This window comes from Brevundimonas sp. AVps31, from assembly GCF_058681355.1.
In genome coordinates this window covers 2667904-3118143 of sequence record NZ_CM178736.1, presented here as the reverse complement: position 1 = coordinate 3118143, position 450240 = coordinate 2667904, and the positions used below count along the sequence as shown (strand labels likewise).

The 450240-nt window shown below is 67.5% G+C and carries 438 protein-coding genes and 9 tRNA genes (2 of these 447 cut by a window edge); 199 read left to right on the top strand and 248 right to left on the bottom strand.

Annotation, left to right across the window (positions count from 1 at the left end; translation table 11 throughout):
* The 7 genes from ACW174_RS15230 to ACW174_RS15200 all read left to right on the top strand — a co-directional run.
* Nucleotides 1-160: the 3' end of an FAD/NAD(P)-binding protein gene (locus tag ACW174_RS15230; RefSeq protein ID WP_492015271.1), read on the top strand. The gene continues 1502 nt to the left of window position 1, outside the view; 160 of the gene's 1662 nt are visible here — the last part of the coding sequence; its start codon lies beyond the left edge, outside the window; the stop codon is at nt 158-160.
* A 10-nt stretch (nt 161-170) separates the two neighbouring features.
* Complete coding sequence (locus tag ACW174_RS15225) at nt 171-674, top strand: DUF1543 domain-containing protein (protein ID WP_492015270.1); 504 nt, start codon at nt 171-173, stop codon at nt 672-674.
* 200 nt (nt 675-874) lie between these two features.
* Entirely contained in the window at nt 875-1744 is an 870-nt protein-coding gene (locus tag ACW174_RS15220) for a hypothetical protein (protein WP_492015269.1), read from the top strand.
* On the top strand, nt 1741-2613 hold the full coding sequence (locus ACW174_RS15215) for a ThiF family adenylyltransferase (RefSeq protein ID WP_492015268.1): 873 nt from the start codon (nt 1741-1743) through the stop codon (nt 2611-2613). The genes ACW174_RS15220 and ACW174_RS15215 overlap by 4 nt, the downstream gene beginning before the upstream one ends.
* On the top strand, nt 2613-3815 hold the full coding sequence (locus tag ACW174_RS15210; protein ID WP_492015267.1) for a hypothetical protein: 1203 nt from the start codon (nt 2613-2615) through the stop codon (nt 3813-3815). The genes ACW174_RS15215 and ACW174_RS15210 overlap by 1 nt, the downstream gene beginning before the upstream one ends.
* Nucleotides 3812-4924, top strand: coding sequence for a GNAT family N-acetyltransferase (locus ACW174_RS15205; protein ID WP_492015266.1), 1113 nt, complete (start codon nt 3812-3814; stop codon nt 4922-4924). Before ACW174_RS15210 ends, ACW174_RS15205 begins: the two co-directional genes overlap by 4 nt.
* Nucleotides 4925-4932: 8 nt before the next feature.
* Entirely contained in the window at nt 4933-5886 is a 954-nt protein-coding gene (locus ACW174_RS15200; protein WP_492015265.1) for a nitroreductase family protein, read from the top strand.
* Here ACW174_RS15200 and ACW174_RS15195 read toward each other — a convergent pair.
* Nucleotides 5883-7529, bottom strand: coding sequence for a c-type cytochrome (locus ACW174_RS15195; protein ID WP_492015264.1), 1647 nt, complete (start codon nt 7527-7529; stop codon nt 5883-5885). The two genes, ACW174_RS15200 and ACW174_RS15195, sit on opposite strands and share 4 nt — an antisense overlap.
* 402 nt (nt 7530-7931) lie before the next feature.
* Between ACW174_RS15195 and ACW174_RS15190 the strand changes: the two genes are divergently transcribed.
* The 5 genes from ACW174_RS15190 to ACW174_RS15170 all read left to right on the top strand — a co-directional run bounded on the left by ACW174_RS15190 (nt 7932) and on the right by ACW174_RS15170 (nt 13653).
* Nucleotides 7932-9125, top strand: a complete 1194-nt coding sequence (locus ACW174_RS15190; RefSeq protein WP_492015263.1) for a patatin-like phospholipase family protein — start codon at nt 7932-7934, stop codon at nt 9123-9125.
* Between the two features lie 181 nt (nt 9126-9306).
* Nucleotides 9307-11592, top strand: coding sequence for an ATP-binding protein (locus ACW174_RS15185; RefSeq protein ID WP_492015262.1), 2286 nt, complete (start codon nt 9307-9309; stop codon nt 11590-11592).
* Nucleotides 11592-12662: an SGNH/GDSL hydrolase family protein gene (locus tag ACW174_RS15180; RefSeq protein ID WP_492017302.1), complete on the top strand. Its 1071-nt coding sequence runs from the start codon at nt 11592-11594 to the stop codon at nt 12660-12662. Before ACW174_RS15185 ends, ACW174_RS15180 begins: the two co-directional genes overlap by 1 nt.
* A gap of 17 nt (nt 12663-12679) precedes the next feature.
* Nucleotides 12680-13258 (top strand): 2'-5' RNA ligase family protein, encoded by a 579-nt coding sequence (locus ACW174_RS15175; RefSeq protein WP_492015261.1) that lies wholly within the window; start codon nt 12680-12682, stop codon nt 13256-13258.
* Nucleotides 13259-13305: 47 nt separating this feature from the next.
* Nucleotides 13306-13653: an arsenate reductase gene (locus ACW174_RS15170; RefSeq protein WP_492015260.1), complete on the top strand. Its 348-nt coding sequence runs from the start codon at nt 13306-13308 to the stop codon at nt 13651-13653.
* On the opposite strand, the gene bglX is transcribed toward ACW174_RS15170, so the two are convergent.
* Nucleotides 13650-15872 (bottom strand): beta-glucosidase BglX, encoded by a 2223-nt coding sequence (gene bglX / locus ACW174_RS15165; protein WP_492015259.1) that lies wholly within the window; start codon nt 15870-15872, stop codon nt 13650-13652. The genes ACW174_RS15170 and bglX overlap by 4 nt on opposite strands.
* Nucleotides 15873-16015: 143 nt before the next feature.
* On the bottom strand, nt 16016-16255 hold the full coding sequence (locus ACW174_RS15160) for a DUF2188 domain-containing protein (protein ID WP_492015258.1): 240 nt from the start codon (nt 16253-16255) through the stop codon (nt 16016-16018).
* A 242-nt stretch (nt 16256-16497) separates the two neighbouring features.
* Here ACW174_RS15160 and ACW174_RS15155 point away from each other — a divergent pair, with 242 nt between their 5' ends.
* Genes ACW174_RS15155 through ACW174_RS15145 form a run of 3 tightly spaced genes read left to right on the top strand, consistent with a single transcriptional unit; the run spans nt 16498 to nt 17782 of the window.
* Nucleotides 16498-16902 carry a hypothetical protein gene (locus ACW174_RS15155; protein ID WP_492015257.1) on the top strand — a complete coding sequence of 135 codons (405 nt, stop codon included), beginning with the start codon at nt 16498-16500 and terminating at the stop codon, nt 16900-16902.
* 27 nt (nt 16903-16929) lie between these two features.
* On the top strand, nt 16930-17469 hold the full coding sequence (locus tag ACW174_RS15150) for an RNA polymerase sigma factor (RefSeq protein WP_492015256.1): 540 nt from the start codon (nt 16930-16932) through the stop codon (nt 17467-17469).
* A complete protein-coding gene (locus tag ACW174_RS15145; RefSeq protein WP_492015255.1) occupies nt 17459-17782 on the top strand; it encodes a hypothetical protein in 324 nt (107 codons plus the stop codon). Before ACW174_RS15150 ends, ACW174_RS15145 begins: the two co-directional genes overlap by 11 nt.
* Here the strand turns inward: ACW174_RS15145 and ACW174_RS15140 are convergent.
* A complete protein-coding gene (locus tag ACW174_RS15140; protein WP_492015254.1) occupies nt 17746-18552 on the bottom strand; it encodes an endonuclease/exonuclease/phosphatase family protein in 807 nt (268 codons plus the stop codon). The two genes, ACW174_RS15145 and ACW174_RS15140, sit on opposite strands and share 37 nt — an antisense overlap.
* A 156-nt stretch (nt 18553-18708) precedes the next feature.
* Between ACW174_RS15140 and ACW174_RS15135 the strand changes: the two genes are divergently transcribed.
* From ACW174_RS15135 to ACW174_RS15100, 8 genes are all read left to right on the top strand, one after another.
* Nucleotides 18709-19086, top strand: coding sequence for a DUF6249 domain-containing protein (locus ACW174_RS15135; protein ID WP_492015253.1), 378 nt, complete (start codon nt 18709-18711; stop codon nt 19084-19086).
* A 25-nt stretch (nt 19087-19111) separates the two neighbouring features.
* Nucleotides 19112-19666 (top strand): RNA polymerase sigma factor, encoded by a 555-nt coding sequence (locus tag ACW174_RS15130; protein ID WP_492015252.1) that lies wholly within the window; start codon nt 19112-19114, stop codon nt 19664-19666.
* Nucleotides 19656-20075 (top strand): hypothetical protein, encoded by a 420-nt coding sequence (locus ACW174_RS15125; RefSeq protein WP_492015251.1) that lies wholly within the window; start codon nt 19656-19658, stop codon nt 20073-20075. The genes ACW174_RS15130 and ACW174_RS15125 overlap by 11 nt, the downstream gene beginning before the upstream one ends.
* 60 nt (nt 20076-20135) lie before the next feature.
* Nucleotides 20136-20972: a 3-methyl-2-oxobutanoate hydroxymethyltransferase gene (panB, locus tag ACW174_RS15120; protein WP_492015250.1), complete on the top strand. Its 837-nt coding sequence runs from the start codon at nt 20136-20138 to the stop codon at nt 20970-20972.
* A 93-nt stretch (nt 20973-21065) separates the two neighbouring features.
* Nucleotides 21066-21839: a tetratricopeptide repeat protein gene (locus ACW174_RS15115; protein WP_492015249.1), complete on the top strand. Its 774-nt coding sequence runs from the start codon at nt 21066-21068 to the stop codon at nt 21837-21839.
* Between the two features lie 23 nt (nt 21840-21862).
* A complete protein-coding gene (locus ACW174_RS15110) occupies nt 21863-23278 on the top strand; it encodes a PQQ-like beta-propeller repeat protein (protein ID WP_492015248.1) in 1416 nt (471 codons plus the stop codon).
* Between the two features lie 32 nt (nt 23279-23310).
* Nucleotides 23311-24933 (top strand): ribosome biogenesis GTPase Der, encoded by a 1623-nt coding sequence (der, locus tag ACW174_RS15105; RefSeq protein WP_492015247.1) that lies wholly within the window; start codon nt 23311-23313, stop codon nt 24931-24933.
* Nucleotides 24934-24949: 16 nt separating this feature from the next.
* Entirely contained in the window at nt 24950-25594 is a 645-nt protein-coding gene (locus ACW174_RS15100) for a hypothetical protein (RefSeq protein ID WP_492015246.1), read from the top strand.
* On the opposite strand, the gene ACW174_RS15095 is transcribed toward ACW174_RS15100, so the two are convergent.
* From ACW174_RS15095 to ACW174_RS15040, 12 genes are all read right to left on the bottom strand, one after another.
* Nucleotides 25591-25746 (bottom strand): LytTR family transcriptional regulator DNA-binding domain-containing protein, encoded by a 156-nt coding sequence (locus ACW174_RS15095; RefSeq protein WP_492017301.1) that lies wholly within the window; start codon nt 25744-25746, stop codon nt 25591-25593. The genes ACW174_RS15100 and ACW174_RS15095 overlap by 4 nt on opposite strands.
* Nucleotides 25716-25970 carry a hypothetical protein gene (locus ACW174_RS15090; RefSeq protein ID WP_492017323.1) on the bottom strand — a complete coding sequence of 85 codons (255 nt, stop codon included), beginning with the start codon at nt 25968-25970 and terminating at the stop codon, nt 25716-25718. Before ACW174_RS15090 ends, ACW174_RS15095 begins: the two co-directional genes overlap by 31 nt.
* 58 nt (nt 25971-26028) lie before the next feature.
* Nucleotides 26029-27132, bottom strand: a complete 1104-nt coding sequence (locus ACW174_RS15085) for a serine hydrolase domain-containing protein (protein ID WP_492015245.1) — start codon at nt 27130-27132, stop codon at nt 26029-26031.
* 60 nt (nt 27133-27192) lie between these two features.
* Nucleotides 27193-27999: an AraC family transcriptional regulator gene (locus ACW174_RS15080; protein ID WP_492015244.1), complete on the bottom strand. Its 807-nt coding sequence runs from the start codon at nt 27997-27999 to the stop codon at nt 27193-27195.
* Nucleotides 28000-28009: 10 nt separating this feature from the next.
* A complete protein-coding gene (locus tag ACW174_RS15075; RefSeq protein ID WP_492015243.1) occupies nt 28010-28762 on the bottom strand; it encodes an SDR family NAD(P)-dependent oxidoreductase in 753 nt (250 codons plus the stop codon).
* A 48-nt stretch (nt 28763-28810) separates the two neighbouring features.
* A complete protein-coding gene (locus ACW174_RS15070) occupies nt 28811-29155 on the bottom strand; it encodes a VOC family protein (protein WP_492015242.1) in 345 nt (114 codons plus the stop codon).
* Nucleotides 29156-29161: 6 nt separating this feature from the next.
* The gene (gene purF, locus ACW174_RS15065) at nt 29162-30676 is read right to left on the bottom strand and encodes an amidophosphoribosyltransferase (RefSeq protein WP_492015241.1); all 1515 of its coding nucleotides are present in this window, start codon (nt 30674-30676) and stop codon (nt 29162-29164) included.
* A gap of 28 nt (nt 30677-30704) precedes the next feature.
* Nucleotides 30705-31301 carry a CvpA family protein gene (locus ACW174_RS15060; protein WP_492015240.1) on the bottom strand — a complete coding sequence of 199 codons (597 nt, stop codon included), beginning with the start codon at nt 31299-31301 and terminating at the stop codon, nt 30705-30707.
* A gap of 27 nt (nt 31302-31328) precedes the next feature.
* The gene (gene radA, locus ACW174_RS15055; RefSeq protein ID WP_492015239.1) at nt 31329-32693 is read right to left on the bottom strand and encodes a DNA repair protein RadA; all 1365 of its coding nucleotides are present in this window, start codon (nt 32691-32693) and stop codon (nt 31329-31331) included.
* Nucleotides 32694-32776: 83 nt separating this feature from the next.
* Nucleotides 32777-33730, bottom strand: coding sequence for an NAD-dependent epimerase/dehydratase family protein (locus tag ACW174_RS15050; RefSeq protein WP_492015238.1), 954 nt, complete (start codon nt 33728-33730; stop codon nt 32777-32779).
* Nucleotides 33731-33958: 228 nt separating this feature from the next.
* A complete protein-coding gene (gene alr, locus ACW174_RS15045) occupies nt 33959-34996 on the bottom strand; it encodes an alanine racemase (protein WP_492015237.1) in 1038 nt (345 codons plus the stop codon).
* A 47-nt stretch (nt 34997-35043) separates the two neighbouring features.
* On the bottom strand, nt 35044-36126 hold the full coding sequence (locus ACW174_RS15040) for an ABC transporter ATP-binding protein (protein ID WP_492015236.1): 1083 nt from the start codon (nt 36124-36126) through the stop codon (nt 35044-35046).
* 139 nt (nt 36127-36265) lie between these two features.
* On the opposite strand from ACW174_RS15040, the gene ACW174_RS15035 reads away from it, so the two are divergent.
* Both ACW174_RS15035 and ACW174_RS15030 read left to right on the top strand, forming a co-directional pair.
* Nucleotides 36266-36832: a biliverdin-producing heme oxygenase gene (locus tag ACW174_RS15035; protein WP_492015235.1), complete on the top strand. Its 567-nt coding sequence runs from the start codon at nt 36266-36268 to the stop codon at nt 36830-36832.
* A gap of 11 nt (nt 36833-36843) precedes the next feature.
* Complete coding sequence (locus ACW174_RS15030; RefSeq protein ID WP_492015234.1) at nt 36844-38988, top strand: histidine kinase dimerization/phosphoacceptor domain -containing protein; 2145 nt, start codon at nt 36844-36846, stop codon at nt 38986-38988.
* 2 nt (nt 38989-38990) lie between these two features.
* On the opposite strand, the gene ACW174_RS15025 is transcribed toward ACW174_RS15030, so the two are convergent.
* Both ACW174_RS15025 and ACW174_RS15020 read right to left on the bottom strand, forming a co-directional pair.
* Nucleotides 38991-41213, bottom strand: a complete 2223-nt coding sequence (locus ACW174_RS15025) for a DEAD/DEAH box helicase (RefSeq protein WP_492015233.1) — start codon at nt 41211-41213, stop codon at nt 38991-38993.
* A gap of 85 nt (nt 41214-41298) precedes the next feature.
* Nucleotides 41299-41373 (bottom strand) — tRNA-Val (locus tag ACW174_RS15020).
* A 141-nt stretch (nt 41374-41514) separates the two neighbouring features.
* On the opposite strand from ACW174_RS15020, the gene ACW174_RS15015 reads away from it, so the two are divergent.
* Complete coding sequence (locus tag ACW174_RS15015; RefSeq protein WP_492015232.1) at nt 41515-42762, top strand: DUF418 domain-containing protein; 1248 nt, start codon at nt 41515-41517, stop codon at nt 42760-42762.
* Here ACW174_RS15015 and ACW174_RS15010 read toward each other — a convergent pair whose 3' ends face one another.
* Both ACW174_RS15010 and ACW174_RS15005 read right to left on the bottom strand, forming a co-directional pair.
* A complete protein-coding gene (locus ACW174_RS15010; RefSeq protein ID WP_492015231.1) occupies nt 42763-44052 on the bottom strand; it encodes a dicarboxylate/amino acid:cation symporter in 1290 nt (429 codons plus the stop codon).
* Between the two features lie 92 nt (nt 44053-44144).
* A complete protein-coding gene (locus ACW174_RS15005) occupies nt 44145-44894 on the bottom strand; it encodes an SDR family oxidoreductase (protein WP_492015230.1) in 750 nt (249 codons plus the stop codon).
* A 104-nt stretch (nt 44895-44998) separates the two neighbouring features.
* Between ACW174_RS15005 and ACW174_RS15000 the strand changes: the two genes are divergently transcribed.
* Nucleotides 44999-45406 carry a winged helix-turn-helix transcriptional regulator gene (locus tag ACW174_RS15000; protein ID WP_492015229.1) on the top strand — a complete coding sequence of 136 codons (408 nt, stop codon included), beginning with the start codon at nt 44999-45001 and terminating at the stop codon, nt 45404-45406.
* Here the strand turns inward: ACW174_RS15000 and ACW174_RS14995 are convergent.
* Together ACW174_RS14995 and ACW174_RS14990 are read right to left on the bottom strand one after the other, a co-directional pair.
* A complete protein-coding gene (locus ACW174_RS14995; RefSeq protein WP_492015228.1) occupies nt 45373-46086 on the bottom strand; it encodes an HAD-IA family hydrolase in 714 nt (237 codons plus the stop codon). The two genes, ACW174_RS15000 and ACW174_RS14995, sit on opposite strands and share 34 nt — an antisense overlap.
* Nucleotides 46083-47054 carry a proline iminopeptidase-family hydrolase gene (locus ACW174_RS14990; protein WP_492015227.1) on the bottom strand — a complete coding sequence of 324 codons (972 nt, stop codon included), beginning with the start codon at nt 47052-47054 and terminating at the stop codon, nt 46083-46085. The genes ACW174_RS14995 and ACW174_RS14990 overlap by 4 nt, the downstream gene beginning before the upstream one ends.
* A gap of 94 nt (nt 47055-47148) precedes the next feature.
* Between ACW174_RS14990 and glmU the strand changes: the two genes are divergently transcribed.
* The 8 genes from glmU to ACW174_RS14950 all read left to right on the top strand — a co-directional run bounded on the left by glmU (nt 47149) and on the right by ACW174_RS14950 (nt 55105).
* The gene (gene glmU, locus ACW174_RS14985) at nt 47149-48498 is read left to right on the top strand and encodes a bifunctional UDP-N-acetylglucosamine diphosphorylase/glucosamine-1-phosphate N-acetyltransferase GlmU (RefSeq protein WP_492015226.1); all 1350 of its coding nucleotides are present in this window, start codon (nt 47149-47151) and stop codon (nt 48496-48498) included.
* A complete protein-coding gene (locus tag ACW174_RS14980) occupies nt 48499-49002 on the top strand; it encodes a hypothetical protein (protein ID WP_492015225.1) in 504 nt (167 codons plus the stop codon).
* Nucleotides 49003-49118: 116 nt separating this feature from the next.
* Nucleotides 49119-49802 (top strand): ribose-5-phosphate isomerase RpiA, encoded by a 684-nt coding sequence (rpiA, locus tag ACW174_RS14975; RefSeq protein WP_492015224.1) that lies wholly within the window; start codon nt 49119-49121, stop codon nt 49800-49802.
* Nucleotides 49803-49835: 33 nt separating this feature from the next.
* Nucleotides 49836-50519, top strand: a complete 684-nt coding sequence (locus tag ACW174_RS14970) for a hypothetical protein (protein WP_492015223.1) — start codon at nt 49836-49838, stop codon at nt 50517-50519.
* Between the two features lie 71 nt (nt 50520-50590).
* Nucleotides 50591-51994, top strand: coding sequence for a glutathione-disulfide reductase (gor, locus tag ACW174_RS14965; protein WP_492015222.1), 1404 nt, complete (start codon nt 50591-50593; stop codon nt 51992-51994).
* 83 nt (nt 51995-52077) lie between these two features.
* Nucleotides 52078-53451, top strand: coding sequence for a class II 3-deoxy-7-phosphoheptulonate synthase (locus tag ACW174_RS14960; protein ID WP_492015221.1), 1374 nt, complete (start codon nt 52078-52080; stop codon nt 53449-53451).
* 62 nt (nt 53452-53513) lie between these two features.
* A complete protein-coding gene (locus tag ACW174_RS14955) occupies nt 53514-54101 on the top strand; it encodes a prephenate dehydratase domain-containing protein (RefSeq protein WP_492015220.1) in 588 nt (195 codons plus the stop codon).
* A 227-nt stretch (nt 54102-54328) separates the two neighbouring features.
* Nucleotides 54329-55105, top strand: a complete 777-nt coding sequence (locus ACW174_RS14950; protein WP_492015219.1) for a chorismate mutase — start codon at nt 54329-54331, stop codon at nt 55103-55105.
* On the opposite strand, the gene panC is transcribed toward ACW174_RS14950, so the two are convergent.
* Entirely contained in the window at nt 55102-55962 is an 861-nt protein-coding gene (panC, locus tag ACW174_RS14945; protein ID WP_492015218.1) for a pantoate--beta-alanine ligase, read from the bottom strand. The genes ACW174_RS14950 and panC overlap by 4 nt on opposite strands.
* Nucleotides 55963-56034: 72 nt before the next feature.
* Between panC and ACW174_RS14940 the strand changes: the two genes are divergently transcribed.
* From ACW174_RS14940 to ACW174_RS14930, 3 genes are all read left to right on the top strand, one after another.
* Nucleotides 56035-56700: an SPOR domain-containing protein gene (locus ACW174_RS14940; RefSeq protein ID WP_492015217.1), complete on the top strand. Its 666-nt coding sequence runs from the start codon at nt 56035-56037 to the stop codon at nt 56698-56700.
* Nucleotides 56701-56861: 161 nt separating this feature from the next.
* Nucleotides 56862-57701: a division plane positioning ATPase MipZ gene (locus ACW174_RS14935; RefSeq protein ID WP_492015216.1), complete on the top strand. Its 840-nt coding sequence runs from the start codon at nt 56862-56864 to the stop codon at nt 57699-57701.
* Nucleotides 57698-58117, top strand: a complete 420-nt coding sequence (locus tag ACW174_RS14930; RefSeq protein WP_492015215.1) for a J domain-containing protein — start codon at nt 57698-57700, stop codon at nt 58115-58117. Before ACW174_RS14935 ends, ACW174_RS14930 begins: the two co-directional genes overlap by 4 nt.
* Nucleotides 58118-58131: 14 nt before the next feature.
* Here ACW174_RS14930 and topA read toward each other — a convergent pair whose 3' ends face one another.
* The 7 genes from topA to ruvX form a co-directional block, all read right to left on the bottom strand.
* The gene (topA, locus tag ACW174_RS14925; RefSeq protein WP_492015214.1) at nt 58132-60756 is read right to left on the bottom strand and encodes a type I DNA topoisomerase; all 2625 of its coding nucleotides are present in this window, start codon (nt 60754-60756) and stop codon (nt 58132-58134) included.
* A gap of 78 nt (nt 60757-60834) precedes the next feature.
* Nucleotides 60835-61917, bottom strand: coding sequence for a DNA-processing protein DprA (gene dprA, locus ACW174_RS14920; protein WP_492015213.1), 1083 nt, complete (start codon nt 61915-61917; stop codon nt 60835-60837).
* Entirely contained in the window at nt 61914-62552 is a 639-nt protein-coding gene (gene plsY, locus ACW174_RS14915; RefSeq protein WP_492017300.1) for a glycerol-3-phosphate 1-O-acyltransferase PlsY, read from the bottom strand. Before plsY ends, dprA begins: the two co-directional genes overlap by 4 nt.
* A gap of 83 nt (nt 62553-62635) precedes the next feature.
* On the bottom strand, nt 62636-63937 hold the full coding sequence (pyrC, locus tag ACW174_RS14910) for a dihydroorotase (RefSeq protein ID WP_492015212.1): 1302 nt from the start codon (nt 63935-63937) through the stop codon (nt 62636-62638).
* Nucleotides 63934-64914 (bottom strand): aspartate carbamoyltransferase catalytic subunit, encoded by a 981-nt coding sequence (locus ACW174_RS14905; RefSeq protein ID WP_492015211.1) that lies wholly within the window; start codon nt 64912-64914, stop codon nt 63934-63936. Before ACW174_RS14905 ends, pyrC begins: the two co-directional genes overlap by 4 nt.
* A 23-nt stretch (nt 64915-64937) precedes the next feature.
* The gene (locus ACW174_RS14900) at nt 64938-65861 is read right to left on the bottom strand and encodes an AEC family transporter (protein ID WP_492015210.1); all 924 of its coding nucleotides are present in this window, start codon (nt 65859-65861) and stop codon (nt 64938-64940) included.
* Nucleotides 65858-66322, bottom strand: a complete 465-nt coding sequence (gene ruvX, locus ACW174_RS14895; protein WP_492017299.1) for a Holliday junction resolvase RuvX — start codon at nt 66320-66322, stop codon at nt 65858-65860. Before ruvX ends, ACW174_RS14900 begins: the two co-directional genes overlap by 4 nt.
* A 73-nt stretch (nt 66323-66395) precedes the next feature.
* Here ruvX and ACW174_RS14890 point away from each other — a divergent pair, with 73 nt between their 5' ends.
* The 3 genes from ACW174_RS14890 to gatA all read left to right on the top strand — a co-directional run bounded on the left by ACW174_RS14890 (nt 66396) and on the right by gatA (nt 68798).
* Nucleotides 66396-66944, top strand: coding sequence for a hypothetical protein (locus ACW174_RS14890; protein ID WP_492015209.1), 549 nt, complete (start codon nt 66396-66398; stop codon nt 66942-66944).
* Nucleotides 66945-67026: 82 nt separating this feature from the next.
* Nucleotides 67027-67314, top strand: coding sequence for an Asp-tRNA(Asn)/Glu-tRNA(Gln) amidotransferase subunit GatC (gene gatC / locus ACW174_RS14885; RefSeq protein WP_492015208.1), 288 nt, complete (start codon nt 67027-67029; stop codon nt 67312-67314).
* A 5-nt stretch (nt 67315-67319) separates the two neighbouring features.
* Nucleotides 67320-68798: an Asp-tRNA(Asn)/Glu-tRNA(Gln) amidotransferase subunit GatA gene (gene gatA / locus ACW174_RS14880; protein WP_492015207.1), complete on the top strand. Its 1479-nt coding sequence runs from the start codon at nt 67320-67322 to the stop codon at nt 68796-68798.
* A gap of 154 nt (nt 68799-68952) precedes the next feature.
* On the opposite strand, the gene ACW174_RS14875 is transcribed toward gatA, so the two are convergent.
* Nucleotides 68953-70113 (bottom strand): DUF1501 domain-containing protein, encoded by a 1161-nt coding sequence (locus ACW174_RS14875; protein ID WP_492015206.1) that lies wholly within the window; start codon nt 70111-70113, stop codon nt 68953-68955.
* A complete protein-coding gene (locus ACW174_RS14870) occupies nt 70110-71597 on the bottom strand; it encodes a DUF1800 domain-containing protein (protein WP_492015205.1) in 1488 nt (495 codons plus the stop codon). The genes ACW174_RS14875 and ACW174_RS14870 overlap by 4 nt, the downstream gene beginning before the upstream one ends.
* Before the next feature lie 131 nt (nt 71598-71728).
* Between ACW174_RS14870 and gatB the strand changes: the two genes are divergently transcribed.
* Nucleotides 71729-73240 (top strand): Asp-tRNA(Asn)/Glu-tRNA(Gln) amidotransferase subunit GatB, encoded by a 1512-nt coding sequence (gene gatB / locus ACW174_RS14865; protein ID WP_492017298.1) that lies wholly within the window; start codon nt 71729-71731, stop codon nt 73238-73240.
* Between the two features lie 66 nt (nt 73241-73306).
* Here the strand turns inward: gatB and ACW174_RS14860 are convergent, their stop codons facing one another.
* Entirely contained in the window at nt 73307-73714 is a 408-nt protein-coding gene (locus tag ACW174_RS14860) for an RcnB family protein (protein WP_492015204.1), read from the bottom strand.
* 197 nt (nt 73715-73911) lie between these two features.
* Between ACW174_RS14860 and ACW174_RS14855 the strand changes: the two genes are divergently transcribed.
* Complete coding sequence (locus ACW174_RS14855) at nt 73912-75402, top strand: ATPase domain-containing protein (protein WP_492015203.1); 1491 nt, start codon at nt 73912-73914, stop codon at nt 75400-75402.
* Nucleotides 75399-77072, top strand: a complete 1674-nt coding sequence (locus ACW174_RS14850; protein WP_492015202.1) for a response regulator — start codon at nt 75399-75401, stop codon at nt 77070-77072. Before ACW174_RS14855 ends, ACW174_RS14850 begins: the two co-directional genes overlap by 4 nt.
* A 21-nt stretch (nt 77073-77093) precedes the next feature.
* On the opposite strand, the gene ACW174_RS14845 is transcribed toward ACW174_RS14850, so the two are convergent.
* Nucleotides 77094-77777, bottom strand: a complete 684-nt coding sequence (locus ACW174_RS14845; protein ID WP_492015201.1) for a P-loop NTPase family protein — start codon at nt 77775-77777, stop codon at nt 77094-77096.
* Between the two features lie 368 nt (nt 77778-78145).
* Between ACW174_RS14845 and aspS the strand changes: the two genes are divergently transcribed.
* Nucleotides 78146-79978, top strand: a complete 1833-nt coding sequence (gene aspS, locus ACW174_RS14840; protein WP_492015200.1) for an aspartate--tRNA ligase — start codon at nt 78146-78148, stop codon at nt 79976-79978.
* A 63-nt stretch (nt 79979-80041) separates the two neighbouring features.
* Here the strand turns inward: aspS and ACW174_RS14835 are convergent, their stop codons facing one another.
* The 3 genes from ACW174_RS14835 to ACW174_RS14825 all read right to left on the bottom strand — a co-directional run bounded on the left by ACW174_RS14835 (nt 80042) and on the right by ACW174_RS14825 (nt 83970).
* Nucleotides 80042-80956: a pentapeptide repeat-containing protein gene (locus tag ACW174_RS14835; RefSeq protein ID WP_492015199.1), complete on the bottom strand. Its 915-nt coding sequence runs from the start codon at nt 80954-80956 to the stop codon at nt 80042-80044.
* 63 nt (nt 80957-81019) lie between these two features.
* Nucleotides 81020-81505 (bottom strand): pentapeptide repeat-containing protein, encoded by a 486-nt coding sequence (locus ACW174_RS14830; protein WP_492015198.1) that lies wholly within the window; start codon nt 81503-81505, stop codon nt 81020-81022.
* 53 nt (nt 81506-81558) lie between these two features.
* A complete protein-coding gene (locus ACW174_RS14825) occupies nt 81559-83970 on the bottom strand; it encodes a TSCPD domain-containing protein (protein WP_492015197.1) in 2412 nt (803 codons plus the stop codon).
* A 203-nt stretch (nt 83971-84173) separates the two neighbouring features.
* On the opposite strand from ACW174_RS14825, the gene ACW174_RS14820 reads away from it, so the two are divergent.
* On the top strand, nt 84174-84566 hold the full coding sequence (locus tag ACW174_RS14820; RefSeq protein WP_492015196.1) for an NADH:ubiquinone oxidoreductase subunit NDUFA12: 393 nt from the start codon (nt 84174-84176) through the stop codon (nt 84564-84566).
* Complete coding sequence (locus ACW174_RS14815) at nt 84563-85216, top strand: DUF2155 domain-containing protein (RefSeq protein ID WP_492015195.1); 654 nt, start codon at nt 84563-84565, stop codon at nt 85214-85216. Before ACW174_RS14820 ends, ACW174_RS14815 begins: the two co-directional genes overlap by 4 nt.
* Here ACW174_RS14815 and aat read toward each other — a convergent pair.
* From aat to aroQ, 4 genes are all read right to left on the bottom strand, one after another.
* Complete coding sequence (gene aat, locus ACW174_RS14810; protein ID WP_492017297.1) at nt 85183-85788, bottom strand: leucyl/phenylalanyl-tRNA--protein transferase; 606 nt, start codon at nt 85786-85788, stop codon at nt 85183-85185. The two genes, ACW174_RS14815 and aat, sit on opposite strands and share 34 nt — an antisense overlap.
* Before the next feature lie 96 nt (nt 85789-85884).
* A complete protein-coding gene (gene accC, locus ACW174_RS14805) occupies nt 85885-87237 on the bottom strand; it encodes an acetyl-CoA carboxylase biotin carboxylase subunit (RefSeq protein WP_492015194.1) in 1353 nt (450 codons plus the stop codon).
* Nucleotides 87238-87240: 3 nt separating this feature from the next.
* Nucleotides 87241-87738, bottom strand: coding sequence for an acetyl-CoA carboxylase biotin carboxyl carrier protein (gene accB, locus ACW174_RS14800; RefSeq protein WP_492015193.1), 498 nt, complete (start codon nt 87736-87738; stop codon nt 87241-87243).
* Nucleotides 87739-87757: 19 nt separating this feature from the next.
* A complete protein-coding gene (gene aroQ / locus ACW174_RS14795) occupies nt 87758-88225 on the bottom strand; it encodes a type II 3-dehydroquinate dehydratase (protein WP_492015192.1) in 468 nt (155 codons plus the stop codon).
* Nucleotides 88226-88323: 98 nt separating this feature from the next.
* Between aroQ and thiS the strand changes: the two genes are divergently transcribed.
* A complete protein-coding gene (thiS, locus tag ACW174_RS14790) occupies nt 88324-88521 on the top strand; it encodes a sulfur carrier protein ThiS (RefSeq protein WP_492015191.1) in 198 nt (65 codons plus the stop codon).
* A 6-nt stretch (nt 88522-88527) separates the two neighbouring features.
* Here thiS and ACW174_RS14785 read toward each other — a convergent pair whose 3' ends face one another.
* Nucleotides 88528-90015: a vWA domain-containing protein gene (locus ACW174_RS14785; protein ID WP_492015190.1), complete on the bottom strand. Its 1488-nt coding sequence runs from the start codon at nt 90013-90015 to the stop codon at nt 88528-88530.
* Between the two features lie 198 nt (nt 90016-90213).
* Between ACW174_RS14785 and ACW174_RS14780 the strand changes: the two genes are divergently transcribed.
* The 13 genes from ACW174_RS14780 (at nt 90214) to ACW174_RS14720 (ending at nt 103420) form a co-directional block, all read left to right on the top strand.
* Nucleotides 90214-92631, top strand: a complete 2418-nt coding sequence (locus ACW174_RS14780) for a membrane-bound PQQ-dependent dehydrogenase, glucose/quinate/shikimate family (protein ID WP_492015189.1) — start codon at nt 90214-90216, stop codon at nt 92629-92631.
* 39 nt (nt 92632-92670) lie between these two features.
* Complete coding sequence (locus tag ACW174_RS14775) at nt 92671-93474, top strand: thiazole synthase (RefSeq protein WP_492015188.1); 804 nt, start codon at nt 92671-92673, stop codon at nt 93472-93474.
* Between the two features lie 245 nt (nt 93475-93719).
* Entirely contained in the window at nt 93720-95153 is a 1434-nt protein-coding gene (gene serS / locus ACW174_RS14770; RefSeq protein WP_492015187.1) for a serine--tRNA ligase, read from the top strand.
* Between the two features lie 135 nt (nt 95154-95288).
* Entirely contained in the window at nt 95289-95681 is a 393-nt protein-coding gene (locus ACW174_RS14765; RefSeq protein WP_492015186.1) for a hypothetical protein, read from the top strand.
* Between the two features lie 276 nt (nt 95682-95957).
* Nucleotides 95958-96752, top strand: a complete 795-nt coding sequence (gene surE, locus ACW174_RS14760) for a 5'/3'-nucleotidase SurE (protein WP_492015185.1) — start codon at nt 95958-95960, stop codon at nt 96750-96752.
* The gene (locus tag ACW174_RS14755; protein ID WP_492015184.1) at nt 96749-97393 is read left to right on the top strand and encodes a protein-L-isoaspartate(D-aspartate) O-methyltransferase; all 645 of its coding nucleotides are present in this window, start codon (nt 96749-96751) and stop codon (nt 97391-97393) included. The genes surE and ACW174_RS14755 overlap by 4 nt, the downstream gene beginning before the upstream one ends.
* Before the next feature lie 31 nt (nt 97394-97424).
* A complete protein-coding gene (locus ACW174_RS14750) occupies nt 97425-98141 on the top strand; it encodes an OmpA family protein (protein WP_492015183.1) in 717 nt (238 codons plus the stop codon).
* A gap of 77 nt (nt 98142-98218) precedes the next feature.
* Entirely contained in the window at nt 98219-99364 is a 1146-nt protein-coding gene (locus tag ACW174_RS14745) for a peptidoglycan DD-metalloendopeptidase family protein (RefSeq protein ID WP_492015182.1), read from the top strand.
* Between the two features lie 170 nt (nt 99365-99534).
* Nucleotides 99535-99789 carry a preprotein translocase subunit YajC gene (yajC, locus tag ACW174_RS14740; RefSeq protein WP_492017296.1) on the top strand — a complete coding sequence of 85 codons (255 nt, stop codon included), beginning with the start codon at nt 99535-99537 and terminating at the stop codon, nt 99787-99789.
* Between the two features lie 31 nt (nt 99790-99820).
* A complete protein-coding gene (gene secD / locus ACW174_RS14735) occupies nt 99821-101410 on the top strand; it encodes a protein translocase subunit SecD (RefSeq protein WP_492015181.1) in 1590 nt (529 codons plus the stop codon).
* Nucleotides 101410-102399, top strand: a complete 990-nt coding sequence (gene secF / locus ACW174_RS14730; RefSeq protein ID WP_492015180.1) for a protein translocase subunit SecF — start codon at nt 101410-101412, stop codon at nt 102397-102399. Before secD ends, secF begins: the two co-directional genes overlap by 1 nt.
* Before the next feature lie 73 nt (nt 102400-102472).
* Entirely contained in the window at nt 102473-103096 is a 624-nt protein-coding gene (locus ACW174_RS14725; protein ID WP_492015179.1) for a squalene/phytoene synthase family protein, read from the top strand.
* A gap of 15 nt (nt 103097-103111) precedes the next feature.
* Nucleotides 103112-103420 carry a hypothetical protein gene (locus tag ACW174_RS14720; protein ID WP_492015178.1) on the top strand — a complete coding sequence of 103 codons (309 nt, stop codon included), beginning with the start codon at nt 103112-103114 and terminating at the stop codon, nt 103418-103420.
* A 51-nt stretch (nt 103421-103471) separates the two neighbouring features.
* Here the strand turns inward: ACW174_RS14720 and ACW174_RS14715 are convergent, their stop codons facing one another.
* Nucleotides 103472-104359 (bottom strand): oxygenase MpaB family protein, encoded by an 888-nt coding sequence (locus ACW174_RS14715; RefSeq protein ID WP_492015177.1) that lies wholly within the window; start codon nt 104357-104359, stop codon nt 103472-103474.
* 52 nt (nt 104360-104411) lie between these two features.
* Here ACW174_RS14715 and ACW174_RS14710 point away from each other — a divergent pair, with 52 nt between their 5' ends.
* The gene (locus tag ACW174_RS14710) at nt 104412-104792 is read left to right on the top strand and encodes a DUF1801 domain-containing protein (RefSeq protein ID WP_492015176.1); all 381 of its coding nucleotides are present in this window, start codon (nt 104412-104414) and stop codon (nt 104790-104792) included.
* A gap of 2 nt (nt 104793-104794) precedes the next feature.
* Here the strand turns inward: ACW174_RS14710 and trmFO are convergent, their stop codons facing one another.
* Nucleotides 104795-106195, bottom strand: coding sequence for a methylenetetrahydrofolate--tRNA-(uracil(54)-C(5))-methyltransferase (FADH(2)-oxidizing) TrmFO (trmFO, locus tag ACW174_RS14705; protein ID WP_492015175.1), 1401 nt, complete (start codon nt 106193-106195; stop codon nt 104795-104797).
* Nucleotides 106196-106302: 107 nt separating this feature from the next.
* Between trmFO and ACW174_RS14700 the strand changes: the two genes are divergently transcribed.
* The gene (locus ACW174_RS14700; protein WP_492015174.1) at nt 106303-107265 is read left to right on the top strand and encodes a hypothetical protein; all 963 of its coding nucleotides are present in this window, start codon (nt 106303-106305) and stop codon (nt 107263-107265) included.
* A gap of 30 nt (nt 107266-107295) precedes the next feature.
* The gene (locus tag ACW174_RS14695) at nt 107296-108195 is read left to right on the top strand and encodes a hypothetical protein (protein WP_492015173.1); all 900 of its coding nucleotides are present in this window, start codon (nt 107296-107298) and stop codon (nt 108193-108195) included.
* 13 nt (nt 108196-108208) lie between these two features.
* Here the strand turns inward: ACW174_RS14695 and uvrA are convergent, their stop codons facing one another.
* Entirely contained in the window at nt 108209-111148 is a 2940-nt protein-coding gene (gene uvrA, locus ACW174_RS14690; protein ID WP_492015172.1) for an excinuclease ABC subunit UvrA, read from the bottom strand.
* Between the two features lie 219 nt (nt 111149-111367).
* Between uvrA and ACW174_RS14685 the strand changes: the two genes are divergently transcribed.
* The gene (locus ACW174_RS14685; protein WP_492015171.1) at nt 111368-111850 is read left to right on the top strand and encodes a hypothetical protein; all 483 of its coding nucleotides are present in this window, start codon (nt 111368-111370) and stop codon (nt 111848-111850) included.
* Here ACW174_RS14685 and ACW174_RS14680 read toward each other — a convergent pair.
* Together ACW174_RS14680 and ACW174_RS14675 are read right to left on the bottom strand one after the other, a co-directional pair.
* A complete protein-coding gene (locus tag ACW174_RS14680) occupies nt 111793-112299 on the bottom strand; it encodes a group III truncated hemoglobin (protein WP_492015170.1) in 507 nt (168 codons plus the stop codon). The genes ACW174_RS14685 and ACW174_RS14680 overlap by 58 nt on opposite strands.
* 52 nt (nt 112300-112351) lie before the next feature.
* Nucleotides 112352-112792: a hypothetical protein gene (locus ACW174_RS14675; protein ID WP_492015169.1), complete on the bottom strand. Its 441-nt coding sequence runs from the start codon at nt 112790-112792 to the stop codon at nt 112352-112354.
* Nucleotides 112793-112920: 128 nt separating this feature from the next.
* On the opposite strand from ACW174_RS14675, the gene ACW174_RS14670 reads away from it, so the two are divergent.
* Together ACW174_RS14670 and ACW174_RS14665 are read left to right on the top strand one after the other, a co-directional pair.
* Entirely contained in the window at nt 112921-113058 is a 138-nt protein-coding gene (locus tag ACW174_RS14670) for a hypothetical protein (RefSeq protein WP_492015168.1), read from the top strand.
* Nucleotides 113024-114592, top strand: coding sequence for an ABC-F family ATP-binding cassette domain-containing protein (locus ACW174_RS14665; protein WP_492015167.1), 1569 nt, complete (start codon nt 113024-113026; stop codon nt 114590-114592). Before ACW174_RS14670 ends, ACW174_RS14665 begins: the two co-directional genes overlap by 35 nt.
* On the opposite strand, the gene ACW174_RS14660 is transcribed toward ACW174_RS14665, so the two are convergent.
* The 4 genes from ACW174_RS14660 to ACW174_RS14645 all read right to left on the bottom strand — a co-directional run bounded on the left by ACW174_RS14660 (nt 114589) and on the right by ACW174_RS14645 (nt 118080).
* Nucleotides 114589-116169, bottom strand: coding sequence for an EAL domain-containing protein (locus tag ACW174_RS14660; protein ID WP_492015166.1), 1581 nt, complete (start codon nt 116167-116169; stop codon nt 114589-114591). The genes ACW174_RS14665 and ACW174_RS14660 overlap by 4 nt on opposite strands.
* A gap of 62 nt (nt 116170-116231) precedes the next feature.
* Complete coding sequence (locus tag ACW174_RS14655; RefSeq protein WP_492015165.1) at nt 116232-116675, bottom strand: flagellar basal-body protein FlbY; 444 nt, start codon at nt 116673-116675, stop codon at nt 116232-116234.
* The gene (locus ACW174_RS14650; RefSeq protein WP_492015164.1) at nt 116672-116971 is read right to left on the bottom strand and encodes a rod-binding protein; all 300 of its coding nucleotides are present in this window, start codon (nt 116969-116971) and stop codon (nt 116672-116674) included. Before ACW174_RS14650 ends, ACW174_RS14655 begins: the two co-directional genes overlap by 4 nt.
* A gap of 2 nt (nt 116972-116973) precedes the next feature.
* Nucleotides 116974-118080, bottom strand: coding sequence for a flagellar basal body P-ring protein FlgI (locus ACW174_RS14645; protein WP_492015163.1), 1107 nt, complete (start codon nt 118078-118080; stop codon nt 116974-116976).
* 182 nt (nt 118081-118262) lie between these two features.
* On the opposite strand from ACW174_RS14645, the gene ACW174_RS14640 reads away from it, so the two are divergent.
* From ACW174_RS14640 to gltX (ACW174_RS14630), 3 genes are all read left to right on the top strand, one after another.
* The gene (locus ACW174_RS14640; protein ID WP_492015162.1) at nt 118263-118688 is read left to right on the top strand and encodes a flagellar assembly protein FliX; all 426 of its coding nucleotides are present in this window, start codon (nt 118263-118265) and stop codon (nt 118686-118688) included.
* Between the two features lie 180 nt (nt 118689-118868).
* Nucleotides 118869-119297: an RNA polymerase-binding protein DksA gene (dksA, locus tag ACW174_RS14635; protein ID WP_492015161.1), complete on the top strand. Its 429-nt coding sequence runs from the start codon at nt 118869-118871 to the stop codon at nt 119295-119297.
* Between the two features lie 188 nt (nt 119298-119485).
* Nucleotides 119486-120820, top strand: a complete 1335-nt coding sequence (gene gltX, locus ACW174_RS14630) for a glutamate--tRNA ligase (RefSeq protein ID WP_492015160.1) — start codon at nt 119486-119488, stop codon at nt 120818-120820.
* A 79-nt stretch (nt 120821-120899) separates the two neighbouring features.
* Here the strand turns inward: gltX (ACW174_RS14630) and ACW174_RS14625 are convergent, their stop codons facing one another.
* Both ACW174_RS14625 and ACW174_RS14620 read right to left on the bottom strand, forming a co-directional pair.
* Nucleotides 120900-121193, bottom strand: coding sequence for a DUF8200 family protein (locus tag ACW174_RS14625; protein WP_492015159.1), 294 nt, complete (start codon nt 121191-121193; stop codon nt 120900-120902).
* A gap of 126 nt (nt 121194-121319) precedes the next feature.
* Nucleotides 121320-121916 carry an LOG family protein gene (locus ACW174_RS14620; RefSeq protein WP_492015158.1) on the bottom strand — a complete coding sequence of 199 codons (597 nt, stop codon included), beginning with the start codon at nt 121914-121916 and terminating at the stop codon, nt 121320-121322.
* Between the two features lie 79 nt (nt 121917-121995).
* On the opposite strand from ACW174_RS14620, the gene ACW174_RS14615 reads away from it, so the two are divergent.
* The gene (locus ACW174_RS14615; protein ID WP_492015157.1) at nt 121996-122748 is read left to right on the top strand and encodes a hypothetical protein; all 753 of its coding nucleotides are present in this window, start codon (nt 121996-121998) and stop codon (nt 122746-122748) included.
* A 210-nt stretch (nt 122749-122958) separates the two neighbouring features.
* Here ACW174_RS14615 and ACW174_RS14610 read toward each other — a convergent pair.
* A tRNA-Asn gene (locus ACW174_RS14610) sits at nt 122959-123033 on the bottom strand.
* A 71-nt stretch (nt 123034-123104) separates the two neighbouring features.
* Between ACW174_RS14610 and ACW174_RS14605 the strand changes: the two genes are divergently transcribed.
* Both ACW174_RS14605 and ACW174_RS14600 read left to right on the top strand, forming a co-directional pair.
* On the top strand, nt 123105-123908 hold the full coding sequence (locus ACW174_RS14605) for a TrmH family RNA methyltransferase (RefSeq protein ID WP_492015156.1): 804 nt from the start codon (nt 123105-123107) through the stop codon (nt 123906-123908).
* 89 nt (nt 123909-123997) lie between these two features.
* Nucleotides 123998-124120 (top strand): hypothetical protein, encoded by a 123-nt coding sequence (locus ACW174_RS14600; RefSeq protein ID WP_492015155.1) that lies wholly within the window; start codon nt 123998-124000, stop codon nt 124118-124120.
* Nucleotides 124121-124213: 93 nt separating this feature from the next.
* On the opposite strand, the gene ACW174_RS14595 is transcribed toward ACW174_RS14600, so the two are convergent.
* Nucleotides 124214-124287, bottom strand: a tRNA-Cys gene (locus ACW174_RS14595).
* A gap of 117 nt (nt 124288-124404) precedes the next feature.
* Between ACW174_RS14595 and ACW174_RS14590 the strand changes: the two genes are divergently transcribed.
* The 6 genes from ACW174_RS14590 (at nt 124405) to ACW174_RS14565 (ending at nt 131460) form a co-directional block, all read left to right on the top strand.
* Nucleotides 124405-125034, top strand: a complete 630-nt coding sequence (locus ACW174_RS14590; protein WP_492015154.1) for a protein-L-isoaspartate O-methyltransferase family protein — start codon at nt 124405-124407, stop codon at nt 125032-125034.
* Between the two features lie 129 nt (nt 125035-125163).
* Entirely contained in the window at nt 125164-126666 is a 1503-nt protein-coding gene (locus ACW174_RS14585) for a TolC family outer membrane protein (protein WP_492015153.1), read from the top strand.
* A gap of 146 nt (nt 126667-126812) precedes the next feature.
* Nucleotides 126813-127457 carry a DUF2497 domain-containing protein gene (locus tag ACW174_RS14580; RefSeq protein WP_492015152.1) on the top strand — a complete coding sequence of 215 codons (645 nt, stop codon included), beginning with the start codon at nt 126813-126815 and terminating at the stop codon, nt 127455-127457.
* 86 nt (nt 127458-127543) lie between these two features.
* Entirely contained in the window at nt 127544-130273 is a 2730-nt protein-coding gene (locus ACW174_RS14575) for a valine--tRNA ligase (protein WP_492015151.1), read from the top strand.
* Complete coding sequence (locus tag ACW174_RS14570) at nt 130270-131004, top strand: TlyA family RNA methyltransferase (protein ID WP_492015150.1); 735 nt, start codon at nt 130270-130272, stop codon at nt 131002-131004. Before ACW174_RS14575 ends, ACW174_RS14570 begins: the two co-directional genes overlap by 4 nt.
* 111 nt (nt 131005-131115) lie before the next feature.
* A complete protein-coding gene (locus ACW174_RS14565; RefSeq protein WP_492015149.1) occupies nt 131116-131460 on the top strand; it encodes a hypothetical protein in 345 nt (114 codons plus the stop codon).
* Nucleotides 131461-131566: 106 nt separating this feature from the next.
* Here ACW174_RS14565 and ACW174_RS14560 read toward each other — a convergent pair whose 3' ends face one another.
* Nucleotides 131567-132187 (bottom strand): glycine zipper 2TM domain-containing protein, encoded by a 621-nt coding sequence (locus ACW174_RS14560; protein WP_492015148.1) that lies wholly within the window; start codon nt 132185-132187, stop codon nt 131567-131569.
* Nucleotides 132188-132343: 156 nt separating this feature from the next.
* On the opposite strand from ACW174_RS14560, the gene ACW174_RS14555 reads away from it, so the two are divergent.
* Nucleotides 132344-133591, top strand: a complete 1248-nt coding sequence (locus ACW174_RS14555; RefSeq protein ID WP_492015147.1) for a class I SAM-dependent RNA methyltransferase — start codon at nt 132344-132346, stop codon at nt 133589-133591.
* On the opposite strand, the gene ACW174_RS14550 is transcribed toward ACW174_RS14555, so the two are convergent.
* A complete protein-coding gene (locus ACW174_RS14550; RefSeq protein ID WP_492015146.1) occupies nt 133588-134442 on the bottom strand; it encodes an alpha/beta hydrolase family protein in 855 nt (284 codons plus the stop codon). The genes ACW174_RS14555 and ACW174_RS14550 overlap by 4 nt on opposite strands.
* A 57-nt stretch (nt 134443-134499) precedes the next feature.
* The gene (locus ACW174_RS14545; RefSeq protein WP_492015145.1) at nt 134500-135573 is read right to left on the bottom strand and encodes a PA0069 family radical SAM protein; all 1074 of its coding nucleotides are present in this window, start codon (nt 135571-135573) and stop codon (nt 134500-134502) included.
* Between the two features lie 107 nt (nt 135574-135680).
* On the opposite strand from ACW174_RS14545, the gene ACW174_RS14540 reads away from it, so the two are divergent.
* Nucleotides 135681-136457 (top strand): hypothetical protein, encoded by a 777-nt coding sequence (locus ACW174_RS14540; protein ID WP_492015144.1) that lies wholly within the window; start codon nt 135681-135683, stop codon nt 136455-136457.
* Nucleotides 136458-136460: 3 nt separating this feature from the next.
* Here ACW174_RS14540 and ACW174_RS14535 read toward each other — a convergent pair.
* From ACW174_RS14535 to ACW174_RS14525, 3 genes are all read right to left on the bottom strand, one after another.
* A tRNA-Leu gene (locus ACW174_RS14535) sits at nt 136461-136545 on the bottom strand.
* Between the two features lie 49 nt (nt 136546-136594).
* Nucleotides 136595-136855, bottom strand: a complete 261-nt coding sequence (locus ACW174_RS14530; protein ID WP_492015143.1) for a hypothetical protein — start codon at nt 136853-136855, stop codon at nt 136595-136597.
* 183 nt (nt 136856-137038) lie between these two features.
* Nucleotides 137039-138607 carry an amino acid permease gene (locus tag ACW174_RS14525; protein ID WP_492015142.1) on the bottom strand — a complete coding sequence of 523 codons (1569 nt, stop codon included), beginning with the start codon at nt 138605-138607 and terminating at the stop codon, nt 137039-137041.
* A gap of 191 nt (nt 138608-138798) precedes the next feature.
* Between ACW174_RS14525 and hrpB the strand changes: the two genes are divergently transcribed.
* The 5 genes from hrpB to ACW174_RS14500 all read left to right on the top strand — a co-directional run bounded on the left by hrpB (nt 138799) and on the right by ACW174_RS14500 (nt 144647).
* Nucleotides 138799-141222, top strand: a complete 2424-nt coding sequence (gene hrpB / locus ACW174_RS14520; RefSeq protein WP_492015141.1) for an ATP-dependent helicase HrpB — start codon at nt 138799-138801, stop codon at nt 141220-141222.
* Nucleotides 141223-141392: 170 nt separating this feature from the next.
* Nucleotides 141393-142319 carry a 30S ribosomal protein S2 gene (rpsB, locus tag ACW174_RS14515; RefSeq protein WP_492015140.1) on the top strand — a complete coding sequence of 309 codons (927 nt, stop codon included), beginning with the start codon at nt 141393-141395 and terminating at the stop codon, nt 142317-142319.
* Between the two features lie 107 nt (nt 142320-142426).
* The gene (gene tsf, locus ACW174_RS14510; protein ID WP_492015139.1) at nt 142427-143365 is read left to right on the top strand and encodes a translation elongation factor Ts; all 939 of its coding nucleotides are present in this window, start codon (nt 142427-142429) and stop codon (nt 143363-143365) included.
* 132 nt (nt 143366-143497) lie between these two features.
* The gene (locus ACW174_RS14505; protein WP_492015138.1) at nt 143498-144178 is read left to right on the top strand and encodes a hypothetical protein; all 681 of its coding nucleotides are present in this window, start codon (nt 143498-143500) and stop codon (nt 144176-144178) included.
* 64 nt (nt 144179-144242) lie between these two features.
* Nucleotides 144243-144647: a hypothetical protein gene (locus ACW174_RS14500; protein ID WP_492015137.1), complete on the top strand. Its 405-nt coding sequence runs from the start codon at nt 144243-144245 to the stop codon at nt 144645-144647.
* Here ACW174_RS14500 and ACW174_RS14495 read toward each other — a convergent pair.
* Nucleotides 144644-145537, bottom strand: a complete 894-nt coding sequence (locus tag ACW174_RS14495) for an NAD(+)/NADH kinase (RefSeq protein WP_492015136.1) — start codon at nt 145535-145537, stop codon at nt 144644-144646. The two genes, ACW174_RS14500 and ACW174_RS14495, sit on opposite strands and share 4 nt — an antisense overlap.
* Before the next feature lie 12 nt (nt 145538-145549).
* Nucleotides 145550-146536, bottom strand: a complete 987-nt coding sequence (locus tag ACW174_RS14490) for an SPFH domain-containing protein (RefSeq protein WP_492015135.1) — start codon at nt 146534-146536, stop codon at nt 145550-145552.
* 233 nt (nt 146537-146769) lie between these two features.
* On the opposite strand from ACW174_RS14490, the gene ACW174_RS14485 reads away from it, so the two are divergent.
* The 4 genes from ACW174_RS14485 to ACW174_RS14470 all read left to right on the top strand — a co-directional run bounded on the left by ACW174_RS14485 (nt 146770) and on the right by ACW174_RS14470 (nt 149690).
* The gene (locus ACW174_RS14485) at nt 146770-148383 is read left to right on the top strand and encodes a M20/M25/M40 family metallo-hydrolase (RefSeq protein ID WP_492015134.1); all 1614 of its coding nucleotides are present in this window, start codon (nt 146770-146772) and stop codon (nt 148381-148383) included.
* 87 nt (nt 148384-148470) lie between these two features.
* Complete coding sequence (locus tag ACW174_RS14480; RefSeq protein ID WP_492015133.1) at nt 148471-148923, top strand: hypothetical protein; 453 nt, start codon at nt 148471-148473, stop codon at nt 148921-148923.
* A gap of 69 nt (nt 148924-148992) precedes the next feature.
* Entirely contained in the window at nt 148993-149430 is a 438-nt protein-coding gene (mce, locus tag ACW174_RS14475) for a methylmalonyl-CoA epimerase (protein WP_492015132.1), read from the top strand.
* Nucleotides 149430-149690 carry a DUF1467 family protein gene (locus ACW174_RS14470; protein WP_492015131.1) on the top strand — a complete coding sequence of 87 codons (261 nt, stop codon included), beginning with the start codon at nt 149430-149432 and terminating at the stop codon, nt 149688-149690. The genes mce and ACW174_RS14470 overlap by 1 nt, the downstream gene beginning before the upstream one ends.
* Here ACW174_RS14470 and ACW174_RS14465 read toward each other — a convergent pair.
* Nucleotides 149687-150190: a hypothetical protein gene (locus tag ACW174_RS14465; protein ID WP_492015130.1), complete on the bottom strand. Its 504-nt coding sequence runs from the start codon at nt 150188-150190 to the stop codon at nt 149687-149689. The genes ACW174_RS14470 and ACW174_RS14465 overlap by 4 nt on opposite strands.
* Nucleotides 150191-150235: 45 nt before the next feature.
* Here ACW174_RS14465 and ACW174_RS14460 point away from each other — a divergent pair, with 45 nt between their 5' ends.
* The 4 genes from ACW174_RS14460 (at nt 150236) to ACW174_RS14445 (ending at nt 154097) form a co-directional block, all read left to right on the top strand.
* Entirely contained in the window at nt 150236-150574 is a 339-nt protein-coding gene (locus ACW174_RS14460; protein WP_492015129.1) for a DUF3088 family protein, read from the top strand.
* A gap of 187 nt (nt 150575-150761) precedes the next feature.
* Nucleotides 150762-152078 carry a proline--tRNA ligase gene (gene proS, locus ACW174_RS14455; protein WP_492015128.1) on the top strand — a complete coding sequence of 439 codons (1317 nt, stop codon included), beginning with the start codon at nt 150762-150764 and terminating at the stop codon, nt 152076-152078.
* Nucleotides 152075-153379 carry a lipoprotein-releasing ABC transporter permease subunit gene (locus ACW174_RS14450; protein WP_492015127.1) on the top strand — a complete coding sequence of 435 codons (1305 nt, stop codon included), beginning with the start codon at nt 152075-152077 and terminating at the stop codon, nt 153377-153379. Before proS ends, ACW174_RS14450 begins: the two co-directional genes overlap by 4 nt.
* Nucleotides 153372-154097, top strand: coding sequence for an ABC transporter ATP-binding protein (locus ACW174_RS14445; RefSeq protein WP_492015126.1), 726 nt, complete (start codon nt 153372-153374; stop codon nt 154095-154097). Before ACW174_RS14450 ends, ACW174_RS14445 begins: the two co-directional genes overlap by 8 nt.
* A 90-nt stretch (nt 154098-154187) precedes the next feature.
* On the opposite strand, the gene ACW174_RS14440 is transcribed toward ACW174_RS14445, so the two are convergent.
* The gene (locus tag ACW174_RS14440; protein ID WP_291837049.1) at nt 154188-154304 is read right to left on the bottom strand and encodes a hypothetical protein; all 117 of its coding nucleotides are present in this window, start codon (nt 154302-154304) and stop codon (nt 154188-154190) included.
* Nucleotides 154305-154852: 548 nt separating this feature from the next.
* Here ACW174_RS14440 and dnaE point away from each other — a divergent pair.
* The 3 genes from dnaE to ACW174_RS14425 are packed head-to-tail and all read left to right on the top strand — an operon-like array spanning nt 154853 to nt 159118.
* Complete coding sequence (gene dnaE, locus ACW174_RS14435; protein ID WP_492015125.1) at nt 154853-158323, top strand: DNA polymerase III subunit alpha; 3471 nt, start codon at nt 154853-154855, stop codon at nt 158321-158323.
* Nucleotides 158323-158760: a DUF3224 domain-containing protein gene (locus tag ACW174_RS14430; protein ID WP_492015124.1), complete on the top strand. Its 438-nt coding sequence runs from the start codon at nt 158323-158325 to the stop codon at nt 158758-158760. The genes dnaE and ACW174_RS14430 overlap by 1 nt, the downstream gene beginning before the upstream one ends.
* 4 nt (nt 158761-158764) lie before the next feature.
* The gene (locus ACW174_RS14425; RefSeq protein WP_492015123.1) at nt 158765-159118 is read left to right on the top strand and encodes a GFA family protein; all 354 of its coding nucleotides are present in this window, start codon (nt 158765-158767) and stop codon (nt 159116-159118) included.
* On the opposite strand, the gene ACW174_RS14420 is transcribed toward ACW174_RS14425, so the two are convergent.
* The 4 genes from ACW174_RS14420 to ACW174_RS14405 form a co-directional block, all read right to left on the bottom strand.
* Nucleotides 159115-160266 carry a S41 family peptidase gene (locus ACW174_RS14420; RefSeq protein ID WP_492015122.1) on the bottom strand — a complete coding sequence of 384 codons (1152 nt, stop codon included), beginning with the start codon at nt 160264-160266 and terminating at the stop codon, nt 159115-159117. The two genes, ACW174_RS14425 and ACW174_RS14420, sit on opposite strands and share 4 nt — an antisense overlap.
* 68 nt (nt 160267-160334) lie before the next feature.
* The gene (locus ACW174_RS14415; RefSeq protein ID WP_492015121.1) at nt 160335-161144 is read right to left on the bottom strand and encodes a TrmH family RNA methyltransferase; all 810 of its coding nucleotides are present in this window, start codon (nt 161142-161144) and stop codon (nt 160335-160337) included.
* Nucleotides 161141-162079, bottom strand: a complete 939-nt coding sequence (locus ACW174_RS14410) for a class I SAM-dependent rRNA methyltransferase (RefSeq protein ID WP_492015120.1) — start codon at nt 162077-162079, stop codon at nt 161141-161143. Before ACW174_RS14410 ends, ACW174_RS14415 begins: the two co-directional genes overlap by 4 nt.
* Complete coding sequence (locus ACW174_RS14405) at nt 162051-163322, bottom strand: glycosyltransferase family 2 protein (protein WP_492015119.1); 1272 nt, start codon at nt 163320-163322, stop codon at nt 162051-162053. Before ACW174_RS14405 ends, ACW174_RS14410 begins: the two co-directional genes overlap by 29 nt.
* A 283-nt stretch (nt 163323-163605) precedes the next feature.
* On the opposite strand from ACW174_RS14405, the gene ACW174_RS14400 reads away from it, so the two are divergent.
* Genes ACW174_RS14400 through ACW174_RS14385 form a run of 4 tightly spaced genes read left to right on the top strand, consistent with a single transcriptional unit; the run spans nt 163606 to nt 166812 of the window.
* The gene (locus ACW174_RS14400; protein ID WP_492015118.1) at nt 163606-164235 is read left to right on the top strand and encodes a TetR/AcrR family transcriptional regulator; all 630 of its coding nucleotides are present in this window, start codon (nt 163606-163608) and stop codon (nt 164233-164235) included.
* Entirely contained in the window at nt 164232-165032 is an 801-nt protein-coding gene (locus ACW174_RS14395) for an ABC transporter substrate-binding protein (protein ID WP_492015117.1), read from the top strand. The genes ACW174_RS14400 and ACW174_RS14395 overlap by 4 nt, the downstream gene beginning before the upstream one ends.
* Nucleotides 165029-166009 (top strand): FecCD family ABC transporter permease, encoded by a 981-nt coding sequence (locus ACW174_RS14390; RefSeq protein ID WP_492015116.1) that lies wholly within the window; start codon nt 165029-165031, stop codon nt 166007-166009. Before ACW174_RS14395 ends, ACW174_RS14390 begins: the two co-directional genes overlap by 4 nt.
* Entirely contained in the window at nt 166006-166812 is an 807-nt protein-coding gene (locus ACW174_RS14385; protein WP_492015115.1) for an ABC transporter ATP-binding protein, read from the top strand. Before ACW174_RS14390 ends, ACW174_RS14385 begins: the two co-directional genes overlap by 4 nt.
* Here ACW174_RS14385 and ACW174_RS14380 read toward each other — a convergent pair.
* Nucleotides 166752-168845: a lytic transglycosylase domain-containing protein gene (locus ACW174_RS14380; protein ID WP_492015114.1), complete on the bottom strand. Its 2094-nt coding sequence runs from the start codon at nt 168843-168845 to the stop codon at nt 166752-166754. The genes ACW174_RS14385 and ACW174_RS14380 overlap by 61 nt on opposite strands.
* Before the next feature lie 112 nt (nt 168846-168957).
* Here ACW174_RS14380 and dapA point away from each other — a divergent pair, with 112 nt between their 5' ends.
* The gene (gene dapA, locus ACW174_RS14375; protein WP_492015113.1) at nt 168958-169842 is read left to right on the top strand and encodes a 4-hydroxy-tetrahydrodipicolinate synthase; all 885 of its coding nucleotides are present in this window, start codon (nt 168958-168960) and stop codon (nt 169840-169842) included.
* 8 nt (nt 169843-169850) lie between these two features.
* The gene (smpB, locus tag ACW174_RS14370; RefSeq protein WP_492015112.1) at nt 169851-170321 is read left to right on the top strand and encodes an SsrA-binding protein SmpB; all 471 of its coding nucleotides are present in this window, start codon (nt 169851-169853) and stop codon (nt 170319-170321) included.
* Nucleotides 170322-170339: 18 nt separating this feature from the next.
* Here smpB and ACW174_RS14365 read toward each other — a convergent pair whose 3' ends face one another.
* Both ACW174_RS14365 and ACW174_RS14360 read right to left on the bottom strand, forming a co-directional pair.
* Nucleotides 170340-170489, bottom strand: a complete 150-nt coding sequence (locus ACW174_RS14365; protein ID WP_492015111.1) for a hypothetical protein — start codon at nt 170487-170489, stop codon at nt 170340-170342.
* Between the two features lie 182 nt (nt 170490-170671).
* A complete protein-coding gene (locus tag ACW174_RS14360; RefSeq protein ID WP_492015110.1) occupies nt 170672-171238 on the bottom strand; it encodes a LabA-like NYN domain-containing protein in 567 nt (188 codons plus the stop codon).
* Between ACW174_RS14360 and folK the strand changes: the two genes are divergently transcribed.
* From folK to ACW174_RS14305, 11 genes are all read left to right on the top strand, one after another.
* Nucleotides 171237-171794: a 2-amino-4-hydroxy-6-hydroxymethyldihydropteridine diphosphokinase gene (gene folK / locus ACW174_RS14355; RefSeq protein WP_492015109.1), complete on the top strand. Its 558-nt coding sequence runs from the start codon at nt 171237-171239 to the stop codon at nt 171792-171794. The two genes, ACW174_RS14360 and folK, sit on opposite strands and share 2 nt — an antisense overlap.
* Before the next feature lie 363 nt (nt 171795-172157).
* Complete coding sequence (gene rpoZ, locus ACW174_RS14350; RefSeq protein WP_291833710.1) at nt 172158-172517, top strand: DNA-directed RNA polymerase subunit omega; 360 nt, start codon at nt 172158-172160, stop codon at nt 172515-172517.
* A gap of 221 nt (nt 172518-172738) precedes the next feature.
* The gene (locus ACW174_RS14345) at nt 172739-174805 is read left to right on the top strand and encodes a RelA/SpoT family protein (RefSeq protein ID WP_492017295.1); all 2067 of its coding nucleotides are present in this window, start codon (nt 172739-172741) and stop codon (nt 174803-174805) included.
* On the top strand, nt 174802-175620 hold the full coding sequence (locus ACW174_RS14340) for an LOG family protein (RefSeq protein ID WP_492015108.1): 819 nt from the start codon (nt 174802-174804) through the stop codon (nt 175618-175620). Before ACW174_RS14345 ends, ACW174_RS14340 begins: the two co-directional genes overlap by 4 nt.
* A 9-nt stretch (nt 175621-175629) precedes the next feature.
* Nucleotides 175630-176217 (top strand): orotate phosphoribosyltransferase, encoded by a 588-nt coding sequence (gene pyrE, locus ACW174_RS14335; RefSeq protein WP_492015107.1) that lies wholly within the window; start codon nt 175630-175632, stop codon nt 176215-176217.
* A 4-nt stretch (nt 176218-176221) separates the two neighbouring features.
* Nucleotides 176222-176989 carry a pyridoxine 5'-phosphate synthase gene (locus ACW174_RS14330; RefSeq protein WP_492015106.1) on the top strand — a complete coding sequence of 256 codons (768 nt, stop codon included), beginning with the start codon at nt 176222-176224 and terminating at the stop codon, nt 176987-176989.
* Nucleotides 176986-177387 (top strand): holo-ACP synthase, encoded by a 402-nt coding sequence (acpS, locus tag ACW174_RS14325; RefSeq protein WP_492015105.1) that lies wholly within the window; start codon nt 176986-176988, stop codon nt 177385-177387. Before ACW174_RS14330 ends, acpS begins: the two co-directional genes overlap by 4 nt.
* A 472-nt stretch (nt 177388-177859) precedes the next feature.
* Complete coding sequence (gene lepB, locus ACW174_RS14320; RefSeq protein ID WP_492017294.1) at nt 177860-178705, top strand: signal peptidase I; 846 nt, start codon at nt 177860-177862, stop codon at nt 178703-178705.
* Nucleotides 178705-179421: a ribonuclease III gene (gene rnc / locus ACW174_RS14315; protein WP_492015104.1), complete on the top strand. Its 717-nt coding sequence runs from the start codon at nt 178705-178707 to the stop codon at nt 179419-179421. The genes lepB (ACW174_RS14320) and rnc overlap by 1 nt, the downstream gene beginning before the upstream one ends.
* A complete protein-coding gene (gene era / locus ACW174_RS14310) occupies nt 179418-180380 on the top strand; it encodes a GTPase Era (RefSeq protein WP_492015103.1) in 963 nt (320 codons plus the stop codon). Before rnc ends, era begins: the two co-directional genes overlap by 4 nt.
* A gap of 13 nt (nt 180381-180393) precedes the next feature.
* Complete coding sequence (locus ACW174_RS14305; RefSeq protein WP_492015102.1) at nt 180394-181626, top strand: serine hydrolase domain-containing protein; 1233 nt, start codon at nt 180394-180396, stop codon at nt 181624-181626.
* On the opposite strand, the gene ACW174_RS14300 is transcribed toward ACW174_RS14305, so the two are convergent.
* From ACW174_RS14300 to scpC, 6 genes are all read right to left on the bottom strand, one after another.
* The gene (locus ACW174_RS14300; RefSeq protein WP_492015101.1) at nt 181623-182288 is read right to left on the bottom strand and encodes a dihydrofolate reductase family protein; all 666 of its coding nucleotides are present in this window, start codon (nt 182286-182288) and stop codon (nt 181623-181625) included. The two genes, ACW174_RS14305 and ACW174_RS14300, sit on opposite strands and share 4 nt — an antisense overlap.
* Nucleotides 182289-182426: 138 nt before the next feature.
* Nucleotides 182427-182870 (bottom strand): VOC family protein, encoded by a 444-nt coding sequence (locus ACW174_RS14295; protein ID WP_492015100.1) that lies wholly within the window; start codon nt 182868-182870, stop codon nt 182427-182429.
* A gap of 16 nt (nt 182871-182886) precedes the next feature.
* Complete coding sequence (locus ACW174_RS14290) at nt 182887-183375, bottom strand: SRPBCC family protein (RefSeq protein WP_492015099.1); 489 nt, start codon at nt 183373-183375, stop codon at nt 182887-182889.
* A 3-nt stretch (nt 183376-183378) separates the two neighbouring features.
* The gene (locus ACW174_RS14285) at nt 183379-183882 is read right to left on the bottom strand and encodes an SRPBCC family protein (protein WP_492015098.1); all 504 of its coding nucleotides are present in this window, start codon (nt 183880-183882) and stop codon (nt 183379-183381) included.
* Nucleotides 183866-184213, bottom strand: a complete 348-nt coding sequence (locus ACW174_RS14280) for an ArsR/SmtB family transcription factor (RefSeq protein ID WP_492015097.1) — start codon at nt 184211-184213, stop codon at nt 183866-183868. The genes ACW174_RS14285 and ACW174_RS14280 overlap by 17 nt, the downstream gene beginning before the upstream one ends.
* Nucleotides 184214-184290: 77 nt before the next feature.
* Nucleotides 184291-185799 (bottom strand): succinyl-CoA:acetate CoA-transferase ScpC, encoded by a 1509-nt coding sequence (gene scpC / locus ACW174_RS14275; protein WP_492015096.1) that lies wholly within the window; start codon nt 185797-185799, stop codon nt 184291-184293.
* A 131-nt stretch (nt 185800-185930) separates the two neighbouring features.
* Between scpC and ACW174_RS14270 the strand changes: the two genes are divergently transcribed.
* Nucleotides 185931-186443, top strand: coding sequence for a nuclear transport factor 2 family protein (locus ACW174_RS14270; RefSeq protein WP_492015095.1), 513 nt, complete (start codon nt 185931-185933; stop codon nt 186441-186443).
* Nucleotides 186444-186529: 86 nt separating this feature from the next.
* Entirely contained in the window at nt 186530-187261 is a 732-nt protein-coding gene (gene recO, locus ACW174_RS14265) for a DNA repair protein RecO (RefSeq protein ID WP_492015094.1), read from the top strand.
* On the opposite strand, the gene ACW174_RS14260 is transcribed toward recO, so the two are convergent.
* Nucleotides 187258-188319, bottom strand: coding sequence for an NAD(P)H-dependent flavin oxidoreductase (locus tag ACW174_RS14260; RefSeq protein WP_492015093.1), 1062 nt, complete (start codon nt 188317-188319; stop codon nt 187258-187260). The two genes, recO and ACW174_RS14260, sit on opposite strands and share 4 nt — an antisense overlap.
* 98 nt (nt 188320-188417) lie before the next feature.
* Here ACW174_RS14260 and parC point away from each other — a divergent pair, with 98 nt between their 5' ends.
* From parC to ACW174_RS14245, 3 genes are all read left to right on the top strand, one after another.
* A complete protein-coding gene (gene parC, locus ACW174_RS14255) occupies nt 188418-190619 on the top strand; it encodes a DNA topoisomerase IV subunit A (RefSeq protein ID WP_492015092.1) in 2202 nt (733 codons plus the stop codon).
* Between the two features lie 90 nt (nt 190620-190709).
* The gene (locus ACW174_RS14250; protein ID WP_492015091.1) at nt 190710-191279 is read left to right on the top strand and encodes a LemA family protein; all 570 of its coding nucleotides are present in this window, start codon (nt 190710-190712) and stop codon (nt 191277-191279) included.
* Between the two features lie 9 nt (nt 191280-191288).
* Nucleotides 191289-192323, top strand: coding sequence for a M48 family metallopeptidase (locus ACW174_RS14245; protein ID WP_492015090.1), 1035 nt, complete (start codon nt 191289-191291; stop codon nt 192321-192323).
* Here ACW174_RS14245 and ACW174_RS14240 read toward each other — a convergent pair.
* Both ACW174_RS14240 and ACW174_RS14235 read right to left on the bottom strand, forming a co-directional pair.
* Nucleotides 192293-193018, bottom strand: coding sequence for an arginyltransferase (locus ACW174_RS14240; RefSeq protein ID WP_492017293.1), 726 nt, complete (start codon nt 193016-193018; stop codon nt 192293-192295). The two genes, ACW174_RS14245 and ACW174_RS14240, sit on opposite strands and share 31 nt — an antisense overlap.
* A 163-nt stretch (nt 193019-193181) precedes the next feature.
* On the bottom strand, nt 193182-194081 hold the full coding sequence (locus ACW174_RS14235) for a flagellar motor protein MotB (RefSeq protein ID WP_492015089.1): 900 nt from the start codon (nt 194079-194081) through the stop codon (nt 193182-193184).
* 127 nt (nt 194082-194208) lie between these two features.
* Here ACW174_RS14235 and ACW174_RS14230 point away from each other — a divergent pair, with 127 nt between their 5' ends.
* Together ACW174_RS14230 and ACW174_RS14225 are read left to right on the top strand one after the other, a co-directional pair.
* Nucleotides 194209-194715: a flavin reductase family protein gene (locus ACW174_RS14230; RefSeq protein ID WP_492015088.1), complete on the top strand. Its 507-nt coding sequence runs from the start codon at nt 194209-194211 to the stop codon at nt 194713-194715.
* Nucleotides 194712-195581: an NAD(P)-dependent oxidoreductase gene (locus tag ACW174_RS14225; RefSeq protein ID WP_492015087.1), complete on the top strand. Its 870-nt coding sequence runs from the start codon at nt 194712-194714 to the stop codon at nt 195579-195581. The genes ACW174_RS14230 and ACW174_RS14225 overlap by 4 nt, the downstream gene beginning before the upstream one ends.
* Before the next feature lie 5 nt (nt 195582-195586).
* Here the strand turns inward: ACW174_RS14225 and ACW174_RS14220 are convergent, their stop codons facing one another.
* Complete coding sequence (locus ACW174_RS14220; protein WP_492015086.1) at nt 195587-195979, bottom strand: hypothetical protein; 393 nt, start codon at nt 195977-195979, stop codon at nt 195587-195589.
* A 353-nt stretch (nt 195980-196332) separates the two neighbouring features.
* Between ACW174_RS14220 and ACW174_RS14215 the strand changes: the two genes are divergently transcribed.
* Complete coding sequence (locus tag ACW174_RS14215) at nt 196333-202614, top strand: cadherin-like domain-containing protein (RefSeq protein WP_492015085.1); 6282 nt, start codon at nt 196333-196335, stop codon at nt 202612-202614.
* 146 nt (nt 202615-202760) lie between these two features.
* On the opposite strand, the gene ACW174_RS14210 is transcribed toward ACW174_RS14215, so the two are convergent.
* The 8 genes from ACW174_RS14210 to ACW174_RS14175 form a co-directional block, all read right to left on the bottom strand.
* Nucleotides 202761-204185 (bottom strand): mannitol dehydrogenase family protein, encoded by a 1425-nt coding sequence (locus tag ACW174_RS14210; protein ID WP_492015084.1) that lies wholly within the window; start codon nt 204183-204185, stop codon nt 202761-202763.
* Complete coding sequence (locus ACW174_RS14205) at nt 204182-205492, bottom strand: MFS transporter (RefSeq protein WP_492015083.1); 1311 nt, start codon at nt 205490-205492, stop codon at nt 204182-204184. Before ACW174_RS14205 ends, ACW174_RS14210 begins: the two co-directional genes overlap by 4 nt.
* The gene (locus tag ACW174_RS14200; RefSeq protein ID WP_492015082.1) at nt 205485-206228 is read right to left on the bottom strand and encodes a FadR/GntR family transcriptional regulator; all 744 of its coding nucleotides are present in this window, start codon (nt 206226-206228) and stop codon (nt 205485-205487) included. Before ACW174_RS14200 ends, ACW174_RS14205 begins: the two co-directional genes overlap by 8 nt.
* Complete coding sequence (locus ACW174_RS14195; RefSeq protein WP_492015081.1) at nt 206228-207034, bottom strand: helix-turn-helix transcriptional regulator; 807 nt, start codon at nt 207032-207034, stop codon at nt 206228-206230. Before ACW174_RS14195 ends, ACW174_RS14200 begins: the two co-directional genes overlap by 1 nt.
* Nucleotides 207035-207129: 95 nt before the next feature.
* Nucleotides 207130-208431: an FAD-binding oxidoreductase gene (locus ACW174_RS14190; protein ID WP_492015080.1), complete on the bottom strand. Its 1302-nt coding sequence runs from the start codon at nt 208429-208431 to the stop codon at nt 207130-207132.
* 123 nt (nt 208432-208554) lie between these two features.
* The gene (locus tag ACW174_RS14185) at nt 208555-210663 is read right to left on the bottom strand and encodes a TonB-dependent receptor (protein WP_492015079.1); all 2109 of its coding nucleotides are present in this window, start codon (nt 210661-210663) and stop codon (nt 208555-208557) included.
* A gap of 166 nt (nt 210664-210829) precedes the next feature.
* Nucleotides 210830-212335, bottom strand: coding sequence for a carboxylesterase/lipase family protein (locus ACW174_RS14180; protein ID WP_492015078.1), 1506 nt, complete (start codon nt 212333-212335; stop codon nt 210830-210832).
* A 99-nt stretch (nt 212336-212434) separates the two neighbouring features.
* Entirely contained in the window at nt 212435-213595 is a 1161-nt protein-coding gene (locus ACW174_RS14175; protein ID WP_492015077.1) for an alpha-hydroxy acid oxidase, read from the bottom strand.
* A gap of 309 nt (nt 213596-213904) precedes the next feature.
* On the opposite strand from ACW174_RS14175, the gene ACW174_RS14170 reads away from it, so the two are divergent.
* Nucleotides 213905-214087, top strand: a complete 183-nt coding sequence (locus ACW174_RS14170; RefSeq protein WP_013269402.1) for a DUF3606 domain-containing protein — start codon at nt 213905-213907, stop codon at nt 214085-214087.
* Between the two features lie 16 nt (nt 214088-214103).
* Here ACW174_RS14170 and lpdA read toward each other — a convergent pair whose 3' ends face one another.
* The 10 genes from lpdA to rpmF all read right to left on the bottom strand — a co-directional run bounded on the left by lpdA (nt 214104) and on the right by rpmF (nt 222909).
* Nucleotides 214104-215510: a dihydrolipoyl dehydrogenase gene (lpdA, locus tag ACW174_RS14165; RefSeq protein WP_492015076.1), complete on the bottom strand. Its 1407-nt coding sequence runs from the start codon at nt 215508-215510 to the stop codon at nt 214104-214106.
* Between the two features lie 2 nt (nt 215511-215512).
* Nucleotides 215513-215992: a glutathione peroxidase gene (locus ACW174_RS14160; protein ID WP_492015075.1), complete on the bottom strand. Its 480-nt coding sequence runs from the start codon at nt 215990-215992 to the stop codon at nt 215513-215515.
* Between the two features lie 14 nt (nt 215993-216006).
* Entirely contained in the window at nt 216007-217299 is a 1293-nt protein-coding gene (locus ACW174_RS14155) for a pyruvate dehydrogenase complex dihydrolipoamide acetyltransferase (RefSeq protein ID WP_492015074.1), read from the bottom strand.
* Entirely contained in the window at nt 217296-217613 is a 318-nt protein-coding gene (locus ACW174_RS14150; protein ID WP_492015073.1) for a DUF5076 domain-containing protein, read from the bottom strand. The genes ACW174_RS14155 and ACW174_RS14150 overlap by 4 nt, the downstream gene beginning before the upstream one ends.
* Nucleotides 217610-219004, bottom strand: a complete 1395-nt coding sequence (locus ACW174_RS14145; RefSeq protein ID WP_492015072.1) for a pyruvate dehydrogenase complex E1 component subunit beta — start codon at nt 219002-219004, stop codon at nt 217610-217612. The genes ACW174_RS14150 and ACW174_RS14145 overlap by 4 nt, the downstream gene beginning before the upstream one ends.
* A 3-nt stretch (nt 219005-219007) precedes the next feature.
* Nucleotides 219008-220027, bottom strand: a complete 1020-nt coding sequence (pdhA, locus tag ACW174_RS14140) for a pyruvate dehydrogenase (acetyl-transferring) E1 component subunit alpha (protein ID WP_492015071.1) — start codon at nt 220025-220027, stop codon at nt 219008-219010.
* Nucleotides 220028-220141: 114 nt separating this feature from the next.
* Nucleotides 220142-220459 carry an FtsB family cell division protein gene (locus ACW174_RS14135; protein ID WP_492015070.1) on the bottom strand — a complete coding sequence of 106 codons (318 nt, stop codon included), beginning with the start codon at nt 220457-220459 and terminating at the stop codon, nt 220142-220144.
* Nucleotides 220460-220582: 123 nt separating this feature from the next.
* Complete coding sequence (gene eno, locus ACW174_RS14130) at nt 220583-221860, bottom strand: phosphopyruvate hydratase (protein WP_492015069.1); 1278 nt, start codon at nt 221858-221860, stop codon at nt 220583-220585.
* A gap of 154 nt (nt 221861-222014) precedes the next feature.
* Complete coding sequence (locus tag ACW174_RS14125; RefSeq protein WP_492015068.1) at nt 222015-222617, bottom strand: hypothetical protein; 603 nt, start codon at nt 222615-222617, stop codon at nt 222015-222017.
* A 109-nt stretch (nt 222618-222726) separates the two neighbouring features.
* Nucleotides 222727-222909, bottom strand: a complete 183-nt coding sequence (rpmF, locus tag ACW174_RS14120) for a 50S ribosomal protein L32 (protein ID WP_259551443.1) — start codon at nt 222907-222909, stop codon at nt 222727-222729.
* Between the two features lie 151 nt (nt 222910-223060).
* Here rpmF and ACW174_RS14115 point away from each other — a divergent pair, with 151 nt between their 5' ends.
* The gene (locus tag ACW174_RS14115) at nt 223061-223396 is read left to right on the top strand and encodes a hypothetical protein (protein ID WP_492015067.1); all 336 of its coding nucleotides are present in this window, start codon (nt 223061-223063) and stop codon (nt 223394-223396) included.
* Here the strand turns inward: ACW174_RS14115 and ACW174_RS14110 are convergent.
* From ACW174_RS14110 to lipA, 4 genes are read right to left on the bottom strand one after another with little or no spacing between them, the layout of a single operon-like run.
* Complete coding sequence (locus ACW174_RS14110; protein WP_492015066.1) at nt 223393-223923, bottom strand: GNAT family N-acetyltransferase; 531 nt, start codon at nt 223921-223923, stop codon at nt 223393-223395. The two genes, ACW174_RS14115 and ACW174_RS14110, sit on opposite strands and share 4 nt — an antisense overlap.
* Entirely contained in the window at nt 223916-225028 is a 1113-nt protein-coding gene (locus ACW174_RS14105; protein ID WP_492015065.1) for an NAD(P)/FAD-dependent oxidoreductase, read from the bottom strand. The genes ACW174_RS14110 and ACW174_RS14105 overlap by 8 nt, the downstream gene beginning before the upstream one ends.
* Entirely contained in the window at nt 225025-225480 is a 456-nt protein-coding gene (locus tag ACW174_RS14100; protein WP_492015064.1) for a type II toxin-antitoxin system RatA family toxin, read from the bottom strand. The genes ACW174_RS14105 and ACW174_RS14100 overlap by 4 nt, the downstream gene beginning before the upstream one ends.
* A 7-nt stretch (nt 225481-225487) precedes the next feature.
* A complete protein-coding gene (lipA, locus tag ACW174_RS14095; protein WP_492015063.1) occupies nt 225488-226450 on the bottom strand; it encodes a lipoyl synthase in 963 nt (320 codons plus the stop codon).
* A 170-nt stretch (nt 226451-226620) separates the two neighbouring features.
* Here lipA and ACW174_RS14090 point away from each other — a divergent pair, with 170 nt between their 5' ends.
* The gene (locus tag ACW174_RS14090; RefSeq protein ID WP_492017292.1) at nt 226621-228177 is read left to right on the top strand and encodes an AMP-binding protein; all 1557 of its coding nucleotides are present in this window, start codon (nt 226621-226623) and stop codon (nt 228175-228177) included.
* 71 nt (nt 228178-228248) lie between these two features.
* On the top strand, nt 228249-228641 hold the full coding sequence (locus ACW174_RS14085) for a DoxX family protein (protein WP_492015062.1): 393 nt from the start codon (nt 228249-228251) through the stop codon (nt 228639-228641).
* On the opposite strand, the gene ygiD is transcribed toward ACW174_RS14085, so the two are convergent.
* The 4 genes from ygiD to ACW174_RS14065 form a co-directional block, all read right to left on the bottom strand.
* Nucleotides 228642-229397, bottom strand: coding sequence for a 4,5-DOPA-extradiol-dioxygenase (gene ygiD / locus ACW174_RS14080; protein WP_492015061.1), 756 nt, complete (start codon nt 229395-229397; stop codon nt 228642-228644).
* Between the two features lie 4 nt (nt 229398-229401).
* A complete protein-coding gene (wrbA, locus tag ACW174_RS14075; protein WP_492015060.1) occupies nt 229402-230004 on the bottom strand; it encodes an NAD(P)H:quinone oxidoreductase in 603 nt (200 codons plus the stop codon).
* Nucleotides 230005-230087: 83 nt separating this feature from the next.
* On the bottom strand, nt 230088-230546 hold the full coding sequence (locus ACW174_RS14070; protein ID WP_492015059.1) for a hypothetical protein: 459 nt from the start codon (nt 230544-230546) through the stop codon (nt 230088-230090).
* On the bottom strand, nt 230543-231442 hold the full coding sequence (locus ACW174_RS14065; protein WP_492015058.1) for a D-alanyl-D-alanine carboxypeptidase family protein: 900 nt from the start codon (nt 231440-231442) through the stop codon (nt 230543-230545). Before ACW174_RS14065 ends, ACW174_RS14070 begins: the two co-directional genes overlap by 4 nt.
* Nucleotides 231443-231564: 122 nt before the next feature.
* On the opposite strand from ACW174_RS14065, the gene ACW174_RS14060 reads away from it, so the two are divergent.
* The 3 genes from ACW174_RS14060 to ACW174_RS14050 are packed head-to-tail and all read left to right on the top strand — an operon-like array spanning nt 231565 to nt 234280.
* The gene (locus ACW174_RS14060; RefSeq protein WP_492015057.1) at nt 231565-232950 is read left to right on the top strand and encodes an MFS transporter; all 1386 of its coding nucleotides are present in this window, start codon (nt 231565-231567) and stop codon (nt 232948-232950) included.
* A complete protein-coding gene (gene mazG / locus ACW174_RS14055; protein ID WP_492015056.1) occupies nt 232947-233735 on the top strand; it encodes a nucleoside triphosphate pyrophosphohydrolase in 789 nt (262 codons plus the stop codon). The genes ACW174_RS14060 and mazG overlap by 4 nt, the downstream gene beginning before the upstream one ends.
* On the top strand, nt 233732-234280 hold the full coding sequence (locus ACW174_RS14050) for a DUF1643 domain-containing protein (protein WP_492015055.1): 549 nt from the start codon (nt 233732-233734) through the stop codon (nt 234278-234280). Before mazG ends, ACW174_RS14050 begins: the two co-directional genes overlap by 4 nt.
* Here the strand turns inward: ACW174_RS14050 and ACW174_RS14045 are convergent.
* The 7 genes from ACW174_RS14045 to dusB all read right to left on the bottom strand — a co-directional run bounded on the left by ACW174_RS14045 (nt 234277) and on the right by dusB (nt 243586).
* A complete protein-coding gene (locus ACW174_RS14045; protein ID WP_492015054.1) occupies nt 234277-235914 on the bottom strand; it encodes a Na+/H+ antiporter in 1638 nt (545 codons plus the stop codon). The two genes, ACW174_RS14050 and ACW174_RS14045, sit on opposite strands and share 4 nt — an antisense overlap.
* Nucleotides 235915-236113: 199 nt before the next feature.
* Nucleotides 236114-237415 carry a GTPase HflX gene (hflX, locus tag ACW174_RS14040; protein WP_492017291.1) on the bottom strand — a complete coding sequence of 434 codons (1302 nt, stop codon included), beginning with the start codon at nt 237413-237415 and terminating at the stop codon, nt 236114-236116.
* Between the two features lie 187 nt (nt 237416-237602).
* Complete coding sequence (gene hfq, locus ACW174_RS14035) at nt 237603-237848, bottom strand: RNA chaperone Hfq (protein ID WP_131249128.1); 246 nt, start codon at nt 237846-237848, stop codon at nt 237603-237605.
* A 115-nt stretch (nt 237849-237963) separates the two neighbouring features.
* The gene (locus tag ACW174_RS14030) at nt 237964-238827 is read right to left on the bottom strand and encodes a D-amino-acid transaminase (RefSeq protein ID WP_492015053.1); all 864 of its coding nucleotides are present in this window, start codon (nt 238825-238827) and stop codon (nt 237964-237966) included.
* Nucleotides 238824-240239, bottom strand: coding sequence for a nitrogen assimilation response regulator NtrX (ntrX, locus tag ACW174_RS14025; RefSeq protein WP_492015052.1), 1416 nt, complete (start codon nt 240237-240239; stop codon nt 238824-238826). The genes ACW174_RS14030 and ntrX overlap by 4 nt, the downstream gene beginning before the upstream one ends.
* Nucleotides 240240-240248: 9 nt before the next feature.
* Complete coding sequence (locus tag ACW174_RS14020; protein WP_492015051.1) at nt 240249-242537, bottom strand: sensor histidine kinase; 2289 nt, start codon at nt 242535-242537, stop codon at nt 240249-240251.
* Nucleotides 242534-243586 (bottom strand): tRNA dihydrouridine synthase DusB, encoded by a 1053-nt coding sequence (gene dusB / locus ACW174_RS14015; protein ID WP_492015050.1) that lies wholly within the window; start codon nt 243584-243586, stop codon nt 242534-242536. The genes ACW174_RS14020 and dusB overlap by 4 nt, the downstream gene beginning before the upstream one ends.
* A 64-nt stretch (nt 243587-243650) precedes the next feature.
* Here dusB and ACW174_RS14010 point away from each other — a divergent pair, with 64 nt between their 5' ends.
* Complete coding sequence (locus tag ACW174_RS14010; protein ID WP_492015049.1) at nt 243651-244805, top strand: bifunctional 2-C-methyl-D-erythritol 4-phosphate cytidylyltransferase/2-C-methyl-D-erythritol 2,4-cyclodiphosphate synthase; 1155 nt, start codon at nt 243651-243653, stop codon at nt 244803-244805.
* Here the strand turns inward: ACW174_RS14010 and ACW174_RS14005 are convergent.
* The gene (locus ACW174_RS14005) at nt 244802-247096 is read right to left on the bottom strand and encodes a spermidine synthase (RefSeq protein WP_492015048.1); all 2295 of its coding nucleotides are present in this window, start codon (nt 247094-247096) and stop codon (nt 244802-244804) included. The genes ACW174_RS14010 and ACW174_RS14005 overlap by 4 nt on opposite strands.
* A 75-nt stretch (nt 247097-247171) precedes the next feature.
* On the opposite strand from ACW174_RS14005, the gene ACW174_RS14000 reads away from it, so the two are divergent.
* Both ACW174_RS14000 and ACW174_RS13995 read left to right on the top strand, forming a co-directional pair.
* Nucleotides 247172-247663, top strand: a complete 492-nt coding sequence (locus tag ACW174_RS14000; protein ID WP_492015047.1) for a CinA family protein — start codon at nt 247172-247174, stop codon at nt 247661-247663.
* Nucleotides 247660-247893 (top strand): sulfurtransferase TusA family protein, encoded by a 234-nt coding sequence (locus ACW174_RS13995; RefSeq protein WP_492015046.1) that lies wholly within the window; start codon nt 247660-247662, stop codon nt 247891-247893. Before ACW174_RS14000 ends, ACW174_RS13995 begins: the two co-directional genes overlap by 4 nt.
* On the opposite strand, the gene ACW174_RS13990 is transcribed toward ACW174_RS13995, so the two are convergent.
* Nucleotides 247856-248713 carry a YihY/virulence factor BrkB family protein gene (locus ACW174_RS13990; RefSeq protein ID WP_492017290.1) on the bottom strand — a complete coding sequence of 286 codons (858 nt, stop codon included), beginning with the start codon at nt 248711-248713 and terminating at the stop codon, nt 247856-247858. The genes ACW174_RS13995 and ACW174_RS13990 overlap by 38 nt on opposite strands.
* A 294-nt stretch (nt 248714-249007) precedes the next feature.
* On the opposite strand from ACW174_RS13990, the gene ACW174_RS13985 reads away from it, so the two are divergent.
* From ACW174_RS13985 to ACW174_RS13975, 3 genes are read left to right on the top strand one after another with little or no spacing between them, the layout of a single operon-like run.
* Entirely contained in the window at nt 249008-250324 is a 1317-nt protein-coding gene (locus ACW174_RS13985) for a diguanylate cyclase domain-containing protein (protein ID WP_492015045.1), read from the top strand.
* Nucleotides 250325-250360: 36 nt separating this feature from the next.
* Complete coding sequence (locus tag ACW174_RS13980; protein ID WP_492015044.1) at nt 250361-250957, top strand: ArsR/SmtB family transcription factor; 597 nt, start codon at nt 250361-250363, stop codon at nt 250955-250957.
* Nucleotides 250958-250961: 4 nt separating this feature from the next.
* Nucleotides 250962-251723, top strand: a complete 762-nt coding sequence (locus ACW174_RS13975; RefSeq protein WP_492015043.1) for an SRPBCC family protein — start codon at nt 250962-250964, stop codon at nt 251721-251723.
* On the opposite strand, the gene mfd is transcribed toward ACW174_RS13975, so the two are convergent.
* Both mfd and ACW174_RS13965 read right to left on the bottom strand, forming a co-directional pair.
* Nucleotides 251720-255172, bottom strand: coding sequence for a transcription-repair coupling factor (mfd, locus tag ACW174_RS13970; RefSeq protein ID WP_492015042.1), 3453 nt, complete (start codon nt 255170-255172; stop codon nt 251720-251722). The genes ACW174_RS13975 and mfd overlap by 4 nt on opposite strands.
* On the bottom strand, nt 255172-255489 hold the full coding sequence (locus ACW174_RS13965) for an FAD assembly factor SdhE (protein WP_492015041.1): 318 nt from the start codon (nt 255487-255489) through the stop codon (nt 255172-255174). The genes mfd and ACW174_RS13965 overlap by 1 nt, the downstream gene beginning before the upstream one ends.
* A gap of 139 nt (nt 255490-255628) precedes the next feature.
* Between ACW174_RS13965 and recG the strand changes: the two genes are divergently transcribed.
* Nucleotides 255629-257716: an ATP-dependent DNA helicase RecG gene (recG, locus tag ACW174_RS13960; RefSeq protein ID WP_492015040.1), complete on the top strand. Its 2088-nt coding sequence runs from the start codon at nt 255629-255631 to the stop codon at nt 257714-257716.
* Here recG and ACW174_RS13955 read toward each other — a convergent pair.
* Genes ACW174_RS13955 through kdsA form a run of 4 tightly spaced genes read right to left on the bottom strand, consistent with a single transcriptional unit; the run spans nt 257713 to nt 262150 of the window.
* Entirely contained in the window at nt 257713-258819 is a 1107-nt protein-coding gene (locus ACW174_RS13955) for a DUF3089 domain-containing protein (RefSeq protein WP_492015039.1), read from the bottom strand. The two genes, recG and ACW174_RS13955, sit on opposite strands and share 4 nt — an antisense overlap.
* Nucleotides 258816-259817, bottom strand: coding sequence for an ADP-glyceromanno-heptose 6-epimerase (rfaD, locus tag ACW174_RS13950; protein ID WP_492015038.1), 1002 nt, complete (start codon nt 259815-259817; stop codon nt 258816-258818). Before rfaD ends, ACW174_RS13955 begins: the two co-directional genes overlap by 4 nt.
* Entirely contained in the window at nt 259817-261271 is a 1455-nt protein-coding gene (gene rfaE2, locus ACW174_RS13945; protein ID WP_492015037.1) for a D-glycero-beta-D-manno-heptose 1-phosphate adenylyltransferase, read from the bottom strand. The genes rfaD and rfaE2 overlap by 1 nt, the downstream gene beginning before the upstream one ends.
* Before the next feature lie 18 nt (nt 261272-261289).
* The gene (gene kdsA / locus ACW174_RS13940) at nt 261290-262150 is read right to left on the bottom strand and encodes a 3-deoxy-8-phosphooctulonate synthase (RefSeq protein WP_492015036.1); all 861 of its coding nucleotides are present in this window, start codon (nt 262148-262150) and stop codon (nt 261290-261292) included.
* A 111-nt stretch (nt 262151-262261) separates the two neighbouring features.
* On the opposite strand from kdsA, the gene ACW174_RS13935 reads away from it, so the two are divergent.
* Genes ACW174_RS13935 through sseA form a run of 3 tightly spaced genes read left to right on the top strand, consistent with a single transcriptional unit; the run spans nt 262262 to nt 265828 of the window.
* Nucleotides 262262-263722: a cryptochrome/photolyase family protein gene (locus tag ACW174_RS13935; RefSeq protein ID WP_492015035.1), complete on the top strand. Its 1461-nt coding sequence runs from the start codon at nt 262262-262264 to the stop codon at nt 263720-263722.
* A 33-nt stretch (nt 263723-263755) separates the two neighbouring features.
* Nucleotides 263756-264976: a class I SAM-dependent methyltransferase gene (locus tag ACW174_RS13930; protein ID WP_492015034.1), complete on the top strand. Its 1221-nt coding sequence runs from the start codon at nt 263756-263758 to the stop codon at nt 264974-264976.
* 21 nt (nt 264977-264997) lie between these two features.
* A complete protein-coding gene (gene sseA, locus ACW174_RS13925; RefSeq protein WP_492015033.1) occupies nt 264998-265828 on the top strand; it encodes a 3-mercaptopyruvate sulfurtransferase in 831 nt (276 codons plus the stop codon).
* Here sseA and ACW174_RS13920 read toward each other — a convergent pair whose 3' ends face one another.
* Together ACW174_RS13920 and ACW174_RS13915 are read right to left on the bottom strand one after the other, a co-directional pair.
* Complete coding sequence (locus ACW174_RS13920) at nt 265829-267196, bottom strand: dicarboxylate/amino acid:cation symporter (protein ID WP_492015032.1); 1368 nt, start codon at nt 267194-267196, stop codon at nt 265829-265831.
* 30 nt (nt 267197-267226) lie between these two features.
* Nucleotides 267227-268333 carry an amino acid ABC transporter substrate-binding protein gene (locus ACW174_RS13915; protein WP_492015031.1) on the bottom strand — a complete coding sequence of 369 codons (1107 nt, stop codon included), beginning with the start codon at nt 268331-268333 and terminating at the stop codon, nt 267227-267229.
* Between the two features lie 84 nt (nt 268334-268417).
* On the opposite strand from ACW174_RS13915, the gene metC reads away from it, so the two are divergent.
* On the top strand, nt 268418-269599 hold the full coding sequence (gene metC / locus ACW174_RS13910; protein WP_492015030.1) for a cystathionine beta-lyase: 1182 nt from the start codon (nt 268418-268420) through the stop codon (nt 269597-269599).
* A 41-nt stretch (nt 269600-269640) separates the two neighbouring features.
* Here the strand turns inward: metC and ACW174_RS13905 are convergent, their stop codons facing one another.
* From ACW174_RS13905 to ACW174_RS13895, 3 genes are all read right to left on the bottom strand, one after another.
* Nucleotides 269641-270414 (bottom strand): exodeoxyribonuclease III, encoded by a 774-nt coding sequence (locus tag ACW174_RS13905; RefSeq protein ID WP_492015029.1) that lies wholly within the window; start codon nt 270412-270414, stop codon nt 269641-269643.
* Nucleotides 270415-270450: 36 nt separating this feature from the next.
* Nucleotides 270451-270527 (bottom strand) — tRNA-Arg (locus tag ACW174_RS13900).
* Between the two features lie 132 nt (nt 270528-270659).
* Complete coding sequence (locus tag ACW174_RS13895) at nt 270660-270968, bottom strand: ETC complex I subunit (protein ID WP_492015028.1); 309 nt, start codon at nt 270966-270968, stop codon at nt 270660-270662.
* 154 nt (nt 270969-271122) lie between these two features.
* Here ACW174_RS13895 and ACW174_RS13890 point away from each other — a divergent pair, with 154 nt between their 5' ends.
* Nucleotides 271123-271455 (top strand): hypothetical protein, encoded by a 333-nt coding sequence (locus ACW174_RS13890; RefSeq protein WP_492015027.1) that lies wholly within the window; start codon nt 271123-271125, stop codon nt 271453-271455.
* Between the two features lie 7 nt (nt 271456-271462).
* Here ACW174_RS13890 and ACW174_RS13885 read toward each other — a convergent pair.
* The 8 genes from ACW174_RS13885 to ACW174_RS13850 all read right to left on the bottom strand — a co-directional run bounded on the left by ACW174_RS13885 (nt 271463) and on the right by ACW174_RS13850 (nt 276736).
* A tRNA-Pro gene (locus ACW174_RS13885) sits at nt 271463-271539 on the bottom strand.
* 48 nt (nt 271540-271587) lie between these two features.
* Complete coding sequence (locus ACW174_RS13880) at nt 271588-272079, bottom strand: DUF192 domain-containing protein (protein WP_492015026.1); 492 nt, start codon at nt 272077-272079, stop codon at nt 271588-271590.
* A gap of 23 nt (nt 272080-272102) precedes the next feature.
* The gene (locus ACW174_RS13875) at nt 272103-272627 is read right to left on the bottom strand and encodes a cold-shock protein (protein WP_492015025.1); all 525 of its coding nucleotides are present in this window, start codon (nt 272625-272627) and stop codon (nt 272103-272105) included.
* 146 nt (nt 272628-272773) lie between these two features.
* Nucleotides 272774-273172 carry a response regulator gene (locus tag ACW174_RS13870; protein WP_492015024.1) on the bottom strand — a complete coding sequence of 133 codons (399 nt, stop codon included), beginning with the start codon at nt 273170-273172 and terminating at the stop codon, nt 272774-272776.
* Nucleotides 273173-273276: 104 nt separating this feature from the next.
* Nucleotides 273277-273351 (bottom strand) — tRNA-Glu (locus ACW174_RS13865).
* Nucleotides 273352-273428: 77 nt separating this feature from the next.
* Entirely contained in the window at nt 273429-275261 is a 1833-nt protein-coding gene (gene recJ, locus ACW174_RS13860) for a single-stranded-DNA-specific exonuclease RecJ (protein WP_492015023.1), read from the bottom strand.
* On the bottom strand, nt 275261-276220 hold the full coding sequence (gene glpX / locus ACW174_RS13855) for a class II fructose-bisphosphatase (RefSeq protein ID WP_492015022.1): 960 nt from the start codon (nt 276218-276220) through the stop codon (nt 275261-275263). Before glpX ends, recJ begins: the two co-directional genes overlap by 1 nt.
* Nucleotides 276221-276280: 60 nt before the next feature.
* The gene (locus ACW174_RS13850; RefSeq protein WP_492015021.1) at nt 276281-276736 is read right to left on the bottom strand and encodes a hypothetical protein; all 456 of its coding nucleotides are present in this window, start codon (nt 276734-276736) and stop codon (nt 276281-276283) included.
* Nucleotides 276737-276811: 75 nt separating this feature from the next.
* Here ACW174_RS13850 and phaC point away from each other — a divergent pair, with 75 nt between their 5' ends.
* Genes phaC through ACW174_RS13835 form a run of 3 tightly spaced genes read left to right on the top strand, consistent with a single transcriptional unit; the run spans nt 276812 to nt 280430 of the window.
* Entirely contained in the window at nt 276812-278842 is a 2031-nt protein-coding gene (gene phaC, locus ACW174_RS13845; protein WP_492015020.1) for a class I poly(R)-hydroxyalkanoic acid synthase, read from the top strand.
* Nucleotides 278839-279219 (top strand): hypothetical protein, encoded by a 381-nt coding sequence (locus ACW174_RS13840; protein WP_492015019.1) that lies wholly within the window; start codon nt 278839-278841, stop codon nt 279217-279219. The genes phaC and ACW174_RS13840 overlap by 4 nt, the downstream gene beginning before the upstream one ends.
* Nucleotides 279220-279254: 35 nt before the next feature.
* On the top strand, nt 279255-280430 hold the full coding sequence (locus tag ACW174_RS13835; protein WP_492015018.1) for a serine hydrolase domain-containing protein: 1176 nt from the start codon (nt 279255-279257) through the stop codon (nt 280428-280430).
* Here ACW174_RS13835 and msrB read toward each other — a convergent pair.
* The 4 genes from msrB to rplM form a co-directional block, all read right to left on the bottom strand.
* Complete coding sequence (gene msrB, locus ACW174_RS13830) at nt 280427-280918, bottom strand: peptide-methionine (R)-S-oxide reductase MsrB (protein WP_492015017.1); 492 nt, start codon at nt 280916-280918, stop codon at nt 280427-280429. The two genes, ACW174_RS13835 and msrB, sit on opposite strands and share 4 nt — an antisense overlap.
* 47 nt (nt 280919-280965) lie before the next feature.
* A complete protein-coding gene (gene argC, locus ACW174_RS13825) occupies nt 280966-281901 on the bottom strand; it encodes an N-acetyl-gamma-glutamyl-phosphate reductase (protein ID WP_492015016.1) in 936 nt (311 codons plus the stop codon).
* A gap of 241 nt (nt 281902-282142) precedes the next feature.
* On the bottom strand, nt 282143-282634 hold the full coding sequence (gene rpsI, locus ACW174_RS13820; RefSeq protein WP_492015015.1) for a 30S ribosomal protein S9: 492 nt from the start codon (nt 282632-282634) through the stop codon (nt 282143-282145).
* 2 nt (nt 282635-282636) lie between these two features.
* Nucleotides 282637-283110, bottom strand: coding sequence for a 50S ribosomal protein L13 (gene rplM / locus ACW174_RS13815; protein WP_492017289.1), 474 nt, complete (start codon nt 283108-283110; stop codon nt 282637-282639).
* Between the two features lie 311 nt (nt 283111-283421).
* On the opposite strand from rplM, the gene ACW174_RS13810 reads away from it, so the two are divergent.
* Entirely contained in the window at nt 283422-284810 is a 1389-nt protein-coding gene (locus ACW174_RS13810; protein WP_492015014.1) for an alkaline phosphatase PhoX, read from the top strand.
* A 1013-nt stretch (nt 284811-285823) separates the two neighbouring features.
* Here ACW174_RS13810 and ACW174_RS13805 read toward each other — a convergent pair.
* Entirely contained in the window at nt 285824-286891 is a 1068-nt protein-coding gene (locus tag ACW174_RS13805; RefSeq protein ID WP_492015013.1) for a COX15/CtaA family protein, read from the bottom strand.
* Nucleotides 286892-287026: 135 nt separating this feature from the next.
* Between ACW174_RS13805 and ACW174_RS13800 the strand changes: the two genes are divergently transcribed.
* The 3 genes from ACW174_RS13800 to ACW174_RS13790 all read left to right on the top strand — a co-directional run bounded on the left by ACW174_RS13800 (nt 287027) and on the right by ACW174_RS13790 (nt 288222).
* Nucleotides 287027-287278: a transglycosylase gene (locus ACW174_RS13800; protein WP_492015012.1), complete on the top strand. Its 252-nt coding sequence runs from the start codon at nt 287027-287029 to the stop codon at nt 287276-287278.
* Entirely contained in the window at nt 287278-287481 is a 204-nt protein-coding gene (locus tag ACW174_RS13795) for a DUF2842 domain-containing protein (protein ID WP_492015011.1), read from the top strand. The genes ACW174_RS13800 and ACW174_RS13795 overlap by 1 nt, the downstream gene beginning before the upstream one ends.
* A 192-nt stretch (nt 287482-287673) precedes the next feature.
* Nucleotides 287674-288222: an arylesterase gene (locus ACW174_RS13790; protein WP_492015010.1), complete on the top strand. Its 549-nt coding sequence runs from the start codon at nt 287674-287676 to the stop codon at nt 288220-288222.
* A gap of 266 nt (nt 288223-288488) precedes the next feature.
* Here ACW174_RS13790 and ACW174_RS13785 read toward each other — a convergent pair whose 3' ends face one another.
* From ACW174_RS13785 to ACW174_RS13745, 9 genes are all read right to left on the bottom strand, one after another.
* Entirely contained in the window at nt 288489-288806 is a 318-nt protein-coding gene (locus ACW174_RS13785) for a hypothetical protein (protein ID WP_492015009.1), read from the bottom strand.
* Between the two features lie 109 nt (nt 288807-288915).
* On the bottom strand, nt 288916-290253 hold the full coding sequence (gene rsgA, locus ACW174_RS13780) for a ribosome small subunit-dependent GTPase A (protein ID WP_492015008.1): 1338 nt from the start codon (nt 290251-290253) through the stop codon (nt 288916-288918).
* Nucleotides 290254-290501: 248 nt separating this feature from the next.
* Nucleotides 290502-290578, bottom strand: a tRNA-Pro gene (locus ACW174_RS13775).
* Nucleotides 290579-290632: 54 nt separating this feature from the next.
* Nucleotides 290633-291076, bottom strand: a complete 444-nt coding sequence (locus ACW174_RS13770; protein ID WP_492015007.1) for a MerR family transcriptional regulator — start codon at nt 291074-291076, stop codon at nt 290633-290635.
* Between the two features lie 8 nt (nt 291077-291084).
* Nucleotides 291085-291387, bottom strand: a complete 303-nt coding sequence (locus ACW174_RS13765; protein ID WP_331047467.1) for an integration host factor subunit alpha — start codon at nt 291385-291387, stop codon at nt 291085-291087.
* Nucleotides 291388-291460: 73 nt separating this feature from the next.
* Nucleotides 291461-292438: a beta-ketoacyl-ACP synthase III gene (locus tag ACW174_RS13760; protein WP_492015006.1), complete on the bottom strand. Its 978-nt coding sequence runs from the start codon at nt 292436-292438 to the stop codon at nt 291461-291463.
* Nucleotides 292435-293481, bottom strand: a complete 1047-nt coding sequence (gene plsX, locus ACW174_RS13755) for a phosphate acyltransferase PlsX (protein WP_492017288.1) — start codon at nt 293479-293481, stop codon at nt 292435-292437. The genes ACW174_RS13760 and plsX overlap by 4 nt, the downstream gene beginning before the upstream one ends.
* 127 nt (nt 293482-293608) lie before the next feature.
* On the bottom strand, nt 293609-294121 hold the full coding sequence (locus ACW174_RS13750) for a YceD family protein (RefSeq protein WP_492015005.1): 513 nt from the start codon (nt 294119-294121) through the stop codon (nt 293609-293611).
* A complete protein-coding gene (locus ACW174_RS13745) occupies nt 294118-294648 on the bottom strand; it encodes a ubiquinol-cytochrome C chaperone family protein (RefSeq protein WP_492015004.1) in 531 nt (176 codons plus the stop codon). Before ACW174_RS13745 ends, ACW174_RS13750 begins: the two co-directional genes overlap by 4 nt.
* A gap of 87 nt (nt 294649-294735) precedes the next feature.
* On the opposite strand from ACW174_RS13745, the gene bamE reads away from it, so the two are divergent.
* A complete protein-coding gene (bamE, locus tag ACW174_RS13740; RefSeq protein ID WP_492015003.1) occupies nt 294736-295212 on the top strand; it encodes an outer membrane protein assembly factor BamE domain-containing protein in 477 nt (158 codons plus the stop codon).
* A gap of 119 nt (nt 295213-295331) precedes the next feature.
* Here bamE and ACW174_RS13735 read toward each other — a convergent pair whose 3' ends face one another.
* The 19 genes from ACW174_RS13735 to ACW174_RS13645 all read right to left on the bottom strand — a co-directional run bounded on the left by ACW174_RS13735 (nt 295332) and on the right by ACW174_RS13645 (nt 311944).
* Nucleotides 295332-297482 carry a sodium-translocating pyrophosphatase gene (locus ACW174_RS13735; RefSeq protein ID WP_492015002.1) on the bottom strand — a complete coding sequence of 717 codons (2151 nt, stop codon included), beginning with the start codon at nt 297480-297482 and terminating at the stop codon, nt 295332-295334.
* Nucleotides 297483-297661: 179 nt separating this feature from the next.
* A complete protein-coding gene (locus ACW174_RS13730) occupies nt 297662-298087 on the bottom strand; it encodes a hypothetical protein (protein WP_492015001.1) in 426 nt (141 codons plus the stop codon).
* A gap of 37 nt (nt 298088-298124) precedes the next feature.
* The gene (thiL, locus tag ACW174_RS13725; protein WP_492015000.1) at nt 298125-299114 is read right to left on the bottom strand and encodes a thiamine-phosphate kinase; all 990 of its coding nucleotides are present in this window, start codon (nt 299112-299114) and stop codon (nt 298125-298127) included.
* 6 nt (nt 299115-299120) lie between these two features.
* Nucleotides 299121-299657 carry a transcription antitermination factor NusB gene (gene nusB / locus ACW174_RS13720; protein ID WP_492014999.1) on the bottom strand — a complete coding sequence of 179 codons (537 nt, stop codon included), beginning with the start codon at nt 299655-299657 and terminating at the stop codon, nt 299121-299123.
* On the bottom strand, nt 299654-300115 hold the full coding sequence (gene ribH / locus ACW174_RS13715; protein ID WP_492017287.1) for a 6,7-dimethyl-8-ribityllumazine synthase: 462 nt from the start codon (nt 300113-300115) through the stop codon (nt 299654-299656). The genes nusB and ribH overlap by 4 nt, the downstream gene beginning before the upstream one ends.
* Complete coding sequence (gene ribB, locus ACW174_RS13710; protein ID WP_492017286.1) at nt 300112-301248, bottom strand: 3,4-dihydroxy-2-butanone-4-phosphate synthase; 1137 nt, start codon at nt 301246-301248, stop codon at nt 300112-300114. Before ribB ends, ribH begins: the two co-directional genes overlap by 4 nt.
* Complete coding sequence (locus ACW174_RS13705) at nt 301248-301838, bottom strand: riboflavin synthase (protein WP_492014998.1); 591 nt, start codon at nt 301836-301838, stop codon at nt 301248-301250. Before ACW174_RS13705 ends, ribB begins: the two co-directional genes overlap by 1 nt.
* Nucleotides 301839-301968: 130 nt before the next feature.
* The gene (locus ACW174_RS13700) at nt 301969-302586 is read right to left on the bottom strand and encodes a RibD family protein (protein ID WP_492014997.1); all 618 of its coding nucleotides are present in this window, start codon (nt 302584-302586) and stop codon (nt 301969-301971) included.
* Nucleotides 302587-302612: 26 nt separating this feature from the next.
* A complete protein-coding gene (gene nrdR / locus ACW174_RS13695; protein WP_492014996.1) occupies nt 302613-303083 on the bottom strand; it encodes a transcriptional regulator NrdR in 471 nt (156 codons plus the stop codon).
* Nucleotides 303084-303090: 7 nt separating this feature from the next.
* Nucleotides 303091-304404: a serine hydroxymethyltransferase gene (gene glyA, locus ACW174_RS13690; protein ID WP_492014995.1), complete on the bottom strand. Its 1314-nt coding sequence runs from the start codon at nt 304402-304404 to the stop codon at nt 303091-303093.
* Nucleotides 304405-304441: 37 nt separating this feature from the next.
* Entirely contained in the window at nt 304442-304621 is a 180-nt protein-coding gene (locus ACW174_RS13685) for a DUF6898 family protein (protein WP_492014994.1), read from the bottom strand.
* A gap of 48 nt (nt 304622-304669) precedes the next feature.
* The gene (locus ACW174_RS13680; RefSeq protein WP_492017285.1) at nt 304670-305131 is read right to left on the bottom strand and encodes a class I SAM-dependent methyltransferase; all 462 of its coding nucleotides are present in this window, start codon (nt 305129-305131) and stop codon (nt 304670-304672) included.
* Between the two features lie 196 nt (nt 305132-305327).
* Nucleotides 305328-306569 (bottom strand): 5-aminolevulinate synthase, encoded by a 1242-nt coding sequence (gene hemA / locus ACW174_RS13675; RefSeq protein WP_492014993.1) that lies wholly within the window; start codon nt 306567-306569, stop codon nt 305328-305330.
* Nucleotides 306570-306740: 171 nt separating this feature from the next.
* On the bottom strand, nt 306741-307646 hold the full coding sequence (gene mmsB, locus ACW174_RS13670; RefSeq protein WP_492014992.1) for a 3-hydroxyisobutyrate dehydrogenase: 906 nt from the start codon (nt 307644-307646) through the stop codon (nt 306741-306743).
* A gap of 78 nt (nt 307647-307724) precedes the next feature.
* Nucleotides 307725-308510, bottom strand: coding sequence for a class I SAM-dependent methyltransferase (locus ACW174_RS13665; RefSeq protein WP_492014991.1), 786 nt, complete (start codon nt 308508-308510; stop codon nt 307725-307727).
* 67 nt (nt 308511-308577) lie between these two features.
* A complete protein-coding gene (locus tag ACW174_RS13660; protein WP_492014990.1) occupies nt 308578-309630 on the bottom strand; it encodes an enoyl-CoA hydratase/isomerase family protein in 1053 nt (350 codons plus the stop codon).
* 38 nt (nt 309631-309668) lie between these two features.
* Nucleotides 309669-310379 carry a hypothetical protein gene (locus ACW174_RS13655; protein WP_492014989.1) on the bottom strand — a complete coding sequence of 237 codons (711 nt, stop codon included), beginning with the start codon at nt 310377-310379 and terminating at the stop codon, nt 309669-309671.
* Nucleotides 310380-310475: 96 nt separating this feature from the next.
* Nucleotides 310476-310808, bottom strand: a complete 333-nt coding sequence (locus ACW174_RS13650; protein WP_492014988.1) for a DUF6968 family protein — start codon at nt 310806-310808, stop codon at nt 310476-310478.
* The gene (locus ACW174_RS13645) at nt 310805-311944 is read right to left on the bottom strand and encodes an acyl-CoA dehydrogenase family protein (RefSeq protein WP_492014987.1); all 1140 of its coding nucleotides are present in this window, start codon (nt 311942-311944) and stop codon (nt 310805-310807) included. The genes ACW174_RS13650 and ACW174_RS13645 overlap by 4 nt, the downstream gene beginning before the upstream one ends.
* A gap of 73 nt (nt 311945-312017) precedes the next feature.
* Between ACW174_RS13645 and hemB the strand changes: the two genes are divergently transcribed.
* The gene (gene hemB / locus ACW174_RS13640; protein WP_492014986.1) at nt 312018-313019 is read left to right on the top strand and encodes a porphobilinogen synthase; all 1002 of its coding nucleotides are present in this window, start codon (nt 312018-312020) and stop codon (nt 313017-313019) included.
* 12 nt (nt 313020-313031) lie between these two features.
* Here the strand turns inward: hemB and ACW174_RS13635 are convergent, their stop codons facing one another.
* The 5 genes from ACW174_RS13635 to ACW174_RS13615 are packed head-to-tail and all read right to left on the bottom strand — an operon-like array spanning nt 313032 to nt 317070.
* A complete protein-coding gene (locus ACW174_RS13635; RefSeq protein WP_492014985.1) occupies nt 313032-313832 on the bottom strand; it encodes an MBL fold metallo-hydrolase in 801 nt (266 codons plus the stop codon).
* Nucleotides 313833-313843: 11 nt separating this feature from the next.
* Nucleotides 313844-314632 carry a TatD family hydrolase gene (locus tag ACW174_RS13630; RefSeq protein WP_492014984.1) on the bottom strand — a complete coding sequence of 263 codons (789 nt, stop codon included), beginning with the start codon at nt 314630-314632 and terminating at the stop codon, nt 313844-313846.
* Entirely contained in the window at nt 314629-315609 is a 981-nt protein-coding gene (locus ACW174_RS13625) for a DNA polymerase III subunit delta' (RefSeq protein ID WP_492014983.1), read from the bottom strand. The genes ACW174_RS13630 and ACW174_RS13625 overlap by 4 nt, the downstream gene beginning before the upstream one ends.
* Nucleotides 315606-316232 (bottom strand): dTMP kinase, encoded by a 627-nt coding sequence (tmk, locus tag ACW174_RS13620; protein ID WP_492014982.1) that lies wholly within the window; start codon nt 316230-316232, stop codon nt 315606-315608. The genes ACW174_RS13625 and tmk overlap by 4 nt, the downstream gene beginning before the upstream one ends.
* A 37-nt stretch (nt 316233-316269) precedes the next feature.
* The gene (locus ACW174_RS13615) at nt 316270-317070 is read right to left on the bottom strand and encodes a septal ring lytic transglycosylase RlpA family protein (RefSeq protein ID WP_492014981.1); all 801 of its coding nucleotides are present in this window, start codon (nt 317068-317070) and stop codon (nt 316270-316272) included.
* A 97-nt stretch (nt 317071-317167) separates the two neighbouring features.
* Here ACW174_RS13615 and ACW174_RS13610 point away from each other — a divergent pair.
* Nucleotides 317168-317257, top strand: a tRNA-Ser gene (locus ACW174_RS13610).
* Between the two features lie 91 nt (nt 317258-317348).
* Here the strand turns inward: ACW174_RS13610 and ACW174_RS13605 are convergent.
* The 3 genes from ACW174_RS13605 to ACW174_RS13595 are packed head-to-tail and all read right to left on the bottom strand — an operon-like array spanning nt 317349 to nt 319182.
* Entirely contained in the window at nt 317349-318392 is a 1044-nt protein-coding gene (locus ACW174_RS13605; protein WP_492014980.1) for a tyrosine-type recombinase/integrase, read from the bottom strand.
* Nucleotides 318389-318655, bottom strand: coding sequence for an XRE family transcriptional regulator (locus tag ACW174_RS13600; RefSeq protein ID WP_492014979.1), 267 nt, complete (start codon nt 318653-318655; stop codon nt 318389-318391). Before ACW174_RS13600 ends, ACW174_RS13605 begins: the two co-directional genes overlap by 4 nt.
* Nucleotides 318652-319182 (bottom strand): hypothetical protein, encoded by a 531-nt coding sequence (locus tag ACW174_RS13595; protein WP_492014978.1) that lies wholly within the window; start codon nt 319180-319182, stop codon nt 318652-318654. The genes ACW174_RS13600 and ACW174_RS13595 overlap by 4 nt, the downstream gene beginning before the upstream one ends.
* A 355-nt stretch (nt 319183-319537) precedes the next feature.
* Here ACW174_RS13595 and ACW174_RS13590 point away from each other — a divergent pair, with 355 nt between their 5' ends.
* Genes ACW174_RS13590 through ACW174_RS13580 form a run of 3 tightly spaced genes read left to right on the top strand, consistent with a single transcriptional unit; the run spans nt 319538 to nt 320637 of the window.
* A complete protein-coding gene (locus ACW174_RS13590; protein WP_492014977.1) occupies nt 319538-320035 on the top strand; it encodes a tyrosine-type recombinase/integrase in 498 nt (165 codons plus the stop codon).
* Complete coding sequence (locus ACW174_RS13585) at nt 320032-320259, top strand: hypothetical protein (RefSeq protein ID WP_492014976.1); 228 nt, start codon at nt 320032-320034, stop codon at nt 320257-320259. The genes ACW174_RS13590 and ACW174_RS13585 overlap by 4 nt, the downstream gene beginning before the upstream one ends.
* A 45-nt stretch (nt 320260-320304) precedes the next feature.
* On the top strand, nt 320305-320637 hold the full coding sequence (locus tag ACW174_RS13580) for a DUF3768 domain-containing protein (protein ID WP_492014975.1): 333 nt from the start codon (nt 320305-320307) through the stop codon (nt 320635-320637).
* 164 nt (nt 320638-320801) lie between these two features.
* Here the strand turns inward: ACW174_RS13580 and ACW174_RS13575 are convergent, their stop codons facing one another.
* Both ACW174_RS13575 and ACW174_RS13570 read right to left on the bottom strand, forming a co-directional pair.
* Nucleotides 320802-321158, bottom strand: a complete 357-nt coding sequence (locus ACW174_RS13575) for a hypothetical protein (protein WP_492014974.1) — start codon at nt 321156-321158, stop codon at nt 320802-320804.
* 18 nt (nt 321159-321176) lie between these two features.
* Nucleotides 321177-321374, bottom strand: coding sequence for a helix-turn-helix domain-containing protein (locus ACW174_RS13570; RefSeq protein ID WP_492017284.1), 198 nt, complete (start codon nt 321372-321374; stop codon nt 321177-321179).
* A gap of 1764 nt (nt 321375-323138) precedes the next feature.
* On the opposite strand from ACW174_RS13570, the gene ACW174_RS13565 reads away from it, so the two are divergent.
* The 5 genes from ACW174_RS13565 (at nt 323139) to ACW174_RS13545 (ending at nt 328188) form a co-directional block, all read left to right on the top strand.
* Nucleotides 323139-323525, top strand: a complete 387-nt coding sequence (locus ACW174_RS13565; RefSeq protein WP_492014973.1) for a hypothetical protein — start codon at nt 323139-323141, stop codon at nt 323523-323525.
* 148 nt (nt 323526-323673) lie between these two features.
* Nucleotides 323674-324654: a phospholipase D-like domain-containing protein gene (locus ACW174_RS13560; protein WP_492014972.1), complete on the top strand. Its 981-nt coding sequence runs from the start codon at nt 323674-323676 to the stop codon at nt 324652-324654.
* 518 nt (nt 324655-325172) lie between these two features.
* Complete coding sequence (locus ACW174_RS13555) at nt 325173-326777, top strand: ATP-binding protein (protein WP_492014971.1); 1605 nt, start codon at nt 325173-325175, stop codon at nt 326775-326777.
* Between the two features lie 297 nt (nt 326778-327074).
* Entirely contained in the window at nt 327075-327635 is a 561-nt protein-coding gene (locus ACW174_RS13550; RefSeq protein ID WP_492014970.1) for a hypothetical protein, read from the top strand.
* 208 nt (nt 327636-327843) lie between these two features.
* Nucleotides 327844-328188 (top strand): hypothetical protein, encoded by a 345-nt coding sequence (locus ACW174_RS13545; RefSeq protein WP_492014969.1) that lies wholly within the window; start codon nt 327844-327846, stop codon nt 328186-328188.
* A gap of 131 nt (nt 328189-328319) precedes the next feature.
* On the opposite strand, the gene ACW174_RS13540 is transcribed toward ACW174_RS13545, so the two are convergent.
* Nucleotides 328320-328664, bottom strand: coding sequence for a hypothetical protein (locus ACW174_RS13540; RefSeq protein WP_492014968.1), 345 nt, complete (start codon nt 328662-328664; stop codon nt 328320-328322).
* A gap of 155 nt (nt 328665-328819) precedes the next feature.
* On the opposite strand from ACW174_RS13540, the gene ACW174_RS13535 reads away from it, so the two are divergent.
* Nucleotides 328820-329359: a hypothetical protein gene (locus tag ACW174_RS13535; protein WP_492014967.1), complete on the top strand. Its 540-nt coding sequence runs from the start codon at nt 328820-328822 to the stop codon at nt 329357-329359.
* Nucleotides 329360-329399: 40 nt separating this feature from the next.
* On the opposite strand, the gene ACW174_RS13530 is transcribed toward ACW174_RS13535, so the two are convergent.
* Nucleotides 329400-330026 (bottom strand): tyrosine-type recombinase/integrase, encoded by a 627-nt coding sequence (locus ACW174_RS13530; RefSeq protein ID WP_492014966.1) that lies wholly within the window; start codon nt 330024-330026, stop codon nt 329400-329402.
* A gap of 156 nt (nt 330027-330182) precedes the next feature.
* Here ACW174_RS13530 and ACW174_RS13525 point away from each other — a divergent pair, with 156 nt between their 5' ends.
* On the top strand, nt 330183-330398 hold the full coding sequence (locus ACW174_RS13525; protein WP_492014965.1) for a DUF4287 domain-containing protein: 216 nt from the start codon (nt 330183-330185) through the stop codon (nt 330396-330398).
* Nucleotides 330399-330549: 151 nt separating this feature from the next.
* Here the strand turns inward: ACW174_RS13525 and ACW174_RS13520 are convergent, their stop codons facing one another.
* Nucleotides 330550-330996: a hypothetical protein gene (locus ACW174_RS13520; protein ID WP_492014964.1), complete on the bottom strand. Its 447-nt coding sequence runs from the start codon at nt 330994-330996 to the stop codon at nt 330550-330552.
* A 147-nt stretch (nt 330997-331143) separates the two neighbouring features.
* Here ACW174_RS13520 and ACW174_RS13515 point away from each other — a divergent pair, with 147 nt between their 5' ends.
* The gene (locus ACW174_RS13515; RefSeq protein ID WP_492014963.1) at nt 331144-331473 is read left to right on the top strand and encodes a hypothetical protein; all 330 of its coding nucleotides are present in this window, start codon (nt 331144-331146) and stop codon (nt 331471-331473) included.
* Between the two features lie 745 nt (nt 331474-332218).
* Here ACW174_RS13515 and ACW174_RS13510 read toward each other — a convergent pair.
* Nucleotides 332219-332686 (bottom strand): hypothetical protein, encoded by a 468-nt coding sequence (locus ACW174_RS13510; protein ID WP_492014962.1) that lies wholly within the window; start codon nt 332684-332686, stop codon nt 332219-332221.
* 10 nt (nt 332687-332696) lie between these two features.
* Nucleotides 332697-333104, bottom strand: a complete 408-nt coding sequence (locus ACW174_RS13505; RefSeq protein ID WP_165117687.1) for a hypothetical protein — start codon at nt 333102-333104, stop codon at nt 332697-332699.
* Nucleotides 333105-333261: 157 nt separating this feature from the next.
* Between ACW174_RS13505 and ACW174_RS13500 the strand changes: the two genes are divergently transcribed.
* Entirely contained in the window at nt 333262-333681 is a 420-nt protein-coding gene (locus tag ACW174_RS13500) for a hypothetical protein (RefSeq protein WP_492014961.1), read from the top strand.
* 186 nt (nt 333682-333867) lie between these two features.
* Here ACW174_RS13500 and ACW174_RS13495 read toward each other — a convergent pair whose 3' ends face one another.
* Nucleotides 333868-334293, bottom strand: a complete 426-nt coding sequence (locus ACW174_RS13495) for an OmpA family protein (protein ID WP_492014960.1) — start codon at nt 334291-334293, stop codon at nt 333868-333870.
* 483 nt (nt 334294-334776) lie between these two features.
* On the opposite strand from ACW174_RS13495, the gene ACW174_RS13490 reads away from it, so the two are divergent.
* Together ACW174_RS13490 and ACW174_RS13485 are read left to right on the top strand one after the other, a co-directional pair.
* Entirely contained in the window at nt 334777-335811 is a 1035-nt protein-coding gene (locus ACW174_RS13490; protein WP_492014959.1) for a PDZ domain-containing protein, read from the top strand.
* A gap of 293 nt (nt 335812-336104) precedes the next feature.
* Nucleotides 336105-337265 carry a hypothetical protein gene (locus ACW174_RS13485; protein WP_492014958.1) on the top strand — a complete coding sequence of 387 codons (1161 nt, stop codon included), beginning with the start codon at nt 336105-336107 and terminating at the stop codon, nt 337263-337265.
* Nucleotides 337266-337512: 247 nt separating this feature from the next.
* Here the strand turns inward: ACW174_RS13485 and ACW174_RS13480 are convergent, their stop codons facing one another.
* Nucleotides 337513-338406 (bottom strand): 3'-5' exonuclease, encoded by an 894-nt coding sequence (locus ACW174_RS13480; protein WP_492014957.1) that lies wholly within the window; start codon nt 338404-338406, stop codon nt 337513-337515.
* Nucleotides 338406-339926, bottom strand: coding sequence for a DUF2779 domain-containing protein (locus ACW174_RS13475; protein WP_492014956.1), 1521 nt, complete (start codon nt 339924-339926; stop codon nt 338406-338408). Before ACW174_RS13475 ends, ACW174_RS13480 begins: the two co-directional genes overlap by 1 nt.
* Nucleotides 339927-340101: 175 nt before the next feature.
* Between ACW174_RS13475 and ACW174_RS13470 the strand changes: the two genes are divergently transcribed.
* Nucleotides 340102-340803 carry a hypothetical protein gene (locus tag ACW174_RS13470; RefSeq protein ID WP_492014955.1) on the top strand — a complete coding sequence of 234 codons (702 nt, stop codon included), beginning with the start codon at nt 340102-340104 and terminating at the stop codon, nt 340801-340803.
* Between the two features lie 46 nt (nt 340804-340849).
* Nucleotides 340850-341485 carry a hypothetical protein gene (locus ACW174_RS13465; RefSeq protein WP_492014954.1) on the top strand — a complete coding sequence of 212 codons (636 nt, stop codon included), beginning with the start codon at nt 340850-340852 and terminating at the stop codon, nt 341483-341485.
* A 9-nt stretch (nt 341486-341494) separates the two neighbouring features.
* On the opposite strand, the gene ACW174_RS13460 is transcribed toward ACW174_RS13465, so the two are convergent.
* Nucleotides 341495-341680: a hypothetical protein gene (locus ACW174_RS13460; RefSeq protein WP_492014953.1), complete on the bottom strand. Its 186-nt coding sequence runs from the start codon at nt 341678-341680 to the stop codon at nt 341495-341497.
* A 226-nt stretch (nt 341681-341906) separates the two neighbouring features.
* Between ACW174_RS13460 and ACW174_RS13455 the strand changes: the two genes are divergently transcribed.
* The 3 genes from ACW174_RS13455 to ACW174_RS13445 all read left to right on the top strand — a co-directional run bounded on the left by ACW174_RS13455 (nt 341907) and on the right by ACW174_RS13445 (nt 344656).
* Nucleotides 341907-343025 carry an AlbA family DNA-binding domain-containing protein gene (locus ACW174_RS13455; RefSeq protein ID WP_492014952.1) on the top strand — a complete coding sequence of 373 codons (1119 nt, stop codon included), beginning with the start codon at nt 341907-341909 and terminating at the stop codon, nt 343023-343025.
* A 350-nt stretch (nt 343026-343375) separates the two neighbouring features.
* Nucleotides 343376-343999 (top strand): hypothetical protein, encoded by a 624-nt coding sequence (locus tag ACW174_RS13450; RefSeq protein WP_492014951.1) that lies wholly within the window; start codon nt 343376-343378, stop codon nt 343997-343999.
* 144 nt (nt 344000-344143) lie between these two features.
* Complete coding sequence (locus tag ACW174_RS13445; protein ID WP_492014950.1) at nt 344144-344656, top strand: hypothetical protein; 513 nt, start codon at nt 344144-344146, stop codon at nt 344654-344656.
* A 404-nt stretch (nt 344657-345060) separates the two neighbouring features.
* Here the strand turns inward: ACW174_RS13445 and ACW174_RS13440 are convergent, their stop codons facing one another.
* Together ACW174_RS13440 and ACW174_RS13435 are read right to left on the bottom strand one after the other, a co-directional pair.
* A complete protein-coding gene (locus ACW174_RS13440; RefSeq protein WP_492014949.1) occupies nt 345061-345759 on the bottom strand; it encodes a hypothetical protein in 699 nt (232 codons plus the stop codon).
* A 324-nt stretch (nt 345760-346083) separates the two neighbouring features.
* Complete coding sequence (locus ACW174_RS13435) at nt 346084-348474, bottom strand: hypothetical protein (protein ID WP_492014948.1); 2391 nt, start codon at nt 348472-348474, stop codon at nt 346084-346086.
* A 271-nt stretch (nt 348475-348745) separates the two neighbouring features.
* Here ACW174_RS13435 and ACW174_RS13430 point away from each other — a divergent pair, with 271 nt between their 5' ends.
* Entirely contained in the window at nt 348746-349435 is a 690-nt protein-coding gene (locus tag ACW174_RS13430) for a PH domain-containing protein (RefSeq protein ID WP_492014947.1), read from the top strand.
* Nucleotides 349436-349674: 239 nt separating this feature from the next.
* Nucleotides 349675-350124 carry a Ros/MucR family transcriptional regulator gene (locus ACW174_RS13425; RefSeq protein WP_492014946.1) on the top strand — a complete coding sequence of 150 codons (450 nt, stop codon included), beginning with the start codon at nt 349675-349677 and terminating at the stop codon, nt 350122-350124.
* A 46-nt stretch (nt 350125-350170) separates the two neighbouring features.
* On the opposite strand, the gene ACW174_RS13420 is transcribed toward ACW174_RS13425, so the two are convergent.
* Together ACW174_RS13420 and ACW174_RS13415 are read right to left on the bottom strand one after the other, a co-directional pair.
* Nucleotides 350171-351061 (bottom strand): endonuclease/exonuclease/phosphatase family protein, encoded by an 891-nt coding sequence (locus ACW174_RS13420; protein ID WP_492014945.1) that lies wholly within the window; start codon nt 351059-351061, stop codon nt 350171-350173.
* A gap of 132 nt (nt 351062-351193) precedes the next feature.
* Nucleotides 351194-352459, bottom strand: coding sequence for a lysozyme inhibitor LprI family protein (locus tag ACW174_RS13415; protein WP_492014944.1), 1266 nt, complete (start codon nt 352457-352459; stop codon nt 351194-351196).
* A 214-nt stretch (nt 352460-352673) separates the two neighbouring features.
* Here ACW174_RS13415 and ACW174_RS13410 point away from each other — a divergent pair, with 214 nt between their 5' ends.
* Nucleotides 352674-352973 carry a hypothetical protein gene (locus ACW174_RS13410; RefSeq protein WP_492014943.1) on the top strand — a complete coding sequence of 100 codons (300 nt, stop codon included), beginning with the start codon at nt 352674-352676 and terminating at the stop codon, nt 352971-352973.
* A gap of 26 nt (nt 352974-352999) precedes the next feature.
* On the opposite strand, the gene ACW174_RS13405 is transcribed toward ACW174_RS13410, so the two are convergent.
* Complete coding sequence (locus ACW174_RS13405; protein ID WP_492014942.1) at nt 353000-353278, bottom strand: hypothetical protein; 279 nt, start codon at nt 353276-353278, stop codon at nt 353000-353002.
* Nucleotides 353279-353294: 16 nt separating this feature from the next.
* Here ACW174_RS13405 and ACW174_RS13400 point away from each other — a divergent pair, with 16 nt between their 5' ends.
* Nucleotides 353295-353879, top strand: a complete 585-nt coding sequence (locus tag ACW174_RS13400) for a hypothetical protein (protein ID WP_492014941.1) — start codon at nt 353295-353297, stop codon at nt 353877-353879.
* Between the two features lie 201 nt (nt 353880-354080).
* Here the strand turns inward: ACW174_RS13400 and ACW174_RS13395 are convergent, their stop codons facing one another.
* From ACW174_RS13395 to ACW174_RS13370, 6 genes are all read right to left on the bottom strand, one after another.
* Nucleotides 354081-355286 (bottom strand): hypothetical protein, encoded by a 1206-nt coding sequence (locus ACW174_RS13395; protein ID WP_492014940.1) that lies wholly within the window; start codon nt 355284-355286, stop codon nt 354081-354083.
* Nucleotides 355287-355502: 216 nt separating this feature from the next.
* Entirely contained in the window at nt 355503-356801 is a 1299-nt protein-coding gene (locus ACW174_RS13390; protein ID WP_492014939.1) for an McrC family protein, read from the bottom strand.
* 7 nt (nt 356802-356808) lie between these two features.
* Complete coding sequence (locus ACW174_RS13385) at nt 356809-358860, bottom strand: McrB family protein (RefSeq protein WP_492014938.1); 2052 nt, start codon at nt 358858-358860, stop codon at nt 356809-356811.
* A gap of 283 nt (nt 358861-359143) precedes the next feature.
* Nucleotides 359144-360376: an MBL fold metallo-hydrolase gene (locus ACW174_RS13380; RefSeq protein ID WP_492017283.1), complete on the bottom strand. Its 1233-nt coding sequence runs from the start codon at nt 360374-360376 to the stop codon at nt 359144-359146.
* A 2-nt stretch (nt 360377-360378) separates the two neighbouring features.
* Nucleotides 360379-361350, bottom strand: coding sequence for a hypothetical protein (locus ACW174_RS13375; RefSeq protein WP_492014937.1), 972 nt, complete (start codon nt 361348-361350; stop codon nt 360379-360381).
* Nucleotides 361347-361904, bottom strand: coding sequence for a hypothetical protein (locus ACW174_RS13370; protein WP_492014936.1), 558 nt, complete (start codon nt 361902-361904; stop codon nt 361347-361349). The genes ACW174_RS13375 and ACW174_RS13370 overlap by 4 nt, the downstream gene beginning before the upstream one ends.
* A gap of 203 nt (nt 361905-362107) precedes the next feature.
* Between ACW174_RS13370 and ACW174_RS13365 the strand changes: the two genes are divergently transcribed.
* From ACW174_RS13365 to ACW174_RS13355, 3 genes are all read left to right on the top strand, one after another.
* Entirely contained in the window at nt 362108-362758 is a 651-nt protein-coding gene (locus ACW174_RS13365) for a hypothetical protein (protein WP_492014935.1), read from the top strand.
* Nucleotides 362759-363463: 705 nt separating this feature from the next.
* Entirely contained in the window at nt 363464-365269 is a 1806-nt protein-coding gene (locus ACW174_RS13360) for a hypothetical protein (RefSeq protein WP_492014934.1), read from the top strand.
* Nucleotides 365270-365418: 149 nt separating this feature from the next.
* A complete protein-coding gene (locus ACW174_RS13355) occupies nt 365419-366213 on the top strand; it encodes a polysaccharide deacetylase family protein (RefSeq protein ID WP_492014933.1) in 795 nt (264 codons plus the stop codon).
* 62 nt (nt 366214-366275) lie between these two features.
* On the opposite strand, the gene ACW174_RS13350 is transcribed toward ACW174_RS13355, so the two are convergent.
* The 5 genes from ACW174_RS13350 to ACW174_RS13330 form a co-directional block, all read right to left on the bottom strand.
* Nucleotides 366276-366941 carry an OmpW/AlkL family protein gene (locus ACW174_RS13350; protein ID WP_492014932.1) on the bottom strand — a complete coding sequence of 222 codons (666 nt, stop codon included), beginning with the start codon at nt 366939-366941 and terminating at the stop codon, nt 366276-366278.
* 124 nt (nt 366942-367065) lie between these two features.
* Nucleotides 367066-368442: an oxygen-independent coproporphyrinogen III oxidase gene (gene hemN / locus ACW174_RS13345; protein ID WP_492014931.1), complete on the bottom strand. Its 1377-nt coding sequence runs from the start codon at nt 368440-368442 to the stop codon at nt 367066-367068.
* Nucleotides 368429-368578 (bottom strand): cytochrome bd-I oxidase subunit CydX, encoded by a 150-nt coding sequence (gene cydX / locus ACW174_RS13340; RefSeq protein ID WP_492014930.1) that lies wholly within the window; start codon nt 368576-368578, stop codon nt 368429-368431. Before cydX ends, hemN begins: the two co-directional genes overlap by 14 nt.
* A gap of 19 nt (nt 368579-368597) precedes the next feature.
* Nucleotides 368598-369746, bottom strand: coding sequence for a cytochrome d ubiquinol oxidase subunit II (gene cydB, locus ACW174_RS13335; protein WP_492014929.1), 1149 nt, complete (start codon nt 369744-369746; stop codon nt 368598-368600).
* A 24-nt stretch (nt 369747-369770) separates the two neighbouring features.
* A complete protein-coding gene (locus ACW174_RS13330) occupies nt 369771-371351 on the bottom strand; it encodes a cytochrome ubiquinol oxidase subunit I (protein WP_492017282.1) in 1581 nt (526 codons plus the stop codon).
* A 197-nt stretch (nt 371352-371548) separates the two neighbouring features.
* Here ACW174_RS13330 and cydD point away from each other — a divergent pair, with 197 nt between their 5' ends.
* Entirely contained in the window at nt 371549-373153 is a 1605-nt protein-coding gene (cydD, locus tag ACW174_RS13325) for a thiol reductant ABC exporter subunit CydD (RefSeq protein WP_492014928.1), read from the top strand.
* Between the two features lie 2 nt (nt 373154-373155).
* The gene (locus ACW174_RS13320) at nt 373156-374790 is read left to right on the top strand and encodes an amino acid ABC transporter ATP-binding/permease protein (protein ID WP_492014927.1); all 1635 of its coding nucleotides are present in this window, start codon (nt 373156-373158) and stop codon (nt 374788-374790) included.
* Here ACW174_RS13320 and ACW174_RS13315 read toward each other — a convergent pair.
* Entirely contained in the window at nt 374787-375524 is a 738-nt protein-coding gene (locus ACW174_RS13315) for a Crp/Fnr family transcriptional regulator (RefSeq protein WP_492014926.1), read from the bottom strand. The genes ACW174_RS13320 and ACW174_RS13315 overlap by 4 nt on opposite strands.
* A 93-nt stretch (nt 375525-375617) precedes the next feature.
* On the opposite strand from ACW174_RS13315, the gene ACW174_RS13310 reads away from it, so the two are divergent.
* The 4 genes from ACW174_RS13310 to ACW174_RS13295 all read left to right on the top strand — a co-directional run bounded on the left by ACW174_RS13310 (nt 375618) and on the right by ACW174_RS13295 (nt 379847).
* Nucleotides 375618-376034, top strand: a complete 417-nt coding sequence (locus ACW174_RS13310) for a GNAT family N-acetyltransferase (RefSeq protein WP_492014925.1) — start codon at nt 375618-375620, stop codon at nt 376032-376034.
* Between the two features lie 95 nt (nt 376035-376129).
* A complete protein-coding gene (locus ACW174_RS13305; protein ID WP_492014924.1) occupies nt 376130-376786 on the top strand; it encodes a DUF305 domain-containing protein in 657 nt (218 codons plus the stop codon).
* A 17-nt stretch (nt 376787-376803) separates the two neighbouring features.
* Nucleotides 376804-378642, top strand: a complete 1839-nt coding sequence (locus ACW174_RS13300) for an LVIVD repeat-containing protein (RefSeq protein WP_492014923.1) — start codon at nt 376804-376806, stop codon at nt 378640-378642.
* A 101-nt stretch (nt 378643-378743) separates the two neighbouring features.
* Entirely contained in the window at nt 378744-379847 is a 1104-nt protein-coding gene (locus ACW174_RS13295; protein WP_492014922.1) for a DUF2855 family protein, read from the top strand.
* Between the two features lie 4 nt (nt 379848-379851).
* Here the strand turns inward: ACW174_RS13295 and ACW174_RS13290 are convergent, their stop codons facing one another.
* Genes ACW174_RS13290 through ACW174_RS13280 form a run of 3 tightly spaced genes read right to left on the bottom strand, consistent with a single transcriptional unit; the run spans nt 379852 to nt 381896 of the window.
* A complete protein-coding gene (locus ACW174_RS13290) occupies nt 379852-380655 on the bottom strand; it encodes a DUF1295 domain-containing protein (RefSeq protein WP_492014921.1) in 804 nt (267 codons plus the stop codon).
* A complete protein-coding gene (gene chrR, locus ACW174_RS13285; protein ID WP_492014920.1) occupies nt 380656-381294 on the bottom strand; it encodes a cadmium/peroxide/UV radiation responsive anti-sigma factor ChrR in 639 nt (212 codons plus the stop codon). It abuts the gene before it with no gap.
* The gene (locus tag ACW174_RS13280; protein ID WP_492014919.1) at nt 381291-381896 is read right to left on the bottom strand and encodes a sigma-70 family RNA polymerase sigma factor; all 606 of its coding nucleotides are present in this window, start codon (nt 381894-381896) and stop codon (nt 381291-381293) included. The genes chrR and ACW174_RS13280 overlap by 4 nt, the downstream gene beginning before the upstream one ends.
* A gap of 104 nt (nt 381897-382000) precedes the next feature.
* Between ACW174_RS13280 and ACW174_RS13275 the strand changes: the two genes are divergently transcribed.
* From ACW174_RS13275 to ACW174_RS13245, 7 genes are read left to right on the top strand one after another with little or no spacing between them, the layout of a single operon-like run.
* Nucleotides 382001-383344 carry an NAD(P)/FAD-dependent oxidoreductase gene (locus ACW174_RS13275; protein ID WP_492014918.1) on the top strand — a complete coding sequence of 448 codons (1344 nt, stop codon included), beginning with the start codon at nt 382001-382003 and terminating at the stop codon, nt 383342-383344.
* Nucleotides 383341-384111, top strand: coding sequence for a DUF1365 domain-containing protein (locus ACW174_RS13270; RefSeq protein WP_492014917.1), 771 nt, complete (start codon nt 383341-383343; stop codon nt 384109-384111). Before ACW174_RS13275 ends, ACW174_RS13270 begins: the two co-directional genes overlap by 4 nt.
* A 46-nt stretch (nt 384112-384157) precedes the next feature.
* Nucleotides 384158-384808 (top strand): prepilin peptidase, encoded by a 651-nt coding sequence (locus ACW174_RS13265; protein WP_492014916.1) that lies wholly within the window; start codon nt 384158-384160, stop codon nt 384806-384808.
* A 35-nt stretch (nt 384809-384843) separates the two neighbouring features.
* Nucleotides 384844-388458 carry a hydantoinase B/oxoprolinase family protein gene (locus ACW174_RS13260; RefSeq protein ID WP_492014915.1) on the top strand — a complete coding sequence of 1205 codons (3615 nt, stop codon included), beginning with the start codon at nt 384844-384846 and terminating at the stop codon, nt 388456-388458.
* A gap of 57 nt (nt 388459-388515) precedes the next feature.
* The gene (locus tag ACW174_RS13255; RefSeq protein ID WP_492014914.1) at nt 388516-389244 is read left to right on the top strand and encodes a DUF969 domain-containing protein; all 729 of its coding nucleotides are present in this window, start codon (nt 388516-388518) and stop codon (nt 389242-389244) included.
* A complete protein-coding gene (locus ACW174_RS13250) occupies nt 389241-390206 on the top strand; it encodes a DUF979 domain-containing protein (protein WP_492014913.1) in 966 nt (321 codons plus the stop codon). The genes ACW174_RS13255 and ACW174_RS13250 overlap by 4 nt, the downstream gene beginning before the upstream one ends.
* A gap of 8 nt (nt 390207-390214) precedes the next feature.
* Nucleotides 390215-391228 carry a DUF2891 domain-containing protein gene (locus ACW174_RS13245; protein WP_492014912.1) on the top strand — a complete coding sequence of 338 codons (1014 nt, stop codon included), beginning with the start codon at nt 390215-390217 and terminating at the stop codon, nt 391226-391228.
* A gap of 9 nt (nt 391229-391237) precedes the next feature.
* On the opposite strand, the gene ACW174_RS13240 is transcribed toward ACW174_RS13245, so the two are convergent.
* From ACW174_RS13240 to tpiA, 5 genes are all read right to left on the bottom strand, one after another.
* On the bottom strand, nt 391238-399358 hold the full coding sequence (locus ACW174_RS13240) for a cadherin-like domain-containing protein (RefSeq protein ID WP_492014911.1): 8121 nt from the start codon (nt 399356-399358) through the stop codon (nt 391238-391240).
* Between the two features lie 382 nt (nt 399359-399740).
* Nucleotides 399741-402599 carry a beta strand repeat-containing protein gene (locus ACW174_RS13235; RefSeq protein ID WP_492014910.1) on the bottom strand — a complete coding sequence of 953 codons (2859 nt, stop codon included), beginning with the start codon at nt 402597-402599 and terminating at the stop codon, nt 399741-399743.
* Nucleotides 402600-402735: 136 nt separating this feature from the next.
* Nucleotides 402736-404388 carry a CTP synthase gene (pyrG, locus tag ACW174_RS13230; RefSeq protein ID WP_492014909.1) on the bottom strand — a complete coding sequence of 551 codons (1653 nt, stop codon included), beginning with the start codon at nt 404386-404388 and terminating at the stop codon, nt 402736-402738.
* An 89-nt stretch (nt 404389-404477) separates the two neighbouring features.
* Nucleotides 404478-404906, bottom strand: coding sequence for a preprotein translocase subunit SecG (secG, locus tag ACW174_RS13225; RefSeq protein ID WP_492014908.1), 429 nt, complete (start codon nt 404904-404906; stop codon nt 404478-404480).
* Nucleotides 404907-404993: 87 nt separating this feature from the next.
* Nucleotides 404994-405743 (bottom strand): triose-phosphate isomerase, encoded by a 750-nt coding sequence (gene tpiA / locus ACW174_RS13220; protein ID WP_492014907.1) that lies wholly within the window; start codon nt 405741-405743, stop codon nt 404994-404996.
* Nucleotides 405744-405881: 138 nt separating this feature from the next.
* Between tpiA and ACW174_RS13215 the strand changes: the two genes are divergently transcribed.
* Both ACW174_RS13215 and trpE read left to right on the top strand, forming a co-directional pair.
* Nucleotides 405882-407822, top strand: a complete 1941-nt coding sequence (locus tag ACW174_RS13215; RefSeq protein WP_492014906.1) for a peptidylprolyl isomerase — start codon at nt 405882-405884, stop codon at nt 407820-407822.
* Nucleotides 407819-409336 carry an anthranilate synthase component I gene (gene trpE, locus ACW174_RS13210; RefSeq protein ID WP_492014905.1) on the top strand — a complete coding sequence of 506 codons (1518 nt, stop codon included), beginning with the start codon at nt 407819-407821 and terminating at the stop codon, nt 409334-409336. The genes ACW174_RS13215 and trpE overlap by 4 nt, the downstream gene beginning before the upstream one ends.
* Here trpE and ACW174_RS13205 read toward each other — a convergent pair.
* Nucleotides 409312-409506: a peptidoglycan-binding protein gene (locus ACW174_RS13205; protein ID WP_492014904.1), complete on the bottom strand. Its 195-nt coding sequence runs from the start codon at nt 409504-409506 to the stop codon at nt 409312-409314. The genes trpE and ACW174_RS13205 overlap by 25 nt on opposite strands.
* A gap of 108 nt (nt 409507-409614) precedes the next feature.
* Between ACW174_RS13205 and ACW174_RS13200 the strand changes: the two genes are divergently transcribed.
* The 4 genes from ACW174_RS13200 (at nt 409615) to lexA (ending at nt 412816) form a co-directional block, all read left to right on the top strand.
* Nucleotides 409615-410205, top strand: coding sequence for an anthranilate synthase component II (locus ACW174_RS13200; protein WP_492014903.1), 591 nt, complete (start codon nt 409615-409617; stop codon nt 410203-410205).
* Between the two features lies 1 nt (nt 410206).
* Nucleotides 410207-411241, top strand: coding sequence for an anthranilate phosphoribosyltransferase (trpD, locus tag ACW174_RS13195; RefSeq protein ID WP_492014902.1), 1035 nt, complete (start codon nt 410207-410209; stop codon nt 411239-411241).
* A complete protein-coding gene (trpC, locus tag ACW174_RS13190) occupies nt 411238-412029 on the top strand; it encodes an indole-3-glycerol phosphate synthase TrpC (protein WP_492014901.1) in 792 nt (263 codons plus the stop codon). The genes trpD and trpC overlap by 4 nt, the downstream gene beginning before the upstream one ends.
* A 94-nt stretch (nt 412030-412123) precedes the next feature.
* Nucleotides 412124-412816: a transcriptional repressor LexA gene (gene lexA, locus ACW174_RS13185; RefSeq protein ID WP_492014900.1), complete on the top strand. Its 693-nt coding sequence runs from the start codon at nt 412124-412126 to the stop codon at nt 412814-412816.
* Here the strand turns inward: lexA and ACW174_RS13180 are convergent.
* Nucleotides 412810-414783, bottom strand: a complete 1974-nt coding sequence (locus tag ACW174_RS13180; RefSeq protein ID WP_492014899.1) for a ComEC/Rec2 family competence protein — start codon at nt 414781-414783, stop codon at nt 412810-412812. The genes lexA and ACW174_RS13180 overlap by 7 nt on opposite strands.
* Before the next feature lie 196 nt (nt 414784-414979).
* On the opposite strand from ACW174_RS13180, the gene gltX (ACW174_RS13175) reads away from it, so the two are divergent.
* The 3 genes from gltX (ACW174_RS13175) (at nt 414980) to lepB (ACW174_RS13165) (ending at nt 418675) form a co-directional block, all read left to right on the top strand.
* On the top strand, nt 414980-416404 hold the full coding sequence (gltX, locus tag ACW174_RS13175) for a glutamate--tRNA ligase (RefSeq protein ID WP_492014898.1): 1425 nt from the start codon (nt 414980-414982) through the stop codon (nt 416402-416404).
* Nucleotides 416405-416469: 65 nt separating this feature from the next.
* On the top strand, nt 416470-417771 hold the full coding sequence (gene gltA, locus ACW174_RS13170; protein ID WP_492014897.1) for a citrate synthase: 1302 nt from the start codon (nt 416470-416472) through the stop codon (nt 417769-417771).
* Nucleotides 417772-417904: 133 nt separating this feature from the next.
* Nucleotides 417905-418675, top strand: a complete 771-nt coding sequence (lepB, locus tag ACW174_RS13165; protein ID WP_492014896.1) for a signal peptidase I — start codon at nt 417905-417907, stop codon at nt 418673-418675.
* A 9-nt stretch (nt 418676-418684) separates the two neighbouring features.
* Here lepB (ACW174_RS13165) and ACW174_RS13160 read toward each other — a convergent pair whose 3' ends face one another.
* From ACW174_RS13160 to nuoE, 33 genes are all read right to left on the bottom strand, one after another.
* The gene (locus ACW174_RS13160; protein WP_492014895.1) at nt 418685-419023 is read right to left on the bottom strand and encodes a hypothetical protein; all 339 of its coding nucleotides are present in this window, start codon (nt 419021-419023) and stop codon (nt 418685-418687) included.
* 85 nt (nt 419024-419108) lie between these two features.
* Nucleotides 419109-420560: a tryptophan halogenase family protein gene (locus ACW174_RS13155; protein ID WP_492014894.1), complete on the bottom strand. Its 1452-nt coding sequence runs from the start codon at nt 420558-420560 to the stop codon at nt 419109-419111.
* A gap of 172 nt (nt 420561-420732) precedes the next feature.
* Nucleotides 420733-421722: an FUSC family protein gene (locus ACW174_RS13150; protein WP_492014893.1), complete on the bottom strand. Its 990-nt coding sequence runs from the start codon at nt 421720-421722 to the stop codon at nt 420733-420735.
* A gap of 62 nt (nt 421723-421784) precedes the next feature.
* Nucleotides 421785-422954, bottom strand: a complete 1170-nt coding sequence (gene lpxB / locus ACW174_RS13145) for a lipid-A-disaccharide synthase (RefSeq protein ID WP_492014892.1) — start codon at nt 422952-422954, stop codon at nt 421785-421787.
* Nucleotides 422951-423784 carry a UDP-2,3-diacylglucosamine diphosphatase gene (gene lpxI / locus ACW174_RS13140; RefSeq protein ID WP_492014891.1) on the bottom strand — a complete coding sequence of 278 codons (834 nt, stop codon included), beginning with the start codon at nt 423782-423784 and terminating at the stop codon, nt 422951-422953. Before lpxI ends, lpxB begins: the two co-directional genes overlap by 4 nt.
* A complete protein-coding gene (gene lpxA, locus ACW174_RS13135; RefSeq protein WP_492014890.1) occupies nt 423781-424569 on the bottom strand; it encodes an acyl-ACP--UDP-N-acetylglucosamine O-acyltransferase in 789 nt (262 codons plus the stop codon). The genes lpxI and lpxA overlap by 4 nt, the downstream gene beginning before the upstream one ends.
* Nucleotides 424569-425036, bottom strand: coding sequence for a 3-hydroxyacyl-ACP dehydratase FabZ (gene fabZ / locus ACW174_RS13130; protein WP_492014889.1), 468 nt, complete (start codon nt 425034-425036; stop codon nt 424569-424571). Before fabZ ends, lpxA begins: the two co-directional genes overlap by 1 nt.
* 4 nt (nt 425037-425040) lie before the next feature.
* The gene (lpxD, locus tag ACW174_RS13125; RefSeq protein WP_492014888.1) at nt 425041-426051 is read right to left on the bottom strand and encodes a UDP-3-O-(3-hydroxymyristoyl)glucosamine N-acyltransferase; all 1011 of its coding nucleotides are present in this window, start codon (nt 426049-426051) and stop codon (nt 425041-425043) included.
* A gap of 14 nt (nt 426052-426065) precedes the next feature.
* A complete protein-coding gene (locus tag ACW174_RS13120) occupies nt 426066-426650 on the bottom strand; it encodes an OmpH/Skp family outer membrane protein (RefSeq protein WP_492014887.1) in 585 nt (194 codons plus the stop codon).
* A gap of 34 nt (nt 426651-426684) precedes the next feature.
* On the bottom strand, nt 426685-429126 hold the full coding sequence (gene bamA, locus ACW174_RS13115) for an outer membrane protein assembly factor BamA (protein WP_492014886.1): 2442 nt from the start codon (nt 429124-429126) through the stop codon (nt 426685-426687).
* Between the two features lie 32 nt (nt 429127-429158).
* Nucleotides 429159-430373 (bottom strand): M50 family metallopeptidase, encoded by a 1215-nt coding sequence (locus ACW174_RS13110; RefSeq protein ID WP_492014885.1) that lies wholly within the window; start codon nt 430371-430373, stop codon nt 429159-429161.
* Between the two features lie 23 nt (nt 430374-430396).
* On the bottom strand, nt 430397-431593 hold the full coding sequence (gene dxr, locus ACW174_RS13105; RefSeq protein ID WP_492014884.1) for a 1-deoxy-D-xylulose-5-phosphate reductoisomerase: 1197 nt from the start codon (nt 431591-431593) through the stop codon (nt 430397-430399).
* Nucleotides 431593-432417, bottom strand: coding sequence for a phosphatidate cytidylyltransferase (locus tag ACW174_RS13100; RefSeq protein ID WP_492014883.1), 825 nt, complete (start codon nt 432415-432417; stop codon nt 431593-431595). The genes dxr and ACW174_RS13100 overlap by 1 nt, the downstream gene beginning before the upstream one ends.
* Entirely contained in the window at nt 432417-433175 is a 759-nt protein-coding gene (gene uppS, locus ACW174_RS13095) for a polyprenyl diphosphate synthase (protein WP_492014882.1), read from the bottom strand. The genes ACW174_RS13100 and uppS overlap by 1 nt, the downstream gene beginning before the upstream one ends.
* A gap of 30 nt (nt 433176-433205) precedes the next feature.
* Nucleotides 433206-433763, bottom strand: coding sequence for a ribosome recycling factor (frr, locus tag ACW174_RS13090; protein WP_492014881.1), 558 nt, complete (start codon nt 433761-433763; stop codon nt 433206-433208).
* A 30-nt stretch (nt 433764-433793) separates the two neighbouring features.
* On the bottom strand, nt 433794-434537 hold the full coding sequence (gene pyrH / locus ACW174_RS13085) for a UMP kinase (RefSeq protein ID WP_492014880.1): 744 nt from the start codon (nt 434535-434537) through the stop codon (nt 433794-433796).
* Between the two features lie 141 nt (nt 434538-434678).
* The gene (locus ACW174_RS13080; protein WP_492014879.1) at nt 434679-436352 is read right to left on the bottom strand and encodes a ribonuclease J; all 1674 of its coding nucleotides are present in this window, start codon (nt 436350-436352) and stop codon (nt 434679-434681) included.
* Nucleotides 436349-437131 carry a type III pantothenate kinase gene (locus ACW174_RS13075; protein ID WP_492017281.1) on the bottom strand — a complete coding sequence of 261 codons (783 nt, stop codon included), beginning with the start codon at nt 437129-437131 and terminating at the stop codon, nt 436349-436351. The genes ACW174_RS13080 and ACW174_RS13075 overlap by 4 nt, the downstream gene beginning before the upstream one ends.
* Nucleotides 437128-437895, bottom strand: a complete 768-nt coding sequence (locus tag ACW174_RS13070; RefSeq protein ID WP_492014878.1) for a biotin--[acetyl-CoA-carboxylase] ligase — start codon at nt 437893-437895, stop codon at nt 437128-437130. The genes ACW174_RS13075 and ACW174_RS13070 overlap by 4 nt, the downstream gene beginning before the upstream one ends.
* Nucleotides 437896-437897: 2 nt before the next feature.
* Nucleotides 437898-439343, bottom strand: coding sequence for an NADH-quinone oxidoreductase subunit NuoN (nuoN, locus tag ACW174_RS13065; RefSeq protein WP_492014877.1), 1446 nt, complete (start codon nt 439341-439343; stop codon nt 437898-437900).
* 7 nt (nt 439344-439350) lie between these two features.
* The gene (locus ACW174_RS13060) at nt 439351-440829 is read right to left on the bottom strand and encodes an NADH-quinone oxidoreductase subunit M (RefSeq protein WP_492017280.1); all 1479 of its coding nucleotides are present in this window, start codon (nt 440827-440829) and stop codon (nt 439351-439353) included.
* A gap of 11 nt (nt 440830-440840) precedes the next feature.
* Nucleotides 440841-442934 (bottom strand): NADH-quinone oxidoreductase subunit L, encoded by a 2094-nt coding sequence (nuoL, locus tag ACW174_RS13055; protein ID WP_492017279.1) that lies wholly within the window; start codon nt 442932-442934, stop codon nt 440841-440843.
* Nucleotides 442935-442942: 8 nt separating this feature from the next.
* Complete coding sequence (gene nuoK / locus ACW174_RS13050; protein WP_492014876.1) at nt 442943-443251, bottom strand: NADH-quinone oxidoreductase subunit NuoK; 309 nt, start codon at nt 443249-443251, stop codon at nt 442943-442945.
* A complete protein-coding gene (locus tag ACW174_RS13045) occupies nt 443251-443877 on the bottom strand; it encodes an NADH-quinone oxidoreductase subunit J (protein WP_492014875.1) in 627 nt (208 codons plus the stop codon). Before ACW174_RS13045 ends, nuoK begins: the two co-directional genes overlap by 1 nt.
* Nucleotides 443878-443951: 74 nt before the next feature.
* On the bottom strand, nt 443952-444443 hold the full coding sequence (nuoI, locus tag ACW174_RS13040; protein WP_492014874.1) for an NADH-quinone oxidoreductase subunit NuoI: 492 nt from the start codon (nt 444441-444443) through the stop codon (nt 443952-443954).
* Nucleotides 444443-444658, bottom strand: a complete 216-nt coding sequence (locus tag ACW174_RS13035) for a hypothetical protein (RefSeq protein WP_492014873.1) — start codon at nt 444656-444658, stop codon at nt 444443-444445. The genes nuoI and ACW174_RS13035 overlap by 1 nt, the downstream gene beginning before the upstream one ends.
* Nucleotides 444655-444888, bottom strand: a complete 234-nt coding sequence (locus ACW174_RS13030; protein WP_492014872.1) for a hypothetical protein — start codon at nt 444886-444888, stop codon at nt 444655-444657. Before ACW174_RS13030 ends, ACW174_RS13035 begins: the two co-directional genes overlap by 4 nt.
* Complete coding sequence (gene nuoH / locus ACW174_RS13025) at nt 444885-445949, bottom strand: NADH-quinone oxidoreductase subunit NuoH (protein ID WP_492014871.1); 1065 nt, start codon at nt 445947-445949, stop codon at nt 444885-444887. The genes ACW174_RS13030 and nuoH overlap by 4 nt, the downstream gene beginning before the upstream one ends.
* A 6-nt stretch (nt 445950-445955) precedes the next feature.
* Nucleotides 445956-448001: an NADH-quinone oxidoreductase subunit NuoG gene (gene nuoG, locus ACW174_RS13020; RefSeq protein ID WP_492014869.1), complete on the bottom strand. Its 2046-nt coding sequence runs from the start codon at nt 447999-448001 to the stop codon at nt 445956-445958.
* Nucleotides 448001-448498 (bottom strand): hypothetical protein, encoded by a 498-nt coding sequence (locus tag ACW174_RS13015; protein WP_492014868.1) that lies wholly within the window; start codon nt 448496-448498, stop codon nt 448001-448003. The genes nuoG and ACW174_RS13015 overlap by 1 nt, the downstream gene beginning before the upstream one ends.
* A gap of 2 nt (nt 448499-448500) precedes the next feature.
* Complete coding sequence (gene nuoF / locus ACW174_RS13010; RefSeq protein ID WP_492014867.1) at nt 448501-449814, bottom strand: NADH-quinone oxidoreductase subunit NuoF; 1314 nt, start codon at nt 449812-449814, stop codon at nt 448501-448503.
* A gap of 5 nt (nt 449815-449819) precedes the next feature.
* Nucleotides 449820-450089, bottom strand: coding sequence for a hypothetical protein (locus ACW174_RS13005; RefSeq protein ID WP_492014866.1), 270 nt, complete (start codon nt 450087-450089; stop codon nt 449820-449822).
* Nucleotides 450086-450240: the 3' end of an NADH-quinone oxidoreductase subunit NuoE gene (gene nuoE / locus ACW174_RS13000; protein WP_492014864.1), read on the bottom strand. The gene runs 508 nt beyond the window's last position; the window shows 155 of its 663 coding nt (coding positions 509-663); its start codon lies beyond the right edge, outside the window; the stop codon is at nt 450086-450088. Before nuoE ends, ACW174_RS13005 begins: the two co-directional genes overlap by 4 nt.

Below are 450240 nucleotides of genomic sequence, written 5' to 3'. Positions count from 1 at the left end.
CCGGCTGTTCTGCCTGAGCCTTCCGTTCATCATGGGCCGCCATCCCTTCGTGCAGGGGATCACCAGCTCCTATGAAATGGGCGAGATCGTCGGTCGCAGGCTGGCGACGGTCATCGAAGCGCGCGCCGCGCCGGTCGACATGTTCCGGGCCGTGGCCTAGACCTTTGACGATGAAATTGTTCGCGATCTACATCGGCGGCGAGCACCCCGGCGCCAATATCGAGGTCCACGACATCCGCTTTGTCGTGGCCGAAACCATCGAGGCGACGCACGGCGCGCTTCTGGCGCAATGGTGGGGCAAGCCCGGAAGTCTTCACATCGACTGCTGGTCCGAGATCGTCTGTGCCGACGGCTATGACATCTCGCTTCGACCTGAACCGTTCGCGGGCCCCGAGACGCTCTACTATGTCAATCTCGGCGGCTATGACGGCCAGAATTTCGCCGAGCAGCATCGTAATGTCTTCGTGGTGGCCGATGATCTGTCGGCGGCCAAGGGCCGCGCGATGAAACAGATCGCCGGCTGGACGGACAAGCACAGGGACGACATGTATGAGGCCGAGCAAGCCTTTGCCCTGGATGCGGCCGCCCGGGACCAGCGCCTGCATATCCATCTGACGCCCAGCCTGATGACCGGCGATCCGGCATTTACCTGTCGCTACACCCCGATCCGCTGACGTAGCTCGCCGTCGGAAGTCCGCCCGCGACTGCACCGGACGTTTGCGACGCCTTCATCATCGTTGACGACAACCTTCGAGCGGTGATGCACTGCTGTGCTGCGTCCCGCCAGGCCGGGACGAGATGTCGAGGTTGAATGATAAATCTGCGCTGGCGATCGGGGCGGGGCCTTACGGTCCGGATCGTCGAGAGGCCCGGTGTGGCGCTGGCGCCCGGGCCTCTGGGTGAGCTGGTCAGCGATCTGCGCGCGGTCGCCGGCCTGACCCTGGGGGAGGAGGAACTCTCCTACGGCGTCTTGGGCGGCGACGCCGAACGGCTTCGAAACTGCGTCGTGACGGTCGTCTACGAGAAGGCGGCCGGGGGCGATCGCGGCAGGCCGGTGGCGTTCAATGTCCTGTCCCTCCTCGATGTTGAATTGGCGGGACGTCCGACACGGGTGATGCACCTCGGTCTGGTCATGGTCGATCCGGCCTTGCGGGGGCGCGGACTGTCATCGACTCTCTACGGACTGACTTGCGTGTTGATGTTTCTGGCGGGGCAGGGACGGGCGCTCTGGATCTCAAACGTCAGTCAGGTGCCCGCGGTCGTGGGCATGGTGGCGGAGACTTTCTCCAACGTCTTTCCATCGCCGCGCGCCGGCGCGCGGCGCAGCTTCGACCACCTGACGCTGGCCCGCCAGATCATGGCGCGTCACCGCGCGGCCTTCGGCGTGGGGGATGAGGCGGGTTTCAGCGAGGCGACATTTGTCATCACGGACGCCTACACCGGCGGCTCCGACGCCCTGAAAAAGACCTTTGAAGAGGCCGCCCCCCACCGAATGGAGCGCTACAACGCCTTCTGTCGCGAGCAACTCGACTACCGTCGCGGCGATGACCTGTTGCAACTGGGGCGGATCGATATGGCGGCGGCGGGGCGCTATCTCGGCAAGGTCGCGCCTCCGACGACGGCCATGGGACTGGGCGGTCTGGCGCTGTTGATGGCCGCGCGAATGGTGCTGCTCCCCGTTGTCCACTGGCTGTCCGCCGGCCGGCCCTGGGGCGTACTGAGGCCGTGGAGAGAGACCGTATGACCCAGTCCTTCTACGATGAGATGACCACCCGGAATCTCGGCTTTGTCACCCCGGAGGAACAGGCCCGGCTGCGCGGCGGGGCTGTCTTCGTGGCCGGGGTCGGCGGCATGGGCGGCGCCTGTGTCCAGATGTTGGTCCGGGCCGGCGTAGGGCGGATCGCCATCGCTGATCTAGACACGTTCGAGATCTCAAACCTCAATCGCCAACTGTTCGCCTTCATCGACACCGTGGATCGCCCGAAGGCGGACGCCACGGCGGAGAGTCTGCTGAAGATCAATCCCGACCTTGAGCTGCGGGTCCTCGGCCGCGACTGGACCGATCAGCTGGAGACGCTGGCCACGGACTACCCCGTCATCGTCAACGGTTGCGACGATGTCGCGGCGACAGTCGAGTTGTATCGGGTCGCCAGACGCAAGGGCGCCACGGTGATCGACGCCTGGGCCTCGCCCCTGCCGTCGGTCGTGCTGGTGCGTCCCCGGGATCCCCGGCCGGAGGAGCGGCTGGGCTATCCGACCGTCGGCGTCCCGTGGCGCGAGATTTCGCCGGAACAGGCGGGCGAGGCCTTCATGAAGGAGATCGAGTCGGTGCTGACGCACTCCTCGTCCCACGCGCACGTCGATCTGCAGGCGGCGGCCGAGATGGCAGCGGGCAGGCGCAAGCGCATGAGTTTCGCGCCCATGGTGGTCACCGCCGGGGCGCTGATGGCGGGGGAGGCGCTGGCCCTGCTGATGGGGCGCAAGACGCGAACCGATTGCCGCGGCTGGTTCCTGAACGTGCGGGATGCGAGGGTGGAGCGACCGCTGCCGGCGCCGCTGGCCTGGCTCAAGGGCTGGATCGTGCGTCGCATGATGAAGCGTCTGCTCGCCTGATGAACACCGCGGCCGATTTCCAGATGCTGGTGGACGCCTTTGGCGCCTTGGGGGCGCTATCGGTGGCCGCCGTTCTGATCCGGCGTCCGGTCAGGTCGACGGTGCAGACCGTGCTGATGCTGGTGTTCGGCCTGGCGGGTCTGTTCTACGCCTGCAGGGCGCTGGCGGTCGGGACAGGGATCGCGGGGTTCGGCCTCACCAGTCTGGCGCTGGCCTGCACCCTTCCGCTGGGCGCGCTGATCATGGCCGAGATCCTGCTGCGCCGCCATGCGCCGCTGCTTCTGAAGCTGATCGTCGGTGGCGGCGCCGCCCTGGGCCTGCTGGCGGCCTTGCTCGTCGGCGCCGGGATGGAAGAGGCGTTCAGCCTGGCCATCTACATCCCGATCGCGCTCGGCCTGGTCCTGGGTCTGATCATGTTCCGGGATCGAACGGGACTGGCGCCGATGGAGAACGCGGCTCTGGATTCCTACGCCCGGGCGCTACTGGTGACGGGTGTTCTGGTGCTGACTGACTTCGGTCTATTCGGTGACGTGGGCCTGAGCGCCCTGGGCATGCTCGGGCTGGCTTATGCGGCGGCAGCGGGCGCATCGGCGCCGCGCCGCTGGATCGATGCGGCCAAGGAACTGGCGCTGGCCGGGGCGACCGCCCTGCTGCTCGGGGGAGCCTTGCTGCGGCTGCGGGCGCCCGAGACGCTGCTGGAGGCAGGCGGCGTGGTGGGTGTCACGATGTCGGCCTTGCTGGCCTTGTCGGTTCTGTTGCGGCTGAGGTCCGGGGGCGGTGATCAGCAGCGCCGGGCGTTCGATCAGGCGCTGGTCGCCGCAGACGCATCCGACCTGAAGCGCTTTCTGGCCACGGCCTCGACGGCGGCGCCGCTTCAGGGGCTGGTCCTCGTCGAAGGCGATGATCTGGCCGCCTACCGGCAGGACAGGCTGATCGAGGTCTTTGGCGAGGAAAAGGTCGCGGTCCTCGCCCGCCTCGAGCGCGGCGTGGGAGAGGCGGGGCGGGAAGGGCGCGAGCAGATGATCGATCTGCTGAACCTCCACGCCGCGACCCATGCGCTGATCATTCTCGAGGCGCCGCTGAAGATCGCCCTGATCGGGCTCGCCGGCGCGGCGTCGCCCGAAGAGGATGAGCGGTCCCTGGCCCTGTTCCAGAAGCTGGCGGCCCTCGTCGCGAAACAGAACGCAGGAGACGCGGCATGAGCCTGAGTTTGGTCGGTGGCGACATCGACCTGTTCTTCCGCACCCCGTTTGAGGTCTATCCGGCAGACACCCCCTATGTGTCGCCGATGAGGTCTGACCTCCGGCGCTATCTGGATCCGACGCGCAATCCCTTGCTGAAGGCGGGTGGGACGCTTGAGGCTCTTGTCGTTCTGCGCGACGGCCGCCCCGTCGCGCGGGCGACAGCGCACCGCCACCCGGCCTCGAACGCCCGCCATGGGCTGTCACGCACCTGTTTCGGGTTCCTCGACGCCGCCGATGATCCGGAAGCCCTGCGTCTGCTGTTCGATGCCGTCGAGGATTTCGCCCGCCGTCATGGCGACACGGAGGTCGCCGGCCCGTTCAACCTGACGGCCATGCAGCAGATCGGGCTGGTGACGGACGGTTTCGAACATGCCCCCTTCACGGACATGGTCTGGTCGCCGCCGTGGCTGCCCGCCCGGTTGGAGGCCATGGGCTATGCGGCGGTCTTCCCGATGTCGACTTTCCGCATCCGGCCGGGGCAGGTGAACCGGGACAGCTTGCTGACGCCGGGCGCGAAGGCGATCCTCGAGTCGCCGGACTGGACCTTCGCGCCAATCGACAGGCGCCATTTCAAAGTCAGGCTGGAGGAGGCGCGGCAGTGCCTGAACGCCGGGTTTGACGGCAATCCGATGTTCGTCCCGTTGACCGCGGAGGAGTTCGACTTCCAGGCCGGCGAGATGATGTGGATCCTTGATCCTGCCCTGTCCTCGGTCATCCATCACAGGGGCGAGCCGATGGGGGTGGTGATCTGCATCCCGGACCTGAACCCCTTCGTCCGGGACGCCGGCGCGACCTATGGCGCGCGGGCCCTGTGGGCGTGGCTGAAGATGCAGTTCCGTCCGAAGCGCGCGGTCATCATCCTCTATTCCGTCCGACCCGAGGCCCAGGGGCAGGGGGTCAACCCGGCCATGCTCTGGCGTGTGCTGGGGGCGCTCAGGGCCAAGGGGTACAAGGAATGCGGCTGCACCTGGATCGCCGACGTCAACGGCGCCAGCCTGCGGCAGTTCGAGCGGATCGGCGGCGAGCGCCTCCACCGGACCCATCTGTTCAGCAAGGCCCTGGCATGACGCCGCAAATGTTCGCTGACATCGTCGCCGACGCCGCCCTGTCGCCGACGGTGCATAACGTACAGCCGACCCAATGGCACAGGATCGATGCCGACACCGTGGCGGCGGTACAGGCCGCCGGCCGCACCCTGCCCGTGGGTGACCCCACCGGGCGCGATGTGGCCGCCAGCCATGGCTCGGCCGTCGAGGGCTTTGTACTGGCTGCCGCGGCGCACCGCCTGGGCTTTGCGGTCGCGCCGGGCGAGGGGACTGAAGTCGCGCGGTTGCGGGCGACCGGAGCGGTCGAGCCGGACCCGCTGGCGGCCGGTCTGAAGACGCGCCGCACCTGGAGGGGGGCGTTCCTTCCGACCTCCGACGCTACGGCCGTACAGGCGCTGGCGACCCGTGCGCCGGACCTGACGGTTCTGACCGGGGCGGAAGAGATCGCAGCGGTGGCGCGGCTGAACGATGCCGCCAGCCTGACAGGCTTTCGCAACGGGGCCTTCCGCGCGGAACTTCTGGCCTGGATGCGGCTGTCGCGCCGGCACCCGTCGTGGGGCGTGGACGGGCTCAACGCCGAAGCCATGAGCATGTCCGGGCTGGAGGCGTTCGGCGCGGGCATCGTGCTGCGGCCCGGGGTGTTCGAGCTCCTGGATCGCGTGGGACTGGGCGGCGCCCTGACCGGGGAGGCAGCGGTCGTGCGCAGCAGCGCTGCGGTGGCCCTGTTCCATCGTCCGGCGGGCGAGCCGGCCTTTGACACCGGGCGCCGCTGGCACCGTGTCTGGCTGGAGATGACCCGGCTCGGCCTGTCGGCGGCCCCCATGACGGTGCTGGCCGATGATCCGGACGCCGCAGCCGCACTGGCGACCCGCTTTGGACGACCCGACGGACACAGGCTGGTCACGGTATTTCGTCTGGGCAAGGCGCCGGACGGCGCCCTGCCTGCCCCCGCGCGCCGCGCGGTCGACGACCTGATCGTCTAGAGACGCTTGAGATATTCCAGCAGGTCCAGCTTCTGCTGGCGATCAAGGTCCGAGAACGCCGCCTCGTGGCCGGCGGCGCCGAGGCCCGGCCGGCGCGTATCGACGATCCCCGGCGTGGAATAGGGGACATAGGTCTCGGGGTAGGCGATCCCGACGCGCTCCAGATCCATGGCGTGCCCGCCGGTCCTGAACCATGCGGGCCGCGCTTCAAGACCCAGCAGCGCTGTCAGGCTGGGGACCGAGCCGTTGTGAAGATAGGGCGCGGACTGCCACAGTCCGGTCAGGGGCGGCGCGGCGTAGACCCCGGTGTGGGCGGCCGAGATCGCCTGCCGCAGGGGAGAGGCGTTGACCCGGGCCGCCAGGGCCTCGTCCATGGACCGGGCGCGGGCCAGGTCCGTCCCGACATCTCCGGCCCAGTTGGGAAAGCTGGAAAGGCGCGGTCCGCCGGCCGTCTCCTGATAGGTCCCGTGGCAGCTGGCGCAGGCCCGGGCGTACACCGCCCGGCCCACCTCGGCGCGGGCCAGATCGATCGTTCCCGGGAACGGCTGCGGGCGGACCGTCTCGACGAAGCGCCACGTGGCCTGCACCTCGGGGATCAGGGCGCGGGCCCGCCGCCCCGGGACGCCCATGCTGGGAACGGTAAAATAGGCGGTGATCGCCGCCAGCGCGTCACGATGCCTGGCGGTTTGGTCGCGCTCGGTCATGGGGCGGAAGCGATCCTGTCCCGGCGGGGCGTAGGCCCCGTCCCACAGCAGGGCGCTGCGCCAACCGCGGTCAGCGAGGTGGGGGATGGAGGTGAAGCCCGTCTCCCGCTGCCGTGCATCGCCCTCATCCGCCAGCAAGCCATGCTGGAGCTTGAGCGCCGCGACGCCGTTGGTGGCGCCCGGCAGGCCATTGGAAAAGGGCAGAGGGCCTTCGTCCGGATCAATCCGCGCCATCCGCTCGCGCACCTTCGGGAGGACGAAGCTTTCCAGCGTCCGGACCTCCCGGTCGGTCATGTCGGGATGCAGGCGGCGCGCGGTTGCGATCAGGACGTCCGGCCGTTCCAGACCGGCCTTCAGCGCGAGGTACAGGTCGCGCGTATAGGCTTCCAGGTCGATGGAGGGATTGGGGGCGCCCAGCCAGACCCGATCGGGCTTCGGCAGGCCGTTGCCATCATAGACCGGGGCCGCGTGGCAGGCGGCGCAACCGATGTTCCCGATCTGCAATTCGATGGGCGGCAGGGATCGGAGGGCGACGCCGAGGATGATGCCGAGGGTTTCGGCTGACGGCGGGGGCTCCGCCGCAGCAGCAGCAGGCCAGTTCGCCACCTCCGTCGGATGCATGAAGCCGTAGCGGGCCATGATATGGCGCAGGGACGCCGCGGATACGTCATCCGGGGTTTGCGCCAGGACCAGGGCCGCCGACGTCAGCCGCCACGGCACGGCCACCGTCTCCATCGCATCGGTGTCCAGTCCGCCGAAATCGCCGAACGCGAACAGCAGGGCTCCTCGCGCCTCGAGGCTCTGTTCGCGCGGGGCCCGGTCGAGGGCGTCGGCCTTCGTCGAAAGTCGACCCCGCACCCAATCCTCTGCCGACTGGCAGGCGACGAGCGACAGGGCGAGCGCCCCGAAAAGTCCGCAGATGCCGGCCACCCTGCCCATGGTTCTATCCCGCACAGGCAGGATTCCGGGGCAAGCGAAAAGTGTAGCGAACAGGGCTTCAGCGCGGCTTGCGGGCCGGCCCTCGGGTCGAACCGGAATGGCTTCGGGGCTGGCCTCGCGGTTTGATCTCGATCAAGGCCCGACGGCAGGCGAGGGCGGAGACTGGGAATCTGAACAGGAGCCTGCCGTGCCTCAATCCGCTGTCCCCATCGTCGCCGCCGTCGTCGCCCTCTTCGCCATTTTCATGGCTGTGATCGGCTCGGTGTCGATCTGGAGCAATCTTCCGAACCGCAAGACGCGCGACTGATTGTCGAGCCGCGCTTTTTCGCGCGCAACAACCGCAGCGCTTGGGTATTTCTGTCAGGTAGGCCCGCCGGTCGGGTCAGCCTGAGAGGGTGACAGATGCGCCATCTGCCCGGTCATTTTCTAATCGGGGCCCTGGCCCTGGTTTTGTCGGGCTGCGGCACCTTCGCCAGACCGGAGCCACTGGCGCTGCGCGCGATTGACGCGCCCGTCGAGCGGGTCGCGGATCCGAGGATCCGCCCCGGCGATCAGGTGCGGGTGGATGAGGTGGTGGATCTTTTCACCCATCGACTCGCGCAGGATGGCAGCGGCGCGATGCTCGCGCTCTCCGGCGGAGGGGCCAACGGCGCCTTCGGTGCGGGGGTGCTGGTCGGCTGGACCGAGACGGGAAGCCGACCCCGGTTCGACATTGTCACCGGGATCAGCACCGGCGCCCTGGCCGCGCCCTTCGCCTTCCTTGGATCAGACTGGGATGACGAACTGCGTGAAGCCTACACGGGCGGCGGCGCGGACGGGTTGCTGAGCGCGCGAGCGCTGGCGGGGCTGGTGCGGCCAAGCCTGTTCAGCTCCGCCCCGTTGCGCCGGTTGGTCGAGGAGAACGTCACGCCCGAACTGTTGCGGCAGATCGCGGCCGAACACGCCAGGGGACGGCGTCTCTTGGTTGTCACCACCAATCTGGACACACAGGAATCGGTCGTCTGGGACATGGGCCAACTGGCCACCCAGGGGGACGATCAGGCGCTCCACCTGTTTCGCGAGGTGCTGATCGCTTCGGCCAGTATTCCCGGGGTCTTCCCGCCCGTGATGATCGCCGGCCTGCAAGGCGATCAGATCGTTGAGGAAATGCACGCTGACGGCGGCATCAACCTGCCGTTTTTGGGGGTGCCGGAAAACATGCTGGCGGACTCGCAGGCCATCCCCGGAGCCAACCGGGCCTCGATCTATGTGCTGATCAACGGCCAGACCGGGCGCACATCCAGCGTGGTGCGGGGCAGTCTGCCGGCCATCCTGACCCGGACCTACGAGAGCATGAGCAAGGCGACCACCCGGACCCATCTCGCCGCTAACGCCGCTTTCGCCGCCCGTAACGGGGTCGCGCTGCGCGTGGCTTCGATCCCGATGGATGTCGAGGCGTCGGCCCTGAATTTCGATCACGACTCGATGGCCCGAATGTTCGAACTCGGTCGCTCGCGGGCTGCGACGGACCAGGCCTGGGTCGCACCGGCGGTGGAGCTGTCTGCCGAGCCGACGCTGATCGGCCCGGCGCCGGACGTGCCGACGCCCTCGCCTTGAGGCCTCTGTCGCTAACCAAACATCAGGATTGACGGGTGTAGGAAGGGGCGTACCCGAGAGAGTTCTGATGGACGAAGCTGAACGCCTTGCCGCTGTCCGGTCCCTGCGGGCGATCGGGGTTCCCCCTGCTCCGGCGATAGAGGGTGCGGTCCGGCTCGCAGCAGGGTTGATGGGCTGCCCCATGGCTCTCGTCACCCTGATCGAGGACGAGGTGCAGTGGTTTATGGCCAGTCTCGGCGTCGATGGATGTTCAACGTCGCGCGCGGATTCCTTTTGCACTCACGCGCTCAACCTGCCGGCGCACGAGGTCATGGTGGTCGAGGACGCAAGCCTGGATCCTCGGTTCCGCGACAACCCCAACGTCACGGGCGAGATGAATGTCCGCTTCTACGCCGGGGCGCTGCTGACCGGGGCGAACGGCGCCGGCCTGGGCACCCTGTGTGTTGTCGACACAAAGCCGCGTCCGCGCCCGGATGAAGCCACGCTGAACCATTTGCGTGATCTCGCCCGACTGGTGGTCGGGGATCTGGAGCGCGCGCGCGCCGACCGCCTGCGCCGCGAGAACCAGCATATGCTGGCCATGGTCGAGGGCCTGTCCGGGGTCGGGCACTGGCGCGTGGACATGATCGACGACAAGGTGCTGTGGTCCGACGAAGTCTATGCCATTCATGGCGTTACGCGCGAGAGCTTCACGCCGACATTTGAAGAGGCTGTCGCCTTCTACCCGGAAGACGATCGCGCCACCCTGTCCGCCCACTGGGCCAGAACGATCGCCGGCGAGGGGCCCTTCTCCGTCGAGCTCTGCATCAACCGGGCGGATGGCGTGAAGCGGCGGGTCGTCGCCAAGGGCGCCGCCGAGCTGTCCTTTGACGGCCAGTCTCCGGCCCTGTTCGGCGTGTTCCAGGATGTCACCGCCCAGCGGGAGGCCATGGCGGTGATGGAGCGCAGCCGCGGTCGCTACAAATTGCTGGCCGACAATGCGGCCGATGTGATCGCCCGGGTCCAGCTGGACGGTTCATCCAATTACATCTCGCCCGCCATCGAGCGCCTGCTGGGCTGGACCCCGACCGAGATGGCGGGTCGGCCCGCCGCCGCCTTCGTCCATCCGGAGGATCGCGGTCAGTTGGCCGAGACCTTCGTCGCGATGGGGCAGGGGCGGTCGTCCGCGACGCTGGAACACCGTCTGCTGCATCGCGATGGCCAGATCGTCTGGGGCGAGACCCGGATGCGTCTGATCCGCGATGCGTCGGGGCGGCCGGTCGAAACCGTGGTGGTGATCCGCGACATCTCCCGCCGCAAGGCGCTTGAGGCTCAGTTGGAACAGGCGCGCGCCGAGGCCGAGGCGGCGGCGGCGGTGAAGGCCGACTTCCTGGCCAATATGAGCCACGAGCTGCGCACCCCGCTGACCAGCATCATCGGCTTCACCGGACTGGCTTTGGAACAGGACCTGCCGAATGCCGCCCGCGACTACATCGGTCGCGTGGACAACGCCGGTCGCGCCCTGCTGTGCACCGTCAACGACATTCTGGATTTCTCCAAGCTGGAGGCGGGGCAGGTCGCCATCCGTCCGCAGGCGATGGATGTCGAGGCGCTGTCGCGCGCGACGCTGGACCTGTTTACCCCGCAGGCAGGGGCCCGGGATCTGAACCTGACGCTGGACGTCGGCAGCGTTCCCGGCGCGATCGTCGCCGATCCGGATCGTCTGCGCCAGATCATGCTGAACCTGGTCGGCAATGCGGTGAAGTTCACCGAAAAGGGCGGGGTCCGGCTCGAGGTGGCCTGGATGGCCGCAAGCGAGCGTCTGAGGGTCGCCGTGCACGACACGGGCGCGGGCATTCCGGCGGACAAGCTGGACCATCTATTCCGGCGCTTTTCGCAGATCGACGGCGCCGGCACGCGCGCGGCGGGCGGGACCGGTCTGGGACTCGCCATCTGCAAGGGGCTGATCGAGGCCATGGACGGCGCCATCGGTGCGGAGAGCGTCGAGGGCCGGGGCAGCACCTTCTGGTTCGAGATACCCGCGCCGCCCGCCGAAGCCGCAGCCCAGCCCGCCGCCTCCTCGATGGCGGCGGCCGATGTCGGCGGCGTCCGGGTGCTGGTCGCTGACGACCATCCCGCCAACCGCGAACTGGCCCGCGCCTTCCTGAGCGGAATGGGGGCGGCAGTGGAGGATGCGGTTGACGGGCCGACCGCTGTTGAGGCTGCAAATTCAAGGCGCTACGACGTTATCCTGATGGACCTTCGCATGCCGGGAATGGGTGGGCGCGAGGCGCTGGACCTGATCCGCGCGGGCGCAGGCCCCAACCGCGAGACACCGGTCCTGGCCTACACCGCCGACGCCGGCGAGGGGCTGGAGGCGAACCTGATCCGCGACGGCTTCTGCGGCGCGGTCTCCAAGCCGGTCGGCGCGGAGGCGCTCATCAGGGCGGTTGCGGACGCGCTGCAATCGGATGATATCGCTGCGTGATGGCCTCCGGATATCTGACCTTCGCGGCCGCTGTGGCTGCCTCAGCGTTGTTCGCAACGGCCGTCCGGGCGGACGAGCCCCTGCCGCTTCACGTCGGCGGACGGGTGATCCACGAGGCCGACGGCGGGATCCGCTTCGGCTGGCCTGGGGTCTATTTCGAGGGCCGGTTCCAGGGCGATACGGTTCGCGTGCGGTTCCAGGCGCCGGCGGGCGGGATGCGCCTGCTGCTCGACGGGCAGGAGCGTGCGGTTTTCCGTCAGGCCGGGACCGTGGACCTGACCCTGTCTGACATGACCGAGGGCGAGCATGTCGTGCGTCTGGAGAAGCAGGGGGAAAGCCAGACGGGCGGCGGTCGCTTCATCGGCTTCGATGTGCTGGGGCGCGGCCGTGCACTGCCCGCCGTCGCCAAGGCCCGACAGATCGAGTTCATCGGCGATTCCTACACCGTGGGCTATGGGAACACCTCGGCGGTAAGAACCTGTACGGCGGCCGAGATCGCGGCCACGACCGACACCCAGAGCGCCTTCGGACCCCGGGTCGCGCGGCGGTTCGACGCCGACTACCGGATCAACGCCTATTCCGGCTTCGGCATCGTAAGAAACTACGACGGCGGCGTGCGGGATCTGAGCCTGCCCGCTCTCTATGCGCGGCTGAAGCCCGACGCCGCGGATCAACTGGATGCGGGGGAGGGCGACTGGAAGCCGCAGGTCATCGTCGTCAATCTGGGCACCAACGACTTCTCGACGCCGCTACATGCGGACGAGCCGTGGGCGGATGACGCGGCCCTTCGGTCTGCCTGGCGCGAGCGCTATGTCGCCTTCCTCGCCGAACTGGCCGGGCGCCAGCCGCAGGCGCGCTTCATCCTGATGGGCGGCGACGCCTTCACCGGCGACGTGCGCCAGGTGGCGGACGCGGTGAACCGGACCACGCCGGGACTGGCGACGGTGTTGCCGTTCGGCGGTCTGGATTTGCAGGGCTGCGACTGGCATCCCTCACTGGCGGACGAAGTTCTGCTCGCGGATCTGGTCGCCCGCGAGATCGAGGCGCGCGGCCTCTTCACCACGCCCTGACGGGGCCGAAGGAAACGATGCAGGACCTTCTCGACTTCGGCCAGCCGCAGACCATCGAACGCCTGTTCGTCGGCCTGCGGCTGCCCGCCGCCCAGGCCGCTCAGGCGGCCGAGGTGCGCCGCCGGTCGCAGGAACTCTATGGATTGAAGTCGGGCCGGAGCGAGGTGTCCGCCGATCGTCTCCACGTCACCCTGATCCACATCGGCGACTTCGCGGGCAGCATCCGGGCCGACGTCGCCGCGACCGTGAGCGAGGTCATGGCGGAGGTGGAGCATCCATCCTTCGTGGTGTCCTTTGATCGTGTCGGCAGCTTCGGCGGCGCGCCGGGCAAGCACCCGCACGTCCTGCTGGGCGAGGCCGGTCTCGAGCCGCTGAGAGTCTATCGCCGGGCGTTATGGGACGCGGTGCACAGGCGTCTGCGCAAGACGTTGTCGAACCCGCAGTTCAATCCGCATGTCACCCTGATGTACGGCGAGGCGCGGATGCCGGACCGGGAGATCGCCCCGATCTCGTGGCGGGCGACAGAGGTCGAACTGATCCACAGCGAGGTGGGCCGTTCGACCTATCACACGCTCGGGCGCTGGCCGCTGGTCTAGCCCTTCGCGGCGACGTCCCGTCTTCATGTCCAGATCAGGCCCCGACCATGACCCACACCCTCTACGGCATTCCCAACTGCGACACCGTCAAGAAGGCCCGCGTCTGGCTTGACCAGCACGGACAGGCCTATGTTTTCCACGACTACAAGAAGGTCGGGATTGATCGCGAGACCCTGGCGGGCTGGGTTGCGGCGCACGGCTGGGAGGTGGTGCTGAACCGCGCGGGCACGACGTTCAAGGCCCTGTCCCCCGAGGACAAGGCCGACCTGACGGCGGACAAGGCCATTGGCCTGATGGTGGCCAATCCGTCGATGATCAAACGACCGGTGCTCGACGTGAACGGCCGCACGACCGTGGGCTTCAAGCCCGAGATCTATGCGGCCCTGTTCGTCTAGACGAGGGTGAACTGCGCCGGTTCGCCCGACTGGGCGTCGGGGGCCAGCCAGACATCGAACAGGCCCGGCTCGACCGTCGGATGAAGGTCCGCGCCGAGGAACAGCAGGTCGCCATACTTCAACGACATCGAGACCTCCAGGGTTTGGCCCGCCGGCACGGTCACGCGCCGGTAGGCCTTCATCAGGCGCACCGGCTGGGTGATCGAGGCGGCCCGGTCGCGGATGTAGAGCTGCACCACTTCCGACGCGTCGCGCGCGCCGCCGTTGGTCAGGGTGACCGAGACGGTGATCTCCCCATCGCGCGTGATCGTCGGCGTCGACACCGTCACCGGCGAATAGGCCACCGGCGCATAGGTCAGGCCGTGGCCGAACGGATAGAGGGCCGCGTGCGGCACGCCGCGGAATTTGGAGGTGAACTCCCTGTCCGTGGGGCGCGACGGCCGGCCCGTCGACTTGTGCGCGTAGTAGAAGGGCGACTGGCCCGAGCGGTAGGGGAAGCTGACCGGCAGACGGCCGGTCGGGGCATGGTCGCCGAACAGCACGTCGGCGATCGCATTGCCGCTCTCCGAGCCCAGGAACCAGGTGACGAGGATGGCGTCCGCGCCGTTGACGCTGTCGGCCAGTTCCATGCCGCGCCCGTTGCGCAGCAGCACCACGACCGGCTTGCCGGTGGCGGCGACGGCCTCGGCCAGCGCCAGTTGCGGGGCAGGGATGGTGATCTCGGTGCGGGACTTTGATTCCGCCGACATCTCGCTCGACTCGCCGATGGCCAGCAGAACCACGTCGGCGTCTGCGGCGGCCAGGACGGCGGCTTCGATACCGCCCGCCAGCGGAGCCTCGACATCCGAACCCTTGACCACGGTCAGGTGGGCGTCCTCGCCCAGCGCCGCGCGCAGCCCCTCTTCCAGCGACACCGCCAGCGCCGTGTCCTTGAACACCGACCAGGGGCCGAACACGTCGCTCTTGTCGGCGCCGAACGGGCCGATCAGGGCGATCCGCTTGCCGGTCTTGGGCAGGGGCAGAAGGTCGCCGTCGTTCTTCAGCATCACGATCGACTTGCGGCCGGCCTCGCGGGCGAGGGCCAGATGCTCGCGGCTGCCGGTGACGCGGCGCTCGGTGCGCACGTCGGACCCGCGATAGGGATCGTCGAACAGGCCAAGGGCGGCCTTGGTCATCAGCACCCGGCGCACGGCCTGGTCGACACGCGCGATCGGCACATCACCCGACTGAACCAGTTCGGGAATGTGCTTGATGTAGAGCCCGCTCTTCATCGACATGTCGACGCCCGCCAGCAGGGCCAGACGCGCCGCGTCGCGTCCGTCGGCGGCATAGCCGTGGGCGACCAGTTCCTGTTCGGAGGTGTAGTCCGACACCACGAAGCCGGCGAAGCCCCACTCGCCGTGCAGCACGTCGGTCAGCAGCCATTTGTTGCCGCTGGTCGGAACGCCGTTCAGGTCGTTGAAGGCGCTCATCACCGACAGGGCGCCCGCATCCAGCGCGGCCTTGAACGGCGGCAGGTAGATGGAGCGCAGCGCGAGCTCGCTCATGTCGGTGGAGTTGTAATCCATGCCCGCCTCGGCGGCGCCGTAGGCCGCGAAATGCTTGGGCGTGGCGACCAGCGAGGACCAGTGGGTCAGATCATCGCCCTGGAAGCCCTTGGTGCGCGCGATGGCGAACAGGTTGTTGAGCAGGACGTCTTCGCCCGAACCCTCGACCACGCGGCCCCAGCGCTGGTCCCGGGCCACGTCGACCATGGGGGCGTAGGTCTGGTGCACCCCCGCCGCGCCGCCCTCGACCGCCGCCGCACGCGCGGTGCGCTCGGCCAGGTCCAGATCCCAGCTGGCGGCCTCGCCCAGCGGAACCGGGAAGGTGGTGCGCAGGCCGTGAACGATGTCGGCGGCGAACAGCAGGGGAATGCCCAGCCGGCTTTCCTTGACCGCCATGTCCTGGACATAGCGGGTGGACGCCGCGCCGACGCCGTTGAACAGGGCGCCGATGCGCCCCGCCTTGATGTCGGCGGCCGTCTGGCTCTGGTCCGTGTCCAGGGCGTCGCCGGGGTTGATGCCCTCGGGACGCCACCGGAACGGGTCGTTCATCAGATTCAGCTGACCGGCCTTCTCCTCGATCGTCATACGAGCGATCAGGGCGTCGACGCGCGACAGGTTGGCCTGGGCCTGGGCGGCCGCGATACGGGGAGCCATCATCATTCCGGCCATCATGGCGCCTCCTGCCAGCAGTCTTCGACGGGAAGGGGCTGAGCTGCGTAATTGATGCATGTAACCGGTTCCACTCTAGTCTGGGCACGACTAGCGGCCATGGATCGTCTCGCCTAGTCCGAAACGATCAAAACCGGTTGCGGCAATCAGCCCTCGACGCTGGTGTCGGGCCGGTCATGACCGTCGGCGCGCTCGGTGATCCACTGGCCGTTGGTGTCCTCGTATTCGATGTATGCGTCCTGATCCGACACCTTCTGCTCGCGCGAGGCGGCGACGGCGGCGGCGCGGGCGGCGTCGTGGTTGGGGAAGGTTTCCGAATAGGTGTCACCCAGCTTGTAGGCCCAGCCTCCGTCGTGTTCGACGATGCGATAAGTGATCTGGACCATTGGGGGGCTCCGGAAAAAGGGGAGGGATGTCGGGGTCGGACTGCCAACGCGGCGGTCGCGACGCGGTTGCGGATTCGTGCGCCGATGCGCACGGATGGCCTACCTTGACCGTGCGGGCCTTCATGTCGAGCCTCGATGGCCGGCTGAAGTAATTTTTGAGCGCCTGCATCCGCCGGCCGAGGCGGCGCCGACTACACCATGAAAGCGCGAGGGATCGCCCTCGCCGACCGGGGATACAGGTGATGGAACAACTGTTCACGCAGTTCTGGTGGCTGATCTTTCCGATCGGGTTCGGGATCATGGGCGCCTACAACAGCTATCTGGGCTACCGCCGGCAACGCGATGCCCTGAACCTGCTCCGGACCTATGCCGAGAAGGGGCAGGAGCCGCCGGAAGCCCTGCTGAAGGTCCTGCAACGCCCGCTGGACGACGACGGCTGGGACGGCCAGTCGCCCGGTCGGCATCGTCCGACCAACTACTGGTCCCTGTTCGGCCTGTTCACCGCGCTCAGCCTCGGCTTCCTCGGCGCCGGCGAACTGACCAATATGGATGGCGGTTCCGGGGCCTTCCTGGTGGTTTCCTTCACCATGGGCGCGGTCGCCATCTGGGCCCTGATCAGCGCCCTGACCTGCCGCCGGAACCGTTGAGGGCGCGGGGCGGGGGGATTGTGAACCGTGACGGGCGATCTGACCGACGCCGAACTGGTGCGCCGCGCGCTCGCCGGTTCGGATGCGGCCTTCTCGCGTCTGGTCGAGCGGCATCAGGCGGCGGTGCGGGCCTTCCTGCGCCGGTTCCTCGGCAGCGGATGGGCCGAGGCGGACGATGTGGCCCAGGACGCCTTCGTGGCCGGCTGGACCGCGCTGCGGTCGCTCAAGGACCCGGATGGCGTGCGCCCCTGGCTGTGCGGCATCGCCTGGCGCAAGGCGCAGGACCGGATCAGGGGCTCGCGGCGCGGCGCGGCGCGGGACGCGGGCTGGCTGGAGGTGATCGAGACACCCGCCGGAATACCGACGGAGGACAGGCTGGCGCTTCAGTCCGCCATGGCCGAACTGCCGGCCGACGTGCGCGCCTGCGTCGCCCTGTGCCTCGGCGACGGCTGGTCGCATGGCGAGGCCTCGCAGGCGCTCGGCTTGCCTCTGGGCACGGTGAAGTCTCATGTTGCCCGTGGACGGGCGCGGCTGCTGAACGCGCTCGGAGGATCCGATGACGCCTGAACAGAAACTCGCCGCCCTGTTCGCCGCCGAGGCCCCGCCCCGGCGCGACTATGTGTTCGAGGTCGCGGTGGCCGAACGGATCGCGCGGCGTCGCGCCTGGCTGACGGTCGCGGCCTTGCTGCCGTGGCTGGTGGTGTCGGGCATCGTCCTGTGGGCGCTTCAGGCCGTACTGATTCGGGCCGCCGGCGGACTGGTCGCGTTGATCCAGCCGGTGGCGCTGGTGTTCGCGGCGACGGCCGCGGCGGCGGGGGTCGGCCTCTGGCTGACCGGTGCGCTTCAGCGCAGGGTGACGGTCGTCGCCAGACCGAAGTGATCTGACGGATATTCTCCGTTCGTCGGGCGATCGCCCAGCAGGGTCGACGGACCCGGTGTGAAACGCGCCCCTTCGACGAAGATGTGGTCGATGACCCGGCTCGGATGGCCCTTCGCCGGGTTCAGCGTCGTCGGAACGGCGTTGCGGGGCAGGGCGCTGAAGAAGCGCGGACCGGTCAGGACGTTCAGGCCCGCGTCCTCCTGCACCGCATTGAAATCGCCCATGACGACCAGCGGGGTCCCGTCTCGTGGAAGCCAGTCCAGCAGGTCGCCGATCTGGCGCGCCCGCACGGCCTGGGCGTCTTCCTGCCAGGCCAGATGGGTGTTCACGACATCGACAGGCCGCCCGCCCACATCCACCCGCACGCGCAGGGCGGTGCGATAGTCATCCAGCGGCTCCAGCCTTGTGGACTCCTGCGCCACGACCGGCAGGCGGCTGAGGATGGCGTTGCCGTAGCGGCGGGGCGCGCCTTCCGGATCGGTCGAGACGAACTGCATCTGATAACCGCCCAGCGCCTCGGCCAGCGTCGCCGCCTGATTGGGCAGGCCGACGGCGGCGTCTTCCAGCACCTCCTGCAGCCCTATGACATCGGCGTCGGCGGCGCGAAGCGCTTCGATCAGCAGCGGCTGCCGCGCGGCCCAGTCCCCCTGATTGTGCCAGATGTTGAAGGTCGCCAGCTTCAGCGCCCGTCTGCCGCCGGGCGGCAGGGTGGCGCAGCCGGCGACCGGTGCGACGGCAAGGCCCGCGATCACGGCGCGACGATCCAGCATGGCGATCCTCCTCATTGGCGGCCTGTGTAAACCCTCCGCGCCGCCTTACGAAAGTTTCACGCGACGGTTCGCATCCATACGCTCCCGCGGCCGCCTCTTGTCGTCAGAAGGCCGGAACGTCACGCTCCGGTTCACAGGATCAAAGGGCAACTACTGATGACACCCGTCGCCGTCGTTTTCATCATCTTCGCGTCCATCGTGGCCGTGGTCGTCGGACCCTTCTATCTGAAGTCGCGCGAGCGCCGGTCCATCCAGGAAACGGTCCGCCATGCCATTGATCAGGGTCAGCCTTTGCCGGCCGACATGATCGAGGCGCTCAGCAAGGACATCACCCGCCGCCTGCCGTCGCGCAGCCGCGACATCCGCAGCGGCGTCATCATGCTGGCGCTGGGGATCGGCATCTCGCTGGTTTTCTTCTTCCTCGGCCAACAGGTTGATTCGGACATCTACGGTTTCGCCGCCTTCGGCTTCATTCCCGCGACGCTGGGGCTGGCCTTCATCTTCCTGAGCTTCATCAACAAGAACAAGGACTGAGGTCGGTCGGGACAGGGGAAGCGAAATGGCCCAGGCCTTGGTCGATCGGCACGATGTCGAGCTCGCCGCCGAAGCGGCGGCGGGCGGGCGTCGGGAGTTCGGCGAACTGGTTCGTCGGCACGGCTCCGCGGTGCGCGGCCTGCTGCGCCGGATGGGGGCGCAGCCCTCGCTGGCGGACGACATCGCCCAGGACGCCTTCATCCAGGCGTTCGAACGCTGCGCCGAGTTTCGCGGTGAGGGCACCTTCGCGGCGTGGGTCAAGCGGATCGCGGCGCGGCTCTATATCAAGCGGGTGGCCAAGGAGGCCCGCTATGTGGCCGAGGTTGAAAACGAGGAAACCGTCGCTGCGCCCGACCCGGGCGGACTGATGGATCTCGACGAAGCCCTGAAAACCCTGAGCGAGCCGGAGCGGCTTTGCGTGTCCCTGTGCCACGGCGCCGGGATGGCCCATCCGGAGATCGCGACGGCCCTGAATTTGCCACTCGGTACGGTGAAGTCTCATGTCAAACGTGGTCTGGATAAACTCCGCGCGCGGTTGCAACCCGCGCAAACCATGGGGAGAACACAGCATGTCGGCTGATGAGTTCGATCCGGCGATCGAGCGTCTGTTCGCTCGTGCGCCCACCCTGCCTGATGCGTCGCTGTTCACCGCCCAGGTCGAGCATCGGCTGCAGCAGGGCTCGCGCGTTCGCTATATCTTCCTCGGTGTGGCGGGTCTGGTTGGCGGCGTGGTGGCCGCGCGCGAAATGATCACGGTCAATTTCGATCTCGGCGCCGGCAGCGGCTCCCTCACGACCGGCTCGGTCGGGCAGGGGATCGAGGCGGCGTCGTTCAGCGCCCAGTCGGCGCTGCAGTCGGGCCTGGATCATCTGGGCATGGGCGGTGTCGATATGGGCGCGTTTAACGGCATGCAGATGTTCTGGGTCGCCGCCGGGGCCCTGATCGCGGTCGCCGCGGCGGCCATGGTGCGCCTGTCGCAGGAAGTGTGACGTGACGGAGAGGCTCCGGACGCCTATCTAGGCCGTTCCCCGAACTGGAGCCTCTCCACCATGTCCAGCCAGAAGCAGGAAACTGTTCGCCGTCTCGCCGCCCCGGACATTCGGGCGCGCAAGGGGGGAGAGCCGCTGGTCTGCCTGACCGCCTACGACGCCCCGACGGCTGAAATCCTCGACGCCCACTGCGACCTGCTGCTGGTCGGCGACAGTGTCGGGATGGTGGTGCACGGGATGCCGAACACCGTCGGCGTGACGCTGGAGATGATGATCCTGCACGGTCAGGCCGTCATGCGCGGGTCGAAGCGGGCGATGGTGGTCATCGACATGCCGTTCGGCAGCTACGAAGGCGCCAAGGAAGTCGCCTACGACAATTGCGCCCGGGTCATGAAGGAAACGGGCGCCCAGGGCGTTAAGCTGGAAAGCGGCCCGACCGTCGCGGAGACCATCGCCTATCTGGTGCAGCGGGGTATTCCGGTGATGGGCCACGTCGGCCTGCGCCCCCAGGCCGTGCTGACGGACGGCGCGTTCAAGGCCAAGGGACGCACCGAGGAAGAACGCCTTCGCGTTATCGCAGAGGCCGAGGCGACCGCGGACGCCGGAGCCTTCGCCGTGGTCATCGAAGGCGTGGCCGAGGGGCTGGCCCGCGAGATCACCGAAGCCATCGACAAGCCCACCGTCGGCATCGGCGCCTCCGCAGCCTGTGACGGCCAGATTCTGGTGGTTCCCGACATGCTCGGCCTGTTCGACTGGACGCCCAAATTCGTCCGTCGCTACGCGGATCTGCGGGGTGAGATCGACCGGGCCGTCGCCGCCTATGCCGAGGATGTCCGAACCCGCCGTTTTCCTGCCGAAGTCGAGACCTACTTCTCGAAAAAGCCGGTCGCGCAGTAAAGCCTGCGTTGCGGGGGCGAACCGGACCCTCTAGGGTCCGGCCGGATTGAATTTCAACGGCTCTGAGCGCCGTGTTCTGGGGGCGACTGTTCCGTGTCTGATGTCTTCGAGCAGGTCGAGGAGGAGCTTCGCTCCGAACGCTACAAGCGTCTCGCCCGCACCTGGCTGCCTGTCGTCGGCGCCATTCTTCTGATCGCCCTGATCGCCGCCCTGTCGTGGTGGGGGTATCAGAGCTGGCAGACGTCGAAGGCCGACAAGGCCTCCGTGGCCATCGAGCGCGGTTTCGAATCGCTGCAGGCCAACAACGCGGTCGGCGCGGACGCCGCTTTCGCCCAGGCGGCGAAGGAGGGCAACGGCGCCTACAAGGCTCTGGCCCTGCAGCTTCGGGCCGGCATCGCCGCCGACGACAACCGTCTGCCGGAAGCGCTCGCCCTGATGGACGAGGCCGCCAAGGCGACCCGTGATCCCGAACTCGCCGATCTGGCCGCCTTCAAGGCCTTGTGGCTGGCGATGGATATCGAGACCCTCGAACAGGTTCAGGCGCGCGCCGCCAAGCTGACCGGCGACAAGCGCCCCTATGCCGCCTTCGCCCAGGAGGCCGAGGCCATGGCCCTGCTGCAGCATGGCAAGGCCAATGAGGCCAAGGACATCCTGATCGTTCTGAAGAACGGTCTGGACACGCCCGAGCTGATCAGCAACCGCGCCGAAGCCGCCCTGGGCGCCATCGAGTCCGGCAGCGCGGCCAATCTGCAGGCCATTGTCCGTCAAATGGCCGCAGCCCAGGTCGCCGCCGCCGCGGCTCCCGCCGCGCCTGCCGCTTCCCAGCCCGCCGCTACGCCGCAGCCTGCCGCTGCGGCGCGCCCGTGATTTCCGCTTCCAGGACGTTCGCCATGAACCGTGTGCTTAAAGTCGCCCTGCTGTGCGGTCTCGCCATGACCGTCGCCTCCTGTGGCACGGTGCGTCGCGCCCTGCCGTTCGGCCTTGGCGGCAAGGACGCCCCCGCCGCCACCGCGACCGAAGGCCAGCGCATTTCAGTGCTGGAGTTCGAACAGCAGCTGGCTCCGTCGGCCGCCCTGTCGGGCCGTGACTTCTTCCTGCCGGGCCCGCAGGCGGCCACCGCCTGGACCCAGCCCGGCGGCAACGCCGACAACGCGGTCGAGCATGTCATCGGCGCGGCGGACTTCACGGTCGCTTGGCGTCGGGGCATCGGCGCCGGATCGGGCCGGACCCGTCAGGTGATGGCGCCCGTCGTGGCGGACAACGGCCGCGTCTTCGTGCTGGACGGGGAATCGACCGTCACCGCCGTGGACGCCGGCACCGGCTCGGTCGCCTGGAAGGTCAACGTCAAGCCGGAAGAGAGCGAAGGTCGCGGCGGCTTCCTCGGCATCGGGGGTTCGTCGGGCGGCGGCGGCTTCGGCGGCGGCGTGGCCGTCGGCGGCGGCAAGGTGTTCGTGGCCTCGGGCTATCGCACCGTCTCCGCCATCGATCAGACCTCGGGCACCGTGCTGTGGACCACCAAGGTCGATGTGCCGATCCATGGCGCGCCGACGGTCTCGAACGGCCGCCTCTTCGTGGTCGATGTCGAAAACCAGATCGTCGCCCTGAACATCACCACGGGCCAGCAGGAATGGTCCTATCGCGGCATCCCCGAGCCGGCCCGCATCATGCGCGCGTCCAGCCCGGCCGTGACCGGGGACACGGTGATCGCGCCGTTCTCGTCGGGTGAAGTGACCGCGCTCCGCGCCGCCACTGGCCAGGCGATGTGGACCCAGGTCCTGTCGCGCACCAGCCGCACGAGCGCCCTGTCCGAGATCCGCGACATCGCGGGTCGTCCGGTCATCAGCCGCGGCATCGTCTACGCCGTCAGCCACTCCGGCGTCCTGCAGGCCATGGACATCCGTTCGGGCCAGCCGAAATGGACCCTGCCGATCGCGGGCGTCAATGCGCCGCTGCCGGTCGGCGACGTGGTCTATGTCGTGTCCAAATCGGGTGACCTGACCGCCGTTAGCCGCGACTCCGGCCAGGTCTACTGGACCCGCAACCTCAACGAGGGCCGGGTCCGCCAGGAGGGCGGCTTCCTGGGCTTCTGGGATCGCACCGTGACCCCGCAATGGTCGGGTCCGCTGCTGGCCTCGAACCGTCTGCTGCTGACCAACTCCGAGGGCGAACTCGTCGCGCTCGACCCGAAGACGGGCGCCGTGACCTCGACGATCAAGCTCGGCGGCGCCTCCTTTATCGCTCCGGCCGCCTACAACGGCTCGGTCTATGTACTCACCGATCGGGGCGATCTCGTCAGCATTCGCTGACGGAAATCCCCGAACTGCGTTAGAAGGCCGACATGGCTCTCAAAGTCGCCATCGTCGGCCGCCCCAATGTGGGCAAGTCGACACTATTCAACCGCCTCGTCGGCAAGCGCCTCGCGCTGGTCGATGACCGCCCCGGCGTGACCCGTGACCGTCGCTACGCTGACGGCAATCTCGGCGACATGGACCTGACGCTGATCGACACCGCCGGCTACGAGGATGTCACCGACGACAGCCTCGAGGCCCGGATGCGCGAGCAGACCGAAGCCGCCATCGAGGACGCCGAGCTGATCCTGTTCATGATGGACGCACGCGAGGGCGTGACATCGCTGGACCGCATCTTCGCCGATCGCCTGCGCAAGGTTCACAAGCCCATCATCCTGCTGGCCAACAAGGCCGAGAGCCGCGAAAGCGGCGGCGGCGTGGGCGAGGCGCACGCCCTCGGCTTCGGTGAGCCGGTCGCCATCTCCGCCGAGCACGGCGAGGGCATGGCGGACCTGTATCAGGCCATCCTCGCCGCCTCGGCCGACATCTTCATCGAAGAGGTCGAGGAGGCCGACAAACCGATCCGCATCGCCGTCATCGGTCGCCCCAATGCGGGCAAGTCGACCCTGGTCAACTATCTGCTCGGCGAGGATCGCCTTCTGGTCGGCCCCGAAGCCGGCATCACCCGCGACTCCATCTCGGTCGACTGGGAGTACGAAGGTCGGCCCATCCGCTTCGTCGACACCGCCGGGATGCGTCGCAAGGCGCGGGTGCAGGAGAAGCTGGAGAAACTGTCGGTCGCCGACACCATCCGGGCGATCACCTTCGCCGAGGTGGTCATTCTGATGATGGACAAGGACCACGCCTTCGACATCCAGGACCTGCAACTGGCCGATCTGGTCGAGCGGGAAGGCCGCGCGCTGATCTATGTCGCGTCGAAATGGGACCTCGAGGAGGAGCCCCAGTCGCGCATGGCCGCGCTCAAACACCTGGCTGAAGACAAGCTGCCCCAGCTGAAGGGCACGCCGTTCGTGGTGTTGTCATCCCACTCGGGCCGGGGCGTCGAACGCCTGATGCCGGCCGTGCTGAAGGCCCATGACACCTGGTCGGTCAAGGTGAAGACCAAGGACCTGAACACCTGGCTGTCCATGGCGACGCAGAGGCATCCGCCCCCCGCTGTCGACGGCAAGCGGATCAAGCCGAAATACATCGCGCAGACCAAGGCCCGTCCGCCGACCTTCGTGCTGATGGCCAGCCGCGCCGAGTCGATGCCGGAGCAGTACAAACGCTATCTGGTCAATTCGATCCGCGAGAGCTTCGACCTGCCGGGCACGCCGATCCGGCTGATCGTCAAGTCCAGCGGCGACAACCCCTATGCCGAAGGCGGCTCCAAATCGGGCCCCGAACGCTACAAGGGCGACGCCAAGACCGCCCCGCGCAAGGTCATCAAGAAGGCCGAGAAGGCCGAAATGCTGTCCAACCTGCCCGGCAAGGCGCTGGAGCAGAAGAAGACCCGCAAGCACCAGCCCAAGGTCGTCTCCGGCGTGAAGGCCAGTTCGTCGAAGAAGGCCGGCTCCTCCATCGCCGTCCAGAAGGGCGCGCGCGGCGGGGCGCGTCAGGTGTCCCGCTCGGGCCGCATCCGCACCGGCCAGAAGCACGCGCCGAAGAAGTAGAGGGCGGGCAGGGAAGATGGCGATGGCGCGGGGTGGAGCGATCGTTCTGGTCCTTCTCGTCCTCACGTTCGCGATGCTCGCGGCATGGTCCAGCAATCGGCGGACGGACTACTTTCCGCAGGATCTGAACCATGCGGTGTCGGCCTGCGAGGTCGCGCCTGGTGTTTTCGAACAGCAAGTCGTCCTCGAAGAGGGGGTTGACCGGTGGCTCTCGGCCGAGCTTGCCGACGTGGGAGAACCGTCCATCTATCGCCGGCCGGCCTCGACCCCCCGTTCAGTTCGCCTGACATGGCTGGGTGCGTTTCGCCATCCGGTCGTGGTGCGCGTCGATACACTGCAAAACGGGCAACAGCAGCTTACGGCCAAGAAGGGGCCGAGCGGAGCGGGCTTCGGTCCGACGGGCGATCCAGTGCAACCCCGGAAAATGGTCCGCGTCCTCACGCCGGCGGAGGCGACCGGACTGCGGATCGCTGTGGACCAAGCGCGCCTCTTCTCGTCACCGCCTTCCGGGTGCCGCCGCGGCATTGATGAAGGCCGTTTGGTTCTGGAGGGAGCGGATCCTCAGGCGGGCTATCGATACCGGAGCGTTCAGTCACCGAAAGAGGACGAGCGCGCGCTTGGCCGGTATCTTCTTGGCTTGGCCGGCTGGGACAGGTTCTAGCAGACTGACCGACCCGCCGTGTTCTTGAGCCGCCCCAGAACACCATCCCGATACGACCGGCTGACCACCAGTTCCGCGCCGCTGTCCAGCGTCAGCCGCCACGCCCCATCGGACAGCGGCCTCAGTTCGCGCACTCGCGCCCGATTGACCAGCGTCGAGCGGTGGCTGCGGGCGAAGCCCTTGTCCGCCAGCCGCGTCTCCAGCGCCTCCGGATCGCCGTCATCGCCCAGGCGGCGGCGAGCAGCACGGCGAAGGCGCGCCCGGTCAGGCGGTGCAGTCGCGAGCCCTTGCGAGTCAGAACCGGCGCGATTCCGATCAGGACCGCGTCGAGCCCGGCGACGATGTGGACGGCGAGGAGGAGGGGATAGAAGGACATGCGTCCATCCATCCCTCCGCCGCCGTGACTTCAATCGCCGTGGGACGAGCCGCAGCCCTCAGGGCTCAGTCCGGCCGAGGGCCGCCAAGGCATGGCTGGAGATCAGGGCGTCGGCCAGACCGTGCGGATTGCGGACGTTGTAGTTGGTGGTGGTGACCACGACGACGGCATTCAGTTCGGGCACGACCACCACCTTGTTGCCGCCTGTCCCGGCCATGGCGAACGCCTTCAGCGGGCGGCCGGCGACCGTGTAGGTCGGCAGCCAGGTCAGGTAGCCGTAGTCACCGCGCTCGGGGTCGACACTGGCGTGCGGCGAGGTCATGGCCGTCACCCAGGCCTGCGGAAGGACCTGCGTCCCGTTCCAGCGACCGCCGTCCAGAAGCAGTTGGCCCAGCTTCAGCAGATCCCGGCTGCGCAGACCAAGCCCGCCGCCGCCTTGCGCCAGTCCCATGGGCGAGAACTGCCATTCCTCACCCTCAATCTGCAGAGGGGCGAACAGGGCGTCGCGCGCGAAGGCTTCCAGAGGCTGATGCGTGGCGGACTGGATCGCCGCACCGAGCGCCGTGGTGCCTGCCGTGCAATAGCTGAACGACCGGCCGTAGGGCGCGTTTTCCGGTTTGGGCATCCAGGCCGGGAAGCCCCGGACCGGCAGATCGAAGGCGAATTTCACCCAGTTCTCGATCAGATACATCCGCTCTTCATTGCCGCGCGAGAACTGGTTGTCGTCGTCGCACTCCAGCAGGGAACTCATGGTCAGAAGGTCCTCGACCGTGATCTGATCCTTGCGCGGATCCGGATTTTCGAATGGGCCCCACGCGGCCAGAAGGGGCTGGACCGGCGTTTCGGCCGTGAGGTCTCCACGCGCCACGGCCGCGCCCGCCAGCATCGCCGTCACGGTTTTGGTGGCGGACCGCGTGTTACGCCGGGCCTCGGCTCCGCCGTCATCGAAATAGGCCTCATGGATCAGCCGGCCGTTTCGGCTGATCAGCACACTGGTGATCTGCTGGTAGTCGCCGTTCCGGACCGCCGCATCCATGGCGGTGAGACCGGCGGCGGATGCGCCCTGGGTCTCGGGAGCGGCGACCCGCCAACCATCAGTCTGCGCCCTGGCGGGCGTGACGATCAGTGTGAGGGTGGTGAAGGCGAGGACGATAGCGCGCACGAAGGGCTCCTTGATTGGAGATCCCGCTTCTCACGAACCGCGCGGCTCGTCTTGAACAGATCAAACCCGCCCAGTGACCGCCGTGCGAAATACACCGGGCGTGACGCCGAAGATGCGGCCGTACTCCCGGGTCATGTGGCTTTGGTCGGCATAGCCCGACATGGCGGCCGCCTCGGCCAGATCAATCCCGTCCAGCAGGCACCGGGTCGCGTGGTCGGCGCGCCGATGCCGAATGGCCGCCGCGGGAGACTGTCGGAGGTGTCGCCGCCAGCTGCGGGCCAGATGAACCGGGTGCACACCGACCGCTTCGGCGATGGCGCGGATTTCCAACCCCGGCTCATTGGCCAGATCCTCGACCATCTCGACCGCGCGCAGCAGCCAGTCCGGAGCATGGGGGGAGGTTTCCAGCAGACTGACGACGGCGTCCGCAAGGGTCAGGGCCGCTTGCTCGACGGCAAGCGCATCGCCCGCCGCTCCGCGCGTGCTGAGGCCGACCAGCCGCCGCATCGCCATCTCGGCAACGCCGCGAAGCAAGAGCGGATGGGCCAGAACCGTCGGAAGGTCGTCCGGCGCGCTCACCGACAGAAACAGACCGCCCGCCACGTCGTAGCAATCGCGGTGCACGACGCCGGGCGGGTTGTAGATCGCGCTTCCCGCGCTGAAGACGGTCCGACTCCGGGCCAGCGGATCGCGCGCCAGGCTGCGGTAGCCGTCCGCCAGCGGCAGGATGAAGTGCGCGTTTTCGTGCGAGTGCTCGCTGACCGCCTCGGGCGGCAGGCTGGCGACACGCAGATCAATGCGGAAGCCGCCGGTCGTGACCGACCGGTTCAGATCGCCCAGAAACTGTCCGTGCGGGAGACGGCTCATGGGGCGGCGATCAGACCAGCGCGTCCGCCTGCGGTCCGGCGTTCCAGTCCTTGAAGCTGACGGTCAGCGGCGGCTCCAGATCGGGACGGGCCAGTTCGACGATCAGCGGGCCGATGGCCGACGGATGGACGTTCTGCTCCGGGTCTTCGCCCGGATAGGCCTGGGCGCGCATGGCGGTGCGCATCCGGCCCGGGTCCAGCACGGTCACGCGGATCGGCATCGACTCGATCTCGTCGGCCCAGCATTTCATCAGGGCCTCGGCGCCCGCCTTGGTCGCGGCATAGGCGCCCCAGAAGGCGCGCGGCGCGGCGGCGACGCTGGTGGTCAGGTGGATCACCCGGGCGGCGTCCGACGCCTTCAGCAGAGGCTCCAGCGAGCGGATCAGCCGATAGACGGCGGTGAAGTTGGTTTTCTCGACCTTGGCGAAGCCGCGCGGGTCGGCGTTCGACACCGGCGTCAGGCCCTCGGCGCCCATGGTGGCGGCGGCCTGCACCCAGATGTCCAGCTTGCCGAACCGCTCGTAGAGGGCGCCGCCCATGCGGTCGATCGCGCCGCCGTCCACCAGATCGAACGGGATCAGGGTCGCATGCTGGCCGGTGGCGGCGAAGATGGCGTCGTCCAGATCTTCCAGACCCCCCTGTGTCCGGGCGGTGGCGATCACATGCGCGCCCGCCTTGGCCAGCGCCAACGCGCTCTCATAGCCGATGCCGCGCGAGGCCCCGACGACGAGGGCGATGCGGTCTTTCAGGGGAAGATCAGTCATGGCGCGCTCATAGCGCGGCCTCAGGCAGACCGGAAGCGAAAGCCGCGCTCAATAACCGGCGGCGGGCGTCCACAGGCTGAAGCTGACGCCCTGGTCGTCCGACACCACAACCGAACGGCCCGAGGCGCTGTCGGAGGGGATCGCCGCCTTGCCGCCCAGCTCGACCACCCGCTTGCACAGGGCGTCCACGTCATCGACGCGGAAATACAGGTGGGCGAAGTCGCGCGCCCGTTCGACCTTGGTGAACCCGAAGGCCGGATTGCTGTCGCTTACGTGGGCATAGGTCGGACCGGAGGCGGCGTCGTCGAACCGCCAGCCGAACAGGGCGCCGTAGAAGGCCTTCGCCTTCCCGATGTCGAGGGTGTCGAGCGTGAAATAGCCGAGCTGGACCATCGGTCCCTAAGCGCTCACCAGCAGGGAAAGTTGCCGCGTATTGTCCTCGCGACCGCCTTCCTCGATTTCCCGGTCCAGCAGGCGGGTGGGATACTCGCCGGTGAAATAGTGGTCCGTGAACTGCGGATGCCGCTGGTCGCGCGGGCCGGCTTCCATGGCGCCGTAAAGGCCGTCGACCGACAGGAAGCCCAGCGAGTCGACCTCGAGATAGGCGCGCATTTCCTCCAGCGTCTTGTTGGCGGCGATCAGCTGGTCGCGCTCCGGCATGTCGATGCCGTAGAAGTCCGGATACAGGATCGGCGGCGAGGCCGAGCGCAGGTGAACCTCGGTCGCGCCCGCCGCGCGCACGGCGCGAACCAGCTTCACCGACGTGGTGCCGCGCACGATCGAGTCGTCGATCAGCACCACCCGTTTGCCGGCCAGCACAGACCTGTTGGGGCTGTGCTTCATGCGAACGCCCTTCTGGCGGGCCCCCTGGCTGGGCTGGATGAAGGTGCGGCCCAGATAGTGGCTGCGGATGATCCCCATCTCATAGGGGATGCCGCTTTCCTGCGCATAGCCCAGCGCCGCGGGGACGCCGGAGTCGGGCACCGGCACGACCACATCGGCCTCGACCGCGTGCTCGCGCGCCAGACCCCGGCCCATGCGCTTGCGGACCTCATAGACCGACTTGCCGTTCACGACGCTGTCGGGGCGGGCGAAGTAGACGTATTCGAACAGGCAGGGGCGGGCGGCCTTGACCGGGAAGGGCTTGATGGAGCGCAGGCCCTCGTGGTCGATGACGATCACCTCGCCATGCTCCACATCACGCTCGAAAGTCGCGCCGATGGTGTCCAGGGCGCAGGTTTCGGACGCCAGCACCCAGGCGTCGCCCAGACGGCCCAGAACCAGCGGGCGGATGCCCAGGGGGTCACGGGCGCCGATCATCTTCGAGCGGGTCTGGCAGACCAGGGCATAACCGCCCTCGATACGGCCCAGGGCGTCGATGAAGCGGTCGACGATCTTGGCTTTCCGGCTGCGGGCGATCAGGTGAAGGATGACCTCGGAATCCGACGTCGACTGGAAGATCGCGCCTTCCGAGACCAGTTGGGTGTGCAGGTATTTGAAATTGGTCAGATTGCCGTTGTGGGCGATGGCGATGCCGCCCTGGTCCAGATCGGCGAACATCGGCTGGATGTTGCGCAGGAACGACCCGCCGGCGGTGGAATAGCGGGTGTGGCCCACAGCCGCCGACCCCGGCATGCGTTCGGCCAGGTTGGCCCCGCCGAAGGCGTCGCCGACCAGGCCCATGTGGCGCTCGGTATGGAAGCGGGCGTCCTTGACGCTGGCGATGCCGCAAGCTTCCTGGCCGCGGTGCTGCAGGGCGTGCAGGCCCAGGGCGACGACGGAGGAGGCTTCGTCCTGGTCCGCGCCCCAGACGCCGCAGACCCCGCATTCCAGACGCGGACGATCATCGTCGGCGTCTCGGTGATGCTCCCGGTGAACGACGGGGGCGGCGATGGAATGGTCGAGGCGGCTCATCGTGGGACTCCGATGAAGCAGGGGAACGCTAACGTGGGGCGGACGCGGGCGAAGTATTGTTTGTTTGGGGCGAGGGCAAGGCTTCGTCATCGGAAAACCCTTTGCTCACGGACGAAGACACGACCGGCGCCAGCAGATCGGCGCCCCGGCCAATGCCCGGCAGGACAAATTGGATGACCCGGGCGGCGCCCGCCGTCACGGGGCGCAGGGCCGCCTCGCTGAGCCAGCGCGGGGTTTTCTCGCCCGGCAGCGCCGCCACGATGACCAGATGGATCGCGCCCAGCAGCACCAATCCCCGCGCGGCGCCGACCCCGACGCCGACGATCCGGTCGATCCCGCCCAGCTGCGGATGCGCCTGCGCCCGCTTCGACAGGATCGAACCGAAGATGCGGATGCCGAAATAGATGATCAGGAAGGACAGAATGGCGGCGAAGATGGTGCCGATCCAGTCGACATCCACGATGGCCCGTCCGATCGGCGCCGTCAGCGGCAGCGCCACCAGGGCGATGAAGGCGGCCAGCACGAAGCTGAGCAGGGTGATGATTTCACGCGTGCCGCCGCGCACCCAGCCGGCGGCGGCCGAGGCGATCAGGACCAGAATGGCGACGACGTCAAAACCGTTCATGCGCGCTCGAAACCCGGACGTTCAGCCTCAATAGCGGTTTTGCGAGATTCGTTCGACCGCTTCGCTGAGTCGGCTGATGGCGGTGACCTTCACGCCCTTGTCCTTGACGGTCAGCACCGGCGACAGGGCCTGGTCGAAGCCCAGCTTCTGGGCCTCACGCAACCGCGCCTCCGCCCGGCCCACGGCGCGCAGCTCGCCCGACAGGCTGATTTCCCCGAACACCACGCAGCCCTGCGGCAGGGGCATGTCCATGGCCGAACTGATCAGCGCCGCCGCGGCCGCCAGATCGGCCGCAGGTTCATTGATGCGCAGGCCGCCCGCGACATTGAGATAGACATCCTGATCGCCGAAGCTGATCCCACAGCGCGCCTCCAGCACCGCCAGCACCATGGCCAGGCGGCCCGTGTCCCAGCCGACGACGGCCCGACGCGGGGTGCCATAGGCGGATTTGGACACCAGCGCCTGCATTTCCACCAGCACCGGGCGCGAGCCCTCGATGCCTGCGAAGACCGCCACCCCGGGCGCGCGGTCCTTGCCTTCGCCGAGGAACAGGGCCGACGGGTTGGACACTTCCCGGAGACCGGCGTCGCCCATTTCAAACACGCCGATCTCGTCGGTCGCGCCGAAGCGGTTCTTGCCCGCGCGCAGGATGCGGAACGGATAGCCCCGCTCGCCCTCGAAGCTCAGGACGGCGTCGACCATATGCTCGACCACGCGAGGGCCGGCGACCTGTCCGTCCTTGGTGACGTGGCCGACCAGAATGACGGCCGGTCCGCCCGACTTGGCCAGTCGCACCATCTCGCTGGCGCAGGCACGGACCTGGGTGACCGACCCCGGCCCGGCCTCGTGGGCGTCTGACCAGAGGGTCTGGATGGAATCGACGATGACGATGTCGAACTTCTCGCGCTTCAGCGTGCCCAGGATTTCGCGCAGGGCCGTGGCCGAGGCCAGTTCGACGGGCGCCTTCTCCAGCCCCATGCGGCGGGCGCGCGAGCGGATCTGCTCGACCGCCTCCTCGCCCGAGATATAGGCCACGCGCTTGCCGGCCAGCGCCGCCTTACCGGCCACGTCCAGCAGCAGCGTCGACTTGCCGACGCCCGGATCGCCGCTCAGCAGGATGGCCGAGCCCGGCACCACGCCGCCGCCGCAGACCCGGTCGAACTCGGCCACGCCGGTGATGATGCGGGGCGGTTCCGGATTCTCGGATTGCAGGGTCTCGAAGGTCAGACCGCGGGTCCGGCTGCTGGCAGCGGGCTTCATCGCACCCGGAGGGGCCGCGCGGCTTTCCTCCACGATCGAGTTCCACTGTCCGCATGCGCTGCATTGCCCGGACCATTTCCCGTGCACCGCCCCGCAGGACTGACAAACATAGATTGCGCCGTCTCTTGCCATAGGTCGGGCTTACAGCAGTCCGGCGAAGCGGGGCAGGGGGCGCCGGAGGGCATGCGTCCGGAAATGACGCATGGGGTTTCGCGCTACTGCGGCGCGGACCGGGAGCCCAGATACCAGTCCGCCGTCTTTTCAATGCCCTCATCCATGCCGATGCGCGTGCGACCGTGGACGGCGTCGATGGGACTGACGTCGTAAACATATTCGGTCAGCATGTTGTCCAGGCGCTGGCTGGTCAGCGGGAAGCGGAGGCCGCTCCGGGTGAGGAGGTCGCCTGTTTTCGCCAGCCCGCGGGCCAGGGGCTCCGGCAGGGTCGGAATGGTCTTGCGGAAGCGCCGCGCGAAGCCGCCGGCCCATTGTCGCAGATCGATGGGATCGCTGTCGGCGAGATAGAAGGTCCGGCCGTTCACCTGCGCCGCGGGAGCCGTGCCCAGCGTCACCAGTTGCTCCGTCAGATTGCCAATGTAGGAATAGGACTTCATCAGCGGGCGTCCACCGACATGGAAGTAGAGGCCGCGCCGGATCATGCCCAGGATGGCCGCATAGTGGGGGCTCATGCCCGGACCCCAGATCGTCGTCGAGCGGAAGATCACCCACTCCTTGCCGCCGCCCTCCCGGGTGCGCACCATCTTCTCACCCAGCACCTTGCTTTCGCCATAGCCGCCCTCGGGTGAGTAGTCGGTGTCGTGGGCAGGCGGTGTGCCGGGCTTGCACACCAGCTGCGACGAAGCCCAGACCACCCGCTTTACGCCCGGCGAGCGCTGCACCGCGTCGAGCAGGTTTTTCACGCCGACGGTATTGGCGGCATAGCCGCCCTTGGCGACGCCTTTCAGGTCCGTTTCGGCCGCGAGGTTGTAGATGACTTCCGGCCTGAAGGCGTCCAGCGCCCGCTGGATCGTCGCTGGATCCAGAAGGTCACCGGTGATCGTCGACGGCTGCGCATGGCGGCTGAAGCCGCAGACCTCGTGACCATGCCGAAGGAGCGCTTCGGTCAGGGCCTTGCCGATAAAGCCGGAACTGCCGGTGATCAGTACGCGCATGCTTCGCCCCGTGATGCGCGAAACCGCGCGGCGTTGGGCGCGTCAACCTGTGGGGAGGCAACTCGTTCCGGCCGGGGAGGAAAACCGGCGTCATGTCTGGTGGACAGAGGTCAGCCTGCCGGGCGTTCGGGTCTGCAGAATGCGCGGTCGGAGTCCGTGCTGGCCGGTCGGGCCATTCAGGTCATCCGGCCGACAGCGCGAATCCGGAACCGCGTCAGGCGTGGGGTGTCAGCCGATATACAGGCGGGGGACCCGGGCGGTGACGGAGGTGAGCAACTCGTAGCTGATCGTCCCCGCCGCCGTGGCCGCGTCGTCGAGCATCCGATGGCCGCCGTACAGTTCGATCCGGTCGCCGACGCTGACTTCAAGGTCGCCGATATCGACCGCGCACACGTCCATGGACACCCGTCCCACGATGGGCCGCAGGGCGCCGGCGATGAACACCTGCCCGTGCGGGCTGTAGGCGCGCAGCAGACCATCGGCATAACCCGCGGCGCAGGTGGCGATCCGGGTCGGCGCTTTTGCGTGGAAGCCGCGGGAATAACCCACGGTCTCGCCGGCGGGAACCGCGCGGACCTGGAGCACCTCGGTCTCGAGGGTCGCCACCGCCCGGATGCGGGAGTCCGGTCTGCCCTCCGGCCCGCCGCCGTACAGGCAGATGCCCGGCCGCAGGGTGTCGAAGGCGTAATCCGGTCCCAAAAAGACCCCGCCCGAGTTGGCGAACGACCGGGTCACGCCCGGATAGCGTTGCGTCGCGGCGGCGAACGCGTCCCGCTGGCGCCGGTTCATGGGCTCGGCCGGATCATCGGAACAGGCCAGATGGCTCATCACCAGCGAGAGCCCGTCGATGGCATCCGGCGCGTCCTCGACCCGGAAGCCCAGCCGGTTCATGCCGGTATCGATCTGCAGACCACAGGCGCCGCCCCCCGCTGTCCGCCAATCCGCCAGTTGCTGCGGTGTGTTCAGTACGGGCCGGAGATCCGCCGCGATCAACCGTTGCGCCGCGCCGCTCACACAGCCGTCCAGCACATAGAGGACCGGGTCGGGCCCCAGCGCCCCGCGCAGGACCTCGCCCTCGGCGGTTCGGGCCACGAAGAAGGTCCGCGCGCCCTCGGCCATCAGCCGGGTCGCACAGGCGATGGCGCCCAGACCGTAGCTGTCGGCCTTCACCACCGGGTTCACGGGCGCGCCGCCCACCGCCTCAAGCATGCGGAAGTTCGCGGCGAGCGCGTTCAGATCAACGGTGAGCGTGGCCGGGGAGGGCATGTCGCCATCTAGAAGCCTGCGCTTGTGCGATGCAACACGCGTTCCGCCTACAGACGGTCGAAAGCGAGGCCGGCGGCGTCAAACAGGTGCGCCTGATCCGCGGGCACGGTCAGCGCCAGTTCGGCCCCGGTCTGCGGTCTCACATCGCCGGGCAACTGGATGGTCAGCGCCGCCTCGCCATAGGCGGCATAGGCGAATGTCGCGTGGCCCAATGTCTCGGCGAAGGTGATGGCGGCCCTGATCGAACCGGCCTCGCCGCCGGGCTTCAGATGCTCGGGACGAACACCCAGCGTCACCGCATCGCCCGGCCTGGCGGACGAGGCGTCCACGGCGACCTTCAGCGTATCGCCCTGCGCGGTCTTCACCGTCGCGCCCGTGGCGGTCGCCGTGACGATTTCGGCGGGGATCAGGTTCATCTTGGGGCTGCCGATGAACTCGGCCACGAACAGGTTGCGCGGCCGTTCGTAGAGCGCCATCGGCGCGCCGACCTGTTCGATGACGCCGCCGTTGAGCACCACGATCCGGTCCGCCAGCGTCATGGCCTCGACCTGATCATGGGTGACGTAGACCATGGTCGTCTTCAGCCGCTCATGCAGGCTGGCGAACTCGTAGCGCATGCGCACCCGCAGGGCGGCGTCGAGGTTGGACAGGGGCTCGTCGAACAGGAAGACCTGCGGCTCACGCACGATGGCCCGACCGATGGCGACACGCTGGCGCTGGCCGCCGGACAGGGCCTTGGGCTTGCGCTCCAGATAGTCGGTGATGTTCAGCGTCTCGGCGGCCGCGCGGACACGGCGGTCGATCTCGGCCTTGTCCGCCTTCGCAAGTTTCAGCCCGAAGGCCATGTTTTCATAGACGCTCATGTGCGGGTAGAGCGCATAGGACTGGAACACCATGGCGATGCCCCGGTCGGAGGGGGACAGGGCGTTCACGGAGCGTCCGCCGATGGCGATGTCGCCGCCCGAGGCCTCTTCCAGACCTGCGATGGTCCGCAGCAAGGTCGATTTCCCGCAGCCCGAGGGCCCGACGAAGACGACGAACTCGCCGTCCTCGATCTCCAGATCGATCCCTTTCAGCACCTCGGTCGTCCCGAACCGCTTGGTCACGCCGGTCAGCCGGACGTCCGCCATGTTTCCTGCCCATGCAACTGGTCGGTTCGCGACGTTGCCCGCCGTCTGAACCCTTCAGCGCCAAGGTAAACGGTTACAGCGCCGGATCAATGGGCGCATCCCGGGGTGACACGGTCGCGCGGGCTGTTACAGACAAGGAATGTCAGCCTCGCCCGTTTTGCAGTCCCTTCGCGCGGCCACCGCCGACATCCACGCCGCCATCGAGACGGACGCCGACGTCGAGCGCCGCCTGCGCGATCTGACCGGGCGGGCCGCCATGGTCGCCCGCTTCCACGTGCTGCACCGCGCGGTCGAAACCGCCATCGCGCCCTGGCGCGCGGCGTTCGCGGAGGATGGCTACACGCCCGGGAGCCGCTCACCCCTGATCCGCTCCGGTCTGGAAACCCTGGGTGTCGGGATTCCGGACGATCAGGCCGTCGCATCCCTGCCCACCTATGGCGAAGCCATGGGCTGGGTCTATGTGGCCGAGGGCTCGATGCTGGGCGGGCGGGTCATGCGCAAGGCCATGATGCGCGATGACATCCCTCTGACCGGGCTTGAGTTTCTCGATCCGTGGGGGGATGAAACCGGATCGCGGTGGCGTGCGTTTCTGCAGGCGATGGAGTCCGCGTACGCCTCGGGGCGAGCGACGCAGGACGAGATCGTGAAGGGTGGTGTGGACGCATTCGACCTGGCCTTCAGAGTACTGGTTCCACCCGCCCGGTAGAGCGTGCCTGAATGACCGACCTTTCGGCCGCCGACCGGCTGGATCTCAATGCCTGTGACCGTGAGCCCATCCACGTCCCGGAGGCCATCCAGCCTCATGGGCTTCTGTTCGTGGTGGATCCGGCGGATCTGACGGTCCGCCGTGAAGCGGGCCGGATCGCCCGTATCACCGGGGCGGAAACCTGGATCGGTCGCGCGCTGGACGGTCTTCTGGGTGATCGGGCGGTGAACCCTCTTCGGGCCGGAGGTCCGGCCGAAGCCGGCTTTGTCACGCGCTGGCGCGGCGTGGACTCGCTCGACTACGACGTCATAGCGCGCCCCCAAGGGGCGGACCTGATCATCGAGATCGAACAGAGCTCCCAGGGAGCGCTGCCGGGCATCGAGCTGATCAGCCGCATCGACGCCGCCGCCGCCGCGTTCGAGCGCGCCTCCAGCGTGCGCGCGGTCTGCGAAAGCGCCGCCGAGGCCTTCCGCGCCCTGACGGGCTTTGATCGGATCATGATCTACCGTTTTCTCGACGACGAGGCCGGCCAGGTCGTGGCCGAGTCCCGGTCGCTGGAGGTCGAGTCCTTCCGGAACCATCACTTCCCGGCCACCGACATTCCCCGCCAGGCCCGCGCTCTCTATGTCCGCAATCCGGTGCGGGTCATACCGGACGCCCGCTATACGCCTGAACCTCTGCGTCCCGCTTCGCCGGACGGCCTGCTGGACATGAGCGACTGCGGCCTGCGCAGCGTCTCGCCCGTGCACCTCAAATACCTCGAAAACATGGGGGTTCGCGCCTCCGCCTCGGTGTCGATCATCGTCGACGGCGAGCTCTGGGGGCTGGTCGCCTGCCACAGCGCGCGCCCCCAATTGCTGCCCTTTGAAGTGCGCATGGCCGCGACGACGCTGGCGCGGACCCTGTCGCGTCAGATCAAGGCCAAGGGCGATGCGGAGCTGTATCGGGAGCGGACCCGTCTGCGTCAGCTCGAGGACGAGCTGGTCGGTCATCTCGCCGCCGATCGACCGCTGGAGGAGGCCTTGGCCGACAACGGTCGTGATCTCGCCGATCTGGCGGATGCGGACGGCGTGGCGATCATCGGACGGAGCGGCCAGTACCGGTTCGGCGTCACCCCGCCGGAAGGCGCGATCACGGCGCTGGCCCGGTGGGTCGCCGACCAGCCCGGCCTTCGTCCCGTGGCGACCCATGCGCTGTCCCAGCGCCGACCGGAAGCGCTGGCCTTTACCGCCCAGGGCAGCGGCCTGCTGGGCGTGCACCTGCAAGGCGACCAGCCTTTGACCGTGCTGTGGTTCCGGGCCGAGATCGTGGAGACCGTGCGCTGGGCGGGCGATCCGTCCACGGCGAGGAAGACCGGCCCTGGCGGCGTCCTGACGCCCCGCAACTCGTTCGAGGCCTGGTCCGAGACCGTGCGCGGCCGCTCGCGGCGCTGGGCGCCGGCCCAGATCGAATCGGTCACCCGCCTGCGCGACGCCCTGATCGATTTCGCCGCGGTTAGTCAGTTGCGCAGCCTGACCCGGACGCTGCAGGCGTCACTGAGCGAGCGCGACCTGCGCCTGGAGCAGCAGGAGTTCCTGATCCGCGAGGTCAATCACCGGGTCCAGAACAGCCTGACCCTGGTGTCGTCCTTCCTCGGTCTGCAGGCCCGGCAGGCCGACCCGGCCGCCCAGACGCAGCTGCTGGAGGCGCGGCGCCGCGTGCGTGCGGTCTCGATGGTGCACAGCCGCCTCTACCGCGCGGAGGCCAGCTCAACCGTCGATCTGGAGCGGTATTTCGTCGAGCTGATCGACGATCTGGGCGCTTCCGTCGGCGCCGACTGGAGCGCCCAGCTCGAGCATGACCTGGCGCCGGTCTCGGTCGAGGCGGGCAGGGCGATCACCCTCGGCCTGATCCTGACCGAGCTGATCATCAACGCCCAGAAATACGCCTATGACGGCAAGCCCGGCCCGATCCACATCCGCCTGTCAGAAGACGGCCGCAACCTGCGCCTCGCGGTCGAGGACGCCGGCCGGGGCGGGCATATGATCGGTGAGGGCTTCGGCTCGATGATGATCGGCAGCCTCGTCACCCAGCTGAACGGGCAGCTCGACTACCGGGACGGCGGCCCGGGCCTTCACGCGGTGCTGAAGGCCCCGATCGACGGCTCCGACGACTGAGATCAGCCGCGCGGCTTGCCCTTGAACGGGGGCTTGCCGGCCGCCGGCTTGCCGCGCGCATCCTTGGCGGCCCACGGACGATCCCCACCCTTCGGCTTGCCCTTCCACGGCTTGTCGCCCGGCGTCGCCGGGGCGGCCTCGGCGTCCGAGCGCGGCGTCCAGGGCGTCTTGCCCTCGGCGGCGGGCTTCTTCACCCACGGCTTCTTGCCTTCGGGGGTCGGGTCGGCGGCGGTGCGCTTGACCCAGGGCTTCTTGCCCTCGGCGGCGGGCGCGGCGGCCTCATCGCGCTTGACCCACGGCTTCCTGGGCGCATCGCCTTGCGGGCGATCCTCGCGCGCCTTCCAGGCCGGCTTGTCGCCGTCCTCGCGCTTGACCCAAGGCTTCTTGCCCTCGGCCGGAGCGGCGCTGTCCTCACGCTTCACCCAAGGCTTCTTCTCGCCGGCAGGGCGATCCTCGCGCGGCTTCCAGGCGGGCTTGTCGCCGCCTTCCTCGCGGGCCTTCCAGGGCTTGCGCTCCGGACGGTCGCCGGTCGGGCGGTCGCCCGAAGGCTTCTTGTCCCAGCGGCTGACCGGCTTCTCGGACGGACCCGGCTTCACCGCCGCGTCAATCTTCACGCCGTCTTCCAGGCCCTGGGCGATGGCGGCCTCGAACTTGCCGCGCATTTCCTCGGTGATCTCGAACTTGGTCTCGCGCTCGAAGATCTTGATGGCGCCGATGTCGCGCTTGGTGACGTGGCCGAGACGGCAGATGGTCGGCATCAGCCATTTCGGGTCGGCGTTCTTGTCGCGACCGATATTGATGCGGAACCAGGCCATGTCGCCGCCGCGGGCGAAGTCGGTGTAGGGGACGTCGGGCTGGCCCTTGTCGTTCTTGCCGCTCTCCTGCTGGCGCTTCATCCGGTCGTCGTCATAGACATCCTCGGGCGCCGGCAGCTTCTGCTGGTAAAGGCGGATCAGGGCGGCGGCGACCTGTTCGGGCGAGCTCTTTTCCAGCAGCTGACGGCCGAGGGCCAGGGTGTCCTCATCCTCGATCGGCGCGGTCAGGACGGGATCGGCCAGCATGCGCTTGCGATCGTTTTCCTGGATCATCTCGGCGGACGGCGGACCCGACCACTCAGCGACGATGGAGGCCGACTGCAGCATCAGCTCGACCTTGCGGCGGCGCGTATAGCTGACCAGCAGGACGGAGACGCCCTTCTTGCCGGCGCGGCCGGTACGACCCGAACGGTGCAGCAGGCCGGCCTTGTTGACCGGGATCTCGGCGTGGATGACCAGCCCCAGATCGGGCAGGTCCAGACCGCGGGCGGCGACGTCGGTGGCGACGCAGACGCGGGCGTGACCGTCGCGCAGGGCCTGCAGCGCTTCGGAGCGCTGGCTCTGGGTCAGTTCGCCCGACAGGCCGACGACCGAGAAGCCGCGCTCGCGCAGGCTGGAGGTCAGGTGCTTCACCCGCTCGCGCGTGTTGGCGAAGACCAGGGCGCCGGGAGCCTCGAAATAGCGCAGCACGTTGACGACCGCGAGTTCGACCTCGTTCGGGGCGACGCGGATGGCCTTGTACTCAATGTCGGCGTGGGACTTGTTGCCGGCGACGGTGTCGATCCGCAGCGCGTCCTTCTGATAGGTCTTGGCCAGTTGCACGATGTCGCGCGCCAGCGTCGCCGAGAACAGCAGGGTGCGGCGTTCGGCGGGAGCGGCCTCGAGGATGAAGGTCAGGTCTTCCTGGAAGCCCATGTCCAGCATCTCGTCGGCTTCATCCAGCACGACGGCCTGCAGGGTCGAGAGGTCCAGCGCGCCGCGCTCGACGTGGTCGCGCAGACGGCCCGGGGTGCCGACCACGATGTGGCAGCCGCGGTTCAGCGCCTGACGCTCGACCTTGGGGTCCATGCCGCCGACGCAGGAGACGATCCGCGCGCCGGTCTGGGCGTACAGCCATTTCAGTTCGTTCGAGACCTGCAGCGCCAGTTCGCGGGTCGGGGCGATAACGAGGGCCACCGGCGCGCCGAACTCGGCGAATTTTTCGGCTTCACCCAGCAGGGTGGGGGCCAGGGCCAGGCCGAAGGCGACGGTCTTGCCCGATCCGGTCTGGGCCGAGACCAGCAGGTCGCGGCCGGAGCCGTCCTCGTTCCGCGGCGCATCCAGCACGGCGGCCTGGACGGGGGTGGGCTCGGCATAGCCGCGTTCGGAAAGCGCGCGATCAAGCGACGGGTGACTGGTGGGGAAGGGCATAGGGCGGTCCAATAGCACGATCAGCGCGCGAACGGTCGGCGCGGGAGCGGCGGACGGCGGCCTGTAAAGAGAGATAACGGCGAAATGGTGGATGTGACAGGGATTGAACCTGTGACCCCCTCGGTGTGAACGAGGTGCTCTCCCGCTGAGCTACACATCCATCTTTCGGGCCCCGGACCGGCGAGCCGGACGGGGAGGGCGCGGACATAGCCCGGCCCATCGCGGGAGGCAAGGCCCGAACGCCATCGACAGCACACCCCTGTTCGCCCATCATTGATCTTCGAAGCTGGGGGCGGGTGAAATGACGGATGTGGATGGCGCTGTCGACGATCGGCGGATGGTCCCGGTCGCGGACCGGCTGGTGGTGATCGACACCCTCAGGGCTATCGCCCTGTTCGGGGTCATCGTCATGAACCTCACCGCCATGGTCATGATCTTCAAGGCCGAGGCCGTTATGGCGTCGGCGGGACCTGTCGATATGGGCGTGGGCCTGTTCGAACTGGTCTTCCTGCAAGGCAAGGCGCGGTCCTCGTTCGCCTTCCTGTTCGGCGTCGGATTCGGCATCCTGATGCTCCGGGCGCAGGCGCGCGGGGCGGGTTTCGAGGGCTTCTACCTGCGCCGGGTCTTCATCCTGCTGCTCATCGGCCTGTGCAATCTGGCCTTCCTCTACTGGGGCGACATCCTGATCGTCTACGCCCTGCTGGGCATGGTCTTGCTGCTGTTCCGCAACGCCGGGCAGAAGACGCTGTTCACCCTGGGGCTGACACTGGTGATCGTGCCGCCGCTGCTGATCGGCGCCGCTGAGGCGATCATCGGCGGACCGTTGCCCAACCTCGCGGGGGTCGGACCCACGGCAAGCCAGGCCGCGTTCGACGCCCTGCTGCCGGCCTATGCCGGGGGCGACTACTGGGCCTTCGTCGCCGCCAACCTCCGCTACTACCTCATGCATAACCTGACCGAGACCAGCTATGTCGCGATGTACGACCTCGGCGTGCTGGGGCTCTTCATGCTTGGCCTCTGGACCGCGCGGAAGGGGGTGTTCGAGAACATCGAACGGCACCGTTCCTTACTCCGGCGGATCGCCGCCATCGCCTTGCCGGTCGGCCTGGTCATCAGCGTCGTCCAGGCGACGCGAATGCTGGGCGTTCCCGCCGAGGGCGTTCTGCGCGGCCTGGTCACCGCGGCCTATATCGGCCTGCCGATCCTGGCCTTCGGCTATCTGGCCATCCTGACCCTGTTCATCAGCCGCAACGGGCGCTGGCTGTCGGTCCTGTTCGCACCGATGGGGCGGATGGCCCTGACCGGCTATCTGGCGTCCAACGCGATCGGCGCCTTCATCTGGTACGCTTGGGGTCTGGGCCACATCAACGACAAGGCCTGGCTCACCATGGGCGGGATGAACCTGATCGCGGTGGCGGTCTTTGTCGCCCTCTGCCTGTTCAGCGCGCTGTGGTTGGCCGTCTTCCGGTTCGGCCCCGCCGAGTGGGTCTGGCGCAGCCTGACCTACGGCCGCCTGCAGCCGGTGCTGAAGCGCAAGAGCGCCGCCTGATCAGATGCCGGCGGCCTTCACCGCATCCGGCGTGTCCGCTTCCGGATCGCCCGGCAACCAGGCGACGCGGCCGTCGTAGATGTCCTCATTGAGGATGCGCTCCTCCTTCGCCACCAGCACGGGGACCAGCATCTGGCCGGTCACGTTGGTGGCGGTGCGCATCATGTCGATGATCCGGTCAATGGCGACGATATAGCCGATCCCTTCCAGCGGCAGGCCGGCCGTGGACAGCGTCAGGGTCAGCATGACGATGGAGGTGCCGGGCACGCCCGCGGTGCCCAGGGAGCCCAGCACGGCGGTCAGGCCGATCAGGACGTACTGCGTCAGGCTCAGGTCGATCTTGAAATACTGGGCGATGAAGATGGCCGCGATGGCCGGATAGATGGCGCCGCAGCCGTCCATCTTCACGCTGGCGCCCAGCGGCACGGCGAAGGCGGCATAGGCCTGGGGCACGCCCAGCCGCTCGACGGTCTGGCGCAGGGTGACCGGCAGGGTGCCCAGCGAGGAGGAGGTGGCGAAGGCCGTCTGCTGCGCCGCGAATGCCCCCCGGAAGAAGCTGGTGACCTTCAGCCCATGCAGTTTCAGCAGGCCCGAATAGACGATCAGGATGTGGAACAGGCAGGCCGCGTAGATGGCGACGATGAACTTGCCCAGCGGCAGCAGCGCCTCCCAGCCATAGCCGCCGACCACCGAGGCGATCAGGCCGAACACGCCGATCGGCGTCAGCTGGATCACCCAGCGCGTGATGCGAAAGATGATCGAGGCGCCCTCATCCACCAGCCGCCGCACGCCCTGCGCGCGATCGCCCAGCGCCACCAGCGCGGCGCCGACCAGCGCCGAGAAGAAGATGATCTGCAGCACCTTGCCCTCGCTCAGGGCGGCGAAGGGGTTGGTCGGAACGATGCCGATCAGCACTTCCAGCGGCGTCGGGATCACGCGGTCGCGCACCTCGCCCAGCGGCAGGCCGCTCAGCCCCTCTCCGGGATTGATCAGATGGCCGAACAGGAAGCCGACCAGCACGGCCAGCAAGGAGGTGATGGCGAACCAGACGATCGTTCGAACCGCCAGCCGCACGGCGCCGACCCCTTCGCCCAGTTTGGCGATGGAGCTGGCGATGGTGAACAGCACCAGCGGCGCCACCACCATGCGGATCAGGTTCAGATAGACGTCGCCGATCGGTCCCAGCCAGGTCTCGGCCTTCTCCCTCAGGATCAGGCCGGCCAGGATGCCGAGCGCGAAGCCCGCTGCGGTCCGCTGCCAGAGCGGTATGGCGAAGAAGCGACGGAGCATGCGGACGGCCTTGGGGAGGGCAGGGCCGCCCAACATGTTCATCGCCGCGCCGAACCGCAACCGCTTCGGCTGCGATCCGGCGTTTCAGGCGATCAGTGCGCGCCGTCGTTCAGGATGGAATAGACCTTGGCGTAGTCGCCGCGGCCTTCGGCGCCGCTCAGGAATTTGACCCGTTCGACCAGCACCTCGTCATGCCCGGCCTCGAACAGGGCCAGGCTCTCGGCGGTGAAGTCGGCCAGCGGCATGGAGTTCGGGTTCTCCGCATGGCCGGGCATCAGATACGTCGCCACGGCGGGCGGAGCCCATTCCACCACCCGGACCGGAGTGTCCTTCAACTGGGTCCGCAGCGCTTGGCTCCAGGAATGGATCGCCGCCTTGGTCGCTGAATAGGTCGGGGTGGCGCTGAGCGGTACGAAGGCCAGACCGGACGAGACGGTGACCAGGGTCGCCGAAGCCTTCGATTTCAGGTGCGGCAGCAGGGCCGCCGTCAGCCGGATCGGGCCAAGCAGATTGATGGCGAGGGTCTGTTCGACGATGTCCAGATCGACCGGCTCGGCGGTCAGGTCCTCGGCCACCATGATGCCCGCATTGTTGATGACGACGTTCAGGGCCGGATGGGCGGCGACGATCCGTTCGGCGAAGGCCGTCACGTCCGCCGCGTCGGCGACGTCCAGCGTCTCGAAAGCCATGCCCGGGTTGGCGGCGGCGACGGCCTCCAGCACGTCCCGGCGACGCCCGGCGATGATGACCTTCGCCCCTCGCGCATGCAGGGCCTCGGCCATGGCCTTGCCGATGCCCGAGCCGCCGCCGGTAATCAGGATGGTGTCGTTGCGGGTGTCCATGGGGTGTCTCCGTGCGTTGGAAATCCGATGGCCCTGATCTATACCTGACACTCTCCATCAGAAAGTAGGCACCGAAACGTGCTGTACTTACCGAAAGGAAAGTTATGACCGCCGCTGCCGATCACGCCCATCCCCCCCTCGACCACCCGCCGCTTTCGCCCGAGGTGGAGGCGCTGGTCATTGAGGTGATCGGACGAGTCGCGGACAAATGGACCATGATCGTGCTCGAGGTTCTGATCGAGCACGGCGAGTTGCGCTTCACCCGCATCGGGGAACTGGCCAACGGCATCAGCCAGAAGATGCTGACCCAGACCCTGCGCCAGATGGAGCGCGACGGTCTGGTCATCCGCACCGTCCATCCGGTCATCCCGCCGCGCGTCGAATACCGGCTGACCGACCTCGGCTTCACCCTGTCGGAAGCCTTCTGCGGCGTGTGGATGTGGGCCGAGAAGAATTTCGACCGCATCGGCGCCTCGCGTCAGGCGTTCGACGCGGCCAGGGCGGCAGGCTGAGCGACGAGATCTGTGACGACCGACGCGATTTCGCTGAACCGGTCCACCAGCACGGTTCCACCGAGTTCGGCGGGCGGCACGGGGCTGTAGCCGAAGGTGCAGACGATACAGGGCATGCCCGCGTCGCGCGCCGCGCCGGTATCCGGGGCCGCGTCTCCGACCATGATGGCCCGGGCCGGATCGCCGCCGACACGTTCCACCGCCTCGATCAGATGGGCGCCCGACGGCTTCCTCGCACTGACCCGGTCCGGGCCGACGATGGCCGCGAAATGCCGGGTCAGGTCCAGCGTCTCCAGCAGCAGGTCCGACAGGTCCGACCGCTTGTTGGTCGCTACGCACAGGATCGCGCCGCGCGCCGCCAGTGCTTCCAGCGTCTCGACCACGCCCTCAAACGGGCGGGAGTGGTCGGCGATGTGCTCGACATAGTCGGCCAGGAGTTCCTCGAACAGGGCCGGGGCGTCGGCCTCTTCCCAGTTCGCGCCCGCCCGTTCGAAGCCGTGCTGCAGCATGGGCCGAGCCCCGCCGCCGATCAGCGCCGCCGCGCTGTCCATCGGGGCTTCCGGCAGGCCGTGCCGGACCAGCATCCGGTTCAGCGTCCCGACCAGATCCCGGTGCGTCTCCACCAGTGTCCCGTCCAGATCGAAGGCGATGGTCCAGCCGTCGAGGTCTCGCGTCGTCATGCCGGATCGGCCCCGGAGACGAAGGCGTTCACGGTCGCAAGCCAGTCCTCCGGCCGGTCGAACTGCGCCATATGCCCGGCGCCGGCCAGTTCCACGAAGGTCCCGGCCTTCAGCCGCGGCAACAGGGCCCGCGTCGTCGCGGGCGTGATGACGTCGAACTCTCCGTTCAGCAGCAGGGTCGGCGTGGCGATGCCGTCCAGCAGGGGTTCCTCGTCAAAGCCGTCGAGGAAGCCGGTCATCCGGGTGATGCTCATTCCCACCGCGGCGTTCGCGAGGGCGTCGCCCCGGCCCTCGGGCACATCCCGCATATAGGCCGGCGCATAGGCGGGGGAGCGGGTGCGGTTGATGTGGGCGCGGAAGAAGGCCGTCATCGCCGCGCCATAGGCCTCGCTCATCTCGCCGGTCCGCTCGGCTTCGCGGATGATCTCGCCCTGTCCGTCGGGCAGCCGGTCGAGCAGACTGGCGACGCTGACCTCCCACTGCCGCGACGACAGCGGCGTGCCCTGCAGGGTCAGGCTCTGCAAGCGGTCGGGCTGATCGGCGGCATAGCGGGTGGCGAGGATTCCGCCCCAGCTGTGGCCCAGCAGGTGGAACCGTTCGATCCCCAGCGCCGCGCGCACCGCCTCGATCTCCGACGCATACCGTTCGACGGTCCAGTTGGCGGGATCGCCCGGCGCGTCGGAGCGACCGCTGTCCAGCTGATCATAGACGACGATGGCGCGGTCGGCGGCCATCGGCAGGGCGGGGAACATCTGCCAGCAGGCGCCGCCCGGACCGCCGTGCACCAGCATCAGCGGCTTGCGTCGGGCGTTCAGATCGCCGTTGACCCGCACCTGGATCTCGCCGCCCTGCACAGGCACGCGCAGTTCCCGGTCGGCCGGCGGCACAGCCGGCTCCTGCGCCGCGGCCCGTCCCGCCAACCCGGCGGCCGCCGTCATCGCCAGCATCGCCCGTCGTGAAAGCCGCATTTCCATGCCCTCCGCAGAAGCTCGACCGGAGGATGACGGTTTTCCCACCGGACGCCAGCCTGTAGATCAGGAGTCCAGAACGACGAGACGATTCATGACCACCTTCGCCGAACCCCGCGCCGCCATCATCCTCGCCGCGGGGCAGGGGACGCGGATGAAGTCGCCGCTGCCCAAGGTGCTGCACCCGGTCGGCGGCCGCGCCATGCTGGATCACGCCATCGACGCGGCCGAGGCCCTGGGCTGTGAGCGGATCGTCGTGGTGGTCGGCTCCCACTCGCCGGAAGTCCGGGCCCATGTGGTCAAGCGGCTGGGCGAGGACGCCATCGCCGTTCAGGACCCGCCGTCGGGCACCGGCCACGCCGTCCGCGCCGCCGAAGCCGTGCTGGGCGATTTCCAGGGACAGGTGGTCATCACCTATGGCGACGTGCCCCTGCTGCGCGCCGCCGACATCGAGCCGGTCTTCGCCCATACCGAGGGCGTCCGCGTCATCGGCTTCGAGGCCCGCGACCCCGGCGCCTATGGCCGTCTGGTCATGGACGGCGACACCCTGACCGCCATCACCGAGGCCAAGGAGGCCTCGCCCGAGGTTCTGGCGATCACCGCCTGCAACTCGGGCGTCATGGCCGCGCCGGTCGGCCTGCTGTTCGAGCTGTTGGCCGAGGTCCGCAACGACAACGCCAAGGGCGAATACTATCTGACCGACGTGGTCGAACTGGCCCGCAAACGCGGCGCCGCGACCCGCGCCGTCATGGCGTCGGAGGACTCGGTCATGGGCGTCAACGCCCAGTCCGAACTGGCCCAGGCCGAGGCCCTGTTCCAGAGCGTCCAGCGCGACGCCTTCATGGCCGCCGGCGTCACCATGCCCGCGCCCGACACCGTCCATTTCTCGTGGGACACCGAGGTCGGCGGGGGCGCGACGATCGAGCCCTATGTCGTCTTCGGCCCCGGCGCGAAGATCGCGTCGGGCGCCCGCATCCGCAGCTTCAGCCACATCGAGGGCGCCACCGTCGCCAGCGGCGCCGAGGTCGGCCCCTACGCCCGCCTGCGCCCCGGCGCCAAACTGGCCGAGGGCGTCAGGATCGGGAACTTCGTCGAGGTGAAGAACGTCTCCATGGCCGCCGGCGCCAAGGCCAACCACCTGGCCTATCTCGGCGACGGCGAGGTGGGGGCCAAGGCCAACATCGGCGCGGGCACCATCTTCTGTAACTACGACGGCTTCTTCAAACACCGCACCGTGGTGGGCGAGGGCGCCTTCGTCGGCTCCAACAGTTCGCTGGTCGCCCCGGTCACCATCGGCGCCGGCGCCATGGTCGGCTCCGGCTCGGTAGTCACCTCGGACGTCGCCCCGGGCGACCTCGCCCTGGCCCGCGCGCCCCAGACCGCCAAGACGGGCTGGGCGGCGAAATTCATGGACATGATGCGGGCGAAGAAGGCGCGGGGCTGAATGAAGGGCTGGTCTTATGGCCTCGCCGCCATCCTTCTGGTCTACGGCGTCGGTGTCATCGGCGTCCTGGTTTTCATGATCCGCGAGGGGGGCTCGTTCGACCGGGATCAGGCGCCTCATGAAGCGCTGCCCCTTGAATTTCACCCACCGTTCCAGCCCGATAAGGTTGGGCCGATCAGGGTGCGGTTCAGTTGCCCGGAGCGGCCAAGGCCGGTGCAGGTCACAGTCAAGGTCCTCTACGCCGGTCATCCCGGCCCGGTGGGACGGCCCTATGCGAACGAGACGTTCGAAATCCTGCTGGACCCCGTCCATGCGACCGGTCTCCAGGGTCAGATCATCGACGTCCCCGCCAAGGCGATGGATCGCCGGACAAGGGGGCTGGTCGACAGGTCCTTCGGGGCGGATGTGACCGTCGTGGGGCCGGATGGACTTTTCGGAACGCACTACGTCCTGCCGGGGAACGACACATCGGGCGTCATCGAGGTCAGGTGCAGCAGATCGTGACGGGGCTGCTGAGTTCTTGAGTTCGTGTCGCGTGGTATTGCTTTCCCACCATGCCATCCGTCGATAAAGGCCCGTCTGCAAGCCGCGAATCCCTCCTAACCGCAAGCGAGCCGCCTATGTCCGACCTTCAGAAAAAGAACGCCGGCGAAGCCGCCGCCCTGCGCGTCGAGCCCGGCATGGTCGTGGGCCTCGGCACCGGCTCGACGGCGGCCTGGTTCGTCAAGGCGCTGGCGGCGCGCAAGTTGGAGGGCCTGCGCTGCGTCCCGACCTCGGAAGCCACCGCCGAACTGGCCCGCGAGCTGGGCCTGACGCTTTCGACGCTGGAGGATACGCCGCGCATCGACCTGACCGTCGACGGCGCCGATGAGGTCGGCCCGGGTCTGGCCTTGATCAAGGGCGGCGGCGCGGCCCTGCTGCGCGAGAAGCTGGTGTGGGAGGCCTCGACCCGCTGCCTCTGCATCGCCGACAAGGCCAAGGTGGTGCCGGTGCTCGGCCAGTTCGCCCTGCCGATCGAGGTCGTCGCCTTCGGGCACAAGACGACCGGCAACCGCATCGCCGATGTCCTCATCGATCACGAGATTGAAATGCCCGCCCGCGCCCGGATGGCCGAGCGCGGTCTGGTCCGCACCGACGGCGGCAACCTGATCTATGACGCGAAATGCGGCGCCATCCATGATCCGGTCCGCCTCGCCGACGACCTGAAGCTGATCACCGGCGTGGTCGAGCACGGCCTCTTCCTCGATCTGGCCGACGAGGCCATCATCGGCACGGACGACGGTGTCGAGGTGCTGCTGCCATAGGTTTCAGAGATTGGCTCAGTCGGGGAAGATGTTTTGCAATCTTTAGCATTAAATCAAATCAGTCAGATCGTTCAGATCGCCTTCTACTTAACTGGAGGGGCGTTGGCCTTGTTGACTTATTTGTCAGCCAAGAACGGGCTTTTGAATACGGTCAACACGGAATATTACAAAAGAGTTCTAGATAACGTACAGGCTATTAGTTTAGACCTTGTTGACGAATTTGACATTGGTAACTACAATTTCAGCTCAAGTAGTTACGAGATGTTTGACCGCATCGAGGCTGAAGTCGATGGTCGGGATCCAGCTGAGGGAGGTCGTACCGGCGGCGTTCCGATTGTTGCTGAAGTGATCAAATTTAAGGATTTATCGAGTAAATACGAGACGGACCCATTTCTTCCGGAGCCTATACGCGACGAGATTGCGGGATTTTTCCGCGATCGGTGGATGAAAACGATGCAAGCGCACCAAGAAATCGCACCCGTGTATAGGACTGAATACTGGTCTCACATCCACAACGGCGAAGCGCGACCGTCCAGAGATGGTTTTCACAACAGAATTAACGCTAGACTCTATGAGTTGAATGTCGGCCCCAGCCAACTGGAAGCCCACGCCCACGATGCTCGCAGATTGATTCGCGACTATTTCGCTGAGTTCGACAAAACGTCACCTCGAGCGAGACGTTGGCGAAAAAGGAAGGCGAAGCCGGAGAAGGCCTAACGGCCGATCTGGCACCTTGGCGGTTCAATCCTATCTTCAGCGCAACACCAAACCGAATGTGAATCCCTAGCATGGCCGAGCCCCAGTACGACTACGACCTCTTCGTCATCGGCGCCGGTTCCGGCGGGGTGCGCGCGGCGCGGCTGACCTCGCTGGGCGGCAAACGGGTGGCCATCGCGGAAGAGTACCGGGTCGGCGGCACCTGCGTGATCCAGGGCTGCGTGCCGAAGAAATTCATGGTCATGGCGTCGGAGGTCAGTCACGGCCTGCATATCGCCGAGGGCTACGGCTGGTCCTTCGATAACGCCAAATTCGACTGGCCGACCTTCCTGCAGGCCAAGGATGTCGAGATCGCGCGGCTGTCGGGCATCTACGCCGCCAACCTGGGCAAGGCCGGCGTCGATCTGGTCCACGGCCGCGCCGTGTTCAAGGACGCCCACACGGTCTCGATCCTGACGAAGGACGGCAGCGTCGATCGCGAGATCACCGCCGACAAGATCCTGATCGCCACCGGCGGCCGGCCGTGGTCGCCCGAGGACATGCCGGGCATCGAACACACCATCACCTCGGAACAGGCCTTCCACCTGCCGGAGCTGCCCAAGCGCATCCTGATCGCGGGCGGCGGCTATATCGCGGTGGAGTTCGCGGGCATCTTCGCCGGCCTCGGCGTCGAGACGACCCTGATCTATCGCGGCCCCAACATCCTGCGCGGCTTCGACGACGATGTCCGCGCCCACCTGGCCGGCGAGATCGAAAAGCGCGGCATCAAGGTCATCCTCGGTTGCCAGCACGAAGCTATCGAGAAGACCGACACCGGTCTGGTCAACCGCCTCGCCAACGGCATGGCCATCGAGACGGACGTGGTCATGTTCGCCACCGGCCGCATTCCCTATGTGAAGGGCCTCGGCCTTGAGAAGGCCGGCGTCGAGCTGACGGAGCAGGGGGCCATCAAGGTCGACGGCTTCTCGAAGACCAATGTCGACAACATCTGGGCCATCGGCGACGTCACTGACCGGATGAACCTGACCCCTGTCGCCATCCGCGAGGCGGTCGCCTTCCACCAGACGGTGTTCAGGGACAATCCGATGGCCTTTGACTACGAGGCCGTGGCCACGGCCGTCTTCAGCCAGCCGCCGGTCGGCGTGGTCGGCCTGTCGGAGAGCGAGGCGCGCCACTCCTGCCCGGGCGAGGTCGATGTCTACATTACCCGCTTCCGTCCGATGAAATACGCCTTCACCGGCTCGGACGAGCGGGTGCTGATGAAGCTGGTCGTCGACGCCCAGAGCCAGAAGGTCGTCGGCGTCCACATCGTCGGCCCCGAGGCGCCGGAGATGATCCAGCTGGCCGCGATCGCCGTGAAGGCGGGCCTGACCAAGGCCCAGTGGGACGCCACCTGCGCGGTCCACCCGACCATGGCCGAGGAACTGGTCACGCTGAAAGAGAAGCAGTCGCCGGGCAATATGTCGGCGGGCTAGCCCCGGTGCTTTCCGCGCCACACTCGCCATTTCCGCCAACACGCCGCGTTGTCCCCGCGAACTCATCGGCCTATCTTGGCCGCATGAGTACCCGTTGGACGCCAGAGAGCTGGAGACAGAAACCCGTCGTGCAGATGCCGACGGACTATCCCGACATGGCCGCATTGCACCGTGTCGAGGATGAGTTGCGGGCCATGCCCCCGCTGGTTTTCGCGGGTGAGGCGCGCCGCCTGACCTCCAAGCTGGCGGACGTGGAAGCCGGCAACGCCTTTCTCCTTCAGGGCGGCGATTGCGCCGAGAGCTTCAAGGAGTTCTCGACCGACAACATCCGCGACACCTTCCGCCTGATCCTGCAGATGGCCGTCGTCCTGACCTTCGCGGGCCGCAAGCCCGTGGTGAAGGTCGGCCGCATCGCCGGTCAGTTCGCCAAGCCGCGCTCATCCGGCATCGAGGCCATCGATGGTGTCGAGCTGCCCAGCTATCGGGGCGACATCATCAACGGCATGGCCTTCACGCCGGAGGAACGGGTCCCCGATCCCCAGCGCCTGCTCAAGGCCTACAACCAGTCGGCCTCGACGCTGAACCTGCTGCGCGCCTTCGCGGGCGGCGGCTATGCCGACCTGTACAACATCCATCGCTGGACCCTCGGGTTCGCGGGCGACAACGCCGCCGGCGCCCAGTACCGCGAGCTGGCCGACAAGATCACCGAAGCCTTGGCCTTCATGGAAGCCGTCGGCGTCACGCCCGAGACCCACCCGGATCTCAGCCGCGTCGAGGTCTTCACCAGCCACGAAGCCCTGCTGCTGAACGTCGAAAGCGCCCTGACGCGTCTGGACGGCGGTTCGGGCGACTGGTTCGACACCTCGGCCCACATGCTGTGGATCGGCGAACGCACCCGTCAGCTGGACGGCGCCCACGTCGAGTTCATGAAGGGGATCAAAAACCCCATCGGCGTGAAGTGCGGTCCGACCATGGAGCCGGACGACATCCTGCCCCTGATCGACGCCCTCAACCCGGACAACATCCCCGGCCGCCTGACCCTGATCGGCCGTTTCGGTTCGGACAAGGTCGGCGAACGGCTGCCGAAGCTGATGAGCGCGGTGAAGGCCGCGGGCAAGCGGGTCATCTGGTCGATCGACCCGATGCACGGCAACACGCTGAAGGCCGGCAACGGCTACAAGACCCGCCCGTTCGAGCGGATCATGTCCGAAGTCCGCACCTTCATCGATGTGGCCGAGGCCGAAGGCGTGCACCCGGGCGGCGTCCACCTGGAGATGACCGGTCAGAATGTGACCGAATGTCTGGGCGGGGCTCAGGCCGTGACCGAGGATGACCTGTCCAGCCGCTACCACACCCACTGCGACCCGCGTCTGAACGCGGATCAGGCGCTGGAGCTGGCCTTCCTCGTCGCCGAACGCCTCAAGGCCGGACGGCAATCACGGTCGCAGGCGGCCTGACGACGGGGCTTGTGCAGTCGGCTTCGACCCCTCAGATTTTCGTCAGACGCAGGACGACCCCCATGGCCGAACAGATCGGACGCCCCGAGAACGACGACGCAGCCCCCGGCCGTTGCGGCTATCAGGGCGCGCCCGGCGCCTTCAGCCACGAGGCCTGCACCGACCTGCGGCCGTGGGACGAGCCCGTCGCCTACGAGACCTTCGCCGAGGTCATCGACGCGCTGAAGGCGGGCCAGATCGGTGCGGCCCTGATCCCGGTCGAAAACTCGACCATCGGCCGCGTCGAACCCGCCGCCACCCTGATCGAACAGTCGGGGCTGACCATCGTTTCCGACGTGTGGCGCCCCATTCGTCTGGCGCTGATGGCGCCGCACGGCGCCTCTTTGCGCACGGTCAGGACGGCCGAAAGCCACCCCATCGCCCTGCGCCAGTGTCCGGCGTCCCTGGCCGCTCTCGGCGTCACGCCTGTCGAGGCCTTCGACACCGCCGGCGCCGCCCGGGCCGTGGCCGAGGCGGGCGACCTGACCCGCGCCGCCGTCGCGCCGGCGCGCGCCGCGGAGGTCTACGACCTGTCGATCCTGCGCAACGACATTCAGGATTCCGGCGACAACCGCACGCGTTTCGTCCTGCTTAGCGCCGGAATCGCTTGACCGCGCACGATTGTTGCGGCTTTTGAGGCTCATGGTCCGTTCGCAAGCCATCGCTGCGACTTCTTTCGCCCGCTTCACCGCGGTTGCGGGCCTGTATTTCTACGGCTTTCGATACGCCGGCTGAGGCGTCGGGCATCGCGTCCTGACCGCCTCGCCGGCGACCGTCCCGTTAGGGGCGGCGGCTCGCAAAAGCTTCATGCCGTATCGAAATCGAAAGTCCCCCTCCCGTGTCTCAATCCGCTACCCTGCAGCAGGTCTGGCCGCATTCCATGACCAATCCCGCTGATCTCTCCCCCGAACACATGGCCCTGGCCGCGCTGCGCCATGAGATCGACCTGCTCGATGACGAACTGCTGGCCCTGTTCCAGCGCCGCCTCGCCATCGCCGCCCGCGTCGGCAAGGCCAAGGACGCGCCCGCCGGGCCGCACGTCAAGCTGCGCCCGGACCGCGAGAAGATGGTCCTGGACCGCCTGATCGCCAACGCCGAGCCTGACAACCGCGAGGCCGTCGAAAGCCTGTGGCGCCAGATCGTCGGCTGGGGTCTGGCCCGTCAGGGCCGGATGCAGGTGCAGGTCTGGTCGCCGGTCGAGCCGACCCGCGCCTTCGACGGCGCCCGCCTGCGCTTCGGCGCCGCAGCCGACATGCGCGCCGTCCGCGATCCGCAGGCCGCTCTCAAGTGGGCGGCCGAGGGGCACGGCGTCGCCGTCCTGGCCATCAACACCGAAGACGCCTGGTGGACCGGCCTGCGCCGTGAGTGGACCGGCCTCAGCGTGTTCGACGGCTTCGGCGGCGGCGACATCCCCACCGCCCTGGCGGTCGGCAAGATCGATCCCGCCGCCCTGCCGAACGGGCGTCGCGTCATCGTCGACGTCGGCGGCGACGCCGGTGACGGCGGCGGCGTGCGCCGTCAGGGCCTCGCGACCCATCACGGCTGGACCCTGTCCCTGACCGACGCCCCGGTCAGCGTCGGCGGTGCGGAAGGCTGCGTCGGCGCGCTCGGCTAGACCGCCATATTGTCGATCAGCCGCGTCCGCCCGATCTTCGCCGCGGCGAGGATGCGGGCGGATCCGTCCAGCGCCCCATCGAAGACCGACAGGTCCTCGGCCCGCCGGATGGCGACATAGTCGACGCTGTCAAAACCCGCGGCCTTGAGCGCCGCTTCGGCCCAGCGCTCGGCGTCGGCGATCGCGCCGCCTTCACGGGCTTTCACGCCCGCCTCGGCCAGTACGCCGTTCAGCTTGCGGGCGGTCTCCAGCTCGGCCCCGGACAGGTAGGCGTTGCGGCTGGACAGGGCCAGGCCATGCCCGTCCCGCGCGGTCGCCAGCCCGACAATCTCCACCGGCATATCCAGGTCGCGCACCATGCGACGCACCACCATCAACTGCTGCCAGTCCTTTTCGCCGAACACGGCGACGTCCGGCTGGACCTGATGCAGCAGCTTGGACACCACCAGCGCCACCCCGCCGAACATCTGCGGCCGGAAGGCGCCCTCCAGCCCTTCGGCGGGCGCGCCGACGTCGATGGTGGTGGTCACACCGTCCGGATACATCTCGGCCACGGCGGGGGCGTACAGCAGGTCGCAGCCCGCGCCTGCCAGCAGCGCGGCGTCCCGGCCTTCCTGACGCGGATAGGCGTCCAGATCCTCGGTCGGGGCAAACTGGGTCGGGTTGACGAAGACGCTGGCGACCACCTTGTCGGCGCGCTGCCGGGCTTCGCGCACCAGGGACAAGTGGCCATCGTGCAACGCCCCCATCGTCGGAACGAATCCGACGGTGAACCCCTGACGCTTCCAGCCGCTTACGGTCTCGCGAAGGTCGGCGATGGTGCGGACAATGGGCAGGGAAGGGTCGACGGGCATCATGAACGTATTAACCCTGCGCGTTAGGCGTGTCTGTGAACTGTGCGGCAAAACCTGCCGGGTAGGGTGGGTCTTATGACGTCGAGCCTCCTGATCCGTCCAGTGCTGGCCTTGTTCCTGACCGCGGGCGTCAGCGCCTGCGGCATGGTCGACAGCGATCCGCACCGTTTCGAGAACCTCGCAGGGCGTATCGCCTCGGTGCCGCTGGACGGCTCCGCGCCGCAACCGGCAGCCGACCCGGCCCCGGCCCGGCCGGTCCGCACCGCCGATACCGGCCTCCGTCCCGCGCTGAAGGTCGAAGTCATGGAGGACGTCGCGCTGTGGGACGCCCGCTACGGCGTCATGGGCGACGCCGCCGAAGCCGCCGCCCCGGTCGTGGTCGAGGCCGCCGTGGCCGAGGGCCGCGCCCGCCTGCAACGCGCCGTCGAGCGTACACCGCTGCGTTCCGCACTTACGCCGGCGCGCGCCGAACAGCCGCCTCGCGCCGCGCCCGTCCGCACCGGCCGCGGACTGGTCCAGCTGGGCGCCTTTTCCAACGAACAGTCCGCCCGTGCGGCCTGGAGCCGCCTGACCTCGGGCGCCGCGGGCTGGGCCCTGGAGGGTCTGTCGCCGACCTTCGAGCCGGTCTCGGTCAACGGGCGCGATCTGGTCCGCCTCAAGGTCCGCGCCCCCGCCGCCGGCGCCGCCGCCCTCTGCGCCGCCGCCGGGATCGACGACCCGTGGTGCCGTCGCCCGGCATAAGAGCTGTCCGCTCCGCCTCGATGTCGCGTCCGCGCAACCCTGCACCCGACCCGCCAGTCCACAGACGGCTGATACGCCTTCGTTGACGGGCGGCTCCGGTAGGCCAATTCTGCCTACCTACGGGCCGCGCCTGAGTCGGCGGCCGCATCAGGATCTGAACCATGGCTGACCCTACGGTCATCGTCGTCGGCAACGAAAAGGGTGGGGCGGGCAAGTCCACGCTCGCCATCCATATCGTCACCGGCCTGCTTCATGCCGGGAAGCGCGTGGCGATCATCGATCTGGACCTGCGCCAGCGCTCGATGGCCAAATTCTTCGCCAACCGCGCCGCCTGGACCGAGGCCAACGGCCAGAGCCTGCCGATGCCGATCGAGCCTGACATGGGCGACGGCAAGGTGCTGGCCAAGGCAGGCGAGGCCGAGCAACTCAGCCGCTTCGAGTCCGCCTTCGCCGAAGCCCGCAACACCGCCGATGTCATTCTGATCGACACCCCCGGCGGCGACACCGTGCTGTCGCGCACCGCCCACGGGCTGGCCGACCAGATCGTCACCCCCATGAACGACAGCTTCGTCGACTTCGACCTTCTGGGTCAGGTTGATCCGGTCACGCTCGATCTGCTCAAGCCCTCGATCTACTCCGAGAGCGTCTGGGAGGCCCGCAAGCATCGGGCGATCACCCAGGGCCGGCACGCCCAGATCGACTGGATCGTGGTCACCAACCGTCTGGCCGTGGCCGAAGCCCGCAACCGGCGTCGTCTGGAAGAGCGGATGCAGAAGCTGGCCAAGCGTGTCGGCTTCCGCATGGGGCCGGGCCTGCGCGACCGGGTCATCTACCGCGAGCTGTTCCCCTTCGGCCTGACCGTCGCCGACCTGTCGAACGACGTCCGCCCGGTGGCCGTGTCGCTGGCCCACGTGGCCGCGCGGCAGGAACTGCGCAATCTGATGCAGTCGCTGGGCCTTGAGGGCGGCAAGCTCGACAACCCGCTCGACGCCGCCGCTTGAGCCCGCTCTGGCTGGTCCTGGCGGCGGTCGCCGTCTGGGCCCTGATTCGTCTCGGCCGTCAGGGCGAGCGGGCCGGGCGCGGCCAGTGGCGCGTCACCGCCACCCTGTTCAGCGCCGTGATGATCGGAGGCGGCGCGCTGGCTCTGGCCAAGGGCGGCTGGCTGCTGGGCTCGGGCCTGATCGGCGCGGGCCTGTGGTTGACCCTGGCCTCGCGCCACCGGCCCCTGCCGCCCCGCGCCGAGGGCATGACGGATACCGAGGCGCGCGCGCTGCTGGGCGTTTCCGCCTCCGCCACAAAAGCCGAGATCAATACCGCCTGGAAGCGGCTGATGGCCCGCGCCCACCCTGATCAGGGCGGCACACAGGGGCTGGCCGCGCGCCTGAACGCGGCGCGGGACCATCTTCTGAAGCGATAGGACGGGACGGAGGGTTAGTCCTCCGCCGCCGCCTTCTTCTTGGCCGGGGCCTTCTTGGCGGCAGGTTTTTTGGCGGCGGCCTTCTTGGGCGCCGCGGCCTTCTTCGCCGGCGCCTTCTTGGTCTTGGCCGCCGGAGCCTTGGCGGCCCGTTCGGCCAGCAGCGGCAGCGCGGCCTCCAGCGTCATGTCCTCGGGCGCCGTGCCCTTGGGCAGGGTGGCGTTGACCTTGCCCCACTTCACATAGGGTCCGAACCGGCCGGCCATGACCTGCACGGGCGCCTTGTCTTCGGGGTGCTCGCCCAGTTCCTTCAGCGGCGCGACGGCCGAGCCACGCCCTGGACGCCCGGCGCGTTTCTCGGCCAGCAGGGCCACGGCCCGGTTCAGGCCGACCTCGAAAACCTCATCAATGTCAGAGACATTGGCGTAGGTTCCCGCGTGAAGCACGAAGGGCCCGTAGCGGCCCAGACCGGCTGTGATCAGCTTGCCGTCCTCGGGGTGGACGCCCACCTCGCGCGGCAGGGCCAGCAGGCGCAGGGCCTGTTCCAGCTCCAGCGACGCGGGGCTCCAGCCCTTGGGCAGGGACGAGCGTTTCGGCTTGTCCGCATCCAGCGGCATGGTCTCCACATAGGGACCGAAGCGGCCGATCTTCAGTTCGACCGGCTGACCCGTCGCCGGATCATTGCCCAGGGTGCGATCGCCGCCGTCGGCCCCGCCGCCTTCGGCGTCAGGCGCCGCGACCGGGCGGGTGTATTTGCAGTCCGGGTAGCGCGAGCAGCCGACGAAGGCGCCGAAGCGGCTCGTCTTCAGGCTCAGCTGGCCCTGATGGCACAGGGGGCATTCGCGCGGATCGGACCCGTCTTCCTTCTGCGGGAAGATGTGCGCGCCGAGGGACTCGTTCAGCGCATCGAGGATGGCCGTGGTGCGAAGCTCACCCGCCGCGCTCGTCGCCGCATGGAAGTCGGTCCAGAAGTCGCGCAGCAGCACCTTCCAGTTCAACTCGCCCGCGGACACCTCATCGAGGCGCGTCTCCAGCGCCGCGGTGAAATCGTACTCGACCCATTTGCGGAAGAACTGTTCCAGGAAGGCCGTGACCAGCCGTCCCTTGTCCTCCGGATAGAAGCGGTTCTTGTCCATGCGGACGTATTCGCGGTCGCGCAGGGTGGTCAGGATCGAGGCGTAGGTCGACGGACGACCGATGCCCAGCTCTTCCAGCTTCTTGACCAGGGTTGCTTCCGAGAAGCGCGGGGGCGGCTCGGTGAAATGCTGGTCGGTGCGGATGGCCTCGACCTTGGCGGTCGAGCCTTCCTTCAGCGAGGGCAGGCGGGTGGTGTCGTCCTCATCGTCCTCGGCGCCCTTCTGCTTCTCGTCGCGACCCTCTTCATAGACGGCCATGAAGCCGTCGAAGGCGACCACCTGACCGGTCGCGCGCAGGGCGGTCTGACCCGTCGGCTCCTCGATCTCGACCGTGGTCCGGTCCAGCTTGGCGGACTCCATCTGGCTGGCGATGGTGCGCTTCCAGATCAGTTCGTACAGGCGCTGCAGGTCGCTATCGAGACGCAGGGTCTCGGGCGCGCGCGCCATATTGGTCGGACGGATGGCTTCGTGCGCTTCCTGAGCGTTCTTGGCTTTCGTCTTGTAATACCGAGGTTGTTCCGGAACGTAGGCCGGTCCGAACCGCTGGCCGATGACCTCTCGCGCCTGGGCGATGCCCTCGGGGCTGACGAACAGGCCGTCGGTCCGCATGTAGGTGATCAGGCCGCCCTGATCGTCGACGCCTTCGTACAGCTTCTGCGCCGCCTGCATCGTCCGCTGGGCGGTGAAGCCCAGCTTGCGCGACGCTTCCTGCTGCAGGGTCGACGTCATGAAGGGCGGGCTGGGCGCGCGTTTGACCGGCTTCTTCTCGACCGAATTGATCGTGAAGGTCCCGGCCTTGATGGCGTCGCGCGCGGCGGTCGCCATGGCTTCCGAGATGATGTCCAGACGCTGCACCCGCTTGCCGGCGTGCTTGACCAGACGGGCGGTGAACGGCGGGCTGTCGGCGGCCAGATCGGCCTCGACAGACCAGTATTCCTGCGCCCGGAACTTCTCGATCTCCATCTCGCGATCGACGACGATGCGCAGGGCGACCGACTGCACCCGACCGGCCGACCGGGCGCCCGGCAGCTTGCGCCACAGCACCGGCGACAGGGTGAAGCCCACCAGATAGTCCAGCGCCCGGCGGGCCAGATAGGCCTCGACCAGCTCCATATCCACGTCACGCGGGGCGGCCATGGCCTCCAGCACGGCGGACTTGGTGATGGCGTTGAAGGTGACCCGCTGGACGACCGTGTCCTTCAGCACCTTCTTCTTCTGCAGGATCTCCAGAACGTGCCAGCTGATCGCCTCTCCTTCGCGATCCGGGTCGGTCGCGAGGATGACGCGGTCGGACCGCTTGGCGACTTCAGCGATCTCGCTGAGACGTTTTGAAGCCTTGGCGTCGATCTCCCAGGTCATCGCGAAATCGTCGTCGGGCAGCACCGACCCATCCTTCGACGGCAGGTCGCGGACGTGTCCGTAGGACGCCAGGACCGTGTAGTCCGGGCCGAGGTACTTATTGATGGTCTTGGCCTTCGCGGGGCTTTCGACAACGACGAGATTCATTAGGGGAGGGGCCTTTCGAAGGGGCGGGAACGTGGTTGGCCGAAGCCTCGCTGTCAATCGGCCAAGGAATCTATGGTGTCAGAGCGCCGCCATTCCCCCGGGCAGAAGCGTCGCGCGGCCCGCCAGACTCAACTCCAGCAAGGCCGCGGCCACCGCCCCGATCGGTGCGTTCGCGGCGCGGACCAGCTCGTCCCGGGGCGTGGGGGTAGGCGACAGCAGGGCGGCCACCCGCTCGATCAGGTCCGCGTCCACGTCCTCCGGCGCGCCGTCGAACGGATTGTCGGCCGGCGGTTCGCGCACGGCCCGGACCCGTCCGAACTCCCGCTCGATGTCGTCCAGCCCCTCGCACAGGATGGCGCCCTGCCGCAGCAGTTCGTTCGGCCCCTTCGAGCGGGGGTCCAGCGGCGAGCCGGGCACGGCGAAGACGTCGCGGCCCTGCTCATTGGCCAACCGGGCGGTGATCAGCGAGCCGGACCTGATCTCGGCCTCGACCACGATGACCCCGCGCGACAGGCCCGAGATGATGCGATTGCGGCGGGGGAAGTCCTTCGCCTGTGCCCGCGCCCCGACCGGGCTCTCCGAGACAATACAGCCCTGTTCGACGATCTGGCGGTACAGGTCGGCGTTGTCCGGCGGATAGATGTCGTCTACCCCGCCGCCCAGAACGGCCACCGTTCCGGTCGGCAACGCTCCGGCATGAGCCGCGCCGTCGATGCCGCGCGCCAGGCCGGACACCACCACATGCCCGGCCAGCCCTAGCTGCTGCGACAGGCCCCGCGCGATCCTCTGGCCGCCGGCCGATGCGATCCGCGCTCCGACCACGGCGATACAGGGGCGGGTCAGCAGGCCGGTGTCACCGCGGGTCCACAACAGCGGCGGCGGCGGATCGACAGCGGCCAGCATCTGCGGATAGTCGTCGTCGCCCAGCACGATCAGCCGGGCACCGGCGCGTTCGCCTGCCTCCAGCTCGCGCTCAATCTGTTCGGCCGGCGGGACGGCGCGTCCGTGTGCGCCCCCGCGCCGGATCAGGTCGGGCAGGGCTTCCAGCGCGCGCTCCGCCGAGCCGAAACGCTGCAGCAACTGTCGAAACGTCACCGGACCGACCTGGTCGGTCCGCGCCAGACGCAGGCGCGCGAAACGCTCTGCGTGGGAAAGGGTCACCCCTTCTTCGCGCCGATCCGGGGTTCGGTCCCCTTCAGAAGGCGGGCGATGTTCTCTGCGTGCCGCACCCAGATCAGCGCCGCAGTCGCCGCCGCCAGGATGACCACTGGCATCGGAGCGTAAGCCCAAACAAAAAGCGGCAGTGCGAACGCATAGAGCGGCGCGGCCGCCGAGGCGACAAGGGCAGAGAGTGATGAGATCCGGAACAAGATCGCGGTGAGGATCCAGGTCGCGCCGGCCAGCAAGCCCAGTGGCCAATAGGCCGCCAGCAACAGGCCGAAGAAGGTGGCGACGCCCTTGCCGCCCTTGAAGCCCAGCCAGACGGGGAACAGGTGGCCGAGGAAGGCCGCGCCGCCGGCGATGGCGCCCGCGACCTCACTGCCGAACAGCCAGCGCGCGATCAGCAGGGCCGCCGCGCCCTTGCCGGCGTCGAGCAGCAGGGTCGCCAGCGCCAGATCCTTGCGGCCCGTGCGCAGCACATTGGTCGCGCCGATGTTGCCGGAGCCGATCTGGCGCACATCGCCCGCGCCCGCGGCGCGGGTCAGGATCACGCCGAACGGGATCGAGCCCAGCAGGTAGCCGCCGACCGCCACGAGGGCGAGCGTCCCGATTGCGGGTCCGACCAGATCCTGCACCTCAACCCCCATACAGCCAATACGTGTGTATCACGACTTCGCGCGTCTTGAAGCGCAGTTTCCGCTGATTCGGCCCGCGCCCGTCAGTCCGTCCCGTAAACGCGTCGACCGCCGACCCAGGTCCCGAGGACCTTGCCCTGCAGCCGACGTCCGTCGAACGGCGAGTTCTTGGACTTGGACTTCAGCGCGTCGGCATCCACCACGATCGGCGCGCCGACGTCGAACAGCACCAGATCCGCCGGAGCGCCGGCCTTGAGCACGCCCGCGTCCAGCCCCAGCAGGGCGGCCGGGCCCGAGGTCAGGGGGCGCAACACATCCAGCAGGTCGAGCCCGTCCTCGTGATGCAGGGTCAGGGCGGCGGGCAGCAGGGTCTCCAGACCGACGGCCCCCGGCGCGGCCTCAGCGAACGGACGGCGCTTGTCCTCGGCCGGGGCCGGGGCGTGGGCGCTGGTGATGGCGTCGATCAGCCCCTCGCGCACCGCCTCGATCAGCGCCTGCCGGTCGCTCTCGGGCCGCAGCGGCGGGTCCAGCCGGTAGAAGGTGCGGTAGTCGCCGATATCCAGCTCGTTGAAGCAGAGGTGGTTGATCGATACCGAGGCGGCGACCTCCAGCCCCTTGCCGCGCGCCCGCGCCAGCGTCTCCAGCGCGCCTTCGGTCGAGATCTGGTCCACCAGGAACCGCGCCCCGGTCTGTTCGACCAGCGCCAGATCGCGTTCCAGTTGGATGCGTTCGGCGATCGCGGGAACGCCTGACAGGCCCAGCCGGGTCGCCAGCTCCCCGCTGGTCGCCACCGCGCCCTCGCTCAGCCACGGATCAGCCGGGCGGCAGGCGATCAGGGCGTTGAAGGCGGCGGCGTAGCTCATCACCCGCTGCAGGGTACGGGTGTTGGCGATGACATGGTCGCCGTCGGTGAAATACAGCGCGCCGGCTTCGTCCATCAGGCCGATCTCGGCCATGCGCTGGCCGTCACGGCCCTTGGTCGCCGCGCCCGCCGCGCGGACGTTGACGAGGTTCAGGGCCGCGCCGCGCCGCTGGATGTGGTCGATCATCGCCGGATCGTCGATGGCCGGGGTGGTATCGGGCTGGACGACGATGGTGGTCACCCCGCCCGCCGCGGCGGCCAGGCTGGCGGACTTGAGCGTTTCCTTCGGCTCGTCGCCGGGCTCGCCCGTCTTGACCCGGATGTCGATCAGTCCGGGCGCGAGGCACAGGCCGCCGGCGTCGATGACCTCGACCCCGTCCGGAATGTGGCCATGGGCGCCCCGGATCACCTCGGTGATGATCCCGTCGACGATCAGCAGGGCGCCGGGACCGTCGTAGTCGGTCGCCGGGTCCAGCAGGCGGGCGTTCAGAATGGCCAAGGCCCTGGAATCGGGGGCGCTCACTGGCCGGCTCCTTCGCGACGCACGGACAGGGCGGCCAGCACGGCCATCCGGGCCGCGACGCCCATCTCGACCTGATCCTGAATGAGCGAGACCGACAGATCGTCGGCCACGTCGGAATCAATCTCCACGCCCCGGTTCATCGGGCCGGGATGCATCACCTTCGCGCCCGGCCGGGCCCAGGCCAGTTTTTCGCGGTCCAGACCCCAGAAGCGGAAATACTCGCGGGTCGAGGGCACCAGCGCGCCCTCCATCCGCTCCAGCTGAAGGCGCAGCATCATAACGACATCAACGCCTTGCAGGCCGTCCTTCATGTCGTGGAAGACCTCGCAGCCCCAGCGATCGGCATCCCCCGGCACCAGGGTCGGCGGTCCGATCAGGCGGACGCGCGACCCCATCATCGACAACAGGGCCACATTGGAGCGCGCCACCCGGCTGTGGGCGATGTCGCCACAGATCGCCACGGTCAGCCCGCCGACGTCGCCGAACGCCCGGCGCAGGCTCAGCAGGTCCAGCAGGGCCTGGGTCGGATGCTCGTGCCGCCCGTCGCCGGCGTTCACGACCGCGCAGCCGACCTTCTGCGACAGCAGGGCCGCCGCGCCCGAGGCCGCGTGGCGCACCACCAGCACGTCGGGCTTCATGGCGTTCAGCGTCGCCGCGGTGTCGATCAGGGTCTCGCCCTTGGCCACCGAGGAGGTTTTTGGCGACAGGGCCGTCACATCGGCGCCCAGCCTCTTGGCCGCGATCTCGAACGAGGCGCTGGTCCGCGTCGAGTTCTCGAAGAACAGGTTCATGACCGTGCGGCCACGCATGATGTCGAGTGACTTGGCCGACTGCCGGTTGAAGTCGACGAAGGCGTCGGCGAGGTCCAGCAGCGGCGGGACGGTCGCGGCGTTCAGATCGCCTGCGGACAGGAAATGATCGCGGGGGAACGGCGCCAGCCGTTCGTGAATCAGGTCGGTGACATCGGGCTGGGTCATCGAGGCCCGCCTATAGGGCCTGATCAGGCCAAATGGAACAGCGCCAGCAGGATCGGAATGCTCGCGGCGCTGCCGACGGTCGTCAGGGCCACGATCCCGGCCATCAGCGGGGCGTCGCCGCCCATCTGCCGCGCCAGCAGATAGGCCGCCGCCGCCCCGGGCGCCGCGCCGCACAGCAGGGCCGTGCCCTGCGCCAGCTCATCGCCGCCATACAGCACGCAAAGCCCCCACATCAGCGGCGGCATGATCCCCAGCTTGATCCCGGTCACGGCGGCGACCGTCCATTTGCGCCGCGCCACCTCCGCGAAGCTCAGCCCCGCGCCGGCCACGATCAGCCCCAGTGGCAAGGCCGCCGCGCCCAGAAGCTCCAGCGTGTCCGAGACGCCGGGGATCGGCGGGACCTTCAGGAAGTTCAGCGCCAGTCCGGTCAGGCAGGCCACGAGGATCGGATTGCTCAACATCGCCCGGGTCAGCGCCAGCGGAGACATGCCGCGCTGATCCGCCCCCCAGCGCGCCAGCACGGCGACGCAGGCGATATTGGTCACCGGAATGATCGACGCGATCATCACCGCCGCCAGCGCCAGGCCCTCGGCGCCGAAGGTGGCCTGGATGACCGGCAAGAAGACAAAACTGTTCCAGCGGATCACGCCCTGGAAGACGCTGGTGTAGGCCGGTCCCTCGATCTTCAGGAACGGCTTGGCCAGCAGCGCGCAGGCGCCGACGATCAGCACCGCCGTGACCGCCGCCGCCGCCGCCGCGCCCGCGCTGCCGCCCGACAGGTCGGCGTTCCAGATCGCGGGGATCAGAAAGCCGGGGTACAGCAGGTTGATCGACAGCTTTTCGATCGGCCGCCAGGTCGCGTCGGGCAGGAAGTCCGACTTCCTCAGGCCGTAGCCGATGGCGATCAGCGAGAAGACCGGCAGAATGCCGGCGAGCAGGCCGATCATCCGTTCAGACGATCCAGCGCGCCCTGCAGGATCCAGGCGGCCGCTGTGCGGTCCACCACATCGGCGCGACGTTTGCGGGTCAGGTCCAGTTCGTCGATCAGGAACCGCTCGACCGCCGTGGTCGACAACCGCTCGTCCTGGAAGGTCACGGGCACCTGCCGGATGCGCTGCAGATTGCGGGCGAAGGCGCGACACGACTGGGCGCGCGGCCCCTCGCTGCCGTCCATGTTCAGCGGCAGGCCGATCACCAGCCCCGACGCATTCCGCCCGTCCATCAGCTTGAGCACGGCATTGGCGTCGTCGGTGAACTTCGCCTTGCGGATCAGCTGTAGCGGGCTGGCGATGATGCGCGTCACATCGGACACGGCCACGCCGATGGTCTTCTCGCCCAGATCAAGCCCCAGCCAAGGGGTCTTCGGCGGGGTCGCTGCGGCGAGCTCTTCAAGGGTCAGGACGGTCACGATGTCGCGGTAGGACTGGCGAGGCGGGGAGTCAAAGTGCAATGTCTGTGCTTCGCCGATTGGGGAGAGTTCGATGAAGCATCCGCTCCTGTTCGCCGCCGCGCTCGCGGGCCTCGCCGCCTGCGATTCCGGGACCGAAACCCGCAAGGAGGCCGTGCCGCAAGCGCAGGCCCCGACGCCCGCGCTGCCCGCCAGCCAGTCCGCGCCGACGACGCCACCGCTGGTCGCCGCCGGGGCGCCCGCGACGGTACAGCCCTCGACGGACGAGAGCAGCCAGTCCGCCGCCTCGGTCGTGAAGCTGGACGTGCTGACGAAACAGGGCGGCCCCACGGTCAAGCTGTTCGGCACGGCGGGCGGCGATCCGGCCATGAACGGCCTCTATACCGACATCGCCTTCTTCAGATCGTCGGCGGAGGGCTGGGCCGTGTTCCGCATCGGCGACGTTCTCGACTACCAGGTCCTGTCCGAAGCGCCGGGCCGCGTCGATCTCCGGGTCGAGGAGAGCGTGCTGGACGACACGACGGGGCAGATCGGCAAGCGCGAACGCCGGTTGCTCGTCAGCTGGACGCCGGGCGCGGACGAGGCTCCGCCCGCCACGATCACGGTCACCCCCGCGCGCTAGGCCGGTTTCGCGCGGGAATCCTTGTGAATCCCGGCCCGGACCGCTAATCCCGCCCGCTCAGGTTTCGCATTTGGAGGGCCGCATGGCCGTCGACGTCGCGACTGTGCGCAAGGTGGCGCACCTCGCCCGCATCAAGACCCCCGAAGAGCGGCTCGAGCCGCTGGCCCAGGAGCTGAACGGCATCCTGGCGTGGATCGAACAGCTGAATGAGGTCGACGTCGACGGCGTCGAGCCCATGACCTCGAACGTGGCCCAGCCGCTGCGCCTGCGCGAGGACGTGGTCACCGACGGCGCCAAGGTCGACGCGGTCCTGTCGAACGCCCCGAAGTCGGCGGACGGCTTCTTCGTCGTGCCCAAGGTGGTCGAGTAAGAACCATGACCGACCTGACCAAGCTCACGCTCAAGGCCGCGCTCGACGGCCTCAAGGCCCGCGACTTCTCCTCGGAGGAGATCACCAGGGCCTTCGTCGCCAACATCGACGCCGCCAATCCGAAACTGAACGCCTACGTCGTCCAGACCACGGACAAGGCGCTGGACATGGCCCGCGCCTCCGACGCCCGTCTGGCGAAGGGCGAGGGCGGGGCGCTGGAAGGCGCGCCGCTGGGCATCAAGGACCTGTTCTGCACCGACGGCGTCCAGACGACCGCCGGCTCCAACATGCTGCGCGGCTTCGTGCCGCCCTATGAATCGACCGTCACGTCCAACCTGTGGGCCGACGGCGCGGTCATGCTGGGCAAGCTCAACATGGACGAGTTCGCCATGGGCTCGTCCAACGAGACCTCGGCCTTCGGCCCTGTGGTCAATCCGTGGAAGTCATCGGGTTCCAACGCCGACCTGACCCCGGGCGGGTCCTCGGGCGGGTCGGCCTCGGCCGTCGCCGGCGACCTCTGCCTGGCCGCCACGGCCTCGGACACTGGCGGTTCGATCCGCCAGCCCGCCGCCTTCACCGGCACGGTCGGCATCAAGCCCACCTATGGCCGCGCCAGCCGCTTCGGCATGGTCGCCTTCGCCTCCTCGCTGGATCAGGCCGGGCCGATCACGAAGACGGTCGAGGACGCCGCCATCCTGTTGCGCTCGATGTGCTCGTTCGACGTCAAGGATTCGACCAGCCTCGACGTCCCCACGCCCGACTGGACCGCCAGCCTCGGCAAGGGCGTCAAGGGCCTGCGCATCGGCGTGCCCAGGGAATACGTCGTCGACGGCATGCCCGCCGAAATCCAGGCCCTGTGGGATCAGGGCGTCCAGTGGCTCAAGGCCGCCGGCGCCGAGATCGTCGAGATCAGCCTGCCGCATACCAAATACGCCCTGCCGACCTACTACATCGTCGCGCCGGCCGAGGCCTCCTCGAACCTGGCGCGCTACGACGGCATGCGCTTCGGCCATCGCGCGGCGGATACCAAATCGCTGAACGACCTCTACGAGACCTCGCGCGCCGAGGGCTTCGGCAAGGAGGTCCAGCGCCGTCTGACCATCGGCGCCTACGTCCTGTCGGCGGGCTTCTATGACGCCTATTACGTCCGCGCCCTCAAGGTCCGCCGCCGCATCGCCGAGGACTTCGATAACGTCTGGGGCCAGGTCGACGCCATCCTGACGCCGTCCACCCCCTCGGCCGCCTTCGCCCTCGGCGACAAGCAGGTCGATCCGCTGCAGATGTACCTGAACGACATCTTCACCGTGACCGCCAACCTGGCCGGCCTGCCGGGCATTTCGGTGCCCGCCGGCGTCGACGCGGGCGGCCTGCCGCTCGGCCTTCAGGTCATCGGCAAGGCGCTGGACGAAGCGACCGTCTTCCAGGTCGCCGATGTGCTTGAACAGTCCGCCGGCTTCACAGCGCGTCCCGACAAGTGGTGGTGAAGCGCTAGCGACCGCCCGGACCGGCGCGGCCGGTTCTGATCTGGATCAAGGACGGCCGGCGCCGCGCCGGCCATCCTGGACCGGCTCTGCGTGAACTCCCCGAGAGCAACGACCTTCGGGCGGCCGGTTCCTGCTTTTCGGCCGCCCTTTTTCGTCAGACCAGTCCGTCCAGCGTCGGCGCCTCGGCCGCGCTGCCGGGGAAGACCCGGCTGTCCAGCGCCGCCCGGTCCACCCCAAGGTGGTCACGCAGAACGCCCTTGAACACCGAGCGTACGTCGATGGTCGGCGCCAGATCGCGGCCCTCGAACAGGCGGTTGTCGGCCAGGGTCGGCCAGTCGCCGATCAGGCCGCCGGGCTTCAGCGCCCCGCCCGCGACCAGCAGGGATGAGCCCGTGCCGTGATCCGTGCCCTGCGTCCCGTTGGCCCGCGCCGTCCGCCCGAACTCGGTGGCGACCACGACCATGGTGTTCGCCCACTGCGCGCCCAGTCCGTCATGGATGCCGCCGATGACCTGATCCAGCCCGGTCAACCGGGTCTGCATCTGGCCGTTCTGGCGGGCATGGGTGTCCCAGCCGTCGATGGACAGGGCCACCACATCGGCGCCGTTGTCGCCGGTCATTAGCCGGGCCACGGCCTGACCCAGCCCGTTGACGTCATTGCGCCGCAGCGAGGTGTCGCCGGCCGCCATGGCCATCGCTTCCGTCTCCAGCCCGCGCGCCAGATTGCCCTGCAGCAGCGGGTCGTCGACATAGAGGTCCTGCAGCAGGGAGGCGATCCGGTCTTCGCCCTTGACCTGACCGCCCGGCGCCCAGCCGGAGGTCTCCGCCGCCCCGCGCAGGATCAGCGGCGTCTGCGCCCCGACCGACAACCCCTTCAGCGCGCCGCCGCCCGTCGCCGCCAGCGCCCGGTTCAGCCAGCCGTCCGCCTGCGACCGCAGACCCTCGCCGCCGTTCTCCAGCACGTCCTGCGCATCGAAATGCGAGCGCACCCGCACCGGGATCGCCGCCGCCGGGGCGAAGCGCAGCTGGCCCGCGTCGTACATCGCCTTCAGGCCGGGCAGGGCGGGGTGCAGGCCGAAGCCGTCGCGCATCGTCAGCGCCCCGTCGATCGCCAGACCGCCACGCAGGGCGGCGTAGTTCGGGTCGCTCGTCGGCACGGTGACGGAAAGCCCGTCCATCGCACCGCGGGCGATCACCACCACCAGCTTGGGTGCGGGGCCGCGCGCCTGCGCTGCGGTGCGACCCGCGAAGGCCAGGCCGATCCCGGCCATGGAGCCGCCCAGCAGCAGGCGGCGGTTCATCGATAAATGGGTCATCGGCGCTGGAACTCCGGCGACATGAGGAACAGGGTGACGGCCTCGGCCCGGCTTTCGGCGCGGGCCACGAACTGGCGGCTGCGGTCGCTCAACCGCTCGCCCAGTGCGCCTTCGGCCAAGGCGACGGCGTCCGCGGTCGAGGCCATGTCGCCTACGCCCTTGGCCCAGTTGAGTCGCTTGACCAGGGCGTCCGGCCCGGCCCAGTCGGCCGCCGTGTCGGGCCAGCCCTCGGGCGAGGGCGCCGACCAGGCCGGCTGCCCCATGGCCAGCAGCGCCTGCTGCAGCTGCGGAACCCGCTGCGGACGTGTGCCCATGGCGCGATGGGCCGAGATCACGAACTCATAGGGCGTCTTCACCTTGCGCGCCTCGGGCGCCCAGCTTTCGGGCGCGGCGATCAGGGCCCTGGCCACCGCCGCCAGATCGCCGCCCGAGCCGGTCCAGGCCCGCTCCAGCGCGCTGACCAATGCGGGCGGCGGATCGTCGGCCACGAAATGCACGGCGATCTTGCGCGCCAGCCGTCGCGCCGTCTCCGGACGGTTGGACAGGTCTTTCAGGATGGCGCGACCCTGTTCCGCTCCCCCCGCCGGATAGCGGCGGCCCATGACCGTCCGCTCGCCCGGCTCATGCACCCGGGCCCGGAAGGCGAAGCCGTTGTCGCCCGGCGCGTCCGCCTGCATCGCCGCGCGGCGTCCGCGTCCTTGACCCCGCGCCTGAGGCCCACCCCGGCCCGCCGTCGACCAGCCGGTCAGGGCGCGCGCGAACTCGGTCACGTCGGCCTGGGTGTAGCCGCCGTCGGCCCCCACCGTGTGCAACTCCAGAATCTCGCGGGCGAGGTTTTCATTCAGCCCCGCCTGACGCCGCTCGCCCGCCGGACTGTTCGGTCCCACCGACTGCGCTTGGTCCAGATACAGCAGCATGGCCGGATGAGTTTCCGCCGCCAGCGCCAGATCCTCGAACCGGCCGAACACATGCGGTCGGATCGCCTCGCGCTCGTACTGGCCCATGAAGACGGCGGCGGTGAATTTGGTCGCCGAGGCGGTGAAGGCATTGGCCCAGAACAGCGCCCAGCGTTCAGCGAAACCCGCGTCGGTCGTCGCGCCCAGCTGGGCCCGGGCCAGGAACTCTCGCGCCGTGTCCTGAGCGAGATCGCGGCGACTGTCCCGTCGGGCGTCGGCGGCGGCCTGGGCGGGAGAGGGCGGGGCGTCCGCCGCCATTGCCGGCGCGCCCGGTTCGGCCGGCGCCTCCCGCGTCCGCCGGGCCTGGGCCGCCATCGCCTGATAGGCCTGATAGCTCTGCAGCCGTTGCTCGGAGGTTTCGAACGCGCCGGCCGGAACCGGCGCCCCGCCGGGCGTCACCTGCGCCTCCAGCCAGCCTTTCGGATCCCGCGCGACACCCTCGATTTCCCCCGCCCGCGCCCCCAGGCCGAAGCGGGTCAGGGCGACGACGGCGTCCAGGGCGGGGGAGGGCGGTCCGTTGCGGGTCATCGGGGCCTCGTGTCGGTTCGGGATACAGAATGAACGCATCGCCCGCCGCGATCCGTCGCCGCCTCGATTTCCGCCCGGTTTCAGACGCCGGATTTCTTGACCGCGCCCGGTCCGTAGGCCATCTGGACCGCATGACCGACACGACCGCCACCGCTTCGAACGCCATGACCATCAAGGGTCGCACCGGCGACTGGGAACTCGTCATGGGGCTGGAGATCCACGCCCAGGTGGCGTCGAAGGCCAAGCTCTTCTCCGGCGCCGCCGTCGGCTTCGGCGCGGGTCCGAACGAACAGGTGTCGCTGGTCGACGCCGGCTTCCCCGGCATGCTGCCGACGCTGAACAAACACTGCGTCGAACAGGCCGTGAAATCGGGGCTGGGCCTGAAGGCCAAGATCAACCTGCGCAGCCAGTTCGACCGCAAGAACTATTTCTACCCCGACCTGCCCACCGGCTATCAGATCAGCCAGCTCTTCTATCCGATCGTCGGCGAGGGCGTGGTCGAGGTCGAGGCCGAGGACGGCTCCTTCTTCAACGTCGGCATCGAGCGCCTGCATCTGGAACAGGACGCGGGCAAGCTGATCCACGACCTGTCGCCGACCGAGTCGTTCGTCGACCTGAATCGCGCGGGCACCGCCCTGATGGAGATCGTTTCGCGTCCCGACATCCGCTCGCCGGAAGAGGCGGTCGCCTACGTCAAGAAGATCCGCACCATCCTGATGTACCTCGGCACCTGCGACGGGGACATGGAGAAGGGCAATCTGCGCGCCGACGTCAACGTGTCGGTCTGCCGTCCCGGTCAGTACGAGAAGTTCAAGGCCACCGGCGACTTCAGCCATCTGGGCACGCGCTGCGAGATCAAGAACGTCAACTCGTTCCGCTTCATCTCCCAGGCCATCAACTATGAGGCCCGCCGTCAGATCGAGATCCTCGAGGACGGCGGCAAGATCGATCAGGAGACCCGCCTCTACGATCCGACCGCCGGCGAGACCCGCTCGATGCGCTCCAAGGAAGAGGCGATGGACTATCGCTACTTCCCCGACCCCGACCTGCTGCCGCTCGAGCTGGAGCAGGCCTGGATCGACGACATCCGCGCCTCCCTGCCGGAACTGCCCGACGAGAAGCGCCGTCGTCTGATGAGCCAGTACGGCCTGTCGCAATACGACGCCGTGGTCCTGATCTCGGATCAGGCCAAGGCCGACTATTTCGAGGAAGCGGCGAAGGGGCGCGACGCCAAGCTGGTGTCCAACTGGGTCACCAACGAGGTCTCGGCCCGTCTGACCGCAGACGGCAAGGAGTTCAGCGAGAACCCGCTGCCCGCCGCCCACGTGGCCCAGCTGGTCGAGCTGATCGAGACCAATGTCATCTCCTCGAAGATCGCCAAAGAGGTGTTCGACCACGTCTGGAACGGCGAGGGCTCGCCCGCCGAGGTCGTCGAGAAACACGGCCTGAAGCAGGTCACCGACACCGGCGCGATCGAAAAGGCCGTCGACGAGATCATCGCCGCCAACCCCGACAAGGCCGCCGCCGTCGCCGAGAAGCCCCAGGCCCTCGGCTGGTTCGTCGGCCAGGTCATGAAGGCCACCGGCGGCAAGGCCAACCCGGCCGCGGTCAATGACATCCTGAAGGCCAAGCTCGGGCTGTAACCCCCGCATCCGACAAAAAGCCCGCCCGGAGCGATCCGGGCGGGCTCTTTCATTTCAGGCTGCCGCTTAACGGCTCAGCAGCGAGATCACCACGCCGGTGGCGATGGCCGCCAGCACGACGTCGCCGGTGTCGGTGCGGTAGTAGCCATAACCGCGCGGCGGCTGCGAATAACCGTAGCGACGGTAGTCGTTCACATACCAGCTGCGGCGATATTCACGCGGCACCACGGCGCCGCGTTGCCAGCGGCGGTAGTCACGGCGCTGGTCGCGCTCATAGCGGCGGTAGTCATTGCGCCGTTCGCGCTCCGTATAGCGGCCGCCGTCATGGCGGTTGCGGTCCGCGCGACGTTCCCAGCGCTCGTACTGGCCATCCCGGTCGCGGTCGCCGCGCCACGACTGGGCGGCGGCGGCCATGGGGGTGGCGAGGGTGGCGAGGGCGGCAAGGCCCGCGATCAGAGGTTTGTTCATCTTCATCTTGCGTCTCCTTGTTCAGGACGCCGGGACCGGGGAGGATCACGACGAAGGACCCGACTGACGCCCACTTTCGACCTCGCGCCATGAACCCGCGCTGAACGGGCATGACAGGCTGCGGACGGTTCGGCGCTTCTGTGTAACCAACGGACGTTGTACGCGTTATGGCGCAGCTGCCACCCAAGTCCGGACGATCATTCATGCTTCAGACAGAGACCAGAGACGCCGGATTCGGCGTTGTCGGCATGGACGACATTCTGGCCGGAGGGCTGGAGCGGGAGCGTGTCTATCTCCTTGAGGGCGCGCCCGGGACGGGGAAGACGACCGCCGCCATGCGCTTCCTCCTCGAGGGCGTCCGCGCGGGCGAGGTCGGCCTCTACATCACGCTGTCCGAAACCGAGGAGGAGCTGCGCGGAACCGCGGAATCCCACGGCTGGTCTCTCGACGGCGTCAGCATCTTCGAACTGGTCCCGCCGGAAAGCCTGCTTGATGAACAGCAGCAACAGAGCCTGCTGTACTCCTCCGACCTGGAGCTGGGCGAAACGACCCGGATGATCTTTGAGGCGGTCGAATCCAGCACGCCCCGACGCGTGGTGATCGACAGCCTCTCCGAGATCCGGCTGCTGGCCCAGAGCTCCCTGCGCTATCGCCGTCAGGTTCTGGCGCTGAAGCACTATTTCGCCAAGCACGGCGCGACCGTCCTGCTGCTCGACGACCTCACGACGGACGTGAATGACAAGACGGTCCACAGCGTCGCGCACGGGGTCATCCAGCTTCAGGAGCTGGCGCCCGAATACGGCGCCGAACGCCGCCGGGTCCGGGTCATCAAATATCGCGGCCGACGCTTTCGCGGCGGCTATCACGACTTCACCATCAAGACGGGCGGGCTTGAGGTCTACCCCCGGATCGTCGCCTCTGAACACCACACCGCCTTTGCCCGAACCCCGATCTCAAGCGGCGTGCGCGAGCTCGATTCGCTGCTGGGCGGCGGCCTGGAGAGAGGGTCCAGCGCCCTTATTCTGGGCCCGGCGGGGACCGGCAAGTCACTGTTCGCCATCAATTTCGCCGTCGCGGCGGTCCGGCGCGGCGAGAAGGCGGCCCTTTTCATCTTCGATGAAGAGCTGGGCCTTCTCTATGACCGCATGATGAAGCTCGGCATCGATCTGCGGTCGATGGAAGAAGAGGGCTCGCTGATCATTGAGCAGGTGGACGCCGCGGAGCTGTCGCCCGGCGAATTCGCATCGCGCGTTCGCAACGGCGTCACCGATCAGAAAATCCAGACCGTGGTGATCGACAGCCTGAACGGCTACCAGGCCGCCATGCCCCAGGAACAGTTCCTGATCCTGCACATCCATGAACTGCTGCAGTTCCTGAACCGGCAGGGGGCTTCGACCTTCCTCACGGTCGCCCAGCACGGTCTGGTCGGAGAGATGAAGGCGCCGGTCGATGTCACCTATCTGGCCGACACCGTGATCCTGCTCCGCTACTTCGAGGCGGTGGGTAACGTCCGTCGCGCGGTTTCGGTGATCAAGAAGCGGTCTGGCGAACACGAGAACACCATTCGCGAGTTCAGCATCGGCGGCGGCGGTCTCTCGCTCGGCGAACCGCTCAGCGAGTTCCAGGGCGTTCTGCGCGGCGTGCCCAACTTTGTCGGACCCGGCTCGGGCCTCATGGGCGATCCCGGCGCATGAGCGGTGGCGGCACCCTTTCCGAGCGCGCCCTTGTCCTGACACCCTCCGGCCGTGACGGCGCAATCGCGACGGCCATCCTGGGGGAGGCGGGCGTCTCGGCCCTGCTTTGCCGGGATATCGCGGACCTCGTCGCGCGCATGCGCGAGGGCGCGGGTCTGGCCGTGATCGTCGACGACGTCCTGCGCTCCGCCGACCTTGGCGACCTGTCGGGCTGGATCGCCGATCAGCCGTCGTGGTCGGATTTTCCGTTCCTGATCCTGACCCAGCGTGGCGGGAGCGTCGAACGCAACCCGGTGGCGCAGCGTCTGTCGTCGGCCTTGGGCAATGTCGGCTTTCTGGAGCGGCCCTTCCACCCCACCACCCTGGTCAGCGCGGTTCGCACCGCCCTGCGGGGTCGCAGCCGCCAGTATGAGGCGCGGGAACGCATCGAGGAGATTCGCAAGGCCGAGGCTTTGCTCGAACGTCGCGTGTTCGAACGGACCGAGGAACTCGAGGCCGCCAACCGCCAGCTCGCGACCCAGATCGCCGAGCGTGAGAAGGCCGAGACGGCGCTGCGTCAGGCCCAGAGGCTTGAGGCCGTGGGCCAGCTGACGTCGGGTGTCGCGCATGACTTCAACAACCTGCTGACGGTCATCCTCGGCAACGTTGAACAGCTACAGAAGCGAACCGATGATCCCGGCGTGAAACGCCGCCTGTCCATGATGGGAGAGGCGTCGCGGCGCGGGGCGCAACTGACCGCGCAGATGCTGGCCTTTTCCCGTCGGCAGAAACTCGAACCCCGCGCCGTTGATCTCAACGATACGGTTCGCAGCATGCGGGACCTGCTCCAGAGCACCATCGGGGGCAGCGTCCACATCCTGGAGCCGGATCTGGCCGAAGACCTCTGGCCCGCCATGATCGATCCCACCCAGATCGAACTGGTCATCCTGAACCTGGCCATTAACGCGCGCGACGCCATGGACGTGGGCGGGACGCTCAAGATCAGCACGGCGAACGTCGTGACGCCTGAACCTGAACTGCCCGAGCAGCCGCCCGCCGGCGAGCATGTCGTCGTTTCGGTTTGCGACGACGGCTCCGGCATGACGGAGGCGGTTCTGGCGCGCGCGTTCGAGCCGTTCTTCACCACCAAGGCGGTGGGGAAAGGCTCCGGCCTCGGTCTCAGTCAGGTGTTCGGCCTGGCCAAACAGTCCGGCGGCGGCGTCACCATCGACACGGTTGCGGGAGAGGGGACGACCATTCACCTCTACCTGCCCCGCGCCTACGCCCAGCCGGTTCCCGAGCCGGAGGCGCTCCACACATCGCAGGCCGCGCCGTCCGACAACATCGTCGTTCTGGTCGTGGACGATGACGACGCCGTGCGCGAAGTCACCGCCGGCATCCTGACCGATCTCGGCTATCGGATCCTTGAGGCCGGCAGCGGCGGGGCCGCCCTGGATGTCTTCGAGACGCGAGAGGATATCTCGGCGGTCATCCTCGACTTCGCCATGCCGGGAATGAACGGCGCCGAGGTCGCGCGCGCAATGCAGCGCACCCGTCCTGCCGTCCCGATCCTGTTCGCGACCGGTTATGCGGACGCCGAAGCCTTGGCGGCGGCGCCGGACGATCGCGTGGTGCACAAGCCCTTCAAGGCCGGTGAACTCGGTGAGAAGCTGGCGCTGGCGGTCGCCTAGACCCCGCGGCGCCGGCCCGGCTCAGTCGAACAGCTCTCCGCTGTCTTCGCCACCCTCCAGCGCTTCCCGCGCCAACGACCGCGTGACGGGCCGGTGCAAGGCGTTCAGTCGCTCCACCACAGCCTCCGCCGCCGCCGCGGACCGGTCGATGCGGCGCAGAAGATAGGGAATGACGTCCTTGGCCGGGCGGATGCCGTGCTCCGCGAAGCGGGCCTCAAGCATGGCGGCCAGCACCGGGTCGTCGGGCGCCTCGACCGGCACGCTGATGACGGCGTCCAGCCGCGAGCGCAGGTCCGGCAGCTCCACCGCCCAAGCCGACGGGGCAGGGCGGGACACCATGAGCATCGCTCCGCCCGGCGCCTGGGCCAGGTTGATCAGGTGGAACAGGGTTTCGTCGTCTGCGTCCATCGCCCTGTCCAGCAACACCGGACGGCCCTCGATCTCCATCGGATCGATCAGGGCCGCTTCGCCGCCGTGGAAGGCGACCGCGCCGACCCGCTCGGCCCACATCTGGGCCAGGCGGCTCTTGCCGCTGCCGGCCGGGCCGCAGATGGCCATGACCCCGCCGATCAGGTTGGGCCAGTCCGCCAGCGCCTTCACCGCCGCGCGGTTGCTGTCGGACACGACGAAGCTGTCCGCCCCCTCCGGCAGGTCGCTCTGGAGGGGCAGACGCATCTGATCGAAGGCGGGCAGGCGGCTCGTCATCGCGTTCACCATAGCAGATGCGACGCTGGCGCCACGATTTGCGGTGTGACCGTCCGTGGACGGAACGGCGCGCCCTGTGGATCGGTGCGTCCAATAGTGACGTATGCCGCCTTCAGAATGCGCCGTCGGGCGGACCGCACAGGGCGTGCAGCCAAGCGAACACAGCGGAGTCATCGAACGCATGGGACGCTTTTTTGTGCGCCTGCCGCGCCGGGAGCCTTCGGCGGCCGCTCGCGTTTGGCCCGCGTCTTCCCGCCGCCCGAAGCCGCCCGAAATCGCCACGGACCTTGACTTTCAGAGGCGATGATGCGCCCTTCCGCCCCTCCCGAATTCCGCCCCTCGCGGGCCCGAATCCAGAACGAACCGACATGCACGCCTATCGCTCACACACCTGCGGCGCCCTCCGTTCGACCGACGCCGGCGCCAATGTCCGCCTGTCCGGCTGGGTGCACCGCAAGCGCGATCTCGGCGGCCTGTTGTTCGTCGATCTGCGGGACCACTACGGCATCACGCAACTGGTGCTGCACCCGTCGACGCCGGGCTTCGAAATCGTCGAACGCCTTCGTGCCGAAAGCGTCATCCGCATCGACGGTGAAGCGGTCATGCGCGACGCCAGCACCGTGAACGCCCTGCTGCCGACCGGCGAGGTCGAGGTCCGGGTCCAGGGCATCGAGGTCCTGTCGGAAGCCGCGGAACTGCCGATGCCGGTCTTCGGCGATCAGGAGTACCCGGAGGAGATCCGTCTCGCCAACCGCTTCCTCGACCTGCGTCGCGAGCGTCTGCACCGGAACATCGTCCTGCGCTCCAGGGTCATCTCCTCGATCCGCCAGCGCATGGTCGGTCAGGGCTTCCTGGAATACCAGACCCCGATCCTGACCGCCTCGTCGCCGGAGGGCGCGCGCGACTTTCTGGTGCCGTCGCGCATGCACCCGGGCAAGTTCTACGCCCTCCCGCAGGCGCCGCAGCAGTTCAAGCAACTGCTCATGGTTTCGGGCTTCGACCGCTATTTCCAGATCGCGCCCTGCTTCCGCGACGAGGATCTGCGCGCCGACCGCTCGCTGGAGTTCTACCAGCTCGACGTCGAGATGAGCTTCGTCACCCAGGAGGACGTCTTCGCCGCCATCGAGCCCGTCATGCACGGGGTGTTCGAGGAATTCGCCGACGGCAAGCCGGTCTCGCCCATCGACGGATCGCACACCTTCACCAACGACTTCGGGCAGACGCTGGAACACAAGGGCTTTGAGCGCCTGACCTACCAGCAGTCGATCGCCTGGTATGGCAGCGACAAGCCGGACACCCGCAACCCGATCAAGATGCAGGATGTCTCGGACCATTTCCGCGACGGCGGTTTCGGCCTTTTCAACAAGATCCTCGCGGCGGACGAGAAGAACGCCGTCTGGGCCATCCCGGCCCCGACCGGCGGCAGCCGCGCCTTCTGCGACCGCATGAACTCCTGGGCCCAGGGCGAGGGCCAGCCGGGCCTCGGCTATATCTTCTGGTCCGACGACCAGAACGCCTGGGGCGGCCCGATCGCCAAGAACCTCGGCCAGGAGCCGACCGAGGCCCTGATGACCGCCCTCGGCCTCGGCAAGGGCGACGCCGCCTTCTTCGCCGCCGGCCTGCCGTCGGTCTTCGCCAAATTCGCCGGCCTGGCCCGCACCCGCGTCGGCACGGAACTGAAGCTGATCGACGAGAACCAGTTCAAATTCTGCTGGATCGTCGACTTCCCGATGTTCGAATGGTCGGAAGAAGAGAAGAAGGTCGACTTCTCGCACAACCCCTTCTCGATGCCGCAGGGCGGGCTCGAGGCGCTGGAAACCCAGGATCCCCTGACCATCCGCGCCTACCAGTACGACATCGTCTGCAACGGCTATGAGCTGTGCTCGGGCGCGATCCGGAACCACAAGGCCGAGATCATGCTCAAGGCCTTCGGCATCGCCGGTTACGACAACTCGGTCGTCGAGGAGCAGTTCGGGGGCATGCTGAACGCTTTCCGCTACGGCGCGCCGCCGCACGGCGGCCTGGCTCCCGGCATCGACCGCATCGTCATGCTGCTGGCGGGCGAGACGGCCATCCGCGAGGTCATCGCCTTCCCGCTGAACCAGCAGGGCGAGGACCTTCTGATGAACGCCCCGACCGAGGCCGGCGAGCGTCAGCTGAAGGACGTCCACATCCGGACGGCCCTGCCGCTCAAGGTGTAATCGGCGGCGCAAGCTTTTGAAGGAAAAGAAAAAGGCCCTCGTCAACGACGGGGGCCTTTTGTGTCAGTGGCCGCTGGCGACCACGAAGTTCCGCACCCGCGGGGGGACCGGTGGGGCGGGCGCCGCCGGGGGCGCGGGGCTCACCCGGATCGACGAGATGCCGCGGCAGGCTCGGGCCGTCAGATTGCCCGGCAGACGGGTGTTGGCGTCGCCACAGGCCCGGCCGACCTGTTCCTGCGACAGACCCCGCGCGCCGGACAGGTCCGCGCCACGCACATCCGCCCGGTTCATCTCGGCGCCGGTGAAGTTGGCCCCCTCGAACTGCCCGCCGGTCAGGCGGGCGCCGTTCATCTCGGCGCCGCGGAAATTCGCGCCGCGGAAGTCGCCGTTCGACAGGTTCGACATGCCGATCTCGGCGCCGTTGAAATTGGCCGCCCGCGCGCTGACGTTGGCCAGGGTCGCGGCGTTCAGCTCGGCGCCGGTGAAGTTGGTCCCGCCCAGCACCGCGCCGTTCATATTGGCCCCGTTCAGCTCGGCGCCGGTGGCGTTGCTCCGGTCCATCCGGACCCGCACCATCGTCGCGCCCATGGCTGAGATGCCCGTCATGTCGGCATTGGTGAAGTTGGAACCGGTGAAGTTGGCCCCGGTCAGGTCCGCCCCGCCCAGATCAGCCCGGGTGAAGTCGCTGCCGGCGAAGTTGGAGCCCACCAGATCCGCGCCCCGCATATTGGCGCCGACCAGGGTGGCGTTGGTGAAGCTGGCGCCGGTGAAACTGGCGCCGGTCAGGTCCCGGCCCGACAGTTCGCACCGGTTGCAGGACCCGCCCAGCGAGACCATCCGCGCCACGTCGCGATCCTGGAACTGCAGATGAACCTCGGCCGCTGCCGGAGCCGCTGCGCACACGGCGGCCAGCGAGGTCGCCACGGCGAGGCCGGGAGCCATCAAGCGGCGGAAGAAGGGAAAAGCGATCTGTTTCACGCCACCTTCATGCCGCCAAACCCCGAACAACCCTACTTAAATCGCCGTAACGTCGATGGCGGATCAGCAGCGGGGAATGGACAGGCCACGCGGCAATCGGGTCGCCTCGTCGCCGCAGGCCTGGCTCAGTCGGGCCTGGGTCAGCCCCGTCGCCCGCTCCAGCGACGCGCCGGAGAAATTGGCGCCCGTCAGGGTCGCGCCGGCGAAGTTCGAACCGTCCAGATACGCCCCGACGAAGCCTGCATTGGTCAGATTGGCGCCGGAGAAATTGGAGTTGGAGAAGACGCCGCCATAGGCTTCCACGTCGCGCATGTCGGTGTTGGAAAACCGCGTCCGGTTCATCACCGCCAGGCTGAGGTCCGCCTGACGCAGGCGCGCCCCCGACAGGTTCAGACCGCGCCGCTCCAACCCCGAAAAGTCGCCCTGGAACAGGTTGCAGCCCGAGCAGCTGGCGCCGTTCCGCACGCTGGCGATCTGCCCGGCGTTCTGCGCCAGGGCCGGCGAGGCGAGGGCGGCGGTCAGGGCCACGGCGGTCAAAAGCAGCTTCATCTCAGGCTCCGGCGCTCGGTTGAGCTCAGCAAGCCTGGCATGAAATCGTTGATTTAACCCTGCATCGAGGGGGCGGCGCCGCAGGTGTCGCAGATCCAGCCTCCGCCACGCTCCTGCAAGGCCAAGTCGCCGCAGGCCGGACAGGCGGTCGCCTCACTGGCCGCGACGGGCGTCGCCGACGCCGGATCCCGCTTCTGACCAAAGGGCAGGACGACCAGATTGTCCGGCGCCGCGCCCCGGGCGAAGCCCTTGGAGATGAACCGGGCCGCCGGAACAGCCTCCGCCGCCTCACCCTCGCCTGCGCCCAGTCCGTCGCCCGACCCGGCGTCCGCATTGGCCAGTTCCTGCCGGTCCAGGTAGGACACGCCCAATTCCCGGAAAATGTAGTCGAGGATCGAGGTCGCCGACTTGATCGAATCGTTGCCCGTGACCCGGCCGGCGGGTTCGAACCGGGTGAAGACGAAGGCGTCCACGAACTCGTCCAGCGGCACGCCGTATTGCAGGCCGATGGAGATGGCGATGGCGAAATTGTTCATCAGCGAGCGGAAGGCGGCGCCTTCCTTGTGCATGTCGATGAAGATCTCGCCGAGCTCGCCGTCTTCGTACTCGCCGGTGTGGATGTAGACCTTGTGGCCGCCTACAGCCGCCTTCTGGATATAGCCCTTGCGGCGATCGGGCAGTTTGCGGCGGGTGCGCTCGCGTTCGACAACCTTCTCGACCACCCGCTCAACGGAGCGGACCTCGGGCTCTCGGCGACGCTCCCGTTCCTGTGCGGCGCTGTCGGGAATCTCGAGCAGGGGGCCGAGCGGCGCTTCGTCGCGACGCAGGCGAACGGCCCGGCGGCCGTCCCGCGCGGCGTCGGCCAGCACGCGCACGGCCTGTGAGGGGGTCGTGCGCCAGTCCATCGCCACCGGCGTCAGGTCGGGCGTGGCGCTGAACGGCTCCAGAGCAGCGCGCAGGGCGGCTTCGAACCCGCCCAGATCCGACAGAAGGTCGCCGAGCCCCTCGGGCGCGTCGGTCCAATCCGCCAGACCGCCGGCGCCGAAGACATGGCGCTCCGCGGCGTCCACATCCGCTGTGGCGAAGCCCAGCCGGGCCAGCAGATCGGCCTCCACCTGATCTTCAACGCCGAGTACGTCGCGCAGGAAGCCGGCGTCCAGCACCGGGGTGCGGAAGGCGTCCTCAAGCCGGTCGACATGGGTCAGCGCCAGTTCGAGGCCTTCCAGCTCCACGTCGGTGAAGCCGTGGGTCCGCAGGGCGGCGTGATCCACCCCCGGCGCACCAACCAGTGTCCGGCGGCCCAGCAGATGCCGCTCGGCGCTTTCCACGTCGCCGCCCGCCGCCGCGATGGCGGAGGCGAGAGCGGGGCGAAGCCGGCGGTCGATCTCTCCATCCCCGGTTTCAAAGCGGTCCAGCGCCGTCAGGGGCGAAGCCCCGAGACGAAGCCTGGCTTCACGGTCCTCCACGAACAGGCTGATCGGGCCGCAGGCCGATTCGGCGACCAGACGGCCCAGCGCGGCGGCGCGGGCGACCGGGTCGGTCGCGCCCTCGGCCAGCACGACGTCACCGAGGTCCGCCATCCCGATTGAGACCGGAACCGTGCCGTCGTTGGACAGGACGTCGGCCCAGAGCGCGGTCAGGTCGGCCAATGCGGCCTCGAAGGCCTCGCCGGTCAGGTCGCGCAGGGCGGTCAGGGAGATCAGCACCCCCGCGCCGCGCGCGGCCTCGGCGGTCAGTTCCGCGCTTTCCGGATCGAAGGTCAGGACCAGATCGCCGTCCAGAGCGCCTTCGGCGGCCAGAAGCGCCTCCGGCGCACCGGAGGCGATGAGGTCGCGATCGGCGACGGCGGCATACGGGGTGACGACGGGGACGGGCAGGGGCGCGGCATCAAACGATTCGCCCTCGACGGCGCGCAGGATGTCGGCGTCCGACGCCCCCGCGCGGCGGGCCGTCAGGGCGGCGCGCGCCAGGGCGGGATTGTGGGCCGGGTCGGCGCAGTCGCCGCGCGGGCCTTCGCAACGGCTGACGGCTTCGCTCACGGCGGCGAGAGCGGCGGCGACCGCGGCCACCGCCCCTGCCGACAGCCGCTGGGCCCGACGGCGCGCGGTTTCGGCTTTCAGCCATCTGGCGGCGGCGGGATCCGACAAGATCAGGGCATCGCTTGCGGCGACCGACTGGGGGCTGGCGGGCGTCGCCAGACCCAGCCGCAGGGTGGCGGACAGTTCGGCGGCCACGCCCTCATCCGGACAGTGTCGGGCGGCGAACGTCCGGGAAGCCTCGCTGATCAGATCCTCGCCATCCAGCGGCAGGTCTTGAGCCGCCGCCCAATCGACCCAGGCCTCGGTGCGCGCGTCGGACCAGTCCTCGGGCGTGAGGACTTCGATCAGACGGCCCGCGCGCTCGATCTCGCGCACGGATCGGCGGACGGCGGTGGCGAGGACGGCGAAGCGAGGCTGGGGACGCATGGAGGTCTCGAGGCGGCTTTGAGCGATGCTAACGGTGTAAGGGGCTCCCCTGCAATAAATCTGGCGTGTGGGGCACGGGTTACCCCCAAGATGTTGAGTTCGAACGCAGCCGTGTTCCGCTTTACGGAACGCCCTGCGGTTTCTATGATCCGCCTGCTGTCGCCGGGGTGTCCGGCCGACGCGAGACGAGTGGAATTCCCGACGTGCTAGGCAGAATCTTCGGCTGGACCAGCGGCGCCACCATCGGCACCTTCTTCACCATCGCCAAGCGTGGCGAGAAGATCGGGACCGATGAGTTCGGCAACACCTATTATCAGTCGCGGGACAACATCAGCTATGACGGCCGCAAGCGGCGCTGGGTGATCTACAACGGTTATGCCGACGCCTCGAAGGTGCCGCCCGAATGGCACGGCTGGCTGCACTACACCTACGACGAGCCGCCGACCGAGGCGCCGCTGCCGCGCCGGGCGTGGGAGAAGGATCACCTGCCGAACCTGACCGGCACGCCGATGGCGTGGCGTCCGCAGGGCTCGCTGGGCGCCGAGGGTCAACGCCCTGCCGCGACCGGCGACTATGAGGCCTGGCGCCCGGAATGAAACGTTCGGGGCTGATCCTGGCCGGCGTCACCGCCGCGGCTCTTATCGCCGCCGGCGGCGTTGTCGCGTCCGCGCTCAACGACCTGCCGCAGGACGCCCGTCCGGTCCAGGACACGACGGCGGACCTGAACCGCCAGGTTGCAACGCCCCCGGCCGAGCCCGCGCCGGAAGCGGCGCCGGCGCCGGCCGCGCCCATCGCGATCACCCCGCCGGTCGATCCCGCCCTGACGCCCCCGCCTGAAAAGGCCGAGGAGGAGGATGTGGTGGAGGAGAAGGCCAGCGAGACCGCGCAGGCGAAGCCCGAACCCTCGACCACGCCCGGCCGCCGTCAGCGTCGACGCGTCGCCATCGTCGAGGCCGTCGACAAGATCACCACGGAACGCATGCGGTTCGAGGTCGAGGTCGGCGGTCGCCCGGTGCGCTTCCAGAAGACCCTGATCTTCACCGCCCGCGCCTGCGAGGTTTCGGCCTCGGACGAACAGGTCGAGGACGCGATCGCCTATCTGGAAGTCAGCATCCAGCCGCGCGGCGTCACCCAGGTGACTGATCCGCGTCAGGTCTTCCGGGGCTGGATGTTCGCCTCGTCACCCGCCGTCAGCGGCCTGCAACACCCGATCTACGACGCCTGGGTCGTGGGCTGCAGGGCGTAGAAGACCGCTTCGGCGCCTGTCATCGGCTCGAACAGCGAGCGGCTGTTGGGCCGGACGGGCAGGGCCAGCTTCAACCGCTTGAGATAGGCCGCCTGCGGCGTCTCGACCGCGCCGAACTGGCTGAGATGATCGGTCAGGAACTGGGCGTCCAGCAGCCGCCAGCCGCCGCGCTTCAGCCGCGCGACCAGATGCACCAGCGCGATCTTTGAGGCGTCGCGCTCACGCGTGAACATGCTCTCGCCGAAGAAGGCGCCGCCCAGCGTCACGCCGTACAGGCCGCCGACCAGACGCCCTTCGCGCCAGCATTCGATGGAGTGGGCGTTTCCCCGCGCCTGAAGCTCCAGATAAAGCCGTCGGATCGGGGCGTTGATCCAGGTGTCCTCGCGGCCCGGCATGGCGGCGGCGCAGGCGTCAAGGACGGCGTCGAACGCCGTGCTGACCCGAACCTCGACCGGCTCGCCCCGTACCGTCTTTCTCAGTCGGGTGGGGATGTGGAAGCCGTCCAGCGGGATGACGCCGCGTTGGTCCGGTTCGACCAGAAAGACGCGCGGATCATCGCGCGCCTCACCCATCGGGAAGACGCCTGTGGCGTAGCAGTTCAGCAGTTCATCCGGGCCGAAGCCGCCGGAGGAGGCGCTGGCGCTGAAGCCGGGCTCCTCCACCGAGCCCTAGGCTTCGCCGCGCTGGCGCTTCTGCCAGTTTTCCAGCCAGTGGATGTCGTAGTCGCCCGACAGGATGTCCGGCTCCTGCAGCAGCTTCTGGAACAGCGGGATCGTCGTATCGATGCCGCCGACGACCATCTCGCCCAGCGACCGCTTGAGGCGCGCGATGCACTCCTCGCGGTCGCGGCCGTGGACGATCAGCTTGCCGATCAGGCTGTCGTAATAGGGCGGGATCGAATAGCCGGCGTAGATGGCGCTATCCAGACGCACGCCCAGACCGCCCGGCGCGTGGAAGTCCGTGATCGTCCCCGGCGAGGGGGTGAAGGTCTCGGCGTTCTCGGCGTTGATCCGGCACTCGATGGCGTGCCCCTTGAAGGTCACGTCATCCTGGGTGAAGGACAGCGGCAGTCCCGCGGCGATGCGGATCTGTTCGCGCACCAGATCGACGCCGGTGATCATCTCGGTGACCGGATGTTCGACCTGCAGGCGGGTGTTCATCTCGATGAAGAAGAACTCGCCGTCCTCCCACAGAAACTCGATGGTGCCGACGCCCAGGTAGCCGATGGCGGCGATCGCCTTGTTGACCGTCTCGCCGATGGCCTTGCGGCCTTCCGCGGACAGGGCGGGCGAGGGAGCCTCCTCCAGCACCTTCTGGTGACGACGCTGCAGCGAACAGTCGCGTTCGCCCAGGTGCACGACGTTGCCGTGGCTGTCGGCGATGACCTGGATCTCGATGTGACGCGGCTTCTGGAGATAGCGCTCCATATAGACGGCGCCGTTGCCGAAGGCCGCCTTGGCCTCGGTCTGGGCCGTCTGGACGGCTTCGACCAGATCGTCAGCGGTCAGGGCGACCTTCATGCCGCGTCCGCCACCGCCGGCGGCGGCCTTGACGATCAGCGGGAAGCCGATGGTTTTTGAGGCCTCGATAGCGTCCTCGACGGTCTCGACCTCGCCGGCCGAGCCGGGCACGCAGGGAATGCCGGCTTCAAGCACGGTCTTCTTGGCGCTGATCTTGTCGCCCATGACCCGGATATGCTCGGGCTTGGGACCGATAAAAGTCATGCCGTGCGCTTCCACGATCTCGGCGAAGCGCGCGTTTTCGGACAGGAAGCCGTAGCCCGGGTGGATCGCCTGGGCGCCGGTGATCTCGGCGGCCGCGATGATCGACGGGATGTTCAGGTACGATTTGGCGGCCGGCGCCGGGCCGATGCAGACGCTCTCGTCAGCCAGCCGCACCCACATGGCGCCGCGGTCGGCTTCGGAGTGCACGGCGACGGTGGAGATGCCCATCTCCTTGCACGCACGGTGAATCCGCAGGGCGATTTCGCCGCGGTTGGCGATGAGAACCTTGCTGAACATGGCTTACGCCTCGAGCAGGACGAGCGGCTCGCCGAACTCGACCGGCTGGGCGTCGCCGACCAGAACTTCCTTCACGACGCCGTCGCGGGGAGCCTGGATGGGGTTCATCGTCTTCATGGCTTCGACGATCAGCAGGGTCTGGCCCTTCTTCACCTTGTCGCCCGGCTGGACGAAGGCCGGAGCCTCCGGCGAGGCCTGCAGATAGGCCGTGCCGACCATCGGCGACTTCACCTCTTCACCCGCGCGGGCGACGATGGTCGCCGGGTCCGACGGCATGGCGGGCGGGGCGGCGGCGGCGGCGGCCGGAGCCGCTGCGACCGGAGCCGGAGCGGCGGCGTACTGAACGACCGGTGCGGCCGTGATCTCGCGGGCGACGCGGATGCGCAGTTCGCCCTTCTCGACCTCGATCTCGGTCAGATCGGTCTCGTTGAGGATGTCCGCGAGCTGGCGCACCAGGGTCGCATCGATTTCGGCTTCGTTCTTCAGTTTCGGATCGGCCATGGGAGCCTCTTGTTGTCCTTTAAACCGAACGGTCAGCGGACCGGCTGCGTTCCTGCGCCAGTCCGAGGGCGGCTTTCACCGCCAGTTCGTAACTCATCGGGCCGAAGCCCGAAACCACGCCGGCGGCGATCGCCGACACATAGGTGCGATGCCGGAAGCGCTCGCGCGCCGCCGGATTCGACAGATGGCACTCGACGATCGGAACCGCCAAGGTTTTCAGGGCGTCCAGCAGGGCCACGGAGGTGTGGCCGTAACCCGCCGGGTTGATCACAAGGGCGTCAGCCTTCTCCCGGGCCTCCTGGACCCAGTCGATCAGCTCGCCTTCGTGATTGGTTTGACGGAACACCACGGTCGCGCCCGAAGCCGTGCGTTCGCACAGCGCCTGGATGTCCGACAGGGTCTCATGTCCGTAGATTTCAGGCTCACGGACCCCAAGCAGGTTGAGGTTCGGGCCATTCAGGACGTAGAGGACGGGGCTGTCGGGCATTCGCTCGCAGAGGTGACGTTCCGACGGAATCGGACCGGCCTTTTAGCTCAGGCGTGGCCGCAAGCAAGCCGCACGTCCCAGAAGATTGACGCAGGGTCATGCAAATCCAGATCAACGGCGAGCTTCGAGAGGTCCGCGCGACCACCATTCTGGCCCTCGTGGAGGAGCTGGGACTGGATATCCGCAAGGTGGCCGTCGAGCGCAATCTGGAGATCGTGCCCAAGTCCCGACACGCCGTCACGGCCATCGCCGCCGGTGACCGGATCGAGCTGGTCCAGTTCGTCGGCGGCGGCTGACCGGACCTATTTCGGTGTGCAGACGCCGCGGTCGTAGGGGCCCACGGTGCGGATGACTTCATTGACCGTGGGCTCGACCCGCCGGCCGGAGATCTGCCCGTCCAGCACTCGGCGCAGCAGGCTGTCGAGGCGGCTGACCACATAGCATTTCACGTCGGGCGTCGCGTGCGGGTTGCCGACGCCGCTGTCGTCCGTAAGGAAAAGGTAGCGGCTCTGGGTCGCCGCGGCGGCGGCGCGCATGATGAACTCCGCCTTGTCGCCGACGCCGCTGGCGGCCACCGGCGTGATCTGGATCCGGCGCTCGCGCGCCGCCTGCACCTGGGCCCAGGTCGCGGCGATGCGGTCGTCATGGGGTGGGGCGTCGGCGACCAGAACCATGGAGCGCACCGCGTTGTCGCGCCACGGGTAGTCCATAGCTCGCGCCAGCGCCTGATCGACCGCCTCGGGATAGTCGCCGCCGCCATCGGCGCGCTGGGCCTCCAACTGACGGACCAGTTCGCCGACGTTCGAGGTGAAGGGGAAGTCGCGCACGACATACTGGTCGCCGTTGTCCCGATAGACGATCAGGCCGATGCGGGTGTCCACGCCCGGATGGCGCTCGGCCAGCGAGGCCATGATCGAAGCGATCTCGCGCTTCAGATACTCCATCTCGTCGCCCATGCTGCCGGTGGCGTCGATGACCATCAGCAGGTCGAAGGCGCGGACGGTGGCGGCGCGGCCCGGAATGCGGATCTCCAGCCTGCGATCCGGGCCGACGGTCAGGCGGCGGCTCGCGCCGGCGACGGTCACGTCCGCGGTCCGGCCCAGCCGGTCCAGGCCGGGGAACAGCACGACTGTGCCGTCAGCCAGCGTCCGCAGACGCAGGGGGGCGCCTTCAGGCCGGGAGACGGCGACATCCATGAACGGGGCGGGACGGCCTTCGGCGTCGCTGACGGCGATGGTGATGGCCTGGCGGGTATCGACGTAGGGCAGTTGCAGATCGCCGTTGGCCTGCAGGTAGCGACCGACATAGTCGGCGTACCAGCTCGGGTTCAGCAGGTCGTCATAATCCCCCGCGGTGAGCAGACCGGCCTGGGCCACGCGCGCCCGGGCGGGAGGGGTGCCGCGACCGGGCAGGGCCACCGGGGTCGCCGCCGCGATGCGGGTGTCCGCGCTCGCCTCGCCCTCTGCGGATACAACCGGGCTTTCGCTGGTGTCTCCGTCGCGACGGATGCGGCTGCCGGTGACCACCACGTCGTCGACGCCGTCGGCCGCTCCGATGACACCAACGTTCGTGTCCGCCACGCCTTCGGCCGGGGCCGGACGCGCCGGAGGCGGGGCCATGGGCGGCGGCGGAGGTGGCGGCGGAGGCGCGGGGGGCGGGGGGGGCGCGGGGGCGGTCGCGACCGCGCCGACGCCGGGCGCGCCGGAGCTTGAGCAGCTCACGGTGATGATGGCGGTGGACGTGAGCAGGATCGCAACCGCGCTTCTCATCACAAGGGCTTTGATGCGCATGGCGGCACTCCTTCACTGAACGACTCGGGACTGTAGTCACGCATGGCGCAGTGCGGGGGGAAACTGACGAAAGGCGCCGGGATCTGACGGCCGCAACGGAACGTGATCGCTGATCAGGCCTGAGGCTGTGCGGGGGCGGAACTGTGAAGCCGGCGGGGTGTTGGCATCGCAAACCCATAGCCAAGCTGGAGAGACGTCATGTCGGCAGAGCGGAAACCGGGAGGCCTCGCAGGGGGCCTTATCATCGCCCTGGGGGTGGTGCTCGCCCTGATCGGCGTCACCCTCACCATAGGCGGCGGCTGGCTGATCGGTCTTGGCGGCTCGTGGTATTATCTGCTGGCCGGGCTGGGTCTGCTGGCCAGCGGCGTGCTGCTGGTGCGGCGCAGCCTGCTGGGGGCCTTCATCTATATCGGCGTCTTTGTCCTGACGGTCCTGTGGGCCGTTTGGGAGGTCGGGATCGACGGATGGGGACTGGTGCCCCGCGTGGTGGCGCCGGCGGTCCTGCTGGCCTTCGTCATCGCCGCCCTGCCGGCGCTGAAGCCCGGCAAGGGCAAGCTGTGGGCGACCGGCGGCGCGGTGGGACTGGTGGCCCTGTTGCTGGTCGGCGGTGTGGCCTCGGCCAATGCGGCCAAGATCCGGGTCAACGGCGAACTGCCCACGGCCCAGGCTGTGGCCTCCAGCGACCCCGACGCGATTGCGGTCGGCGCCGACTGGCCCGCCTACGGCGGCAGCTATCACGCCCAGCGCTATTCCAGCCTGACCCAGATCACGCCGGAAAACGTCGGCAAGCTGGAGCGGGTGTGGAGCCTGCACACCGGCGACCTGCCGGGCGACCGGCCCGGTGCGCAGAACAAATATGCGTCCGAGAACACGCCGCTGAAGATCGGCGACACCCTCTACATCTGCACCGGCAAGAACATGGTGCTGGCGGTCAATGCGGCGACCGGACAAAATATCTGGAAGCATGACCCGCAGGTCAGCGACGAGTCTATCCCGTACACGGCGGCCTGCCGGGGCGTGAGCTATTATGTCGTGCCCGGCGCGGCGGCGACCGATCCCTGCGCCACCCGGATCATCTGGGGCACGCTGGACGCCCGTCTGATCGCGGTCGACGCCCGCACCGGCCAGCGCTGCGCCGCCTTCGGCCAGGGCGGTCAGGTCAACACCGCCGAGAACATGGGCCCGACCGTTCCGGGGATGATCTCGATCACCTCGGCGCCGACCATCGTCCAGGGCGTGGTCGTCACCGGCCACCAGATCCTGGACGGCCAGCGTCGCAACGCGCCGTCGGGCGTCATCAAGGGTTTCGACGCCGTCACGGGCCAGCTGCGCTGGGCCTGGGACATGAACCGCCCGGATATCAACACGACCCCGCCGGAGGGGCAGATCTACACCCTCGGCACGCCGAACATGTGGACCACGGCCTCGGGCGACGAGCGCCTGGGACTGGTCTATCTGCCGCTGGGTTCGACCGCCGCCGACTATGTCAGCGCGGATCGTCGTGGGCCGCAGCTCGACTATGCGACCTCGCTGGTCGCGCTGGACGTGAACACCGGCAAGCCGCGCTGGCATTTCCAGACCGTGCGCCACGACGTCTGGGACTATGACCTGGGTTCGCAAGCCACCCTGGTCGACTTCCCGACCGCGGCCGGGCCGGTCCCGGCGGTCGTGCTGCCGTCCAAACAGGGCGACATCTATGTGCTGAACCGCGCCACCGGCCAGCCCATCACCCCGGTCGGCCAGGTCGCCGCGCCGCGCGGCGGCGTCGAGCCGCAGATGCGGACCCCGACCCAGCCGATCAGCGGCTATCATACCCTGCGCCGGGCCGAGGACCTGTCCGAGCGCCAGATGTGGGGCATGTCGCCGATCGATCAGATGATCTGCCGGATCCAGTTCCGCGGCGCCTCCTATCAAGGCTTCTACACCCCGCCGACGGCCGATCGCCGCTACATCCAGTACCCGGGGTATAATGGCGGTTCGGACTGGGGCGGGATCGCGATTGATCCGGCGCGGGGCGTGATCGTGGCGAATTACAATGACATGCCGAACTATAACCGGCTGGTGCCGCGGGCCGAGGCGGACCGGAAGGGCTGGGCCCCGCGGGGCGAGCCGAACGCCCGCAAGGGCGGGGCGGAAGGCGCGGGCGACCCGCAGGCGGGCGCGCCCTATGCGATCAGCGTCAACGCCGGCTGGCGGATGCCCTTCACCGGCCTGCTGTGCAAGGAGCCTCCCTATGGCGGCATCCGCACGATCGACCTGCGCACCGGCCGCACCCTGTGGGACCGCCCGCTGGGCCAGGCCCTGAAGAACGGGCCGTTCGGCATCCCCTCGATGCTGCCGGTCGAGATCGGTACGCCGAACAACGGCGGGGCGGTCGTCACGGCGGGCGGGGTGATCTTCATCGCCGCGGCCACCGACGACCTGATCCGCGCCATCGACCTGAAGACCGGCAAGACCCTGTGGACCGACAAGCTGCCGGGCGGCGGGCAGGCCAATCCGATGGTCTATGAGGTCGGCGGTCGCCAGTTCCTGGTCATCGCCCCGGGCGGCCACCACTTCATGGAGACCCCGGTTTCCGACGAAGTGATCGCCTACGCGCTGCCGCAGGGCGCGTAAGGGTTCAAACCGGGCGTCTGAAAGCGTAGGGACGGGGACATGAGCGCTCATGTCCCCGTTTCCGCATCCGAGACCGCCGACAGCTGGACCGTCGCCGGCCGGACTTTCAACAGCCGCCTGATCGTCGGCACCGGCAAGTACAAGACGTATCAGGAGAATGCCGATGCGGCCGAGGCCGCGGGGGCCGAGATCGTCACCGTGGCGGTGCGGCGGGTGAACCTGACCGATCCGAACCAGCCGATGCTGGTCGACTATGTGAAGCCGGACCGCTTCACCTTCCTGCCCAATACGGCGGGCTGTTTCACCGGCGAGGACGCGGTGCGGACCCTGCGGCTGGCGCGCGAGGCCGGGGGCTGGGATCTGGTCAAGCTGGAGGTGCTGAGCGACACCGCCCACCTGTATCCGGACATGATCGAGACCCTGCGTGCGCTGGACCTGCTGGTGAAGGACGGCTTCCAGGTCATGGTCTATTGCACCGATGACGTGGTCATGGCGAAGCGGCTGGAAGAGGCGGGGGCCGCCGCCATCATGCCCGCCGCCGCCCCGATCGGCTCGGGCCTGGGCATCCAGAACCGGGTCAATGTCCGGCTGATCGTCGAGCAGGCCAGGGTGCCGGTGCTGGTCGACGCGGGCGTGGGCACGCCGTCGGATGCGGTGCTGGCCATGGAGCTGGGCTGTGACGCCGTGCTGATGAACACCGCGATCGCCGGGGCCAACGATCCGATTCTGATGGCCAGCGCCATGAAGCATGCGGTCATCGCGGGGCGTCAGGGCTATCTGGCCGGGCGGATGCCGCGCCGGATGTATGCGAGCGCCAGTTCGCCGCTCAGCGGACTGATCTGACCGGAGCGGTCCGGGCGTTTGTTACGACTACTAGTGTTAGGCCGAATTTTTTCGGGCCCGAATTTTCAGAAGACGCCAACTTGAACGGGGCGGCGCCGGGCGGGCGTCGGGCGCGGCGCGGGTTTTCAAAGACCGGCGGACAGTCTGGCACGCGCATGCGTCAGAAACGGACGGATCGGTCGGGCGGCCTTGGCGGAATCCGCCGCGCCCGCTAGAGCATCGCTCTGTTTTCCAAGAGACGAGCCATGCACGACATTCGCGCCATCCGTGACAATCCCGCCGCCTTCGTGAGCGGCTGGTCGTCGCGCGGGGTCGAGGAGGCCGACGGGCTGGTGGCCGACCTGCTGCGGCTGGACGGCGAACTGCGCGCGGCCCAGACGACGGCGCAGGAGGGGCTGACCAAGCGCAACGCCGCCTCCAAGCTGATCGGCGCCGCCATGGCGAAGAAGGACATGGCCGAGGCGGATCGCCTCAAGGCCGAGGTCGAGGCCCTGAAGGCCGACATCGCCGCCGCCGAAGCCGTCGAGGCCAGCGTCGGCAAGGAACTGCGCGACCTGCTGGCGGGGCTGAAGAACCTGGCCGCCGACGACGTGCCGGACGGCGAGGACGAGGCGGGCAATGTGGAGGTCTCGCGCTGGGGAACGCCCCGTGAAGGCGGCCCGGCCAAGGATCACGCCGACCTGGGCGAGGCCATGGGCCTGCTGGACTTCGAGGCCGCCGCGAAGATGAGCGGCTCGCGCTTCGCCGTGCTGAAGGGGCAGCTGGCGCGACTGGAACGGGCCGTGGGCCAGTTCATGCTGGACACCCAGACGGACAGGAACGGCTATCTGGAAGTGAACCCGCCGCTGCTTGTTCGTAGCAACGCGATGTTTGGAACTGGGCAGTTGCCGAAATTTTACGAGGACCTGTTCCTCGTTGAACGAGGCGACTTGATTGAGAAAGATGTTGTCGAGACGGCCCAGCTCTCGGCCCTGAACGCGCTTACTCTGGCGGAAGAGCAAGGCATCGAACACGCTAAGCAAACTTTCGGGACGCAGCCTCGATTTGAACTCGAGGTCGCCGAAGACTACCGCTGGCTCATCCCCACCGCCGAAGTCTCCCTGACCAACCTCGTGCGCGAGCAGATCCTGCCCGAGTCTGAGCTGGCCACCCCCATCCGCATGACCGCCCTGACGCCCTGTTTCCGGGCCGAGGCGGGGTCGGCCGGGCGGGATACGCGCGGCCTGATCCGCCAGCACCAGTTCCAAAAGGTCGAGCTGGTCTCCATCGCCAAGCCCGAGGACTCCGACGCCGAACACGAGCGGATGGTGGGCTGCGCCGAGGCCATCCTGCAGGCGCTGGAGCTGCCGTATCGCAAGATGCTGTTGTGCAAGGGCGACATGGGCTTCTCGGCCCGCAAGACCTACGACCTCGAGGTCTGGCTGCCGAGCCAGAACACCTACCGCGAGATCAGCTCCTGCTCGAACTGCGGCGACTTCCAGGCCCGGCGCATGGACGCCCGCTTCAAGCGCGACGGCGAGAAGAAGACCGAGTTCGTCCACACCCTGAACGGCTCGGGCCTGGCGGTGGGCCGGACCCTGGTGGCGATCATGGAGAACTACCAGCAGGACGACGGCTCGATCCGCGTGCCCGACGTTCTGGTCCCCTATATGGGCGGCCTGACCTCGGTCGGCGGCTGATTTTCAGCCGACGGACGCAAGGCGGGGAGCCTTCGGCGGCGTCAACGGTTGCGAGGGACAGAAGCGTCCGCGTCATGAAGATGTCGCGGCGCTGCTGTCCAAAGCGATGTCTCCGGCCCCACAGGACTTAAGCTCATGCGTCTGATCGCCCCCACCGCCCTGATCCTGGCCCTCGGCGCCTGCGCCTCCATGCCCGGCAATGTCGCGCCGCCGCCCGCCGGTTTCGACGTCTCGGCCACGCAGTTCGAGGGCTGGGCGCGCGTCCAGAACGGCGAAATCCGGCTGTACCGCGAGCAGCGCGACCTGTCGCGAAACGTGCCGACCGACTGCGTCAGCGGCGCCCTGCCGCGCGATCTGCAGCGGGTCGCCGGCGACCTGAACGGCCTGAAGATCCGCCTGACCGGCCGCACCGCCGCCTGGGCCGACCGCGACGGCGGCCAGACCTACAACTGGCAGGGCTCGCGCATCGTCAACGACTGCCGCCGCGACGTGGTGATCCTGGCGGACCGGGTCGAGGCGCTGCGATAGGCGGCGTTTGCGCGCTATCGTCATCCTCCGGCGAGCGTAGAGAGACCGGGCGACCCGGCGGCGCCGCCGCGCGGCTTGCCGGCGGATGACGACAGCTTTTTTGATGCGTGGGCCCAAAGGGTTCATCCGGGCCAGAGCCCGCCTCGATCCGGCTGTGCTCCGGACGAGCTTCGCTCTCCGGAGCGGGGTCTGGCGTGAGGGTTTGCGTCCCCGATCGGCGCTATGCGCCGTCCGGGATGACAAGGCCGCGCGGTTTGGACTACTCACGACAGGATCATGAGAATCCTGCTGACCAACGACGACGGCATCGAGGCTGAAGGCCTCGAATGTCTGGAACGCATCGCGCGGACCCTGTCCGACGACATCTGGGTGTGCGCACCCGCCGTGGAGCAGTCGGGGAAGGGGCGGGGCATCACCCTGACCGAGCCGCTGCGGGTCAACCGGTTCGGCGAGAAACGCTTCGCCGTGACGGGCACGCCGACCGACTGTGTCGTGCTGGCGGTCAACGACCTGATGCCGGAGAAGCCCGATCTGGTGCTGTCCGGCGTCAATCGCGGGCACAATGTCGGCGAGGACTGCTCCTATTCCGGCACCGTCGCCGGCGCCCTGCAGGGCATGGCCTTCGGCATCCGCTCCATCGCCCTGAGCCAGAGCCTCGAACGCTTCCACGACGAGGTGACGGCGCACTGGGAGACGGCCGAGGCCTTCGCCCCCGCCATCATCAGCCGCCTGCTGGCCCAGCCGTGGCAGTCCGGCGTGGTCATGAACCTGAACTTCCCCGCCCGCGCCCCGGCGGACGTCACCGAGATCGAGGTCACCCGCCAGGGCTTCCGCGACATCGGCGAGATGCACGCGGTCAAGCGCACCGACCTGCGCGGCCGCGACTACTACTGGATGAGCTTCCGCGGCACGAAGCACGACCACCCGGACGGGACCGACCTGCGAGCCATGGACGAGGGCAAGATCTCGGTCACCCCGCTGCACATCGACCTGACCCATGCGCCGAGCCTGCATGATCTGAAGGGCGTGCTCGGCGGGGTCCCGCCGAAGAGCGTGGTCGCGGCCGGATGAACCTTCGCGACGACCGCGCCGGGCGGCTGATTCTGGGGCTTAGGCAGCAGGGGGTCACGGATCCGCGCGTGCTGTCGGCCATGGAATCCATCGACCGCGCCGTCTTCGTGCACGAGAAGTTTCTCGATCAGGCGTGGGAGGATCAGGCCCTGCCGATCGACTGCGCCCAGACGATCAGCCAGCCCTATATCGTCGGCCTGATGACCCAGGCGCTGGACGTGCAGGCGCGCCACCGGGTGCTGGAGATCGGCACCGGCAGCGGCTACCAGGCCGCCGTCCTGAGCCGGCTGGCCCGCTATGTCTATTCCGTCGAACGCTATCGCAGCCTGCTGACCGAGGCCGAGAACCGGCTGCGGGAGCTGGACATCGACAATGTCATCACCCGCCACGGCGACGGCGGACTGGGCTGGCGCGAGCAGGCGCCGTTCGACCGGATCATGGTCACCGCCGCCGCCCCGGGCGAGCCCACCGAACTGCTGAAACAGCTGAAGCCCGGCGGCGTGCTGGTCTGTCCCGTGGGACGGAGTTCGGTGCAGATGCTGCATCGCTACATCGGTCAGGAGGATGGATCGTTCCGCCGCGAAAGCCTGACCGAGGTGCGGTTCGTGCCGCTGGTGGAAGGGACCGCCAAGGAGGGGTGACGGGGAGGGGCCGGGAGCGCATCCTGCCGGCATGACCCGCCGCATTGGCCCCAGACTGCTCTCGATGCTGGTCCTGCTGATCGGCGGGCCCGCTGTGGCGCAGGACCGGTCGGTCTGTTTCGAGCCGCAAACCGTGGTGCTGACGTCGGACGGCTACAGGACGGCTCTGGAAGCGGTGGCGGCGCTCGGCAGCACGACGCCCCGAAATGAACGGGGATCGCCGTCAAGTCTGGCCGTCGTCAGTCCGCAGTCCGCCGGCGCGCTGGAGCGATCGCGCGCCGAGGAGGCGCTGCTGGAGCTTTTGATAGCCGGGGCGCCGCCCATCCAGGCGCGGGTGATTGCGGAGGGCGATCGGGGCGAGGGCGACTGCCTGCCGATCCGGGTGGTCCCGGACTGTTGCGTGATCCGGGAGAACCCTTCGCTGTTCTTCGACAGCGGCAGCGACGTGACGCCGCGCGATTGGCGACGGAGCGGGCGGTTTCTTCTGGTCGACTACCGGCCCGGCGAAAGCCTGTTCATGGTGGACGGCCACACCGATACGGCGGAGGCGGATGTGGCGCTGTCCCGGCGACGGGCGGAGAACGCGGCGCTTGATCTGGTGCGGCTGGGCGTGCGCTGGGACGACATCCGGATCACGGGCCATGGCGACAGCCGACTGGTCCGGCCAACGCCGCCGGAGACTGCGGAGCCCCTGAACAGACGGGTGGATATTCGCGTCGGCCGCCGGCCTCCGGAAAGACTTGATTAACCTTCCCGCCCAACTTTGGCGCGGTTTTCCGGGTCAGGTCGGTTCGACCAGGCTGGGCGCAGAAGCGGAGTGGGCGAATGACTCAAATGGGTGGCGGCATGCGCATCCTGATGGTGCTGGGGGCGATGAGCCTGCTGGCGGCCTGTTCCAGCTACCCCAGCGAGCCGCGCTATTCGATCTATGCCGACCAGCCCAACGGCCCGGCCCCGACCGGCCCGACCGGACCCGCCTATCCGACCCGTCCGGTTCCGACGGGCGACGGCGTGCGCGGCGCGACCGATCCGGCCCGCGAGGCGCCGCCGCCGCGCGGCGCGCCGGTGGCCAGCATCGAGGGCGGGGCGCTGGACGCGCCCGTCTCGGCCGGCCCGCGCCCCTATGACGATGCGCCGACCCGGCCCTATACCGAGGTTCCGGCCGCCACCCCCTATGAGCCCGCGACCGGCCCGCGTCCGGCCGCCGGTCCGGCGTCGGAAGGCTTCACCAGCCCGCCGCCGCCCGCGCGCGGCTCCGTCGCCGCCGTGGCCGGCGCCGCCTATCAGATCCAGGCCGGCGACACGATCTCGGGCATCGGCCGACGCTTCCAGACGCCGGTGCAGGCGCTGATCGACCTGAACCAGCTGGGGCCGCGCGCCGCCATCACGCCCGGTCAGAGCCTGATCCTGCCGCAGGGCGCGGTGGACATCGGCGGCGATCCCTATGCGACCGGCCCGTCGCCGACGGGCGTGACGGTGCCGAACGACGGGGTTCCGCCGCCCCCGCCGCCGCCGCCCGCCAATGTGCCGCCCTCGCGCCAGCCTGCCGCGACCGCTTCGCCGGTCGCTCCGGCGACCGGAACGGTGGCCCTGGACTGGCCCGTGCGCGGCGACATCCTGCGCCGCTTCGGCCCGGTGGGCATGGGCGAGCGCAACAACGGCGTGAACATCGGCGCGCCGGCCGGCGCCGAGGTCCGCGCGGCCTCGGGCGGGCGTGTGGGTTATGTCGGGGACGACCTGGCCGGCCAGGGCCTGACGGTGCTGATCGTCCACCGCGACGGCTGGCGCACCGTCTATGGCCACCTCGGCTCGGCCGTGGTGCGCGACGGCGACGAGGTCACCGCCGGGCAGCAGATCGGCACCGTCGGCACGACCGCCGGCGACGGCCGTCCGTCCATCCATTTCGAGACCTGGCGCGTGCGGGGCGATACGCCGTCCGCCGTCGATCCGCTGAGCGTGTTGCCCCGATAACGCAAACGGCGGCGTGCGCATTCGCGCCGCGTTGCAAAGTGTAACGACGCGCCCTAGGTTCCGCGCCTCATTTTCAGGGGCGGCGCCGACGGCGCGCCCTGCGCTATCCGGAGACTATCGTGGAACAAATCGCGGCGAGCCCGTTCGGGATCTTCATCTACATCGTCCCGATGGTCATCCTGTTCTACTTCCTGATCATGCGCCCGCAGGCGCAGCAGGTGAAGAAGCACAAGGCGATGATCGAGGCCGTCAAGCGCGGCGACACGGTCACCCTGTCGAACGGCATGATCGGCAAGGTCACCCGCGTCGAGAACGAGGAAGCCATGGTCGAGATCGCCCAGGGCGTGAACGTCCGCGTCATCAAGACCATGATCGCCGACGTGCGCAATCGCACCGCGATCGCCGCCAACGACGCCAAGGCCTGATCGTTCTCCTGAAAGGTTCGGGACAGCCCGCATGATCCATCTGTCGCGCTGGAAGGTCATCCTTCTCGCCCTGTCTCTCGTTTTCGGCCTGCTGTTCGCGGCGCCCAACATGCTGAGCGAATCCCAGCGGGCGGCCCTGCCGGGCTGGCTGCCGAAGAACGCCCTGAACCTCGGGCTCGACCTGCAGGGGGGCTCCTACCTGCTGCTGGAAGTCGACGTGCCGGCGATGCGCGAGAAGCGCCTCACCAACCTCGGCGAGGACGCCCGCACGGTGCTGAGCGAAGCCAGCGTCGGGGTGAACAGCATCGCCCGCCAGAATGACGGCGTGGTCGTCACCCTGGCGGACCCGAACCAGATGGAAGCGGCCCAGCAGGCCATGCGCGCCCTGGTCGTCGCCGGACAGGGCGGGGCGCCGGACCGGCTGGTCCAGCGTCAGGGTAATAACCGCATTCGCTACGCCTTCAGCGAGGCGACGATGAACTCGATGGCGTCGGACGCCGTGACCCAGTCGATCGAGGTCGTGCGCCGCCGCCTGGACAACACCGGCACCAAGGAAATCTCGATCACCCGTCAGGGCGCGGACCGCATCGTGGTCCAGGCTCCGGGCCAGAGCGACCCGGCCGAGCTGGAACGCCTGATCGGCCAGACCGCCCAGCTGACCTTCCAGATGGTCGACGTCGACAACCAGCTGGCCGCCGTCCAGAGCGGGCTGATCCCGCCGGACGCGGAACTGCTGCTCGGCGAGGACGGCACCCCCTATCTGGTCAAGCGCCGTATCCTGGTGTCGGGCGAGAACCTGACCAAGGCCGAGGTCACGACCGACCAGAACCAGCGCACCGCCATCGGCTTCCGCTTCGACGGCGCCGGCGCCCGCCGCTTCGGCGAGGCGACCGCGGCCAATATTGGCCGGCCCTTCGCCATCATCCTGGACGGCAAGGTCATCTCGGCCCCGCGGATCAACACCGCCATCACCGGCGGCTCGGGCATCATCGAGGGCAGCTTCTCGATCGAGGAGGCCTCGGAGATGGTCAATCTGCTGAACGGGGGCGCCCTGCCGGCTCCGCTGAAGGTCGAGGAGCGCCGGACGGTGTCGGCCGAGCTGGGCGAGGACGCCGTCTCGGCGGGCGCCCTGTCCACGGCCATCGGCTTCGGCATCATCGTGCTGTTCATGATCCTCGCCTACGGCGGCCTGTTCGGCGGCATCTCGGTCCTCGGCCTGATGCTGAACGGCCTGCTGATCGTGGCCTGTATGAGCTTCGTCGGCGCCGCCCTGACCCTGCCGGGCATCGCCGGCCTGATCCTGACCTTCGCGGTCGCGGTCGACGCCAATGTGCTGATCTATGAGCGGATGCGCGACGAGGCCCGGGCGGGCCGCAGCGTCATCGCCTCGATGGACGCCGGCTTCTCGAAAGCCATGGCCACCATTGTCGACGCCAACGTCACCACCCTGGTGGCCGCGGCGATCATGTTCGTCTTCGGCGCGGGCCCGGTGCGCGGCTTCGCCTGGACGCTGGGCATCGGGGTGTTCACCTCGGTCCTGTCGTCCGTGCTGGTGGCCCAGGTGCTGCTGGCCTTCTGGCTGAAGACGGCCAAACCCAAAAAACTGCCGATCGCGGAGTAATGACGATGCGTGGATGGCCCCTAATCAAATTGCTGCCGCAGAAAACGAATTTCCAGTTCGTGAAGTATGCCCGGCCCGCCGCCTTCTTCTCGGTGATCCTGTGCGTGGCGTCGATCGTCGCCTGCTTCGTGCCCGGCCTGAACATGGGCATCGACTTCCGGGGCGGCGCCTCGCTGGAGGTGTCCAAGCCGGCCGGTCAGGTGATCAACCTGGAAGACGTGCGTGGCGCGGTGAGCGGACTGGACCTCGGCGACGTCGGCGTTCAGGGCATCGCCCGCCGGGACACCAATATCGATGACGGCTCGACCGCCATCGTCCGCTTCCAGGTGCCGGACGGCCGCGACCAGACCGCCGTGGTCAACCAGGTCGAGGGCGCGATCACCCAGGCGACCGGTCAGGTGACCTATTCGGGCGTCAGCGTCGTCGGCTCCAAGGTGTCGGGCGAGCTGTTCCAGTCCGGCCTGCTGGCCTTGGGATCGGCCATCCTGCTGATGTTCCTGTACATCTGGTTCCGCTTCGAGCCGCAGTTCGGCTTCGGCGCCGTCGCCGGCCTGCTGCACGACGTGGTGCTGACCTTCGGCCTGATCGTCCTGTTCAAGCTGGAGTTCAGCCTGACCATGGTGGCCGCGATCCTGACCGTCATCGGCTATTCGATGAACGACACCGTCGTCGTGTTCGACCGCCTTCGCGAGAACCTGCGCAAGTACAAGACCATGCCGCTGCGCGAGGTGATCGACCTGTCGCTGAACGAGACCCTGTCGCGGACCATCATCACCGGCGTCACCGCCGTCATGGTGCTGGCGGCGCTGGCCGTCTATGGCGGCGAGGCCCTGTTCGGCTTCTCGATCGCCCTGATGTTCGGCATCATCATCGGCACCTATTCGTCGATCTACGTCGGCGCGCCGATCATCCTGCTGTGGGGTGTGAAGCGGGGCGGCGCGGCGGACGACGCCAAGCCGATCAAGCTGGGCATGGCCTCGCGCCCCTAACCCGGCCTGACAGCCACGCATGACAGGGACGGGGCGGGTCTGACGATCCGCCCCGTTTCGCTGAGAAGGACCAATGACCGCTCTCGACGCCCAGGTTCGCGCCGCAGACCTCGACCGCTGGCTGGCCAGCCGGTTCGTGGCCGACGCCCGGGCGCGCGCCGACCTGATCGTGCTGTATGCGTTCGAGGCCGAACTGATGGCCATTCCGACCCGGGTCACCCAGCCCATGCTGGCCGAGATGCGCTTCGCCTGGTGGCGCGAGCAGATGGACGGGGTCTTCGCCGGCGTGGCGCGCAAGGGCCATCCGGTGCTGGAGGCGTTGACCGACCTCGTCGCCCGTCACGCCTTACCGCGCGCGCCGTTCGAGGCCCTGATCGAGGCCCATATCGACCGGGTGCACAGCCAGCCGCATGATCTGGACGCCTTCTATCTGGGACCCATGCAGCTGGGCGTGCAGGTGCTGGCGGGGCCGGGGCATGAGGCGGCGATGCGTGACGCGGCGCGCGTGCGGGGCCTGAGCCAGACCGGACGGGGCGAAGAGGCCAGGGCGCTGCGCCCGGCCGCCAATGCGGCGCTCAGGGCCCTGCCGGTCGCCGCCTTCCCGGCGGTGGCCGCGGCGGCGCTGCTGAACCCCGATGCGCCGGAATTTCTCAAACGCCTGACGCTGGTGGCCGCGACCGTGCGCGGCCGAATCTGATCCGGAGACGCCCTGATGGCCGCATTCGCCGACATCGTCCTGCTGCTGGGCCAGGTCTTCGGACTGGCCGCCTTGCCCGCCTCCGTGACCGCCTTCTTCATGCGCGAGGGCGGCACGCCGAGGCGCGGGTTCGCGCGCGCCTTCAAGCTGGCCTATGCGCCCTGGTTGCTGTCCATGGCCGTGTTCGCGGGGTTCCAGTGGTACTGGCTCTCGATCGTCGACCGTCCGATCGCCGAGGCCCCGGTGCTGGTGATGCTGGGCATACTGGTCATCGGCGGCTACGGCGCGGTCCATTTCATCCGCGCCGCGGACGGGAAGTTCTAGAAGCGTCAGGCCGGCGTTGGCGGCGCGGGTTCTGTTCGACGCGCGCGCGGGTCAGGGGCGCGCCGGTGGATAGCGCGTCACATCCCGCGGATGGACACGGGTGTTGGGCGAGCCCCGGAAGGCCCAGCGGATGAAGCGGGCGGTGGACAGGGCCCCGGCCCGGGTGACGGCGCGCGGCGGCCCCAGCGGGCGTTCGTGCATCGCCTGCGCCCACTCCGGCAGAAGGTCGAGGCCCGCCTGCATGATCACGCCCGCCGCCGCGTCGACGGCGGGAGAGCCCACCCGTTGGCGCATGACCAGCCGGGCGACCTCATGCGTGCGGGCGTCGGCGCGCAGTTGGGGGCGATAGCTCTGGATCAGGGCCTCGGCCTCGGCCCGCGTGCGGGGCAGGGGATCGGCCTGCAGCGCCGCGCCGATCCGCGCCATCTCATCGAAATAGGCGTCCTGTTCGGCCATCGGCATATCCGGCTCCGCATAGCGGATCCAGGAGTCGAGGAAGCTGATCGTCTCGGTGACATGGACCCAGGCCAGCAGAGAGGGATCCGAAACGCGATAGGGCGTGCCGTCGGGCAGGACGCCGGCCAGCTTCGCATGGATGCGATTGACCTTGTCGATCATCGCCTGACCGTTCTCGGCATGGTCATAGGTGGTGGTGGCGATGAATTTGGCGGTCCGGCGCAGGCGGCCGTGCATGTCGGCGCGGAAGTCGGAGTGGTCCCAGACCCCCGCCAGCACCGCCGGATGCAGCATCTGGAGCAGCAGGCCCGAAACCCCGCCGATCATCATCGTCACCACATCGCCGTTGACCCTGGCCGCCACGCCGTCGGGCGGGAACAGGGCGTCGGCGCGGCGCAGCACGGGGCGCTCGCCCCTGTCGGCGTCATTGAAGACGTCGGTGATCTTCTGGCGGATGGCGCGGCGGGCGAAGTCGAGGGGCATGGGAGTCTCCGGCGGCTTGCGCCGCTGTCGGAACCTAGGGAAGGTCGCGGCCATGGGAAACGCCGTTGAAACGTGGCTGGACGCTTTGTCGCCGGAAAACCGGTCACTGGTTGACCGGCTGCGCGCCGTCGTGAAGGCGGCGGCCCCGGACCTGACCGAGACAATCAAGTGGAACGCGCCGAACTTCGCGGACGGCGATCAGGACCGCGTGACCCTGGGCGTCGAACGCAAGGGCGGCGTGCGGGTGGTCCTGCATCGCGGTGCAGCGGTGAAGGACGCCGCGGGCTTCAAGTTCGATGATCCGGACGGGGTGGCGAAGTGGCCCACACCGGATCGGGGCGTGGCCACGTTCCGCGACCTGACGGCGCTGGAGGCCGGGGCCGGTCCTCTGGAAGATCTGGTGCGGCGCTGGATCACAGCGAACCGCGCCTGATCTCAGGCTGAAGCCGCCGCGTCGCGCCAGGCCTTGAGCGCGTCCAGCCCGCGGATGCTCATCAGCCGCTTCTTGGCGCGCCCGCGTTCCTTGGGATGGATACGCTTGCCCTCTTCGTCGACCTTGGGCGCCTCGAGCGGCGGCAGCAGGCCGTAGTTGATGTTCATCGGCTGGAATTTCGAACCCGCCAGATGGCCGCCGGTGATGTGCTCAACCAGGGCGCCCATGGCCGTCTCCGGCGGCGGGGGCGCCAGGTCGCGACCCAGGGCCTGGGCGGCGGCGAGGCGGCCGGTCAGCAGGCCCATGGCGGCGCTTTCGACATAGCCCTCGACCCCCGTGACCTGACCGGCGAAGCGCAGGCGCGGCATGGCCTTGAGGCGCAGCTGTTTGTCCAGCAGCTGGGGGCTGTTCAGATAGGTGTTGCGGTGCAGGCCGCCGAGGCGGGCGAACTGGGCGTTCTGGAGGCCCGGGATCATGCGGAAGGTCTCCGCCTGCGCCCCGTGTTTCAGCTTGGTCTGGAAGCCGACGAGGTTGAACAGGGTGCCCAGGGCGTTGTCCTGGCGCAGCTGGACGATGGCGTGGGGCTTGACCTGTGGGTCGCGCGGATTGGTCAGGCCGACCGGCTTCATCGGGCCGTGGCGCAGGGTTTCGCGGCCGCGCTCGGCCATGACCTCGATCGGCAGGCAGCCGTCGAAATAGGGGACGTGCTCCCAGTCCTTGAACTCGGCCTTGGGGCCGTTCAGCAGGGCGTCGATGAAGGCGTCGTACTGGTCCTTGTCCATCGGGCAGTTGACGTAGGCGGCGGCGTCTCCGCCCGGGCCTTCCTTGTCGTAGCGCGACTGACGCCAGGCGATGTCGAAGTCGATCGAGTCGGCGTGGACGATGGGGGCGATGGCGTCGAAGAAGCTGAGGCTCTCCTCGCCGGTCGTCTTCAGGATGGCCTCGGCCAGGGCGGGGGAGGTCAGGGGGCCGGTGGCGACGATGACATTGTCCCAGGCCTCGGGCGGCAGGCCGGCGATCTCCTCGCGCACGAGGGTGACCAGCGGATGGGCCTCGAGCTTCGCGGTGACGGCTTGCGAGAAGGCGTCGCGGTCGACGGCCAGGGCGCCGCCGGCGGGCACCATATTGGCGTCGCCGCAGCTCATGATGATGGAGTCGAGCGCCCGCATCTCGGCGTGCAGCAGGCCGACGGCGTTGTACTCCCAGTCATCGGAGCGGAAGGAGTTGGAGCAGACCAGCTCGGCCAGGCCGTCGGTGTGGTGGGCGTCGGTCTTCACGCCCGGCACGCCGCGCATCTCATGCAGGATGACGGGCACGCCCGCACTGGCGATCTGCCAGGCGGCCTCGGAACCGGCGAGACCGCCGCCGATGACGTGGACGGGGGAGGGGGAGGTGTTGCTCATAGGCGGCGTTCTAGCCACGCCTGACCCATCCGTCAGCAGGGAACCGTCATCCTGTCTGGCGCGAAACGCCTGTCCGGTTAATATGGTCTGGCTTGGGAGGGCGCAATATGAAGACGTTTTCGGTGACCGAGGCGCTGACGGAGCCTTTCCGTCAGGCTGGACGACGGCCGCTCGCGCCGCTGCTGTGGGGCCTGGTCCTGCTGCTGCCGAGCGCGGCGACACTGATGATGATGCTGCCGATGCTCGCTCAGATGCAGGCGTCGGGCGCGTTCCAGTCCGCCGCCGCGGCGGGGGCTGACCCGAGCTGGTCCGACGCCGATCTGGCGGCCATGATGCAGATGCAGATGTGGTCGTGGCTGGCGAACCTGCTGCAGCTCGTGGCCGTGGTCCTGGTTTCGACCGCAGTCATGCGGGCCGTCTTCGCCGGCGAGAAGCGGGACAAGGCCGCCTTCCTTCGTTTCAGCCTGCAGGAAATCTATGTCGCCGTCATGGGCATCGTGGTCGGCGTGGGCTTCATCATCGTGGCCCTGATCGCCGTCCTGGCCGCGGTCGCCGTCGGCTTCGCCTTCCGGGCGGCCGGAGACGTCGCGGCGGTGCTGTACGGCATTGTGGCGGGCATCGCCCTGCTGATCGCCGGCCTGATGCTGTGGGGCCGTCTGGCCCTGCTGGCTCCGGCCTCGGTGTATTACAACACCTTCGCCTTCGAGGAAGGCTGGAGGCTGGGGCGCCGTCAGAACTGGGCGCTGCTGGGCATGCAGTTGCTGCTGGTCATCGTGTTCCTCGTCCTGGGCATCGCCCTGTTCGCGGCCTTCATGCTGGTCGTCCTGATCACGGCGGGCGGCCTTCATCTGTCTGATCCGGTCGCGGTCAGCAACTGGGCCGAGGGCGTGGCGACCAATCCGATGGGGCTGATCGTGGCGGGTCTGGTCCTTCTGGTCCCGATCGCCTGGATCCAGGGCTTCAGCCAGTTGATGGTGACCGCGCCCTTCGCCTATGCGGTGAAGACGCTGGCGGCGCAGGATTTGGACTCGCCTTCGAATTCCGCTGACACATCCGATCCCGCTCTCTAGACACGGGCCGAACGGGTACGGGAGAGCAGGATGCAGTTTTCAGCCACGGAGTCGGCCTTCGAAGGCTTCCGTCTGGTTCGGCGGGACCCCAAGGTCCTGCTGTTCTGGGGCCTGCTGTATCTGCTTGTGACGGTCGGCCAACTGGTCGCCATGTACCTGAACCGCGAGCAGATCGCCGAAGGCGTGGCCCAGCTGGAGGTGCTGTCCCGGCAACCGATGGCGTCCCAGCAGGCCTTCGAGGCCTTCCTCGACGCCTACAACCAGACCACGACCTATGCCCTGTGGATCCTGCCGATCTCGATGATCGTCGGCGCGGTCCTGAGCGCGGGCATCGCGCGGGCCGTGCTGTTCCCGGAGGAGAAGAGCCGGTTCGGCTACCTGCGTTTCGGCGCCGATGAACTCCGCGTGCTGGCCGTTACCCTGTGCATCGCCCTGCTGGCCGGGATCATCATGTCGGTCGCCTTCATCGGCGTCACGATCCTGATCGTCGCCGCCGTGGCGTTCCCGCTGATCTGGCTGGCTGTCGTGGCCGGGGTCTTCGGCTGTATCGCCCTGTTCGTCTGGCTGGCGGTGAAGTGGAGCCTCGCCGTGCCGATCACCCTGACCCGCAAGAAGATCGCGATCTTCGACTCCTTCGCCGCCACCAAGGGCCATTTCTGGCCTCTGCTGGGGATGGCGATCGTCGCCGGGGTGATGGGGATCCTGATCTGGTTCCTGTCGATGGTCGTGGTCATGCCGCTGAACCTGTTGTCCGGCGGCAGCGCCATGGGCAGCATGACCCCCGCCCTCATGGACCAGCTGGCGGCGGCGAACCCGCTGCTGCTGCTCGCCGCCGTGGCCAACGCGATCGTCTATGCCCTGATGGTCGGCATCGTCTACGCGCCGTTCTCGGCGGCCTGGCGCGACATCAAGGCGCTGAAAGGCCTGTGAGGGACGCGGGCCGTCAGGCCCGCGCCTTCACCTTCCGCGCCGGTTTGACCGGCTCGGCCGACAGGCTCGCCACGCGGGCCTTGCGGCGCGTCTCGTGGCGATCCAGCACCTCTTTCAGATATTTGCCGGTCCAGCTGGCGGGGTTGGCCGCGACCTCTTCCGGGGTGCCGACCGCGACGATCTCGCCGCCGCCGTCGCCGCCCTCGGGACCGAAGTCCAGCAGGTAGTCGGCGACCTTGATGACATCCAGATTGTGCTCGATCACGACGATGGTGTTGCCGGCCTCGACCAATTCCTGAAGCACCTCCAGCAGCTTGCGGGTGTCCTCGAAATGCAGGCCCGTGGTCGGCTCGTCGAGGATGTAGAGGGTCTTCCCGGTAGCGCGCTTGCTGAGCTCCTTGGACAGCTTGACCCGCTGGGCCTCGCCGCCGGACAGGGTGGTGGCCGACTGGCCGACCTTGACGTAGCCCAGGCCGACCCGCTCCAGCGTCTGCATCTTGTCGCGGATCGGCGGCACGGCGGTGAAGAAGCGCGCGGCCTCTTCCACCGTCATGTCCAGGACGTCCGAGATTGACTTGCCCTTGAACACGATCTCCAGCGTCTCGCGGTTGTAGCGCTTGCCGTGGCAGACGTCGCAGGTGACGTAGACGTCGGGCAGGAAATGCATCTCGATCTTGATCAGGCCGTCGCCCTGGCAGGCCTCGCAGCGGCCGCCCTTGACGTTGAAGCTGAAGCGGCCGGGGCCGTAGCCGCGGGCCTTGGACTCCGGCAGGCCGGCGTACCAGTCGCGGATCGGGCCGAAGGCGCCGGTGTAGGTGGCCGGGTTGGAGCGCGGGGTGCGGCCGATCGGCGACTGGTCGATGTCGATGACCTTGTCGAACATCTCCAGCCCCTCGATCCGGTCGAAGGCGGCGGGGGCGTCCGAGGCGTTGTGCAGCCGGCGCGCGGCGGCCTTGTACAGGGTCTCGATGGTGAAGGTCGACTTGCCGCCGCCGGACACGCCGGTGACGCAGGTGAACAGGCCGGCGGGAATTTCGCCGGTGACGTTCTTCAGATTGTTGCCGGTCGCGCCGCTGATCCTCAGCATCTTCTTGCGGTTGACCGGGCGACGGCCCTCGGGCGGCAGTTCGATCTCCCGCTCGCCGGTCAGGTATTTGCCGGTCAGGGAGTTGGGATTGGCCATGACCTCGGCCGGCGTGCCCTCGGCGCAGACCTGGCCGCCGTGAACGCCGGCGGCGGGGCCCATGTCGATCACATAGTCGGCGGTCAGGATGGCTTCCTCGTCATGCTCGACCACGAGGACCGAGTTGCCGAGATCGCGCAGGCCCATCAGGCTTTCCAGCAGCCGGGTGTTGTCGCGCTGGTGCAGGCCGATCGACGGCTCGTCCAGCACATAGAGCACGCCGGTCAGGCCCGAGCCGATCTGTGAGGCCAGCCGGATGCGCTGGCTTTCGCCGCCGGACAGGGTGCCCGAACTGCGCGACAGGCTGAGATAGTCGAGGCCGACGTTGTTGAGGAAGCGCAGGCGGTCGGTGATCTCCTTCAGGATCCGCCGGCCGATCTCCATCTGCTTGTCGGTCAGCTTGTCGCCCAGCGCGGTGAACCAGTCATGGGCGCGCTTGATCGACAGCCAGGACACCTCGGCGATGTCCTCGCCCGCGACCTTGACCGCCAGGGCTTCCGGCTTGAGGCGCTTGCCGCCACAGGCGTCGCAGGGCGTCTCGGACTGGAAGCGGCCCAGCTCCTCGCGGACCCAGGCCGAGTCCGTCTCGCGCCAGCGCCGTTCGAGGTTGGGCAGGACGCCCTCGAAGGCCTTCAGCGTCTCATATTTGCGGGCGTTGTCGTCATAGACGAATTTGATCTTCTCGCCGCCCGAGCCGTGCAGGATCACGGTCTGGGCCTTGCCCGGCAGCTCTCGCCACGGCTTGTCCATCGAGAAGCCGTAGTGGGTCGAGAGCGACTGCAGCGTCTGGGTGTAGAGCGGCGACGGGCCGCGCGACCAGGGCGCGACGGCGCCCGCGTGCAGGGTCTTGTCCTTGTCGGGCACGACCATGTCGGCGTCGAAGGCCAGTTTCACGCCCAGGCCGTCGCACACCGGACAGGCGCCGAACGGGTTGTTGAACGAGAACAGCCGCGGCTCGATCTCGCTGATGGTGAAGCCGGACACCGGGCAGGCGAATTTCTCGGAGAAGGTGATCCGGCGCGGGCCGGTCTCGCCCTCCATGGTGTTGGCCCATTCAGCCACGGCGATGCCGTCGGCGAGGCCCAGCGCGGTCTGCAGGCTGTCGGCGTAGCGGCTCTCGAGACCCTGTTTGGTGACGATGCGGTCCACGACGATGTCGATGTCGTGCTTGAACTTCTTGTCGAGGGTCGGGGCGTCCTCGATGGCGTAGAACTCGCCGTCGATCTTCAGCCGCTGGAAGCCCGCGCGCTGCCACTCGGCCATCTCCTTCCTGTACTCGCCCTTGCGGCCGCGCACGACGGGAGCCAGCAGCAGCAGGCGTTCGCCGTCGGCCAGGGCCGTCAGCTTGTCCACCATCATGGAGATGGTCTGGCTCTCGATCGGCAGGCCGGTCGCGGGCGAGTAGGGGACCCCGACCCGCGCCCACAACAGGCGCATATAGTCGTGGATTTCGGTCACGGTGCCGACGGTCGAGCGCGGGTTCTTGGACGTGGTTTTCTGCTCGATCGAGATGGCCGGCGACAGGCCTTCGATCAGGTCGACGTCCGGCTTGCCCATCAGTTCGAGGAACTGGCGGGCATAGGCGCTGAGGCTCTCGACATAGCGCCGCTGGCCTTCGGCATAGATGGTGTCGAACGCCAGCGAGGATTTGCCCGAGCCCGACAGGCCGGTCATCACCACCAGCTTCTCACGCGGGATATCGAGATCGACGCCCTTGAGATTGTGCTCACGGGCGCCGCGGACGCGGATGAAGTTATGCTTTTCGGTCATGGATTCCGGGAACGCGGGAGGGCCGGGGAGGGTCCGGCGCGACAGCGCTATATGGGGGATGGTTCGGAGAAATCAGCAAGAACAATATAGGAACCTGCGCGGAACGGCGCCAGACTGCTGACAGCAGGTGGCAGCAGGAGATCGGTTGCGCGGCCGACGGGCTTCGTGCTGAGTGGCGGAAGAGGCCACGGAGGGACGATGCGCAGATTGATCTACAGCATGGCTGCGTTGCTTGCGCTGCTGACCGCCGGGTGTAATTTCAACGCCACGACCTCTCAGTCGAACACCGAGCTCAACGGTCAGGCCGAAGCTCTTTACAGAGATCTGGCCGCCGGCCGTGACGACGCCGTCGTCGCGCGCATGAGCGACGCCAACAGTCCGGCACAGGTGCGCGCGCAACTGCCCATGCTACGCCGCTTGATCGGTCAGGCGACTCCGCCTGCCCCGGCCGTGGTCGGAACACAGACCGTGCGCAGCACCCAGGGCTCCTTCTATTCCGTCGGCCAGGACTACGAGTACGCCGACAGGCTGGTTCACGTGGAGACCCGCTTCAGGGGCGAGAACGAGCAGTGGAAGGTTGAGGCGTTCAACGTCAACGTCCGGGCGAAGGCCGACGCCGCGCCGGAGGAGGACCTGCTGGTGGTTCAGGAGGCTCCGTCGGTCAGTTCGGATCCGTCGGACGGCGCCCAGGGCCGCCGATAGCGCTCGCCCGGCCCCAGCAACACGCTGTTGGCGTTGGCGACGCCCAGTTCGAGGCTTTCGGCGATGCGACGGGCGCGCGCCATGAAATGGGCGGCGGCGATGGGCGGACAGACGTCGTTCGCGGTCTCTTCAAACAGCATCAGCCAGCGGTCGAAATGGGTCGCGTCAATGGGCAGGGGCAGGTGTTTCGGCATGGGCCGTCCCTGATAGACGCCGGTCGACAGGGCCACGGACGACCAGAACAGCTTCATCTGCGCCAGATGCGGACCCCAGTCCTCGATCCGCCCGGCGAAGATCGGGCCGATCAGGGCGTCGTCGCGGACCCGGGCGTAGAAGGTCTCGACCAGTCGGTCGATCATCGCCTCGTCGATGCCGGTCTCCGTGCGGATGCGATCCGTCGCCGCCTGACGACGGGCAGCCAAGGCTTCGGCGGTGTCGGCATGGGTCATGGCCCTGATCTAGTCTTGGCCGGGCCGGGGGGCCAGTGCCGGTGACCCCGCGTCAGTCGTCCGCGATCAGGAAATCGCCGGCGTTGAAGGTCAGGACGCAACGCGGGTCGCCGCCCGCCGCATCGACGGTGCAGTAGTCGACGCCGATCAGGTTGCGTTGAACCCGGGCGGTCGAGCGATAGCGGCGACCGTCGTGGGCCCACCCCGTGTCCATGGCTGCGCTGTGGGTCTCCAGCGCGGACCAGAAGGCCGAGGCGACGGGGCCGTCGCAGGTGAACAGCAGCAGTTCCTCGCCGCCGTCGATCACCTGCCGATAGCTGCCCCGGGCGGCAGCCTGACTGAGGCAGTCGGCGTAGAGCCGGGCATGGGGCGCGGCTGTCTGCGAGGCCAGAGGCGCATAGTCCGGCGGGCCGGGCAGGGGGTCGGGTCCATGGGCGCAGGCGCCGGCGACGAACAGGCCGGCGACGGCGGCAAACCGGATCAGATGACGCATGGAACAGTCCTCCCGACGGCAAACTGTCACGCTCTCGTCAGCGCGGCCAGCCGCTAAAGGGCTTGCGCGGGGAACGATCCGCACCCATCCTTCATTCATCGAGTGAGTTCACTGGAGGCACGACGATCATGATCAGCACGCTGGAAATCGGTTTCGCCCTTTCCGCCACCTTGCTGACCGTGCTCGCCTATGCCCTCACTCCCAAGCCGAAACCCGTCCGTATCCGCACTCGTGACGCTCGATCGCGTCGCGGCCCGCACGCCTGACGGCCATACCCTCTTCTCTGAGCTGAGCCTCCCTTTCGGGCGGGAGCGCACCGGACTTGTCGGCCGCAACGGGTCAGGCAAGACCACGCTGCTGCGCCTGATCGCCGGACTGGCCGAACCCGTCGAGGGCGTGATCCGTCGCGCCGGGGCTGTGGCCTGGCTGGAGCAGCGCGCCGAGCCCGCGGCCGCCGAGACCGTGACCGACACCCTGGGCGTGGCCGGGCCGCTGTCCCTGCTTCGGCGCGTGCTGGCGGGGGAGGGCTCCGTCGATGATCTGGCGCTCGCCGACTGGACGCTGGAAGCGCAGATCGAAGGCGCGCTGGATGAGGTCGGCTTGAGCGGGCTGGACCTGTCACGCCCGACGGCTTCTCTGAGTGGCGGGGAACAGACCCGATTGCGGCTTGCGGCCCTGCTACTGGACCCGCCGGACCTGTTGCTGCTGGACGAGCCGACCAACCACCTGGACCGTGAGGGGCGGGACCGGATCGCCGACCTGCTGGGCCGCTGGCCCGGCGGGATTCTGGTCGTCAGTCACGACCGGGCCCTGTTGCGCCGCATGGACCGCATTGTGGAGCTGTCGAGCCTCGGCGCCGCAGTCTATGGCGGCGGGTACGACCTGTATGCCGCGCGCAAGGCGTCGGAACGGGCCGCGGCCGAACGGGATCTCGAGGTCGCGGGACGGGAGGCCGGGCGGATCGCGCGTGAGGGCCAGAAGGCGGTCGAGAAGAAGGCGCGCCGCGATCGCGCCGGGCGGGCCTTTGCGATGAAGAAGTCCGAGCCCGCCATCCTGCTGGGCGCCATGGCCGAGCGGGCGGAAAACTCGGGCGCGCGCGACAACCGGCTGGCCGAGCGTCGCGCCGAGGCGGCGGAGGCCGCGCTGTCGGCGGCGCGGGAGAAGGTGGATCGGGTGCGCGCCCTGGACATTCCGATGCCGCCGACCGGGCTGGCGGCGGGCCGGACCGTGCTGGCGATGGACGGGGTGGCGTGGGACGCGCCCGATGGACGGCGGATCGTGGGGCCGGTGTCCCTGACCCTGACCGGACCGGAGCGGGTGGCGATCACCGGGGCGAACGGGGCGGGCAAGTCGACGCTGCTGAAGTTGATCGCCGGGACGCTGGCGCCGACGTCGGGTCGGGTCGAGCGCCCCGTCGCCGCGGCCCTGCTGGATCAGGAGGCCGCGATCCTGCGACCGGAAGAGACGCTGGTGGAAGCCTGGCGGCGCCTCAATCCCGAGACGACCCCGAACGCGGCGCAGGCGGCGCTGGCCCGGTTCCTGTTCCGAAATGTGGCGGCGCAGAAGCGCGTCGGCGCCCTGTCAGGCGGCGAGCGGCTGAGGGCGGCGCTGGCCTGCGTCATCGGCGGCGCGCGGCCCGCGCAACTGTTGATCCTGGACGAGCCGACCAATCATCTGGACCTCAAGTCCATCGCGGCGGTGGAGGCGGCCCTGCGCGGCTATGACGGGGCGCTGGTGGTGGTCAGCCACGATCCGGACTTCCTCGACGCAGTGGGCGTCGACCGGACAGTGGCGCTCTAGCCCCAGCCGACGACTTCCCCAAGACGCCGCGATGTGGCGGCGGCGCTGCGCGGGACGACCGGTTCGGCCGTCGGCTTGCCGTACAGCCAGCCCTGGGCATAGCCGACCTGCAACTCGCGGATCACGGCGGCCTGGCCCTCGGTTTCGACCATCTCGGCGACGGTCTGCATGTCCAGTTCGGCGCACAGGTCGACCAGATGGCGGATCAGGGTGCGCGAGCGATCGTTGGTCTCGACATCCCGGATGAAGCCGCCGTCGATCTTGACGAAGTCGGCGCGCAGGCTGCGGATGTAGTCCCAGGTCGCCAGGCCCATGCCGAAGTCGTCCAGGCAGACCTTGATCCCGGCCGAGCGCAGGGCGCCGATGCGGCGGTTGGCGGCCCCCAGATCGGGAATGGCGGCCGTCTCGGTCACCTCGATCATCAGCCGCCTGCGCATGTCGCGATCGGCATCGGTCAGCTTCAGGATGGTGGCGACATACATGTCGTTGCACAGCGAGGCGCCGGAGACGTTGACCGCCGTCTTGACCAGACCGAAGCCCGGCTGGCGCAACTGCTTGAGCACCTTCTCCGCGACCGCGAGGTCGAACCCTTCGATCAGGCCCAGTTCCTCGGCCATGCGGATGGTGGCGGCGGGGCCGGTGGAGCCGACCAGCCGGGCCAGGGCCTCGAAATGGTGCGCAGCGCCGGTGCCCAGATCCACGATGGGCTGGTACTGCAGCTCGAACTGACGCGACCGCACCAGGGCGCGGAACTCTTCGGCCTCCTGCATGGTCTTGCGCAGGGCGTCGGAGAACAGAACGTCGGGACGCACCGCCGCGCCGTCGCGGATACAGCCGTCCAGGGCGAAGCGGAGCGCCTTCATCACCATGTCGGGCGGCGTCGACCGCGACAGGGAGACCTGGGTCGCCGCGGCCGTCAGCGACAGGCCCTCGGCCTGGCCGGCCTCATTGACCTCGGAGGCCAGATCCCGCGTGTCCGCGATGTTGCGCAGGACGGCGAACCGCTCGGGCGACAGGCGGGCCGCGCTTTCGCCGTCCGCGGACACCGCCTGAAGCACCGCTTCGATCCGCGAGGCCGCCCGCAGAAACCGTTCGTCATCCGTGGCGGCGAGGCCCGGAACGTCCACGAAGGCGAAGGCCAGGTCGCCGGTGTCCGGCTGGCCCGTCAGGGTGTCGCGCACCCGGCCGATCAGGCCGCGCGCATCCAGCAGCGGCGCCGACTGCGGAATCTCCAGCGCGAAGGCCGGGCCTTCCCAGGTCAGGGCGCAGGACACGGCGGGAGCCAGATCGGGCAGGGCGAAGGCGGAGAGCCGGGCGCGGCGCACCTTGCCGTCGCCACAGGCCATCAGGATATCGACCGGCGCGGTCCGCAAGCCGGGCTTCACATCGCGCAGAAGCCCCTCGACGATCGCGCGGCTGGCGTGTCCGAGAAGGGAGGCGAGGGGCCGGCCGGACAGGTCCATGCCCGGCGTGGGCGTGGCCCCCAGGAAGAAGGCGATGTTCCGGTCGCCATCCAGCTCGATCAGGAGATCCGCCGAGGCAAACGCGAGACCGAGGAGCCGGGACTTGGTTTTCATGCCCGAAAACCTGCGCTCTCCGGATGAATTTCGCGCATACGAAAAGCCTTAACGGCGATCAATCAGGCGGTGCGGTTCAGCGCCACGGCGCGACCGTCGCCGGCGTTGGCCCGACCCGACGCGCCATAGGCCGAGGGCGAACCGCGCTGGGCGGTCACTTCGGCCGCGATGGTCTTGACCAGGCCTTCGGAGATGACGCGCGCCGCCTCGACCGCGCGGGCGTGGCGCGACAGCACCGTCTCGAAGATCTGGGTGGCGCGGATCAGGGCCGAGCGATGCGCGGCCGGCGCGGGGCTGATGGCCGCCGGATTGGCCTTCAGCTGGGCCGACTCGCGGCGATAGGCGTTGGCCAGTTCCTGGGTCTGGGCGACGGTGGCGGCGGCGTCCTGCGGACGGCGGGCCTCAAAGGCCTTCGACTCCTCGATCAAACAGGCGGTCAGACGCTCGGTCAGGTCGGTCATCTGGCGCACGCGGGCGGTGGCGTTGAGGACGGCGGCGTCGGTCATTGGGCTTGTCCCTGTTCCTGCATCTTCAGCATCTGGGCGACGACCTGGTCGGCCAGGCCGATGCCGCCGGCGGCGACCGTCTGTTTCGCCATGGCGTCGATCATGAAGCTGCGCCACTGACCCTCGGCCTCGCCGCCGCCGCCGATCCCGTCGGTCTTCAGCCCTTCGAACATCGGCTTGAGCATCTGCGACAGGAAGGAGGCCTCGAACTGTTCGGCGGTCTCGCGCATCCGGGCGCTGACCTGGGGCGCGCCGGGCAGGCCGGGCAGGGCGGCGGTGATGGACAGGTCGGTCATGCTCACATCACCTCGATGTCGGCTTGAAGGGCGCCCGCGGCCTTGATGGCCTGCAGGATCGAGATCATGTCGCGGGGGCTGACGCCGAGGGCGTTCAGGCCGTTGACCAGGCTGGACAGGGACGCGCCGCCGCCCAGCATGCGCATCTGGACGCCGCGCTCCTCCTCGACCGTGACGGTGGACTGGGGGACGACGACGGTCTGGCCGCCCCGGCTGAAGGGCTCGGGCTGGCTGACCTGCGGGTTTTCCTGCACCGAGACGGTCAGATTGCCTTGGGCGATGGCGACGGTGGAGACGCGGACGGCCTCGCCCATGACGATGACGCCGTTGACCTCGTCGATGATGACCTTGGCCGGGGCGTCGACCTCGACCGGCAGGTTCTCGACCCGGCTGATGAAGCCGGCCATGCCGAGGCTGCCGGGGGCGCGCAGGGCGATGACGGTGCCGTTCTCGGCCAGCGCCGTGTTGGGATAGGTCTGGTTGATGACCGCGGCCACGCGCTGGGCCGTGGTGAAGTCCGGGTTGCGCAGCGTCAGCCGCACTTCGTTCATGTTCGCCAGTTCGAAGCCGGTCTCGCGCTCGACCGTGGCCCCCGAGGCGATCCGGCCGGCGGTCGGCACGCCGCGCGTCACCGACGAGCCGGACGCGCCCGAGGCCGAGACCGAGCCGGTCTGGATGGAGCCCTGGGCCACGGCATAGACCTGACCGTCCGCGCCCTGAAGGCTGGTGACGATCAGCGCGCCGCCCAGCAGGCTCTTGGCGTCGCACATGGAGGAGACGTTGACGTCGATGCGGGCGCCGGGGGTGGCGAAGGCGGGCAGTTCGGCCGTCACCATGACGGCGGCCATGTTCTTGGTGTTGGCGGTCGAGCCCCGGATGTTGTTGCCCAGCCGCTCGCTCATGCCTTCCAGCGACTGGCGGGTGAAGGGGCAGTTGCGCAGGGAGTCGCCGGTGCCCGCCAGACCCATGACCAGTCCGTAGCCGACCAGCTGGTTGGAGCGGACGCCCTCGATGGCGGCGATGTCCTTGATCCGCGACTGGGCCATCGCCGGCGCGGCGAATCCGGCCAGGGCGGCGGCGGTCAGGAGGGAGGCGAGCAGTTTCTGCATCGGTCGGCGGTCCGCGAACAGTTGTGCAGCTCGTGATGCCAAAGCCGTGCCACGAGAAAAGGTCAGTGATTTCAGTGCGACCCATGCCTCCCTGCCCGGCGCCGGAGGCAGAATCTGCCGGGCCGTTAACCAAACAGTGACCCCCGCGGCCGATGGTCGGGCATGATCTGGAGTCTCACCGCATGAAGGTCACAGGCGCCACCGGCCCCACGGCTTCTTCGGGTTCGCGTCCCGCGCAGGCGGCGGGCGGCTTCTCCGTGCCCGGCGCGGGGGCCGCCGCGCCGAGCAGCGCCCCGGCGGCGGCCTCCGCCATGTCGGGCGTGGCGGGCATGAACGCCCTGATGGCCTTGCAGGGGGTGGAGACAGCGACCGAGCGTCGTCGTCGCGCCGTGCGTCGCGGCAGCGGTCTGCTGGACCGTCTGGACGAACTGAAGCTGGCGCTGCTGAGCGGCGAGGCCGGGGAGGGCGCGCTGGAGCGGCTGGGGCGAACCCTGAAGGAAGAGCGGCCCGAGGACGCCGATCCGGCCCTCACCAGCCTGCTGGATCAGATCGACCTTCGCGCTGCGGTTGAGCTCGCCAAGGCTAATCTTCGCCGCAACGCCGCATAATCCGGCGAAATCATCCCGAAAATCTCGCGAAGGTCGCGCGGTGTGATGAAGAAATGTCACGGTACGCGCTGCGGATTAATCTTTCGGCTCACGCTCGCGAGAGGCTTGTTGCCGCGACTCTTCGTCATGCCTATACGCAGCACTGCGCCACAGGGGGGCGCTGTTTAGAGCGTGAGTGCGATGAACGCATTGGCGTCAGTGATCGAGCCGGCTGCGTACAAGCCGTCCGACGATGAGCCGTTCATGAATGAGCGGCAGCTGGCCTATTTCAAGGGCAAGCTCATGGACTGGAAGGATGACATCCTTCGCGAGTCCAAGGGCACCGTGACCAATCTGAAGGCCGAGACGGAAAACCACCCGGACATCGTTGACCGGGCGTCTTCCGAATCCGACCGCGCGCTGGAGCTGCGCACCCGGGATCGTCAGCGCAAGCTGATCTCCAAGATCGACGAGGCCCTGCGCCGGATCGAGGACGGGTCGTACGGCTACTGCGAGGAAACCGGAGAGCCCATCAGTCTCGGCCGCCTTGAGGCCCGCCCGACGGCGACCCTGTCGGTCGAAGCCCAGGAACGCCACGAGCGCCGCGAGCGGGTTCACCGCGACGACTGAGCATTCAGGCGGGAAATGCCGCCTGAATATCCGTCCGCAGGCAGCCGTCGCCCTTGTAAAGCAGGGGCGCACGGGGGCGTTCATGACGCCTGCCAATTCAACCTGATCAGCCTCGTGCCCAAGCCACGCCTTGACTTCGCCGGGTTGGAGGGCGACCTACGCGCCTCGATTTCAAGGTTGCTCTTCCCATGACCGTCAAGGTTCGTTTCGCCCCGTCGCCGACGGGTAAGCTGCACGTCGGCAATGTCCGCACCGCCCTGGTGAACTGGATGTTCGCCAAAGGGCAGGGCGGTTCCTTCGTCCTGCGCATCGACGACACCGACCTGGCCCGCTCCACGCCCGAGTTCGAACAGGGCATCGAGGACGACCTGACCTGGCTGGGCATGCCGTGGGACGAGCGCCACAATCAGTCCAAGCGGTTCGACCGCTATGAGGAGGCCGCCGCGCGCCTGAAGGCCGATGGCCGCCTCTACGCCTGTTACGAAACCTCGGAAGAGCTGGACCGCCGCCGCAAGGTGCAGCTGTCGCGCGGCCTGCCGCCGATCTACGACCGCGCCGCGCTGGAGCTGACCGAGGCCGAGAAGGCCGCCTATGAGGCCGAGGGCCGCAAGCCGCACTGGCGCTTCAAGCTGGAAGGCAAGCGCGTCGCTTGGGAGGATCTGGCGCGCGGCCACGCCGAGGTGGACACCGCCTCGATGTCGGACCCGGTGCTGATCCGCGAGGACGGCCTGTTCCTCTACACCCTGCCGTCGGTTGTCGATGACATCGACATGGCCATCACCCACGTCATCCGGGGCGAGGACCATGTGACCAACACCGGCGCCCAGATCGAGATCTTCGAGGCGCTGGGCGGCCCCGTGCCCGCGTTCGCCCACATGCCCCTGCTGGTCGGCGCCGACGGCGCGGCCCTGTCCAAGCGGCTGGGCTCCCTGTCGATCGCCGAGATGCGCGACCTCGGCTACGAGCCGATCGCCATCACCAGCCATCTGGGCCGCATCGGCACCTCGGACCCGCTGGAAGTCGGAACCTCGGTGCAGGCGCTGGGCGACAGCTTCGCCTTCTCCAAGATGGGCCGTTCGCCGGCGCGTTACGACACCGCCGATCTGGACCGTCTCAACGCCCAGGCCCTGCACGCCATGGACTACGCCGTGGCCCAGCCCCGTCTGGCGGCCCTCGACGCCGATCTGGGCGAGGGCTTCTGGAACGCCGTGCGTCCGAACCTGCAGAAGTTCGCCGACGTCAGCGCCATGGCCGCCATCGTGCGCGGCCCGATTACGCCCGTGGTCGAGGACCCGGACTTCGCCGCCGCCGCCTTGGCCGTGCTGCCGGAGACGGTGGACGAGTCCCTGTGGCCGACCTGGACCCATGCGGTGAAGGAGGCGACGGGCGCCAAGGGCAAGGGGCTGTTCATGCCGCTGCGCCTGATCCTGACCGGCCAGCCCCACGGCCCCGACATGGCGGCGATCGCCCCGATGATCGGCCGCGAGCGGATCGTGCAGCGGCTGAAGGGCGAGACGGCCTAAGCCGCGCCGCGATCCCGGACAGCAAAAAAGGCCGCCCCTCGCAGGGCGGCCTTTTCCATTTCAGCGAGGCGCTTGCCGATCAGGCGGCGTTGCAGGCCGTCAGTTCTTCCGCCGACAGGGTCACGCCCTTGTAGGTGAAGGCCGAGACCGTGCCGAAGCGGGCGACGACGCGGCGGCAGGCGCGGGTGGCCGGCTGGTTGGCGCCGCCCGAGGCGGTGCAGGTCGCGCCTTCACAACGCCAGTTGGCGCCGTCGATGATGGTGCGGCTGGCCGGGGCCTTGGCAGCGTCGGTCAGGACGGCGCTGGTGACGGGAGCTTGGGCGAAGGCGGGGGCGGCGACCAGCAGGGCCGCGGCGACGAGGAAGGCGCGCATTTTGGAAGTCTCCGATGAGGTTGGACGCCCTTCGGCGACCACCATCTCAGTGTGCGTTGTTATTCGAAACTGTCAAGAGCGGGTTGCCAAACGAAACGCGGCAACCGCGACCTGATCGACGATTACTTACCGTTGATCATGTTTCAAGTGAGGCAGATCGTCCGCGCTCTGCATCAGGGCGATCGCCTGTTCGACCGTCTCGACCACGGCGTAGCCGTCGCGGAAGGTCTCCGGCGTCATCTTCTGTTCGATGCCGGTCTCGATCGCCGCCAGAAGAGTGTCCCAGAAGCCGTTGATATTGAGGAAGATCACCGGCTTGCTATGCAGGTCCAGCCGCTTCCAGGACAGCACCTCGATCACCTCTTCCAGCGTGCCCACCCCGCCCGGCGCGACGACGAAGGCGTCGGACTGGTCGTACATGATGGTCTTGCGCTCGTGCATGGAGGTGACGACCAGGGTCTCGACCTCGTCGAACAGCCGCTCGCGGCTGCGCAGGAAGCCGGGCATGACGCCCAGCACCCGGCCGCCGGCCTCGTGCGCCGCCCGGGCGGAGGCGCCCATGAGCCCCACGCCGCCGCCGCCATAGACCAGCCGCCAGCCCGCCTGCGCCGTCATCACGCCGAACTGCTGGGCGGCGACGGTGTAGGCCGGGTCGGACCGGTCGGAGGAGCCGCAGAACAGACAGACGGACTTGCCGTCGAACGGCTGGATGGTGATGGACATGGAACCTCGATGAAGTGGAGACAGCGGCGGCCCCGCCGCGCTATCCGGGGGGCGTATTCCTAGCGGCGGGAGAGACGGGATGAAACGGGCCATCTGTGTCGCGGCGGTTATCACGGCGCTCGCCGCTGTGGGCGGCTGCTCTCCGGCGCCGGATCAGCCGAGACGCGGCGCCGCCGGAAACGCCACGGGCTGGACCCAGCCGCCCCGAATTCTGTCCGTGCGGCGCGCGATGGCGACCCTGATCTTCACCGGCCGGGCCGAGCCCGGCGCGCGCGTGGCGCTGCGCAATGACGAACGCGTGGCCTATGCGGCGGCCGCCGATCCGGACGGGCGATTCGAGATTCGCATGGCCGCGCCCGCCGGGGCCCTGCTGCTGCGCCCCGAAACCCAAGTCGGACAGGACGCCGTCGTCTCGCCCGAGCGACTGCTGATCATCGACGGCGGGCGGGGCCCCATCGCCATCCTGCGGCCGGGCGGACCGGCGCGACGACTCGATCCCGGCCCGGCCCTGGGCGCCATCGACAGCGACGACGAGTCGCGACTGGCCTCCGGCGTCGCCGCCGCGGCGGGACGGCGGGTGGAGATCGAGGCCGCCGGCGAGCAGTTGCAGGCCCTGTCCGCGGATCAGGGGGAGTGGAGCGTGCTGCTGGGGGCGTTGGCGCCCGGCGCGGCGGTGCGCGTGGGCGATCAGTCCTTCGTCTGGCCCGGTCCGGGAACCGCCGGCGCGCCCCTGGTGGTCAAGCGGGCGGGCGAGGGCTGGCGCGTCGGCTGGACCGGTCCCCGGGACGCCGTGCAATGGACCTGGCTGCCGGACGGCCGCGCCGGGCGCTGATTTACGATCAGTTAACCAATTCGGTCGCAGGGAGGATTGTCTTCTCTTTTTCGAGGACACCCACCATCACCGAACTTTTCAGCCCGGCGCTCGCGTCGGGCTTTTTTCTTGCCCGCGACACAGAGGCGCCGAGGACGCGCAGGCGTCAGGGCCCCGAAGGGGTGGATTTCTGATTGTCGGATCATTTCGCCGGCGGCCCGGAAAGGGCGATGGCTCCGCGGGTAGGATTCGAACCTACGACCAGCCGATTAACAGTCGGCTGCTCTACCACTGAGCTACCGCGGAAGGGGTTTCGCTCGGGAAGGCGGGCGCTATAGCAGCGGGAATCGAATGTGCGCAACGGGAAATGTCAGACTTTGAAAAACTTCCGCGTCGAGAGCCCTGAAGACCCCCGCATCTCGGGCTTCCGCGACATTCGTGAAAGGGACCTGACGGGCCGTCAGGGGCTGTTCGTGGCCGAGGGCGAGGTGGTGCTTCGGGTCCTGACCTCGCCGCACGCCCTGTGCCGCCCGCGCGCGGTGCTTCTGGCGGAGAATCGGGTCGAGGGGCTGGCGGATGCGCTGGAGGGTCTGGGCGACGACGTGCCCGTCTATGTGGCGGGGCAGGGGGTGCTGGACGCCATCGCGGGCTTCCCGCTGCACCGGGGCATCCTGGCGCTGGGCGAAAAGCCGCCGGCCGCGCCGCTGGAGGCGCTGATCAAGGGGTCGGGCGAGCCGGCGCTGGTGGTTCTGGCCTGTGGAATCGGCAACCACGACAATATGGGCGGCATCTTCCGCAACGCCGCGGCCTTCGGCGCCGATGCGGTGCTGCTGGACGCGCGCTGCTGCGATCCTTTCTACCGCAAGGCCATCCGGGTCTCGGTCGGGGCGGTGCTGCGCACGCCGATGGCGACGGGTCTGGAGGCGGGCGCGGCGGTGGAGACACTGAAGGCGGCGGGGTTCCGCGTTCTGGCCATGACGCCGTCGGCGACGATGACGCTGGACCAGGCCCCGGTCGGAGGGCGCGTCGCCATCGTGCTGGGTCCCGAGGGGCCGGGCCTGGAGCCGGACCTGATCGCGCGCTGCGAACCGGTCGGCATCCGCATGTCAGGCGGGTTCGATTCCCTGAATGTCGCCGTCGCGGGGGCCATCGCCCTGCATCATTTCGCGCGCCGGGCGTAAAACGATCACCAAATTGCGATTAACGCTTTCTACACCTTGTTGAACCGCCGGACCTGTGGCGCTCTGGCGATGTCCGGGGAGGGATCAGCATGTTCGGCGGTATTCTGGTTTTCGTCAGTCGCAACGCACGGGTCGGCATCGCCGTGGCCGTGGTCGCCGCCGCCGTGGGCGCGGCCGGGGCCATCGGCTGGGTCACGGCCCCGGTCGGCTGACCGGCCCTGTCTTCAGGCCTCGCCTGAAGCAGACGCAAACGATCGCGCCGGAGCGGCGGCGCGTCGGGGTGCGGGCTGAGGAGATTCTCGCGATGGAGGCCTGAGCCGGAATCGAACCGGCGTACACGGATTTGCAGTCCGCTGCGTAACCACTCCGCCATCAGGCCGTAGGGGCCTTGGAGACCAAGCCAACCATCGCGAGGCGGGTTCGCTATCAGATCGGATTGTCCGCCGCAACGCACAGACCTATAAGCGCGCAAGTTTTCAGCAGGATTCTTCCCCCAATGGATTTCGCCGCAGCACGCAAGGTCATGGTCGACAGCCAGGTCCGGGTGAACGATGTCACCGACCGCGCCCTGCAGGCGGCGCTTCTGGCGACCCCGCGCGAGCGCTTCGTTCCCACCGAGCGCGCCTTTTCCGCCTATGCCGAGATCGAGCCGGAAATCGCCGGCGGCCGCCGCCTGATGCTGGCCCGCGACCTGTCCAAGCTTCTGATGGCGCTGGGCGCCAAGCCGGGCGAGCGCGCCCTGGCGATCGCCGGCCCCTATGCCGCCGCGGTGCTGGCGCGCATGGGCCTGAACGCCACGGCCCAGGAATCGGACGCCGCGGTGTTCGAGGTCGTCGGCGTCGCCCTCGCCGATGAAGGCGTCGCCGCCGTGGTCGCCCCGCTGTCGACGCCGACGGGCGAGGGCTATGACATCATCATCTCCGAAGCCGCCGTGCCCGGCCGGCCCGAGGCCTGGCTGAAGGCCCTGTCGGTCGGCGGGCGTCTGGCCGTGGTCGAGCGCACCGGTCCGGGCGGCAAGGCCGTGCTGTACATGCGTGGCGAACAGGGCGTATCGCGTAAGGAATTGTTCGACGCCGCCCCGCCGGTGCTTGCGGAATTGGCGCCGGAGCCCACCTTCGCGCTGTAAGCCGGCTCTCCCGACGGAGCGCCGGTCTTCGTGCGTGAAAAAAACTTAACTGGCGCGGGCGCAAACCGTCACGCATCAGGCCTTGGGCAATGTAAGGGCGCGTCTCCCCCGCGTCAGGCAGGAACAATCATGTTGAACCGTTCGCGCGCGCTCACCTCGGTCGCCGTCATCGCTATGGTCACCGGCATCAGTGCGCCCGCCTGGGCCGAGACGCTGCAGGAAGCCCTGGCGCTGGCCTACCGCACCAATCCGTCGCTGCTGGCCCAGCGCGCCAACCAGCGCGCGCTGGACGAGAGCATCGTTCAGGCCCGCGCCGGCCTGCGCCCGACCCTGGATGTGACGGTCAGCGGCTCCTACAGCCGCACCGACTCGCCGGTCACCGGCACTCCGCCGTTCCAGCAGGGCGGCCTTGTCGAGAGCGACAGCGCCTCGGCCACCATCGGCGTCGGCCAGAACCTCTGGACCGGCGGCCGCATCGGTCACGCCATCACCGCCGCCGACGCCCAGATCCTGGCGGGCCGCGAGAACCTGCGCGACACGGAACAGAGCGTCCTGGCGCTGGTGATCCAGTCCTATGCCGACGTGATTCGCGACACCGAGATCCTGAGCATCCGCGAGGCCAACCTCGGCGTGCTGCGTCGCCAGCTGGACGAAGCCAGCGCCCGCTTCGAGGTCGGCGAGATCACCCGCACCGACGTGGCCCAGTCGGAAGCCCGCCTGGCCCAGTCCGAGGCCGATCTGGCCAACGCCCGCGCCCAGCTGTCCGTCTCGCGCGCCGCCTATGCCGCCGTCGTCGGTCAGTCGCCGGGCGATCTGGCTCCGATGCCGGTCCTGCCGGGCGTCCCGACCGATTTCGACAGCGCCCTGGACGTGGCCCTGATCGACAATCCGGGCATCCGCGCCGCCGGCTATTCGCTGGACGCCGCCGAAGCCAATGTCGCCGCCGCCAAGGCCGAATACCTGCCGTCGCTGCGCGCCACCGCCACCTATGGCGGGTCGAGCGAGTTCGATCGTCTCGGCGACATCGGCGACAACACCCGCCTGACCGCCGGCGCCACCCTGTCGGTGCCGCTGTTCACGGGCGGGCTGAACTCGTCGCGCGTCGCCCAGGCGCTGGAACGCTCCAACGCCGCCCAGATCGCGGTCGAGGGCGAGCGTCGCAACACCCTGCAGTCGGTCAGCTCGGCCTATGCCCAGTCGATCTCGGCCCGCGCCACCCTGCAGGCCGGTCAGGAAACGGTTCGCGCCGCGACCGTCGCCGCCGAGGGCGTGCGTCAGGAGGCCCAGGTCGGCCTGCGCACCACCCTGGACGTGCTGAACCAGGAGCTGGAGCTGCGCAACGCCCAGGTCACCCTGGCCAGCGCCCAGCGCAATGAGTACGTGGCCCAGGCCAATCTGCTGGCGGCCATGGGCCGGCTGGAAGGCGCGGATCTGGTCCCGGCGATCGAAGCCTATGACCCGGCCGCCAACTACAACCGCATCCGCAATCGCGGCGGCCTGCCGTGGGACGGCGTGCTGGAAACCATCGACCGCGTCGCCGCGCCGCCGATCGTTCCGGCCACCGACGTCGAGGACGCGCCCATCGACGCCCAGCTGAAGTCCGAGGTCGTGCAGACCGCGCCGCGCAGCTGATTTCACCGGCTCGCGCCGCTGGGGAAAAACGCCCGTTGATTCCGACGGGCGTTGATGCGACGACATTTACGCGGTGAGGGGTTCCGCTTCTCACCGCATGCAATTCGTTCAGTCCGTACGCACATGCGTTCGCCCGGGATTTCGACATGACCGACCAGACCGCCCAGGAACCGACGATGGAGGAAATCCTGGCGTCGATCCGCCGGATCATCTCCGAAGACGATGCGCCGGCCGAAACCGCCGCCGCGCCCGCGCCGGAACCCACGCCTGCGCCCGCCCCGGAGCCCGAGCCCGCGCCTGAGCCGATCATCGCGGCCGCGCCGCCCGCCTTCGCGCCCGAGCCGGAGCCGGTCGAGGACGACGTTCTTGAGCTGACCGAGACCTATCAGGCCCCCGCCGAGTCGATCGGCGACCTCGACGTCTCCGCGCCTGAGCCCGAGCCTTTCCCCGCCGAGCCGGTCAGCGAATCGGTCTTCGCGCCGCCCCCGCAAATCCACACGCCGGAGCATCCGTCCGTGCCGACCCCGCACTACGACTCGCTCGTCGGTGAAAGCGCCGCCGCCAGCGCCGCCTCGGCCTTCGCCGGTCTGGCCGCCAGCTTCCAGAAGCCGGAACCGGCCCCCGCGCCGCGCGCCGCCGACCTGAATTTCGCCAGCGGCTCGACCGTCGAGGCCATGGTCGCCGAAATGCTGCGTCCGATGCTGAAAGAGTGGCTCGACGCCAACCTGCCGGGCATCGTCGAGGCCGAGGTACGCAAGGAAGTCGAACGCATCGCCCGCTCGGCCGGCTAGCTTCACCTGCGACCTGATCAAGGCTAGATCATTCCGGGGCGGCTCCAGTCGGAGCCGCCCTTTCTATTTTGCTGTAAGACCCCTTCATGCTCGACAAGACCTTCGATCCGAAATCCGCCGAACCCCGCCTGTATGCGATGTGGGAGGATAGCGGCCTGTTCGCGCCCCGCGCCGCCAGCGCCACGGACGGCGCGGCCGACGCCTATTCGATCGTCATTCCGCCGCCGAACGTGACGGGGTCGCTGCACATCGGCCACGCGCTGAACAACACCCTGCAGGACATCCTGGCCCGCTATCACCGGATGAAGGGCAAGGCCGTGCTGTGGCTGCCCGGCACCGATCATGCGGGCATCGCCACCCAGATGGTGGTCGAACGCCAGCTGGCCGCCGCCGGGAACGCCGGGCGGCGCGAGATGGGCCGCGAGGCCTTCGTCGACAAGATCTGGGAATGGAAGGCCGAGTCGGGCGGGACGATCGTTCGCCAGCTGCGTCGCCTTGGGGCCTCCTGCGACTGGAGCCGCGAACGCTTCACCCTCGACGAGGGGCTGAACGCCGCCGTCCGCAAGGTCTTCGTCCAGCTGCACAAGGACGGCCTGATCTATCGCGACAAGCGGCTGGTGAACTGGGATCCGCATTTCCAGACCGCCATCTCGGACCTGGAGGTCGAGCAGCGCGAGGTCGAGGGCGCCTACTGGCATTTCGCCTATCCGCTGGCAGACGGCGTCACCTACGAACATCCGGTCGCCTTCGATGACGAGGGCAAGCCGACCGAGTACGAAACGCGCGACTACATCGTCGTCGCCACGACGCGCCCGGAGACCATGCTGGGCGACACCGGCGTGGCCGTGCATCCGAAGGACGCGCGTTACGCGGGTCTGGTCGGCAAGTTCGTGACCCTGCCCATCGTCGGCCGTCGCATCCCCATCGTCGCCGATGACTATGCCGACCCGACCAAGGGCTCGGGCGCGGTGAAGATCACCCCGGCGCACGACTTCAACGACTTCCAGGTCGGCAAGCGCGCCGGCCTGCCGTCGCTGAACATTCTGGATTCCGAAGCCCGGATCACCGCCGCCGACACGCCGGACGTCCCGGCCGAGTTCGAGGGCGTCGATCGCTTCGCCGCGCGCAAGGCCATCGTCGCCCGCGCCGAGGAAGAGGGCTGGCTGAAGGAGATCGAGAAGACGAAGCACGCCGTCCCGCACGGCGATCGCTCCGGCGTGGTCATCGAGCCGTGGCTGACGGACCAGTGGTACGTCGACGCCCACACCCTGGCCCAACCGGCCATCAAGGCGGTGGAGCAGGGCGATACCGTCTTCGAACCCGCCAGCTATTCGAAGATCTATTTCGAATGGCTGCGCAACATCGAGCCGTGGTGCATTTCGCGCCAACTCTGGTGGGGTCACCGCATCCCCGCCTGGTACGACGCTGACGGCAACATTTTCGTCGCCGAGACGGAGGAGGACGCCCTCGCGCAGGCGGGCGGCAAGCCGCTGACCCAGGACGAGGACGTGCTCGACACCTGGTTCAGCTCGGCCCTGTGGCCCTTCTCCACCATGGGCTGGCCCGAGAAGACCGAGGATCTCGAACGCTTCTATCCGACCAGCGATCTGGTCACCGCCGCCGACATCATTTTCTTCTGGGTCGCCCGGATGATGATGATGGGACTTCACTTCATGGATGAGGTTCCGTTCAAACGGGTCATCATCAATGGCCTGGTCCGCGACGAGAAGGGCCAGAAGATGAGCAAGTCGAAGGGGAACGTCATCGACCCCCTCGGCATCATCGACGAGCTGGGCGCCGATCCGCTGCGCTTCACCATGGCGATTCTGTCGGGTACGCGCGACATCAAGTTGTCGAAGCAACGCATTGAAGGCTATCGTAACTTCGGCACCAAGCTGTGGAACGCCGCCCGCTTCAGCCAGATGAACGAGGCGCGCCGCGTCGCGGGCTTCGATCCGGCCACGGTGCAGCAGTCGATCAACCGCTGGATCCGGGGCGAGCTGACCCGGGCCGAGCGTCAGGTGTCGGACGCCATCGAGGGCGGCCGCTTCGACGACGCCGCCTCGGCCCTGTACCGCTTCGTCTGGAACGTGTTCTGCGACTGGTATCTGGAACTGGCCAAGCCGGTCTTCCAGGGCGTGGACGAGGCCGCCAAGGCCGAGACCCGCGCCATGACGGCCTGGACGCTGGATCAGACGCTGAAGCTGATGCATCCCGTCATGCCCTTCATCACCGAGGAGCTGTGGGACCAGTTGGCCGGAGACGGCGCGCCGCGGGACGAGGCGACCCTGATCGGGGCGTCGTGGCCGGTCCTGCCGGACAGCTTCATCGACGCCGCCGCCGACGCCGAGACCGGCTGGCTGGTCGATCTGGTCACCGACATCCGCCAGCTTCGGGCCGAGATGAATGTGCCGCCGTCGGCCAAGCCGCCGCTGACCTTCGTCAAGCCGTCGGACGTCAATGCGCGCCTGATCGACCTGCACCGTCCGCTGATCCTGACCCTGGCCCGCGTGTCCGAGGTGTCGGTCGCCGACGCCCTGCCGACCGGTGCGGTGTCGCTGGTCATCAATGGCGATACGGCGGCCCTGTCGCTGGCCGGGATCATCGACCTGACCGCCGAGCGCGCGCGTCTGGTCAAGGAAATCGCGGTCTTCGACAGCGACATCGGCCATGTGAACAAGAAGCTGGGCAACCCCAATTTCGTGTCCCGCGCCGCGCCGGACGTCGTTGACGAGCAACGCGAGAAGCTGGCCGAGGCCGAAGCCGGCAAGGCCCGGATGCAGGCGGCCCTGGCCCGTCTGGACGCGATGGGATGAGGAAGGCCCGGCTGGACCAGCTTCTGGTCGCCCGCGGTCTGGCCGAGAGCCGGGCCCGGGCCGTGGCCGCCATCGACGCCGGCGGCGTCACCATCGACGGCCGTCCCGCGCGCGCCGCGTCACAATCCGTGTCGAACGAGGCGGTGATCACCTTCGTGGAGGCCCATCGCTTCGTCGGCCGGGCCGCGCTGAAGCTGGATCACGCCCTCACCCTGTGGCCGGTCGTGGTCGAGGGGCGGACGGTGCTGGACGTCGGCGCCTCCACCGGCGGGTTCACCGAAGTCTGTCTGGAGCGCGGCGCGGCCCACGTCTGGGCCGTCGACGTGGGGCAGGGGCAGCTTCATCCGCGCATCGCCGCCGACCCGCGCGTCACCAATCTGGAAAAGACCGACGCCCGCGAGCTGACGCCGGAGTTGATCCCGGACGCGCCCGCTCTGATCGTCTGCGACGCCAGCTTCATCGGCCTGTCGAAAGTCCTGCCCGTCGCCCTGGCCCTGGCCGCGCCGGGCGCGGACCTGGTCACCCTGGTGAAGCCGCAGTTCGAGATGGACACCCGCGCCGACGTCGGCCGGGGCGGGGTGGTCAAGGACGAGGCGGCCCGTCAGGCCGCGCTGACCCGCGCGGCGGACTGGATCGCCTCGCGCGGCTGGACCGTCCAGGCCACCGCCGAAAGCCCGATTACGGGCGGCGACGGGAATGTCGAATACCTGCTCTGGGCCAAACGCGACTGACCCGGCGCCCGGCGATACGAGCTTTCGCGTAACAACGGTTGCTATTTGACTTAACACTCGCATAGGTAGCTTGCCCGCTCGATCCTCGACCGGGCTTCGGGAGGGCTACTCATGGCTACGGGCAATACGCTTCACATCATCAATCACTTTGAATACCCCATCACCGTCTACGTCGGCGGGGACGACTGGAACTGCTGCGATGCGCCGCTGCCGAACCAGAAGGTGGGCTATGTCCAGCCGCAGGGCGTGATCGATCTGGGCTACTGTCGCAAGGACGGCCACGGCTGCAATGGTCGGCAGGGCCAGTTCCAGCTCGAGATCAACAGCGGCATGACCGTGGATCTGAACTTCGACGCCGACGGCAATATGGCCGAGCCCAGCGCGACCTCAGGTTGCCAGGCGGCGGTGTCGCCCGGCCCCGGCAGCACCTATAATCTGATCGTCTACGCGGGCTGATCGTACCGCCTCAAAAGGAAAAGCCCCCGGTGGATTTCTCCACCGGGGGCCTCCGCCACATCGCCGATCGACAGGGGGGCTGAAAATAATCGGCGACGCGATCTCGTCAGTAGCCGTTGCAGACTTCCTCGTAGCGGGACACCAGACGGCCGTTCCAGTCACGGGTCCGGGTCTCGACCGTGCGGCAGCCGTAGCGGTCGCTGCGATAGCCCGACCGGTCGCCGTAACCGTAGCGGTCATCCTGGCGGTAACGGTCATCGTAGCGCGTGTCGTAGCCACGATCCTGATAGTAGCCGTTCGAGGCGTAACCGTCGTAGCGGTAGTCGCTGCGGGCGTCGTAGCGATCGCAATCGCGGGCCGAGTCGTTGCCGATGGCCCCGCCGACGACAGCGCCCAGGACGCCGCCCAGAATGCTGCCCTCGGTCCGGCGACCGCGCGCCGCGGCTTGCGAACCGGCGACGGCGCCGAGCCCGGCCCCGATGGTCGCGCCGGCGGCGCGGCGCTGGCCGCGATCACTGCGGCAGTAGTCGTAGCTGTCGCGATAGCGGTCGTCGTAGCGATCGCTGTAGCCACGATCTCCGTAGTTCTGGCCGTAGTAGTCGTACCCGCCCCGGTCACCCTGATAGGTGTAGGATTGGGCGGAGGCGGCGGCGGGGACCAGCATCAGTCCGGCGGCCGCGACGGCGGCGGCGCCACAGGCGGTCTTGCTGGCGAAAGAGGCGAACATCGGCGTCATCCTTGGTGGTTCAAACCCGACGACCCAACGAACCGGCCCCGTGTCTGTTGCATCCCTTATGACCGGCTCAAGCTGAACGGCCTTTGATCGCGCCGTTCATCTTCGTTCATGTTTCGCGGTCGCGCGGTTTGCCTCTAGAAGCGCCGGATGACGGAAACACTGACCATCGCGCGCGTGGGCGGGCAGGGCGACGGGATCGCCCAGACCCCGGCCGGGCCCATCTTCGCCCCCCTGACCCTGCCGGGCGAGACCGTGCGAGGCGTGGTGCGGGACGGCCGACTGGAAGAGATCGAGATCGTGACGCCGAGCGCCGATCGCATCGCGCCGGTGTCGCCGCAGTACGGCGACTGCGGCGGCTGTTCGCTGCAGCACTGGGCGACCGGCCCCTATCTGGACTGGAAGCGCGAGCAGGTGCGGCTGGCCCTGGCCCGCGAGGGGATCGAGGCCGACATCGGGGCCACGATCGCCGTGGCGCCGGGCACGCGGCGCCGTCTGGCCCTGCACGCCCGGCCCGGCCCCGACGGCGGCGCCATCCTGGGCTTCAAGGCGCGCAAGAGCTGGCGGCTGGTCGAGGTGACGAGCTGCCCCGTCGCCGATCCCCGGCTGGTCGCCGCCCTGCCGGCGCTGGCCAGGGTCGCCGCGCCCTTTCTGGAACATCCCAAATCCGCCCCGACCCTGCACGTCACCCTGACGCTGGACGGTCTGGACGTGGACGTCACCGGGGTCGAGCGCCGCTCGGGCGGAGGCCTGTCCCGCGACGCCCAGATGAAGGCCATCGAAGCCTCGGCCGCCGCCGATCTGGCCCGGCTCAGCCTCGCGGGCGAAACCCTCGTGATGGCGCGCCAGCCCCGGGTCCAGTTCGGCCCCGCGACCGTGCCCGTCCCCCCCGGCGGCTTCCTGCAGGCCGCGCCGCCCGCCGAACAGGCCATGGTCGACCTGGCCGTGGGGGCGGTGAAGGGGGCGAAAAAGATCGCCGACCTGTTCTGCGGCGCCGGGACCTTCACCTTCCCGCTGGCGACGGTCGCGCCGGTGATCGCCGCCGACGGCTCCGCGCCTGGAATCGCGGCGTTGAAGGCCGGGTTCAAAACGGCCAGGGGCATCAAGGCCATCGACGCCCAGGCGCGCGACCTGTTCCGCCGCCCGATGGACCCTTATGACCTGCGCGGCTGCGACGCCATCGTGCTGGACCCGCCCCGCGCGGGGGCGCTGGACCAGATCCGGCAGATCGCGCTCAGCAAGGCCACGACGGTCGTCTATGTCTCCTGCAACCCGGTCACCTTCGCGCGCGACGCCCGCCTGCTGCTGGACGCCGGCTACCGGCTGGAGCGCGTCACCCCGGTCGACCAGTTCCTGTGGTCGGCGCATGTGGAGCTGGTCAGCGTCTTCCGACGCTAGCGCAGCGCGGCCTGCAGACGCGCGGTGAAGTCCGGCTGGCGAGCGACATCGGTGTGGCCGGCGCGCGGGAAGACGAGGCGCTCGACCGTATTGCCCTGCGCCTCCAGCCGGCGGGCCAGGGCGCGGCTGAGGGCCGGGGGCAGGGTGTCGTCCCTGCCGGCCTCGATCACGACGATCTTGCCGGGGTAGCCGCGCAGGGAGGCGGGCACGTCGATCTCATTCATCGCCGGCGCGAGGGTCACGCGCATGAAGGGCCGCATCAGGCCGACCTGATTCTCGACCGTGGCCCGCGCTCCCGGCGTCGTGGTTTCCAGCACCAGCAGATCGGCGTGGGCGCGTTGGGCCGCGCCGGCGCAGACGATGCCGCCCAGCGAGTGGCCCCAGACGATCAGCTTGCGGCCCTCGGCATCGGCCTGACGCCGCGCCTCATCGGCCACGACCTCGCCCACGGCGCGGAAATTGGCGAAATTGTCCAGCCCGGCCGTGTCGCCGTAGCCGGGATAGTCGAACATCAGCGCATCGCCGAACGGGGCCAGCACCTGCGCCCGGTAGCCGCCCGCGGCGGCGCGGCGGAACATGTTGCCGCCGCAGAACAGGATCAGCGGCCGTCCCGTATCGGCCGTGCGGATACGGGTCGCGCCGATCGGGCCTTCGGCATAGCGCAGGGCGAGGGTCTCGGCGCCCGGCGGCGGCGGATCAGCGGGCAGGGTGATGTGGTCCTGCGCCAGCCGGGCGTCGGGCCAGAAGAAGGCGCGCTCCGGCACATCGACCTTGATGCAGCCGGTGAGGACCAGTCCGAGGGTCAGGGCGGCGACCGTCGTCGCGCCGCGCCGCGTCATTCGAAATGTCATTCCGCCCCCCAGGCCCGGCCGCAGTTCGCAGGCGAACTGAGCCCTTGTCCAGCCCGTTCACGCCGCGTCGAACAGATCCATCTGTTTCCGCGCAGACCCCGGGACCCGGAAGCGGCTCTCGTCCAGCTGATGCCGGGGCGCGTCGAGGCCGTAGCGCTTCACCGCCGCCTTGAAGCGGGCGCCGATCAGTTCGGCGACCGGTCCCGTGCCCTTCATCCGCTGGGACCAGTCGGCGTCATAGTCCTTGCCGCCGCGGGTCTGGCGGATCAGGGACATGACCCGCGCCGCACGGTCGGGGCGGGCGTCGGCCAGCCATTCGCGGAACAGATCCTTGATCTCCAGCGGCAGGCGCAGCGTCACATACATGGCCGTCGTCGCCCCGGCCCTGGCCGCAGCCTCGAGAATGGCCTCGAGCTCATGATCGTTGAGACCGGGAATGACCGGCGCGAAGCCGACGCCCACGGGCACGCCCGCGTCGGCCAGCCGGGAAATCGCCTCCAGCCGCTTGGCGGGGGTGGAGGCGCGGGGCTCCATCGCGCGCGCCAGGCCCCGGTCCAGGGTGGTGATGGAGACGAAGGCCGAGGCCAGTCCGTCCCGCCCCATGGGCCCCAGGATGTCCACGTCGCGGGCGATCAACACCGATTTGGTGATAATGCTGAACGGATGATTGAACCGCTGCATCACTTCCAGGATGGAGCGCGTGGATTTCAGCTCCCGCTCCACCGGCTGATAGGGGTCGGTGTTGCCGCCTATGTGGATGCGTTTGCAGACGTATCGCGGCTTGCAGAGTTCCTGCTCCAGCAGACCTGCGGCGCCCGGCTTGAAGAAGATACGGCTCTCGAAATCCAGGCCCGGGGATAGGCCCATCCAGGCATGGGACGGACGGGCGTAACAGTAGATGCAGCCATGTTCGCAACCTTTGTACGGGTTGATGGACCGGTCGAAACCGATGTCCGGACTGGTGTTCTTGGCGATGATCGTCCGGGCCGCCTCGGGCGTCAGGGTCGTGCGCAGCGGCGCCGTTTCCGCGTCCTGATCGGTCCATCCGTCATCGAAGGCCTCAACCGTCTCCGGCTCATGGCGCCCGGTCGCATTGGATCGCGCACCCCGTCCTTTCGCTGTCTCGGCCATGGGGGAACGATACGCGAGAATGAGAACAGATCAAGAACGTTTTCCCTGATCTTTCCCAACCGACGCACGACGGCTAAGCCTGTCCCGAAGCGTCAGTGGGGGATGATATGAAACCGGTTCTGTTCATGGTGACGGCCGCGGCCGTCGCGTTGATGGCGAGCGAGATCCAGGCCCAGACCACCCCCGCACAGGTTATCGAGGCCAATCAGGCGCTCCTTGCGGCCATCGAGCAGGCCAGGTCCGGCGAACAACTGCCCGTTCTCGCGGTCGCGGGGACGGCCGGCGCGGTTCGAACCGCCTATGACGTCAGCGCCCTGGAGGGCGGTGACGCGCTGGCGATGGAGCAGTTGATGCCGCTCTGCGCCGCACCGATCCGGTCCATGATGGGCTATATGTTGTTCGGGCTGTCGCCCGCCGACGTGCAGGGTAGTCCGACAGACGCCGTGATCCTGAAGATGAATGAGAACACCCTTCGTTATCAGGACGAAGCATCGCTCGCGATGCGGTTCAGCCTGCGCTGCAATGCGGTGTTGCTCAGCAAGTTCAGCGGCGTGGTGGACGGCCTGTCGGAGGCGGAAAAGACCCCGACCCGCCGCGCCGGTGCGGCCCAGGCGCGGGGCGGCGCGGTTCAGACCTACACCGGCGTGCTGATGATGGCGGCCGAGCCGACGACGCGGGCGGCGAACCGCGAGATTGTTCTCGATGAAGCCGTCGCGCGCGCCGACGTCTACGCAGGCCTGATGTCCCCGGACCAACGCCGCGAAGTCATCGCGCGGCTCGACGCCATCCTGCCCGCCATCACCGACGCCAGTGTCCGGCTGCGCTTCGGACAGATCCGGACGGCCATGACACGGACCGACTGCGGAGGGCTGTGCGCCTTGTAGGGATGGTGCGGATGAGAGGACTCGAACCTCCACGCCTTGCGGCGCTGGAACCTAAATCCAGTGCGTCTACCAGTTCCGCCACATCCGCAAAGGTCCGCCGCCGGTCCTAAGGGGCAGGGGCGCGTCGGGCAAGAGGCTCAGTTCAGCAGCATGCGGACAGCGGCGCCGGCGACCACGGAAAAGATCACCGCCACCCGACCCGGACGAAGCACCTGACCCCGCAGGCCGGAGCCGTTCCGGTCGATGAAGTTGAGCAGGACGATGACGCCCGCGGCGGCGACCGCGGCCCACAACAGGCCTTTCGTCACGGCGACCCCGAACGGGATGGACCCGACCGTCAGCAGGAAGACGGCCAGCAGGCCGCCCCCGAAAGCAGATTCCTGCCAGTCCGCATGCATGATGTGTTCCCCCCCGAGAAGACGCCACGCGACGATGAATCGCCCCCTCGAGTCAAGGACAATCCACGCCGGGGGCGATCCACGATCCTGAATCGGCGAACAGGGATCGGAATCGTCGCATCCCGGGACGAAAAAGGCCCGGGATTGCTCCCGGGCCTTTCCGTTTCAGCGCTGATCCGTGGATCAGGTCGTCGCCGGCGGCGGCGGCAGATCGCTGTCCTGCTCGTGGACCTCGACACTGCCCCGACCCAGGTGGCTCTTCCGGATGCCGTACAGGAAGTAGATCACCAGACCGACAGCACCCCAGATCGGCAGCACCATCTTGGCGTCGTGCGGCAGGTTCCAGAACAGGAAGGCGCAGCCGAGGGCCGAGAGCGGCGCAATGACGTACACCAGCGGCATCCGGAACGGGCGCGCGCGGTTCGGATCGGTCCGACGCAGCACGATGACCGCGATGGACACCATGAAGAAGGCGAACAGCGTGCCCGAGTTCGAGATGTCGGCCAGCTGACCGACCGGGAACAGGGCGGCGCCGATGGCCACGGCCACGCCGGTGAAGATGGTCACGACGTAGGGCGTCTTGAACCGCTTGTGCATCTTGGTCAGGCCTTCCGGCAGCAGACCGTCACGCGCCATCACGAAGAAGATGCGGGTCTGACCATAGATCATCATCAGGATGACCGACGGCAGGGCCAGCATGGCGGCGACGCCGAGGGCGTTGCCGACCTGCTCATGACCGATGACGCGCAGCACGTGGGCCAGGGCCTCGTTCGAACAGACCAGACGCTCGCTGTTTTCCGTCAGGGCGCAGGCGGCGACGAAGGCGGGCGAACCCGGCTGCACGGCCGAGCCGTCGATGCCGAGCACCGGCTGGGCGCCGATGGCGCCGGCGGCGCCCAGGGCGACCAGCAGATAGAAGACCGTACAGAAGGCCAGCGAGCCGATCAGGCCGATCGGGACGTTCTTCTGCGGGTTCTTGGTTTCTTCGGCGGCGGTCGAGACCGCGTCGAAGCCGACGTAGGCGAAGAAGATCGAGGCCGCGGCGCCGACGACGCCCATGCCCGAATAGGCGCCGAACGCCCCGTTGGGCGCGAAGGGCGACAGGTTGGCCGACTTGATGACCGGCAGGGTCAGGACGATGAAGACCACCAGGGCGACGACCTTGATCAACACCAGGACGGCGTTGACGCGGGCCGATTCCGTGGTGCCCAGCACCAGCAGACCGGTCACGGCCAGGGCCACGAGGATGGCCGGGACGTTGACGATGCCCGCCGAGAAGTCCGGCGACGGAATGAAGCCGTTCATGGACCAGGTCGGTCCGGCGGAAAGCAGGTCAGGGAAGTCGAAATGCAGCCCCTGTTCGATCAGGCCCAGCACATAGCCCGACCAGCCGACGGACACGGCCGAGGCCGCGACGGCGTATTCGAGGATCAGGGCCCAGCCGACGCACCACGCCAGCAGTTCGCCCATCACGGCATAGGTATAGGTGTAGGCCGAGCCCGACACCGGGGCCATGGCCGCCAGTTCGGAGTAGCAGAGCGCCGCCACGGCGCAGACGGCGCCGGCGATGACGAAGCTGAGCATCATGCCCGGGCCGGCCTTTTGCGAGGCGGCGGCCGTCAGAACGAAGATCCCGGTGCCGATGATGGCCCCGATCCCCAGAAGTGTGAGTTGGATCGGACCCAGCGACCGATGAAGCGACTTCTTCTCGGCCGTGGCCAGAATCGCGTCTAGCGATTTAACGCGCCACATAAATTACCCCTCCGACGTTTGAGCAGCCCTCTCGCTGCTTTGCGGCGGACGCTAGCGGGGCGAAGGACCGGTGGCAACGCGGTTTCCGAAGCGTGAACCTGCGACGACGCTTTCGTGACCCGGCCCGTTGCGGCTAGACCCCAGCATTCATGGCGCGACGATCGCGCGATGCGCGATTTGACCGCAGGCCCATGCTTCCGATCCATTCTGTTCTCGAGCCCCTGAAGGCCGCGTTGCGGGACGGCAATGTCGCCGTGCTGGCCGCCCCGCCGGGGGCGGGCAAGACGACGGTCGTACCGCTGGCGCTGCTGGATCAGCCGTGGCGGGGCGACGGCCGGGTGCTGGTGCTGGAGCCGCGACGTCTGGCCGCGCGCGCCGCCGCCGACCGGATGGCCGCCGCCCTGGGCGAGCAGGCGGGCGGAACGGTCGGCTATCGCACCCGACTGCAGAGCCGAATCGGCCCGAAGACCCGGATCGAGGTCATCACCGAGGGCGTCTTCACCCGCATGATTCTGGACGACCCGGGGCTGGACGGCGTCGTCGCGGTTCTGTTTGACGAGTTCCACGAGCGCAGTCTGGACGCCGACCTCGGGCTGGCGCTGGCGCGTGAGGCGCAGGGCCTGTTGCGCGACGACCTGCGGCTGCTGGTCATGTCGGCGACGCTGGACATCGCCGGCGTGTCCCGGCTGCTCGACGGCGCGCCGGTGATCGAGGCGGAGGGGCGGATGTTCCCGGTCGAGACCCGTTACCTGGGTCGCAACCCCGCCGAACACCTCGAGGACGCCGTCGCGCGCGCGGTGCGGGGCGCGCTGGCCGATGAGACCGGCTCCATCCTCGTCTTCCTGCCGGGGCAGGGGGAAATCCACCGCGTCGCCCGGGCCCTGGGCGATCGGCTGCCCGCCAACGCCGACGTGGTCCCGCTGTACGGCGGACTGGACAAGGGCGAGCAGGATCGCGCCATCGAGCCGCCGACCTCCGGCCGTCGCAAGATCGTGCTGGCCACCTCGGTCGCCGAGACCAGCCTGACCATCGAGGGCGTGCGCGTGGTCATCGACGGCGGCCTGTCGCGCGTGCCCCGGTTCGAGCCGTCCAGCGGCCTGACCCGGCTGGCCACGGTCAAGGTCAGCAAATCCTCCGCCGAACAGCGCCGGGGGCGGGCCGGGCGGGTCGAGCCCGGGGTCTGCTACCGCCTGTGGGATGAGGAGCAGACGCGCGGACTGGTGGCGCACCAGCGGCCGGAAATCCTTGAGGCGGACCTGACCGCCTTCGCGCTGGATCTGGCCCGGTGGGGCGCGCGGTCGCCGGACGGGCTGGCCCTGCTGGACCCGCCGCCCGCCGGCGCCTTCGCCGAGGCGCGCAAGGTGCTGGTCCGCCTCGACGCCCTGGACGCCGACGGCGCCCTGACCGACCACGGCCACCGCCTGACCCGCATACCCCTGTCGCCCCGGCTGGCGCATATGGTGGCGGTCGCGAGCGATCAGGACGACGCCCTGCGCGGCGCGTGCATCGCCGCCGTCCTCAGCGAGCCCGGACTGGGCGGCAGCGGCGTGGACCTGTCAGAACGCCTGCGCGGCCTGGATCGGGAGATCGACCGTTCACCGCGCGCCCGTGATGCGATGAAGCTGGCCGACCGCTGGGCGAAGGCGGCGGGAAACGGGAAGGGGGGTCGCGCCGACCCCGGCGCCCTGCTGGCGGAAGCCTTCCCGGAGCGGGTCGCCAGGGCGCGCGGCAAGCCGGGGGAGTTCCTGCTGGCCTCGGGGCGCGGCGCCTTCCTCGATCCGACCGACGTCCTGGCGCGCGAGCCCTGGCTGGCGGTGGCGGAACTGGGCGGGGGAGACGCGCGTGACCGCATCCGTCTGGCCGCGCCCGTGGACCTGTCCGATCTGGAGCATCGGCTGGAGGTCGAGGACCGACTGACCCGCGAACCCTCGGGCCGGATGGTGCTGAAGCGCATCCGCCGGATCGGCCCCATCGTCGTCGATGAGAAGATCATGGGGGCGCCGGACCGCAAGGCCATCACCGCCGCCCTGAAGGCGGAGGTCGAGGCGGACGGGCTGAAGGCGATCCGCTGGGGCGATCGCGCCTCGGCCCTGCGCGCCCGCCTGGCCTTCCTGTCGGCGCTGGAGGACGGCTGGCCGGACATGTCCGATGCGGGCCTGTGGGCCGAACGCGAGACCTGGCTGTGGCCCTTGCTGGACACGGTGCAGTCGCTCGGCGCCCTCGCCGACGGAGCCCTCGCCGACGGCCTGCGCGCCCTGATCCCGTGGGACCGTCAGCGCGCCCTGAACGACCTCGCGCCGGAGCGGCTCGAGACCCCGCTGGGCTCCGCCGCCATCGACTACGCCGCCGAGGGCGGGCCGCGCGTGGATATCCGGGTGCAGGAGCTGTTCGGGGTGCGGATCCACCCGACGGTCGGCCGGGGCACGCCGCTGACGCTGGCCCTGCTGTCGCCGGCGCGCCGTCCGATCCAGCTGACCCGGGACCTGCCGGGCTTCTGGGCCGGGTCCTGGAAGGATGTCCGCGCCGACATGCGCGGCCGCTACCCCCGCCACCCCTGGCCCGAAGACCCCGCGGTCGCCGCGCCGACGAACCGGGTCAAGCCGAGAGGGACCTGACGGCGAAGGCCGCGCTTGCTATTTCGGCCCATCCCGCCTAGAAGCCGCGCGCACTTCGCACGTGGGCGTGGCGCAGCCGGGGGACAAATCCCCGACCGCACCATTCCGAGGGTCCAGCCGGATCTTTAAAACGCCCGCGCAACGTCTATCGGAAAAAGGAATACCCGATCATGGCTCTGCCTGAATTCTCCATGCGTTCGCTGCTCGAAGCCGGCGCCCACTTCGGTCACCAGACGCACCGCTGGAACCCGAAGATGGACCGCTACATCTTCGGCGCCCGCTCGAACATCCACATCATCGACCTGTCGCAGACGATGCCGCTGCTGCACCAGGCCCTGGTCGAAATCCGCAACGTCGCCGCCAAGGGCGGTCGCGTCCTGTTCGTCGGCACCAAGCGCCAAGCGTCGGACCCGGTGGCCGAAGCCGCCAAGCGTTGCGCCCAGTACTATATGAACAACCGTTGGCTCGGCGGCACGCTGACCAACTGGAAGACCGTTTCGGGCTCGATCGCCCGCCTGCGCGAACTGGACGCCCTGCTGGAGTCCGGCGGTGAAGGCCGCGTCAAGCGCGAGCTGCTGAGCCTGCAGCGCGAGCGTGACAAGCTGGACGCCTCGCTGGGCGGCATCCGCGACATGGGCGGCATCCCCGACATCATGTTCGTGATCGACACCAACAAGGAAGCGATCGCGATCCTCGAGGCCCGCAAGCTGAACATCCCGATCGTCGCCATCCTGGACACCAACTCGGATCCGGACGGCATCACCTTCCCGGTCCCGGGCAACGACGACGCCGCCCGCGCCATCCAGACCTATTGCGATCTGGTCGCCGACGCCGTCCTCGACGGTCTGGCCGCCGGCCAGTCGGCCTCGGGCGTGGACCTGGGCGCCGCCGTGAACCCGGAAGAGCCGATGCTGCGCGAGGCCTCGGCCCCGGTCGCCGCTGACGCCGCCCCGGCCGGCACTGAAGACGTCGCCGCCGAGCTGGAAGCCGCTGCCGAACCGGCCGCCGCTGAAGAGCCCGCCGTCGCCGACGACGCCGCGCAAGCCGCGACTTCGGACGCCAACGACGCCGTCGAAACCGAGAAGGCCGCGGTCTGAGGATCGCACCGCGGCTTTCAGACGAAAGCCGTGCGTTGAACTGACACACGGCCGGGGCACAACACCCCGGCCGTTACCGCATACAAAAGACCCCAAGGAGAATTCTCATGGCTGAGATCACCGCCGCTCTCGTGATGGAACTGCGCGCCAAGTCCGGCGTCGGCATGATGGACTGCAAGAAGGCGCTCCAGGAAACCGACGGCGACATCAACGCCGCCATCGACTGGCTGCGCGCCAAGGGCCTGTCCAAGGCCGCCAAGAAGGCTGACCGCGTCGCCGCTGAAGGCCTGGTCGCCGTGGCCTCGAAGGAAGTCGGAGCCGGTGAAGTCGGCGCCGCCATCGAGTTCAACGCCGAAACCGATTTCGTCGCCCGTAACGAGCTGTTCCAGAACGCCGCCAAGTCGTTCGCCCAGCTGGGTCTCGAGCACGCCTCGGTCGAAGCCCTGCACGGCGCCGAACTGGAAGCCGGCAAGACGGTCCAGGACGAAGTCACCAACATGATCGCCACCATCGGCGAGAACATGCAGCTGCGCCGCGCCGCCCGCCTGTCGGTCGATGAAGGCGTCGTCGCCTCCTACGTCCACAACGCGGTGTCGCCGGGCGTGGGCCGCATCGGCGTGCTGGTCGCCCTGCACGGCGGCGGCGACAAGGCCGCCCTGCGCGAGCTGGGCCGCAAGATCGCCATGCACGTCGCCGCGACCGCCCCGCTGTCGCTGAACACCGACGATCTGGACCCGGCCGCCATCGAGAAGGAACGTCAGGTCCTGACCGAGAAGGCCAAGGAAGAAGGCCGTCCGGAAGCCATGATCGCCAAGATCGTGGAAGGCCAGATCAACAAGTTCCAGAAGGACGTCGTGCTGACCAAGCAGCCGTTCGTCATGAACCCCGACGTGACCATCGAACAGCTGGTCGCCGACACGGGCAAGGAACTGGGCGCCCCCGGCCTGCACCTGGCCGGCTTCGTCCGCCTGGCCCTGGGTGAAGGCGTCGAGAAGGTCGAAGGCCCGGACTTCGCTTCGGAAGTCGCCTCGATGATGGGTCAGTAAGACCGACCGTCCTCCGGGACTGAATGAGTGAGGGTCGGCGGCTTCGGTCGCCGGCCCTTTTTCTTTGCGGCGCCTCTCGCGGGCTCACGCGTTCCACCGCCGCGCCCCGGACCGGCGCGACCGGAGAGCGGCATGCGCGGCCTGGATTTCAGCTCATGGCAGAACGTGCTGACCACGCTCGCGGGCCTGGCCGTGGTGGCGCTGGTCGGCGTCGGCATCCGCCTGCTGGTCATGATGACCGTCCAGCAGCGCCGGGAGCGCATGAACCGCCAGATCAACGAGCGCCTGCGCACCCTGATCGCGGCCTACAAGGTGCTGGGCGGCTCCTTCACCGGCGATCTGACGGTCGACCCCACCCATCTGCGCGACCTGCGCAAACGCGCGGCCGACCCGCTCGCGGCCCTGGACCCCGGTGGATCCGACCGGTCCCGTCGCATCCGCGATACGGTGGAGGCGGCGCTGTCCGACATCATCCTGCTCGGCACCGAGCCGCAGGTCCGGCTGGCCCAGCGCGCCGCGCTTGAACTGGTCGAAGGTCGCCCGGTCCAGACGCATGACCTGGTCGTCTCCCTGCGCGACTTCATCCGCCATGCCCTGGACCTCGATCCCGTTCCCGCGGACCTCATCATTCCGCGGCAGGGCCCGGTGCGCCCCTCGGGATCGGGCGGAGGCGGCGGCAAGGGCGAGAGGGGTGCGGGCGGAGGCGGCGCTGGCGGTGGCGGTGGCGGGGGCGGCATGGGCGGCATGGGCGGCGGCGGCGTGGGGACCGGCGGTCAGGGGGCCGCCGATCCGGACGCGCCGGACACGCGCTGACAACGCCCCTTGGGAATTGCGCCCCTTTTCCTTATGTCGGCGCAGAACGGCAGGAGCGGCGAGCATGAGCGAAGAGATCAGCGACTTCGGCGAGGACGGCGGCGGCTATGACGCCGACGACTGGGCGCGCCTGACGCCCTTCAACGGCCGGATCGCCACGCTGGACGACGTTCAGGCCAAGGTCGCGGTCTTCGCCCTGAACGACACCGCCGATCCCCGCGTCATCGATATGGACCTGCCCCAGCCGGTGATCTGGTGGGAGGAGGGTGGCGAACAGGCGGCGATCGTCGTCCAGGCCGAAAGCCACCTCGGCTCCGAGGGCGAGGAGATGGACGTGCTGGGCCTCATCCTGCCCGACGGTTCGGCCGCAGTGGCCCTGATGGAAGACTGCGACCTGGTCGACGACACCGACCCGGTCTGGCGCAAGCTGGTCGAGGAGGCGATCGACCCCGACGCCGCGACGGACTAGCCGATCACCAGTCGGAGCGATCGGTCGGACGGCCCTACCTGCACCCGCCGGCCCCATTCGAAAACCACAAAGTCCTGTTCGATCCCGTCGGCGAAGATCACGCCGCCTTCGCCCATCCGCGAAATGACGGACAACGGCGTATCGCCCAGCTTGGCGGCCCGCATGGTCGTGCGCGTCGAGACGCTGGGGAAGGGCTCCCGCACCAGATAGACGACGGCCCGCTCCTCCGGCGTCAGCGTCAGCTTCACCCCGGTAGCCTCGCGGATCGACCGGGCCCACCCCGTCATCCCGGTCCCCGACGAGACGATCAGGCCGCTGGAGGAATGCTCCTCGGCGGTCGCACCGTCCTCGATCCGATAGCGAGCCGACTGGTGGCTCCGGTGCCCCACGAAAATCTCGTTCAGCGCCAGAAGGACATCGCCGTTGTCCATACGGGCCTGAACCATGGTCCGGTTCTGCACCCGAACCTCGCCGGCGAAAGTGGCGGGCAGCAGGGCCTTCAAATGTCCCGCCGCGTGGCGCGCCAGCACGCCGTCGTAGCGGTCAGGTGAGGGGTTGATCCCCAGCACCGGCTGGCCGCGCAGGTATTTGGCGACATTGGCGACGAGGCCGTCCTGTCCCACCGCCACGACGATGTCCTCCGGGCCGAACAGGAAGCGGTCGAAGTCTTCCCGGGTCACCAGCGCCTGTCGCCATTCCGACGGCGTCGAGGCGCGGGCGAGCCGAAGGGCGTCGGCGAACGCCTGGTGAGCGTGCTCGACCGCCTCGATCGACTGACCGCGCGCCGCCAGGAAGAACCGAGCCTGCTCCCGTGTGCCGTGACGGGCGATCAACTGCTCGTAGTCGGTCTCCCGCTTCACGAAAACGACCCGGGGGGTGAGGGTGGCCATGGCCGGGTCCGATCAGCCCGCGTCGATGCGGGCGGCCTTGGGCTGACGCAGTTCGCCCACCAGAGCCGCCAGCAGATCCGGCGTGACGTTCAGATGTTCGATGGTGTCCAGCTTGCCTGCAAACTCGCGCGCCGCCAGGCCCAGCAGCACCGCCGGAGCCACATCCTTGTACACATCGACGTGCGCCTGTTCCGCCTCGGCCCGCGCGCTCTCAATGGTGCGGATACGCCCGGCCTCGGCGCCAGCCTCAATCTGGCTGGCCTCGGCCACGCCGGTCGCGCGATTGCGGGCGTTGTCCGCCTCCTCGGCGATCAGCATCTTCTCGCGCCGGGCAAGCTCCGTGCGGTTGGCCAGTTCGTTTTCGGCGATGGCCCGCTCCTTGTCGACCGCGAGGGCGCGACGCTCGAACGTCGCCTCGTCCGCCTTCTGCTGCAAGGCCTCGAAGGTCGGTGTCTGCAGCGCCCGTTCCAGCTCCTTGGACGGGGCAAGGTTGGTCAGCCGCACTGTGACCACGACCACGCCGATATCCGTCAGGGCCGCGGCTTCGGCCAATGTTGTCTCAAGTCGCAGACGCAGGGGGTCGAGACCGGCGTCCAGCAGTTCCCGCACCGGTTTCTCGGCCATGTATTGAAGCACCGTCTGACTCGCCAGACCGTTCAGGCGTGTCTCGATCCGCTGCAGGGGTTCATTCTGGTGCTCGCCGGTCACCAGTCCGATGCTGAAATCGACGCGCTGGGCCAGCAGGTCAGGATCGGCGACGCGCCAGGTGATGGTTCCCTGTACCCCGACATCCTGGAAGTCCTTCGAGCGTCCCTTGACGAAGATGGTCATCTCGCGGTCGTCCATCGGGACTTCCGAGATGCTGGCGCTTTCGGGCATGAACCAGAAGGTCAGACCTCGACCGGACCGCGCCGGCTTGCCGCCATGAAAGCGGATGACGTGGCTGGACGCCTCGCTCCGGAGCTGGGCGAAGAAGCCGAAATTCCTGATGTGCGCCATTCGTCTCGCCTCATTTCCGAACCCGGAGTCCTCTCCGTCTTGCCGAGGATTGCGACCCAGCCCCGGGCCTGTCAACGACTTTTGCTCACAGTGAGTATATTTATTTGGCCGAAGCTCGGGCAGGGCGTTGGACGCAGCCCGCGACGGACTGACGCGCGAGCGACGTTCTTCCTTTGCACTACGGCCGGGCTTGGGGTCCTATCGCCGCCGTTCCGTGATTCAGGGGAGTTTTCATGCGTCTTGCCGCCTTGTTGTCCGCCACCGCGATTGCGTTGACGGCCGTTCCGTTCGCCACGTCCGCGCTGGCCCAGTCGCCCGATCTGGTCGCCGTCAACGGCATCATCGATCAGGGCCTGAACCACAGCGAGGTGATGAACACCGCCGCTTACCTGACGGACCGGATCGGCGGCCGCATGACCAACTCGCCCCAGATGCGTCAGGCCGAGACCTGGACCGCCCAGCGCTTCCGCGACTGGGGCCTGACCAATGTCCGCGCCGACCCGTTCGACTTCGGCCGCGGCTGGTCGGTCGTCCGCTCCAGCGCCCGCATGACCGCGCCGCGCCCGCTGGACCTGCGCGCCATTCCCATCGCCTGGACCCCGTCCACGCCCGGAACCGTCAGCGGTGAAGTCGTCGTCGCCCCGATGACCAGCGCCGGCGACTTCGCCAAATGGCGCGGCAAGCTGTCGGGCAAGATCGTTCTGGTCTCGCGCCCCACCGCCGGCTCCGAGCCGACCGATCCGGCCTTCCGTCGCCTGACGGACGAGGACCTGCAGAACGCCGACACCTACAACATCCCCAACATCACGGCGCCGTCGACCGACAGCCTGCGCGGGCCGGACTTCGCCCGCCAGTTGGACGCCTTCCTGCAGGAAGAGGGGGCGCTGGCCTGGGTTCGCATGTCGCAACGCGACGGCGGCCTGCTGCACGGCAACGGCTCGGGCTATCGCATGGACGACCAGCGCAAGACGCCGGGCATGGAGCTGGCGGCCGAGGACTATCGCCGTCTGGCCCGCCTGGCCCTGACGGACGACGCCAAGCCGACGCTGGAGCTGATGAGCGAAGTCCGCTTCCACGAGGAGGACACCAACGCCTACAACATCCTGGCCGACATCCAGGGCACCAGCCGCTCGGGCGAATACGTCATGGCCGGCGCCCACCTGGATAGCTGGGCCGCCTCGGACGGGGCCGTGGACAACGCCGCCGGCAGCGCCGTGGTCATGGAGGCCGCCCGCATCCTGCGCGCCATGAATGTGCGTCCCAAGCGCACCATCCGCTTCGCCCTGTGGAGCGGGGAGGAGCAGGGGCTGTGGGGTTCGCTGGCCTATGTCGACAAATACGTCGCCACCCGCGCCCCGCTGGGCGACGCCGCCCTGGACGCTCTGCCGAACAACCGCACCTGGCGTCAGCGCTGGCCGATCCAGCCGCGCGCGGGTCACGGCGATCTGGTCGCCTACTTCAACCTGGACAACGGCTCGGGCAAGATCCGCGGCATCAATGCCGAGGGCAATGTCGCCGCCGCCCCGATCTTCCAGGACTGGCTGACCCCGTTTAACGCCATGGGCGCCACCACGGTGTCGATGCGCACCTCGGGCAGCACCGACCACGTCTATATGCAGACGGTCGGCGTCCCGGGCTTCCAGTTCATCCAGGACCCGCTCGACTACGGCGCGCGCCTGCACCACACCTCGATCGACAGCTATGACCATATGCGGGCCGAAGACCTGCGTCAGGCCGCCGTCATCCTGGCGTCCTTCCTGCTGAACGCCGCCAACTCGGACGAGCCCCTGCCGCGCATGCCGATGCCGACCCGGCCGACCGCAACCGACCCGTTCCCGCTGCAGTAGTCGGACTGGTCGAAGACTGAAAGAGAGGGCGTCGCGGCCAAGGTCGCGGCGCCCTTTCTCGTATCCGCATCGGTGCTAGTCTGCCTCATGCTCACCACCTTGGCCCTGATCTCAATGCTAGCGCTCGAGAGGCAGGCCGACGTCCGTGGCCCGGCCACTTTGTGCTTCGCCTACAGCCGCTTCAGTCTGCGGGCCGACGAGGTGGTGGAGGAGGTGAGGGCAGGCATGCACGGCGTGACTCTTGATATCGCCGGCCCGTCGGGACGCTACCGCCTCTCTGAAAATGAGGTCATGCGCACGCCCACCGATCTGGGCGTCCTCGTCCGCCGAGAACATACGAACTCACTCTATCGGTCTCGCCGGAGCGCCCGCTACGGCTTCGTAGTCATGGCTCCGGACGGCGAGCATGAACGAATGCTCGTCGTCCTTGAAGGTTCGGCCCTGTCGGGTAGCGCGAGCGACGCCGCGATCTATGATCGGGTTCAGATCGGTTTGTCTCCGGGCGAAAGATGTGATCGTCGCTATCTCTATGGACTGTAGCCGGTTTGGTTTGCCCTGCGACACCCGCCACGCCTTCTCCCGGCCCGCGACACCCGCTAAAGCAGCCCCATGATCGGAAGACTGAACCACGTCGGTGTCGCCACCCCCTCCATCGCGGCCAGTGTCGCGATGTACCGCGACCTGCTCGGCGCCACGAAGGCGCATGAACCGTTCGACCTGCCGGCCCAGGGGGTGCGGGTCTGTTTCATCGACCTGCCCAATGCCCAGATCGAACTGATCGAGCCGCTGGGCGACGACAGCCCGATCCACGGCTTTCTGGCCAAGAACCCCAAGGGCGGTCAGCATCACGTCTGTTTCGAGGTCGAGGACATCTTGGCCGCCCGCGACGCCCTGCGGGCGAAGGGGGCGACGATCCTCGGTACGGGCGAACCGCGCATCGGCGCCCACGGCACGCCGATCCTCTTCCTCCATCCGAAAGACATGGGCGGCGTGCTGGTCGAGCTGATGGAAACCCCGAAAGCCCATTCCGAGAGCGGAGCGCACTGATGCCCATCGGTATCTTCACCATGGTCGCCATCTACATCGTCTGCTGGTGGACGGTGCTGTTCGCAGTCCTGCCGCTGGGCATGAACCAGCAGGGCCAGACCCGGCCGACCGACGGCGGTCAGTGGGGCGCGCCCGAGAACCCGCAGCTGAAGAAGAAATTCATCACCACCACCTGGGTCTCGGCCATCGTCTGGGTCTTCATCATGGGCCTGATCTTCATCGGCTGGATGCCCCTGCCGAACCTGGCGCCGCCGGTCTAGGGCGACCCCGCCCACGCGCCGTCATCGTCCAGGGCGGCCTCCGCGCCGTCCAGATAGTCGGTCTGCAGCAACAGGTCCGGCCGCTCCTCCACGAGGATCCGTGACGGATCCGGCGAGGCCGGCGCTTCGTCCTCCGTCCGCAAACACAAGAAGGCTTGGGCGTCGTAGCCGTACATCACCGACCGGCAGCTGATCATCGAGCGGATGGTGAAAAAGTCCGTCGGGACAAACGGATCGCCCATGTTCATCAGGGCGGCGAACACCTCCGCCTCGGTCTCAAAGTGACGAAGGCGCCATTCGCCCACCTTGCTGACGGGCACGGAAGGCGCTTCCCCGATCTCGTTCTCATGGCGAAGACCGACCAGTCCCGCGTAGCTATCCCGTTGGAGATAGCCGTGGATCAGCCTCGCGATCGGCTCCACAACCTCTGTCAGGCGCGCCTTTTCCCCGGCGGCGTCTATCCCGGCGGGAACAACGGGTCCGATGTAATAGAGCTTCATTCCAGCAGGCTAGGCTAAGGCGGGCTGCCGATGTAAGCCCCGATCATGACCGACCGCCTCTATCTGCTGAACCCCGGCTGGCACGACGACGCCGGCGGCCCTTGGTACTGTCCGGCGGGCGCGGTCGTGGAGGGGGTGCTGTCCTTCTATCCGGCGCTGCGCGAGCAGCTTCTGATCACCTACCTGGACCACCCGCGGCCCCGTCCGCCGGTCATCGCCGAGGTCGGAGAGGATCATCAGGGCTGCCCGCTGCTGGTGCTGGACGGGACCTTCGACTGGCCGGACGCCGCGACCAGCGCCGCCACCGGCCGCCGCTTCCTGCAGGACGAGGCGATCATCCCCTATCTGTCGGCCCGGTACGGCATCGGTCTGCCGCATCCGTAGGGGTGATTGGTGATTGGTGACTGGTGATTGGTGATTGCTGCTCCTGCTGCGGAAGGGGGGCGCTGACCGCGCCACTGCACACGCGTCCGCAAATCACCAATCACCCATCACCCGCCACGACCGCCTAGCTTTCGCCCCTCCGTCCCGGCTAAAGCTCCTGTCCAAGCTTAACTCCCGGATTCTCCCCATGCGCCTGTCGCGCTACTTCCTGCCCACGCTGAAAGAGGCGCCTTCGGACGCCCAGATCGTTTCCCACCAGCTGATGCTGCGCGCCGGCCTGATCAAACAGGAAGCGGCGGGCATCTACGCCTGGCTGCCGCTGGGCCTGCGGGTGCTGCGCAAGATCGAACAGATCGTGCGCGAGGAGCAGGAGCGGGCAGGGGCCGTCGAGCTGCTGATGCCGACCCTCCAGCTGGCGGACCTGTGGCGCGAGTCGGGGCGGTACGACGCCTACGGCCCGGAGATGCTGCGCATCACCGACCGGCACGAGCGCGAGCTTCTGTACGGCCCCACCAATGAGGAGATGATCACCGACATCTTCCGGGGCTTCGTGAAGAGCTACAAGGCGCTGCCGCTGAACCTCTTCCACATCCAGTGGAAGTTCCGCGACGAGCGTCGTCCGCGCTTCGGCGTGATGCGCGGCCGCGAGTTCCTGATGAAGGACGCCTATTCGTTCGACATCGACGAGGCCTCCGCGCGGGTCGCCTACAACCGCATGTTCGTCGCCTATCTGAACACCTTCGCGCGCCTGGGTCTGAAGGCCGTGCCGATGCGCGCCGACACCGGGCCCATCGGCGGCGACCTGAGCCACGAGTTCATCGTCCTGGCCGAGACCGGCGAGAGCGAGGTCTTCTGCGACCGCAAGCTGGTCGAGATGGCCGCGCCCGGGCATGACTTCGACGCCGCCGCCGTCCAGGCCGTGTTCGACGAGCGCACGGCCCTCTACGCCGCCACCGAGGAAATGCACGACGCCGCCCGCTTCGAGGAACAGACCGCCGAGGGCGACCGCCTGTCGGCGCGCGGCATCGAGGTCGGCCACATCTTCTATTTCGGCACCAAATACTCGGCGCCGATGAAGGCGAAGGTCGCCGGACCCGACGGCAAGGACACCGAGGTCCACATGGGCAGTTACGGCGTCGGCGTGTCGCGCCTGCTGGGCGCCATCATCGAGGCCAGCCACGACGACAGCGGCATCATCTGGCCCGACTCCGTCGCGCCCTTCGACGTGGTCGTCATCAACCTGCGCGCCAATGACGAGGCGGTCTCCACCGCCTGCGAGGAGGCGGTTCACCGTCTCGAGGCCGCCGGCAAGGACGTGCTCTATGACGACACCGACGAGCGTCCGGGCGGCAAGTTCGCCACCGCCGACCTGATCGGCATCCCGTGGCAGCTGACCATCGGGCCCAAGGGTTTGGCGGACGGCGTGGTCGAGCTAAAGCGCCGCGCCACCGGCGAGAAACACACCCTGCCGCTCGACGAAGCGATCACGAGGCTCCTCGGATGACTGACGCCGCGCCGGCCGTGAAGCCGACGAAGCCCGCCGGCCCCTTCTCCGCCTGGGAGCTGGGGCTGGCCGTTCGCTACCTCCGCGCCCGGCGCAAGGAGGGCGGCATCGCCCTGATCGCCATCATCTCCTATGTCGCGATCGCCCTGGCGGTGATGGCGTTGATCACGGTCATGAGCATCATGGCCGGGTTCCGCGCGACCCTGCTGGACCGGATGCTGTCCTTCAACGGCCATATGTATGTGACCGGCGAACTGCTGAAACAGCCCGATCGCGACGCGGCCGTGGCCCGGCTCAAGACCGTGCCCGGCGTGGTCTTCGTCACCCCGATGACCAATGACCAGAGCATCGTCCGCGCGGGCGGGGCGACCACAGGCGCCATCATTCGCGGCGTGGCCCCGGCCGATCTGCATTCGATGGAATATGTCTATGACAGCCTGTCGGACGAGGCGAAGCGCACCTTCGGCCAGGGCGGCTATGGCGGCGACAACATCCTGATCGGCAAGGCGCTGGCGGAGGGTCTCGGCCTGCGCGTCGGCGACCCAATCAGCCTGTATTCGCCTACCGGCGCCTCGAGCGCCTTCGGCAATCTGGGCGGGCTGGAGAAGACCTACCGCGTCGGCGGCCTGTTCACCTCCGGCACCTCGGACTTCGATCAGGCCTTCATCTTCATGCCGCTGGAGCAGGCCCAGCTCTTCTACGGCAAGGAGTCCGTCTGGGACGTGATCGAGCTCAAGGTCGATCAGCCCGACCGCGTCGAGGCCCTGCGCATGCCGGTCCAGCGCGCCGCCGGCCCGACCGCCCTGGTCAGCGACTGGCGCGACCGTCTGGCCGCCTTCTGGGGCGCGCTGAAGGTCGAGCGGGTGGCCATGAGCATCATCCTCGGTCTCGTCGTCGCCATCGCGGCCCTGAACATCATCTCCGGCATCGTCATGCTGGTGAAGAACAAGACCCGCGACATCGCCATCCTGCGCACCGTGGGAGCCAGCCAGTCGTCGATGCTGCGCATCTTCTTCCTGGCCGGCGCCATGATCGGCGTCGCCGGCACCCTGACCGGCCTGCTGCTGGGCCTGCTGTTCTGCCTGAACATCGCCGCCATCCAGCATTTCCTGGAGTTCGTCTTCCAGACCCAGCTGTTCAACGCCGACGTCTACATGCTGGACGCCGTGCCCGCCCTGGTCGATCCGACCGACGTCTTCTGGGTCACGGTCTGGTCCTTCTTCATGAGCTGCGTGGCGGGCCTGATCCCGTCCTGGCAGGCCGCCCGGCTCGATCCCGTCGAGGCGCTTCGTTATGAGTAAGACCGTGGCCCCCGACCGTTCCGCCCCCGTGCTTTCCGTGCGGGGTCTGACCCGCACCTATGACACCGCGACCGGCGGGCTGACCGTTCTGCGCGACGTGGATCTGGACATCATGCCGGGCGAGATCGTCGGCCTGATCGGGCCCTCGGGCTCGGGCAAGTCCAGCCTGCTGCACGCCGCCGGCCTGCTGGAGCACCCGACGGCGGGCGAGGTCCGCATCGACGGCCAGGCCGTGGCCGACCTGAACGACCACGACCGCACCCGCATCCGTCTGAACCGGATCGGCTTCGTCTATCAGTTCCACCATCTGCTGCCCGAGTTCGACGCGCGCGATAACGTGGCCCTGCCGCTGCGCATCGCCGGTCACAAACAGGCCGTTGCCCGCGCCCGCGCCGAGGAGCTTCTGTCATCGCTGGGCCTGGCCGACCGCCTGACCCACCATCCGGCCCAGCTGTCGGGCGGCGAGCGTCAGCGCGTCGCCGTGGCCCGCGCCCTGGCCAACCGTCCGCGCCTGCTGCTGGCGGACGAGCCGACCGGCAACCTCGACCCGGCCACCAGCCAGACGGTGTTCGAAGCCCTGCACGACGTGGTCAAACAGACCGGCGTCGCCGCCCTGATCGCCACCCACAACATGGAGCTGGCCGGCCACATGGACCGCGTCTTCGCCATCAAGGACGGCCATCTGGAAGAACGGCCGGCGGAAGCGCAGACGTATTAGAAGCGAGGCAGCAGGCAGCAGCCTGACAGCCGGCCTTCGCAGCGCCGGTCTTGATCCTGCTGCCTGCTGCCTGAGTCCTGCTGCCTGTTCCTATTTCTTCCCCGGCGGCTGGGTGAACGGCGAGCTGCCGACCGAGATCGGCGGCTTGGGCTTCTCGGCCTTGGGTTTGCGGACTTCCTTGTTGCTGCGTGCTTGACCCTTGGCCATGACCGCGCTCCTGCGACGCCTGCCGCCGAAGGGGCGGAACACCGGGGGCGTCGAAGGGGACAGCATACAGGGATGCGAGGCGGGTCAGGCATCCTGTTTCGCAGAACGGGGTGCGGCGCCCTTGACGGGAACGCATCGGGAACATAGAACAGAACCGGAACATACATCCGGGAGCAGTCTCATGGCGCGTTGGGTTCGGGAATCTCTGTCACTGGCGGCGTGCGCCGGGTTCGTGGTCATGGTCTGGCAGGCCGCGCTCTTGTTGCCCGCCGCCTGAGGTCGAGCCGCGAAAGGGCGCCCGGCAGGCCGTAAAAGTGCACTGTGCACTCTTCTCGGCCCCTGCCTTTTCAACGACTTGCAGCCAATTTGTGCACGATGTGCACGCCGTTTTTTCCGGGTGCACAATTGGCCACGCGCCCGGATCGGCGCCCATCCACAGACCATCCCCGCCGGGCGGGCCTCCCCGTCGCTTTCCGGTGTTTCCGGCGGTCCGGATGTGAGACTCGGTTCACCATGGCGACCTGTCTGAAAAGCGGAGCGAAGACCCTGTGAGCGAGGCGTTGAACAGTCAGGGCTTTGTCCATCTGCGGGTTCGCTCGGCCTATTCGCTGCTGGAAGGCGCGATCAAGGCGGGCAAGGTTCCGAAGATGGCGGCGGATGCGGGCATGCCGGCCGTGGCCGTGGCCGACCGCGCCAACCTGTTCGGCGCGCTCGAGTTCAGCCAGGCCGCCAAGGAGGCGGGCGTCCAGCCGATCGTCGCCTGCGCCCTGCCGGTGACCGGCATCGGGGGGCAGGCGTCCGAGCGCTGGGCCAAGGTGCCGACCGTGGTCCTGATCGTCCAGAACGAGACCGGCTGGCTGAACCTGTGCAAGCTGTCGTCCGCGGCCTATCTCGACATCGCCCCGACCGACGAACCGGGCGTGCCGTGGAACAGGGTGGTCGAACACTCCGACGGCCTGCTGCTGCTGACCGGCGGCCCGGACGGCCCGGTCGATCCCCTCTATGTCCAGGGCAAGGTGCGCGACGGCGACGCCGCCCTGAACGAGATGTTCGCCACCTTCGGCGACCGGATGTACGTCGAACTGCAGCGCCACGGCCTGCCGACCGAGACGCAGGGCGAGCGCGGGCTGGTCGCCTGGGCCTATGAGAACGACGTACCGCTGGTCGCCACCAACGACGTCCACTACGCCAAGGCCTCGCAGGCCAAGTCGCACGACGCCCTGCTTTGCATCGCCGACGGCGCCTTCACCGGTCAGGAAGACCGCCGCCGCATCACGGGCGAGCACTGGTTCAAGACCGCCGCCGCCATGCGCGAGCTGTTCGCCGACCTGCCCGAGGCCTGCGACACCACCCTCGACATCGCCCGCCGCTGCGCCTTCCTGGTCACCACCCGCGCGCCGATCCTGCCGCGCTTCGACACCGGCGCCGGCCGGTCCGAGCCCGACGAACTGGCGCATCAGGCGCGCGAGGGGCTGAAGGTCCGCCTGACCGAGGTCGTCCCGGCCTTCCCGGAAGAAGAATACTGGGCCCGCCTGGAGTGGGAGGTGGGGATCATCATCCAGATGGGCTTCCCCGGCTACTTCCTGATCGTGGCCGACTTCATCAAATGGGCCAAGAACCACGACATTCCGGTGGGACCGGGCCGGGGCTCCGGCGCCGGGTCGCTGGTCGCCTGGGCCCTGACCATCACCGATCTGGACCCCCTGCGGTTCGGCCTGCTGTTCGAGCGCTTCCTGAACCCGGAACGCGTCTCCATGCCCGACTTCGACATCGACTTCTGTCAGGAGCGGCGCGAGGAGGTCATCACCTACGTCCAGCAGCACTACGGCAAGGACCGGGTCGCCCAGATCATCACCTTCGGCACGCTTCAGGCCCGCGCCGTGCTGCGCGACGTCGGCCGGGTGCTGCAGATGCCGCTGGGTCAGGTCGACCGTCTGGCCAAGATGGTGCCCGCCAACCCCGCCAACCCGGTCACCCTGGCCCAGGCCATCGATCTGGAGCCGCGCCTGCGGGAGGCCCGCGACAGCGAGGCCTCGGTCCGCACCCTGCTGGATACGGCGCTGGAGTTGGAGGGGCTGTACCGCAACGCCTCGACCCACGCCGCCGGCATCGTCATCGGCGACCGGCCGCTGACCGAACTGGTGCCCCTGTATCAGGATCCGCGCTCGGACATTCCGGCCACCCAGTTCAACATGAAATGGGTCGAGCCGGCAGGTCTGGTGAAGTTCGACTTCCTGGGCCTCAAGACCCTGACGGTGCTGGACCGCGCCCACGGCTACCTGGCCCGGCGCGGCGCGGCGCCCGTCTGGAACCAGCTGCCGCTGGATGACGCCCCCACCTATGAGCTGATGGCCTCGGGCCAGACGGTCGGGGTGTTCCAGCTGGAATCCCAGGGCATGCGCGACACCCTGCGCAAGATGCGCTGCGGCTCCATCGAGGAGATCACCGCCCTGATCTCCCTCTATCGGCCGGGCCCGATGGAGATGATCGACACCTATATCGACCGGAAGTTCGGCCGGGCCGAGGTCGACTATCTCCACGACACCCTGAAGGAGACCCTGTCCGAGACCTACGGCGTCATCATCTACCAGGAACAGGTGATGAAGATCGCCCAGATCCTGGCCGGCTACTCGCTCGGGGAAGCGGATTTGCTGCGCCGCGCCATGGGCAAGAAGAAGAAGGAGGAGATGGATTTCCAGCGCGCCCGCTTCATCAAGGGCGCGTCGGAGAGGGGCGTCTCCGAGCAGCAGTCGGGCGGCATCTTCGATCTGGTGGCCAAGTTCGCCGGCTATGGTTTCAACAAGTCGCACGCCGCGGCCTATGCGCTGATCTCGTTCCAGACGGGCTGGCTGAAGGCCAACCATCCGGTCGAATTCATGGCCGCCTCCATGTCGCTCGACCTGAGCAACACCGACAAACTGGCTGTTTTCTATCAGGATTGCCGACGCTTCGACGTGCCGGTCAAGGCGCCGGACGTGAACCGCTCCTCCGCCGATTTCGACGTGGCTTGGGAAGAGACCAAGGACGGCCAGCGCGGCTCGGTCCTGTACGCCCTGGGCGCCATCCGCAACGTCGGCCTGGAGGCCATGAAGCATCTGGTCGAGGTGCGCGAAACCGGCGGGCGGTTCACCGACATCTTCGACTTCCTCGAGCGGGTCGATCCCAAATTCGTCAACAAGCGCGCGCTGGAGAACCTCGGCCGCGCCGGGGCCTTCGACAGCTTCCACACCAACCGCCGCCAGCTGGTCGAACAGGCCGACAAGCTGATCGCCTACTGCCAGAGCGTGGCCGCCGAGCGCGCCTCGTCGCAGGTGTCGCTGTTCGGCGGCGATCAGGTGGCGGCGGGCCGTCCGCGCCTGCAACCGGTCGAGCCCTGGGTCGGGCCGGAGAAGCTGGATCAGGAACTGGCCGCCGTCGGCTTCTACCTGTCGGGCCACCCGCTCGAGGACATGGCCCCGGCCCTGAAGCGCAAGCGCGTGACCTTTGTCGCCGAGGCGACGGCCCTGGCCGAGAGCGGCCACGAGGCCTTCATGATGGCCGGCGTGGTGCGCCGCCGCCAGGAACGGGCCAGCGCCAAGACGGGCGAGAAGTTCGCCTTCGTGACCTTCTCGGATCCGACCGGCGAGTTCGAGGCCCTGTTCCCGCCCGAGCAGCTGCGCAAATGCCGGGACGTGCTGGAGAACGGCGCCTCGGTTCTGGTGAAGATCCGGGCCAAGAGCGCGGATGGCGAGGTCCGCTTCTTCGGCGATGACGCCAGCCGGCTGGACACCCTGATCGACGACGGCCGCATGGGCCTGCGCGTCCACGTCTCGGCCCGCGGCGCCGACCCGGCCGCCCTGCGCAGCCGCCTTGAGCGCGCCGCCGCCGAGGGCGGGAAGGGGGGCGAGGTCTTCCTCGTCGCCTCGCTGGACGGCCGCCGCGAGGTCGAGATGCGGCTGCCCGGCCGCTACCGCCTCGACGGCGCCCTGCGCGGCGCCCTGAAGTCGGTGTCCGGCGTCAGTTATCTGGAGGATGCGTGATGCTCGGCCCCGTCCTCGCCGCCGCCGTTCAGGAAGCGCCCATGACCCGCCACGCCACCGGGACGTTCGACGTCACCATCAGCCCGGTCCAGCCCGCCGAAGGGACGGCGCCCGATGTCCCCGGCCGCATGACCCTGACCAAGACCTTCCACGGCGGCCTGTCGGGCGCCGGCGAAGGCGAGATGCTGGCCACCATGGGCCCGGAGCAGTCGGGCGCCTATGCCGCCCTGGAACGGGTGCGCGGAACCCTGGACGGCCGCACCGGGACCTTCGCCCTGATCCACCGCGGCCTGATGGACAGGGGCGCGCAGGAACTGCTCATCACCGTCGTCCCGGGCTCGGGCACGGACCAGTTGACCGGCCTGACCGGCGTCTTCCACCTGACGATCGTCGGCGTCGAGCACCGCTACGATCTCGAATACAATCTTCCGGAGTGACGCGATGACCGAGGTTCAGACCCATCAGGGCTCCTGCCACTGCGGCGCGGTGGCCTATGAGGTGGACACCGATCTTGAGGGTCTGGTCGAGTGCAACTGCTCGCACTGCTACCGCAAGGGTCTGGTGCTCGGCTTCGTCCAGCCCGCCGCCTTCCGGGTGCTGAAGGAGGGGCCGCAGACGGCGTATCTGTTCAACAGCCACAAGATCCATCACCGCTTCTGCCAGAAATGCGGCGTCCAGACCTTCGCCCGCGGCGAAAGCCCGAAAGGCCCCATGGTGGCGGTGAACATCCGTACACTGACGGACATCGAACCCTTCAGCTGGACCGCCCAGCGCGTGGACGGCCGCAGCTTCTAGCGGCCGGCCACGAACGCCTCTCTCGGCGTCCCGTCGACGGCGTACAGCCGCTCCGCCGGGAGCTTGATCACCAGCCCGGAGTGCTCCAGCCGCAGGTCGTAGACGGCGCCCAGCAGGCCCGCCATCCGGTCCCCGATGACCAGAGCGCCCAGGGCGTCCATCCCGATGGCCAGCCCTTCGCCCATGCTGCCGGTCCAGCGTCCGACCTTCACCGTGACCGCCCCGTCGTGGTGTTTGCCCGGACGCGGCAGGACCTGTTCGACCCACTGGCGCGGCACGCCCGTCTCCCGTTCCTCGGCGGGCAGGTTGTGGATCTGGTAGGGCCGGGCCTCGCTGACGAACCAGCCCATGATCGCCCGGGCGACGGAGGTGTTGCCCCCGCTGGCCGTGTCGGTCAGGTCGATGCGGATCGGCTGCCCCGGGCGCGCCCCGGCCATGGCCGTGTCAAAGGCCGCGATGGCGGCGCTGTTCCCCAGCGAGTCGTTGAAGCGGATGACCCGCGTCGGCCCGTCCGCGCTGACCGTCACGGGCGGGCGGTCGCTGGAGGTCGCATAGAGGTTGGGCAGGCGCAGCCGCCGCCCGGAGATCGTCAGGTCCCGCTCGCGGTCGCGTCGCCCCGCCGCCAGCACGCGCGCCGCATAGCCGTCCCGGTCGCCGCCGGGCTCCAGCCCGAGCCCGGCCCAGAAGGCGCGCACGGCCTCCGCCGTCGTCCCATCGCCGACCGCCTCGAGCGTCTGCCCCGCGCGCACGCCGGCGGCCTCGGCGGGGGAGCCCTGACGCACGGCGGTGATGCGCCAGACCTCGCCCTGCCGCTCGACCCACAGGTCCGAATAGCTGGGCGTCACGGCCCAGCTGTCGCGGAACGAACTGCCGGTGATCGCATGAGGGTCCGCCAGCGCCGTCAGGGCGTGCTCGGCATAGAGCAGCAGGGAGGCGCGGTCGTGCACCGCCGCCGCCTCGGCCCGCATCGCCTCGCTCATCGGCATGACGCCGCCCGGGAAGCGGTCCAGATAGGCGTAGTTGGCGTTGATCAGCCCCTCGATTGACTGCGCGTCCTCGCGGTAGGCCTCGGGCGGCAGCTCGGGCGTCTGCGCCCGTACCGGGCCGGCGAAGGGGAGGAGGGCGGCGAGGATCAGCAGGATGCGCATGACGGCGAAGCTCCGCCGTCCGCGTCGTCCGGGCAAGTGAAACTCCCGTCATGCTGGCGGAGGCCCTCTCAGGCCGCGTCGGTCACCGCATAGACCATGACGCCCGTGGCGATGGCCAGGTTCAGGCTGTCGGCCCGGCCGCGCATGGGGATCTTGACGTTGACGTCGCAGGCGGCGGCGAGGGTGTCGGTCAGCCCCGCCTGCTCATTGCCCATCAGGATCAGGGCCGGATGCTGGAGCGCGGCGTCGCGATAGCCGTGGGTGGCGTCCAGCCGGGTGCCGATCACGCTGCCCGGCCAGGATTGCCGCCAGGCGAGGAACTCGGCCGAGGTCGCCCTGGCGATGGCGACGGCGAAGACCGAGCCCATGGTCGCCCGCACGGCCTCCGTCGAATAGGGGTCCACGCAGTCGTCGATCAGGATCACCCCGCCACAGCCCGCCGCGTCGGCGGTGCGGATGATGGTGCCCAGATTGCCCGGATCGCGCACCTGCTCCAGCGCCACCCAGCAGGGCGCGCTCTTCGGATTGATCGCCGACAGGGGGGTGTAGACCTGCTCGAAGACGCCCAGCACGGTCTGCGGATTGTCCCGGCGGCTGATCTTCTCGAGGATCGGGTGGGTGACGGTGACCACCTCGCCGCCGGCGGCGCGGGTTTCGGCCTTGGCCCGGTCCAGCAGGGGATGCTCCCGCGCCTCCATGCCGACCAGCAGCAGCTCGGGCGTGCGGCCCTGGTCCAGCGCTTCGCCGATGAATTTCAGCCCCTCGGCCAGGAAGCGGCCCGTGCTCTCGCGCTCCTTGCGCATGTTGAGGGCGCGGACGTTCTTGACCGTGTCATTGGTCAGGGAGGTGATCAGGCGGTCGGACGGATGGGTGCTCATTGGCCGCTCCATCGGGCGAAGAAGCTCAGGCCGATCGCGCGCCCGTCGGGCCCATGCTCGGCCAGGGCCAGTTCGCCCCAGTCGATCACGCCGCCCCGATCCGCGGTCGCCTCCGCCATCATATGCGACAGCGACAGGCCCGAGATGCGCGCCGCATAGGCGTTGAGCAGCAGGAAGGAGGCGTCGTCCGACAGCAGGGCCGCGCAGTCCTTCAGCAGGCCGGGCAGGTCCTCGAACAGGCGCCAGACCTCGCCGGTCGGCCCGCGCCCGTATTTGGGCGGGTCCAGGATGATGCCGTCGTATTTCACGCCCCGCCGGACCTCACGCGCCACGTATTTGCGGCAGTCCTCGACGATCCAGCGGATCGGACGGTCGGCCAGGCCGGACTGCTCGGCGTTCTCGCGGGCATAGGCGACCGACTTCTTGGAAGCGTCGACGTGGGTCACCTCGGCGCCCGCCGCCGAACAGGCCAGGCTGGCGACGCCGGTGTAGCCGAACAGATTGAGCACCTTGGGCGCAGCCTTCGTGGCGCTACCGTCCTTCGGGCGACTTGAGCGCGAGAGCGTCCGCACCCGCGCGTCGAGCCATTCCCAGTTCGCCGCCTGCTCCGGGAAGAAGGCGAGGTGGCGGAAGGGGGTGAAACGACCGGTAAAGCGAACGTCGCGCCAGGCCAGCGGGAAGGTGTCGACCGCCTTGCCGGAAAAGCGCCAGCGGCCGTCGTCATCATCGTCCTGCGCCTGCGGGTCGAAGACGGCGTCGGCCTTGTCGAAGGCGGCGGGATCGCGCGGCGCCCAGAAGCACTGGGGTTCGGGGCGGACGACGGTGAAACGGCCGTAGCGCTCCAGCTTGCGGCCATGACCGCTGTCGAGCAGGGCATAGTCTTCCCAACCTCGGGTGAAGAGCGTTTCAGGCGACGGGTTCAGGCGCGGAGACATGGGCCGCTGATAGGCGGTCCGCCCCCGCCTCGTCCAGCGCGGCGTCAATCTCACGCCGGTGACGGGTCTTGTCCCAGGCGAAGGGCTCGGCCAGCAGGCGCCAGAAGGCGTGGCTGAACGCGAGGCTCAGCAGGCACCAGTAGAGCGGGGCGCGGATCATGTCCCACGCCCCGTAAGGGATGCCCGCGCGCACCGCGCCGAACTTGCACGACAGCCATGCGGTCGTCGCGCCCAGCCCCAGCACGCTGATCGCCAGAGGCGAAGCCTCCGGAGCCAGCCCCGCGGTGGCCGCGACCAGCAGGGAGGCGACGACCCACGACAGGGTCGGGCCGTACAGCGCCGCCGACGACAGGGCGACGCCCAGCGTCATGATCATCGCGAACAGCCCTCGCGGGCCGAGGGCGAGCAGGTCGCGCGTGTGCACGCCCCAGGTCTGCATGTATCCCTTCAGCCAGCGGGTGCGCTGCGGCAGCCAGTCGTACAGCCGACCCGGCGGCGTTTCCCATGTCGGGCGGGTGATGACGCCGGTCCGCCAGCCCGCACGCCACAGCCGAAAGCCGAGGTCGGCGTCCTCGGTGACATTCCAGGAGTCCCAGCCGCCGACGGCGCGCAGCACATCGACGCGGAAATGGTTGCTGGTGCCGCCCAGTGGGAAGGGCAGGCCCAGTCGCGCCATCCCGGGCAGGGTGGCCTCGAACAGGCCCGCGTATTCGGCCGCGAACTGACGGTCGATGAAGGGCGAGGTCGAGCCCGCAGCGGCCCGGATCCTCAACGGGGCCTGCAGACAGGCCAGCCGCCCGTCCACATCGGCCACGAACCGTGCCGCCGCCTCCTGCAACTGGCCCGGATCGGGGGCGTCCTCGGCGTCGTAGACCGTCAGCAGGTCGCCGGTCGCGTGGGGCAGGGCGCAGTTCAGCGCGCGCGGCTTGGTGCCGGGCTCCCCCGGGGGCGCCACAAGGATCTCCAGCCAGTCGGGCCGAACGGCGGCCCGGGCGGCGGCCAAGGTCGCAGCGTCATGCGCCTCGAGCACCAGCAGCCCCTGCAGCCGATCCGCCGGATAGTCGATCCGCGCCAGCCGCCCGATCAGTTGCTCCACCACCTCGGCCTCGTCGTGCAGCGCCGCGAGGATGGTATAGCGCGGCCAGAGGTCGGGAGCGGGCGTCACCCGCGGCGCCCCGAGGCTCGCCACCACCAGCAGGCAGCGCCAGCCGGCCACGAACAGGAAGCCGAACCCGGCGACCATGGCGGACCGCGCGAACAGGGCAGGCGAAACGTGACCGGCGATCCAGACAAGACCGGCGACCGCGAGCGTGAGCAGCGCCCACTGGCTCAGGGACGGATTCCGACGGGCGGCGCTATGGGCGCACGGAAGGGGCGCGGTCGGGGTCCCGACCGGCGGATTCCCTTTTTCGCTGTATCTCCCCCTATCCACACGCCATAGTTAGCGCAAGGTCGCGGTCGGTGGCAACCGCTTGGCGGTTGCCCGGGAAACCCGCTATTCAGGGCGCAGACCATCGGAGCCCTGCGTGACCGACACCCCTGCCAGCGCCAAGTCCGCCCGCAAGCCCAAGGGCGAGGGCCACGAACGCCGCGCCGAAATCCTCGCCGCCGCGGAGCGCATCTTCGTCGAGCACGGCTACGAAGGGGCGACGATTCGCAAGATCGCGGACGAGGTCGGCCTGTCCTCGACCGCGCTCTACATGCATTTCTCCGAGAAGGGCGAAATCCTGCAGGAGATCTGCCGGCAGGCGTTTGAATCCCTGCTGGCCGCCAACCGCGCCGCCATCGCCGAAGCCGGCTCGCCCGAGGACCGGATGCGCAAGATGATGCGCGCCTATATCGATTTCGGCTTCGCCAACCCCAATGCCTACCGTCTGGTCTATATGACCCGCCCGGCGGAACTGCGCGAAGGCGCCCAGTCGGCGGCGCGCGAGATGGGCGGCGAACTGTTCGCCATCTTCGAAAAGGTGATCGGGGAACTGGAACAGGCCGGGCGGCTGCGCGGCGACGCGAGGACGACGGCGCAGGCCTTCTGGGCGGGGGGACACGGGGTCATCTCGCTGATCATCGCCAAGCCCTATTTCGACTGGGTCGATCACGACCATCTGGCGAAGACGATGCTGGAGGGGCTTTTCATCGGCCTGCTCAAGCCTTGAAGCGGCTGGCGGCCGTCGCCGCCGGGGGGCTGTTGATCGGGAGCGCCGGCGCCGTGGAGGCGCGCCCGCTAAGGGTCATGTCGCTGGACCAGTGCGCCGACCAGTATGTGCTGGCCCTGAGGCCGGACGCCGAGTTGGCGCTGTCACCGCGCGCCGATGATCCCGACGCCTGGCTCCGCGCGGCCGCGAAGGGCAGGGCGCGAGTCCGTCCGACGCTGGAAGCTGCGGTGACCTTCCGGCCCGATGTGGTTGTCCGGTACTGGGGCGGCGAGCCCCGACTGCTGGCGCGACTGGAGGGCCGGGGCACGCCGACGGCGCTGATCGCCGACGCCACCGATTTCAACGGCATACGCGCCAATATTCGTTCGGTGGCGAAAGCCCTGGATGCCGAGGCGCGGGGCGAGGACCTGATCCATCAGATGGACGCGCGGCTGGCCCGGGTCGCGCCGAAGACATCGGAACGGCCCACGGCCCTCTACCTCACCGCAGGCGGCTTCACCGCGGGCCGGGAGACCCTGATCGACGCCATCCTGAGCGCCGCCGGCTTCCGCAACGCCGCCGACAAGCCCTACTTTAACCCGGTCAGCGTCGAACGGATCGCCCTGTTCCCGCCGCTGCGCTTCGTTCTCGGCTTCTTCGATCAGGCCCGGGGCGACTGGCGCGGGCCGGGGCGGCATCCGGTCGTACGCCACGCCGCCGAGGGCCGGGTGGCCGCGACACTGCCCGCCGCGGCCCTGACCTGCCCCGCATGGTTCGCCGCCGACGCCGCCGTCCTGCTGAGTGAGGGCGATCGGTGACGCGGCTGGTCCTGTGGCTGCTGGGGGCCCTCGCCGTCGCCGGGGTGCTGGCCGTCGCTCTGGGTGAGAGCCCATTGACGGCGGCGCAGATCGGCGAAGCCTTCCGCGATCCGTCGTCCGGTCCCGGCGAGGTGCTGTGGGCCGTGCGCGCGCCCCGCGCCCTGACCGCCCTGATGGTCGGCGCTGCGCTGGGGCTGGCGGGCGCGGTGATGCAGGGCCTGCTGCGCAACCCGCTCGCCGATCCGGGCGTGCTGGGCGTGTCCGCCGTCGCGGCGCTGGGCGCGGCGAGCGCCATCGTGCTGGGCGCGGCCGCCGTCCCGGGGGCGGTGGAGGTTTCCGCTCTGGCGGGCGCAGGTCTGGCGGGCGGCCTGCTGATCCTGTTCTCGGCGCGGGTGCGCGCCCCGGAGGCCCTGATCCTGTTCGGCGTTGCGGTGTCCAGTTTCGCGGGCGCCGCGACCGCCCTGATCTTCAACCTGTCGCCGTCGCCCATCGCCCAGGCCGAGGTCATGAGCTGGCTGCTGGGTTCGGTCCAGAACCGCAGCTGGACCGACGTGCTTTGGATCACCCCGGCGGTCGTCCTGTCGGCGGGCCTATCGGTTCTGGCCTCGCCGGGCCTGAAGATGCTCAGCCTCGGCGAGGAGACGGCGCGAACCTCGGGTCTGCCGATGGCGCGACTGCGTCTGCTGGCCTTGGCGGCGGCGGCGCTGGCGACAGGGGCCGCGGTGGCCGTGTCCGGCGTGATCGGCTTCGTCGGACTGGCCGCGCCCCATCTGGTGCGGACGGCGGTGCGGGCGGATCCGGCGAAAATTCTGGCGCCGGCGGCGCTGGCGGGTGGACTGATGCTGGTCGGCGCGGACCTGCTGGCGCGGATCACGCCGACGGATCAGGAGCTGAAGCTGGGGGTGTTCACCGCCCTGATCGGCGCGCCCCTGTTTGCCCTGATCGCCTGGCGTGCGGCGCGGGAGTGGCGGCTGTGAGCGCGCTGGAGCTTCTCAAGGCGACCGCGCGTCTGGGCGGCCGCGAGGTGCTGAAGGCGGTCGACCTGTCCATCACGACGGGAGAACTGGTCGCCGTGGTCGGCCCCAACGGCGCGGGCAAGTCCAGCGTCATCCGGGCGCTGGCCGGATTGCTGCCCTTGACGGCCGGCGCGGCCCGACTGGGCGGAGACACCATCGCAGCGTTGTCGGCGCGGGACCGGGCCACGCGGGTCGCCTATCTGCCCCAGGACGGCCGGATCGCCTGGAACCTGCCCGCCCTCGAGATCGCGGCCCTGGGCGCGCCCTTCCTGTCCGGCCGTGACGCCTTGGCCGCCGCGCGCGCGGCTCTGGACGAGGTGGAGGCCGGCCATCTGGCGGATCGGGGCGTGGCGGAGATGTCCGGCGGCGAACGGGCGCGGGTGCTGCTGGCGCGTGCGCTGGCGGCCGGTGCGACCGCCCTGCTGGCGGACGAACCCGTGGCCGGTCTGGACCCGGACGCCCAACTGCTGGTGCTGGAACAGCTCAGGATGCGCGCCTGCGCCGGGCAGGCTGTGCTGGTCAGCCTGCATGACCTGACCCTGGCCGCCCGCTACGCGGACCGCGTCATCGTGCTGCATCAGGGCGCGGTCGTCGCCGACGACACGCCGCTGGCCGCGTTGACGTCGGAGACCCTGAGCCGGGTGTTCACCCTGAACGCACGGTGGATAGAGGGGCCGGACGGCCCCCTGCTGTCCAGCCTGCGCTACTCGCCGGGTTCGGCGTCCGGCGTCCGCAGCGGCTCTTCCCCGGACACCGTCGCATAGGGCTGGGCCCCGCGCGGCACGCCGCGACGGATGTCCTGCGTCAGGGTCAGGGGCGCCGTGCCGCCGTTCAGACGCGCCTTGTAGATCGACATGTTTTCCATGACCCGCATCATGTAGTTGCGCGTCTCGGTGAAGGGGGCGCACTCGATGAAGTCGATCGGATCGACCGTGCCCCCGCGCGGATCGCCACAGCGCGCGATCCACTGCGGCGGACGGGCGGGACCCGCGTTGTAGGCCACCGTCGTCAGCAGCATCGACCCGCCGAAATTGCTCATCAGATCGCCCAAGTGGAAGCTGCCCAGGGTCATGTTGAAATCGGCGTCGTAGAGCCGCTCTTCCGAGAACGGCAGCCCAAGCTGACGGGCGACGCCACGACCGGTGGCGGGCAGGAATTGCATCATGCCGCGGGCGTTTGCATGCGAGCGGGCGCGGGGGTCGAAGCTGGATTCCTGGCGCGTGATCGCCTGGGTGAACTCCTGCGGCGCTGCGCCCGGAACGACGGGCGGGATGCGGATCGGATACTGTCGCTCGGGCATCAGATAGCCGCGCTGGCTGGCGGCGCGGCCGATCATCATGGCGGTGAAGCCCTCGCCGTACCCCCGTGACGTGTCCATCATCAGCGCCAGCTGCTCGACCGTCGGGACGTCATCGTCCAGCTGGTAGGCGAAGACCCGGAACAGGCTCGTCTCGCCGGTCTCGCCCAGGATGCGCCAGGCGCGAACGACCTCGTTGCCCTCGAAGGCCGCGCGGTCGGTGTCCGACGGGGTCGGATCCGCGGGCAGGGTGATCGACGTCTGTCCGGCCTTCTCCGCCGCCAGCTGACCATAGAAGGTCTGATAGTGGCGCGATCCGGCCTGATAGTAGTTCACGGCCGCCGGGACATTGCCCTGGGCCTCGGCCGAGCGACCCAGCCAATAGAGGGCGCGACCCTGGGTGATCGGCGTGGTCGAGGTCTGGCGCAGGGTCTCGAAATGCTGCGTCGCCCGGGCCGGATCGTTCAGCTTGGTCAGGGCGACCCAGCCGGCGAAGAATTCGGCGTCCACCTTGCGGTCGCCGCCGGGGAAGCCGTGGCCGTTGAAGGCGTCATAGGCGGCCTGCCAGTTGCGGGCCTGCAGCGCGTCGAGGAAATAGTTCCGGCGCTCGCTCCACAGGGTGTTCTGGGCGTCGGTCGACGCCGGCGCGGCTGGCAGGTAGCGCAGGATCGGAAAGGCTTCCGACTGACGGTTCTGCGATCGCAGAAGGCGGACACGCTCCAGCACCACAGCGGGATCGACCGCTTGCGACGGCGACAGGCCGGCGACGACGGCGTCAGGGCTGTAGGCGGTGCGCAGCGCGATCACGGCGTTGGCGACGGCCTGTCGGTCGGGCGAAGCCAAAGAAATCATGGCGCGGGTCGCCGGGCCGTGCGGTCCCAGAATCAGGACGTTCAGCCGGGCGTCGTGGTCGTCCTGGGTCAGGGTCGAGCCCCACCGGGTCAGGATGCGCGACTGCTGGTCGGCGTCGAACGAGCGGGTCCGCCACCAATCCCTGATGAGACGGCGCGCCTCGTCGCCACGACCGCGCTGGTCCAGCGCATCGGCCAGGGTGATGGCGCCCTGCACCGTCGTCGGCGCCTCGCGCCCGAACAGGGCGATGGCGGCGTCGGGTCCGGCGTAGGCGCGGTCCAGCGCCTTCTCGGTCGCCTGACGGCGGCTGTCGGCGCGCGGCCAGCCGGCGAAACGGCTTTGGGCGTCCGAAAGATCGCCCCACGACAGGGACTCGGCGGAGGTGTCCAGCAGCGCCCATTCCACCAGCTTGCGCGCGGCGGGATCGCTGATGCCGGCCATGGCGGCGCGCGCGCCGGACACATCGCGGGCGCGCGCCGCGGCGAGCCCCTGACGGAAGAGGACGGTGTCCTGGTCGCTCAGGGTGCGCGGCTGGTTGCTGACCGGACTGACGGGGGCCGAGGCGGAGTAGGGCACTTCCTGCGGCAGCAGGCTCTCGGGCGCGGGGGCAAGCAGGGCCAGGGCGGCCGCGAGGCTGGTTCCGATCATTCCGTGTCCATTCCTCATTCGTCGTGGTTGCGGTCCGTGAACCGGCAACCTACCCTCCGGCGCTTCGCTTCCGAGCGAACCTCGCCCAATTCCACGCAGGACCATCGTTTCAATGACCGCCCCCTTGTTCAAGGGCGTGATCACCGCCCTGATCACACCACTTCGTGACGGAAAGGTGGACGAAGCCGCCTTCACAAGGTTGCTCGAACGCCAGATCGCCGCAGGAGTTCACGGCGTCGTGCCGATGGGCACGACGGGCGAGAGTGCTTCGCTGCACCCGGAAGAGCACCTGCGCGTCGTGGAACTGTGTGTTCAGGCCGCCGCCGGACGCGTCCGGGTCATCGCCGGGTCAGGCTCGTCCTCGACCGACAAGGCGATTGAGCTGGTCCGTCACGCCAAGACCGTGGGCGCCGACGGCGCCCTGGTCGTCACGCCCTACTACAACCGACCCTCGCAAGCCGGGCTGGCCGCGCATTTCGAGGCGATCGCCGAGGCGGTGCAGCTGCCGATCATCCTGTACAACGTCCCGGGCCGCACTGGCGCGGACCTGTCCAACGAAACGGTCGCCCGACTGGCCGCGCATCCGAACATCGTCGGCATCAAGGACGCCACCGGCGACATGTCGCGCGTCAGTTGGATGCGCGCCAATATCGACGGCCAGTTCGATTTGATCTCGGGCGATGACGCCAGCTGTCTGGGGTATCATGCCCAGGGCGGGGTCGGGGTGATCTCGGTCACGTCCAACGTCGCGCCGGAGGGCATGGTCGCCCTTTACGAGGCGGCGCAGGCGGGCGATTACGCCACGGCGCGCCAGTGGCAGACCCGTCTGATCGGCCTGCACAAGGGCCTGTTCCTGGACAATTCGCCGTCACCCACCAAATACGCCCTGTCGCGTCTGCACTTCTGTGGCGAGGAAGTCCGTCTTCCGCTCGTCCCGACCGCCGACGCCGTAAAGCCCGCGATCGACCGCGCGATGGCCGACGCCGGGCTGGCATAGGAACAGGGATGGCCTCCGACAAACCGAAGATTAAGGTGCTGGCCGAGAACCGGCGCGCCAAGTTCGATTACTTCCTCGAGGACTATACCGAGGCGGGCATCGCCCTGCTCGGAACCGAGATCAAGGCGCTGCGCGACGGCCGGGCCAATATCGCCGAATCCTATGCGGCGGTGGAGGGGAGGGAGATCGTGCTCGTGAACGCCGACATCCCGCCGTACAGGCAGGCCAACCGCTTCAATCACGAGCCGCGGCGGCACCGGAAGCTGTTGCTGCATCGCAAGCAGATCGACAGGTTCATCGGCGCGGTCCAGCGCGACGGCCAGACCATCATCCCGGTCCGGCTGTACCTGAACGAAGCGGGCAAGGCGAAGATCGAGATCGCGCTCGCCAAGGGCAAGAAGCTGCACGACAAGCGCCAGGCCAGCGCCGATCGCGACTGGCAGCGCGACAAGGCGCGTCTGATGAAGGAACGGGGCTGAGGCCCCATCAGTCGAGGATCAACCGCTGAACGGCGTGGCGTCCAGCACGCCCGGCGTGGGCGCAGACAGATAGGCGTCCGTGCCGCCCGGCCCCAGCGACGGCTTGATCAGCGGCTGGACCGCCATGCCGCCCGCCGCGACCGCCGCGGCGGCCAGCAGTGCGATCAAGCCGATCCGACGTTCTTGTGGGGAAAAGACCCCGTTGCCCCTGCTCATGACAGCCCTCCAAAGCTGTCCGGAAAACGTCGTCATTGCGCGGCCGTTCCCGCCGCGCCGATCACGGTTTTACAGCCACTGATTCGCGTTGCGCGGGAGCCACACAGGAGCGCGGCCAACCTCGGGGGCGGGGATCAGCCCCGGTCGTCGCGCAGGGTCGCCCCGCCGCTGTGCCGGGGACGACCGATTTCGGCCAGCAGGTCGTTCAGGTCCACGAAGGCGTCCGCCTGACGGCGCAGTTCGTCGGCGATCTGGGGCGGCTGACTCCTGACCGTGGACACCACGGTGACCTTCACGCCCTTAGCCTGAACCGCCTGGAGCACCCGGCGGAAGTCCCCGTCCCCTGAAAACAGGACGATGTGGTCCAGCCGCGGCGCCAGCTCCAGCATGTCGACCGCGATCTCGATATCCATATTGCCCTTGATGCGGCTATGCCCCTGGGCGTCGGTGAAGCGCTTGACCGGCTTCGTCACGACGCTGAACCCGTTATAGTCCAGCCAGTCCACCAACGGCTTGATCGGCGAGAACTCCTCGCCCTCGACCACGGCGGTGTAATAGAGGGCGCGAACCAGATCGCTTTTGGCGCGATACATCTCCACCAGCTTGCGGAAGTCGAGGTCAGTGTTCAGCGCCTTGGCCGAGGCGTAAAGATTGGCGCCGTCGATAAACAGGGCGGTGCGGTCAGCGGGATTGGGCTTCATGGAAAAGGTCTCCGTCGAAATGGGCGTCCCGCTCTCCGTCGAAATAGACGGGGAGTCCGATCCGGACGCCGCCGTCTTCGTGGCGCTGGGCTGCAATGACAAGGGGGCGTGGGCGGATTGCCGGGAGGCGCTGGAGGCGGCGCTGGCGCGATTTCGCAGCGAGGGGGTGGATGTGGTCGCCCGGTCATCGTGGTGGGCGTCGGTCGCCTGGCCCGACCCGTCGGACCCGCCCTTCCTGAACGGGGTGGTGCTGGTCCGCACGGCACTCGACCCGCACGCCCTGATGGCGGCGCTCGGTCGGATCGAGGAGGCGTTCGGACGGCAACGCAGTCGTCTGAATGCGCCCCGCACGCTGGACCTCGACCTGATCGCTTATGGCCGCCTGATGGGCGACCTCGACGGCTTGATCCTTCCTCATCCCCGGGCCCACGAACGCCTGTTCGTCATGGGACCGCTGGCCGAGATCATGCCGGACTGGATCGAACCGGTCTCGGGCCTGCGGGCTTCGGTTCTGTCTGAGAGCGCGTCGGTCGGCAGGGACGCGCACGCCCTGTGAATATCTGGAAAATCAGGACCGCCTACTATGGGCGTCGTCTTGTCGAGGCCCGACAGCCACTGGTGATCCTCATCGCCTTTCTGGCAGCTATCGCGGTCATTACCCTCTGGTTCGCTGGTCACGGCGGCGGAGATCCTTGGGGCCACGCATACTCGGACAGGTCCGATATCGTGTGCCAGAGTCATGGTGAGGGTGCGGTCACCTGCTCGCCGGCTCCAGAGGGGGTGCGGCGATACCGGGAGAATCTGCGGGCCGAGCAGGCGCGCAAAGGCGATTAGCGCCTCTTTCCCGCCCATGTGGCGTTGCACAACGACGTCCACATCTATATTTTGCGCGGTTCTCTATCCGCGTCCGAGGAATTTCATGGCCCGCGTCACCGTCGAAGATTGCATCGAGAAGGTTCCGAACCGCTTTGGTCTGGTTCTGCTGGCCGGTCACCGCGCCCGCAACATCGCCAATGGCGCGGCCCTGACCATCGACCGCGACAACGACAAGAACCCGGTCGTCGCCCTGCGCGAACTGGCTGACGACACGGTCGTCCCGGCCGAACTGCTGGAAAACATCATCGTCACGCTGCAACGCGTCGACGAGCGCACGGAAGCCGAGGACGAAGCCGAAGTCGTCGCCCTGCTGGCCGAACCGCAGCACATGAACATGGCCGAGGCCGAGCTGATCCGCGCGCTGCAAAGCGACCGCGACGGCGGGCAGGAGGAGCGGTACTGACGGCCGAACCCGCCAACGGTATCACTATCCTGCCGGCGCTGCAGCCCGCGCCGACCCCTGAAGCTGCCAATCTGAACGATCCCGCCGACAGCGCGGCTCCGGTCAAGTCGCCGGAGCCCGTCCGGAGCAAGGTGCTGCGCCAGTTCGAACTGGTGGAGGCTGTTCGGGCGTACGATCCGACCGCGGACGAGAACATCCTCAACCGCGCCTATGTCTACGCGATGAAGATGCACGGTTCGCAGCTGCGAGCCTCCGGCGATCCCTATTTCGCTCACCCCATCCAGGTCGCGGGCATCCTCACCGACTACCGCCTCGACACCGCGACCATCGTTACCGCCCTGCTGCACGACGTGGTCGAGGACACTTCCGCCACCCGCGACGACATCGCCGCCATGTTCGGCGAGGAGGTCGCGGTGCTGGTCGAGGGCGTGACCAAGCTGTCGCGTCTGGAGCTCCAGGCCGAGCACACGCGTCAGGCCGAGAACCTTCGCAAATTCATCCTGGCCATCAGCCGTGACGTGCGCGTCCTGCTGGTCAAGCTGGCCGACCGTCTGCACAACATGCGGACGCTCCAGTACGTCAAGCCGGAGAAGCGTGAACGCATCAGCCGCGAGACGCTGGAAGTCTATGCCCCGCTGGGCCGGTCGATCGGCATCCACTCGATCGCCTCCGAGCTGGAAGAACTGGCCTTCACCCACCTGAACCCGACCGCCCGGACGGCCATCGAGCGCCGGCTGGAGGCGCTGAAGCTGGAACATGGCCGCGCCATCGGCGGCGTCTCCACCGAAGTCGAGCGCGTGCTGCAGGAGGCGGGGGTCAAGGCCCACGTCTCCGGTCGCCAGAAGACGCCTTACTCGATCTGGCGGAAGCTGCAGCGCAAGTCGGTGGGCTTCTCGTCCCTGTCGGACATCTACGGCTTCCGCGTCATCGTCGAGGCCGAGGATGACTGCTACCGCGCCCTGGGCGTCATCCACCGCGCCTGGCCGATGGTGCCGGAGCGGTTCAAGGACTTCATCTCGACGCCCAAGTCGAACAACTATCGCTCGTTGCACACCACGGTCGTCGGCCCCTCGGGCCTGAGGATCGAGATGCAGATCCGCACCGAGGCGATGGACCGGGTGGCCGAGGACGGCGTGGCCGCGCACTGGGCCTACAAGAACAAGTCCTACGGCTTCGACAAGGAGGCCATGGAGAAGGACGGCGGCCGCGACCCGCTGCAGAACCTTCGCCACCTCGTGCAGGTCATCGAGCACGGCGAGGGTGGCGAGGACTGGGTCGAGCACGCCAAGCTGGAGATGTACCTGGATCAGGTCTTCGTCTTCACCCCCAAGGGCGCCCTGATCACCCTGCCGCGCGGCGGGATGCCGCTGGACTTCGCCTATGCGGTTCACACCGGCGTGGGCGATTCCGCGGTCGGGGTGAAGGTCAACGGCGAACTGAAGCCGATGCGCACCCAGCTGCAGAACGGCGACGTGGTCGAGATCATCCGCGGCGCCAAGCGCGAGATTCCGGTGGACTGGCGCTCGCTGACCGTGACGGGCCGCGCCCGATCGGCCATTCGCCGCCACATCCGCACCTCCGAACGCGGAGAATTCCAGAAGCTGGGCCGCGCCACGCTGGAGCAGACCCTTTCGCGCGCCGGCAAGGCGCTGGAAGAGGTCACGCTGAAGCCCGCGCTGGAAACGCTGGCCGTCGAAACCGACGAGGACCTGTTCGAGGCGATCGGTCGGGGCCGCCTGTCCGCCGCCAAGGTGGGCGAGACCCTGTTCCCCGCGCTGAAGGGCCGCCTGAAGGCCGGCCCGGACCGCAAACGCATCGCCGACGATCAGGCCCGCATGTTCGTACGCGGCGGCGGACTGACGCCCGGCGTCAGCATCCATTTCGGCCACTGCTGCACCCCCGTTCCCGGCGACCGCATTGTCGGAATCATGGAGCCGGAGGTGGGCCTGACGGTCCACACCATCGACTGCCAGAAGCTGGCCGATTTCGCCGACGACGACTCGGTCTGGCAGGACCTGCAGTGGACGCCGCAGGCGGAGCAGGGGGCGGTCGCCGCCGCCAGGGTTCGCGCCACCATCAAGAACGCCCCCGGCGTCCTGGGCCAGGTCGCCACCCTGATCGGTGAGGCGGGCGGCAACATCCTGAATCTGGTCATGAGCCATCGGCAGCAGGACTTCTTCGATGTCGACATCGACATGGAGGTCGAGGACGCCAAGCACGCGACCATGATCATGGCCGCCCTGCGCGCCAATCCTTCCGTCGATACAGTGGAGCGCGCCCGCGGGTGAGTGAGCAGGGTCCCTCCAACGCCGCGCAACTGGCCTCTCCCTCCTATCGTCTGGCCGCGCTCGATCAGGACTTCCTGCTGAGCGAAAGCATGCGCGGGGCCCGGTTCCTGATGGAATACGAAAAGGCCGAGGACGCGCTGAGAGCCTGGGGCGTGCGCTCAACCATCGTGGTGTTCGGCAGCGCGCGGGTGGGTGAGGAAACGGGTCCCGACCACGCCCGATGGTACGCCGAGGCCCGCGCGTTCGGCCGCATCGCCTCGGAGCGGGGCGGAGCGATGCGCGGCGAGGTCGGCCAGCCACGCGACAATGTGATCGCCACCGGCGGCGGACCGGGCATCATGGGCGCCGCCAACCGGGGCGCGCACGATGTCGGCGCGCCGTCCATCGGCTTCAACATCACCCTGCCGCACGAGCAGGAACCGAACGCCTGGTCGACTCCGGAGCTGACGTTCCGCTTTCACTACTTCGCCATGCGCAAGATGCATTTCGCCATGCGGGCCAATGCACTGGTGGTCTTCCCCGGCGGATTCGGCACGTTCGACGAACTGTTCGAGATCCTGACCCTGCGCCAGACGGGAAAGGGGCGGACAACGCCCATCGTCCTGATCGACAAGGCCTATTGGACCGCCGTCGTCGGCTTTGACGCCCTGGTGAAACACGGCATGGTCAAGGCCGAGGATCTCGAGCTGATCAGCTTCGCCGAGGACGCCGAGACCGCCTGGGCCGAGCTTCTGGCGCGCGGTCTCAACCCCGGCGCCGAAAACAGCGCCGATCCGGCGCAACCGGCCCTTCTAAGCGAGGCCGTGACGGGGTAGGGGACAGGCATGACCTCCGAAGACGTACTCAACGAATTCCGCGACGCCGGCGCCCTTCGCGAGGGCCATTTCGTTCTCTCGTCCGGCCTGCACAGCCCGACCTTCCTGCAAAAGAACCTCGTCTTCATGGACGCGGAGCGCTGCGCCCGGCTGTGCAAGGCGCTGGCGGAGAAGATCGTGGCCGCCGTCGGCCCGGTCGATGTCGCCATCTCGCCCGCCGTGGGGGGGATCATCCCCGGCTACGAGACCGCCCGCTGGCTGAAGGTCCCGTCGATGTACGTCGAGCGCGTGGACGGCGCGTTCAAGCTGCGTCGCGGCTTCCACGTCGAGCCGGGCCAGAAGGTCGTCATGGTTGAGGATATCGTCACCACGGGCCTGAGCTCGCGCGAATGCATCGCCGCCATCAACGCCGCCGGGGGCGAGGTCATCGCCGCCGCCTGTATCGTGGATCGTTCGGGCGGCCGCGCCGACGTGGGCGTGCCGCTGATCGCCCTGGCGACGCTGGACGTGCCCGCATACCCCGCCGACGCCCTGCCGCCCGAACTGGCCGCCCTCCCGGTCGAGGATCCCGGCAGCCGCCGGCTGTCGAAGGGTTGAGGGCATGAGCCAAAGGGTCCGGCTGGGCGTCAACATTGACCACGTCGCCACCGTGCGGAACGCGCGCGGCGGCCTGTATCCCGATCCCGTTCGTGCGGCGCAGGACGCGCTGATCGCCGGGGCCGACGGGATCACCGCCCACCTGCGCGAGGACCGCCGCCACATCTCGGACGGCGACATCGACAGCCTGTCCGCCGTGCTGCGCGACCAGTCCCGCCCGTTGAACCTCGAGATGGCCGTCACCCAGGAAATGCTGGCCATCGCCCTGCATCACCGCCCCCACGCCGTCTGCCTGGTGCCCGAAAAGCGCGAGGAGCGGACGACCGAGGGCGGACTGGATGTGGTGGGCGGGCACAATTGGATCACGCCCGTCGTCGCCCAGTTGACGGACGCCGGATCCCGCGTATCCCTGTTCATCGGCGCCGATCCCGAGCAGATCAGGGCCGCGCACCGGACCGGCGCCGCGGTCGTGGAACTGCACACCGGCGCCTATTGCGACGCCGTGCGCGAGGGCCGCGAGGACGAGGCCGCGGCCGAACTGGCCGCCCTGCGCGCGGGCGCGGCCCAGGCCACCGCACTGGGGCTTGAAGTCCACGCCGGTCACGGCATCGACTACGACACAGTCGCGGCGGTCGCCGCCATCCCCGAGATCGTGGAGCTGAATATCGGCCACTTCCTGATCGGGGAGGCCATCTTCGTCGGTCTGGGCCCGGCCATCCGCCGCATGCGCGACCTGATGGATCAGGCGCGCGACATCGGGACCGAAGCATGATCCTCGGCGTCGGCGCGGATCTGTCGGATATCCGGCGTATCCAGGACTCGCTGGATCGCTTCGGCGACCGCTTCAAACAGCGCTGCTTTACCGAGCTGGAGCGGACGCGATCGGACCGCAAGCCGGACCCGGCGTGGAGCTACGCCAAACGCTTCGCCGCCAAGGAAGCGCTGGCCAAGGCGCTGGGCACCGGCATGCGCGCGGATGTCTACTGGCGCGACATGGGGGTGGTGAACCTGCCCTCGGGCCAGCCGACCATGGCCGTCACCGGGCACGCCGCCGAGCACCTCGCGCGCATGACACCGGTCGGACATACCGTCCGCATACATCTCACCCTCAGCGACGAGCATCCGTATGCACTCGCCTTCGTGGTGATCGAAGCCTTGCCCGTGGCTTAATCACGTTATACCGCTTTCGCCGCTGAAGACCGCGACAGCGGCCGGGGGATGAGCCATGAGCGACGAACACAAGCCACACGACGCGCCCGCGCACGACGATCACGGGCATGACGCCGGCCACGGTCACGACGACCATGCCGCCGCGCCCGCCGCTGCCGCCCATGATGAGGCCACGCATGATGAGGCCGCGCATGACGCCCATGCGCCAGAAGCCCATGACGCGCATCCCGTCATCCACGACGAACACGTCGAGCCCGTCGTCGCCCATGGGGACGGGCATGAAGCCGGGCTCGCCCCGCAAGTCCACGAGGACCACGCGCCCGTCGTCCACGACGAAGCCGCGGCCGTCGTCACGCATGACGAGGCCCTTGCTCACGAAGAGCCCGCTCACGCCCCGCATCCGACGCCTGTAGACGCCGCAGCCGTCACGGCGGCGGCCGCCGTCGCCGCCGCGCCCGAGCCGAAGCGCCCGGTGTGGAGCGACCAGGGCGATGCGCCGTTCGACGATGTCGACACCACGCCCGTCTATGCCCGCGGCAAGAAGGGCAAGAAGAGCTCGGGCGGTGGAAGCGCCGCCAATGAAAGCTGGGAGGTCATCAAGACCGTCTTCTTCGCCCTGCTGATCGCCCTGGTCCTGCGCGTCCTGCTGTTCCAGCCCTTCACCATCCCGTCGGCCTCGATGGAGCCCAACCTGTACGAGGGCGACTATATCGTCGTGTCGAAATGGACGTACGGGTACTCGAAGCACTCGATCCCGTTCAGCCCGCCGATCTTCGACGGCCGCGTCTCCCTGCCGTTCGTCAGCCATGCGCCGACCCGGGGCGACATCGTCGTCTTCAAGCTGCCGCGCGACAACAAGACCGACTACATCAAACGCCTGATCGGCCTGCCGGGCGACCGCATCCAGATGGTCAGCAATGTGCTGCACATCAACGGCCAGCCCGTGCGGGACGTGGTCATGTCGAGCACCGACGTGACCAACATGTACGGCATGCCCATCGTGCAGGCGGACGAGACCTTCCCGGACGGCTCCAAAACCTTCCGGATCCAGGACTTTGGTCCGGGCAATGATCTGGACGACACCCCGGTGTTCGAGGTTCCGGCCGGCCATTACTTCATGATGGGCGACAACCGCGACAACTCGATCGACAGCCGCGTGGACCCGTCGCAGAACGGTGTCGGCCTGGTGCCGGCCGAGAACCTGATCGGCAAGGCCGAGATCATCCTGTTCTCGTGGAACGAGGGCGCCTCGCTGTGGAACCCGGTCAGCTGGTTCTCGAAGGTGCGTCTGGACCGCTGGTTCAACGTTCTCGACTGATGACGGATCGGCGGGCCGAGGCGGTCACAGCGCTGACGCGCAACCTCGGCCATACGTTCCGGGATCGGAGCCTGCTGGAGCAGGCCCTGACCCACGCCAGCGTGGGTGAAGGCGCCGAACGCGATGCACGGGGGCGGCCCTTCCTCGACAACCAGCGGCTGGAGTTCCTGGGCGACCGGGTGCTGGGCCTGCTGGTCGCCGACAAGCTGATGCGCGACTTCCCCGAGGCCAACGAGGGCGACATGTCCGCCCGTCTGCACGCACTGGTCGACAAGGCCGCCTGCGCTCGCGTGGCTGACCGGCTGGAGGTCGGACCGGCCATGCGCCTGTCGCCGGGCGAAGCCAAACAGGGCGGACGCCGTCGCGAAGGCGTGCTGGGCGATGCGATGGAAGCGCTCCTGGCCGCGGTCTGGCTGGACGGCGGCATGGACGCGGCGCGGGCCGTGTTCGACGCCGCCTGGGAACCCGAGTTCGCCGCCAACCCGAAGAAGGCCCTGACCAACCCGAAATCGGCGCTGCAGGAATGGGCGCTGGGGCAGGGGAAGGCGCTGCCGACCTACAGAATTGTCGAGCGAACCGGCTCGGATCACGCCCCAACCTTCACCGTCGAGGCAAGCGTGGCCGGATATCCGCCCTTGACCGCGCAGGGGCGATCACGTCAGGACGCGGAGAAAGCGGCCGCGACGGCCGTTCTGCAACGTGAAGGCGTCATTTGACCGATCTCCAACATCCGGGTCCCGAGGGACAGCGCGCAGGCTTCGCCGCGATCATCGGCGCCCCCAATGCGGGCAAGTCGACGCTGGTCAACCGGCTGACCGGAACCAAGGTCTCGATCGTCACCCAGAAGGTGCAGACGACGCGCTTCCCCGTACGGGGGATCGCCCTGTATGGCGACGCCCAGATCGTGCTGGTCGACACCCCCGGCATCTTCAGCCCGCGCCGCCGCCTGGACCGCGCCATGGTCGCCTCGGCCTGGGGCGGGGCGGATGACGCCGACGTGGTCGTCCACCTGATCGACGCCGCCTCGCACATCGCCGCCGAGACCAGGGAAGGCCAGGCGGCCGACCGTCGCTCGGCCGAGGACACCCAGACCATCATCGCCGCGCTGAAGACCGCCGGCAAACAGGTCATTCTGGCGCTGAACAAGATCGACGGCATGCGCCGCGACACCCTGCTGGCGCTGTCGCACGCCCTGTTCGAAACCGGCGTCTACAGCGAGGTCTTCATGATCTCGGCCCTCAGCGGCGACGGTGTCGACGATCTGGGCCAGCGTCTGGCCGACGCCATGCCCGCCGGGCCCTGGCTCTATCCCGCCGATCAGTCCGCCGACGTGCCGATGCGCGTCCTGGCCGCCGAGATCACGCGCGAGAAGGTCTACCTGCGGGTCCACGAGGAGCTGCCCTATTCCGCCGCCGTCGAGACCACCGCATTCGAGGACAAGCCCGACGGCTCGGCCCGGATCGAGCAGACCATCTATGTCGAGCGCGAGAGCCAGCGTCCGATCGTGCTGGGCAAGGGCGGTCAGACCCTGAAATGGATTGGTCAGAAGTCGCGTGAAGAACTGACCGAGTTGATGGACCGCCCGGTCCACCTGTTCCTGACGGTCAAGGTCGATCCCAAGTGGCAGGACAGCCGCGCCCTCTACGCCCAGTTCGGGCTGGATTACGACGTCTAAGAGTTTCGGTCCCTTGTTCCACGTCCCCCGTCGTGCCGGGAACCATCCCCGGCTGGCCTTCGGCATCCTCGCCGTCCTGCTCATCATCGTCATCGGGCTGATCGGCTGGAGCCTGTGGCGCAAGCCGCACGACTCCGCCGACAGCACAGTCGGCCCCTTGCCGCCGCGTCCCCCGGTCGAGGTGGTCGAGCAACTGCCGGACCTGAAGGCGCAACTGGATCGTTGGGGCGGTTCGGGCCAGTTCACCGGCGGGGTGCTGGTGGCCAAGGGCGATCAGGTCCTCTACCGCCAAGTTCACGGCTGGGCCGATCGCAGCCTCATGACCCCGCTGGCCCTGAACTCGCGCTTCCGCCTGGCCTCGGTCAGCAAGCAGTTCACCGCCGCCGCCATCCTGCGCCTGCAGGACGAGGGCCGATTGTCGGTCGACGATCCGGTCTGCAAATACATCCAGCCGTGCCCGGCCGCCTGGGCGCCGATCCGCCTGCACCACCTGCTGTCGCACACCTCGGGCATCCCGGACCTGATGGCGCGACCCGGCTGGGGTCTGCGCCGCGTGACCCCCGCGACTCCGGAAGAGCTGACCGCGGATTCGATGCGGTTCGGCTTGCAGTTCCCGCCGGGAACCAAGGTCCGCTACGACAATGCGGGCTTCAACCTGCTGGGCGCGGTGGTCGAGAAGATCACCGGAACAGGGCTGCACGACTATCTGCAGGAGGCCTTCTTCAAGCCGCTGGGCATGGCCGACACGGGGTATGACGACGGCGCGTCGGATGTGGTCATGGGTTACGCCAATCTAGCCGGCGGCCCGACGCCCCAGCCGGACGCCAACGTCAGCATCATCTACGGCGCCGGGGCCCTGTATTCGACGCTGGACGATCTGCTGATCTGGGAGAGGGCCCTGCACCGCGGTCATGTCCTTTCGGCCCGCAGCTACAGCCAGATGATCGCCGACCACGCGCCGGCCGACACGCCCGACGAACGCGGCAAGCCGCGCCGCCTTTGGGGTTACGGCCTGTACGAGAAGGAACTGGGGCGTCAGGTCCGGCCGGAGTTCACCGACAACCAGATCTTCCATACCGGCAGCTGGTCCGGCTTCCGCAACCTGGTCACCTATCAGCCGGACGCGGACGTGACCGTGATCGTGCTCTCGAACAACTATCACCAACGCGACGCCGTCTTCCTGCTGTCGCAACAGGGGATGGCCGAAGCCTTGGGCCGGGGTTTCCCGACCACACTCGCCCGTTAGGAACGGTCCTCGCGCGCCCAGCGTTCGCGGCGGGCCAGTTCCGCCGGGCCGGGCGTCTGCTCGGCAAGGCTGCCGGTCTGAACAGGCCCCGCCAGCCGGTAGCGGTTCACGACCACGCCGCTCGGCGACGAGACGCTTTTCTCCAGCGTCCAGCCGCGCGGGCTGGCCGCGTCATCGAAGAGACGTTTCCCCCGTCCGAGCATGACCGGGAAGGTGAGGGTGGTCAGCTCGTCAACCAGCCCCGCCGCCAACAGGGTCTGCACCAGCTCGCCGGAGCCCTGGATCAGCAGGTCGCGGTCTCCGCTCGCCTTCAGCGCCCGCACCGCCTCCACGACATCGCCCTCCAGCCGGTAGCTGCGCGCCCAGTCCAACGGGGTCTCCGGCCCGGCGGCGACGTATTTGTCGATGGCGTTGAAGGTGCGGCCGATCGCGTCGTCCATGGTCGGCCAGTAGGCGGCGAAGATCTCGTAGGTGCGACGGCCCAGCAGCAGGTCATAGGCCTCGCCCATCGCTTCGCCCATCAGCCCGCCGGACACGTCGTCGAAGTGGGGCCAGACCCAGCCGCCGAAGGGAAAGCCGCCGGTCGTGTCCTCTTCGGGTCCGCCCGGCCCCTGCATCACGCCGTCAATGGAGATGAAGCCGGCAAATCGAACTTTTCGCATCGGAAGTCTCCTGCTTTCGGATGTTCAGACGTGTCGTCGATGGCGCGCGAGGGGCCTGGCCGCGGCGCCGGGGCAGACGCCCCAGGGTCTGCGTCCCGCAGCCACAGGCCGTCTCCGGCGAGGGGAGGCCAGGCCGGCCTAACCCTGCGAGGGCTGCCAGCCGCCCGCAGGAATGGTGTTGACCATCCACGGCGTGCCGAACCTGTCAGTCAGCATGCCGTAGCCCGGCGACCAGAAGGTCTCGCCGAACGGCATGGTGGCCGTGCCGCCCTCGACCAGGGCGTCATACCAGCCCCTTGCCTCGGCGGGGTCTTCAGTATGCAGGGTGACGTCGAAACCGTTCACCGGCTGATGGAAGTTGGGCGCGAACTCCGGAATGCCGTCGCAGCCCATGATCGCCTGATCGCCGACCTGCAGCCAGCAATGCATGAGCCAGTCCTTGTACTGGGGCCCGACCGGCATATCGGGCGGACCGTCGCCGTAGGCGAAGGCGGCGGTGATGTCTCCGCCCAGAACCCTGGCGTAGAACTCGAACGCCTGACGGCAGTCGCCCTTGAACGTCAGGCTCGTCACGATCTTCATGGTCGTCTCTCCCTTCTCAGCTTTTGTTGGCCGCCAGCCAGGCCTCCAGCCGGTCAGCGGTGCTGTTCCAGCCGTGTTTGTGGCCGATCAGGCTCTGTTCGGACTTCAGTCCCTCATGCGTGAAGTCCATGCGCGTTTGCCCGTCGTCCGTTTCGGTCAGCACCATGGTCACCAGCGTTTCGACCGGCGGTCCGTCCTCATGGGACTCGTCCCATTTGAAGGTGAAGACCAGCCGCTCGGGCGGAACGATCTCCCGATAAACGCCGCCCTGCCAAAGGTCCTGCCCGGTATCGGGCGACCGCAGACAGGCCCGCCATTCACCGCCGACCTGCAGATCCTGCTTCACGCTGACCGCCGGCCATTCGACCGGTCCCAGCCACAGCACCATCGCCTCCGGATGGGTCCAGGCCCGCCAGACCAGCGCGCGTGGCGCATCGAACACGCGCTGCATGTTCAGGGTCGGGCGGTTCGCCCCGGCACGGGATTGAGCGTCGGCGAGGGCCATGGATCAGTGGGTCTTCAGCAGTTCGGCCAGCTGGTCGGCGCAGGCGCCCCAGCCGTCGTGGAAGCCCATCGCCTCGTGCTGCTTCATCGCCTCGGCGTTCCAGTGCCGGGCGGTGGCGACGTACTCGGTCTTGCCGTCCGCCGTCGGGGTCAGTTCGATGGTCGCCACCATGAAGGGCTGGCCGGCGGGCTTCCACTCCGGGGTCAGGGCGTCGGTCGTGATCCAGCGCTTGCCGGGCTCGACGTGCAGGAAGATGCCGCTGTTGGGCATGGTCTCGCCGTCGGGGCCGTGCATGATCATGTTGAACACCCCGCCGGGACGCGGATCGATCTGCACGTCGGACACCGTCCATGGCCGCGGCACGAACCACTGCTGCAGGATCTCGGGCGTCGTCCACGCGGTCCAGATCTGCTCCGGCGTCGCGTCGAACACGCGGCGCAGGATCAGCGAATGCTCATGCGCCACGCCGTCGGTGTCGCAGGGGTTGTTGTCAGTGTCCTGAGCCATCGGGCTCTCCCTTCTGGATTTTCTGCAGATAGGCGTCGAGACGGTCGAAGCTGGCGTCCCAGTATTGTCGGTAATGCTCCAGCCAGTCCGACACGGTCTTCAAGGCCTGCGGTTCAAGGCGGGCAGGGCGCCATTGCGCCGCCTTGCCCCGGCTGATCAGCCCCGCCTTCTCCAGCACCTTGAGATGCTTCGACACCGCCGGGAGGCTCATGTCGAACGGCTCGGCCAGCTGGTTCACGCTGGCTTCGCCCTCGGTCAGCCGCGACAGGATGGCCCGACGGGTCGGGTCAGCCAGGGCGGCGAAGCGGGCGGAGAGGAGGTCGGTGTTCATCAGGCGTCTTCGTATCTAACTGATCAGTTAAATGCGCCACCCTCTCTGCCTTGTCAACCGCGCGGTTAAATAGGCCGTCAGGCCCGCATCGAGCCGGTCTCGATGAAACGCTGGTGCCATGACAGGGCCTCGGGCAGCAGGTGCGGAGTCTGCAGGCCGTAGGATCCCTTGAGCGCCCGCGCGTGGTAGTCGGCCAGGGCGTCGCGGTAATCCGGGTGGGCGCAGTTGGCGATGATGACCCTGGCCCGCTGCTTGGGCGACAGGCCGCGCAGATCGGCAAGCCCCTGTTCGGTCACCACGACCTGCACGTCCTGGGTGATGTGATCGACGTGGCTGGCCATCGGGGTGATGGCCGAGATCTTGCCGCCCTTGGCCGTCGACGGGGACATGAAGATCGAGATGAAGGCGTTGCGCGCGAAGTCGCCGGAGCCGCCGATGCCGTTCTGGATGCGCGAGCCCATGACGTGGGTCGAGTTCACATTGCCGTAGATGTCCGCCTCGATCATGCCGTTCATGGCGATACAGCCCAGGCGGCGGATCAACTCGGGGTGGTTCGAAATCTCCTGCGGCCGCAGAATGATCTTCGCGCGGAAGGCCTCCATCCGGTCGTTCAGCCGGGCGGCGGCGTCCGGGCTGAGCGAGAAGGCCGTGGCTGAGGCGACCGTCAGCTTGCCGTTCTCCAGCATGTCCAGCATGCCGTCCTGCAGCACCTCCGTATAGGCGGTCAGGTTTTCGAACGGACTGTCGTTCAATCCGGCCATCACGGCGTTGGCGATATTGCCCACGCCGGATTGCAGCGGCAGCAGATGGGCGGGGACGCGGCCCAGCCGGACCTCATGCTGGAGGAATTCGATCAGGTGGCCGGCGATGGCGCGAGCGGCGGCGTCCGGCGCCGCGAACGGCAGGTTGCGATCGGGCGCGTCCGTCCTGACGATGGCGACGATGCGGTCCGGATCGACGCGGAAAGTCGGCTGGCCGATGCGCTGGTCGCTCCGCACCAACGGGATCGGCACCCTGTGTGGCGGCAGGGCGGTGCCGTAGTAGATGTCGTGCATCCCCTCCAGCGCCGGATTTTGCCAGCGATTGACCTCAAGGATGATCTTCCCGGCCCGGTCGAGCCAGGTCTTGTTGTTGCCGACCGAGGAGGACGGGATCAGGTCGCCGTCCGCTGTAATGCCTGAAACCTCGACCACCGCCGCGTCCAGCGGCCCGAGGAAGCCCTGCCACGCCACCGGCGCGACCTGGCTCAGGTGCATGTCCAGATACTCCATCTCGCCCCTGTTGATCTTCTCACGGGCGATGGGGTCGGAGTTGTAGGGCAGGCGGAACTCGATGCCGTCCGCCTTGGCTAAAGCGCCGTCCAGTTCCGGGCCGGTCGAGGCTCCCGTCCAGACCTTGAGCCGGAAGGCTTCGCCGCGCGCGTGGGCCGCCTCCATGCGCGCGGCCAGCGCCGTCGGCACCGCCTTGGGGTAGCCGGAGCCGGTGAAGCCGCTCATGCCGACCGCCGATCCCGGCGTGATCAGGGCCGCAGCGTCCTCCGCCGACATGACCTTGGCCTGTAGGGACGCGGAGCGGATGCGGGACATGGAGGACCTCTGACGCCAAGGTGACGCCTCCGGTCTAGGCCTGCGGTCCCTTCGGGTCCATTGCGTGATGTTCGCAGGCGACAAGATCCGGCCGACGGGTGATCATGCGCGCTGCAAGGGGAGATCGAACCATGAAAGCCATCGCCGTTATCGCGGCCGCCGCCGTGCTGTTGATCGCCCCCGCCGTCCGGGCGCAGGACGCGCAGGCCGAGATCGGTCAGGTTCTGGACCAGTTGAACAGCGCCTCGAGCGCCGCCGACACCGCCGCCTATTTCGCCCTGTTCACTCCCGACGCCCGCTTCATCGGCACGGATGCGAGCGAGCGTTGGTCGCTGTCGGAGTTCCGCGCCTATACCGAGCCCTATTTCGCGCAGGGACGGGGCTGGACCTACACCCCGCGCGATCGGGTCATCACCATCGCGCCGATCGATTGCCGCTGCGTCGCCTGGTTCGACGAGGTTCTGGACAACGCCAGCTACGGGGTCACGCGCGGCTCGGGCGTGCTGCGCCAGACCGAAGACGGCTGGAAGATCGAGCAGTATGTGCTCAGCTTCACCATTCCCAACGACAAGGCCCGCGCCGTGGCCGAGGCGATAAAGGGCGGCGACCAGGGCTGGCTGCCTTCGGGCGAGACCCCGGACTGAACCCTCCAGCCCGACCGCGCCACAAGGCGGGGTCGGCCAGTGATGATCCCGCTGTTCTCGAGACGTTCCACGGGTTAGGTGAGAGCATGGACTTCACCGAAGACGCCTTCGTTCTTTCCGCCCGCGCCCATGGCGACACCGGGGTGGTGGTGGATCTGCTGACCGAGGGTCAGGGCCGGCGCGCGGCCTATGTGGCGGGCGGGGCGTCGCGCAAGATGAAGCCCTTCCTGCAGGCCGGGGCGCGGGTGGTGGCCGAGTTCCGCGCCCGCAACGCGGACCAGCTGGGCTCGGCGCGGCTGGAGCCGGTCGGGGAGGGGCCGAGCGCCCTGTTCGACGACCCGCTGGCCCTGACCGGCCTGGCCGCCGCCGCCGCCGTGGCGCAAGGCGCCCTGCCGGAGCGCGAGCCGCACCCCGGCGCCTTTCTGGCCTTCGAGGCCCTGATGGGGGCCTTCATCATCCCCGATGTCTGGCCCGCCATCTTCGTGCGCTTCGAGGCGGGCCTGCTGGAGGATCTGGGCTTCGGACTGGACCTCAGCCGCTGCGCCGTCACCGGCGGGATGGACGACCTGATCTGGGTCAGTCCGCGCACGGGCCGCGCCGTCAGCCGCGAGGCGGGACAGCCCTATGCCGACAAGCTGCTGAGGCTGCCGCCCTTCATGCTGGGGGCGCAGGCGGGGCTGGGCGAGGGCGACATCGGCGCCGGCTTCGACCTGACCGGCCACTTCCTCGAACAGTTCGTCTTCCACCCGATGGATCGCCCCCTGCCGCCCGCCCGGGTGTGGATGATCGACAAGCTGAGAGAGATGGGCAGGCTCTAGCGCAGGCCGTCCAGCGCGGTCTTCAGCTCCGCCGCCAATGTGCGCAACAGGTCCGCGGCGGGCATGACCCTGCTCAGGGGCGCGCCCTGACCGGCCCAGTTGGGCATATAGCCGGCATCGCCCTTCGCCGTGGCCGCCGCGTTCAGCGCCTTGCCGATGTCGTAGGCGAAGGGATAGGGCGCGATCCGGCTCTCGTCCGCCGCGCGCATGAAGGCGTTCTCCAGCCCCCGCGCCGGACGGCCGGAGATGGCCGCACTGACCCGCGTCCGCACGGCGTCCGCCCCGGCCAGCGTCTCCCGATAGGCCGGCCCCGCCGCGCTTTCAGGACAGGCGATGAAGGCGGTCCCCAGTTGGGCGCCCGCCGCGCCGAGGGCCAGGGCGGCCGCGATGCCGGCGCCGTCCATGATCCCGCCCGCCGCGATGACCGGTATCTCCAGCGCTGTCGTCAGCAGACGGGTCAGGGGCAGGGTGGCGAAGCCTGGATCGTCCGATGGGTCGAACACCCCGCGATGACCGCCCGCCTCGACACCCTGCGCCACCACCATGTCCACGCCCGCCGCCTGCGCCGCGCGCCCTTCCTCCGGCGAGGTGACGGAGGCCAGCAAGACGATCCCGGCGGCTTTCAGCGCCGCGATCCGCGCGGTGTCCGGCAGGCCGAAGTGGAAGCTGACGACCGCGGGTCGTTCCTCCAGCAGCAGAGCCTGCATGGCGTCATCGACGCGGAAGCTGCGGTAGATATTGCGCAGCTCGAGCGGCGGCTCGGCGTCAAAGCGCGCGAACAGCGGTCGCAGGGCCGCGATCCAGTCGGCGTTGCGTTCGAGGTCTGCTTCCGCCGGGTCATGGCAGAAGACGTTGACGTTGAACGGCCCGTCCGTCAGCGCCCGCGTCGCGCGGATCTGCGCTCGCGCGGTCGCGACATCAACCGAGCCCACGGCGATCGAGCCGAGCCCTCCGGCATTGCTCACGGCCGCCGCCATTTCCGGCGTGGACGTGCCCGCCATGGGCGCCTGGACGAGGGGATGGCGCAGGTTCAGGCGGCGCGTGAGGGCGGTCTGCATCACGAAACTCCCTTTGATCCCCAGATAGGCGACCAGATCGCACCCGCTACCCCACGGCTGCGCTAGACTTCCCGGTCCAGATTGCCGATTCGGAACCCATGAGCATCCATACGCCTCCGCCCGAGGGCGGCCGCATTGTCGACGAGCCGATGAGCGAAGCGCTGTCCAGGCGCTATCTCGCCTACGCCCTGTCGACCATCACCAACCGGGCGCTCCCGGATGTCCGCGACGGCTTCAAGCCGGTGCACCGGCGCATCATGTACGCCATGCACCAGATGCGGCTGAACCCGCAGGCGGCGGCGCGCAAATGCGCCAAGGTCGTCGGTGAGGTGATGGGCACCTATCACCCGCACGGCGACGCCTCCATCTATGACGCCCTGGTCCGGCTGGCGCAGGACTTTTCGCAGCGTTATCCGCTGGTCGACGGGCAGGGTAATTTCGGCAATATCGACGGCGATAGCGCCGCCGCCATGCGCTACACCGAGTGCAAGCTGACGGCCGCGGCCGTGCTGCTGATGGACGGCATCGACCAGAACGCGGTCGACTTCCGCGCCACCTATGACGATCAGGACGAAGAGCCGGTCGTCCTGCCCGCCGGCTTCCCGAACCTGCTGGCCAACGGCTCGTCCGGCATCGCCGTGGGCATGGCCACCTCGATCCCGCCGCACAACGTCGGCGAATTGATCGACGCCTGTCATCTGCTGCTGGAGAACCCCGAGGCCACGACCGAGGAGCTCGTCGCGCGGGTGCCGGGACCCGACTTCCCGACGGGTGGCGTCGCCGTGGAGGGCTATGCCTCCATTCTGGACGCCTACGAAACCGGCCGCGGCGGCGTGCGCCTGCGCGCCCGCTGGGAGACCGAGGATCTGGGCCGGGGCGTGTGGCGCATCGTCATCACCGAGATGCCCTACCAGGTCCAGAAGTCGAAGTTGATCGCCGACCTCGCCGACCTGATCGAGAACAAGAAGGCGCCGCTGCTGGGCGACGTCCGGGACGAGTCGGCGGAGGATATTCGCCTCATTATCGAGCCGAAGTCCCGGACGGTAGAGCCTGAAATTCTTATGGAAAGCTTGTTCAAGCTTTCCGATCTGGAAGTCCGCTTCCCGATCAATATGAACGTGCTGGACGCCACCAACACCCCCCGCGTCATGGGGCTGAAGGCCTGTCTGCGCGCCTTCCTCGATCACCGTCAGGAGGTGCTGGTCCGCCGCGCCCAGTGGCGGATCGAGCGCGTCGAGAAGCGCCTGCATCTGCTGGAAGGCCTGCGGATTGTCTTCCTGAATCTGGACGAGGTCATCCGGATCGTCCGCGAGGAAGAGCAGCCCAAGGCCGTCCTGATCGCCCGCTTCGGCCTGACGGAGATGCAGGCCGACTACATCCTCGACACCCGCCTGCGTCAGCTGGCGCGGATCGAAGAGATGGCGATCGAGAACGAATACAAAGCGCTGGCCGAAGAACTTGCGGCGCTGCAGTCACTGTCGTCCTCACCGGCCAAGCAGTGGAAACAGGTCGGCAAGGACCTGGAGGCCGTGCGCAAGGCCCTGATTTCGCCCCGCCGCACCACCATCGCCGAAGCGGTCGACAGCTCGGCCTTCGCCCCGGTCGAGGCCTTCATCCCGCGTGAGGCGATCACCGTCATCCTGTCAGAGCGCGGCTGGATCCGCGCCGCCAGGGGCAAGGTCGAGGATCCGTCGGAGCTGAAGTTCAAGGAGGGCGACAGCCTCGCCTTCCTTGTCCCGGCCTTTACGACCGACAAGATCCTGGTCGCCGCCTCCGATGGCCGCATCTTCACGATCGGCGCCGACAAGCTGGCCTCCGGTCGCGGGCATGGCGAACCGCTTCGCCTGATGATCGAGCTGGACGAAAAGGCCGACATCATCAACGTTCTCGCTCACCAGCCGGGCGGCAAGCTGCTGATCGCGTCGAAGGCGGGCTATGGCTTCATCGCCCCCGAAGACGATCTGCTGGCCCAGAAGCGAGGCGGCAAACAGGTCCTGAACGGCGACATGCTGGCCGCGATCCGGGTCACCGGCGACCACGTCGCGACCATCGGCGAAAACATCAAGGCGCTGATCTTCCCGGTCGTCGAACTGCCCGAGATGGGGCGTGGCAAGGGGGTGAAGCTGCAGTCCTACAAACAGGGCGGACTGGTCGACGTAGCCGTGTTCAACGCCGAACAGGGACCGGAATGGGCCGACGGCGGTGGGCGCCGCCGCAACTGGCCCGACTGGCGGGACTGGCTGGGCAAGCGCGCCCAGACCGGACGCCAGGGCCCACGCGGCATGCGGAAATTCCGCTGAGGCGGAGGTGACGCCGATTTCATTATCGAGCGCGGCGCTATCGCGCGATAATCGCGGAAAGGCCGGACATCCGGCCGGTTGGAGAAGCAAATGCTGACCTGGATCATCATCGGCGTCATTATCGCCGTGCTGCTGTTCATCGCCATCGGCGGCTACAACAAGCTGGTCGCGCTGGATCAGCGCGCGGATCAGTCGTTCGCCGACATCGATGTTCAACTGAAGCAACGTCAGGACCTGATCCCGAACCTGGTCGAGACCGTGAAGGGCTACGCCACGCACGAGCGCGGCACCCTGGACGCCGTGACCCAGGCCCGCGCCGCCGCCGCCGGGGCCACCTCCGTCAACGACAAGGTGCAGGCCGAAAACATGCTGACCGGCGCCCTGGGCCGCCTGTTCGCCGTCTCGGAGGCCTATCCGGACCTGAAGGCCAACACGAATTTCCAGCAGCTTTCGGCTGAACTGTCGGACATCGAGAACAAGCTGGCCGCGGCCCGCCGCTTCTTCAACAGCGCCGTGGGCGAGTTCAACGCCGTCCGCCGCCAGTTCCCGACCGTCCTGTTCGCCGGCCTGTTCGGCTTCGGGTCCGACAAGCCCTTCTTCGACGTCGGCGAGGGCGATCGGGCCGCGATGAACGCCGCCCCGCCGCAGGTGAAGTTCTAAGACGCGATCATGGGTGCCGTCGGGCTCCAGACCCACATCTGGGCGAACAATACGCGGTCGGTCATCCTGCTGGTGACCTTCCCCATCCTGCTGATCGGCATCGTCTACGGCGTGCAGCTGATCCTGATGGGGCTGGGCTTCCTGCCGGGTACGGGCAGGGGTCTGGTCGACGACATGGCCCTGGCCGCGTCCTGGCTGGGGGCGACGATACCCCTCGCTCTCGGCATCGCCGCCGTCTGGTTCGCCGTCGCCTATTTCGGCAGCCAGGCCATGGTCGACGCCCTGACCGGCGCCCGCAAGGTCGAGCGCCGGACCGAGCCGGAGCTCTACAATCTGCTCGAAAACCTCGCCATCTCGCGGGGGCTGCGCACACCGACGCTGCGGGTGATCGACAACGACAATCTGAACGCCTTCGCCACCGGCCTGCACGAGGGCCAGTACAGCATCACAGTCACCCGCGGACTGGTGCAGACCCTGTCCCGTGACGAGCTTGAGGCCGTGCTGGCCCACGAACTGACCCACGTCATCAACAAGGACGTGCGGACCATGGTGATCGCCTCGATCTTCGCGGGCATCATCAGCGTGATCGCGGAAATGGTCTTCCGGGCGCTGCTCTACTCGGGCGGCGGGCGCAAGCGCGACAACAACAAGAACGCGATGCCGCTGATCCTGATCGGCATCGCCTTCGCGGTGATCGGCTTCGCCCTCGCCATCGTCATCCGCATGATGCTGTCGCGGACACGCGAATATGTGGCCGACGCCGGCGCGGTCGAGCTGACCAAGAACCCGGACGCCATGATCTCGGCCCTGCGCAAGGTGGAGGGTCGTTCCAGCCTGAAGGGGCCGGACGAGCTTCAGCAGCTCTTCCTCGACAACCAGCCGGACGGCGTGGGTCTGGAGGGGATGTTCGCCAGCCACCCGCCGATCCAGAAGCGGATCGACGCCCTGGTGAAGTTCGGCGGCGGACGGGACCCCGGCGTCTGGGACGGTGAGGCTCAGGCCGGGTCGGCGGGCTACGGAACCTCGGTGCCGATCGCCGGCTGATCCGTCAGCCGCTCCCAGCCCAGCCGGGTCAGCTGCTCCATCGGGCGGAACGAGGCCTTGTAGTCCATCTTCTGCGAGCCGCGGACCCAATAGCCGAGGTAGAGATAGGGCAGTCCCACGGCCTGCGCCTGCTTGATGTGGTCCAGGATGGCGAACCGTCCGGGGCTTCGGTCCTCCAGCGCCGGATCGAAGAAGCTGTACACCATCGACAGCCCGTCCGAGAGCAGGTCGGTCAGACAGACCCCGACCAGATCGCCCGGCCCGCCGTCGGCGGACGGCGTCCGGTATTCGATCAGATGGGTGCGGACGGCCGTGTCCTCCACCATGGCGACATAGTCGGCCCAGCCCATGCCGTTCATGCCGCCGTCCGCATGGCGCGCGGACAGGTAGCGGCGCAGCAGGTCGAACTGTTCGGTCGTGGCCTCCGCCTCGACGAGATCGCGCGACAGGTCCTCGTTGCGCTTCAGGATGCGCCGCTGTGAGCGCGAGAAGACGAACTCCGGCACAGGCACGCGCACCGAGACGCAGGCCTCGCAGGCTTCGCAGGCCGGGCGGTAGGCGATGTTCTGGCTGCGGCGGAAGCCGGCCTGCGTCAGCTCGTCATTCACATGGGCGCCGTCGCTGAACGGCAGGTTGGCGAACACCTTCCGCTCGGTCTGCCCGGGCAGGTAGGGGCAGGGCGCCACCGAGGTCATGTAGAAGCGCAGCTGGCGCTGGGGAACGAAGGTCACGAAGTCATCTCCGCACCTGAACGCGCCCGAATTCCGGCAAGCCGATCATGCCCGTATGTGGCGCCGCATCGCAGCACGGCGCAAGCCCGTTCGCCCGTCGGCCGAACCCGGCGCGACAGGCGGCGGGTCACAGGCTGGTGTCCGTGGGCAGCACCGGCGCCTCGCGCAACAGCACGATGGCGATCCGGCGGTTGCCCGCCAGCGTCGGATCGTCGGGGTACAGGGGGTCGGAGCCCGCCTTGCCCGACACCTGGTAGACGCGGTCCGCATCGACGCCCGCGGCCTGGAGCACCAGCCGCGAGGCGTTGGCGCGCTCGGAGGACAGGGCCCAGTCGTTGGGGCCGGTCGCGCGGTTCGATCCCGGCGCGGCCGAGGTGTGGCCGGTGACGGAAATCCGGTTCGGCAACTGGGTGATCACCCGCGCCACCGCCCGCAGCAACACTTGGGCGCGCGCATTCGGCCGGGCCGAATTCTGCTCGAACATCGAGCGGCCCTCCTGGTCGACCAGCTGGATCCGCAGGCCTTCCGGCGTCTGGTCGATGATCAGCTGCTTGGACAGCTCCGCCAGCTCCGGCATCGACTGCATGGCCTGACGCAGGGACTCGGCGGCGGAGGCGAAGTCAGCGGCCTCGCGATTGGCGATCTCCTGGCGCAACTGGGCCTCGCTGGCGCCGGTCAGGTCGGAGCTCTGGCCCACCTGCTGCGGATCCTGCGGCGCTTCCGGAGCCAACTGGGTGATCACCGAGTTCGAACCCGACGACTTGGGCCCGTCGTCGCCCAGCGAGGTGCCGCCCAGAATGCCGCCTGACCCGGACGTCGTCGCCGACACGCTGGCCGGGGCGAAATACTCGGCGATCCCCTTCTTCTGCTCCGGATCGGTCGTGTTGATCAGCCACATCAGCAGGAAGAAGGCCATCATCGCGGTCACGAAGTCGGCGTAGGCGACCTTCCAGGCGCCGCCGTGGTGACCGTCATGGCCCCCCTTCTTGATCTTCTTGATGAGGATCGGACGATCGCTCATGGACATGGTGAGACGGCCTTCGGACAGGAAACTGGACGATCCTTGGCGCATCAGGGTTAAGGCGACGTTTCCCATATCGATTCAGGGCCAGACCGCGCTTGTCTTGCCGGGCCGGGGACCGTAGGTCGGGGAGGTGACACTCGAACCGCCCCCCGAACACCCCACGGACGAAACCCTGGCCTACCGCCGGGCTCTGGGATCGTTCGCGACCGGCGTCTGCGTCGTCACCGCCGACAGCCCGCAGGGGCCGTTGGGCCTGACCATCAACTCCTTCACCTCCGTGTCACTCGAGCCGCGCCTGCTGCTGTGGTGCATCGACGAACGGTCAGAGCGTTGGCCGGTGTTCGCCGCCGCGGAACGCTTCGCCGTTCACGTCCTGCCCGCGTCCGACCGCGACAAGGCTTCGCGCTTCGCCCGGGGCGTGGCGCTGCTGCAGCCCGGCGAGTTCGAGCGCCGCCCGGACGGCCCGCCCTGCCTGCCGGAGGCGCTCGCCCGGTTCGAATGCGCGGTGCACGACCGTATCCGCATGGGGGACCACATGATCGTCGTCGGCCGGGTGGAGGCCTTCTCCGCCTCGGCGGACGGCGACGCCCTGACCTACTGGCGCGGGCGCTACGGCTCGCTGGGAGCGGACGAATGAAGACGTGTTTCGCGGGCCTCGGCGTCATGGGCGCTCCCATGGCCCGTCATCTGTTGGGCGCGGGGCATGCGGTCACCGGCTACAACCGCTCGCCGGACAAGGCCCGGGCCTGGGCCGAAGCGAATGGCGGGACCTTCGCCGGGACGGTGGCCGAGGCCGCCGCCGGCGCGGAGCTGTTCGTCCTCTGCGTGGGCAATGACGATGACGTGCGTCAGGTCGTGGCGGAAGCCCTGCCGCATCTGGCCAGGGGCGCGGTCATCGTCGATCACACCACCACCTCTGCGAAGGTCGCCCGCGAGATGGCGGACCTGGCGATGGGGCAGGGGGCCTTCTTCATCGATGCGCCCGTGTCCGGCGGTCAGGCGGGGGCCGAGAACGGCCAGCTCAGCGTCATGGCCGGCGGCGACGCCGACGCCCTGTCACGCGTCGAGGCCGCCGTGATGAGCTATTCCAAGGCCATCAAGCATATGGGCCCCTCGGGCGCCGGCCAGCTCACCAAGATGGCCAACCAGATCTGTATCGCAGGCGTGGTGCAGGGGCTGGCCGAGGCCGTCCATTTCGCCCGGTCGGCGGAGCTGGACACCGACGCCGTGCTGGACGCCATCTCCAAGGGCGCGGCCCAGTCCTGGCAGATGGACAACCGCTGGAAGACCATGGCCAGGGGCGAGTTCGAATTCGGTTTCGCCGTCGACTGGATGCGCAAGGATCTGGGCCTCGTGCTAGACGAGGCGCGCGCCAACGGCAGTCATCTGGCCCTCACCGCTCTGGTCGACCAGTTCTATTCCGAGGTCCAGGCCATGGGCGGGGCCCGCTGGGACACCTCCAGCCTGGCCGCACGGCTTCAGGATCGCAAACCCGGGGGCTGACCGCTTCACGGGTTTGGAGCCCGACCTCCGACGGTGCTGAATCGAAGCGCGAGAGTGGTGAGACGCCGCGACGTCAGGGTCGGGAAGGCCGCGGCTTCCGGGTTCTCGCCCGCCCAGGCGATGCCGTCCGAAGCAGCCAGGGTCAGTCTGTCGAAATGGCGGCCGTCCATAACGACATAGTGGCCGGAGCCGGCGATCCCGGCGGTCGGCCGCGCCCCGTCGTCAACGCGATATCCGAAGGACTGGGCCGCGCGGACAGCGGCGTCGACATCCCCGTCGCGCATCGCCGGACAGATGGACGCCGTGACATCGGTGACGATGCGCCAGACAGGGACGATCTGGGCCGTCCCGGGTCCAGCGGTCAAAACAAGCAGCAGCAGACTGACGATCCAACGCATCGGTTCAGGCTGGCGCAGTAGCCTTCAAAGGGCTGCTGATCGTTTCTGACGGTGGCGCGATCGGTATGCTCGAGGCGAGCCAAACGGGGGCTTCACGCGCGGGATACGCCTGATACGCGAACGCCCGACCCGAACGGGACGGACAGGCGCTGATCTGGGACGCCTGTGCATGGCGCGCGGTTTTGGGCCATGCGAAGACGTGCGCTCCATCAGGGTTTCCAAGCGCTTAACAGAGATCGCCGGCGTCGACCGCCGACGATGTGTGGACGGCGCCGTCCGCCGGTTCGCCCGGACAGGCGCCGCGACCCTGCGATTTCGCGCCGTCCGCCCCCTCACGTTCGAAAGCCTGACCGATGACCGCTCCCGCCTCCGACCTGCTCACCACTCCCCACAACAGCGTCTCGCCGCCGACCGTCGTGGCCGCTGCCGCGCCGGTCGCGGTCGCCGATACGGCATCGGTGGACCAGCGGCTGACAATCACGGGCGATGTGCGGGCGAATGACACGGACTCCGACACCGCCAACGGCGCCCTGACCGTGTCAGGCGTACGGGCCGGTTGGGGCGCAGGGAGCGACACGCCGGTCGCGGCCGGAACGCCCGCCGTTATCAACGGGACCTTTGGTCGCCTGACGCTGAACGCCGACGGGACCTACAGCTACTACGCCAACACCGAAAACCTGTCCGGGCCGCAGACGGTCAATGACGTCTTCACCTACACGGTGAGCGACCCCGAGGGGAATGTGTCGACGGCGACCCTGACCATCGCCGTCACCCGCTCGCTGACCGCCGACGAGAACGACAACACCCTGTACGGTACGGCCGGGGACGACACGCTGAGCGGTCTCGGCGGCAACGACACCCTGGTTGGACAGGGCGGCCATGACACCCTGATCGGCGGCGCCGGCGGGGACAACTACTTCATCAACGGCGCCGGCGACGAGACCGACGTAATCGTCGAGCAGGCGGGCGACAGCGGCCTGGACACCGCCTACGTCTCCTTCTCGGGTTACAGCCTGGTCGAGAATGTCGAAAACCTCGCGAGCATGGCCTCGACCGCGGCCGTCTTCAACGGCAACGCCGTCGCGAACACGATGATCGCGATCGGATCGGCGTCAGTGACGTTCAACGGTCTGGGCGGTGACGATGTCCTGATCGGGGACGGTTTCGCGAACGACACCCTGAACGGCGGCGAAGGCGACGACCAGCTGATCGGCGGAGGCGGGAACGACGTGCTGGATGGCGGCGTGGGCGCTGACGACATGACCGGCGGGCTGGGCAATGATGTGTTTGTGGTCGACGCGACCGGAGATTTCATCGGCGAGGCCGCGGCCGAAGGCACGGACGAAGTGCGGACCACCCTGTCGACCTTCACCCTGGGCGCCACGGCGGCCAGCGCCAACGTCGAGAACCTGACCGGCCTGCTGACCACCGGCCAGACCCTGACCGGCAGCGCGGTGGCCAATGTGATCACCGGCGGCACCGGCGACGACATCCTGATCGGCGGGGACGGCGACGACACCCTGAACGGCGGCGACGGCGACGACATCCTGCGCGGCGGCGTGGGGACTGACACCCTGAACGGCGGCGCCGGGATCGACACCGCGGACTACACAGACGCCACCGCGCGCATAACGGTCTATCTCGCGGGCAACCGCGCCTATGAAAACAACGTCCTGACCGACACGCTTTCGAGCATCGAGAACGTCCGGGGCGGCGACTTCGGCAACAGCCTGGAGGGCAACAGCGGCGCCAACCGGCTTGAGGGCGGCGCCGGCAGTGACAATCTCTGGGGCTTGGCCGGAAACGATATCCTGATCGGCGGCGATAGCGCCGGTATCGTTGACTACCTGCGCTACGACAACGAAGGGTCCAACGGGTCTCGCGGGATTGGTGTGAACGTCAATCTGACCACCGGGGTCGCCACGGATTCGTACGGTGACACGGACACAGTTTCGGGGTTCGAATACGTCCTCGGCACGGTCTACGCCGACACCATGGTCGGCAGCGCCGCCAATGAAACGCTGGCGGGCAATGCGGGCGACGATGTGATCGACGGCGCCGGGGGCGCTGACTACATGTTCGGCGGCGCGGGCAATGACATTCTCTACGTCGACAACATCGCCGACCGCATCGGGGAAAATTTCGGCGACGGCACGGATGAAGTCCGCACCACCTTGGCGAGCTTCACCCTGGGCACGACCGCCTTCAGCACGAACGTCGAGAACCTGACGGGCGTGCTGACCACCGGCCAGACCCTGACCGGCAACGGCAACGCCAACGTCGTCACCGGCGGGACCGGGAATGATACCCTGATCGGCGGCGCCGGCGACGATACGCTGAACGGCGGCGACGGCGACGACCTGCTGCGCGGCGGCGCCGGCCGCGATGTGCACAACGGCGGGGGCGGCATCGACACCGCGGACTATTCCGACGCCACCTCCGGTCTGCAGGTCAGCCTCGCCCCCGGAACCCATACCGGGATCGCCGCGGGCGACACCTTCATCAGCGTCGAGAACCTAGTCGGCAGCGCCTTCACCGACTTCCTGATCGGCGACAGCGGCGACAATGTTCTGTCCGGCGCCGGCGGCGACGACCTTTTGATGGGGGGCGCTGGCAATGACACGCTGAACGGGGGCGCCGGAGCGGACCTCGCCTCCTATTTCATGGCCACAGCGGGCGTGACGGTCAACCTGACCACCGGGATCGCCCAGGATGGCGAAGGCGGGACCGACACCCTGATCAGCATCGAGCGGATCCAGGGCAGCAGCCACAACGACGTCCTGACCGGAAACGCCGAGGACGACAGCATCACCGGCGATGGAGGGGATGACATCGTCTATGGCGGCGACGGCCGCGACTACCTGGGCGGGTCCGCAGGAAACGATACCCTGAACGGCGAGTCCGGGAATGACAATCTGTCGGGCGATGAGGGCGCCGACACCCTGAACGGCGGTGACGGGGACGATAACCTGTACGGCGGCGCGGGCGCCGACATCATCGACGGCGGCGCCGGCTTCGATACCGTCAACTACAGCGGCGAAACCGGCACGGGCGGCGTGACGGTCAATACCGTCCTGGGGACCGCGACCGACACGTTCGGGAACACCGACACCCTGACCGGGGTCGAACGCTTCTTTGGATCAAACGTCACGGACAGTCTGACGACGGGTGACGAGGATAACCAGCTGTACGGCCTTGGCGGCGACGACATGCTCAATGGCGGCGGCGGCAACGATTACCTGTATGGCGGGGCCGGGAGCGACACCCTGAACGGCGGCGCGGGCGTCGACAGCGTCAGCTACCGCTACGACGGAGGCGCGCTGGGGGTGACGATCAACCTCGCAACGGGCGTCGCCATCGACCGCTATGGCGCGACCGACACCCTCATCGGCATCGAGAGCATCGGCGGCACAGAGCTGGCCGACAGTCTGACGGGCGACGCCGGCGCCAATATGTTGTCCGGCGACGACGGCGACGACATGCTGGATGGCGGCGCCGGCGCCGACCAGATGTCCGGCGGTCTGGGCAACGACACCTACGTGGTGGACTCCACGACCGATCAGATCTTCGAGTTCACGAGCAGCGGGACTGACGAAGTCCGCACCACCCTGTCGACCTTCACCCTCGGCGTCACGGCGAACAGCGGCCAGGTCGAAAACCTGACCGGCCTGCTCAGCACCGGCCAGACCCTGATCGGCAACACCGGGGCCAATGTCATCAACGGCGGCGCGGGCAATGACGTCCTCCGCGGCGGTCTGGGCGCCGACACCCTGATCGGCGGCGACGGGTCCGACACGGCGATCTTCAACGCCAACGCCGCCTCGGGCATCGCGTCCGCCCTGGGTCCCATCCTGATCCTGAACACCGCAGACGGCACGGACACGCTGCAGAACATCGAGTTCCTGCAGTTCAACAACGGCACATTCCAGGTCAACACGGCCACCAGCAACGTCCACGCCCTCGGCCGCGCCGACACGGGTTCGGCCGGCGCCAATGGTCCCTCGGTCGGCGGCAACGTCCTGACCAATGACATCGATCTGGAAAACGAGACGCTGACCGTGACCGGCGTGGCGGCCGGGGCGGAGGCGGCCAATGCACCGCTGACGACCGGCGGCGTCGGTGTCGCGGTGCAGGGCGCGCACGGCGTCCTGACCCTGAACGCCGACGGCAGCTACACCTATCTGGCCGACGACGCGGCGCTGGCGTCGGGCCAGACGGCGACCGAGACCTTCACCTACCGGGTGGCGGATTCCAACGGCAACGGCGACCTCACCACCCTGACCTTCACCCTCAATGGCGCGAACGATGCGCCGGTGGTTACGGGCGCTCTGAACGGCGGGTTCAACGAGGACGACGGCGTCCGCACCTATGACCTGCTGAACGGCGCCTCCGACGTCGACGCCGGCGCGGTGCTGTCGATCGACGGCGAGGTGACCGTGACCCAGACGGAGGGCGAGGCCTTCGACCTCGGCGGCTTCGTGTACACCGTTGACGCCAATGGGGTGTTGTCCTTCGACCCCGGCCAGTTCGGCGCCCTGAGCCGGACCGAGACCCTGCGGCTGGTCTTCAGCTACGACATCACCGACGAGAATGGCGCGACCGTCAGCCAGACCCTGACCCTGACGGTCAGCGGGACGGACGATGCGCCGACCTTCAGCAGCTCCGCCGCCACGGCCACGCTAAGCGAAGACACGCCGACCACGACCGGTAGCCTGGCCTTTGACGGTTACGACCGCGCCGACGCCTACGTCACAACCGATGTCGCCACCATCACTCCGCAAGGCGGCGCGACCCTGTCGACCCCCCAGCTGGCGGCGCTGGAGGCGGCCCTGACCACGACGGTCAACGGCGCGACGGTGGACTGGGCGTTCGACGCCACGGGCGCGAGCTTCGACAGCCTGAACCCCGGCCAGTCGGTCGTGGTGACCTATACGGTCACCCTGAACGACGGTGTCGGCGGGCAGGACACACGAACCGTCACCATCACCCTGACGGGGCAGTATGAGGCCGGCTCCACGCCCGGCGACGAAGACGGCGTTGTCACGGGCGGCGTCTACGACGACGCCCTCGACGGCGGCGCGGGCGACGACAGCCTCAGCGGCGGCGGCGGCAACGACGTCCTGAATGGCGGCGCCGGCATGGACACCGTGGATTACAGCCAGGCGGCATCGGGCGTCCGGGCCCGCCTCGACATCAACCGCGCCACCAGCGACGGCGACGGGGGGACGGACAGCTTCGTCTCGATCGAGCGTCTGGTCGGTTCCGCCTTCAACGATGTTCTGATCGGCGGCGCGCAGAATGACACGCTGGAAGGCGGCGCGGGCTATGACGTGCTGCTCGGCGGGGCCGGGAATGACATCCTGGCCGGCGGCTCCGGCGCGGCCAACGAACTGTACGGCGGCGCGGGCGATGACACCTATGTCCTCGACGCCAACGACACCATCGTCGAACTGGCGGGCGGCGGCGTCGACACCATCCTGTCGCGCATCAACGTCATCAACCTGGCGCCCAATGTCGAGAATGTGGTGTTCACCGGCGCCGGTTCCTTCACCGGCAACGGCAATGCCCTCGCCAATGTCATCACGGGCGGCGCCGCGGACGACATTCTCCGCGGCGGCGGTGGCGATGACACGCTGAACGGCGGCAGCGGCGTGGACACGGCCGACTATTCGCGGGCGGCCTCGGCCGTCTACGCCCGTCTGGACCTGCAGCGGGCGCTCAATGACGGGGACGGCGGGTCGGACACCTTCACCTCCGTGGAACATCTGGTGGGGTCGGCCTTCAACGACGTGCTGGTCGGCAGCGCCGGCGCGGATCGACTGGACGGCGGGCTCGGCCGGGATGTCCTGATCGGCGGCGCGGGCGATGACATCATCAGCGGCGGCCAGGGCGTCGCCAACGAGGTCTATGGCGGCCTCGGCGACGACTGGTACATCGTTGACGCCAACGACACGATCATCGAGCGGGCGGGGGAGGGCCGGGACGTGGTCGAGGTCCACATCGGTCGCTACACCCTGGCGGCCAACGTCGAGGACATGATCTATGTCGGCGGTTACGGCTTCACCGGCGTCGGCAATGCGCTGGACAACGCCATCTACGGCGGGGACTACAATGACGTCCTGACCGGGGGCGGCGGCAACGACAGACTGGACGGGGGCGAGGGCAGCGACACGGTGGTCCTGCGTGGCGCCGCCGCCGACTACACCATCACCCAGACCGCCCGGGGCTGGGTGATCGTTGACGCGGTCGACGGGCGAGACGGCGAGACGACGGTGCGGAGTATTGAAACCCTCCGCTTCCAGACCGGCGGCACGACCCGAACCCTGACCTACGACCACGTCGGCGGCAGCGAGGCCCCGTTGCAACCCGTAAACAAGGCCAACCCCGCGGAGGCCCTGACCCTGCCGGCGATGGCGAACGACGTCTTCCTCGACCTGGGCGGCGCGGATGTCGGCCCGCAGGTTCTGCCCGCCCTGAGGGACACCGTCCTGATCACCGGAGATGATCTGTGGAACGGCGCGTGGACAGGCTCTTCCCCCCATCCGGCGGCGGAGATGCAGCACATCCTCGACGTCTTCCACGGCGACGGCCACGGCCAATCCGGCCTGTTCAACGCCTTCGACCCTTGGGCCTGAGACGAACGGATCGGACAGACGGCGCCGCGACCGATCCCGCGGCGCCGTCTCGCCCCCGCTGCCGGCCGCTTGCCGACCGAGGCGGGCGACGCCTCACGTGACAATCCGGCGGACCTACGGGATCAGACCCGGGCAGGCTGTGGGGGCTACGTGGCCTTCAGGAGCCGCAACCACCGGGTCACGGGGGCGATGAACGCCTCATTCCCGGAGAGCTCCCCGAACAGCTCTGTCGTCGCGAGAAGCTCGGCCTGATCGGCGCCGCCCGCCCTGGCGCGCGACCTCAGCGCGTTGGCGAGCGGGTGACGAAGGGCAAGGGCCTCGTCGTCGATCAGGGCCAGTCGATGGATCCAGGCCGCGACCGCGAGGGCCAGACGTCTGATCGGCCTGCCCTCAGCCAGTCTGTCCCGGATCGGGTCCAGGAGCAGGTTGAGAGAGGCGTCGGTATTGATCCGTTCGACGGTGTCTCGCAGCGTGCGGTTGGAGAAGCGTTTCACCAGGCAATCCTGATACCCCGCCAGATCGACCGGCAAATCCGCCGGAAGCGTGGGCGCCAGCTCCTGCTCCATCAAGGCCCGGATGAACCGCGCCAGCCCCGGATCGCGCATGGCCTCGGCGACCATGCGATGGCCCCGCAACCATCCCAGCGAAGCCAGCGCCAGATGGCTGGCGTTCAGCAGCCGCAACTTCATGCGCTCGAACGGCGCCACATCGGCGGTGAACTGCACGCCGACCTCTTCCCAGTCCGGTCGACCATCCGCGAAATCATCCTCGACCACCCACTGGGAATAGGGTTCGCAGAGGATCGGCCAGGCGTCGGTCAGGCCCCAGGTCTCGCCCATCCTTGCGATGTCGTCCTGTCGGGTGACGGGCGTGATCCGGTCCACCATGGTCGCCGGAAAGCGAGCCTGCGTCGCGATCCAGTCGCCCAGCCCGGGCTCGACCTGTCTGGCGAACTCGAGAACCGCAGCCCTGAGCAGGCCGCCGTTGCCGGGCAGATTATCGCAGCTCAGCGCGGTGAAGGCCGGACGACCGTCGTCCCTGCGGCGTCGGTAGGCCTCGACCAGCAGTCCGATGACGCTGCCGGGCTGGCGGGGGTGGGCGAGATCCGACGCGATGAGAGGGTTGGCCGGGTCCAGGCGCCGGGTGCCGGCGTCCAGACAATAGCCGGTCTCGCTGACGGTCAGGCTGACGATGCGGATGCCGGGCAAGTCGATGGCGTCCAGGAGGAGCCCGCTGTCGTCGGGCGGCAGGACGTCGACGATCGACCCCACGACCTGGGCCTCCGCCCCCTCATCGTCGCGCTCGATCAGGGTATAGAGCCAGTCCTGCGGCGCCAGCGCCTCGCTCACCCCGGCGTCGAAGGGCGTCAGACCCGCGCCGATGATCCCCCAGTCCATCGCCTGGCCCCGGCTCATCAGGGCGTGGACATAGCGAGCCATGTGGGCGCGGTGGAAAGCACCCGGCCCGAGATGGACGATGCCGGCGCTGATGCGTGACGGATCATAGGTCAGGCCCGCGACCCCGGCCGGCAGGGAGCCCAGCGTCGCGCGACAGAGTCTCGGTGAACTCACGTCTGCTTCGGCGCCGCCTTCGCGGCGAGGGCGAAAGCGATCAACGAGAGGAGACTGGACGTCAGGCCGACCCCCGCCAGCGCCGGGGCCAGCGCCCCTTCACCGCCGACGCGCTCGCTGATGATCGTCACCAGGGAAGGCGCCACGCCGAACCCGATGAACGAGCCCACCACCACGAAGGAGCCGAGGCAGAGCGCGCGGAACTGGTTCGGGACCAGCACCGCGATCGCGGTCGCCGTAATCAGGCCGGTGGCCGTTCCCGCCAGCAGCAGAACCGTCAACAGGACGGCGAACCCGGGCACGCCGGGCATCAGGGGAAACAGGGCGGCGGGCACGCCGATGGCGGAGGCGATGACCGCGCTGATCAGAAGCCCTCTGCCGCCGCCGCGCTTCAGGCCGGCGTCGGCGGCTATGCCGCCCGCGATTGTGCCGACGAGACCGGACCCCAGCAGCACCAGTCCCATCCAGCCGCCGAACTGCGCCGGCTGCAAACCATAGGTTCGCATCAGGACCGGCGTGGCCCAGATGCTGGCCGAGGCGTCGGCCATGATGACGGTGATCTGGCCGATAAACAGCGGGGCCAGAAGACCGCGCCGCTCCCACAGCGCCTGCATGGAGGCCCGGAAGCCCGCGCCCGCCCTGGCCACTTCCTGCCGGACGGGTTCACGCAGCATCAGCAGCGGCAGCACCAGCAGGGCGCTGCCGCCCGCGAAGATCAGCTGGGTGACGCGCCAGGCGGCCATGCCGAACAGCGGCTCGGATCTGGCCGACAGGAGGCCGAAGAGGGCGCCGCCGAGGGCGAAGGCGAGGGCGATGCCGAACACCTTGCCCATGGACAACAGCAGCAACGAGCGTCCCCGCTTGTCCGGCGGACAGAGGTCTGCGGCGATGGAAATGGCGACCGGCAGCACGACGGTCAGCCCGAGGGCCGACAGCATGCGGGCGGCGAACAGAAGCTCGAATGACGTGGCGAAGGCGCTGGCGGCGGCCCCCACGCTCCACAGCACCGCCAGGACCAGCATCATGCGGACCCGGTTGCTGTGATCGGCCATCCATCCGATCGGGATGGACAGAAGGGCGGCGGGAATGGCGGTGGCCATGCCCTGGACCAGGCCCATCTGCAGGTCCGTCATGTTCAGGTCGGCGCGGGCGAACTCCTGCACCGGGCCGAACGCCGCCTGCACCGCGCAACCGGCCCCGATGCTCAACGCCAGAATGGTCAGGGTCAGGCCGACGCCACGGGTTCGGGTGACGGGATTGGCCGGCGGGGGAGGAACCACGGCTTCGATCGTTGTCGGATCATACATGGGCCGGCTCCGGGTTCGCGAGGCCGCGCAGGATGTCCCCGATCGAGGCGTCAAAGTGGGCGTCCATGGCCTGGACGGCGGCGTCGACGTCGCGGTCCATGATGGCGCGGGCCAGGGTGCGATGGCGTTCCAGCGTCGCCGCGCGGTCTTCGGGGCCCTCGCGGGTTTTCCAGGCCGCGGGCACGGCCTCCTGCATCAGGGGCGCGAAGGAGGCGACGATCTGGACGAACAGGGCGTTCTTGCCGGCGCGGGCGATGGCGTCGTGAAACGCGATATCGTGGGCGGCGACCCTGGCCATGTCATCGTGGTCGCGATCCATCGCCTCGGCGAGATCGACGATGGTTCGGGCCTCGGCGTCGGTGCGGTTCTGGGCGGCGAGGGCGGCGGTGCGGACTTCGATCGTACGGCGCACGTCCCAGACGTCGGCCACGGAGATCTGGGCGGTGGACACGGCGTGGTCCAGCGAGCTGGCGATAACCGCCCCGTCGATCGCGCTGACCCGGGGCTTGCGGCCGTTTCCGACATCGATCAGCCGCAGCGCCGCCAGGACGCCGAAGGCCTCGCGCATCACCGCACGGCTGACGCCCAGGGTGTCGGCGAAATGGCCTTCCCCGGGCAGGCTGTCGCCGACGCGCAGGCCCTCGGTGCGGATGTGGGTGCGGACCGCGTCGATGGCCCTCTGGACCAGGGATCCGCCCTCGACGCCGGTCCGGCCGCTCATGGTCACGGCGCTCATCAGGCGGCGATCCGGGCGGCGCGATAGTCGGAGGGCGACAGGCCGAACCGCCGCCCGAAGGCGCGCGCGAAGCTGGCGTTGTTGAGATAGCCGTTTTCGTAGCCGATCGACGAGACGGGCAGGTCGGTGGTGATCAGCATGCGGCTGGCCTCCGACAGGCGTCGCTCCGCGAGGGCTTCAGCGACGCTGCAGTCGAACATCTTGCGGAAACCCCGCGTCAGCTTTTCGCGGTTCAGGCCGCAACAGGCGGCGATGCCGTGCAGCGACAGCTTCTGGCCCCACTGTTCGTCGATCAGCCGGCGCGCCTCCAGCAGACGGCGGCTGTCGGCCTGCGACAGGTCGCTGTCGCAGGCGGCGGGGATCAGGCTGCCGGCGTCCAGGGCGATCCAGGTTTCGCACAGAAGTTCGATCGCCTTCGCGGACCGATAGATGTCGCCCGCCTCGCCGGGACGGTCGCAATCCCGCAGCGACAACGCTATGGCGCGCATGTCGCTTGAGAGATGGAAATCGAGGCGCTCGTCACCCAGCGGCCGCGTGACGGCGCCGATGCGCTCCAGGCCCGAGGGCGCGATCAGCAGCACGATCTGCGTCACGCCGGCGTCCTCGGAGGCCAGTTGCCCGGCCTTCAGGGCGCCGACCAGGCTGAGCGTCGCCGGGGCGTCGATGGTCCCGAAGCCGAACGCGACTCCCAGGGCTTCAGGCGGCAAGACCGCCTCGGGGAAGGGACCCCGCCCCGTCAACACGGTGAACTCGGGTGAAACGACCAGGCAGCGACGCGCGACAGGCGCGATGTTCGACATGACCATGAAATCCTCCCGCCTCTCTGACGGAGGCTGAGATCGCAGGCTGGACCTATCTGAGAGGTTTGGCAATAGCTATCAGATAGGTTCAGCCGCAGGGTTCAGAGGCTGAAGATCTTCCCCGGGTTGAACAGGTTTTGCGGGTCCATGGCCCGCTTCAGCGTGCGCATGATATCCACGGCGTCGCCCAGCTCGGCCACCAGCCAGTCCTGCTTGCCCAGGCCGATGCCGTGCTCGCCGGTGCAGGTGCCGTCCATGTCGAGCGCGCGCTGCACGAGACGACGGTTGAGAGCCTCAGCCTCGGCCGCCTCTTCGGGCCTGTTCGGGTCGATGACGAAGACGACGTGGAAATTGCCGTCGCCGACGTGACCCAGGATGGGGCCGGGGATGGAGGCCGCCTCCAGGTCGGCCTTGGTCTGGGTGATGCACTCCGCCAGGCGGCTGATCGGAACGCAGACGTCGGTAGGCCAGCCGACGCAGCCTTTGCGCAGGCCGATCGCCGCGTAATAGGCCTCGTGCCGCGCCTTCCATAGCCTGGCGCGCTGCTCGGGCAGGCTGGACCACTGGAACTCGCCGCCGCCGTTGTCCGACGCCAGGGCCGAGACCGTCTCGACCTGTTCCTGGACGTATCGCTCCGAGCCGTGGAATTCGAAGAAGAGCGTCGTCTTCTCCGGGTAGTCGAGCTTTGACCAGGCGTTGACCGCCCGCATCTGGACGTCGTCCAGAATTTCGACCCGCGCGAGCGGCACGCCCAACTGGATGGACTGAACCACTGTGTCGACGGCTCCCGCCAGGGAGTCGAAGCTGCACACGGCCGAGAGGATCGATTCCGGAATGCCGTGCAGCCGAAGGGTGACCTCGGTGATGATGCCCAGCGTCCCTTCGGATCCGACAAACAGCCGGGTCAGATCATAGCCGGCGGCCGATTTGCGGGCCCGGCGCGCCGTGCGGATGTCGCGCCCGTCCGGGGTCACGACCCTCAGCGACAACACCGCCTCGCGCATGGTGCCGTATCGCACCGCATTGGTGCCCGACGCCCGCGTCGAGGCCATGCCGCCGATCGTGGCGTTGGCCCCCGGATCGATGGGGAAGAACAGGCCCACGTCGCGCAGGTGTTCGTTCAGTTGCTCCCGACGCACCCCGGCCTGAACGGTGACGTCGAAATCCTCGGCGTTCACCTGGACGATCCGGTCCATCAGGGACAGGTCGATGGTCAGACCGCCGTTGACCGGGGTGGTGTTGCCCTCGATCGAGGTGCCGGCGCCGTAGGCGATGATGGGGACGCCGGCCTCGCCGCACAGCTTGACCGCCGCCACAACGTCCTCGGTCGACAGGGCGAAGACGACAGCATCCGGCAGGACGGTGTCGAAATGCGCCTCGCTGGATCCGTGCTGGGACCGCATCGCCTCGCCGAGGTGAAGGCGTTCACCGAAGAGACTCCGCAAATTATCGACGAAGCCATCGGGGAGGCGGGTCGGGTCCCGCGAGAGAGGCAAAGCGTTCACTGTCGTTCCAACCCGGCTGATCTAGAAACTGTATCCCACGCGCACGCCGACGCGCCGACCGTCGCCGATCTGCCCCAGACTGCCCAGCGCCGGCAGACCGGCGGCGGTCAGGGTGGAGCTGTCGATGTAGGATTCGTAATACTCTTCGTCGAACAGGTTGTTGGAGAAGACGGCGAACTCGATGCCGTCGACCCGGTACGAGATCGTCGCGTTCGCCAGAAAATAGCTGTCCAGTTCCGGCGCGAAGGTGTCCGACAGACCGGCGCCGATCCGGTCGCCCTTGCCCACGACGCCACCCGAGAACGTCAGCTCACCGCGGCCCAGCGGCACGACGTAGTCGCTCTGCAGGCTCAGGGTCCAGTCCGGCTGGAACGGGATGCGATCAGTGGGCAGCAGGCGACCGGTCGTCTGGCGATAGCGCGTGTCGTCGGTGATGCGGGCGTTCTGAAGCAGGCCGCTGGCGCGGATCGTCCAGGCGTCGGTCAGGTCGGCGGTGATTTCAGCTTCCACGCCGTAGGACCGCGCGTCGCCGGTGTTCAGGTTGATGCCGACGATGCCCGCCCCGGTGGTCGAGGGCGCAAGGCTGTTGGCGGCGATGATGTCCTTGTAGTCGTTGTAGAAGACCGCGCCCTGCAACGACACGCGGCGGTCCTCGCTGCTGAGCTTGGTCCCGATCTCGTAGGTCCAGACCGAGTCGCCGTCATAGGTCAGATTCGGCGCGCCCGGGCCGTTGGTGCCGCCCCCGCGGAAGCCACGCGCGATGGAGGCGTAGATCATGTGGTTGTCGTCGAGCCGCTTGCGAAGCGCGATCCGGGGCTGGACCTCCTCCGCCTCGTAGCTGGAGTTCCGCGCGCTTTGGAAATCGATCTGCTGGTGGTCGTAGCGCAGCCCGACCGTCAGCTCGAGGTCGGGCTGGATGTTCCAGAAGGCGGTGCCGAAGACAGCCCAGATGTCCGCGTCGGAGTTGGCGAAGGCCGGCACGCTCAGGTTCGCCGGCACCACCAGGGTCGCCGAGGTCTGGTCCTGCGTCTGGTTCGACTTGAACACACCGATCACGGAGGTGACGTCATCGCTCCAGCGGCTGTCGATGCGGGCCTCGACGCTTCTGGTTTCGAGAGTGCTCTCGCCGGTCGAGCGGAACAGATTGATCGGCTGGAAGTCGCCGTCGCTGTCGCTGTCCGAGTCGCGCTTGTCATAGGACGCGACGACGGTCAGGTCGTGCTGCTCGCTCAAGGGGACCTGCAGACGGCCATTGACGCCGCTGTACTGGTAGTTGGCGATGCTGCGGAAATTGGTCTGGGCGTCGTCGACGTAGACCTGTGGTCCGGCGGTGACGGCGTACAGCGGATTGGTGCCGTTCACCTCGTCATAGTAGGCGTTCAGGCTGAGCACCGCCGGCCCGGCTTCCCACCGGAGCGCGCCACGGACGGTGTTCTGCTCCAGCCGATTGGCGTCGTCGAACCCGAGGAGGCTGTTCCTGATGAAGCCGTCGCGGCTCTGCGTGCCGACCGACAGGCGACCGGCCAGAACGCCGGGCACGATCGGTCCCGCCACGGTGGCGCCGACGATGTAGTAGTTGTCCGGCCCGGCATACGTCGCCGTCAGCTTGCCTTCCAGGACGTCCGACGGCGGCTTGGTCGTGACGTTGATGGCGCCGCCCAGGGTGTTCTGGCCAAACAGGGTCGACTGCGGCCCGCGCAGGACCTCGATCTGTTCGACGGCCAGGGTCGGGCTGTTCAGATAGGAGGTGTTCTGCTGGTAGACGCCGTCCACGAAGATGCCGACGCCGGGTTGGACCGTGTCCAGCAGGGTCGTGCCGATGCCGCGGATGGAGATGAAGGCGCGTCCGGCGGCGTCGGAGTTGATGTTCAGGCCCGGCGTGACCGCGGCGATGTCGCGGATCGAGGTGAACTGGCGGTTCTCAAGCGTCTCGGCGGTGACGGCGGTGACGGCGACGGGCACGTCGATCAGGCGCTCCGACCGTTTGCGGGCCGTGACGATGACGTCGTCGATCGAAGTGGCTTGGTCGGCCGCCGCTGGAGGGGCCTGCGTCGCGGTCTGCGCCGAGGCGATACCGCTGGACATGGCCGCCAGACCAACGCCGGCCGCGAGCATGGTGATGAAGCGCATTTTCTTTGTCTCCGCCCTGGATGCGCCGGATCTGCTCCGGTCGTTAAGGCGAACGTGCGCTCGGCCAGACCTATCTGAAAGGTCCCCGACTATGCCGATCCGCAGCCAGACTTAGCGCGAAGCCGCTTCGCGGGCGTCGGTCGGCAGTGCGAACCGGCCGGACGACTCAGTCGCGCCACGTCGCCGCGATCGGAAAATCCGTGTCCGGTTCGGCGCGCCCCTTGGCCAGTTGGTAGACCTGCCGGGTGTGGGCCTCATACTCGGGCCAGGGCGCCGAGCCGTCCCGCGCGAAGTCGATCCAGACCTTGTGGATGCTGTCGGCCAAGGCCTGCGGCGGCGGAGTCTGGCCCAGCACGCCGATCGGTCCCGTCGCGACAGCGAGGGTGTTGAACACGAACGGCACGTCCACGGCGTGACAGGCGCCAAGCTCTCCGCCGAGAGCGGGCGAACGCCAGTCCATTTCATAGAAATGGGTGCGGCCCTGGTGCGCCTGGGCGTAGGCCCGCGCCGGCCAGCGGAACACCAGATCGCTCAGGGCGAGGGTCAGGGCGGCGCCGCCCGGGACGCCGGCTCGCCCCAATCCATACCGTTTGAGAATGCCCCACGCGCCGCGCTCGGTCCGGCTGAGCAGAAACCAGGCGAGCAACCGCCCCAGCTTCGCCTTAACCCCGGTCGGCACGAAATACAGGTTCATCTCCTCGGCGTTCGTCCCGATCAGCAGATCGACGTCCGCGCCCGCACCCTTCGCCAGGGCCTGCAGGGGAGGGACGGGGATCACGTCATCGCCGTGGACCGGCAGGAATTTGCTCAGGCCATAGGCGGGGTCGCGGCCGTTCTCGCCGCGCATGTCCAGACCTGAGGTCGGGGCCTGCACGACATCCTGCGCGTCGAGCCCGGCCTGAACGCTGGCCGAGCGAAATCCCGCTGCGTCGGCGGATACGCCCAGACTCTTCGCCAGCCGCTTCACGACCTTCCGCATGGTTCTGACCGATCGGACCATCGACCCGTGGCCGCTTTGCAGGATCGCGCGCCGGAACAGGCCGCGCGCCAGGGGGGAGACCACCAGGTCCCCGATCGACATGGCGCCCGCCGACTCGCCGAAGACCGTGACATTGGCGGGGTCGCCGCCGAAGCCGGCGATATTGTCTCGCACCCACTGAAGCGCCGCGATCATATCGCGAAGACCCAGATTGGTGGGCACGCCGGGAATGGGCAGGAAGCCCTCGATCCCCAGCCGGTAGTTGATGGTCACGCAGACGACGCCGTTCCGGGCGAAGGACGCGCCATCCTGCACCGGCGCCGATCCCGCGCCGCCGACCCAGGCGCCGCCGTGGATGAAGACCATCACCGGCAGGCCCGACCGGTCCGCCCCCTCGGGGGTCCAGATGTTGAGATTGAGGTAGTCGTCGCCCTGCACCCACCCGGATCCGACCAGCGGCGTCAGGTCCAGGGTCGGAAAATCGCGAAGCTGATAGGGCGCCGTCGGCCCGAACGCGGTTGCGTCCCGGGGCTCGTCCCAACCGGCATGCGGCTCCGGCAATGCAAACCGCAGATTTCCGACCGGCGCCGCGGCATAGGGAATGCCCAGATACCGGGCGACGCCGTCGATCTTTCGCCCCCGCACCGGGCCACGGGTCGTGTTCGCCAGAACGGCATCGGCAATATCGGACATGGCAGCCATCCTGGACCGAGCGGGCGGCATCCAGAAGACGGTCCGGTTTGCTGACAGGCTGTTTTCATTGACCGATCCGCACGCGCCCGCCGACCGACGTTATCCCGGCGACCTGTGTCGCACGTGACGTCTTTCCAGCCTCTGGATGCCCGGCACGCCCGCCAGGGCGAGGGTCCGTTCGAATTCGTCGCGCAAAATCCTGAGGGTTCTCGCGACCCCGGCCTCGCCGGCGGCCGCCAGGCCATACAGATACGGTCGGCCGATGGAACAGGCGGTCGCGCCCAGGGCCAGCGCCTTGACGATGTCCGAGCCGCGGCGAACGCCCCCGTCACAGATGACGTCCGGCCCGTCGCCGAGGGCGTCTCTCACGGCGGCGACCTGATCGATCGGCGCCGGCGCCCCGTCCAGCTGACGCCCGCCGTGGTTCGAGAGGATCACGCCGCTCGCCCCTGAACGGACGGCGCGGGCGGCGTCCTCCGGCGTCATCAGCCCCTTGATCGCCAGAGGACCGTTCCACTCCGATGCGAGCCATTCGACGTCGCGCCACGTCAGGCCGGGGTCGAACTGACGGCCGATGAAATCGAACAGGCTCATCGGATTTGTCGCCAGGGCGTCCGTCCGGTGACTGACGTTGGCCAGATCGAACTTCGCGCCCGTCAGGGCGGGGATCGACCAGCCCGGGTGCAGGGCGAAGTCCAGCAGGGAGCGCGCCGTCAGTCTGGGCGGCAGCGACAGGCCGCTGCGGCGATCACGCAGCCGGTTGCCCGCAACGGGCGTGTCGACGGTCAGACAAAGCCCGGCGTAACCGGCCTCGCGGCACCGTGAGACGAACTCACGCGTGAGGCCGCGGTCCCTGAACACATAGATCTGGAAAAGCAGCGGGGCAGGGACCGCGGCGGCCAGATCCTCCAGCCGGGTCGTGCCCATCGTTGACAGACAGTAGGGGAGGCCTTCAGCGGCCGCCGCCCGGGCGACGGCCGGTTCCGCAGACCCATGGAACATGCGGGTCAGGCCTGTCGCGGAAAGCATCAGCGGCCAGGCGGCGGGCTGTCCGAAAACGGTCGTCGCGGTCCGGATCGACGACACGTCGGTCAGCACGTCCGGGACGATCTCATAGTCCGAAAAGGCATCGACGTTGCGCGCCAGCGACCATTCGTCGTCGGCGCCGCCGTCCAGATAATCGAAAATGGGCCGCGGCAGTCGACGACGCGCGACAGTTCTGAGGTCGTCGATGGTGTGGGTCTGATCGATCGATGGCACGCATTTTTGTATCGAACGCCGCCCGTCACCGAAAGCCGGCCGTCCTGCAATCCGGGGAACGAACCCCGACGCCGGAGGGCCGGCACAGCGTTGGTGTCGATCTGCATAGCGCCAGAAGCGCCGCCACAGACCGGAAGGCGCACCGTGAGCGTCGAGCCTCGGGCTGGTTATTTCGCATAATATATCTTAGGCGATAAACGGAATGCCGGTACGCTGCATCCGCAAGACACCGGGCGTCCGACGTTCAGAGCTTCACTGAGGCGCCCCATCGGCGTACCTCTGGGGTCACATTGGACGACGGGTGCGAACATGGCGGGTCTCAAGGACAAGCGCGGCTTTATCGACAAGGACCGGCTTGACCTGTCCGAGCGTCAGGCCGTCGAATACTGGATGAAACGCTGGGGCGTGACCCGCGACCAGATCACCGCCGCCCACCGCAAGGCGGGCCGTATGGTCAAGGACATCGCCGCGGAACTGGGAAAGAAGCGCTAGGCGCCCTGCCCCTCGCTCAGATGTGCAGGACCCGCCCGTAGGCGTCCAGCTGGGCCTCGTGCATGGCTTCGGACATGGTCGGATGCGGATAGACGATGCCGTGCATGTCCTCTTCCGTCGCTTCCATGGTCATGGCGGTGACATAGCCCTGGATCATCTCGGTGACCTCGTGGCCGATCATGTGGGCGCCGATCAGGGCGCCGGTCTTCGCATCGAAGATGGTCTTGACGAAGCCCTCGGTCTCGCCGGCGGCGACGGCCTTGCCGTTCACCTTGAACGGGAAGCGTCCGACCTTGATCTCGCGGTTGGCGGCCTTGCAGGCCTGTTCCGTCACGCCGACCGAGGCGACCTGCGGCTGGGTGTAGGTGCAGCCGGCGATGGGCGACACGACGTTGGGGGTTTTGTAGCCGGCGATGTATTCGGCGGCGTGGATGCCCTCGTGCGAGGCCTTGTGGGCCAGCCAGGGCGCGCCGGCGCAGTCGCCGATGGCGAACAGGCCCTTGACGTTGGTCTGGCAGTGGCCGTCGATCTTGATGTGGCCCCGATCCAGTTCGACGCCCAGCGCCTCCAGGCCGATACCGTCGGTGTTGGCGGTGATGCCCACGGCCGAGATACAGACCTCGGCCTCCAGAACCTCGGCCTTGCCGGCGACCTCGACGTCGACCTTCACGCCCGAAGCGCTTTTGGAGACCTTGGTCACCTTGGCGCCGACGCGGAATTTGATGCCGCGTTTTTCGAACGCCTTCTGGGCCGCCCTGGACACCTCTTCATCCTCGACCGGCATGATCCGCTCCAGCGCTTCCACGACGGTCACTTCCGAGCCCAAGGCCCTGTAGAAGCTGGCGAACTCCAGACCGATCGCGCCCGAGCCGATGACCACGAAAGTCTTGGGAAGCGTCTTGGGGGCCAAGGCGTCGCGATAGGCCCAGATCTTGTCGCCGTCGGCCTCGAGGCCGATCTGCGGCAGGGCGCGGGCGCGGGCGCCGACGGCCAGCATGACCGCCTTCGCCTCGACCGAGCGCGAACCGCCGGCCTTCAGGGCGATGACGACCTTGGGCGCCCCTGCGCCCTTCTCCAGCTTCGCCTCGCCCTCGATCACCTCGACCTTGTGCTTCTTCATCAGGAAGGCGACGCCCTTGTTCATCGTCGCCGCCACGCCGCGCGAACGCTGGATGATGGCGTCGAAGTCGAATGACGCGCCGGTCGCCGACAGGCCGTAGTCCTTCAGGTGCGAGAGGCTTTCGTACTTCTCGCCCGATTTCAGCAGGGCCTTGGTCGGGATACAGCCCCAGTTCAGGCAGATGCCGCCCAGCGACTCGCGCTCGACGATGGCGACCTTCTGGCCCAGCTGCGAGGCGCGAATGGCGGCGACATAGCCGCCCGGGCCCGAACCGATGATGACGAGATCGAATTCAGCAGCCATGGTCAGATCAACTTCTCGATGTCGGCCTTGATGGCCTTGGGTTCGACCTGGGGCGCGTAGCGGGCGACCACCCTGCCCTCCCGGTCGGTCAGGAATTTGGTGAAGTTCCACTTCACGTCGCGGCTGCCCAGCAGGCCCTTCTTCTGGCTGGTCAGCCAGTCGTAGAGCGGATGCCGGTTCCGACCGTTGACCTCGATCTTGTCGAACATGGGAAAGTCGACGCCGTAGGTCGTGGAGCAGAAGCTGGCGATCTCGTCCGCCTTGCCCGGCTCCTGCGCCCCGAACTGGTTGCAGGGAAAGCCCAGCACCGCGAAGGGCCGGTCAGCCAGGTCGCGGGACAGGGTCTCGAGACCTTCGTACTGGGGCGTGAACCCACAGCGCGAGGCGACGTTGACGATCAGCAGGGCCTTCCCCGCGAACCGGGACAGCGGGACCTCGGTCCCGTCGATCCCGGTGGCGGTGAAGTCATAGACCGAGGTCATGCCCTGCCCTGCCCCTAAGCCAGCATCGTCACGGGATCTTCGATCAGCGGCTTGAACGCCTGCAGAAAGCGGGCGCCCGTCGCGCCGTCGACGACCCGGTGATCGCAGGTCATCGTCACCGTCATGACGGTGGCGACGGCCAGCTGGCCGTTCCTGACGACCGGACGCTGCTCGCCCGCGCCGACGCTCATGATCGCGCCCTGCGGCTCGTTGATGATGGAGCTGAAGGCCTTGATCCCGAACATGCCGAGATTGGACACCGAGAAGGTGCCGCCCTGGAACTCTTCCGGCTTCAGCTTGCGGTCACGGGCGCGCCTGGCCAGATCCTTGGACTCGACCGCGATCTGCGACAGCGACTTCAGCTCCGCCTTGCGGATGATCGGGGTGATCAGGCCGCCGTCGATCGCCACCGCCATCGCCACGTCGGCATTGTGGTGCATGGCGATGCCTTCGGGCGTGTAGCTGGCGTTGGCTTCCGGCACGGCCTTCAGGGCCATGGCGGCGGCCTTGATGACGAAGTCGTTGACCGAGACCTTCACACCGCTCTTTTCGAGCAGGGCGTTGACCTTGGCGCGCGCGGCCAGCAGGGCGTCGATCTCCACATCGATGAACAGCGGGAAATGCGGCACCTGCTGGATGGCGTCGACCATGCGCCGGGCGATGGCCTTCTTCATCCCGTCCAGCGGGATCAGGTCGTAGCTGCCGTCCGGGATGCCCATCTGGGCCAGCGACTGCACGGGGCGCGAGGCGATGCCCGAGGCGGCGGCGCTCCCCGAAGCACTGGCCTGGGCCGGCTTGGCGCCGCCCTTGCCGGCGGCGTCCACATCCCGCCTGACGATCCGGCCATGCGGACCGGTGCCCTTGATCGACGACAGATCGACGCCGTTCTGGGCGGCCAGACGACGCGCCAGCGGCGAGGCGAACAGGCGTCCGCCGTCCGCGGTTTTTGCAGCGGCAGGCGCCGCGACCGGAGCCGGGGCGGCCTTCGGCGCTTCGGGCGCGGCCTCGGCCTTGGGCGCGTCCGCAGCCTTGGGCGTGTCCGCCTTCGGGGCCGGCGCCGTGGCGCCGCCTTCGTCCTTCAGGCGAGCGATGGGGGTGTTGACCTTCACGCCCTCGGTCCCTTCGGCCACGAGGATGTCAGTGATCTCGCCCTCGTCCACGGCCTCGACTTCCATCGTGGCCTTGTCGGTTTCGATCTCGGCGATCACGTCGCCGGCCTTGACCACATCGCCCGCCTTGACGTGCCATTTGGTCAGGACGCCCTCCTCCATGGTCGGAGACAGGGCGGGCATCAGGATGTCGGTCATTGGACACCCCGCGACGGTGCGATCGGCTCGGCGACGGTCTTGACGCTATCGGCCTTGATGGTGTCGCTCAGCCCCTGAAGGATGCGGTTGTACGCCTCCTTCTCGTTGTGGCCGTGACGCACGGCGTAGCCATAGGCCATGTGGCGCGCCGCGATGGCCAGCAACTGTCCGAACTGGGCCGGATCGTTGAAGGCGGGCTTCACCGACATCACCGGCTCCTGCTTCGACCACCACATGCGCAGGATCTCGACGGCTTCCGGATCGGCGGCGACGCTGTCGGGAACCGTCAGCAGGAATTCTTCGCGGTCGCTCATGCCATCACCTGCTTCACGGCCTTGATGATCTTGTCCACGCCCGGCAGCGACAGGGCTTCCAGATTGGCCGCATAGGGCAGCGGCACGTCTTCCTGGTGCACCCGCAGCGGCGGCGCATCCAGATAGTCGAACGCGTGCTCGATGACCCGGGCCACGACCTCGGCGCCGACGCCCATCGGACCCCAGCCTTCTTCGGCCGAGACCAGACGGCTGGTCTTCTTGACGCTTTCGACGATGGTCTCGGTGTCCAGCGGACGCAGGGTGCGCAGGTCGACGACCTCGACGCTGATGCCCTCCTCCGCCAGTTTCTCGGCGGCCTGCAGGGCGAAGCCCACCATGCGGCTGTGCGCCGTGATGGTGACGTCCGTGCCCTCGCGGCGAACCTTGGCCTTGCCGATCGGCACGACCCAGTCCTCGACGTCCGGCACGTCGAACTCCAGCCCGTACATCATCTCGTGCTCGAGGAAGACGACGGGGTTGGGATCGCGGATCGCCGCCTTCATCAGGCCCTTGGCGTCGGCCGCGTCGTAGGGCGCGATGACCTTCAGGCCCGGGATCTGGGCGTACCAGGCCGAATAGTCCTGGCTGTGCTGGGCGCCGACCCGCGACGCGGCGCCGTTCGGGCCGCGGAACACGATGGGGGCCCGGATCTGACCGCCCGACATGTACAGGGTCTTGGCGGCCGAGTTGATGATGTGGTCGATCGCCTGCATGGCGAAGTTGAAGGTCATGAACTCGACGATCGGCTTCAGGCCGGCCATCGCGGCCCCGACGCCCAGGCCGGCGAAGCCGTGCTCGGTGATCGGGGTGTCGACGACCCGCTGGTCGCCGAACTCCTGCAGCAGTTCGCGGCTGACCTTGTAGGCTCCCTGGTACTGGGCGACTTCCTCGCCGATCAGGAAGACGCGGTCATCGCGACGCATCTCCTCGGCCATCGCGTCGCGCAGGGCGTCGCGGATGGTCGTCTTGACCAGCTTTGTGCCGTCCGGGAATTCCGGATCCTTCAGCTCGACCTTGGGGCTGGCCGTCTCGGCCGGGGCCTTTTCGGGATCGCCGGTCTTGCCCTCGGCGGCGGCCTTGGGCGCATCCGCCTCGGCCTTGTCGCCCTCAGCGGCGGCAGCGTCCGCCTTCGGGGCCGGCGCAGACGCGCCGTCCTCGCCGGCCAGACGGGCGATCGGCGTGTTGACCTTCACGTTCTCGGAGCCCTCGGCCACGAGGATTTCCAGCACTTCGCCTTCATCCACCGCCTCGACTTCCATCGTGGCCTTGTCGGTTTCGATCTCGGCGATCACCTGGCCCGCGGAGACGACGTCTCCGGCCTTGATGTGCCATTTGGTCAGCGTGCCCTCTTCCATCGTGGGGGACAGCGCCGGCATCAGAATGTCGGTCACGGATCAGGCCTCCACGTAGACGTCTGTATAGAGCTCGGACGGATCGGGTTCCGGGCTCTCCTGGGCGAATTGAACGGCCTCGGCGACGATGGCCTTGATCTCGGTGTCGATCGCTTTCAGCTCGTCATCCGTGGCCTTGGCCTCGGCGAGCAGCATCTTGACGTGGTCGATCGGGTCGCGGGTCTTCTTGACCTCGTCGACCTCTTCCTTGGACCGGTATTTGGCCGGGTCCGACATGGAGTGACCGCGATAGCGGTAGGTCTTCACTTCAAGGATGAAGGGACCGCCGCCCTCGCGGGCGCGCTTCACGGCGCGGGCCACGGCGTCGCGCACGGCCAGGACGTCCATGCCGTCGACCTGCTCGCCCGGGATGCCGAAGCTGGACCCGCGTTGATACAGCTCGGTCGTGGACGACGAGCGCTCGATGCTCGTGCCCATGGCGTACTGGTTGTTCTCGATGATGTAGATGGCCGGCAGCTTCCACAGCTGGGCCATGTTGAAGCTCTCGTAGACTTGGCCCTGGTTGGAGGCGCCGTCCCCGAAGTAGACGAACGCGACCGAATCATCGCCGCGGTACTTGCCCGCGAAGGCCAGGCCGGTGCCCAGCGCCACCTGGGCGCCGACGATGCCGTGGCCGCCGTAGAAGCCGGTCGGCACGTCGAACATGTGCATCGAACCGCCCTTGCCCTTGGACGAGCCGCCGATGCGGCCGGTGAGCTCGGCCATGACCTCTTTCGGGTCCATGCCCGCGGCCAGCATGTGGCCGTGGTCACGGTAACCGGTGATGATCTTGTCGTGACCCTGTTTGACGCTCTCCTGAACGCCCACCGCCACGGCCTCCTGGCCGATGTACAGGTGGCAGAAGCCGCCGATCAGGCCCATGCCGTACAGCTGGCCCGCGCGCTCCTCGAAACGACGGATCAGCACCATCTCGCGATAGAAGCGCAGCAGGTCCTCTTTCGAGGCCGTCGGCGTGTTGGGGATTTTCTTTGAATCAGTCTTCGCGGCGGGGGCTTTCGCCATCCGTGATCTCCCGGTGGGACCCCGCTAGGCAGGGACGCTTGTCGTTACGGAAAGGGGCTTTAGCAGCCTTCGTTCCCGAAACGCAAAGCGGCCCGGCAAAGCTGTAACTAAAGTTCACGACTTCCGGGAGGACGCGCCTTCGGCGATCGGCTGCGAGATCCGGATTACGTAGTCGCGGGGGTCGGCGAATCCGAGGACGGCGCGCGCCCGCTCTTCCAGAAGGTCGCGCGACAGGCTGTCGCGACGCAGGAAGCGCATACGCACCTCCAGATCCTGCTTTTGTTCAAGGATTTCGGCCAGTTGGGCTTCGCGCCGGACCAGCAGGGCGTCCCGCTCATGGCCACTCAGCAGCCCACGCTCGCCCGTCAGGGCCTGAACACCGAGATAGGCGATCAGAAACAGCAGGATACAGGAGGGTATGTAGGGCTTCATCCGATCGGGCACTTCGGACGCTCCTTCTGAGCGTGAACTCGTGATTGACGAGTTATGACCGAAAAGCCCTAACAAACCGTAGCTTGACCGTAGACTCTACGGTCAAGCCATGGATTGGCCTCCCTATTTCAGCAGCATGCCGTCGCCGAAATAGAGGCCTTGGTCGCCCAGCATTTCCTCGATGCGAAGCAGCTGGTTGTACTTGGCCGTGCGGTCCGAACGGGCCAGCGAGCCGGTCTTGATCTGACCGCAGTTGGTCGCAACCGCCAGGTCGGCGATGGTGGAATCCTCGGTCTCGCCCGAGCGGTGGCTCATGACGGCCGTATAGCCGGCGCGATGGGCCATATCGACCGCATCCAGAGTCTCCGAAAGCGTGCCGATCTGATTGACCTTGATCAGGATCGAGTTGGCCAGACCTTCGCCGATCCCGGCGGCGAGGCGGGCCGGATTGGTCACGAACAGGTCGTCCCCGACGATCTGGACCCGATCACCCAGACGGTCCGTCAGCAGCTTCCAGCCGTCGAAATCATCCTCGGCGCACCCGTCCTCGATGGAGACGATGGGGAAGCGCTCGCACAGGTCCGCCAGGTAGCCGACCATCCCGTCGGCGTCGAAGGACTTGCCCTCGCCCGCCATCACATATTTGCCGTCCTTGAAGAACTCGGTGGCGGCGACGTCGAGGCCGAGATGGAAGTCCTCGCCCGCCAGATAGCCGGCGGCCTGACCGGCCTTGGTGATGAACTCCAGCGCGGCTTCGGCCGACAGCAGGTTCGGAGCGAAGCCGCCCTCGTCACCGACGTTGGTGTTGTGGCCCGCGTCCTTGAGGGCCTTCTTCAGCGAATGGAAGATTTCCGCGCCCATGCGCAGGGCTTCCGAAAAGTCCTCCGCGCCGGTCGGCAGGATCATGAATTCCTGGATGTCGATGGGGTTATCGGCGTGGGCGCCGCCGTTGATGATGTTCATCATCGGGGTCGGCAGAACCCGGGCCGAGACGCCCCCCAGATAGCGGTACAGCGGCAGGTTCGAACTGATGGCGCTGGCCTTGGCGCAGGCCAGCGAGACGCCGAGGATGGCGTTGGCGCCCAGGCGTCCCTTGTTCAGGGTGCCGTCGAGACCGATCAGGGCCTCGTCGATCCGGCGTTGGTCTTCCGCATCCATGCCGGACAGGGCGTCGAAGATCTCGCCGTTGACGGCGTCAACGGCCTTCTGCACGCCCTTGCCGCCCCACAGGTCCTTGTCGCCGTCACGAAGTTCGACGGCCTCGTGAGCGCCCGTCGACGCGCCCGAAGGCACGGACGCCCGGCCGAAGCTGCCGTCCTCGAGGACGACGTCTACCTCCACCGTCGGATTGCCCCGGCTGTCGAGGATCTGGCGGGCGACGATTTCGGCGATGTCGGTCATGGGAGGGCTCTGCTCTACGAGGCGGCGGTCAGACGCCGCGTTTAGCCCGTCGCGCCCCGCTACGGCAAGGAACCCCCGCACCAAGGCCGTCTATCACGGGCCGGCGGATCGCTCCGCCGACGCCGTGACGCTGACTTTCGAAAGTCCCGGGGGCCTAGAGGCAGCCCTCGACGTAGCTGATCGACGGGCCGCCGCCGGCGATGGACTGGACGGTCCCGTCCTGCCCGATCTCGTATTTGAGGCCTCGGGCGGCGGCGCTGGTGTGGTCCGCGCCGGACCAGACGGTCACATATTCCGCCGGGGCCTCGACGTACTTGTGCGGAACAATTTCGGCGGCGCCGCCATAGGCCGCCTTCACCATTCCGGCGGGGTCGCCGATCTTGAAGCCTCGATCCGTGGTCACTGTCGACGCGCGGATCAGCCGGACGCTGGTCAACACGCCGTTCTCAACCATGACCTGCAACCCCTCGGGCGCATTGGCGGGGTGGAAGATGTCGCAGGCGGCCGGGTCAGGGCCGCCGACCGAGCCCGGATCGGAATCAGCGCCCAGGGCGGTCTCCACCTCGGCGCGGCTCATGCCGATGCGCAGGGGTCCGAAGCCGTTGGCCGTCAGAACATTGGAGGGCGCGGGAGTCGGGGTCTCCGGCGTCGGAGCGGATGCGGGTTCAGCCGGCGCGGCGGGCCCGGGCTGGTTGCAGGCCACCAAGCCTCCGATGGAGACGATGACGGCGGAGGTCAGCAAAAGACGGCGGATCATGGGTCGCTCCAGAAGAGGGTCTGGCCCCATAAACGCACGAAAACGGCGCGCGAGGTCATCGCGCGCCGTTAAAATCTTTCGCCCGGCCGAAGCCGGTCGCGTCAGAAGACTAGTCTTCCTTCGGCGTCAGAACCTGACGGCCGCGATAGGTGCCGGTCTTCAGGTCGATGTGGTGCGGGCGTTTCAGCTCACCCGTGTCCTTGTCCTCGACATAGGCATTCGTGCCCAGCGAGTCGTGGGCGCGGCGCATATTGCGACGCGAGGGCGATACTTTGCGCTTCGGAACGGCCATTTCCGTCTCAATCTTCTGGTCGGGCGCCAAGGGCGCGAAAACAATAGCGGCGGCCCGAACGAGCCGCCAGCGAGCGCGGGCTTATGCATGAACCCGCGGGCGATTTCAAGGCAGTTGCGGAGCCCTTGTCGCGGCGAGGCATTCTGACGCCATGACCGAAGTCCTCGCGTCGCCGAAACCGCCCCGCAACGCCTTGCTGAAAGGCCTGCTGATCGCCGACAGCATCGTGTCCGTGATCGCCATCCCGCTGGCGCTCTTCTGGGGCCTGATGTCGGGGATGTCCACGACCACGACGGACGATGCGGCCTTCGCCAACGCCTATGTGCTGGTCAACCTGACCCTGCCGGTGGCCCTGCTGGTCTGCCTGATCGGGGCATGGACCGCCTTCGCCTTAAGGTGGGAACGGGTCGCCTGGACGCTGATGTTCCTGCCGCTGGCGTGGGTGGTCGTCAGCGTCGTCATGATGGCGAACTGGCCCGCGACCTAGTCCAGAGACTTTTCCATCACGACAAAACTCAGGTCGTTGCGCAGCGGGCGACCGAATCGCTCGTCGCCATACGGAAACGGCAGGGTCTCGCCCGTCGCCAGATAGCCGAGCCGTTCGTACCAGCCGATCAGGGTTCTGCGCTGCGGGATGACGGAGATTCGCACCCGCCGGGCGCCGAATCGGTCCGCCAGTGTCTGTTCGGCGATCTGAACCAGCGTGCGACCCACCCCGGCGTTCTGCAGTGTCGGACGCACGGACAACATACCGAAATAGCCGACGCCCACGCCGCGCCGCGCGATCAGGATGCAACCGACAAGCCGGTCGTCGTCCCAAGCGGTCAGCAACCCCTGCTCCGGGTCGGCCAGGATGGACGCCAGATCCTCCGGATCGGTGCGCTGGCCCTCCAGCAGATCGGCCTCGGTCGTCCACCCCGCGCGCGACGCCTCGCCGCGATAGGCGCTTTCGATGAGCGCATGCAGGGCGGGAATGTCCGACGCGACCGCGTCCCGGATCGTCAGATCAGTCACCCGTCAGCATCTCCGCCACCGCCTCGCCGATGGCCAGCGAACTGGTCAGGCCGGGACTCTCGATGCCGAACAGGGCCACCAGGCCGTCCATCCCGTGATCCTCGCGTCCGCGCAACTGGAAGTCCGGCTGCGGCTCTCCCTGGCCATGAAGCTTGGGTCGGATGCCGGCGTAGTCGGGCGTCAGCGCGCCTTCGGGCAGCCCCGGCCAGAAGCGCCGGATATAGTGTTCGAACTCCGCCGCCTTGGCGGGATCGACGGAGTAATCCTCGGTCTCCACATAGACGAGATCAGGCCCGAACACCGCCTGCCCGCCCAGGTCCTTGCGGTAGTGGGTGCCCAGCGCGCCGGGGATGGGCGGCGGATAGATCAGCCGCTCGAAGGGCGCCTTGCCGGTCAGGCGGAAATAGACGCCCTTGCCGAAATGGCCCTCGGGAATGCGGTCGATCGGAAAGCCCTCGATCCGGGCCGCGACGTCCTGCGCCTGCAGTCCCGGCGCAGTGACCAGCAGTCGGGTGGTCAGGGTCGCCCCGCCCTCCCCTCCGGCCGTGAGCGTGAAACCGCCGTCCGGCAGGGGCTGGGCCCGTTCGAACGGGGTGGAGATGACCACAGAGCCGCCGGCGTCCTCGATCTCGCCCTGCAGGGCCAGCATGTAGTCATGACTGGCGAACAGGCCGCTCTCGGGCGACAGGATGGCCGCGTAGGCGTTCAGCCCCGGTTCCAGCGCCCGCGCTTGCGCGCCAGTCAGGTGCTCCAGCCCTTCGACGCCGTTGGCGCTGGCCTGCTGAAAGATCGCCTCGATTCGCTCGACCTCGGCTTCCTCCGTCGCCACGACCAGCTTGCCGCATTTGCGGTAGTCGATCTTGTGACTGTCGAGGAAGGCGTAGAGAGCCCGACGGCCCTCGACGCAGAACTGCGCCTTCAGGGAGCCGGTCGGATAGTAGAGCCCGCCGTGGATGACTTCGCTGTTGCGCGAGGAGACGCCCTGCCCGATGTGCGGCGCCGCCTCCAGCACCAGCACCGTCAGTCCGCGCTTCGCCAGCGCCCGACCGCACGCCAGCCCGACCGCGCCGGCGCCCACGACCGTCGCGTCGAAGTCGAAGCTCATGACCTGTTCCCGTAGCGGCGCGCCGCCTCGGCCTCGAAACTGGACATCAGGGCCGAAACCGCGCGGTCGAAATTGGCCTGGAGCATGCCGTTCAACAGCGGGCTTTTGAACGCGAAGTCGATCATGAATTCCACCCGGGTTCCCTGCGGATCCGGGAAGAACGCCCAACGGTTCTTCAGGTGCCGGAAGGGGCCGCGCAACAGGCCGACCTCGACCAGAGGCGCATTGCGGTCATGCCGCACCCAGGTCGAGAACCGCTCGGTCAGAAAGGAAAAGCCGACGGAGGCCTCCGCATCCACCACAGTGACGCCCGGTTGTTCCTCGCGCGCGTTCCAGACGCGCATGCCGGTGACCCATTTTACGAAGGTCGGATAGGCCTTCACGTCCGCGACCAGCTCCGCCAGCTGATCCGGTTGATAGGGCAGGATTTTCGTAACGCGGTGGACGGCCAAGCGGGGCTCAGCGACCGGTCTGGGCCAGACGCGCCGCCTTCAACCGGGCGAAGTCGTCGCCGGCATGGTGCGAGCTGCGGGTCAGCGGGCTGGCCGACACCATCAGGAAGCCCTTGGCCCGGGCGATCGCCTCATAGGCCTTGAACTCTTCCGGCGTGACAAAGCGCTCGATCGCGGCGTGCTTGCGGGTCGGCTGCAGATACTGGCCGATGGTGATGAAGTCGACTCCGGCGGACCGCATGTCGTCCATCACCTGCATGACCTCTTCCTTGGTCTCGCCCAGACCGACCATGATGCCGGACTTGGTGAACTGGTTGGGGTCGCGCTCCTTGACCATCTGCAGCAGGCGCAGGCTGTGGAAGTAGCGGGCGCCCGGCCGGATCTTGAGATACAGGCGGGGGACGGTTTCGAGGTTGTGGTTGAAGACGTCGGGCGTCGCGTCGATCATCACGGCCGCCGCCCCGTCCTTGCGCAGGAAGTCGGGCGTCAGGATTTCGATGGTGGTGCCGGGGGCCTGGAGGCGGATCTGGCGCACCACTTCGGCGAAGTGGGCGGCGCCGCCGTCGGAGACGTCATCCCGGTCCACCGACGTGATGACCACGTGGTTCAGGCCCATCTGAGACACCGCCAGACCGACCTTGCCGGGCTCTTCGGGGTCCAGCGGCTGAGGCAGGCCGGTCTTCACGTTGCAGAAGGCGCAGGCCCGCGTGCAGGTATCGCCCATGATCATCAGGGTGGCGTGCTTCTGGCTCCAGCACTCGCCGATGTTCGGACAGGCGGCCTCTTCACAGACCGTCACCAGCCCCTTGGAGCGCACGATCTCGCGCGTGGCATTGTACTGGCCCGATCCGGGCGCCTTGACCCGCAGCCAGTCCGGCTTCTTCAGAACCGCGCTCTCCGGGCGGTTCTGCTTTTCCGGGTGACGCAGTTCGGACGGCGTCTTCTTCAACGTGTCGATCAGGGTGACCAAGGCGGGCTCGGGCTCCGGGGGCTTGAAGGCGGTATGTCGTCCTTCCGTACAGCAATGGCAAGGCGTGAGGGAACCTCACGCAAGGTAACGCATCTTTTCAAGGTCAACGGCGCGCTCTAGTTTGCCCGGCTCAAAGCACGGGCGCGGGGTAACGCGCCGACGGAGGATGGATTTTGCGCGTACCGCTTGATGCCGAGGTCGGCGAACAAGGCCTTTTCGAAGCCCTGATCGCCGCGCGCGAAACCTATGGCGACAAGGAGATCCTGGAAGATCAGGATCGCAAACCCCTGACCTATACCGGCCTGATCCGCGCCGCCTTCGTTCTGGGGCGCAAGATCGCGGCGATGACGACGCTGGAGGAGCGGGTCGGCATCCTGCTGCCGTCCAGCATGGGGACGGTCGTCACCTTCTTCGGCCTGCATGCGCACGGCCGGGTGCCGGTGATGATCAACTTCACCGCCGGCGAGCGAAACATCAAGGCGGCGCTGGCCGCGGCGGGCGTGAAGAAGGTCCTGACCGCCAGACGCTTCATTCAGCAGGCCAAGCTCGAAGACCTGATCACCGACATCGAGACCGTGGCGCAGATCGTCTGGCTGGACGACGTGCGCGAGACGATCGGCTTGCAGGACAAGCTGTACGGCCTCGCCGCCGGCCTGATGCCCCGGCGGTTCCTGGTGAAAGCCGATCCGCACGCGCCCGGCGTGGTGCTGTTCACCTCCGGCAGCTTCGGCGCGCCCAAGGGCGTGGTGCTGAGCCAGGCGAATCTGGTCGCCAACTGCCGTCAGGTGGGTCAGCACATCCACCTGAAGCCGGAGTGGGTGATGTTCAACCCGCTGCCCACCTTCCACTGCTTCGGCCTGACCGGCGGGGTGCTGCTGCCGCTGCTGCAGGGGATGAAGGCCTTCCAGTATCCGTCGCCGCTGCACGCCAAACAGATCGTTGAACTGCTGCCGCAGGTGAAGGCCTCGATCCTGTTCGCGACCGATACCTTCCTCAATCAGTACGCTCGCGTCGCCGGGCCGGACGACTTCGACACGCTGCAATTCGTTGTCGCCGGCGCCGAGCGGGTGCGCGACGAGACCCATCATCTGTTCAACACCCGCTTCCATGGCCTGAAGCTTCTGGAAGGCTATGGCGCGACGGAAGCCGCGCCGGTCGTGGCCGTGAACCACCCCGACCGGAACCGCCCCGGCACGGTCGGACAGATCCTGCCCGGCATGGAATGGAAGCTCGAAGAGGTGCCCGGCATCACCGAGGGCGGCCGCCTGTATCTGCGCGGGCCGAACGTCATGGAGGGCTATCTGTCGCCGGACGATCCTCGCAAGATCGAGCCCCTGGTCGACGGCTGGCATGACACGGGCGACATCGTCGATCTGGACGCCGACGGTTACATCACCATTCTCGGCCGGGTGAAGCGGTTCGCCAAGATCGGTGGCGAGATGGTGTCGCTGACCGCCGTGGAAGGTCTGGCCAGCGCCGTCTGGCCCGAAGCCCGCCACGCCGTCGTCTCCATCCCCGACAGCCGCAAGGGCGAGAAGCTGGTGCTGGTCACGGACCGCAAGGACGCCGAGGTGTCGAAACTGGCCGAATGGGCCCGTGAACACGGCGCCCCGGAACTGGCGGTGCCCAAGAAGATCATGCGCGTGGTCGAGGTGCCGGTGCTGGGCACGGGCAAGACCGACTACGTCGCGATCCAGCAAATGGCCGAGGTCGACAAGGCGGCCTGAGGGAGAACATTGTCCTGTCGGCCGACTCCGGCTCACAGTCCCTGCTTCTGAAAGCAAACAGGGAGGGTTCAATGTTCAACAAATTCTCGGCCTATCAGCCGCAACTGCTCAGCGTCCTGCGCATCGTCGCGGGCCTGCTGTTCGTGTGCCACGGCACCGCCAAGGTGCTCGGTTTCCCGGCCGTCGACGGCGTCCCGGCGCCGGGGCTCAGCCTCGCGGGCCTGTCCGGTCCTCTGGAGCTGGTCTTCGGCGTTCTGCTGGTGCTTGGCCTGTTCACCCGCCCCGTCGCCTTCCTCGCTTCCGGCTTCTCAGCCGTCGGCTATTGGCTGATCCACGCGCCGAACGGTCCCTTCCCGATCGGCAACGGCGGCGAGACGATCGCCCTGTACTGCTTCGTCTGGCTGTATTTCGTCGCCGCGGGTCCCGGCCCGTGGTCGGTCGATGCGAACATCCGGAAAAGCTGATCAGCCGATCCTGACGCCCGTCATCGAGATCGAGCCGCCCTCGATGACGTCGTTGAAGAAGCTCACATCGTCGCCCGGCGCACGCTGGGCGGCGATGTAGAGCAGCGGCAGATAGTGCTCGTCCGTCGGCACGCTGAGCTGGGCGTCCTCCGCCAGATCGACCCAGCCGATCAGGGCGTCGTCGTCGCCGCTCACCAGGGCGGCCTTCACCGCCTCGTTGAAATGGGTCGCCCAGTCATAGGGTTCGCCGCCGGCGCGCTTCCAGGTGCGCAGGTTGTGCACGAAGTCGCCCGACCCCGCGATGACCACGCCCTCATCCCTCAGCGGCGCCAAGCGTTTGGCGAGCTCGAAATGTTCGCGCGCGGTCAGCCGCCGGTTCAGCGAAAGCTGCACGACCGGCACATCGGCCTCGGGCCAGACGTGAGCCAGCACGGACCAGGTTCCGTGATCCAGACCCCACTGATCCGTCTGCGTCGCGCCGGTCAGTTCAGCGACCCGCGCGGCCAGGGCCGGCGATCCTGGCGCCGGATACTGCATCGCATGCAGTTCAGCGGGGAAGCCGCCGAAATCATGGATGGTTTCCGGTTTCGCCTGCGCGGTCACGCCCAGCCCTCCGGTTTCCCAGTGGGCCGAGATCATGACGACGCCCCTCGGCTTGCCCAGCGCCTCGCCCAGCGCACGCCAGGCGTCCGCATAGGGACCGCCCAACGCGTTCATGGGGGAGCCGTGCCCGAAGAAGATCGCCGGTTGCCGCATCGTCCTAGCCGTGAAGCTTCTTCGCCAGTTCGGCGATGTGCCGACCCTGGAACCGGGCGCCGCCCAGTTCAATCTCGCTCGGCTGGCGCGAGCCGTCCCCGGCGGTGATGGTCGTGGCGCCGTAGGGCGAACCCCCCTCGATCGAGTCCAGGGTCATCATGGCCTGATAGGAATACGGCAGACCCACGACCGGCATGCCATGGTGCATGAAGAAGTTGTGCAGGCCCTGGAAGGTGGTTTCCTGCCCGCCGTGCTGGGTGGCGCTGGCGGTGAAGGCGCCGCCGATCTTGCCGATCAGCGCGCCGGTAAACCACAGCCCCCCGGCCTGATCGAGGAAGGCGCGCATCTGCGAGGCGGCCGAACCGAACCGGGTGCCGGCGCCGATGATGATGGCGTCATAGTCCTTCAGATCGTCGATTTGAGCGATCGGCGCCTTCTGGTCGAGCTTGTAGTGCGAGGCCTTGGCCAGCGCTTCCGGCACGGTTTCAGGCACGCGCTTGATGTCGACGGTCACCCCCTCGACCGAACCCGCCCCCTCAGCCATGGCTTCAGCCATCGTTTCAATATGGCCATAGGTCGAGTGATAGAGAACGAGAACGCGGGCCATGGGCCATCTCCTGAAATCAAAAGCAACAGTTACGGTGCTTATTTCGGTTAAGCCTCGGCGCGGCGCAAGGCCCCTCCTGCATTTCAGGTGCGATTTATCGGGCAGACCCGGTCATAGAAGGCGCGGTCCGCCTGGACCTTCAGCCCGCGCGACAGACGAAAGCGGTCCTCGACGACCATCGCCTGCTGCTCGATGTTCAACTGGTCCCAGCGACAATCATCCGCAACGGGATAGGCGTAGGCGGCGGGGCTGTCCCCTGCCCTCAGCTTCCCCGTCAGCAGGTTCACGCCCCTCTGAGCCTGCCAGACATGGGTGAGCTCATGGATGAAGGTCGATTGCCGTCGAAGCGGCGCCGAGGCGATGTCGTCCGGCAGGGTCGCCCTCGGCCAGACGATCCAGTCCCGCCCGAACCACCGCCCCGGAACGAAGGCGCGATTGAACGGCCAGGGCGCCGGCAGGATGCGGATCGGCGCATAGTCGACGCTGTCGCCGAACACCTCGTGTCCCAGCGCGATCTCACCGGGCGTCAGCGGCCGGATCATGACGGCGGGGGCGCGCCGACGTAGTCGCCGGTCGGACTGACCCATTCCCAGTGCCAGGGCTCATAGACATAGGGCACAAAGCCGAACCGCCCGGCGTTTTGCACCAGCCATCGATAGGTCGGCGACCGGGTCATGTGCAGCCGACTGACCGCCGAGGTGTTGTCCACGCCCAGCCCCGCGATCTGGCCGACGTACAGGTCTACGGCGGTGCCTGTCCGGTGCGGCGAGCAGACCGCGCGCCGCAGACCGTCGCAATTGCCCTGCTGGGCGCAGCGGGCGGCGTCGGCCTCGGGGTCACGAAACCCGGAGAAGATCTGCAGCATCTCGGGATCATTGGCGACCTCCGGAACCTCGCGCCGGGCGGCGGCGACCAGCTCACGATAGGCGTCCAGCACATCGCGGCGCAGCAGGCGGGTCAGGCGATCGGCATGCTCCTCCGACTCCACCAGATAGCCGAGCTGGTACAGCGGCGGCGGGTCGGGACAGGGCTGCTGATTGACGCGCCCCATGACGAAGGGCCGCCGTTCCTGCCACACGCCGCGGAAGACCGCGAAGGTGGCGGCGTCGAACCAGCCGGTCGGCGGCAGGCCGTGACTGTACTGGAACTCGGCCAGCGCCCGGGCGAACCGCGGCGTGGCGGGGGCGCAATCGGTGCCGAGTTCCTTCTGGATCAGCGGCAGATAGGTCTCCCAGCCGAACTCCCGCGCACTGAACGGCGCCCACTCCATACGCTGGAAGGAGATGGCGTTGGCGACGGCGGGACCGGCCCATTCGACCGGATCGACCCCACACAAGTCCGCGTCACGGCTCCGGGCCGAAGCTTCCCCCGTCGCCAGGAGTGCCGTCGCCACGGCGGCGCCGGCGAGCAGTTTCAGCAGGAAGGCGGCACGGATCATTGCGTGATGGTGGCCCGCAGAGCGTGTCAGCCGCAAGCCCCTTCGCGACGCTCGCGCGGGACCGCCAAAGGCGGCATGGTGGGCGCGACGGTCGACTCGGGACCGTTGCTCCGGATTCGTCCATGACCGACGTCGCCACAGCCGCAACGCCTGCCTCGCCCCGCCGCTCGAATGCGGTGCTGGCGGCCTTCTCGACCGTCTGCCTGCCGCTGGCCGCCTTCGGCGTGGCCCTGCCGGTCACCCTGCCCGAGTTCTACGCCACCTATGTCGGGCTGGAGCTGGGCGTGGTCGCCACGGTCTTCATGGCCGTGCGCCTGATCGACATCACCTTCGACCCCTTTATCGGCTGGGCGATGGACCGGACCAACAGCCGGTTCGGTCGCTACCGCCCGTGGATGGTGGCCTCGACGCCGGTGCTGATGCTGGCGGCCTTGATGATGTTCGTGATGGTCCAGCCGGGCGCCGGGCCAGTCTATCTGTTCGGCTGGCTGCTGGTGCTCTACCTCGGCTTCTCCATCGCCACCCTGGGCCAGCTCGGCTGGGCGTCGGTGCTGGCGCCGGAATACGACCAGCGCAGCCGGGTCTACGGCTGGTGGCAGGTGTTCAACATCATCGGTGTGATCCTGATCCTGATCCTGCCCACGGTGGTGATTCAGCTGAAGATCGGCGACTACGCCGACGGCGTGCGGATCATGGGCTGGGCGATCCTGATCTTCCTGCCCGTCACCATCGCCCTGGCGCTGTTCGCCGTGCCGGAGCCGGTGAATGCGGGCGCGGCGCCGCACGGCGGACCGGGCGCCTATCTCAGCCTGTTCAAACGCAAGTCGGTCCGGAAGCTGTTGTTCGCCGACGTGCTGCTGGGCGTGGCGCCGGGCATCACCGGCTCGCTGCTGTTCTTCTTTTTCGGCCAGATCAAGGGCTACGGCCATACCGAGGCCTCGCTGTTCATGCTGCTGTACTTCGTCGCCGGTCTGGTCGGGGCCCCGTTCTGGGCCTGGCTGGCGACAAGGGTCGGCAAGGACAAGGCTCTGGCCATCGCCAGCCTGGCCTTCGCGGGCCTCTATATGGCTGCGACCCTGGTCCCGGGCGGCAATTTCGCCCTGACGGCGGCGGTGATGTTCCTCGCCGGCCTGCCTTATGCGGCGGGGCTGTTCCTGCTGCGCGCCATGATGGCCGATGTGGGCGATGAGGTCCGGCTGGAGACGGGCGTCGACCGCACCGGCCTGATGTTCTCCATCCTGTCGGCCACCACCAAGATCGGCCACGTCGTCGCCCTGATCCCGTATCTGATCCTGCAGTGGGTGGGCTTCAGGGCGATCCCGCCGGTCGGCGGCAACAGCGAATTCTCGTTGCTGGCGCTGCAGGTCCTCTTCATCCTGTTGCCGGGCCTGCTTCTGGCGGCGGCGGCGCTGGTGCTGAAGAACTATCCCCTGACCCCGGCCCGCCACGATGAGATCCGCAAAGCCCTCGAGGCCCGCGACGCCAAAGCCCTGACAGAGACCGCATGACCACGCCGATCGACCGCCTGAACGCCATCATGGCGAAGCTCCGCGCGCCCGTCGGCGGCTGTCCCTGGGACGTGGAGCAGACCTTCGAGACCATCGCCCCCTATACGCTGGAAGAGGCCTATGAGGTCGCGGACGCCATCGAGCGCAAGGACTGGACCGAGCTGAAGTCCGAGCTGGGCGACCTGCTGTTCCAGGTCGTCTTCCACGCCCGCATGGCCGAGGAGCAGGGCCTGTTCGTGTTCGACGACGTGGCCAACGCCATCGCCGACAAGCTGGAGCGCCGACACCCGCACGTCTTCGGCGACGAGGCGGCCAAGGCCGACGGCGTGGCGCAGAAGGCCCGCTGGGAGGACATCAAGGCCGACGAGCGCAAGGCAAAAGCACAGCACGGCGTGCTGGACGACGTGCCGGTCGGCCTGCCCGCCCTCGCCCGCGCCGCCAAGCTGACCAAACGGGCCGCCCGCGTCGGCTTCGACTGGCCCTCCACCGACGAGGTGTTCGACAAGCTGGACGAAGAGGTCGCCGAGCTGAGGGCCGAGATCGCGGCGGGCGACCTCGACAAGGCCCGGGGCGAGGTCGGCGACCTGCTGTTCGTGGTCGCCAACCTGGCCCGCAAGCTGGGGGTCGAGCCGGAGGACGCCCTGCGCGGCTGCAACGCCAAATTCGTGCGCCGGTTCGGCTTCATCGAAGCCGAGCTGGCCAGGGATGGACGGACCCCGGAGCAGTCGGACCTCGCCGAGATGGACGGCCTGTGGGACGCGGCCAAGGCAGCCGAGCGGGCATGACCGCTGACCTGCACGATCCCGGCGGCAAGGTCCGGCTGGCCCTGATGCCCGGCGTCAACGGCGACGCCACCTTCAGCGCGGACGGGCGGTATCGCCAGCTGATGCGGCGGTGGCTGGGGGACGCCTTCCCGGATCGCTACATCCTGTTCATCGGCATGAACCCGTCGACGGCGGACGCCAGCATCAACGATCCAACCTGCGCCCGGGAGTGGACGTTCGCCCGGCGCGAGGGGTTTGAGGCTATGGTCAAGGCCAATGTCGGGGACTACCGCGCCACCGACCCCAGGATGCTGCTGGCGCCCGGCGTGGAGGCGTCGTCGCCGGACAACCTTCCCGCCATCCGCAAGGCTGCGGCCTCAGCGGATCTGGTGGTTCTGTGTCACGGCAAGCTGAACAGGGCGCTGGCTCCGGCGGGCGAGGCCCTGATCGAGGCCCTGCGCGCCGACGGCGTCCCGCTGTGGTGTTTCGGGACCAACGGCGACGGGAGCCCCAAGCACCCGCTCTACCTGAGGGGAGACACCCCCCTGATCCGCTACGCCCCCTAGCTGTACCGCAGTTCCTGAAGGTCGATCTCGCGGATCAGCCGCTTGGCCGTGGTCTCGTCGATCAGGCGCGCGTTGGACAGTCGACGCAGCTCTTCCCGCTCGGCGGTCAGACCGACCAGTCGCAGCTGGCGCTCGACCGCGTCGCCGAGGCGGGTCGCCTGAACATCGTCGGCGTCGGTGCGGGTGCGGCTCTCGATCCGGTGCCGGTACAGCTCCATGATCCGGCTGGCGACATCGTTGTAGAGGTCCGGATTGGGCTTGCCCTCGGCCATCGCATGGGAGGAATCCTCGATGGCGCGCAGGGCGGCGGAGGCGGCGGCGATCCGGCCCTGATCCTCCTCCCGCTCATGCGAGGGCTCGGGCGGCAGTTCGACGTTCTTCAGCAGCCTGGGCAGGGCGATGGTCGCCGTCACCAGCGAGACGATGATGACCCCGGCGGCGAGGAAGATCGCCAGGCTCCGGGCCGGCATGGGCGAGCCGTCGTTCAGGGTGAAGGGCACGGTCAGGATGCCGGCCAGGGTGATGGCGCCGCGCACGCCGGCCAGCGACATGACCGCGGTCAGGCGCAGGCCGACCTTGGGGGCCGGTCCCTTCTGCCGCCTGCGGAACAGGGTCAGGCGGAGCGAGGTCCACACCCAGATGAACCGCAGCGTCGCCAGCGCGGCGAAGGTGACGAAGACGTAGACCGCCAGCCACCAGGTCTCCGGCCGGCTGGTGCCCGCCACCACCTCGGCGGCGCGGGACAGGATGGACGGCATCTGCTCGCCCAGGATGACGAAGATCAGGCCGTTGGCGACGAACTGGACCGTGTCCCAAACCACGGCGCGGCGGATGCGCGTCATGGCCAGCGCCTGTCCCGCGACCGAGCCCCGCTCCGTGAAGCTCATGGTGATGCCGGCGGCCACGGCGGCGAGGATGCCCGACGCGTGCAGCTCTTCGGCGCTCAGGTAGGCGGCGAAGGGGATCAGCAGGCTGATGAGGATCTGGGCGCCGACATCCTCGCCCCAGCGGCGGCTGATCCAGCCCTTGGCGGTGCTGATCAGGAAGGTCACGGCCACGCCGGTCGCCACGCCCGCCAAAGCCAGCCAGGCGAAGCTGGCCAGGGCCTCGGAAAACACGAACGCCCCGGTCGAGGCCGCCACGATGGCCAGGCGCATGCAGGTCAGGCCCGTGGCGTCGTTCAGCAACGACTCGCCCTCGAGGATGTGCATCAGCCGCTTGGGGATCGGAGCGCGGGCGGCGATGGCCTGCACCGCGATCGGATCGGTCGGGGACAGAATGGCGGCCAGGGCGAAGGCCACCGCCAGCGGCATCTCCGGGATCATCCACCACAACAGGAAGCCCAGTCCCACGACGGTGAAGATGACCAGCCCCAGCGCCAGCTCGAGGATCACCGTCCTGTCGCGGAACAGGGCTTCCTTCGGGATCCGCCAGCCGTCGAGAAACAGCAGCGGCGGCAGGAACAGCAGGAAGAAGATGTCCGGCTCGAGATCGACCGTCCGGCCCGTGACCAGCACGATCCCCGCCCCCAGCGCGATCTGCACCAGCGGCAGGGCGATGCGGGTGATCCGGGCGATGGAGCCCGACACCACGACGGCCAGAAGCAGCAGGAGGGTGGTTTCGATCAGATGCACGAGAGCCCTTCCCGGAGCAGCAATTTTTCGAGTGCACAGAGTGCACAATCAGGGTGGAAACCGTTGAAAACACCGAATCCGATGACGCGCCCGAGTGCACATTTGCGCACTCTCAGCCCCCCCGGCGCGCCGCGTCGGGCGCCCCTCGATCCAACGTCTCTATAGCCTGACTGACCGATGCGTCAGAATCGGACGTCGCTCAACTGAACTGACGTTCGTACCGCCCCAGCGCCGCCGGATGCAGACGCACGGTGATGTGGGTGCGGCCCTCATCATCGGTTTCACGCCCGGTGACGCGACCGTTCTCGTAGAGCCAGGCCAGGGCCTCCCCCTGATGCGGTTGCAGCACCAGTTGGCTTTCGGGGTCATCGTCAATCAGGGAAGCGATGGTCTCGCGCAGGGGCTCGATCCCCTCCCCGGTCCAGGCCGAGACGGCGACGGCCTCGCCCTGCGCGCGGAGCCGCTCCGCCTGACCGAGAACCGTTTCGCGCGCCTCGTCGTCCAGCAGGTCGATCTTGTTCCAGACCTCGAGGATCTTGCGGGCCTTTCCCTCCACCATCGGGATCTGCTTCAGCACCGCCTCGACATCCTTCGCCTGGGCGTCGGAATCGGCGCTGGCGATGTCGCGGACGTGCAGGATCAGGTCCGCCTCGCCGACCTCCTCCAGCGTGGCGCGGAAGCTTTCGACCAGTTCGTGCGGCAGGTCGGAGATGAAGCCGACGGTGTCGGCCACGATGGCCGGACGGCCCTGCGGCAGGCGGATGGTGCGCTGGGTGGTGTCGAGGGTGGCGAACAGCAGGTCCTTGGCGAACACCTCCGACCCCGTCAGACGGTTGAACAGGGTCGACTTGCCGGCGTTGGTGTAGCCGACCAGGGCCACCGTCGGGAACGGGACCTTCTGGCGTTGCTTGCGGTGCAGGCCGCGCGTGCGGCGCACCTCTTCCAGCTCGGCCTTCAGGCGGACAATGCGGTCGGCGATCAGACGACGGTCGAGCTCGATCTGGGTTTCGCCCGGACCGCCGGTCGAGCCGGTGCCGCCGCGCTGGCGCTCAAGGTGGGTCCAGGTGCGGACGAGGCGGGATTTCTCATAGTCGAGCCGGGCCAGTTCGACCTGCAGCCGGCCTTCCTTGGTCCGGGCGCGACGGCCGAAGATCTCGAGGATCAGGCCGGTGCGGTCGATGACCTTGCACTCCCATTCCTTCTCCAGATTGCGCTGCTGGACGGGGGTCAGATCATCGTCGATGACCACGGCCTCGGCCTCGGCGGCGCGGACCAGCGCGGCCAGCTCCTCGACCTTGCCGGAGCCGAACAGGGTGGCGGGCGTGGTCTTGCGGATGCGCACGATCTCTTCGGCGCGCACGTCGAGGTCCAGCGCGCGGGCCAGACCCACGGCTTCTTCCAGACGTTCCTCGGCCAGGCGCGAGCTTTCGCTGCGGCCGTCGGGATGGATGACGATGGCCCGGATCAACGGGACGGAATGGTCGATGAGTTTGGTGGTCAGAAGTGCGTCTCGGAGAAGGGGTGGTGAAGAGTGCCGGTGAGTGATGAGTGGCGGCGCACGCGCAAGGCGACGGCCGACCACACAGCTTTCGCCATATAGGAAGTTATGGCGCACACCGCATCGGCTCGCGTCCGCTCACTGGCGCTTTCACTTTTCACCCCCACGCCTCGCTCGGCGCGGCGCCCGCTCAGTCCTCGTCGGCGTCCGGCTCGTACAGTTGCACGGGGGCAGACGGCATGATGGTCGAGATGGCGTGTTTGTAGACCAGCTGGGACTGGCCATCGCGGCGCAGCAGGACACAGAAGTTGTCGAACCAGGTCACGATGCCCTGCAGCTTGACCCCGTTGACCAGGAAGATGGTCAGCGGCGTCTTGGTCTTGCGGACCGAGTTGAGGAAGGTGTCCTGAAGGTTTTGACGCTTGTCTTGCGACATGGCGGGTAGTTCCCGTTCTTTGTTGTTCTCCGGCCGGAGGAGCGGCGCGGGACCGGTCGATGCCGATGCCGGCCACCTTAACGGCCCGGGCGAGGGTCGCAACCGCCAATCCGGTCTAGATCGCGTCTCGCGTCCCGCGTTCGATGTAGAGTTCGCGCAACCGGGTCGCGACCGGACCGGGCTTGCCGTCGCCGATCTTGACGCCGTCGATAGAGACGGCGGGCATGACGAAGGCGCCGGCGGCGGTGAAGAAGGCCTCCTTCGCGCGCTGGGCCTCTTCGACGGTGAAGGCGCGTTCCTCCAGCTCGATCCCCTCCTCCTTCAGGATGTCGAGCAGGGTCGTGCGGGTGCAGCCTTTGAGGATGTTGGCCTGGGTGTCGCGGGTCCGCAGCTTGCCGTGCTCGTCGATGATCCAGGCATTGGTCGAGGAGCCCTCGGTCACCAGTCCCATGTCGTCGACCATCCAGCACTCATAGGCCCCGCGGTCACGGGCGTGCTGCTTGGCCAGCACATTGGCCAGCAGGCCGACCGTCTTGATGTCGCAACGGCCCCAGCGGATGTCCGGCGTCGTCACCACGGCCACGCCATTGGCGGCGGTGGCGTCGGACTTCATCGGGCTGATGGACTTCGAGGTCACCACCACGCTGGGCGGGGTGCCCTGGGGCGGGAACGGGTGATCGCGGCGCGCCGTGCCGCGCGTGACCTGCAGATAGACGATGCCGTTCTTCACCCGGTTGCGCCGGATGGTTTCCTTCAGCACCTGGGTCAGCGCCTCGCGCGACATGGGGATGTCGATGCGCAGCTCGGTCAGGCTGCGGTGCAGGCGGGTCATATGGCCGTCGAAATCGGCCATGCGGCCGCCGAAGACCGACCAGACCTCATAGACGCCGTCGGCGAACTGGAAGCCCCGGTCCTCGATGTGGACGGACGCCTGTCCGTGCTGGACGTACTGGCCGTTGACGTAGGCGACGCGGCTCATGCCTCGACGGGTCCTTCTTCCTCTTCCTCGCCGCCACGGGACGGCGACACGCCCAGCGACTTCAGTTTGCGGTGAAGCGCCGAACGCTCCATGCCGATGAAGGCGGCGGTGCGCGAGATGTTTCCGCCGAACCGCATGATCTGGGCGGCCAGGTATTCACGCTCGAACACCTCGCGCGCCTCGCGCAGCGGCAGGGCGATGATCCGCTCGGCGCCCAGGGTGCCGGTGGAGTTGGCGTTGGTCGCCTCGGACGGCAAGGCGTCGGCGCCGATGGGCTCGTTGATGTCGCCGGTGGCCAGGATCAGCAGCCGCTCGACGTTGTTGCGCAGCTGGCGGACATTGCCCGGCCAGGGATGGACCTGCAGCACGGCGATGGCGTCATCGCCCAGACGACGGCGCGGCAGCCCCTGGGACGAGGCCAGGCTTTCGATGAAATAGTCGACCAGTTCCTGGATGTCCTCCCGGCGCTCCGACAGGGCGGGCACGCGGATCGGCACCACGTTCAGGCGATGGAACAGGTCCTCGCGGAAGCGACCCTCGGCGATCTCCTGCTTCAGATCGCGTGAGGTCGAGGTGACCACGCGCACGTCGACCTGCACGTCCTGCTCGCCGCCGACGCGCCGGAAGCGCTGTTCGACCAGCACGCGCAGGACACGGCTCTGGCTCTCGCGCGGCATGTCGCCGACGTCGTCCAGATAGAGGGTCCCGTTATGGGCGCGCTCGAACACGCCGATCTTGCGCGGACGACCGTCGCCGCCCTCCTCGCCGAACAGTTCGACGTCGAGGCGTTCCGGCGTCATGCCGGCGGCGGCGATGGCGACGAACTCGCCGCGTGACCGGGCGCTGGCTTCATGGATCTGGCGGGCGACCAGCTCCTTGCCCGAGCCGGGCGGACCGGAGATCAGAACGCGGCTGTTGGCGGGAGCGACCTTGGCGATGGTGCTGCGCAGGGCCTGGGCGGCGGCCGACTTGCCGATCATGCCCGTCGGGGCCGCGACCTGGGCGCGCAGACGGCGGTTCTCGCGCTTCAGCTGCGACGCCTCCAGGGCGCGCTGGACCACGACGACCAGCCGGTCCGACTTGAACGGCTTCTCGATGAAGTCATAGGCGCCGCGCTGAAGCGCGCTAACGGCGGTTTCGATATTACCGTGGCCGGAGATCATGACGACCGGCAGGTCCGGGTCCAGTTCCTTGATGACGTCCAGCAGTTCAAGGCCGTCGAGGCCGCCGCCCTGCATCCAGATGTCCAGCAGGGCCAGCGACGGGCGGCGCGCGCGGATGGCGGCCAAGGCCTCATCGGAGTTGGAGGCCACGCGCACGGCGTGCCCCTCGTCCTCCAGCAGGCCCGAAACCAGTTCGCGGATGTCGGCCTCGTCGTCGACGACCAGGATATCAGCTCCGGTGGAACGCATATCGCCTCGCTATTCGGCCGCCGGGATCGCGCCGTCGGACGCTTTCACGTCCTTCGACCCGGCCGGAGCCTTGACTGGGGATTTCAGGGGGAAGATCAGGCACACGCGCGCGCCGGACAGGGTCTCGGCGTCGGCCAGCTTCAGCTCGCCGCCGTGCTCCTCGCAGATGCGCTTGACGATGGCCAGGCCGAGGCCCGTGCCCTTCTCGCGCGTGGTCACATAGGGCTCCGTCAGGCGGTCGCGGTCCTTGGCCGGAAGGCCGGGGCCGTCGTCCTCGATGACGAAGGTGGCGGCGCTGTCGTCGACGGACAGACGCGCCAGAATGCCGGGTCCGTCGCCATCGCCCGGGCGGGGCGCGGTTTCGCGACGCGCGGCCACGGCCTCGCCCGCGTTCTTCAGGATGTTGGTCAGGGCCTGACCGACCATCTGCCGGTCGGCATGGATGGTGACCTTGGGCAGGGGCTCGACCAGTTCGATGCCGATATCCGGCGCCGCCACCCGCTGGGCGAACACCCCCTCGCGCAACAGTTCCGCCGGATTGGCGGCGGTGAAGCGCGGCACGGGCATGCGGGCGAAGGACGAGAACTCATCCACCATGCGGCCGATGTCGCCGACCTGACGGATGATGGTCTCGGTGCAGCGGTCGAAGACCTCGACATCGTCCTCGACCATCTTGCGATAGCGCCGGCGCAGGCGTTCGGCCGACAGCTGGATCGGCGTCAGCGGGTTCTTGATCTCGTGCGCGATACGACGGGCCACGTCCCGCCAGGCGGCGTTGCGCTGGGCGGTGACCAGACGGGTGATGTCGTCGAAGGTCAGAACCATTTCGCCGCCGACGCCGCCCTCGATACGGACCCGCAGGCGACGGGTTTCGACCTCGCCGCCGACATCGATCTCTTCCTCGATATGGGCCTCGGCGCGCCCGGCCAGTTCGCTCAGTTCGGGCGAAACCTCCCCGAGGGGACGGCCGATGATCGTGTCATCGGCGATGCCCAGCAGTTCGACGGCGCTGTCGTTGATGGCCGAGACGCGGCGCTGACGGTCCACGCCGATGACGCCGGCCGAGACGCCGGACAGCACGGTCTCGATGAAGCGGGACCGCTCGACCGCCTCCTCGCTGGCGCTGCGCAGGGCGGCCTGCTGGGCCTCCAGGTCGTCGGTCATGCGGTTGAAGGCGGCGGACAGGGTCTTGATCTCGCCGGGGCCGTCATCAGCGTCCACCCGGGCCGACAGGTCGCCGCTGGCGACCCGGTCCGCCGCCAGCACCAGACGCCCGATCGGGCTGGAGATGGCGTTGGCCGCCGACATGCCCAGCCAGACGGCGCCGACCAGCACCAGCAGGGCGGTCTCGAAATAGCTGAGGGCGAAGACGGCCTGGATCCGCTGACGGCTCTCCTCGGCCTCCTTGTAGGCGACGATCGACTCGCGCGCCGAAGCCACCTGTCCGATCAGGCCGGGCTGAAGCGGACGCACCAGATAAAGGTAGGCGTCGCCATAGGCCGGGAAGACGCGCAGGCCGCGAATGGCGTCGGGCCCTTCGGTCAGTTGCTGGACCGAGGGCTGCTCCTGCGCCTGCGCCTCCTCCAGCGCCTCGCGGGACGGCGCGACATAGGGCGGGGCGTTGCGACCTTCGCCGCCGGCCAGCACCTCGCCGTTCTCATCGAGAATGTAGACGGCGGGATAGCCGAACAGCTGGCCGACCTGGCTCAGGGCGTCCGAGAACTGGATGCGGTTGCCGAACAGCGGACGAATGCCTTCTAGCTGTTCTGAGATGACGGCGATGTCACTGTCGATCTCGCTCGAGACGTCGCTGGTGTAGGCCAGCCCGATGGCGGCGCCGTTGTCGACCGCCGCCTGGACGTTGTCGCTGAACCACTGGTCGACGCCCCGGTTGACCAGAACGCCGAATACCAGGGCGATCAGGATGGCCGGCACCAGCGCCACCGAAGAAAACAGGATGACGAACCGCAGGTGCAGACGAGCGCCGGCCTCGCTCCGGCGACGGAACAGGCCGAACGCGCGACGCCCCACGCCGGCGGCGAGGCCGCCGATCAGGACCAGATTGGCGATCAGCAGCAGCAGCACGGTCTGGCTGACCGAGGCGCGCGCCCCCTGCCCGCCCGCATCCGGCGCCACCGCCACCAGCCAGATGGCCGCCGTCGTGGTGGCGAGGGCGAGGGCGAAGGCGATCAGGAAGGCGGTGCGGCGGCGATCCTCCGACCAACCGGCGAACCAGCGCACCGGGCCGCGAGGGGCGGTCGGAGCGGCCTGGTCGTCAGCGGCGGGTGTGTCCGTCATGCCGCGCCAGCTTCAACCAGCTGTGGCGGAATATCAACAACCGAGTTGCCGGAATGCGTCACCGTTGACCACAGGTCCGTGAGCGCGGCCTCCACCTGCTCCGGGCTGTCGAGACGACAGAGCCGACTTTTGGCGGCCCGGCGGTCCAGCGGATCCGCGGGCCAGGGCGCCTGTTCGACATACCAGCCCAGATGTTTGCGGAACATCTTCAGCCCCAGAGGCAGGCCGTAGAAGGCGACCGAGGCGCGCAGATGCTCAATGACAATGCCCAGCCGTTCATCGCGACCCGGCTCCCGCAGCACGGTTCCGTCAGACAGCGCCCGTTCCAGATGCGCCGCCAGCCACGGGCGACCATAGACGCCCCGCCCCAGCATCAGCGCATCCGCGCCCGACTCCGCCAGCGCCCGGCGAGCGTCGTCAGCAGTCAGAATGTCGCCGTTGACCACCACCGGGATAGAGACGGCGGCCTTCACATCCGCCACGGCGGTCCAGTCGGCCTTGCCGGTGTAGAACTGCTGACGGGTGCGGCCGTGGACGGTGACGGCCTTGATCCCGATCTCTTCGGCGCGGCGGGCGATCACGGCGGCGTTGCGACTGGCGTCGTCCCAGCCGAGACGCATCTTCACCGTCACCGGGCGCGAGGTGGCCTTGACCGCCGCCTCCATCAGACGCGCGGCCAGATCGGGCGTCCGCATCAGGGCCGAGCCACAGGCGGAGCCGGTGACTTCCTTGGCGGGGCAACCGAAATTCAGGTCGACGATATCGGCGCCGGCCTGCTCGGCCATGCGCGCGCCCTCGCCCATGGCGGCGGGATCGCGCCCGACCAGCTGGATCACCGTCAGGGGCAGCCCCTCGCCCACGGCGGCGCGGCGCACCACATCGGGCCGGGCCCGGGCCAGTTCGGCGGCGGCGACCATTTCCGTCGCGACATAGGCGGCGCCCAGCCGCGAGGCCAGCACGCGGAACGGCAGGTCGGTAATCCCGGTCATGGGCGCGGTCAGCACCCGTCCGGGCACCCACACGTCACCAATCTGAAGGCCTGCGCTCATCCGCCTCTTACCGCTGGTCGAACGCCTCTCGTCAAGCCAGACCGCGGCGATTAGAAGGCCGGACATGACCTCCCCCCTTCCCGCCTTCGCCGCCGTCGTCGTCGCCGCCGGTTCCGGCTCCCGCGCGGGGGGCGCCAAGCAGTGGCGATCGCTGGGCGGCAAGCCGGTGGTCCGCTGGTCCGTGGAGGCCCTGCTGAAGGCCGGCGCCCAGGACGTCGTGGTGGTGATTTCTGCGGACGCCGAGGCCGAGGCCGCGGACGCCTTTCACGGCCTGACCGGCTGGCGCGCCGTGATCGGCGGCGCGGCGCGGGCCGACTCGGTCAGGGCCGGACTGGTCGCTCTGGCTGGGCCCGAGAACCGCCCCGTGCTGGTGCACGACGCCGCCCGCCCCTTCCTGTCGCCTGCCGTGATCACCCGCTGCATAGAGGCCTTGAGCGATGCCGACGGCGCCCTGCCCGCGCTTCCCGTGGCCGACAGCCTGCGCCGCGCGGTGGACGGCTTGGTGGCCGGGTCGGTGGAGCGCGAGGCCCTGTGGCGCGCCCAGACCCCACAGGCCTTCCGCCTGAAGACCCTGACCGACGCCTATGCGACCTGGCCCGCCGACGAAGCCGCCACCGACGAGGCGACCGTGGTCGAGCGCGCGGGCGGCCGCGTGCGGATCGTCGAGGGCGATGCAAGATTGATGAAACTGACCTTCCCCGAGGATTTCGCCATGGCCGAGGCCCTGATCCCGCGCACCGTCCGTATCGGTCAGGGTTATGACGTGCACCGTTGGGGACCCGGCCAGTCGGTCTGGCTGTGCGGCCTTGAAATCCCTCACAACCAGACCCTGATCGGCCATTCGGACGCCGATGCGGGCCTGCACGCCCTGACCGACGCCATCCTCGGCGCCATCGGCGAGGGCGACATCGGCGACCACTTCCCGCCCACCGATCCGCAATGGAAGGGCGCGCCGTCGGACCTGTTCCTGAAGCATGCGGTCGCCCTGGTTCAGGCGCGCGGCGGCCGCCTGACCAACGTCGACGTGACCCTGATCTGCGAACAGCCCAAGGTGAAACCGCACCGTCAGGCCATGCGCGAGCGACTGGCCGAAATTCTCGACATCCCGCTGGACGCCGTCAGCGTGAAGGCGACCACGTCCGAAGGCCTTGGCTTCACCGGGCGCGGCGAAGGTCTGGCGGCCCAGGCCGTGGCGACCGTGGAACTGCCCTCGACCTAGTAGGGCCGTTCCGGCGGCGGGAACTGGCTGCGCCACATGGCGCCGAACAGGTTGACGTAGTCATCGGTCCACGGCCGCACCGTCGTCTGCCCGACCGTTTTCCAACGCGCATCGCGGCGGAAGTCGGCCAGCCCGGCGGCGGTCGGCGACAGGATCAGGGCCTCGGTCGAGGCCTCGGCCATGTCGGGGGTATTGTCCTTCTCGAAATAAATCTGGTGCAGCACCGGCACGCCCAGTTGCTGCGCCGCCGCCATGGCCGGCAGGGTGATCTCCAGATTGCGGTTCGACAGGTGCAGGAGCACCACCCCGTTCGGCTTCAGCAGGCGCAGATAGCCCTGGATCGCCTCGGCGGTCAGCAGGTGGGTCGGCACGGCGTCCGATGAGAAGGCGTCGATGATCAGCAGGTCATAGCTGTGCGCCGGCTGATGGTTCAGCGTCAGGCGGGCGTCGCCCAGCACCGTGTCGATCGGACCCTCGGCGCATTTCGAGATGTAGGTGAACCATTTCGGATCGCGCGACAGCCGATCCACCATCGGGTCGATCTCGAAGAAGGTCATGCGGTCGATGGGCCGCTTGTAGGCCGCCATCGCGCCCGAGCCCTGCCCGACGACGCCGATCCGCGCCGCGCCGCGCGTCTGCACCATCAGGGCCGACTGACCGATGGGGGTGGCGACGTTGTAGTAGAGGGTCGGCACGCACTCGTTATGGCCCTCCCGCGCCTGTGCGCCGTGCAGGGTGGTGCCGTGCATCAGCACATGGACATCCCCGCCCATGCGCGGGTCCTGCACATTGGCCACCCGCATCACGCCGAAGAAGCTGCGCTCGGAATAGCTCCAGTCATAGCCGCGCGCGATCCATTGGGACGACAGGGCGATCATCAGCAGGATGCCGGTGAAGACCAGCGCCCGATCCCGCACGAGGAAGGCGCAGACCGCCGCCGGGACCAGCATGATCATCGCCAGCTGGCCCATCTGGAGCGGGAAGGTGTCGTAGAAGAAGCGTCGCGCCTCCCCGCTCGAGTCCAGATACAGCGACAGCAGCACGGGCGCGGCGGCGACCGCGGCGGCGGCCACGGCGGCGCCGATGTACTGGCCGTCCAGCCGCCCCTTGCCCCACGGCCGCAGCAGGCCGACCAGCACCAGGACCAGCGGATACTCCCAGACCATGTTGAAGATCACCGGCGCGACCAGCGCCGTGAAGGCGCCGCCCACCACGCCGCCCAACGACATCAGCAGGTAGAATTCGGTCAGCCGGTCCGGCGCCGGCCGCCGCGCGGCCAGCAGCTGGTGGCACATCAGGGCGGTGAAGAAGAAGGCGATGATGTTGATCCCGAACGCCATGCCCCAGTTGGCCGAGCGGAACGCGACCAGCAGCACGCAGACCGCGCCGACCGCCGCCTGGATGATCAGGGTGACCGGCAGCGGGATCCAGGGCCGGTTCTGGAAGGCGATGACGAAGGTGAGCAGGTAGAGCGCCAGCGGGATGACCCACAGGAAGGGCGCCGAGGCCACGTCGGTCGACAGGTGAGCGGTCACGCCCAGCATCAGGCTGGACGGGGCGGCGGCCAGCAGAACCAGGATGCCCTTTTCCTTCCAGGCGATCGGAGCGCTCTTCTCCAGCGGCGCGGGTTCGGTTGATCGATCCAGCCGACGGCTCCAGACCACGAAGGCCAGACCGACGATCAGCATCATGAAGACGGCGTATCCGCCGCTCCAGCCCATCCGCTGGTTCGACAGTGTGGTCAGGGGCTCGATCAGGACGGGATAGGACAGCAGGGCCAGGAAGCTGCCGAGATTGGAGGCCGCATAGAGGACGTAGGGGTTCTTGCCGTCGGGATAGCCGACGCGGACGCGGGCGTACCAGGCCTGCAGCAGGGGGGCCGTGGCCGACAGCACGGCGAACGGCGCGCCGACCGACAGGGTCAGGGTCGCCAGCAGCCACCAGACCGGCATGGCCGGGTCGGGCTCCCCCAGCCAGCCGTTGATGTGCAGCGGCAGGAACAGGGCCGCCGCCGTCAGCAGCACCAGATGGATCGCCACCTGCGTCTTGATCGAGCCGATCCGCTGCACCGCGTGGGCATAGGCGTAACCCGCCAGCAGAGCCGCCTGGAAGAAGACCATGGCGGTGTTCCACACCGACGGCGAGCCGCCCAGCATGGGCAGGACCAGCTTGGTCACCATCGGCTGGACCACGAAGACCAGCGAGGCGGAGGTGAAGATGGCGAGGGCGAACAGGAAGGGAGTCAGGCGATCCGCCGGCGGCGTGGCCGTGTCGATGGTGGTGTCGCTCATGCCCGCCCCCTATGCTGTCGCCCGTATGGCGCGCGGTCAGCCTAGACCGACTCGCCGCCCTGACGGAAAGCCCAGATGTTCCCGGAAGATATCAAAGCGCTGGCTCAACAAATCATTACGGCGGCGTCCGCTCGGGGTCTGATGATCGCCACGGCCGAAAGCTGCACGGGCGGACTGGTGGCCGGCGCCCTGACGGAGATCGCCGGATCGTCGGCGGTCGTGGACCGGGGCTTCGTCACCTATTCCAACGCCGCCAAGACGGCGCTGGTGGGCGTTCCCGCCGATCTGATCGAAGCGAACGGCGCGGTGTCGGAGCCGGTCGCGCGTGCCATGGCCGCGGGCGCGGTGGCGCGGTCGGACGCAGCGGTCTCGGTCGCCATCACGGGCATCGCCGGACCGGGCGGCGGTTCAGAGGAGAAGCCGGTCGGACTGGTTCACTTCGCCGCGGCGGGCCCGGCGGGCGTCATCCACGCGGCGCACCGGTTCGGCGACATCGGCCGCGAGGCGGTGCGGCTGGAGAGCGTGCGGGTGGCGCTGCGCCTGCTGCTGGACCGGATCGGCGCATGACCATTGTCGATGCGCGGGGCCACCGCTGTCCGACCCCCAGTCTGAAACTGCAGAAGGCCGTCCACGCCGCCGCGCCCGGCGCGCGCCTGATCCTGCTGGCGACGGATCCGATGGCCCGGATCGACGTGCCCTTCCTGATGCGGGACCTCGGCGGGACGGTGGTGTCGATCGAGGAGGCCGACGGCGTCCTGACTATCGCGGTCGAGACGCCCGGCGCTCCGACAGGCTGACGACGGTCCGGGCGGCCTCGCCCTCGGCTTCCGGCGCCGCCGGCGCATCGATTTCACGCGCCGCGATCTCCATCTCCGTGGTGAAGGCGCCGCCGTAGAAGATGGCGTTGACGTTCCACGACAGCCAGATCAGCAGCACCACCACCGCGCCGACCGAGCCGTAGGTCGCGCCCAAGGGGGCGATCTGCTCGACATAGATGGCGCACAACCAGGACGAGATGGTCGACATCACCGTCGCCACGATCCCGCCCGCGATGGACGGGGCCCAGGCCACCGGCGTCCGGTGGGACATGGCGTAGCGGTAGAGCATGGTCAGGCCGATCGCCAGGCCCAGGGCGGGCCACAGGCTGTCCAGCGAGAACCAGCCCCCGCCGCCCGCCGGCGCCGCGCCCGGACCGGTGTGCTCCAGCAGGCGCGAGGTCACGACCGCCCCCGACACCACGGTGAACAGGGCGAAGGCGAACAGGGCGACAAAGAAGGCCAGCAGGTTGAATTTGAAGAAGCCGTGCGGCTCCGTCTCGTCGTGGATCAGGTTCAGCCCGGCCAGCAGGGCCTTGAAGCCCCGGTGCGCCGCATAGCCCCCGATGACGAGCGCGAAGAAGCTCTGGGCCGAGACGGTGCGGGCCGAGGCGTTGGCCAGCCGCTCGATCTCAAGCTGGAAGATGGCGCGGGCCGCGTGGGGCATGACGTCGGCCAGGGCCGCCGCCTGCTCGCTGACCTGACCGATGGACAGGACCGCCTTGTAGAAGCCGATCAGGATGGCGATGGCCGGGAAGACCGCCAGCAGGGCGAAGAAGGAGACGCCGCCCGTATAGAGCATCACGTCGCGGCCCCAGCTGCGCGTGAAGGCCCGAACCGCCAGCCGGCCCCACAGCTTCGGCGCAGCCCAGCGCACCGCTGTGTCGATGTCAGATTTCGCCTGCAAACCCGTACCCGTCGCCGCCCAAGCGACCACGTTTACCCCAATTCGGGCTCAGGGGAACGGGCGAACCCGGATGAAGTCCGCCGCTCTGAAAATCCGCGGCCTCGCCCGTTGCTTCGGAATGGCGGTCGTCGCTATGGTCCCCGCCGATGAGCGCCCCGGGGGTTGGAGGCGGTCCGGAGAGTCGTTCCGTTGGCAGCTGATCCACGCATTCTGGTCGTCGCGCCCGACGACGACCTGATCGGCCCGCTGTGTCAGGGGCTGGACGCCCTCGGCTGGCGCACTGTGACCGCCCGCTCGCTGGCCGGCGCCGTGCAGGTGCTGATCGACTGGCCGCTGGAAGCCGTCATCCTCGACAGCCGCCTGGCCGACGCCGAGGAAGGCGTCCGCGCCATGCGCCGGACCGTGACGCCCCGCAAACTGCCGGTGATGGCGATCGGCCCCCTGACGTCCGGCTGGGAGGCCGGGCTGGCCGACATCGCGATGTCCGCCCCGCCGCACGCCGCCCAGGCCGCCCTGCGTCTGGAACATCTGGTCCGCACCGCCATCGCCGAGGAAGAGGTCAACCTGCGCGAGGCGACCTTCACCGCGCGCGGCGAACCGCTGACCACGCCGGAGATCGAGACCAACCCGCTGCGCGTTCTGGCGGCGGGCAAGCCGGACCGGCATTTCCTGGCCCTGTCCAACGCCCTGACCGCCCTGGGCTGCGAGGTCGTGGCCGCGCCGACGCCCTACACCGCCTTCGACTACCTGCACGAGCGCCCGTTCGACGCCGCCGTGCTGTGGGGCGCCGAGGATCATGCCCCGGCCCTGTCCATCGCCTCGGGCATGAAGCGCAACACCCGGCTCTATCATGTGCCGGCCATCCTCTATCTGCGCGGGTCCGGCGAAATCAATCTGGCCGAACTCTACAACCGCGGCTTCGCCGACGTGGCCGCCGCCGACACGCCGGAAGAGGAGACCGCCGAGCGCATCGCGGCCCTGGCCCAGGCGCATCGCCGCCATGTCGCCATCCGCCGGGCGCTGGAAAGCGCGCGAGGCTCGGGCCTGACCGATCCCTCGACCGGCCTGTTCACCCCCGAACTGTTCGCCAGCCACCTGGCCCGCGTCGCCGAGGGCGCGCGCCTGCGCCGCCGGCCGTTGTCCGTGGCCGTGCTCAGGGTGTCCGAAACCGAGGCCGTGGTCACGGCGCGTCAGGGCGGCTGGCTGGACCGCGCCCTGCCCCAGATCGGCGCCATGGTCTCGCGCCTGATCCGCACCGAGGACACCGCCGCCCGCCTGTCGCCGGACGTCTTCGCCCTCGCCCTGCCCGCCACGCGCGGACCGGCCGCGCGCATCGCCGCCGACCGGATCGCCGCCGTCATCAGTTGCACCGCCTTCGACGCCGGCCCGGACCGCTCGCCCTTCGTGGTGGAGTTCGAGGTCGGGGTGGCCGAGGTCATGCCGGGCGAGTCCCCCGCCGTGGTGCTGGAGCGGGCGTCCGCCGACGTGGGCGTCTCCACCCGCTAATTTGACAACTTTATTTGTCTAATGCAGGGTCCGGGCATGACGCCCCGGCCCTCCGCCCTGCTCGACACCCTCGACGCCGCCCATCTGGCGCTGGCGCCGATCCGACGGCGCATCCTCGCGGCCTTGGTCGAGCCCGCCTCGGCGGCGGGACTGGCCGAGCAGCTGGACATGCCGCGCCAGAAGATCGGCTATCACCTCAAGGCGCTGGAGGACGCGGGCCTGATCCGGCTGGCCGGCGAGCGGAAGAAGCGCGGGTTCACCGAGCGGCTGTTCGTGGCCGCCGAAAACTATGTGCTGGACCCCGCCCTGCTGCAGGCCGCCGCCGATCCGGATGCGGTCGAGGCGCAGGACCGCCACGCCGCCGGACATTTGATCCAGACCGCCTCGGCCATGGTGCGCGACGTGGCCCGGATGCGCGAGGCGGCGGAGGCTGAAGGGGCGCGCCTGCTGACCCTGACAATCGAGGCCGACCTGACCTTCGCGCGACCCGCCGATTTCGACGCCTTCTCGCACGATGTCGCCGAGGCCGTCGCCGCTCTCGCCCGCCGGTATGCGGCCCCCGAAGGCCGCCGCTATCGCCTGACCGCCGCGGCCCATCCGGCCGTGGTCAAACCCGCTTCGAAAAGGAACTGACGTGATGACTGATCAGCCCATGGAAGACCGCGTTCTGGTCGAGGTCACCGTGCCCGCCCCCGCCGACGCCGTATGGAAGGCCCTGCGCGACCGCGACCAGCTGATGCAGTGGTTCGGCTGGGACAGCGACAGCCTGGGGGCCGAGGTCGACTGGATCTTCTTCGACCACGCCGAGCCCGACGACGCGAACCGCGTGCTGCATTTCGGCGGCATGCCGGATCGCTATGAGGTCATCGCCCAGGGCGACCGGACCATCGTTCGCGTCGTCCGCAGCGCCCCGGCGACCGAGGACGACTGGAACGCCGTCTATGAGGACATGACCGAGGGCTGGATCTCCTTCACCCAGCAACTGGCCTTCCTTCTGGCCCGCCACATCGGCCAGCCGCGCCGGACGATCTATCTGTCGGGTGAGCCGCTCGGAGCGCACGCACTGAACGGACTGGCGGGCGTCGGTGTGGACGACGTCCCCGCCGCGGGCGAGCCGTGGGCCGGGCCCGTCGGGCCGGACGCCGCCCTGAGCGGAACCGTCTGGCATCTGGGCCGTCACCAGGGCGGACTGACCGTCAGCGCGTGGGGCGACGGCCTGCTGATCGCGCACAACCGCGCGCCGAACGCCAAATGGTCGAACGGCTGGACCAGCGTCACCTTGACCACCTACGGCCTGGACGACGCGGCCTTCGCCGCGCTGGAAAGCCGCTGGACCGGCTGGTGGGCCGACCACTTCAGCAGCCGCCCGCCGGAAGGTCTGGAAGAGGGCTGCGCCTAGGCCGCCCCCGCCACCCGCGCCAGATCGGCGGTGATGCGTTCGGCGACCTTCAGCCGGTCCTCCGGCGTGTCCCAGTCGCCCTTCACCACGATCTTCTGATCGGGCCGGATCTTCCAGAAGGCGTGGTTCTTCTGGATCAGGCCGACCAGCCCCATCGGGTTCGGGAAGCTGTTGTTGCGCAGGGTCAGGACCGCGCCCTTGGGTCCCACGTCGATGCGTTCGACGTGGGCGGTCTTGCAGTTGGCCTTGATGCCGACGATGCGCAGCAGTTGCTTGGCTTCATCGGGCAGCGGCCCGAACCGGTCGATCAGTTCGGCGGCCAAGGCCTCGCGCTGTTCGCTGCCGTCGGCGTCGGACAGGCGGCGATACAGGCTGAGACGGACATTCAGGTCGGGGACGTAATTCTCCGGAATCAGGACCGCCGCACCGACGTTGATGGCCGGAGACCAGCCGCGGTCGACCGTCCCGCCCTCGCCCGACTGGCGCAGTTCGGCGACGGCGTCCTCCAGCATCTGCTGGTACAGTTCGACGCCGACCTCGCGGATATGGCCCGACTGTTCGTCACCCAGCAGGTTGCCGCCGCCGCGTTGGTCCAGATCGTGACTGGCCAGCTGGAAACCGGCGCCGAGGTTGTCGAGCGACTGCAGCACCTGCAGGCGGCGCTCCGACGACAGGGACAGCGGCTTCTTCGCATCGGTGGTCAGATAGGCGAAGGCGCGCGCCTTGGCCCGGCCGATCCGGCCCCGGATCTGGTGCAACTGGGCCAGGCCGAACATGTCCGCCCTGTGCACGATCAAGGTGTTGGCGGTCGGAACATCCAGCCCGGACTCAACGATCGTGGTCGACAGCAGCAGGTCGTAGCTGCCGTCGTAGAAGGCGCTCATCACGTCTTCCAGCTGGGTCGGCGACATCTGGCCGTGGCCGACCACGAACTTGATCTCCGGCACGCTCTCGCGAAGGAATTTCTCGATGTCCGGCAGGTCGTTCAGACGCGGCACGACGTAATAGGCCTGACCGCCGCGATATTTCTCGCGCAGCAGGGCCTCGCGGACCAGCACCGGGTCCCACGGCGTGACATAGGTCCGCACCGCCAGCCGGTCGACCGGCGGGGTGGCGATGATCGACATCTCGCGGATGCCCGACAGCGCCATCTGCAGGGTGCGCGGGATCGGCGTGGCGGTCAGGGTCAGCAGGTGCACATCGGCGCGAAGCGACTTCAGCTTCTCCTTGTGCTTGACCCCGAAATGCTGCTCCTCGTCGACGATCACCAGGCCGAGGTCCTTGAACCCGACCTGTTCGCTGAGCACCGCATGGGTGCCGACGACGATCTCGAAACTGCCGTCCTTCAGGCCCGCGCGCGTCTCGGCCGCATCCTTGGCCGTGACCATGCGTGACAGGTGACGGACCTTGATCGGCCAGCCCGCGAAGCGCTCCGAGAAGGTCTTGAAATGCTGACGCGCCAACAGGGTCGTCGGGCAGACGATAGCCACCTGTTGCCCCGTCATGGCGACGACGAAGGCGGCGCGCAGGGCCACCTCGGTCTTGCCGAAGCCGACATCGCCGCAGATCAGGCGATCCATCGGCGTTCCCTTGCCGAGATCCTCCAGCACGTCGCCGATGGCGTTGAGCTGGTCGTCCGTCTCCTCATAGGGGAAGCGGGCGCAGAACTCGTCGAACAGCCCCTGCGGCGGGACGATGGCGTCGGATGTGCGCAGCGACCGCTTGGCCGCCAGCGCGATCAGCCCCTCGGCCATATCGCGCAGGCGCTGCTTGGCCTTGGCCTTGCGCGCCTGCCAGCCCGCGCCGCCCAGCCGGTCCAGCTGCGCCCCGTCGGTGTCGGAGCCATAGCGGGTCAGCAGGTCGATGTTCTCGACGGGCAGATAGAGTTTGCTCTCGCCGGCGTACATCAGTTCCAGACAGTCGTGCGGCGCCTCCTGGATCTCGAGCGTCTTCAGCCCCTCGTAGCGACCGATGCCGTGGTCGAGGTGCACCACCAGATCGCCGGTGGTCAGGGCCGAGGCCTCGGCGAGGAAGTTGGACGCCCGGCGCTTCTTGCGCGGCCGCGCCAGACGGTCGCCCAGGATGTCGGTCTCGGAGATGACGGCCAAATCGTCTGTCTCGAAGCCGTGTTCGACCGGCAGGACCCCGCGCAGATACAGGCCCTCCGGGGCCTTCTGCACGTCGGTCCAGTCGCGCACGGCGACGACGTGCTCCAGCCCGTGGTCCGACAGCATGGCCGCCAGACGCTCGGACGAGCCCTCGGTCCAGGAGGCGAACAACACTCGTTTGCCCGCCGCCTTCAGGGCCTGGGCGTGCTTCGCCACGGCCTCGAACAGGTTGACGCTGTCCTGGGACCGTTCGGCGGAGAAGCTGCGGCCCAGACGGCCGCCCGCATCCTCGCCGCCCGCCGCGAACGGCGACAGCCGGCGTACGGTGCGGCCCGCCAGCGCGCTGTTCCAGTCGGCCTCCGGCAGATACAGCCGCTGCGGCGGCAGGGCGCGATTGGCGGCCCCGCCCCGGGTCTGGGACGCATCGCGACGCGCCTCATAGGCGTCAGCCGTCAGGGTCCAGCGCTCGGCGCGCGAGGCGTCGGCCTGATTGTCGAGGAAGACCGGCGCCTCGTCCGGCAGATAGTCGAACAGGGTTTCCAGCCGGTCGTAGAGCAGCGGCAGCCAGTGCTCCATGCCCTGACGCCGCGCGCCCTCGCTGACGGCGACATAGAGGGGGTCGTCACCGCCCGCGCCGAACAGGTTCAGATAGCCGGTGCGGAACCGCGAAATGGCTTCGGGCGTCAGCAGGGCCTCGGAGACGGGCGCCAGGGAGACGCTGGTCAGCTGCCCCGTCGAACGCTGGGTGGCCGGATCGAAGGTGCGGATCGACTCGAGCTCGGACCCGAACATGTCCAGCCGCACCGGCTCCTCGAAGCCCGGCGGGAAGACGTCGACCACCCCGCCGCGCACCGCGAACTCGCCGCGCTCCGACACCGTCGAGGCCCGCAGATAGCCGTTGGCGGCGAAGTAGCGCTCCAGCGCCACCGTATCGAGATCGCGCCCGACCGCGGCCTCGAAGCCCGCCCCGCAGGTCACTTCCCGGGGCGGCGTGCGCTGGGTCGCCGCCGCGACGGTCGTGACCACCAGCGTCGGACGGCTGTCAGCGGGCTCGCGACAGGCCAGTTTCGTCAGGGCCGCCATCCGTTCGGCCGAGACCGAGGCGGTGGGGCTGAGCCGGTCGTAGGGCAGACAGTCCCAGGCCGGAAGTTCAATGACTTCAATGTCTGCGGCGAAGAAACGGAGCGCCTGCACGAACTCGCCCATGCGCGCATAGTCGCGCGCCACGAACAGGCCCATGCCGCCGGCCGCGCGGAGCCGTTCCGCGACGGTCAGGGCGTCGAGCCCCTCGGGCGCGCCGCCCAGCGCCTGATCGCCGCGCTTCGGAACCAGCGCGTCCATCAACCGGCGCCCTTGGCGACTTCCGCCGCGACGTGCGCGGCCATGAAGGCGCGGATCTTGTCCATCAGGGCGCCCTGATAGCGCTCGGGCGTCGGCGCGCTGCGGATGATCCAGGCATAGAGGGCGTGATCGTCGTCCTCCATCAGCAGGGCCTCGAAGAGGTCCAGTTCGGCGGCGTCCAGCGACGGCCCCACCTGATCGGCGAACGGCCCCAGCACCAGATCGGCTTCGCGGAAGCCCCGACGCCAGGCGCGGAAGGCGATCCGGCCCAGCCGTTGTTCCCGGGGTTCGTTCAGACGCGCGTTGGTATCGGCCACAAGAATCCTTGCCCGGCAGGCGATTGGAGGAAAAGGCGCTCTCGTCGGGAGCCGCCGTACGGCACGCCTGAGCGCCCTTCACAAATGAGAGGCCGGAGATAGCGTTCCAGCGGCCGTTTCGCCAGCTATGGTGTGCGGAATGCGGCCCCAGATTCTCTTCCCGCTGTTCGCCGAGGTCTCCACCCTGAAGGGCGTGGGGCCAAAGGTGCTGCCGCTGGTCCAGAAACTGGCCGGCCCGCTGGTGCGCGACGTGCTGTTCCTGTCGCCGTCGGGCGTGGTCGTGCGCCGCCCGATGACGGCGGTGGATGCGATCGAGGGACAGGTCGGCATCTTCGAGGTCATCATCGACCGCCTGATCCTGCCCGGCAAACCGGGCGTGCCGATCAAGGTGCGGGCGTCGGACCAGACCGGTTTCGTCCACATGATCTGGTTTGGCGGCTCGGGCCAGCACATCGACCGCCTGCTGCCGCGCGGCGAAACCCGGCTGGTGTCCGGCAAGGTGGAGCGTTTCAACAACGAGGTGCAGATCGTCCATCCGGACGTGTTCAAGCCGACCGAGGCGGACGAGATCGCGGCCGTCGAACCGGTCTATCCGGCGACCCTGGGCCTGAGCTCACGCGTGATCCGCAAGCTGACGCAGCAGGCGCTGGCGCTCACGCCGGACCTGCCGGAATGGCAGGACCCGGCCTGGCTGGCCAAACAGGGGTGGGGCCGCTGGCAGGAGGCGATCGCCGCCCTCCACGCCCCGGCCGGAGAGCCGGATCTGGATCCGGGTTCGCCCGTGCGCGAGCGCCTGGCCTATGACGAGCTTTTCGCCCACCAGCTGGCGCTGGCCCGCCGCCGCCGCGCCCGCCAGATCACGCCCGCGCCGGTGATCCGTCCCGGTGAAGCCTCTGCAAAACTGCTGACCGCCCTGCCCTTCACCCTGACCGGGGCGCAGGCGCGCGCCGTGGAGGACATCCGCCGCGATCTGGTCTCGGGCGAACAGATGGGACGGTTGCTGCAGGGCGACGTGGGCTCCGGCAAGACGGCGGTGGCCGCCCTGGCGCTGGCCGACGCCGCGGCCTCGGGCTTCCAGGCGGCCCTGATGGCCCCGACCGAGATTCTTGCGCGCCAGCACTATCAACGGCTGGGTCCGATGCTGGAGGCGGCGGGCGTGCCGACCGTCCTGCTGACCGGCCGCGACACCCCGGCCGAGCGACGCCCCCGGCTGGCCGCATTGGCGTCCGGCGAGGCGGCGGTCGCGATCGGCACCCATGCCCTGTTCCAGGACGCCGTCCGCTTCGACCGGCTGGGGCTGGCCGTCATCGACGAACAGCACCGCTTCGGCGTCAACGAGCGCCAGCGCCTCCAGGCCAAGGGCGACCCGCGCACCGGCGGCGTCCACCTGCTGACCATGTCCGCCACCCCCATCCCGCGCACCCTGGAACTGACCCAGTACGGCGAGCTGGACGTCTCGCGCCTGACGGAAAAGCCGCCGGGCCGCACGCCGGTGACGACCGCCGTCCTGCCGCAGGCGCGGATCGGGGAAGTGGCCAAGCGGCTGAAGACGGCGCTGGACAGCGGCGCCCAGGCCTACTGGATCTGCCCGCTGGTGGCCGAAAGCGAGGCCAGCGATCTGGCCGCCGCCGAGGCTCGCGCCGCCGACCTGCGCCGGCTCCTGAATATCGAGGTCGGACTGGCCCACGGCCAGATGCCGGGCGCCGAGCGCGAGGCGGTGATGGCCGATTTCGCCGACGGCCGCACGCCGCTGCTGGTCGCCACCACGGTGGTCGAGGTCGGGGTCGATGTGCCCAACGCCTCGATCATGGTGATCGAACACGCCGACCGTTTCGGCCTGGCCCAGCTTCACCAGTTGCGCGGTCGGGTCGGGCGGGGCGCCAAGGCCAGCACCTGCCTGCTGCTGTACGGCGGCGGGGATGATGGTCTCGGAGAGACGGCGAGGACCCGGCTGGAGACCCTGCGTCGGACCGAGGACGGGTTCGAAATCGCCGAGGAGGATTTCCGCCTGCGTGGCGGCGGCGATCCGCTGGGGCTGAAGCAGAGCGGCTTCCCGGCCTATCGCTTCGCCGATCCGATCCGCCATCGGGGCCTGATGCTGGCGGCGGCGGATGACGCCCGGATCGTGCTGGGGCGGGACCCGGACCTGCTGACGCCTCGGGGCGAGGCCGTGAAGGTGCTGGAGGCCCTGTTCGACTGGCGCAACGACCGGCCGGGCCTCGACTAGGTTGGGTGAGACGCCGTCCAGGCTGCCAAACGCGCCTGAACGTCTGCTTCAATATCACCGTAGAAAAGATTGTAAGGACGAGACTTTCTGCGATCCGCCCAGCTTCCGGTCAGACGCAGGGACTCCAGCTTGGGCTCGGTGTAGCGAAGCACGCCGTCACGGCACTGCGCGGCCACTTCACGGGCCATCAGCGCCGGGCGGGCGCCCCATTCCAGTCCGGTCGCGTTCGTCGCGCCCTGATGCAGGCGGGCGTCGACCCGGCCGGTGTCCGTCGAACCGCTGATCGGGTTCACGCACACGGCCTCGCGATCGTTCAGCTCCACCAGCCGGCCCCGGGCGTCCCAGACCAGAGCCCGGTTCAGCCGCCGACGGGCGGCGCCGTCATTGCCCTCCGCCACCGGCGACCAGCCGACGGTGCAGTTGGTCTGGGCGCGGCTGGCGCAGGGCGGGAAGGTCGCGGGCAACTGGTCCACCGCCGCCACCACATCCATCAGATAGACCGCCGCCACCCGCGACCGCAGCGCGGGATCGGGCGCGATCCGGGTCCGCAGCAGCCGCTCGACCAGTTCTCCGCCCTGCTCCGTCCCGGCCAGCACCAGCGGTCCCGTCGGATGGCGCGCCAGCCAGTTGTCAAAGGCCGCGACGATGTCCCGATAGGCGAAGGCCCGCGCTTCCCGCGCATCCTCGCGCAGCGTCAGGCGGGTGTAGAGGCTGCCCTGTCGATAGCGGGGCGCGCTGACCGCGCCGGCGCGCGCGAACGGCCCGGCGTAGTTGGGCAGCACCACCTCCTTCAGCCACCGTTCGCCTTTCGGCTCGCCGATCGGGCCGTTCCAGTCGCGCCCGCCGTCATAGGTGGTCGAATGGACGAAGAAGACCGCCGCCCCGCCCGCTTCCGGCGCGCGCGCGTCCAGCAGGGCCCAGCTGCCGGGCCGTTGGTAGTCCGGCGCGGGCGGCGGAGTGTAGGTCTGGAACGGCACCTGCGGGTCCAGACCGGCCTTGAGGATATCCCCGCGCCAGACGGCCACCGCGACGGCCACGAGCACGACCAGGGCGATGCCGACGACACCGACCCACTGCCGGAATGTCAGCTTCGCCCGGCTCACCGGTAGGTATCCGGCTTCATCAGGAAGTCCTGCACATAGCGGCGGACCCCCTCTTCCAGCGGCGTCGACTGCCCGCCGTAGCCGGCGGCGCGAATGCGCTCCATCCGGGCTTCGGTGAAGTACTGGTACTTGTCCCGGATCGACAGCGGGGTGTCGACGTAGTCGACCTGCGGGGTCTTGCCGGCCGCCGCGAAGGTGGCGTTGGCCAGATCGAGGAAGGACCGCGCCTGCCCGGACCCGGCGTTGAACACGCCCGAGACGTGCGGGGCGTCCAGCAACCACAGAATGATGTCGACCACATCCTCCACGAAGACGAAGTCCCGCATCTGGCCGCCGTCGGCGTAGTTCGGATTGTGCGAGCGGAACAGGGTGACGGGTTCGCCCGCCTGCACCTTGGGCCAGATCTGGGCCACGACCGACTTCATGCCGCCCTTGTGGTACTCGTTCGGGCCATAGACGTTGAAGAATTTCAACCCGGCCCACTGGCTGGGCGACTGACCGCGATCCGACTGCCGCGCCGCATACTGATCGAACAGCATTTTCGAATAGCCGTAAGCGTTTAGCGGCCTGAGCGCACCCAAGGCCTCAAGGCTGTCGTCATCCTCGAACCCGCCGTCACCGTCGCCATAGGTCGCCGCCGAGGAGGCGTAGATCAGGCGTGCGTCGCGCAGGGCGCACCAGTCCCACAGGTCGCGGGACAGGCTGAAATTGGTGCGCATGATCAGGTCGGCGTCGGCCTCCGTCGTCGATGAGATCGCGCCCATATGGACCACGGCCTCGACCGCCTCGGCATGGCGCTCCAGCTGTTCGAACAGCTCTTCCGGCGACCAGAAGTCGGCGATGGCGTGCTTGGCCAGATTCTTCCACTTGCCCAGCGCCGCCTCTTCCATGCGGTCGCAGACCACCACGTCATAGCGATCGTCGGCGCACAGGCGCGCGACGATGTTGGAGCCGATGAAGCCCGCGCCGCCGGTCACCACGATCATCCGACGCGTCATCAGTCAGCCTTCATCTTTTCAATCGTGCGGGTGGTGGAATAGCCGTCCTCGAACGTCGCCAGCCGGACCTCGCCGCCCCAACTCTCGACCAGATCGCCGCCGACCACGCCTTCACGCGTGTAGTCCGCGCCCTTGATCAGCACGTCGGGCCGCAGGCGTTCGATCAGGGCCAGAGGCGTCGGCTCGTCGAAACTGGTCACGCGATCCACGGACTGCAGGCCGCCGATGACCACCGCGCGGCTGTCCAGATCGTTGATCGGCCGGCCTTCGCCCTTCAGCCGGCGCACCGAGGCGTCGGTGTTCAGCGCTACCACCAGCCGGTCGCACCAGCTGCGGGCCTGGGCCAGATAGGCGACATGGCCGCGGTGCAGGATGTCGAAACAGCCGTTTGTGAAGCCGACCTTCAGCCCCTGGCGCTTCCAGCCCTCGACCACATGCGCCAGCTCCTCCAGCGGCATCACCTTGGCGTGGGCGCCCGAGGCATGCTGGCTCATTTCGGCGTCGATCAGTTCAGCGGGCGAGACCACGGCCGTGCCGGCCTTGCCGACCACCACGCCCGAGGCGAGGATGGCGAACTCCACCGCCGTCTCCAGCGACGCGCCCGCGCCCAGCGCCAGGCCCAAGGCCGCCAGGCCGGTGTCTCCGGCGCCCGAGACGTCGAACACCTCGCGCGCCCGCCCCGGGAAATGTTTCGCCTCACCGCCGCGCCGCATCAGGCTCATGCCCTTGCCGGCGCGGGTGACGATCAGGGCCTTTGCGGTCGTCGCCTCCAGCAGGGCCGTTAGCGCCGCCTCGACCTGGGCGTCCGTCTCGACCGGCAGGCCCGTGGCCCCGGCCAGTTCGCTGGCGTTCGGCTTGATGACATCGACGGCGCCGTAGCGGGCGAAGTCCACGCCCTTGGGATCGACGATCACCGGCGCGCCCGAAGCCTTGGCGGCGTCCAGCGCGTCCTCCAGTAGGGCCGGCGTCACACTGCCCTTGGCGTAGTCGGAAATCAGGATGGAGGCCGCCTGATCGAACACCCCGTTCGACGGCAGGGTCCGGTCGCCCGCCTCCTCGTCATCCAGCCGCAGCAGTTGCTGGCCGGCGGAGACATAGCGGGTTTTCACGATAGTCGGAGCGGCGGGGCTGACCTCGACAAAGCTGTCGACCCCGGCGTCCTGCCCGATCAGGGCCAGCAGCTCGACGCCCGCCGCATCCTGACCGACAGCCGCGCCCAGACGGGCGACGCCGCCCAGGGAGCCGACGTTGCGGGCCACATTGCCGACGGCGCCGGCCATGGCCACCGTCCGCTTCGCCTTCAGGACCGGGATCGGCGCCTCGGGCGAAATGCGGCTGACCTCGCCATAGACATAGCGGTCCAGCATCAGGTCGCCGACGCAGGCGACCTTCAGCCCGCGCACGCGCTCCAGCAGCGCCTGCAGTTGTCCGAGATCGAGCGTGCGTTCAGCCATGCGCCCGACCTATCGGATTCACGCGACCTTCGCCATCCGCGCCTTCGACAGGTCGTCGTAGGCCAGAAGCTCGGCGGCCAGGGCCTCGAACTGGTTCAGAGGCACCATGTTCGGGCCGTCCGACGGCGCGTTGTCCGGGTCCTGATGGGTTTCCATGAAGACGGCGTCGACGCCCACGGCCACGGCGGCGCGGGCCAGAACCGGCACGAACTCACGCTGTCCGCCCGACGAGGTGCCCTGCCCACCCGGCTGCTGCACCGAATGGGTGGCGTCGAAGACGACGGGGCAGCCGATCTCCTTGAGGATCGGCAGGGCGCGCATGTCCGAAACGAGGGTGTTGTAGCCGAAGCTGGCGCCGCGCTCGCAGGCCATGACGTTGGGATTGCCCGCGCCCGTGACCTTGGCGATGACGTTCTTCATGTCCCAGGGCGCCAGGAACTGGCCCTTCTTGATGTTGATCGCCTTGCCCGTCGCGGCGGCGGCCAGCAGCAGGTCGGTCTGGCGGCTCAGGAAGGCCGGGATCTGCAGCACATCGACGACTTCGCCGGCGATGCGGCAATGCTCTTCGGTGTGCACATCGGTCAGCACCGGCAGGCCGACGCTCTCGCGGATTTCCGCGAAGATCGGCAGCGAGCCCTCAAGACCAAAACCGCGCGCGGCGCCGGCGCTGGTGCGGTTCGCCTTGTCGAAGCTGGTCTTGTAAATGATGCCGACGTTCAGCCGCTCGCCGATCTCCTTCAGCGCATGGGCCATCTCCAGCGCGTGTTCACGGCTTTCCAGCTGGCACGGCCCGGCGATGAAAACGATGCGCTGGTTGCCGCCGATGCTGACGGGACGGGCGACGCCCTTGATGTCGATGACGGCGTTGGGCTTGGACACGGCGAATTCCTGCGTAAAGCGACTTGGCGACGCGCGGCCCTTGCCGCACCTATGCGGCGATCAGGTGGCGTTCGACGTTGAGGATCGCAAGCTATCACGGAGCCCGACCGCATGACCACCAGACCCGCCCCCGTCATTCTGTGGTTCCGGCGCGACCTGCGCCTGTCCGACAACCCGGCGCTCAATCACGCCGCGGAGACCGGCGCGCCGGTCATTCCGGTCTACATCCACGATCAGGGTCCGGTTCAGGATCGGGCGGGTGGCGCGTCCCTCTGGTGGCTCGACAAGTCACTACGGGCGCTGGACGACAGCCTGAAGGCGCGCGGCTCGCGCCTGATCCTGCGCTCCGGTGATTCGGAATCCGGACTGCGCCGCCTGATCGGCGAGACCGGCGCCGACACCGTCTTCATGAACCGCCGCTTCGAGCCTGAACTGTTCGCCCGCGACGCCGACATCGCCCATTCGCTGAAGGCCGACGGCGTTGAGGTGAAGGGCTGGAACGGCACGCTGATGTGCCGCCCGGGGGCGGTGCTGAACGGGTCGGGGCTGCCCTACAAGGTTTTCACCCCGTTCCTGAAAGCCCTGTTGGCCGCCGCCGAGCCGCCGCCGCACACGACCGGCCCGCGGATCATCGAGACCCCGGCGGGTCTGGACAGCGAACTGCTCGACGACTGGAAACTGCATCCCTCAAAGCCTGACTGGTCCACGGGCTTCGACTGGACGCCGGGCGAGGCCGGAGCGTCGGAGGCTCTTTCCCGCTTCATCGCCGGCGGATTGAAGGCCTACAGCCGCGACCGAGACTTCCCCGCCGCACCGGGATGCAGCCGCCTGTCGCCGCATCTGCATTTCGGCGAGATCCATCCCTGGCGCGCCATCGAACGGGTCCGGGCCGTCGCGGACGAGGGCCGGGTTCCCCGGGCCGAAACCGACAAATTCGTCGCCGAACTGGGCTGGCGTGATTTTTCGGCCCACCTGCTGCACCACTTCCCCCAGATCACCGACACCGCCTTCCGGCCCGAGTACGACCGGATGCCCTGGCGGGATGACGAGGCGGGGTTCGACGCCTGGCGTCACGGACGCACCGGCTATCCGATCGTAGACGCCGGAATGCGCCAGCTCTGGACCACCGGCTGGATGCACAATCGCGTGCGGATGATCGTCGCCTCCTTCCTCGTGAAAGACCTCCTGATCGACTGGCGACGGGGCGAAGCCTGGTTCCGCGACACCCTGGTGGACGCCGATCTGGCCAGCAATGTGCAGAATTGGCAGTGGGTTGCGGCATCCGGAGCGGACGCTGCACCGTATTTCAGAGTGTTCAATCCAGTTACCCAGGGGACCAAATTCGATGCCAAGGGACAGTATGTCCGCCGCTGGGTCCCCGAGATCGCGGCCCTTCCCGACAAGTGGCTCCACGCGCCCTGGACCGCGCCGCCGGAAATCCTGCGCGGCGTCGGCCTTTGGATCGGGCATGATTACCCGCGCCCGATCCTCGATCACGCAGACGCGCGGGATCGCGCGCTCGAGGCCCTGCGCACCGTCACCGCGTCCCGTCACGACGACCCCGGGGATTGATGCCCCGCGGACGGCCTCCCCACATCGTGCATCATGACGTCGTTGACCGCTGAACGGCCCGAGGCTCCGGCCCGCACGCCCCGCGGGTTCGCCCTGTTGCTGCGCCTGCTTTCCGCCAACTGGACCTTCGGACAGCTGACCGTCCGGCTGCCCAACGGCGAGACCCACCGGCTGGAGGGACAGGCGCCCGGCCCCGCCGCCGTGATCGAGATCCGCGACTACCGCTTCGCCCGCCGGGTTCTGGCCAACGGCGATATCGGTTTCGCCGAGGGCTATATGGCCGCCGAATGGGACACGCCGCATCTGGCGCCATTGCTGGAAGTGTTGGCCCAGAACTACGACAACATCCGCCGGCTGTTCGACGGCAACCCGGTGATGACGGCGGTCAACTGGCTGTCGCATCGGCTGAATCGCAACAGCCGCTCGGGCTCGAAAAAGAACATCCACGCCCACTACGATCTGGGCAATGCCTTCTATGGCCGGTGGCTCGATCCCTCGATGACCTATTCGTCGGCGCGGTTCGCCCGCCCCGACATGACGCTGGAAGCGGCGCAGCGCGAGAAATACGCCGCCCTCGCCCGGCTCATGGATCTGCAGCCGGGGCAGACCGTGCTGGAGATCGGCTGCGGCTGGGGCGGGTTCGCCGAGTTCGCCGCCCGCGAGGTCGGCGCCCGCGTCACCGGCATCACCATCTCGCGCGAGCAGTACGACTTGGCGAAACAACGCCTGTTCAACGCCGGCCTGTCGGAGAAGGCGGACATCCAGCTGATCGACTACCGCGACGTCACCGGCCAGTTCGATCGCGTCGCCTCGATCGAGATGTTCGAGGCCGTCGGCCAGGAATACTGGCCCGCCTATTTCAGCAAGATCCGCGACGTGCTCACGCCGGGCGGCCGCGCCGGCCTGCAGATCATCACCATCCAGGATGAGCTGTTCGAGGAGTACGCCCGGCGCACGGACTTCATCCAGAAATACGTCTTCCCCGGCGGCATGCTGCCGTCGGAAACGCGGCTGAAGCCGGTGATCGAACGCGCCGGTCTGAGCTGGCAGGCCATAGAGCGCTTCGGCCTCGACTATGCCGACACGCTCAAGCTCTGGGACGAGCGGTTCCAGTCGTCGTGGAGCGAGATCAGCCGGATGGCCGGGTTCGACGAGCGTTTTCGCCGGCTGTGGCGCTTCTACCTGGCCTATTGCGAAGCCGGCTTCCGGTCGCGGCGCACGGATGTGGTCCAGCTGGCTCTGGCGAAGGTCTGAGGCCGGGCGCATATCGGGGGCATGACCTCGCCCCTGATCTCCGCCGCCGACCTCGCCGCCCGTCTGGGAGAGCCGGGCCTGCGGATCGTGGACGCCAGCTGGCATCTGGACGGCCGCGACGCCCGCGCCGACTTCGCCGAAGCCCATGTTGCGGGCGCGATCTTCCTCGACCTCGACGGGGTGTCGGCCGCCGACAGCCCCCTGCCCCACATGCTGCCCTCGCCCGCCGCCTTTGCCGCCTCGGCGGGGGTGCTGGGACTGTCGGACCGCGACAGTCTCGTCGTCTATGACACGACGGGCCTGTTCTCGGCGGCGCGGGTCTGGTGGATGCTGACGATCATGGGAGCGCGCGACGTCCGCGTTCTCGACGGCGGACTGCCCGCCTGGCGGGCGCTGGACCTGCCGACCGAAACGGGCGCCCCGGACCGACCCGGCTTCGCGGTCTTCAGCCCCCGCTTCGACAGCGCCGCCGTCGCAGAGTTTGAGGACGTGCAGGCCGCCCTGGCCGAAGACACCCAGGTGCTGGACGCCCGCGGCGCCGCCCGCTTCCGCGGCGAGGCCGCCGAGCCCCGTCCCGGCGTCCGCTCGGGCCACATGCCCGGCGCGCTCAACCTGCCCTATGGCGCGCTGCTGAACGCCGACGGCACGATGAAACGGGGCGAGGGGCTGGAGGCGGCCTTCGTGGAGGCGGGCGTGGATATCGACCGCCCGGTCATCACCACCTGCGGTTCCGGGGTCACCGCCGCCATCCTGACGCTCGGCCTGGCCGAGCTGGGCCGGACGTCACGCCTCTATGACGGCAGCTGGAGCGAATGGGGCGCGCCCCAAGGCGGCCCCGTCAAGACGGGCTGATCAGGCCCCTTCGGCGGTCCCGTGCTTCAGGCCGCGACGGCCCTCGCCCGGCAGTTCCGCCGGAGCGATCGAGGCGTCGGCGGGCAGGGTGTCATCGCTCTCGCCGCGCGACACCACCGTGGCCAGCACCAGATCGCCCGTCACGTTCAGGGTGGTGCGGCACATGTCGAGGAAGCGGTCGACGCCGAGGATCAGGCCGATGCCTTCCGCGGGCACGCCGACCATCACCAGGATCATGGCCACCACCGGCAGCGAGCCCGCGGGCACGCCCGCCGTGCCGACGCCGCCGAGGATGCAGACCAGCATGACGATGACCTGCTGGGTGATCGACAGCTCGATCTGGAAGAACTGGGCCAGGAACAGGACCGTGACCCCCTCGAACAGGGCGGTGCCGTTCTGGTTGGCGGTGGCGCCGACGGTCAGGACGAAGCGGGCGATCTTGCGCGGCAGGCCCAGCTGCTCCTCGGCGGCCCGCAGCGAGACCGGCAGGGAGGCGTTGGACGAGGCGGTCGAGAAGGCGACGACCATCGGCTCGCGCACGCCGCGGAAGAATTTCAGCGGGTTCATGCCGCCGCCGATCCAGACGACGAGCGGATAGACCACGAACATATGGATCGCCATCGCGCCCACGGCCACGCCGACATAGGCGGCGAGACGCACCAGCAGGTCCCAGCCGAACAGGGCGGCCAGGTTGAACATCAGACAGGCGATCGCATAGGGCGCCAGCTTGATGACCATGTTGATCAGCTTCATCGTCACTTCGAGGATGCCCTCGATGACGGTCTGCAGCCGGTCCGTGGCCGGGCTCTTGGCCATGACCAGCCCGATCCCGAAGAACAGGGCGAAGATCATCACCGGCAGGATCTGGTTCTCCGACGCCGCCGTGAAGACGTTGGACGGGATCAGGTCGAGGAAGAACTGGCCGAACTGGACGCTCTCGGGCGCCTTCTCGACGATGGCCGAGGCGCCCTCGGCTCCCTGGGCCAGAAGCCGCGCGGCCAGGGCCGGATCGACGCCGTCGCCGGGCCGGAACAGATTGACCATGCCCAGGCCGATCACCACGGCGATGCCGGACACGACGATGGTCAGCAGCAGGGTCTTGATACCCGCGCGGCCCAGCGACTTCAGATCGCCCATCTCGGCCACCCCGACCACGAGGGCCGAGAACAGCAGGGGGATGACCAGCATGAACAGCAGCCGCAGGAAGATCTGCCCCGCCGGACCGGTGATGTTGGAGGTCACCCAGACCACCCACGGCGCGTCGGCGCCGACCATCAGGTTGACGGCCATGCCGCCTGCCAGACCGACGACAAAGCCGATCAGCATCAGCCAGTGCAGGGCGATGCCGCCCTTTTTGGTCGTTTCCATGAACAGGTCCCCCGGCTGCGAGCCGCGTGGTTATCGGATCGGCAGGCCGTAGATCAAGCCGGCAGGCCGTTGGTTCCATTGTGCATTGAGCCCGCGCGCGAGGTCGAGTGGAGAATCCGAGCCGACGTTACGGGCGAAAATCTCACCGTAATTGCCCTCCGCCGCGACGGCGTCTTTCATCCACGACTTCGAGAGGCCCAGCATCGGCCCGAACTCGCCCTCGGTCCCCAGCAGCCGGCGTACGGCGGGATCGCGCGAGTCCTTCGCCATCGCGTCGACGTTCTGGCGCGTGAGCCCCAGCTCCTCGGCGAGGATCAGTCCGTTCAGGGTCCAGCGCACGATGGAGGTCCAGGCCTCGTCGCCGCGCTTCACCACCGGGCCCAGCGGCTCCTTGGAGATCACGTCCGGCAGGATGGCGTGCTGCTCCGGATTCGACAGCAGGGTCCGCGCGGCCGCCAGGGCGGAAATGTCGGCGCTGAAGGCGTCGCAGTCCTCCCGCCCGTAGGCCTCCCGCGCCGCCTCCTCATTGTCGGTGACGACCGGGGTGTACTGGATGCCCCGCGCCCGGAACCAGTCGGAGACGTTCAGTTCGCTGGTCGAGGCCCGCTGCACGCAGATGCGCGCGCCATTCATCTCCGCCGCGCTGGCGAGGTTCAGCGACCGGCGCACCAGGAAGCCCTGTCCGTCGTAATAGTTGACCCCGGCGAAGCGGATTCCCTCCTGCGCCTCCCGCGACAGGGTCCAGGACGTCTCGCGCCACAGCACATCCACCCGCCCGCCGCGCAGGGCGTCGAAACGCTGGCTGGTGGTCAGGGGCACGAACCGCACGGCGTCCGCATCGCCCAGCACGGCGGCGGCCAGCGCCCGGCAGAAGTCGGCGTCAAAGCCCCGCCACTGGCCGCGGTTGTCCGTATAGGCGAAGCCGACCAGACCCTCGTGCACGCCGCAGTTCAGGCGCCCGCGCCGCTTCACCGCCTGCAGGGTCGCGCTGCTGAAGGCCGGGGCCTCGGTGGGGGTCTGGGCGGCGGGGTCTTCGGGCGTGGCGGTCTTGCGCGCATCCGGCCCGCATCCGGTCAGCGCCAGCGCCAGACCCATCAGGACCGCCGCTGTTCGAACCGTTTTTCCGCCTCTCCGCATCCCGCGCTCCGTCACTCTCGTCAGACTTGCGCCCCCACCCTTTTAGAGGCCTTTGAGGCCTGAACCGCAACCCCGCGAGCCGCCATGACTGACCGTTCCGACCGTACGCGCCTGATCGCGGGGGCCACGCGCCGCCCGTCCGCCTCGACGTCGGGACGCCGTCCGGTCTCTCCCCCGGTCGAGCGCGCCTCGACCCTGCTGAACGATTCGCCCGCCGCCATGCGCGACGGCTCGACCGGCCCGACCTACGGCATCGAGGATCTGGCCGCCGGCCGCGCCCTGCGGGAGGCCCTCGCCGAACTGGAGGGGGCGTCCGATGTCTGGCTGGTCCCCTCGGGCCTGGCCGCCGTCACCGTGCCCCTGACCGCCCTGCTCCAGCCCGGCGACGCGGTGCTGACCACCGACGCCCTTTACGGCCCGAGCCGCCGCTTCCTGCACCGCCACCTCAAGCCGCGAGGAATCACGACGACCTTCCACCCGGCCGACGCCGCGACCGACCAGATCCTGTCGGCCGTCACCGACCGAACCAAAGTGCTCCTGATCGAGTCCCCCGGCTCCCTGACCTTTGACATGGCCGACGTCCGGGCCCTGACCGCCGCCTGTCGCGACCGCGGCGTCCTGACGATCATGGACAACACCTGGGGCGCGGGTCTCGCCTTCAAGCCGCTGGCGCATGGCGTCGATGTCAGCGTCCAGGCCCTGACCAAATACGCGGGCGGCCACTCCGACCTGCTGATGGGCTCCATCGCCGTCGCCGACGAGGCGGTCGGCAGGCCGATCTTCGAGACGATCGAGGACTACGGCTGGCGCGTCACCTCCGACGACGCCTGGCTGGCCCTGCGCGGCCTGCGCACCCTGCCCCTGCGCTATGCGGAGCAGGCGCGCTCGACCCGCATCGTCACGGACTGGCTTCTGGCCCGGCCCGAGGTCGCCGACGTGCTCTGGCCCGCCCTGCCCCGGTCGCCCGCCCATACCCTGTGGAGCCGCGACTACACCGGGGCCGCCTCCCTGTTCGGGCTCGTCATGGAGGGCGGCGACACGGCCGCCGCCCACGCCCTGATGTCCGCGCTGGAACTGTTCGGTCTCGGCTATTCCTGGGGTGGGTTCGAGAGCCTGATCACCCACGAGACGGCGCAACTCTCCATGCGCGGCGAACCGCCGACACTGGCGGGCGAGTTGCTGAGGCTGCATGTGGGGCTGGAGGATCCGGCGGACCTGATCGCCGATCTGGAGGTGGGGCTGGCCGCGTGGAGAGCTGCACTTTAGCGCAGCGCCCGTCGATCGCAGGCCGCCTCTCCCGGCCGGGATCAGTCCACTTCGATCCACGTCGGCGCATGGTCGCTGGCCCGCTCGCCGCCTCGCACCTCGCGATCCACCCCGGCGTCGGTGAGCCGCTCCGCCAGAGCCGGGCTCAGCAGCAGATGATCGATGCGCAGGCCCGCGTCCCGCTCCCACGCCTGCCGGAAATAGGACCAGAAGGTCCACGGCGGCGGGTCCTGCGGAAACCGCTCCCGGATCGCGTCGGTCCAGCCCTGATCCACCAGCCGGGCGAAGGCCGATCGGCTTTCCGGCTGCAGCAGGGCGTCGGTCTTCCAGGACCGGGTGTTGTAGATGTCGGCGTCGGTCGGCACGACGTTGTAGTCCCCCGCCAGCACCACGGGCGCGCCGGTGGCCAGCAGGTCGCGCGCATGGGCGATCAGCCGCTCGAACCACTCGAGTTTGTAGTCGAATTTCGGTCCCGGCTGCGGATTTCCGTTGGGCAGATAGAGGCAGGCCACCAGAACGCCCTGCACCGCCGCCTCGATGTAGCGACTCTGGGCGTTCGCCGGTTCGCCCGGCAGGGAGCGCCGGGTCACGATCGGCTCCCCGACCCGCGACAGGATCGCCACCCCGTTCCAGCGGTGTTCGCCCTTCCACACCGCGGAATACCCGGCCTCGGCCAGCGCCCGTTCGGGAAACTGGCTGTCCGTCGCCTTCAACTCCTGAAGACAGACCACATCTGGACCGGTCTCCTCCAGCCAGGCCAGCAGACTGGCCAGCCGGGTATTGATCCCGTTGATGTTGAAGGTGGCGATCCGCACGGCCCCTGAACGGGCCGGAACAGGACCGGTTGCGCCTGGCGCGCCCTGCAGGATTCGAACCTGCGACCGTCCGCTTAGAAGGCGGGTGCTCTATCCAGCTGAGCTAAGGGCGCCCGAGGGGGCGATGCGAAAACTGCACGCCAATCGCACGATAAGGATGGTGACGACAGACGCTGCGCGATCCATGACCTCAAGTCGCCCGAAGGGCGGTCGGCCACTTCAGGAAAGCACGGATCGCCAGGCGATCAGTGCGTCCAGGACTGTTTGCGGAAGGTGGCGAAATTGTCGGCGTAGGCCTTGATGATCACCGGCGGCTCCTGCGGTTCATGCAGGCGGAAGGCGATGCCGTGGCGTTCGGCATAGGCGACGGCCTCTTCCTTCGAGTCGAAGGTCAGGCGCACCTGACCGTTCATGTCCGACGACGAGGTCCAGCCCATCAGCGAATCGATGGTGCGGGCCGAGGCCGGCTCGAATTCCAGCCGCCAGTCTCTCGACTTGGCCTTGCCGGACTGCATGGCGGTCTTGGCGGGGCGGTAGATGCGAGCGATAGCCATCGAAATCCTCTTCGTCCGGCCGAAACCGGTCCCCCGCGTCTAGAAGCCTTCGGCAGCAGGATCAAGACAGCCGGACCAAGGGCGCGCCCCTCCCGACGCCGCCTGCGCGGAAAATCCTTCGAAACTCCACACGCCTCCCGCCCGCCGACAGGCCATGAAGAGTCATCGACATCTTCAGGGCGAGGCCGCGATGACAGGCGTGACGAAAACCGGCGATGGACCCGCTGTCCCACTGTGGCGGGTGGCGCTGTGGGGCGGGATCGCCGCCCTTCTGGTGCTGCCGCTGATCGCCATGCAGTTCACGGCCCAGGTCGTCTGGGGCGCCGAAGACTTCGCCTTCGCGGCCATCCTGCTGGGCAGCGCGGGCGCCCTGTTCGAACTGGCGGCCTGGAAGGTGCGCGACCTGACCGGCCGGCTGGTGCTGGCGGCGGTCCTGATCGGCACGGTGGCCCTGATCTGGGCCGACGCGGCGGTGGGCGTGTTTTAAGGGAAAATGGTCGGAGTGAGAGGATTCGAACCTCCGACCCTCTGGTCCCAAACCAGATGCGCTACCAGGCTGCGCTACACTCCGGCGGCGGGATTTGGCACACTCCCCGCCGCACTGCAACGCGCCTGACGGTTATTCGGCGAAGAAGGGGTGGTTGACCCTGTCGCCGGGCCTGGCGCCGATCTCGTCAGAGCGTCCGCCGCGCAACTCGAGCACCCCCATGGCCGGGCCGTTGGACGGCAGGACGGTGTCGTTGTTCGGGGCGGCGTTCTTGACGATGGAGACGATCCGGCCGTGCGGGTCGATGTAGAGAATGTCCAGGCTGCTGGGCGTGTTGCGCATCCAGAAGCCGCGCTCGGCCACGTCCGGGAACTCGAACAGCATGCCGCGGTCGTCGGCCAGCGGCGGGCGTTCCATCAGGCCGCGCTGGCGCTCGGGCTCATCGTCGGCGATCTCGACCATGAACTTGTGCGCGCCGCTGGCGGTGGTGATGGTCAGCGGCTCCATCGCCTCCCCGTTCGCGCCCTTGGGCGTGGCCAGGGCGCAGCCGGCCAGAAGCGCCACACCGGCGACGGCCGCCAGAACGCCCCGAACCCGAATTTCACGACGATGACCCATACGCATCCGCCCTTGCTCGGGGCGGATGGCTATCCGCCCATTCTGATTTCAGCGACCACCAGCCCCTTGGGGCCGTCGGCGAATCGCACCGAGACGGGGTCTCCGGGCAGAAGATCATCCAGCCCGCAGCGCCGAAGCGTCTCGACATGGACGAAGATATCCCCGGTCTGGCCGTCGCGCACCACGAATCCGTAGCCCTTGGTGCGGTTGAACCATTTGACCACCGCCGGCTCCAGCGGACCCCCGGTCGTCTCGACCTCGACGGACGTCGCGGCGCGAAGGCCGTCATAGCCCGTACGGCGGGGCTGGGGCGGGGCCAGGCCGGGGTCGCCCTCCCCCAGATCGACAATCTCCGTCACCTGCCAGCCCTTGGGCCGACGCACGCAGTCGCACGAGATGGGCGCGCCCTCGGCGGCGGTTTCGTGCCCGCTGTCGCGCAGGCTGGAGATATGCAGAAGCACGTCCTTCAGATCGGTCATGCCGGGATCATCGGGTACGATGAAGCCGTACCCCTTGCCGGGATCGAACCATTTAACCCGTCCGGCGATGCGCACTGCGGTCGCCGTTTCCCCACCCTCGTAATCGGACACAACTTTCCCCCTGCCCGGGATCAGTACGGGCACGGCTTATTTAACATGGTTCTTTGAACAGCTGAAAAGCGAAAAACACCCGTTTTCCGAGCGAAAGCCTTCGCGCCGGGTCAGTCGGACCCCGAACGCCTCGCCAGCAGGCCTTCCACCCGCTTCATCAGGTCGGCGGCGCGATAGGGCTTTCCGATCAGGGGCAAGGGCTCACGCCCCCCGGTCTGGTCGGCCATCCGATCCGCCCATCCGGTGGTCAGCAGGATCAGGGTCCCGGGCCTCATCTCGCCGACGGCCCGGGCCAGGGCCACCCCGTCCAGAGCGCCCGGCATGACGATGTCGGTGAACAGCAGATCGACCTTCAGCCCTTGCCGCACCCGCTCCATCGCCTCATCCGCGGTGACGGCGGTGACGACGGCGTAGCCGGCCTCCGCCAGCACCGTGGCGCCGAACTCCAGCACCTCGGCATTGTCCTCGACCATCAGGACGGTGACGCAGGCGTCGGCTCGTTCCGGCAAATCATCCCTCCATGGCGTCCAGACGGACACCCCAGCCAACGCGGCGCACGGCGTAAGGATCGCACGCTGCGGACGTTTTTCGAAATGAGGGGGAATGCCCCGCGTGGCAGTCCCTAGGGGAATCGAACCCCTCTTTTCAGGTTGAAAACCTGACGTCCTAACCGATAGACGAAGGGACCGCTGCGCGGGGAAGCGGCGATATAGCCAACGCCTCCGAAGGCTGCAACGCCTTTTTCAAGAAAACTTGAAATCGGCGTTATGGCTGGGTCGGAGGCTGGGCCATGCGCGGGTCGGACACGTCCTCGATCTCGAATTGCACGCCCCGACGGCCGTTCCAGTCGTCCGCCTTCAGACGGCCCGTGACGCTCAGACCGCCCTGTCCGGACAGCAGCGCCTTGCCGGTCGGCAGGTCGGCGCAGCGCCAGGCGATGGCCTTCACCGACGCCCCGTCCGCCCCCACCAGACGACAGCGCACATGGCCGCCGTTCATCTGCACCGGCTCACGCACCGAGACATGCTCCATGGCGAACAGGGGCTCGGGATTGGCCGGGCCGAACGGCGCCAGGGCGTCGAACTGGTCGAACAGGGCCCGCGTCGCCGAGGCCGGCTCGATCAGGGCGTCGATCTCGACCCCGTCCAGCGCCTCCGCCGCCGCCTGCTCGCCGGACAGGCGCGCATTGAGGAAGTCGCGCAATTCGTCGATCCGGTCGGCCTTGACGGTCAGGCCCGCCGCCATGGCGTGTCCGCCCCCGGCGATCAGCACGCCCTGCTCCCACGCCGCCTGGATGGCCTTGCCCAGGTTCATGCCCGGCTGCGACCGGCCCGAGCCCTTGCCCAGCCCGTTGACCGCATCGACGCCGATCACGATCACAGGCTTGCGCCAGCGCTCCCTCAGACGCCCGGCCACGATGCCGACCACGCCCGGATGCCAGTCGTCCCCCTCGATCACCACCACGGCCGAGCCGTCGTCATGGGCGCCCGTCGCCTCGACGCGGCGGGTGGCCTGATCGGTGACGGCCTTCTCCACCTCGCGGCGGGCGATGTTCAGACTGTCCAGCTCCTGCGCCAGCGCCATGGCCTCGGCGGGATCGTCGGTGGACAGCAGGCGCGCGCCGAGGTCGGACTTGCCGATCCGACCACCCGCATTGATCCGCGGCCCCAGGATGAAGCCCGCATGATTGACCTTGGCCGGTCCCTCCTCGGCCCCGGCAGCGGCCAGCAGGGCCTTCAGCCCGGGATTGCTCCAGCTGGACATGACGCCCAGCCCCAGGCTGGTCAGCGCCCGGTTGAAGCCGGTCAGGCCGGTCACGTCGCAGATCGCGCCCATGGCGGCCAGATCCAGCCATTGGCGGATGTCGGGCTGCGCACGCGCCTCGAACAGCCCCCTGCCCCGCGCCTCGCGGTTCAGGGCGGCCAGCAGCACGAAGACCACCCCGGCGGCGGCGAGGTTGCCCTGCCCCGAGTTGCAGCCCGGCCGGTTCGGATTGACCACCGCCAGACACTGCGGCGGCTCCTCGCGCATCATGTGGTGGTCGATGACCACGACCTTCAGGCCGATGGCCGCGGCGTGAGCGACGGCCTCATTGGCCGCGGCGCCGCAGTCCACGGTCACGACCAGATCGGCGCCCGAGGCCTTCAGGGTGTCGAAGGCCTTCGCGCTGGGGCCATAGCCCTCGGTGATCCGGTCGGGGACATAGATGGGCAATTCCGCCCCCATGGCCCGGAACCAGCGCACCAGCAGGGCCGCGCTCGAGGCGCCGTCCACGTCATAGTCGGCGAACACATGGATCGAGGATCCCGCCTGCAGGGCGTCGATGATCGCCGTTGCGGCCGCGTCCATGTCGGTGAAGCTGGACGGGTCGGGGAACAGGGCCTTCAGCGTCGGCGCCAGAAAGTCCTGCCCCTGATCGGCGCGCACGCCCCGGGACGCCAGCGCGCGGGCCAGCGGCTCGTCCAGGCCCAGCGTCTGCATATGGGCGCGGATGACGCCCGGCTCAGCGGGCCTTTGCCGCCAGGTCCGGCCGGACAGCGAGCGGGAGACGCCCAGAAAGGCGGATGCCGGGGTCGCAGCGCTCCCGCCGTCCGCCATCAGGCGACCGGGCGAGTGGTGCGGATGCGCTGCACGGTGCGGGTCGAGGAGTCCATCACCAGGGTGTGGGTGGTGACATAGCCGTCGCGGAACTGGACGCCGTCCAGCATGGCGCCCTTGGTCACGCCCGTGGCGGCGAAGATGGCGTCCTTGGACACCAGTTCGTGCAGGTCGTATTTGCGGTCGAAGTCGGTCACGCCGGTGCGACGGGCGCGCTCGCGCTCATCCTCGTTGCGGAAGATCAGACGGCCCTGGAAGAAGCCGCCGACGCATTTCAGCGCCGAGGCCGCCAGCACGCCTTCCGGCGCCCCGCCCGAACCCAGATACATGTCGATGCCGGTTTCCGGCTCGGCTGTGTGGATCACGCCCGCCACGTCGCCGTCGGTGATCAGCACCACCTTGGCCCCGACCTCGCGCAGGGCGGCGATCAGCTCGGCGTGGCGCGGGCGGTCCATGACGCAGACGGTGATTTCCGAGGCCGGCACGCCCTTGGCCCTGGCCAGGTTGCGGACGTTGTCCTGCGGGCTGTTGTCCAGGTCGACGGTGCCGGCCGGATAGCCCGGGCCGACCGCGATCTTGTCCATATAGGTGTCGGGCGCGTGCAGCATGCCGCCGCCCGGCGACATCGACAGCACGCACAGGGCGTTGGCCATGGCCTTGGCCGTCAGGGTGGTGCCTTCCAGCGGGTCCAGGGCGATGTCGATGGCCGGGCCTTTGCCGGTGCCGACCTTCTCACCGATGTACAGCATGGGCGCCTCGTCGCGCTCGCCCTCGCCGATGACGATCTTGCCGTCGATGTCGAGGTTGTTCAGCGCGGTGCGCATGGCGTCGACGGCCAGCTGGTCCGCCTGTTTCTCGTCGCCGCGGCCGATCTGGGCATAGCTGGCGATGGCGGCCAGCTCGGTCACGCGCGCGGCGTCGGCGGCCAGGGTAGAGGCGTAGGGGGCCGATCCGGCCATGAGCGTTCTCCGTGAAGCGAGATCCCGGATTCTGGCGCCCGGGCGATGCTGGATAAGGGGTTAGCGACGGCTGATCGGCGGCGGGGCGCGACCCCGTTCCCGGGCCGCCTGCATGCGGGCGTTGATCTCCGCCTGCGTCTCGGCCGTGACCGGCGACACCGGCGTGGCGGCGACACGGGCGCGCACATCGTCGGCGAAGGCCGTCGCGTCGCCCGAGGTCTGCCAGTCGATTCGCGCGGCTTCTCCCGCCAAGGCGCCGGCGGAGACGCGCAGGGTGTTCACCCGCACGGCCACCTCGGTCGGCGCCGGCGCGGCTTCGCCCTTGGGGAAGTCCTCCCAACGCGGGTATTCGCGATTCGCCGCGACCAGCGCCTCGACCTGCGGTGCGACGGCCGAGGCGGCGTCTGTGCGGGGCGCAAACGCCGCGCCACAGGCCGACAGCAGGCCCGCGCCGGTCAGGACGACGCACAACGCAGCATTTTTCGAGATCAGCGCGTTCATTTCACGGGTGGTCATATGCCATCATGCCGACAGGCGGAAGGGCGGCGCGAGTCCTTCCGTCCAATAATGACGCGCAGCAGGGAACGCAGCATGGCCAGACGTCCGACCGTCCCGCCTTCCGAAGCCCCGGCTTCGGAGCCTGTAACGGCGCCGCGCCGCGCCGGCCGTCCGACCTCGGCCAAGCCCCCGCGGCCCCGCGCTGCGAAGATCGCCGCCGCCGCCGCGCTCGCGGAGCCCGCGCCCGCGCAGACGCCGCCGCCGACTCCCGATCCGGCCCCGCGCCCCGCTCCGGACGCCCCCGCACCGGCCGACACCGCCTCCCCCTTCGGCGCCGACCAGCGCGCGATGCTGGAAACCCTGTCCCTCAATCTCGCCAAGGCCGCCATGACGGCCCAGTCGGCTCTCGCCGAGGCGGCCCTCGGTCAGGCCGCCAGGACCTCGGGAAATGGGCCGGCGCCCCTGTCTCCCGACCCGTTCAACGTCGGCCCGGCCATGACCTCGGTGATGACCAGCCTGGCCTCGCGCCCTGACCGGCTGTTCAGCGCCCAGGCCGACCTGTTCAACCGCTACATGGACCTGTGGGCGTCCACCGCCCGTCGCGCCGCGGGCGAGGAACCGGCCGCCCCGGACCCGAAGCTGGCGAAGGACAAGCGCTTCAAGGACCCGGCCTGGTCCGAAAACCCGATGTTCGACATCATGCGCCAGTCCTATCTGGTCACCGCAGACTGGATGAACGGCCTGGTCTCCTCGGTCGAGGACGTCGACCCGCGCACCAAGCGCCGGGCCGAGTTTTTCACCAGGCTGCTGACCGACGCCTTCTCACCCGCCAACTTCCTCGCCTCCAACCCCGTCGCCCTGAAGGCGCTGGCCGAGAGCAATGGCGAATCCCTGGTCCGGGGAATGCAGAATTTCGCCGCCGACATGGAGCGCGGACAGGGCAAGCTGAAGATCAGCCAGGCCGACTACGGCCAGTTCGAGGTCGGGGTGAATGTCGCCACCGCCCCGGGTCAGGTGGTCTGGCGCGACGAGCTGTTCGAACTGCTTCAGTACGACCCGGCGACCGAAACCCAGCACCGGATCCCGCTGCTGATCTTCCCCCCGTGGATCAACAAATTCTACATCCTGGACCTACAGCCCGCGAACTCGATGATCCGCTGGCTCTCGGCCCAGGGCTTCACCGTCTTCGTCTGTTCCTGGGTCAATCCGGATCAGGACAAGGCCGGCTACGGCTTTGACGACTATCTGGAAAAGGGCGTTTATCGCGCCGTGGAGAAGGTGCTGGAGCAGTCGGGCTCGGACCACGTCAACACCGTCGGCTACTGCATCGGCGGCACCCTGATGGGCGCGGCCCTGGCGCATATGGCCGCGCGCGGCGACACCCGCGTCTCCTCCAACACCTTCTTCGCCGCCCAGCACGACTTCGCCGAGGCCGGCGACCTGCTGCTGTTCACCGACGATCACTGGCTGAACGAGATCGAGCAGCAGATGGACGCCGCCGGCGGGGTCCTGCCCGGCGCGGCCATGGCCGAGACCTTCAACGCCCTGCGGGCCAACGACCTGATCTGGTCCTTCTTCGTCAGCAACTATCTGATGGGCAAGGCCCCGCCCGCCTTCGACCTGCTGTTCTGGAACGCCGACCAGACCCGCATGCCCAAGGCCCTGCACATGGACTATCTGCGCTCCATGTACGGCCGCAACGCCCTGTCAAAAGGCGAGTTCGAAATCGGCGGCCTGACCGTCGACCTCTCGAAGGTGACCATCCCCCTCTACTTCCAGGCCAGCCGCGAGGACCACATCGCGCCGATGAACTCGGTCTATCGCTCGGCCCGCGCCTTCACCAACGCCGACGTCACCCTGACTCTCGCGGGCTCGGGCCATATCGCCGGAGTGGTCAACCATCCGGATGCGAACAAGTACCAGCACTGGATCAACCCCGCCCTGCCCCCGACGCTCGGGGAATGGCAGGACGGCGCCGAGGAACATGCCGGCAGCTGGTGGCGCCATTGGGCCACATGGTTGCGCGACAAGTCGGGTCCGCAGGTTCCCGCCCGCGATCCGAAAAAAGGCCCGCTGACGCCGGTCGAACCGGCCCCCGGGTCCTATGTGAAAGTGAAGTCTTGAAGCGTTTTGAACCCAATCTGCTGCTGGCGATCTCCACCGCCTTCTCCCTGCTTCTCGTCCTGATGACCACCAGCATGTTCGGCGCGCCGGGCGTCTGGCTGCGGAATGTCCTGATGGCCATCATCTGCGCAGGGGGCTTCATCCTGCTGAACCCGATCCTGCTGCGGATGATGAAGATCACCCCGCGACCGCCGATGATCCATCCGGACAGCCCCGGTTCGGCGGTCTGGGCCGGGCTGTTTCCGGCCGTGGTGCTGGCGGCGGCGGCCGTTCCGGTCTTCTTCCCCGGCCACGACTACGGCCTGCTGGTCATCATCGCCTCGATCTGGTTCGCGGTGACAATCGAATCCGCCCTCAAGGCCGCGCGCGCCCGCTGACTGGTCAGCCGCCGCCCGCCTGCTAAGCTCGCGCCATGACGCGCTTCATCGTTCCCCTGCTCGCCGCCGTCGTCCTCGCCGGCGCCCTGCCCGTCGCACCGCCCGCCGCCGCCCAGCAGAGGCCGACGCCGGAAACGGATCCCGCCGGGGTGCTGTTCTGGGCCCCCGCCGACCGCGAGCGCGCCTTCCGCACCATGGAGACCATCCTGCCGCACGCGCCCGTCCCGCGCGGCGATACGCCCGTGCGCGCCCTGCCCGCCGGCGCCCCCATCGACGTCGATCCGTCCGCCTATATGCAGGCCGAGACCGTGGCCGGGGTGCTGGTCATCCAGGACGGCCGCGTCCGGCTGGAGCGCTACGGCCTCGGCATCGGGCCGGACAATCACTGGGTCTCGTTCTCGATGACCAAGAGCCTGACCTCGACCCTGGTCGGCACGGCGCTGAAGAGCGGCGCGATCGGCGCGCTGGAGGACCCCGTCACCCGCTACCTGCCGGGCCTCGCGGGCGGCGGCTACGACGGCGTCACCGTGCGCCAGCTGCTGACCATGACCTCCGGCGTGCGCTGGAACGAGGACTATTTCGACCCCGCCTCCGACGTCGCCCGCTTCCTGCAGGAGCCCGCCGTCGAAGGCCAGGACCCGGTCGTCGCCTATATGGGCCGCCTGCCCCGCGCCCATCCGCCCGGCACGCACTGGAACTACTCCACCGGCGAGACCAATCTGGTCGGGGCGCTCGTGGCCGCCGCCGAGGGCCGCCCGCTGGCCGACCTGCTGAGCGAGCGCATCTGGTCCCGCGCGGGCATGCAGGCCGACGCCGTCTGGGCGCTGGATCAGGGCGGGCGCGAAATGGGCGGCTGCTGCGTCTCCGCCACCCTGCGCGACTGGGGCCGCATCGGCCTGATGGCGCTGGAGGACGGGGTGCTGGGCGGCGAGCGGATCGTTCCCGACGACTGGTTCGCCCAGGCCGTGGTCAAACAGGCCGGGACCGGCGAGCCCGGCGAGGGCTACGGCTTCCAGTGGTGGACCCAGGACGACGGCGTCTACGGCGCCTACGGCATCTTCGGTCAAACCATCCGCGTCGATCCGGAACGCAAGCTGGTCATCGTCCTGCTGTCGGCCTGGCCCGAGGCCGTCGGCCGCGGCCACAGCGCCGCCCGCCGCGCCTTCTTCCGCCAGGTGGTCGCGGCCGTCGACGCCGCGCCGCAAGACTAGGCGGGCCGGAAGATCAGCGCGGCCCCGTTGTTGCAGTAACGCTTGCCCGTCGGCGCCGGGCCGTCGTCGAACACATGGCCCTGGTGCCCGAGACAGCGGGCGCAGTGGTATTCGGTGCGCGGAATGCCGAGCAGGCGGTCGGTCTTCGTGCCGACATTGGCCGCCGTCACCCGGAAGAAGCTGGGCCAGCCGGTGCCGCTGTCGAACTTCCACTCGGACCGGAACAGCGGCAGCTCGCAGCCCCGGCAGACGAAGGTCCCGCGCCGGTGCTCGCGATCCAGAGGGCTGCTTCCCGGTCGCTCGGTGCCCTCGTGGCGCAGCACCTGATAGCTCAGCCCCGGCAGCCGCGCCCGCCACTGGGCGTCGGTGATCCGGCGGAACGGCGAACCGGCGTACTGGGCCTCCGACGCGTCCGCGACCTCGGGCGCGCACGCGGACAGGGCGGCCGCGCCGGCGATCAGGAACAGGGCTCTGCGGGTCTGGGTCATGACGATGATACGTCGGAACGACCCGGCTGGTTCACAAGGGGCTCGGCTCAGCCCAGCCCGGCCGCCTCATCCAGCCCCAGCATCAGGTTCAGGTTCTGCACCGCCGCCCCCGACGCGCCCTTGCCGAGGTTGTCCAGCAGGGCCACCAGCCGCACCTGCTCCCCGCCGCGATCGCCGAACACATGCAGCCGCATCCGGTTGGTGCCGTTCAGGCCTTCCGGGTCGATCCCGGTCAGGGCCTCGGTCTCCTCCAGCGACGCCACCTCGACGAACCGCTGACCCGCATAGGCCTCGACCAGCGCGCCATGCACCACCTCGACCGACGGCGACCCCGGCAGGGCCGACAGGTGCAGCGGGACCTCGACCAGCATCCCCTGCCGGTACGCCCCGACCGCCGGGGCGAACAGCACCTTGCGCTCCAGCCCGGTGTGCAGGGTCATCTCCGGCACATGTTTGTGCTTCAGCGTCAGGCCATAGGCGCGATAGGCGTCGGCCCCGCCCTCGGCCTCGAACTCGGCGATCATCGCCTTGCCGCCGCCGGAATAGCCGCTGACCGCATTGACCGTCACCGGCCAGCCCGCCGGGATGATCCCCGCGCTGACCAGCGGCCGCACCAGGCCGATGAACCCGGTCGGATAGCAGCCCGGGTTCGACACCCGCGTCGAGGCGGCGATCCGCTCGCGCTGTTCCGGCGCCATCTCGGCGAAGCCATAGGTCCAGTCCGGATCGACCCGGAACGCCGTCGAGGCGTCGATCACCCGCACCTTGGAATTCTCGATCATCGACACCGCCTCGATGGCCGCGTCATCCGGCAGGCACAGGATCACCGCATCGGCGCCGTTCAGCGCCTCACGCCGCGCCTCCACGTCGCGCCGCCGGTCGCCCAGCAGGATCAGCGCCAGATCCGGGCGCGCCTCCAGCCGCTCGCGGATCTCCAGCCCCGTGGTGCCGGCCTCGCCGTCGATGAAGATGGTGTGGGTCATTCGCATCTCCTGTCCTTCTCCCCTTGCGGGAGAAGGTGGCCCGCGCAGCGGGTCGGATGAGGGGTCGCACTGACCCGACAATCTGGCGACTTTCAGACGCTCCGGAAGACAGGCCTGTGCGACCCCTCATCCGTCGGCCTTCGGCCGCCACCTTCTCCCGCAAGGGGAGAAGGAAAGCGGACAAAGAAAAAGGGCGCTCCGGTTTCCCGAAGCGCCCCCATCCAACCCGTAATGAAACGGCTTAGCGCTTCGAGAACTGGAACGAACGGCGAGCCTTGGCGCGGCCGTACTTCTTGCGCTCGACGACGCGGCTGTCGCGGGTCAGGAAGCCGTGCGGCTTCAGGACCTTGCGCAGTTCCGGCTCGTAGTGCGTCAGGGCGTGCGACAGGCCGTGGCGGATGGCGCCGGCCTGGCCCGACAGGCCCGAACCCTCGACGGTGCAGTCAACGTCGAACTGGGTGGCGCGGTCGGTCACTTCCAGCGGCTGGGCGATCATCATGCGCAGGATTTCGCGAGCGAAATACTGCATCTGATCCTTGCCGTTGATCGTGATCTTGCCGGTGCCCGGCTTGAGCCAGACGCGGGCGATCGCGTTCTTGCGCTTGCCGGTGGAGTAGGCGCGGCCCTGGGCGTCCAGCTTCTGGACGTAAACCGGGTGCTCTTCGCCGACGCCGGGGGTGCCGAGGCCCTTCAGGGCGTCGAAACCGGTGTTTTCAGTGGTGACGTCGGTCATGCTCAGACGCTCCGGGTGTTCTTGGCCGACTTCGAGGCGAAGTCGATGGTTTCGGGCGACTGGGCCGCGTGGCTGTGCTCGGAACCCGAGAACAGACGCAGGTGCGTCATTTGCTTGCGGGCCAGCGGGCTTTCTTTCGGCAGCATGCGCTCGACGGCCTTCTCGAGCACGCGCTCGGGGAAGCGACCGCCCAGAACCTTCTCCGGGGTCGTCGACTTGACGCCGCCCGGGTGACCGGTGTGGCGGTAGTAGATCTTGTCGGTGTTCTTCTTGCCGGTGAAGACGACCTTGTCGACGTTGGTCACGACGACATAGTCGCCGCAATCGACGTGCGGGGTGTAGTCACCGCGGTGCTTGCCGCGCAGACGGTTGGCGATAAAGGTCGCGAGACGGCCCACCACGACGCCTTCGGCGTCGATGTGGATCCACTTCTTCTCGACCTCGGCCGGCTTCAGCGAAGCCGTAGTGCTCTTCAGCATAACGAGGAGTCCTTGGGAGACGGGCGAAACGGGTGTTCTCCGGCGGACCGGCTGAACGGAAGGCGCGCTGATAGAGGAAGGCCTGACATCGGTCAATGGCGAACAATGCGCGCAAAACGACCTAAAACCCTGTAAAATAATGGGAAATCGTAAAAGGTATTAAAATACCGCACCATTTTCCCTGTGATTGCCTCCTCCGCGAGGCCCAGCGCACCTGTTGCGAGGCGATACGCCGCGCCCGGCGTCACAGAACCATGACCGGTTCAGGCCATAAGCGCCGCAGTTTCCAGTTCTGCAGAGTCCGCCCGATGCGCCTTGATCGCCGCAACCTGTTCACCACCGGCGCCGCCGCCCTCGCCTTCACCGGCATGGCCCGCCACGCGGCCGCGCAGACCGCCGGCGAGGAGACCTACCTCAACCAGATCCACGGCTACGGCCCGCTGCACGCCGATCCCAACAAGCTGCTCGATCTGCCGGAGGGCTTCTCCTACCAGGTCGTGGCGCAGGGCGGCGATCGCATGGACGACGGCCTGTTCGTCCCCGGCCAGCCCGACGGCATGGCCTGCTTCCCCCTTTCGGGCACGCAGGTGGCGCTGGTCATGAACCACGAGCTCAAGGGCTCCAGCAGCCTGCACCGCAATCTCGGGCCCGGCGGCCTCCATCAGGAGCGGCTCGATCAGCTGGACGCCTCCAAGGCCTTCGACACCTTCAAGGACGGCCGCCCCCTGCCCGGCGGCTGCTCGACCCTGATCTACGACCTCGCCACCCGTCGCACCGTCAGCCACCGCCTCACGCTGGCCGGCACCTCGACCAACTGCTGCGGCGGCCCGACGCCCTGGGGCAGCTGGCTCAGCTGCGAGGAAACGGTCGAAACCCCCGCCGACGCCGACGTCACCAAGGCCCACGGCTGGGTGTTCGAGGTCCCCGCCACCGCGACCGGCCCGGTCGATCCCGTGCCGCTCAAGGCCATGGGCCGCTTCGATCACGAGGCCGTCTGCATCGATCCGCGCACCGGCATGGCCTATCTGACCGAGGATCAGAATGACGGCCTGCTGTACCGCTTCATCCCCACCGCGCCCGGCAGGCTTTCCGAGGGCGGCAGGCTGCAGGCGCTGGCCCTGAAAGGCGCGCCGTCCGCCGACACGCGCAACCAGGACGCCCGCCTCTGGGCCGTTGGCGACTGGCGCGAGGTCGAATGGATCGACCTGGAGGATGTGGAAGACCCCGCCGGCGACCTGCGTCTGCGCGGTCATCGCTCGGGCGCGGCCCTGGTCGCGCGGGGCGAGGGCATCTGGTGGGGTGAGAACGAGATGTACCTGACCGCCACCTCGGGCGGCCCGATCCGGCGCGGCCAGATCCTGCGTCTCGTCCCCGGCCTGAACGGCGCCGCCGACCGGCTGCAACTGTTCGTCGAGAGCACCGACGAAAAGACCCTCAACATGGGCGACAACATCACTATCGCGCCCTGGGGCCATCTGATCGTCTGCGAGGACAACTACTCGTCCGAGATCCGCAACCACTTGAAGGGCGTGACGCCCGAGGGACAGGTCTACACCATCGCCCGCAACGTCTTCCGCGGAAACTCCGAGTTCGCCGGAGCCTGCTTCTCGCCCGACGGCGCGGTGCTGTTCGTCAACATCATGTACCCCGGCATGACCCTGGCCATCCGGGGCCCCTGGGACAGCGTCCGGGCTTGAACACCCGCTGAACCGCCGTTCACCTCTCCATCGCCCCTTCAAGGCGATGGAGAGGACAGATCGGCGCCTTCGCCGATCAGGAGAGGGCGGCTCGGTGTTGGCCGGAAAAGCCGCCCCCTCTCCCGCTGGGAGAGGGCTTGAGCCTCCGGGAGCGAAGCGATCGGCAAGGCGAAAGGGTGAGGGTCGATCGTCGGCATTCGGCGTAAGCCGCAGCCCTTGTCATCCCGGCCGGAGCGAAGCGGAGAGCCGGGACGCGCGGCGCACTTTTCAACGCCCTCCCGGAAAGCGCGCAGCGCTTGTCCGGGAGCAGGGTTGAGTTCACGTCCGGCTGTCGCCCGGCTCAGCCCTGACGGGCTGTCCGGGCGTGGATCATCTTGACCACCATCGCGTCCCGGCTCTCCGCTTCGCTTCGGCCGGGATGACAAGCGGGCCTTTCTCCACAGCCCAAACGGTGTCCGTCCTCCAAAATACGCAGTCATTCCCCCCGAACCCGCGCTTCCCCACACCCCAACCCCCTGACCCCACGCCCGAAAATAATCCCCCAGCGTCATCTTCCCGCCTGAGGACGCGCCCGCCGCACACTCAATCCATCCCGTCGATGGGGAGGGCGTCGGATCCACGCTTCTCGACGACGGCGGGCTGTGGCCGAGCGATGAAGCCTGCGCGATGGAGAGTGCAGGGGTCCTCGTCGGGCAGGGAGGGATCCTGCCCGCTTGCTCGCCGCGCTGCCTGTGGAGCGGGCCGATGACGATTGATCGTTATGTCCGCCCCGCGTCGGTCGTCGGCAACGGCGTCGGCGGATGATCCGGCAAGGCTCCAACAGGAGGGCCGCCAGCCGGAGGGCGCGCGTCCAACGACCACGCGGGACGTCGATCTCGTCGAAACGGTAAACCTATCAAAACACCGGGCGAGGCCCGGCGTCCCGCGCCCTTCCCATCCCCGCCTCGAAAGAGCGCGGCGCACAGTCATGCCTCCGCCCTAGGGGAAAGCCGCAAGACCGGGTCTTTGAAACGTCAGAACGCCCGGGCGCGCGGTCCCGAGATGAACAGGCGCGGCTGCGACCGGCGGACCAGCCACAGGTTCACGGTCGCCGTCGCCAGCACCAGCGCCGCCCCCGCCTGATGCAGGGCGCCGAGCCACAGCGGCACGGCGTGGATCAGGGTGACGACGCCCAGCACGGCCTGCAGCCACAGGACCGCCGCCACGACGAAGGCGCTCGTGCCCAGCCCCTCGGCCAGGCGCCAGCGCCAGGCCTGCACGGCGTAGACCGTCCCGCCGATCAGCAGGCCATAGGCCCAGATGCGGTGGTTGAACTGCACCAGCGCCTGATCGTGCAGGAAGGCCAGCGCGCCCTTGCTCCACTCGACCGGCGGCAGCAGGCCGCCGCTCATCAGCGGCCAGTCGGTGTAGACGAACCCGGCCTTGGCCCCCGCCACCAGCCCGCCCAGCAGGCACTGGACGAAGACCGCGCCCAGCAGCAGGGCCGCGCCGCGGCTCCAGCCCTCGGGCGAGCGTGAATGCTCCTCGCCGTTCCAGGCCTCCAGCCCGGTCCAGATCAGGCCCATGAAGATGACCAGGGCCAGCCCCAGATGGGTCGCCAGCCGCTCGGGGGCCACATCGACCCGCTCGCTCAGGCCGCTCGTCACCATCCACCAGCCGATCAGCCCCTGCAGACCGCCCAGCGCCAGCAGCACGCCGCAGCGCACGATCAGGCGGCGGGGCAGCCGGCGCAGCGCCAGGAAAACGAAGAACGGCAGGGCGAACACCAGTCCGATCAACCGGCCCAGCAGCCGGTGGAACCATTCCCAGAAGAAGATGCCCTGGAATTCCGACAGGCTCATGCCCGCATTGACCTGCTGGTACTGCGGGATGGCCTTGTACTTCTCGAAGGCCTCCATCCAGTCGGCGTGGTTCATCGGCGGCAGGGCGCCCATGATCGGCTTCCACTCGGTGATCGACAGACCCGAGCCCGTCAGGCGCGTGACACCGCCCACCACCACCATGGCGAACACCAGCACCGCCGTGATCCACAGCCAGACCGCGACCGACCGGCTTTGATCCCTGCCACCGAAACGCTTCATTCGACGCCTGCCGTTCAGACCGTTACACTGCCGCTCGCGTCTCTCGTCGCGTCCGGACCTGTGCGGTATGCCCGCCCACGACGGCGAGATCGAGTCGCTTTTCGGCGCCCTGTCGCCGCACACCGGAGAGGCCGCTTGCCGTACGCCAATATCGTCACCGCCGTTCTCGGCGCCTTCGTGCTGGCGTGGCTGGCCGATCTGCTGACCGGCCGCCGCGGCCTGTTCGCCACCGCCCTGGTCGCCGGGACCGGCGCGGTCGCGGGCGGGTTTCTGGCCGTGCGGGTCTTCGGCGTGGCGACGCTGGAGCAGTGGAGCTGGCTGCTGTGGTCGCTGATCGGCGCCGCGGTCGCCCTGGCCGCCTTCTTCCTGTTCCGCAGCAAACGCTGATGGGCGCGCGCACCCGGCGTTTCATCGCCATGATCGGCGTGCTGGTCTTCCTGACCGCCTGGATCTGGGGCGTCATCGCCCTGCGCGGCCTGTTCGGCCCGAACATGCTGCTGGACCTGCTGTTCTTCGCCGTCGGCGGCATCGGCTGGGGCGTGCCGCTCTACCCGCTGTTCAAATGGGCCGAGAGCGGCGGCAAGGACTGACCCGCAGGCCGAATTGCAAAGGGGCCGTCCGAAGACGGCCGATGACCGACCGGCGGGAACGCCATGCCGCCCGCGTCGTTTTCCGGCGCCACAGTGGAGCGAGTCCATGAAGGCCTGCGGCTGCCTACCCCCCTTGCCCGGCACGCGCGGACGGGCGGACGCGGGCGCCGCGTGACGACCCGGCGCATCGCCATGCTCGGGGATTCCCTGACCGCCGGCTACGGACTCCGGCCGTCCGAGGCGCTTCCCGTGCGCCTGCAGGCTGAACTCGCGCGGCTGGACGTGACGGCCACCGTCATCAATGCCGGCGTCTCCGGCGACACGACCGCCGATGGCCTGCGCCGGGTGGACCGGGTCGTCCCGGCCGACACCGAACTCTGCCTCGTCGCCCTGGGCGCCAACGACCTGATGCAGACCGTGCCGACCGACCACATCCGGAAGAACCTTGAGGCCATTCTGGATCGTCTCGCCCATCGCGGCATCCCGGCCATGGTCTGCGGCATGCGCGCGCCGCCCTGGTTCGGCCTCTATGCCGTCGCCTTCGACCGGCTGTTCCGGACGATCGCGGAGTCGCGTCAACTCGCCTTCGACCCCTTCCTGCTCGAGGGGGTCGCGCTCAATCCCGCCTATGCCCTGCCCGACCGTATTCACCCCAACGCGCCGGGCGTCGAGGTGATCGCCCGGCGGCTCGCGCCGCGTGTGGCCGACGCCTTGCCCTCCCGACCGGCCCCCGGTGGATAGGAGCCGGTGCGGCTTACGCTACGGTCAGCGGGGACGCTGGAAAGCCGCCCCCGACGCACAAGTTGATCCGTGTTCAGGAGCCTTGATCGGACTTGCGACGAGACGGAATACAGCGACGCGGAACGACCGGCCTCGCTCGCCACCTCGGTCGTAAAGATCGACAACTTCAGCGAGCCGCTCTTGAGGTTTGTCGATACCTCAGTGACGGCTTCCAGGCCGCCGGCGTATCCTCACAATCGACGAACTGGCGTCAAAGCCGAGGCCCGCTATCCCTCCACAACGTCGGCGCTGAACTCGTCCGCTGGCACGAAGGCCGCGCCCTCATGATCAAGCACCCACATCCCGATGAACGAGGGGTGTTCGGGATTGAGATCCTCATCGAGACGGTCGCCCTCGTACAGGCCGACATTGCTGTAGTCGAAGTCGAGCATGAGGGAGGCGGCGAAACTGACGACCTCCTCCGCCATCCGACGCGAATAGCCCAAGGCCTCGGATTCGTCAGCGAAGTCGTCGGTCAGGACGTTGACCTCGGCGGCATCGCTGCCTTCGGTTGCGCTGGTCGTAACGATGGTAAACGCGGACATGGGGCTCTCTCTTGACGCGGGTTCACCTCCCTAACCCGTTTGCCTCCAAAGGCGGGACATATTTTGCGACACCGACGTGATGCACCACGACGGGGGCATCAAAGCCTGATCAACGCAGGTCGCCACGGTCGTTTCGCTTGCTGGTCCTGTAAGCTTTTTGCAGCCCGGCCTGTCGGCGTTTTTCGTTGTCCTTCGCGACCCGCTCTGCCTTCCGTTCAGCCGCCGCGAGTTCCAGCGTCAGCTTTTGAAAATGCGCCCAGCGTTCGAGGGCGAGCGTCCCGTCGTCTATTGCGGCCTTGATCGCGCAGCCTGGTTCGTTGGCATGCCCGCAGTCATTGAACCGGCAACTCCGGGTCAAAAGCTCCACATCGTCAAACACAGCATCCAGGCCGTCCTCGGCATCAATAAGCCCAACCTCTCGAATGCCCGGCGTATCGAGGATCAGTTGCCCCCCGGGAAGCAAGACGAGTTGCCGATGGCTCGTCGTGTGACGACCTTGGTCATCAGCCTCCCGGATAGCCCCGGTCGTCATGCGATTTGCGCCCAGGAAGGCGTTGACCAGGCTGGACTTGCCGACCCCGGACGAGCCAATGAGCACGCAGGTTTCGCCCGGCTTGACCTGATCCAGCAAGGCGTCGAGGCCCGAGGCCTGCTTGGTCGACACCGACAAGACCGGACAGCCCGGTTCTGACGCCGCAATCTCGGCAGCCTGCTTTTCAGGGTCTGCGCTGAGATCGGATTTCGTCAGGACCACAACAGGCCGGGCTCCGCTCTGCCAAGCGGCTGCGAGATAGCGCTCGATCCTTCGCAGATTGATGTCCGCGTTCATCGAGGTCACGACGAACACCACATCAATGTTGGCGGCCAGGATCTGAAGCGGGCGACTACTGTCCACCGCCGCCCTGCGCACAAATGCAGTCTGACGCGGCAGGACCGCGTGGATGGTAGCGTTGCCGTCTTGCGGGTTCAGAGACAAAGCAACCCAGTCCCCCACGGCGGGGTAGCCGATCTCTCTGGCCTCGTGCATTAGCCGACCCGAGACCTCGGCCTTGAGCTCCGCCCCATCCGTGGTCACCAGGTAGCTGTCACGGTGCTGAACGACGACACGCCCTGGCGCCAAGCCGGCAAGGGCATGCTCGGCGAAAGCCGTTCGCTGCCGCTCCGACCAGCCATACTCTTCAATCAACTCACTGGCATCCCAAGCGTTGCAGACCGCATTCGGTCCGACATCGGCCATATTAAACTGTCGAGCGTCCAGCGCCAGCGCATGACGAGCGCAGATCAGCGGGTCGGTCAGATCCAGCCACTTCGACTGTCCTGTCAGGTTCGGCGCGACAACTGCGCATGGCGTTCGCGGGTAGGATGGCTCGCCCCCGCCCTTGCGGCGATAATCGCCGGCGAGGGTCCGATCACCCTCACCGATCACTGTCTGATTGGAGACGGACACCCAGAGGACGCCGATGGCGCTTGATGATGGGACCGCCGAGGGCGGCAACGAACGGGAGGTGAAGTCGCTGCCATCGCGACCTGGTTTCCGAGGCGCGAATCATTTTGAGCGAGCGTGAACGGCACTGAAGGCGGGTCGGGCCGCTACCGAGCCCGAGTTAGCCCGAGAATCAGCTTGCTCCCCACAGCCCAATTGCAAAGGGGCCGTCCGAAGACGGCCCCTTCAACCAACCGATTTTCTTTCGAAAATGGTCGGAGCGACAGGATTCGAACCTGCGACCCCTTGACCCCCAGTCAAGTGCGCTACCAGGCTGCGCCACGCTCCGAGAGGCGCTCCCTATAGACGGGCTCGCGCGCCGCGCAAACCGAAAAATCGGCCTTCAGGCGCTTCTCGACAGGGTGGCTTCCAGCCGGGCCCGCGCGCCCTCCAGTTCGGCCAGAAGCTGACGCAGGCGAACCGACGATACCGAAGCGGGAACCGGCTGAGCGGCAGGCCCCGGGGCGGTCGCCTCGCCGGCCGTCGCGCCCTCCGGCTCGAACGTCACCAGACCGTCCGGGTCACCCCAGGCGGCGATGCGCTTGATGCCCTGCTCACGATACAGGCGCTGCACGCCCTTGATGGTCATGCCCTCGTCGTGCAGCAGCCGCTTGACCGCCTTCAGCACCACCAGGTCCTGCGGGCGATAAAAGCGCCGCCCGCCCGCGCGCTTGAGCGGCCCGACGAAGGTGAATTTTGTTTCCCAGAACCGCAGGACATGCTGCGGCGCGCCGATCTCTTCGGCAGCTTCCGAGATGGTCCGGAACGCGTTGGGGCTCTTGGCCATGGGTCAGGTCAGTCGGTGACGACGGCGTCGTGCACCCGGCCCTTCATGATCTGCGAGGCGCGGAAGCTGATGACCCGGCGCGGGTTGATCGCCGCCGGTTCGCCGGTCTTGGGATTGCGGCCCATGCGGGCGCGCTTTTCGCGGACCTGGAAGACGCCGAACCCCGACAGCTTCACCGTTTCGCCCCGCTCCAGCGATTCGACGATCAGTTCGAGCGTCCGCTCGACCATTTGCGAGCACTCCTGACGGGACAGGCCCACTTCCTCGTGGACGGCTTCACACAGGTCGGCCCGGGTCAGGGTCTGCGTCACTGGTCACTCCCCTCAGTCGTCAATGCGTCGCATAAGAGGGCAAGCGCCCTGAAATGAAAAGACGAAATGCGCGTTACAGACGAATCGCGCAGGCGCCCCACGTCAGGCCGCCGCCCATGGCTTCCATGACCACCAGATCGCCCCGTTTGATCCGTCCGTCCTTGATGGCCGCATCCAGCGCCAGCGGGATCGAGGCCGCCGACGTGTTGGCGTGCAGGGCGACAGTCGAGATGACCTTCCCTTCGTCCAGTCCCAGCCGGTCGCCGACACCGCGAATGATGCGCTGATTGGCCTGGTGCGGCACGAACCAGTCGACCTCGGGCACCTCGATGCCGGAGGCTTGGCAGGCGGCGGTGATGGCCTCGGCGATGTTGATGACCGCATGGCGGAACACTTGGTTGCCGGCCATCCGCAGATGGCCCACCGAGCCAGTCGTAGCCGGGCCGCCGTCGACGTACAGCAGGTCTGTCTTGGAGCCGTCGCAGCGCAGGGCGAAGCCCAGAAGGCCCTGATCGGCCTTGGTCCCCTGCCCTTCGCGCGGTTCGACCACCACGGCGCCCGCGCCATCGCCGAACAGCACGCAGGTCGATCGGTCGCTCCAGTCCAGCAGCCGGGTCATTTCCTCGGCGCCGATCACCAGCGCGCATTTGGCGAGTCCGCGCGCCACGAAGCCGTCGGCCACGCTCAGGGCATAGACGAAGCCCGAGCACACCGCCTGGACGTCAAAAGCGATACCCACAGGGGCGCCCAGCTTGCGCTGAACGATCGAGGCCGTGGCCGGGAAGGTCATATCCGGGGTCGTGGTCGCCACGACGATCAGGTCCACGTCGGCGGCGGTCTTGCCCGCATCGATCAACGCCCGCTTCGCCGCCTCGACGGCCAGGTCGCTGGTCGGCTCATCATCGCGCGCCTTGTGGCGCTGCTTGATGCCGGTGCGTTCCTGGATCCACTCGTCGGACGTGTCCACGAGGCCGGCGAGGTCGGCATTGGTGACGATCTGCTCGGGCAGATAGGAACCGACGCCGGTGACGGCGCTGCGGATGACGCTCACTGGGAAGTCTCCTTGGCCGGCTCCGCGGGCGATGCGGGCGGCTGCTCAAGCACGGCGGACAGCTTCTGCAGGCTGGCGCCGACCTTGGTCATATAGTCGCTGCGCGCCAGATCGACAGCGATGCGGATCGCAGCGCCGAAACCGCCGGCGGTGGCGCCGCCGTGGCTCTTCACCACAATGCCGTTCAGACCCAGCAGGGGGCCGCCGTTGATCGCGTTCGGGTCGATCTTGGCGCTCATCGCCTTCAGCGCCGGATAGGCCAGCGCCGCGCCGGCCTTGGCCAGCAGGCTTGAGGTCAGGGCCTCCTTCATCAGGCCGCCGATGAATTTGGCGACCCCCTCGGCGGTCTTCAGGGCGATGTTGCCGGTGAAGCCGTCGGTCACGACCACATCGACGGTGCCCTTGGCGATGTCATCGCCCTCGACGAAGCCATGATAGGCCAGGCCGAAGCCGCCTTCGCGCAACAGACGCGCCGCCTCACGGACCTCCTCGTGGCCCTTCATGTCCTCCGAGCCGACGTTCAGGATGCCGACAGTCGGCCGGGCGACACCATGGACAGCCGTCATGAAGGCCTCGCCCATGATGGCGAACTCGACCAGCTGGGCCGCATCGCTCTCGACGTTGGCGCCCACGTCCAGCACGGCCGTAATGCCCTTGGGGGTCGGCCAGCCGGCGACAATGGCCGGACGCTCCAGCCCCGGCGCGGACATGCGCAGGATCAGTTTGGAGATCGCCATCAGGGCGCCGGTGTTGCCGGCGGAGACGACCGCTGACGCCTCCCCTGTCTTCACAGCCTCAATGGCGTTCCACAGGCTGGAGCCCTTGCCGCGACGCATGGCCGTGGCGGGCTTCTCGTCCATGGCGACCACCTTGTCGGTGTGGCGAACATCGCAGATGTCATCGCCGAGCCCGCACCGGGTCATTTCGGCGCGGATGGCGGCCTCGTCGCCGTTCAGCAGAAAGCGAACACCGTCGCCGCCGTGCCGTTTGCGGTACTCGCAAATGCCGCCGACCACGACCGAGGGACCGTGATCCCCGCCCATGGCGTCAAGCGAGATCAGAATGGGGGATGGCAAGCCGTTTCGACTCCGTCGCGCCGGTTCTCGCGGCGCTGGTCAGGGGCGCGACGATAACGCCGCACCGGGGGGATGCAACCGGGCCGACGCTGCGTCAACCTTCGTCGGTGGATCGCAGCTGCTTGAGGACCGCGAATGGCGAGATTTCGACCGGCTCGGGCGGCTGAACGAATTCCGCGCCCGGCTTGCGCGGGAACGGGTCGAGATGCAGGGCCAGCTGTTCAACCACATACTGACCGAGATCGATCTGCCCGTCCTCGACCACGTCCGGCGATTCGTCCTCCAGCGTGATGATGATTTCCTCGGACTCCTCATCCACCGGCTCGGCCAGCTGGACCGAAAAACGCTCATCGATCGTCAGCGGCAGCGGCTCGAGCGTGATTCCGCAGGTCTGCGCCAGATCGGCGCGAACGCGACCCGACAGGCTCCAGCCCGCGGCGGTCGGAACCAGCTCAACATCCGCCTCGAACCGGTCGATCGAGGCCAGGTCCAGCGCCTTGACGATCCGCCGTAGCGCGGCGGCGTCCGGCGCCAGGGTGCGTTTCACGCCCATGCCGATCTGGTGCAGACGAACAGGCTCGCTGTAGGGGAGTTCGGGGGTGCTCATACCTTCACCTCGGCCCACGCCGGGGCCTTCAGGACATCGTCAAAGGGTTGCGCCGCCAGCCGGGCGCGACTGTCCAACGCATAGGCGGCCAGAGCGGCGCCGTCCGACGGCGTCTCGCTCTCCAGCACATTTTTCGCCAGACCGGCTGAAAGCCCGGCCGCATCACCGTCACGTAACGGGGTCTCGTAAGCCGTCATCCGACCGTAGAGCGACTCACCCAGCTTGCGCATCTTCTTGCCCACCGAAATATCGCCCACGCCGAGCTCCCGCAGGGTGTGATCCAGCGCCGACACATAGGTGTCGAACAACTGCTGGCCCGCGTCGCCGCCCCGCTCCGTGCCCTCGTCCTTCAGCCGCATGGTCAGCAGCAGGACATGCAGGGTGTACAGCTCGAAGCGCGCATCGATGCGATCGGCCACGCCCAGCGCCGTATAGAAGCCGGGGTCGCGGGCCTGACGGACGGCGATTTCGTAAAGCCCGTCACCGAGACGCTCGCGGCGGAAGGATCTGAGAAGATTTTGAAGCATGTTTCACGGCCCCTTTTCCGCCGCGCCGTTGAACTAAGGCTCGGCTCCGGTTAGGTCAAAGACCTTGTTCTGTCGCAGGCGCCGCAAATGCTCCGTACGAAACTTCTGATCGCGGCCCTTTCGGCCGCCGCCCTGACCTCCGCCTGCGCCCCTGTCGTGGGTCAGAACGGGTTCCAGGCGATTGACGCCAGGCCCGGCGACATCGTCGCCGGCACGGACACGCGCCAGACGGTGCTGACCAAGCTGGGCACGCCCTCGACCACCTCGGCCTTCGAAAGCGACACGATCTGGTACTACATGAACCAGGTCACCGAGAAATATACCTACAACCGCCCGCAGGTGACGCAGCGCAGCGTGACCGAGATCACGTTCAACGACGCCGGTCAGGTGGCCGGTGTGCGCACCCTCGGCCTCGCGGACGGTGACCGGATCGCGATGAACGGTCGTGAAACCCCGACGCGCGGTCGCCAGCTGACCATCCTCGAACAGCTGCTCGGCAACGTCGCCCGCGGTCAGCTGCCTCGTACCGAGGAAGACCAGCCCGGCCAGCGCCGTCCCGACTAGGACGTCCAGGCTTCCAGATATCGAAACGCCCCGGAGATCGCTCTCCGGGGCGTTTCTCGTTGTGGAGCCGACCGGTTGGCGAAAGGGACGGCACCGTCGCCGACGCCGCCCCCCGCGCATCAGCCGATCTTGCCGCTCGCCAGCACCGCCAGCAGAAGCAGGGCCACGATGTTGGTGATCTTGATCATCGGATTCACCGCCGGGCCGGAGGTGTCCTTGTACGGATCCCCAACGGTGTCGCCGGTGACGGCGGCCTTGTGAGCCTCTGACCCCTTGCCGTGGACGACGCCGTTCTTGTCGGTGAAGCCCTCTTCGATCACCTTCTTGGCGTTGTCCCACGCGCCGCCGCCCGAGGTCATCGAGATGGCCACGAACAGGCCGGTGACGATCACACCCATCAGCATCGCGCCCAGGGCGGCGAAGGCGTTGGCCTTCTCCGGCTGGATGAACAGCACCACCACGAACAGCACGATCGGCGACAACACCGGCAGCAGCGACGGTACGATCATCTCCTTGATCGCCGCCCGGGTCAGGATGTCGACCGCCCGGGCGTAGTCCGGCTTGGTCTCGTAGGTCATGATGCCCGGGTTCTCCCGGAACTGGCGGCGCACCTCGGCCACCACCGATTCGGCGGCGCGGCCGACGGCGGTCATCGACATGCCGCCGAACAGGAAGGGCAGAAGCCCCCCGAACAGCAGGCCGACCACGACGTAGGGGTTGGTCAGGTCGAAGGCGACGACCCCGAGGCCTTCGAAGAAGCTGCCCGGCAGGGCGGTCTCCGCGAAGAATTTCAGATCCTCGGTGTAGGCGGCGAACAGCACCAGGGCGCCGAGCCCCGCCGAACCGATGGCATAGCCCTTGGTCACGGCCTTGGTCGTGTTGCCCACAGCGTCCAGCGCGTCGGTGGAGTGGCGCACTTCCGGCGGAAGACCCGCCATTTCGGCGATGCCGCCGGCGTTGTCGGTAACCGGGCCGAAGGCGTCCAGCGCCACGATCATCCCCGCCACGCCCAGCATGGTCGTGGTGGCGATGGCGATGCCGAACAGGCCGGCCAGCTGGAAGCTGACCACAATGCCGACGATGATCGCCAGCGCCGGCAGCGCCGTCGATTCCAGCGACACGGCCAGACCCTGGATCACATTGGTGCCGTGACCCGAGACCGAGGCGTTGGCGACCGACCGGACCGGGCGGAAGTTCGAGCCCGTGTAGTATTCGGTGATGACCACGATGGCGGCGGTGACCACCAGACCGACCATGCCGGACCAGAACAGCTGCATCGAGGTGATGATCAGCCCGCCGGATGTGGTGACGGTGGCGGGCGCGACGGTGTCGATGATCCACCAGACCGCGACGGCCGACAGGAGGCCGGTGACGATCAGGCCCTGATAGAGGGCGCCCATGATGTTCTGGCTCTTGCCCAGACGGACGAAGAAGCTGCCGATGATCGAGGTGACGATGCAGATGGCGCAGATGGCCAGCGGCAGCAGCATCATTGCGCCGACATAGTCCGTGCCGCGGAAGAAGATGGCGGCCAGCACCATCGTGGCGACGGTCGAGACGGCATAGGTCTCGAACAGGTCGGCGGCCATGCCGGCGCAGTCGCCGACATTGTCGCCGACGTTGTCCGCGATGGTGGCGGCGTTGCGGGGGTCGTCTTCCGGAATGCCGGCCTCGACCTTGCCCACCATGTCCCCGCCGACGTCGGCGCCCTTGGTGAAGATGCCGCCGCCCAGACGGGCGAAGATGGAGATCAGCGAGGCCCCGAAGCCGAGGGCGACCAGACCGTCGATGACCTCGCGGCCGGTGTTCTCCAGCCCCATGCCCGCGGTCAGGAAGGCGTAGTAGCCCGCGACGCCGAGCAGCGCCCCGCCAGCGACGAACATGCCGGTGATGGCGCCGGAGCGGAAGGCGAGGTCCAGACCCTTGGACAGGCTTTCGGAGGCGGCCTGCGCGGTGCGGACGTTGGCGCGGACCGAGATCAGCATGCCGGCGAAACCGGCTGCACCCGAAAGCACCGAGCCGATCAGGAAGCCGATGGCGGCCCAGGGGCCGATCAACAGATAGGCCGCAATCAGGATGACGACGCCGACGATGGCGATGGTCATGTACTGGCGGCGGAGGTAGGCGGAGGCGCCCTCCTGGATGGCGGCGGCGATCTCGCGCATGCGATCGTTGCCGGTGGGCGCTTTCATCAAGGCGGCGGTCTGGATTGCTCCGTAGAGAATCCCGAGCCCGCCTGCGGCTATGACAAGCCACAGATAGTTAGACATGGCGTTTCCAAACCCTGTGTGTAGGGCGCCCGGACCCTTGGCGCGGCGGGCGTTTTCGCCTCTCTCCGCCTTCCGGTCCCCCCGTGCGCAACGGCGGCCTCAAGGGCTGCCCTTGGGGATAACGGAAGCCAGCGTGCCAAATGCGTCGGAGTGACGCAACAGGGTATGATGAACGGCGTTCAGCTGGCCCGCAGGCCGGCGCGCCAGCGCGGCGACTGGCTGATGATCTCGACGCGGGCGATCGAGCCGCGACCGCAGATCGAGGCGGCGGAACGCATCAGGCTGGCGGCCATGGCGTTGGTGTCGATCCGGGTCCAGTCGTCGGCGACCACGAACGGCGTCCGGTGACCGGCGCGCACAAGGGCGTCGCGCAGATAGGCCTCCTTGCCGCGCATGGTTTCGACCGTGGCCGAGCCGCCGAGGTGCAGGCGCATGGAGACGAAGACGTAGTTGCGCAGTCGGCCGGCGATGATGACCGGCAGGCCGACGCCCGAGATGTTGACCGAGGCCCCGCCGGAGGACGGCTGTTCGCCGGCGGCCGCGGTGGAGGCGACGGCCACGGCGGGCAGGACGGCGGCAGCAGAGATCAGGTCACGACGGCGCATGGTGGCACCCTGACAGGGACGCCTTGAGATTTCGTTGTCAGCGGTGGGTGAAGCCCGGCGAGGCGATCGCCACAGGCCGACCGCCGTAGCGGGCGGTCACGCCCCTGCCCTCGGTCACCCTGCCCAGACAGGTCAGCCAGATGTGGCGGCGCTCGGCCTCGCGGCGCAGGGCGGCTTCGTCGCGCGGGTTGGCGGTGAAGGCGATCTCGTAGTCGTCGCCGCCGGTCACCAGCCGTTCCAGAGCGGCCTGCTCATCGACGCGGGTCGAGAACCAGGCCTGCCCGGCCGGCGAGCGGGGCGTAACCTCCAGATCGATGTCGATGCCGACGCGGCTGGTCGAGGCGATGTGGCCCAGGTCGGCGACCAGGCCGTCCGAGACGTCGATCGAGGCCGTCGCCGTGTCCCGAATCACATCGGCGAAGATCAGACGGGGCAGCGGGGTGCGATAGTGTTCGACCAGGGCGGCGATACGCTCGGGCTCCAGCGACAGCTTGTCCTGCACCGCCTGTAGGCCCAGCCAGCCGTCGCCGATGAAGCCTGTGACGAAGACCAGATCGCCGGGCCGGGCCCCGTCCCGACCGACGGTGCGGCCCTTGGGCGTCCAGCCCAGCAGGGTGGCGGAGAAAGTCGCCGGGCCGGGGGTGACGACGGTGTCGCCGCCCAGCAGGGCCACGCCGAACGCCTTCTGGTCCGTGGCCAGACCTTCGACGAAGGCCTCGCGCTCGGGCCAGCCGCAGCGCTCGGACCAGCCGCAGGACAGGAGGTAGCCGAACGGTTCGGCGCCCTTGGCGGCCAGGTCGGACAGGTTCACCCGCAGCAGTTTGCGGGCGACCGTGTCCAGGGGATCGGAGGGCAGGAAGTGGACGCCCTCGACGATGGTGTCCTTGGTCAGGACCAGATCGAAGCCGGGCCGCGACGGGACGACGGCGACGTCGTCCAGCAGTCCCCTGCCCCATTCGGGATGGGCCAGCGGCGCGAACAGCCGCCGGATCGTCTCGAACTCACCGGCGACGTCGATCCCGGCCATGCGGGATCAGCCGCGTCCCTCGCCGCGAACGTCCCGGGCGACGCCGTCCAGCGCCGCATTGACGAACTTGGCTTCGGAGTCGTCGAAGAAGGCCTTCGCCAGCTCGACATACTCGTCGATGATGATCTCCTTGGGCACGTCGCGGCTTTCGCGCAGCTCCCAGGCGCCGGCGCGCAGCAGGGCGCGCAGGGTCGAGTCGAGGCGCTCCATGCGCCAGTTCGAGGCCAGCCGCGCCTTCACCGTCTCGTCGATGGCGCGCTGCTGTCCGACCACGCCGCGAACGATCTCGGCGAAATAGGTTTCATCGGCCTCGGCCAGCGGTTCGCCCTCGATGTCGGCGTCGAAGCGGTGGTTCGAGAACTCGGTGATGACGGTGTCCACCCCCTCGCCGGCCAGCTCCATCTGGTAGAGCGCCTGGACGGCGGCGAGGCGGGCGACCGTGCGGGCGCGGCGCTGACGCGAGGTCAGGCCGGGTTCGGCACGGGACTTTTCCGCCTCGGCGAGTTGCTCGAGGACGGACTTGAGGCTGTTGGGTTCGGTCACGATCCCAGTCCTACGCGCAGCCGCTTGCGGAGCGCAATGAGGTCGAGCGCGGCGCGTGCGGCGCCGCCGCCCTTGTCGCCCTCGCTGCGACGGGCGCGGGCCCAGGCCTGATCCTCGTCCTCGGTCGTCAGGATGCCGTTGCCGACCACCACGCCGTTGAGGCCCAGTTGGGTGATTCCCGCCGCGGACTGATCGGCGACGATCTCGAAATGATAGGTCTCGCCACGGATGACCGTGCCGAGGGCGACAAAGCCGTCGTAGCGCGGCGCGGTCGGGTAGCGCCCGGCCTCGACGGCCAGGGCGATGGCGGTGGGCACTTCCAGAGCACCGGGAACCGACACGACGTCGAACTCGGCGCCCTGTTCGCGCAGGGCGTCCTTCGCTCCGTCCAGCAGGGCGTCGGCCAGGTCGTCATAGAAGCGCGCCTCGACGATGAGGACGCGGATGGGGTCGCTTATGATTGGTCTTCTCCGTCCATGTCGCGCCAGCCGACGATGCGGAGGCCGTAGCCTTCAAGCGCGGTGGGATTGGGGCGGGTCGAGCTCATGACGATCATGTCCCGGACCCCGAGGTCGAGCAGGATCTGCGCGCCGACGCCGTAGTTTTTCAGCGAGCGGTCCACGGCCTTGGGCTTTTCCACACCGGCGAGGCGCTCGGCGAGGCCCTGCAGGTCGGGGTCGCGCAGGAAGACGGTGACGCCCGCGCCATCGTGGTTGCTGATGCCCCTGAGCGCGCTGGGGATATAGCCCTGACGCGCCTCGACATGGCCGAGCAGATCGGCAGCGAAATCGACCTGGTGCATGCGCACCAGGGTCGGCTTGCCCGGCTCGACCTTCCCGTGAACAAGAGCGACGTGCTCGGCCCCCTCGATGGTGTTCCGGTACAGCATCAGGCGGAACGGGCCGCCGTGAACGCTCTCGAAGGGCGTATCCATGACCCGCTCGACGAAGCGCTCGGTGCGGCGGCGATAGGCGATCAGATCGGCGATGGTGCCGATCTTCAGGCCATGCAACTGGGCGAAGGCGACGAGGTCCGGCATCCGGGCCATCTCGCCGTCATCCTTGATGATCTCGCAGATCACGGCGGCCGGGGTCAGGCCCGCCATGCGGCTGATGTCGACGGAGGCCTCGGTGTGGCCGGCGCGGACCAGCACGCCGCCGTCGCGGGCGACCAGCGGGAAGATGTGGCCCGGCGTGACGATGTCATCGACGCCCCTGCTCGGGTCCGTGGCGACCTGGATGGTCCGCGAGCGGTCGGCGGCGGAGATGCCCGTGGTCACGCCGTCCTTCGCCTCGATCGAGACGGTGAAGGCCGTCTTCATGCTCTCGCGGTTGTCGGCGGCCATCGGCGGCAGGCGCAGCTGGCGGGCGCGGTCAGCGGTCATGGCGAGACAGACCAGACCCCGGGCCTGCCGGATCATGAAATTGATCTGGTCCGGCGTGGCGAACTGGGCCGGAATGATGATGTCGCCCTCGTTCTCACGATCCTCGGCGTCGACGAGGATGTAGGGCTTGCCGTTGCGGGCGTCCTCGAGGATGTCCTCGATGGGACTGATCGGGCTGTCGTTCATATCATTCGCCGCAAGCTGCATCATGCGGTCTCCTGCCACCGCGCGAGGTATCGCGCCAGCATGTCGATCTCGAGATTCACAACATCGCCCGCTTTCAGGCCGCCCAGCGTGGTCGCGTCCCAGGTGTGGGGAATGATGTTCAGGCCGAAGATCTGGCCCTGAACCGCGTTCACGGTCAGGGAGACGCCGTCCACCGTGATCGAGCCCTTGGGAGCGATGAAGCGATGCAGCGGGGCCGGAGCCTCGATCTCGATGCGGTGCGATCCGCCCTCCGGCGTGACGGAGATGACCTTGCCCAGCCCGTCGACATGGCCCGAGACGATGTGACCGCCCAGTTCGTCGCCCAGCTTCGCCGCCCGCTCCAGATTGACCCGGTGGCCCTCGGTCCAGTCGCCGAGGTTGGTCTTCGACAGGGTCTCGCCCGAGACCTCGACCGCGAACCAGCCGGGGCCCTTTTCCGTCACGGTCAGGCAGCAGCCCGCGTGGCTGATGGAGGCGCCCAGGTCGATGCCCGCCGTGTCCCAGACGGTCTCGACCTCATAGCGGCGGTCGCGCGCGGTTTGCTCGACCCTGCGGACGCGGCCGATGTCGGTGACGATTCCGGTGAACATTCAGGCGGCCTTGGGGGAGAAAAACGGGGTGCGACGAGCGGAAAGCGGGCCGGAAAAAATTGCGTCCCATGAGACCCATGACTCCGCTTCGGTCGCTTCGATCGCATCGGTCGCTTCGGTCGGGCGCAGCTCAGCGGACGGCGTCATAGCGTTCCCACAGGTCGTCGCCGACGGGTTCGGCGGACAGCCGCCGGAACTTGGGGGCGTCGGCCAGCTTCGCAAGGGCCAGCGCGGCCACGCAGGGCAATCCCTCGGCGCCCAGCAGGATCGGGGCGCGGAACCATTCGATGCGGTTCACCAGACCGGCGCGCAGGAAGGCGGCGGCGACCTGCCCTCCGCCCTCGATCAGGACGGAAGCGACGCCCGCTTTCGCGAGGGCGGCGAGCACGGCGCGGGGCGCCGGACGGCCGTCCTCGGCCTCGATGCGTTCAACCCGGGCGGCGCCGACAGACGCGGGCTCGGCCACGGTCAGGATCAGCGTGTCGCCGGTCGCCACCTTCGCCGTCACGGGTGTCCGCAAGCCGCTGTCCAGCACCACCCGCAGGGGCTGATCGACCGCACGCCCCGGCAGGCGGACCGTCAGAGCGGGATCGTCGGCCAGAACCGTGCCGACACCGACCAGAATGGCGTCATGGGCGGCGCGCAGGCGGTGGCCTTCAAGCCGCGCGGCCTCGCCGGTGATCCACCGGCTTTCGCCGGACGCCATCGCGATCCGCCCGTCGAGAGAGGTCGCGATCTTGAGGGTCACGGCCACTCTGATCGGGGACGCGGACATCAGCGGCCGTTCGACTCGTCGTCCAGACCCTCGTCACCGAGGAAGCGGGCGAAGTCGCCGGTGTGACGGAAGTCCTTGTACACCGAGGCGTAGCGGACATAGGCGACCTCATCGACGCCCTTGAGCGCCTTCATGATGAAGTCGCCGACGGTCGAGGACGGGACCTCGGTTTCACCCAGGCTTTCCAGCTGCCGGGTGATGCGGCTGACCAACTGTTCGATCTGTTCCGGCTGGACCGGGCGTTTGCGCAGGGCGATGCCGAGCGAGCGTTCCAGCTTGTCCCGGTCGAAGGGCGTGCGGCGGCCGTTGCGCTTGAGGATGACCAGTTCGCGCAGCTGAACCCGCTCGAAGGTGGTGAAGCGCCCGTTGCACTGCGGGCAGGACCGGCGACGACGGATGGCCGCGCCGTCATCCGACGGGCGGCTGTCCTTCACCTGGGTGTCCTGATTTCCGCAGAAGGGGCACTTCATCGGCGCTTTATCCGTAGATCGGGAAGCGGTGCGTCAGCTCGCGCACCTGGGCGGCGACCGATGCGACCACGGCCGGATCAGCCTCGTCCCCGCCGTTCATCGACGAGACGACGTCGGCGATCCAGTGGCCGATCTGTTTGAACTCTTCCTCACCGAAGCCGCGCGTGGTGCCCGCCGGGGTGCCCAGACGGACGCCGGAGGTGATGGTGAAGGGGGCGGTGTCGAACGGCACGCCGTTCTTGTTGCAGGTCATCAGCGCCTTCTCGAGCTCGTGCTCGGTGGCCTTGCCGGTGACGCCCTTGGGCCGCAGGTCGACCAAGGCCAGGTGGCTGTCGGTGCCGCCCGAGACGATGGCGAGGCCGCGGTCGATCAGGACCGCCGACAGGGCCTGGGCGTTCTTCACGACCTGTTGGGCGTAGAGCTTGAACTCGGGCTTCAGGGCTTCACCGAAGGCCACGGCCTTGGCGGCGATGACATGCTCCAGCGGCCCGCCCTGCAGGCCGGGGAAGACGGCCGAGTTGATCTTCTTGCCCAGCTCGATGTCGTTGGACAGGATCATGCCGCCGCGCGGACCGCGCAGGGTCTTGTGGGTCGTGGTGGTGACGACGTGCGCGTGCGGCAGCGGGTCGGGATAGACGCCGCCGGCGATCAGGCCCGCATAGTGGGCCATGTCCACCATCAGGTAGGCGCCGACCGAATCCGCGATCTCGCGGAAGCGTCTGAAGTCGATGTGGCGGCTGTAGGCGCTGGCCCCGGCGATGATCAGCTTCGGCTTTTCACGCTCGGCCATTTCGGCGACGTGGTCGTAGTCGATCAGGCAATCGTCCTCGCGGACCTTGTAGGTCACGGGGCGGAACCACTTGCCGGACTGGTTGGCGGGCGAGCCGTGGGTCAGGTGACCGCCACAGGCCAGATCCATGCCGAGGAAGGTGTCGCCGGGCTGCAGCAGGGTGAAGAAGACCGCCTGGTTGGCCTGGGCGCCCGAGTGGGGCTGGACGTTGGCGAAGGCGGCGCCGAACAGTTGCTTGGCGCGCTCACGGGCCAGGTTCTCGGTGACGTCGACGAACTCGCAGCCGCCATAGTAGCGGCGGCCGGGATAGCCCTCGGCGTATTTGTTGGTCAGGACCGAGCCCTGGGCGTCCAGAACCGCCTGGGAGACGATGTTCTCGGAGGCGATCAGTTCGATCTGCTCCTGCTGACGGCCCAGCTCGCCCCGGATCCCGTTGAAGATATCGGGATCGGCGTCGGCGAGGGACTTCGAGAAGTAGTCGGCGTGGGTGTAGGCGGTCACTGGGAATCCCCGAAAATGGCGGCGCTTCATTTAGGCCCCGAAGACCGCAACCACAACATCTGGTGGTTCACCCGGCGGTGAGGGCCCGTTTGAGCTTGGCCAGCGCCACGCGTTTCAGCCCTTCCGGCTCCTGCACCGGGCCGATGGCGGAGACCTCGCGGCCCGTCGCGACATGGATGGCCGCGCATTTCAGATACGGACCGTTGCGGGTCAGTTCGAAGATGACTTCGCCCGGATCGTCGCGCATCGCCGTGCCCTTTCGTTCGCCGCCAGTCTGAACGGTGACGGTCCGGCGTCAACTCCGCGCAGGGCCGCGCAGCCGATAGACGGCCGCCGGGCGCGGGGCCGGACTGCCGAAATCGGGCGCGTCGAGGGCCGCGACCTGCATCAGCCGGCTGCGCGGCAGGGTCGGCCGCCCCGGATCGCCGATCAGGACCGACAGGCCCGCATCTCGACACCGGCGCAGGAAGGGCAACGTCCGGCGGGCCAGGGCGCGGCTGTAGAAGACATCCCCGGCCAGCACGACCTCGACGGCGGGCGGCGGACCGTCCAGCAGGTCGGCGCTAAGGGTTTGGACGGTTACATTGTTCGCCTCTGCGTTCAGTCGCGTGGCGACGACGGCGTGTGGGTCGATGTCGACCGCCAGCACCGAGGCGGCGCCCGCCTTCATCGCCGCGATTCCGACCAGACCCGAACCGCAGCCGAAGTCGAGCACCCGTCGGCCCGCGACGGCGTCGGGATGGTCCTCGAGGTACAGCGCCAGAGCCGCTCCTCCGCCCCAGCCGTAAGCCCAGTAGGGCGCGGGGGCGGCGTCATCGACGGACAGGCGATCCAGACCGCTGGCCGCATGGGCGGCGTACAGGCGGAGGTCCGGCCGCGCGGGCGAAGGCGCGAGCGTCAGATTGTCGAGGATGAACCGCTCGAAAGCGGACCGGCCGGTCGCGTCATCCGCCTCAGGCGACGGCAGGAAGACGGACCACGTTGCAGTGGGTCCACAGGGCGTCCATCGCCTTGACCAGATCGTCCATCATCGCATCGGTGTGGTTCGGCGACGGGGTGAAGCGCAGGCGCTCCGTGCCCTTGGGGACGGTCGGATAGTTGATCGGCTGGACGTAGACCCCGTACTGCTCGAGCAGCATGTCCGAGATCATCTTGGTGTGCACCGGATCGCCCACGAAGACCGGGACGATGTGGCTGACGCTCTCCATCACCGGGATGCCGGCGGCGGCGAAGCGGGCCTTCAGGGTGGCGGCGCGCTCCTGATGGGCGGCGCGCAGCTCCGGGTGGGCCTTGAGGTGACGCACCGAGGCCAGGGCGCCGGCGGTCAGGGCGGGCGGCAGGCTGGTGGTGAAGATGAAGCCCGAGGCCCAGCTGCGGACCGCGTCCACGATCACGGCGTCGGCGGCGATATAGCCGCCCATGACGCCGATGGCCTTGCCGAGGGTGCATTCGACGATGTCGATGCCGTCCAGCAGGCCGTCGCGCTCGGCCACGCCCGCGCCCGTCGCGCCGTACAGGCCGACCGCGTGGACTTCGTCCAGATAGGTCAGGGCGTTGTACTTCTTCGCCAGCGCGATGGTGCCGGCCAGATCGGCGATGTCGCCATCCATGGAATAGACGCTCTCGAAGGCGATCAGCTTGGGCGCGTCGGCCGGGGCCGCGGCCAGCAGGGCCTCAAGGTGTTCGAGGTCGTTGTGGGCGAAAATGTGCCGTTCGCCGCCGCCGTTGCGGATGCCCGCGATCATCGAGGCGTGGTTCAGCGAATCGGAGAAGGTGATCAGGCCCGGCAGGATGCGCTGCAGGGTGGTCAGGGTCGCCTCGTTGGCGACGTAGCCCGAGGTGAAGAGAAGCGCGGCTTCCTTCTGGTGCCAGCTGGCCAGTTCGGATTCGAGATCGACCGCCGAACGGGTGGTGCCGGAGATGTTGCGGGTGCCGCCGGCGCCCGCGCCGACCTCGTCGATCTCGGCCTGCATGGCCTCCAGCACCACCGGGTGCTGGCCCATGCCGAGGTAGTCGTTGGAGCACCAGACCACCACATCCTGCTCGGACCCGTCCTCGCGGCGACGCTTCGCCAGCGGAAACTGGCCACGGACGCGCTTGAGGTCGGCGAAGACGCGGTAGCGCCCTTCGCTCTTGACCTGCTCAACGGCGGTTTCGAATGCGGCCTTGTAGTCGAACAACCCTGTCACTCGCATGGTCTTGTCGGATTGGCGCGTATGTGCGCCCCGTGCGGGTGAAAGTCTATCAGCGGAGCCGGCTAAATCGTCGCAACTCGCTAATTGATAACGGTTCTCAGTTTCGATCGTGCGCATGAGCGAGGATCGACGGAAGGACTGTGCGCCGCATTGAGATGGATCAAGCCCGGATCAGGTCCGGGGCAGTTCGTCCAGCTTGCCGCGCAGCAATTGCAGGATGGCCGAGAAGTCGCGGTCGCCGTAGCCGAGGCCGTTGAACATCTGGAACAGGGCCTCGGTCTGGGCCCCCAGCGGGGTCGAGGCGCCGGACTTGGCGGCGGCGTCCTGGGCCAGCTTGAGATCCTTCAGCATCATGGCGGCGGCGAATCCACCCTCGTAGTTGCGGTTGGACGGCGCGGTGGGGACCGGGCCGGGCCACGGATAGTAGGTCGTCGTCGACCAGCTCTGGCCCGAGGATTTGGCGACGATGTCGAACATCTTGACCGGGTCCAGCCCCAGCTTTTCGGCCAGGCCGATGGCCTCGCAGGTGCCCAGCATGGTGATGCCGAGGATCATGTTGTTGCAGATCTTGGCCGCCTGCCCCGCCCCGTGGTCGCCGGCGCGGAAGGTGGCGCGGCTCATGGGCTCCAGCGCGGCCTCGATGCGGGTGAAGTCGGGCTCGTCGCAGCCGACCATGAAGGCCAGGGTCCCGGCGTCGGCCGCCATGGTGCCGCCGGACACGGGGGCGTCGGCGAAGGCGTAGCCCGCCTCCTTCGCCAGACCGGCCACCTTGCGGGCGGTGTCCACGTCGATGGTCGAGCAATCCAGCAGCAGGGCTTTCGACGGCGCGGCGCCGATGATCTGTTCGGAATAGACCTTCAGGACATGCGGCCCGGCGGGCAGCATGGTGATGACGATGTCGGCGTTGCGGACGGCTTCGGCCACGCTGGCGACCGGGGTGCAGCCGGCGGCGGCGGCGCGGTCCAGCGCGGCCTGAGACAGGTCGAAGGCCAGGACGGTATGACCCGCCTTCGCCTGGTTGGCGGCCATGCCTCCGCCCATATTGCCGAGGCCGATGAAGGCGATGGTGGTGGTCATGGCGCGTCTCCCTTTGTGCTTTTCCGACGGGTTAGCCGGGGTCGCGCGGGAAGGCCAGTCACGAAGAGGCGCGCCCGCCTACGGCTTGCGGAACCGGTAGACGAAGCGGTCGCTGCGGCCGCGGATGGACGGGTCGAAGACGGTGACCGAATGATCGTCGGCCGGATTGCGCACCACCGTCGATTCCCCGTCGAAGACAAAACCGGCGGCCTCGACCTCGCGGCGCAGGGCGGCGGCCTCGATGCGATGCAGGGTGCCCGAGACGGAGATGCCGGCGCCGTCGGCGGCCTGGTGATCGAGGATGACATAGAGGCCGCCGGGCTTGAGCACCTCGAACACCCGACGGTTCATCGCCGCCACGTCCACGCCGAAGCGGGGGATGGTGAAGTCGTGATACTCCTCGCCCATGAAGACCACGTCCAGCGGCTGGTCGAAGGTCATGGTCTCCAGCGCGCCGGTGACGCGGCTGGTGTTCGGGAAGGTCGAGGCCAGGGTGTCGGCGAAGGCGTTCTCGCGCGCGGCGGTCTGGTTGGGCACGAAGGCGTAGACGTGGCCGCCGGCGCCGACGACGGGCGCGAACAGGCGGGTGAAATAGCCTTCCTCGGGCCGGATGTCGGCGACGGCGTGACCCGGCTGAAGGTTCATGAAGGCCAGCATGTCGGCGGGCTTGCGCAGCGGGTCGCGCGCGACCTCCTCCGGCAGGCGGCGGCTGTCCGACAAGGCCTCGGCGTAGCGGGCTTCCGGCGACAGGGACGTCGTGGCCGGAGCGGCCTGGACGACCGTCCGCTCCTCGCCGTCATTGGCGATGATGAGGCAGCCCGACAGGGCGACGGCGCAGGCCACGACAGCGGCGGTTCTCAGCATGGGCTTCCTCCAGAAGACGCCGCTGATACGCCGCCGATTTCAGATCGGATGCAAGGGCTTCCCGCGATCAGGGCAGCGGCGTCCAGGCCTCGTCTTCCGGCAGCGGCGCGAACAGGGCGTCCAGCGTGGCGTCGGTGACGCCGGACAGGTCGGCGGGCGACCACTTCGGCGCATTGTCCTTGTCGACGATGACGGCGCGGACGCCTTCCTGGAAGTCGTGGGTCGAGACCACGCGGCCGCCCAGGGCATATTCCATGGCCATGTTTTCGGCGAAGGTCTCCAGCCCGGCGCCGGTGCGCAGCTGGCGCAGGCTGACCTTCAGGGACTGGGGCGACTTGGTTTTCAGCACGGCCAGCTGGGCCAGCGCCCACTCGCCGCCGTCGGCCTCGAGCGCCGCGAAGATCTCCTCGACGGTGTCAAAGGCGAACAGCCGGTCGATGGCGTCCAGGTGGGCCTCGATCGGGGCCTCGCCCGCGTCGTCTTCCAGACCGTCGGCGACATCGATCGGATAGGCCGGATCGGCGGCCAGGATGGCGCGGAAGGCCTCCAGTGTATCGGTCTGCAGATAGTGGGTGTGAATGCCCAGGAAGACGGTGTCCGCCGCCTTCAGCCGCGCCCCGGTCAGGGCCAGCCAGACGCCGGTCTGACCCGGCAGGCGCGGCAGGAACCAGCCGCCGCCGACATCGGGGAACAGGCCGATGCCGGTCTCAGGCATGGCGTAGGTGGTGCGTTCGGTGGCGATACGGACATCGGCGGGCTCGCTGATGCCGACGCCGCCGCCCATGACGATGCCGTCGACGATGGCGGTCACCGCCTTGGGGTATTCGAACAGCAGATGGTTCAGCTGGTACTCGGCCTTGAAGAAGGCCTTCGCCTCCGACGCATCCCCTGCCCCGCTTTCGGCGATCATGCGGATATCGCCGCCGGCGCAGAAGCCGCGCTCGCCGGAGTGGTCGATCAGCACCGACTTGACCGCCTCATCCTCGCGCCAGGCCAGCAGCGCCGCGATCATGGCGTCGCACATGGCGCGGTTCAGCGCGTGCAGCGCCTTGGGCCGGTTCAGGGTGATGATCCCGAGGCCGGAAGCGACGCGGGTGAGGATTTCGGGTTCGGTGGTCATGCCGGGCTGATACGGCGACCCGGTCGGCGGGTCCAGCCTCAGGGCCTGGGAACCACGGTCATCTTGTAGGGAATGAACAGGCCCAGATCGAGCGGGCCGGACTGCCGCCAGGTGACGCGGTTCTCCATGCCGGTGACCTCAACGCCGTAGCCGCCGCCGAAGGTCGTCGCGGCGCGCTGGGCGTCGGCCGAGATGAGGCCGAGAATGGCCATGCGATACTGTGGTGGATCGACGATCGACAGCTGCCATTCGTCATTGATGTCGACCTCCGAACGGCCGGTGGTCGGCACGCCCTCGACGAAGGCCTCAAGCCGGCCGGAGGCGGAGTCCAGCGTATCGGTCGCGGAGATGGGCGTCTTGACGACGAGGCTGGCGACGCTGGTGTCGCTGCGCGAGCCGTCCACGCCGAGCGTCAGGGTCGACACCATGTCCTCCGTCAACGGGACCAAAACGCCGTCAGCTTCGATCGACAGGTCGATGTCGGCCCGGCCGGCGGCCTGCCGGGCCATCGCGCGCAGGGTCTGGATCAGTTCGCCACGGCGGCCGGCGGCCTCCCGCGTGTCATTCACGACCCGCACCGAGGCGATGAGATTGTCGGCGCGACGGAAGAGCTGGACCGCCGGAATGTCGTCCGGATCCCACTCGATCATGCGCGATCCAGTGACGACCACCTCCTCCATCACCGCCTCCTGGGCGACGGCGGGCGTGGAGATCAGGGCGGCGACGGCGATGGCGATCAGCAGTTTCATGATGACAGTCCTCCCGCCCCGACGTTGGCACGACGCGGCGGGGGCGTCACCTTGACTGTTGCAGCAGCATCTCCAGCGGCGTCAGGACCTCGGTCGTCACGTGCGCCCCTTCGTCCGCGCGGCCTCAAGGTCTTCGACACCCCCGACGGGCAGATGCAGGACGTCGTCGGGTTCGAACAGGAAGACAGCGGGTTTCGCGGTGTAGAGCTCGGTCGCCACGCACTGCAGGGCGAGATACAGCGCCTGTACGGAATCGACGCCACAGGCCTTCGCGATCCGTGGTTCGCGGTCCGGCCATTCGATCTCATATTCGCAAGCCCAGTCGCCGCGCGGGTCCGGGGCCGGCCGGCGCCAGCGCACCGGAACCGCACGGACCTCGCCGTCGCGCTCGGTGTGATAGGTCCGTTCGCAGACGACGGGCGACGTCATCGCCGCATCATCTCCCGCGCCGTGATCACGCGCATGATCTCGTTGGTGCCTTCAAGGATGCGGTGGACGCGCAGGTCGCGGACGATGCGTTCCAGCGGGTAGTCCTTCAGATAACCGTAGCCGCCGTGCAGCTGCAGGGCCTCGTCGGCGATCTGGAAGCAGGCGTCCGTCGTGAACCGCTTGGCCATGGCGCACCATTTGGTCTTTTCCGGATGGCCGGTGTCGATGGCCCAGGCGCCGCGCAGGACCGTCAGGCGGCACGCGTCCAGCTGGGTGGCCATGTCGGCCAGTTTGAACTGGGTGTTCTGAAACTCGGCCAAGGCCTTGCCGAACTGCTTGCGGGTCGAGACGTAGTCCTGCGCCGTTTCGAGGGCCAGGCGGGCGCCGCCCAGCGAACAGGCGGCGATGTTCAGCCGGCCGCCGTCCAGCCCCATCATGGCGTAGCGGAAGCCGTCGCCTTCCTGGCCCAGCAGGTTGGCCGCCGGGATGCGGCAGTCGTCGAAGCTGACGATGGCCGTGGGCTGGGAGTTCCAGCCCATCTTCTTCTCCTGCGCGCCGAACGACAGGCCGGGCGTGCCCAGACCGACCACGAAGGCCGAGATGCCCTTGGCGCCCGGCTCGCCCGTGCGGGCCATGACGACATAGACGTCCGACGTGCCGGCGCCCGAGATGAAGGCCTTGGAGCCGTTCAGCACCCATTCGTCGCCGTCCAGCCGCGCGGTCGTGCGCATGGCGGCGGCGTCGGAGCCCGAACCCGGCTCGGTCAGGCAGTAGCTGGCGATCTTCTCCATCGTCACCAGCGACGGCACATAGCGGGCGCGCAGGTCGGCCGAGCCGAAGCTGTCGATCATCCAGGTCGCCATGTTGTGGATCGAGATGAAGGCGGCGGTGGAGACGTCGCCGCGCGACAGCTCCTCGAAGATCAGCGCCGCCTCGACCCGGCCCAGGGCCATGCCGCCGTGTTCCTCGCCGGTGTAGATGCCGCAGAAGCCCATCTCGGCCGCGTGACGCATGACGTCGACCGGGAAATGTTTGGTCTCATCCCATTCGGCGCTGTGCGGGGCCAGTTCGGCCTCGGCGAACTGCCGGGCCGCGTCCTGAATGGCGCGCTGGTCGTCGGTGAGGGCGAAGTCCATGGGTGTTTCCTCGAGTCTTTCACGGGCTTCTAGCCACCTTCTCCCATCGGAAGAAGGGGTCTATGGAGCCGCCATGACCCAGCCCTTCCCGCCTGCCGCCTACCCCTACGCCCGTCCGCGTCGTCTGCGCGCCAGTCCCTGGGTGCGCCGTCTGGTGGCCGAGACCACACTGACGCCGGCCGATCTGGTCTGGCCGCTGATCGTGCATGACGGCAAGGAGGACCGGGTCCCGGTGGCCTCGATGCCGGGCGTGTCGCGCCTTTCGCCCAAGGCGGCGGCGGAGGCGGCGAAGGAGGCCCATGCCCTGGGCATCCCGCTGGTGGCGCTGTTCGCCAATGTCGACGGGTCCATCAAGGACGCCGTCGGCACGGGCGCGACCGATCCGGACGGCCTGATCCCCGACTGCATCAAGGCCATCAAGGACGCCGTGCCGGAGATCGGCGTCATGACGGACGTGGCGCTGGACTGCTACACCGACCACGGCCATGACGGCATCGTCGAGGGCGACCGCATCCTCAACGACGCGACGCTGGAGCGGCTGGCCGAACAGGCCTTCATCCACGCCCACGCCGGGGCCGACATCGTGGCGCCGTCCGACATGATGGACGGCCGGGTGCAGGCGATCCGCGAGGCGCTGGAGGCCAATGGCTACGCCGACACCTTGATCATGTCCTACGCGGCCAAATACGCCTCGGCCTTCTACGGCCCCTACCGCGACGCGGTCGGATCGGCGAAGGCCCTGACCGGCGACAAGAAGACCTATCAGATGGACTATGCCAACTCGGACGAGGCCCTGCGCGAGGTGGCGATGGACATCTCCGAGGGCGCCGACGCCGTGATGGTCAAGCCGGGCATGCTGTACCTCGACATCGTTCGGCGCGTGTCCGAGACCTTCCAACTGCCGACCTTCGCCTATCAGGTGTCCGGCGAGTATTCGATGATGCGCGCCTCGATGGCCAACGGCTGGCTGGACGAGGATCGCGCTATTCTGGAAAGCCTGCACGCGTTCAAGCGGGCGGGCGCGGCCGGGGTGCTGAGCTATTTCGCACCCCAGGCGGCGCGGTTGCTGGGCTAGGCGGGGGTCCGCTCAGAGCGACAGACGCGCGCTCCAGCCGTCGTAGGCGACTTCGACGTTGTCCGGAACAACCGCCGACAAGGCGTTGTAATCCAGATCGATATGCAGGTTCGTCAGCACCGCTCGCCTCACCCCGGACCGGGCGATCCAGTCCAGCGCCTTGTCGACGTGGGCGTGGGTCGGATGGGCCGTCCAGCGCAGGGCGTCGACGACCCACAGGTCGCAACCGGCCACGGCTTCCAGCGCGGCGTCGTCCAGATCGGACACATCGCTGGAATAGGCGACCGGTCCCAGACGATAGCCGACCGAGTGGATCGGCCCGTGGGCCTGGTCGAAGGTGACCACCGGCACCTCGCCGCCGGGGCCGGAGACGGACCAGTTCACACCGTGGGCGGGGATGTCATGCGGCTCGAGGATCGCCGGATAACCCTCGACACTGTCGAAGATATAATGAAACCGCCCCTCGAGCGCGGCGCGGGTCGCGAGGTCCAGATAGGCGGGGATACGGCGGTGGGCGCGCATGGCGAAGACCCGCAGGTCATCAATGCCGTGGGTCTGGTCGGCGTGGTCGTGGGTGTAGAGGACGGCGTCCACGTGCCGGACCCCGGCCATCAGCATCTGGGCCCTCAGGTCGGGCGAGGTGTCGATCAGGACGCTGGTGACGCCGTCCGCGCCCCGGCGGCGGATCAGGGCCGAGCAGCGGGTGCGCCGGTTCTTCGGCTCGGCCGGGTCGCAGGCGCCCCAGTCGCCGTCACCGCGCGGCACGCCCCCGGAGGAGCCGCTGCCCAGGATGACGACGTCCAGCTCGCTCATCCTCTCATCCATTATTGGCCCTCGGGTCTCGGGATACGGTCGAACAGGGCGAAGAAGGCGTCGGTGGTGCGCGCCTCGGCCTCGTCCCGCGACCAGCCGCGGATCTCCGCCAGCTTGTCCAGCACATGGCCGACATAGGCCGGCTCGTTGCGGCGGCCGCGATGCGGGATGGGCGCCAGATAGGGGCAGTCGGTTTCGACGATGATCCGGTCGGCGGGCATGACGGCGACAATGTCGCGCACATCCTGCGCCGCCTTGAAGGTCGCGATGCCCGAAACCGAGAACCACGCGCCCAGTTTCGCAGCCCGTTCAGCCAGTTCCGGTCCACTGGTGTAGCAGTGCATGAGGAATTTGAACGGCGCCCTCGCCTGCTCTTCCTCCAGGATCGCGGCCATGACCGCGTCGGCCTCGCGGGTGTGAACCACCAGCGGCAGGCCGGTCAGGCGCGAGGCCTCGATATGCTGACGGAACACCGCAGCCTGAACGTCGCGCGGGCTGAGGTCGTAGTGGAAGTCGAGCCCGCACTCGCCGATGCCGACCACCCGGGGCCGCCCGGCCAGCTCCGCCAGATGCGCGGCGGTCAGGTCGGCGTAATCCTTCGCCTCGTGCGGATGGACGCCCGCCGTGCACCAGATATCGTCATGGGCCATCGCAAGGCCGTGGGTGGCCTCGAAGGTCGACAGCTTGTCGGAAATCTCGACCATGAGGCGCACCCCGGCCGCGCGGGCGCGGGCGATCACGTCATCCCGGTCCTCGTCGAACTGGGGCGCATGCAGATTGACGTGGCTGTCGATGATCATGCGCGGGCGGCCTTGGTGCGTTGCAGATCGGCGAGCGCCCCGGCGAGCACGTCGCCGCGATCCAGATTGACGGCGGCGGTGCGGTCCGGCAGGTCCGAAAGCCGCGTCCACAGGTCCGCCCATTTGGCGCCGGACGCCCCCTCCTCCAGCGCCCGAACCTTCACGGCGGCGATCAGCCGCTCCATCAGGGTCTCGAACCGGTCCTGCCCCTCGGCGCCGCGGAATTTGTCGGCGATGGCCAGGGCCTCGGCGCGATCCACCTGTTCGGCATTGACCCAGTCCTGGGCGATCCGGTCGGCCTCGAGCGTGGTGCCCGACGCCAGGGCCAGGGCCTGACCGGGCGAGCCGCCGGCCATGTTGGCGATGCGCGCGGCCTCGGCGGACGAGACGCCGGTGCGATTGCGCACCATCTCCTCCAGCGCGTGCTGTGGCCAGACCGGGAAGGCCAGACGACGGCAGCGCGACCGGATGGTGGCCAGCAGCCGTCCCGGCGCATGGGTGACCAGCAGCAGCACGCCACGCTCGGGCGGCTCCTCAAGAACCTTCAGCAAGGCGTTGGCGGCATTCAGGTTCAGGTCATCGGCGGCATCGATGATGGCGACGCGATAGTGGGCCTGCGACGGGCTCTTGGAGAAGAACTCGGGCAGGTCGCGGGCCTGATCGACGGAGATGGACTTCTTGGTCTTGCCGCCCTCGACCAGTCGCTCCAGCACCAGCAGGTCCGGATGGGACTGGGCCGCGATCTGGCGCGAGACGGGGTCGTAGGGATCAGCGCCCAGCGGGCCGCGCGAGGGATCCGGCGCGGCCCCCAGCAGCCGCCGGGCGGCGCGATAGGCGAAGGTCGCCTTGCCCGAGCCCTCGACCCCGCACAGCAGCCAGGCGTGGTGCAGCCGCCCGCGCGACTGGGCGTCGACGAAGGCGGCCTCGGCGGCGGCGTCCGGGATCAGGTCGAAACGGTCCCGAGGATGTTCGCTCACAGCAGGCGATCCTCGAGGGCGGTCCAGACGCGGGCGGCGACCGTGTCCTCGTCGCCGGTGGCGTCGATGACGACACAGCGATCCGCCTTCTCCTGCGCGATCTCGAGGAAGCGGCGGCGCAGGCGCGCGTGGAACTCCAGCCCCTTGGATTCGAACCGGGTCTCGAACAGGCCGCGGCCGAAGGCGCGTTCCAGTCCGACCTCGACCGGCAGGTCGAAAATCAGCGTCAGGTCCGGCTGGGTGTCGCCGACGACGGCGGCGTCCAGGGTCTCGATGAAGGCGGCGGGCGTGCCGCCGCCGGCGCCCTGATAGGCGCGGCTGGAATCCGCGAAACGGTCACAGACCACCCAGCGGCCCGCGTCCAGCGCCGGGCGAATGGTCTTTTCGAGATGGTCGCTGCGGGCGGCGAACATCAACAGGGTCTCGGTCAGCGGCGACCAGCGGCCCGCGTCGCCGTTCAGGGCGATGTTGCGGATCTCCTCGGCGCCGGTGGAGCCGCCGGGCTCGCGCGTGCGCACCACGTCGATCTCCAGCGCGCGCAGCCGATCAACCAGCCGCGCGACCTGCGTGGATTTGCCGGCGCCTTCGCCGCCTTCGAACGTAATGAATCTGCCGTGGGTCACCGGCGCACAATGGCGGCGCCGCCGACGGTGGCAAGCCTTAGCGGGCCGATATCAACAGGGCGTCGGCATAGCCCCGCGCCAGAACGGCCTGACGGGCGTGTTCGGCGGCGTTCGGATCGGGCCAGGGACCGACCAGAACGCGATACAGGGGCGAATCGCCCTGCCCCGCCACATCGACGGTGGCGCGATCGCCCAGCCGGTCGGCGACCCGACGCGCGGCGCGACGGTCGGCGAACGATCCCGCCTGAATCCAGAAGGTCCCGGCCTCGGCGGCGGGCTGCGGGCGCGGCGCCGCCGGAGCGGGCGGGGCGGCGGCGGCGTACTGCAGCGGCTGGGCCGACCCGAGACGCGGCGCGGGGCCCAGGTAGCGCACCCGCACCTGCGCCACCCCCTGCTGCAACATGCCCAGCGCATCCGCGGAGCCGCGCGACAGATCGATGATGCGGCCGTCCACGAACGGCCCGCGGTCATTGATGCGCACCACGATGGTGCGCCCGTTCGACAGGTTGGTGACCTCCACCAGCCCCGGGAGCGGCAGGGTCTTGTGGGCGGCGGTCATGGCGTACATGTCGAACCGCTCGCCGGTCGCGGTCGGACGACCGTTGAACTGGTCGCCGTACCAGGAGGCCGCGCCGGTCTGGTCATAGTCGGGCTGTTCGGACGGCCGGTACCACTGACCGCGGATCTGGTAGGGCCGCATGGTGCCCGACACGATCGGCGCGGGGTCGGTGACGACCGGGATCCGCGCGCCGCTTCCGGGCCGCGCGCCGGTGGCGCAAGCCGCCATCAGCGGCAACAGCGCCACAATGCATGCGCCCTTGAAAAGTCTTGTCGCCATCGTCCCGATCCTTGAGACGATCCTGATGCCACGCCGACATTTCCGCTTTGGTTAACGCCACATTTGGGGGTATGCGGCGTGTCCGCTCACAGGACACGGACAGGTGGCCGAGTGGTTTAAGGCAGCGGTCTTGAAAACCGCCGTAGGTGAGAGCCTACCGTGGGTTCGAATCCCACCCTGTCCGCCACCCAAGCTGGATTCGACTTATAATTCAGCATATTGGAAGGTTCGCGTTGGCTAACTTTGCGTCGCACAGGTTCAGTTAGACAGTTTTTGTTCTAGCTCTGTTCAGCGATGCGCGACATCGCCTGGACCGCCAGGGCCTTCTGGCCGGCCGCCCGACAATAGCGCTCGACCTCTTTCAGACTGCGGTGACCGGTCACCGACATGATCATGTGAGCCGAACAGCCGGCCTCGGCCAATCGCCTCGCCGCCGCCTTTCGCAGACCATGCGCCGACCGGTCTTTGGCTAAACCTGCCCTGTCGGCGCACTCGCTGATCCATTGGCTGAAACCCTTGGCGGTGTACGGCGCGCCAAGCTTGGTCGTAACAAAGGTCAGATCTCCCGCCGCGCCGCTCTCAAGTGAGCGCATCAGGTTGGGGTGAATCGGCAACTCAAGCGCTTCGCCTGTCTTCTCTTGCACGACGGCGATGCCGCCGCCGCGCAAATGCTGCCTGCCCATCCGCCGCACGTCGCCCGAGCGCTGCGCGGTGTAGAGTAACAGGTCGAAGGCGAGCCGTTCCTTCGATCCCAGCGGCCACCGCGCTTCGAAGCTTTGGATGTCGTCTTCAGACCAGGTCGAAAAGCCATCGCTCTTTCGTTTGATCGGCTTGACGAACTGGGTCGGGTTGTCGTCGCGCCAAGCCCGATCGACAGCGAAGGTGAAGACCGCGCGCAGAACCTTGAGCAGGTTGTTGGCGGCCGCTGAGCGCGCGCCCTTGGCGTCCATCGCCTTGCGGATAAATTTGGCGTCGATGTCTCGAGCCGGCAGGCTGCCCCATCGCTTGGCCTTCGGCTGAGAGTCTCGAAACCGATCGATGATGTCTTTGTAGGTCCGGCGGGTCGTCGGCTTCAGAGCCGCCCACTCAGCTGACGCGTAATAGGCCACCGCGAGCGCGTCGATCGAACCGGGCAGCGTTCGAGACGACCCAACCGGCGGCAGCTTCGCGGCGACCGCGGCGTCGTACCAAGCCCACCACTCGGCCGAGCCGAAGAGGTGTCTTGTTTGGCTTTCGGGTTGGTTCTTCTTGCGATAGCGCCAACGCAGCGTCCCTTGCCGGTCTCGGTAATAGCTGACGTTCGCGGGGCGCTTGCTGGTCATATCGCGTCGTCCCATGGATTGACCGGCTCTTCTGCCGGCAGGGCTGAGAACGCTTCGTCCAACTCTAGGCGGTCCCAAACCTTGCGGCGGTCGATCTCCTTGGCGCTTGGCATGCGGCCATCAGCCACCATCTGATCGAACTTGCTGACGCTGACGCCAATGTATTCAGCCGCCGCCGGGCGGGCGAGGCCGCGTGGCGGACAACTGATCGGAAGCACCGACCGCTTGACCCGCTCACCGAGCATGGTGGCCGCTTCGGTCACAGCGACACGCCGAAGATGGCGGCCAGCTCAACGAAACGCTCGTCCAGGTCGTCGTTGACTTTGGCGCGCTCGAGCAGGCTCGCCAGCGTCCGCGTCGCGTTGATCGTGACAACAGACTGCACCGCGTCGACCCCCTGCCCTGTCAACGTCAGTGTCGCAGCTACTGCGGCATCCACGCCCCCGAGCGGTGCGGTCAGAACGAAGCGAGCTGTGGCCCTCGCTTCATCGCTGGCCCCCATGACGGTCCAGACTGCGCCGAACATCACCGGTGTCGGGGACGCCGCGCCTTCAGCGTGGTGCATGAGGTCTTCAAAACCTTCTCGCACCAAACTGGCGGCATCCAGTTGCGGTCGTCCAGCTGCCGTAAGGTCACGGAATAGCGCAAGGCGAAAAGCTTGATCCGCCGTGTAGGCCCCCCACCCCGCCCGTCGACTCTCGGCCGAAAATGGCAAGAGGTCACGGGCGCCAAGCGCGTTGAACACGCCAGCATCGATACCGACCAACCGGGTGATTTGTGTACGTCGCATATTTCAAACGCCAAAATGATGTTGTCATTTAGCATCGGACAGAAACGCAAACAACGTGTTTTCATTGAGGGTTGCGAACAGCCCTCCAATCCAAACTGCGATTGAAATCGTTTGACTTTCTTCTATAAACCCGCTATGGTTGTTTCGCGCAGTAGACCGATCAGGTCGCTGAGCATTTCTCAAAAACGTAGCGCACGTCTCCATCACGCCGGCCTTGCCTGCGCGACGATGGCGTTCGCCTGCCTGAAAGGTGCCTGCAATGCCTGGCCGCCAAGCCAAAATCATATCTCCTACCGTCGAGGCGAAAGCTCTTAGAGCCATCGGTCGACGCGCGACCTCCGCACGAGATCGCGTCATGCTGCTGCTGTCTCTGCGGTGCGGCCTGCGGGCCTGCGAAATCGCGGGGCTCGACTGGCCGATGGTCATCGACGCCAACGGCCGCGTCGGACGGTCCCTGACCATTCTCGACCGGATCGCCAAGAAGGAAGGCGGCCGACGCATTCCGATCGAGGCTGAGCTTGCTCGGGCCCTGAGGGGCCTCCGCCGGAACTGCAACTCAGACGGCCCGGTGATCCGCTCAGGTCGCGGCGGGCGGATGCGCGCCAACAGCATCGTCAACTGGTTCGTCGCTCTCTACCGCGAGATCGGCGCGGCTGGTTGCTCGTCGCACTCGGGCCGCCGCACCTTCATCACACGGGCTGCTCGCTCGGCGCATCGCGCCGGCGCCAGCCTACGCGATGTTCAGCTGCTCGCTGGCCATCGGTCGATCGAGGTTACGCAAGGGTATATTGACGGCGACAGCGACGCGCAGCGCCGTCTGGTTCTGTCGCTCTACCAGGGAGCAGCACGATGAACCGCGAACGCTTGAGCGCGCTGGTCCCGGTGGCCATTGCCGTTGACCAGCTGAAGATCGGCAGACACGCCAAGAGCCTGAAGGCGCGCGGCATCGACCTCGAGAGCGGCATGAGGATGTCGCTGGAACTGAGCATCGACGGTCAGGCTGAGGCCTATGCCGCTGCCGAAACAAAGGGGCCGTTTGTCCTGGTGATCTCGATCGAGCGCCTCTCGCTCGCGTGACGTTGCGGCCCTCGGGCCGCCCTTCCCTTAAAATTGGAGACTGAGATGACCGTCGAAAGACGAGAGCGAGTTCGTGCGCTCAATGATCAACTACGCAAGCACCGCAGGGGCGGACGAGTGATGGCGACGCGAGGCGTTATGGCGAGAGGCCTCGCGTTTCTGGTCGCAGTCGCGGGTGCTCTCGCCAGATACGACGACTTCAACGAAGCCAACGACCCTTACGGCGAACACGACTTCGGCGTGCTGTCCATCGATGGCGAGCAGGTGTTCTGGAAGATCGACTACTACGACCAGTCACTTACCCAAGCCGCCGTAGACCCTGGCTGCGAGACCGGCTGCATGCGCGTCCTCGTCGTCATGCTGGCAGAGGAGTACTGACGATGCGCACCGAATTTCAGGGCTCCCTAGATGGCCTGTGCGGCCTTTACGCGATCGCCAACGCCCTGCGCGAGCTTAACGTCAGAGATCGCTCTCGCCGGCTCTACGCCGACCTGTTTCGTGGCGCGGCTCGGGCGCTGCCGCCACAACGATGGGCCGATGCTTTAAGCGATGGTCTCACCGCAGACGAGCTCGAAGCGTGTGCAAAGGCCGCATTTCGCGGACTTCGGCGTCAGCATGCGGTGTCGCTTGTTATCAGGCGACCATTCGTCGCCCAGGATTTTTCCGGCCCGCGAGACTTTGCCGAGCGCCTCTCTCGAGAGCTTGGCAAACCCCGGCGCGTGGCCATCGTTTGCTTTCAGCTCCCAAACGACTGCCATTGGAGCGTCGTCCGCAAGGTGACGGGCCGCTCGCTGACACTGCGAGATTCCGGTGACCTTGACCGCGCCGCCTTCGTCGAGTTTGGGGTCAACGAGGGCCGGCAACACTTTAGGACCGCCGACACCTTCGTCGTTGAGCATCGATCGTGGGTCGACAGTTCAGCGGCTCGCGGCCTCGTCGAGAATCCGGTGGAGATCGCTGCGACCGAGCTTGAGTGCAGCGACGATGCGCAAGAACTCGATCACATCGAGCCGTCGACGACCGCTCTCGTACTTCGAGACGTAAGACTGATCGACCCCGAGTCGATCGGCTAGCGCATACTGCGAGACACCGGCGGCGAGACGCGCGTCAGCCAACGCCCGAACGAGCCGCCGGTGCTCTTCGGTATGCAACCCCGTTAGCCCGCCATTCGCAACACGTCGGAAGCAGCATACGCTGCTTGCTTGCCGACCGTGTCGCTACGGCCCCACGAGCGCACCAGCATCTCAGACCCAAGCAAACGGCAAACCTGTCGCTCGCACCGGTCAGCAGCCCGCGCTGGACGTCCATGCTCTGGTTGGCCCGCCGGCAAGGCTGCGGATCGGTCGACAAGGGCAAGGCGCAGCGGACCAAGCTGATTTGACGACTGAGCCAAGCCGTTCTTCAACCTGGTAGGCCCGCAGCCCAACGTCAGAGTTCCCCGAGGCGGCTCGAGAGGTTGGCATTACCTCAGCTGAAGTCCAGCTGGCCTGCCGCGCAACGGCCGAGGGCCGCCTCGGCGATTGTGCGGCTCATCGTGAGAGCCAGCTATGTCACGGCTTCGGCGAGGCGGCTCTAACGGCTGCGGCGAGCAGCCGCCTCGTAGCCCGCTCCCCCAAACCGAAGCGGCGGATCACGTTCGATCTGAGCTTCCGATCCGCGTGATCCTAGCTTTTGCTCGAGGGTCCTTGGTAAGCGCCCACTTCGTCCGTCATGCTTGACCACCTTGCCATGCTTCCTTCTCAAACCTGAGAGAACCCAGAGGGGCTTTGGACCGAGCTGATTGATGACGCGCGCAAGCTCATCCATTCGATCACCGATGAGATGGAGCTTTCGGATCAACGGGCGTTGGCGGCTATCCAAAAGGTATCTTCGACATTGGTTCTTCTGAAGCAGCAGGGCCCGAGAGCAATATTCATGCACGCGCGAGAGGTCGTCGCTGCTCGGCGGCGTCTTGACGAGGACTGGCTTCTTCACGCGGTCGCCATCGGTAAGGCATCCGAACGCCAATCGATAGACCGACACCGGCAAAGTCTTTTTGCCCCGTACGTAAGCTAGGAAGTGAACGTGGACATTCCAATGGTCGTCACCGCCAACCGCGCTCCGTTCCACCCAAGCGACATCGACGAAACCAAGCACCCTTTGCTGCCCAAACTTAGAGAGATTGCGAGCCCTCCGGCTGGTCCAGTTCCTGGCTTCGATTAGCATCTGGGGTGTGAGCGCGCCGGCAGCGCATGTCCACTTGGGATGACATACGGTGATGTAGCGAACTCGAGTACCTCTCGCTCGCGCTCTTTCAAATCGCCGTACCGCAAGCTGGGATAGCTCTCGTTCTCGCGCGACATGGGATTGGCACAGGTTGGTTGGTATCTCAGTTCCTTTTCGTTGCGTTTTCTGCTGAACGGAGATCGACGCTCTCTTGACGATTTTCTGCACTTCACGATTTCGACGGTCGATTTCTTCGCGCCGGTAGTCTCGCAGCTCCCGCATTTTGCACCTCGTGTTTCATTAGGTGCAGACTTTACAGTTCTGAGGAATCACAGGGTGAAAGGGCTGCGGAAGAGCTTCCGCAGGAAAACATGCTGACGCCGCGGCTTGGTCCGGAAGATCTTCCGGACCACCTCAATCTTGGTTCTCGATCGTCGAATCTCGCGACTCGTAGACCGCGACTATCCTGGGAGCGTGTGCTGCGTTGGAGAAAAATCACCTTGTAGAAGCAGAAAATGACAACTTGCAGAGGACTGACGCAGGCTCTCTTATAAAAGTGCTGTGTATCTATATGACTATGCAGACATAGCCCCCCCTCATTCCTTCATGCTTGATAGATCATAGCCTTACCCACCCTTGAGATAGATAGCTTAACCATCATAGAGGTCACGCGCTTGCAGGCTACAGATCCGTACCTTTTCGCAGTCGGTCCCGTTTTGGCGATGAAAAACACATCAGCGCGCACCAGCGTCGAAAAAGCCGCACATTTGGTTGATCGGCTTGAGAGATGGGACGCTCAAAACTTGGGCGATTGGCGAGACGCCGTTGCTGTTCAAGCCCGCCGGGACAATATCACTTCGGCAAACTCACACACCCTATTGGCGCGCATCGTGTTCGGCGTCGACGCCAAGCGAGGTGATGAGATCGGCAAGATTGTGATGAAGTTTGCGACGCGGCCCGCCTTCAAGGTCTCTTCGGCGGTTGCTGAGGCGGGGGGGCTGAAGACGGCCACGTCATTGGCCTATTCAGCGCCGAAGCGTCCGCGTGTGAGGCGCCGATAGGCATCTAAAACCACGGTTTTAGCCTCCTAAGTCGCCAGAACTAACTCCTAAAACGCGGTTCAAAACTGCAGCGTCCTAAACCTGCGCAGAACCGACACAATCAGCTGCGTGCCTTCTCCGCCCTCACCGCCCGTCTGCAGGACACAAAATGACCGATTTCCTCTTTGGCGATGCTCTGAGCCAACGTATTCGAGACGTATGTTCCGGTCGACAGCTTCGTTGCGCCGTCGCCTACTGGGGGGCGGATTGCGAAGAGCTATTGGGCCAGGGCGTCGAAGACGCTTTGGTCGTCTGCGATGCGCGCTCCGGCGGCACCTCACCCAAGGCTCTGGTCGCGCTTGGGGCTCCTGACAATGATCGATTGCGCCATGCCGACGGGCTCCACGCCAAAGTCTATCTGTCTGACAATGGTGGCGTCGTCTGCTCTGCCAATGCGAGCGATAACGGCATCGGCTTCGGCACGGCCGTTTCGGGCAGCCTGATAGAAGCAGGTGTCGCGGTTGAAGCCTGCTCCGCCGCTTGGCAATCCGCAGCGGCCTGGTTTGATAAGCTATACGGTTCAGCCCATCAGGTTGACAGGCAAATCCTCGCCGAAGCGAAGAGAGCTTGGATTAGTCAGCGACATCCACAGCCGGCCAAAGTCGGCTCTTTGATCGAGTTGGCCGCGCGTCGACCAGACGTCTTCGACGGTATCGGTTTCGTTGTATCGGGGTCGTCCCATTCAGAAAGGGCGGTCGAAGAAGCCCGGGAGAGCGCCTCTAAAGGTGCTCCAACCCGTGAAGATGAATTTCGGCGCTGGTCCAAAGCTCAGATGTTCACCGACTGGGACGATGATCATCTTGATCGCTGGCCTTCAGTCTTCTTCACATTCTACATGCCAAGGTCGAAGCTGAGCATTTCAGCAAAGCGCCTCGACCACCGAGAATACGGCGTCGGCGCGGTTTTCGCGTCCCCAATTCGTCTCACCGCTCGCTCCGAAGGTAAGTTTCCTTCCCTATCAGCCGCAGCTGAGACGGACGCCCTTCTGGTACAGGGTATTCTTGACGCTGTGGGCGGCAGCGCCGTTTTCTCGACGGCGACCGAGTTGGCCGCATTCCTGGAACAACACGATCTATTGGCGTTCCATTGATAACCCTGAGCAGTCATCAGTCGCGAGGGTGATTTCGTCAATTTTTCAATGACAACGGCAGCGTTGTTGAGTCACGTCATCGACGCTCGCACATCAGCTCGGTGCGTTTTTCTGGATCTACACTGAGCCGGAGCCAAGGCGGCTATGCGCCAGGAGCGGACGTTGGCATCAGTCCTGAAAGCAGACGTTCATCGAGTCGATCGTCACAAGTCCGCTACCGACCCAAAGCGGACGTGGCCTCCAAGCAACCGATGGCCACGGCCAGGTCGGCAAATATCAGTTCGACATTTTTCGGACACGTTCACGGCCACTCAACCAACTGCTGTCATCTTGCCTGAATGCGAGATCAAGACTGGACCGATATTGCGCGCCGCCGCGTCCGAGAGTTTCCCATCCGGCTATTCTTTAGCGTGGGAATCGCGGCAGCCGTCTTCCTACATGATGCGGCAGCGTGGCCGGTAATTTGGTTGTTTGCGACAGTCGCTGCGCAACTCGCCACGTCTTGGATAAGTGCGCCGATGCGTAGGGAGGGATTTGTCGCACCCCACTGGCGTAAACAGCTTTTTGTCGCGTCTGTCGTTGTCAGCACCACCGTGTTTGCGGGCGTCGCGCCGTTGGCATGGTTCATGGAAGGTTGGCAGGGGCGAGTGCTTGCCGTCACTGTGCTTGCGGGTGGGGTGATGAATGTGCGGTTACACGCCAGTTCCTCCGCCGCAATGGTTTGGGCTGCTACGGCGCCGTTTGGCCTGCTGCTTCTGGCGTTGCCTCTGATTTCGCTGGTGACCGAACCGGGCAAGCAGACCGCTGCCTTCGTCTGTCTCGCGAATTTTATGTACGTGGCTCATCTCGCCGCGGCGACGCGACGGGGCTTGGCGGACAGCAGGGCCGTATCGGCATCGCTGGATCTGGCGGAAAAGACGTCTGAAGAGCTGAAGGCCGCAGCTGAAAAAGCGGGGGCTGCCAACCAGGCCAAGTCGGAATTCTTGGCGAACATGAGCCATGAGATACGCACGCCCCTTAACGGGGTCATGGGGGTGGCCGGCGCACTGGCGCGTACGAATCTTGATTCAAATCAGCGTGAAATGGTCCACTTGATCGAGGGGTCCGCGAAAACTCTAGAGACGCTTCTGACGGATATTCTCGATCTTGCGAGAGTCGAAGCGGGAAAGCTCACCGTCCTGGCCGAGCCCTTCAACGTGGCTGACGCCGTCAATGCCTGTGCGGCGTTGTTCGACCCCCAGGCCCAGGCAAAGGGTCTGGACCTTCAAGTCGTCGTCCATCCCGACGCTGCTGGCGCTTACATAGGAGATGCCGTGAGGGTCAGGCAGATCATTGCCAATCTGCTGAGCAACGCCGTCAAGTTCACACACAGCGGGAGCATCCACCTAACAGTGGCCGCGAAACCTGATGCCTCTCACACCCGCTTCACCATTAAGGTCCGAGACAGCGGCATCGGGTTCGATGCAACCGCCCAAGCAAAGCTGTTTTCCAGGTTCGAGCAGATTGATGGGTCAATCACTCGGAGTTTTGGCGGTTCAGGCCTGGGCCTGTCGATTTCCCATGCACTGGCGGGTGCTATGGGAGGGACGCTGACCGCAGATGGCGCTCCGGGACAGGGGGCGATTTTCACGTTGACCCTGGATTTAGCCAAGGCTCCTTCAAATACTCAGGCCGTTCGGGCCGACGAGGAAGATCAAATCGAAGCTGCGCCTTTACAAGGCATCCGCATACTTTTGGCCGAAGATCATCCCGTCAATCGCCGTGTCGTTGAGCTAATCCTGGGCGCGGCCGGGGCCAGTCTGACGTCCGTCGAGAATGGGGCCGACGCCGTCAACACAGCAAAATGCGAGACCTTCGACCTGATCCTTATGGATATGCAGATGCCGGTCATGGACGGCCTCACTGCCATCACCAAAATCAGGGCGTTAGAGGCAACGGGCGAGGTTCTCACCACACCGATCTACGTGCTTTCGGCGAACGCCATGCCAGAAGATATCGCGAAGTCTATGGCAGCTGGAGCCGACGGGCATATCTCCAAGCCGATAGAGGCGACACGTCTATTGGACCAAGTGTGTCAGGCGATCACGGCAGTTCGGTCAACTGAGCTCGCCAACGTCGCCTGACCACCCTTAGCTGACTCTGACGGCGCCCGCGCCCAGGCTTCAGGCCGAAGGTCCGCTTCCCAGCGAACTGCGACTGTCTGCTCCCGACCCGTTGCAGACGCTGGCTTCGCCGCGCACGATCATGGCAGGGCGCTGGAGGTGCAAGCCGTGCGAAACATGATTGTCGTTGCGCTCCTGCTTGTCGGATGCGGGCCGGAGCCACTGGAGAATGCACCGGCCGTTCGGTCAGAGCAGTCGAAGCCCGTAGACGAGCCCCTCCGACCATCGACGGATGACAGGCTTTCCGCTGCGATCACAATGCCCCGGGTCGATGGCTATTCGGCTGCGGCGTCAGAGGCGATCCGTCGCGAACTTCTAGCGATCGAGCGGCAAGCGATCCTGGGCGCCAACCGCTGTCTTCTCATCACCGATGAGGGGCAGGCGAATTTCGCGTTCAAGGCGCAGAGCGTCGCCACCCGAAAGCATTTTGCCAGCGTTCGGTTTGTTGCTGAGGGGCGGTGCAACCAGCGCGAAGAGCGCTGGACCATGGTAAGAACCTTCAACCTCGCTTCGGGCGAGCAGGTCGAACCCCTAGCCTTGATCAACATGACCATGGAGCACTGGCAGGCGCTTGTCGCCAGCCAAGCCACACCCGCGTTTCGGGCGTGTACGGACCGCGGCCATAGCGATGTGATCCACTTACCCATCCCCTACATCGCGGAGGGAGGAATAGGGGTTCAGCTGAGCTTGTCCCCCGACGCCCCACAATCTTGTCTGAGCGAATTGGTCGTCCCGATTGAGGTCGTTCGGAGGGCAAGCGAGGACCGCCTTGCTAAGGCTGGGCGGGGACCGCCCCATCAGGATTACCTGTTCGAATGACCCGGAGGTCCTGCCGTTGAACACCGTGACGCCGTCCGGTCTGGCTGGATTAGCGAAGTCCGCTTTCCACCCTTCTCGGACCTCCAGCGGGTCGGCTCCTAGGCCAACGTCCCAATGTCTGCTTCCAAGCCTTGGGGCGATAGCTGCTTCCGACCCATTGCGGACCTTTGCGTAGTCGATAGGTTCAGGCCAAGAGGAGACGGCCATCGTGCTCAAACCGATCATCGCTCTGGCCGTTCTCTCGCTGCCGATGTCCGGCTGCACGACCGCCGTCCCGGTTCGAAGTGATGAATCAGCATGCTTCACCGCAACCGACCGGGTGGCCGCTGTGAGGCAGTTGCCCGCTACGCACGTCGCTGTCTGCGAGGCGTCTTCGAACAGCGTTCCCGGTTACTACGTCGTCGGCCTTTGGGGGCATTGCCGGGAGGACTTATGCGGGAGCACTCTGATTGGTTGGTTCGCTGTCAGAAAAACAGATGGCGACGTGTTCGAACTGGACGTCGGAGACTGGAAGGTTGGGCGGCCATTGAGCGAACAGACTTTTCGCGGATGACCCATCTCTCAAGGTCCGCTAACCACCCTTTTCGGAGCTCCAGCGGGTCGGCTCCTGGGCCAACGTCGCATGTCTGCTTCCAGGCCTTGAGGTGATAGCCGCACCCGACCCGTTGCGGACATTGCGCCGGCTCAGCGTGACCCGGAAATTTTCCGGGCAGCAGCAACCAGTGTCGCTTTGTTGAACTGAAAAATCAGCCAGGAAACAAACCCCGAGAACGGAACGACGATCAAATCACTGATCTGCCGAGGCGGCGTCACCGTGAGAGCGAGAACGAGCCAGAGTCCCCAGAATAGCCTGAAGCCCCAAGCCATTATCTGAACAGCCAACGTCGTTTTTGGGCCGAGTTCGGTCTTTGGCAGTCGCTCTGCTTTGACAGGAGGCGCGGGTGGCGCGATTTTCAGCTCCAGCCCCTCTATTGCCGTCGCCAGATCGCGGAGTTTCTCTTCGCTGGACTGTGGCAAGTTGCTCATCACCCGTGATTATCTCCCGTAACGTCCGCTTTCCACCCGCAGCTGACTCTGACGATGCCCGCTCCCAGGCATCAGGCCGAGGGTCCGCTTCCAAGCGAACTGCGAATGTCTGCTCCCGACCCGTTGCGGACATTCGGATCACCGTGCAGATTGTGCCAATGATCAACGCCAAGTTGCTCCTCGTCGGAATGATACTTGCCTGTCCTGCTCGCGTCTGCGCGCAGCAGATGGAGGAACCAACGGTGACGACGACGATAGAGATCGAACGAGAAGCCGGGGGAAGCTGTTCGACTCTTCGTGCCAACACATCTTCGCACAGCAATGATGCCCTGGTTATGAGTAACGTCTGTCACGGCTGGGAAACGGTGTCGTGCGGCGAGGCGATTTTCGTGAAAGGCGACGGTATTGTCGAAGATCAGGCACAAGTCCTCTTTACTGAACCGCGAGATGTTAGCTTGGACTTGGTGCTCTTGGTCGATCAGGCAGTTGGAAGTCGCTGGCCCGCCGAAAGCCACGTCCATCTGAGTTTCGGCCCCGTCACCTGCGAAGAGTCATCCATAATGGTCCAATTTTCGGGCTCTCACTTCAAGATCGGGGCTTCAGGTTCGACAGAGGGAATGACTGGCCAAGTCCGTCTGGTTTCCGCGACCAACTTTACCGTTCGGGTCGAACCTGAAATGGCCGCTTCCCACCCATAGCGGACGATGGCCGGGTCCGCTCAGCGGACCCGGCGCGAGGTCAGAGATCGATCTGTTCAGAGATCTCCAAGGCGTCGTCCACTTCGATCCCAAGGTATCGGACCGTGCTTTCCAGCTTCCGATGACCGAGGAGTAGCTGGCAGGCACGGAGGTTGCCGGTCTTCTTGTAGACAAGTGAGACCTTTGTCCGCCTGAGGCTGTGCGTGCCGTAGGCCGCCGGCTCGAGATCGATTAGCCGGATCCATTGCTCGACGAGCCGCGCGTACTGCCGCGTGCCGATGTGGCGCCCGTCATGACTTCGGCTCGGAAAGAGCCAATCATCGTCACGCTGCCCGCGGACCTCCAGCCATGCAGCTATCGCATCCCTGGACGGCTCAGTGATCTCGAATGGAACCGGCCTACCGGTCTTCTGCTGGATGACGGTGGACCGAAGTCTCAATGATCCGCCGGGTGCAACGTCGCTCACCCGCAACTTCACGAGGTCACACGCTCTGAGTTTGGCATCGAGCGCGCAGTTGAACATCGCAAGATCGCGGACGCGTTTGGCGACCTTGAGCTGCTGTCGGATCGCCCAAATGTGCTTAGGCTTCAGCGGCGCTTTGGGTCCAATGAGGCGACCCGCGTTCCAAGGTCGCCGCGGGATGATAAACAGGTCAGACTGGCGCATGGCGAACCTCCCGAGAGATGGCCTCCCTGCCCTTCTCTTTTACTCCCTTTTGAGCTGCTCCGCGCCAGTCCCGGACACGAGCGCAGGCTCGTAGATCGGACGTTCATGCTAGCCTTGCCGCAGCACCAAACCAACGAGTCATCTCGGAGACTTCAGATGAGCGACGCCGCCGTGAAAGGGCCAGCTTCCTACTTCCCCTCAATCGAGAAGAAGTACGGCGAGCCCATCTCCCACTGGCAGCAGATTATCCGCGCCGGTTACCCCGCCAAGCATATGGAGCTCATCACGCTTCTCAAGAACGAGCATGGCCTCGGTCACGGCCACGCCAACGCGTTGGTGGCGCACACTTTAGGGAGCGACGGCCTGAAGTAGCGGCGATCAAGTGTGATGGCAGCGCTGGCGACGGCCTGTACGTCGAAGAAGCGCCAGCAGCGGACGGTGAGTTGCCGGCCGGAAGCAGACATCCGGATGGTTTGGAATGGAAGGCTCTGAACTCGGCTTACCAGATTTAATTTGAGGCTCGCTACGCAGGCTGGATCGTCATCCGCCGAGACAGCAGGTGCCGGCCGGACCTCGCACCGATCACCCGGAAAGTCACTTCGCCAAACGGGACCCGGTACCGGTACCCTTCGCCAAAATCGGCCAAATAGGCCGTGGTCGTCGCCTGCGCCGAAGCCTCGTTCAGCAACATCGGAGTTCTGGCCTGCCGGGCCCGATCCATATCCGCCTTCGCGACAGCCCGCCAACCACGGGCCCCGTCAGTCGTCCAGCATTTTAGCGACTCGCAGACGACGAATATCCGCTTCGGCTTCCGGACGACGATCTCCAGCACGACCGGTTCATCCAAGTCGCCGCAGGCGTATGCGATCTCCATCCTCAGGCAGCCATGAAACGTCGCCAGCGTGGCGACTGACAAAGCCCCGCGCGGCGCGCGCCCGATGCCGAAGCGGGCCAGAAAACCGGAGATCATCGACGTTGCCCCCTCCCACGCAGGCTCAAGAAGATGGAGGGTGAGCCGACGAAACGCCAGCAGCGCAAACGGGGGTGTCCGTCCGGACGCTGTCGGTGGTTTGCGACCTTTGCCGACTTGGTAATTTCGGCCAGGATGTCGGCCGTTATGAACAAATCGGTGAGGACGATGACGCCGGCGTTGGACGAGACCCTTCAGACCATCATGGCGCATCTCAACAGGTGGCTTGAGCCGCCCCCGGAGCCTGGTGTCACCATGAGCCATGAAGCTGTGCTGGAGAGTCTTCAATGGTTGTCGGCGGCGAACTTCGGAGGGGCCGTCCACTTGACGCGTCTGCGCAACGCGGGCGTCGAACTCAAGCGTGAGGACGGCAAGGACCTCGACCGTTGGATCGTGGAGCAGGTTCGCATGGCGAATCTCGCCAGCTCAGCGCGAACCGAATACAGCGAGCGCAACGGGTTGGCGGGAGTCGAATAGCGGGATGTCGATCGTCACCGAGAGATGCTCGCTGCCGTGACCATCTGTTGGATCGGGGCGTCAGCACCCCCAGCGCTCCAGCGAACTTGAGTATTGATGGCTTGTTCGGCCCGACGGTAAGTTCAGGCCTTGGACGCAAAGCAAACAGCAGTCGGTGGAGCTTTCAATCTCATGGCGCTTCCCATCATACCGATAGTCCTCTCCTTTGGACTGACGATTCCAGTACAGGATCCCACTCCTCCGCCCATGCCGGGACGCCCCCCGCCTTTGGCGGCGGGCACGGGTCTGCGAGGCGTGCTCGGTGAAGACTGCAATGATTCACGCGACACTACGGGCCGATGGTCGCACCGCAGTGGAACGAGCCTCGCCCCGGCTCAGCAAATCTGGCTGAGCATCTCGTCGCCCGATTTCGACGCCGTCCTGGAAGTCGTCGATCCTGCGGGGCAGGTCGCTGCCCGAATCTCCGATCAACGCGGCGGTGAACAGACAGGAGCCTTCTTCAAGGCCGCCGGCGAACCGTCGTCGAGCGGCGAGTCCCGCGCCTACACGCTGCGCATAACCTCTGACCGGCCGGGGGAGCGCGGACGATGGCGTGTCGAGGATCGGCGTGACGGATCGAATGCGCCCCTGTTCGCCAATGTCTTTCCCGACCCAGCCACCCCGTCGCGGACAGCTTGCGGGGCATCGTCTGCGACAACCCCGTGACGCCAAACTCCAATACAGCAGCCGAGAAAACCCTCGACGCCTACCAGCCGCTCTGGTTGCCGGCATAGGTCAGGCAGGCGGCCGCCCGATGGAGAAGTTCGCTCTCGCCATCGGAATACAGATCCGCCAAAGGCCCAAGCTCTACGGACTGGCGCGCGGCAGTGAACGGACCCGCATTCCTCCCGACGCACAGCCAGTGCAAGACGCCATCCTTTTCCTGGGTCATCAGAACGACATGTCCCGAGGCTGCACCCGCCCTGCCCAACGCCTCCGACAAGCACACTTCAACGGGCGACGGGTCGGTCCGACAGGCCTCAAGGGCCTCCGCTGACACTTCACTGGGTCTGACGCGGACGTAACCGGGCTGCAGCTTCTCGATAATCGTCTGAGTAGCGGCGCGGCCGTCTGCCGTTGTGCCTTCGTCGGCGAGCTGGACGACCGAAATCAGTGGCGGCGGCGGCCCCAACTGCACCGTCAAGGCGGCGAAGATCGACGCGTATATCATCATGCTCGGTTCCTCATCGCGCCGGCGCGCCGCTAAATCTTGGATCGAGACTACGGGCGAAATCGAGCGGCCACGCATTGTACACGACACTATCGGGGCCGCCGACACCGTCCATGTACGCAACCCAGTACTCGCCGGCGCGCGGAGCCGGCCGACGTTCCCGGCAGTTCGGAATTTCCGCATGTCCGAGAAGCAGGTTCAAGGCGGGTTCCGCGCCTTCCACAACGCTCACTCGGGTCGCCATTGCCCGCCACTCGTCTTCTGGATTCGACGGCGATGTCGGGATCACGTCCTCGATTCTCACGACGGCGACGGTCGTGTACTCACGCGACATGAGCGTCCCAGGGTCGGGCGATCGCCGACAGGCGCTCGCCGCATCCGGTGAAGCAAGCGCCACGCAAATGACCAGACCCGTCATCATCCTCATCGCCATCACCCCTTAGTACCCGATTGCCTTCGCTGAGCCATAGCTGGTCCCCTGATCACATCTGACGACAGGGGTCTTGGCAACCGGGTTGCTGAGGGTTGATTGTTCATTGCCTCCCCTTAGTCTCCATGGACCAAGTTCGGGATTTCCAATGCACCGCATCGTTACCGCAACGGCCGTCGGCCTGTACCTCACCCTGTTCTCAAGCCCTGCGAACGCCCAGTCCGCACGCGAGCTGCTGGACCGCGAGGATGCGCGGTTCTGCGCTCACCCTGACGTATGGGCGCGCGCGGGCGTTGTCGTGAAGGGACTTCTACCGACTTGGAAGTTCACCACCGCCCAGCGCGATGCGATGGTTGTCTCCTTTTCCGACCAACGCTTCGAATTCGAACACCCGGACCGGATCCAGATAATTTGCTCCGCCACCGTGACGCTCACCAGCGCTGGCCACGCCCAGTCGATACGGACCCGCTTCGACGCCCTGCCAAGAGAGCAGGCTCAGGACTACAGGCTCGAAGCGACCGATGGCTCGGACCTGCTCGAATTCCTGATGGCTTTCAAATCGCCATAGCCGTCTGAACGCCCGCAGATCCCAAACGCTCGGCGGGCCGCTTCACCCTGCTCGCGTCCGTCGAGCACACCGTGTGTTTGCGTTTAGGAGCGATTGGTACTCGCACGGCGCCGGACTGTGACTATTCAGATGGCCGAGACCGACTGCAGGGCCGCAGCAGAGGTACTACATTGGGTCGCGCGGCTACTAGCCAGCGTCCGGTCCCCGAAGCGAAACCTCGACCCGGCGATTGCGCCGATGGTCCGGCGCTATCCCGTCGAGAGGGCGACTGGCCCCGTACCCGGACGACGTCATCGTTCGCTGCGCTGAAAACTGCCGTCGTTCCACGTCGTCGTTCCAGATCGCCATCCGCACCTTGGCCGAGCGTCGATGCGAGAGTCCGGTCGCATAGTCTGGACTGTTGTCCGACTCCGCCAGCGTCGCATGGCCCTCGATCAGGAGATCCTTGTCCGGATGTGCCCGCGCGAAGCGAGAGAGAGCCACCATGCTCTGAGTCGAGACCTCGTCGCTGTCTGCGGCGAATTCCACGACGATGCGGTTCTGAGCCTGTCCGGCCCCGACCGGGGATGCGGCCACAGCGATGACGGCCATCGCCAGCATGATCGACTTCATCGTCCCTCGTATGATTTCTGCGCCTCGTGCCCAATTCTATGCTCCGAAGCCCGCTCGTGCCAAGCCACTGGCCTAACGCTAGCGCGCCCTGCCCGGGCTGTCGGAGTTAAGCGAGGGATCGACCTTCGCTTAGTCAATCGATGCGTTCATTTTGCCGAGTGGTCGCCAGATCACCCGGATATGCAGAAGATAAAAGCGGACTGCAAAGGGCCACCAATGAACTACGGTCTTCGGTGGTGCGAGGAGCTTCGAAGCGCCCGAAGTACGCGTGGGCAAACCGCCAACAAGCGGACTCTCCGAAAGTCGCCAAAGAGTCAGAAGCGGTCCCCCTCCCCTCCACCGCTCAGTGCACTTTTCATGATCTGCACTGTGAGGGAAACAGGGCGAGGGCCCCTCATCCTTGATACGCATCGCCTGCATCGATTGACCTTACAACCAATGCGCGCCTAAACGGATCAAGTACGATTTGGGTGGGGGAACCTGATGAAGAAGCTGAGTGTCGCGGCGGTTATCGGAGCTGTGCTGGTTTGCGCAGAGCCCGTCGCGGCCTTCGAAAAAGAGGCGACGACGCCGAGCGGTCGCGCCGAAATGATCTTCGCTTATACGACAGCGCCTGATGCTCTCACATCGGTGCAGAGCAAATGCATGGATCTCGGCTGGATGGTCGCCAGCCAGTCGGGGAACCAGGTTGTCTGCGAAGTGCCGATGGGGATGATGCAGAGCGCCTTTACACAGCTCCTGATTGGCAACAGCTACTCAACGACGCCCCGCCAGTTCGCTCGCTTCTCCCTGGTTCAGGTCGGTGAGCACACGCGCGTGCAAACTCAGGTGTGGGCTGAGACGCAGATGGCCTTTGGTCAGATGCAACAGCACCAATTCACGGATGACGCCACTTACAACAATATGCTGAGCTTTCTCGGTCAGGCAGGAGCACAGTTTCCTGTCGGCACCACGTTCACCGCCCGTCCTTATCTCGGCATCAATGGTGTCGATGCGACTTGGCAGAACGGTCGGCGCGCTCAGTACGGTCATCGTCTGCAAACTGTGGTCGAACGCGCGCCGGGGTATCAATGGGGTCTGCGGTCTGGCGACACTCTCATCAAGGTCAACAATCGCACATTCCGTGACAACGCCGGCCTCGACAACCTTCTGAACCGCCAACGCATAGGCCAGCCAATGACTTTGACCGTCATGCGCGACGGCGCGGAGGTTACTGTCAGCGGCGTTGCTCAGGGTCGGCCTCAGATCGCCACCTATGTCCGGCCACAGGATGTTCCGACCGGGTCGACTGCCGTTGCGTTGCAGGTGACGGTTGCCGCGCTTGGGGACGTGGATTCCGCGCTCGCCACGTTGGCTCCCGCGAGCCCTGCAGCGGACCAGCCACCTGTTGAAACCGACCTTGAAAGAATGCGACGCGAGGCGGCTGAGGCTCAAACTCGCCTCTCGGAGGCCGAAGCGGCAGCGGCGGAAAGCAGTGCCACGGAAGCGCCAGAAGCGACACCGACCGACCCCGCTTAGCGCTCTCCCAGACAACCTCCGCTTGGCTGGCCCTAATCGTCGCGAAGGTCGCGCGCTCGGCGCTCGAAATTAATGCGCGCCGTTCTTCTACGTCAGGGCGCTTTTGATGATCTGCACTGAGACCTGACAGGCCGGGGGTCAACAGGCCGCTGAAAATGGTTGGCCGCCGATATACGACCTGCAGCCTTGCAGATCGACATGATGCGCGGAGGGAAGAGGCTGGCGTGCTGATCAGACGGAGCGCACTGTGCCTATCATAGCGTGCGTAACCGTGACGTTTCCGGGGGCCTTCGATGACTTCAGCTCTACTGTGGGCCATAGCCGCGCTGGTTGCGGCTGGTCTTTGGTGGAAACAGGCAGGTGCCGGTTTCCGCCGCCTCATCGTGGCCATCTCCTTGATCTGCCTCCTCGGCACCAGCGCAACTGCAGCTTACGTGTGGAAATCTTCAGCCGCCGCTGCATCGATGGCTGCCGAGCATGCGGAGGTAGCACGTCGTGATTTGGAGGCTGCCGAAGACGAGACCCGTAGCGCGCGCCGCACCTCCGAACTCCGCCGCTCAATGGAGGAGGCGGACGCGGCTATCGGCGCCTTTTATCGTGGCGGAATCTACGTCCCTCGCAATCGGGGTCCGGACGAAAGCATAATTACTGCCGAGGGTGCAGTAGTGACCGCGCAGTCCGAGTTGACCCAAGCCCAGCGCTACGCTTCCAGTCGCAAGCAAGGATGGGACGCCATTTCGCCCGTGCTGTCATGGGGCGGCTTCGCATACTTGCTGGCAATACTTGGCGTCGGTTTGCTGATTTGGGTAACGGCTGGCTTTTCTCCCGGTGCCGCGCGGGCTTTGGAGCTTCACACCCGGGAGCTGGGGCCAGACAAGCCTGTTTCCAAGTCGATCCCGTGTCCTCAGGTGCCTCGCCCTGTGTGGGTTGGTCTAGTTGTGGTCGCAGTTCTTTCTTTGGGTGGATTCGCATGGCTAGCGTGGGCTCCAAAGAGCCCAGACGTTTCACCAGAGATAGAGGAGGCGAGAATTGCTCAGCTCTTGGCCGATGCCGCGGTGGCAGAGGAAAACGCGGCCGCAACATTAGCCAACGCGAAGGTCGAGCCCGCCGCGCCCAAGCCTCCGGGCACGCCGGCCCCTCCTCCTCAACCTGCTGCACCTACACCGACTCGCCAATGGCTTGCGGGGTGGTGGAGCAAGGGCGGCTTCTGCGAAGGAGATGCGGGCGAGAGCTTCATCGCGGATGGCAGATGGGGTGAGTGGGGAGTCGAAGGTCGATGGTCGTTGGAAGACGACCGTTTGACGGTCACGAAGGTGACGCGGACTATGGACACCGCCAGCGGTGGGCCGGAAACAATCGATCCGCCAGAACGCCTTAGCGGACGCATCACGAACGTTGCAGAGGACGCCTTCACCTGGCGGGGCGATCGGTGGGTCCGATGCGCGGATGATTGAACCCATTTGATTGAATGTAATGGCCTCGAGGCGAGAACTACGCCAGCCGCCCCATACTCGCCGTCTCGCTTCCACCTTGGAGTACGACCGCCGGCCCCATGACGGCGCCGGGGTCTCCGTCGCTGCCTGATCTAGCCGCAAGATTGGCCTTCGACCGATAGCGAGCTAACCATCGGACATGATCTCGATGTCTCAGTGCACTTTTGGTATTCTGCACTGAAGGCCAACAGGACTGAGAAGCGCGCTATCAGCAGCGATCAGAGAACCGGTCATAAGCGTCAATGCGCATCGGTCCCAGGTCGACCTCACGCTGATAGATTTCGCGCTGCAGATAGCCGAGCTCACTGTCGCGCTGCGCATCATCAACGTCGATGTACCATGCGCGCGGTGATCCTGACCCGCCGTCGTCCCAACGATAACCTCGCGCCTTGAGCACATCCTTCAACTCAAACGGCGCACCTTCAGCGCGTACACGCCAGGTCGGCCGGCGAGCGGTCGTCAACAACTGAGACAGAGCGGTCGCACCGCTCGGCAGCGTCAGCGACAGCAGCTCGATCGCCGCTGCGCAGTCGTGCACCGCGCGATGCTTGTCGTAGAAGAAACCAGCGCAGCTCGCGAGGTAGCTCAGCTTGACGCCCTCATAACCCTCCCCTGCCCAGTCAATCTGCGACATCGAGCAAGCCCAGGGCTTGGTTCGAAACACATCACTGAAGCGCTCGAGAAATCGTCGGTCGAACACTGCGTTATGCGCAGCGACGAAGCTCGCCGACGCTGCAAACGATGCGACCTCTGACGCATCGATCGTGTGACCTGCGACCATCGCGTCAGTGATACCAGTGATGCGCGTCACCTCGTCAGAGATCGGTTCGGATGGTTCTCTAAAGCGCTGAAAGCTTTGGCCGAGGCCGTGGATCAGACCGTCGTCAGCGCTGTAGAAAAAGCGCGTCATCGCTAGTTCGATGATCTCGTGGTCGCGCGCACTCAGACCGGTCGTCTCGACATCGACAAACAGACCAACGCGCCAGCTCGGATCGACCTGGGTCAGAGCAGGACGCTCGGCCAGCTTGCGCAACACGCGGTACCGACCGCTTGCTTCCAAGGTCGCCGCCATCGTCTCCAGGTGGTCGAGTTCTGTGCTCATCAGCTGGTCAGTCGTTTGAGCAGCACGATCATCGCTTCGGTGTCACGCGCGCAGTAGATCTCGAGCCCCTCTTTAAGCTCAGAGCGTCTAGCGTTTGTGGTGTCGGGGTGAGCAGCTTCAGACCAGGCTGCCTGGGCAGCGCCGCCGTCTTTGACGGTGAGATCGTCATAGGCGAGCTCTGGGGCCACCGTCGGCAGGACGGCCTTGATCGACCAGCTACCGCGTTGGTCACGGTGATAGTAGTGGTCGCGCGTAACCGGCAGCAGGTCGACGATTTTTGCGGCGATCACTTTCAGCTCCTCGGCAAGATCAGGGAATGCGTCGGCGAGCTCGAGTACGCAGCGACGCTCAAATGACGCGTTGTATGCGATCACCGAACCACAGCGGTCACCGCTCAGCGCAACGACCAGTGCTTCAGCGCAGGCGCGTCGAGGGTCACCACCATCGATCGAAAGAAAACCGTGGTGTGTCACCTCACCGAGCGCACTCTCGATGTGACATGAGAACTGGAAGGGCGCCTGCTGGAACGGTTTGCAGCCGATCCATTTGGGGATTGCCGGCCCGATCGTTTCGAAGTCGAGATAGGCGCGCGGCCAGCCCCAACCCTCGGTGGCCGAGATTGCGCCATCGCGATCATGATAGACGGTGTCGGTGACCGTCGCCTCGCGCACGCGCTCATGCACCGCGCTCTTGAGCGCACCAACCGGTACCTCGCGAAGATCGAAGATCCCCTCTTCCGCCCATTGCGCCGCGACGACTTTCCCCGTCCGCGGCAGCAAACCGATAGGCCATTCAGGCTGCGGCGCATCGTTGCGCGAGCAGTAGTGAGCGAACTCGCACTGAAACGGGCTGCTGCAGTGGTAACCGGTCTCGATCTCAGGTTCAGGACCGGCCAAGACTGTTCTTGCACTCGCGACGACCTGAGCACGGTCAGCGATGCGGTCGGCGAGCATCTCAAAACGGTCTGCGTCCTTGAAGAGCCCTTGATAGTCTCTTTCCGCCTTCAGCCGAAACGCGCTGTCGATGTGGCGAACACAGGCTGACGAGACCGAGACACCGGCTTGCTTCATCACCCAAATCTGCGTCGCGAGATCGCCGAGGTGATAGTCTTTGACACCCGCTGAGCTCTTCACCTCAGCGATCGCCCAACCGTCACCGGATTTCTCGAGCACATCAACGCGTACGAGCACACCATCGTGCTCAAACGTCGCTTCGAAGATCGGCTCACACCAACCGCTATCGAGCAGCTCACGCGTGCGTGTGACCGCTGCGGCGAGATCAGGATCGGCTTCCACCATAACACCGCTCGGCTGCAAATGGCGCGCCAGCTCTCCGACCTCACGACCTGTCGCAAACCGTGCCTCAGCGCCGTCGTCTACCAGCGCCAGGTCTGGTCGATGCTTCGACAGCCAAAGCTTGCGCGCGCACTGCTCAAACGCAGTGACTTTCGATTTGGACAGACCAAACCGCGTAGCCTCACCCGCACCGTTCGAGCTTTTGATCCCATCCGACTGCGTCATCACCTGCCCCCCTCCAAGATTGCCAACGTCGCGCCACCTCGTCACGCAACTAATGTAAGAACGACAGTAGCGCAGCGGTGCGTCATTTTTGGTCGCATCTTCATCTCGGTCTCTGGACGTTTCGCTAAACTGCGATATCGAGGCCCCCGATGAATGATCGGGAGGGCAGAGACTTATGTCGGACATCTTGGCAGCGGTTCGCAGTGAGCGCGACGAGCTTGTGGCGACCTGGAGAGCGATCTTCGCAAAAACGCCAGATCCCGCCGCGGCCAAGTTCTTGCAACTTGAACGAATTGCGGCCCGCCTGGGCGGGAAGAAGTTGGTCAGCGATGACCTGCGTAAGGTTCATGACCGGTTTGGTTGGATGGCCAAGGAAAGCACGTTCGCTGGAAAGTGCGCTGGCGCTCTCTATCGCACTCACTCGTTCATTCAGCTCCCGGCCGCTCAGCGCATCGGCAAGAAGATCGGTCAGACTGTTCATATCGAACACACGATACCGGTGAATGTGCTGGCGACGAGGTGGTTAAGAGCGGAGGCTGCGAGCGATGCAGACAAGGCCGCCACGCTGGCCTGGGTGCTCCGGAACACGGTCGCAACAGCGTTCCACAAAGACGAGCAGAAAACCTTGAGCAGGGTTAGCTCATCGAGCGATTGCTACGTCGAAGGCACACCTGGATTTGGTCGACCATTCGCCCGCTATGCGCAGCTTTACGAAGGCGGGGGTCGGGTCTGGGACGTGATGAACGAGGTCGAGGTCGAAGCGTCCGTTTTCACGCTCGACCACCACTTCGACAACGTGATCGCACTGGCAGAAGAGGCTGGCGCTTCGGCAGACTTCGTCAGGCACTTGAAGCAATACCGCGCGGCGAGCACGTGACGACCGTGCAGAACGTTCGACTGGGCCAAACAGGATGTAATCTGAGATGAGGCCAGAGGATATTCAGGCGAGGTACGAGCAGCTTGGCTACGATCAGGGGTGGGCCTTTATGATGACACCTGAAGCGTCGCTGCGCACCGCCAGCGTCGCTCTCGTCGGCCTGAATCCGGGCGGTTCGGTCGGCAATGCTGGTCATTGGCACCACGAACCTGGGAATGCCTACTTCATGCAGAAATGGGCAAAGGGAGACACTGCGGACAGCGCGTTGCAGACCCAGGTCAAAGCCATTCACGAAGTCCTCGGCATCGGCGAGAACGAGATTTTCGCAGCGCAGTTTATTCCGTTCCGGAGCCCCTCGCTCGCCGCTCTGAAGCACACTTCAGAAGCGTCCGAGTTCGCAATATCGCTGTGGCGTTGGGTCGTGACGCAGTCGCCGGCCCGGCTGTATCTCTGCATGGGAAGGCAGGCGGGCGTCGCGATCGGTCGAGTCCTCGACGCGCCGTGCAAGCAAGAAATCAGTACCGGTTGGGGAAACACAAAGTATCGTCGACGTGTTTCGGCTGACGGGCGCGTTGTCGTGGAAATGCCTCATCCAAGCCGCTACCAGCTATTCTCGCGCACATCCGAGAAGGTCGCGTTTGCGGCTGAAGCCCTGCGCGAAGCCGCCCGACCAGAAAGCTAGAAGCGCCGGTTATCCGACATCGAAAGGTCGACCGCGATCGCCCAGCACGTTCCACCCAGCCTTTGGCGGCCAGAACCCCCTGCCCTTTGGATCAGCGAGACCGAGCACCACCAGCTGCTCGCTCAGATCGCGACGCTCAGCGCGCGTCTCGTCGACGAGGTCCAAAAGCGCTTCGATTCGGTCTGCTTCGGTCATGCTGTCGTTGTAACCGTCGCCCCAGGCTGATCCAGTCGGCTGCGCACAGTCGTCGCCAATAGTGCCTTTTCGCAATCCACACTGAGCGAAGGCTTTGCGCCAAGGGCGGAAAAGTTGGGATCACTCCGAATTCCAGGCATTGGCAATCTGCGCGTTCCGCGCCTACCTAAAATCAGGATTGGACCTCTGAACCTATCGGCCGCCAACACCACTGAGCCTTTGCCAGATGATTGAACGTCCTCTCGACCAGATTACCGCAATGGACCTCCATGACCTTGTTCTGCGGGGGCAGGTCGAGGGCCGGCGCCTAGACTTCAAGGCGATCTTTCCGGAGGGCGGCGAGAAGGCAGTCCGGGAGTTTCTCGCGGACGTCAGCTCCTTCGCCAATACCGACGGCGGCGACATCGTCATCGGTGTAGCGGACGACGGTAACGGAGTGGCGGAGAGCGTGCCAGGCATTGATCCGGCGAACCTCGACGAAAATCTCCTGAGGATCGAGGCTCAGCTGAGAGATTGCCTGGACCCCCGCCTTCCCACGTTTCATGTGCATACGGTGGCGCTCAATGCCGGACGTGTCGCGCTGGTCCTCCGCATCGGGGCAAGCCTGCTCGCGCCGCATAGGGTCAACTACAAGAGCTCAAGGTTCTTCGGTCGCAACAGTCGCGGAAAGTTCGAGATGGATACGAGCGAGCTCCGTCTAGCCTTCGCCGCTACGGATGAACTGCCTCGCAAGCTGCGCGACCTGCACACCCAGGCGATCACCGGGACCGACGGTGTGAATATGCCCTGCTTCCTCGACTCCGGTCCAACCGTGGTTCTCACGGTGGCGCCCCTCTCTATCCTGCGTGAGGCCCGGGACCTTCCGGTGACACGCGACAATGCGGTCCTGCCCCCGGACATTTCCAGCTACCGGTACGCCCTGGGGCTGGAGGGGGTGGTAATGTTTCCGTCGCCGGACCCGGAAACCGGAACCGGCAATGGCTGGGCCTACACCCGCCGGCGCGGTTATGTCGATATCGCCTGGACCATCGGTCGAGAGACCCGGGAGAAAGGTCCGCTGATCTGGCGAAAGCGTTTCGAGTCGCTCAATGAGCTGGTCGGCAGCTCGATCGCGCGACTCCACGGGCACGGGCTCGAAGGCCCCTGGGTCGTCATGGCGACGCTGCAGGGCGCTAGGGGCTATCGGATCGTCCTCGGCGAACACTATCCGACCGAACGCGCCTGGCAGGAACCGGCCTATCTGGGCGAAGTGATCGCGGACGCGATCACACCCGAAAGCTTAAAGCCCTTCCACGACCGGTTCTGGCGCTTGTTCGGAATGGAAGCAGCGCCGCGCCGGGACTGAAAGCGGACTCTCCCCTACTGTCAGTGCACTTCTCTTAATGTGCACTGAGCGTCAGCCCACTCCATTTGACCTTAGTACACGAAATAAAATGCAAAGACGCAGCGACAACTAGCCGCTGTTAAGTATTTCGTAACCCTGTTTCTGTTGCGAACGCCTTGACTGGCCATCATTCGCGAGCCATCCTTATTGTCTCTCCGGCCACGCTTAGGCTGCGTTCTGATTGGCAAAGCTCGGCGCCAACCAGCAACTGTTCACCTCCTTCAAGGAGGCGGCTGTCGGAGCTCTCACACACCTTCATCGGATCGCGCCGCTTGTCGGCCCGCGTCAGATGTCATTTGGAGGGCTCTCTCATGAGAACGCCAAAACGTCAGAACAACCACTACCGTCCGAGCGGTTCGATTCTCGCCGCTCTTGAATCGGCATCCTGGTCAGAAGGAAATGGCGATGAACCGCCGAGCTCCCTGACAAAAACGGTCAAGAGGCCTCGGATTGGCAAGACAAAGCCAGCGGCCAAGGTTGCCAAGACAGCAGCGAACCGCCCGCAGAGCGCAGAGGCTGCAACCATCCCAACGGCGGCCGACTCGAGAGCGAGCGAAGACGTGAATTCGCGATCATCGCGCGACGACTGCAGCAGACAGGCTATCAAAGCCATGAACACAGCGTGCGCGCATGCATTGTCGGTCAGTGGTGATATCCAGCTCGTCGCCAAAGAACTGTTCATGTTCATCGGCGTAGCCATGAACGGTTTGGGTCACACGCCGAGCGCCCTCGGCGACTATCTCATTTCCGAGGGGCGCGCCTTGAGGCATCCCAAAGCGCTTGAGGAAGGCGAGCACCTGTCGGCGATAGCGTACATCAGCCAAGCTCGTGGCATCTCGCCTGTTTTGGATGAGCTCCAGGACTTGCGGCAGCAGTCGCTCTACAGATCATCAGAGAGGCATCGCCGTCGCGGCTCCGTGAGTCGGAAACGCTGAAAACACGCCGGCGTCACTTCGCTCGAGCTCAACGCAGCCTGTCATCCGAGACAGCCTTTCAGCTCATTCTCAAAAACAACCGTGATCGTCTCAATGCCGCAGCTCACTGAGCAAGCTGCTTTCGCGATCTGTCTGGAGCTTTCCATGAGCAAACATTACATCGACTTCGACCGGTTACCCGTCTCCCTCACGCTCGGGTCGGAGACCGCATCGGTCGTTGAGGGGATCATCCCGGCGACGAGAACCGCCACCGGCGCCATCTCGGTCTGCCGGAAAGATGAGCTACTTAATCTTCGAGAGCGGTTGTTCTATCGTCACGGACAGTTGACGCCGGCGGATCCAATACAACCTGGCTTCCCGCCGCCTGAGTCGGAAATCTGGCGGACGGTCCGAGAGCTCGAGGCATTCATAACCGAGGCTGGAGGCCCAACGTTGGAATGGTGCATGGCACTCCAAGGGAGGTTTGAGGATCACAAGGTTTGGGCTGACATGTCGGATGAGTGGGCGTTCGAGGTGCTTCTTCAACGGGCAGTCGGCTATGTGAGCCCTGCTTTCGCCAATCGCGCCATTCAGAGCCTCGCCGCCGCGATGCACGTGTGCTCCGACGCCTCAGCCGGAGCCTACTGGGAGCCAAAGAAGGAAGCGCACGCAGCTTAATTCGCGCGAAGGTGATCAAGCGCTGGAATTGCTCCTTAGCGTCGATTCCGGCGCCCTCTCCTCAGCTCTAGTCTCCGTCCTGGGATGGCCAGGCTACTCGCCGACGCCCCTTGGTTTAGGTGAGTTGTCTCAATGCGCTGAAGCCCGTGGTCGGACCAGGCGTACAGCGCGCTTGGCTATGAGAGGTCGGTTGGAACTGTGACGGTCTTCCCGAAATCACACTCCATTCCGGCATGATGTCGGCGAGGGCTGTGTCGCTGGCGGCGACCGCCTTCGAGCCTTCGCCCGAATAGACCTAGCGCATCCCATCCGTCGTGGTGACAACAAACCGTGCCCCCCACGGGGGTGTAGCTAGCGCGCGTCAACGTATACTAGGCACAACCGATTTTCTCGCTGAAAACGGCTCAGGGATTGTCGAAGTCCTTGATTGTCTCTTTCGCCTCGGAAGTCAGCGACCAGATGTCTCCGTAATCCTCGTGGAGCATGTTTTGGTGAAGTTCCCAGAGCATGTTTCGGCGAAGATACTGCGCTTCCTGCACAGGGTAACAGCACAAGAACGAGCGAAGTGTCGCGTCCGCGGCATAGTATGCAGCTTCGTCGGGGCAATTCTCAATTTTGTGGTCGATGTACCGCTGGCCGTAGTTCGCGAGGTATTCCTCTGCCTCGGGAAAGTTCGAGATGTCCTCAAATTTCACTATATTGTCGAGTTCATTGAAGAAGTGATATTCGAGGATCGGCCTTGCGGATTGCCAGTATCCTTCTCTGGATACTTTGAATGATACGGCGAAAATCTTTCGAGCGATTTCGCTAATCTCGTCTGTCTCGACGTCGGCGAGGAGCTTGGCCCGGATTTCGCTGCGGTAGTTTCCGGTCAGCAACATTTCAGTTGCGATCTCACGCTCGATGACCGGGCCAAACTCGCGGGATTGTGCCGCATCGAGACGCTTGGCTTCGAGGAGGTCGGTCAGAGCCTCGTAGTTTCTCATCCGCTTCGACAGCAGATTCGCGCGATTGATGTACGGGGCGGGGTTCGGGTGGACTGCGATTGACCTCGTATAAAGTTCAATCGCCTCGTCGCATTCAAAGCGGCTGGCGTGGGCCATGCCTTCTTCGAATAGCCTTTGACCTTCGTAGTATTCCGGCGAACGTCCGCCAAAGAGACCTTTGAACACACTCTACCTATTCTGTTTTTGCATTTCGCAGCCGACCTCACCGGTCGGAAGGGGGGACGGTCTTCAAAGGCTAGAGCCGTTCGCAAGGCAACCGCAAGGACAAGCGAGCGAAACGTCGGGACGATCGTAGGGATATGCGCTTGATACCGGCCGCCCTCCGCTCTCCACTTTCAGTGCATTTGTCTCAATGTGCACTAAGCGCCGGGCTGGCTCCGTCAGCGAGTTGCGGCACTGGATCTTTGTTCGGCCGGCCACCTACGTCGGAAGGAAACCTAACTCGAAAACCATCGGGCGTAGCTTGGCCGACAGTGCTGCGTATGCGCCTTTGAACGGCTCAAAGTTTGTCAATTCAGCATCGCCGTAGGCTTCGAGGGCGCGGCGAATTTGATACCAACCCGCATCAGGACGACCGAGTTTAAGCTCTTCGCGGATCTTGCGAGGGAACTGGATGGCGTGAAAGCGCCGCCACAGTTTGAGTCCTTCATCGAGAACAGCCTGCGCCTCAGCCGAGAGGGCTGTATTCTTCAGCTGCCGAACCATGAAATCGGACTCAAACCGACCCGCCACCCCGACCTGCGCCTCGGTGAAGGGGATGAAGTGATTTGTCAGCGACCAGTCCTGATCGTTCCAGCGAAGGCCGTCGGCCCCGGCGGTCAAGTTGCCGCCGTTGAACAACATCCAAATAAGACAGTCGGATTTGAACTCATCGGACAGCGGCTGAGTGGGCTGTAGGAACTGGTCTCGGTCGTTGAGCCATGTCGGTTTGATGAGGCGGCGGACCGCAAACACAACAGCTGCCGAGGCGAGATTGTCGGGCGAAACAAATACTCCGCCACCATTTCTGCCAGTATATATTGACGAAGTCAGGCACGTACCCGTAGCCGCATTCTGCAGGTCATTATTACTCGCGAATAGGTGTCCCAGAGCTCCTCCAAATGAGCGCTTCTTTCGCGGATTCTTTGATGGGGTAAGCGCGTTGGACAGCGGTAGCGCTAGTTCGCCTCGCGCCTTCGGCGAAGGTATCCAGGCGTTCAAAAGCGAGGACGTCGGACGCACCACATACGTCTTTTCGCCGATGAGTGCGCCCCGACGGTCTAGGACAGTTGTTGCGATGTCGCCGACCGGTTCCTTGTTTGCCTGATCCCAGATCAGGAAGCCGATCGGGAACTCGCCCTTAAGCCCATCGAATGATCGGCTGTGTACGACGAAACCACTGAGATACTCGGCTTTCCACACTGTCCGAAATGGCTCAAAATTTGGTGCGTTTACGTACTTGAGCGTGCTGAACATGGCGAGAGTCGCCTTCGGCAGCTCTTGTCGGATTCGGATCAGGAACTGCACGAACAATTCCTTGCTCGCATAGCCGAGTTTCATCTCGCGCATCCAACCGTTGATGCGCGTCTTCTCAACGCCGATCTTGTTCTCATCGCCGCGTGCGATGCCCGCCCCGCTCTCCGCATAAGGCGGATTGATTAGAACCAGGATTGGCTTCGCCCCCTTCTTGCCCTCTCGAGCGTCGGCGATTGCCTGCTGCAATGCCTGCGGGACTTTCCCTGACAGGGTGTAATCGATCTGGCCGAAATCGGTGACGTCGTCGTTGAGATAGTCGTACTGGAATATCTCGGCGCCAGCGAAAGCAGGGTTGGATTTCATGATCGTCACATCGGCTTGGTCGAGCGTCGACATGAACACGTTGCGGAGGTTGCTGTGCTTGGCTTCGAGGTTGCCGACGCCAGCGCACATGTCCCACACCAAATAGCGGTCCTGCCAGTTTGGCCCCAAGGTCGCGAGGATCTGGTCATAAGCTTTATCGACGATGTGAAGCGGGGTGTAATAAGCCCCCTTGAACTTCTGCTCATCGACAGGAAGCAGGCTGTCGCGGCGTTCGAGAAGGTAGTGACGGTGCTTCTGTTCCGGCGGACGGTGATAGATGGCCCAGAAGTTATTGTAGCCCCGCTTGCTAGCCAGCTCGTAGGTCTGGCCATTCAGCAAGAAGGTCGGACCCGACGCCGTCATCAAAAGGCGCGCCGGTAGGTTGTTCATCGCCTCCCGATCGCCGTCGTGCATGATGTCGGCGAAAAACAGGACGGCTAGGTCGCTTGGGTTTGCTACGCCGAGTTCGTTGCCGATCAAATCGACCCAACGGTCGAACACCTGACGAAGGTTGTCGGGCGTGATAGACGTTCGGATGATCCGACGTTCGCGGATAGCGTCCTTAATCGCCCTGATGAACGCGTCTTCGTCGTGAGCGATCTCGTATTCGACAATGTGGGTTTGGACGTAGGGGGCGATCTGCGCCGCCAACTCTGCGCCCGCGCCCGAACCGGACTTCGGCCAGACGATCGTCCTGTCATCGAGAAGCGGAAGCGCTTTTTCGGTCGACATTATCGCGGCCTTCGCTCGGTCTATCACAACGAGGAAGGCCGGAACCGCTTCGCCACGTCTTCGGGCAGCACGGATGTAGAAGAGAAGCTGCGCGAACATCTCGATCGAGGGCTTCGGCGCGTCCTTCGCCTCGAACCAAATCTCCTCGGTTTGAATGTCTACGAGGTTCTTAGAATAGCCCTTGAGGCCAAGCGCCTTTATGTAGGCGTCCTTGACGTCCTCTTCAGTTCGAGTGCGCTTCAGGTCGTCGAGCAGGGTCATAGGGCTAGCCTTACAGCGTCACGCCGTTTGCGTAGATCGATTTGGGTAGGGGGATTCGTCACCGAGCGCGCTTCGCCAATCTGGAGTAACGGAGAGTCTACCTGTTCGGGAAATCCAGGAAGCGGACCGTCCGAAGATCCCCTTCTCATCACACCCCCTTTGCGGCAGCTCAGTGTACTTTTCCGGATGTGCACCCAGACGCCAAAATCGCTCAGTGCACTCACCGGTCGGTCTGGTAGCTTCGGGCAGTTTGAAATGGCGGGCGAAGCGTATGGAAAAGACCGAGGGACAGAAAATAGAGCATGAAGCTCCTCAGGCGAGCAGGACCCTACATCGCGTTGGCTTCGTCATCACCGGCCTATGGATGATCGGTCTCCTCGCCTACGCTGCGGTCAAATACCCAGACCTCATGGCCTTAGCCCCGAACGAGGTTGGCGACTTCGCGGCGGGTGCATTTGCCCCCCTCGCGTTTCTCTGGCTCGTACTGGGTTTCTTCCAGCAGGGGGAGGAGCTCCGGTACAGCGGTCGAGCACTCTGGCTTCAAGGTGAAGAGCTGCGGAGCTCCGTTGAGCAGCAGCGCGAACTCGTAAATGTGACACGGGAGCAGGTCGCGCTCGAAGGCAGCATGGCGCGACCGATCTTGAGGGCGCGCGCCAACTATTTTGAGAGAGCGTCAGGCTCGGACGATCACGACCTGGTGGAGTTTTATGTCCAGAACCACGGCGAACTCTGCACTGACCTCCGGTTCGACTGTGTCTTCTTCGAGACCAGATCTCCTCAAAACGCGTTGGATCGCGGCGGAACAACAGGCTTAAGTTTTAAAAAGCCACGTGGCGAGGAAGGCCCGATTGAGGTGGTGGTCACATACAGGGATCTTCGAGGGGTACCCGGAAGGAACGTCTTCCTTATAAGCGTGGAGGGAGACGGGTTAATGGTGTTCGAGGAAGGTAGCGCCACCTAGCTCGAAACCTTCGGAACGGTTCAGTCTACCCCAGATGGAGAAGTACTACGCCGCAAGCCAGGAGCGTTGGGACTCGTCCTACAGTCTCAGTGCGCTTTTCCAGATGTACCCTGAGAGCCAAATCTCCCAGTGCGTTTGTCCACATCTGCCTGAGCTCGCGTGTTTGCGCGTATCGTCGCCGACAGGCTTCTATTATCGAAGCGGGTGCTGCATAGAATCGATCAGTTCAAGGAGAGCCCATGGCTCACGACCACGCAAACGCGCTGCTCGATATGACCGTTGGCATCGTCGCCAACTACGTGTCGAACAATCAGGTTCGCCCCGACGAGATATCCAGTTTGATCGCGGCGACCCACGCTGCACTCGCCAGCGCCGGCAGTGCCGTCGAAGAGCCCACGGTCGAGATCGAGCGGCCGACCAGCGCGCAGATCAAGCGATCGGTCAGTGATGCGGGAATCACCAGTTTCATCGACGGCAAAACCTATCAGAGCCTGAAGCGCCATCTCGGCACACACGGCTACACCCCGCAGAGCTATCGAGACGCCTTTGGTTTGCGCCCTGACTATCCGATGGTCAGCCCCGCCTACGCCGCGCGCCGCTCCGCTCTGGCGAAGGCGAGCGGGCTAGGACAGGGCGGACGCAAGCCGAAAGGCAAAGCGCCTGCGAAATCGGCAAAGCCGAAGCGCTAGTTTCTAGCCACAGGCCAGCCCGACATCCTGAACGCATGCGCCAGGGTCAGCGAACCGAAAGGGTCGCCGCGATAGCGCAGTGATCGCTCAGAGCGTCGCCGACATACGTCGCTTCTTCGAATGTCCGAAGGTCAGCCGTCGCGCGGCGATCGAGCACAATGAAGTCGATGAAGTCGCGATAGCGAGGGTTGCAGCGGGCTGTCTGCTCCCCGGACGCTCGAGAGAGATCTGCGTTCATGGGAGACCCGTCATCCCAGTTCGACCAGACGACCTCATTCGGCATCGCCAGTCGCCGGTTGAAATCGCCCAGGATCGCAAACCGCACCGGCTCATCGGCCCGCTGATCGATCCAGCGTTCGAGAACGGGGACCTGCTGGAAGAAGGCCGCACAGGCTTCGTTCTGATCCCCTGAGCTGCACCCTGATTTCAGGTGCACCGACAGAAGGCGAATGGACTTCCCTCCCCGCGGCCGCACGATCAGGTCGACACCAGAGCGGAGATCCGGATTCCCGACCTGGATTTCGGCGAAGTCGACGAGACGCTCGAACGGCACCCCGTGACGAATGGCGAAGCCCGTCCGCTGCGCGTTGATCGTCTGGCCAGGTAGTCCCCTGCAGTCACCCCCTCTGTCGGTGCCGACGCGATCTTCGATCACGACCGTGTAGGCCTGGGGCTCAAACACTCGCTCCGCGGCGGCCTTGGATTCGACCTCCTGGAAAGCGATCACGTCGGCATCCAAGCCAGACACATAGCGACGCATCGCAGCATAGTCGGTCTCGGAGCGAGGCCGGCAACCAGAGCCGTCCGCCTCCGCGAGATGCTCCATGTTCCAGCTCGCTATCTTCAGCGCAGTCGGTTGGTTTTGGCCGGGCTGAGGGCCGTGCGAACAGCCCGCTAGAACCAGAGCCGCGAGCGCGGGGAGGAGGAGATGTTTCATTCGCTCATAGAGCATGATCTGACACGTCTGGGCGAGCCGGCATCAACTAGCGAAAGCCAATCCTGATCGCCGGCTCACGCCAGTGCGAAATCCCTATTGTACACTGAGCTTCCAAATCGCCGGTTCGGCGCGTCAGATAGCCGCCAGTTGCCGAATGCGATCCGCATAGAGGTCTCGCAATGCGTACTCGTCAGAAGCCTGGTCGCGCGCCGTCAGAAACTCACGCTGAGAAGTTCTAAGCGCCGGCCGCTCGGCGGTCAGCGCCGTCGCCCGCGTGTACGCACGCGCCATCAAACGATCGAGCGCCGACAGCTCACTGCTCGCGCAGATCTCTTGCTCTGAAGCCTTCCGCGCTGCCCCGCATGAGAAGCTCGGGCCTCTCGCTTGCAGCGGTTCGACGTAGCTCGGCGCGGTGTATCCCTGGTCGCCTAGGAACCACTGCAGAGACTCTGGAAAGCTTGCGAACTTGAGTTCGGCCTCGGCCGGACATTGGGCAGCGGTGCGAACACGGCAGGCCGTCGGGTAGATCCAGTCTGATGACTGATCGTAAGAGCGCAGCATGAACGCCCAAGCCTGGTCCAGCTGCCCAACGCGAGCTGCGGTCGCCACATAGGCTGCGCAGGCGCCGTTGGCCCGCTCCGCACACGCTTCACGCATTTCAGCGAGCTCGCGCTCATACACTGACCTGAACCGCGCTTGCGCCGACACGTCTTTTACGCGCCCGTCCGCCACCGAGATAACGACCGGCGGCCCCCAGCTCCCAGCGTATGAGTCGAACGTGTAGAGGAAGGACTGATCGACGAAGACGAACTCCTTGACCCCGTCGCCGTCCAAGTCCTGCGGCAGCTGCGCCGCATCGCCGTCTCGTTGCCCCAGGTCCGTCGCTCGCCAAGCACCGTCCTTGAGCTCGAGCAATGTCAGCGAAGTGCAGCAGTGTGCTCCCCCGCTAAAGCTCGAGAAGAGCACCTGACGATCTGGTTTGCTCGCGTCGAGCTGAACCACCGCGAAGTCAGCACTTGCCGCCCACGACAAAGCCTGACCGGTGAGCTCCGTCGAGACCCCGTCGGAGGTCGACACTCTCATGCGTGCCGCGTTGAGACCGTCATCAACGATCGGCCGAAACGAAAAGTCGAAACCGCCGACGCGATAGGTGTTGATCGGTTTGTCTGATGTCCACTCTATCCAAGCGTTCTGGGGCGCCGTGTCGGCGCTTGCCGTCTCGGCGACAAGCTCGGCAACGGTGGGCGCAGCTCTCGTCTCTGCGGCCGTCGCGCTTTCAGGCAACCCGAACTTCGGCGCGATCGCGGCGATCCCCGCTCCAGCGAGAATGGCGAGCAAAACGCCGCCCGCCACAAACGGCGCCACGCGCTCCCATCCCGATTTCGGTTCTTCGAGCATGCGACGCGCTCCCCTTCTTCGCCGCATCTTCAACCAGAACGCCGCGCGACCAAAGTGTGATTGTCGCGATCGATCACGAACGTTGTGCAGCTCCTTTTCAAAGGTCATCCTGTGGGGAGGAGGACGCCTCATGCCACAAAGATTAGGGCCGATCCGATCGGCTTCGGAATGTCGTCAACACCTGGTCAGCGGCTGGGGAGACGCAGAGACCGCGGTGTACATCCTTTGGGATCGAGCGACCTCGACCGCGATCTACTGCGGCACCTCTCGCACCCCAGGGCGGCTGCGATCGCATCTCGCCAAAGACGACCTCGCCAACGGCCCGGTCGGCAAAACTCACGTAAACTCTGAGCTTCGCTCATACTGCCTTTCACAGCCGAAAGGTTGGCTTGGCGTCTCGTTCGCAGTGTTTTCGGACGAAGCTTCGGCTCGGCAGGTCGAGCGCGAAATCATCAGCTCTTTGGGTATCCGCAAACTCGGTGGTCAGCTCTACAACCAGCGCCTTTCGGGCTGATCCTCGCCTGGTCGCTGGGCAGCCGCTCAGTGCCATTTTCCGAATGTGCACTGATAACCAAAATCGCTCTGCGCGTTTTGATATTTATCCTGAGACGCGACATGGTTCTTCGAGCGAGCCGTCAAAAAGTTCTCGGCAAGCTGCGAGAGCATGTGTGTGGCCGCTCGCCATGCGCGGATGATTGGGCGTTGAGATAGACCAATGGTAAAGACTTCGAAGCTGCGCGCCGCCGCCGCGATTTGCGTATCGATATGGATGGCCTCATCTGCTCCTTGCTTGTCGGCAGCTTCCGGTCGAGCCGCCAACGAACCGGCTGCCGCAATGGCGGCAGCCGCCGACCAGGGTCCCTCTGCAATCGCGAATACGAGGTCACCGGCAGGTCTTGAGCCGCCTTCAAAACCGCCAGTCTCGACCTCGGTGTTCTGGACAACAGTCCTTTGGATCGGAGCCGGAGCCCTTGGCGCGGCTCTAATTACCGGCGTTATGGCGCGGCGAACGAAAATCTCGGAGTTCCGCCAACAATGGATCGACGCTCTGCGCGGCGACGTCGCCGAGTTTCTGGGAGAGGTGCGATTGTGTCAGGAGCTAGCGACACGGGCCATGCCGATGTGGGACAGCAAGGCTAGATCCAAAATCCAGATCCAAGAGTACGGCCCGGCACTTCGGCGAGCTCGGGTGCTGCTCACCCGAATCCGACTGCGGATCAATCCTGTACCCAACCGCAATTCAGAAGAGGACAGGGCGTTTCTCAGTGCGCTCGCTCTGGCGCTCTCCCCCGTGTCAAATTGGGAGGCAGCGGGAGGGGCGGAGATTGAGCTGGCAATGGTCAAAGCCGAACTTGAAGCGCGACGTTTGTTGAAAAGAGAGTGGCAGGCGACCAAGGGGCGTATTCTGCTGGGCTGGTGAGGAGGGTCAAAGGTTTCACGCTCCGACGTAAGGCCCGTTGCTGTTGCGTTCGTTAGATCTTATAGCGCCCAACTCAGTCTCAAAGGTTTGATCCGCCTCGACACCGACATCACTCAGTGCTTTCCCGAATGCGCCCTCAGTGCGAAGACTCGAACGTACGCCTAATGCCGCCTACAAACCGATGATCGCGGAGGCTCCGCGTTATCCGATCCATGCCCGTTCACAAGCGCCTGACAGTGGACTTGCAGTTACGACATGCAAGAAGCCACCTCTCGAGGCGACAGCTTGGACGGCGCGGGATCCAGGATGATTCCAGTTCTTGAACCGATCCGCAGCCGCCAGACAATGAAGCGGTTGGATATGTTCGAGAAGGTCGACGTGAAAGTTGTGATCCGACCCGTGATGCGGGAGAGTTAGCGTGAGAACATGTTCGAGATGCAGGCCATAGTGACGGAAGAAATCGTCTCGACGCGCCTTCTGCTTCAACGCCGCGTCCCCTGTGGCTAGCCAAGCGATGCGGTTGGGCCGCCCCCGTCTGGACCTGTGCGACATATTCCCCATCATCACGTGCGCATATCGCGTCAAGCTAAAGGCCGAGGAAGCCGGGCCTGAATACAAGCACAACGTTGTAATGTTCAGGTCCTCAGCGATTTCCGAATAAGCCGCAGCGAGGTCGCTCAACTCTGACGTCACGAGCGTTTGTAAATTGGCCGTATCCTGAAGCCAGATCTCGAGCGTGGCCCTGTCCTTGTCGAGACGCTCGGCAAGGTCCTCAAGGAAGTCGCTGGTGAAGGTCTCGATCGTCGGGTCCACAAAGGGTGCCAGAAGCCATTCAAACGTTGGCGTCGCGGTCGAAGAAGCGACCGCCATCGCCAAGGTGTCGGGGATGACGAGCACGGGGAAGGCTCGGCTGGGATCTAGTGCGCCCACTTCTGTCTCGTCCGCCGTTCGAACCGCTCCGCGACCGACGAGCTTCCACGCCTCCCCCATGATCGGTTTGTCACCAGAGGGATCGCTTGGGTAAGGGCCGTCGATGACCTGGCCGTCGCGCCCTGGTGCTCCGCCATCGCCTTGGTCCGACTCTATGAACAGGATCTGCCGCGGGTTGAATCGGGCGAGCGTATCGACAGGGTTGACGATGAACTGCTGATAGAACGGGTCTACAGCCGCTGCAGGGTCATCAGCGGCAGTTCGAGCAAACGCCGTCACCTTGTCTGCGATGTTGATCAACGGGAGGACGATTGTGTCGACCCTCAATCCGCTTTTTGCGTCAAGCAGACGAGAGACACCGTTCACGTGATCAGCATGGACGTGAGACAGATAAAGGATGTCGATCTGCTGGCCGACCCCGACGGACCGGATGTAGGCGTCGATCGAAGCGTTACGCGCAGCGGCGAATTTGTGCATCGCGCCGCAGTCGTAGACGTAGCGCAGCCGAATCTCCCCCTCTTCCTCAAGTGATCCTGAGTGGAAAAACCCTTGTCCAACTGCATGTTGACGGCGTGAATTCCTCAATGCCACCAAAGCCCCCCGTTCGTGTCTGAAAACCCAGCGAACTCCCTCGTTCGACAATCAATCGAACAGATCATCCCGCAGGGCTGAATGCGAAATCCCCCACCTACACTAATGCACTAATGCACTGACGCCCTCTTCCTCGACCTCTGAAGTGAGCGTGGCGTCCGATGCGTAGTCGAGAAACGAGTACGCCGCCGTCCGCGTAACGAGGTCGAACGGCAAAACCTGCAACATCAGGCGATCAGAGAAACGGAAAGGCTCTAGCGGCCGGTCGAACGAAGACGTTCGAGGATACACCAGGAAGGTGTCCCCCGCCCCCGCAAGATATGCATGCCCGTAAGCGAAGAGCTGGTAGAAGTCGGCTTGGCTTAGATTGTAACCAGCGACGTTGGCGTTGAGAAGTTTCCACTTCGCATCAACGATCCAAGATCGTTCACCAAACGTCACAACGATGTCTGGCTTCAGACCGAACCAGCCCGAACCGTTGTGAGTGCAAAGGTAGCGTCCAGTGGCTTGAGCCCTGATAGCAAAACCTGCAGGAAGCGACTGTTGAAGCGACGCGGCGACGTAGTGCTCGAACAATCGTTCCATCGGAAACAGCATGCTGAATCCGTTGTGTTCGCCTGCGACCGCGAAAGGTGTCTGCTGCAGCAAGATCAGCTCGCACAGCGGCTTTACCGTTGCGTAGTCAGCCATCAGCCGATCGCTCGACCAAACGCGCAGATCGCCAATGACCGAGACGCTAGATGGCACGTCGCTGAGAACGATGGCGAGCTCGCGCGCGCGCCTCCAGTTGTCACTCGACCGAGTTGCTCTGAGCACCTGGTCGACAGCGGATCGGAGCAATCGGTTTTCGGCACGATCGAATGTGTAGACGTCGTGTCGATACGCGATGAGATGAGTACCTGCAGGTCCCGACCTGATTTGTCTCCCGACGTCGAGCGCGCCGCGCAAGAACGGCCCTCGATCGTCAACGCGACAGTACGCCTGCCTCAACCCGCGTTTCACAAGGCGGGAGACCTCGTCCAAGAAGCGGCTGGCGAGCCACTCTGGTAATGGCAGACGCAGCGCTTCGATATCGGACAATGGTCCGACGCGAGGCCTCAGATGTAGCGCTTCGCTGATCATCCGAATGAGCAAGCTACGGGACTCTGCGACTGAACCTGCCTCAACGACGTGCTTTGGCAATATCTCGATACGCGTGCCGCAAGCGGTCTCGACGACGCCGACATAGTTGGCGACCTTCAACGATTTCGCGTTGACGAAACTGACGAGAGCCGGCCCCTCGCTTGCATTAGCCGCATGCTCGGCCAGCCAATCAAACGCCGATCTGCTGATCGTTGCTTGATCTAGCGACGCTGGTACGTCGTCCAATGTCAGGCGAGCGTACTCGCGTACCGTCGGCATGAAACGGCTAGCTCATGATCAGATGATATGCGCTTGGTCGATCAAGAGCCTCTGCGTTGATGCGCCACGACTTCGCCGTTGGCACCTCGAGGTTTCCATCACCAAACAGCTGTGACGCACCATCTGCTTGCGCGACAACAAACTGGTCCTCCGCCGCTGCCTTGCGGTGGTCGTTCAGAACCAGTCGAATGCGGTGCCAATCATCGAAGAAGTACTCTTGCAACAGCGGTATGATCTGCGTCGCGAACACACGCTTCAAATGACGCACATCGTCATCGGCGGTCAGCCCAATGAAATATGCATGTCCAAGCCGATGATCACGATCAAGCAGCGCTTCGATGCGCGCGTTGATCGTGTCCAAAAGCTTCGCGACATCGACGCCAGCGATCTCGACGCCTTCAAGCGTGCTTGAATCAGGTTCGACCTCGACGAACACGAACCGCCTTCTCAACGCTATGTCGACCGTCGCGAGCGAGCGGTCAGCGGTGTTCATAGTGCCGATGATGTGCAGACCGCTTGGTAGACTGAAGTTCGTTTTCGAATAAGGCAGCGTCGCACTGAGCGCCTCCGTCGCGCCAGCGCGTTTCGATTGCTCGATCAGCGTGATGAGCTCACCGAAGATCTTCGACACGTTGCCACGATTAATTTCATCGATAATCAGCACGCTTGGGCGATGCGGATTGGCGCGCTTTTCCGAGGTTACCGCGTCAAGGATGTGGGGCAGCAGGTTGTTGTAACCGTTGACGATGTACTTCTCGATGCGGCTGTCTGGTGCTCGCTCGAAGACGGTTTTCTCGCGCACATCGGTGAGTGTGATGACGCCCTTGTCGAGCAGCGCTTTGAGACCGTCGATGATCGCCCAAGGCAGAGGCAGGCTCGAGCCGTTCGGCTTCTCGAGCCAAAGAAGTTCATCGGTCGACCGCGTGACGACATAGCCACTCCCGAACGTCGTACCAGCGGCGAGGCGGGGACCTATTGAGGTCGCTTCGCAGAACGCTTTAAGCACGCCATCAGCGACGTAGTAGTTGAGTGAACCGTCGGCGAGGACCTCCGCACGAAGACCTTCGACAAAATCTTCGTAGCTGAAGCTCTGGTGAAAGGTGACGAACTTGATGAGTCCGTCGCTCGCGAGCTCATCAAATCGCAGCTTCAACGCTTCGCGATCGCTCTTGTTGGCGATCGCGAATTCTGGATCGAGGATGTAAAGAGCACGCTCGATCGTCTGGTACGTCTTCCCTGTCCCAGGCGGTCCGTTGAGAATCTGGTTCAGTGGTTCTTTGCTAGCGCCTGTCACATGCGCGCTCGCCCAATCGTCGCTAGATCGCTGCATTTCGGTCGGTTCAACCGGTTCGTCGTCAGGTGCCCAGATCTCGCGAAACTTGCTGTCGTAGAAGTCGATCTCACGACCTTCGTCTTGTTCGAGCTTACGACGCAGATCGAGCAGCGCGCGATCTTGATCGACCTTCGACACCTGCTTGAGCGCGCGCCGATCAAAACCACCGAGCCCGATCAGAATTCTGCGTATGTCGCCGGGGCTTGCGATGCGCTCGAACTGCTCGGGGAAAAGCAGGAACGGGAGGATATGCTTGAGCTGCCGGTATCCCTCATCCGGCACCGCATCCAACCACTCTGCAAACTGCCAAGCGTCATCGAGCAGCGCCCGTCGTTGATCCACCGAAAATGCCTTGAACGCGATCATCGCGTGAATGAAGAACCGAACCTCCCGCGGCCGGTGCGCCAGGAACCCTGGCCCCGCCGACCCGAGCCCTTTGAGAAGCTCACGATCAATCATCTCGTGCTCGTCTGACAAAACGTCGCCAGACCAAGACCACACGTCTTTGATCGCATTGCGTTTCGACACCGGACCGATGTTGCTGGGGAACAGGTTCATGGCCCACAGCATCTCGGCGACGAGCTGACATGCGCGCGGTGACGCATCTTCAAACTGACGATGCAGCTTGGTTTGAAAGCGATCTTTCGACGCGTCTGGTCGACCATTGAAGTGTGCATCGACCTCAGCGAGCACCTCGCTCGACCACAATGGCTCGTCCGAGAACACCGAACCATCTTCGATCAGACAAGTGTCTCCCCAAACGCGAGCTGCAGCGAGCGTCGCGTTGGAGTGCGCATGGTTTGGGTTGTACCGAGACAATAGCGGCGTCCTGATTCGATGTAGCTTCGCGTCTGCGGCCAGTCCGTACGGGCTCGTTGCGTTTGGCAAGCGATTGGTGCGTCGTTGCTCAGTGCGTTTGTCTGAAAGTATCCTCAGCGAACTGCGTTCGCGTGAAAGTACCCTCTGCGCAGTGCATTCGCGTGATTCTACCCTAACGCCGATTTGGTAGTCACAGCGCCAACGGTTGCCCGTCGACGAGACGCGTAATCGGCGGAAATCCCTCGCGGTCGAGGTCCCAAGCCACCCCGTGTATCGGCACCATTGTCTTCGGTTTCATCGCGTTGGCGAACGCTCGAAGATCTGACGGCGACGCATGCCCGCTGGTGTGCAGATGCTTAGCCTTGGCGCCGCCCTCGTCGAACCAGCTCTGCAGTCGTTGGCCATCCTCGTTTTTGAGATAGCCGCGCCACATCGCGTAGCTCCACGCATCGTCAGCCGTCGGCGTGACGCCTGCCGGTTCGTAGTCTTTGATCAGCGACGGTCGCACCATGATCACCCATTTCTCGGGCGACTGCGCGAGCGCTCTAGCCGAGATGCCGTTAGCCGCCATGCGCGTCACGAACGCCTCGTTACCCTTGCGCTTGTACATCCGCGCGAACGCGCTGGTGATCACTACCTTAATCGACGACCAGTCTGGTTGAGGTATGCGACCGTGCTCGGCCAACACGTCGAGAACCTCAGCCGTGTAGAGATCGATCGCCAGCGTGCGCTTGGTCTTCAGGCACGCGCGATAAAGCGTCACCGTGCGGTCGATGTTTTGCGCCGACCACGCCACAAACACCCTGCCCTTGGTCGCTCGAAACAGCGCGACATAGTCGTCTTCGAGGTCGGTCTCGGTCATGCATGGTTTGTCGCTGCCGAGATTGGTCCCCTCCATCAGCAGCACGTCGATATCCGCAGGCGGCGACGCCATCATGCGCTCAACGAGCTTTGATTTGCGACCGTGCGTTCTGAAGTCACCTGAGTAGAGAATGCGCCGACCTTCAACCTCGATGAGCAGCATGTGCGCGTCAAACGCGGAGTGATCGGTCAAGTACGGTGTGATTGTGAACGGGCCGATCTGGTTCGCCTTGCCCACCTCCCATGACTGAAACTCTCGCTGCATCGGTTGACCAAAGATGCTCGCAGTCAGTTGCATCAGTCGCTCGGTGGCCTTGCCGCTGTAGATCGGCCAGTGCGCGGGTGTTTCTTCAAGCAGTCCGTAGTGGTCCTGGTGCGGATGTGAGATCAGAATGCCGTCTAGCGGCCGGTCCCGATTGAGCGTGACCGGTAGCAAGCCAACCGCGTCATTGGGCGCATCGAGCGGTCGGCCGACGTCGAGAAGAATCCGTCCCGCGTCAGTCGAGAGTTCTATGCAGTTGCCCCCGATTTGATCCGTCGCGCGATGAACCGTTAGGTGCACCGTCAAACGACAGCTCCAAGCTTCATCGCTTCACCTGGTTTCACTTCGACAAACTTCACGGCCCCGTCCAGTGCCGGTCGATGCAGCTCCTCCCAGTTTCCCTCGCCGCGATTGCCAGGTCGCACGACGACCAGAACGGCTTCCCGCGCAACTTGCAGCGTTTCCCCAGCAGACGCTCGTTGAATGGTGTCTGACAGCGTGATCGTCGCCCCAACATTCCGGGCCATATGAGCCAGTTCTACCATTCTCGCCGCGGTCGCTTGGTACGCGCTGGCGATCGCGTCGCGGTTTGCAAGGTCGCCAAGATACTTCTGATATTTGGCTAGCTGCTCGATGACACGTGGCTCTCCAGTGGATGAGCGCACTCGACCATCATCGATGCGCTTCACTTCTCCGAAGATGACAGTCAGCTGGCCATCAACTTCCTCAATCGTAACAACGTCCATCCGCGGCGCCGTCGTTTGCGTCCCCCAGGCCGGCAAGCCCATTTCGAGATCGATCACGCAGTCATTCGAGGGGTGACTTAAGAGCTGATCGATGAGCGGCTTTTCGCCGCCAACCTTGGCGTAGTGTTGGTTCACGACATCGATCCAAGCTTTGACGGTCTGAACCCCGCTGTAACCGCGCGCCGTCAGTCCCTCGCAGGTGATCTCCCGGTTAGCCAGCCGAGCGTAGACCTGCCCAACCGTTGCGCGCTCATCATCGCTGCAAATGTATTTGGCATGCACAGACAACGTCAGTTGTTGCGATCCGTCGAAGCTGACCTTCGCTACCGATTGCCCGAGTCGGTAGAAGTTCAGGTAGCCATTTCGAACGGCCAGTCGCAGGCCATATTCGCCACTGCTCACCCCACTCGGCTTCCAAAGTCCAAGCAGATCGCGCCACCAATGGTCGGTCGTTTGCGCCGCAGTTTGGAGCGCGCTCATCTGCATCGCGCTGAGGCCACGGCGGAAGATTTTGTCGGTCGTGGTCATTCGGATCCCCGTGTCTGACGATGTGCGTTCAGCTGTGTTTGGCCAACGACGCGACAGCTGGCTTCATCGATGACGAAGCGCTGGCGAACCGCGAGCAGCGTCGCTTCATCGTTCGCTAGATTTTCAGCGATCGTGACGATCCACGTCCGATCCCATGGAGCGTAAACGACCTGCCCTCGAGGCCAGTCGTCGCTGATCTTACCTTCGACGGATCGCTGTTGATGCGGGGTAAGATGCTGGTCAGCCTCGCCCAGCCCTGACCAGCACCGATGGAACGTCAGTGAGTGATGCAGCCCAATAAACAGGTCGTCCACCATCTCTGCGTCCTGGAAGCGACGTCGATAGCTGACGAGTTCGGGATTGCCGTTCCTCGGCTCGATCACCCAGAAGCGACCGACGAAATGGTTTGCTGAGCTGAAATGCTGATCGGGGTCACCCGTGATCGCAGCTCGGCCGCCGGCCACCTGCTGCAGCATGTAGCGATCGTCTGGATCTGGACTTTGCTCAGGATCCTCGACGAACCCGTCGAGGTTCTCTTCTTCGTTGTGTGCCATATTGTGCCCCGTCAGCCATCAATCACATTGATTCACTTCAGCATGCGAGAAGTTTCCAACTTCGCTGACGCGCAGGTGGACAAATCGCTCGCCCCCACATCAGACTACCCAAGGGCGAGCGGTGCGCAGCTTGCGCTCTTTGAAAGCCACAGCCCTGTCGAGCCAATGGGTTGAGACACAACCATCAGGGAAGACTGATCGCGATGAATGAGAGTCACATCTGGGAGGTCTATCATCGCCACAGCTATGCGGAGGGCTGGGCCTTCATGATGACGCCAGAAGCGTCACTGAAAACAGCCTCAACCGTCCTGGTGGGTCTGAACCCAGGGGGAACGGGTCGGGAGGGGTGCTGGGACCACGCGCCCGGCAATGCCTACTTCATGCAGAAGTGGGCCAAGAACGACACCGTCGACAGCGCCATTCAAATCCAGGTCAAAGCGATCCACGAGGTTCTCGGCGTTCCCCAAAACGACATCTTCGCCGCGCAATTTATCCCATTCCGCAGTCGTGACCTCGCCTCTCTCGCCAATCAGAAAGAAGCCCAGGCTCTCGCCATGGATCTGTGGAGCTGGGTGGCAGGTCAGTCGCCAGCAAAGCTGTATCTCTGCATGGGTGAAAAGGCTGGTGGTGCCATCGCTCACCTACTCGGGGCGAAATGGACGGAAGATCTTCCAACAGGATGGGGCGCTACTCAGTTTAGGCGACGGGTCGCTGATGACGGCCGCGTCGTCGTTCAAATGCCCCACCCCAGCCGCTATCAGCTGTATTCGCAGTCAGATCCGGCCAAGCTCGCATTGGCCAAGCGCAACCTCAGAATAGCTGCGAGGCCAGCAGGCGAGCCACACTCAAGCTGATCGTCCCGCCTGAGGCCGAGTGCCAATGTGCGGCTTCAGTGGGCGCCCACGCTCAGTGTCGTTGTCTTGATGTACACTACGCGCGGTTTTGCGCACGGCGACGGTGATGCGCGCGCGAGAATCGGCTAGGTCGCCCGCCCCCCCTCAGCGCCTGCCCTGCCCCGATGACCTCTTGTCCCGAACGCGCCCTCCGTGTGCGCCTCCAAGCCTATTGCCGCGCCAAGTTTGCGAGCGCCCTGGATCCCGCCCCCCGCGCGCGCCTCGAGCGCTATGTACTGGGGTTGATCAATAAGGGGGCTCACGCCCCGATGCTCGGCCGCGGTATCGCCTGGGCTGAGATCGCGGCGGCAACCGACATCCCAACCTCCACGGTCCGAGATCTATCGCCGCTGCTTCGTCCCGCATTCGACGCTATTGCGCGCGCCTTCCCTCAGAGCCGACCGCGCGAACACCCTTCGAACGCGGTCGTCGCGTCGCGCTCGAAATGCCGCACGCCCGACACCTGCGACCACGCCCGCCCCGAGCCGCCCCCCGGTCCGAGCGAGCGCGGCCAAAACGCGCTCTGTCAAAGCCACCGCACCTGCACCCATCGCAAAGAAGCCTCTAGCGATCGAGCCGACGGCGGCCCCGGTTGGTGCAAAACGGGGGCCCAAGCAGCGACCGATAGTGGAGTTCCCGGAGCCCAGGACGACGCATTGGATCGATGTGCCCGACTTTGCCGCCGCGCTCGATTTGCACATGACGCGCCACGGCGACACCGCCTGGAGCCTGCATCGCGCCATCGTCAGCCCGGGCGAGCGATTCAATCGCACGACTTTGAAGTCGTGGCGTCTCGGCGCCCGTGAACCTCGTAGCTTAGCTAGTCGCGAGATTCTCTCTCGCATTGAGCACCGCTATCGCCTGCCACTTGGGTACTTCAGCGCCAAGATGGGGCATCCAAGCCGGTCCGCGACGGGCTACACCGTTGCCAAGACCAGTGAGCAGCGCCGGCTCGCTTGGCATCTCCCGAGCGACTTCAAAGCTCGGCCCGCCACCGAACAGGCTGAAATCCTCGACTGGGTCCAATCCGTCATCGTCTCGGGCAGCACCGAGTATCGCTGCTACCAAGCCGCTGTGTCAAAACACCGGTTCGGGCTGCGCTTCCCCACTGCAATGCAGGGCCGCCATGGGCGCGATGCGACGGTTCGAGCTCCGTCGCCGCTGGATGCGCCCCCGACATTGGCGCGCGAGATGACTGAGCTGCTCGCCTTCAAGACCGCCCCGCTGACCGCGCTCGGTTACCAACGAAACGGCATCTGGGGATCGGAGACAGCCGCGCAAAAGGTCGAGCATTTATCTTTGATGTTCGGCGCGTTAGCAGCCGAACCTGACAGTCCAGCTAAAGGACTCGGCGTGCCGGCTGAAACTCTGTCATTCGCCCACCTGCTCTTCCCGGCGATTTGGGATTGGTATCTGCGATGGCGCTATCAGCGGCGCGGCTTCTACACCGCTTGGGAACTCGACATGCTGATCGTTGCCCAATCCCTGGTCCGCAAGGACTACGGTTGGATGCGCCAGACGCCTGGCCTTGCAGACCAGCTTTGCGTCATCCCCGGCCTGGTGAGCGAGGCCGATATCGCGCTGGCGCGTGAGGACTGGCCGGCCGCCTGCGAACGCCTGTTTGAATACGCTCGCGCCACCAGCCGGGAGGTCAAGAAGATCAGCAAGGTCCACCGCGACCCGTTCGAGGCGGTGCTCGCGGTGCTGGAGGCTGACAGCCCGCTACGGGAATATCGGAGGATCACTGAGGAGATCGTCCGCCTCATGCCGTGCGAGCGACTGTATCCCAAGGCAGCCGCCGAAGCGGTGCGATCGTTCCTGATGATCCGCCTCGGGCTACACCTCGGTGTTCGTCAGAAGAACCTACGGCAGCTACTTGTTTGTCCAAAGGGAATTCCACCCCGATCCGAGCGCACGCTAGCCGACCAAAAGCGGGGCGAACTGCGCTGGAGCACCAAGGACGCAGCTTGGGAAGTCCTGATCCCGGCGGCCGCCTTCAAGAACGCGGACTCGTCGTTCTTCGGCGGTAAGCCGTTTCGCCTGGTGCTTCCGGACCTCGGCGACCTGTATCGTCATCTGGAGGCCTACCTCGATCGGCATCGCCCCTTGCTGCTTGGCGGGACCGACGACCCCGGCACCCTCTTCATCAAGAGCATCTCCACCCGCACCCGAGACGCGACGTATGACCAGACCACCTTCTACGAGGCCTGGCGCCTGACTATCCAACGCTACGGGATCTACAATCCGTACACCGGTCGTGGCGCGATCGAGGGACTGCTTCCACATGGTCCCCACAACGTCCGCGACGTTCTCGCGACGCACGTGTTGAAGCAGACCGGCTCCTATCAGCAGGCGAGCTACGCGATCCAGGATACGCCGGAGATGGTGGCCAAACACTACGGCCGGTTCCTGCCCGAAGATAAGGCTGCGATGGCCGCGCAGATCCTCAATCAGGTCTGGGCGGCCGCCTGATGTGAGTTCCGAGGGGTTAGCCAAACCGGTAAAAAGCCCAACAAAATCAGCGACCTGAAATGCCGACCACGTCATGCTAGTTCTCTGTTATTACAGCCCTTTACCAACACCACCCTGTCCGCCATGCCCCGTCCGCCCGGAGCCTTTCCATGACGCGATCCTTCCTGTCCGGCGTGCTGGCGTTCGCGGCGGTGCTGGCCGGTGCGGGTTCAGCGACCGCCAATGACTGGCCCGGCGGGGCGCGGGCGGCGGTGGTGCTGACCTATGACGACGCCATGGCGTCGCAGCTGGAGACGGCGATCCCGGCGCTGGATGCGCGGGGGCTGAAGGCCACCTTCTTCCTGTCGAACGTGCGGCAGGCCGATCTGCCGCGCTGGCGGGCGGCGGCGGGCGGAGGGCATGAGCTGGGCAATCACACCCTGTTCCACGCCTGCGCCGCGGCCACGTTCGAGGCCGATCCCCGCTATGTGACCGAGGCCTATACGGTGGCCAGTCTGCTGCGCGAGATCGAGCAGGCGAATGTGATGCTGGCCGCGATCGACGGTCGGGAACGGCATGGCATGGCCACGCCCTGCGGCCAGAGCACGGCGGGCGGGGTGGACTATCTGGAGGCGCTGAGGGCGTCCGGTCTGGTCACCTATGTGCGCGGCGTGTCAGTCGAGACGTCGGACCTGGGCGCGGAGGTGGCGGCGCTGGATCGCATGCACATCCCGGCCAAGGCCTTCGATGCGGACGTGACGGGCGCGCAGCTGATCGCCTGGGTCGAGCAGGCGGTCGAGAGCGGCGGGATGACGGTGCTGCTGTTCCACGGCGTCGGCGGCGAGCACCTGCCGGTGTCGGCGCAGGCCCACGCCGAACTGCTGGACTGGCTGGCGGCGCATCGGGACCGGGTGTGGACGACCACCCTGCAAGAGGCGCTGGATCACGCGGCCGCACAGCCCTGAACCGGCGCCCCGGACAGACGCCCTGCCCCGCCGGCAGCCGGCGGAACAGGGCGATGGGCTGTCTAGAATTTGCGGCTGACGCCGACCGAGACGACCCACGGGTCGAGGTTCACATCGCTTTCCAGCGCGCCGCCGTTGATGCTGGCGTCCGTGTTGAACCAGACCTTCTTCACATCGACGTTCAGGCTCCAGGGCCCTTGCAGGCCGACGTCGGCGCCCGCCTGCAGCGCGTAGCCGAAGCCGTCGTCCAGATCGACGGTGAAGCCGTTCTTGTCCTCGCCGCTGTAGAACAGCATGTAGTTCACGCCCGCGCCGACATAGGGGCTGACGCGACCCTCGGTCAGCGGACGGTATTGCAGGGTGACGATGGGCGGAACCACCCAGGTCTCGTGAACGGCCACATCGGTGGCGCCGCCCTGGGCGCGGATTTCGTGCTTCGTCGTGCCGAGAATGGCCTCGATCGCCCAGTGGTCGCTCAGGAAATAGGTAAAGCCCAGCGTCGGCATGACGCTGTCGCCGACATCGACGTGGAGGCCGGAGTCCACGCCCGCCGGAGTGACGATGGCGTCGTCGGCGCCGGAGAAGACGTCGGTCAGGCGGCCGGACACCAGCCAGTCGCCCTTCTTCGGCATCTCCCAGGCGGTCGCGGTCTGGGCCGCGGCGGGGCCGGCCAGCGCCGCAACGGCGGTGGCGGCGAGGATCAGGGTCTTCGGATTCATCAGTCTCATCCCGACGCCCGGAGCCGCCTCATGCGGCCTTTTCCTGCGGGCGTGCGAAGGGTGATGCGCCGACCCGGGGACCGCTGGCCTTGATCCAGCGCAAACCCTGCGAGGGTGGGACAATTGGTCCAGTTCAGACCACCCGGGAATGACGCTGGACCGCCCCCGTCGCGCCGGGATCGAAGGCCGCGCAGACCGCGCGAACGAACGGGCGTCCGCGCTCGCTCACGGTGACCGTCGCGCCGTCGAGACGGATCAATCCATCCTCGAGGAAGGCCGCCAGACGCGGCCAGGCCGACAGCGGCTCGGGCGCGGCCCGGTCGTGGCGCGCGCAGACCGCCGCCACATCGACGGCGAAGTCGCACATCAGCCGCTCGATCAGGTCGCCGACGAAGGCGTCCCCCGGAGTCAGGGCGACGCCCCGCGCGGTGGGCAGGGTCCCGGCGCCGACCGCGGCGCGCCACTCGCGCTCCAGCGTCAGGTTCTGGACGAATCCCTGCGGCGTCCGGCTGATGGCCGAGACGCCCAGGCCGATCAGCACCGGGGCGGTGTCGGTCGTATACCCCTGGAAATTGCGATGCAGCCGCCCGGCCCGGTCGGCCGCGGCCAGGGAGTCGTGCGGCAGGGCGAAATGATCCAGCCCGATGGCGCGCCAGCCCTTGGCGTCCAGATACCGGGCGGCGGCCCGGCTCTGGGCGAACCGCGCCTCGGCGTCCGGCAGGTCGGCGTCCCGGATCAGCTTCTGATGCGGCTTCATCCACGGCACATGGGCGTAGCCGAACAGGGCGATCCGGTCAGGACGCAGGGTGGTCACCTGGCCGAGGGTGGTGACGACATTCTCTATGGCCTGCAGCGGCAGGCCGTACATCAGATCGAGATTGATCGAGGTCACGCCCTGTTCGCGCAGGGCCGTGACGGCCCACTGGATGGTCTCGAACCGCTCGGGCCGATTGACCGCCGCCTGCACTGCCGGCGACAGATCCTGAACGCCAAGACTGGCGCGGGACAGACCGATCCGGCCCGCCGCCTCGACCCAGTCGGGGGTCAGCACTTCGGGGTCCAGTTCGGCCGCGATCTCGAAACAGTCGCCCAGATCGAAGCGGGCGGCGAGGCCGGCGAACAGGCGTTCCAGATCGGCGGGCGACAGCACATTGGGCGTCCCGCCCCCGAAATGGATCGACCCCACCCGCAGGGGCCGCCCGACCTGCGCCAGCACCAGATCGGCCTCGGCCAGCAACAGGTCGACATAGCTGGAGATGACGGTCTGACGGTTCATCGCCCGCGTGTTGCAGCCGCAGTACCAGCACAGCCGCTTGCAGAAGGGGATGTGCAGATACAGGGAAACCGCCTGATCCGTCGGCGCCGTCGTCAGCCAGCCGCCCCAGTCGGCGGGTCCGACGGCGGGCGTGAACTGGGCCGCCGTCGGATAGGAGGTGTAACGCGGCGCGTGGGTGTCGTACCGCGCGATCAGGTCCCGCGTCGTCAGACCGGACGGACTAGAGGGGAACATCGACCTCTTTCGACGCGTCAGGGTTAGACAGGCCTTCGTCGCCCTCGTCGAACAGATGGAACTCGTGCCAAAGGCCGTTCAGCACGCCGAAGCCGACCGCCAGACCGAGTCCCAGTATCCAGGAAAAATACCACATCGCTTGAAGCTCCTGTGACTCAGTAAAGGTCGGGGTTGGTCTTGAGCGCCGCGGTCGAGGTCCGCCCCCACAGCACCTTGTAGACCCAGGCGGTGTAGAGAAGGACCAGCGGCAGGAAGATCACCGTGACGATCAGCATGATGAACAGCGTCAGGTGGCTGGACGACGCATTCCAGACGGTCAGGCTGGACTGCGGGTTGATCGAGCTGGGCAGGATGAAGGGGAACATCGACAGGCCCGCGGTCGCGATGATCCCGACCGTCGACAGGGAGGAGCCGCCGAAGGCCAGCGGCGCGGACCGGCGCCACATGCCCGCCAGCCCCGCCAGCGCGCCGAGGAAGCCCAGGGCGGGGGCGATCAGCATCCACGGATAGAGGCCGTAGTTGTCCAGCCAGGCGCCGGGCGCGGCCACCACGGTCGTGCGCAGCGGGTTGGAGAAGCCGTTGGGATCCAGCACGCCGGTGATGCGATAGCCCATGTCACCGAAGGCCACGAACAGACCGCCGACGGCGAACAGGACCAAGGCCAGGCCGCCCGCGATCGTGCCGTACAGCCGCGCCCGTTCCATCACCGGCCCCTGCTCGGCCTTGATCGACAACCAGGCGGCGCCGTGCAGGACCAGCATGCAGACGGACAGCAGTCCGGCGACCAGGCTGAACGGCGTGAACAGACCCAGCAGGCTGCCGTCGTAGAAGGAGCGCAGGTCGCTATCGAGGCGGAAGGGCGCGCCCAGCAGGACGTTGCCGACCGCCACGCCGAAGACCAGCGCCGGGACGAAGCCGCCGATGAAGAGGCCCCAGTCCCAGAAGGTCCGCCACGTCTTCGACGGCCGCTTGGACCGGTATTTGAAGGACACCGGCCGCAGGATCAGCGCCGACAACACCAGGAACATGGCCAGGTAAAAGCCGGAGAAGCTGACCGCATAGACGAAGGGCCAGGCGGCGAAGATCGCGCCGCCGCCGAGGATGAACCACACCTGGTTCCCCTCCCAGGTGGCGCCGACGGTGTTGATCACCATGCGGCGCTCTTCGTCCGTCTTGGCGACGAAGGGCAGAAGGGCGCCGACGCCGAGGTCGAAACCGTCGGTCAGGGCGAAGGCGATCAGCAGCACGCCGAGCAGTCCCCACCAGATCAGGCGGAGGGTGGCGAAGTCGATGGGAAGTTCCATGATCGGATATCCTGAAGGTCTGGATCAGGCCACGGCGGGCGCGGGAGCGCGTTCGCCGGGCTGTTCGGGGTCGGTCGCGCCGAACATTTCCTGTTCGTGGAACGGCCCCTTTTTGATGGCGTGCAGGATCAGGCGCACCTCGACCACGGCCAGGGCGCCGTACAGGAGGGTGAAGCCGATGATCGTGGCCCAGAGCTGGGGCACGGTCAGGCTGGAGGCGCCGAGGAAGGTCGGCAGAACGCCCTCGACCGCCCAGGGCTGACGCCCGAACTCGGCGAGGATCCAGCCGGACTCGATGGCGATCCACGGCAGGGGGATGGCCAGGACGGCCAGCCGCAGGAACCACCGGGTGTCATGCTTGCGCAGGGTGCACAGCACGAAGGCCGTGCCGAACAGGGCGACCATGAACACGCCGATCCCGGCCATCAGGCGGAAGGTCCAGAACAGCACGGGCACATTGGGCACCGTCTCCCACGCCGTCTGCCGGATCAGCTCCGGCGAGGCCTGCCGCGGATCGGCGACGTGGCGCTTCAGCAGAAGGCCGTAGCCGAGGTCCCGGCGATGGGTCTCGAACAGGCCGCGGGCGGCCATGTCCTGCGGATCGGCCTTGACCTGCTCCAGCGCGCCATAGGCGATGACGCCGGATTCGATGCGGTCCTCGGCCGTGGCGACCAGTTCGAAGATGCCCTCGACCGGCTTGTCGACGGTGCGGGTGGCGATCAGGCCCATGACCCAAGGGATGTGGACGGCGTAGTGGGTCTGGCGATCCTTCAGGCTGGGGACGCCGATCAGGGTCAGGCCGGCGGGCGCGGGCTCGGTCCGCCACATGGCCTCCAGCGCGGCCAGCTTCATTTTCTGGTTGTCGGTCAGGGCGTAGCCGGACTGGTCGCCCAAGACGACCACGGACAGCGAGGACAACAGGCCGAAGGCGGCGGCGACGGTCATCGACCGCTTGGCGAAGCCGACATGCTTGCCGCGAAGCAGGTAGAAGGCCGAGACGCCCAGCACGAAGACGGCGGCGCAGACATAGCCGGCGCTGACGGTGTGCACGAACTTGGCCTGGGCCACCGGGTTGAACAGCACGGCCATGAAGTCCGTGACCTCCATCCGCATGGTGTCGGGGTTGAAGGCGGCGCCGACCGGGTTCTGCATCCACCCGTTGGCGATCAGGATCCACAGCGCCGACAGATTGGTGCCCAGCGCCACCATGAAGGTGACGAACAGGTGGGCGTGCGGCTTCAGCTTGTCCCAGCCGAAGAACATCAGACCGACGAAGGTGGCCTCGAGGAAGAAGGCCATCAGCCCCTCGATCGCCAGCGGGGCGCCGAAGATGTCGCCGACGTAGTGGCTGTAATAGCTCCAGTTCATGCCGAACTGGAACTCCATGGTGATGCCGGTCGCGACGCCCAGTACGAAGTTGATGCCGAACAGGGTCCCCCAGAAACGGGTGATGGTCCGCCAGATCGGCCGGCGGGTCATCACATAGATCGACTCCATGATGACCAGCATGAACGACAGCCCCAGCGTCAGGGGCACGAACAGGAAGTGATAGAGGGCCGTCAGCGCGAACTGCAGCCTGGACAGGTCGACGACCGCGAGGTCGATCATGGCATTGCTCCGGAGCGCCAGCCACGACGACCGACGAGTGGGTGGGCCTTAAAATCGTGGCGGGGCCACCGCCTTGATCTCGATCAAAGCACCCGCACAGCCCGCAATTTAAGGGGACCCATTGTCCTTGGACGTTTTGTCCAGCGGCGCTTTGTCCCGTGGCGTTTTCCTGTCGCCGGGCGCTGGAGTGATGGATGACCGCCGCGCCGATCGCCTCCGAAACCCCGGCCGCCTGGCTCAAGCGGACGGGCCGGCCCTGGTCGCGATTGATGACCCTGGGCGGACTGCTGGCCGTGGCCGATGTGGCGCCGGCCATCGGGTTCGCCGCGGGGCTGGCCTTGACCATTTCCAGTTTCGGAACCTCGCTGACGGCCGCCCTGCCCTGGCTGGCGCTGATGGGCGTCAGCCTGATCGCGCGGGGTCTGATCGGACACGCCGCCGTCCTGACCGGCGCGCGTCTGGGCCGGGCGGTGAAGACGGAGGTGCGCGGCCGGGTGCTGGCCGACCTGTTCGGACACGGCCGCCGCAGCGGCGATCGCCTGACCGCCGCCGTCGAGGGTGTCAGTGCACTGGACGGCTACTTCTCGCGCTTTGCGGCGCTGAGGATGGCGGCGGGCCTGTCGCCCCTGCTCATTATCGCGGCCGCCGCCGTGGCCAGCCCGGTCGCGGCGGGCGTGCTGCTGTTCACCCTGCTGCCGTTCATCGCCGGGATGGCGCTGGCGGGGACCGCTGCGGCGAGTGAAAGCCGACGGCAGTTCACGGCGCTGGAGCGGCTGTCGGGTCTGTTTATCGATCGCATCCGCGCCCTGCCCGCCGTTCTGGCCTTCGACGCCGGCGCCCGCACCACCGCAGAGATCGCGCGCGCGTCGGACGAACTGGAGACGCGAACGGCCCGGGTGATGCGCATCGCCTTCCTGTCGTCCGGGATGCTGGAGTTCTTCTCGGCCCTGTCGGTGGCGCTGATCGCCGTCTACTGCGGCTTCAACCTGCTGCGGCTTCTGCCCTTCCCGGTTCCGGAGACCCTGGACCTGCCGCGCGCCTTCTTCGTGCTGGCGCTGGCGCCGGAGGTGTACCAGCCCCTGCGCCGACTGGCCGCCGCCTACCACGACCGGCAGGCCGCAGAAGCCGCCGCGCCCTCGCTGGTCATGCCTGATCCGCCCGCGCCGGTCCGCGCGTCCTTGGGCGATGGCCCGGCGACGATCCGGTTCCGCGATGTCGCCATCGCCTATGACGGCGCCGCGCCGATCGTCACCGGGTTCGATCTGGAAGTCCGGCCCGGCCAGATCGTGGCCCTGGTCGGCGCCAGCGGGGCGGGCAAGTCCAGCCTGTTGCACCTGCTGCTCGGGCTTGCGCCGCTGACGCGGGGCGAGGTGGAGGTCCGCGGTCAGCGGCTCAGCGTCGCCGGCGGCTTCGCCCGGGATATCGCCTGGGCGGGTCAGAACCCGATGGTGACGCCCGGCACGCTGGCGGAAAACATCGCGGTCGCCGACCAGACCGCCTGCCCCGGTCGGATACAGATCGCCGCCGACAAGGCGGGACTGATCGGGCCGCTGGACCGGCGCATCGACGAGCGCGGGGGCGGCCTGTCGGGGGGCGAGCGGCGTCGGCTGGGTCTGGCCCGCGCCATGCTGAAGCGCGCGCCGATCCTGCTGCTGGACGAGCCGACGGCCAACCTGGACCCGGCGTCCGAGCAGGCCGTGCTGGCGCTGATCCGTGAAGCCGCCAGAGGCCGCACGACCCTGATCGCGACCCACTCCCCCGCCGTCGCGGCCCTCGCTGACCATGTGGTGCGCCTGTGAACGTGTCCCGGATTCACGGCCTCGTCGAAGCCCAGCGCCGGGCGCAACGCGGGCGGCTGAGGCTGGCCGCCGTCGGCGCGGCGACGGTGTCGGTCGCGGCGGTCGGGCTGCTGGGCCTGTCGGGCTGGTTCATCACCGGCGCGGCCTTCGCGGGGGCGGCGGGCTATGCGGCGGCGCAGGCCTTCAACTACATGATGCCCAGCGCGATCATCCGGCTGCTGGCCATCGTTCGCACCGGCGCGCGCTACATCGAACGGGTCGCCGGGCATGAGGCGGCGCTGAAGGCGCTGGCTCGCTTGCGACCCCAGCTGTTCGACGCCATCGCCTCGGCCCCGGCGGAGCGGGCGCTGGGTCTGTCGTCCGGCGAGGCCTCGGCCCGACTGGTGCAGGACGTGGACGCGGTCCAGACCTTGTTTGTGCGGCGCTCGATCCCGTGGGGCCTGGGCGCCGGCGCGGCGACGGCGGTGTTGCTGGCGGCCCTCGCCTCTCCTCTGGCCGGCCTGATCCTGCTGCTGGCGATGGCGGGCGCCTGCGCCGGCGGTTTGCTGATCGCGCGCCGTCTGGCGGATCCCGCCGGGCGCGAGGTCCAGATCGCGGTCGGGGCGTTGAAGGACAGGCTGTCCGCGCTGGAGGCCGCCGCCGCCGAGTTGAAGGCCTATGGGCTGGACGACTGGGCCGTGGCGCAGGCCGCCGAGGCCGCAGCCGTCTCGGACCGCGCCCAGATCGCGCTCGCACGCGCCTCCGGATGGATGGGCGCCTGGCAGGCGATCGCCACCGCTGTCGCGGTCATCGGCGTCGTCCCGGCCACCAGCGGCGCGCCCCTGCCCATGACGGCCCTGGCCGCACTGGCGGCGGTGATGGGGATCGAGTCCATCGCAGCTCTGATCGGCGCCCTGCACCAGAACGGCGCGGCTTCGGAGGCGCTGAGGCGTCTGGACGACATCCTGCCCGAACCGGTGGCGGCGCACAGCCATGGGGCCGTTGACCCGACCCTGTCCTGGACTGCCTTGGGCGAGGCCATCGAACCGCCGACACGGCTCGGCCTGTTCGGTCCGTCCGGCGCGGGCAAGACGACACTGGTCGAACGGATGATCGGGCTGCGGACCGCGCCGCGCGGCGAGGCGATGACCGGCGACCGGGACGCCGCCGATGTGCCTGAACCAGAACGCCGCGCCCTGTTCGCCTACGCCGCGCAGAACGTGCGGCTGCTGGACGGCACGCTCCGCCATAACCTGCTGATGGCGGGGCCCGCCGACGACGAGACGCTGTGGAAGGCGCTCGACGACGCCGCGCTGGGGGACCGGGTGCGGGCCGAGCCTCTGGGCCTGGACGCCCGCGTGGGAGCAAATGGCGAGCGACTGTCCGGCGGCGAGCGTCGGCGGCTGGGACTGGCGCGCGCCTTCCTCAGGGATGCGCCCTGGCTGGTTCTGGACGAGCCGACCGAGGGACTGGACGCCGCGACGGAGGGTCGGGTGCTGAGGGCGCTGGATCGTCGTCTGCGTGAACGGTCGCAGGGGCTGATCCTGATCAGCCACCGGACTGCGCCGATGGCGGTTTGCGATCTTCTGGTCCGTGTCGACGGGATCAATGCAGACGGTCGGGTCCGCCTGACGCCTCGCCCGCCGCTTGCGGCCTAGCCCTCGCCGTCCGCGACCGCGCGCAGGCGATCCGGCTGTTCAATTCGGAAGTCATTCAACGCCAGCATCCGGATCAGGCCCGACGTCTTCATCCGGGTCAGCTCGCGGCTGACGGTTTCGATCGTCAGGCCCAGATAGTCGGCGATCTCGGCCCGGGTCATCGGCAGGTGGACGTGATCGGCGACCGACGGCCGGATCGGATCCCGTTCGGGCACGTCCAGCAGGAAGGAGGCGATCCGCTCGCGCGCCGTCTTGCGGCCCAGCAAAAGAATCTGGTTCTGCGCCGCCGCCAGTTCGTGCGTGGCCCGGTCCAGCAAGGCCGTCTCCAGCGTCGGCCGCTCACGGATCAGCGCGCGGTACTCGCTTTTCCGGAACCGGCAGAGGGTCGCGTCCTCGATGGCCTCGGCTGAAAAGGCGTAGTCCTGACCGGTGGCCAGACCGACGAAATCGCCTGCGAACAGGAAGCCGGTGATCTGGCGTCGTCCGTCGGCCAGGAGCTTGTAGACCCGCACCGAGCCCGAGGTGATGTTGAACAGGTGGTTCGCCGGATCGCCTTCCCGCATCAACGCCTCGCCCGCCCGCAGGGACAGGCGCTCGGCGATGGCGTCCAGCCCGGCGAGATCGTCGATATCCAGACCGCTGCACACGCTGAAAGCCCGGGCCTCGCAGGTCGAGCAGGCGGACTCCTTGCGGCGATGGGCGCAGTCGGTGGGCAGGGCGCGGAGTTCCAGCATGGGGCAAAGCCTATGCGGGCCGCCCGGCTCACGCAAACGCGGACTTTGATGGAGATCAAGGCGCGATGGACCGCGCTATCGGACCGTCCCGCCATGTCACCGCCTTCGATCCGCCGCCTGACACCGGACGATGCCGTCGCCACCTTCGCCCTCGCGCGTCTGGACGACCCGTCGCTGACGGCGGACGGCTGGCGGGCGGTGGTCGGGCGGGCGCCGGAGGCGGGCGGCGTGCTGGGCGCCTTGGCGGATGACGGGGTGCAGGGCATGCTGCGCTATTCCATCCTCGCAGCGGCGCAGGACGGGCCGCTGTTCAATATCGAGGCGCTGACCGCGTTCGACCTGTTCGATCCCGCGCCGGTCGCCGATGCGCTGGTGCAGGCGGCGCTGGCCCACGCCCTGCGGGACCACGGTTGCGCAAGGATCGGACTGTCCACCGGCGTCGAAACCGTGCGCCGGGGCCCGGTGCTGCGGTCCATCACTGAAGCCGCGAGCCTGCATCGGGTGTTCTGAGGGCGGTTCCGCCGAAGATTACGCCTTGCCCTGCGTCTGGAACGCCCCCTAGTCTGCCGGCCGGTCGAAGGGGCGGCCGACGGGGGTTTCAGCGTTTGTCGTTTCTTGCCGGCCTGTTTGCGCTGACCCTGCCGCTGTCCGGACAGACGGCGCCGATCTTCCATCCGGGCGCCCCGGGCGCGCCGTCGCGGACGATCACGCCTGCCGAAGCTTTGGTTCTGGCCCGCACCACCTTCACCCAGGACGACGTGCGCTTCATGCAGCACATGATCGTCCATCACGGTCAGGCCGTGGAGATGGTCGCCCTGCTGGACGCCCATGGCGAGACTCCGCGCGTCAAGCTGCTGGGCCGCCGGATCGCCATGTCGCAGGAGGCGGAGATCGCCCTGATGCGCGACTGGCTGACCGCGCGGGGCCAGCCGCTGGACATGCCCGATATGCACGGGCACGGGGGTATGGATCACGCCGCCCACACAGGGCACGCCATGCCCGCGTCCGAGACGCCGCTGATGCCCGGCATGCTCTCACCCGCGCAGATGGAGCGACTGGCGGCCGCGCGCGGCGTCGAGTTCGACCGGCTGTTCCTGACCGGCATGATCCAGCACCACCAGGGCGCACTGGACATGGTGCAGGCGCTGCTGGCCTTGCCCGACGCCGCCGAAGACACCTTGCTTTCCGACTTCACCACCTCCGTCGTGGCGGATCAGTCCGCTGAAATCCTGCGCATGCAGACCCTTCTCTCCGACCTCTGACAGCGAAAGACCCGGCCATGACTGTTCGTCGCCTCCTGCTTTCCACCGTCGCCGCCCTGGGCGTCCTGGCCGCCGCCGGCCACGCCGCGGCCCAGTCGCGCGACATGCCGCTGAGCGCGCCCGTCGACGAACGCAGCGCCCTGTCGCCCGGCTTGCACGACGCCGGTCAGGCCGCCCGCGGGCTGGAATTGCTCCATGCCGTCGAGCCGGCGCCCGGCTTCTATGATCCCGCCCGCGTCTTCACCCCGCCGCGCAACGCGGAAGAAGGCCAGGCCATGCAGGCGCAGGCCCGCGGCAACCCCGGCTTCAGCCCGCTGGGTCTGGCCAACAGCGACATGGCCGTCTCGAACGGCCGACTGTTCGTGGGCAATTTCAATGGCATCAACATCTATGACGTGACCGGCGAGGGCGCGCCCCAGCTGGCCATGTCGATCGTCTGCCCCGGCGGTCAGGGCGACGTCTCGGTGCACGGCAACCTGCTCTTCATGTCGGTCGAGGAGAACCGGGGCCGTCTGGACTGCGGCGCCAACCCGACCGCCGACGAGATCAGCTCCGAACGCTTCCGCGGCATCCGCATCTTCGACATCACCGACCTGAACGCCCCGCGCCAGATCGCGGCGATCCAGACCTGCCGGGGCTCGCACACCCACACCCAAGTGCCGGACCCCAGCGATCCGAAGGTGCTGTACATCTACAACTCAGCCACCTCGGGCGTGCGCAAGACAGGCGAACTGGGCATCTGCTCGGACGGTCAGCCGGACGCGAACGCCGAGACCGCGCTCTATTCCATCGACGTCATCAAGGTGCCGCTGGACCACCCGCAGGACGCCGCCATCGTCAACCGGCCGCGCATCTTCGCCGATCGCGCGACGGGTCGGATCAACGGCCTGTGGACCGGCGGTCGCGCCGGCGCCGCCAGCCAGAACACCTCGGTCACCAACCACTGCCACGACATCACCGCCTTCCCCGAACTGGGCATCGCGGGCGGCGCGTGCAGCGGCAACGGCATCCTGCTGGACATCTCCGACCCGCAGAATCCGTCGCGCCTGTCCGAGCTGTTCGACCCGGACATGGCCTACTGGCACTCCGCGACGTTCAACAACACCGGCAACCACGTGGTCTTCACCGACGAATGGGGCGGCGGCATCAATGCCCGCTGCCGCGCCGAGGACCCCTACACCTGGGGCGCCGACCTGATCGCCACCATCGACGATCGCCAGCTGAAGGGGCAGCGCTTCTTCAAGCTGCCGTCGGTGCAGGGGAACAACCAGAACTGCGTCGCCCACAACGGCAACATCATTCCCGTGCCCGGTCGCGACCTGATGGTTCAGGCCTGGTACCAGGGCGGCATCTCGATCATGGACTTCACCGATCCGTCCGCCCCGACCGAGATCGCCTATTTCGACCGCGGCCCACTGAACGGCGAGCGCGTGCAGGTGGGCGGGTCCTGGTCAGCCTACTGGTTCAACGGCAAGATCTATTCGAGCGAGATCGTGCGCGGTCTGGACGTGCTGAAGCTGATCCCCAGCGACCAGCTGTCGGCTGCGGAGATCGCCGCCGCCGAAGCCATCCAGGCCGATGAGATCAACCCCCAGACCCAGACCCGCATCCGCTGGGCGGACACGCCGGACGTGGCCCAGTCCTACCTGGACCAGTTGGCCCGCTCCAGCGGTCTGGACGCCGACGTCGCGACCCGCGCGGGCGCCGTCGTCACCGACTGGCGCGGCGGACGGGTCGACAAGCGCGCGGCGGGGCGACTGGCTCAGACCCTGCGATCGGCGGCGGAGAAGGCCCAGGTCGTCAACCGTGGCCGCATCACCGCCCTGGCGGACCTGTTCGGCCGCATCTCGGCCTGATGACCGGACGGGGCGGCGCGTGACGGCGCCGTCCCGATCCTTCTCCTGCGTCAACCGGCGATCCTGCTAGGCTCCCGCAAAAGACGACCGGGAGAGACGCCATGATCGACAGCCAACACCGCCTGATGACCCGCAAGGCGGATCCGGGCGATACGCTGAGGGACAGGCTTCCCGAGCACGGTCCACCGGCCGAGGGCGAGGTGGTGCTGGCGCTGGACCGGTTCTCCCTGACCACCAACAACATCACCTATGCCGCCTATGGCGACTCCATCGGTTACTGGAAGGTCTTCCCGACCGGCCGCGACGACTATGGGATGATGCCGGTCTGGGGCTTTGCCGATGTGATCGCGTCCGAAACGCCGGGCATCGCGGTCGGAGCGCGGGTGTTCGGCTATTTCCCGATGGCCGACACCCTGATCGTACAGGCCGAAAAGGTGTCGCGCGGCGGCTTCGCCGACGGCTCGCCGTGGCGCAAGGCGGTGCCGGACATCTACAATCGCTACGTCCTGTGCGCGGCGGACCGGCACTATGACGCGGAGCTGGAAACCAGCGAGGCGATCTTCCGGCCGCTGTTCGTGACCTCCTACACCGCCGTCGACTTCCTGCGGGACGCGGGCTTCTTCGGCGCGAAACGGATTGTGGTGTCCAGCGCCTCCAGCAAGACCGCCTACGGCGCCGCCTGGTGTCTGGAGCAGGACGATATCGAGGTCATCGCCCTGACCGGCGCGCGCAACCGGGCCTTTGTCGAGGGGCTGGGATGCTATGACGCCGTATACGGCTATGACGCGGTCGAGACCCTGCCGGACGACAAGCCGACCCTGTATCTCGATCTGGCGGGCGATCCGGTGTTGCGGCGGCGCGTGCACGCGCGGTTCGGCGACAGGCTGACCTACGACTGTCTGGTCGGCTCGACGCAGGGCGACGCCTTCCCGACCCATGACCCCGAGATGGTGGGACCGAAGCCGGTCTTCTTCTTCGCCGCGACCTGTCTGGACCAGCACCGCGAGCGTGGCACGCTCCACGCCTTCTACGAACGCTTCCTGGCGGACCAGAAAACCTTCTTCCGGCGCGTCGTCGACCCGGCCTCACCGTGGATCCGCATCGTCGAGCATCAGGGGCTGGAGGCGGCCGCGGGCGTGGTGCGGTCGCTGGCGGACGGGGCGTCCGATCCGGCGGAGGGGGCCGTCGTCCGCCTCCGGCGCTGAGGCGTCAGTCCGCCCTGGGCGGGCGCGGGAAGAACAGGCTGGTGCGGGCGGCGTAGGCGGCGAAGGCCTCGGGCCGCGTCTTCTTCATGTGCGCCTCAAGGGGCGGCACGCCCGAGACGCGGGTCAGCAACCAGTACATGTAGATCGGCGCCGACAGGGCCAGCCAGCCCCACGGCCAGTCGCCGCTCAGGTTGATCGCCATCACCGGCCAGGCGCACCAGCCCAGCCATTCGAAGAAATAGTTCGGATGCCGCGACCAGGCCCAAAGGCCGGTGTCGCAGATCTTGCCCTTGTTCTCGGGATTGGCCTTGAAGACGGCGAGTTGCCGATCCGCCGTGGCCTCGCCGCCCATCGCCACCAGCATGATCAGTACGCCGAGAAGGTCTTGCAGCGTCGGACCGGGCGAGGGGTTGCGCGCGGCGACCAGCAGACTGCCGACCAGAAGCGCGCCCGCGCCGGCCTGCAGCATCAGGAAGCCGAACAGGCGGGGCTGGGCCTTTGCGCCCCACTCCCGCTTCAGCCCTTCATAGCGTTCGTCCGGCTGGCCCTTCAGGGCGCGCTCGACCAGGTGACCGCCCAGCCGCAGGCTCCACAGGGCGATCAGCCCGGCCACCGCGCCCTGGCGGAAGTCGATGTGCCCGACCACGAAGGGCCACAGCGCAACGAGCAGACCGGCCAGTCCGATACCGAACGTCCAGCAGGCGTCGACCCACGCCCCCTGCCCTGTTCGCCATTGGACGAACCAGGCGAGGGACATGACGGCGACAAGGAGGAGCGCCGAGGCGCCCCAAAGAATAATTTCCGGCATCTACAATCGTACGAAGGGCTGGATGAGACGACCCAACAGGCCGTCGAGGATGATTTGCCCATCCAGCGCCGCAACGCAGAGACAGGGCTCGTCCGAAATCACACGCGGCTGATGCAGGGTCTCCTGATCGGCCTCTTCGAAGTCGCCCGGGTAGTAAGCCTGATTCTCTATCGCATAGGCGCCTGAAATAACGCAGGTCAGTTCAACCCCGCCGTGCGTGTGCCTCGGCGTGGCCTGTCCGGGCGCGATGCGGAGCAGAATCACGCGGGTGTCGCCGTCGCGCGGAGCGTGTACGTCACGCACCTCGACCCCGCCGCCCATCTTGCGCCACCGGCCCAAGGGGTAACGGCGCAGCGGCTCCGGCAGCTCCGGCATATCGTTCAGCGGCGGGGCCGCGACGACCTCGCCGGTGTCGGCATCGACGCGCGCCAAAGCCCGGGCCAAGGCGTCCGGCTGCATCGGCGTGGGATCGAGATCACCGAGAATGGCGCCGCCGACGCCCTGAAGCCGCTGCACCCAGCCTTCGACCTCGGGACGCATGGCCAGGCAGGCCGAAACGACGACCGCCTCGGGCGGGCTCAGGGTTCCAGCCGCATAGGCCAGCAGTGTTTCTTCGGACGGAGCCGGACGGGCGTTCATCGGCCACCCTCCTGTTCCAGCGTGACGCGTAACTTCAACATGGCTTTCCGGATACGGGATTTCACCGTCCCGAGCGGCAGGGAGAGACGCTCGGCGATGGCGGAATGAGGGTGATCGAGGAAGAAGGCCATGTGCACGACCTGCGCCTGTTCAGGCGTCAGGGTGGCCATGGCCTCCCGGATACGGGTCGCGTCCTGACGGCCTTCCAGCAGGCTGTCGGGACGGTCCGGGTCAACGGCAGGCGGCATCAGCTCCACCGGCGGGACGCGCGCATCCTTGCGCAGGGCGTCCAGCCGCCGGTTACGGGCGATGGTGAAAATCCAGGTCGCGGCATGGGCCATGCGGGCGTCGAACAGTTCGGCCTTGCGCCAGACCGTCAGCATGGCCTCCTGCGCAAACTCCTCCGCCGCCGCCTCCGCCGCGCCGCCCTTGATCAGCCAGGCTTTCAGGCGGGGCGCGAAATGCTGGAACAGGCAGGCGAAAGCCTCGCGGTCGCGCCTTTGCGCCACCGCCACGATCATTTGATCATAGTCTTCCACGCCGTCAGTCACGCGGACCGCGCGGACGGGGCGAAAGCTCGAGGTCATGACTGAGCCGTGCATGGATCATCTTACGTGTTGTGCCCGTGGATGGATCACCCGTCATCCGGAATGCGTTCACGGACGTAACAGGGACATCAGGCCCGCGGGCCGTCCTGACCGAGACAATGTCCTTGACCGTCGCATCTTCCGCCTCTTCCGCCCGCCGCCTGCGGATCGCCGTGGTCGGGTCCGGGGTGTCGGCCCTGTCCTGCGCCTGGCTGCTGAACTCGCGGCACGAGGTGGTGCTTTACGAGCGTGATGAGCGGCTGGGCGGGCATTCCAACACGGTCAACGCCCGGATGGCGAGCGGCGAGGTGGCGGTGGACACGGGGTTCATCGTGTTCAACGGCGCCACCTACCCCAACCTGTGCGCCCTGCTGGAGCATCTGAAGGTCCCCACGCGCGAGACGGACATGTCCTTCGCGGTGTCGCTGGACGAGGGTCGGTTCGAATATGCGGCGCCGGCGCTGTTCGCCCAACGCCGCAACATCTTCCGCCCGCGGTTCTGGAAGATGCTGGCCGAACTGGTCCGCTTCTATCGTCGGGCGCCGGGCGATATCGCCGCCCTGAAGGATCCGGATCTGAGCCTGGGCGACTATCTGAAATCCCGGAAATTCGGCGCGGCCTTCCGCGACGATCACCTGCTGCCGATGGCGGCGGCGATCTGGTCCTCGCCGGCCCAGACCATCAACGACTATCCCGCCGAAGCCTTCGTCCGCTTCTGCACCAATCACGGCCTGCTGAAATTTCTTAACCGGCCGATGTGGCGGACCATCGTCGGCGGCAGCCGGGTCTATGTGGAGAAACTGGCGCAGACGCTCGGGGACTGCATCCGCCTGAGCCGCGAGGTCAAGTCGATCCGCCGTGTGGCGGACGGGGTGATCGTACGCGACGTGCGCGGAGACGAGCAGACGTTCGACCACGTCGTCATCGGCGCCCACGCCGATCAGGCGCTGGCCATGCTGGCCGAACCGACCCCGGAGGAGCGCCGGTTGCTGGGCGCCTTCCGCTACAGCCGCAATCTGACGATCCTGCATTCGGACGCCGCCCTGATGCCGAAGCGGCGCCGGGCCTGGGCGAGCTGGAACTATATGGGAACCAACAACGGTCTGTGCGTCAGCTACTGGATGAACAAGCTGCAGGGCCTGCCCGGCGACGACCTGTTCGTGACCCTGAACCCGCCGCGCCCGCCACGGCCCGAAACCCTGCTGAAGACCGAGGTCTACGAACACCCGATCTTCGATCAGGCCGCAGTGGCCGCGCAAAAGGAACTGTGGAGCCTGCAGGGTCAGGGCGGCGTCTGGTATTGCGGCGCCCACTTCGGCGCGGGCTTCCATGAGGACGGCCTTCAGTCCGGCCTGGCGGTCGCCGAGCAGCTGGGCGGCGTACGCCGGCCCTGGCAGGTCGAGGATGAAAGCGGCCGCATCCACCTGTCGCCCGCCCCCGAACCCGAGCGGCTGCACGCATGAGCCCTGCCGGAAGCCTGTATCGCGGCACGGTCATGCATCGACGGATGCGGCCCCGCGTGCACGCCTTCCGCTATCGGCTGTTCTGGGTTCTGCTGGACATCGACCGGCTGGCCGAGGCGGAGGCGAGCACCCGGCTGTTCTCCGTCGGCCGGTTCAACCTGCTGTCTTTCCAGCCCCGTGACCATGGCGACAAATCCACGACCGACCTGCGAACCCAGGTCATGCTGCAGCTTGAGACGGCCGGCATTACCGGCGTGGACGGGCCCGTCCGGCTGCTGACGATGCCCCGCATGCTGGGCTTTGTCTTCAATCCGATCAGCGTCTGGTACGCCCACCGCGCCGACGGCCGACTGGCGGCGGTGGTTTATGAAGTCTCCAGCACCTTCGGCGAGCGACGGTCCTATGTCCTGCCGGTAGAGGGCGAGGGGCGGTTCGACCAGGGCTGCGACAAGACGCTTCACGTCTCTCCCTTCATGCGGATGAACATGCGGTACCACTTCAAGGGTCGCGATCCGGATGAACGGCTGACCCTGGCCATCGACGGTCATGATCCGGAGGGTCTGCTGATCGCCACGGCGATGAGCGGCGAGCGACGCCCCCTGACGGACCGCGACATCCTCAAGGCCGTGCTGGCAGTCCCCTTCGAGACCCTGAAGGTCGTCGCCGCGATCCACTGGGAGGCGCTGCGGCTCTGGCTGAAGCGCGTTCCGCTGGCGCCGGATCCGAAAACGTTGAACGCCGCGGGACGTCCGTCCACCTTGCCGTGACGACAGGCGCCGCCTATCGCAGCGGTCAGGGCTATGCGGAGGGCGCGTGCAGATCGGGATTGTCACACTGGCCTTTGTCGCGGCCGGCCTGGTCGTCGGCCTGCCGCTGGCCCTTGCCAGCGAGCGCCTGCCGAAGTCGGAGGCGAGGACGGCGCCGCGACGGATCGCGCGGTACGCCGGCTTCGCCCTCGCCTGCGCGGCGCTGGGCGGCTGGGCGGCGCTCGCACAGGGTACGATTTCCGCCGCCCTGCTGACCGCGGTGCTGGGCTGGGGTTTGCTGCTGATCGCCGTGGTGGACGCCGAGCACCTGTGGCTGCCGGATGAACTGACCCTGCCGCTAGGCGCCGCAGGACTGGGGGCGGCTCTGCTGCCCGGTGGAACGGGTTTGCTGAACGCCGGCATCGGCGCCGCGGCGGGGTTCGTCGCGCTGTGGCTGCCGGCCTTCATCTACCGCCGCGTGAGGGGTCGGGACGGGCTGGGCGGCGGCGATCCCTTCCTGCTGGCGGCCGGCGGCGCCTGGGTCGGCTGGAAGGGGCTGCCCGGCGTCCTGCTTTGGTCGGTGGCCGCCGTGCTCTGCCTGGTGCTGGTGCGGGCCGTGATGCGCAAGCCCCTGGCCGGTCCGGACCGTCTGGCCTTCGGTGTCTGTCTGGCCGTCGGGATCTGGATGATCTGGATCTTCGGACCACCGGGCGTCTGACAGGCTAGGGTGACGCCATGAGTCGGAGCGGTGGAATGGATCAGGTCACGGGCTGGCGCTTCTGGATTGACCGGGGCGGCACCTTCACCGACGTGGTCGCCCGCGCGCCGGACGGGGCCCTGACCACCCGCAAGCTGCTGTCGGTCAATCCCGAGCAATACGCCGACGCCGCCGTCGAGGGGGTGCGCCGGGTCCTGGACGCCGGGCCCGGACCCCTGCCGCCCGGTCTGGTCGAGGCCGTCCGCATGGGCACCACGGTCGCCACCAACGCCCTGCTGGAGCGCAAGGGCGAACCGACCGTGCTGGTCATCACCCGCGGCTTCGGCGACGCCCTGCGGATCGGCTGGCAAAGCCGTCCGGACCTGTTCGCCCGCCACATCCGCCTGACCGATCAACTCTACGACCACGTGGTCGAGATCGATGAGCGCGTCCGGGCCGACGGGGCTGTGGACAAGCCTGTGGATATGGCGGGGACAAGGCGGGGATTGCTGGCGGCGCGCGAGGCCGGATTCCGCTCTGTCGCCATCGCCCTGGTGCACGGCTGGCGGTTCACCGATCACGAACGGCAGGTGGCTGAAATCGCCCGCGAGCTGGGCTTTGAGCAGATTTCGGTCAGCCATGAGATCGGGGCCCTCATCAAGCTGATCGGGCGGGGCGACACCACCGTGGCCGACGCCTATCTCTCGCCCATCCTGCGCGCCTATGTGGACAAGGTGGGCGGGGCGCTCGGTGAAACCACGCCCCTGCTGTTCATGCAGTCGAACGGCGGCCTCACGGCGGCGGGCGCCTTCCGCGGCAAGGACGCCATCTTGTCCGGCCCGGCCGGCGGCGTGGTCGGCATGGCCGAGACAGCGAAGGCGGCGGGATTCGAGCGCGTCATCGGCTTTGACATGGGCGGCACCTCGACCGACGTGTCCCACTTCGCCGGGGCGTACGAGCGGACCTCGGACGCCGTGGTCGCCGGGGTGCGGCTTCGCGCGCCCATGTTGGCGATCCATACGGTGGCGGCGGGCGGCGGTTCGATCTGTCGGTTCGATGGGGCGCGGCTGCGGGTAGGACCCGAATCCGCCGGCGCCGTTCCGGGACCGCGCGCCTACCGCCGGGGCGGACCGCTGACGGTCACGGACTGCAATGTCCTGCTGGGCAAGCTGAAGCCCGAATTCTTCCCCGCTGTCTTCGGCCCCGGCGCGGATCAACCGCTCGACGCCGACGCTGTGCGCGAAGGCTTCGTGGCCTTGGCCGCCGAGGTCGAGGCCGCCACAGGCCACGCCACCACCCCGGAAGCCTTGGCCGAGGGCTTCGTCACCATCGCCGTCCAGAACATGGCCGAGGCGATCAAGTCGATCTCGATCCAGCGCGGTTACGACGTGACCCGCTACGTCCTGAACTGCTTCGGCGGCGCGGGCGGACAGCACGCCTGCCTGGTCGCGGACGCCCTGGGCATGACGACCGTGATGCTGCACCCCTTCGCCGGCGTCCTGTCGGCCTACGGCATGGGGCTGGCCGAGGTCCGGGCGATCCGGCAGGCGACGGCGACGATCCCGCTGGACGCCGCCGCCGATGCGGACATGACCGCGCGGATCGAGGCGCTGGCGGAGCAGGCCCGGGCCGAACTGGCGGCCCAGGGCTTCGCCGACGACCGGATCGCCGTCGCCGCCCGGGCCGAGATCAAGTTCGCGGGCTCCGACACGCCCCTGACCGTGCCCTTCGGACCGGCCGACGCGATGACCGCCGCCTTCGAGGCCCTGCACCGCCGCCGCTTCGGCTTCTTCGCCGAGGGCAAGGCGCTGGTCGTCGAGACGCTGGAGGCCGAGGCCACCGGGGCGTCAGGCCAGACCGCCAGAACCGGAGGCGACGCTCGCGAGCGGACGCCCACCGTCGTCGCCCATACCCCGGTCTGGATGGCGGGCGAAAGCCGTGAGGCGCCGGTCTATCGCCGCGAGCACTTCGGCCCCGGCGCCGCCGTGGACGGCCCGGCCGTCGTCCTGGAGGACACCGGCACCACCGTGGTCGAGCCGGGCTGGCGCGCCGCGGCCGATGCGGGGCTGAACCTGATCCTGAGGCGCGTCGTCCCCCTGCCCGCCCGCACCGCCATCGGGACCCACGCCGATCCGATCCTGCTGGAGGTGTTCAACAGCCGCTTCATGGCCGCCGCCGAACAGATGGGCGAGGCGCTGCGCGCGACGGCCTATTCGGTCAACATCAAGGAGCGGCTGGACTTCTCCTGCGCCGTCTTCGACGCGGGCGGCGCCCTGATCGCCAACGCCCCGCACATCCCGGTGCATCTGGGCTCCATGGGCGAGAGCATCCGCACCGTGGTCGCCTCACGAGGCGACGCCCGGGACGGGCGCGGCATGCGGCGCGGCGACGTCTATATGCTGAACGCCCCCTACAACGGCGGAACGCACCTGCCGGACATCACCGTCATCATGCCGGTCTTCCTCGCGGCCGATCAGCGGCCCGCCTTCTTCGTCGCCGCGCGCGGACACCACGCCGATGTCGGCGGGATCACGCCCGGCTCAATGCCGCCGACCTCGAGGACGGTCGAGGACGAGGGCGTGCTGATCGACGACTTCCTTCTGATCGACGCCGGGACGCTGCGAGAGGCGGAGACCCGCGCCCTGTTCGCCTCCGGGCCTCACCCGTCGCGCAACGTCGATCAGAACATGGCGGACCTGAAGGCCCAGGTTGCGTCCTGCGCCCGCGGGGCCGACGAACTGATCCGCATGGTTTCGGAGTTCGGGCGGCCGGTGGTGTCCGCCTACATGGGCCACATTCAGGACAATGCCGAAGAGGCCGTCCGCCGCGCCATCGCCGCCCTGAAGCCCGGCTCCTTCGATCTGGAGATGGATGACGGCGCAGTCATCCGTGTACGGATCGACGTGGATACGGAGGTCCGCAGCGCGGTCGTGGACTTCACCGGCACCAGCGCCCAGCGGCCCAACAATTTCAACGCCCCGCTGTCGATCACCCGGGCGGCGACCCTCTATGTGTTCCGGACGCTGGTGGACGACGCCATCCCGTTGAACGAGGGCTGCCTGAAGCCGATCACCCTGATCGTGCCCGAGGACTCGATGCTGAACCCCCGCTATCCGGCGGCCGTCGTGGCCGGAAATGTCGAGACCAGCCAGGCCGTCGTGGATGCGCTGTACGGCGCGCTGGGCGTGCTGGCGGCCAGTCAGGGGACGATGAACAACTTCACCTTCGGCGACGCCACCCGACAATATTACGAGACCATCGCGGGCGGCTCGGGCGCGGGGCCCGGTTTCGACGGCACGGCGGCGGTGCAGACGCACATGACCAACAGCCGCCTGACCGATCCGGAAGTGCTGGAGACCCGCTTCCCGGTCCTGCTGGAGGAATTCTCCATCCGCCACGGCTCCGGCGGGGCCGGCGCCAACCGGGGCGGCGACGGGGCGGTGCGGCGGGTGCGGTTCCTCGAACCCCTGACCGCTGCCATCCTGTCCAACCACCGCCGCACCCCGCCGTTCGGCGCGGCGGGCGGGGAGCCGGGCGCGGTGGGCATCAACCGGATCGAGCGCGCGGACGGGTCGGTCGAGCCGCTGGACGCGACGGCGGAGGTGCAGATGGCTGTCGGGGACGTGTTCGTCATCGAGACGCCGGGCGGCGGCGGATTCGGCAAGCCCTAGGCCTTTCGCAGGACGGCGAACCGCGCGACTGTCCGCGCCCGGATGGAGGGGGAAGAGATGCTTGTGCTTCTGGGGATCGCGGTCGTGGTGGCGGGCTTCATCGCCCGGATCAATCCGTTGCTGGTCATACTGGTCGCGGCGATCGTCACCGGCGTGCTGGCGGCCGTCAGCCCGGGCGTGGACGCGCGTGCGCTGTTCGACGCCGGCGTGGCGACGCTGAGCCGGTTCGGGGAGGCCTTCAACGACAACCGCTATTTCCACATCACCTGGCTGATCCTGCCGGTGATCGGGGTGCTGGAGCGGGCGGGCTTGCAGGAGCGGGCGCGGCAGCTGATCTCCACCGTCCGCGCCGCGACGGCAGGACGGCTGCTGCTGGTCTATCTGCTGGTGCGGCAGGGCACCTCGGCGCTGGGCCTGACCTCGCTGGGCGGGCATCCGCAGATGGTCCGCCCCCTCGTCGCCCCCATGGCAGAGGGCGCCGCCGAGGCCGACCATGGTCCCCTGCCCGACAAGGTCCGCTTCCGGATCCGCGGCATGTCCGCGGCCACCGACAACATCGGCCTGTTCTTCGGCGAGGACATCTTCATCGCCATCGGCTCCATCGTCCTGATGGTCGGCTTCCTCGAACAGGCGGGCATCCGGGTCGAGGCGCTGCACATCTCCCTGTGGGCCATCCCCACCGCCATCGCCGCCTTCATCGTGCACGGCATCCGGCTGTGGCTCTTTGATCGAAGCCTGAAGCGTGACCTCGCCGCACCCGTCGGCGATGCGGAGGCGGCCCGATGATCACGCTTCAGCACGCCTATATCCTCACCGGTCTGATGTTCCTCGCCTTCGCCGTCTTCACGGCCATGGACCGGACGCACCCGACCCGGATCCGCAACACCCTGTTCTGGGGCCTGATCGCCACCTCCCTGCTGTTCGGAGATCTGCTGGGCGGACTCGGCAACGGGCTGCTGGTGGTGGCGCTGGTCGTCATCGGTGCGATCGGAAAGATGGGCGTCGGCCAGCCCGCCACGACCACGATCGAGGAACGGCGCGAAGGCGCGGCCGGGCGCGGGAACGCCCTGTTCGTACCCGCCCTGATCATTCCGCTGGTCGCCGTCGGCGGGACGCTGCTGGCCAAATATACCGGCGCGGGGGCGTGGCTGATCTCCTCGACCCAGACCACCCTGATCGCGCTGGGTCTCGGCTGCGTCATCGCCCTGTTCGCGGCCATGGCCTGGTTCCGCCCGCCGGTGCTCGCGCCGGTGCAGGAAGGCCGTCGCCTGATGGACTCGATCGGCTGGGCCACCCTGCTGCCCCAGATGCTGGCTTCGCTGGGCGCGGTCTTTCTCGCCGCCGACGTGGGCGGGGTGGTCGGCCAACTGGTCAGCCAGACGGTCCCCCTGACAACGCCGCTTCTGGCGGTGGCCGCCTACTGCCTCGGCATGGCCCTGTTCACCATCATCATGGGCAATGCCTTCGCCGCCTTCCCGGTGATGACCGCCGCCATCGGCCTGCCCATCGTGGTGCACCAGTTCGGCGGCAACCCGGCCATCGTCTGCGCCATCGGCATGCTGGCCGGATTCTGCGGGACGCTGATGACGCCCATGGCCGCCAACTTCAATGTGGTGCCCGCCAACCTGCTGGAGCTGCCGGACCGCAACGCCGCGCTCAACGGAGTCATCCGGGCGCAGATTCCGACGGCCCTGATCCTGCTGTTCGTCAATATCGGGCTGATGTACGCCCTCGCCTTCCGCTTCTGAGTAGCCCGATGACGCATCGCCTCGACGCCGCCACCGCCTCCCGTTTCGCCTCGGCGGCGCTGGGCCATGTGACCCGCGAATATCCGAACAAGCTGGATCATGTCCTGACCGGCAAGCGGGACGTGAAGGGGCCGCGCGACCTGCACCCGATCTTCTTCGGCAGCTTCGACTGGCACTCCTGCGTGCACGGCTGGTGGACCCTGTTCACCCTGCTGCGGCTGTATCCGGACAATCCGGAGGCGCCGCGTATCTGGGCCCTGGCGAATGAGCTGTTCACGCCGGAAAACGTCGCCGCCGAGGTCGCCTATCTGGATCAGCCGTCCAGCCGCGGGTTCGAGCGCCCCTATGGCTGGGGCTGGCTGCTGATGCTGGCGGCGGAACTGGACCGGCACGACAGCGAGGACGGCCGTCGCCGCGCCGCGACCCTGCGCCCGCTCGCGCGCGCGTTCGCCGACCGCTTCCACGCCTTCCTGCCGCTGGCGGCCTATCCGGTGCGGGTCGGGACCCACTACAACACGGCCTTCGCCCTGCGGCTGACGCTGGACTGGGCCGAGGCCAACGATCCGGTGCTGGCCGCCCTGTGCCGTGAGAAGGCATCGACCTGGCATTCGGGCGACCGGGACTGTCAGGCGTGGGAGCCGTCGCAGGACGAGTTCCTGTCGCCCGCCCTGATGGAGGCCGCCCTGATGCGGCGCGTCCTGCACCCGCATGACTTCCAGGACTGGTTCAACGCCTTCCTGCCCAAAACGGGATCGCAGAAGCCCGCGACCCTGTTCACCCCCGCCAGCGTCAGCGACCGGTCGGACGGCAAGATCGCCCATCTGGACGGCCTGAACCTGAGCCGCGCCTGGTGCTGGCGCGAAATCGCCTCGGCCCTGCCGGAGAGCGATATCCGCGCCGTCATCGCGCGCAGGGCGGCGGCGACCCATCTGGACGCCGCCCTGCCCCACGTCACCGGCGACTATATGGGCGAGCACTGGCTGGCCAGCTTCGCCCTGCTGGCCCTGCTGGCGGACGACTAGGCCCGCGCGTCAGGCGAAATCATCCGTCGGAAGCAGATGCAGTCCATGACCGGGCTGGTGGATGATCAGCGGGTCCGGCGCCATGAACAGGCCCTCAAGGTCGCCATGACCCGGGGCACGCGGCGGGATCAGACCCTCTTCCGGCAGACCGGGCAGGACCAGCGGCGCGCCGGCGTCCTTGGGCAGGGACAGGAAGTCGTCCGGTTGGCCGGGCAGGATCAACGGTTCGTCGGTGAAGACGCCGGTCACCGCCAGCGGCGACGGCTCCGGCGCGGACGCGTCCTTCCCGGAAACAGCCGCCTGCGGCGTCAGGCCGAGCTCGGACAGGGTCAGGGTGATCCCGTCCCTGAACCGCACCATTTCGATGCCCAGCAGCAGGTCGGCGCCGTCGTCTCCATCGGCGGTCGCGTCGTTGTCGGTGATCCGGTAGCCGTCCGCGGTGGCGACGATGGTGTAGGCCGCCCGCAAGCCAGCGAACAGGGCGATGTCTTCGCCCAGCCCGCCGGTCAGGGTGTCATTCCCACCCCCGCCGCGCAGCAGGTCGGCGCCGCTGCCGCCCGTGATGGCGTTGGCCAGCGCATTGCCCGTTCCGGTGAAGTCGGTCGCCCCGGTATGGATCAGGTTCTCCAGATTGGCGCCCAGCGTCCAGGCCGACAGCGCGGTCTCGACGGTGTCGAGGCCTTCGCCCGCCAGCTCGACGACAGAATCGCCGGCGACGGAGACGATGTAGCGATCATTGCCCGTCCCGCCCTGAAGCGTGTTGGCCACCCCTTCGCCGCCGACCAGAATGTCGGCCCCGTCGAGGCCCAGCAGGGTATCCCGGCCCGCGCCGCCGATCAGGATGTTGCCCAAGCCGTCGCCCACCAGCAGATCATCGAACGTCGTGCCGACAACCCGCTCGATCCCGGTCAGCACATCCACGCCGCCCTGGCCATCGTTCTGCGTGACGGCGCCGTTCAGCTTGACCGTGATCGCGGCGCCGGCGGCGCTGTAGTCCACGGTGTCGAACCCCGCCCCGCCGATGAAGGTGTCATTGCCCTGCCCGGCGATGAAGGTGTCGTCCCCGACCCCGCCGGTGATGACGTTGTCGGCCGCATTGCCAATGCCGGTGAAGGCCCCGGTCCCGGCATGGACCAGATTCTCCAGCCCGATAGCGAGCGTCCAGGTCGAGAGCGTCGTCTCGACCGTGTCGACGCCCTGCCCGGCCAGTTCGCTGATCTGGTCGCCGAGGCTGTCGATCACATAGCGGTCATCCCCCAGACCCCCGGTCAGAATGTCGTCACCCGCGCCGCCGTTCAGGGTGTCATTGCCCGCTTCGCCAGTCAGGGTGTCCGACCCCATGCCGCCGATCAGCAGGTCGTTCGCGCCGCCGCCCCACAGGACGTCGTCGCCGGCGCCGCCGTCGAGCTGGTCATTCGAAGCCCCGCCCCGGATCATGTTCGCCGAGGTGTTGCCGACGGCGTAGAACACGCCTGCGCCGGTGAAGATCAGGGCCTCCACATTGGCGGCCAGAACGAAGCTGTAGAGGGTGGTCTCGACCGTATCGAACCCTTCACCCGCCGCCTCGATGACGGTGTCGCTGGCGGTGACAATATAGCGGTCGTCGCCCAGCCCGCCCTGCAGGGTGTTGGCTGCTCCAGAACCCCCGATCAGGGTGTCGTCGCCGCCCAGCCCCAGCAGGGTGTCGCCGCCGGCGCCGCCGACGATGACATTGCCGGCGGCGGTGCCGAAGATCACGTCGTTGAAGGCCGAGCCGATCACGGTTTCGATGCCCGTGAAGGTGTCCTGGGATCCGTCGCCGTCGTTGGTGGTGCGGTTCAGGTCCATGCGGACCACCGTCGCGGCCGCGGCCAGGCTGTAGTCCAGCGTGTCGTATCCTGCGCCGCCGGTCAGGACGTCCAGACCGGCGCCGCCGCGCAGGACGTCATCGCCGTCGCCGCCGTTCAGGCTGTCCGCTCCGCCGCCCCCGCTGAGCAGATCGCCGGCCGCGCCCCCGCTGATGAGGTTGTCCGACGCGTTGCCCGTGCCGGTGAAGGCCCCGCCGCCCGTGAAGATCAGGGCCTCCACATTGGCCGAAAGCGTGAAACCGTTCAGCGTCGTCTCGACGGTGTCGGCGCCTTCTCCGGTCACCTCATAGACGGTGTCGCCCACCGCGGTGACGACATAGCGGTCGTCGCCCAAGCCGCCCTGCAGGGTATTGGCCACGCCGTCGCCGCCGATCAGGACATCATCTCCTCCGAAGCCCAGCAGGGTGTCGCGTCCCAGCCCGCCGCGCAGCACATTGGCCGCCGCCGAGCCGAACATGACGTCGTTGAAGGCCGAGCCGTCGGCATTCTCGATGGACGACAGGGTGTCCACGCCGCCCTCGCCGTCACTGGTGGTGCGGTTGACGTCGAGGCGAACCGTCACGGCCGAGCCCGCTGCAGAATAGTCCACGCGGTCGATGCCATCGCCGCCGTTCAGGACATCATTGCCCGCGGCGCCGATCAGCACGTCGTCGCCCCCGTCGCCGTCCAGCGTATCGGCGCCCTGCCCGCCGGTCAGCGTATTGGCGGAGGCGTTGCCGATGCCGTGGAAGGCGCCGGTCCCGACGAAGACCAGCGCCTCGGTCCCGGCCGACAGGGCGTAGACCGCCGCTGTCGCGCGGACCGTGTCATAGCCCTGGCCCGTCGCCTCGACGATCAGGTCGCCGGCGTCATCGACCAGATAGGTGTCGTCGCCCCGTCCTCCGGACAGGGTGTCCGCGCCCGCGCCGCCGTCGAGCAGATCATTCCCTGTGCCGAGGCTGGTCAGGACGTTGTCGAGCGCATTGCCGGTCAGCGCGAAGGCGAGACCGGTATTGACCCGAAGGCCCTCGACATTCGCGCCCAGCGCATAGGCGCTCAGGGCGCCCGTGAGCTCGACCGTGTCGAAGCCTTCTCCGAGGCCCTCGGTGACCCCGTCGTCCGAGCCGTCGACGATATAGAGGTCGTCGCCCAGCCCGCCTTCAAGGGTGTCGGTCCCCAGACCGCCGTACAGCATGTCGTCGCCGTCGCCGCCGAGGATCAGGTTATCGAGATCGTTGCCGATCCCGGTGAAATCGCCGGCGCCGAGGAAGACCAGCTGCTCGAGGTGGTCGCCGAGGGCGTAGACGTTCAGGCTCGTGACGACCTGATCGACGCCCTCGCCCTCCAGTTCGAGGACCTGATCGGCTTCGTCCTCGACGACATAGGTATCGTCGCCCAGCCCGCCCCTCAGGGTGTCGGCGCCCCAGCCGCCGAACAGCACATCGTTGCCGCCCGCGCCGCTCAGGTCATCGTCGCCGTCACCGCCCGACAGGATATTGTCCTGGCTGTTGCCGAGGCCGGTGAAGCCGGCCGAGCCCATGTAGAAGAGCGCCTCGACATGGGCGGCGAGCGTATAGCTGGCCAAACTGGTCTGGACGCCGTCGACGCCGCCGTCGTCCTCCTCGACCACCTGATCGCCTGCATCATCGACGGCATAGAGGTCATCGCCGTCGCCGCCGGTCATGAGGTCGGCGCCCGGATCGCCGCTCAGCAGGTCATTGCCCGCGCCGCCGTTCAGGATGTCATCGCCCGCCCCGCCGACCAGCAGGTCGTCGCCGTCCAGACCGTCCAGACGATCGGCGCCGTCGCCCGCGAACATCTCGTTGTTCGAGGCGTTGCCCGTGCCGGTGAAGCCGCCCGCGCCCGAGTAGAAGAGGTCCTCGATCCCGGCCGCCAGCGTATAGAGGGAGAGGGTGGTCTCCACCGCGTCCCATCCGCCCGCGTCGATGACCTGATCCCCGACGTTCTCGATGAAATAGAGATCGTCGCCCCAGCCGCCGTCCAGCACATCGGCGCCCGCGCCGCCGTCCAGCCAGTCGTCGCCGTCCAGCCCGACCAGAACATCGTCCCCCTCAGCGCCGGTCAGATCGTTGTCGCCATCGTTGCCGGTCCCGCTGAACGCCCCCGTCCCCGTGAAGACCAGGCCTTCCAGACCAGTCTGCAGGGTGAAGGTTGTCAGCGTGGTCTCGACGATATCCCAGCCATCGGCGTCAACGAGGACATCGCCCGCGTCATCGACCGCATAGGTGTCGTCGCCCATGCACCCGTCCATCAGGTCGGCGCCCGCGCCCCCGACCAGACTGTCGTCGCCGTTCCCGCCGTCCAGAACGTCGTTTCCGGCGCCGCCCATGATCAGGTTGCCAGAGGCATTGCCGACACCCTCGAAGTCGCCTGAACCGGTGAAGATCAGCGCCTCGATATTGGAGAGCAGGGTGAAGGCGCCGATCTCGACCCGGACCGTGTCATAGCCTTCGTCGGCGTCCTCCTGCACGACATTGCCCCCGTCGCTGATGACATAGAGATCGTCGCCGAGCCCCCCGATCAGGACGTTGGCGCCGAGGCCGCCGTGCAGGATGTCGTCGCCCCCGTAGCCTCTCAGGCTGTCATCGGCGTCACCGCCGCGGATGACGTTGGCCAGTTCATTGCCGTAGCCCGAGAAGGCGCCGGTCCCCGTGAAGGTCAGGTTCTCGACGTTTTCCGACAGGACAAACAGACCGGCCGTCGCCTGGACCAGATCCGTGCCGCCATCCTCCGCCTCGACCACCAGATCAGCGGCGCTGTCGACCGTGTAGGTGTCGTCGCCGAGCCCGCCGGTCAGCGTGTCGCTCCCGCCCCGACCGTCCAGACTGTCGTCGCCGTCTCCGCCGTTGAGCGCGTCCGCTCCCGCGCCGCCGATGATGTCGTTGTTCAGCGCGTTCCCGGTCAGGGTCGCCGCACCGGCGCCGGCGAAGATCAGGGTTTCCAGATGGTCGCCGAGCGTCCAGGTCGTCAGGGTGACGCGGACGGTGTCCATGCCTTCGCCGTCCTGCTCGATCACCTGATCGTTCGCATCGTCGACCCTGTAGACGTCGTCGCCCAAACCCCCGATCAGGGCATCGGCGCCGGCTCCCCCGTCCAGGACGTCATCGCCGGCCCCGCCGGTCAGGGTGTTCGAAGAGGCGTTGCCGGTCCCGCTGAACTGCCCTGACCCCGAATAGGTCAGGTTTTCCACGTTGACCCGGAGGGTCAGGGCCGAAACATCGGTCAGAACGAGGTCGGTTCCCTCGTCGGCGTTCTCGATGTAGCTGTCGCCCGCGTTGGACACGACGTAGATGTCGTCGCCCGCGCCGCCCAGCAGGGTGTTGGCCGCGCCGGACCCGCCGATCAGGGTGTCATTGCCGCCGTTTCCGATCAGGGTGTCAGACCCGACGCCGCCGCGAATGACGTTGCTCAGCGCGTTGCCGCTGCCGATAAAATTGCCCGAACCGGTGTAGGTCAGGTTTTCGACATTGTTGCGCTGGTTGAACGACGACAGGCCAGTCTCGACGGTGTCGAGACCCTCGTTCGCGGTCTCGACGATGGTGTCGCCATTGTCGGAGACCACATAGGTATCGTCGCCGGTTCCTCCGAACAGCTCGTTCAGAGCGCCGACACCTCCGACCAGCCGATCATTCCCGGCCAGACCCAGAAGAACATCGTGGCCCGCCCCCCCGGTGATGACATCGTCGAAAGCTGAGCCCTGGAGGGTTCCGTCGCCGCTGATGATCGTGCCCGACACGCCATGGAGGGTCAGATGCAGGGTGGCGGTGTCCGAAACCCCGTCCGCGTCGGTGACGGTGTAGGTGAAGGTCTCGACATAGGTCTGGCCCTGCAGGAGGCTCGCCGTCGAGGCGTTGGCGACATAGGTATATCCGCCATCGGCGGTGATGGTGATCGAACCGTAGGTTCCCGCCACCGCCTGCCCGACGTTGGCGCCCTGCCCGGCCACGGCGGTGATGCTGAGCGTGGTCCCGACGGCCGACACCGCGTCATTGGTCAGCAGCCCCTGCGCCGCGTCGATCGTCACGCTCGCGGCCTCGTCGAGGCCCGCGACGTCGTCCACCGCATTGGTGACCGGCGTGAAATTCAGGGAGACGGTCTGCTCGGCGCTGTGGGCCTGCCCGTCCGACACGACATATCGAAACGATGCGGGGCCGTAGTGGTCCGGGTCCGGCGTGAAGGTCCAGGCGCCTGTGCGAGGGTCGATGACCACCACCCCATGCTCGGCCGACCCCGGCGTCAGGACGTAGGTCAGCCGGTCGCCATCGACGTCCGAGCCGGGCGCAAGCGTACCGCTGATGGGCGCACCCGCGGGTCCTGCTTCACCGGAATCGGTTCCGGCGACCGGAGCGTCATTGACCGGCGACGGCTGGCCGATGGTCCAGGCGGCGATCAGGGCGTCCAGCGCCGCGACCTGTGTCGGGGTCAGCCCGGCCTGTGTGACCGCCTGCTGCTGGTTGAAAATCAGCAGGTTGTCGAACTGATTGACCCCGGCCGGGAACAGGGGACCGCCGTCATACTTCAGCGCCACGCCCAACCAGAAATAGGCGTCCGCGGCCGAGAAGGCGACGCCCTCGGCCGACAGATAGCGGCGCCCGAGGGTGTACATGGCGTCGGCGTCGCCCATCCTCGCCGCCTGGAGATAGCCCTCGACCGCGCGGGCGTGATCCTGCGGCGCGCCGTAGCCGAGGTCGTCCAGGATGGCGATGCGATAGATGGCGGTGGCGCTGGTCGGATACAGCTCCAGCATCAGCCGGGCCAGCGCGGGGTCACGCGGCACCCCGTCTCCGGTCAGGTACATGTCGGCCAGCTGCAGGGCCGCGTCCGGCACCGTCGCGGCGGCCAGCGACAGATAATGGGCCGACAGGCCGGTATCCCTCGGCACATGCACCCCGGTGTGCAGCCAGGTGCCATAGTGATAGGCGGCGTTCACGTCGCCCGCGTCCGCCAACAGGACGACATAGCGATAGAAGCCCTGGGCATCTCCGGCCAGCAGGTAGGTGTCGATCACCTGCTGGAAGGTCGGCAGCACAGGATCGTCTCCGGCCGCGTGGACGTTCAGGGTGATGGTCGCGGGCGGGCTGTCCAGCTGGCCGTCGCTGACGACATACTGGAAGCTGGCGGCGCCGACATAGCCGGCCTCGGGCGTGAAGACGTAGCGGCTATTGTCGGGGTCGAGGGTCACCGTCCCGTGCTGCACCGACCCATCGACCAGACGGTAGGTCAGCAACTCCCTGTCCACATCGGTCGCGCCGAAGATCGTGTAGGCGAAGGGCTGATCGTGCGTGACCTCCATGGTCACATCGGCGGTGGAGGTGACGGGGGCGTCATTGATCGGGCCGACGAAGACCACCACCGTTTTGACAGCCGACGTCTGGGACCCGTCCGTGACCGTGTAGCGGAAGGTCGCCGCGCCCACGAAGTCGGTGGGACCGTAGAAGTCCGTGTTCGGCGTAAAGGTGAAGGCGCCCGTCACCGGGTCGATGACCACCGAGCCGTTCGTCGCGGACCCCGCGACCAGTTGATAGGTGGCCAGATCGGGATCGACGCCCGCGTCGCCCGCGAGCAGGCCGACGGCGTCCTGATCCTCCAGCCCATGGAACAGCTGGTAGCCGAGGGTCTGAACACCGACCGGAGTGGCCGGCGTCTGGGTGCGGACGGTGATGTTGGCGATGTCGAGGAAGCCGCTGGGCCCCTGATCAGATTCATCGGCGACCATGACCAGATGCAGGGTCGCATTGACCATGTCGAGGCTGGAGGCGAGGTCGAGCGGCTGATACCGGTCGGCCCAGTCTCCCTGAATCGAGACCGCATTGCCCGCATAGGTCCAGTCGGCGGGATCGTCGCTCAACTGGACCGTCAGCGTCCGCCACTCATCCGTGATGCCCGCCGCCAGATCGTTGCCGGTGTTGGCCCAGTTGGTGACCTGCAGCCCGACGTAATAGTTCCGCAGCACGCCCTCTTCAGGGATGTAGCGGCAAACCCAGACCATCAACTTGCCGCCGTTGGCCTCGAAATCCGTCCCCTTGATGGTTATCTCGAACTCGGCGTCCGCCAGATTCAGCACCCCCGCGGAGCCGATGGTCGGGATGGACAGATGCGCCAGCAGAAAGAGCGAACCAATCCCGTCGACGTGGTTGACGTCGGTCGTCCCCGGCGCGTGAAACCGGGTGAAGGCCGGGATAGCGCCGCCCGGATCCTGCACCACTGAAGGCCCGAACCACGAGGCCCAGGCGCCCGGGCCTGCGGAAAAGTCCCAGGAATACTCATTTGTCGGCGCAGGCATCGCGCACTTAAGCCGCAGACCGCGCGACTTCTCCCTCGTTGGGGCGGCATCTGCCCACGTTAATGAATATGCACGGTTCGGCCTTGTTTGCGAACGACGATTTGGGGACAGCCGGGCGAGTCAAATCCCGGAAAATACATGTTTTTCTTGCGTGACGGAGATTAAGGTAACATCGTTCTTGCCGGGAGAACTGGTAAATGCTCAAGTCGCTGAAATGCTTCCGGAAGGGCCACCTGTTCGTGGACAGCCGCAGCAGCCCCGGCACACAGGTCTGCGTCCGCTGCCGCCTGCGCAAACCTTTTGAAGGACTTGCGATCCCTGGCTCAACGCGGGCCGTCCCGGCTGACAGGGGGGCGACCGTCAGCCCAGTCCTGGACTGGGGTCAGAACAGATCGTCCCACGACGGCGACGGCAGGATGAGCGGCGTATGATGATCCGCTGCATCACCCTTCCCCTCGCCCACGGCGAACCCGGGCGATGAGGCCGGAGGCGCCAGTGTCAGGACCGTGCCGTCGCTGAACCGCACCTGCTCAATTCCGTACACCATATCCACCCCGTCCCGCCCGGCCGTCGCGTCGGTGATGGTCGCGAACCCGGCGCCGTAGGCGATCTGATAGTCCGCGGCGATACCGGACAGCACGACCGTATCAAGACCCGCTCCACCGTACAGCATGTCGTCGCCGCCTCCGCCGTTGAGGACGTCATCCCCGCCCCCGGCTATAAGCACATTCGCCAGCCCGTTGCCGCGCCCGGTGAAGGCGCCCGCGCCGGTGAAGGTCAGGTTCTCCAAGTGGGCGCCGAGGACGAAACTGGACACGGTAGTTTCGACCCGATCCGTTCCCTCGTTCGCGTTTTCGATCAGGGTGTCGCCGATCGCGCTGACGACATAGAGGTCTGATCCCGCGCCGCCGTACAGCTCGTTGGCGACACCGCTCCCTCCGATCAGGGTGTCGTCGCCCCCTCCACCCAGCAGGGTGTCGCGCCCGGCGCCGCCGATGAGGACATTGGTCCCGGCGCTCCCGAAGATCAGGTCGTCGAAGGCAGTGCCGGTGGCGTTCTCGATGCTTGAGAAGGTGTCGGAGCCGCCGTGGCCGTCATTGGTCGCCCCGCCAAGATCCAGCCGGATCGTCGCCGCGCCGGAGGCCACACTGTAGTCGGCCGTGTCGCTGCCTAAGCCCCCTTCGAGACGATCATTACCGCCCCGGCCGCTCAGCACATCGTCGCTCGCGCCGCCGACGATCCGGTTGTCGAGCCCGTTGCCGTCTCCCCTGAACGCCCCAGCGCCGATAAAGCGGAGGTCCTCGATCTGGTTGCGCAGCATGTAGGCGTTCAGTGTCGTCTCGATCGTGTCGCGCCCCTGCCCGGCCTCCTCATAGACCGTGTCGCCGGCGACGGAGACCCGATAGGTGTCGTCGCCCCTCCCCCCCTGCAGCGTATTGGCCGCGACCGCGCCGCCGATCAGCAGGTCGTCGCCGTCAAGGCCGATCAGCACATCGGCCCCGAGCCCGCCATTCAGGACATTTCGGCTGTTGTCGCCGACCAAGGTGTCGTTGAAGGCCGAGCCCGTGGCATTTTCAATGCTGGTGAGATGATCTGTCCCGCCTTCGCCGTCACTGGCGACGTAGCGTCCGCCGAGGTTCACCACCACGCCGGACGAGGCCAGGCTGTAGTCCGCCGTATCCGATCCCGCCCCGCCGTCCAGTTGATCCGCCCCGGCGCCGCCGCGCAAGGTGTCATCGCCGTCAAAGCCGTTCAGCGTATCATTGCCCGCCAGCCCGGCCAGCAGGTCGGCGCCTCGATTCCCGTCGAGGGTGTTGTTCTGGCTATTGCCGGTCCCCACCACATCCAGGACGACCCCTTGGGCCTGAACGAACCTCAGCGCGTCGAAATTGTCGCGCAATGTGTAGGTCGTCAGAGCGGTGGAGACGGTGTCGTATCCCTCTCCCGCCAGCTCGATCAGCGAGTCGCCGATCGCATCTGAGACATAGACGTCGTCGCCAAGACCACCGATCAGGGTGTTGGCCGCACCGGCGCCGCCGACCAATATGTCATCGCCCTCATAGCCGATAAGGGTGTCGCCGCCCGCGCCGCCGCTGATGGTGTTGTCCAGCGCATTGCCCAGCCCCGCGAAGGTGCCGGCCCCGATGAACGCCAAAGCCTCGAAATTGTCCCGCAGGCGATAGACCGACAGCGTGGTCTGAACTGTGTCAGAGCCCTCACCGGCCAGCTCCAGCAGAGTGTCTCCGGCGGCGGAGACGACATAACGGTCGTCCCCCCGCCCACCCTGGATCGTGTTCGCCGCGCCCGCGCCGCCATCCAGGACATCATCGCCGTCCAGCCCGATGAGGACATCCGCCCCCAGCCCGCCGGTCAGGATGTTGCCGGCGGCGTTGCCGACCAGAATGTCGTTGAACGCGCCGCCGGTCAGATGCTCGATGCTAATCAGGGTGTCGCCCAGGCCATGGCCGTTGTTGGCCACCGTGCCCTCATTCAGATCGACGCGCACGCCTTGGGTCGCATTCAGATACTCGACCAGATCACCGCCCGCGCCGCCGTCAATGACATTGGAGCCCGCGCCGCCTGACAGGCGGTCGGAGCCATCGCCGCCGACGAGCACATCGTTGGCCGCACCGCCCAGAACCACGTCATTGCCGATACCGCCCGAAGCCAGAATGACGTTCACGGCCCCCGAGGCGTCCAGCACATCATTGCCGGCGCCGCCATCAATGGTGATGGCGCCGGTCAGGGCCGTGCCCGTCAGGTCGCCGATTACCAAAGTGTCGTCGGGATTGAAGCGATACCAACCGGCCCCGCCGAGGACCGCGAAGTCCCCCGGGCTGTCGGGACTGGCGTCGAAGATGAACCGGGCCGTCTCGATGCCGCGCAGGATCGCGCCGTTCCGGGAAACTTCAAGCACGCCGGACTGACTATCGGACCGCTCGATATCGGCCGAAAACACCACGTCCCCACCCGAACCGGCCCCTACCGTGTAGGGCAGCGGTCGGATGGTCGTGACCAGGCCGCTGGCAAAATTCGCATGCGTGTAGGTCTGGCGCCAGCTGCCGGTAACATCGAACAGGTCGATCCCCGCGCCGCCGTCCAGCGTGGCGACCGCCGGCAGGGCCGTGATCGCCCCCGCGAGAAAGCTGAACCGATCTGCTCCGCCCAGGCCGTTGTAGCTGTTCTCGCCACTGCCCACGTCGAAAACGTCGTCCCCCGCGGTTCCATTAAAGGTGGGCATGGCGATCCTCCCGATCCTGCGACAGTTGTCGCCCGATCATAGACCACCAGCCGCAGAAGCGGAAAAGCCCGTTGAACTGTTTCCGGTTCTCAACGAAACCGCGAAAACGTGACCCGTCCGGGAAGCCGGCCCTTCCTCAGACCAGCCGGCTCTGCACCACCGCCGCCGCAATGAAGCCCGCAAACAGCGGGTGCGGGGCGAACGGGCGGCTCTTCAGCTCCGGGTGGTACTGGACCCCGATAAACCACGGATGGTCCGTGCGCTCGACCGTCTCGGGCAGTACGCCGTCGGGCGACAGACCGGCGAAGATGAGCCCGCCCTTCTCCTCGATCGCCTCGCGATAGTTGATGTTGACCTCATAGCGATGCCGGTGGCGCTCGCTGATGGTGGTCGCGCCGTACATCTCCGCGATCTTCGATCCCGGTTTCAGCGTGGATTCATAGGCGCCGAGGCGCATGGTGCCGCCCAGATCGCCGCCCTGCTGACGCAGGACGCGCTGGTTGCCCTGCGTCCACTCGGTCATCAGGCCGACCACCGGCTCGGACGTGGGGCCGAACTCGGTCGACGAAGCCTTGGGATAGCCCGCCAGGTTTCGCGCCGCCTCGATCACCGCCATCTGCATGCCGAAACAGATGCCGAAATAGGGGATGTTGTTCTCGCGGGCGAAGCGGGCCGCCTCGATCTTGCCTTCCGAGCCGCGCTCGCCGAAGCCGCCGGGCACGAGGATGGCATGGGCGCCCTGCAGCCGGGCCGAACAGGCCTCGGCGTCGCCCTCGAAGGTCTCGGCCTCAACCCAGTCGATGTTGACCTTGACGTTCTCGGCCACCCCGCCGTGGTGCAGGGCCTCGATGAGGGATTTGTAGGCGTCCTTCAGGACCGTGTATTTGCCAACCACGGCGACCGTGACCTCGCCGTCCGGCTGCAGCCGGCGACGGGCGATCTCCTGCCACATGGTCAGGTCGGGCGCGGGGGCGTCGGCGATGCCGAAATGGGCCAGAACCTCGGCGTCCAGACCCTCGCGGTGGTAGTCCAGCGGCACGGCGTAGATGTCGTTGGAATCCATCGCCTGGATCACGCCGCTTTCGCGCACGTTGCAGAACAGGCCAATCTTGCGCTTTTCCTCGGCCGGGATCGGGAATTCGCAGCGGCACAGAAGGATGTCCGGCTGGATGCCGATCGAGCGCAGTTCCTTCACCGAGTGCTGCGTCGGCTTGGTCTTCATCTCGCCGGCGGTCTTGATGTAGGGCAGCAGGGTCAGGTGCACGAAGCAGGACTGGCCGCGCGGCAGGTCCTGCCCCAGCTGACGGATGGCCTCGAAGAACGGCAGCCCCTCGATGTCGCCGACCGTGCCGCCGATCTCGACCAGCACAAAGTCCACGTCGTCCCCGTCGTCGGTCAGGGCGGGCGTCAGGCAGAAGGATTTGATCTGGTCGGTGACGTGCGGGATCACCTGGACCGTCGCGCCCAGATAGTCGCCGCGACGTTCCTTCTCGAGGATGGTCGAATAGATGCGACCCGTGGTGATGTTGTCCGACTTCGCCGCCGACACGCCGGTGAAGCGTTCGTAGTGACCGAGGTCGAGATCGGTCTCGGCCCCGTCGTCGGTCACGAAGACCTCGCCGTGCTGATACGGGCTCATCGTGCCCGGATCGACGTTCAGATAGGGGTCGAGCTTACGAAGGCGAACCTTGTAGCCGCGCGCTTGCAGAAGCGCGCCGAGAGCGGCGGAAGCGAGGCCTTTTCCCAACGAGGAAACCACGCCGCCAGTGATGAACACGTAACGGGCCATGGGAGATCACCTTACCGCCGATTCGGGCGGAGAGTTCTGGAGACTTTGAGGGCGGGAGAGGAAGGCGGGGATAAAGTCCCCGCCCATCCTTATTGAGCCGGTGCGGGCTGGGCCGGAGCCGGAGCCGCCGGCGCGCCGGACAGGCTGGATTCCAGATCCTGCATCGTCGGAGCGGCCGGCTGGGCCGGAGCGGCGCCGGTCGGGTCCTGGGCCGGAGCCTGTTGCTGGGCCGACGGCGGCGGCGTCGCCAGATCGCCGATCGAGTCGGCGTCGACGATCGAACGGTTGGACCGTTCAACATTGCCGAGGATCGTCAGCGACAGCGCGCAGATGAAGAAGAGCGCCGCCAGAACCCAGGTGGTCTTGGTCAGCAGGTTGCCTGCGCCGCGCGCGGTCATGAAGCCCGAGGGACCTCCGCCCATGCCCAGCGCGCCGCCTTCGGAGCGCTGCAGCAGGACCACGCCCGTGAGCGCGAGCGAGATGAGGATCATGACGACGAGAAGAATGATCTGGAGCATGGCAGCCGATATGTGTGGCGCGGAGCGGCGCCGATCAAGCGGGGGCGTCTATCATTGATGTGTTCGGTCGGCAACGACGACCGCGCGTCAGGCCGCCCGGATGATTCCCAGGAAGTCCGACGCCTTCAGCGAAGCGCCGCCGACGAGGGCCCCGCCGACCTCCGCGGTCGACAGGATGTCGCGGGCATTGTCCGGCTTGACCGAGCCGCCGTACAGGATCGGCGGCGTCGCCGCGGCCAGTCCCAGACGCTCGATCATGGCGGCGCGAACAGCGCGATGGACTTCCTCGATCTGGGCCAGCGTCGGGGTCAGCCCGGTGCCGATGGCCCAGACGGGCTCGTAGGCGACCGCGAACGCCTGCCCGGTCAGGGCCAGGGGCAGGGAGTGGATCACCTGATCCCGGACGACCTCGACGGCACGCCCGGCTTCGCGCTCCTGCAGGGTTTCGCCGACGCAGATGATGGGCGACAGGCCCGCGGCCAGCGCGGCCTCCGCCTTGGCGAGCACGAGGGCGCTGGTTTCGCCGTGGCCCTGACGACGCTCCGAATGGCCGAGAATGACCAGACTCGCGCCCGCGTCCTTCAACATGGCGGCGGAGATGTCGCCGGTGTAGGCGCCCGAGGCTTCGGCGCGACAATCCTGACCCCCGACCTCGACCGGCCCGCCGGCGCAGGCCTCGGCCATACGGGCGACCAGGGTCGCGGGCGGGCAAAGGGCCACCCGGCACGCGGCCGGCTCGCCTTCCAGCGCCTCGCGCAGCGCCCGCGCTTCGGACAGGCTCGCGCCCAGCCCGTTCATCTTCCAGTTTCCGGCGACCAGCTTCACGGATTGTTTCATTCCGCCTTCCTAGGCGGTGACGGCGTCGCAACACAAGCCATGCCGTCCTGTAAGCGGCGCCATCGTCTTGCCGTGCTGGCCCCTCACGCCCTATAGGCCGAAGCGGCCCTTCTCGCCGCCCTTCCGTCAGGACCGACCATGCTCACCGCGTTCCGCAAATTCGCCAAGTCCAAGTGGGCTATCGGCCTGTTCGTTGTTCTGGCCCTGGGCTTGCTGGTCACCGGCGGTTCGCAGATGCCCGATCTGCTGGCCAGCTTCGGCCCCAAGCACGTCATCTCGGCCGGCGACCGCAGCGTCGACGCTCCGGAGTTCCGGGCCGACCTGGATCGGATTCTGCAGCAGGAGCAGCAGCGCGCCGGCCAGCCCCTGACGTTCGAACAACTGATCGGCGGCGGCCAGCTTCCGGCCTATCTGACGCAACAGGCGGAAAACCTCGGCTTCCTGTCCTGGGCCTGGAGCGCCGGCATCCGCCCGGGTGAAGAGCTGGTCCTGCGCCAGATTCGCCAGATCCCCGACTTCTTCGATTCGGTGACCGGCCGCTTTGACGAGGCGCAGTACCGCGACGTCCTGGGCCGCAACAACGCCACCCCGGAACGCTTCGAGCGCGAAATGCGCGACCAGATCATCCGCCGCCAGTTCGGCCTGGCCGCCAGCGCCGGCCTGCGGCTTCCGCGCATCTACGGCGCCGTGCAAGCCAATCAGGGTCTGCAGACCCGCAGCGGCCGCTGGTTCACTGTGACGCAAGCGATCGCCGGGACGGCGGGCGCGCCCACCGACGCCCAGCTCAACACCTTCATTCAGCAGAACGCCGCCCAGTTGCGGCTGCCGGAGTTCCGCAGCGCGACCCTGGTTCTGTTCAACAGCCCCAATGACGGCCAGGGCGAGATCAGCGAAGCCCGCATCCAGGAGCGGTTCAACTTCAGCCGTGACTCGCTGTCCCAGCCGGAGACCCGCACCTTCACGACCCTGACCGCGCCGAACAAGGCCGTGGCCGACCGCATCGTCGCCGCCCTGCGCGCCGGTCAGACGCCGCAGGCCGTGGGTCAGGCCAACAACCTGCAGCCGACCGACTTCACCGACCGTCCGCGCTCGTCGGTGACCGATCCGGCCGTGGCCGGCGCCGTCTTCGGCCTGTCGCCCAACCAGGTCTCGGACGCGATCCAGGCCCGCGTCGGCTTCGTCGTCGCCAAGCTGACCTCCGTCACCCCGGGTCGCCCGGTCGAGCTGGCTGATGTCCGCGCCCAGTTGATCCAGGACCTGCAGAAGGAAGACGCCCGCGCCGCGACCTACGCCCGCGTCGAGGCCTACGACAAAGCCCGTCAGGCCGGTAAGACCCTGGACGCCGCGGTGGCCGAAGTCGGCGCCCGCACCCTCGCCATCCCGCGCGTGACGCAGGACGGTCGCAGCCTGGAGCGCCAGAACTTCCGCCCGACGCCTCAACTGCTCGAAACCATGTGGAAACTCGGCCGCAACGGTGAAAGCGAAGTCTCGGAGATGGGTCAGGGCGAATACTATGTCGTCCGCCTGAACGAGATCGTCCCGCCTGCCCTGCCCTCGCTGAGCGACACCCGCTTCCGCACCGAACTGGCCGCCAACTGGGTCGCCCGGGAAAACGCCCGCCTGCTGACCACGCGCGCCAACGCCCTGGCCGCCCGCGTTCGCAGCGGTGAGGACATCGCCGCCGTCGCCCGTTCGATCGGCGCCACGCTGGAAACCGGCACCAATGTCAGCGGTCGCGATGAAGCCCGCGGTCGCGGCCTGATCACCGGCCTGTTCACCACCGCCCGCAACGAGGTCTTCTCGCAGCAGCAGAGCGCCGACAGCTTCGTCATCGGTCGCACCGACGCCATCACGGCGCCCAACGCCACCCTGGCCGCCGGTCCCGCCGAACAGGCGCGCAACGCCCTGGGTCGCGACAGCCTCACCGCCCTGACCGACAGCGCCGTGAAGGCCGCCGCCGCCCGCGTCGGCACCCGCACGGATGAAGCCCTCGCCCGCGAAGCTCTGGGCCTGTCGGCGGCGGCTCCGGCGGGCGGCGCGGCCACTCCGCAGGCGCCGGCGCGCGCCCCGGCGCAATGACGACGGCGGACCTCTCCGCCGCCTTCTCCGCCTTCCGCGACGGCTGGTCCTCGGGCCGGCCGCAGGTGGTCGTCCGCCGTCTGGTGGACGACCTGGAGACGCCGGTGTCCGCCTTCCTGAAGGTTGGACGGGGCCGGGCCCACGCCTTCCTGCTGGAGTCCGTCGAAGGTGGCGCCGTCAACGGCCGCTATTCCATCATCACGCGTGAACCCGACGTCGTCTGGCGCTGTCGCGACCGCAAGCCCGAACTGGCGCGCGGCGCCGATATCGAGGCCGAACGCTATGCGCCCGACGGGGAAGACCCTCTGGTGTCGCTGCGCGCCCTGATGGCGGCGTCTCGCTTCGACCTGCCCGGGGATCTGCCGCCGATGGCCGCGGGTCTGTTCGGTGTCTTCGGCTACGACATGGTCCGTCTGCTGGAGCCGTTGGGCGCGCCCAATCCGGATCCGCTGGACCTGCCGGACGCGGTCCTGACCCGCCCGGCCATCGTCGGCATCTTCGATTCGGTGCAGCACGAGATCGTGCTGGTCTCGGCGGCCTATCCCGACAGCGGGCTGGAGGCGCGGACCGCCTTCGACGCCGCCGTCGCCCGGCTGGACCGGTTCGAGGCCGACCTGCGCGCGCCCCTTCCCGCCCTGCCCGTCCCGGTCGAGGCGCCCGGCCCCGACTTCGCCTCGCCGGTCGACGAGGCGGGCTTCGGCCGGATGGTCGCGCGGGCCAAGGACTACATCGCCGCCGGCGACATCTTCCAGGTCGTGCTCAGCCATCGCTTCTCGGCGGCCTGGGACGCGGACCCGCTGGCCTTCTACCGCGCCCTGCGGCGCCAGAACCCGTCGCCCTATCTGTTCTTCCTCGACTTCGGCGGGTTCCAGCTCGCCGGGTCCAGCCCGGAGATTCTGGTCCGGCTCAAGGACGGCCGCGTCACCATCCGCCCTTTGGCCGGCACCCGCCCGCGCGGCGACACGCCCGAGGCCGACAAGGCGCTGGAGGCCGAACTGCTGGCCGATCCCAAGGAGCGAGCCGAGCATCTGATGCTGCTGGACCTGGGTCGCAACGACGTGGGCCGTGTGGCCGCCCCGGGCACGGTCGAGGTCACGGAAAGCTTCAAGGTCGAGCGCTACAGCTCGGTCATGCACATCGTCTCGGACGTGCAGGGCGTGGCCGATCCGAAGCTGGATGCGGTCGACACCCTGCTGGCCGCGCTTCCGGCGGGCACCCTGTCGGGCGCGCCCAAGGTGCGGGCGATGGAGATCATCGACGAACTGGAACAGGTGAAGCGCGGCGTCGGCTATGGCGGCGGTGTGGGCTACATCTCGGCGGGGGGCGAGGCGGACATCTGCATCGTCCTGCGCACCGCCCTTTTCGCCGACGGGCAGATCCATGTGCAGGCTGGGGCCGGTGTCGTCTCGGACAGCGATCCGGCGGCGGAATATGCGGAGACGAAAGCCAAGGCTCGTGCGCCCATGCGGGCCGCGGACGAGGCGTGGCGCTATCCGTTCGGCAACAGGGCCTGATCGATCGGGGCCGGGTTCTGGAAGCGGACGCCCGGTCCCAGGACCATCACCCCGGCCATCAGGATCGCCGCCGTCGCCGCCAGAGCCGCCGCGCCCAGCGCGGACCACGGGCTGGAGACCTCCACCGGAGCGGTCAGCAGCACACGCGCTTTCTGGATGTCACCGGCCATTCGAGCCTCCCCCGTCGAAGAGTCCCAATTCGATCCAACAAGGTTAACGCCGCCTTACCGCACCCTCGGTGCTTGGCCTGACCGCTCACAATCCCTAGAAGCCAAGACATGATCCTCGTCGTCGATAACTACGACAGCTTTACCTACAACCTCGTCCACTACCTCGCGGAGCTGGGCGCGGAGACGAAGGTCGTGCGCAACGACGACCTGACGGCGGCCGAGGCCTGGGCCCTGAAGCCCGAGGCGGTGCTGCTGTCGCCCGGTCCCTGCACGCCCAATGAGGCGGGCATCTGCCTGGCCCTGCTGGACACCGCGCCGCTGGACATGCCGATCTTCGGCGTCTGCCTGGGCCATCAGGCCATGGGGCAGGCCTTCGGCGGCGACGTGATCCGCGCCAAGGCCCTGATGCACGGCAAGACCTCGCCGATGCTGCATGAGGGCAAGAGCGTGTTCCGCGGCCTGCCCTCGCCTTTCACCGCGACCCGTTACCATTCGCTGGCCGTGAAGCGGGAGACCCTGCCGGACGTGCTCGAGGTCACCGCCTGGACCGCCGACGGCGAGATCATGGGGTTGGCCCACAAGACGCGCCCGATCCACGGGGTTCAGTTCCACCCCGAGTCCATCGCCACCGAACACGGCCACGACCTGATCGGCAACTTCCTCGATCTCGCAGGCGTGAAGCGCCGGGCGATGGTCTGAGGTGGCCGACGTCAAACCCTTGCTGGCCAAGCTGGTCGACGGTCAGGTGCTGTCGGACACGGAGGCCCACGCCTTCTTCGCCGCCTGCCTGCGCGGCGAGCCGACCCCGGCACAGGTCGCCGCGGCCGTCACCGCCCTGCGCATTCGCGGCGAGACCGTGGGCGAGATCGCCGCCTTCGCCACCGCCATGCGCGAGGCGGCCCTGACGCTGGATCACCCGTACGATGTCATCGACACCTGCGGCACCGGCGGCGACGGCCAGCACACCTACAACATCTCCACCGCCGCCGCCCTGGTGCTGGCCGGCGCGGGGCTGAAGGTCGCCAAGCACGGCAACCGGGCGCTCAGCTCCAAATCCGGCTCGTCGGACGTGCTTTCGGCGCTGGGCGTCAATCTGCAGGCCAGCGAGGCGCAGCAGCTGCGCGCCCTGGACACCGCCGGGATCGCCTTCCTGTTCGCCCCGACCTACCACGGCGCCATGCGCCATGTCGGGCCGGTTCGGGCCGAGATCGGCTTCCGCACCGTCTTCAACCTGCTGGGCCCCCTGTCCAATCCGGCGCAGGCCAAACGACAGGTCATGGGCGTCTACGACCCCCGCCTGCTGGAGCCTCTGGCCGAGGTGCTGGGTCGTCTGGGCGCCATCCGGGCGTGGACCGTCCACGGTCAGGGCCTCGATGAACTGACCGTCACCGGCGAGACCGAGGTGGCGGAGTGGAAGGACGGCGCGGTGCGCCGCTTCACCGTCACCCCCGAGGACGCCGGTCTGGCCCGCCACGACATCAGCGCGATCCGCGGCGGCGACGCCGAGGAAAACGCCGCCGCCCTGCGCGCCCTGCTGGACGGGTCGAGGGGCGCCTATCGCGATGTGGTGCTGCTGAACGCCGCCGCCGCCCTGGTGGTGGCCGACAAGGCCGCCGATCTGTCCGAGGGCGCCGCCCGGGCCGCCGCCGTCATCGACGACGGACGGGCCGCGAAGGCGCTGGCTGAACTGGTCGTCGCCACCAATACGCCCATCGAGGAAGAGGAGCCGGCATGACCGACGTGCTCGAACGGATCGCTGCCTACAAGCGCGAGGACGTCGCCGCCCGGAAAGCCGCCCTGTCGCAGGACGCCGTCGAGGCCCGCGCGGCCCTCGCCTCGGCCCCGCGCGGCTTCCGCGCCGCGCTGGACAACCACGTCATCGAGACCGGCCGCCCGGCCCTGATCGCCGAGATCAAGAAGGCCAGCCCGTCCAAGGGTCTGATCCGCGCCGACTTCGACCCGCCCGCGCTGGCGCAGGCCTACGAACGCGGCGGGGCGAATTGCCTGTCCGTCCTGACCGACGGCCCCAGCTTCCAGGGTGACGATGGCTATCTGGCCGCCGCCCGCGACGCGGTCGCCCTGCCCTGCCTGCGCAAGGACTTCCTGGTCGATCCCTGGCAGGTGGCTGAAAGCCGGGCCCTGGGCGCCGACTGCATCCTGATCATCCTGGCCATGATCGACGACAAACTCGCCGCCGAACTGCTGGCCGAGGCCGAGCGCTTCGGCATGGACGCCCTGATCGAGACCCATGACGAGGCCGAGATGGCCCGCGCCTGCAAGCTGGGCGGCGATCTGGTCGGCATCAACAACCGCTCCCTGCGCACCTTCGAGGTCGATCTGGAAACCACCGAACGCCTCGCCATGCTCAGCCCGGTCCGCGCCCTGCTGGTGGCCGAAAGCGGCATCTTCACCCCGGACGACGTGCAGCAGGTCTCCGACGCCCACGCCCAGGCCATCCTCGTCGGCGAAAGCCTGATGCGTCAGGACGACGTGGAGGCGGCGACGCGGGCGCTGCTTCGGTAACCCCACCTTAACCGGAACACCTCAGGAACAGTTTCTGGACGTTTGCGGTTTGTTCCGCTAGCGTTCCTGCAACGGGATTCGCCTCGAGGACGCCATGCTCACGCGCAAACAGCACGAACTGCTCATGTTCATCCACGAGCGGATTCAGGAGACCGGCGTGTCTCCGTCCTTCGACGAGATGAAGGAGGCGCTGGATCTGGCGTCCAAGTCGGGCATCCACCGGCTCATCACGGCGCTGGAGGAACGCGGCTTCATCCGCCGTCTCGCCCACCGCGCCCGGGCGCTGGAAGTGACCAAATTGCCGGAACAGGCCACGGCCGGCGCGCCGCGCGGCCATGCGGGCTTCAAGCCCGGCGTGATCGAGGGCGGCGGGCGTCCCAAGGCGGCCGAACCGGCCAACGACACCCGCGAACTGTCCCTGATGGGCAAGATCGCCGCCGGCACGCCGATCGACGCCATTGAGCACGAGACCGCCCGCTATCCGGTGCCCGAAGCCATGCTGGGCTCCGGCGAACACTATCTGCTCGAGATCGAGGGCGACTCGATGATCGAGGCGGGCATCCTGAACGGCGACATGGTCATCATCAAATCGACCGAGAACGCCGTGTCGGGCGAGATCGTCGTGGCCCTGGTCGAGGGCGAGCAGGCGACCCTGAAACGCCTGCGCAAGAAGGGCGCCTCCATCGCGCTGGAGCCGGCCAACCGCAACTATGAGACCAAGATCTACGGTTCGGATCAGGTCGCGGTGCAGGGCAAGCTGGTCGGCCTGATCCGCCGCTATCACTGACCCTCGGGATCGCCATAGCGCGACCACGGTCGGTCGCCGCGCAGGTCGGACACCCACAGGGCTCGCCAGCGGTTCACCGCGGCGGGCCCTTCGCGTTTCAGCTCCACCGCTCCGCCACGGGCATGGTCCAGCCCGTCCAGAACCAGCCTTCCGTCGCAGGACGGCGGCAGTTCGCCCACGACCGTCCGTACACTGACGACCTGCGCCGCCCCGCACAGCGCCTCCAGTTGCTCCGTCGTCGGCGCGCGTCGCCCCCACCACAGCGCCACCGGCCCTGACGTCTCCGGCGCGCAGGAGAAGCGGCCACAGGTCCAGCCCTCGACCGGGCGATCCACCGCCTCAAGCCCCCGCCGCCGGGTCCAGACATCGACGGCGAACTGCCGCACGCCCGGCCGCATCACCACCGCCTGATTCCGCGCGACGAACGCCGCCTGCAGCCCGCCGTCCCCGATCCAGAGGTCCGGCGTCGGCGCCCGTGGCCAGACCAGAACCGCACAGGCCAGCGGCAGGCCCAGCCACCGCAACGGCCCGCGCCACAGGCAGCAGAACAGCACCCCGATGAAGGCGATGGGCAGGACGATGTCCGGCGCGCTGGCGATGGTCCGGACCGCGCCCGGCAGGCCCGCTACCCGTTCGCCGATGGCCAGCATGACCTCGATCCCCCGCGCCGCCAGCCACAGGAAGGGCGCGCCCAGTCCCACCGGCTCCAGCAAGGCCCCGAGCGCCAGGGCCGGCATGATGAGGAAGTCCGACAACGGGGCCGTCGCCAGATTGGCCGCCAGTCCGTACATGGCCGAGCGATTGAAATGCTGCATGGCGAACGGCCCGGTCGCCGCGCCCGCGACGAGACTGGCCAGCACCGCCGCCCCGACCCAGGCCCCGACGCGCTGCACCGCCAGAATGGGCCAGGGCGCGGAAATCTCGCGCGGTCGCTGCGGCCAGGCCTCGACCAGGGCCACCAGGGCCGCCGTCGCCGCGAACGACATCTGGAAGCCCGGCGTGACGATGGCTTCCGGCTGCAGCAGCAACACCACGAAGGCCGCTACCGCCAGGGTGTGCATGGTGATCGCCTGCCGGTCCAGCAGGATGGCGAGGAAGGCGATCGAGGCCGTCACCGCCGCCCGCTCCGCCGGGGGCGGCGCGCCGGACACGACCAGATAGGTCCCGACCGCCAGCAGCCCCGCCACCGCCGCCACCTTCTTGCCCGCCACACGTAGCGCCAGCCAGGGCCAGAGCGCGATCAGCAGCCGCACCAGAAAGAAGGCGAAGCCGCCGACCACCGCCATATGCAGGCCCGAGATCGACAGGATGTGCGCCAGCCCGGAATCGCGCATGACATCCACCTCGGCCGGATCCAGCCAGGCCTCGTGTCCCGTGGTCATGGCCGCCGCCACCCCGCCCGCCCGCTCGCCCTGTCGCGCGACGATCCGTTTGGCGAGATCGAAACGGGCGGCGTTGACCTCCATGACCATCCGCAGGCGCCAAGGCGCCTCGGGCAGGACCGCGGGCCGGGTCTCACCCAGCCCGAACGCCACGCCGCCGATCCGCTGGAAGAAGGCGGTGCGGCCGAAGTCATAGGCGCCGGGACTGGCGGGCGCGGGCGGCGGGTTCAGGATGCCGAACAGCCGGATCGCCTGCCCCGGCTCCGGCGGGGTCTCGTCGCGCACCGTGGCGCGGATACGCACCGGCGTCTGCGCCGGCGCCAAACCCCGGACTCGGACCGGTGCGACAATGACGCGGGGCCCCGCCGCGCCCGGACTGTCGACATCGACCACCCAGCCCTCGATCACCGTGGGTTGGTCCAGCGCCGGGGCGATAGGGGCGGTCACCGCGTCGGTCCGCAGCTTCGCCGCCGTCAGCCCGAGGGCGAAACAGGCCAGCATCAGCAGAATCAGGCTCCACGCCCGTGCCAGATGCAACCGCCGCCCGCCCAGCCATGCCAGCGACGCCAGCCCCGCGAACAGCAACAGCGGCCATGCGGCCGGCTCGGTCCTGAACGCGAAATAGGTCGCACACCCCGCCCCGAACGCCACCGGGGTCCAGAGTCGCCACCGCAGCGTCTGCCGCTCGACCTGAGCCGCCGTGAAGGCCTTGATCCTGACCCGGACGCTAGGCTTTGCGGCGAGCGGGGGTATAAGGGCGGCCCGATCGGACCGACCTGCAATGACCATTTCCTCCTCGCCGACCTCCCCCGTCGTCACACGCTTCGCCCCCTCGCCCACCGGCTTCCTGCATATAGGGGGCGCTCGCACGGCGCTTTTCAACTATTTGTACGCCAGGCGACACAACGGGAAGTTCCTCGTTCGCGTCGAGGACACCGACCGCGAGCGCTCCACCGACGCCGCGGTGAAGGCGATCTTCGACGGCCTGGCCTGGCTGGAGCTGTTCGCGGACGAAGAGCCGGTGTTCCAGTTCTCGCGCGCCGAACGCCATCGCGAGGTCGCCAACACTCTGCTGGAGACCGGCCACGCCTATCGCGACTTCCTGACGGCCGAGGAAACCGGCGCCCTGCGCGATCAGGCCAAGGCCGAGGGCCGCACCTTTGAATCGCCCTGGCGCGACCGCGAGCCGGGCGTCGATGACCTGCTGAAGCCCCACACCGTCCGTTTCCGCCGCCCGGCCGACGCGCCTGTCGTCGTCGACGACGCGGTGCAGGGCACGGTGCGCTGGGAGACGGCGTCGCTGGACGATCTGGTCATCCTGCGCTCGGACGGCGCCCCGACCTATAACCTCGCCGTGGTGGTGGACGACCACGACATGGGCGTGACCCACGTGATCCGCGGCGACGACCATCTGAACAACGCCGCCCGCCAGAGCCTGATCTATGACGCTCTGGGCTGGACGCGGCCGACCTTCGCCCACATCCCCCTGATCCACGGCCCCGACGGCGCCAAGCTGTCCAAGCGGCACGGGGCGCAGGCGGTGCACGAGTATGCCGAGATGGGCTATCTGCCCGAGGCCATGCGCAACTATCTGGCCCGCCTCGGCTGGGCCCATGGTGACGACGAGCTGTTCTCGGACGAACAGGCGCGCGACTGGTTTGACCTCGACGGCATCGGCAAGGCCCCGTCGCGGCTGGACTTCGACAAACTGGCCCATGTGAACAGCCACTGGATCCGGCTGGCGCAGGATGACCGGCTGGCCAAGCTGACGCTGGACGTCCATCTGTCGCGCGCCCACACCCTGGGTCCGGACGACGAGGATCGCCTGCTGCGCGCCATGCCCTTTGTGAAGGACCGCGCCAAGACGACGCTGGAGCTGGCTGACCAGACCGCCTTCGTGCTGAAGCCCCGCCCCCTCGCCATCGACGAAAAGGGGCGTGGCCTGCTGTCCGGCGAGTCGGGCGATCGGATCGGTCGCCTGCGCGATCGGCTGAAGCTGTTCCAGAGCTGGGACGTCTTCGCGCTGGACGCGGAGCTGAAAATCTTCGCCGAGGAAGAGGCCGTCGGCTTCGGAAAAATCGGTCCCGCAACCCGCGCGGCCCTGACCGGCGGGGCGGCGTCACCCGATATCGCGAAAACGTTGGCGGCTCTGGGGCGCGAAGAAAGCCTCGGGCGCTTGGATGATGCGCTGCAACAGACTATCTGATCCACACAACAGAAACGCGGCCCGTCGCCTCCCCGCGCGAGGTCGCCGCTGCCAAAGGGGCTGAAATGACCGAACAAGCCAAACCCGCCGGAACGGCGACCCTCAACTACGCCGGCAAGACGATCGATCTTCCGGTGTTGTCGGGTTCCACCGGCCCGGATGTCATCGACATCCGCAAGCTCTATGCGGGCACTGACGCCTTCACCTTTGACCCGGGCTTCACCTCGACCGCCGCCTGCGAGTCGGCCCTGACCTTCATCGACGGCGATGCCGGCGTGCTGCTTCACCGCGGCTATCCCATCGACCAGCTGGCCTCGCAATCGAACTTCGTCGAGGTCTGCCACCTGCTGCTGCACGGTGAACTGCCGACCGCGTCGGAGTACGAAGCGTTCAAGAACAGCATCACGATGCACACGATGCTGCACAGCCAGTTCGATCGCTTCTTCGAAGGCTTCCGTCGCGACGCCCATCCGATGGCGATCATGGTCGGCACTGTCGGCGCCCTGTCGGCCTTCTATCACGACAGCCTGGACATCCATGATCCGGTGCAGCGCAACATCTCGGCCATCCGCCTGATCGCCAAGATGCCGACCATCGCGGCCCGCGCCTACAAATACCATGTCGGCCAGCCCTTCGTGTCGCCGCGCAACGATCTGTCCTACGCCGAGAACTTCCTGCGCATGTGCTTCGCCGTGCCGGCCGAGGACTATCACGTCGACCCGGCCTTGGTTCGCGCCATGGACCGCATCTTCACCCTGCACGCCGACCACGAGCAGAACGCCTCGACCTCGACCGTCCGTCTGGCCGGTTCGTCGGGCGCCAATCCGTTCGCCTGTATCGCCGCCGGCATCGCCTGCCTGTGGGGCCCGTCGCACGGCGGCGCCAACGAAGAGGCGCTGAACATGCTCAAGGAGATCGGGACGCCCGAGAACATCCCGGCCTTCATCCAGGGCGTGAAGGACCGCAAGTTCAAGCTGATGGGCTTCGGCCACCGGGTCTACAAGAACTACGACCCGCGCGCGAAGGTCATGCAGCAGTCGGCCTATGAAGTGCTGGCCGCCACGGGTCGCGAGAACGATCCACTGTTCCTGGTCGCCAAGGAACTGGAGAAGGTCGCCCTGCAGGACGAGTATTTCACGTCCCGCAAGCTGTTCCCGAACGTCGACTTCTACTCGGGCATCACCCTGTCGGCGATGGGCTTCCCGACCAGCATGTTCACCGTGCTGTTCGCCCTGGCCCGCACCGTGGGCTGGATCGCCCAGTGGCAGGAAATGATGGCCGACCCCGGCCAGAAAATTGGCCGCCCGCGTCAGCTGTACACCGGCCCGACCGAGCGCGACTACGTCGCCATCGACAAGCGCGGCTAAGGCAGGCGCTCAAGACTGAACCATCGAAACGCCGGGGCGAAAGCTCCGGCGTTTTTCATGTCCGGACACGATTTCCAGCTGTCCGGACGCCGGATTGATTGAAGCCGCCCGCTCAAGGCCTTTTGCTGACCCGATGACGACAGACACACCCGCCAACACTGAAAAGCCCGCCCCCGGCGCCGTCCGCGAACTGGTCGATACCGTCAGGGTCGTCGCGCTCGGTCTGCTGGCCGCGACCGCGATCCAGACCGCCCTGTTCCAGCCCTTCACCATCCCCTCGTCCTCGATGGAGCCGGGACTGGTGATCGGCGACTATGTGGTGGTGTCGAAATTCGCCTACGGCTGGAGCCGGGCGTCCCTGCCCTTCAACCCGCCCCTGCCCGGCGGCCGCCTGTTCGGCCATCAGGCCGAGCGCGGCGACGTGGTGGTGTTCCGCCGCCCCAGCGCGCCGGATCAAACCTGGGTCAAGCGCGTCATCGGCCTGCCCGGCGACCGGGTTCAGGTCATGGGCGGGACCGTCTTCATCAACGGCAAGGCCATCGTTCGCACGCCGCTGAACCTCGTTCAGGACCACGACGATCCGGGTCGTCAGGTGCTTCAGGTGCGCGAGACCAGGCCGGACGGTCGCCCCTATGTCACCTACGACGGCGGCTCGGGCCTGCCGGGCGACGACACCGGCGTCTATGTCGTCCCCGAGGACCAGTATTTCATGATGGGCGACAACCGCGACAACTCGCTGGACAGCCGCTGGCCCGCCGATGTCGGCGTCGGCCTGCTGCCCGCCGGGAATATCGTCGGCAAGGCCGAGGTCGTGGTGGCCTCGTGGAAGCCCGGCGCGGGACTGTTCAAGCCCTGGACCTGGCTGAACCTGCAGGCCGGTCGGTTCTTCAAGCCTGTCCGCTAGGGACGACCGTCAGCGGCGGAACTCGTCATAGCTCACGACGCCGTCGCGGTTGAGGTCGAGGCGTTCGAAGGCCGCCCGCGAACCGTGCGAGCCCTGCGTTTGCGCCAGCGAGGGTGCGGCCACCGCGCCCAGCGCCAGACCGGCCGCCAGCGCCGCCACGGCATGCCAGCCGCGCATGCGCCGGCCGCTCCGCGCGCCGGTCCCGATCTCGCGCTCCATGAAACCGCGCACCGCCTCGCTGACGGTGAGGCCATTCTCACGACAGCGCGCGGCGAAGGCCGTCTTGGCGCCGTAGGGCACGCGCACTTCGATGGTCTCGCTCTTCTTCGGCGACGTCCGGCTGTCCATGCTCGTGCTCCCGTGCTGGAGGTAGACTATGATCCCCGGCGGCGTCCGCGCCAACAGGGTTCGACGCCAATCACCGCAGCCGACCCTAGATGGACGGCGCCTTGCAATGCCGGTCGATGAAGGTCTGCTGGGTCGGCATTTCGGCTGCGGCATGGGCCACCGCGTCCCGGAATTTGGCCATCCGCGCGGCCGTCCGTTCCACGTCCAGCGCATCGGCCACGGGGTCGATCGTCCGCGGGATCACCCCCTGCCCTAACATCACCGCCAGCCAATTCGCCTCGACGAACAGGTCATCGTCCTCGCGGAAATAACGGCCCCGGCTTCGGAACAGGTCCAGTTTCCGCTGCAGGGTTTCGGGGACCGCCATGGTCCGGACCTGACGCCACAGGGGGGCGTCATCACGGGTGGTCTGGTGGTAGTGCAGGATCACGAAGTCGCGGATGCGCTCGGCTTCGCGTCGGCTCAGCCGGTTGTACTCATCGACCAGCGTGGGATCGAAAGACCGATCGGGGAACAGCGCCAGAAGTCGCGTGATCGCCGTCTGGATCATGTGAATGCTGGTCGACTCAAGCGGCTCAAGGAACCCCGCCGCCAGTCCGATCGCCACGCAGTTCTTGACCCAGGTCCGCTGCCGACGCCCGGTGCGGAAGCGCAGGGTGCGCGGCTCCGCCAGCAGTTCGCCGTCAAGATTGGCGACAAGCGTCGCCGCGGCCTCGTCCTCGCTGATGAACCGGCTGCAGTGAACGTAGCCGTTCCCCACGCGATGCTGCAGCGGGATCCGCCATTGCCAGCCCGCTTCGCGGGCGGTCGATCGGGTCAGGGGCGACGGTGGACCGATGCTGGCGCTCGGCGCCGCGACGGCGCGGTCACACGGCAGCCAGTGCGCCCAGTCCTCGAACCCCGCCTCGAGGGTCTGCTCGATCAACAGGCCGCGGAAGCCGCTGCAGTCGATGAACAGATCACCGGCGATGACCGCTCCGGATTCCAGTTTGACGCTCTCGATATGGCCGTCCAGCCCGCGTTGGGCGACGTGGACCACACGCCCCTCCTGCCTCACCACGCCACGCTCTTCGGCATAGGCCCTGAGGAAGGTCGCATACAGCGAGGCGTCGAAGTGGAAGGCATAGGCCAGCATGGACAGCAGGTTCCGCGGGTCCTCGACCGGGCGGAAAAACTTCCCGGCCCGCGCGGCGGTCCCCGACAGGGAATAGGCCTCGATGTCGCCGGGCTGCCCCGCCGCCTTCTGCTTCAGCCATTGCTGATGGAAGGGCACGCCTTCGAAATCGAGCCCGAAGCGACCGAAGGGGTGCAAATAGTTGTCGCCCAGGGCGCCCCAGTCGCGGAACTCGATGCCCATCTTGAAGGTGGCCTGGGTCGCCTTGACGAATTCGTTCTCGTCGATCTCCAACATCTTGTTGAAGTCGAGGATGGGCGGAATGGTGGCCTCGCCGACGCCCACGGTTCCGATCTCGGCGGATTCCACGAGCGTGATGTCGACGGTGCGGCCCAGCCGTTTGGACAGGGCCGCCGCCGTCATCCAGCCGGCGGTTCCTCCCCCGACAATGACAACAGTTCGGATCGCGTTCTCATGCACGGGTCCAGCCTACCGCGACGGACCCCCATGTCCAGGGATAACTGGACCAGGCGCACGCCCGGAAGCGGCGCCATAAGCGGCTCGCGGCTCGATCCGGTCCGGGTCCGCCGGGGCTTCACTTGACCAGATGCAGGTCACGGAAACGGGCGATCAGATCGTCCAGATCGCGATGCATGTGGGTCAGGCCGATGGCCGCCGCGCCCCGGGCCAGATCGCCGTCTCCGCCCCCCAGTTTCAGGGCCGGGTCGGGATCTCCCAGGAAGCCGGCAGCCTGTCCCTGGGAGAGGGCCTCCAGTCGGCGGACAGCGCCGAGCGTCGCCTCGCCCCACGGCCCCAGCCGATCCAGCGCGCCCTCGGCCTGAAAGCCGCGTCCCAGAATCACGATGTCGCTGCGCACGCGCCAGAAGGTTCGCACCAGGGCCGCCCGGTCCGCCGTCTCCTTCTGCGCGCCGGGCAGGTCGATGACGGCCGCCGCCGCCTGCCCCAGCGTGTCCAGCCGCTTCTTCATGTCCGCATGCCGCCGCGACAGCTCGGCTCCGTCCGCAGCCTCGCCCAGCATCACCAGCGCCAGCAGTTCCGCCGCCTTCCCGGCCGCCTCCCGCGCCTGCAGGCTGAAGGTCTGGCGCGCATGGCGAGGGAACAGCAGCAGGATGGCGATCACGCCGACGCCGCTGCCGACGAGGATTTCCATCACCCGATCCAGCGCCAGCTGCGCCGGTCCTTCCGGTCCCGCACCGCCGGCGATGACGATCGCCGCCGTCACCGGGGCGATCTTCAGCCAGGGCCGTCCCGTGGCGAAGAAGGCCAGTCCGGCGACCGCGCCCGCCAGCGTGGCCATCATCCAGTTCACGCCTTCCGGCCTGACGAAGGCGACGACACCGCCCACCAAGGCCCCGGCGACCGTGCCCAAGGCCCGATCCCTCGCCACGGTCAGCACGCTGCCGCCGACGCTGGTCTGGATCACGACGATGGCGGAGATCACGCTCCAGTAGGGGTGCGGCAGCTTGAGCGCTGTGGCCAGATAGAAGGCGACCACCGCCCCCACGGCGATCTGCAAGGCCGCCCGCACCTCCGCCGCCCGACGAGGACTCAGGGCTCGCGCCACCTCAGTCGCGCTCCGTCCTGCGACCCCGGGGAATGCGGATCAGGACCCTCGACGTCATGGCCTCAGCCGCCCGCCTTGGCCGCGATCACCCGCAGCACCGCGTCGGCGGCGAGGCTGGACGGATCAGGCGCGTTGCGGCCCATCAGGTCCAGCGCCGCGGTCTGGCGCTCCGCCTGAAGCCGACGCGCCTCCGGGTCGGCCAACAGGCGGCTGACCTCGGTGGCGATCCTGTCCGGCGTGGCGTCGTTCTGGATCAGCTCGCGCGCGATCTCTTCGTCGGCCGCGTGGTTGAACAGGGTCGCGTATTTGCCGGTGAAGAACGGCTTCATGATCGCATAGCTGAGAGGCTGGAAGCGATAGCCGACGACGATGGGCGCGCCCGCCAGCGCCAGCTCGGTCGAGACGGTGCCGCTGGTCGCCAGCGCCACGGTCGCGGCCTTCATGGCATCGTATTTTTCGCCCTCGGCGACCAGATGCGCCCGGAAAGGCCAGGCCGCGATCCGGCCGGTCACGTCATCGGCCACCGTGCCCGCGGTGACCACGGCCACTTCCAGCGCGGGGGCCTGCTGCTTCAACTGCCGGATCGCGCCCTCATAGACGGGCGTCATCAGCCGGATTTCGGACGGGCGGCTGCCCGGCAGGACCAGCAGCAGGTCGGCGTCCGGCGCGATGGCGCGACGCGCGCGGAAGGCGGCGGGATCGGCGGTGGCCATGTCGACATGCAGGGCCTGTGAGCCGACGACCGTGGTCTCCAGCCCTTCACGCTCGAACCACGGGGCGTCAAAGGCGTACAGCGCCAGCAGGTGATCGACCGACGCCGCCAGCGTCTTCGCCCGGCCGGGGCGGGAGGCCCAGACCTGAGGTCCGACGTATTTGATCAGCGGCACGCCCGGCAAGGCTTCCTTCAGCGCCTTGGCGACGCGGATGGTGAAGCCCCAGCTGTCGATCAGCACGACCGCGTCCGGCCGTTCAGCTGCGGCATAGGCGACGGTGTCCGCCACCCTCTTTCTGACGATGCCGTAGGCCTTCAGGCCCTCGATCCAGCCCAGAATGGACAGTTCGGCGATGTCGAACGGACTGGCGATGCCCTCGGCCGCCATCCTGGGTCCGCCCACACCGACGAAGGTGACGTCCGCACCCAGCCGTGTCCGCAGCGCCTGGGCCAGACCGGCCCCGAGCGCATCGCCCGACGCCTCGGCGGCGACCAGCATGATCTTCAACGGACGGCTCACGTGTCTTCGCCCCAGACGTACAGGCCCAGCCGGTCGGCGGCCTCGATCAGCGCGGCGCGATCGATGACGATCAGCTTGCCCGCGATGCCGCCAACGCCCGCCAGACCGGCGGCGGCCGCCATCTCGATGGTGCGCGCGCCCATGACCGGCATATCGACCCGCAGGTCCTGAATCGGCTTGGGCGCCTTGCCCAGCGCGCCCTTCCGCGCGGTCGGACCGCCCCGCAGATCGGCGGGCAGGCCCGCGACCCGCATCAGCATGGCGTCGGTGCCCTCCTGCGCCTCCACCGCCAGCACGAGGCCGTCGCAGACCACCGCGCCCTGCCCGATGTCCAGCTCGCCCGACTTTTCGGCCACATACAGAGCCTTGCGCAGGTCGATCAGTTGATCGGCGGTCGGCTGGACCTGGCCCAGCGCGCCCGCCGGCAGGGTCTCGCCACCCAGAATGTCGTCGGCGCCCTCGACCGCATACCCCTCGGCCTCGAACAGCGACAGGATCTTGCGTAGCAGGGCGTCGTCGCCCTTGGTCGCGGCGGAGATGATGCCCGGCAGGACCATCGCCCCCTTGAAGTCGGGCTTCAGCGTCTTGAAATCGGGACGGCTGACCGTGCCCGCCAGACAGACGGCCTTGCAGTCCGCCTTCTTCATCGCCGACAGAATCTTGCCGATCTCGGCCATGCCCGCATCGATCCCGGGATGGTGGGCCAGATGGGGGTCGGCGAAGCCGGCCAGCCGGATCACGAAGACCGGCCGCCCCTCCGCCTCACAGCGCGCGGCCACGGAGACGGGCAGCGCCCCGCCGCCGGCGATCAGGGCCAGCTTGCCGGTCATCCTCTGTCCGGCAAGGCGACCGGGCGCCGGGTGTCCTCGCGGATGAAGGCGATGATCTCCTGAATCTCGGGCAGGTCGGCATAGGTGACGGCGGCGGAGTCCAGACGCGCCGCGAACAGGCCTTCGCCCTCGAACATCTCCCGATAGGCGGCCAACAGACGACGCACCGCGTCCTTGCCATAGCCCTTCCGCTTCAGCCCGATCAGGTTCAGCCCGTGCAGGCGCACATGGTTGCCCCAGGCCGAGCCATAGGGGATGACGTCGCGGGTCACGGCGGACAGGCCGCCGACGATGGCGCCCTGCCCCACCCGGCCGAACTGGTGCACGGCCGCCAGACCGCCCAGGAAGACCCGGTCGCCGATCCGGGCATGCCCGCCGAGGGTGGCGTTGTTGGCGAAGGTGACGTTGCTGCCGACGACACAGTCATGGCCGATGTGGGCGCCGGTCATGAACAGGCCGTTGTCGCCCACGGTGGTCAGTTTGCGGTCGCCCGGCGTGCCCCGGTTGAAGGTCGCGTGCTCGCGGATCGTGTTGCCCGCGCCGATCTCCAGCGCCACCGGCTCGCCCTTGTAGCCGCCGTGCTGCGGATCGCCGCCCATGACGCAGAACGGGTGGATCGTCGTCCCCGCGCCGATGGTCGTGTCCTGCTGGATCACCACATGGCCGGCCACCCGCACACCTTCGGCCAAGATGACATTGGGGCCGATGATGCTCCAGGGACCGACCTCGACGCCGTCAGCCAGACGGGCGCTCGCATCGACCTGGGCTGTGGCGTGAATGGCCATCAGGTCGCCGGCTGATCGACGGTGACGACCATGGCCATGAACTCGGCCTCCGCTGCCAATTTGCCGTCGATGAAGGTCTCGCCCCGGAACTTGTAGGCGTCGCCCCGCGCGCGGGTCACCTTGACCGCCATGCGTAGCTGGTCGCCCGGCCGCGCCGGCTTGCGGAAGCGCACGCCGTCGATGGACATGAACATGATGACCTTGTCGGCCACCGCCACGTCCATGGTCTTGGACATCAGCAGGGCGCCGGTCTGGGCCATCGCCTCGACGATCAGCACGCCCGGCATGACCGGATCGATCGGGAAGTGGCCGGGGAAGAACGGCTCGTTATGCGTCACGTTCTTGATGCCCGTGATCGAGGTCGCCGGAACGAAGTCCTCGGCCTTGTCGACCAGCAGGAACGGATAACGGTGCGGCAGCCGCCGCATCACCTCGGCGTAATCGATCTTGCCGTCGTCTTCGGCCATGAGCCTACTCCCTGCCATCCTTTTTCTTCGAGGCCTGTTTGGACACCCAAACGGTTTCGCGCAAGAATTGTCGAATAGGTTTCGCGGGATAACCCGACCAGGTCTCGCCCGCCGGAATGTTGGCCAGCAGACCGGCGCCGCCCGCGACCCGCGCATTGTCGCCGATGGTCAGGTGATCGCCGACCCCGGCCTTGCCGCCGAAGATGACGCCGTCGCCGACCTTCACCGAGCCGGAAATGCCCGTGTGGGCGGCGATCAGACAGTTGCGGCCGATGACGCAGTTGTGGGCGATCATGACCAGATTATCGATCTTGGTGTTCTCACCGATGACGGTGTCATCATAGGCGCCCCGGTCGATGCAGGTATTCGCGCCGATGGTGACATTGTCCTGAATGATGACGCGTCCCAGCTGGGGCACATCGACCGGTCCGGTGCGCGATCCGGCGGCGCCGAAGCCCGGCTCGCCGATGCAGACGCCGGAATAGATCGTCACGCGATCGCCCATGAGGGCAAACCCGATGGTGACGTTGGCGCCGATCTGACAGTCGCGGCCGATCTGCACGCCCGGCCCGATCACCGTATTGGCGCCGACCCGCGTGCCCCGACCGATACGCGCGCCCTGGCCCAGCACGACGCCGGGGGCAAGCCGCACGCTGTCATCCTCCACGACCGCGGCGCGGTCCTCGGCGGCGTCCAGCATCCACGGGCGGTGGAACAGCAGGGAGGCGGCGGCCCAGCTGGCCTGCGGTGTCGGAGACACCAGAACGGCGGCGCTCGCGGGCGCGCTGTCGACTGCGGACGCGGGCACGATCACGCAGCCCGCCCCGGTCGTCTTCAGCTGTTCGGCGAATTTGCGATCGCCCAGAAAGGCGACCTCGGTCGGACCGGCGGCGCCCAAAGGCGCAACGGCGGAGATCTTTCGATCCCCGCCGCGCGAGACTTCGGCCCCGATCCGTTCAGCCAGCCCGGCGACGTCCAGCGTCGGCAGGCTCTCGAAAAATCGCGGATCAGGCATCGTTCAGTAAAGGCCTATTGCTGCGGCTGGGCCGGAACCGCCATGCGGTTGAAGTTCGGCAGCGACGGAGCCTGGGTGTTCAGCGCCTGCAGAACGGCTTCGCTGACGTCCATCGCCGGGTTGGCGATGTAGACGCCGCCACGCTCCAGCAGGATGCTGCAACCGCGGGCCTGATAGACCGACGAGATGATCGGATCAGCAGCGGCGAACAGGGCGCGCTGTTGCACCTGGCCGGTGTACTGCATCTCGCGCTCGCGGGTCTGGCCCAGCTGTTGATACTCCTGGAAGCGGGCTTGCAGGGCCTGGGTGCGCGCCTGGCGCTGGTCGGCCGGCAGCGAGGCGCCGGCCTGGGTCAGGGCGGCGTCTTCCGTCTGGATCGTCGTCAGGTAGGGCGCCAGTTCGGCTTCCACTTCCTGCTGCAGGGCCTGGATGCGGGTGGCGACGCCCTGGCCGGCGGTCGAGGCGCGCAGGACGCCTTCCAGGTTGAGGACGCAAACGCCGGTGATCGGGGCGCCGTGCGTGATTTGCGGGGTCTGGGCGGACGCGGCGCCGGCGACGAGGGTGGCGAGAGCGAACGCGCCGAGAGCGATCAATTTCATGGTCAGGCCTTTGGAGCGGGACGACGTCCCGCGGTTAGAATTGGGTAGACGTCGAGAAGCGGAAGGACTCGGTCTTGTCGTAGTCTTCTTTGCCGAGGACCTTACTGATGTCGAAGCGGATCGGACCCATCGGCGAACGCCAGTGGATGCTGACGCCGGCCGAGGCCCGCAGTTCCAGATCATCCACGATGTTGCTGTCAGGCGTCCCCGTCGACGTGACGGTGTAGCGGTTATCCAGAACACCCAGCGTGCCCACGTCGGTGAACAGCGAGGTCCGGATGCCGTACTCTTCCGGCAGGTAGTTGGGCACGGTCAGTTCCAGGGTGCCGATGGCGTAGAAATTGCCGCCCAGCGCGTCGGTCGTGGTCAGATCCCGGGGACCGATGCCGGCGGTTTCAAACCCGCGGAAGCTATTGCCACCCTTGAAGAAGCGGTCGTTGATCCGCACCGGATCGCCGCCCCAGCCGCTGACATAACCGGTCTGCGCGGTGGCCGTGACGATCCATTGGGGCGAGATGCCCCAATAGGCGGAGACGTCGGCTTCGGTCTTCACATAGTTCACGTCGCCGCCGATGCCGGCGAAGTCCTGACGCAGCGAGCCGGTCCAGCCGCGGGTCGGGCGCACCGGATCGTTCCGGCGATCCACCAGCAGGGTATAGCCCGCCGAGGAGTTGAGGAACGAACCGACCTGATCGCACAGCGCGTTCGAGCCCGAGCCGTTCGTCGCGCAATAGTTCGTCGGAACGATGATCTCGTCGCTCTTCAGGAAGTAGCGGGTGCTGAGCAGGGTGTAGCCGTTCAGCGGGTAGGACAGGCGCACGCCGCCGCCGGTCGAGCGGTAGTCATACGACGAATATTCGCTGAGGTCGTAGCGCGAGTGGAAGGCGTCGAAGCCCGCGCGGAGGTCACGCCCGAGGAATTTCGGCTCCGTGAAACGGAAGTCGATCTGCTGACGCAGCGAGCCCCATTCCAGACGGGCGACCACGTTCTGGCCGCGACCACGGAAGTTGCGCTCGGTGATGCCCAGGTTCAGCACGAACGAGTCGACCGAGCTGAAGCCCGCGCCGACCGACAGTTCGCCGGTGGGCTGTTCGGTGACGGTCACGTTGACGACCGAGCGGTCGGGCGCCGATCCGCGCGCTTCCTCGACGGTGACGTCCTTGAAGAAGCCCAGCCCGCGCAGGTTATTGCGCGAACGCTCCAGCAGGGTCCGGTTGAAGGCGTCGCCCTCGCTCAGCATCATTTCGCGGCGGATGACGTTGTCGAGCGTCCGCGTGTTCCCGACCACGTTGATCCGGTCGACGTAAACGCGCTGGCCTTCCTTGATGTTGAAGGTGACGTCGACGGTGTCGGTTTCCGGATTGGCCCGGTACTGCGGCTCGATCTCGACGAAGGCGTAGCCGGCCGAACCGGCGGCGAACGTCAGGGCGTCCACGGCGGATTCGATCTTGTCGCTTTCGTAGAGGTCGCCCTCACGGATCGGCAGCAGCTGGCGCAGGAAGTCGGGGTTCAGACGATCATTCTCGGTGACGATCTCGACCTTGCCGAAATTGTACCGGTCGCCCTCGTCCACCGTCATCGTGATGCCGAAGCTCGCATCGTCCGGGGTCAGTTCCGAGATGCCCGACAGCACGCGGAAGTCATAGTAGCCGCGGTTCGTATAGAATTTCCGCAGCTGCTCGCGGTCGTAATCCAGCCGGTTCGGATCGTAGTTGTCGTTGGTCGTGAACAGCCGCCACCACTGCGACTGCTTGGTGACCATCACCTCACGCAGATCATTGTCCGAGAAGGCCGAGTTGCCCAGGAAGGTGATCGCGCGCACGCCGGTTTCGGCGCCTTCGTTGATCTCGAACACCACGTCCACGCGGTTCTGTTCCAGCTGAACGATCTTCGGCGTGACGGTCGCACCGATACGGCCCGACAGGCGGTACAGCTCGACGATCTTGCCCACGTCTTCCTGGATGCGGGCGCGGGTGTAGATGCCGCGCGGCTTCAGGGTGACTTCCTCGGTCAGCTTCGTCTCGCCGATCGCGCTGTTACCCTCGAAGACCACCTGGTTGATGATCGGGTTTTCGACGATCTCGACGACCAGATCGCCGTTCGGCTGCACGCCCAGTTGGACGTCGGCGAACAGCTGTGTGCGCGTCAGGGTGCGGACCGCGACGTCCAGCACGGAGGCATCGACGACGTCGCCCGGCTGGATCGGCAGATAGGACAGGACCGTGGTCTGATCGATGCGCTGGTTGCCCCGCACCAGGATGCGGGCGACCTGCACCCGCTCCGGCGCGGCCGGCGCGGCCTGGGCCTGCGGCGCGGTGGCGATCGGCGCACCGGCCTCGACAGCGGGCGAGGGCGGCGCAACGGGCGCGGTCTGGGCGAACGCCGGACCGGCGAGACCGGCCGCGACGGCCAGCACAAACAGGCTGGGACTCGCTGCGCGGGCGAAACGGAGAGCGGGCGCGTCTTTTTGAATCATGCGGGAAACCATCGGGGGCTGGCGTCGGCTCGTCATGCGAGCCCGCCGAGGAATTTGAACAAACTCAATTTCTGGAGGTCGTTCCAGGTTGCGAACAACATCAATCCAGCCAGCAAAGCAAGACCGACCCTGTAGCCGACCTCCTGAACACGGGCGGGGACTGGCCTGCGCGCCACAGCCTCATAGCCGTAGAACACCAGATGGCCCCCATCCAGAACAGGAATCGGCAACAGATTTACAATACCCATTCCGATCGAAACTATGGCGGCGAACTGCACCAGCATCAGAATGACGTTCAGGGCGAGAATCGCGGGCGGCGCGTCGTAGGACGCGGCCTGCTTGGTCACGCCGCCGGCGGCCTTGGCGATCCCGAGCGGACCGTTCAGCAGATCGCCGGACTCCTTGCCCACGAAGATGCGGCCGATGTAGCGGAAGGTCGTGCCGACGACTGACACCATGGTGTCCCCGCCCTTGCCGACCGCCTCAACGGGGTTCAGGCGGCGAAACTGATAGTCCTCGCGCAGCGGCGCGAGCCCCAGGCCCACGCGGGCGACCCGCATCCGGCCGGCGATGGCGTCATCCTCCATCTGTCGAACCGGCGTGGCGACCAGGGTCACCTGCCGGCCGGCGCGATCCACGGTGAAGCTCAGGGGATCCCCGGCCGACAGCACGATGGTGCGCGTCACCTCGGCGCTTTCGCGGACCGGGCGACCATTGATGGCCGTGATCAGGTCGCGAGGCTGGAATCCCGCCGCCGCCGCCGGGCTGTTCGGCGCGACCACGGCCACCCGCGGCGCCACGATCTGCTCGCCGACGACGCTGAACAGCACCGTCAGCAGCACCAGCGCCAGAACGAAATTCGCCGCCGGGCCCGCCGCCACGATCAAAGCGCGCTGCCAGACCGGCTTGAAATGGAAATAGTCGCGCAGGGCCGCCTGACCGTGCTCGGCGACGACCCGCGACTTCAACTCGTCCAGACCGGCCTGATCCGGCACGCTGGAAGCGTCCACGTCGCCCGAAAACTTGACGTAGCCGCCCAGCGGGATCCAGCCCAGCCGCCACTCGGTCCCCTTCTTGTCCGTCCGGCTCAGCAGAGCGCGCCCGAACCCGATGGAAAAGCGGTCGATCTTCACACGGAACGCGCGCGCGACGAGGAAATGCCCCAGTTCATGGATGGTGACGATGAACGTCAGCACCAGCAGGAACGGGACGATGTAGAGCAGCGCCTGGCCGATGAAGCCCGTCATGCCGAAAAGGAATCCTCCGCCGTTCAGGCCGCTGCCACGAGACCCCGAATGATGGTTTCCGCCACCCGTCGCGCCTGCGCATCCACGGCCAAAGCCGCGTCGCAGGCGTTAAAGGAACCGGAATCCACCCCCGAAGCCGTCATGCGCGACAAGGTGTCGGCGACGACTGCGGCAATATTGAGAAAGCCCAGTCGGCGGTCAAGAAATGCGAAGGCGGCGACCTCGTTTGCGGCGTTGAACACGATGGGCGCCACACCTCCCGCCTTGAGGGACTGGCGGGCCAGCTTCAGCATCGGGAACCGCGTCTCGTCCGGCGCCTCGAAGGTCAGCCGGCCCAGCGCGGCCAGGTCCAGCCGCGGCGCGGGCCAGGCCATCCTGTCAGGCCACGCAAGGGCGCAGGCGATCGGCGTCTTCATGTCCGGCGGGCCCATCTGGGCCAGCGTCGAGCCGTCCACGTACTCGACCAGGCTGTGAATGATCGACTCAGGGTGCACCACGACGTCGATCCGATCCGCAGGCATATCGAACAGATAGGCCGCCTCGATCATCTCCAGGCCCTTGTTCGCCATGCTGGCGCTGTCCACGGAAATCTTTGCGCCCATGCTCCAGTTCGGGTGGGCGACGGCCTGTTCGGGCGTGATTCCCGTCATCTGTGCGGCGGGGGTCGTGCGGAAGGGGCCGCCCGAGGCCGTCAGGACCAGCTTCGAAACCTGCTCCGGCGCCGCGTGCGGGAAGACCTGGAAGATGGCGGAATGCTCTGAATCGACGGGGATCAACCGCCCGCCCGAGGCCTTGACTCGCTCGATCAGGGCCGGACCGCAGCAGACGAGGCTCTCCTTGTTCGCCAGCGCCAGGGTCGCGCCGGTGGAGGCGGCCGCCCAGGCCGACTTCAAGCCGGCCGCGCCGACGATGGCGGCCATGACCCAGTCCGTGGGCCGCGAGGCCGCCTCGGTGATCGCCGCCTCGCCGGCGGCGGCCTCGACGCCGCTTCCGGACAGGGCGTCGCGCAGCTCATCCAGGCGGGCCGGATCGGCGGTGACGGCGACCTTGGGTTTCCAGCGTCGGGCCTGTTCGGCCAGCCGGGCGATATTGGCTCCGCCAGTCAGGGCCTGAACCTCGAAGGCCCCCGTCCCGCCCGCTTCCGCCTGATCCATCAGATCCAGGGTCGAGCAGCCGACCGAGCCGGTCGAGCCCAGCACAGTGACACGGCGACGGATCATCAGCCGTGACCGAGCAGGATGGCGATCAGGCGACCACAGGCGACGACCACGACCGCGAACATCAGGCCGTCCACCCGATCCAGCAGCCCCCCGTGTCCCGGGATCAGATTGCCCGCGTCCTTCACGCCGTAGCGCCGCTTCAGCGCCGATTCCCACAGGTCGCCGGCCATGGTCGCCAGCGCCGCGCCCAGCCCCAGCAGGGCGCCCCAGACCGGACCGATGCCCATATCCAGGAAGGTCGCCAGCAGCGCGCCCGCCGCCGTCCCGGCCACCAGCCCGCCGATGAAGCCGGACCAGGTCTTGTTGGGCGAGAAGCGCGGCCACAGCTTGGGCCCGCCGAAGATCGAGCCGGCCAGATAGGCCATGATGTCGGACGCCCAGGCCACGGCGAAGGCGAAGACGGTCCAGTAGAGGCCGATATGCGTCCCGGCGGCGGTGTCCCCGCCCCTCAGCCAGATCAGCAGCACCGCGGGCCAGCCGAGATAGAGCACGCCGTAGGCGGCATCCAGCGCCTGCTGCCCGCGACTGCGCGCGAACATCCCGGCGCTCGCCGCACAGAAGACCAGCATGACCAGCGCCAGCGACAGCTGGCCGACGTGGGCCGAGATCACCGCCGCGAACAGGCCCAGCCCGACGGCGCCCGCCATCGGTCGCCAGGCCCCCGAGGCGCTCATCATCGCCCATTCGATGGAGAGCAGCACGCAGGCCGCCAGCATCAGGCCCAGGAACCAGAAGCTTCCGGCCCAGATGGCCAGAACCGCGGCCGGGGCCAGAACCACGGCCGACGCCGCCCGGATGCCGATGTCGCCGACCTTGATCGCCATCAGACCGCCACCGACACGGCGGGCCGTCCGCCGAAGCGCCGGTCACGGTTGCGGAACTGATCGACCACGTCGGCCAGCGCGGCCTCGCCGTAGTCCGGCCAGAGAATGTCCTGGTAGATCAGCTCGGCATAGGCGGCTTCCCACAGCAGGAAGTTCGACAGCCTTTGCTCGCCCGAAGTGCGTACGATCACGTCCACCGGCGGGCCGCCCGCGGTCGACAGACCGGCGCCCAGGGCGGCCTCGTCCAGCGGCGCGACCGCCTCGCCCGCCCTCACCCGGTCCGCATAGCGCTGCGCCGCATCCACGAGGTCGGCCCGGCCGCCGTAGTTGAACGCGACCTGCAGGATGAATTTGTCGTTGTGGGCGGTCGTGGACTCGGCCTTGTCCACGATTCTGGCGATGTCAGCCGGCAGGCCTTCGCGGCGGCCCAGGATGCGCAGTCGCACCCCCTCCCGCTCCAGCCGCTTCAGATCGCTGCCGACATAGGTGCGCACCAGCCCCATCAGATCCGAGACCTCATCGGCCGGACGCTGCCAGTTCTCCGTCGAGAAGCCGAACACCGTCAGGCAGCGGATGCCCAGCTTCGGCGCGGCCTGGATGGTGCGTTTCAGCGCCTGAACCCCTTCCCGATGCCCCATGGCGCGCGGCAGACCACGCGCCTCGGCCCAGCGGCCGTTGCCGTCCATAATCAATGCGACATGGCTCGGCCCGGGAACCGTCGGACTTTGGAACTCGGGCTGGAGGGGTTCGGCGCTCATGCGTCGGTTATCCTAAGGCACATTGCGCCGTCAGACCTGCATGATCTCAACTTCCTTGGTCTTCAAGGCTTCGTCCACGCGCTTGATGGCCGCATCGGTGTCCTTCTGGACCTCGGTTTCCATCTTCTTCTGCTCGTCCTGGCTGATCTCGCCGGCCTTCTCGGCCTTCTTCAGGTCGTCATTGGCGTCGCGGCGCACGTTGCGGACGGCGATCTTCTGCTGCTCGGCGTACTTGCCCGCCAGCTTGACGAACTCCTTGCGGCGCTCTTCGGTCAGCGGCGGGATCGGGATGCGCAGCATCTGGCCGTCGACGATCGGGTTCAGGCCCAGACCGGCGGAGCGGATGGCCTTTTCGACCGCGACCGTCATGCTCTTGTCCCAGACGCTGACCGACAGCATGCGGGGCTCGGGCACGCTGATGGCGGCGACGGCGTTCAGCGGCGAGGTCGAGCCATAGGCCTCGACCTGCACCGGATCCAGCAGGCCCGCGTGGGCGCGGCCGGTGCGCAGGCCGTTGAAATCTTCCTTCAGGGCGCCGACCGCCTTTTCCATGCGGTCGCGGTAGGTCTTGAGATCGGGCTTGGCCATGATCGTTTCTCTCGTCTTCTTGCAGGGGTGTCAGGCGGCCTTGCCGTCGGCGCTGATGACGGTGAAGTGACCCTTACCGGTCAGGGCGTTGCGGAACGAGCCGACTTCCCGGATCGAGAAGACCACGATCGGAATGCCCGAGTCACGCATCAAGGCGACCGCCGAGGCATCCATGACCTTCAGGTCACGGGCCAGCACGTCGTGATAGGTCAGGGTGTCATAGCGGGTCGCCGTGGCGTCCTTCTTCGGGTCGGCGGTATAGACGCCGTCCACGCTGGTGCCCTTCATCAGGGCGTCGCAGCCCATTTCGGCGGCGCGCAGGGCGGCGCCGGAGTCGGTCGTGAAGAAGGGCGCGCCCACGCCGGCGGCGAAGATGACCACACGGCCCTTCTCAAGGTGGCGAAGGGCGCGGCGGCGCACATAGGGCTCGGCCACGGCGTTCATGGTCAGGGCGCTCTGGACCCGGGTCTGCACCCCGATCTTCTCCAGCGCCGCCTGCATGGCCAGGGCGTTCATGACGGTCGCCAGCATGCCCATATAGTCGGCCGAGGCCCGGTCCATGTCCCCCGCCGCCTTCGACAGGCCACGGAAGATATTGCCCCCGCCGATCACCAGACAGATTTCGACGCCCTCGCGGGACACCTCGGCGATGGCCTTGGCCACCTCCGCCACGGTGTTCATGTCGATGCCGTAGCCCTGATCGCCCATCAGAACCTCGCCCGACACCTTCAGCAGGACGCGTTTGTAGCGGAACTCGGACGGAACGTCGGGCATGGGCAGACCTTGGGCGGGGGATTCGGCTCCTTATAGGCAGGCGCCGTTCGGGTTCAAACCCCTGCGCGACCAAAGCGCCCTTAACGGCCGCCGCGCGCGCGCCACCGGATGGTCCGGCAGCGCGCCGCGGCGTGGCGAGCCCTACAGACGCAGGATGATCGTCTCGACGATGGGACGGCGATCCCAGATCTGCTGACTGGCCTTCTTCAGCGCGCGGGAGATGGCCTGTTCGATGACGATCTCGTCCTGAAGGGCCTCGCCCTTCAGCTTGCCGACCACCTGTTCGACCCGTTCCGCCAGATCGTCGAGCGAGTCGCCCAGCGGGGCTTCCTCGTCGCCGGGCAGGCCGATGCCGCGCACGTCGATGTCGCTGACGATCTTGCCGCGCTTGTCCATGGCGAAGCTGACGATCAGCACGCCGTTGGTCGAGGCGTGACGACGCTCGTGCAGCGCCTCGCCCTGTTCGGTGACCAGACGCCCGCCGTCCACATACAGACGGCCGCTCGGAACCTCGTCGATGATCGCCACCGGGCCGGGGGCCAGACGGACCATGTCGCCGTTGCGGGGCGTGATCGCTTCCGGCACGCCCATGTCCTTGGCCAGGTTGGCGTGTTCGACCAGGTGGCGGCGCATCCCGTGGGTCGGCACCGCGATCTTCGGCCGCGCCCATTCGTACATCTGCTTCAGCTCGTCCCGGCACGGGTGGCCGGAGACGTGGATGCCGCGGTGATCCTTCTCGGTGTAGAGGCGCACGCCACGGTCCGCGAGCTTGTCCTGCAGACGCCCGACCGACAGCTCATTGCCCGGGATGACCCGCGACGAGAAGATGCAGTGGTCGCCCTTGCTCAGCTGCACATAGGGGTGGGTGCCCTCGGCCACCCGTGACAGGGCGGCGCGAACCTCGCCCTGGCTGCCGGTGCAGAGATACAGGATCTCGTCGGCGGGCCAGACGCGGGCTTCCTGTTCGCTCAGGAAGGGCTTGATGTCGTGCAGCATGCCGACGTGCTTGGCCGCGGCGGTGATGCGATGCATCGAACGGCCCGCCAGCGAGACGCGACGCCCGGCGGCTTCCGCGGCGCGGATCACGCTGTCCATGCGCGCGACGTTCGAGGCGAAACAGCCGACCGCGATCCGGCCTTTCAGGCCGCTGATCAGCTCCGACAGGGCTTCGCGCACGCCGCCTTCCGACCCCGCCGAGCCTTCGACGAAGACGTTGGTGGAATCGCAGACCATGGCCAGCAGGCCCTCGTCACCCAATTTGGTGATGGCGTCGGCGTCGGTGACGCCGCCGATGACGGGATCGTCGTCGATCTTCCAGTCGCCGGTGTGCAGGATGGTGCCCAGGGGCGTCTTTATCGCCAGGCCGTTCGGCTCGGCGATGGAGTGGGTCATGGTGACCATGGTCACCTGGAACGGCCCCAGGTCGATCGTGCCGCCCAGCGGCACCTCGATCAGCTGGACCTGATCCAGAATGCCCGCTTCGCGCAATTTCTCGCGGATCAGATAGGCGGTGAACGGCGTGGCGTAGAGCGGCGCCTTCATGCGCGTCCAGAGCCAGCCCAGCGCCCCGATGTGGTCCTCGTGCGCGTGGGTCAGCACGATGCCGCGAATCTTCTCACCCTCGAGGAAGGCGGGATCCGGCACGATCACGTCCACGCCCGGCGTCGACAGGTCGCCGAAGGTCACGCCCACGTCCACGACCAGCCACTGGCGATCGCGCTCGGGGCCGTAGCCGTAGAGGTTCAGGTTCATTCCGATCTCGCCCGACCCGCCGAGCGGCAGGAAGATGAGTTCGTCGTCAGTGTGTTTTTTCATGTGTCCTTGATGTGGGTATTCCGCCGCCAGATTTCGAGCAGGCCGCGGATGGTCAGGTCCGGATCAAACCGGTCAATGCTGTCGGTGGCGCCTTCGAACAGGGAGGCCACGCCCCCCGTACCGATGACGGTCATGGGCTTGCCCCACTCGGCCTTGATGCGGGCGACGAGCCCTTCGATCAGGGCGATATAGCCCCAGAACACGCCGGATTGCATGTTCGAGACGGTGTCCTTGCCGATCACCTTGTCCGGCTTCTGGATGGCGATGCGGGGCAACATTGCGGCGGCCTCGTGCAGGGCCTGCAAACTCAGATTCACGCCCGGGGCGATAATGCCGCCCTCGAACGCCCCGTCTGCGGCGATCACGTCAAAGGTCGTGGCCGTGCCGCTGTCGATGACGATCAGGTCGCCGGGGTACAGCAGATGCGCGCCGATGGCGTTGACCAGCCGGTCCGCCCCCGCCTCGCTCGGCTTCAGGATGCGCACCTCGATGCCCAGCTCGACATTCTCGCCGATCACCAGCGGCTCGGCCGACAGGTAACGACGCGACAGGTTCCGCAGGTTGAAGATCGACTGGGGCACCACGCTGGAGATGATGCACCCGGTCAGGTCGCCCAGCTTCAGCCCGCGCGTGGCCAGCAGTTGCGCCAGCCAGACGGCGTATTCATCCGCCGTGCGCTGGGAGTCCGTCGAGGCGCGCCATTGCGCGACCCATTCCGATCCGTCGTGGACCGCGAACAGCGTGTTGGTGTTGCCCTGCTCGATCGCCAGCAGCATCAGCCCGCCCCTCCCTGCAACTCGGGCCCGAAGAACACGTCGCCCGCCGAGATCAGGCGCAGGCTGCCGTCCGCCAGTCGCAGGCGCAATGCGCCATCCGGAGCCACGCCCTCGGCCCGCCCCTCGACCGTCTCATGGCCCAGTCGCGCCACGGCGGGCCCGTCCAGTCCCGGCGTCCGCGCCGCCCAGGCGTCCAGCACCGGCTGGAAGCCGAGCGTCTCCCACCGGTCCATCCAGATTGCGAAGGTTTCAGCCAGCTCCCCGGCCGCGCGCTCCACCGTGGGCGGGGCGATATGATCGGCCGACAGATGGTGGGACAGGGCGGCGGCGGGTCGCTCGGCGGCCGCCGGCGCCTCGGCCAGATTGACGCCGATGCCGACCGCCAGCCACAGGCCGCCCGTCTCATGCGCGCCGGACTCGACCAGGATGCCGCTCGCCTTGCGGCCGGCCAGCATCACGTCATTGGGCCATTTGATCGTCACGACCGACGGCGGCGCATAGCGGTCCAGCAGGTCCGCGACCGCCAGGGCGGCGATGAAGGTCACCTGCGCCGCCTCCGCGGGCGGTTTGCGGGTGGTGGTCAGCAGGGTGGTGAACAGGTTGCCCGTGTCGGCGCTCTCCCACGCCCTGCCCCGTCGACCGCGCCCGGCGGTCTGACGGCGGGCGGCGATCCACAGCGGACCGACCTCGCCGGCCTCGGCCCGTCGCCGGGCCTCCGCGTTCGTGGAATCCGTCTGGTCGAGCAACAGGACGGGGGCCGGAGCCACCGTCAGCCTACCCCGAAGCCCGTCGCGGCGCGCGCGGCCAGCGGAGCGAGCAGCGGCAGGGCCACGATGACCAGCGGGAAGCTGAACGCGGCGCAGGCCAGGGCCACCGTCTTGGCCTCCAGCGGCGAGGCGTCGGTCGGCGCGGTCCCTTCCGGGGCCGGGTCGAACCACATCACCTTGATGATCCGCAGATAGTAGAAGCCCGCCACGACCGAGGCGACCAGACCGGCGGCGCCGGCCATCCAGTAGCCCGCGTCGGCGGCGGCGCCGAAGACGTAGTATTTGGCCCAGAAGCCCGACAGCGGCGGCATGCCCAGCACCGACAGCGACAGGATGGTCAGGGCGACGGTGGTCAGCGGACGCTCCTTCCGCAGGCCCGCCAGATCGGCGACCTTGCGGATCGGACGCCCGTTGCGGCTCAGCGACAGCAGGATGCCGAAGAAGCCGAACTGGTCGATCACATACAGGGTCATGAACATCAGCATGGCCTGCACGCCCAGCGTCGTCCCCGCGGCGATGCCCAGCAGGGCGTAGCCGATGTTGGCGATCGACGAATAGGCCAGCAGGCGCTGGATGTCCTTCTGCACCAGACCGCCGAACGCGCCGACGGCGAAGCTGATCAGCGAGATCAGGATCAGCACCTGCGCCCACTGGTCGTGCGAGCCGGCGAAGGCGCCCTCCAGCGTGCGGGCGATCAGGACCATGGCCGCGACCTTGGGGGCCGAGGCGAACAGGGCCACGACCGGGGTCGGCGCGCCCTCATAGACGTCCGGCGTCCACATGTGGAACGGCGCGGCCGAGACCTTGAAGGCCAGACCCGAGATCAGGAAGACCAGACCGAAGACCAGACCCGTCGACGGGTTTCCGGCGGCATAGGCGGCGATGTCCTCGAAGCGCATCGAACCGGAGAAGCCGTAGATCAGGCTGGCGCCGTACAGCAGCAGGCCCGACGAAAGCGCGCCCAGCACGAAATACTTCAGGCCCGCTTCCGACGCCTTCAGGTCATCGCGGTGGAAGGCGGCCAGCACATAGAGGGCCAGGGAATGCAGCTCGATGCCGACGTACAGGCTGATCAGGTCGCCCGACGACGCCATCATGCCCATCCCGGCCGAGGCCAGCACGATCAGGACCGGATATTCGAACCGGGCGATCTTGGCGCGATGCATCCAGCCGTTGCCGAGGATGATGGCCACCGCGCTGGACAGGAAGATCAGCGCCTTGCCGTAGACGGCCAGCGGATCGGCCACATAGGCGCCGTTGAAGGCCTGCCCCAGCGGGCCGGTCACGGCCACCGCGGTGGCGGCGATCAGCAGCAGGACCGACAGTCCCGACACCACGGGCGCGCTCTTCTCGCCCGAGAAGGCGCCGATCATCAGCAGCACAAGGCCGCCGACGGCGAGCGTGATCTCGGGAGCCGAGGTGTGAAGGGCGGAAATCAGATCAGGCATCATGGTCTCAGCCACCGATCGCAAGTTGATAGGCGGACGTCAGGGCGTGAACGGACGCGTTCGTATAGTCCAGCACCAGCCCGGGCTGGACGCCCAGCAGCAGGGTGCCGACGATCAGCGGGACGAAGATCAGCAGTTCGCGCCTGTCGATGTCCGCGATGTCCTTGAGCTTCGGATTGGTGATCTCGCCGAACATGACGTTGCGATACAGCGTCAGGGCATAGACCGCCGAGAAGATCACGCCCGAGGCGGCGAACAGCGCCGTCCAGGTCGAGACCTGGTAGATGCCGGTCATCGTCAGGATCTCGCCGATGAAGCCCGAGGTCCCCGGCAGGCCGACGTTGGCCATGGTGAACATCAGGAAGATGGCGGCGAACCACGGCATGCGGGCCGTCAGGCCGCCGTAGAAGGCGATCTCGCGGGTGTGCATGCGGTCGTAGACCACGCCCACACAGAGGAAGAGCGCGCCCGAGATCAGGCCGTGGCTCAGCATCTGGAAGACCGCGCCCTGCACGCCCTGATCATTGCCGGCGAAGATGCCCATGGTCACGAAGCCCATGTGCGCGACCGACGAATAGGCGATCAGCTTCTTGATGTCGGTCTGACGGAAGGCGACCAGCGAGGTGTAGACGATGGCGATGGCCGACAGGGTCCAGACCAGCGGCGCGAACATCTGCGACGCCAGCGGGAACATCGGCAGGTTGAACAGGATGAAGCCGTAGCCGCCGAGCTTCAGCAGGATGCCGGCCAGGATGACCGACCCCGCCGTGGGCGCCTGGACGTGGGCGTCGGGCAGCCAGGTGTGCACCGGCCACATCGGCATCTTCACCGCGAACGAGGCGAAGAAGGCCAGCCAAAGCAAGGGCTGGGCCGCCGGCGAGAAGGCGTATTGCTTCAGTTCCGGAATGCTGGTGGTGCCGGCGGTGTGCGCCATCCACAGCATGGCCAGCAGCATCAGCACCGACCCCAGCAGGGTGTAGAGGAAGAATTTGTAGGCCGCGTAAATCCGGTTCTGACCGCCCCACACCCCGATGATGATGAACATCGGGACGAGGGTGCCCTCGAAGAAGATGTAGAACAGGAACAGGTCCAGCGAGGTGAACACCCCGATGACCAGCGTCTCCAGCACCAGGAAGGCGATCATGTAGTCGCTGACGCGCTCCTTGATCGAACTCCAGCTGGCCAGGATGCAGATCGGCAGCAGGAAGGCCGTCAGCAAAACGAACAGGATCGAAATCCCGTCGACGCCCAGATGATACTGCGCGCCCGCGAACCAGTTGACCTGCTCCACGAACTGATAGCCGGGGCTGGCGGGATTGAAGGTCGCGACCAGCACGGCCGAAACCGCCAGCGTGACCAGGGTGGTCGCCAGCGCGATCCAGCGCGCGGCGCTGTCCACCGACCCCTTGGTCAGCAGACGGGTCAGCAACAGCACGCCCGCGCCGACCAGCGGCAGGAAGGTGACGATGCTCAGGATGAAGGGGATCTGGGGCAAGATCAGGCTCCCCACGCAGTAAGGGCGAACGCGAGGAAGAGGCAGAGACCGATGAGCATCACGAACGCATAGAAATAGACATAGCCGGACTGGAAGCGGGCAAGCCCGCCGGCGAACTTGCGGGACAGCCAGGCGAAGCCGTTGGGTCCGCCGCCGTCGATGATCTTCACGTCACCGATCTTCCAGAAGAAGTCGCCCAGCGCCTTGGCGCCCTTGACGAAGATGAAGTCGTAGACCTCGTCGACGTACCACTTGTTGTACAGGAAGCCGTGGATGACGCCCCCGCGGTCGGCCATCCGGCGCGCCATGCCCTCCTTGAGGACATAGAGCCAGAAGGCGGCGAAGGTGCCGATCAGGGTCATCACCAGCGGCGACCACTTCACCCAGGTCGGAACCGAGTGGGACTCGTGGAGCACGTGGTTGTGCGGGCCCGAGAAGATCGCGGCCTTCCAGAACTCGCCCTCGTGATGGCCGATGAAATAGGGCGCGAAGACCACGCCGGCGAAGATCGCGCCGAGCGACAGGAGGATCAGCGGAACCAGCATGATCCACGGGCTCTCGTGCGGCTTCAGCGGGCCATGGTGAGCGTGGTCATCATGCGCGTGATCGTCATGGTGCGCGTCGGCGACCGGCTCGGAGTGGGTCTCCAGCTGGGCGTGCGAGGCGTGGTCGTCAGGGGCGTGCGCGTGATCTTCGTGGGCCTCTTCCTTCCACACCGGCTTGTTGTGGAAGGTCATGAACACCAGACGCCACGAATAGTAGGCGGTCAGACCGGCGGCGAGGATGCCGACGAAGAAGGCGAACAGGCCGATGGGCGAATGGCCCGACGACGCGGCGGCGAAGGCGCTCTCGATGATCGCATCCTTCGAATAGAAGCCCGCAAGACCGCCGATGCCGGGGATGCCCAGACCGGTGATGGCGATGGTGCCGATGGTCATGACCGCATAGGTGATCGGCAGCAGCTTCCACAGGCCGCCCATCTTCCGCATGTCCTGCTCGTGATGCATGCCGGCGATCACCGAACCGGCGCCCAGGAACAGCAGCGCCTTGAAGAAGGCGTGGGTGAACAGGTGGAACATGGCCGCCTCATAGGCGCCCACGCCCGCGGCGAAGAACATGTAGCCGAGCTGCGAACAGGTCGAATAGGCGATGACCCGCTTGATGTCGTTCTGGGCCAGACCGACGGTCGCGGCGAACAGGGCCGTCACCGCGCCGATGGTGGCGACGATGGCCGAGGCGCCGGGCGCGTACTCGAAGATCGGCGACAGCAGGCAGACCATATAGACGCCCGCGGTGACCATGGTGGCCGCGTGGATCAGGGCCGACACGGGGGTCGGGCCCTCCATGGCGTCCGGCAGCCAGGTGTGCAGGAAGAACTGGGCCGATTTGCCCATCGCGCCGATGAACAGCAGGAAGGCCGCCAGATCGAGCGCCGACCAGGTATGGCCCAGGAACTCCCAGCCCGTGCCCGCCTTGGAGGCGATCATCGGGAACAGCTCGGCGAACTGGATCGTGCCGAACATCCAGAAGACGGTGAAGATGCCGAGCGCGAAGCCGAAGTCGCCCACGCGGTTGACCACGAAGGCCTTGATGGCGGCGGCGCTGGCGGTGGGCTTCTTGTACCAGAAGCCGATCAGCAGATAGGACGCCAGCCCCACGCCTTCCCAGCCGAAGAACAGCTGCATGAAGTCACCGGCGGTCACCAGCGCCAGCATGGCGAAGGTGAACAGCGACAGGTAGGCGAAGAACCGGGGCTTGTCCGGATCCTCGGACATGTAGCCCCAGCTGTAGAGGTGAACCAGCGACGACACGCTGGTCACGACCACCAGCATGGTGGCCGACAGGGCATCGATGCGGATCGACCAGTTGGAGATGAAGTCGCCGACGTGGATGAACGGCGCCAGGGTGATCAGGAACGGCTCCAGGCCGCCCCAGGTCCACTGGCTGAACACGATCCACGAAATGGCGCAGGCGAAGAACAGCAGGCCCGTGGTGATGGACTGCGAAACGACATTGCCCAGACGACGGCCGCTGAGGCCGACGATGGTCGCGCCCAGGAGCGGGGCGAAGATCGCAAGGGTGACGAGAAGCTGGATATTCACGATCAGCCCTTCATGACCGAAGCGTCGTCCACGGCGATGTCGCCGCGGTTACGGAAGAAGGTCACCAGAATGGCCAGGCCAACGGCGGCCTCGGCGGCCGCGACGGTCAGCACGAACATGGCCATGATCTGCCCCGACACATCATTCAGGTAGCTCGAGAAGGCGACGAAATTGATGTTCACGGCCAGCAGGATCAGCTCGACCGACATCAGGATGATGATGACGTTCTTGCGGTTCACGAAGATGCCGAAGACACCGATGGTGAACAGGATGGCGGCGACCGCCAGATAGTGCTGCAGGGTGACGACCATCAGACCAGATCCTCGGGGGTGACGCCGGCGCCGGTGGTGACCGACTTCACTTCCATCGCCGTCTTCGCATCGCGCCCGACCTGGGCGGCGACGTTCTGGCGTTTGATGCCCGGCTTGTGGCGCAGGGTCAGGACGATGGCGCCGATCATCGCGATCAGCAGCACAATGCCCGCCGCCTGGAAGAAGTAGACGTAGTCCGTGTAGAGCACCCGGCCGATCGTCTCGATGTTGGAGGCGTCCGCCGTGGCGACGGCCGGCCCGGTCGCGTCCGCCGCGGCCCCGCTCGTCGCGACCGTCAGCGAGATGATGACCATCTCGGCCAGCAGCACCCCGGCCACGATCACCGCCAACGGCAGGTATCGCGCGAAGCCTTCGCGCAGCCGCAGGAAGTCGACGTCCAGCATCATGACGACGAACAGGAACAGCACCGCGACGGCGCCCACGTAGACGACCACCAGCAGCATCGCCAGGAACTCCGAGCCCAGCAGGACGAACAGCCCCGCTGACGAAAAGAACGTCAGGATCAGCCACAGGACACTGTGCACGGGGTTCTTCGCCGTGACGACCAGCAGGCCGGCCACGACGGCGACCGCCGCCAGAATATAGAAGGCTATGCCTTGCAACATCGGAGGCCTCAGCCCCTTTCGGTTATGGGCGGCGACCCCCTTCGGAATCGCCCTCCCCGTTCAGCCTGTGCGCCTTAACGATAAGGCGCGTCGAGTTCCAGATTTCTGGCGATCAGCCGTTCCCAACGGTCACCGTTCGAGAGCAGTCGATCCTTGTCGTACAGCAGTTCTTCGCGCGTTTCGGTCGTGAACTCCGAGTTCGGACCTTCCACGATGGCGTCCACCGGGCAGGCCTCCTGGCACAGGCCGCAGTAGATGCATTTGACCATGTCGATGTCGTAGCGGGTCGTGCGGCGGCTGCCGTCGGCGCGCGGTTCGGCCTCGATGGTGATGGCCTGGGCCGGGCAGATGGCCTCGCACAGCTTGCAGGCGATGCAGCGCTCTTCACCGTTCGCATAGCGGCGCAGGGCGTGCTCGCCGCGGAAGCGGGGCGACTGCGGATTCCGCTCGAACGGATAGTTCACCGTCATCTTGGGACGGGCCATGTATTTCAGCGACAGGCCGACAGCGCCGATGACGTCGACGAGCAACGCACCTTTCGCGGCCTGGACGAGACGGTTCAGCATTATTGCGCGCCTCCGGTACGCGGGCACTCGCGGGCGTAACGCTCGCTTTGTTTATCCATCGCCTCGCAGCGTTGCAGGCGCTCGGCCTGCTGACGCTCGATGCGTTCCTGCCGCTGCTGCCACTGATAGGCGGACACCGGCAGGGGTTCATAGGGCTCGCCGGCGCAAGCGCCCAGCGTTGTCACCGCGACAAGGGCGGCCATCAGACGGATCATCGGCCCCTCCTCACCACGCGGTCACAGCCTTCCGGCTGATCATCGCGCTCGCTGCGGTCCGACCGACAGGCCGGATGGTTGCGGTCATTGCGTTCACGCGCCCGCTCGGCCCGGTCCATATTGCCCATGGGCGAGCCCGCTTCCGGCTGGATCGGCCGGAAGACGGTCTGGCACCCGCCGACGGACAGCGCCGCCAGCATAAGGCCGGAAAGGACGAGCGTGCGGATCATGCGCCCACCGCGAACACGCGCCAGGCGGCGACGAAGACCACACAGACCAGCGAGGTCGGCAGGAAGATCTTCCAGCCCAGACGCATCAGCTGGTCATAGCGGTAGCGGGGCACGAAGGCCTTCACCAGGGCGATCATGAAGAAGGCCACCACGATCTTGGCCAAGAAGGTGACCAGATAGATCGCCTGCTCCAGCCAGCCCGGCAGGGAGTCCAGCCACATCTGCGGCACGCCCGGGTTCCAGCCGCCGAAGAACAGCAGGCTGATCATGGCGCACATGAAGACGATGTTGGCGTATTCGCCGATCATGAACAGCAGGTAGGGGGTCGAGGAGTATTCGACCTGATAGCCGGCCACCAGTTCCGACTCGGCCTCGGGCAGGTCGAACGGCGGGCGGTTGGTCTCGGCCAGGGCCGAGATGAAGAAGATCACCGCCATCGGGATCATCACGATGATCGTCGGCCAGGTCCCTGCCCCGCCGCCGAAGGCGAACCAGTTCCAGAACATGCCCTGCTGCTGCTGGACAATGGCGGTCAGGTTCATCGTCCCGGCCAGCAGGATGACGTTGATGATCACCAGACCGATGGAGACCTCATAGGACACCATCTGCGCCGCGGACCGCAGCGAGCCGAGGAACGGGTACTTCGAGTTCGAAGCCCAGCCGCCCATGATGATGCCGTACACGCCCAGCGAGCTGATCGCGAAGATGTAGAGGATGCCGACGTTGAGGTCGGAAATCACCCAGCCCGGCGCGAACGGAATGGCCGCCCAGGCGATGAAGGCGAGGATGAAGGTCAGCAGCGGCGCCAGCAGGAAGACGACCTTGTCGGCGCCCGCCGGGACGACGATTTCCTTCAGCACGAATTTGAAGAAGTCGGCGAAGGACTGAAGCAGGCCGAACGGACCCACGACGTTGGGGCCCTTGCGCATCTGCACGCCCGCCCAGATCTTCCGGTCGGCCAGCAGCAGGAAGGCCAGCGAGATCAGGATCCCGACGGTGACGAGCAGGATTCCGCCGATGGTGGCGAGCGTCCAGCCGAGAGGAGTGGTCCAGAAGTCCATAGAGCCTTACTCCGCCGCCATCGCGACCGGGGCGATCCGCTGGGCGGACAGCTCGGCCATGGTCACGCTGGCGCGCGTGATCGGGTTGTTCAGATAGGGGTCGCGCACTGACGAGGCGAAGGCGACGTCGCCCAGGTCGCCCTTCCGGCCCAGCGCCGCCACGTCGAACGACGCGGGCGTCGGCAGGTAGTCGATCCGGCCGAAGGTCGGGTGATCCGCCATCAGCTTCGAACGCAGCGCGTCCAGCGTATCGTACGGCAGGGTCTGGCCGACCAGAGCCGACAGGGCGCGCAGGATGGCCCAGTCTTCCTTGGCCTGCCCCTTCGGGAAGACAACGCGTTCCGCCATCTGCACCCGGCCCTCGGTGTTCACATACAGGCCCGACTTCTCGGTATAGGCCGAGCCCGGCAGGATCACATCCGCCCCATGGGCCCCGCGGTCGCCGTGGCTGCCCAGATAGACGCGGAAGGCGTCCGAGCCCCCCAGTTCGATCTCGTCGGCGCCCAGCAGGAACAGCACATCCAGTGCGCCCGGCTTGACCATGTCGGCGACGGTCTTGCCGCCCTCGCCCGGGACGAAGCCCATGTCCAGACCGGCGACGCGCGCGGCGGCGGTATGCAGGACGTTGAAGCCGTTCCAGCCGTCCGCGACCACGCCGACCTTCTTCGCCAGCGCGCCCAGGGCGTTCAGCACGGCCGCGCCGTGGGCGCCCGACAGCGCGCCCGAGCCGACGATGATCGCCGGGCGTTCGGCCTTGGTCAGGAAGTCCATCGCCGCCTTCGGCAGCTTGGCCAGCGTCTTCGAACCGGCGCCGAGCCAGCTGTAGTCAAACGTCAGGGCCGCCTGTTCGCCGATCAGGCCGATCTCGGTCTTGCCGGCCAGCCAGCCCTTGCGCAGACGGGCGTTCAGCAGCGGGGCCTCAGTGCGCGGATTGGCGCCCACGATCAGGACCGCGTCCGCATTTTCAATGCCTTGCAGCGTCGTATTGAACAGCCAGCCCTCACGCGGGCCGTAACCCAGGGCCGCGCCGTCCTGACGGCAGTCGGTGTTGGCCGAGCCCAGCGCGCGGAACAGGTCCAGCGCCGCCTTCATCGATTCCGCGTCCTGCAGATCGCCGGCGACCACGCCGATGCGATCCGCCGGGGCGGCGTTCAGCTTCGCGGCCACGACGCCCAGCGCCTCGTCCCACGAGGCGGCGCGCAGGCGGCCGTTCTCACGCACATAGGGGCGGTCCAGACGCTGGCGCTGCAAGCCGTCGACGGCGTAGCGGCTGATGTCCGACAGCCATTCCTCGTTGATGCCCTCGTTCACGCGCGGCAGCACGCGCATCACTTCCGCGCCCTTGGCGTCGGCGCGGATGTTGGAGCCCAGCGCGTCCATGACGTCGATGGTCTCGGTCTTCTTCAGCTCCCACGGGCGGTAGTGGTACTGCCACGGCCGGTGCGTCAGGGCGCCCACGGGGCACAGGTCGTTGACGTTGCCCGACAGCTCGCTGTCGATGTTCTTTTCCAGATAGGTGGTGATCTCGGCGTCCTCGCCGCGCGAGATCATCCCGATGTCCGGCACGCCCGCAACCTCGGTGATGAAGCGGACACAACGGGTGCACTGGATGCACCGCGTCATGAAGGTCTTCACCGTCGGACCCATGTTCTTTTCTTCGACCGCGCGCTTGTTCTCGGCATAGCGCGAGCCGTCACGGCCATAGCCGACGGCCTGGTCCTGCAGGTCGCATTCGCCGCCCTGGTCGCAGATCGGGCAGTCCAGCGGGTGGTTGATGAGCAGGAACTCCATCACCCCTTCGCGGGCCTTCTTCACCATCGGCGTGTCGGTGAAGATTTCCTGGCCCTCGGCGGCCGGGAGCGCGCACGACGCCTGCGGCTTCGGCGGTCCGGGCTTCACCTCGACCAGGCACATGCGGCAGTTGCCGGCGATGGACAGGCGCTCGTGGTAGCAGAAACGCGGGATCTCATGGCCGGCCTTTTCGGCGACCTGGAGCACGGTCATCCCGGGCTCGAACTCGGTTTCTACGCCGTTGACCTTGGCGACGGGCATCAGCGGGCCTCTTGCTCTGCCGGCACGGTATACTCTTCCGTGGCGGCGCTCCCATCGGGGAGCGTCGTGTTGATGGTGATGGTGTCGCCGTCAAGGACGAAGCGCACCACCGGGTCGCCGGACTGGTTCATCCAGCGATTGGCTTCGGGCGTCGGGAAGTCGACCGGCTTCCAGGTGATCAGGTCGCCGTCGACGCGGCATTGACCGCGCTTGCGGCCCCCGTCGACCGGCGCGCGCCAGGAGGCGTTGACCACCTGACCCTCGATCCCGTCGATCTCGATGGCGGAGACGTCCTGACCGTGGATCGCGGCCAGACCGGCGCGGCAGACGCGACGCAGGTTGGCGGCGGTCAGCACGACCGGCGCCCTCACCGCTCCGTCCGACGCCGGAGCGGCGGCCGAGACGGTTTCCGCCGGCGTCGGCGCAGGCGCGTCCGTCCGCTCACCGCAGGCGGCGAGGGCGAACAGGGCCAGCATCGGAACGGCGGTCAGGCGCATGGCTACTCCGCCGCGATCGCGTGGCCGGCGAAGTTCGCGCGGCGGCTGCGGTAGGAGGCGATACGCTCCTCGATCTCGTGGCGGAAGTGACGGATCAGGCCCTGCACCGGCCATGCGGCGGCGTCGCCCAGCGCGCAGATGGTGTGGCCCTCGATCTGGGTCGAGACCTCCAGCAGCATGTCGATCTCGGACGGGTCGGCCTCGCCGACGGCCATCCGCTCCAGCACGCGCCACATCCAGCCGGTGCCTTCACGGCACGGCGTGCACTGGCCGCAGCTCTCGTGCTTGTAGAAATAGCTGATGCGGGCGATGGCGCGGACCAGGTCGGTCGACTGGTCCATGACGATCACCGCCGCCGTGCCGAGGCCCGACTTCATCTCGCGCAGGCTGTCGAAGTCCATCAGCGCGACTTCCGACATCTCGCGCGTGATCAGCGGCACGGACGAGCCGCCCGGGATGATGGCTTTCAGATTGTCCCAGCCGCCGCGCACGCCGCCGCAATGATCTTCCAGCAGCTGACGCAGCGGGATCGACATCGCTTCTTCGACATTGCACGGGCGGTTCACGTGGCCCGAGATCGACATGATCTTCGTGCCGGTGTTGTTCGGACGGCCGAAGCCCGCGAACCATTCGGCCCCGCGCCGCAGGATGGTGCCGACGACGGCGATCGACTCGACGTTGTTCACCGTGGTCGGGCAGCCGTACAGGCCCGCGCCGGCCGGGAACGGCGGCTTCAGGCGCGGCTGGCCCTTCTTGCCTTCAAGGCTCTCCAGCAGGGCCGTCTCTTCACCGCAGATGTAGGCGCCGGCGCCGTGGTGGATGTAGACGTCGAAGTCCCAGCCGTGGACGTTGTTCTTGCCGATCAGCCTGGCTTCATAGGCCTGCTTGACCGCGGCCTCCATGCGCTCGCGCTCCAGCACGTACTCGCCGCGCAGGTAGATGTAGCAGGCGTGGGCCTGCATCGCGAAGCTGGCGATCAGGCAGCCTTCGATCAGCAGCTGCGGATCGTGGCGCATGATCTCCCGGTCCTTGCAGGTCCCGGGTTCGGATTCGTCGGCGTTGACGACCAGGTAGTGAGGACGATCCTTCACCTCCTTGGGCATGAACGACCACTTCAGGCCGGTCGAGAAGCCCGCGCCGCCGCGTCCGCGCAGGCCCGAGTTCTTGACGTTGGTGATGATCCAGTCCCGACCCAGGTCGAGCATGTCCTTCGTCGCGTTCCACGCGCCGCGCGACTTCGCCCCCTCAAGGCCCCAGTCCTGGAGACCATAGAGGTTGGTGAAGATGCGATCCTTGTCTTCGAGGATACCGACCATGGTTCCTAGAGTCCTTCCGCCAGACGGCGCTTGTGGTAGCGGGTACGCAGATAGGTCGCGGTCAGGAACAGCACCCAGCCCGCGGCGACGGCGCCGTAGGCGACCAGCATCAGCGCCTCATTGACCGGCAGGGCGTCATAGCGCGTCGCCACGACGTAGCCGGCGCCCAGCAGGATCAGCACCAGGCCGCCCAGCCGCAGCGGCCGTCCGACGGCCTTCACCTCGGCGCGATAGGCCGCGCGGCCCTCGTCGGTGTTCAGGTCGGGCAGGCTCATGCCGTCACCGGATCGCTGTTCGGCAGCTTGACGATCGGCTTGGCGGCCGCGCCGTCATACAGCTTCGGATCGGTCAGGGTCAGGGCGCCGCCCTCCGGCTCCGAGCTGGCGCGACCGACGCGCGAGCCGGGCTTGGGCGTCTTGCCGGCGG

Excerpts from the sequence above, each read along its gene's own strand:
- ACW174_RS15225 (WP_492015270.1), top strand. The coding sequence starts at position 171 with ATGAAATTGTTCGCGATCTACATCGGCGGCGAGCACCCCGGCGCCAAT.
- ACW174_RS15215 (WP_492015268.1), top strand. The coding sequence starts at position 1,741 with ATGACCCAGTCCTTCTACGATGAGATGACCACCCGGAATCTCGGCTTT.
- ACW174_RS15210 (WP_492015267.1), top strand. The coding sequence starts at position 2,613 with ATGAACACCGCGGCCGATTTCCAGATGCTGGTGGACGCCTTTGGCGCC.
- ACW174_RS15205 (WP_492015266.1), top strand. The coding sequence starts at position 3,812 with ATGAGCCTGAGTTTGGTCGGTGGCGACATCGACCTGTTCTTCCGCACC.
- ACW174_RS15200 (WP_492015265.1), top strand. The coding sequence starts at position 4,933 with ATGTTCGCTGACATCGTCGCCGACGCCGCCCTGTCGCCGACGGTGCAT.
- ACW174_RS15195 (WP_492015264.1), bottom strand. The coding sequence starts at position 7,529 with ATGGGCAGGGTGGCCGGCATCTGCGGACTTTTCGGGGCGCTCGCCCTG.
- ACW174_RS15190 (WP_492015263.1), top strand. The coding sequence starts at position 7,932 with ATGCGCCATCTGCCCGGTCATTTTCTAATCGGGGCCCTGGCCCTGGTT.
- ACW174_RS15185 (WP_492015262.1), top strand. The coding sequence starts at position 9,307 with ATGGCTCTCGTCACCCTGATCGAGGACGAGGTGCAGTGGTTTATGGCC.
- ACW174_RS15180 (WP_492017302.1), top strand. The coding sequence starts at position 11,592 with ATGGCCTCCGGATATCTGACCTTCGCGGCCGCTGTGGCTGCCTCAGCG.
- ACW174_RS15175 (WP_492015261.1), top strand. The coding sequence starts at position 12,680 with ATGCAGGACCTTCTCGACTTCGGCCAGCCGCAGACCATCGAACGCCTG.
- ACW174_RS15170 (WP_492015260.1), top strand. The coding sequence starts at position 13,306 with ATGACCCACACCCTCTACGGCATTCCCAACTGCGACACCGTCAAGAAG.
- bglX (WP_492015259.1), bottom strand. The coding sequence starts at position 15,872 with ATGATGGCCGGAATGATGATGGCTCCCCGTATCGCGGCCGCCCAGGCC.
- ACW174_RS15160 (WP_492015258.1), bottom strand. The coding sequence starts at position 16,255 with ATGGTCCAGATCACTTATCGCATCGTCGAACACGACGGAGGCTGGGCC.
- ACW174_RS15155 (WP_492015257.1), top strand. The coding sequence starts at position 16,498 with ATGGAACAACTGTTCACGCAGTTCTGGTGGCTGATCTTTCCGATCGGG.
- ACW174_RS15145 (WP_492015255.1), top strand. The coding sequence starts at position 17,459 with ATGACGCCTGAACAGAAACTCGCCGCCCTGTTCGCCGCCGAGGCCCCG.
- ACW174_RS15140 (WP_492015254.1), bottom strand. The coding sequence starts at position 18,552 with ATGCTGGATCGTCGCGCCGTGATCGCGGGCCTTGCCGTCGCACCGGTC.
- ACW174_RS15135 (WP_492015253.1), top strand. The coding sequence starts at position 18,709 with ATGACACCCGTCGCCGTCGTTTTCATCATCTTCGCGTCCATCGTGGCC.
- ACW174_RS15130 (WP_492015252.1), top strand. The coding sequence starts at position 19,112 with ATGGCCCAGGCCTTGGTCGATCGGCACGATGTCGAGCTCGCCGCCGAA.
- ACW174_RS15125 (WP_492015251.1), top strand. The coding sequence starts at position 19,656 with ATGTCGGCTGATGAGTTCGATCCGGCGATCGAGCGTCTGTTCGCTCGT.
- panB (WP_492015250.1), top strand. The coding sequence starts at position 20,136 with ATGTCCAGCCAGAAGCAGGAAACTGTTCGCCGTCTCGCCGCCCCGGAC.
- ACW174_RS15110 (WP_492015248.1), top strand. The coding sequence starts at position 21,863 with ATGAACCGTGTGCTTAAAGTCGCCCTGCTGTGCGGTCTCGCCATGACC.
- der (WP_492015247.1), top strand. The coding sequence starts at position 23,311 with ATGGCTCTCAAAGTCGCCATCGTCGGCCGCCCCAATGTGGGCAAGTCG.
- ACW174_RS15100 (WP_492015246.1), top strand. The coding sequence starts at position 24,950 with ATGGCGATGGCGCGGGGTGGAGCGATCGTTCTGGTCCTTCTCGTCCTC.
- ACW174_RS15090 (WP_492017323.1), bottom strand. The coding sequence starts at position 25,970 with ATGTCCTTCTATCCCCTCCTCCTCGCCGTCCACATCGTCGCCGGGCTC.
- ACW174_RS15080 (WP_492015244.1), bottom strand. The coding sequence starts at position 27,999 with ATGAGCCGTCTCCCGCACGGACAGTTTCTGGGCGATCTGAACCGGTCG.
- ACW174_RS15075 (WP_492015243.1), bottom strand. The coding sequence starts at position 28,762 with ATGACTGATCTTCCCCTGAAAGACCGCATCGCCCTCGTCGTCGGGGCC.
- ACW174_RS15070 (WP_492015242.1), bottom strand. The coding sequence starts at position 29,155 with ATGGTCCAGCTCGGCTATTTCACGCTCGACACCCTCGACATCGGGAAG.
- purF (WP_492015241.1), bottom strand. The coding sequence starts at position 30,676 with ATGAGCCGCCTCGACCATTCCATCGCCGCCCCCGTCGTTCACCGGGAG.
- ACW174_RS15060 (WP_492015240.1), bottom strand. The coding sequence starts at position 31,301 with ATGAACGGTTTTGACGTCGTCGCCATTCTGGTCCTGATCGCCTCGGCC.
- radA (WP_492015239.1), bottom strand. The coding sequence starts at position 32,693 with ATGGCAAGAGACGGCGCAATCTATGTTTGTCAGTCCTGCGGGGCGGTG.
- ACW174_RS15050 (WP_492015238.1), bottom strand. The coding sequence starts at position 33,730 with ATGCGCGTACTGATCACCGGCAGTTCCGGCTTTATCGGCAAGGCCCTG.
- alr (WP_492015237.1), bottom strand. The coding sequence starts at position 34,996 with ATGCCCTCCCCGGCCACGCTCACCGTTGATCTGAACGCGCTCGCCGCG.
- ACW174_RS15040 (WP_492015236.1), bottom strand. The coding sequence starts at position 36,126 with ATGGCGGACGTCCGGCTGACCGGCGTGACCAAGCGGTTCGGGACGACC.
- ACW174_RS15035 (WP_492015235.1), top strand. The coding sequence starts at position 36,266 with ATGTCAGCCTCGCCCGTTTTGCAGTCCCTTCGCGCGGCCACCGCCGAC.
- ACW174_RS15030 (WP_492015234.1), top strand. The coding sequence starts at position 36,844 with ATGACCGACCTTTCGGCCGCCGACCGGCTGGATCTCAATGCCTGTGAC.
- ACW174_RS15025 (WP_492015233.1), bottom strand. The coding sequence starts at position 41,213 with ATGCCCTTCCCCACCAGTCACCCGTCGCTTGATCGCGCGCTTTCCGAA.
- ACW174_RS15015 (WP_492015232.1), top strand. The coding sequence starts at position 41,515 with ATGACGGATGTGGATGGCGCTGTCGACGATCGGCGGATGGTCCCGGTC.
- ACW174_RS15010 (WP_492015231.1), bottom strand. The coding sequence starts at position 44,052 with ATGCTCCGTCGCTTCTTCGCCATACCGCTCTGGCAGCGGACCGCAGCG.
- ACW174_RS15005 (WP_492015230.1), bottom strand. The coding sequence starts at position 44,894 with ATGGACACCCGCAACGACACCATCCTGATTACCGGCGGCGGCTCGGGC.
- ACW174_RS15000 (WP_492015229.1), top strand. The coding sequence starts at position 44,999 with ATGACCGCCGCTGCCGATCACGCCCATCCCCCCCTCGACCACCCGCCG.
- ACW174_RS14995 (WP_492015228.1), bottom strand. The coding sequence starts at position 46,086 with ATGACGACGCGAGACCTCGACGGCTGGACCATCGCCTTCGATCTGGAC.
- ACW174_RS14990 (WP_492015227.1), bottom strand. The coding sequence starts at position 47,054 with ATGCGGCTTTCACGACGGGCGATGCTGGCGATGACGGCGGCCGCCGGG.
- glmU (WP_492015226.1), top strand. The coding sequence starts at position 47,149 with ATGACCACCTTCGCCGAACCCCGCGCCGCCATCATCCTCGCCGCGGGG.
- ACW174_RS14980 (WP_492015225.1), top strand. The coding sequence starts at position 48,499 with ATGAAGGGCTGGTCTTATGGCCTCGCCGCCATCCTTCTGGTCTACGGC.
- rpiA (WP_492015224.1), top strand. The coding sequence starts at position 49,119 with ATGTCCGACCTTCAGAAAAAGAACGCCGGCGAAGCCGCCGCCCTGCGC.
- gor (WP_492015222.1), top strand. The coding sequence starts at position 50,591 with ATGGCCGAGCCCCAGTACGACTACGACCTCTTCGTCATCGGCGCCGGT.
- ACW174_RS14960 (WP_492015221.1), top strand. The coding sequence starts at position 52,078 with ATGAGTACCCGTTGGACGCCAGAGAGCTGGAGACAGAAACCCGTCGTG.
- ACW174_RS14955 (WP_492015220.1), top strand. The coding sequence starts at position 53,514 with ATGGCCGAACAGATCGGACGCCCCGAGAACGACGACGCAGCCCCCGGC.
- panC (WP_492015218.1), bottom strand. The coding sequence starts at position 55,962 with ATGATGCCCGTCGACCCTTCCCTGCCCATTGTCCGCACCATCGCCGAC.
- ACW174_RS14940 (WP_492015217.1), top strand. The coding sequence starts at position 56,035 with ATGACGTCGAGCCTCCTGATCCGTCCAGTGCTGGCCTTGTTCCTGACC.
- ACW174_RS14935 (WP_492015216.1), top strand. The coding sequence starts at position 56,862 with ATGGCTGACCCTACGGTCATCGTCGTCGGCAACGAAAAGGGTGGGGCG.
- topA (WP_492015214.1), bottom strand. The coding sequence starts at position 60,756 with ATGAATCTCGTCGTTGTCGAAAGCCCCGCGAAGGCCAAGACCATCAAT.
- ACW174_RS14905 (WP_492015211.1), bottom strand. The coding sequence starts at position 64,914 with ATGACCCAGCCCGATGTCACCGACCTGATTCACGAACGGCTGGCGCCG.
- ACW174_RS14900 (WP_492015210.1), bottom strand. The coding sequence starts at position 65,861 with ATGATCGGCCTGCTCGCCGGCATTCTGCCGGTCTTCTCGCTGATCGCC.
- ACW174_RS14890 (WP_492015209.1), top strand. The coding sequence starts at position 66,396 with ATGAAGCATCCGCTCCTGTTCGCCGCCGCGCTCGCGGGCCTCGCCGCC.
- gatC (WP_492015208.1), top strand. The coding sequence starts at position 67,027 with ATGGCCGTCGACGTCGCGACTGTGCGCAAGGTGGCGCACCTCGCCCGC.
- gatA (WP_492015207.1), top strand. The coding sequence starts at position 67,320 with ATGACCGACCTGACCAAGCTCACGCTCAAGGCCGCGCTCGACGGCCTC.
- ACW174_RS14875 (WP_492015206.1), bottom strand. The coding sequence starts at position 70,113 with ATGACCCATTTATCGATGAACCGCCGCCTGCTGCTGGGCGGCTCCATG.
- ACW174_RS14870 (WP_492015205.1), bottom strand. The coding sequence starts at position 71,597 with ATGACCCGCAACGGACCGCCCTCCCCCGCCCTGGACGCCGTCGTCGCC.
- gatB (WP_492017298.1), top strand. The coding sequence starts at position 71,729 with ATGACCGACACGACCGCCACCGCTTCGAACGCCATGACCATCAAGGGT.
- ACW174_RS14860 (WP_492015204.1), bottom strand. The coding sequence starts at position 73,714 with ATGAAGATGAACAAACCTCTGATCGCGGGCCTTGCCGCCCTCGCCACC.
- ACW174_RS14855 (WP_492015203.1), top strand. The coding sequence starts at position 73,912 with ATGCTTCAGACAGAGACCAGAGACGCCGGATTCGGCGTTGTCGGCATG.
- ACW174_RS14850 (WP_492015202.1), top strand. The coding sequence starts at position 75,399 with ATGAGCGGTGGCGGCACCCTTTCCGAGCGCGCCCTTGTCCTGACACCC.
- ACW174_RS14845 (WP_492015201.1), bottom strand. The coding sequence starts at position 77,777 with ATGACGAGCCGCCTGCCCGCCTTCGATCAGATGCGTCTGCCCCTCCAG.
- aspS (WP_492015200.1), top strand. The coding sequence starts at position 78,146 with ATGCACGCCTATCGCTCACACACCTGCGGCGCCCTCCGTTCGACCGAC.
- ACW174_RS14830 (WP_492015198.1), bottom strand. The coding sequence starts at position 81,505 with ATGAAGCTGCTTTTGACCGCCGTGGCCCTGACCGCCGCCCTCGCCTCG.
- ACW174_RS14825 (WP_492015197.1), bottom strand. The coding sequence starts at position 83,970 with ATGCGTCCCCAGCCTCGCTTCGCCGTCCTCGCCACCGCCGTCCGCCGA.
- ACW174_RS14815 (WP_492015195.1), top strand. The coding sequence starts at position 84,563 with ATGAAACGTTCGGGGCTGATCCTGGCCGGCGTCACCGCCGCGGCTCTT.
- aat (WP_492017297.1), bottom strand. The coding sequence starts at position 85,788 with ATGGGTGAGGCGCGCGATGATCCGCGCGTCTTTCTGGTCGAACCGGAC.
- accC (WP_492015194.1), bottom strand. The coding sequence starts at position 87,237 with ATGTTCAGCAAGGTTCTCATCGCCAACCGCGGCGAAATCGCCCTGCGG.
- accB (WP_492015193.1), bottom strand. The coding sequence starts at position 87,738 with ATGGCCGATCCGAAACTGAAGAACGAAGCCGAAATCGATGCGACCCTG.
- aroQ (WP_492015192.1), bottom strand. The coding sequence starts at position 88,225 with ATGCCCGACAGCCCCGTCCTCTACGTCCTGAATGGCCCGAACCTCAAC.
- thiS (WP_492015191.1), top strand. The coding sequence starts at position 88,324 with ATGCAAATCCAGATCAACGGCGAGCTTCGAGAGGTCCGCGCGACCACC.
- ACW174_RS14785 (WP_492015190.1), bottom strand. The coding sequence starts at position 90,015 with ATGCGCATCAAAGCCCTTGTGATGAGAAGCGCGGTTGCGATCCTGCTC.
- ACW174_RS14780 (WP_492015189.1), top strand. The coding sequence starts at position 90,214 with ATGTCGGCAGAGCGGAAACCGGGAGGCCTCGCAGGGGGCCTTATCATC.
- ACW174_RS14775 (WP_492015188.1), top strand. The coding sequence starts at position 92,671 with ATGAGCGCTCATGTCCCCGTTTCCGCATCCGAGACCGCCGACAGCTGG.
- serS (WP_492015187.1), top strand. The coding sequence starts at position 93,720 with ATGCACGACATTCGCGCCATCCGTGACAATCCCGCCGCCTTCGTGAGC.
- ACW174_RS14765 (WP_492015186.1), top strand. The coding sequence starts at position 95,289 with ATGCGTCTGATCGCCCCCACCGCCCTGATCCTGGCCCTCGGCGCCTGC.
- surE (WP_492015185.1), top strand. The coding sequence starts at position 95,958 with ATGAGAATCCTGCTGACCAACGACGACGGCATCGAGGCTGAAGGCCTC.
- ACW174_RS14755 (WP_492015184.1), top strand. The coding sequence starts at position 96,749 with ATGAACCTTCGCGACGACCGCGCCGGGCGGCTGATTCTGGGGCTTAGG.
- ACW174_RS14750 (WP_492015183.1), top strand. The coding sequence starts at position 97,425 with ATGACCCGCCGCATTGGCCCCAGACTGCTCTCGATGCTGGTCCTGCTG.
- ACW174_RS14745 (WP_492015182.1), top strand. The coding sequence starts at position 98,219 with ATGACTCAAATGGGTGGCGGCATGCGCATCCTGATGGTGCTGGGGGCG.
- yajC (WP_492017296.1), top strand. The coding sequence starts at position 99,535 with ATGGTCATCCTGTTCTACTTCCTGATCATGCGCCCGCAGGCGCAGCAG.
- secD (WP_492015181.1), top strand. The coding sequence starts at position 99,821 with ATGATCCATCTGTCGCGCTGGAAGGTCATCCTTCTCGCCCTGTCTCTC.
- secF (WP_492015180.1), top strand. The coding sequence starts at position 101,410 with ATGACGATGCGTGGATGGCCCCTAATCAAATTGCTGCCGCAGAAAACG.
- ACW174_RS14725 (WP_492015179.1), top strand. The coding sequence starts at position 102,473 with ATGACCGCTCTCGACGCCCAGGTTCGCGCCGCAGACCTCGACCGCTGG.
- ACW174_RS14720 (WP_492015178.1), top strand. The coding sequence starts at position 103,112 with ATGGCCGCATTCGCCGACATCGTCCTGCTGCTGGGCCAGGTCTTCGGA.
- ACW174_RS14715 (WP_492015177.1), bottom strand. The coding sequence starts at position 104,359 with ATGCCCCTCGACTTCGCCCGCCGCGCCATCCGCCAGAAGATCACCGAC.
- ACW174_RS14710 (WP_492015176.1), top strand. The coding sequence starts at position 104,412 with ATGGGAAACGCCGTTGAAACGTGGCTGGACGCTTTGTCGCCGGAAAAC.
- trmFO (WP_492015175.1), bottom strand. The coding sequence starts at position 106,195 with ATGAGCAACACCTCCCCCTCCCCCGTCCACGTCATCGGCGGCGGTCTC.
- ACW174_RS14700 (WP_492015174.1), top strand. The coding sequence starts at position 106,303 with ATGAAGACGTTTTCGGTGACCGAGGCGCTGACGGAGCCTTTCCGTCAG.
- ACW174_RS14695 (WP_492015173.1), top strand. The coding sequence starts at position 107,296 with ATGCAGTTTTCAGCCACGGAGTCGGCCTTCGAAGGCTTCCGTCTGGTT.
- uvrA (WP_492015172.1), bottom strand. The coding sequence starts at position 111,148 with ATGACCGAAAAGCATAACTTCATCCGCGTCCGCGGCGCCCGTGAGCAC.
- ACW174_RS14685 (WP_492015171.1), top strand. The coding sequence starts at position 111,368 with ATGGCTGCGTTGCTTGCGCTGCTGACCGCCGGGTGTAATTTCAACGCC.
- ACW174_RS14680 (WP_492015170.1), bottom strand. The coding sequence starts at position 112,299 with ATGACCCATGCCGACACCGCCGAAGCCTTGGCTGCCCGTCGTCAGGCG.
- ACW174_RS14675 (WP_492015169.1), bottom strand. The coding sequence starts at position 112,792 with ATGCGTCATCTGATCCGGTTTGCCGCCGTCGCCGGCCTGTTCGTCGCC.
- ACW174_RS14670 (WP_492015168.1), top strand. The coding sequence starts at position 112,921 with ATGATCAGCACGCTGGAAATCGGTTTCGCCCTTTCCGCCACCTTGCTG.
- ACW174_RS14660 (WP_492015166.1), bottom strand. The coding sequence starts at position 116,169 with ATGAAAACCAAGTCCCGGCTCCTCGGTCTCGCGTTTGCCTCGGCGGAT.
- ACW174_RS14655 (WP_492015165.1), bottom strand. The coding sequence starts at position 116,675 with ATGACCGACGCCGCCGTCCTCAACGCCACCGCCCGCGTGCGCCAGATG.
- ACW174_RS14650 (WP_492015164.1), bottom strand. The coding sequence starts at position 116,971 with ATGACCGACCTGTCCATCACCGCCGCCCTGCCCGGCCTGCCCGGCGCG.
- ACW174_RS14645 (WP_492015163.1), bottom strand. The coding sequence starts at position 118,080 with ATGCAGAAACTGCTCGCCTCCCTCCTGACCGCCGCCGCCCTGGCCGGA.
- ACW174_RS14640 (WP_492015162.1), top strand. The coding sequence starts at position 118,263 with ATGAAGGTCACAGGCGCCACCGGCCCCACGGCTTCTTCGGGTTCGCGT.
- dksA (WP_492015161.1), top strand. The coding sequence starts at position 118,869 with ATGAACGCATTGGCGTCAGTGATCGAGCCGGCTGCGTACAAGCCGTCC.
- gltX (WP_492015160.1), top strand. The coding sequence starts at position 119,486 with ATGACCGTCAAGGTTCGTTTCGCCCCGTCGCCGACGGGTAAGCTGCAC.
- ACW174_RS14625 (WP_492015159.1), bottom strand. The coding sequence starts at position 121,193 with ATGCGCGCCTTCCTCGTCGCCGCGGCCCTGCTGGTCGCCGCCCCCGCC.
- ACW174_RS14620 (WP_492015158.1), bottom strand. The coding sequence starts at position 121,916 with ATGTCCATCACCATCCAGCCGTTCGACGGCAAGTCCGTCTGTCTGTTC.
- ACW174_RS14615 (WP_492015157.1), top strand. The coding sequence starts at position 121,996 with ATGAAACGGGCCATCTGTGTCGCGGCGGTTATCACGGCGCTCGCCGCT.
- ACW174_RS14600 (WP_492015155.1), top strand. The coding sequence starts at position 123,998 with ATGTTCGGCGGTATTCTGGTTTTCGTCAGTCGCAACGCACGGGTCGGC.
- ACW174_RS14590 (WP_492015154.1), top strand. The coding sequence starts at position 124,405 with ATGGATTTCGCCGCAGCACGCAAGGTCATGGTCGACAGCCAGGTCCGG.
- ACW174_RS14585 (WP_492015153.1), top strand. The coding sequence starts at position 125,164 with ATGTTGAACCGTTCGCGCGCGCTCACCTCGGTCGCCGTCATCGCTATG.
- ACW174_RS14580 (WP_492015152.1), top strand. The coding sequence starts at position 126,813 with ATGACCGACCAGACCGCCCAGGAACCGACGATGGAGGAAATCCTGGCG.
- ACW174_RS14575 (WP_492015151.1), top strand. The coding sequence starts at position 127,544 with ATGCTCGACAAGACCTTCGATCCGAAATCCGCCGAACCCCGCCTGTAT.
- ACW174_RS14570 (WP_492015150.1), top strand. The coding sequence starts at position 130,270 with ATGAGGAAGGCCCGGCTGGACCAGCTTCTGGTCGCCCGCGGTCTGGCC.
- ACW174_RS14565 (WP_492015149.1), top strand. The coding sequence starts at position 131,116 with ATGGCTACGGGCAATACGCTTCACATCATCAATCACTTTGAATACCCC.
- ACW174_RS14560 (WP_492015148.1), bottom strand. The coding sequence starts at position 132,187 with ATGTTCGCCTCTTTCGCCAGCAAGACCGCCTGTGGCGCCGCCGCCGTC.
- ACW174_RS14555 (WP_492015147.1), top strand. The coding sequence starts at position 132,344 with ATGACGGAAACACTGACCATCGCGCGCGTGGGCGGGCAGGGCGACGGG.
- ACW174_RS14550 (WP_492015146.1), bottom strand. The coding sequence starts at position 134,442 with ATGACATTTCGAATGACGCGGCGCGGCGCGACGACGGTCGCCGCCCTG.
- ACW174_RS14545 (WP_492015145.1), bottom strand. The coding sequence starts at position 135,573 with ATGGCCGAGACAGCGAAAGGACGGGGTGCGCGATCCAATGCGACCGGG.
- ACW174_RS14540 (WP_492015144.1), top strand. The coding sequence starts at position 135,681 with ATGAAACCGGTTCTGTTCATGGTGACGGCCGCGGCCGTCGCGTTGATG.
- ACW174_RS14530 (WP_492015143.1), bottom strand. The coding sequence starts at position 136,855 with ATGCATGCGGACTGGCAGGAATCTGCTTTCGGGGGCGGCCTGCTGGCC.
- ACW174_RS14525 (WP_492015142.1), bottom strand. The coding sequence starts at position 138,607 with ATGTGGCGCGTTAAATCGCTAGACGCGATTCTGGCCACGGCCGAGAAG.
- hrpB (WP_492015141.1), top strand. The coding sequence starts at position 138,799 with ATGCTTCCGATCCATTCTGTTCTCGAGCCCCTGAAGGCCGCGTTGCGG.
- rpsB (WP_492015140.1), top strand. The coding sequence starts at position 141,393 with ATGGCTCTGCCTGAATTCTCCATGCGTTCGCTGCTCGAAGCCGGCGCC.
- tsf (WP_492015139.1), top strand. The coding sequence starts at position 142,427 with ATGGCTGAGATCACCGCCGCTCTCGTGATGGAACTGCGCGCCAAGTCC.
- ACW174_RS14505 (WP_492015138.1), top strand. The coding sequence starts at position 143,498 with ATGCGCGGCCTGGATTTCAGCTCATGGCAGAACGTGCTGACCACGCTC.
- ACW174_RS14500 (WP_492015137.1), top strand. The coding sequence starts at position 144,243 with ATGAGCGAAGAGATCAGCGACTTCGGCGAGGACGGCGGCGGCTATGAC.
- ACW174_RS14495 (WP_492015136.1), bottom strand. The coding sequence starts at position 145,537 with ATGGCCACCCTCACCCCCCGGGTCGTTTTCGTGAAGCGGGAGACCGAC.
- ACW174_RS14490 (WP_492015135.1), bottom strand. The coding sequence starts at position 146,536 with ATGGCGCACATCAGGAATTTCGGCTTCTTCGCCCAGCTCCGGAGCGAG.
- ACW174_RS14485 (WP_492015134.1), top strand. The coding sequence starts at position 146,770 with ATGCGTCTTGCCGCCTTGTTGTCCGCCACCGCGATTGCGTTGACGGCC.
- ACW174_RS14480 (WP_492015133.1), top strand. The coding sequence starts at position 148,471 with ATGCTCACCACCTTGGCCCTGATCTCAATGCTAGCGCTCGAGAGGCAG.
- mce (WP_492015132.1), top strand. The coding sequence starts at position 148,993 with ATGATCGGAAGACTGAACCACGTCGGTGTCGCCACCCCCTCCATCGCG.
- ACW174_RS14470 (WP_492015131.1), top strand. The coding sequence starts at position 149,430 with ATGCCCATCGGTATCTTCACCATGGTCGCCATCTACATCGTCTGCTGG.
- ACW174_RS14465 (WP_492015130.1), bottom strand. The coding sequence starts at position 150,190 with ATGAAGCTCTATTACATCGGACCCGTTGTTCCCGCCGGGATAGACGCC.
- ACW174_RS14460 (WP_492015129.1), top strand. The coding sequence starts at position 150,236 with ATGACCGACCGCCTCTATCTGCTGAACCCCGGCTGGCACGACGACGCC.
- proS (WP_492015128.1), top strand. The coding sequence starts at position 150,762 with ATGCGCCTGTCGCGCTACTTCCTGCCCACGCTGAAAGAGGCGCCTTCG.
- ACW174_RS14450 (WP_492015127.1), top strand. The coding sequence starts at position 152,075 with ATGACTGACGCCGCGCCGGCCGTGAAGCCGACGAAGCCCGCCGGCCCC.
- ACW174_RS14445 (WP_492015126.1), top strand. The coding sequence starts at position 153,372 with ATGAGTAAGACCGTGGCCCCCGACCGTTCCGCCCCCGTGCTTTCCGTG.
- ACW174_RS14440 (WP_291837049.1), bottom strand. The coding sequence starts at position 154,304 with ATGGCCAAGGGTCAAGCACGCAGCAACAAGGAAGTCCGCAAACCCAAG.
- ACW174_RS14430 (WP_492015124.1), top strand. The coding sequence starts at position 158,323 with ATGCTCGGCCCCGTCCTCGCCGCCGCCGTTCAGGAAGCGCCCATGACC.
- ACW174_RS14425 (WP_492015123.1), top strand. The coding sequence starts at position 158,765 with ATGACCGAGGTTCAGACCCATCAGGGCTCCTGCCACTGCGGCGCGGTG.
- ACW174_RS14420 (WP_492015122.1), bottom strand. The coding sequence starts at position 160,266 with ATGCGCATCCTGCTGATCCTCGCCGCCCTCCTCCCCTTCGCCGGCCCG.
- ACW174_RS14415 (WP_492015121.1), bottom strand. The coding sequence starts at position 161,144 with ATGAGCACCCATCCGTCCGACCGCCTGATCACCTCCCTGACCAATGAC.
- ACW174_RS14410 (WP_492015120.1), bottom strand. The coding sequence starts at position 162,079 with ATGTCTCCGCGCCTGAACCCGTCGCCTGAAACGCTCTTCACCCGAGGT.
- ACW174_RS14405 (WP_492015119.1), bottom strand. The coding sequence starts at position 163,322 with ATGGTCGCCGGGTTCGGCTTCCTGTTCGTGGCCGGCTGGCGCTGCCTG.
- ACW174_RS14380 (WP_492015114.1), bottom strand. The coding sequence starts at position 168,845 with ATGATCGGAACCAGCCTCGCGGCCGCCCTGGCCCTGCTTGCCCCCGCG.
- dapA (WP_492015113.1), top strand. The coding sequence starts at position 168,958 with ATGACCGCCCCCTTGTTCAAGGGCGTGATCACCGCCCTGATCACACCA.
- smpB (WP_492015112.1), top strand. The coding sequence starts at position 169,851 with ATGGCCTCCGACAAACCGAAGATTAAGGTGCTGGCCGAGAACCGGCGC.
- folK (WP_492015109.1), top strand. The coding sequence starts at position 171,237 with ATGGAAAAGGTCTCCGTCGAAATGGGCGTCCCGCTCTCCGTCGAAATA.
- ACW174_RS14360 (WP_492015110.1), bottom strand. The coding sequence starts at position 171,238 with ATGAAGCCCAATCCCGCTGACCGCACCGCCCTGTTTATCGACGGCGCC.
- rpoZ (WP_291833710.1), top strand. The coding sequence starts at position 172,158 with ATGGCCCGCGTCACCGTCGAAGATTGCATCGAGAAGGTTCCGAACCGC.
- ACW174_RS14345 (WP_492017295.1), top strand. The coding sequence starts at position 172,739 with ATGAAGATGCACGGTTCGCAGCTGCGAGCCTCCGGCGATCCCTATTTC.
- pyrE (WP_492015107.1), top strand. The coding sequence starts at position 175,630 with ATGACCTCCGAAGACGTACTCAACGAATTCCGCGACGCCGGCGCCCTT.
- ACW174_RS14330 (WP_492015106.1), top strand. The coding sequence starts at position 176,222 with ATGAGCCAAAGGGTCCGGCTGGGCGTCAACATTGACCACGTCGCCACC.
- acpS (WP_492015105.1), top strand. The coding sequence starts at position 176,986 with ATGATCCTCGGCGTCGGCGCGGATCTGTCGGATATCCGGCGTATCCAG.
- rnc (WP_492015104.1), top strand. The coding sequence starts at position 178,705 with ATGACGGATCGGCGGGCCGAGGCGGTCACAGCGCTGACGCGCAACCTC.
- ACW174_RS14300 (WP_492015101.1), bottom strand. The coding sequence starts at position 182,288 with ATGCGAAAAGTTCGATTTGCCGGCTTCATCTCCATTGACGGCGTGATG.
- ACW174_RS14295 (WP_492015100.1), bottom strand. The coding sequence starts at position 182,870 with ATGAAGATCGTGACGAGCCTGACGTTCAAGGGCGACTGCCGTCAGGCG.
- ACW174_RS14290 (WP_492015099.1), bottom strand. The coding sequence starts at position 183,375 with ATGGCCCTCGCCGACGCTCAATCCCGTGCCGGGGCGAACCGCCCGACC.
- ACW174_RS14285 (WP_492015098.1), bottom strand. The coding sequence starts at position 183,882 with ATGGCTCAGGACACTGACAACAACCCCTGCGACACCGACGGCGTGGCG.
- ACW174_RS14280 (WP_492015097.1), bottom strand. The coding sequence starts at position 184,213 with ATGAACACCGACCTCCTCTCCGCCCGCTTCGCCGCCCTGGCTGACCCG.
- scpC (WP_492015096.1), bottom strand. The coding sequence starts at position 185,799 with ATGTCCCGCATCCGCTCCGCGTCCCTACAGGCCAAGGTCATGTCGGCG.
- ACW174_RS14270 (WP_492015095.1), top strand. The coding sequence starts at position 185,931 with ATGAAAGCCATCGCCGTTATCGCGGCCGCCGCCGTGCTGTTGATCGCC.
- recO (WP_492015094.1), top strand. The coding sequence starts at position 186,530 with ATGGACTTCACCGAAGACGCCTTCGTTCTTTCCGCCCGCGCCCATGGC.
- ACW174_RS14260 (WP_492015093.1), bottom strand. The coding sequence starts at position 188,319 with ATGCAGACCGCCCTCACGCGCCGCCTGAACCTGCGCCATCCCCTCGTC.
- parC (WP_492015092.1), top strand. The coding sequence starts at position 188,418 with ATGAGCATCCATACGCCTCCGCCCGAGGGCGGCCGCATTGTCGACGAG.
- ACW174_RS14250 (WP_492015091.1), top strand. The coding sequence starts at position 190,710 with ATGCTGACCTGGATCATCATCGGCGTCATTATCGCCGTGCTGCTGTTC.
- ACW174_RS14245 (WP_492015090.1), top strand. The coding sequence starts at position 191,289 with ATGGGTGCCGTCGGGCTCCAGACCCACATCTGGGCGAACAATACGCGG.
- ACW174_RS14240 (WP_492017293.1), bottom strand. The coding sequence starts at position 193,018 with ATGACCTCGGTGGCGCCCTGCCCCTACCTGCCCGGGCAGACCGAGCGG.
- ACW174_RS14235 (WP_492015089.1), bottom strand. The coding sequence starts at position 194,081 with ATGTCCATGAGCGATCGTCCGATCCTCATCAAGAAGATCAAGAAGGGG.
- ACW174_RS14225 (WP_492015087.1), top strand. The coding sequence starts at position 194,712 with ATGAAGACGTGTTTCGCGGGCCTCGGCGTCATGGGCGCTCCCATGGCC.
- ACW174_RS14220 (WP_492015086.1), bottom strand. The coding sequence starts at position 195,979 with ATGCGTTGGATCGTCAGTCTGCTGCTGCTTGTTTTGACCGCTGGACCC.
- ACW174_RS14215 (WP_492015085.1), top strand. The coding sequence starts at position 196,333 with ATGACCGCTCCCGCCTCCGACCTGCTCACCACTCCCCACAACAGCGTC.
- ACW174_RS14205 (WP_492015083.1), bottom strand. The coding sequence starts at position 205,492 with ATGTATGATCCGACAACGATCGAAGCCGTGGTTCCTCCCCCGCCGGCC.
- ACW174_RS14200 (WP_492015082.1), bottom strand. The coding sequence starts at position 206,228 with ATGAGCGCCGTGACCATGAGCGGCCGGACCGGCGTCGAGGGCGGATCC.
- ACW174_RS14195 (WP_492015081.1), bottom strand. The coding sequence starts at position 207,034 with ATGGTCATGTCGAACATCGCGCCTGTCGCGCGTCGCTGCCTGGTCGTT.
- ACW174_RS14190 (WP_492015080.1), bottom strand. The coding sequence starts at position 208,431 with ATGCGGTCCCAGCACGGATCCAGCGAGGCGCATTTCGACACCGTCCTG.
- ACW174_RS14185 (WP_492015079.1), bottom strand. The coding sequence starts at position 210,663 with ATGCGCTTCATCACCATGCTCGCGGCCGGCGTTGGTCTGGCGGCCATG.
- ACW174_RS14180 (WP_492015078.1), bottom strand. The coding sequence starts at position 212,335 with ATGTCCGATATTGCCGATGCCGTTCTGGCGAACACGACCCGTGGCCCG.
- ACW174_RS14170 (WP_013269402.1), top strand. The coding sequence starts at position 213,905 with ATGGCGGGTCTCAAGGACAAGCGCGGCTTTATCGACAAGGACCGGCTT.
- lpdA (WP_492015076.1), bottom strand. The coding sequence starts at position 215,510 with ATGGCTGCTGAATTCGATCTCGTCATCATCGGTTCGGGCCCGGGCGGC.
- ACW174_RS14160 (WP_492015075.1), bottom strand. The coding sequence starts at position 215,992 with ATGACCTCGGTCTATGACTTCACCGCCACCGGGATCGACGGGACCGAG.
- ACW174_RS14155 (WP_492015074.1), bottom strand. The coding sequence starts at position 217,299 with ATGACCGACATCCTGATGCCCGCCCTGTCTCCGACCATGGAGGAGGGC.
- ACW174_RS14150 (WP_492015073.1), bottom strand. The coding sequence starts at position 217,613 with ATGAGCGACCGCGAAGAATTCCTGCTGACGGTTCCCGACAGCGTCGCC.
- pdhA (WP_492015071.1), bottom strand. The coding sequence starts at position 220,027 with ATGGCGAAAGCCCCCGCCGCGAAGACTGATTCAAAGAAAATCCCCAAC.
- ACW174_RS14135 (WP_492015070.1), bottom strand. The coding sequence starts at position 220,459 with ATGAAGCCCTACATACCCTCCTGTATCCTGCTGTTTCTGATCGCCTAT.
- eno (WP_492015069.1), bottom strand. The coding sequence starts at position 221,860 with ATGACCGACATCGCCGAAATCGTCGCCCGCCAGATCCTCGACAGCCGG.
- ACW174_RS14125 (WP_492015068.1), bottom strand. The coding sequence starts at position 222,617 with ATGATCCGCCGTCTTTTGCTGACCTCCGCCGTCATCGTCTCCATCGGA.
- rpmF (WP_259551443.1), bottom strand. The coding sequence starts at position 222,909 with ATGGCCGTTCCGAAGCGCAAAGTATCGCCCTCGCGTCGCAATATGCGC.
- ACW174_RS14115 (WP_492015067.1), top strand. The coding sequence starts at position 223,061 with ATGACCGAAGTCCTCGCGTCGCCGAAACCGCCCCGCAACGCCTTGCTG.
- ACW174_RS14105 (WP_492015065.1), bottom strand. The coding sequence starts at position 225,028 with ATGAGCTTCGACTTCGACGCGACGGTCGTGGGCGCCGGCGCGGTCGGG.
- ACW174_RS14085 (WP_492015062.1), top strand. The coding sequence starts at position 228,249 with ATGTTCAACAAATTCTCGGCCTATCAGCCGCAACTGCTCAGCGTCCTG.
- ygiD (WP_492015061.1), bottom strand. The coding sequence starts at position 229,397 with ATGCGGCAACCGGCGATCTTCTTCGGGCACGGCTCCCCCATGAACGCG.
- wrbA (WP_492015060.1), bottom strand. The coding sequence starts at position 230,004 with ATGGCCCGCGTTCTCGTTCTCTATCACTCGACCTATGGCCATATTGAA.
- ACW174_RS14070 (WP_492015059.1), bottom strand. The coding sequence starts at position 230,546 with ATGATCCGGCCGCTGACGCCCGGTGAGATCGCGCTGGGACACGAGGTG.
- ACW174_RS14065 (WP_492015058.1), bottom strand. The coding sequence starts at position 231,442 with ATGATCCGTGCCGCCTTCCTGCTGAAACTGCTCGCCGGCGCCGCCGTG.
- ACW174_RS14060 (WP_492015057.1), top strand. The coding sequence starts at position 231,565 with ATGACCGACGTCGCCACAGCCGCAACGCCTGCCTCGCCCCGCCGCTCG.
- mazG (WP_492015056.1), top strand. The coding sequence starts at position 232,947 with ATGACCACGCCGATCGACCGCCTGAACGCCATCATGGCGAAGCTCCGC.
- ACW174_RS14050 (WP_492015055.1), top strand. The coding sequence starts at position 233,732 with ATGACCGCTGACCTGCACGATCCCGGCGGCAAGGTCCGGCTGGCCCTG.
- hfq (WP_131249128.1), bottom strand. The coding sequence starts at position 237,848 with ATGTCGCAAGACAAGCGTCAAAACCTTCAGGACACCTTCCTCAACTCG.
- ACW174_RS14030 (WP_492015053.1), bottom strand. The coding sequence starts at position 238,827 with ATGAGCCGCGTCGCCTACGTCAACGGCCAGTACGTCCAGCACGGACAG.
- ntrX (WP_492015052.1), bottom strand. The coding sequence starts at position 240,239 with ATGCGTTCCACCGGAGCTGATATCCTGGTCGTCGACGACGAGGCCGAC.
- ACW174_RS14020 (WP_492015051.1), bottom strand. The coding sequence starts at position 242,537 with ATGACGGACACACCCGCCGCTGACGACCAGGCCGCTCCGACCGCCCCT.
- dusB (WP_492015050.1), bottom strand. The coding sequence starts at position 243,586 with ATGAGCGCAGGCCTTCAGATTGGTGACGTGTGGGTGCCCGGACGGGTG.
- ACW174_RS14010 (WP_492015049.1), top strand. The coding sequence starts at position 243,651 with ATGACCTCCCCCCTTCCCGCCTTCGCCGCCGTCGTCGTCGCCGCCGGT.
- ACW174_RS14005 (WP_492015048.1), bottom strand. The coding sequence starts at position 247,096 with ATGAGCGACACCACCATCGACACGGCCACGCCGCCGGCGGATCGCCTG.
- ACW174_RS14000 (WP_492015047.1), top strand. The coding sequence starts at position 247,172 with ATGTTCCCGGAAGATATCAAAGCGCTGGCTCAACAAATCATTACGGCG.
- ACW174_RS13995 (WP_492015046.1), top strand. The coding sequence starts at position 247,660 with ATGACCATTGTCGATGCGCGGGGCCACCGCTGTCCGACCCCCAGTCTG.
- ACW174_RS13990 (WP_492017290.1), bottom strand. The coding sequence starts at position 248,713 with ATGCTCTATACGGGCGGCGTCTCCTTCTTCGCCCTGCTGGCGGTCTTC.
- ACW174_RS13980 (WP_492015044.1), top strand. The coding sequence starts at position 250,361 with ATGACGCCCCGGCCCTCCGCCCTGCTCGACACCCTCGACGCCGCCCAT.
- ACW174_RS13975 (WP_492015043.1), top strand. The coding sequence starts at position 250,962 with ATGACTGATCAGCCCATGGAAGACCGCGTTCTGGTCGAGGTCACCGTG.
- mfd (WP_492015042.1), bottom strand. The coding sequence starts at position 255,172 with ATGGACGCGCTGGTTCCGAAGCGCGGCGATCAGGCGCTGGGCGGCGCG.
- recG (WP_492015040.1), top strand. The coding sequence starts at position 255,629 with ATGCGGCCCCAGATTCTCTTCCCGCTGTTCGCCGAGGTCTCCACCCTG.
- rfaD (WP_492015038.1), bottom strand. The coding sequence starts at position 259,817 with ATGACGCGTCGGATGATCGTGGTGACCGGCGGCGCGGGCTTCATCGGC.
- rfaE2 (WP_492015037.1), bottom strand. The coding sequence starts at position 261,271 with ATGGCTGAACGCACGCTCGATCTCGGACAACTGCAGGCGCTGCTGGAG.
- ACW174_RS13935 (WP_492015035.1), top strand. The coding sequence starts at position 262,262 with ATGACCACCAGACCCGCCCCCGTCATTCTGTGGTTCCGGCGCGACCTG.
- ACW174_RS13930 (WP_492015034.1), top strand. The coding sequence starts at position 263,756 with ATGACGTCGTTGACCGCTGAACGGCCCGAGGCTCCGGCCCGCACGCCC.
- sseA (WP_492015033.1), top strand. The coding sequence starts at position 264,998 with ATGACCTCGCCCCTGATCTCCGCCGCCGACCTCGCCGCCCGTCTGGGA.
- ACW174_RS13920 (WP_492015032.1), bottom strand. The coding sequence starts at position 267,196 with ATGGAAACGACCAAAAAGGGCGGCATCGCCCTGCACTGGCTGATGCTG.
- ACW174_RS13915 (WP_492015031.1), bottom strand. The coding sequence starts at position 268,333 with ATGCGGAGAGGCGGAAAAACGGTTCGAACAGCGGCGGTCCTGATGGGT.
- metC (WP_492015030.1), top strand. The coding sequence starts at position 268,418 with ATGACTGACCGTTCCGACCGTACGCGCCTGATCGCGGGGGCCACGCGC.
- ACW174_RS13895 (WP_492015028.1), bottom strand. The coding sequence starts at position 270,968 with ATGGCTATCGCTCGCATCTACCGCCCCGCCAAGACCGCCATGCAGTCC.
- ACW174_RS13890 (WP_492015027.1), top strand. The coding sequence starts at position 271,123 with ATGAAGAGTCATCGACATCTTCAGGGCGAGGCCGCGATGACAGGCGTG.
- ACW174_RS13880 (WP_492015026.1), bottom strand. The coding sequence starts at position 272,079 with ATGCGTATGGGTCATCGTCGTGAAATTCGGGTTCGGGGCGTTCTGGCG.
- recJ (WP_492015023.1), bottom strand. The coding sequence starts at position 275,261 with ATGGCGGACGGCGGGAGCGCTGCGACCCCGGCATCCGCCTTTCTGGGC.
- glpX (WP_492015022.1), bottom strand. The coding sequence starts at position 276,220 with ATGGCCGGATCGGCCCCCTACGCCTCTACCCTGGCCGCCGACGCCGCG.
- ACW174_RS13850 (WP_492015021.1), bottom strand. The coding sequence starts at position 276,736 with ATGACCACCCGTGAAATGAACGCGCTGATCTCGAAAAATGCTGCGTTG.
- phaC (WP_492015020.1), top strand. The coding sequence starts at position 276,812 with ATGGCCAGACGTCCGACCGTCCCGCCTTCCGAAGCCCCGGCTTCGGAG.
- ACW174_RS13835 (WP_492015018.1), top strand. The coding sequence starts at position 279,255 with ATGACGCGCTTCATCGTTCCCCTGCTCGCCGCCGTCGTCCTCGCCGGC.
- msrB (WP_492015017.1), bottom strand. The coding sequence starts at position 280,918 with ATGACCCAGACCCGCAGAGCCCTGTTCCTGATCGCCGGCGCGGCCGCC.
- argC (WP_492015016.1), bottom strand. The coding sequence starts at position 281,901 with ATGACCCACACCATCTTCATCGACGGCGAGGCCGGCACCACGGGGCTG.
- rpsI (WP_492015015.1), bottom strand. The coding sequence starts at position 282,634 with ATGACCGACGTCACCACTGAAAACACCGGTTTCGACGCCCTGAAGGGC.
- ACW174_RS13810 (WP_492015014.1), top strand. The coding sequence starts at position 283,422 with ATGCGCCTTGATCGCCGCAACCTGTTCACCACCGGCGCCGCCGCCCTC.
- ACW174_RS13805 (WP_492015013.1), bottom strand. The coding sequence starts at position 286,891 with ATGAAGCGTTTCGGTGGCAGGGATCAAAGCCGGTCGGTCGCGGTCTGG.
- ACW174_RS13795 (WP_492015011.1), top strand. The coding sequence starts at position 287,278 with ATGGGCGCGCGCACCCGGCGTTTCATCGCCATGATCGGCGTGCTGGTC.
- ACW174_RS13790 (WP_492015010.1), top strand. The coding sequence starts at position 287,674 with ATGCTCGGGGATTCCCTGACCGCCGGCTACGGACTCCGGCCGTCCGAG.
- ACW174_RS13785 (WP_492015009.1), bottom strand. The coding sequence starts at position 288,806 with ATGTCCGCGTTTACCATCGTTACGACCAGCGCAACCGAAGGCAGCGAT.
- ACW174_RS13770 (WP_492015007.1), bottom strand. The coding sequence starts at position 291,076 with ATGGCCAAGAGCCCCAACGCGTTCCGGACCATCTCGGAAGCTGCCGAA.
- plsX (WP_492017288.1), bottom strand. The coding sequence starts at position 293,481 with ATGGGCGGGGATCACGGTCCCTCGGTCGTGGTCGGCGGCATTTGCGAG.
- ACW174_RS13750 (WP_492015005.1), bottom strand. The coding sequence starts at position 294,121 with ATGAGCACCCCCGAACTCCCCTACAGCGAGCCTGTTCGTCTGCACCAG.
- ACW174_RS13745 (WP_492015004.1), bottom strand. The coding sequence starts at position 294,648 with ATGCTTCAAAATCTTCTCAGATCCTTCCGCCGCGAGCGTCTCGGTGAC.
- bamE (WP_492015003.1), top strand. The coding sequence starts at position 294,736 with ATGCTCCGTACGAAACTTCTGATCGCGGCCCTTTCGGCCGCCGCCCTG.
- ACW174_RS13735 (WP_492015002.1), bottom strand. The coding sequence starts at position 297,482 with ATGTCTAACTATCTGTGGCTTGTCATAGCCGCAGGCGGGCTCGGGATT.
- ACW174_RS13730 (WP_492015001.1), bottom strand. The coding sequence starts at position 298,087 with ATGCGCCGTCGTGACCTGATCTCTGCTGCCGCCGTCCTGCCCGCCGTG.
- thiL (WP_492015000.1), bottom strand. The coding sequence starts at position 299,114 with ATGGCCGGGATCGACGTCGCCGGTGAGTTCGAGACGATCCGGCGGCTG.
- ribB (WP_492017286.1), bottom strand. The coding sequence starts at position 301,248 with ATGCAGCTTGCGGCGAATGATATGAACGACAGCCCGATCAGTCCCATC.
- ACW174_RS13705 (WP_492014998.1), bottom strand. The coding sequence starts at position 301,838 with ATGTTCACCGGAATCGTCACCGACATCGGCCGCGTCCGCAGGGTCGAG.
- nrdR (WP_492014996.1), bottom strand. The coding sequence starts at position 303,083 with ATGAAGTGCCCCTTCTGCGGAAATCAGGACACCCAGGTGAAGGACAGC.
- glyA (WP_492014995.1), bottom strand. The coding sequence starts at position 304,404 with ATGAAGCGCCGCCATTTTCGGGGATTCCCAGTGACCGCCTACACCCAC.
- ACW174_RS13685 (WP_492014994.1), bottom strand. The coding sequence starts at position 304,621 with ATGCGCGACGATCCGGGCGAAGTCATCTTCGAACTGACCCGCAACGGT.
- hemA (WP_492014993.1), bottom strand. The coding sequence starts at position 306,569 with ATGCGAGTGACAGGGTTGTTCGACTACAAGGCCGCATTCGAAACCGCC.
- mmsB (WP_492014992.1), bottom strand. The coding sequence starts at position 307,646 with ATGACCACCACCATCGCCTTCATCGGCCTCGGCAATATGGGCGGAGGC.
- ACW174_RS13665 (WP_492014991.1), bottom strand. The coding sequence starts at position 308,510 with ATGCTGAGAACCGCCGCTGTCGTGGCCTGCGCCGTCGCCCTGTCGGGC.
- ACW174_RS13660 (WP_492014990.1), bottom strand. The coding sequence starts at position 309,630 with ATGACCACCGAACCCGAAATCCTCACCCGCGTCGCTTCCGGCCTCGGG.
- ACW174_RS13655 (WP_492014989.1), bottom strand. The coding sequence starts at position 310,379 with ATGAAACTGCTGATCGCCATCGCCGTCGCCGCCCTGATCTCCACGCCC.
- ACW174_RS13650 (WP_492014988.1), bottom strand. The coding sequence starts at position 310,808 with ATGACGTCGCCCGTCGTCTGCGAACGGACCTATCACACCGAGCGCGAC.
- ACW174_RS13645 (WP_492014987.1), bottom strand. The coding sequence starts at position 311,944 with ATGGACTTCGCCCTCACCGACGACCAGCGCGCCATTCAGGACGCGGCC.
- hemB (WP_492014986.1), top strand. The coding sequence starts at position 312,018 with ATGACCCAGCCCTTCCCGCCTGCCGCCTACCCCTACGCCCGTCCGCGT.
- ACW174_RS13635 (WP_492014985.1), bottom strand. The coding sequence starts at position 313,832 with ATGAGCGAGCTGGACGTCGTCATCCTGGGCAGCGGCTCCTCCGGGGGC.
- ACW174_RS13630 (WP_492014984.1), bottom strand. The coding sequence starts at position 314,632 with ATGATCATCGACAGCCACGTCAATCTGCATGCGCCCCAGTTCGACGAG.
- ACW174_RS13615 (WP_492014981.1), bottom strand. The coding sequence starts at position 317,070 with ATGGCGACAAGACTTTTCAAGGGCGCATGCATTGTGGCGCTGTTGCCG.
- ACW174_RS13605 (WP_492014980.1), bottom strand. The coding sequence starts at position 318,392 with ATGACCAGCAAGCGCCCCGCGAACGTCAGCTATTACCGAGACCGGCAA.
- ACW174_RS13595 (WP_492014978.1), bottom strand. The coding sequence starts at position 319,182 with ATGCGACGTACACAAATCACCCGGTTGGTCGGTATCGATGCTGGCGTG.
- ACW174_RS13590 (WP_492014977.1), top strand. The coding sequence starts at position 319,538 with ATGCTGCTGCTGTCTCTGCGGTGCGGCCTGCGGGCCTGCGAAATCGCG.
- ACW174_RS13585 (WP_492014976.1), top strand. The coding sequence starts at position 320,032 with ATGAACCGCGAACGCTTGAGCGCGCTGGTCCCGGTGGCCATTGCCGTT.
- ACW174_RS13580 (WP_492014975.1), top strand. The coding sequence starts at position 320,305 with ATGACCGTCGAAAGACGAGAGCGAGTTCGTGCGCTCAATGATCAACTA.
- ACW174_RS13575 (WP_492014974.1), bottom strand. The coding sequence starts at position 321,158 with ATGCTCAACGACGAAGGTGTCGGCGGTCCTAAAGTGTTGCCGGCCCTC.
- ACW174_RS13560 (WP_492014972.1), top strand. The coding sequence starts at position 323,674 with ATGACCGATTTCCTCTTTGGCGATGCTCTGAGCCAACGTATTCGAGAC.
- ACW174_RS13555 (WP_492014971.1), top strand. The coding sequence starts at position 325,173 with ATGCGTAGGGAGGGATTTGTCGCACCCCACTGGCGTAAACAGCTTTTT.
- ACW174_RS13550 (WP_492014970.1), top strand. The coding sequence starts at position 327,075 with ATGCCCCGGGTCGATGGCTATTCGGCTGCGGCGTCAGAGGCGATCCGT.
- ACW174_RS13535 (WP_492014967.1), top strand. The coding sequence starts at position 328,820 with ATGATCAACGCCAAGTTGCTCCTCGTCGGAATGATACTTGCCTGTCCT.
- ACW174_RS13530 (WP_492014966.1), bottom strand. The coding sequence starts at position 330,026 with ATGCGCCAGTCTGACCTGTTTATCATCCCGCGGCGACCTTGGAACGCG.
- ACW174_RS13525 (WP_492014965.1), top strand. The coding sequence starts at position 330,183 with ATGAGCGACGCCGCCGTGAAAGGGCCAGCTTCCTACTTCCCCTCAATC.
- ACW174_RS13520 (WP_492014964.1), bottom strand. The coding sequence starts at position 330,996 with ATGATCTCCGGTTTTCTGGCCCGCTTCGGCATCGGGCGCGCGCCGCGC.
- ACW174_RS13515 (WP_492014963.1), top strand. The coding sequence starts at position 331,144 with ATGAACAAATCGGTGAGGACGATGACGCCGGCGTTGGACGAGACCCTT.
- ACW174_RS13510 (WP_492014962.1), bottom strand. The coding sequence starts at position 332,686 with ATGATGATATACGCGTCGATCTTCGCCGCCTTGACGGTGCAGTTGGGG.
- ACW174_RS13505 (WP_165117687.1), bottom strand. The coding sequence starts at position 333,104 with ATGATGACGGGTCTGGTCATTTGCGTGGCGCTTGCTTCACCGGATGCG.
- ACW174_RS13500 (WP_492014961.1), top strand. The coding sequence starts at position 333,262 with ATGCACCGCATCGTTACCGCAACGGCCGTCGGCCTGTACCTCACCCTG.
- ACW174_RS13495 (WP_492014960.1), bottom strand. The coding sequence starts at position 334,293 with ATGAAGTCGATCATGCTGGCGATGGCCGTCATCGCTGTGGCCGCATCC.
- ACW174_RS13490 (WP_492014959.1), top strand. The coding sequence starts at position 334,777 with ATGAAGAAGCTGAGTGTCGCGGCGGTTATCGGAGCTGTGCTGGTTTGC.
- ACW174_RS13485 (WP_492014958.1), top strand. The coding sequence starts at position 336,105 with ATGACTTCAGCTCTACTGTGGGCCATAGCCGCGCTGGTTGCGGCTGGT.
- ACW174_RS13480 (WP_492014957.1), bottom strand. The coding sequence starts at position 338,406 with ATGAGCACAGAACTCGACCACCTGGAGACGATGGCGGCGACCTTGGAA.
- ACW174_RS13475 (WP_492014956.1), bottom strand. The coding sequence starts at position 339,926 with ATGACGCAGTCGGATGGGATCAAAAGCTCGAACGGTGCGGGTGAGGCT.
- ACW174_RS13470 (WP_492014955.1), top strand. The coding sequence starts at position 340,102 with ATGTCGGACATCTTGGCAGCGGTTCGCAGTGAGCGCGACGAGCTTGTG.
- ACW174_RS13465 (WP_492014954.1), top strand. The coding sequence starts at position 340,850 with ATGAGGCCAGAGGATATTCAGGCGAGGTACGAGCAGCTTGGCTACGAT.
- ACW174_RS13460 (WP_492014953.1), bottom strand. The coding sequence starts at position 341,680 with ATGACCGAAGCAGACCGAATCGAAGCGCTTTTGGACCTCGTCGACGAG.
- ACW174_RS13455 (WP_492014952.1), top strand. The coding sequence starts at position 341,907 with ATGATTGAACGTCCTCTCGACCAGATTACCGCAATGGACCTCCATGAC.
- ACW174_RS13450 (WP_492014951.1), top strand. The coding sequence starts at position 343,376 with ATGAGAACGCCAAAACGTCAGAACAACCACTACCGTCCGAGCGGTTCG.
- ACW174_RS13445 (WP_492014950.1), top strand. The coding sequence starts at position 344,144 with ATGAGCAAACATTACATCGACTTCGACCGGTTACCCGTCTCCCTCACG.
- ACW174_RS13440 (WP_492014949.1), bottom strand. The coding sequence starts at position 345,759 with ATGGCCCACGCCAGCCGCTTTGAATGCGACGAGGCGATTGAACTTTAT.
- ACW174_RS13435 (WP_492014948.1), bottom strand. The coding sequence starts at position 348,474 with ATGACCCTGCTCGACGACCTGAAGCGCACTCGAACTGAAGAGGACGTC.
- ACW174_RS13430 (WP_492014947.1), top strand. The coding sequence starts at position 348,746 with ATGGAAAAGACCGAGGGACAGAAAATAGAGCATGAAGCTCCTCAGGCG.
- ACW174_RS13425 (WP_492014946.1), top strand. The coding sequence starts at position 349,675 with ATGGCTCACGACCACGCAAACGCGCTGCTCGATATGACCGTTGGCATC.
- ACW174_RS13420 (WP_492014945.1), bottom strand. The coding sequence starts at position 351,061 with ATGAAACATCTCCTCCTCCCCGCGCTCGCGGCTCTGGTTCTAGCGGGC.
- ACW174_RS13415 (WP_492014944.1), bottom strand. The coding sequence starts at position 352,459 with ATGCTCGAAGAACCGAAATCGGGATGGGAGCGCGTGGCGCCGTTTGTG.
- ACW174_RS13400 (WP_492014941.1), top strand. The coding sequence starts at position 353,295 with ATGGCGGCAGCCGCCGACCAGGGTCCCTCTGCAATCGCGAATACGAGG.
- ACW174_RS13395 (WP_492014940.1), bottom strand. The coding sequence starts at position 355,286 with ATGCACAAATTCGCCGCTGCGCGTAACGCTTCGATCGACGCCTACATC.
- ACW174_RS13390 (WP_492014939.1), bottom strand. The coding sequence starts at position 356,801 with ATGCCGACGGTACGCGAGTACGCTCGCCTGACATTGGACGACGTACCA.
- ACW174_RS13375 (WP_492014937.1), bottom strand. The coding sequence starts at position 361,350 with ATGACCACGACCGACAAAATCTTCCGCCGTGGCCTCAGCGCGATGCAG.
- ACW174_RS13370 (WP_492014936.1), bottom strand. The coding sequence starts at position 361,904 with ATGGCACACAACGAAGAAGAGAACCTCGACGGGTTCGTCGAGGATCCT.
- ACW174_RS13365 (WP_492014935.1), top strand. The coding sequence starts at position 362,108 with ATGAATGAGAGTCACATCTGGGAGGTCTATCATCGCCACAGCTATGCG.
- ACW174_RS13355 (WP_492014933.1), top strand. The coding sequence starts at position 365,419 with ATGACGCGATCCTTCCTGTCCGGCGTGCTGGCGTTCGCGGCGGTGCTG.
- ACW174_RS13350 (WP_492014932.1), bottom strand. The coding sequence starts at position 366,941 with ATGAGACTGATGAATCCGAAGACCCTGATCCTCGCCGCCACCGCCGTT.
- hemN (WP_492014931.1), bottom strand. The coding sequence starts at position 368,442 with ATGTTCCCCTCTAGTCCGTCCGGTCTGACGACGCGGGACCTGATCGCG.
- cydX (WP_492014930.1), bottom strand. The coding sequence starts at position 368,578 with ATGTGGTATTTTTCCTGGATACTGGGACTCGGTCTGGCGGTCGGCTTC.
- cydB (WP_492014929.1), bottom strand. The coding sequence starts at position 369,746 with ATGGAACTTCCCATCGACTTCGCCACCCTCCGCCTGATCTGGTGGGGA.
- cydD (WP_492014928.1), top strand. The coding sequence starts at position 371,549 with ATGACCGCCGCGCCGATCGCCTCCGAAACCCCGGCCGCCTGGCTCAAG.
- ACW174_RS13315 (WP_492014926.1), bottom strand. The coding sequence starts at position 375,524 with ATGCTGGAACTCCGCGCCCTGCCCACCGACTGCGCCCATCGCCGCAAG.
- ACW174_RS13310 (WP_492014925.1), top strand. The coding sequence starts at position 375,618 with ATGTCACCGCCTTCGATCCGCCGCCTGACACCGGACGATGCCGTCGCC.
- ACW174_RS13300 (WP_492014923.1), top strand. The coding sequence starts at position 376,804 with ATGACTGTTCGTCGCCTCCTGCTTTCCACCGTCGCCGCCCTGGGCGTC.
- ACW174_RS13295 (WP_492014922.1), top strand. The coding sequence starts at position 378,744 with ATGATCGACAGCCAACACCGCCTGATGACCCGCAAGGCGGATCCGGGC.
- ACW174_RS13290 (WP_492014921.1), bottom strand. The coding sequence starts at position 380,655 with ATGCCGGAAATTATTCTTTGGGGCGCCTCGGCGCTCCTCCTTGTCGCC.
- chrR (WP_492014920.1), bottom strand. The coding sequence starts at position 381,294 with ATGAACGCCCGTCCGGCTCCGTCCGAAGAAACACTGCTGGCCTATGCG.
- ACW174_RS13280 (WP_492014919.1), bottom strand. The coding sequence starts at position 381,896 with ATGCACGGCTCAGTCATGACCTCGAGCTTTCGCCCCGTCCGCGCGGTC.
- ACW174_RS13275 (WP_492014918.1), top strand. The coding sequence starts at position 382,001 with ATGTCCTTGACCGTCGCATCTTCCGCCTCTTCCGCCCGCCGCCTGCGG.
- ACW174_RS13270 (WP_492014917.1), top strand. The coding sequence starts at position 383,341 with ATGAGCCCTGCCGGAAGCCTGTATCGCGGCACGGTCATGCATCGACGG.
- ACW174_RS13260 (WP_492014915.1), top strand. The coding sequence starts at position 384,844 with ATGGATCAGGTCACGGGCTGGCGCTTCTGGATTGACCGGGGCGGCACC.
- ACW174_RS13255 (WP_492014914.1), top strand. The coding sequence starts at position 388,516 with ATGCTTGTGCTTCTGGGGATCGCGGTCGTGGTGGCGGGCTTCATCGCC.
- ACW174_RS13250 (WP_492014913.1), top strand. The coding sequence starts at position 389,241 with ATGATCACGCTTCAGCACGCCTATATCCTCACCGGTCTGATGTTCCTC.
- ACW174_RS13245 (WP_492014912.1), top strand. The coding sequence starts at position 390,215 with ATGACGCATCGCCTCGACGCCGCCACCGCCTCCCGTTTCGCCTCGGCG.
- ACW174_RS13240 (WP_492014911.1), bottom strand. The coding sequence starts at position 399,358 with ATGCCTGCGCCGACAAATGAGTATTCCTGGGACTTTTCCGCAGGCCCG.
- ACW174_RS13235 (WP_492014910.1), bottom strand. The coding sequence starts at position 402,599 with ATGCCCACCTTTAATGGAACCGCGGGGGACGACGTTTTCGACGTGGGC.
- pyrG (WP_492014909.1), bottom strand. The coding sequence starts at position 404,388 with ATGGCCCGTTACGTGTTCATCACTGGCGGCGTGGTTTCCTCGTTGGGA.
- secG (WP_492014908.1), bottom strand. The coding sequence starts at position 404,906 with ATGCTCCAGATCATTCTTCTCGTCGTCATGATCCTCATCTCGCTCGCG.
- tpiA (WP_492014907.1), bottom strand. The coding sequence starts at position 405,743 with ATGAAACAATCCGTGAAGCTGGTCGCCGGAAACTGGAAGATGAACGGG.
- ACW174_RS13215 (WP_492014906.1), top strand. The coding sequence starts at position 405,882 with ATGCTCACCGCGTTCCGCAAATTCGCCAAGTCCAAGTGGGCTATCGGC.
- trpE (WP_492014905.1), top strand. The coding sequence starts at position 407,819 with ATGACGACGGCGGACCTCTCCGCCGCCTTCTCCGCCTTCCGCGACGGC.
- ACW174_RS13205 (WP_492014904.1), bottom strand. The coding sequence starts at position 409,506 with ATGGCCGGTGACATCCAGAAAGCGCGTGTGCTGCTGACCGCTCCGGTG.
- ACW174_RS13200 (WP_492014903.1), top strand. The coding sequence starts at position 409,615 with ATGATCCTCGTCGTCGATAACTACGACAGCTTTACCTACAACCTCGTC.
- trpC (WP_492014901.1), top strand. The coding sequence starts at position 411,238 with ATGACCGACGTGCTCGAACGGATCGCTGCCTACAAGCGCGAGGACGTC.
- lexA (WP_492014900.1), top strand. The coding sequence starts at position 412,124 with ATGCTCACGCGCAAACAGCACGAACTGCTCATGTTCATCCACGAGCGG.
- gltX (WP_492014898.1), top strand. The coding sequence starts at position 414,980 with ATGACCATTTCCTCCTCGCCGACCTCCCCCGTCGTCACACGCTTCGCC.
- gltA (WP_492014897.1), top strand. The coding sequence starts at position 416,470 with ATGACCGAACAAGCCAAACCCGCCGGAACGGCGACCCTCAACTACGCC.
- lepB (WP_492014896.1), top strand. The coding sequence starts at position 417,905 with ATGACGACAGACACACCCGCCAACACTGAAAAGCCCGCCCCCGGCGCC.
- ACW174_RS13160 (WP_492014895.1), bottom strand. The coding sequence starts at position 419,023 with ATGGACAGCCGGACGTCGCCGAAGAAGAGCGAGACCATCGAAGTGCGC.
- ACW174_RS13155 (WP_492014894.1), bottom strand. The coding sequence starts at position 420,560 with ATGACGGCGGCGGCCCTGTCCAAACGGCTGGGCCGCACCGTCGACATC.
- lpxI (WP_492014891.1), bottom strand. The coding sequence starts at position 423,784 with ATGACCGGCAAGCTGGCCCTGATCGCCGGCGGCGGGGCGCTGCCCGTC.
- lpxA (WP_492014890.1), bottom strand. The coding sequence starts at position 424,569 with ATGGCCATTCACGCCACAGCCCAGGTCGATGCGAGCGCCCGTCTGGCT.
- fabZ (WP_492014889.1), bottom strand. The coding sequence starts at position 425,036 with ATGGCCGAAGACGACGGCAAGATCGATTACGCCGAGGTGATGCGGCGG.
- lpxD (WP_492014888.1), bottom strand. The coding sequence starts at position 426,051 with ATGCCTGATCCGCGATTTTTCGAGAGCCTGCCGACGCTGGACGTCGCC.
- ACW174_RS13120 (WP_492014887.1), bottom strand. The coding sequence starts at position 426,650 with ATGAAATTGATCGCTCTCGGCGCGTTCGCTCTCGCCACCCTCGTCGCC.
- bamA (WP_492014886.1), bottom strand. The coding sequence starts at position 429,126 with ATGATTCAAAAAGACGCGCCCGCTCTCCGTTTCGCCCGCGCAGCGAGT.
- ACW174_RS13110 (WP_492014885.1), bottom strand. The coding sequence starts at position 430,373 with ATGACGGGCTTCATCGGCCAGGCGCTGCTCTACATCGTCCCGTTCCTG.
- dxr (WP_492014884.1), bottom strand. The coding sequence starts at position 431,593 with ATGATCCGTCGCCGTGTCACTGTGCTGGGCTCGACCGGCTCGGTCGGC.
- ACW174_RS13100 (WP_492014883.1), bottom strand. The coding sequence starts at position 432,417 with ATGGCGATCAAGGTCGGCGACATCGGCATCCGGGCGGCGTCGGCCGTG.
- uppS (WP_492014882.1), bottom strand. The coding sequence starts at position 433,175 with ATGAGCGCCGAACCCCTCCAGCCCGAGTTCCAAAGTCCGACGGTTCCC.
- frr (WP_492014881.1), bottom strand. The coding sequence starts at position 433,763 with ATGGCCAAGCCCGATCTCAAGACCTACCGCGACCGCATGGAAAAGGCG.
- pyrH (WP_492014880.1), bottom strand. The coding sequence starts at position 434,537 with ATGCCCGACGTTCCGTCCGAGTTCCGCTACAAACGCGTCCTGCTGAAG.
- ACW174_RS13080 (WP_492014879.1), bottom strand. The coding sequence starts at position 436,352 with ATGAAAAAACACACTGACGACGAACTCATCTTCCTGCCGCTCGGCGGG.
- nuoN (WP_492014877.1), bottom strand. The coding sequence starts at position 439,343 with ATGCCTGATCTGATTTCCGCCCTTCACACCTCGGCTCCCGAGATCACG.
- nuoK (WP_492014876.1), bottom strand. The coding sequence starts at position 443,251 with ATGGTCGTCACCCTGCAGCACTATCTGGCGGTCGCCGCCATCCTGTTC.
- ACW174_RS13045 (WP_492014875.1), bottom strand. The coding sequence starts at position 443,877 with ATGTTGCAAGGCATAGCCTTCTATATTCTGGCGGCGGTCGCCGTCGTG.
- nuoI (WP_492014874.1), bottom strand. The coding sequence starts at position 444,443 with ATGCTGAACCGTCTCGTCCAGGCCGCGAAAGGTGCGTTGCTCGTCGAC.
- ACW174_RS13035 (WP_492014873.1), bottom strand. The coding sequence starts at position 444,658 with ATGATCCGTCTGATGGCCGCCCTTGTCGCGGTGACAACGCTGGGCGCT.
- ACW174_RS13030 (WP_492014872.1), bottom strand. The coding sequence starts at position 444,888 with ATGATCCGCACGCTCGTCCTTTCCGGCCTTATGCTGGCGGCGCTGTCC.
- nuoH (WP_492014871.1), bottom strand. The coding sequence starts at position 445,949 with ATGGACTTCTGGACCACTCCTCTCGGCTGGACGCTCGCCACCATCGGC.
- nuoG (WP_492014869.1), bottom strand. The coding sequence starts at position 448,001 with ATGCCCGTCGCCAAGGTCAACGGCGTAGAAACCGAGTTCGAGCCCGGG.
- ACW174_RS13015 (WP_492014868.1), bottom strand. The coding sequence starts at position 448,498 with ATGCGCCTGACCGCCGTTCCGATGCTGGCCCTGTTCGCCCTCGCCGCC.
- nuoF (WP_492014867.1), bottom strand. The coding sequence starts at position 449,814 with ATGGTCGGTATCCTCGAAGACAAGGATCGCATCTTCACCAACCTCTAT.
- ACW174_RS13005 (WP_492014866.1), bottom strand. The coding sequence starts at position 450,089 with ATGAGCCTGCCCGACCTGAACACCGACGAGGGCCGCGCGGCCTATCGC.